Origin of the sequence: Christiangramia forsetii KT0803 (assembly GCF_000060345.1) — a bacterium.
Taxonomy (GTDB): domain Bacteria; phylum Bacteroidota; class Bacteroidia; order Flavobacteriales; family Flavobacteriaceae; genus Christiangramia; species Christiangramia forsetii.
In genome coordinates this window covers 115,343-576,715 of record NC_008571.1, presented here as the reverse complement: position 1 = coordinate 576,715, position 461,373 = coordinate 115,343, and the positions used below count along the sequence as shown (strand labels likewise).

391 protein-coding genes, 7 tRNA genes, 2 pseudogenes and 1 riboswitch (2 of these 401 only partly in view) are annotated in these 461,373 nt (G+C 37.1%); of the genes and pseudogenes, 166 read left to right on the top strand and 234 right to left on the bottom strand.

Going from position 1 to position 461,373, the window contains the following annotated elements; translation table 11 throughout:
- From GFO_RS02410 to GFO_RS02390, 5 genes are all read right to left on the bottom strand, one after another.
- Nucleotides 1–170: the 5' end (the start) of a mechanosensitive ion channel family protein gene (locus GFO_RS02410; RefSeq protein WP_011708429.1), read on the bottom strand. 757 nt of this gene lie to the left of the window's left edge; 170 of the gene's 927 nt are visible here — the first part of the coding sequence; the start codon lies at nt 168–170; its stop codon lies off the left edge, out of view.
- A gap of 2 nt (nt 171–172) precedes the next feature.
- Nucleotides 173–1,471 carry an ABC transporter permease gene (locus GFO_RS02405; protein ID WP_011708428.1) on the bottom strand — a complete coding sequence of 433 codons (1,299 nt, stop codon included), beginning with the start codon at nt 1,469–1,471 and terminating at the stop codon, nt 173–175.
- Entirely contained in the window at nt 1,464–2,393 is a 930-nt protein-coding gene (locus tag GFO_RS02400) for an ABC transporter ATP-binding protein (RefSeq protein WP_011708427.1), read from the bottom strand. The genes GFO_RS02405 and GFO_RS02400 overlap by 8 nt, the downstream gene beginning before the upstream one ends.
- A gap of 209 nt (nt 2,394–2,602) precedes the next feature.
- A complete protein-coding gene (gene dnaJ, locus GFO_RS02395; RefSeq protein WP_011708426.1) occupies nt 2,603–3,721 on the bottom strand; it encodes a molecular chaperone DnaJ in 1,119 nt (372 codons plus the stop codon).
- 33 nt (nt 3,722–3,754) lie between these two features.
- Nucleotides 3,755–4,348 (bottom strand): nucleotide exchange factor GrpE, encoded by a 594-nt coding sequence (locus tag GFO_RS02390; RefSeq protein ID WP_011708425.1) that lies wholly within the window; start codon nt 4,346–4,348, stop codon nt 3,755–3,757.
- A gap of 150 nt (nt 4,349–4,498) precedes the next feature.
- Here GFO_RS02390 and GFO_RS02385 point away from each other — a divergent pair, with 150 nt between their 5' ends.
- Nucleotides 4,499–5,167 (top strand): YceI family protein, encoded by a 669-nt coding sequence (locus tag GFO_RS02385; RefSeq protein ID WP_041249977.1) that lies wholly within the window; start codon nt 4,499–4,501, stop codon nt 5,165–5,167.
- A 54-nt stretch (nt 5,168–5,221) separates the two neighbouring features.
- On the opposite strand, the gene GFO_RS02380 is transcribed toward GFO_RS02385, so the two are convergent.
- The 3 genes from GFO_RS02380 to GFO_RS02370 form a co-directional block, all read right to left on the bottom strand.
- Nucleotides 5,222–6,124, bottom strand: coding sequence for a TIGR01777 family oxidoreductase (locus tag GFO_RS02380; protein ID WP_011708423.1), 903 nt, complete (start codon nt 6,122–6,124; stop codon nt 5,222–5,224).
- Between the two features lie 72 nt (nt 6,125–6,196).
- Entirely contained in the window at nt 6,197–6,871 is a 675-nt protein-coding gene (gene mnmC2, locus GFO_RS02375) for a tRNA (5-methylaminomethyl-2-thiouridine)(34)-methyltransferase MnmC2 (RefSeq protein WP_011708422.1), read from the bottom strand.
- Complete coding sequence (locus GFO_RS02370) at nt 6,872–7,378, bottom strand: DUF4920 domain-containing protein (RefSeq protein ID WP_041249976.1); 507 nt, start codon at nt 7,376–7,378, stop codon at nt 6,872–6,874. It abuts the gene before it with no gap.
- 117 nt (nt 7,379–7,495) lie between these two features.
- Between GFO_RS02370 and GFO_RS02365 the strand changes: the two genes are divergently transcribed.
- Nucleotides 7,496–8,545: a branched-chain amino acid aminotransferase gene (locus GFO_RS02365; protein ID WP_011708420.1), complete on the top strand. Its 1,050-nt coding sequence runs from the start codon at nt 7,496–7,498 to the stop codon at nt 8,543–8,545.
- A gap of 115 nt (nt 8,546–8,660) precedes the next feature.
- Here the strand turns inward: GFO_RS02365 and GFO_RS02360 are convergent, their stop codons facing one another.
- The gene (locus GFO_RS02360) at nt 8,661–9,047 is read right to left on the bottom strand and encodes a pyrophosphohydrolase domain-containing protein (protein ID WP_011708419.1); all 387 of its coding nucleotides are present in this window, start codon (nt 9,045–9,047) and stop codon (nt 8,661–8,663) included.
- 46 nt (nt 9,048–9,093) lie between these two features.
- Between GFO_RS02360 and GFO_RS17915 the strand changes: the two genes are divergently transcribed.
- From GFO_RS17915 to GFO_RS02330, 6 genes are all read left to right on the top strand, one after another.
- Complete coding sequence (locus GFO_RS17915) at nt 9,094–9,282, top strand: hypothetical protein (RefSeq protein ID WP_011708418.1); 189 nt, start codon at nt 9,094–9,096, stop codon at nt 9,280–9,282.
- Between the two features lie 70 nt (nt 9,283–9,352).
- Nucleotides 9,353–10,408 carry an SRPBCC family protein gene (locus GFO_RS02350; protein WP_011708417.1) on the top strand — a complete coding sequence of 352 codons (1,056 nt, stop codon included), beginning with the start codon at nt 9,353–9,355 and terminating at the stop codon, nt 10,406–10,408.
- Nucleotides 10,404–10,772, top strand: a complete 369-nt coding sequence (crcB, locus tag GFO_RS02345; protein ID WP_041250214.1) for a fluoride efflux transporter CrcB — start codon at nt 10,404–10,406, stop codon at nt 10,770–10,772. The genes GFO_RS02350 and crcB overlap by 5 nt, the downstream gene beginning before the upstream one ends.
- Nucleotides 10,773–10,940: 168 nt before the next feature.
- Nucleotides 10,941–11,279, top strand: coding sequence for a P-II family nitrogen regulator (locus GFO_RS02340; protein ID WP_011708415.1), 339 nt, complete (start codon nt 10,941–10,943; stop codon nt 11,277–11,279).
- 32 nt (nt 11,280–11,311) lie between these two features.
- A complete protein-coding gene (locus tag GFO_RS02335) occupies nt 11,312–12,538 on the top strand; it encodes an ammonium transporter (RefSeq protein ID WP_011708414.1) in 1,227 nt (408 codons plus the stop codon).
- A 140-nt stretch (nt 12,539–12,678) separates the two neighbouring features.
- The gene (locus GFO_RS02330) at nt 12,679–13,770 is read left to right on the top strand and encodes a porin (protein WP_011708413.1); all 1,092 of its coding nucleotides are present in this window, start codon (nt 12,679–12,681) and stop codon (nt 13,768–13,770) included.
- On the opposite strand, the gene GFO_RS02325 is transcribed toward GFO_RS02330, so the two are convergent.
- Nucleotides 13,771–14,391, bottom strand: coding sequence for a DUF1684 domain-containing protein (locus GFO_RS02325; RefSeq protein WP_011708412.1), 621 nt, complete (start codon nt 14,389–14,391; stop codon nt 13,771–13,773).
- Nucleotides 14,392–14,471: 80 nt separating this feature from the next.
- Here GFO_RS02325 and GFO_RS18050 point away from each other — a divergent pair, with 80 nt between their 5' ends.
- Complete coding sequence (locus GFO_RS18050) at nt 14,472–14,639, top strand: hypothetical protein (RefSeq protein WP_011708411.1); 168 nt, start codon at nt 14,472–14,474, stop codon at nt 14,637–14,639.
- Nucleotides 14,640–15,677, top strand: coding sequence for an MFS transporter (locus GFO_RS02320; RefSeq protein WP_308420153.1), 1,038 nt, complete (start codon nt 14,640–14,642; stop codon nt 15,675–15,677).
- Here GFO_RS02320 and GFO_RS02315 read toward each other — a convergent pair.
- The 3 genes from GFO_RS02315 to GFO_RS02305 all read right to left on the bottom strand — a co-directional run bounded on the left by GFO_RS02315 (nt 15,674) and on the right by GFO_RS02305 (nt 18,063).
- Nucleotides 15,674–17,098, bottom strand: a complete 1,425-nt coding sequence (locus GFO_RS02315) for a hypothetical protein (RefSeq protein ID WP_011708409.1) — start codon at nt 17,096–17,098, stop codon at nt 15,674–15,676. The two genes, GFO_RS02320 and GFO_RS02315, sit on opposite strands and share 4 nt — an antisense overlap.
- 107 nt (nt 17,099–17,205) lie before the next feature.
- Nucleotides 17,206–17,403 carry a DUF1328 domain-containing protein gene (locus GFO_RS02310; protein WP_011708408.1) on the bottom strand — a complete coding sequence of 66 codons (198 nt, stop codon included), beginning with the start codon at nt 17,401–17,403 and terminating at the stop codon, nt 17,206–17,208.
- Nucleotides 17,404–17,610: 207 nt separating this feature from the next.
- Nucleotides 17,611–18,063 carry an Lrp/AsnC family transcriptional regulator gene (locus GFO_RS02305; RefSeq protein ID WP_011708407.1) on the bottom strand — a complete coding sequence of 151 codons (453 nt, stop codon included), beginning with the start codon at nt 18,061–18,063 and terminating at the stop codon, nt 17,611–17,613.
- 117 nt (nt 18,064–18,180) lie between these two features.
- On the opposite strand from GFO_RS02305, the gene GFO_RS02300 reads away from it, so the two are divergent.
- The gene (locus GFO_RS02300; protein WP_011708406.1) at nt 18,181–18,579 is read left to right on the top strand and encodes a hypothetical protein; all 399 of its coding nucleotides are present in this window, start codon (nt 18,181–18,183) and stop codon (nt 18,577–18,579) included.
- A 295-nt stretch (nt 18,580–18,874) separates the two neighbouring features.
- Entirely contained in the window at nt 18,875–19,354 is a 480-nt protein-coding gene (locus tag GFO_RS02295; RefSeq protein WP_011708405.1) for a helix-turn-helix domain-containing protein, read from the top strand.
- A 635-nt stretch (nt 19,355–19,989) separates the two neighbouring features.
- Here GFO_RS02295 and GFO_RS02290 read toward each other — a convergent pair.
- Complete coding sequence (locus tag GFO_RS02290) at nt 19,990–23,442, bottom strand: methylmalonyl-CoA mutase family protein (RefSeq protein ID WP_011708404.1); 3,453 nt, start codon at nt 23,440–23,442, stop codon at nt 19,990–19,992.
- Between the two features lie 141 nt (nt 23,443–23,583).
- Here GFO_RS02290 and purU point away from each other — a divergent pair, with 141 nt between their 5' ends.
- From purU to GFO_RS02275, 3 genes are all read left to right on the top strand, one after another.
- Complete coding sequence (gene purU / locus GFO_RS02285) at nt 23,584–24,435, top strand: formyltetrahydrofolate deformylase (RefSeq protein WP_011708403.1); 852 nt, start codon at nt 23,584–23,586, stop codon at nt 24,433–24,435.
- A gap of 96 nt (nt 24,436–24,531) precedes the next feature.
- A complete protein-coding gene (locus tag GFO_RS02280) occupies nt 24,532–25,236 on the top strand; it encodes a DUF4197 domain-containing protein (protein ID WP_011708402.1) in 705 nt (234 codons plus the stop codon).
- Nucleotides 25,237–25,396: 160 nt separating this feature from the next.
- Nucleotides 25,397–25,594: a Lacal_2735 family protein gene (locus tag GFO_RS02275; protein ID WP_011708401.1), complete on the top strand. Its 198-nt coding sequence runs from the start codon at nt 25,397–25,399 to the stop codon at nt 25,592–25,594.
- Here the strand turns inward: GFO_RS02275 and GFO_RS02270 are convergent.
- From GFO_RS02270 to GFO_RS02255, 4 genes are all read right to left on the bottom strand, one after another.
- Entirely contained in the window at nt 25,575–26,348 is a 774-nt protein-coding gene (locus tag GFO_RS02270) for an ABC transporter substrate-binding protein (protein ID WP_011708400.1), read from the bottom strand. The two genes, GFO_RS02275 and GFO_RS02270, sit on opposite strands and share 20 nt — an antisense overlap.
- A 9-nt stretch (nt 26,349–26,357) precedes the next feature.
- Nucleotides 26,358–27,176 carry an orotidine-5'-phosphate decarboxylase gene (gene pyrF, locus GFO_RS02265; RefSeq protein ID WP_011708399.1) on the bottom strand — a complete coding sequence of 273 codons (819 nt, stop codon included), beginning with the start codon at nt 27,174–27,176 and terminating at the stop codon, nt 26,358–26,360.
- A gap of 258 nt (nt 27,177–27,434) precedes the next feature.
- On the bottom strand, nt 27,435–28,511 hold the full coding sequence (prfA, locus tag GFO_RS02260) for a peptide chain release factor 1 (RefSeq protein WP_011708398.1): 1,077 nt from the start codon (nt 28,509–28,511) through the stop codon (nt 27,435–27,437).
- A gap of 63 nt (nt 28,512–28,574) precedes the next feature.
- Nucleotides 28,575–29,300: a lysoplasmalogenase family protein gene (locus tag GFO_RS02255; RefSeq protein WP_011708397.1), complete on the bottom strand. Its 726-nt coding sequence runs from the start codon at nt 29,298–29,300 to the stop codon at nt 28,575–28,577.
- Between the two features lie 431 nt (nt 29,301–29,731).
- Here GFO_RS02255 and GFO_RS02245 point away from each other — a divergent pair, with 431 nt between their 5' ends.
- Nucleotides 29,732–30,382 (top strand): ATP-binding cassette domain-containing protein, encoded by a 651-nt coding sequence (locus GFO_RS02245; RefSeq protein ID WP_011708395.1) that lies wholly within the window; start codon nt 29,732–29,734, stop codon nt 30,380–30,382.
- Here GFO_RS02245 and GFO_RS02240 read toward each other — a convergent pair.
- The 4 genes from GFO_RS02240 to GFO_RS02225 all read right to left on the bottom strand — a co-directional run bounded on the left by GFO_RS02240 (nt 30,362) and on the right by GFO_RS02225 (nt 36,273).
- Nucleotides 30,362–31,048 (bottom strand): hypothetical protein, encoded by a 687-nt coding sequence (locus GFO_RS02240; protein ID WP_011708394.1) that lies wholly within the window; start codon nt 31,046–31,048, stop codon nt 30,362–30,364. The genes GFO_RS02245 and GFO_RS02240 overlap by 21 nt on opposite strands.
- 79 nt (nt 31,049–31,127) lie before the next feature.
- On the bottom strand, nt 31,128–32,309 hold the full coding sequence (locus tag GFO_RS02235; protein ID WP_011708393.1) for an AIR synthase related protein: 1,182 nt from the start codon (nt 32,307–32,309) through the stop codon (nt 31,128–31,130).
- 124 nt (nt 32,310–32,433) lie between these two features.
- Nucleotides 32,434–34,623, bottom strand: a complete 2,190-nt coding sequence (locus GFO_RS02230) for a glutamine synthetase III family protein (RefSeq protein ID WP_011708392.1) — start codon at nt 34,621–34,623, stop codon at nt 32,434–32,436.
- A 705-nt stretch (nt 34,624–35,328) separates the two neighbouring features.
- A complete protein-coding gene (locus GFO_RS02225; RefSeq protein ID WP_011708391.1) occupies nt 35,329–36,273 on the bottom strand; it encodes a calcium/sodium antiporter in 945 nt (314 codons plus the stop codon).
- 97 nt (nt 36,274–36,370) lie between these two features.
- Here GFO_RS02225 and GFO_RS02220 point away from each other — a divergent pair, with 97 nt between their 5' ends.
- The 5 genes from GFO_RS02220 (at nt 36,371) to GFO_RS02200 (ending at nt 40,126) form a co-directional block, all read left to right on the top strand.
- Nucleotides 36,371–37,012, top strand: a complete 642-nt coding sequence (locus GFO_RS02220; protein WP_011708390.1) for a carboxypeptidase-like regulatory domain-containing protein — start codon at nt 36,371–36,373, stop codon at nt 37,010–37,012.
- 68 nt (nt 37,013–37,080) lie between these two features.
- Nucleotides 37,081–37,389: a hypothetical protein gene (locus tag GFO_RS02215; protein ID WP_011708389.1), complete on the top strand. Its 309-nt coding sequence runs from the start codon at nt 37,081–37,083 to the stop codon at nt 37,387–37,389.
- A 70-nt stretch (nt 37,390–37,459) separates the two neighbouring features.
- The gene (locus GFO_RS02210; protein WP_011708388.1) at nt 37,460–37,822 is read left to right on the top strand and encodes a BlaI/MecI/CopY family transcriptional regulator; all 363 of its coding nucleotides are present in this window, start codon (nt 37,460–37,462) and stop codon (nt 37,820–37,822) included.
- Nucleotides 37,822–39,906, top strand: coding sequence for a M56 family metallopeptidase (locus GFO_RS02205; protein ID WP_011708387.1), 2,085 nt, complete (start codon nt 37,822–37,824; stop codon nt 39,904–39,906). The genes GFO_RS02210 and GFO_RS02205 overlap by 1 nt, the downstream gene beginning before the upstream one ends.
- A 67-nt stretch (nt 39,907–39,973) precedes the next feature.
- Nucleotides 39,974–40,126, top strand: coding sequence for a hypothetical protein (locus GFO_RS02200; protein ID WP_011708386.1), 153 nt, complete (start codon nt 39,974–39,976; stop codon nt 40,124–40,126).
- Here GFO_RS02200 and GFO_RS02195 read toward each other — a convergent pair.
- Together GFO_RS02195 and GFO_RS02190 are read right to left on the bottom strand one after the other, a co-directional pair.
- Nucleotides 40,123–40,638: an adenine phosphoribosyltransferase gene (locus GFO_RS02195; protein ID WP_011708385.1), complete on the bottom strand. Its 516-nt coding sequence runs from the start codon at nt 40,636–40,638 to the stop codon at nt 40,123–40,125. The two genes, GFO_RS02200 and GFO_RS02195, sit on opposite strands and share 4 nt — an antisense overlap.
- A 9-nt stretch (nt 40,639–40,647) precedes the next feature.
- Nucleotides 40,648–41,301, bottom strand: a complete 654-nt coding sequence (locus GFO_RS02190) for a DUF2461 domain-containing protein (protein ID WP_011708384.1) — start codon at nt 41,299–41,301, stop codon at nt 40,648–40,650.
- A gap of 405 nt (nt 41,302–41,706) precedes the next feature.
- On the opposite strand from GFO_RS02190, the gene GFO_RS02185 reads away from it, so the two are divergent.
- Nucleotides 41,707–44,922 (top strand): TonB-dependent receptor, encoded by a 3,216-nt coding sequence (locus tag GFO_RS02185; protein ID WP_011708383.1) that lies wholly within the window; start codon nt 41,707–41,709, stop codon nt 44,920–44,922.
- A gap of 133 nt (nt 44,923–45,055) precedes the next feature.
- Here the strand turns inward: GFO_RS02185 and GFO_RS02180 are convergent, their stop codons facing one another.
- The 3 genes from GFO_RS02180 to GFO_RS17710 all read right to left on the bottom strand — a co-directional run bounded on the left by GFO_RS02180 (nt 45,056) and on the right by GFO_RS17710 (nt 47,956).
- Complete coding sequence (locus tag GFO_RS02180; protein ID WP_011708382.1) at nt 45,056–45,727, bottom strand: response regulator; 672 nt, start codon at nt 45,725–45,727, stop codon at nt 45,056–45,058.
- On the bottom strand, nt 45,714–47,672 hold the full coding sequence (locus tag GFO_RS02175) for a tetratricopeptide repeat-containing sensor histidine kinase (protein ID WP_011708381.1): 1,959 nt from the start codon (nt 47,670–47,672) through the stop codon (nt 45,714–45,716). Before GFO_RS02175 ends, GFO_RS02180 begins: the two co-directional genes overlap by 14 nt.
- A gap of 110 nt (nt 47,673–47,782) precedes the next feature.
- Complete coding sequence (locus GFO_RS17710) at nt 47,783–47,956, bottom strand: hypothetical protein (protein WP_011708379.1); 174 nt, start codon at nt 47,954–47,956, stop codon at nt 47,783–47,785.
- A 383-nt stretch (nt 47,957–48,339) separates the two neighbouring features.
- On the opposite strand from GFO_RS17710, the gene GFO_RS02170 reads away from it, so the two are divergent.
- Nucleotides 48,340–49,191 (top strand): M57 family metalloprotease, encoded by an 852-nt coding sequence (locus GFO_RS02170; protein WP_011708378.1) that lies wholly within the window; start codon nt 48,340–48,342, stop codon nt 49,189–49,191.
- A 561-nt stretch (nt 49,192–49,752) separates the two neighbouring features.
- Here the strand turns inward: GFO_RS02170 and GFO_RS02165 are convergent.
- The 16 genes from GFO_RS02165 to GFO_RS02090 all read right to left on the bottom strand — a co-directional run bounded on the left by GFO_RS02165 (nt 49,753) and on the right by GFO_RS02090 (nt 65,500).
- On the bottom strand, nt 49,753–50,508 hold the full coding sequence (locus GFO_RS02165; protein ID WP_011708377.1) for a sulfite exporter TauE/SafE family protein: 756 nt from the start codon (nt 50,506–50,508) through the stop codon (nt 49,753–49,755).
- Between the two features lies 1 nt (nt 50,509).
- The gene (locus tag GFO_RS02160; RefSeq protein WP_011708376.1) at nt 50,510–51,676 is read right to left on the bottom strand and encodes a molybdopterin molybdotransferase MoeA; all 1,167 of its coding nucleotides are present in this window, start codon (nt 51,674–51,676) and stop codon (nt 50,510–50,512) included.
- Nucleotides 51,676–52,668 (bottom strand): GTP 3',8-cyclase MoaA, encoded by a 993-nt coding sequence (gene moaA / locus GFO_RS02155; RefSeq protein ID WP_011708375.1) that lies wholly within the window; start codon nt 52,666–52,668, stop codon nt 51,676–51,678. Before moaA ends, GFO_RS02160 begins: the two co-directional genes overlap by 1 nt.
- Nucleotides 52,661–53,557, bottom strand: a complete 897-nt coding sequence (gene moaCB, locus GFO_RS02150) for a bifunctional molybdenum cofactor biosynthesis protein MoaC/MoaB (protein ID WP_011708374.1) — start codon at nt 53,555–53,557, stop codon at nt 52,661–52,663. The genes moaA and moaCB overlap by 8 nt, the downstream gene beginning before the upstream one ends.
- Nucleotides 53,557–54,000, bottom strand: a complete 444-nt coding sequence (locus GFO_RS02145) for a molybdenum cofactor biosynthesis protein MoaE (RefSeq protein ID WP_011708373.1) — start codon at nt 53,998–54,000, stop codon at nt 53,557–53,559. Before GFO_RS02145 ends, moaCB begins: the two co-directional genes overlap by 1 nt.
- Nucleotides 53,993–55,003, bottom strand: coding sequence for a HesA/MoeB/ThiF family protein (locus tag GFO_RS02140; protein ID WP_011708372.1), 1,011 nt, complete (start codon nt 55,001–55,003; stop codon nt 53,993–53,995). Before GFO_RS02140 ends, GFO_RS02145 begins: the two co-directional genes overlap by 8 nt.
- Entirely contained in the window at nt 55,003–55,239 is a 237-nt protein-coding gene (locus GFO_RS02135) for a MoaD/ThiS family protein (protein ID WP_011708371.1), read from the bottom strand. The genes GFO_RS02140 and GFO_RS02135 overlap by 1 nt, the downstream gene beginning before the upstream one ends.
- Nucleotides 55,236–55,841 (bottom strand): nucleotidyltransferase family protein, encoded by a 606-nt coding sequence (locus GFO_RS02130; protein ID WP_011708370.1) that lies wholly within the window; start codon nt 55,839–55,841, stop codon nt 55,236–55,238. Before GFO_RS02130 ends, GFO_RS02135 begins: the two co-directional genes overlap by 4 nt.
- Nucleotides 55,838–56,992 (bottom strand): XdhC family protein, encoded by a 1,155-nt coding sequence (locus GFO_RS02125; protein WP_011708369.1) that lies wholly within the window; start codon nt 56,990–56,992, stop codon nt 55,838–55,840. Before GFO_RS02125 ends, GFO_RS02130 begins: the two co-directional genes overlap by 4 nt.
- On the bottom strand, nt 56,989–58,143 hold the full coding sequence (locus GFO_RS02120) for a cysteine desulfurase family protein (protein WP_011708368.1): 1,155 nt from the start codon (nt 58,141–58,143) through the stop codon (nt 56,989–56,991). The genes GFO_RS02125 and GFO_RS02120 overlap by 4 nt, the downstream gene beginning before the upstream one ends.
- A gap of 77 nt (nt 58,144–58,220) precedes the next feature.
- A complete protein-coding gene (locus tag GFO_RS02115) occupies nt 58,221–58,556 on the bottom strand; it encodes a winged helix-turn-helix domain-containing protein (RefSeq protein ID WP_011708367.1) in 336 nt (111 codons plus the stop codon).
- Nucleotides 58,557–58,565: 9 nt separating this feature from the next.
- Entirely contained in the window at nt 58,566–60,701 is a 2,136-nt protein-coding gene (locus GFO_RS02110; protein ID WP_373284018.1) for a xanthine dehydrogenase family protein molybdopterin-binding subunit, read from the bottom strand.
- Between the two features lie 169 nt (nt 60,702–60,870).
- On the bottom strand, nt 60,871–61,335 hold the full coding sequence (locus GFO_RS02105; protein ID WP_011708365.1) for a (2Fe-2S)-binding protein: 465 nt from the start codon (nt 61,333–61,335) through the stop codon (nt 60,871–60,873).
- A 148-nt stretch (nt 61,336–61,483) separates the two neighbouring features.
- Nucleotides 61,484–63,661, bottom strand: coding sequence for a xanthine dehydrogenase family protein molybdopterin-binding subunit (locus tag GFO_RS02100; protein ID WP_011708364.1), 2,178 nt, complete (start codon nt 63,659–63,661; stop codon nt 61,484–61,486).
- Between the two features lie 25 nt (nt 63,662–63,686).
- The gene (locus tag GFO_RS02095; RefSeq protein WP_011708363.1) at nt 63,687–64,673 is read right to left on the bottom strand and encodes an FAD binding domain-containing protein; all 987 of its coding nucleotides are present in this window, start codon (nt 64,671–64,673) and stop codon (nt 63,687–63,689) included.
- A 26-nt stretch (nt 64,674–64,699) separates the two neighbouring features.
- Nucleotides 64,700–65,500 carry a 2Fe-2S iron-sulfur cluster-binding protein gene (locus GFO_RS02090; RefSeq protein ID WP_011708362.1) on the bottom strand — a complete coding sequence of 267 codons (801 nt, stop codon included), beginning with the start codon at nt 65,498–65,500 and terminating at the stop codon, nt 64,700–64,702.
- Between the two features lie 532 nt (nt 65,501–66,032).
- Here GFO_RS02090 and GFO_RS18095 point away from each other — a divergent pair.
- Nucleotides 66,033–66,790: pseudogene (locus GFO_RS18095) on the top strand (IS982 family transposase).
- A gap of 213 nt (nt 66,791–67,003) precedes the next feature.
- On the opposite strand, the gene GFO_RS02085 reads toward GFO_RS18095, so the two are convergent.
- From GFO_RS02085 to GFO_RS02060, 6 genes are all read right to left on the bottom strand, one after another.
- Nucleotides 67,004–67,077 (bottom strand) — tRNA-Arg (locus tag GFO_RS02085).
- A gap of 87 nt (nt 67,078–67,164) precedes the next feature.
- Nucleotides 67,165–67,440: an ATP-dependent Clp protease adaptor ClpS gene (locus tag GFO_RS02080; protein ID WP_011708356.1), complete on the bottom strand. Its 276-nt coding sequence runs from the start codon at nt 67,438–67,440 to the stop codon at nt 67,165–67,167.
- Nucleotides 67,441–67,494: 54 nt separating this feature from the next.
- Nucleotides 67,495–68,328 (bottom strand): 50S ribosomal protein L11 methyltransferase, encoded by an 834-nt coding sequence (gene prmA, locus GFO_RS02075; protein WP_011708355.1) that lies wholly within the window; start codon nt 68,326–68,328, stop codon nt 67,495–67,497.
- Nucleotides 68,329–68,330: 2 nt separating this feature from the next.
- On the bottom strand, nt 68,331–69,083 hold the full coding sequence (gene tpiA / locus GFO_RS02070) for a triose-phosphate isomerase (RefSeq protein WP_041250213.1): 753 nt from the start codon (nt 69,081–69,083) through the stop codon (nt 68,331–68,333).
- A 152-nt stretch (nt 69,084–69,235) separates the two neighbouring features.
- Nucleotides 69,236–70,330, bottom strand: coding sequence for a BT_3928 family protein (locus tag GFO_RS02065; protein ID WP_011708353.1), 1,095 nt, complete (start codon nt 70,328–70,330; stop codon nt 69,236–69,238).
- 7 nt (nt 70,331–70,337) lie between these two features.
- Nucleotides 70,338–70,898 carry a DUF1599 domain-containing protein gene (locus tag GFO_RS02060; protein WP_041249975.1) on the bottom strand — a complete coding sequence of 187 codons (561 nt, stop codon included), beginning with the start codon at nt 70,896–70,898 and terminating at the stop codon, nt 70,338–70,340.
- A gap of 87 nt (nt 70,899–70,985) precedes the next feature.
- On the opposite strand from GFO_RS02060, the gene folP reads away from it, so the two are divergent.
- Entirely contained in the window at nt 70,986–71,810 is an 825-nt protein-coding gene (gene folP, locus GFO_RS02055) for a dihydropteroate synthase (RefSeq protein ID WP_011708351.1), read from the top strand.
- A 37-nt stretch (nt 71,811–71,847) separates the two neighbouring features.
- On the top strand, nt 71,848–72,621 hold the full coding sequence (cdaA, locus tag GFO_RS02050) for a diadenylate cyclase CdaA (RefSeq protein WP_011708350.1): 774 nt from the start codon (nt 71,848–71,850) through the stop codon (nt 72,619–72,621).
- 289 nt (nt 72,622–72,910) lie between these two features.
- Here the strand turns inward: cdaA and GFO_RS02045 are convergent, their stop codons facing one another.
- The 3 genes from GFO_RS02045 to truA form a co-directional block, all read right to left on the bottom strand.
- Entirely contained in the window at nt 72,911–74,353 is a 1,443-nt protein-coding gene (locus tag GFO_RS02045) for a spondin domain-containing protein (protein WP_148264642.1), read from the bottom strand.
- A 287-nt stretch (nt 74,354–74,640) separates the two neighbouring features.
- Nucleotides 74,641–76,407, bottom strand: coding sequence for an ABC transporter ATP-binding protein (locus GFO_RS02040; protein ID WP_011708348.1), 1,767 nt, complete (start codon nt 76,405–76,407; stop codon nt 74,641–74,643).
- Entirely contained in the window at nt 76,408–77,154 is a 747-nt protein-coding gene (gene truA / locus GFO_RS02035; protein WP_041249974.1) for a tRNA pseudouridine(38-40) synthase TruA, read from the bottom strand.
- Nucleotides 77,155–77,263: 109 nt separating this feature from the next.
- Here truA and GFO_RS02030 point away from each other — a divergent pair, with 109 nt between their 5' ends.
- Nucleotides 77,264–77,752, top strand: coding sequence for a metallophosphoesterase family protein (locus GFO_RS02030; protein ID WP_011708346.1), 489 nt, complete (start codon nt 77,264–77,266; stop codon nt 77,750–77,752).
- 62 nt (nt 77,753–77,814) lie between these two features.
- Here GFO_RS02030 and GFO_RS02025 read toward each other — a convergent pair whose 3' ends face one another.
- Complete coding sequence (locus GFO_RS02025) at nt 77,815–78,225, bottom strand: DUF4293 domain-containing protein (protein WP_011708345.1); 411 nt, start codon at nt 78,223–78,225, stop codon at nt 77,815–77,817.
- 189 nt (nt 78,226–78,414) lie between these two features.
- On the opposite strand from GFO_RS02025, the gene rho reads away from it, so the two are divergent.
- Nucleotides 78,415–80,088 (top strand): transcription termination factor Rho, encoded by a 1,674-nt coding sequence (rho, locus tag GFO_RS02020; RefSeq protein ID WP_011708344.1) that lies wholly within the window; start codon nt 78,415–78,417, stop codon nt 80,086–80,088.
- Between the two features lie 179 nt (nt 80,089–80,267).
- Nucleotides 80,268–80,450, top strand: a complete 183-nt coding sequence (locus GFO_RS02015) for a hypothetical protein (RefSeq protein WP_041249973.1) — start codon at nt 80,268–80,270, stop codon at nt 80,448–80,450.
- A gap of 45 nt (nt 80,451–80,495) precedes the next feature.
- Here GFO_RS02015 and GFO_RS02010 read toward each other — a convergent pair.
- Together GFO_RS02010 and GFO_RS02005 are read right to left on the bottom strand one after the other, a co-directional pair.
- Nucleotides 80,496–80,568 (bottom strand) — tRNA-Gly (locus tag GFO_RS02010).
- A gap of 47 nt (nt 80,569–80,615) precedes the next feature.
- Complete coding sequence (locus GFO_RS02005; RefSeq protein WP_148264581.1) at nt 80,616–81,068, bottom strand: GNAT family N-acetyltransferase; 453 nt, start codon at nt 81,066–81,068, stop codon at nt 80,616–80,618.
- Nucleotides 81,069–81,115: 47 nt separating this feature from the next.
- On the opposite strand from GFO_RS02005, the gene GFO_RS02000 reads away from it, so the two are divergent.
- The 3 genes from GFO_RS02000 to GFO_RS01990 are packed head-to-tail and all read left to right on the top strand — an operon-like array spanning nt 81,116 to nt 83,616.
- On the top strand, nt 81,116–81,667 hold the full coding sequence (locus GFO_RS02000; protein ID WP_041250211.1) for a ClpP family protease: 552 nt from the start codon (nt 81,116–81,118) through the stop codon (nt 81,665–81,667).
- Between the two features lie 2 nt (nt 81,668–81,669).
- Nucleotides 81,670–81,954 carry a GNAT family N-acetyltransferase gene (locus GFO_RS01995; RefSeq protein WP_011708340.1) on the top strand — a complete coding sequence of 95 codons (285 nt, stop codon included), beginning with the start codon at nt 81,670–81,672 and terminating at the stop codon, nt 81,952–81,954.
- A gap of 30 nt (nt 81,955–81,984) precedes the next feature.
- The gene (locus GFO_RS01990; protein WP_011708339.1) at nt 81,985–83,616 is read left to right on the top strand and encodes a L,D-transpeptidase family protein; all 1,632 of its coding nucleotides are present in this window, start codon (nt 81,985–81,987) and stop codon (nt 83,614–83,616) included.
- On the opposite strand, the gene GFO_RS01985 is transcribed toward GFO_RS01990, so the two are convergent.
- Nucleotides 83,617–84,354 (bottom strand): murein L,D-transpeptidase catalytic domain family protein, encoded by a 738-nt coding sequence (locus GFO_RS01985; protein WP_011708338.1) that lies wholly within the window; start codon nt 84,352–84,354, stop codon nt 83,617–83,619.
- Between the two features lie 502 nt (nt 84,355–84,856).
- Here GFO_RS01985 and gpmI point away from each other — a divergent pair.
- Genes gpmI through GFO_RS01955 form a run of 6 tightly spaced genes read left to right on the top strand, consistent with a single transcriptional unit; the run spans nt 84,857 to nt 89,542 of the window.
- The gene (gene gpmI, locus GFO_RS01980) at nt 84,857–86,374 is read left to right on the top strand and encodes a 2,3-bisphosphoglycerate-independent phosphoglycerate mutase (protein ID WP_041249971.1); all 1,518 of its coding nucleotides are present in this window, start codon (nt 84,857–84,859) and stop codon (nt 86,372–86,374) included.
- Nucleotides 86,375–86,379: 5 nt separating this feature from the next.
- Nucleotides 86,380–86,937 carry a TlpA family protein disulfide reductase gene (locus GFO_RS01975; protein WP_011708336.1) on the top strand — a complete coding sequence of 186 codons (558 nt, stop codon included), beginning with the start codon at nt 86,380–86,382 and terminating at the stop codon, nt 86,935–86,937.
- Nucleotides 86,938–86,989: 52 nt separating this feature from the next.
- The gene (locus GFO_RS01970; protein WP_011708335.1) at nt 86,990–87,394 is read left to right on the top strand and encodes a BT0820 family HAD-type phosphatase; all 405 of its coding nucleotides are present in this window, start codon (nt 86,990–86,992) and stop codon (nt 87,392–87,394) included.
- An 8-nt stretch (nt 87,395–87,402) separates the two neighbouring features.
- Nucleotides 87,403–88,218 carry a type I methionyl aminopeptidase gene (map, locus tag GFO_RS01965; protein WP_011708334.1) on the top strand — a complete coding sequence of 272 codons (816 nt, stop codon included), beginning with the start codon at nt 87,403–87,405 and terminating at the stop codon, nt 88,216–88,218.
- Nucleotides 88,211–88,774, top strand: coding sequence for an HNH endonuclease (locus GFO_RS01960; protein ID WP_011708333.1), 564 nt, complete (start codon nt 88,211–88,213; stop codon nt 88,772–88,774). The genes map and GFO_RS01960 overlap by 8 nt, the downstream gene beginning before the upstream one ends.
- Before the next feature lie 3 nt (nt 88,775–88,777).
- Nucleotides 88,778–89,542 carry a class I SAM-dependent methyltransferase gene (locus GFO_RS01955; protein WP_011708332.1) on the top strand — a complete coding sequence of 255 codons (765 nt, stop codon included), beginning with the start codon at nt 88,778–88,780 and terminating at the stop codon, nt 89,540–89,542.
- Here the strand turns inward: GFO_RS01955 and GFO_RS01950 are convergent, their stop codons facing one another.
- From GFO_RS01950 to GFO_RS01915, 8 genes are all read right to left on the bottom strand, one after another.
- A complete protein-coding gene (locus GFO_RS01950) occupies nt 89,543–90,556 on the bottom strand; it encodes an FAD:protein FMN transferase (protein WP_041250210.1) in 1,014 nt (337 codons plus the stop codon).
- Between the two features lie 180 nt (nt 90,557–90,736).
- Entirely contained in the window at nt 90,737–91,093 is a 357-nt protein-coding gene (locus GFO_RS01945) for a hypothetical protein (protein WP_011708330.1), read from the bottom strand.
- A 162-nt stretch (nt 91,094–91,255) separates the two neighbouring features.
- Entirely contained in the window at nt 91,256–92,542 is a 1,287-nt protein-coding gene (gene nqrF / locus GFO_RS01940; protein ID WP_011708328.1) for an NADH:ubiquinone reductase (Na(+)-transporting) subunit F, read from the bottom strand.
- A gap of 15 nt (nt 92,543–92,557) precedes the next feature.
- Nucleotides 92,558–93,172: an NADH:ubiquinone reductase (Na(+)-transporting) subunit E gene (nqrE, locus tag GFO_RS01935; RefSeq protein ID WP_011708327.1), complete on the bottom strand. Its 615-nt coding sequence runs from the start codon at nt 93,170–93,172 to the stop codon at nt 92,558–92,560.
- A gap of 25 nt (nt 93,173–93,197) precedes the next feature.
- Nucleotides 93,198–93,944 (bottom strand): NADH:ubiquinone reductase (Na(+)-transporting) subunit D, encoded by a 747-nt coding sequence (locus GFO_RS01930; RefSeq protein WP_011708326.1) that lies wholly within the window; start codon nt 93,942–93,944, stop codon nt 93,198–93,200.
- A gap of 2 nt (nt 93,945–93,946) precedes the next feature.
- Entirely contained in the window at nt 93,947–94,690 is a 744-nt protein-coding gene (locus tag GFO_RS01925; RefSeq protein WP_011708325.1) for a Na(+)-translocating NADH-quinone reductase subunit C, read from the bottom strand.
- 2 nt (nt 94,691–94,692) lie between these two features.
- A complete protein-coding gene (locus GFO_RS01920) occupies nt 94,693–95,871 on the bottom strand; it encodes an NADH:ubiquinone reductase (Na(+)-transporting) subunit B (RefSeq protein WP_011708324.1) in 1,179 nt (392 codons plus the stop codon).
- Between the two features lie 14 nt (nt 95,872–95,885).
- Nucleotides 95,886–97,229, bottom strand: a complete 1,344-nt coding sequence (locus tag GFO_RS01915) for a Na(+)-translocating NADH-quinone reductase subunit A (RefSeq protein ID WP_011708323.1) — start codon at nt 97,227–97,229, stop codon at nt 95,886–95,888.
- A gap of 160 nt (nt 97,230–97,389) precedes the next feature.
- On the opposite strand from GFO_RS01915, the gene GFO_RS01910 reads away from it, so the two are divergent.
- Genes GFO_RS01910 through apaG form a run of 3 tightly spaced genes read left to right on the top strand, consistent with a single transcriptional unit; the run spans nt 97,390 to nt 100,162 of the window.
- Nucleotides 97,390–98,643: a type IX secretion system plug protein gene (locus GFO_RS01910; protein WP_011708322.1), complete on the top strand. Its 1,254-nt coding sequence runs from the start codon at nt 97,390–97,392 to the stop codon at nt 98,641–98,643.
- A gap of 12 nt (nt 98,644–98,655) precedes the next feature.
- Nucleotides 98,656–99,774, top strand: coding sequence for a DUF3667 domain-containing protein (locus tag GFO_RS01905; RefSeq protein WP_011708321.1), 1,119 nt, complete (start codon nt 98,656–98,658; stop codon nt 99,772–99,774).
- A 1-nt stretch (nt 99,775) separates the two neighbouring features.
- Nucleotides 99,776–100,162, top strand: coding sequence for a Co2+/Mg2+ efflux protein ApaG (gene apaG / locus GFO_RS01900; protein WP_041250209.1), 387 nt, complete (start codon nt 99,776–99,778; stop codon nt 100,160–100,162).
- Here the strand turns inward: apaG and GFO_RS01895 are convergent.
- Entirely contained in the window at nt 100,147–100,866 is a 720-nt protein-coding gene (locus GFO_RS01895; RefSeq protein WP_011708319.1) for an NRDE family protein, read from the bottom strand. The genes apaG and GFO_RS01895 overlap by 16 nt on opposite strands.
- A 138-nt stretch (nt 100,867–101,004) precedes the next feature.
- On the opposite strand from GFO_RS01895, the gene pruA reads away from it, so the two are divergent.
- The 3 genes from pruA (at nt 101,005) to GFO_RS01880 (ending at nt 119,668) form a co-directional block, all read left to right on the top strand.
- Complete coding sequence (gene pruA, locus GFO_RS01890; protein ID WP_011708318.1) at nt 101,005–102,648, top strand: L-glutamate gamma-semialdehyde dehydrogenase; 1,644 nt, start codon at nt 101,005–101,007, stop codon at nt 102,646–102,648.
- Between the two features lie 289 nt (nt 102,649–102,937).
- Nucleotides 102,938–113,014: an Ig-like domain-containing protein gene (locus GFO_RS01885; RefSeq protein WP_011708317.1), complete on the top strand. Its 10,077-nt coding sequence runs from the start codon at nt 102,938–102,940 to the stop codon at nt 113,012–113,014.
- A gap of 120 nt (nt 113,015–113,134) precedes the next feature.
- Nucleotides 113,135–119,668 (top strand): LamG-like jellyroll fold domain-containing protein, encoded by a 6,534-nt coding sequence (locus tag GFO_RS01880; protein ID WP_011708316.1) that lies wholly within the window; start codon nt 113,135–113,137, stop codon nt 119,666–119,668.
- 1 nt (nt 119,669) lies between these two features.
- Here GFO_RS01880 and rsmG read toward each other — a convergent pair whose 3' ends face one another.
- Entirely contained in the window at nt 119,670–120,299 is a 630-nt protein-coding gene (rsmG, locus tag GFO_RS01875; RefSeq protein ID WP_041249970.1) for a 16S rRNA (guanine(527)-N(7))-methyltransferase RsmG, read from the bottom strand.
- Between the two features lie 161 nt (nt 120,300–120,460).
- Here rsmG and GFO_RS01870 point away from each other — a divergent pair, with 161 nt between their 5' ends.
- Nucleotides 120,461–121,648, top strand: coding sequence for a pyridoxal phosphate-dependent aminotransferase (locus GFO_RS01870; RefSeq protein WP_011708314.1), 1,188 nt, complete (start codon nt 120,461–120,463; stop codon nt 121,646–121,648).
- 60 nt (nt 121,649–121,708) lie between these two features.
- On the opposite strand, the gene GFO_RS01865 is transcribed toward GFO_RS01870, so the two are convergent.
- Together GFO_RS01865 and trkA are read right to left on the bottom strand one after the other, a co-directional pair.
- Nucleotides 121,709–123,205 (bottom strand): TrkH family potassium uptake protein, encoded by a 1,497-nt coding sequence (locus GFO_RS01865; protein WP_011708313.1) that lies wholly within the window; start codon nt 123,203–123,205, stop codon nt 121,709–121,711.
- Complete coding sequence (gene trkA, locus GFO_RS01860) at nt 123,205–124,554, bottom strand: Trk system potassium transporter TrkA (RefSeq protein ID WP_011708312.1); 1,350 nt, start codon at nt 124,552–124,554, stop codon at nt 123,205–123,207. The genes GFO_RS01865 and trkA overlap by 1 nt, the downstream gene beginning before the upstream one ends.
- A 133-nt stretch (nt 124,555–124,687) precedes the next feature.
- On the opposite strand from trkA, the gene ubiE reads away from it, so the two are divergent.
- Entirely contained in the window at nt 124,688–125,416 is a 729-nt protein-coding gene (gene ubiE, locus GFO_RS01855) for a bifunctional demethylmenaquinone methyltransferase/2-methoxy-6-polyprenyl-1,4-benzoquinol methylase UbiE (protein ID WP_011708311.1), read from the top strand.
- 4 nt (nt 125,417–125,420) lie between these two features.
- A complete protein-coding gene (porT, locus tag GFO_RS01850) occupies nt 125,421–126,128 on the top strand; it encodes a type IX secretion/gliding motility protein PorT/SprT (RefSeq protein WP_011708310.1) in 708 nt (235 codons plus the stop codon).
- On the opposite strand, the gene GFO_RS01845 is transcribed toward porT, so the two are convergent.
- Nucleotides 126,115–126,855, bottom strand: coding sequence for a TrmH family RNA methyltransferase (locus GFO_RS01845; protein ID WP_011708309.1), 741 nt, complete (start codon nt 126,853–126,855; stop codon nt 126,115–126,117). The two genes, porT and GFO_RS01845, sit on opposite strands and share 14 nt — an antisense overlap.
- Nucleotides 126,856–126,892: 37 nt before the next feature.
- Here GFO_RS01845 and tamL point away from each other — a divergent pair, with 37 nt between their 5' ends.
- The 9 genes from tamL to GFO_RS01800 all read left to right on the top strand — a co-directional run bounded on the left by tamL (nt 126,893) and on the right by GFO_RS01800 (nt 137,832).
- Nucleotides 126,893–129,457: a translocation and assembly module lipoprotein TamL gene (gene tamL / locus GFO_RS01840; RefSeq protein ID WP_011708308.1), complete on the top strand. Its 2,565-nt coding sequence runs from the start codon at nt 126,893–126,895 to the stop codon at nt 129,455–129,457.
- A 44-nt stretch (nt 129,458–129,501) separates the two neighbouring features.
- The gene (gene fbaA / locus GFO_RS01835) at nt 129,502–130,569 is read left to right on the top strand and encodes a class II fructose-bisphosphate aldolase (RefSeq protein ID WP_011708307.1); all 1,068 of its coding nucleotides are present in this window, start codon (nt 129,502–129,504) and stop codon (nt 130,567–130,569) included.
- A gap of 81 nt (nt 130,570–130,650) precedes the next feature.
- Nucleotides 130,651–131,508 (top strand): acetyl-CoA carboxylase, carboxyltransferase subunit beta, encoded by an 858-nt coding sequence (gene accD / locus GFO_RS01830; RefSeq protein ID WP_011708306.1) that lies wholly within the window; start codon nt 130,651–130,653, stop codon nt 131,506–131,508.
- A gap of 111 nt (nt 131,509–131,619) precedes the next feature.
- Nucleotides 131,620–131,889, top strand: a complete 270-nt coding sequence (rpsO, locus tag GFO_RS01825; RefSeq protein ID WP_011708305.1) for a 30S ribosomal protein S15 — start codon at nt 131,620–131,622, stop codon at nt 131,887–131,889.
- A 207-nt stretch (nt 131,890–132,096) separates the two neighbouring features.
- Nucleotides 132,097–134,349: a polyribonucleotide nucleotidyltransferase gene (locus GFO_RS01820; RefSeq protein WP_011708303.1), complete on the top strand. Its 2,253-nt coding sequence runs from the start codon at nt 132,097–132,099 to the stop codon at nt 134,347–134,349.
- A 316-nt stretch (nt 134,350–134,665) separates the two neighbouring features.
- The gene (locus GFO_RS01815) at nt 134,666–135,529 is read left to right on the top strand and encodes a sigma-70 family RNA polymerase sigma factor (RefSeq protein WP_011708302.1); all 864 of its coding nucleotides are present in this window, start codon (nt 134,666–134,668) and stop codon (nt 135,527–135,529) included.
- 199 nt (nt 135,530–135,728) lie between these two features.
- On the top strand, nt 135,729–136,130 hold the full coding sequence (locus GFO_RS01810) for a BLUF domain-containing protein (protein WP_011708301.1): 402 nt from the start codon (nt 135,729–135,731) through the stop codon (nt 136,128–136,130).
- A gap of 54 nt (nt 136,131–136,184) precedes the next feature.
- A complete protein-coding gene (rpe, locus tag GFO_RS01805) occupies nt 136,185–136,847 on the top strand; it encodes a ribulose-phosphate 3-epimerase (RefSeq protein ID WP_011708300.1) in 663 nt (220 codons plus the stop codon).
- Nucleotides 136,834–137,832: a YpdA family putative bacillithiol disulfide reductase gene (locus GFO_RS01800; protein ID WP_011708299.1), complete on the top strand. Its 999-nt coding sequence runs from the start codon at nt 136,834–136,836 to the stop codon at nt 137,830–137,832. The genes rpe and GFO_RS01800 overlap by 14 nt, the downstream gene beginning before the upstream one ends.
- 65 nt (nt 137,833–137,897) lie before the next feature.
- Here the strand turns inward: GFO_RS01800 and GFO_RS01795 are convergent, their stop codons facing one another.
- The 4 genes from GFO_RS01795 to GFO_RS01780 form a co-directional block, all read right to left on the bottom strand.
- Entirely contained in the window at nt 137,898–138,260 is a 363-nt protein-coding gene (locus tag GFO_RS01795) for a hypothetical protein (RefSeq protein WP_011708298.1), read from the bottom strand.
- Between the two features lie 197 nt (nt 138,261–138,457).
- Nucleotides 138,458–143,488 (bottom strand): HYR domain-containing protein, encoded by a 5,031-nt coding sequence (locus GFO_RS01790; RefSeq protein ID WP_011708297.1) that lies wholly within the window; start codon nt 143,486–143,488, stop codon nt 138,458–138,460.
- A gap of 1,253 nt (nt 143,489–144,741) precedes the next feature.
- A tRNA-Arg gene (locus GFO_RS01785) sits at nt 144,742–144,815 on the bottom strand.
- Between the two features lie 79 nt (nt 144,816–144,894).
- Entirely contained in the window at nt 144,895–145,344 is a 450-nt protein-coding gene (locus GFO_RS01780) for a GatB/YqeY domain-containing protein (RefSeq protein WP_041249969.1), read from the bottom strand.
- Nucleotides 145,345–145,448: 104 nt separating this feature from the next.
- Between GFO_RS01780 and GFO_RS01775 the strand changes: the two genes are divergently transcribed.
- Genes GFO_RS01775 through GFO_RS01765 form a run of 3 tightly spaced genes read left to right on the top strand, consistent with a single transcriptional unit; the run spans nt 145,449 to nt 150,114 of the window.
- Complete coding sequence (locus GFO_RS01775) at nt 145,449–146,354, top strand: alpha/beta hydrolase (RefSeq protein WP_011708294.1); 906 nt, start codon at nt 145,449–145,451, stop codon at nt 146,352–146,354.
- On the top strand, nt 146,351–147,544 hold the full coding sequence (locus GFO_RS01770; protein WP_011708293.1) for a PHP domain-containing protein: 1,194 nt from the start codon (nt 146,351–146,353) through the stop codon (nt 147,542–147,544). Before GFO_RS01775 ends, GFO_RS01770 begins: the two co-directional genes overlap by 4 nt.
- Complete coding sequence (locus GFO_RS01765) at nt 147,541–150,114, top strand: glycoside hydrolase family 2 (RefSeq protein ID WP_011708292.1); 2,574 nt, start codon at nt 147,541–147,543, stop codon at nt 150,112–150,114. Before GFO_RS01770 ends, GFO_RS01765 begins: the two co-directional genes overlap by 4 nt.
- Before the next feature lie 173 nt (nt 150,115–150,287).
- Here GFO_RS01765 and bglX read toward each other — a convergent pair whose 3' ends face one another.
- From bglX to GFO_RS01725, 8 genes are all read right to left on the bottom strand, one after another.
- A complete protein-coding gene (gene bglX, locus GFO_RS01760) occupies nt 150,288–152,561 on the bottom strand; it encodes a beta-glucosidase BglX (RefSeq protein ID WP_011708291.1) in 2,274 nt (757 codons plus the stop codon).
- A 36-nt stretch (nt 152,562–152,597) separates the two neighbouring features.
- Entirely contained in the window at nt 152,598–154,400 is a 1,803-nt protein-coding gene (locus GFO_RS01755; protein ID WP_011708290.1) for a family 43 glycosylhydrolase, read from the bottom strand.
- 6 nt (nt 154,401–154,406) lie between these two features.
- Nucleotides 154,407–155,210, bottom strand: a complete 804-nt coding sequence (locus tag GFO_RS01750) for a carboxylesterase family protein (RefSeq protein ID WP_011708289.1) — start codon at nt 155,208–155,210, stop codon at nt 154,407–154,409.
- Complete coding sequence (locus GFO_RS01745; protein ID WP_011708288.1) at nt 155,200–156,579, bottom strand: glucoamylase family protein; 1,380 nt, start codon at nt 156,577–156,579, stop codon at nt 155,200–155,202. The genes GFO_RS01750 and GFO_RS01745 overlap by 11 nt, the downstream gene beginning before the upstream one ends.
- A 193-nt stretch (nt 156,580–156,772) precedes the next feature.
- Complete coding sequence (locus GFO_RS01740; protein ID WP_011708287.1) at nt 156,773–158,131, bottom strand: glucoamylase family protein; 1,359 nt, start codon at nt 158,129–158,131, stop codon at nt 156,773–156,775.
- 4 nt (nt 158,132–158,135) lie between these two features.
- Entirely contained in the window at nt 158,136–159,566 is a 1,431-nt protein-coding gene (locus GFO_RS01735) for a RagB/SusD family nutrient uptake outer membrane protein (protein ID WP_011708286.1), read from the bottom strand.
- A 27-nt stretch (nt 159,567–159,593) separates the two neighbouring features.
- The gene (locus tag GFO_RS01730; protein WP_011708285.1) at nt 159,594–162,704 is read right to left on the bottom strand and encodes a SusC/RagA family TonB-linked outer membrane protein; all 3,111 of its coding nucleotides are present in this window, start codon (nt 162,702–162,704) and stop codon (nt 159,594–159,596) included.
- Between the two features lie 227 nt (nt 162,705–162,931).
- Nucleotides 162,932–165,673 (bottom strand): helix-turn-helix and ligand-binding sensor domain-containing protein, encoded by a 2,742-nt coding sequence (locus GFO_RS01725; RefSeq protein ID WP_011708284.1) that lies wholly within the window; start codon nt 165,671–165,673, stop codon nt 162,932–162,934.
- 92 nt (nt 165,674–165,765) lie between these two features.
- Here GFO_RS01725 and GFO_RS01720 point away from each other — a divergent pair, with 92 nt between their 5' ends.
- The 5 genes from GFO_RS01720 (at nt 165,766) to GFO_RS01700 (ending at nt 170,193) form a co-directional block, all read left to right on the top strand.
- Nucleotides 165,766–167,466 (top strand): sulfatase family protein, encoded by a 1,701-nt coding sequence (locus GFO_RS01720; RefSeq protein ID WP_011708283.1) that lies wholly within the window; start codon nt 165,766–165,768, stop codon nt 167,464–167,466.
- Nucleotides 167,467–167,555: 89 nt separating this feature from the next.
- Nucleotides 167,556–168,815, top strand: coding sequence for a putative DNA modification/repair radical SAM protein (locus tag GFO_RS01715; protein ID WP_011708282.1), 1,260 nt, complete (start codon nt 167,556–167,558; stop codon nt 168,813–168,815).
- On the top strand, nt 168,815–169,591 hold the full coding sequence (locus GFO_RS01710) for a TIGR03915 family putative DNA repair protein (RefSeq protein ID WP_011708281.1): 777 nt from the start codon (nt 168,815–168,817) through the stop codon (nt 169,589–169,591). The genes GFO_RS01715 and GFO_RS01710 overlap by 1 nt, the downstream gene beginning before the upstream one ends.
- A gap of 84 nt (nt 169,592–169,675) precedes the next feature.
- Nucleotides 169,676–169,873: a hypothetical protein gene (locus tag GFO_RS01705; RefSeq protein WP_229664758.1), complete on the top strand. Its 198-nt coding sequence runs from the start codon at nt 169,676–169,678 to the stop codon at nt 169,871–169,873.
- A 74-nt stretch (nt 169,874–169,947) separates the two neighbouring features.
- The gene (locus tag GFO_RS01700; RefSeq protein ID WP_041250206.1) at nt 169,948–170,193 is read left to right on the top strand and encodes a hypothetical protein; all 246 of its coding nucleotides are present in this window, start codon (nt 169,948–169,950) and stop codon (nt 170,191–170,193) included.
- Nucleotides 170,194–170,347: 154 nt separating this feature from the next.
- Here the strand turns inward: GFO_RS01700 and GFO_RS01695 are convergent, their stop codons facing one another.
- The 10 genes from GFO_RS01695 to rsgA all read right to left on the bottom strand — a co-directional run bounded on the left by GFO_RS01695 (nt 170,348) and on the right by rsgA (nt 180,851).
- Nucleotides 170,348–171,325 (bottom strand): polyprenyl synthetase family protein, encoded by a 978-nt coding sequence (locus GFO_RS01695; RefSeq protein ID WP_011708278.1) that lies wholly within the window; start codon nt 171,323–171,325, stop codon nt 170,348–170,350.
- Between the two features lie 58 nt (nt 171,326–171,383).
- A complete protein-coding gene (gene rlmN, locus GFO_RS01690) occupies nt 171,384–172,427 on the bottom strand; it encodes a dual-specificity RNA methyltransferase RlmN (protein WP_041250205.1) in 1,044 nt (347 codons plus the stop codon).
- A 72-nt stretch (nt 172,428–172,499) separates the two neighbouring features.
- Nucleotides 172,500–173,549: a tRNA preQ1(34) S-adenosylmethionine ribosyltransferase-isomerase QueA gene (queA, locus tag GFO_RS01685; protein WP_041250204.1), complete on the bottom strand. Its 1,050-nt coding sequence runs from the start codon at nt 173,547–173,549 to the stop codon at nt 172,500–172,502.
- A 90-nt stretch (nt 173,550–173,639) separates the two neighbouring features.
- Nucleotides 173,640–174,857, bottom strand: a complete 1,218-nt coding sequence (locus tag GFO_RS01680; protein ID WP_011708275.1) for a 3-phosphoshikimate 1-carboxyvinyltransferase — start codon at nt 174,855–174,857, stop codon at nt 173,640–173,642.
- Nucleotides 174,858–174,886: 29 nt separating this feature from the next.
- Complete coding sequence (locus tag GFO_RS01675) at nt 174,887–175,141, bottom strand: hypothetical protein (protein WP_011708274.1); 255 nt, start codon at nt 175,139–175,141, stop codon at nt 174,887–174,889.
- Nucleotides 175,141–175,467 (bottom strand): nucleotide pyrophosphohydrolase, encoded by a 327-nt coding sequence (locus GFO_RS01670; protein ID WP_011708273.1) that lies wholly within the window; start codon nt 175,465–175,467, stop codon nt 175,141–175,143. The genes GFO_RS01675 and GFO_RS01670 overlap by 1 nt, the downstream gene beginning before the upstream one ends.
- Nucleotides 175,433–177,478 (bottom strand): transglutaminase family protein, encoded by a 2,046-nt coding sequence (locus GFO_RS01665; protein ID WP_011708272.1) that lies wholly within the window; start codon nt 177,476–177,478, stop codon nt 175,433–175,435. Before GFO_RS01665 ends, GFO_RS01670 begins: the two co-directional genes overlap by 35 nt.
- A gap of 4 nt (nt 177,479–177,482) precedes the next feature.
- Nucleotides 177,483–179,399 (bottom strand): DUF3857 domain-containing protein, encoded by a 1,917-nt coding sequence (locus tag GFO_RS01660; protein ID WP_011708271.1) that lies wholly within the window; start codon nt 179,397–179,399, stop codon nt 177,483–177,485.
- A gap of 52 nt (nt 179,400–179,451) precedes the next feature.
- Complete coding sequence (gene dtd, locus GFO_RS01655; protein WP_011708270.1) at nt 179,452–179,904, bottom strand: D-aminoacyl-tRNA deacylase; 453 nt, start codon at nt 179,902–179,904, stop codon at nt 179,452–179,454.
- Nucleotides 179,904–180,851: a ribosome small subunit-dependent GTPase A gene (gene rsgA, locus GFO_RS01650; protein ID WP_011708269.1), complete on the bottom strand. Its 948-nt coding sequence runs from the start codon at nt 180,849–180,851 to the stop codon at nt 179,904–179,906. The genes dtd and rsgA overlap by 1 nt, the downstream gene beginning before the upstream one ends.
- An 82-nt stretch (nt 180,852–180,933) precedes the next feature.
- Between rsgA and GFO_RS01645 the strand changes: the two genes are divergently transcribed.
- Complete coding sequence (locus GFO_RS01645) at nt 180,934–181,581, top strand: hypothetical protein (protein ID WP_011708268.1); 648 nt, start codon at nt 180,934–180,936, stop codon at nt 181,579–181,581.
- Nucleotides 181,582–181,627: 46 nt separating this feature from the next.
- Here GFO_RS01645 and GFO_RS01640 read toward each other — a convergent pair whose 3' ends face one another.
- From GFO_RS01640 to GFO_RS01625, 4 genes are read right to left on the bottom strand one after another with little or no spacing between them, the layout of a single operon-like run.
- The gene (locus GFO_RS01640) at nt 181,628–182,716 is read right to left on the bottom strand and encodes a bifunctional 3-deoxy-7-phosphoheptulonate synthase/chorismate mutase type II (protein WP_011708267.1); all 1,089 of its coding nucleotides are present in this window, start codon (nt 182,714–182,716) and stop codon (nt 181,628–181,630) included.
- Between the two features lies 1 nt (nt 182,717).
- Nucleotides 182,718–183,590, bottom strand: coding sequence for a prephenate dehydrogenase (locus GFO_RS01635; protein WP_011708266.1), 873 nt, complete (start codon nt 183,588–183,590; stop codon nt 182,718–182,720).
- Nucleotides 183,587–184,732, bottom strand: a complete 1,146-nt coding sequence (locus GFO_RS01630) for a pyridoxal phosphate-dependent aminotransferase (RefSeq protein WP_011708265.1) — start codon at nt 184,730–184,732, stop codon at nt 183,587–183,589. The genes GFO_RS01635 and GFO_RS01630 overlap by 4 nt, the downstream gene beginning before the upstream one ends.
- Nucleotides 184,729–185,556: a prephenate dehydratase gene (locus GFO_RS01625; protein WP_011708264.1), complete on the bottom strand. Its 828-nt coding sequence runs from the start codon at nt 185,554–185,556 to the stop codon at nt 184,729–184,731. Before GFO_RS01625 ends, GFO_RS01630 begins: the two co-directional genes overlap by 4 nt.
- 349 nt (nt 185,557–185,905) lie before the next feature.
- On the opposite strand from GFO_RS01625, the gene gldA reads away from it, so the two are divergent.
- Entirely contained in the window at nt 185,906–186,823 is a 918-nt protein-coding gene (gene gldA, locus GFO_RS01620) for a gliding motility-associated ABC transporter ATP-binding subunit GldA (RefSeq protein ID WP_011708262.1), read from the top strand.
- A 445-nt stretch (nt 186,824–187,268) separates the two neighbouring features.
- Here gldA and GFO_RS01615 read toward each other — a convergent pair whose 3' ends face one another.
- From GFO_RS01615 to GFO_RS01525, 19 genes are all read right to left on the bottom strand, one after another.
- A complete protein-coding gene (locus GFO_RS01615) occupies nt 187,269–188,018 on the bottom strand; it encodes a head GIN domain-containing protein (protein WP_011708260.1) in 750 nt (249 codons plus the stop codon).
- A gap of 47 nt (nt 188,019–188,065) precedes the next feature.
- Nucleotides 188,066–189,169, bottom strand: a complete 1,104-nt coding sequence (locus tag GFO_RS01610) for an acyloxyacyl hydrolase (RefSeq protein ID WP_011708259.1) — start codon at nt 189,167–189,169, stop codon at nt 188,066–188,068.
- Nucleotides 189,170–189,363: 194 nt separating this feature from the next.
- A complete protein-coding gene (gene metF, locus GFO_RS01605; RefSeq protein ID WP_011708258.1) occupies nt 189,364–190,317 on the bottom strand; it encodes a methylenetetrahydrofolate reductase [NAD(P)H] in 954 nt (317 codons plus the stop codon).
- Nucleotides 190,318–190,678: 361 nt separating this feature from the next.
- A complete protein-coding gene (locus GFO_RS17200; protein ID WP_011708257.1) occupies nt 190,679–193,819 on the bottom strand; it encodes a vitamin B12 dependent-methionine synthase activation domain-containing protein in 3,141 nt (1,046 codons plus the stop codon).
- Between the two features lie 47 nt (nt 193,820–193,866).
- Complete coding sequence (locus tag GFO_RS01595; RefSeq protein ID WP_011708256.1) at nt 193,867–194,913, bottom strand: homocysteine S-methyltransferase family protein; 1,047 nt, start codon at nt 194,911–194,913, stop codon at nt 193,867–193,869.
- Between the two features lie 50 nt (nt 194,914–194,963).
- Nucleotides 194,964–195,070, bottom strand: a riboswitch (SAM riboswitch).
- Between the two features lie 75 nt (nt 195,071–195,145).
- Nucleotides 195,146–195,568 (bottom strand): OsmC family protein, encoded by a 423-nt coding sequence (locus tag GFO_RS01590; RefSeq protein ID WP_011708255.1) that lies wholly within the window; start codon nt 195,566–195,568, stop codon nt 195,146–195,148.
- Nucleotides 195,569–195,739: 171 nt separating this feature from the next.
- The gene (locus tag GFO_RS01585; protein ID WP_011708254.1) at nt 195,740–196,804 is read right to left on the bottom strand and encodes an NAD(P)/FAD-dependent oxidoreductase; all 1,065 of its coding nucleotides are present in this window, start codon (nt 196,802–196,804) and stop codon (nt 195,740–195,742) included.
- Nucleotides 196,797–197,390 (bottom strand): precorrin-2 dehydrogenase/sirohydrochlorin ferrochelatase family protein, encoded by a 594-nt coding sequence (locus GFO_RS01580; RefSeq protein ID WP_011708253.1) that lies wholly within the window; start codon nt 197,388–197,390, stop codon nt 196,797–196,799. Before GFO_RS01580 ends, GFO_RS01585 begins: the two co-directional genes overlap by 8 nt.
- A 142-nt stretch (nt 197,391–197,532) precedes the next feature.
- A complete protein-coding gene (gene cobA / locus GFO_RS01575) occupies nt 197,533–198,324 on the bottom strand; it encodes a uroporphyrinogen-III C-methyltransferase (protein ID WP_011708252.1) in 792 nt (263 codons plus the stop codon).
- On the bottom strand, nt 198,317–200,410 hold the full coding sequence (locus GFO_RS01570) for a HEPN domain-containing protein (protein WP_011708251.1): 2,094 nt from the start codon (nt 200,408–200,410) through the stop codon (nt 198,317–198,319). The genes cobA and GFO_RS01570 overlap by 8 nt, the downstream gene beginning before the upstream one ends.
- Before the next feature lie 334 nt (nt 200,411–200,744).
- Nucleotides 200,745–201,989 (bottom strand): sulfate adenylyltransferase subunit 1, encoded by a 1,245-nt coding sequence (locus GFO_RS01565; protein ID WP_011708249.1) that lies wholly within the window; start codon nt 201,987–201,989, stop codon nt 200,745–200,747.
- A 10-nt stretch (nt 201,990–201,999) separates the two neighbouring features.
- The gene (gene cysD, locus GFO_RS01560; RefSeq protein ID WP_011708248.1) at nt 202,000–202,899 is read right to left on the bottom strand and encodes a sulfate adenylyltransferase subunit CysD; all 900 of its coding nucleotides are present in this window, start codon (nt 202,897–202,899) and stop codon (nt 202,000–202,002) included.
- 10 nt (nt 202,900–202,909) lie between these two features.
- Entirely contained in the window at nt 202,910–203,539 is a 630-nt protein-coding gene (locus tag GFO_RS01555; protein ID WP_011708247.1) for a phosphoadenosine phosphosulfate reductase domain-containing protein, read from the bottom strand.
- Nucleotides 203,540–203,623: 84 nt separating this feature from the next.
- Entirely contained in the window at nt 203,624–203,881 is a 258-nt protein-coding gene (locus tag GFO_RS01550) for a DUF2061 domain-containing protein (RefSeq protein ID WP_011708246.1), read from the bottom strand.
- 121 nt (nt 203,882–204,002) lie between these two features.
- Nucleotides 204,003–204,416, bottom strand: a complete 414-nt coding sequence (locus GFO_RS01545; RefSeq protein WP_011708245.1) for an RrF2 family transcriptional regulator — start codon at nt 204,414–204,416, stop codon at nt 204,003–204,005.
- 280 nt (nt 204,417–204,696) lie between these two features.
- Entirely contained in the window at nt 204,697–205,911 is a 1,215-nt protein-coding gene (locus GFO_RS01540; RefSeq protein ID WP_011708243.1) for a trans-sulfuration enzyme family protein, read from the bottom strand.
- 7 nt (nt 205,912–205,918) lie between these two features.
- Nucleotides 205,919–206,992, bottom strand: a complete 1,074-nt coding sequence (locus tag GFO_RS01535; protein WP_011708242.1) for a homoserine dehydrogenase family protein — start codon at nt 206,990–206,992, stop codon at nt 205,919–205,921.
- Nucleotides 206,955–207,968: an alpha/beta fold hydrolase gene (locus tag GFO_RS01530; protein ID WP_011708241.1), complete on the bottom strand. Its 1,014-nt coding sequence runs from the start codon at nt 207,966–207,968 to the stop codon at nt 206,955–206,957. The genes GFO_RS01535 and GFO_RS01530 overlap by 38 nt, the downstream gene beginning before the upstream one ends.
- Nucleotides 207,969–208,078: 110 nt before the next feature.
- Nucleotides 208,079–209,371, bottom strand: a complete 1,293-nt coding sequence (locus tag GFO_RS01525; protein WP_011708240.1) for an O-acetylhomoserine aminocarboxypropyltransferase/cysteine synthase family protein — start codon at nt 209,369–209,371, stop codon at nt 208,079–208,081.
- Between the two features lie 1,038 nt (nt 209,372–210,409).
- On the opposite strand from GFO_RS01525, the gene metK reads away from it, so the two are divergent.
- The 9 genes from metK (at nt 210,410) to GFO_RS01480 (ending at nt 221,711) form a co-directional block, all read left to right on the top strand.
- Nucleotides 210,410–211,669, top strand: coding sequence for a methionine adenosyltransferase (gene metK / locus GFO_RS01520; RefSeq protein ID WP_011708238.1), 1,260 nt, complete (start codon nt 210,410–210,412; stop codon nt 211,667–211,669).
- A 236-nt stretch (nt 211,670–211,905) separates the two neighbouring features.
- Nucleotides 211,906–213,270, top strand: coding sequence for an acyl-CoA dehydrogenase family protein (locus tag GFO_RS01515; protein WP_011708237.1), 1,365 nt, complete (start codon nt 211,906–211,908; stop codon nt 213,268–213,270).
- Between the two features lie 15 nt (nt 213,271–213,285).
- Nucleotides 213,286–214,215: a 2-hydroxyacid dehydrogenase gene (locus GFO_RS01510; RefSeq protein WP_011708236.1), complete on the top strand. Its 930-nt coding sequence runs from the start codon at nt 213,286–213,288 to the stop codon at nt 214,213–214,215.
- A gap of 18 nt (nt 214,216–214,233) precedes the next feature.
- On the top strand, nt 214,234–214,680 hold the full coding sequence (locus GFO_RS01505) for a universal stress protein (RefSeq protein ID WP_011708235.1): 447 nt from the start codon (nt 214,234–214,236) through the stop codon (nt 214,678–214,680).
- 168 nt (nt 214,681–214,848) lie between these two features.
- Nucleotides 214,849–215,784, top strand: a complete 936-nt coding sequence (locus GFO_RS01500) for a threonine ammonia-lyase (RefSeq protein ID WP_041250199.1) — start codon at nt 214,849–214,851, stop codon at nt 215,782–215,784.
- 89 nt (nt 215,785–215,873) lie between these two features.
- Nucleotides 215,874–219,182 carry an amidohydrolase family protein gene (locus GFO_RS01495; RefSeq protein ID WP_011708232.1) on the top strand — a complete coding sequence of 1,103 codons (3,309 nt, stop codon included), beginning with the start codon at nt 215,874–215,876 and terminating at the stop codon, nt 219,180–219,182.
- Between the two features lie 28 nt (nt 219,183–219,210).
- Complete coding sequence (locus GFO_RS01490; RefSeq protein WP_011708231.1) at nt 219,211–221,016, top strand: SLC13 family permease; 1,806 nt, start codon at nt 219,211–219,213, stop codon at nt 221,014–221,016.
- Nucleotides 221,017–221,018: 2 nt separating this feature from the next.
- Nucleotides 221,019–221,351: a DUF202 domain-containing protein gene (locus GFO_RS01485; RefSeq protein ID WP_011708230.1), complete on the top strand. Its 333-nt coding sequence runs from the start codon at nt 221,019–221,021 to the stop codon at nt 221,349–221,351.
- Between the two features lie 6 nt (nt 221,352–221,357).
- Nucleotides 221,358–221,711: a DUF6122 family protein gene (locus tag GFO_RS01480; protein ID WP_011708229.1), complete on the top strand. Its 354-nt coding sequence runs from the start codon at nt 221,358–221,360 to the stop codon at nt 221,709–221,711.
- Here the strand turns inward: GFO_RS01480 and GFO_RS01475 are convergent.
- Nucleotides 221,708–222,661, bottom strand: coding sequence for a DUF302 domain-containing protein (locus GFO_RS01475; protein WP_011708228.1), 954 nt, complete (start codon nt 222,659–222,661; stop codon nt 221,708–221,710). The genes GFO_RS01480 and GFO_RS01475 overlap by 4 nt on opposite strands.
- Before the next feature lie 178 nt (nt 222,662–222,839).
- Between GFO_RS01475 and GFO_RS01470 the strand changes: the two genes are divergently transcribed.
- Nucleotides 222,840–223,454: a deoxynucleoside kinase gene (locus GFO_RS01470; protein ID WP_011708227.1), complete on the top strand. Its 615-nt coding sequence runs from the start codon at nt 222,840–222,842 to the stop codon at nt 223,452–223,454.
- Between the two features lie 12 nt (nt 223,455–223,466).
- A complete protein-coding gene (locus GFO_RS01465; protein WP_041249968.1) occupies nt 223,467–224,135 on the top strand; it encodes a sterol desaturase family protein in 669 nt (222 codons plus the stop codon).
- A gap of 76 nt (nt 224,136–224,211) precedes the next feature.
- Here the strand turns inward: GFO_RS01465 and GFO_RS01460 are convergent, their stop codons facing one another.
- From GFO_RS01460 to GFO_RS01425, 8 genes are all read right to left on the bottom strand, one after another.
- The gene (locus GFO_RS01460) at nt 224,212–225,249 is read right to left on the bottom strand and encodes an App1 family protein (RefSeq protein WP_011708225.1); all 1,038 of its coding nucleotides are present in this window, start codon (nt 225,247–225,249) and stop codon (nt 224,212–224,214) included.
- 82 nt (nt 225,250–225,331) lie between these two features.
- Nucleotides 225,332–227,740: a DNA ligase D gene (gene ligD, locus GFO_RS01455; RefSeq protein ID WP_011708224.1), complete on the bottom strand. Its 2,409-nt coding sequence runs from the start codon at nt 227,738–227,740 to the stop codon at nt 225,332–225,334.
- Between the two features lie 3 nt (nt 227,741–227,743).
- On the bottom strand, nt 227,744–228,520 hold the full coding sequence (gene ku / locus GFO_RS01450; protein WP_011708223.1) for a non-homologous end joining protein Ku: 777 nt from the start codon (nt 228,518–228,520) through the stop codon (nt 227,744–227,746).
- Entirely contained in the window at nt 228,520–228,768 is a 249-nt protein-coding gene (locus tag GFO_RS01445; protein WP_011708222.1) for a DUF7218 family protein, read from the bottom strand. Before GFO_RS01445 ends, ku begins: the two co-directional genes overlap by 1 nt.
- Nucleotides 228,769–228,955: 187 nt before the next feature.
- On the bottom strand, nt 228,956–231,355 hold the full coding sequence (locus tag GFO_RS01440; protein ID WP_011708221.1) for a sodium-translocating pyrophosphatase: 2,400 nt from the start codon (nt 231,353–231,355) through the stop codon (nt 228,956–228,958).
- Nucleotides 231,356–231,486: 131 nt separating this feature from the next.
- A complete protein-coding gene (locus GFO_RS01435; protein ID WP_011708220.1) occupies nt 231,487–231,999 on the bottom strand; it encodes an inorganic diphosphatase in 513 nt (170 codons plus the stop codon).
- Nucleotides 232,000–232,067: 68 nt separating this feature from the next.
- Nucleotides 232,068–234,560 carry a DUF5686 and carboxypeptidase-like regulatory domain-containing protein gene (locus GFO_RS01430; RefSeq protein ID WP_041250197.1) on the bottom strand — a complete coding sequence of 831 codons (2,493 nt, stop codon included), beginning with the start codon at nt 234,558–234,560 and terminating at the stop codon, nt 232,068–232,070.
- A gap of 59 nt (nt 234,561–234,619) precedes the next feature.
- Entirely contained in the window at nt 234,620–235,597 is a 978-nt protein-coding gene (locus GFO_RS01425) for a pyruvate dehydrogenase complex E1 component subunit beta (protein ID WP_011708218.1), read from the bottom strand.
- 308 nt (nt 235,598–235,905) lie between these two features.
- Between GFO_RS01425 and GFO_RS01420 the strand changes: the two genes are divergently transcribed.
- From GFO_RS01420 to GFO_RS01370, 11 genes are all read left to right on the top strand, one after another.
- Nucleotides 235,906–236,652, top strand: coding sequence for an electron transfer flavoprotein subunit beta/FixA family protein (locus tag GFO_RS01420; protein ID WP_011708217.1), 747 nt, complete (start codon nt 235,906–235,908; stop codon nt 236,650–236,652).
- Between the two features lie 50 nt (nt 236,653–236,702).
- Nucleotides 236,703–237,671: an electron transfer flavoprotein subunit alpha/FixB family protein gene (locus tag GFO_RS01415; RefSeq protein WP_011708216.1), complete on the top strand. Its 969-nt coding sequence runs from the start codon at nt 236,703–236,705 to the stop codon at nt 237,669–237,671.
- An 85-nt stretch (nt 237,672–237,756) separates the two neighbouring features.
- Nucleotides 237,757–238,383, top strand: a complete 627-nt coding sequence (locus GFO_RS01410; protein ID WP_011708215.1) for a bifunctional nuclease family protein — start codon at nt 237,757–237,759, stop codon at nt 238,381–238,383.
- Nucleotides 238,384–238,389: 6 nt separating this feature from the next.
- On the top strand, nt 238,390–240,096 hold the full coding sequence (locus tag GFO_RS01405; RefSeq protein ID WP_011708214.1) for a NupC/NupG family nucleoside CNT transporter: 1,707 nt from the start codon (nt 238,390–238,392) through the stop codon (nt 240,094–240,096).
- Between the two features lie 120 nt (nt 240,097–240,216).
- The gene (locus GFO_RS01400; RefSeq protein WP_041249967.1) at nt 240,217–241,191 is read left to right on the top strand and encodes a YihY/virulence factor BrkB family protein; all 975 of its coding nucleotides are present in this window, start codon (nt 240,217–240,219) and stop codon (nt 241,189–241,191) included.
- A 117-nt stretch (nt 241,192–241,308) separates the two neighbouring features.
- The gene (locus GFO_RS01395) at nt 241,309–242,133 is read left to right on the top strand and encodes a thymidylate synthase (RefSeq protein WP_011708212.1); all 825 of its coding nucleotides are present in this window, start codon (nt 241,309–241,311) and stop codon (nt 242,131–242,133) included.
- 27 nt (nt 242,134–242,160) lie between these two features.
- The gene (locus GFO_RS01390; protein ID WP_011708211.1) at nt 242,161–242,538 is read left to right on the top strand and encodes an energy transducer TonB; all 378 of its coding nucleotides are present in this window, start codon (nt 242,161–242,163) and stop codon (nt 242,536–242,538) included.
- Nucleotides 242,539–242,564: 26 nt separating this feature from the next.
- Nucleotides 242,565–242,975, top strand: coding sequence for an energy transducer TonB (locus tag GFO_RS01385; RefSeq protein ID WP_011708210.1), 411 nt, complete (start codon nt 242,565–242,567; stop codon nt 242,973–242,975).
- 98 nt (nt 242,976–243,073) lie between these two features.
- Entirely contained in the window at nt 243,074–244,237 is a 1,164-nt protein-coding gene (gene egtB, locus GFO_RS01380) for an ergothioneine biosynthesis protein EgtB (RefSeq protein WP_011708209.1), read from the top strand.
- A gap of 13 nt (nt 244,238–244,250) precedes the next feature.
- Nucleotides 244,251–245,219 (top strand): L-histidine N(alpha)-methyltransferase, encoded by a 969-nt coding sequence (locus tag GFO_RS01375; protein WP_011708208.1) that lies wholly within the window; start codon nt 244,251–244,253, stop codon nt 245,217–245,219.
- Nucleotides 245,220–245,237: 18 nt separating this feature from the next.
- Complete coding sequence (locus GFO_RS01370) at nt 245,238–245,519, top strand: DUF427 domain-containing protein (protein WP_011708207.1); 282 nt, start codon at nt 245,238–245,240, stop codon at nt 245,517–245,519.
- A 35-nt stretch (nt 245,520–245,554) separates the two neighbouring features.
- Here the strand turns inward: GFO_RS01370 and GFO_RS01365 are convergent, their stop codons facing one another.
- Entirely contained in the window at nt 245,555–245,845 is a 291-nt protein-coding gene (locus GFO_RS01365; protein WP_011708206.1) for an isoamylase early set domain-containing protein, read from the bottom strand.
- A 195-nt stretch (nt 245,846–246,040) separates the two neighbouring features.
- Nucleotides 246,041–247,123, bottom strand: coding sequence for an aminotransferase class V-fold PLP-dependent enzyme (locus GFO_RS01360; protein WP_308420151.1), 1,083 nt, complete (start codon nt 247,121–247,123; stop codon nt 246,041–246,043).
- A 57-nt stretch (nt 247,124–247,180) separates the two neighbouring features.
- Between GFO_RS01360 and GFO_RS17910 the strand changes: the two genes are divergently transcribed.
- The 5 genes from GFO_RS17910 to fabD all read left to right on the top strand — a co-directional run bounded on the left by GFO_RS17910 (nt 247,181) and on the right by fabD (nt 250,548).
- Nucleotides 247,181–247,639, top strand: coding sequence for a 2TM domain-containing protein (locus tag GFO_RS17910; protein ID WP_041249966.1), 459 nt, complete (start codon nt 247,181–247,183; stop codon nt 247,637–247,639).
- A gap of 6 nt (nt 247,640–247,645) precedes the next feature.
- Complete coding sequence (locus GFO_RS17905) at nt 247,646–248,128, top strand: dihydrofolate reductase (RefSeq protein WP_011708203.1); 483 nt, start codon at nt 247,646–247,648, stop codon at nt 248,126–248,128.
- Complete coding sequence (locus GFO_RS01345; RefSeq protein ID WP_011708202.1) at nt 248,115–248,975, top strand: fructosamine kinase family protein; 861 nt, start codon at nt 248,115–248,117, stop codon at nt 248,973–248,975. Before GFO_RS17905 ends, GFO_RS01345 begins: the two co-directional genes overlap by 14 nt.
- A 99-nt stretch (nt 248,976–249,074) precedes the next feature.
- Nucleotides 249,075–249,575: a pyridoxamine 5'-phosphate oxidase family protein gene (locus GFO_RS01340; protein ID WP_011708201.1), complete on the top strand. Its 501-nt coding sequence runs from the start codon at nt 249,075–249,077 to the stop codon at nt 249,573–249,575.
- 91 nt (nt 249,576–249,666) lie between these two features.
- Entirely contained in the window at nt 249,667–250,548 is an 882-nt protein-coding gene (gene fabD / locus GFO_RS01335) for an ACP S-malonyltransferase (protein WP_011708200.1), read from the top strand.
- A 127-nt stretch (nt 250,549–250,675) separates the two neighbouring features.
- On the opposite strand, the gene GFO_RS01330 is transcribed toward fabD, so the two are convergent.
- Entirely contained in the window at nt 250,676–251,959 is a 1,284-nt protein-coding gene (locus tag GFO_RS01330) for a metal-dependent hydrolase family protein (RefSeq protein ID WP_011708199.1), read from the bottom strand.
- A gap of 3 nt (nt 251,960–251,962) precedes the next feature.
- Complete coding sequence (locus tag GFO_RS01325; RefSeq protein ID WP_011708198.1) at nt 251,963–253,096, bottom strand: DegT/DnrJ/EryC1/StrS family aminotransferase; 1,134 nt, start codon at nt 253,094–253,096, stop codon at nt 251,963–251,965.
- Between the two features lie 98 nt (nt 253,097–253,194).
- Between GFO_RS01325 and GFO_RS01320 the strand changes: the two genes are divergently transcribed.
- The 3 genes from GFO_RS01320 (at nt 253,195) to GFO_RS01310 (ending at nt 255,112) form a co-directional block, all read left to right on the top strand.
- Nucleotides 253,195–254,418 carry a 3-deoxy-D-manno-octulosonic acid transferase gene (locus GFO_RS01320; RefSeq protein WP_011708197.1) on the top strand — a complete coding sequence of 408 codons (1,224 nt, stop codon included), beginning with the start codon at nt 253,195–253,197 and terminating at the stop codon, nt 254,416–254,418.
- A 110-nt stretch (nt 254,419–254,528) separates the two neighbouring features.
- The gene (locus tag GFO_RS01315) at nt 254,529–254,768 is read left to right on the top strand and encodes a hypothetical protein (protein WP_011708196.1); all 240 of its coding nucleotides are present in this window, start codon (nt 254,529–254,531) and stop codon (nt 254,766–254,768) included.
- A 62-nt stretch (nt 254,769–254,830) separates the two neighbouring features.
- Complete coding sequence (locus tag GFO_RS01310; protein WP_011708195.1) at nt 254,831–255,112, top strand: hypothetical protein; 282 nt, start codon at nt 254,831–254,833, stop codon at nt 255,110–255,112.
- A gap of 49 nt (nt 255,113–255,161) precedes the next feature.
- On the opposite strand, the gene GFO_RS01305 is transcribed toward GFO_RS01310, so the two are convergent.
- The 6 genes from GFO_RS01305 to GFO_RS01280 all read right to left on the bottom strand — a co-directional run bounded on the left by GFO_RS01305 (nt 255,162) and on the right by GFO_RS01280 (nt 265,055).
- On the bottom strand, nt 255,162–255,929 hold the full coding sequence (locus tag GFO_RS01305) for an XRE family transcriptional regulator (protein WP_011708194.1): 768 nt from the start codon (nt 255,927–255,929) through the stop codon (nt 255,162–255,164).
- A gap of 82 nt (nt 255,930–256,011) precedes the next feature.
- The gene (locus tag GFO_RS01300) at nt 256,012–257,997 is read right to left on the bottom strand and encodes a heavy metal translocating P-type ATPase (RefSeq protein WP_011708193.1); all 1,986 of its coding nucleotides are present in this window, start codon (nt 257,995–257,997) and stop codon (nt 256,012–256,014) included.
- Nucleotides 257,998–258,089: 92 nt separating this feature from the next.
- On the bottom strand, nt 258,090–258,503 hold the full coding sequence (locus GFO_RS01295) for a Fur family transcriptional regulator (protein ID WP_011708192.1): 414 nt from the start codon (nt 258,501–258,503) through the stop codon (nt 258,090–258,092).
- A gap of 215 nt (nt 258,504–258,718) precedes the next feature.
- On the bottom strand, nt 258,719–259,060 hold the full coding sequence (locus tag GFO_RS01290; RefSeq protein ID WP_011708191.1) for a hypothetical protein: 342 nt from the start codon (nt 259,058–259,060) through the stop codon (nt 258,719–258,721).
- A gap of 297 nt (nt 259,061–259,357) precedes the next feature.
- Nucleotides 259,358–261,796 carry a zinc-dependent metalloprotease gene (locus GFO_RS01285; RefSeq protein ID WP_041250195.1) on the bottom strand — a complete coding sequence of 813 codons (2,439 nt, stop codon included), beginning with the start codon at nt 261,794–261,796 and terminating at the stop codon, nt 259,358–259,360.
- 340 nt (nt 261,797–262,136) lie between these two features.
- Complete coding sequence (locus GFO_RS01280) at nt 262,137–265,055, bottom strand: M16 family metallopeptidase (protein WP_011708189.1); 2,919 nt, start codon at nt 265,053–265,055, stop codon at nt 262,137–262,139.
- A 472-nt stretch (nt 265,056–265,527) separates the two neighbouring features.
- Here GFO_RS01280 and GFO_RS01275 point away from each other — a divergent pair, with 472 nt between their 5' ends.
- From GFO_RS01275 to GFO_RS01240, 8 genes are all read left to right on the top strand, one after another.
- Nucleotides 265,528–266,859, top strand: a complete 1,332-nt coding sequence (locus GFO_RS01275; protein ID WP_011708188.1) for a tyrosine-type recombinase/integrase — start codon at nt 265,528–265,530, stop codon at nt 266,857–266,859.
- 30 nt (nt 266,860–266,889) lie between these two features.
- A complete protein-coding gene (locus GFO_RS01270; RefSeq protein WP_011708187.1) occupies nt 266,890–267,714 on the top strand; it encodes a hypothetical protein in 825 nt (274 codons plus the stop codon).
- A gap of 83 nt (nt 267,715–267,797) precedes the next feature.
- Nucleotides 267,798–268,067, top strand: coding sequence for a helix-turn-helix domain-containing protein (locus GFO_RS01265; RefSeq protein WP_011708186.1), 270 nt, complete (start codon nt 267,798–267,800; stop codon nt 268,065–268,067).
- Between the two features lie 286 nt (nt 268,068–268,353).
- On the top strand, nt 268,354–268,995 hold the full coding sequence (locus GFO_RS01260) for a hypothetical protein (RefSeq protein ID WP_148264580.1): 642 nt from the start codon (nt 268,354–268,356) through the stop codon (nt 268,993–268,995).
- 150 nt (nt 268,996–269,145) lie between these two features.
- Entirely contained in the window at nt 269,146–271,872 is a 2,727-nt protein-coding gene (locus GFO_RS01255) for a DNA methyltransferase (protein ID WP_011708184.1), read from the top strand.
- 397 nt (nt 271,873–272,269) lie between these two features.
- Nucleotides 272,270–273,352, top strand: coding sequence for a hypothetical protein (locus GFO_RS01250; protein WP_011708183.1), 1,083 nt, complete (start codon nt 272,270–272,272; stop codon nt 273,350–273,352).
- A gap of 40 nt (nt 273,353–273,392) precedes the next feature.
- Nucleotides 273,393–273,692, top strand: a complete 300-nt coding sequence (locus tag GFO_RS01245) for an STAS-like domain-containing protein (RefSeq protein ID WP_232501935.1) — start codon at nt 273,393–273,395, stop codon at nt 273,690–273,692.
- Entirely contained in the window at nt 273,676–274,275 is a 600-nt protein-coding gene (locus GFO_RS01240) for a hypothetical protein (RefSeq protein ID WP_041249965.1), read from the top strand. Before GFO_RS01245 ends, GFO_RS01240 begins: the two co-directional genes overlap by 17 nt.
- Before the next feature lie 73 nt (nt 274,276–274,348).
- Here the strand turns inward: GFO_RS01240 and GFO_RS01235 are convergent.
- From GFO_RS01235 to GFO_RS01210, 6 genes are all read right to left on the bottom strand, one after another.
- Nucleotides 274,349–274,436: transfer RNA gene (locus GFO_RS01235), tRNA-Leu, on the bottom strand.
- Nucleotides 274,437–274,451: 15 nt separating this feature from the next.
- A tRNA-Gly gene (locus tag GFO_RS01230) sits at nt 274,452–274,524 on the bottom strand.
- Between the two features lie 650 nt (nt 274,525–275,174).
- Complete coding sequence (gene mutS, locus GFO_RS01225) at nt 275,175–277,754, bottom strand: DNA mismatch repair protein MutS (RefSeq protein ID WP_049792119.1); 2,580 nt, start codon at nt 277,752–277,754, stop codon at nt 275,175–275,177.
- Between the two features lie 140 nt (nt 277,755–277,894).
- Nucleotides 277,895–279,727 carry an ABC transporter ATP-binding protein gene (locus GFO_RS01220; protein ID WP_011708179.1) on the bottom strand — a complete coding sequence of 611 codons (1,833 nt, stop codon included), beginning with the start codon at nt 279,725–279,727 and terminating at the stop codon, nt 277,895–277,897.
- 138 nt (nt 279,728–279,865) lie between these two features.
- The gene (locus GFO_RS01215) at nt 279,866–280,738 is read right to left on the bottom strand and encodes a hypothetical protein (protein WP_011708178.1); all 873 of its coding nucleotides are present in this window, start codon (nt 280,736–280,738) and stop codon (nt 279,866–279,868) included.
- 440 nt (nt 280,739–281,178) lie between these two features.
- Nucleotides 281,179–281,514 (bottom strand): hypothetical protein, encoded by a 336-nt coding sequence (locus GFO_RS01210; RefSeq protein WP_011708176.1) that lies wholly within the window; start codon nt 281,512–281,514, stop codon nt 281,179–281,181.
- 401 nt (nt 281,515–281,915) lie between these two features.
- Between GFO_RS01210 and GFO_RS01205 the strand changes: the two genes are divergently transcribed.
- Complete coding sequence (locus GFO_RS01205; RefSeq protein ID WP_041249964.1) at nt 281,916–282,767, top strand: hypothetical protein; 852 nt, start codon at nt 281,916–281,918, stop codon at nt 282,765–282,767.
- A gap of 229 nt (nt 282,768–282,996) precedes the next feature.
- Nucleotides 282,997–283,533, top strand: a complete 537-nt coding sequence (locus GFO_RS01200; protein ID WP_011708174.1) for an RNA methyltransferase — start codon at nt 282,997–282,999, stop codon at nt 283,531–283,533.
- A 5-nt stretch (nt 283,534–283,538) separates the two neighbouring features.
- On the opposite strand, the gene GFO_RS01195 is transcribed toward GFO_RS01200, so the two are convergent.
- Nucleotides 283,539–284,099, bottom strand: coding sequence for a Pycsar system effector family protein (locus tag GFO_RS01195; protein WP_011708173.1), 561 nt, complete (start codon nt 284,097–284,099; stop codon nt 283,539–283,541).
- Nucleotides 284,100–284,185: 86 nt separating this feature from the next.
- Complete coding sequence (gene folK / locus GFO_RS01190) at nt 284,186–285,322, bottom strand: 2-amino-4-hydroxy-6-hydroxymethyldihydropteridine diphosphokinase (RefSeq protein ID WP_011708172.1); 1,137 nt, start codon at nt 285,320–285,322, stop codon at nt 284,186–284,188.
- Between the two features lie 154 nt (nt 285,323–285,476).
- On the opposite strand from folK, the gene GFO_RS01185 reads away from it, so the two are divergent.
- On the top strand, nt 285,477–286,133 hold the full coding sequence (locus GFO_RS01185; protein WP_049792060.1) for a queuosine precursor transporter: 657 nt from the start codon (nt 285,477–285,479) through the stop codon (nt 286,131–286,133).
- A gap of 21 nt (nt 286,134–286,154) precedes the next feature.
- Nucleotides 286,155–288,863 (top strand): AsmA family protein, encoded by a 2,709-nt coding sequence (locus GFO_RS01180; protein ID WP_011708170.1) that lies wholly within the window; start codon nt 286,155–286,157, stop codon nt 288,861–288,863.
- Nucleotides 288,864–289,632: 769 nt separating this feature from the next.
- On the opposite strand, the gene GFO_RS01175 is transcribed toward GFO_RS01180, so the two are convergent.
- Complete coding sequence (locus tag GFO_RS01175; protein WP_011708169.1) at nt 289,633–290,430, bottom strand: DUF2797 domain-containing protein; 798 nt, start codon at nt 290,428–290,430, stop codon at nt 289,633–289,635.
- 112 nt (nt 290,431–290,542) lie between these two features.
- On the opposite strand from GFO_RS01175, the gene GFO_RS01170 reads away from it, so the two are divergent.
- Both GFO_RS01170 and GFO_RS01165 read left to right on the top strand, forming a co-directional pair.
- Nucleotides 290,543–292,054 carry a GH3 auxin-responsive promoter family protein gene (locus GFO_RS01170; protein ID WP_011708168.1) on the top strand — a complete coding sequence of 504 codons (1,512 nt, stop codon included), beginning with the start codon at nt 290,543–290,545 and terminating at the stop codon, nt 292,052–292,054.
- Between the two features lie 19 nt (nt 292,055–292,073).
- Nucleotides 292,074–292,670 carry a sugar O-acetyltransferase gene (locus GFO_RS01165; RefSeq protein WP_011708167.1) on the top strand — a complete coding sequence of 199 codons (597 nt, stop codon included), beginning with the start codon at nt 292,074–292,076 and terminating at the stop codon, nt 292,668–292,670.
- A gap of 77 nt (nt 292,671–292,747) precedes the next feature.
- On the opposite strand, the gene hemL is transcribed toward GFO_RS01165, so the two are convergent.
- The 3 genes from hemL to GFO_RS01150 all read right to left on the bottom strand — a co-directional run bounded on the left by hemL (nt 292,748) and on the right by GFO_RS01150 (nt 295,858).
- Nucleotides 292,748–294,037: a glutamate-1-semialdehyde 2,1-aminomutase gene (hemL, locus tag GFO_RS01160; protein ID WP_011708166.1), complete on the bottom strand. Its 1,290-nt coding sequence runs from the start codon at nt 294,035–294,037 to the stop codon at nt 292,748–292,750.
- 83 nt (nt 294,038–294,120) lie between these two features.
- Nucleotides 294,121–294,927, bottom strand: coding sequence for a glucosaminidase domain-containing protein (locus tag GFO_RS01155; protein WP_011708165.1), 807 nt, complete (start codon nt 294,925–294,927; stop codon nt 294,121–294,123).
- A 1-nt stretch (nt 294,928) separates the two neighbouring features.
- Nucleotides 294,929–295,858 (bottom strand): 1-aminocyclopropane-1-carboxylate deaminase/D-cysteine desulfhydrase, encoded by a 930-nt coding sequence (locus tag GFO_RS01150; protein ID WP_011708164.1) that lies wholly within the window; start codon nt 295,856–295,858, stop codon nt 294,929–294,931.
- Nucleotides 295,859–296,448: 590 nt separating this feature from the next.
- Here GFO_RS01150 and GFO_RS17705 point away from each other — a divergent pair.
- The 4 genes from GFO_RS17705 (at nt 296,449) to GFO_RS01130 (ending at nt 301,061) form a co-directional block, all read left to right on the top strand.
- A complete protein-coding gene (locus tag GFO_RS17705; RefSeq protein ID WP_011708162.1) occupies nt 296,449–296,619 on the top strand; it encodes a C1orf53 family protein in 171 nt (56 codons plus the stop codon).
- A gap of 6 nt (nt 296,620–296,625) precedes the next feature.
- A complete protein-coding gene (locus GFO_RS01140) occupies nt 296,626–298,614 on the top strand; it encodes a urocanate hydratase (protein WP_011708161.1) in 1,989 nt (662 codons plus the stop codon).
- A 27-nt stretch (nt 298,615–298,641) separates the two neighbouring features.
- Complete coding sequence (locus tag GFO_RS01135; protein WP_011708160.1) at nt 298,642–299,184, top strand: DUF4136 domain-containing protein; 543 nt, start codon at nt 298,642–298,644, stop codon at nt 299,182–299,184.
- Nucleotides 299,185–299,303: 119 nt separating this feature from the next.
- The gene (locus tag GFO_RS01130) at nt 299,304–301,061 is read left to right on the top strand and encodes an aromatic amino acid hydroxylase (protein ID WP_011708159.1); all 1,758 of its coding nucleotides are present in this window, start codon (nt 299,304–299,306) and stop codon (nt 301,059–301,061) included.
- Here GFO_RS01130 and GFO_RS01125 read toward each other — a convergent pair.
- The 3 genes from GFO_RS01125 to alaS all read right to left on the bottom strand — a co-directional run bounded on the left by GFO_RS01125 (nt 301,058) and on the right by alaS (nt 305,596).
- Nucleotides 301,058–301,672: a DUF4230 domain-containing protein gene (locus GFO_RS01125; protein ID WP_011708158.1), complete on the bottom strand. Its 615-nt coding sequence runs from the start codon at nt 301,670–301,672 to the stop codon at nt 301,058–301,060. The two genes, GFO_RS01130 and GFO_RS01125, sit on opposite strands and share 4 nt — an antisense overlap.
- Nucleotides 301,673–301,984: 312 nt before the next feature.
- Nucleotides 301,985–302,935, bottom strand: a complete 951-nt coding sequence (locus GFO_RS01120; protein WP_011708157.1) for a GSCFA domain-containing protein — start codon at nt 302,933–302,935, stop codon at nt 301,985–301,987.
- Between the two features lie 45 nt (nt 302,936–302,980).
- On the bottom strand, nt 302,981–305,596 hold the full coding sequence (gene alaS / locus GFO_RS01115) for an alanine--tRNA ligase (protein ID WP_011708156.1): 2,616 nt from the start codon (nt 305,594–305,596) through the stop codon (nt 302,981–302,983).
- 131 nt (nt 305,597–305,727) lie between these two features.
- On the opposite strand from alaS, the gene GFO_RS01110 reads away from it, so the two are divergent.
- Genes GFO_RS01110 through GFO_RS01090 form a run of 5 tightly spaced genes read left to right on the top strand, consistent with a single transcriptional unit; the run spans nt 305,728 to nt 308,850 of the window.
- Nucleotides 305,728–306,705: a M23 family metallopeptidase gene (locus tag GFO_RS01110; protein ID WP_011708155.1), complete on the top strand. Its 978-nt coding sequence runs from the start codon at nt 305,728–305,730 to the stop codon at nt 306,703–306,705.
- Nucleotides 306,705–307,034, top strand: coding sequence for a MerR family transcriptional regulator (locus tag GFO_RS01105; protein WP_011708154.1), 330 nt, complete (start codon nt 306,705–306,707; stop codon nt 307,032–307,034). The genes GFO_RS01110 and GFO_RS01105 overlap by 1 nt, the downstream gene beginning before the upstream one ends.
- Before the next feature lies 1 nt (nt 307,035).
- Nucleotides 307,036–307,620 carry a LemA family protein gene (locus tag GFO_RS01100; protein WP_011708153.1) on the top strand — a complete coding sequence of 195 codons (585 nt, stop codon included), beginning with the start codon at nt 307,036–307,038 and terminating at the stop codon, nt 307,618–307,620.
- A gap of 5 nt (nt 307,621–307,625) precedes the next feature.
- A complete protein-coding gene (locus tag GFO_RS01095) occupies nt 307,626–308,069 on the top strand; it encodes a TPM domain-containing protein (protein WP_011708152.1) in 444 nt (147 codons plus the stop codon).
- Nucleotides 308,029–308,850: a TPM domain-containing protein gene (locus GFO_RS01090; RefSeq protein WP_011708151.1), complete on the top strand. Its 822-nt coding sequence runs from the start codon at nt 308,029–308,031 to the stop codon at nt 308,848–308,850. The genes GFO_RS01095 and GFO_RS01090 overlap by 41 nt, the downstream gene beginning before the upstream one ends.
- 227 nt (nt 308,851–309,077) lie before the next feature.
- Here GFO_RS01090 and clpX read toward each other — a convergent pair whose 3' ends face one another.
- The 8 genes from clpX to GFO_RS01050 form a co-directional block, all read right to left on the bottom strand.
- Nucleotides 309,078–310,310, bottom strand: coding sequence for an ATP-dependent Clp protease ATP-binding subunit ClpX (gene clpX, locus GFO_RS01085; protein ID WP_011708150.1), 1,233 nt, complete (start codon nt 310,308–310,310; stop codon nt 309,078–309,080).
- A gap of 45 nt (nt 310,311–310,355) precedes the next feature.
- On the bottom strand, nt 310,356–311,033 hold the full coding sequence (gene clpP / locus GFO_RS01080) for an ATP-dependent Clp endopeptidase proteolytic subunit ClpP (RefSeq protein ID WP_011708149.1): 678 nt from the start codon (nt 311,031–311,033) through the stop codon (nt 310,356–310,358).
- Nucleotides 311,034–311,141: 108 nt separating this feature from the next.
- Nucleotides 311,142–312,464 (bottom strand): trigger factor, encoded by a 1,323-nt coding sequence (gene tig / locus GFO_RS01075; RefSeq protein WP_011708148.1) that lies wholly within the window; start codon nt 312,462–312,464, stop codon nt 311,142–311,144.
- 85 nt (nt 312,465–312,549) lie between these two features.
- Complete coding sequence (locus tag GFO_RS01070; RefSeq protein WP_011708147.1) at nt 312,550–312,891, bottom strand: phage holin family protein; 342 nt, start codon at nt 312,889–312,891, stop codon at nt 312,550–312,552.
- A gap of 86 nt (nt 312,892–312,977) precedes the next feature.
- Complete coding sequence (locus GFO_RS01065; RefSeq protein ID WP_011708146.1) at nt 312,978–314,537, bottom strand: SGNH/GDSL hydrolase family protein; 1,560 nt, start codon at nt 314,535–314,537, stop codon at nt 312,978–312,980.
- 7 nt (nt 314,538–314,544) lie between these two features.
- Nucleotides 314,545–315,807 (bottom strand): OmpP1/FadL family transporter, encoded by a 1,263-nt coding sequence (locus GFO_RS01060; protein WP_011708145.1) that lies wholly within the window; start codon nt 315,805–315,807, stop codon nt 314,545–314,547.
- A gap of 121 nt (nt 315,808–315,928) precedes the next feature.
- The gene (locus GFO_RS01055) at nt 315,929–316,690 is read right to left on the bottom strand and encodes an alpha/beta fold hydrolase (protein WP_011708144.1); all 762 of its coding nucleotides are present in this window, start codon (nt 316,688–316,690) and stop codon (nt 315,929–315,931) included.
- Nucleotides 316,691–317,404 carry a pyridoxine 5'-phosphate synthase gene (locus GFO_RS01050; RefSeq protein WP_011708143.1) on the bottom strand — a complete coding sequence of 238 codons (714 nt, stop codon included), beginning with the start codon at nt 317,402–317,404 and terminating at the stop codon, nt 316,691–316,693.
- A gap of 90 nt (nt 317,405–317,494) precedes the next feature.
- On the opposite strand from GFO_RS01050, the gene GFO_RS01045 reads away from it, so the two are divergent.
- The 8 genes from GFO_RS01045 (at nt 317,495) to murI (ending at nt 325,463) form a co-directional block, all read left to right on the top strand.
- Nucleotides 317,495–318,151 carry a CBS domain-containing protein gene (locus GFO_RS01045; RefSeq protein ID WP_011708142.1) on the top strand — a complete coding sequence of 219 codons (657 nt, stop codon included), beginning with the start codon at nt 317,495–317,497 and terminating at the stop codon, nt 318,149–318,151.
- A gap of 3 nt (nt 318,152–318,154) precedes the next feature.
- On the top strand, nt 318,155–319,039 hold the full coding sequence (locus tag GFO_RS01040; protein WP_011708141.1) for an NAD kinase: 885 nt from the start codon (nt 318,155–318,157) through the stop codon (nt 319,037–319,039).
- 100 nt (nt 319,040–319,139) lie between these two features.
- Nucleotides 319,140–319,838, top strand: a complete 699-nt coding sequence (porG, locus tag GFO_RS01035) for a type IX secretion system protein PorG (RefSeq protein WP_011708140.1) — start codon at nt 319,140–319,142, stop codon at nt 319,836–319,838.
- Nucleotides 319,839–320,579 (top strand): isoprenyl transferase, encoded by a 741-nt coding sequence (locus GFO_RS01030; RefSeq protein WP_011708139.1) that lies wholly within the window; start codon nt 319,839–319,841, stop codon nt 320,577–320,579.
- 7 nt (nt 320,580–320,586) lie between these two features.
- Nucleotides 320,587–323,208 carry an outer membrane protein assembly factor BamA gene (bamA, locus tag GFO_RS01025; protein ID WP_049792058.1) on the top strand — a complete coding sequence of 874 codons (2,622 nt, stop codon included), beginning with the start codon at nt 320,587–320,589 and terminating at the stop codon, nt 323,206–323,208.
- Between the two features lie 31 nt (nt 323,209–323,239).
- The gene (locus GFO_RS01020; RefSeq protein ID WP_011708137.1) at nt 323,240–324,049 is read left to right on the top strand and encodes an OmpH/Skp family outer membrane protein; all 810 of its coding nucleotides are present in this window, start codon (nt 323,240–323,242) and stop codon (nt 324,047–324,049) included.
- Nucleotides 324,050–324,086: 37 nt separating this feature from the next.
- Nucleotides 324,087–324,596 (top strand): OmpH/Skp family outer membrane protein, encoded by a 510-nt coding sequence (locus GFO_RS01015; protein WP_011708136.1) that lies wholly within the window; start codon nt 324,087–324,089, stop codon nt 324,594–324,596.
- A 72-nt stretch (nt 324,597–324,668) separates the two neighbouring features.
- A complete protein-coding gene (gene murI, locus GFO_RS01010; RefSeq protein ID WP_011708135.1) occupies nt 324,669–325,463 on the top strand; it encodes a glutamate racemase in 795 nt (264 codons plus the stop codon).
- Nucleotides 325,464–325,589: 126 nt separating this feature from the next.
- Here murI and GFO_RS01005 read toward each other — a convergent pair whose 3' ends face one another.
- Entirely contained in the window at nt 325,590–326,639 is a 1,050-nt protein-coding gene (locus GFO_RS01005; RefSeq protein ID WP_011708134.1) for a PorP/SprF family type IX secretion system membrane protein, read from the bottom strand.
- 61 nt (nt 326,640–326,700) lie between these two features.
- Here GFO_RS01005 and GFO_RS01000 point away from each other — a divergent pair.
- Nucleotides 326,701–327,619 (top strand): annotated as a pseudogene (locus GFO_RS01000) (NifU family protein).
- Between the two features lie 148 nt (nt 327,620–327,767).
- Here GFO_RS01000 and GFO_RS00995 read toward each other — a convergent pair.
- Nucleotides 327,768–330,038 (bottom strand): inorganic phosphate transporter, encoded by a 2,271-nt coding sequence (locus GFO_RS00995; RefSeq protein WP_011708131.1) that lies wholly within the window; start codon nt 330,036–330,038, stop codon nt 327,768–327,770.
- Nucleotides 330,039–330,224: 186 nt separating this feature from the next.
- Between GFO_RS00995 and GFO_RS00990 the strand changes: the two genes are divergently transcribed.
- Both GFO_RS00990 and GFO_RS00985 read left to right on the top strand, forming a co-directional pair.
- Nucleotides 330,225–332,273, top strand: a complete 2,049-nt coding sequence (locus tag GFO_RS00990) for a thioredoxin domain-containing protein (RefSeq protein ID WP_011708130.1) — start codon at nt 330,225–330,227, stop codon at nt 332,271–332,273.
- Nucleotides 332,274–332,341: 68 nt separating this feature from the next.
- Entirely contained in the window at nt 332,342–333,205 is an 864-nt protein-coding gene (locus tag GFO_RS00985; RefSeq protein WP_011708129.1) for a mechanosensitive ion channel family protein, read from the top strand.
- A 14-nt stretch (nt 333,206–333,219) separates the two neighbouring features.
- On the opposite strand, the gene tsaB is transcribed toward GFO_RS00985, so the two are convergent.
- The 40 genes from tsaB to GFO_RS00785 all read right to left on the bottom strand — a co-directional run bounded on the left by tsaB (nt 333,220) and on the right by GFO_RS00785 (nt 383,435).
- Entirely contained in the window at nt 333,220–333,879 is a 660-nt protein-coding gene (gene tsaB / locus GFO_RS00980; protein WP_011708128.1) for a tRNA (adenosine(37)-N6)-threonylcarbamoyltransferase complex dimerization subunit type 1 TsaB, read from the bottom strand.
- 11 nt (nt 333,880–333,890) lie between these two features.
- A complete protein-coding gene (locus GFO_RS00975; protein WP_011708127.1) occupies nt 333,891–335,171 on the bottom strand; it encodes an efflux RND transporter periplasmic adaptor subunit in 1,281 nt (426 codons plus the stop codon).
- A 4-nt stretch (nt 335,172–335,175) separates the two neighbouring features.
- Nucleotides 335,176–336,612, bottom strand: a complete 1,437-nt coding sequence (locus tag GFO_RS00970) for a TolC family protein (RefSeq protein WP_011708126.1) — start codon at nt 336,610–336,612, stop codon at nt 335,176–335,178.
- A 62-nt stretch (nt 336,613–336,674) separates the two neighbouring features.
- A complete protein-coding gene (locus GFO_RS00965; protein ID WP_011708125.1) occupies nt 336,675–337,793 on the bottom strand; it encodes an efflux RND transporter periplasmic adaptor subunit in 1,119 nt (372 codons plus the stop codon).
- A 25-nt stretch (nt 337,794–337,818) separates the two neighbouring features.
- On the bottom strand, nt 337,819–339,084 hold the full coding sequence (locus tag GFO_RS00960) for an ABC transporter permease (RefSeq protein ID WP_011708124.1): 1,266 nt from the start codon (nt 339,082–339,084) through the stop codon (nt 337,819–337,821).
- Between the two features lies 1 nt (nt 339,085).
- The gene (locus tag GFO_RS00955; protein WP_011708123.1) at nt 339,086–340,330 is read right to left on the bottom strand and encodes an ABC transporter permease; all 1,245 of its coding nucleotides are present in this window, start codon (nt 340,328–340,330) and stop codon (nt 339,086–339,088) included.
- The gene (locus GFO_RS00950) at nt 340,323–341,024 is read right to left on the bottom strand and encodes an ABC transporter ATP-binding protein (RefSeq protein ID WP_011708122.1); all 702 of its coding nucleotides are present in this window, start codon (nt 341,022–341,024) and stop codon (nt 340,323–340,325) included. The genes GFO_RS00955 and GFO_RS00950 overlap by 8 nt, the downstream gene beginning before the upstream one ends.
- A 116-nt stretch (nt 341,025–341,140) precedes the next feature.
- On the bottom strand, nt 341,141–341,383 hold the full coding sequence (locus GFO_RS00945; protein WP_011708121.1) for a hypothetical protein: 243 nt from the start codon (nt 341,381–341,383) through the stop codon (nt 341,141–341,143).
- Between the two features lie 52 nt (nt 341,384–341,435).
- Nucleotides 341,436–341,975, bottom strand: coding sequence for a DUF420 domain-containing protein (locus GFO_RS00940; RefSeq protein ID WP_011708120.1), 540 nt, complete (start codon nt 341,973–341,975; stop codon nt 341,436–341,438).
- Nucleotides 341,972–342,706: an SCO family protein gene (locus GFO_RS00935; protein WP_011708119.1), complete on the bottom strand. Its 735-nt coding sequence runs from the start codon at nt 342,704–342,706 to the stop codon at nt 341,972–341,974. Before GFO_RS00935 ends, GFO_RS00940 begins: the two co-directional genes overlap by 4 nt.
- Nucleotide 342,707: 1 nt before the next feature.
- A complete protein-coding gene (locus GFO_RS00930; RefSeq protein WP_011708118.1) occupies nt 342,708–343,349 on the bottom strand; it encodes a hypothetical protein in 642 nt (213 codons plus the stop codon).
- 167 nt (nt 343,350–343,516) lie between these two features.
- Complete coding sequence (locus GFO_RS00925; protein ID WP_011708117.1) at nt 343,517–343,879, bottom strand: cytochrome C oxidase subunit IV family protein; 363 nt, start codon at nt 343,877–343,879, stop codon at nt 343,517–343,519.
- Nucleotides 343,880–343,896: 17 nt separating this feature from the next.
- Complete coding sequence (locus GFO_RS00920; protein ID WP_011708116.1) at nt 343,897–344,877, bottom strand: cytochrome c oxidase subunit 3; 981 nt, start codon at nt 344,875–344,877, stop codon at nt 343,897–343,899.
- Between the two features lie 45 nt (nt 344,878–344,922).
- Entirely contained in the window at nt 344,923–345,504 is a 582-nt protein-coding gene (locus GFO_RS00915; protein WP_011708115.1) for a cytochrome c oxidase subunit 3, read from the bottom strand.
- Nucleotides 345,495–346,397 carry a heme o synthase gene (gene cyoE, locus GFO_RS00910; RefSeq protein ID WP_011708114.1) on the bottom strand — a complete coding sequence of 301 codons (903 nt, stop codon included), beginning with the start codon at nt 346,395–346,397 and terminating at the stop codon, nt 345,495–345,497. The genes GFO_RS00915 and cyoE overlap by 10 nt, the downstream gene beginning before the upstream one ends.
- Before the next feature lie 88 nt (nt 346,398–346,485).
- A complete protein-coding gene (locus GFO_RS00905) occupies nt 346,486–348,609 on the bottom strand; it encodes a hypothetical protein (protein WP_011708113.1) in 2,124 nt (707 codons plus the stop codon).
- A 121-nt stretch (nt 348,610–348,730) separates the two neighbouring features.
- Nucleotides 348,731–349,453 carry an energy transducer TonB gene (locus tag GFO_RS00900; protein ID WP_011708112.1) on the bottom strand — a complete coding sequence of 241 codons (723 nt, stop codon included), beginning with the start codon at nt 349,451–349,453 and terminating at the stop codon, nt 348,731–348,733.
- Nucleotides 349,454–349,566: 113 nt separating this feature from the next.
- Nucleotides 349,567–350,292 (bottom strand): energy transducer TonB, encoded by a 726-nt coding sequence (locus GFO_RS00895; RefSeq protein ID WP_011708111.1) that lies wholly within the window; start codon nt 350,290–350,292, stop codon nt 349,567–349,569.
- Between the two features lie 192 nt (nt 350,293–350,484).
- Nucleotides 350,485–350,883, bottom strand: coding sequence for a VanZ family protein (locus GFO_RS00890; protein ID WP_011708110.1), 399 nt, complete (start codon nt 350,881–350,883; stop codon nt 350,485–350,487).
- Complete coding sequence (gene gcvH, locus GFO_RS00885) at nt 350,873–351,253, bottom strand: glycine cleavage system protein GcvH (RefSeq protein ID WP_011708109.1); 381 nt, start codon at nt 351,251–351,253, stop codon at nt 350,873–350,875. Before gcvH ends, GFO_RS00890 begins: the two co-directional genes overlap by 11 nt.
- 61 nt (nt 351,254–351,314) lie before the next feature.
- On the bottom strand, nt 351,315–358,475 hold the full coding sequence (gene sov / locus GFO_RS00880) for a T9SS outer membrane translocon Sov/SprA (protein WP_011708108.1): 7,161 nt from the start codon (nt 358,473–358,475) through the stop codon (nt 351,315–351,317).
- 5 nt (nt 358,476–358,480) lie between these two features.
- Nucleotides 358,481–359,062: a Holliday junction branch migration protein RuvA gene (gene ruvA, locus GFO_RS00875; RefSeq protein ID WP_011708107.1), complete on the bottom strand. Its 582-nt coding sequence runs from the start codon at nt 359,060–359,062 to the stop codon at nt 358,481–358,483.
- A 451-nt stretch (nt 359,063–359,513) separates the two neighbouring features.
- Complete coding sequence (locus GFO_RS00870) at nt 359,514–361,802, bottom strand: NADP-dependent malic enzyme (protein ID WP_011708105.1); 2,289 nt, start codon at nt 361,800–361,802, stop codon at nt 359,514–359,516.
- Between the two features lie 119 nt (nt 361,803–361,921).
- Complete coding sequence (locus GFO_RS00865; RefSeq protein WP_011708104.1) at nt 361,922–362,530, bottom strand: hypothetical protein; 609 nt, start codon at nt 362,528–362,530, stop codon at nt 361,922–361,924.
- Nucleotides 362,514–363,008: an RNA polymerase sigma factor gene (locus GFO_RS00860; protein WP_011708103.1), complete on the bottom strand. Its 495-nt coding sequence runs from the start codon at nt 363,006–363,008 to the stop codon at nt 362,514–362,516. The genes GFO_RS00865 and GFO_RS00860 overlap by 17 nt, the downstream gene beginning before the upstream one ends.
- Before the next feature lie 68 nt (nt 363,009–363,076).
- A complete protein-coding gene (gene queG / locus GFO_RS00855; protein ID WP_011708102.1) occupies nt 363,077–364,000 on the bottom strand; it encodes a tRNA epoxyqueuosine(34) reductase QueG in 924 nt (307 codons plus the stop codon).
- 9 nt (nt 364,001–364,009) lie between these two features.
- On the bottom strand, nt 364,010–365,080 hold the full coding sequence (locus tag GFO_RS17195) for an META domain-containing protein (RefSeq protein ID WP_049792057.1): 1,071 nt from the start codon (nt 365,078–365,080) through the stop codon (nt 364,010–364,012).
- 371 nt (nt 365,081–365,451) lie between these two features.
- Entirely contained in the window at nt 365,452–366,822 is a 1,371-nt protein-coding gene (locus tag GFO_RS00845; RefSeq protein WP_011708099.1) for an FAD-binding oxidoreductase, read from the bottom strand.
- Nucleotides 366,823–366,955: 133 nt separating this feature from the next.
- The gene (locus GFO_RS00840) at nt 366,956–368,047 is read right to left on the bottom strand and encodes a nickel-binding protein (protein ID WP_011708098.1); all 1,092 of its coding nucleotides are present in this window, start codon (nt 368,045–368,047) and stop codon (nt 366,956–366,958) included.
- Nucleotides 368,048–368,222: 175 nt separating this feature from the next.
- Nucleotides 368,223–369,554 carry a cytochrome P450 gene (locus GFO_RS00835; RefSeq protein WP_011708097.1) on the bottom strand — a complete coding sequence of 444 codons (1,332 nt, stop codon included), beginning with the start codon at nt 369,552–369,554 and terminating at the stop codon, nt 368,223–368,225.
- Between the two features lie 203 nt (nt 369,555–369,757).
- A complete protein-coding gene (locus GFO_RS00830) occupies nt 369,758–370,075 on the bottom strand; it encodes a GIY-YIG nuclease family protein (protein ID WP_041249962.1) in 318 nt (105 codons plus the stop codon).
- A 165-nt stretch (nt 370,076–370,240) separates the two neighbouring features.
- A complete protein-coding gene (gene ruvB / locus GFO_RS00825) occupies nt 370,241–371,269 on the bottom strand; it encodes a Holliday junction branch migration DNA helicase RuvB (protein ID WP_041250188.1) in 1,029 nt (342 codons plus the stop codon).
- Nucleotides 371,270–371,407: 138 nt separating this feature from the next.
- A complete protein-coding gene (locus tag GFO_RS00820) occupies nt 371,408–373,231 on the bottom strand; it encodes a cytochrome c oxidase subunit I (RefSeq protein ID WP_011708093.1) in 1,824 nt (607 codons plus the stop codon).
- Between the two features lie 13 nt (nt 373,232–373,244).
- A complete protein-coding gene (locus tag GFO_RS00815; RefSeq protein WP_011708092.1) occupies nt 373,245–374,432 on the bottom strand; it encodes a cytochrome c oxidase subunit II in 1,188 nt (395 codons plus the stop codon).
- A gap of 33 nt (nt 374,433–374,465) precedes the next feature.
- Nucleotides 374,466–375,875: a hypothetical protein gene (locus GFO_RS00810; RefSeq protein ID WP_011708091.1), complete on the bottom strand. Its 1,410-nt coding sequence runs from the start codon at nt 375,873–375,875 to the stop codon at nt 374,466–374,468.
- Between the two features lie 18 nt (nt 375,876–375,893).
- Nucleotides 375,894–376,595: a c-type cytochrome gene (locus GFO_RS00805; protein WP_011708090.1), complete on the bottom strand. Its 702-nt coding sequence runs from the start codon at nt 376,593–376,595 to the stop codon at nt 375,894–375,896.
- 12 nt (nt 376,596–376,607) lie between these two features.
- The gene (locus GFO_RS00800) at nt 376,608–377,129 is read right to left on the bottom strand and encodes a DUF3341 domain-containing protein (protein WP_011708089.1); all 522 of its coding nucleotides are present in this window, start codon (nt 377,127–377,129) and stop codon (nt 376,608–376,610) included.
- A 6-nt stretch (nt 377,130–377,135) separates the two neighbouring features.
- Entirely contained in the window at nt 377,136–378,929 is a 1,794-nt protein-coding gene (gene nrfD / locus GFO_RS00795; RefSeq protein WP_011708088.1) for an NrfD/PsrC family molybdoenzyme membrane anchor subunit, read from the bottom strand.
- A gap of 36 nt (nt 378,930–378,965) precedes the next feature.
- Nucleotides 378,966–382,028 carry a TAT-variant-translocated molybdopterin oxidoreductase gene (locus GFO_RS00790; RefSeq protein WP_011708087.1) on the bottom strand — a complete coding sequence of 1,021 codons (3,063 nt, stop codon included), beginning with the start codon at nt 382,026–382,028 and terminating at the stop codon, nt 378,966–378,968.
- A 48-nt stretch (nt 382,029–382,076) separates the two neighbouring features.
- Nucleotides 382,077–383,435 (bottom strand): c-type cytochrome, encoded by a 1,359-nt coding sequence (locus GFO_RS00785; protein WP_011708086.1) that lies wholly within the window; start codon nt 383,433–383,435, stop codon nt 382,077–382,079.
- A 225-nt stretch (nt 383,436–383,660) separates the two neighbouring features.
- Here GFO_RS00785 and GFO_RS00780 point away from each other — a divergent pair, with 225 nt between their 5' ends.
- Nucleotides 383,661–384,050, top strand: a complete 390-nt coding sequence (locus tag GFO_RS00780) for an SPOR domain-containing protein (RefSeq protein ID WP_011708085.1) — start codon at nt 383,661–383,663, stop codon at nt 384,048–384,050.
- A gap of 68 nt (nt 384,051–384,118) precedes the next feature.
- Here the strand turns inward: GFO_RS00780 and infB are convergent, their stop codons facing one another.
- The 3 genes from infB to rimP are packed head-to-tail and all read right to left on the bottom strand — an operon-like array spanning nt 384,119 to nt 388,693.
- Nucleotides 384,119–386,935, bottom strand: coding sequence for a translation initiation factor IF-2 (gene infB / locus GFO_RS00775; RefSeq protein WP_011708084.1), 2,817 nt, complete (start codon nt 386,933–386,935; stop codon nt 384,119–384,121).
- A gap of 51 nt (nt 386,936–386,986) precedes the next feature.
- Complete coding sequence (nusA, locus tag GFO_RS00770; protein ID WP_011708083.1) at nt 386,987–388,219, bottom strand: transcription termination factor NusA; 1,233 nt, start codon at nt 388,217–388,219, stop codon at nt 386,987–386,989.
- Nucleotides 388,220–388,231: 12 nt separating this feature from the next.
- Nucleotides 388,232–388,693 (bottom strand): ribosome assembly cofactor RimP, encoded by a 462-nt coding sequence (gene rimP, locus GFO_RS00765; RefSeq protein WP_011708082.1) that lies wholly within the window; start codon nt 388,691–388,693, stop codon nt 388,232–388,234.
- 247 nt (nt 388,694–388,940) lie between these two features.
- Here rimP and GFO_RS00760 point away from each other — a divergent pair, with 247 nt between their 5' ends.
- Nucleotides 388,941–389,768 (top strand): universal stress protein, encoded by an 828-nt coding sequence (locus GFO_RS00760; RefSeq protein WP_011708081.1) that lies wholly within the window; start codon nt 388,941–388,943, stop codon nt 389,766–389,768.
- Here the strand turns inward: GFO_RS00760 and GFO_RS00755 are convergent.
- Nucleotides 389,765–391,288, bottom strand: coding sequence for a hypothetical protein (locus GFO_RS00755; RefSeq protein WP_041249961.1), 1,524 nt, complete (start codon nt 391,286–391,288; stop codon nt 389,765–389,767). The two genes, GFO_RS00760 and GFO_RS00755, sit on opposite strands and share 4 nt — an antisense overlap.
- Before the next feature lie 182 nt (nt 391,289–391,470).
- Between GFO_RS00755 and GFO_RS00750 the strand changes: the two genes are divergently transcribed.
- The 3 genes from GFO_RS00750 (at nt 391,471) to GFO_RS00740 (ending at nt 392,857) form a co-directional block, all read left to right on the top strand.
- Complete coding sequence (locus GFO_RS00750; protein ID WP_011708079.1) at nt 391,471–391,683, top strand: hypothetical protein; 213 nt, start codon at nt 391,471–391,473, stop codon at nt 391,681–391,683.
- A 92-nt stretch (nt 391,684–391,775) separates the two neighbouring features.
- On the top strand, nt 391,776–392,393 hold the full coding sequence (locus GFO_RS00745) for a metallophosphatase domain-containing protein (RefSeq protein ID WP_011708078.1): 618 nt from the start codon (nt 391,776–391,778) through the stop codon (nt 392,391–392,393).
- 134 nt (nt 392,394–392,527) lie between these two features.
- Nucleotides 392,528–392,857 carry a hypothetical protein gene (locus tag GFO_RS00740; protein WP_011708077.1) on the top strand — a complete coding sequence of 110 codons (330 nt, stop codon included), beginning with the start codon at nt 392,528–392,530 and terminating at the stop codon, nt 392,855–392,857.
- Nucleotides 392,858–392,903: 46 nt separating this feature from the next.
- Here GFO_RS00740 and GFO_RS00735 read toward each other — a convergent pair whose 3' ends face one another.
- The 4 genes from GFO_RS00735 to GFO_RS00720 all read right to left on the bottom strand — a co-directional run bounded on the left by GFO_RS00735 (nt 392,904) and on the right by GFO_RS00720 (nt 397,442).
- Entirely contained in the window at nt 392,904–393,287 is a 384-nt protein-coding gene (locus GFO_RS00735; RefSeq protein WP_011708076.1) for a response regulator, read from the bottom strand.
- Nucleotides 393,284–395,635, bottom strand: coding sequence for a PAS domain S-box protein (locus tag GFO_RS00730; RefSeq protein ID WP_011708075.1), 2,352 nt, complete (start codon nt 395,633–395,635; stop codon nt 393,284–393,286). The genes GFO_RS00735 and GFO_RS00730 overlap by 4 nt, the downstream gene beginning before the upstream one ends.
- 108 nt (nt 395,636–395,743) lie before the next feature.
- Nucleotides 395,744–396,760, bottom strand: a complete 1,017-nt coding sequence (locus tag GFO_RS00725) for an NAD-dependent epimerase/dehydratase family protein (protein ID WP_011708074.1) — start codon at nt 396,758–396,760, stop codon at nt 395,744–395,746.
- A 609-nt stretch (nt 396,761–397,369) separates the two neighbouring features.
- Nucleotides 397,370–397,442, bottom strand: a tRNA-Gln gene (locus GFO_RS00720).
- 201 nt (nt 397,443–397,643) lie between these two features.
- Between GFO_RS00720 and GFO_RS00715 the strand changes: the two genes are divergently transcribed.
- Both GFO_RS00715 and GFO_RS00710 read left to right on the top strand, forming a co-directional pair.
- Nucleotides 397,644–400,952 carry a glycosyltransferase family 117 protein gene (locus GFO_RS00715; protein ID WP_011708072.1) on the top strand — a complete coding sequence of 1,103 codons (3,309 nt, stop codon included), beginning with the start codon at nt 397,644–397,646 and terminating at the stop codon, nt 400,950–400,952.
- 523 nt (nt 400,953–401,475) lie between these two features.
- A complete protein-coding gene (locus GFO_RS00710; RefSeq protein ID WP_011708071.1) occupies nt 401,476–402,168 on the top strand; it encodes a polysaccharide deacetylase family protein in 693 nt (230 codons plus the stop codon).
- On the opposite strand, the gene GFO_RS00705 is transcribed toward GFO_RS00710, so the two are convergent.
- Both GFO_RS00705 and GFO_RS00700 read right to left on the bottom strand, forming a co-directional pair.
- On the bottom strand, nt 402,152–402,448 hold the full coding sequence (locus GFO_RS00705; RefSeq protein ID WP_011708070.1) for a thioredoxin family protein: 297 nt from the start codon (nt 402,446–402,448) through the stop codon (nt 402,152–402,154). The genes GFO_RS00710 and GFO_RS00705 overlap by 17 nt on opposite strands.
- 75 nt (nt 402,449–402,523) lie before the next feature.
- The gene (locus tag GFO_RS00700) at nt 402,524–403,747 is read right to left on the bottom strand and encodes a metallophosphoesterase (RefSeq protein ID WP_011708069.1); all 1,224 of its coding nucleotides are present in this window, start codon (nt 403,745–403,747) and stop codon (nt 402,524–402,526) included.
- 154 nt (nt 403,748–403,901) lie between these two features.
- On the opposite strand from GFO_RS00700, the gene GFO_RS00695 reads away from it, so the two are divergent.
- From GFO_RS00695 to GFO_RS00685, 3 genes are all read left to right on the top strand, one after another.
- A complete protein-coding gene (locus tag GFO_RS00695) occupies nt 403,902–404,879 on the top strand; it encodes an isoaspartyl peptidase/L-asparaginase family protein (protein WP_011708068.1) in 978 nt (325 codons plus the stop codon).
- 460 nt (nt 404,880–405,339) lie between these two features.
- Entirely contained in the window at nt 405,340–408,168 is a 2,829-nt protein-coding gene (gene polA / locus GFO_RS00690) for a DNA polymerase I (protein ID WP_011708067.1), read from the top strand.
- 7 nt (nt 408,169–408,175) lie between these two features.
- Complete coding sequence (locus tag GFO_RS00685) at nt 408,176–408,688, top strand: DUF3124 domain-containing protein (RefSeq protein WP_011708066.1); 513 nt, start codon at nt 408,176–408,178, stop codon at nt 408,686–408,688.
- Nucleotides 408,689–408,707: 19 nt separating this feature from the next.
- On the opposite strand, the gene GFO_RS00680 is transcribed toward GFO_RS00685, so the two are convergent.
- Together GFO_RS00680 and GFO_RS00675 are read right to left on the bottom strand one after the other, a co-directional pair.
- Nucleotides 408,708–411,356, bottom strand: coding sequence for a DUF5916 domain-containing protein (locus tag GFO_RS00680; protein WP_011708065.1), 2,649 nt, complete (start codon nt 411,354–411,356; stop codon nt 408,708–408,710).
- 143 nt (nt 411,357–411,499) lie between these two features.
- The gene (locus GFO_RS00675) at nt 411,500–412,069 is read right to left on the bottom strand and encodes a lipocalin-like domain-containing protein (RefSeq protein WP_041249960.1); all 570 of its coding nucleotides are present in this window, start codon (nt 412,067–412,069) and stop codon (nt 411,500–411,502) included.
- 354 nt (nt 412,070–412,423) lie between these two features.
- On the opposite strand from GFO_RS00675, the gene rplM reads away from it, so the two are divergent.
- The 8 genes from rplM (at nt 412,424) to GFO_RS00630 (ending at nt 419,586) form a co-directional block, all read left to right on the top strand.
- The gene (gene rplM / locus GFO_RS00670; protein WP_011708063.1) at nt 412,424–412,879 is read left to right on the top strand and encodes a 50S ribosomal protein L13; all 456 of its coding nucleotides are present in this window, start codon (nt 412,424–412,426) and stop codon (nt 412,877–412,879) included.
- Nucleotides 412,879–413,265, top strand: a complete 387-nt coding sequence (gene rpsI / locus GFO_RS00665) for a 30S ribosomal protein S9 (RefSeq protein WP_011708062.1) — start codon at nt 412,879–412,881, stop codon at nt 413,263–413,265. The genes rplM and rpsI overlap by 1 nt, the downstream gene beginning before the upstream one ends.
- Before the next feature lie 166 nt (nt 413,266–413,431).
- Entirely contained in the window at nt 413,432–414,331 is a 900-nt protein-coding gene (gene rpsB / locus GFO_RS00660) for a 30S ribosomal protein S2 (RefSeq protein WP_011708061.1), read from the top strand.
- A gap of 90 nt (nt 414,332–414,421) precedes the next feature.
- The gene (gene tsf / locus GFO_RS00655; RefSeq protein WP_011708060.1) at nt 414,422–415,246 is read left to right on the top strand and encodes a translation elongation factor Ts; all 825 of its coding nucleotides are present in this window, start codon (nt 414,422–414,424) and stop codon (nt 415,244–415,246) included.
- 401 nt (nt 415,247–415,647) lie between these two features.
- The gene (locus GFO_RS00650) at nt 415,648–416,370 is read left to right on the top strand and encodes a tRNA1(Val) (adenine(37)-N6)-methyltransferase (RefSeq protein WP_011708059.1); all 723 of its coding nucleotides are present in this window, start codon (nt 415,648–415,650) and stop codon (nt 416,368–416,370) included.
- A 249-nt stretch (nt 416,371–416,619) separates the two neighbouring features.
- Nucleotides 416,620–417,795 (top strand): acyl-CoA dehydrogenase family protein, encoded by a 1,176-nt coding sequence (locus GFO_RS00645; RefSeq protein WP_011708058.1) that lies wholly within the window; start codon nt 416,620–416,622, stop codon nt 417,793–417,795.
- A 271-nt stretch (nt 417,796–418,066) separates the two neighbouring features.
- Nucleotides 418,067–418,504 (top strand): SRPBCC family protein, encoded by a 438-nt coding sequence (locus GFO_RS00640; RefSeq protein WP_011708056.1) that lies wholly within the window; start codon nt 418,067–418,069, stop codon nt 418,502–418,504.
- Nucleotides 418,505–418,800: 296 nt separating this feature from the next.
- Nucleotides 418,801–419,586 (top strand): DUF3050 domain-containing protein, encoded by a 786-nt coding sequence (locus tag GFO_RS00630; protein ID WP_011708054.1) that lies wholly within the window; start codon nt 418,801–418,803, stop codon nt 419,584–419,586.
- A gap of 199 nt (nt 419,587–419,785) precedes the next feature.
- On the opposite strand, the gene GFO_RS00625 is transcribed toward GFO_RS00630, so the two are convergent.
- From GFO_RS00625 to trmB, 7 genes are all read right to left on the bottom strand, one after another.
- Nucleotides 419,786–420,121: a 2Fe-2S iron-sulfur cluster-binding family protein gene (locus GFO_RS00625; RefSeq protein WP_011708053.1), complete on the bottom strand. Its 336-nt coding sequence runs from the start codon at nt 420,119–420,121 to the stop codon at nt 419,786–419,788.
- Between the two features lie 82 nt (nt 420,122–420,203).
- Complete coding sequence (locus tag GFO_RS00620; RefSeq protein ID WP_011708052.1) at nt 420,204–421,265, bottom strand: NAD(P)/FAD-dependent oxidoreductase; 1,062 nt, start codon at nt 421,263–421,265, stop codon at nt 420,204–420,206.
- A 26-nt stretch (nt 421,266–421,291) separates the two neighbouring features.
- Complete coding sequence (locus tag GFO_RS00615; protein ID WP_011708051.1) at nt 421,292–421,534, bottom strand: NifU family protein; 243 nt, start codon at nt 421,532–421,534, stop codon at nt 421,292–421,294.
- Nucleotides 421,535–422,671 (bottom strand): Mrp/NBP35 family ATP-binding protein, encoded by a 1,137-nt coding sequence (locus tag GFO_RS00610; protein ID WP_011708050.1) that lies wholly within the window; start codon nt 422,669–422,671, stop codon nt 421,535–421,537.
- A gap of 137 nt (nt 422,672–422,808) precedes the next feature.
- Nucleotides 422,809–423,150, bottom strand: coding sequence for an MGMT family protein (locus tag GFO_RS00605; RefSeq protein ID WP_011708049.1), 342 nt, complete (start codon nt 423,148–423,150; stop codon nt 422,809–422,811).
- A 2-nt stretch (nt 423,151–423,152) separates the two neighbouring features.
- The gene (locus tag GFO_RS00600; RefSeq protein ID WP_011708048.1) at nt 423,153–423,779 is read right to left on the bottom strand and encodes a LysE family translocator; all 627 of its coding nucleotides are present in this window, start codon (nt 423,777–423,779) and stop codon (nt 423,153–423,155) included.
- A 6-nt stretch (nt 423,780–423,785) separates the two neighbouring features.
- Complete coding sequence (trmB, locus tag GFO_RS00595) at nt 423,786–424,460, bottom strand: tRNA (guanosine(46)-N7)-methyltransferase TrmB (RefSeq protein ID WP_011708047.1); 675 nt, start codon at nt 424,458–424,460, stop codon at nt 423,786–423,788.
- Between the two features lie 66 nt (nt 424,461–424,526).
- Here trmB and GFO_RS00590 point away from each other — a divergent pair, with 66 nt between their 5' ends.
- A complete protein-coding gene (locus GFO_RS00590; RefSeq protein ID WP_041249958.1) occupies nt 424,527–425,588 on the top strand; it encodes a glycosyltransferase family protein in 1,062 nt (353 codons plus the stop codon).
- Here the strand turns inward: GFO_RS00590 and GFO_RS00585 are convergent.
- Nucleotides 425,526–426,605 carry a sensor histidine kinase gene (locus GFO_RS00585; protein WP_011708046.1) on the bottom strand — a complete coding sequence of 360 codons (1,080 nt, stop codon included), beginning with the start codon at nt 426,603–426,605 and terminating at the stop codon, nt 425,526–425,528. The genes GFO_RS00590 and GFO_RS00585 overlap by 63 nt on opposite strands.
- A complete protein-coding gene (locus GFO_RS00580) occupies nt 426,605–427,288 on the bottom strand; it encodes a response regulator transcription factor (RefSeq protein WP_011708045.1) in 684 nt (227 codons plus the stop codon). Before GFO_RS00580 ends, GFO_RS00585 begins: the two co-directional genes overlap by 1 nt.
- 175 nt (nt 427,289–427,463) lie before the next feature.
- Here GFO_RS00580 and GFO_RS00575 point away from each other — a divergent pair, with 175 nt between their 5' ends.
- The 4 genes from GFO_RS00575 (at nt 427,464) to GFO_RS00560 (ending at nt 433,853) form a co-directional block, all read left to right on the top strand.
- Nucleotides 427,464–430,262: a TonB-dependent receptor gene (locus GFO_RS00575; RefSeq protein ID WP_011708044.1), complete on the top strand. Its 2,799-nt coding sequence runs from the start codon at nt 427,464–427,466 to the stop codon at nt 430,260–430,262.
- Nucleotides 430,263–430,319: 57 nt separating this feature from the next.
- Nucleotides 430,320–432,299 carry an autotransporter outer membrane beta-barrel domain-containing protein gene (locus GFO_RS00570; protein WP_011708043.1) on the top strand — a complete coding sequence of 660 codons (1,980 nt, stop codon included), beginning with the start codon at nt 430,320–430,322 and terminating at the stop codon, nt 432,297–432,299.
- Between the two features lie 155 nt (nt 432,300–432,454).
- Nucleotides 432,455–432,793 carry a T9SS type A sorting domain-containing protein gene (locus GFO_RS00565; protein ID WP_011708042.1) on the top strand — a complete coding sequence of 113 codons (339 nt, stop codon included), beginning with the start codon at nt 432,455–432,457 and terminating at the stop codon, nt 432,791–432,793.
- 85 nt (nt 432,794–432,878) lie between these two features.
- A complete protein-coding gene (locus tag GFO_RS00560) occupies nt 432,879–433,853 on the top strand; it encodes a LuxE/PaaK family acyltransferase (RefSeq protein ID WP_011708041.1) in 975 nt (324 codons plus the stop codon).
- 348 nt (nt 433,854–434,201) lie between these two features.
- On the opposite strand, the gene tyrS is transcribed toward GFO_RS00560, so the two are convergent.
- On the bottom strand, nt 434,202–435,497 hold the full coding sequence (gene tyrS, locus GFO_RS00555) for a tyrosine--tRNA ligase (protein WP_011708039.1): 1,296 nt from the start codon (nt 435,495–435,497) through the stop codon (nt 434,202–434,204).
- 81 nt (nt 435,498–435,578) lie between these two features.
- Here tyrS and GFO_RS00550 point away from each other — a divergent pair, with 81 nt between their 5' ends.
- Nucleotides 435,579–436,592 carry an NAD-dependent epimerase/dehydratase family protein gene (locus GFO_RS00550; RefSeq protein ID WP_011708038.1) on the top strand — a complete coding sequence of 338 codons (1,014 nt, stop codon included), beginning with the start codon at nt 435,579–435,581 and terminating at the stop codon, nt 436,590–436,592.
- On the opposite strand, the gene GFO_RS00545 is transcribed toward GFO_RS00550, so the two are convergent.
- Genes GFO_RS00545 through GFO_RS00535 form a run of 3 tightly spaced genes read right to left on the bottom strand, consistent with a single transcriptional unit; the run spans nt 436,589 to nt 439,207 of the window.
- Nucleotides 436,589–437,143, bottom strand: coding sequence for a DUF4296 domain-containing protein (locus GFO_RS00545; RefSeq protein ID WP_011708037.1), 555 nt, complete (start codon nt 437,141–437,143; stop codon nt 436,589–436,591). The two genes, GFO_RS00550 and GFO_RS00545, sit on opposite strands and share 4 nt — an antisense overlap.
- Nucleotides 437,133–438,476, bottom strand: a complete 1,344-nt coding sequence (locus tag GFO_RS00540; protein ID WP_011708036.1) for a dihydroorotase — start codon at nt 438,474–438,476, stop codon at nt 437,133–437,135. The genes GFO_RS00545 and GFO_RS00540 overlap by 11 nt, the downstream gene beginning before the upstream one ends.
- Nucleotides 438,476–439,207 carry a polyprenol monophosphomannose synthase gene (locus GFO_RS00535; protein WP_011708035.1) on the bottom strand — a complete coding sequence of 244 codons (732 nt, stop codon included), beginning with the start codon at nt 439,205–439,207 and terminating at the stop codon, nt 438,476–438,478. The genes GFO_RS00540 and GFO_RS00535 overlap by 1 nt, the downstream gene beginning before the upstream one ends.
- A gap of 102 nt (nt 439,208–439,309) precedes the next feature.
- Here GFO_RS00535 and GFO_RS00530 point away from each other — a divergent pair, with 102 nt between their 5' ends.
- Entirely contained in the window at nt 439,310–439,963 is a 654-nt protein-coding gene (locus GFO_RS00530) for a DUF4271 domain-containing protein (protein ID WP_011708034.1), read from the top strand.
- Nucleotides 439,964–439,987: 24 nt separating this feature from the next.
- Complete coding sequence (locus GFO_RS00525; protein WP_011708033.1) at nt 439,988–440,734, top strand: uroporphyrinogen-III synthase; 747 nt, start codon at nt 439,988–439,990, stop codon at nt 440,732–440,734.
- Between the two features lie 84 nt (nt 440,735–440,818).
- On the opposite strand, the gene pckA is transcribed toward GFO_RS00525, so the two are convergent.
- Nucleotides 440,819–442,417, bottom strand: a complete 1,599-nt coding sequence (gene pckA / locus GFO_RS00520; RefSeq protein WP_011708032.1) for a phosphoenolpyruvate carboxykinase (ATP) — start codon at nt 442,415–442,417, stop codon at nt 440,819–440,821.
- Between the two features lie 77 nt (nt 442,418–442,494).
- Nucleotides 442,495–442,884 (bottom strand): DUF423 domain-containing protein, encoded by a 390-nt coding sequence (locus GFO_RS00515; protein WP_011708031.1) that lies wholly within the window; start codon nt 442,882–442,884, stop codon nt 442,495–442,497.
- A gap of 156 nt (nt 442,885–443,040) precedes the next feature.
- Between GFO_RS00515 and GFO_RS00510 the strand changes: the two genes are divergently transcribed.
- Both GFO_RS00510 and GFO_RS00505 read left to right on the top strand, forming a co-directional pair.
- The gene (locus tag GFO_RS00510) at nt 443,041–444,414 is read left to right on the top strand and encodes a saccharopine dehydrogenase family protein (protein WP_011708030.1); all 1,374 of its coding nucleotides are present in this window, start codon (nt 443,041–443,043) and stop codon (nt 444,412–444,414) included.
- Between the two features lie 49 nt (nt 444,415–444,463).
- Complete coding sequence (locus tag GFO_RS00505; protein WP_011708029.1) at nt 444,464–444,934, top strand: Lrp/AsnC family transcriptional regulator; 471 nt, start codon at nt 444,464–444,466, stop codon at nt 444,932–444,934.
- Between the two features lie 112 nt (nt 444,935–445,046).
- Here GFO_RS00505 and GFO_RS00500 read toward each other — a convergent pair whose 3' ends face one another.
- The gene (locus tag GFO_RS00500; protein ID WP_011708028.1) at nt 445,047–445,739 is read right to left on the bottom strand and encodes a zinc metallopeptidase; all 693 of its coding nucleotides are present in this window, start codon (nt 445,737–445,739) and stop codon (nt 445,047–445,049) included.
- Nucleotides 445,740–445,934: 195 nt separating this feature from the next.
- Between GFO_RS00500 and pyrH the strand changes: the two genes are divergently transcribed.
- The 8 genes from pyrH to GFO_RS00460 all read left to right on the top strand — a co-directional run bounded on the left by pyrH (nt 445,935) and on the right by GFO_RS00460 (nt 456,846).
- Nucleotides 445,935–446,642 (top strand): UMP kinase, encoded by a 708-nt coding sequence (pyrH, locus tag GFO_RS00495; RefSeq protein ID WP_011708027.1) that lies wholly within the window; start codon nt 445,935–445,937, stop codon nt 446,640–446,642.
- Nucleotides 446,643–446,668: 26 nt separating this feature from the next.
- Nucleotides 446,669–447,220 (top strand): ribosome recycling factor, encoded by a 552-nt coding sequence (frr, locus tag GFO_RS00490; RefSeq protein ID WP_011708026.1) that lies wholly within the window; start codon nt 446,669–446,671, stop codon nt 447,218–447,220.
- A 97-nt stretch (nt 447,221–447,317) separates the two neighbouring features.
- Nucleotides 447,318–449,777 carry a DUF5686 family protein gene (locus GFO_RS00485; RefSeq protein WP_011708025.1) on the top strand — a complete coding sequence of 820 codons (2,460 nt, stop codon included), beginning with the start codon at nt 447,318–447,320 and terminating at the stop codon, nt 449,775–449,777.
- Between the two features lie 76 nt (nt 449,778–449,853).
- Nucleotides 449,854–452,268: an efflux RND transporter permease subunit gene (locus GFO_RS00480; protein WP_011708024.1), complete on the top strand. Its 2,415-nt coding sequence runs from the start codon at nt 449,854–449,856 to the stop codon at nt 452,266–452,268.
- Between the two features lie 84 nt (nt 452,269–452,352).
- Entirely contained in the window at nt 452,353–453,795 is a 1,443-nt protein-coding gene (asnS, locus tag GFO_RS00475; protein WP_011708023.1) for an asparagine--tRNA ligase, read from the top strand.
- 4 nt (nt 453,796–453,799) lie between these two features.
- Nucleotides 453,800–454,669, top strand: a complete 870-nt coding sequence (locus GFO_RS00470; RefSeq protein WP_011708022.1) for an RluA family pseudouridine synthase — start codon at nt 453,800–453,802, stop codon at nt 454,667–454,669.
- Between the two features lie 81 nt (nt 454,670–454,750).
- Nucleotides 454,751–456,214 (top strand): RNA polymerase factor sigma-54, encoded by a 1,464-nt coding sequence (gene rpoN, locus GFO_RS00465; RefSeq protein ID WP_011708021.1) that lies wholly within the window; start codon nt 454,751–454,753, stop codon nt 456,212–456,214.
- Nucleotides 456,214–456,846, top strand: coding sequence for a hypothetical protein (locus GFO_RS00460; RefSeq protein ID WP_011708020.1), 633 nt, complete (start codon nt 456,214–456,216; stop codon nt 456,844–456,846). The genes rpoN and GFO_RS00460 overlap by 1 nt, the downstream gene beginning before the upstream one ends.
- Here the strand turns inward: GFO_RS00460 and GFO_RS00455 are convergent.
- From GFO_RS00455 to GFO_RS00420, 8 genes are all read right to left on the bottom strand, one after another.
- A complete protein-coding gene (locus tag GFO_RS00455; RefSeq protein ID WP_011708019.1) occupies nt 456,815–457,531 on the bottom strand; it encodes a porin family protein in 717 nt (238 codons plus the stop codon). The two genes, GFO_RS00460 and GFO_RS00455, sit on opposite strands and share 32 nt — an antisense overlap.
- A gap of 92 nt (nt 457,532–457,623) precedes the next feature.
- Entirely contained in the window at nt 457,624–458,106 is a 483-nt protein-coding gene (locus GFO_RS00450; protein WP_011708018.1) for an ExbD/TolR family protein, read from the bottom strand.
- A 30-nt stretch (nt 458,107–458,136) separates the two neighbouring features.
- Nucleotides 458,137–458,745: an ExbD/TolR family protein gene (locus tag GFO_RS00445; protein ID WP_011708017.1), complete on the bottom strand. Its 609-nt coding sequence runs from the start codon at nt 458,743–458,745 to the stop codon at nt 458,137–458,139.
- A gap of 1 nt (nt 458,746) precedes the next feature.
- A complete protein-coding gene (locus GFO_RS00440; RefSeq protein ID WP_011708016.1) occupies nt 458,747–459,184 on the bottom strand; it encodes a hypothetical protein in 438 nt (145 codons plus the stop codon).
- A gap of 13 nt (nt 459,185–459,197) precedes the next feature.
- Nucleotides 459,198–460,001, bottom strand: a complete 804-nt coding sequence (locus tag GFO_RS00435) for a MotA/TolQ/ExbB proton channel family protein (RefSeq protein ID WP_011708015.1) — start codon at nt 459,999–460,001, stop codon at nt 459,198–459,200.
- A gap of 67 nt (nt 460,002–460,068) precedes the next feature.
- Nucleotides 460,069–460,156, bottom strand: a tRNA-Ser gene (locus GFO_RS00430).
- A gap of 67 nt (nt 460,157–460,223) precedes the next feature.
- Nucleotides 460,224–461,252, bottom strand: coding sequence for an asparaginase (locus GFO_RS00425; protein WP_011708014.1), 1,029 nt, complete (start codon nt 461,250–461,252; stop codon nt 460,224–460,226).
- A protein-coding gene (locus GFO_RS00420; RefSeq protein ID WP_011708013.1) for a 1-acyl-sn-glycerol-3-phosphate acyltransferase crosses the window boundary here: on the bottom strand, nt 461,242–461,373 show its 3' end. 1,005 nt of this gene lie beyond the right edge of the window; only the last 132 of its 1,137 coding nucleotides appear in the window; its start codon lies off the right edge, out of view; the stop codon is at nt 461,242–461,244. The genes GFO_RS00425 and GFO_RS00420 overlap by 11 nt, the downstream gene beginning before the upstream one ends.

Here is a 461,373-nt window from a genome sequence, read left to right as displayed (position 1 = left end):
CTTGTTACTAAAAATGTTAGTACAATTATAACAATAAGGCCTACCGTGATCTTAAGATCCTCGCTTCCTATATTGTAGCTAAATCCAGCATTCCAGATCTCTTTTATCAATCCCCAGATATCCTGCTCGATTACCTCAGTAACTTTCTCCTTTGTTGTTTGATCCTGCATACTTAATATTTAAGCCATTTATACAGTTCTTTATAGGTAGGTTTTTTACCATACATAAGTATTCCCACCCTGTAAATTTTAGCAGAAAGCCAGAGAACACCAAAGTTTGTAGCAATTAATATGCTTATTGATATTACAAGTTCCCACCAGGGCACTCCAAAAGGTATTCTCATTAACATTACAATTGGTGAGGTAAGCGGGACCATAGAGAATATAGTTGATACTGTGCCATGCGGATTTTCAACCACAGAAAAGAATCCAACATAAATCCCCAGAATTAAAGGTAAAATTATAGGAAACATGAATTGCTGAGTATCGGTTTCACTATCTACCGCCGCACCAATAGCTGCGTAAATAGCACTATATAAGAAATACCCGCCAATAAAATAAATTACAAAGAAAGCAAGCAGACTGGCATAAGGAAGTTTAAGTATATCAACCACAAGCTGATTTATCTCAGGCCTGGCTGCATTTTCTATAGCTACCGATGCCGGTGACTGAACTGCAGTGGGATCAATCCCCATAAATGACGAAACACCTAACAATAATACTGTTCCCAGGATTACCCAAACGGTAAATTGCGTGATACCCGCCAGTGACGTCCCAAGCACTTTACCAAGTAATAGCTGAAATGGCTTTACTGAAGAGACTATAATCTCTATAATGCGGTTAGTTTTTTCTTCAATTACACTACGCATTACCATATTTCCATAAATGATAATAAACATCATCAAGAGATATCCTGCCGCCCCACCGAAGAACATTTTGATATAATTTGACATTTTCGAGCTTCGTTCCCCTGCAAAATTCTGTATTTCAACGTTTACCTCGGCACGGGCCTTATCAATTTCTGAAACATCAATTCCTCTTGATATTAATTGTTCCCTGGTTAATTTATCTGAAATCGTCTTTTCAATATTTTCAATAGTAGCGAAACCCGGCGCATCTTTTCCAAAAAACTCGATATCCGCAGGTTTGCCAGTAACCGATTCTATATCTGAAATATGGATCAATCCGAAATATTCATTATCCAGTACTTCCTGTCTTGCTTCTTTTAGGCTTTTTTTGGAGTAATCTAAATACTGAACCTGTTTTCCATCTTTAAATTCTGCTGAAAACATCCCACTTTCATCATGAATCGCAATGATTTTTTGATCAGTACTATTAAGCATGCTTAGATAAGCGATCAGCAAAATCATACCTACAAATATCAACGGACTTAAAAAAGTCATGATAATGAAGGTTTTATTTTTAACTCGCGCCAGGTATTCCCGATTTATGATAAGTCTAAGATTACGCATTTTGTGTCACTGTTTTAATAAAGATATCGTTCACAGAAGGTATTACTTCTACAAAATGATTAATCCTGGCTCTGGTAAGCAAGAACTGGATAAGATCGTTCGACGACTCATTTTCTTTTAGTTTAATACTAAGCTTTAGATCATTCTGAATACTCTTAAACCGGGCGGGTCCAACCTGAAAGCGATCTTCCAGTTCCAGTCTTAATTTTGATTCATCCAGGGCATCCAAACCAACTTCAAAAGTATTTGCTTTATATTCCTTTTTAATTTCTGAAACCTTCCCGTCAAGCAGTTTATTAGATTTATGAATTAGAGCGATATAATCACACAATTCTTCCACACTTTCCATTCTGTGGGTCGAAAATAATATCGTGGCCCCATCATCCCTAAGTTTCAAGATCTCATCTTTTATGAGGTTGGCATTTACAGGATCAAAACCACTAAAGGGTTCGTCAAAAATTAGCAATTTAGGACTGTGTAGAACAGTAATGACAAATTGTACCTTTTGAGCCATTCCTTTAGAAAGCTCCTGGATTTTTTTATCCCACCAGCCTTCAATTTCCAATCTTTTAAACCAGTATTGAAGTCTTTCCTTCGCCTCAGCTTTAGACAAACCTTTAAGCCTGGCAAGATAGAGTGCCTGTTCCCCAACTTTCATAGATTTGTAAAGTCCCCGTTCTTCCGGAAGATATCCAATATGCGCAATATCGTCTGGGTGCAAGGGTTTCCCATCCAGATAGACCTTACCCTCATCGGGCATGGTGATTTGATTTATAATACGAAGTAACGTAGTTTTTCCTGCTCCATTAGGCCCCAAAAGACCAAAGATACTCTCTCTGGGAATATTTATTGAAACATTGTTTAGTGCAGTAAAATTTCCGAAGCGCTTGTAGATATTTTCCGCCACCAAAAGATTTTCCATATAGTCTATTGTAGAAGTGTTAAAGATATAGAAATAGAAAGAGAGTAGAAGTCTATTAAGAGGATTTTATAATTCATAAAATCGCTATAAAAACAAAACCCACCCTTAATAAATTAAGGATGGGAAAAAAATTGCTATGAAAAAGAAAAATTATCACTAAAAGATTTAGTGATTCTCAAATATATAAATTTTTTCTTAAAATTGGCTTTTTAAGAAAACATATCTTTAACTTTTTCAAAGAAGGATTTGTCGCTCTTTTCAGGATTTGGCTGAAAGTTCTCGTCATCAGCCATTCTTTCAAAAAATTCTTTTTGTTCTCTAGAGAGGGTTTTTGGAGTCCAGACATTCACGTGAACCAAAAGATCTCCTTTTCCGTAACCATTTATACTACTAATTCCTTTTCCTCTAAGTCTCAATATTTTACCAGACTGCACTCCTTCTTCGATCTTGATACGCACTTTACCCGTAACTGTATCAACTTCTTTTGAAGTCCCCAGTGCTGCTTCAGAGTAACTTATATAAAGATCGTAATGCAGATTATCACCTTCTCTTTGTAAACTTGCATGTTCTTTTTCCTCGATCGCTACCAGAAGATCTCCCGGAATTCCATTTCCCGGAGCATCGTTACCTTTTCCAGAAACCTTTAACTGCATTCCATCTTCAACACCCGGTGGTATTTTAATTGAAACGGTTTCTTCTTTCATTTCCAATCCCTGAGCATCTGCGCCATCAGGTTTTTTATCGATCATTTGCCCGCTTCCACCGCACGTAGTACATGGTGAAGCAGTTTGCATTCTACCAAGGATTGTATTTGTCACGCGAGTTACCTGGCCGGTACCATTACAGGTTGAACAGGTTTTATAAGATGTACCTGCTGCCTGAATTTTACGTTTAACTTTGATCTTTTTCTCACAACCATTAGCAATCTCTTCTAATGTGAGACTTACGCGTATTCTAAGATTACTTCCTTTAGCACGACGCTGACCGCCACCAAATCCTCCAAACCCAGAGAATCCACCTCCGCCGAAACCGCCGCCAAAAATATCACCGAATTGGCTGAATATGTCATCCATATTCATACCACCTCCGCCGCCAAAGCCACCACCATCAAATGCCTGGTGACCAAAACGATCGTATTTAGCTCTTTTTTCCTGATTTCCTAAAACTTCATATGCTTCCGCTGATTTTTTAAACATATCCTCTGCTCCAGAATCCCCCGGATTCTTATCCGGATGATACTTTAAAGCTTTTTTCCTATATGCTTTCTTAATTTCAGTAGCCGAAGCGTCCTTACTTAAGCCTAATATTTCGTAATAATCTTCTTTCATGTTGGGTTTTTACAAATTTTGTAAAAGCGATTCTTATTTTCCTGTAACAACTTTAGGGTATCTTATAATTCTTTCCCCCAATTTATATCCAGGCTCTACGACATCAACAATCTTGCCTTTAAGTTTATCTGAAGGCGCAGGTATTTGGGTAATAGCTTCGTGAATTTCAGAATCAAAGTCTGATCCCTGCTCCACTTCTATACGCTCGAGCCCTTTAGCTTTGAGGGTTTCCTTTAATTTATTATGAATTAATTCTATCCCTACCAAAAGGTTTTCATCACCAGATTTTCTCAATTCATTCATGGCTCTGTCAAAATCATCCAGTATAGGTAACATGGCAGACATGACTTCCTGATTGGCAGTTTTAAACAATTCCAGTCTTTCTTTCGAAGTACGTCTCTTATAATTCTCAAATTCAGCAAAAAGTCGAAGAAATTTATCCTTCTCTTTTTGAACATCTTCCATCAAACGTTCTTCTTCAGTAAGCTCATCTACATTTACTTCCGGTTGTTCATCATCATTCTCATCATTCCCGTCTACTTCATCTATGGCTTTATCCATCGCCTCTTCAACCTGGTCTTTCACCTCTTTATGATCGTCTTTACTTTTATCTTCTTTTCGGCTCATTATTTTAATTTTTCTTTCATGCACTTCAAGTCAAATTCGTTGCCAATTCCCATAAAATGTCAAAATGTCACAAGATATTTTTAATAAAATTTTATGAACCGCTGAATGTATTTCCTTTTACTTTTGCGCCGAACTTTAAAAATCATTATAATGAAAAGATTTTTTTTAAATGCATTCGTAATTGCAGGTCTTGGACTAGCCGTTACTGGATGTAAAAACGATAATAAAGAAGCTAATACTACAGATGCTAAAGAAGCTGCAACTGCTGAAGCTGAAGCAATGAAATTCACGGTAGATACTGCATCTTCTGTAATCGAGTGGAAAGGTGAAAAACCAACCGGAACTCATACTGGTACTATTAAAGTAGCTAACGGTTCTTTTATGGCTAACGATAGTGTTGTTGAAAGTGGAACTTTTGTAATCAACATGAAGTCTATCGAAGTTACAGATCTTGAAGGTGAAGAGAAATCTAACCTTGAAGCTCACTTAAAAGGAACTGTTGAAGGTAAAGAAGGTGACTTCTTTAATGTTACCGAATTCCCTGAAGCTACCTTTGAAGTTACTGGAATTACTGAGGAAGAAGGCCAGTCTATGCTGCAAGGTAATCTTACTATGAAAGAAGAAACTAAAAATATCGCTTTCCCGGTAAGTATTTCCAGAGATGGTGAGAGTATTGAAATTACCAGTGAAGAATTTTCTATAGACCGTACAAAATGGAATGTGAACTATGGTTCTAAATCTGTATTTGATGGCCTTGGTGATAAATTCATCAATGATGAAATCACTTTAAAAATAAACCTGAAAGCTAAGAAAGCTTAGTTACTTGTATTATATAATAAAAAAGGCTGCCAGTTTTGGCGGCCTTTTTTATTTTTAAGTGAGATCACCTAAGGCTCTGGACAAATTAGTATAACTAAAATTATAACCGGCACTTTCAATCTTTTTACTACTGACTAACTGACTTGATAATACAATTTGTGACATTTCTCCAAGCAAAGCCTTTAAGGCGAGGGGAGGTACATTGGGCAACCAAACCGATTTACCCATCTTTTTAGCCAGATCTTTTGTGAGTTCTTTATTGGTAGCCGGGTTTGGAGCTACTGCGTTATATATCCCAGTTAAGTCATTTTGAATTGCAAAAAGAAATATTCCTGCAAGATCGTCTAGGTGAATCCAGGATTGCCATTGCTTCCCACTGCCCAGGGCCGCTCCCATATTAATTGAGATAGGCTTTTTGATTTTTTCTAACATGCCGCCATTTTCAGCCAGTACAAGTCCCACTCGTATTTTAGCCACATCCAGCCCTAGGCTTTCAAATTTATCTGCAGCGGCCTCCCATTTTTCTACCACTTCACCTACGAAATTATCTGCTACAACATTATCATCTTCAAAATATAGTTTTTCAAGAGAACTTGGATAAACTCCGATTGCACTGGCAGATATGAAATTCTCTACCTGATGAGAGTTTTCACTTAATGTTTTATGAAGTAAAGCAGCTGTATCCGTTCTGCTTTTAATAATAGTCTTTTTATAAGAATTAGACCAGGGTTCGGCAATGCTGGCTCCAGCGAGATGTACTATAACATGAACATCCTTTATACAATCTTTTTCTATTTCATCATTTTTTGGATCCCAGTAAAATCCCTGATAATCTTCTTTATTTTCAATCTTTGATTTACTAGTGGTAAGGTAATTAACTTTTATTCCTTCTTCACGGCATAAACTACTAAGTTTAGAGCCAATCAATCCTGTAGCACCTGTTATTAATACCCGCATATTTTTTCTTATTAAGATACATAAGACGAAGCGAGTGCGCCTTTTTTTATAAGAGGTTTAACGACGTTCCGGTTAATTTTTAACAGCTCTTAACATCTCTCGTTTTCCCGGAGGCCCCGGAAGTTTCTGAACTTCAAAGCCAGATGCGATCATTGCTCTTCTTACACTTCCTTTTGCAGCATAGGTAACTAAGACCCCATTTTTATTCAATGCTCTATACATAAGATTAAAAATTTCTTCTGTCCATAGTTCAGGCTGAACTCTTGCTCCAAACGCATCAAAATAAATGAGATTATAAAGTTCATCATCAGCAATCTCATGAAATTTTTTCTTCACTTTCGTTAAAGAAAAATTATTTGAAATTGAAAATGACTTTTCCCATTCAGTTTTATGAAGTTTTATAAAAAGGTCTGCTTTTTCTTGAGCCTGGGAAGCTTCAGGATAGTTCAATAATTTAATTTCTTCGGCTGGAACCGGATAGGCTTCCACTCCGGTATAATTGATCTTTAAGTTTAATTTTTCAGCTTCTAATGCAGTCAGGAAAGCATTAAGACCCGTACCAAAACCAATCTCCAGGATTGCAAGTTCACTGGTATTATTGATCTCAAGAAAATGATGCAGCCCCATTTTCAGAAATACATGCCGAGCTTCCTGAACTGCTCCATGTTTGGAATGATATTGTTCATCCCACTCTGGTAAGTGAATCGTAACCGAACCATCGTCGGTTTTTATAATTTTTCGTTCCAATTATTTTTTAATTAAGACACCATCGGCTATAAACCCAAAACTTTTCTCAGGCTCACGAATAGCAACTATTTCATCTATAGATTTCCCTGCATCTTCAGCGAAATGCTTTTGATCTTCTACTGAAGTCATTTCAACAAAAGCTCTTCCACGCACAATAACTTCTTTCCCTATAATATCCTTCGGAACAAAAAATCCGTAATCTTTAAATTTCACCCTAACATCGTCTACTCCCGGCAGCTCTAAAACCATCCAGCAGCCTTTAGCCTGACAAACGCTATTAATCGTAGTACTAAATTTCTCATTTATAGTATCACCACTTCGCAAGCTTTCAAATTTCTCTAGCATGATCGAGGATGAAAAACTACCCCGGGGACTTATTTCTGCTCCAAAAGATTCATATTCGCTTTGTTCCTGCCCTTCCTTCACAAACCCCTTCTTATTATTTTCCTTGCTTTGATTACAGGAAATCCCACAAAAAAGGACGAAAAGGAATATTATCTTTTTCATAATTACGAATCTAAAAAACGCGTTAGACCTCAAATTTACCAAAACTTTAGATTTTGATTCTGCTTTTAATTAGGTAAATTTGTAAACTTATACTTTAACCTAAAAAATCTAACATCAATGATAGATATACAAAGAGCTCCCAAATCTAAAATAAGTGAAACTAATTTTGATAATCTGGTTTTCGGGCAGGTCTTTTCAGATCATATGATGGAGTGCGATTATAAGAATGGGGAATGGCAAAAACCTGTCATTAAGCCTTATGGCCCACTTTCTTTAGAGCCTTCAGCTCGTGTTTTTCATTACGGGCAGGCCGTATTTGAAGGGATGAAAGCTTATAAAGACGAAGATGATAAAATCTGGCTTTTTAGACCAGATAAAAATTTTGAAAGAATAAACAAATCCAGTGAACGCTTGGCAATCCCTGAGTTTCCAAAAGAATACTTTTTCAAGGCTTTAGAAGAATTACTCAAAATTGATAAAGACTGGATCAAAAAAGGATTTGGAAATAGTCTTTATCTAAGACCTTTTGTGATTGCTACAGAAGCAGGTGTATCAGCTTCGGCTGCCAAGGAATATAAGTTTATGATCATTTGTTCTCCAGCACAATCTTATTATAGTGGAGAAGTGAGGGTTAAGTTTTCTGAAAAGTATAGTCGTGCAGCAGACGGAGGGGTTGGTTTTGCTAAAGCAGCCGGTAACTACGGTGCTCAGTTTTATCCAACAAACCTTGCCAAAGAAGAAGGTTTTCAACAAATAATCTGGACTGATGCTAACACCCATGATTACCTGGAAGAAGCAGGAACCATGAATGTTTTCTTTAGAATTGGTGACAAACTGGTTACTGCCCCCACGAATGACAGAATTCTGGATGGAGTAACAAGAAGATGTGTATTAACACTTGCCGAAGAATTTAATATTGAAACGGAAGTGAGAAGAGTAAGCGTTCAGGAAATCCTGGAAGCTGCCGAAAATGGAGAACTTAAGGAAATGTTTGGTTCTGGAACTGCAACGGTAATTAACCCAATTGCTGGTTTTGGTTATAAAAATGAGAAATTTGAATTGCCAAAAATTGAAGATTCTTATGCTAAGTTTTTTAAAGATAAACTGATGAAAATTCAATATAACCAGGCTGAAGATAAATTTGGCTGGAGATACGAAGTGAAATAATTCATATTACAAAAACACAAACAACCCCGGCCAAAACCGGGGTTGTTTGTTTTAGATACTATCCAAATGAAATTATATTTCAACCAAATATTCCAAATCCACGCATTCTTCTAATCTACTCTTCAAGTATTTTCTTAATCTCCGGTTTAAAATAATTCGGTCCCTTTAGCACCTTTCCGTCTTCACGATAGATAGGTTTTCCATCTGCGCCTAGTTTACTCATATTACTAGATTGTATTTCATCAAATACCTCTTCTATTTTGTATTGCATTCCATGTTCTATAATAGTTCCGCAGAGGATATACAGCATATCTCCAAGAGCATCTGCCACTTCAGTAAGATCACTATTATTGGCAGCTTCGAGATATTCTTCATTTTCTTCTTTCATCAAATTAAATCTCAGCATATTCTTAGCTTCTCCAAGATTGGCAACTGGTTTTTCCTGTATACCTAATCCAAATGCCGAATGAAATTCTTTTACAGCAGCAATTCTTTTCTTCATATTAATTCAAGCTTTAAAAAGTTAACTTTGCATAAAAATAATTAAAATGTTTTCTACAGGACAACTAATCTTCGCAGGACTATTTCTTATTTCCTTTATAATTATAATAATCTTTAGTTATAGAAAAGACACCAAACTCCATAAAAAATATTACAAAGGAAGTTTGTTCGTCTTAATTGGATTTATACTTTTTATAGTGCTCTTATTTTTTATTAAAACCAAGCTTAATCATTAGTTCCATAGGGATTAACTTATGCCTGATTTCTTAATTTAATTATATTAGCACAACCTAATCGCAACCAAACATGAAAATATTTAAATACCTCTTATTCTTAATCCTGATTTTTATAATAGGAGCATCCATATATATCGCGACAAAAGACGGCAAATTCCAGGTGGAGCAAAAGCTAATGATGGAAGCCCCTCAGGAGGTTATATTTAATGAAGTAAACGATTTCACTACCTGGAAAAACTGGGAACCATGGTCTCAGAAAACTGATGACATGATCGTTGAATATGGCGAAAAAACCAGCGGAGAAGGTGCCTCGTACTCCTGGCAGAGTGACGAATTGGGAGAAGGAAATATGACAACAACAAAAGCCAACCCACATAACAGTCTAGAACAAGAAATAACCTTTGTAACTCCTTTTGGTGAATCCACAAGCGAGGTCTACTGGGAATTTGAACCTCAGGGCGATAGTACTCTTGTAACCTGGGGAATGATCGGAGAACAAAGCTTTATGGAAAAAGCGGCTTTTATATTCCAGGATGAAAGCCTGGCTGAAATGATGCAACCCATGTTCGCTACTGGCTTAGATAATCTTCAGGAAGAGATTACCGTGAAAATGAATAGTTATTCAATTAATATTGATGGTATAACTAACCATGGAGGCGGCTACTATATGTATATAACCACAGCCAGTAAAATAAGCCAGATTAGTGAGAGAATGCAAAAAATGATTAGTGAGGTTGGTAATTTTATGTCAACCAACAATATCGAGAAAGTTGGAAAACCTTTTGTACTCTATAATGAATGGAATGAAAGTCAGGGTTCCGCTATTTATTCTGCTGCCTATTTCACACCTAGTGAAGTTATAACTACCGCCGAGAGTAGTGTGTTAAATGGATTCATGCCTAACCAGCGTACTTTAAAGACTACCTTAAAAGGAGATTACGAGAACCTTAAAGAAGCATGGGATTCTTCATATTCATATCTGGAGAAAAACGGCTTAAGAGCAGATGAGAACGCCAAAGTATTTGAAGTGTATTTAACTGGTCCTAATGACAACGCTAATCCTGCAGAATGGATCACTAATATTTATATCCCCCTTGAGCAGGTAATAGCTGATAGTGATGATTAAAAACCTTCTTCTTGTGTTTATTGGAGGTGGACTGGGTAGTAGCTTTAGGTTTATTATTAGTAAATATCTAAATGTCTCCTCCCTGATTCCTTACGGAACCTTTCTGGTAAATATTCTTGGAAGTTTATTATTGGGCTTGATTTTGGGGTGGGCAATGAAATCTAACAGCCTAAATAGCCCCATTAACTTAATGCTGGGCGTAGGCTTTTGTGGAGGCTTCACTACATTCTCTACATTTTCCTTTGAAAATTACTCCTTAATAAAGACCGGAGATTTTTTAAGTTTTTCAGTTTATTTCTTTGGGAGTATAATTTTAGGAATTCTGGCGGTCTTAGCCGGAATTTTCATCTCAAAGTTCTTTTAGCCTAAATCATCTAATACAAAATTCATAACTATTGTTATTTTTAAATAAACACCCCTAAATTTTTAGGGGTGTTTATTTTTTATATCATAAAAATTGAATAATACCCCTTTAAATTAAGGGGTATGTTTCATTAATAATATACATTTAACTAATTCTTAATAGATAATTATGAAAAAAATTGAAGCAATCATTCGAAAATCTGAATTCGATGAAACCAAAGAAGCCCTTCATAGTATAGGGGTCACTTTTTTTAGTTACTGGGATGTTACAGGTGTTGGCAATGAGAAAGTAGGTCATGTATATCGCGGCGTAAGCTATAGCACTGCCGATATTCAAAGAAGGTATCTGTCTATTGTTGTCACCGATTCATTTGTAGAAAAGACGGTAGAGACTCTTCTCAAAGCTGCCCACACAGGTAAAGTTGGTGATGGAAAGATCTTTATTCTGCCCGTAGAAGAAGCTTACCGTATTAGAACCAAAGAAAAAGGCGGGGAATCCCTTGAATAACTTAATAAAGAATAATTAACGATTAAAAAATTATGGAAGGACTACTAACTATAAATAACGTATGGATGATGATCTGTACCGGCCTGGTGTTTTTTATGCACCTCGGTTTCGCATTATTGGAAATAGGTTTAACAAGACAAAAAAATACAATTAATATATTATTCAAAAACCTCTTCATTATTACCATGGGGCTTCTTCTTTATTGCCTCTTAGGTTTTAATCTTATGTACCCGGGAGAATTTAATGGTTTTATAGGTTTTGCAGGTTTCGGATTAAGTAGTCCACTTGTAGACGGAAGCCTTGATCTCGCTTACAATGAAGGATATACTTACTGGACAGATTTTTTATTCCAGGGCATGTTTGCGGCAACTGCAGCCACCATTGTATCTGGTGCTGTCGCTGAAAGAATGAAGCTTAACAGCTTTATGATTTTCGTAATCTTATATGTTGGAATTGTATACCCAATTGCCGGTTCCTGGAAATGGGGAGGCGGATTTCTTGACGAAATGGGATTCTATGATTTTGCTGGCTCTACCCTGGTACATTCTGTTGGCGGATGGGCAGCACTGGTTGCTATATGGCTATTAGGTGCCAGGATCGGGAAATTTAAAGATGGAAAGATTGGAGCTTTTCCAGGTCATAATATGCCTTTTGCAACTGCGGGTGTAATAATCCTATGGTTAGGATGGTTTGGATTTAATGGTGGCTCTGTACTTTCTGCAGATCCCGAATTAACCTCCCTAACGCTTGTTACAACCTGTCTTGCAGCTGCTTCCGGTGGAGTATCTTCTTTTCTTGTCTCTACAATAATGTATAAAAACTACGATATCACCATGTTTCTAAACGGAATTTTAGGTGGACTTGTTGGTATCACCGCAGGAGCAGACCAGATGTCTCCAACAGATGCCATTCTTATTGGAGCAATCGCAGGAGCAATTATTGTTTTTGGGGTAGCGCTTATAGATAAAATAAGACTGGACGATCCTGTTGGGGCCGTTGCGGTTCATTTGATATGCGGAATTTGGGGAACCTTAGCCGTTGGTCTCTTCGGAAAACTTGCCGGTTTTGATCAATTTATCAATCAGCTTATAGGAGTTGCCTGTTACGCAGCCATATGCATAGTTGGATCCTTTATTATTTTCTATTTACTGAAAATAACCATAGGTATAAGGGTGTCAGCCAAAGAAGAAACTGAAGGTCTCGATATGCATGAACATGGTATGGATGCTTATCCTGATTTCGGTCTAAATCAACATTAAAAATTAAGTTTGGTTAAACAAAAAACGGAGCGTTCCTCCAAACGCTCCGTATAACATAATCACTTTATAATTCAGGATCAATAAGAGATCAACCGAGTCACTAAACTATTAGCTAAATCAAATTATTAATCAATTTTATTATGAAAGTAATTACATCATCAAAATTAGTGAAATTTATCATTTTACTAACGGTCACCCTCACAACTTCTACACTTATTGCTCAGGAAGAAGAGGAAGGAACCCCTAATTTCACAATAAGCGGTAGCGTTGATGCCTATTTCAGAACCAATTTCAACGGGCTAAATAAGTCTGAAGAAATTGTGGGAGGGGATGAAGTGTCTTTTACACCCGCAGCCCCTGCCTCATCATTTGCCAATGACCCGGGATTTGCCATCGGTATGGCTAATGTTATTCTGGGATATGAGGATGATAAAGTTGGCTTTTTAGCCGATCTGGTATTTGGCCCAAGAGGAGAGGATGTGGTATTTCTTTCGCAGCCATCCACAAATATTGTAAATCAACTTTATGCTTATTACAAGGTGAACGACAATTTAAAATTTACGCTAGGTAACTGGAATACATTTTTAGGATATGAGGTAATCTCTCCAGTTGCAAATTTCAATTATTCTACCTCTTATATGTTCTCTTATGGACCTTTTTCCCATACAGGATTAAAAGCTGATTTTAGTTTTGACAATAACTGGACGGGTATGCTGGCTGTGATGAACCCTACAGATTATACGGAATTTAATCCTATTGGAAAATATTCTTTTGGAGCTCAGTTAGGATACGCAAATGCCTCCGGAAGTGCTTATCTGAACCTGATTTATGGAGAACAGTCTCTTTCTGACGACGCATTATTTCAAATTGATCTTACTACCGGATGGGATCTTACCGAAACTTTCTACTTAGGATTTAATGGAACCTATCAGGATACAGACGGAGTTGGATTCTATGGTGCAGCAATCTATCCGCAAATAGCCTTATCTGAAAGTTTTGATTTGGGTCTTAGAGCAGAATACTTTAAGGAACTGGAAGATGGTGGCCCTGTCTATGGTGCAGATGTAAGATCTCTGGATTTTACATTAACAGGAAGTTATATTATAGGCGGTTTGATCTTAAAACCAGAACTACGACTTGATAGTATTTCTGAAGACGTATTTTTAGATCAGGATCTGCAATCTACAGATAATTTATCATCGTTTGTTCTTGCAGCTATTTACGCATTCTAATCAATTATTTTTAAAAGACTTTACACCGGCAAGTATTTCTATATCCAAATCGTTTTCCTTCGGTGGGATAGGACAGGAATATTTGCCGTTATAAGCACAATAAGGATTATAGGCCTTATTAAAATCTAAAATCACCTCTTTAGATTCAGGAATTCTAAAATCGATATATCTACCACCTCCATAAGTGCTTATTCCATTGGTAAGATCTGTAATAGGCAAAAACAGGTAATCAAAATATTCCGGATCCTGGGTTAACTCCTGGTTCTGATATAAATTCAGCTTAAAACCCCTCTCTTTTAACGTGAAATATAGCTCCCCGTATTTTACATAGATCGGCATCCTGTCGGTACTCGTCCTCATTGCAAAAGGGGATTCAGCCGGTGTCCTCACAAATTCTGCCATTACAATATATTCCGGGTTAATTTCAAAAAACTCAAGTCCGCTGAAATTTTTTAAATCTTTTTCTTCTAGTGGAGATTCTTCAGAATTTGCATACTCCTCATTCAGTTCTTTTTGAAATTCCTTTGAACTGGCAGTAAGATCAATTTCCTGAGCTTCAGTTATATTTAAACTGAATAAAAAAATAAAAAGGCAAAAACATGAAAATTTGATTCTATACATGAGTTCATTTTATCAGACCATCAAAATTAATAATTAAAACAGGCAAAATTTAATTTAATTTTGAGAGCTCAATACAAGACGTGCAGAAATTATTTAAGTCATATTTAGAATCCTTTGGAGGTTTAAGAAAAGAGATCTGGCTATTATCCCTTATAACCCTTATTAACAGGGCAGGAACTATGGTTATCCCATTTCTATCCCTCTATCTCACAAAAAGTAAAGGATTTAGCCTGAATGAAGTTGCATAGATACTTACATTTTTTGGCCTGGGATCTGTCACCGGATCCTGGCTTGGAGGTAAACTTACCGATAAGATAGGTCATTATAGAACAATGGCCTTAAGCCTCATTCTATCTTCTGTATTATTTGTACTCCTGCAATTCCCTTCTACTTTCTGGTCTATCTGTATAGGAATTTACCTGGTTATGAGCGCTGCAGATATTTTTAGACCTGCAGTTTTCGTGGCGATTAGTGCTTATAGCAAGCCTGAAAACCGAACCAGATCTGTCACGCTAATACGACTTGCTATAAATCTCGGATTTTCTGCAGGACCCGTGGCCGGGGGCTTTATTATTGCAACCGCTGGTTACAATGGACTTTTCTGGATTGACGGTTTAACCTGTCTTGCAGCAGGAATACTCTTACTCAGACTTTTACATCCTAAGCGAGCCAAAGAAGAACACGATGATATCATAGTACAGGCTAAAACGGCAATGAGCGATAAATTATATCTACTATTCATCGTAGCTATGATGATCTTTGGATTCATTTTTATTCAGTATTTCTCTACAATGCCGCTAATCTACGCTAATCATCATAATCTTGATGAATTGGAAATTGGACTTTTGCTAGGGTTGAATGGGTTAACCATTTTTCTGCTCGAAATGCCCCTTATAAAGTTTATGGAAAATAAGAGGTTTACTGCAATTAGTTATGTGATCCTTGGAACGCTGCTTTCCGGATTAAGTTTTCTGGTCATCAATTTAACCGACTGGGTTGGAGTTCTCGTAGTTGGGATGCTTTTAGTTACCATTGGAGAAATGATTGGGTTTCCATTTTCTAATAGCTTTGCGTTAAACAGATCTGACGGAAAGAAAAGAGGTTCTTATATGGCACTTTACAGTATAGCTTTTTCTGTAAGCCATATTTTTGGCCATAACTCAGGGATGCAACTTATAGATAATTTCGGTTTTAAATTCACGTGGTACACTATGTTGGCCCTGGCACTGGTTGCCTGCACGCTACTTTTTATTTTAAAAAGCTTGCTGAAAAAAGAATCGGTTTAATTCTCCTCAACATTATCACTGTAGAATTTAGATTCTCCAAGGTATTTCTTTACAATCTGATTATATTCCGATGAAAACTGTAGATCTAAGGCCCCATCTATACTGTAAAGAGATTCCATATCTGAATATCCCGTTTTGAGTAGATCTTCCAAATAAAGTAAAGCAGATTCATAATCACCATCACTACCCGCTAGAGAAATTATTTTGAAATATGCTTCAGGATCATTCTTATTAATAGCTGTTCTAAGCACACTAATAAAAATTTTAGTATCAATAGGAACATCGGCTTTTAGAATATTATCAAACTCACGCTTGGATACAAAATCGAGATATCCATGAAGACGATAGGCCGTATTTGCTTTGACATCATTAGAACTATCTTTTAGCTTTTGGAGCTCATCAACCTGATAAGCCCACCAGCCTATATTCTGAAAATTGACGGTCATAATATCATTAATCAATAAATATTCATATTCGGCCTGCTGTTCCTTTTCAAAAGAAGTAGCTTCTCTGAAATCCCTTCTTTGAGATTTGAAACCGTCTGTTTTTTTTATAGCTTTTACACGTTCTTTAATATCATCTTCAAAACCAAAATCTTCATATTTCTCTTCCATCCTATCCAACTTCTGTGAAGCAGTAAAATAATTACGAGTTCTACGCAGAGTCTCGGTATAAGCAACTTCATTCTCATAAAGCTTTTGAATAAAATCCTGATCCTTTGTGCGAAGCCCTTTTTTAATAGCTTCAATGGTAAAGCCGGAGATCGCATTAGATATGACTGAAGAACCGGGCCACTCATCTTCTTTTCCGTCAAAATAATAAATATCTGTAGTAAAATTAATATCGTCGTAAAACCTCAAATAAGATTCCATTTCATAAACCATATAGTCTTTATTCCCTACTATACCAATAAACATATAGGGGTTCTTTTTATCAAGATAATCTGGATTCACAAATGAATTTCCAATAGCCATAACTCCCGCCATCTGCTTATATAATAACGGTAAAGCAGAGCCAACCTGTGCACCTTCACCCATCCCTGCTGTATAAACCATTGCCGGATCTATGGGAAATGAATTTAAAACTTCATTCATCATGGATCTTGCAGTACTAATGATTGTATCTATAGGTTTAGATTTAAGATTAATATTTGAAGAGGCTATAAGATATTTTTGGTCTTCTGCAGCTGCTCTAAATAAATTTGCAGTGGTTGCTCCCCTACCCTTTGGATCAAAAACAAAAATAACAGGCCATTTTTTCTCGGGAGAATAATCTGATGGGGTATAAAGCGCATAGGTATCAGAAATTCCAGCTGCTATAGGTAACGAATCTGTGACTCCCCCCTTTACAACTCTAAACTCCTGTGAGGATAAATTAGTACAAATTAAGATGGTGAAAACTGCTAGTAGAAGTCTTTTCATAATTTAAATAATAAGCTTAAATATAGGAATTGCATCATAAATTATTCCATAAAAAAACCCGAAGTCAAAACTCCGGGTTCATTACCAATTATATTATAATAGGTTTATTATTTTTTTACTGGCTGATATTTCATTCCTGGCTTATCAGGGAAGAACAATTTAGCCATTAAAGAAATTACCAGTAAGTCCGCAAAAATCAAGAACATTACTCGAATCACCTCAATACCGTCAAAAGACAATCCGGTGAATCCAACAACTCCTGTAACCAATGCTAAAACTAAAAATAATAAGGTTTTCTTTTTCATGATTTCTTTAACTTTCTTTGATACAAATTTAAGTACAGATTAGACGTGTTATTCATAAGAAAATTACAATTAATTTGATTTTAACTAAAAAAAAATTAGTTGGTAATTAGGTGTTAATATCAGGATGAAAAATTGCCGATTTTAACATCTAATCCAGCAAATTTGATGTTTCAAAAATCAAAGGAAAGCACCTTATAAGATCAAGCTTTAGAAATCACCTATACGCTGTTTAATTGGAGCATCTTCTATTACATTAGAAAGTATAATATGCGTTCTTGTCTCTCCGTAAGTAATTAGTCGGTCAATAAGTTTTTCAAGATGCATCTGGTCATGAAGTATCACCTCCATAATTATATTTTCATTTCCAGTAATACGATAGCAATTAATGACCTCTTTAAATGTCTTAACTGTTTCAAGAAATGCTTTTAATCTTCCCGTAAAAGCCCTGAGTGTAATCACTGCTCTTAATTGATACCCCGTCTTCTGAGGAGAAATATTTACTTTATAGGAATTGATTATGCCGGAATCTTCCATTTTCTTGACTCTTTCTGCAACTGCCGGAGAAGTAAGACCAACTTTTCTTCCTATTTCTGAAAAGGAGATTCTTGCATTTTTCTGAAGTTCTTCGAGGATCTTCCAGTTTAATTTATCTATAGACATTATTAAAGTATATTATAAATTCTTATTTAATATTTAAAGATAATTATATTTTTTACTTTAAATATTAAATATATTAACTCGTATTTGATATTAATTTAGAGGTGAATTTAAACAGCTATGAAATATTTTTCTGAAAGTGCAGAGCATCCTCGACAAGCCTTATATACAAAGGCTCGCGAGATCATGCAGATTTCTAAACATATTTCGGATTATTTAGTTCCTGATCTGGCTGTATTGAATGAGAATGGAAACGAAGACAAATCTGTTTATTTTACAGGAGATATTATACGCTATTCCAATTCCCTTATTCCGAATATCACGAAAGCGGAAAATGAATTTTTTCAGGAAGCCAGAACTCAATATATCATAGCGGTAGGACGCCTAACCGACAGACTATCCATGAATTGCGAAAAACTCGAGTTCACCAATAGTAATGGCCGTGAGTTTGTGGGGCTTCTTAGAAGAGAAATTAAAAAGTTCAGAAAGCTTCAACAAGTCTGGAGGTTAACCTTATAATTGGTTTCTAATTCCAAATAGTTTTCTAAATACCTTTTTTAATTTCATTTTTATTTATTTTTTGAGAAGTAGAATTATATTATAGAAATCAGAATAAACTTCAACCTTAATGTTACAATCTGCCTGATAATTTTCCACTCGACTTCAAATCTGGATTTCGAAATATTACAATATAATTTCTAAACCTTTATCCCATCGATTGCTATGTATTACATCTTGATTGATAATTCACTATCTTTGCTGCCAACTTCACCGGGAAATTTAAAAATTGAAGTTCAACTTTAGTTATTAAAAAATGAGTGATCATTGGAAAACGCATCCTAATTTTGAGGGTCTACAGATTAAAGCGGATGGATCTAAAATAAAATACAAAGGAAAATTACTTAATATCAAGATCCACAAGGGTAAAACAGGGAAACTGATGAAAAAGGTTAGTTTTAACCGTTCTCAATATTCAGTTCCTAAATTAATACTCGAAACATATGGTGAACCGATGCCGGAAGGGCGCCATTATGCTACCTACAAAGATGGAAATATAGAAAACCTACATCCGGACAATCTTTATTGGAACAAAACTCATATAATTACCAAAGAAAGAAAGTTCGAGAATGATCTTAAATCAAGTAAGCTAACTAAAGATCAAACTTATTCAGCATTTGTAAGCCACTCAAAAGGAATTCCTATTTCTAAAATAGCTGAGAATTATAAAGTGTCAGATATGACAGTTTACCGCGCGATTCAACGTTTAAAAAGAAAAATTGAGAATAATAATTAAGTTTTCAGAAGTTTGAAACCGGTCATCCTGAATTTATTCCAGGATCCTAACCAATAAATTTCAGCATTAATTAGAAGCTGAAACAAGTTCAGCTTGACGAAATATAAACTCTTTAGATAGCTTCCTGGCTTTCAGAATTCAGGTGTTCATTTATAACCCGATTTTAATTCTGGCTCTTAAGAAATTTTTTGTTTTATAAGAGATTCCTCACTCCGCTATCGCTTCGTTCTGAATGACAAATTTCGGAAATCAGCTCTTAGCTACACCAGTACGCTCATCGAGATAAATAATTCGACCTCAGGTAAGCTTTTTCGCCCAATAAATATATCCATTTTCGAAAAAAGGAGCCAGGTTGCGCTGTCCCTATCTTAATAACCATTTGACCTATCCTATCGTTCAATAATAAAAAACCCCACAGATTTTTAAAATCTGTGAGGTTTAAATTAAACTATCACTCTCTATAAAATTTTTGTTTTCCCTAAAGATTCTTTAAAAAAAAATTAGATCCCGATTACGCTGCGCTCATCGGGAGATACATGTGAATAGCTATAAGTATGAGATCCTGAAAATAAATTTCAGGATAAGCAGCCTGCACGGCTTTTCATTCATTTCATTCTGAAAAGCCGGCGATCTGCTTACATATTTCTTCTGTACTGTCCTCCTACTTCAAATAAAGCATAGGTAATCTGCCCCAGGGAGCACACTTTGGTAGCTTCCATCAATTCTTCGAAAAGATTCTCATTATTTACCGCAGCTTTTTTAATCTTCTCCAGAGTTGCATCAGCCTTAGATTCTTTTGCCTTATGCAAGGTCTCTAAAGTTTTAATCTGATGTTCCTTTTCTTCTTCTGTAGCCCTAATCACCTCACCCGGAGTAACTGTTGGAGATCCGGTAGAACTCAAAAATGTATTTACCCCGATAATCGGATAATCCCCATTATGTTTTAAAGTTTCATAATAAAGACTTTCCTCCTGGATCTTACCACGCTGGTACATAGTTTCCATCGCTCCAAGAACCCCTCCTCTTTCAGTAATTCTATCAAATTCAGTAAGTACAGCTTCTTCTACAAGATCTGTAAGTTCTTCAATAATAAATGAACCCTGAATTGGATTCTCATTCTTGGTAAGACCTAACTCTTTATTGATAATAAGCTGAATAGCCATCGCTCTTCTTACGGAAGCCTCGGTAGGAGTTGTAATCGCCTCGTCATACGCATTTGTATGCAAGGAATTACAGTTGTCATAGATCGCATAAAGCGCCTGAAGTGTGGTTCTTATATCGTTAAAATCGATTTCCTGCGCATGTAAAGATCTTCCTGAAGTCTGAATATGATATTTCAGCATTTGAGCCCGGGAATTCGCCCCATATTTATGCTTCAATGCTTTAGACCAGATTCTCCTGGCAACACGGCCAATTACCGCATATTCCGGATCTACCCCGTTGGAAAAGAAGAATGATAAATTCGGACCGAATTTGTTGATATCCATTCCGCGGCTTAAATAGTATTCTACATAGGTAAAGCCATTAGCTAAAGTAAATGCTAACTGAGTAATTGGATTTGCACCTGCTTCCGCAATATGATATCCTGAAATTGAAACGGAATAGAAGTTCCTTACTTTTTCTTCAATGAAATATTCCTGAACATCCCCCATTAATCTCAAGGCAAATTCAGTAGAGAAAATACAGGTGTTCTGCGCCTGATCTTCTTTTAAAATATCTGCCTGCACGGTTCCACGAACCACATTTATGGTTTCAATTTTTATCTTTTCATAAACATCCTTCGGTAAAATCTGGTCCCCAGTCAAACCTAAAAGCATCAATCCAAGACCATCGTTTCCTTCCGGAAGCTCTCCTTTATAAGAGGGACGATCTATATCATTGTTGTCATAAAGCTCTTTTAGCTTTGCTTCCACTTTATCTTCAAGTCCGTTTTCTTTAATGTACTTTTCACAATTCTGATCTATGGCTGCATTCATAAAAAATCCAAGTAACATTGGCGCAGGACCGTTTATGGTCATACTAACCGAAGTCATCGCATCTGCAAGATCAAAACCTGAATATAATTTCTTCGCGTCATCCAGGCAACAAATTGAAACCCCGGAATTACCAATTTTTCCGTGGATATCCGGCCTGTGATCCGGATCGTTTCCGTAAAGCGTTACCGAATCGAATGCTGTAGAAAGACGTTTCGCAGGCAAGCCTTTACTTACATAATGAAAACGCCTGTTTGTTCTTTCCGGTCCGCCTTCGCCTGCAAACATTCTTGTTGGATCTTCTCCTGTTCTTTTGAAAGGATAAAGTCCTGCGGTATACGGAAATTCTCCCGGCACATTCTCCTGAAGACACCACAAAAGAATATCTCCCCAGGCCTTATATTTTGGTAAGGCTACTTTTGGAATCTGGGTATGAGAAAGTGATTCTGTATGAGTATCGATCTTGATCTCTTTATCGCGCACCTTAAAACTATAAACGGGTTCCCTGTATTTGGTCACTTTATCGTTCCAGGCCAGGATCATTTCCCAGTTGTACGGATCAAGATCCATCTTGGTCTTATCAAATTCAGCAAAAAGCAATTTTAAAAAATCGTGATTATCGTCATTCTGAACTTGTTCCATGATCTCATCTGCATCCAGGCCATTTTTGTCAAGATAAGACGTCTCGACTGCGCTCGACGTAATATTAGCTACAGAAAGTATGGTCTTATAAATTCCGTAAAGCCTTTGGGCAACATCCACCTGAGCATTTGCTTTTTCATCATAACCTCTATTATTTTCAGCGATTTCAGAAAGATAACGAGTACGTTTTGGTGGAATCACAAAGATCTTTTCGCTCATTTCTTCGGAAATTTCGAAAGTCGAGGAAAGTCCGGATTTGGTCTTTTCATCCACTTCATCCATGATGCTTTTATAAAGCGTATTCATCCCGGGATCATTGAACTGTGAGGCGATAGTCCCGAAAACAGGAAGTGTTTCAGCATCTGAATGCCATAATTGGTGATTACGCTGATATTGCTTTTTCACATCTCTTAACGCATCCTGAGCTCCACGTTTATCGAATTTATTGATTGCCACTAAATCGGCAAAATCAAGCATATCAATTTTCTCCAGCTGTGTAGCTGCACCAAATTCAGGAGTCATCACATATAGAGAAACATCTGAATGATCTAAAATTTCGGTATCACTCTGTCCAATTCCTGATGTTTCCAGAATAATTAGATCGTAATTAGCCGCTTTAAGTACATCTACGGCCTCCGCCACATATTTCGAAAGGGCCAAATTCGCCTGTCTTGTTGCCAGAGAGCGCATATACACACGCTCGTGATTAATAGAATTCATTCGAATTCTATCTCCCAAAAGAGCGCCTCCGGTTTTTTTCTTAGAAGGATCTACGGAAACTATTCCAATATGTTTATCCGGGAAATCAACCAGGAAGCGACGAACAAGTTCATCTACCAGGCTGGACTTACCTGAACCACCAGTACCGGTAATACCCAACACAGGTGGATTTTGGGTTTTAAAAGATTCTTTATCGAAGAAATTTTTAAATTCCTCATGCCTGTTTTCTGCAAGAGAAATAAGTCTTGAAATTGTATTTACATTTTTATTCTTCAAGTTTTCCTGAACTTTTTCAGGCTCCTGTAAAGATGGAACTTCATTATCAACCCTCTTGATCATATCGTTGATCATGCCCTGCAGTCCCATTTCTCTACCATCATCTGGGGCATAAATACGATCTATCCCATAATCCATCAATTCTTTGATCTCATCTGGCAGGATTACTCCGCCTCCACCACCAAAGATCTTGATGTGTCCGGCACCTTTCTCATTGAGTAGATCATACATATATTTAAAATACTCGGTATGCCCGCCTTGATAAGAAGTCATTGCAATGGCCTGAGCATCTTCCTGAATTGCACAATTCACAACCTCTTCCACACTACGGTCATGGCCAAGGTGAATTACCTCAACACCGGTTGCCTGAATAATTCGGCGCATGATGTTAATCGCGGCATCATGCCCGTCAAATAGGGAAGCGGCGGTTACAATTCTTATTTTATTTTCAGGTTTATAAGGATTTTGTTGTTCCATTTCTAATTCTAAGTATTTTTTGGAGCTGCAATTTACGAAAATTGTAAAAGTTAGCCGCCTTCTTTGAGGATAGTATAAAATTAATCGAATGCCAATCTAACTAGTTGGAAATGTTTAATTTTAGTCTGCAAAATATGTTGCATGCCAAAACTTACATTGCTTATCCATTGCCCGGATACTTCCGGGATTATAGCCGCAGTCACCTCCTTTTTTCATCAGCGTAAAGGTAATATAATCTATATAGACCAATATGTGGACTTAGAAAATCAAACCTTTTTTATGCGCCTGGAATGCGAATTTAATCATCAGATAAGTTTTGATGATGTCAAAGCGCATTTCAAAAAGGATCTTGGTAATCCCTATAAAATGTCCTGGCATATGTTCGGAGCTGAATCTAAGCTAAAAATGGCCATTTTAGTATCTAAGTATGATCATTGTTTATATGACATTTTAGGAAGGTACAGATCTGGTGAACTTAATGTGATTATTCCGTTAATTCTAAGTAATCATAAAGATTTAGAACCCGTGGCTAAAAGTTTCAATATTCCTTTCTACCATATCCCGGTATTAAAAGATAAAAAGGAAGAAGCTGAAACCCAGCAACTGGAATTGTTGAAAAAGGAAAATATAGATTTTATCGTTCTGGCTCGTTATATGCAAATTATCTCCGGAAATCTGATCAAAAGATTTCCCAACCAGATTATTAATATTCACCATTCCTTTCTACCAGCTTTTGCCGGAGCGAAACCATATCATTTTGCTTATAAAAGAGGAGTGAAAATAATTGGCGCAACCAGCCATTATGTGACTGATGAATTGGATGCAGGACCTATTATTGAACAAGATATTACCAGAATTTCTCATAGCCATTCGGTAAAGGACCTCATCTTAAAAGGAAGAGATCTGGAAAAAATAGTTCTTGCCAGGGGAATCAAACTACACCTGGAAAGAAAAACACTTGTGTATAATAACAGGACGGTTGTTTTTACTTAATTCCAGCTTATAAACCTTTTAAGTTTTAGTATTATTATAACTATTCATAAGAAATACTTTTAATTGGAGAGTCTATATTTGAAAAAACTACTCAAAATGAAAAAGATCATCGCTTTTGCCAGTATTCTCGTATTAACTTCCTGTGCTGAATTACAGCAAATTGCCTCTCAATTACCGCAGGAATACGGAGTAAGCAATTCTGAAATTAACTCCGGTCTAAAGCAGGCTTTACAATTTGGTATTGACAAAGAAGTAACGAACCTGGCTAAAGAAAATGGTTTTTTTAGTAATGAATTGGTAAGGATTAGCCTCCCTCCGGAACTTCAGAAAGTTGATAAAACCTTGCGGGATGTTGGTTTAGACGCTTTAGCAGATGAAGGCCTAAAAGTTCTTAACCGAGCTGCAGAAGACGCTGTGAGCGAAGCTATACCGGTTTTTGCAGATGCAGTAACAAAAATAACTTTTGCTGATGCAAGAAATATTTTACTAGGTTCTGATGATGCTGCAACCCAATATCTTTCAGGTAGAACCCAGCAGGAACTGTATACCAGGTTCAATCCTATTATTAGCAATTCTCTGGATAAGGTTGGTGCAACTCAGGTATGGAAAAATATTATTCAGAAATACAATTCGTTGCCAATCACTTCAAATGTAAATCCAGATCTTCCAGATTATGTAACAAATGAAGCACTTGACGGAGTTTTTGTGATGATCGCACAAGAAGAAAAAGATATAAGAAATACCTTATCTGCCAGGACTACAGATCTTTTACAAAAAGTATTTGCGCTTCAGGATAAATAATATTTTTCTTACAATATTTAATTTTTTAACAGTTATTGCTAAGAATCGCTTCTTTTTTACAATAAGCTTAACTGCTTTTTATAACATTCTAAGCTAATGCTACCTTAAGTTTGTAATGTGAAAATGATTTAATGTCGAATTAGAGAATACAAAACTCCCTATGTTTAGAATCTTTGAAAATAAAACCAGAGAAGAGCTCTTATGCAGCAAATATTCAAGGTTGATGCATCGAGCTTATAAAATCGCTTTAATTGATAAAGAGAAAAGTGATCAATTAAATAATAGAGCCAGAAAAATTTTAGCCGAGTTACGAAGAATGAATTGCGATATGATCGAGGCTAAACGTGAAACTGCTTGAAATAATCCATTGCTTCCAATAGCCGGCTTCCATACCAGCTAAAATATTCCCCATCCACTATTTTCACCTTACCGGCAAATTTTTCAAATTTTGCTCTATGTTCTTCCTTAAAAGGAAAAGGTTCTGATGATAATAAACAAAGATCAACACGAAAGGCTTTTAATTCCTGTAGATTAGTTTCCGGATATCTCTCCTTTTTATAAACATTCCTGAAATTGTTCAACTTCAACATCTCATTTATAAAAGTTTTATTTCCAGCAACCATCAATGGTTCATTCCAGATAAAATAGGCGACATCCTGTATTGGAGAATTAGCGACTAACTCCCTTAAAGAATTCTCTTTTTTTTCTATAGAACTGACAAGTGTTTTTGCCAGGGATGAACAATTAAAGATCTTACCATATTGTTCTATAAGACTGTATGAATCAGTTAGGCTGGCCACATCAGATACATGAACCGGTGCGATTTTCTCCAGTTCCTCTACCATTTCTTTTGTGTTTTCTTCTTTATTACAAAGAATAATATCGGGTTCCAGCTCCCTAACTTTCCTAAAGTTCACCTTCTTGGTTCCCCCAACACTCTTTTTAACCCGCTTTAGATATGTTGGATGTACACAGAAATGAGTGATTCCAACAATAGATTTCTCCAAACCAAGATCAACAAGAAGTTCTGTCTGGCTGGGGACAAGAGAAATAATTTTCTTTGGAGTTTCTTTCAGTTCAATTGTTCTTCCTAACTGATCCTGAATCTGCATAATATGAAGTTATAGTTTTTCGAGTTCCGAAGCCATTTGATTTTGCATAGCTTCCGCCTTAGCGCCTGCAATTTCTGCAAAATTTGAGGAATCTGAAGCGTAAATAATTTTTCTGGAGGAGTTTATAAGTAGTCCCACGTTTTTGGTCATACCATATTTACAAACTTCTTCCAGGCTACCACCTTGTGCTCCAACACCCGGTACCAACAGGAAATTCTCCGGAATAATTTTTCTTATTTCGGCCAGATATTCAGCTTTGGTAGCGCCAACTACATACATTAGGTTTTCAGAATTCTGCCAGTTCTTTGAAGTTTCAATAACCTTTTTATAAAGTTCTTTATCGCCTGTTTTCAAAGTCTGAAAATCAAAGGCACCTTCATTAGAAGTCAAAGCCAGTAAAATGGTATGTTTATTAGTGAACTCAAGAAATGGCTCCACAGAATCCTTCCCCATATAAGGCGCTACCGTAATAGAATCGAAGCCGAGATCCTCAAAAAAAGCTTTGGCATACATTCGCGAAGTATTCCCAATATCACCACGCTTTGCATCTGCAATTGTGTACAGATCTGGATATTCAGCATGCAAATATTCTATTGTTTTTTTCAGTGCTTTCCAGCCATCAACACCAATAGCTTCATAAAATGCAATATTTGGCTTGTAGGCTACACAATATTGATGGGTAGCATCAATAATCGCCTTATTAAAACTGAAAACAGGATCTTTTTCTGAAAGTAAATACGTGGGTATCTTATCAAGATCGGTATCTAAACCCACACATAGAAAGGATTGCTTTTTAAGTATTTGTTCGGTAAGCTCCTGTGATGTCATGTTATCAGTTATCAGTTATCAGTTATCAGTTATCAGTTATCAGTTATCAGTTATCAGTTATCAGTTATCAGTTATCAGTTATCAGTTATCAGTTATCAGAAAATAAAATTTTAATCATAGCCCAGAAAACTTTGTTCACAACTTTTCACTCTTCACTCTTCACTCTTCACTCTTCACTCTTCACTCTTCACTCTTCACTCTTCACTCTTCACTCTTCACTCTTCACTCTTCACTCTCCACTTTTCACTTTTCACTTTACTAAATAGTATCTGAATTCTCTTTTAACTTTTCTGTATTTTCAGCGAGTTGTAACTCATCGATAATCTTCTGAATATCCCCGTTAATGATATTAGAAAGGTCGTACAGCGTTAGGTTTATACGGTGATCGGTAACACGGCTTTGCGCATAGTTATAGGTCCTGATCTTCGCACTACGGTCTCCACTGGAAACCATGCTATTTCTCTTGGCCGCATCTGCTTCCATCTTTTTAGCAAGTTCCATTTCGTACAATCTTGAACGAAGTACTCGAAATGCCTTTTCCTTGTTCTTATGCTGCGATTTTTGATCCTGACACTGTGCTACCAGACCTGTTGGCTCATGGGTAAGCCTTACTGCAGAATAGGTTGTGTTTACCGACTGTCCGCCAGGTCCTGAAGAACAGAAGTAATCTATTCTCACCTCTTTTGGATCTATCTCCACGTCAAATTCTTCAGCTTCCGGTAAAACCATCACAGTTGCTGCGGAGGTATGAACACGCCCCTGAGTTTCGGTTTGAGGAACACGTTGTACCCGATGCACACCGGCTTCAAACTTCATGGTGCCATAAACATCATCTCCAGAAACTTCAAATATCATCTCCTTGAATCCTCCACTGGTTCCTTCGCTAAAATCAACAATATTATGACTCCAACCTCTACCTTCAACATATTTGGTATACATACGGTATAGGTCACCCGCAAAAATACTTGCTTCATCCCCTCCTGTACCGGCACGAATCTCCATCACGATATTCTTTCCATCTTCAGGATCTTTAGGAATAAGCATCATCCTTATCTTATCTTCAAGTGCTGGAAGTTGGCCCTTAGCCTCATCTAGCTGAAGCTTTGCCATTTCAGTCATTTCAGGATCACTTCCGTCTGAAATGATCTCTTCAGCTTCCTGAATATTATCAGTGATACTGATATATTTTTCACGCTCGTCCATCAAAGCCCGAAGGTCCTTATATTCTTTATTTAATTCAATATATCGCTTCTGGTCTGATATTACATCCGGCTGAATAATCAAATCGTTCACCTCATCAAACCGTTGCTTTACGATATTAAGTCTCTCAATCATATAATACTACTGAATTTAGGATAGCAAATTTACGATAATTTGCCTGAAATTTTATAGAAAGCTTTAAAGGCTTTCTAATTCTGCAACAGGCTTGTGGCTTCTGGCAAAAGAAGCAAATTTTACAAGACCTGCAATCCCCAGAATATAGAAAAATCTATCAGGATAGTAAAATTCATAAAATTCCAGATAATACGCAATAAATGAGGTAATATCAGAAAACACCAGAAAGAGCGTCGCCGCGGTAAAATAAAAGGAAGTTGTATCAGAATATCTGTTACTATAAGAGATCGCAGTGATTACCATAGTGATCATCGAGATTCCGTATGCATAGAAAAGAATATTCAAGCCGGGGTACATATATTGGTACGGAATCATATCTACCAATAGATAAAGCATTCCGAGATTCAGAAAAAAAACAACGATAAATAAAATTTTCTGAAATAAATTAGTTTGCAGATTTTTCAACTCCGGCGTGACCACAAAGACCAATAGCAGATAAGCAGAAATTCTCACAAGAAAAGTTCCGGCATTGGTAAGTGGATCTTCATAATTAAATAATCCTAAATCTGAGATTAACAGGAGAAAAAATGCTGCCAACATTCTTTTGCTAAATGTTCCCTGCCAAACTAAAACAATAAAGAGAACAAAAGTACTTATTAAACGGGCCCAGCGGCTTAATTCCAGATCATATGCGAAAATGATATAGAAATTAGCTACTAGCAATATGGCAATGATTGCTGATAGAAATGACTTGGGCAAAATCTTAGTTCTTTTGGTTGTAGCAAACATACGAAACACTTTACAATATGGTTTTCATAAGATTGCCTTACAAAGTAACGATTTCTATCCAATTGGCAGTTCTATAGAATTATGACAATTCCACTGGGTTTTAATATTTTCCTTAAATTCACTTTTATGAGGCTTTTAATGAAACTTGCTTTTAGAACAAAACTCACATTTCTTTTTTACAGAAAATTGATTATTAGTTCATTTGGACTGAGTGTTCTTCTTAGTCTCTTGCGTTATCCTATAGAAGCAATCTTGTGTATCAAGATATTTTTGATAGGCTTAATTTTTATGTATTATCAATTTATAGAATCTAAAGACCAATTGCTTTTTTATAAGAATTTCGGACTTACCCCAGTCGCCATATTCGGGTATTGCCTGTTCTTTGATTTTTTATTGAACATTATAATTTTTAAAATCAGCAAACTTGTTTTATGATCTTTGAACTGGATAATGTTGAATTAAGTTATAAGGATAAACAAATTCTCTACGGAATATATTTAAAAGCGGAAACCGGTAAAATAACGGGTATCTTAGGAAGTAATGGTTGTGGTAAAACCAGTCTGTTAAAAATTTTCTTCGGAAACCTGGCCTGCACCAATAAACTAATTCGAATAGATAAAAAAGCTACCTTAAAAAAACTTTATTCCATAAAAAAAGTAAAGCTATTGTCTCAAACCGATTTTCTGCCAAATACCATTAAACTCAGTAAGTTATTCAGAATTTATGGTGTTTCCTGGCAGAGTATTGTAGAGAAATTTCCAAGTTTCAAAAAATATCATAATTACACCCTTGCCCAATTATCTGGCGGTGAGCGAAGGCTTATCGCTATCTGGTTAAGCATTAAATCTGAGGGTGATCTTGTTCTGCTGGATGAACCTTTTACACATTTAACTCCACTGTATATAGAAATCATTAAAAAAGAACTGCTACTGGAAAAAGAAAATAAAGCAATTATTATAACCGATCATCTATATAACGATCTAATTGAAATCACAGATACTCTATATTTTATTAAGGATGGCTGTTCCAGATTTATAGAGGATTCTTCCGAACTTCAGCAATTAGGATATATTAGCCTCTGAACCAGTAATTTTTTGCGTGGAACCAAACGCCAGCAGAAAACTTATTGCAATAATATTTGCCAGCCTATCTAAATAATAAAATTCTTCAAAATCCAGATAGTAGGCATTATAAAAGAAAATATCAGAGAGTATTAATCCAAAAGAAACGATCACCAGGTAAAAACCAGCTTTGTTCGCATATCTATTTAAGTACGACATACTAACTGCAGCAATTGCTAAAGAAGTAATCCCCAACAAATAAAATAAGATTATGAATATTGGATTCTGATCGCTTTTCGGCAAAGATTTCGCCATTTCATGCAGAAGGTAGATATCTATAGTTATTATAAAAATTGAGATTAGGACAGTAAACAGGTTCAATTTCAACTTTGAAAGGGAAGGCGCTATCAACAGGATAATATTGAGATAGGCCAGAATTCTTACTGTATAAATTATTTTCTTTAAAAAGGGAATTTCGTAATACACAAGCAGCCCATCACAGAGGGCAAGTAGTAAAAAAATAAATAACAGGCGATAATTTGAGAAGTATTTTAAGATATAAATGAGCAGAAAGAGAAAGGTTGCTCCAAATCTAAACCACCTGTCTACATACTCATCCAGAAAATATATAGCCAGAAAATTGGCAGCGATAAGAAAACCCATCAAAAGGTTTAGCCAGAATTTCATTAGAACATTGCTATTAAACTATCAATCCTGTAAATGAAACTCTAAAATTCCAATTAAAAAGGTTAATTAAAAATTTTATTTAACGGTATTCAAAATTCCCGTGAGTACTTTTTATTGTCAGCTTTTTAGTTTCTGAAGCTTCTACTCTACCAATAATTTTCGCGTCTACATTAAAGGACTTTGAAATTTGGATAATTTCAGTAGCAATACTTTCATCTACATAAAGTTCCATACGATGTCCCATATTAAAAACCTGGTACATTTCCTTCCAATCTGTTTTACTTTCCTGTTGGATGAGTTTAAATAAAGGAGGAGTTTCAAAGAGATCATCTTTGATAATATGATTCTTATCTACGAAATGAAGAATTTTTGTTTGAGCTCCACCGCTACAATGCACCATTCCGTCAATTTTTTCACTCCCAATCTTACTCAGGATCTTTTTAACGATGGGTGCATACGTCCTGGTTGGAGAAAGCACCAGTTTACCGGCATCTACCGGACTGTTTTCCACCGAATCGGTAAGTTTTTTAGTTCCGGAATACACCAATTCCTCGGGAATTGAACTATCGAAACTTTCCGGAAATTTTTCAGCTAGAATCTTTGAGAAAACATCGTGACGAGCAGAAGTCAATCCGTTACTACCCATCCCACCGTTATATTCCCTTTCATAAGATGCCTGACCAGAGGAGGATAAGCCTACGATTACGTTCCCCGGCTTAATATTCGCATTATCGATCACTCTGTTTCTAGGCATTCTCGCTGTAACCGTAGAATCTACTATAATAGTTCTAACAAGATCACCAACATCTGCAGTTTCACCACCGGTAGAATGAATTTCAACCCCAAAATCTTTTAATTCTGAAATCAATTCTTCTGTTCCATTAATAATTGCAGAAATGACTTCCCCCGGAATAAGGTTCTTATTTCTGCCAATGGTAGAAGAAAGCAGAATATTATCTGTCGCACCCACACAAAGTAGATCATCTATATTCATAATAAGAGCGTCCTGAGCAATTCCTTTCCAAACAGAAATATTCCCGGTTTCTTTCCAGTACATGTAGGCTAAAGAAGATTTCGTGCCGGCACCATCGGCATGCATAATCAAACAATGATCTTCGCTGCCTGTTAAGTGATCTGGAACGATCTTACAAAAAGCCTTTGGAAAAAGACCTTTATCTACATTTTTAATCGCATTATGCACATCTTCTTTCCCTGCAGAAACACCTCTTCCAGAATATCGCTTACTTACTTCTTTGCTCATGACTTTTACTTAGAGTTTTCAAAGATAATTAGTTTAAACACTTCTGATAAAAAATCAGGTATTTTTAAATATAAAAAGCCACGTTTTTAGCGTGGCTTTTTTTCGAAATTCAGTTTAACAAGAATTACTTCGTAAAAAGCAACTCTCTGTATTTAGCCAATGGCCAAAGTTCATCATCAACTAATAATTCCAGTTTATCACAATGGTATCTTATTTCTTCAAAATAAGGTTTCACATTATCACAATAAGAAAATGCTTTTTTCTCTGCATCATCTTCAATCTTATTAGCAACTTTACGAGCTTCGATCATTGCGTTTACATTAGAATTGATTCCGGCGATATGAGCAGAAATACTTTCTATAATCTCCAGTTGCTCCTTGGCATGTCTGGTAAAATCTTCGGCGTAGATCTCCTTAAGTCCGCGTACGTTTTCAATTAAAAGATTTTGATAGCGTACCGCTGTTGGGATCACATGATTCCTCGCAATATCTCCAATAATTCGACCTTCAATCTGGATCCTCATGGTGTACTCCTCAAGTTCAATCTCGTGACGAGCTTCAACTTCCACCTTGTTCATTACTCCAAGCTCTTCATATAATTTAAAAGCTTTTTTGCTAACCTGGGCTTTTAGTGCCTGTGGAGTTGTACGGTTATTACTCAAACCACGCTTCTCTGCTTCTTTCTCCCAGGCTTCTCCATAACCATCACCCTCAAATCTAATTTTCTTGGATTTCTTGATGTATTCTCTAAGAACATTGAAGATAGCATCATCCTTTTTCATTTTCTTATCCTTAATAAGCTTATCTACTTCAACTTTAAAATCTTTAAGTTGTTTAGCAACGATACTATTAAGTACTGTCATCGCATTTGCACAATTGGCAAGAGAACCTACTGCACGAAATTCAAATTTATTTCCGGTAAAGGCAAAAGAAGAAGTACGGTTTCTATCTGTATTATCACGAAGAATTTCCGGAATCTTACCAACTACATTTAACTTAAGGTCTGTTTTCTCTTGTGGAGAAAGTTTGCCATCAGTAACTTTTTCAAGTTCATCCAGTACTTTCGTTAATTGAGAACCAATGAAAACTGAAATAATAGCTGGTGGAGCTTCATTTGCCCCTAAACGATGGTCGTTAGATGCACTAGCGATACATGCCCTCAATAATTCTTCATTATCATAAACCGCTTTAATCGTGTTTATAAAAAAAGTAAGAAACTGCAGGTTTTTCATTGGAGTTGAACCTGGAGAAAGCAAATTTGTACCCGTATCTGTTGCTAAAGACCAGTTATTATGCTTACCACTACCATTGATTCCGGCAAATGGCTTTTCATGCATTAACACACTCAAATGATGTCTTTCCCCAACTTTCTTCATCACATCCATTATCAAGGAATTGTGATCTACCGCCAGGTTTGCCTCTTCGAATATAGGTGCCAGCTCAAACTGATTTGGCGCTACTTCGTTGTGACGTGTTTTTACAGGTATACCCAATTTCATACATTCTATCTCAAGATCCATCATAAAGGCGATAGCTCTTGAAGGAATTGATCCGAAGTAATGATCGTCTAATTGTTGTCCTTTTGCAGGAGAATGCCCAAGTAGCGTTCTTCCTGTAAGAGTTATATCTGGTCTTGAAGCTACAAGAGCAGAATCAATAAGAAAGTATTCCTGCTCCCATCCAAGAGTAGCATTTACTTTCTTTACATTTTTATCAAAATATTTTACAACATTCGTAGCTGCACTATCAATAGACTGAAGTGCTCTTAATAATGGAGTCTTATTATCCAGTGCTTCTCCAGTATATGAAACAAATATCGTTGGAATACACAGGGTTGTTCCCCATATAAAAGCAGGAGAAGTTGGATCCCATGCAGTATAACCACGAGCTTCAAAAGTATTTCTTATTCCTCCACTAGGAAAACTGGAAGCATCCGGTTCCTGTTGTACTAACTGGCCACCGCCAAATTTTTCAATCGCAAGACCATCGCCCAAGGGCTCAAAGAAAGAATCATGTTTTTCTGCAGTAGTTCCTGTTAATGGCTGGAACCAGTGAGTATAATGAGTAACTCCTTTAGAAATAGCCCATTCTTTCATTCCGGTAGAAATATGATCGGCTACGTTACGGTCAATTTTCCTCCCCGTACGCATAGCTTCTGTCACATTCTCATAAGCCTCTTTGGTAAGAAACTGTCTCATTACCGTTTCATTAAAGACATTGCTTGAAAAGATCTCAGACCTTCTTGCAGGTTCTGTAATCTTAACTGGTTTTCTGTTTAGAGCTTCTTTTAAAGCTTGAAATCGTAAAGTTGACATATATACTGTAGTATTTAATTTTTAAAAATTCAAGTGACAAATTTAAAAAAATTTTTATTAACCTATCTAAATCAGGGGTCTTATAACAAATAAATGTGATATTATTAAAAACACCCCCTAATTTTTATGAGTTTTTAAATATAAGTTAAATAAAACCAAAATGATTCAGGAATAATTTGCGGCGTAATACTTCTATATTGAATTTTTATCCAACAAAAATCAGTAGAAATGATAAATAGCATCTCAAAAAACTGAATTACAATACTATATGATTACAAAACTGAAAAGAACCGTTTTTCAACTCTAAATATTCTTAAAAGTTGAATTACTAATGATAAAATACATTCTGCGAAAAACTGAAGATAATTTTAGAATTGGATATCCGGTTTTGTCCTATCGTTGTTTCGTCAACCTGAATTTATTTCAGGTTCTCAAGCAATCTTAATGATTCTTAGTTTTATGAGATTCTGAAACAATCCCGATAGTTATCGGGACAGAATGACGCCATTTATGATTTTATAGTACTTTCAGAATAATTTGAATTAAAAAGACATAATGAAAGTATTGGAAAGATCATAGACCATTTCAAACGCTACGTTTGTAAACTGATATTGAAAATCATCCGAAAAATAACTATCAGAAAAGTGAACCAGGCATATTAATACTGAAGGAAAAAATTATGAGTTTATATTTCCCAGTCTTATTTTAGGTAATGGTAAGCACGATAAAAACTGAATACCCCACAATTAAAGCGAAGCCCTCTTTTCTACCCATCTCAGACATCTTCGGGATTAAAAGCATTGGCAAAAGAATAAAAGCGATCCCCAACATCCAGAACATATCATTTGTAAGAATTGCTGATGATTGTACTACTATGGGTTTTACTAATGCTGTTAGTCCAAGTACAGAGGCTATATTGAAAATATTAGATCCTATTAAGTTTCCTAATGAAATTGCTTTCTCCTTTTTCATAGCGGCAATTAATGAAGCTGCAAGTTCAGGAACACTGGTGCCCACGGCGATGATCGTTACAGATACAACACGTTCGCTAATCCCTAACTGAGTTGCCAGGTCTACAGCTCCTTTCACCAAAAGTTCAGAACCACCCCAAAGTGCAAAAATTCCAATTAGAAGCCATATTGTCATTTTAAAGCCACGAACCTGGCGCAACGACTCATCTACTTCTTCAACAACCACCTTATCTTTTCGTCGCGAACGTTTAATTAATATAAAGAGATAAGCTGCCAGACCAAGCAGTAAGGCGCCACCTTCGATCCTTGATAATTCATTATTACTCAACAGAAAAAAGTAGAGGACAATAGAAAAAATCATCATTACCGGCCAGTTAATCCTGTAAAAATCCCGGTCTACCATCAACGGAGAAACCAATGCGGTCAACCCTAAAACCAAACCAATATTAGCAATGTTAGATCCTATTACATTTCCGAGGGAGATATCAGAAAAACCATCTACCGCAGCTTGCAAACTTACCAGCAATTCAGGAGCAGAAGTGGCAAAAGAAACTACCGTTAGTCCTATTACCATTCTGGAAATATTCAATTTAAGAGAAAGTGCTACCGATGATCGTACCAAAAACTCCCCTCCTATTACCAACAACACAAAACCTATGAGTAAGTAAACAATGCTCATAAAAATTAATTTTTAGCGAAGATAACATTAAACTTAAATCTAACGAATAGGAAAGGAAATTTGAATTAACTATAATTGTAGTTACATAATTTAAGGCATGGCCAAAGCACTACTATCCCGATCTCTATTTATTTTTTTTATACTTTTCTCTATTCCAACATTTGCCCAGTTAAAAATTTCCGGAAATGTTTATAACGCCAAAGATTCAACAGCTGTTTTTGGGGCTTCGGTTTATTTAGACGGTACCAGTATAGGAACTTCTACCCGCGATGATGGAAGATTCAGCTTAAACTTAAAGAAAAGTTTTCAAGCCAATATGATCATAAGCTCCATTGGTTTCGAACCAATTAAAATTGCTAACATCTCTCAATATTCAGGAAAAAGTTTTAAGGTTTATATTAAAGAAAAGAAGGAAAGTTTAGAGACCGTCTACCTAGAAGCTGATCCCTGGTCCAGAGAAAAAAAGTTAAGGATCTTTAGACAACAGTTTTTAGGAAGTGATCGCAGTGCCGATAATTGCAAAATACGTAACCAGGATGATTTAAACCTACGATATAGTCCTTCAAAGAATATTCTGTTTGCATCTGCCGATAAAGAGTTGATTATTGAAAATAGTGATTTGGGATATATAATAAATTATAACCTTGTTGATTTCAATGTACAATTTAAAACTGATGAAAACGAAAGAGAATGGCCGGTTTCAGTCTACTATGCGGGTACAAGCTACTTTAAGAATTAAGCAAGAAAATTCCCAATAGAATACTACGAAAGCGGAAACGAGCATATTTGGGATCCAGCTTACATTTTATGCGCTCTCTAAAAAATGGGGTTTTAGAAGATCAGGATTTTGAATTATATAGGGATCATAAAAATATTTTAAGAGAAGATATTTTCAAGTTAGATAGCTTATCTGATTATACACAGGTGGAACCACTAGGCAAATTTGTTAGAATTAGATATGATCGCCAGCATTGGAGTAAAATTGTTTTTGATAAAAATTTTATAATCGATGATTACGGAAACTTCTCTCCTACAACCGCTATGACTTTTAGTGGCTTCATGGGCTTTTCAAGAATCTCAAAAATGGTTCCTTTGAATTATCAAATCAATATTTAAACTATTTATGTAGTTTTAAAACTATTTTTTTCGTTATATTTGAAAACAAAAATTATAATATCTAATCTCTATGGAAAAATTAACCAATAAAGAGGAAGAAATCATGCGAGTTCTATGGGATCTGGAAAAAGCATTTGTCAAGGAAGTTATCCCTAAACTAAAAGATCAAAAATTACATTACAATACGGTTTCTACCATCATAAGAAATCTTGAAGAAAAGGGATATGTTTCGTACAAAGCCTTTGGCAAAACCCATCAGTACTTCCCTGTAGTAAGTAAAGAAAAGTACCGAAAGCAGTTTATGAATATGGCTACAAAACGGTTTTTCGACAATTCTTTTAAAAATGTGGTTTCTTATTTCGCAAAGGAGGAAAAAATAAGTGCCGACGAATTAAGGGAAATTCTAGACATTATTGAAAATGAAAAGAAATAATGGAAAGCTTCTTAATTTATATTTTAAAAGCATCTGCCCTGGTTGGAATTTTCTATCTGAGTTATTTATTTCTGCTCAAAAAGGAAACTACATTCCAGTTAAATAGAAGGTATTTGCTTTCTGGATTATTCACTGCAGCAATCCTACCTGCTATATATTTTACCAGAAAAGTATATATCCAGCAGGATCTACAATCTTATAGTTTTGTTGCAAATCCATCAGAGCTGTCTCAAATCCCAATAGAAACACCAATAGATTGGTGGCATATTGCAGGCGTGATCTATTTAATTATTACAGGTTTCTTCATCCTTCGTCTTACTCTTCAGCTAAGCGCTGTTTTAAGAATCCTCAAATCAAATAAATTTTATAAAAAGTCAGGTTTGAAATATCTGGAAATAGCTGAAAATCAATTACCCTTTTCGTTCTTCAATTACATAGTTTTTAATCCTGATAAACATTCCGGTAAAGATTTAGAACTTATTCTTGAGCACGAAAAAGTACATGCAAAGCAACTACACTCTGCAGACATTCTTTTTGTAAACTTCGTGAGTTGTATTCTATGGTTTAATCCGTTTGCCTGGTTATACAAGAAATCGGTTGAACAAAACCTGGAGTTTATTGCCGACCGGGAGACAGTAAACAATGCAACACAAATAAAAGAATATCAGCATGCGCTGGTAAAAGTCTCAATAGCCAATCTCAAACCGGCACTTACTAATCATTTTTATCAATCATTCATCAAAAAACGAATTCTTATGTTAAACAAAAAATCATCAAACCAAAGTCCGACCTGGAAATTAAGCCTGGTAATTCCTCTTATTCTCGCTTTTATGTTACTTTTCAATGTTAAGACGGAAGCACAGGTTGTATCACAAGAAAGAGCTCAGGAAAGTAATGAAGCGACTAAAGAACCTGAAGCTCGAGAGATGGCAGAAACCGAAATTGAAAAAAAGACTGAAACAGAAGAAGCTCCGGAAACTCCTGAAGAAATTGAAGTTGAAATAAAAGAATCTCCTGAAATTAGCCGATCTACAGTACGAACAACTCAAACTCACAAAATCCATCTTTCTGATCTTGGTAATAATCCTCTCTATTTACTGAATGGAAAAAGTATTGAGGCATCAAAACTCAAGAATAAATATATTGCCATAAACTCCAAATTTGAAATTCTTATTGGTGATAAAGCTGTAAACCGTTACGGTAAGGACGCTAAAAATGGTATTATTATCATACCCGACGCAAAGGTGATTAGGAATTTCAACAAAGAAATGAAAAATATCAAAAGTCGTGATGAATTTACTGGTAAGTATATCATGGTGGGAGATAATGGAAAACCAAATTTCATGAGCTTAAATTCTGGTAAGAGTACGGTCCGAGGCCAAGGTGCAATTACCCATAATAGTAATCTAAGAGTCTGGGAATCCAGGACTGAGTCTAATTCTGATAATGTATATGTTGTCGGAAAGAGAGGAACTGGTTCACTTTCTAATAAAAACGGGGGACTTTATAGAACCGAGAATTCGAAATCTATAGAATTTGAATCATCTGGAGATATGCCGATAATTAATTCTGACAAATCAAGGGTTAAGATCATCTCACAGAATGGAGGAGAGCCCATTTATATAATAAATGGTATTGCAGTTGATGAGAGTTTTGATTTAAATACCATCAGCCCTTCCGACATAAGCTCAATGATTGTTCTAAAAGGTGAAAATGCTACCGATAAGTATGGTAAAAAGGCTGAAAATGGAGCTATTCAAATTTTCACGAAAAGTTATGTTGGTAATGAAGAAAAAATATCAAAAGATCCACGATTTTATGCTATTTCCAGTAATACTTCTGATGTTAACCTTAAAGATATTGAGATGAAAATCGAAAAAAATCTTGGTATAAAAGTGAAGTTTTCGGGGATAGAAAGAAATGAGGGCGGAGAAATTACCAGTATTTCTATTTCAGGAGAGAAAGAAGGTCAAAACGTATCGTCCACACTTAATGATTCTGATGGATTAAGAACAATACTTATTGGTCTATCTAAAGATGGCGGAATCGTGATTAGCAACAAAGCTTCAAAAGGCCAGTTTTAATAGCAATTATCATAGGTGGGATTTCATCTGAATCTAATTTTTATTACATTTAGAGGAAATCCTGCAAATGAAGAAAAAATTTTTTAAAGCACTTTCCAAATTTAATAAGGCGGTTTTGCCTAGTTATTCCAAAAAAGGATTGGACCTTCAAAAGGCCAGTAAAGTTCAAATGGCTCTTATTGGATGGAAATTATGGGTTACAAAAAATGCTTTGGATTAAGAGTATTTAATTAAAGAACATACATCATACCCCTTCAGCTTATCTACACCCTTTAAAAATTCGAGTTCAACCAGGAAGTTACACTGAACGATCTCTCCACCACACTTTTCAATTAATTTACAGGTTGCAGCGGCAGTTCCTCCAGTGGCAAGTACATCATCATGCAGTAAAACCTTTTCTCCCTTTTTAATAGCATCTTCATGTATCTCTAAGGAATCACTTCCATATTCCAGATCATAATTTTCCTTATGAGTCCTGTGAGGTAGTTTTCCGGGCTTACGAACGGGTATGAATCCAGCATTTAACTTTTCTGCCAGCATTGTAGCGAAGAAAAAACCACGAGATTCTATTCCAACTACTTTATCAATTTTACCATGAGGTAAGTTTTTCATAAAAAGTTTTACGGCCAGTCGCATCGCTTCAGGATCTAGCAGAAGAGGAGTAATATCTTTATAACTTACTCCTTTTTTTGGAAAATCTGCTATTTCCCTCACATAAGATTTTAATTCCATCTATTACTTTTAAACAGTTACTGCATTATTCAGGTAATTTCGGAAAGGTAGCATTTCCTTATAAATTTCAATAAGCTGCTCTTGAAAATCATCATTTACAATTTCTTTATGGGTAAGGGAATGCATTACCGCAAAACTCTTATTTCTCAAAAGGTCTATATGCTCGTGATCCTTAGAATAAGCTTTTGGCGAAGTTTTTAATTTTTCATCCTCCATCAGCTCTCCAAAAGTATTTTTAAATGATTTTTTATTTAGGATCTTCTTAAATTTTTCACCGTTATAATCTATTGCAGCTCTAATACTATCAAGCATTTCCTTTTTAGGCTTGTATAATCCTCCAGCCACAAAACTTTCATTTATCCCTATATGAATGTAAAAATCACCTTTCCCTTTTTCCTTATCCAAACCAGCTCCAAAATGATCTTTATATACCGGCTTATTTGGATGAAAAAGAAGATTATTATTAATTCTATTAATCGCCTGTTTTCCTGTTGTTGGCGAGTAATCAGGATCTACCTTAGCTAATTTTATATCTAATTGATTTAGCCATTCTATATAGAAATCTCTTACTTCATAATATTCTTTTCTATGTTCATCCATCCATTCCTTATGGTTATTCTTATTGAGATCCCGTAGAAATCCAAACAATTTACAAAAGCTCATTTTTTATTTTTAAAGATATTAAACTGAATGGAATCTCGTAAAAATTGATTCGCGATAATTAAACCTAAGTTTTTGTGCTATACCCATTGTTTCTGAAAATCATTAAAGTATGAAAATTAAAAAATCTATGAGAAAATAACTATTCTGAAGTCCACTGTTTACTGTTAAAAGACAAGAAAAAAATTAGGGATTAATTTTACTTTTTGAAAAAAGAACCTTAATTAATAGTGAAATTTCAATTTCATATAAATTTAGCTGATTAATCACCAAAAACACAAACACCTGTTTATTAGACTTTTAAAATTAAATCTAATTGTTAAATTCACATTGAAATAATATGGCAGATAAAAAGGAAATACTATTTTTGCGAAAATTTAAAGTTTATTTAACACAACACAATCAAACATGAAACGACTATTACTACTATTTACAGTAGCAATTTTAAACATTGTAACAGCCGAAGCTCAGGTCACAACCGCTGAGATTAGTGGAGATGTTTTTTACGAAGGGGATACGCCACTTCCGGGAGCAAATGTTACAGCTGTTCACACACCTACTGGAACAACTTATGGAGCTGTCACCAATTTTGATGGAGGCTTTAACCTTTTAAACCTAAGAGTTGGCGGACCGTATAAAATTTCTGTAAGCTACGTTGGCTTCAAAACTTCTATATTGGAGGGAGTAGAATTAAATCTTGGACAAACCTACAACGTAGAAATTGAAATGGTTTCTGATGCTACACAACTTGATGCTGTGGTGATTAATGCCTCTAAAAACCAGATAATCAATAGTGATCGTACTGGTGCTGAAACTAATGTAGGCAGAAGAGAATTAAAGACTTTACCTACCATATCAAGGTCGGCTTCAGATTTTTATAGATTAGAACCAACAGCTTCCAGTAATGGATCTTTTGGAGGTAGAAATGATCAATTCAATAACTTTAGCCTTGATGGATCAATTTTCAACAACCCATTTGGGCTTGATGCTGCAACACCCGGAGGGCAAACAAATGCGCAACCTGTTTCATTAGATGCCATAGACCAAATTCAGGTTTCTACAGCTCCATACGACGTCACTCAAGCTGGTTTTACTGGCGCTTCTGTGAACGCTGTAACTAAAAGCGGTACAAATGAAATTAAGGGAACAGTTTATGGTTTTTTCCGAAATGAAGATATGACTGGAGATAAAGTAGGAGGTGATGATATTGTCGTTCCAGACCTTAAGCAAGCGCAATATGGAGTTAGTATTGGTGCTCCAATTATTAAAAATAAACTATTTGTATTTGCAAATTTTGAAATGGATGACCGAGAAGACCTTGGTTCTAACTTTTTAGCAAATAGACCAGGCCTAACCGGGTCTAATGTTTCCAGAGTTACTGCTGAAGATCTTGATTATGTATCTAATCAATTATCTTCTTTAGGTTATGAAACCGGAGCATATGAAGGCTATACGCATGAAACAGGTTCTACAAAAGGAATTGTAAAATTAGACTGGAATATTAACCAAAAACATCGGTTAGCTTTCATTTATAATTTTCTTGATGCTTCAAGAGATCTTCCTGCAAACCCGGAAGCGATTGGGAGAAGAGGCCCAGACTTTACAACGCTTCAGTTTAGAAATTCTGGATATACCATCAATAATAAAATTAACTCCTGGTTAGTAGAATTAAACTCTAATTTTGGAAATAATATTTCGAATAAATTTCAGGCTGGTTATACTTTCTTTGATGACAGTCGTGATCCTTTCTCCGCTCCTGCTCCACCTATCAACATTCAGAAAAACGGAGTTAGATATATCGTTGCAGGTCATGAACCTTTCTCTATCAATAACAGATTAGAACAAAACGTTTACCAGATCACCAACAACTTAAACATTGTATCAGGTAATCATACCTTCACATTTGGTGGTAGTTTTGAGAGATTTGATTTTGATAACTCTTTCAACCTTGGAGCTTATGATTTTGCTGGAAATCCAGATCAAGGAACTGGTCCTGTTAGCACTTTCTTTGATGCTTTTACCAGCGTTAGAATAGATCCTAACAATCCTGGAGGTTCTTTTGAAGAAGGAATCAACAATGGGACTGTTGAAGCTGCTCTTAATAACGCACAAAACATTTTCGACTCCAATAATGCAAATGACAGTTGGGCTCTAGCTGAAACCAATGTTGGTCAACTTGCTTTTTATGCTCAGGATAAATGGAAAATTACAGATGATTTTACCTTTACTTATGGTCTTCGTGTAGATAAACCTCTATATTTTGATACTAAAGATAAAATCCAGGAAAATATAGACCGTCTTGCTGGTGGGACTTTCCCTGATGGCGATTACCAGCCAGGCATTACCTATTTTGATGAAGATGGAGATGAAGTAATGCTAAATAGTCTTGAACTTCCTTCTAACGACTTATTATGGTCACCAAGATTAGGGTTTAATTGGGATGTAATGGGTAACAACCAGCTGCAATTACGAGGAGGAACCGGAATATTTACAGGTAGACTTCCATTTGTATGGATAGGAAACCAGGTTGCTAATCCCGCCTTCTTCTTCTATCAAACTACTGCACCAGATTTTAAATTTCCACAGGTTTGGAGAAACAGTTTGGGAGCCGATTATAGATTTGAAAATGGTCTTGTAGCAACGACAGATATTATTTACACAAAAGACATCAATGGCCAGATGGTAAGAAATTACGGACTTTCAACACCATCTGGAACCTTAAATGGAGTTGACAGCCGTCCTGTTTATCTTGATAGTGACAGAGCCTTAAATGAATTTGGAGGAGTTACAAACGCATATGTATTTACTAATACAGATGTTGGATACTCTTTCAACTGGTCTGTTAAACTAGCTAAGAGTTTTGAAAAAGATTTTTATGCTAGTATAGCCTATAATTACCTGGAATCAGAAGATGCAAGTTCTATCGACGCTGAAATTTCAAGTGATGCATACGATAGAAATCCTGCGTTAGGGAATGTTAACAGAGCGGTAAGTACTCCTTCAAGATACGGCGACAAACATAGAATTGTTGGGCAGTTGAATAAAGTATTCAACTATGGAAAAGACAATCGTTGGAGTACTTCTATTGGTGCTTTTTATGAATATGCTCAGGGAGGCAGGTTCTCTTATACTTATTCAGGAGACATCAATAATGACGGATCTGTTTTGAATGATCTTATTTATATTCCTACTCAATCTGAACTTGAACAATATAGATTTACAGGAAGTTCAACTGAACAAGATGCGCAGAGACAGGCATTTGAGCAGTTTATTCAGCAAGACGATTACCTTAGTGATAAACGCGGCGAATATGCTGGGAAATATGATATTCTTAGCCCCTGGAAAGGTCGCTGGGACGTAAAAATACTTCAGGATTATAACTTCAAGGTTGGGGAAAAGACAAATACTATCCAGTTAAGTCTTGATATCCTTAATTTTGGCAACCTATTAAATTCTGATTGGGGAGTAATTGAAATTCCTGTGAATGACCAGCCAATTGGGGTAAGCATCGATGAGAATAATTCTCCTGTTTACACCTTTGGAGACCAAAATAGAACTTTTACCAATGATTTTAGCCTTCAATCAAGATGGCAGGCACAAGTTGGTTTACGCTATATTTTCTAATGTAACTCATCAGCCAAAAAGATTAAAGCAGCTTCAGAAAAGAAGCTGCTTTTTTTAATTGAGTTATAAAAGAATAACTTGATGAAATTCAGATAAAAATCTAAAACCTATTAATTTGAATAGCGTTTTTCAGCTAAATAAATCCCCGCTCTTTAGCCTGAAACACCAAATCTCTATCTGAACCATTTTCTACCTCAAACACAAGTCTCAGGTTACGCTTTCTACGTTCAATTCCTGCCTTTGAAAGTGGCAATATATTTGGTAACTCTTTCATTTTAGTACCAATTGAAATTTCATATAGTAATCTACGATCTGTATGATCTAACAGAGCTTCATCACTAATCTGCTTTCGCAACATTTTCAAAACAGTTTTACTATAAAAAGGTGGTTCTGAAAGAAGCACCTGGATAGCACATACCAACTCTGCCGGAGTAAGATCATTTTTTACAAGAAATCCATCTGGATCTATATTCTTCAGAATGCTATGAATCCTGTAATTATCATTAAACGTGGTAGCAACAACAAGTTTCTTTTTTGGATATTTTTTTCTCATCAAAATACCCAAATCTTCCCCTGATATTATTTTAAGATTTTTCCCTTTTGGGAGCCTAATATCAAGAAAAACAATATCAATTCTATCAAATGTATTGGGGTCTTCAATAATTTCGTGGGCCTCATCAATAGTCGTGGCGAATATTGTATTCAACTCTAAATCAGACTTAATGAACACTTCCTCCAAAGCCTGCTGATAAGCATTCGCTATTAATGGATGATCATCAATTATAAGAACTTTAAACTGTTTCATCTTTCAAGATCGCTATTTTAAAAATAAAGCTTGTTCCCTGCCCAGAAGATTTTAAATTCATATTTCCTCCTAATTTATGTACTCGAAACTTCATATTACTCAAACCTATACCTTTTTTCTTCTTTTTGATATCAAATCCCTGTCCATCATCTTCTATAGTTAGATACAAGAAATTTTGGGCCGAACGAAAAGTAACAAAAACATTTTTAGCTTTAGAATGTTTAATTGCATTTTGCAAACATTCCTGAACTAATCTATACAAATTGATCTTTACGTCATTAGATATTTGATCAAAATCAAAACTTTCCTCGAAGTGATAATTAAAGGAAATCTTTGAAATCTCGTTCTTTTCTTTAACCAATTGATCAATTAAATTATGAAAACTCTCAGATGAATCAGAAATATCTGTAGATAGATTATGGCTTATATTTCTAATGTCTTTCTCAATATTCTGAAGCTCCAGTAAGTAGTCATCTATTCTATTTGAATTAGCGTATGGTTTTAAAAAACCAAGCCCCATTCTAGTACCAAATAATCTTCCCAGAATACCATCGTGAAGATCCCCTGAAATTCGTTTTCGTTCCTCCTGACGCCCCTCTTCCAGTTTAGTTTGTTGATTTAGCAAAAGATTATAAATTCTTTCATTAGATTCCTGTTGTTCCTTTTGCAATCTTAATTTCTTGAACTTATTGTATTGTTCTCTATAATAATAAAGGAGAATTAATCCACAGGTAGTAATCAGTGCTGTTATAGAAATCCAGAATTTTTGCTGACTCAGCAATTCGGTTTCTTCAATATATTGATCTGTCTCATAACGAATACGCGCAAACTTGTTACGTATAGATCGCTCTTCTTTTAAAAGACTATCATTTATCGCAATAAACTCCTTCAAATATTCAGTAGAATTTATTCTATCAATTTCAGCTAATTCCTTTAGTGACCTCAATTCATATTTAGTACTTTTTATTGACTTGGATAAATATTTAGCCTCTTCAAGAAGCTGTATTGTTTTTACGGTATCACTAATTTTACTGAAATATTGAGCTCGGTTAATCTTACTAGCTATAATTCCTGTTTCGTGTTTTAAACTGTCTCGGATTTTTAAAACATAATCAGAAGTTTTTAAAAAATTATCATGCCTTCCTAATTTCAGCTCGGTAAATGATATATTTTCTAAAACAATTGCAAAAAGCTGAATATCCAGTTTTTTTAGGTCTTCAATTACTATAGCCCTTTTAAATTCAATCAGTGCCTGTCCAAAATGACCCATATTTTGATATACGAAACCTTTATTATTTAATGATTGGGCAATCAATTTTTTATCATTTATAGACTGCGCTATTTCTAATGCTCTTTCATGATATTTTAATGCCTGGCTATAATTTTCGAGTCCATTGGCCACTACTGCAAGATTATTATATGCCCTATATATCTGTTTTTTTTGATCTGCAGGTAAAATTTTGAGGGATTCTACGGTCGTTATTTCGCTCCCTAAGTAGTCCTTAACCTTTTCCTGTGAGATAGCCATATTCAGTAACATCTTACCAGCAAGGTCATTTTGTTCTTCTGATCTATATAATTTATAGGCTCTGTAGTAATTTAAGTAAGCACTATCTAATATGTTTCTCTTAGTAAAGAAAAAACCTAAATCCCAGTAAGAATCGGCTTCTATTTTCTTGAAATCGAAATTTTGAGATAATTTGCTCGTCCGTTTATTATAAAGTCTAAACTTAGTTGAGTCGTTCTCTAATAATAAATAATGGAGAGATAAATCTTGAAGCAGGTTTAACCTAACAGAATCTAATGTTATAGTTTTCAATAAACTATCCACCTCAAGCGGACCCAAGTTATTCTGAATTATATAAACCTTAATAGAATCAAAACTTTTTTGTGTAGATGTATCGATCTGTCTCTCCTCTGAACCTGAACAGGAAAAGACTAACATTGTAGCTAAGAGTATAAAAAATCTAATGCTGATAGAAATAATTTGTTATTCAGAAAGCTAAAATAAAAAACCCCGGAAAACCAGGGTTCGATATTATATTTATTCAAGTGTTAATCTTCTCCTCGATGCTCTTCATCATTTTGTTCATTCCCGGTGCCTACTGGATCTATATCATCAGAAACTTTTGTAATTATCTCCTGTTCAGGTAAAGCTTCCGGTTCACAGGAAATAAAAGCTGCGCTACATAAAACAATAGCGAATAAGATTTTAGTTTTGGTTATCATAGTTCAAGTTTTAGTTATAAATTAATGTTTAGACTTCATTTATTAAACGTTCTTCTTAAAGTTCTTTATCATGTTTAATAATGATATAAAATTCAAAATAGAAATTTAAAAATAAAGCATCCCAAATCTATAATCTAGTATTTAAGTAGACTATTCATAATGCTTACAAAATGTAAGCTAAAAACATACTTTAGAAGTTTTGGATTCAAGAGAATAAAAAAATGATGCCCAGAAGGTGCTCGTCATCCCATATAAAAGCTAAACCTACAAAAATTTAAATCATATGTTGATATTTTAGACTTACACTTTGTATGGTAAATTTTTAGATATTCAACAGGTATCAAACTAGTTTTGGCTTCATTAATAACCCAAAACAATACATTATGATTAAAAGATTTCTATTTTTATCTGTGATTGCTACTTCATTAAGCATCACTTCCTGCCAGAAAGAAGAAGCAGGAAACAAAGCAACCGTAGAAAATGATGTTGCAAAAGCCGACCAGGAATTAGTAGTAACAGATGCGGTTAGAGAAAAAGTGAAAGAACTTAATTTTAACTCTAAACATATTGAAGTTATTACGCAAAAAAATCTAAACGGTGAAAGCGAATCGGTTTTCCAAATTGAAGGAGATATTTTAATGAGTCAGGAGACTCTTTCAGAAATGGAACCTGGAGATATCACCAACAAGCAGTACCGCACCTACAACCTTGTAAGTAGCCCAAGAAACGTTAATGTTATTGGATACACCGGAGGCGCTGGACAGGGTTTAACGTCTAAGCAAAGATCTGCCCTACAACGTGCTGTAAATAATTATAATGCACTTAACATTGGACTTAATTTCACCCTAACTTTTGGAACCAATTATCAGGCTTACGATATTGTGGTTTACCAAACTCAAAATGGCCAGGCAGGTGGTGTAGCCGGCTTTCCAAGTAACGGAAATCCATATAAATTCATCCAAATTTACAGCGGAATGGAAAATTACAGCACCGCTACAAATGAGCACGTGATGACACATGAGATGGGTCACACTCTAGGAATGCGCCATACAGACTGGTTTAGCCGTCAGAGTTGTGGTCAGAGCGGAGAAAGTGCTAATCCTGATGGAGCTGTACATATTCCCGGAACCCCAACTGGATATGACTCCAACTCTGTAATGCTGTCTTGTTTCAGTTCTTCAGAATCTGGAAACTTTGGATACTATGATGAAGTTGCTTTGGAGTATCTATACTAATTCTCAAGTATTAAATTGTTAGAAAAGCCAAACTTAAAAAGGATGTCCCTACGACATCCTTTTTTTATTCTGAGGAATGATTCCTATTTTCGTCATACTACCTTTTAACCTTCCATTTTATACCGAAAGTAAATTTGGTTAATCTCAGGATTATTCAAATTTTATAGACTCTTAAAAGACTTATTTAAAATAAAAAGACGTGCAGTAGTGACTACAGATCTTTTTATTCTTGTGACCTTGCCAGGATTCAAACCTGGGTTACGTATCCTCTAACTGAAGGAGGTTATAAGATTTATATATAAGGTAACTTTTAGGCATCTTTAAATTTGAGCTTATATAAGTGTATATCACTTCAATTTGAAAAAAATACACGTTATTTTAGTTATAAGAAAACTCCGACAAGGTATGTTAAATTATAAGTTCATATGGAATGAGAAGTTTGATTTATTGCTCGGTTCTATAAATGTTGATATTTAAAGTTTATTTCTCAACTACTGATAATTAACATTTTGAAATTAGTCATCCTACTGTTCTATTAACTTTATACTTGAATGAAATATTTTAAATACGTACTCCAAAACCGTTAAATAACACCAGTCTGACGCCTACATAAAAAACCAAAATAGCGGTTAGAATTCGCAGTAATTTCAGGTCAAACTTTTTATTTGAAAGGTAAGAACCTATACTTCCGCCAAAAGCTACCCCGATAATTAGTTGTACTACCAGATGATAATCCAACCGAAAAGTTCCGGCTACTTTCAGGCCTACAACTCCCGCTATGGAATTCACCAGAATAAATACTGAAGCTAGCGAAGCTATTGTTCTGGGATCTTTCCATTTTAACAGGTTCAAAAACGGAGATAAAAATATACCGCCACCAATTCCGGAAATACCCGAAAGTAACCCAATGCTTCCTCCCAATGCAAACTTCTTCAGATATGAAAATTCCTGGGATTCAAGTTTACTATTTACAAATTTCAAGATCATAAAAATTCCTGCTAGTATCAGCGCACTTCCCAAAATCAGAAAAAATACAGTTTCAGATAATTTTACCATAGCACCCAGATAAGCCATGGGAAAACTAAAAATAAAAAAAGGCCAGATCAGTTTGGGCTTTAAGACGTTATTTTTTATGAATATAATTGTACCAATTGTGACCACACAAATATTCAAAATTAAGGCAGTTGACCGAATTTCGTAGAAGTCGGTTAAAAAAAGGCTCAAAATGGCCAGGTAACTGGATCCGCCGCCAAAACCAACCGAACTATAGAACAACGCGATAAAGAAAAAAATGACAGGCAAATATTCTAAGGGCATCCTATGAAATTAAATAACAATCAATTTGATCTCCTTTTTTTGCTGAAGTTTCAGCATCTATAAAAGCCAGAGCATTACCTTTTGCCATCGACTGTATCATCGAAGAACCCTGCCCATCCAGAATTTGAACATTATCGTTAATGACTTTCGCTTTTAGAAACGAAGGCCGATCTGATCTGTTTTCAAAATCATGACTTATGGAAAAAGAATATTTTGGTAATCCGCATTCTTGAAAACCACTGAATTTTTGAAGAAATGGTAACACATAGATATAAAAACAACTTAGCGAAGAGGCCGGGTTTCCTGGGAGTGCAAAAACAAATTTATTTTCTTTTCTTCCGAAAAACAATGGTTTCCCAGGTTTCTGAAACACTTTATAAAACTGCTCCTCTACTCCATTTTCTTCAAGCGCCTGTTTTACAAAATCATAGTCTCCTACTGAAATTCCGCCGGAAAGGATTAGAATATCAGTATTTTCAATAGATTTTTTTATTCCAGATTTTATGGATTCAAAATTGTCCTCGATCTGTAATCTATGTTGTACAGGAAATCCGAATTGCTCACATGCAACTGCCAGCGCATAGCTATTGGATTCGTAGATCTGTCCTTCCTTTTTAAATTTTCCGGGAGTAATCAGTTCATCCCCCGTGGTGATCAAATTGATGACCGGTTTTTTATAGACCTCTACTTTTTCAATTCCCAGGCTTGCTATCATCCCAATTCCTGCGGGAGTGATCGCATAACCTTTTTCAAAAACCAGCTGACCTTCTTCCAGTTGCCCACCTTTCCTCCGAATACTCTGCCCTTCTTTTGGTTGCTCCTCCAGGATCAATTTATCGCCATTTACTTTGGCCTTTTCCTGCATCATCACGGCGGTCGTGTTTTCTGGAACTTTTGCCCCGGTAAAGATCCGCACGGCCTCGCCTTCTTTCAAATCGATCTCACTTATGTTTCCAGCAGCAACTTCACCAACAATTTTATATTCTTGAATGATTCCGCATAAGGCATAACCATCCATCGCAGAATTATCGAAAGAAGGCATGGCGAAAGGCGCGACAAAATCTTCGGAAATGGAAAATCCAAGACAATTAATAAGTTTTCTAATTTCAGTTTTCAATTTAATATCCTGATCTTGAATGATCTTTATAGCCTCTTCAATTCTTACCATTATCCACCTATTGAGATCATTGAACGGTTATTTTCATAGTGATCGGCATCCATTTTTACATCCATCCCGTCACGGGAATATTTTTTGGTTTTGATCGCATTTATAATCAACTCTTCCATTTTCTCCCCATTCCGAAGTGGCGTAAGCAGATCGGTCTCAGAATTGGCAAAAAGACAGTTCTTCATCTTCCCGTCGGCCGTCACCCGAATACGATTGCATTCACTGCAAAATGGATTGGTGATCGTACTTACAATGGCAAAATTCCCCACATGTCCCGGAACTTTAAAATTGGTAGATGTACTATGTTTCGGGTTTTCCAGTTCCTTAATACTTCCAAACTTTTCAGAAATAGTATCCAGAATTTCCTGTTTCCCCACTCCTTTACTCCAGTCCCATTTATTACCTTTAAATGGCATGAATTCAATAAATTTAACGGTCAGGTTTTTATGTTTGGTGAGCTCAATAAAATCATTGATCTCTTTGTCATTCACAGTTTTGATGAGGACAATATTCAGCTTCACTTCCATATCCATTTCCAATGCCTGCTGAATATTTTTCCAGATACGATCAAAGTAATCACGCTTGGTAATAAAAACCGATCTTGCTTTATTCAAAGTATCCAGGCTAAGATTGATCTTTTTCAAACCTATCTTCTGAAAAAGTTCCAGGTATCTATCTAACATAATTCCGTTGGTGGTGATCTTTAAGGTCACACCCAGTTTTGCCAATTCCTCCACCAGGTATCCAAAATTCTTACGCACCAAGGGCTCGCCACCGGTTAGTCGAATCGTATCCACCCCCAAATCTCTGAATTTGGTAGCGAGTTCAATGATTTCTTCGATGGTCATTATACTGGATTTCTCCATCAGCTCGATCCCTTCCTCCGGCATACAGTAAAAACATCGAAGATTACACCTGTCGGTCAGGGAAATCCTGAGATAGGTATGTTTTCGTCCAAAATTATCTACTATTTGCTTTTTCTCTTCAATCATGTCTTTTTCCTTCTATCACTTTAAAAATGTGCAATACATGTGGAAATATCGCATCCATGCATTCTGCAGCTCCTTTCGTTGATCCCGGCAACGCTAGCACAACTTTGTCTTTTACAATCCCCGCAACAGATCTTGATAACATCGCATATGGCATGCGCTGCTGACCATAATTCCGCATTTGCTCCTCCACTCCTTTTAACCGAAGATCCAGTAACGATTCAATGGTTTCAGGCGTTACATCCCGTGGACCAACGCCCGTGCCACCGGTGAAAATAACCAACTCGGTCTCTGCTTTAATTAAGGCTGAAGTGATTTCTTCTGCTTCATCTGGAATGATGACCTTTTCAGCTTTAATACCTAATTCTTCCAATTTGGAAACGATCGCTTTCCCGGCTTTATCTTTTCCTTTTCCTTTGGAAATAGTATCTGAACACACCACTACTTTTGCAGTAAGCCCTTCGGCATCTATTTTATAAGAAGATTTTCCGCCCTTTTTCTGCTGAAGTTTGATCGTACCTATTTCGACATTCTTATCAATTGGTTTTAGCATGTCATAAATCGTCAAGGCCACGATACTGGCTCCATGCATTGCTTCAACCTCTACGCCTGTCTTGTAAATAGTTTTAACGGTCATAGAGATCTTGATCTCGTGTCCGTTGATCTCGTATTCAATTCCAGTATATTCTATAGGCATCGGATGGCAATCTGGTAAAAGATCTGGAGTTTTCTTAACCCCAAGTAAACCTGCAGCTTTAGCCATTTCAAATACATTCCCCTTCGGAACGCTGTTTCTCTGGATTGCCTTGATCGTTTCTTCGCTGGAAGTTCGTACGATTGCAATCGCGGTCGCTTCTCTCAACGTATTTATCTTATGGGTAATATCAACCATTATTTATTAACTTTCCATTGATGGGTTTCATCTTCAAAAATCTCTTTCCCGAAAATTGGCACATTAGCCTTGATCTCTTCTACAAAATAATTGCAGGCTTCTATGGCAATCTTTCTATGTGCCGAAGATGTAAATACAAAAAGACATATTTCCCCGGTTTTCACTTCGCCTAGACTATGATAGATATGCGCACAAGTAATATTAAATCTTAAAAAGGCCGCTTCTCTTATCTCATGAAAGACATTCTCTGCCATTTCCTCGTATGCTGAATAATGGATAGCGCTCACTGTTTTTCCATCAGTTTTATCTGCTCGAATCTGACCTAAAAAGATGCTATGCGCACCAATGTTAGTTTTAGACTGATGGTTCGCAATGGAAGTCGCAATCTTTTCTGGGGGAATTGCGCCCTGTACAAATACTTTTTTTGGTTTATTCTTATCCATATATTATTGTTTCTATCCCTCCTTCTACATTGTTTAGATTCTCGAAACCGTATTCGGCTTTCAATAGGTCTACTATTTTCTTACTTCGTTTACCAGACTGGCAAAAGACGAAAATCTCTTCTTCTTTCGGAATTTCCCAAAGTCTTTCATCTAGATCACTCATCGGTATTTGTATCACTTTTTCTGAAGTGATCTTGGGTTGCTCAAAAATTTCACGGATATCTAGATATAGTCTTGTATTGTCATTGATCTTACATTCAATTATCACCGGAATAATTCCACTTTCCCTGATCTTTTCGATTTCTTTTTCCCTTTTCTGAATATTCATAATTTGTTCTGAACCAATTAGCAAATTGGATATTTTCAGTTTTCCGGAAAGCAAATTTCCAACTCCTAATAGAATCTTTAAAACTTCCATCGCCTGAAGCATTCCAAAGATTCCTGGAACTACTCCCAGAACACCTGTGGCTTCACAACTCACATTGTTTCTGGTAGTCTTAGGAAAAAGACATCTATACGATGGTCCATTTTGATAATTAAAAACAGATAACTGACCTTCATTTTTATAGATCGAAGCATAAACCCAGGGTTTATTAGCTAAAATACAGGCATCATTGATAAGGTATTTGGTCTCAAAATTATCCGTTCCGTCAAGGATAAGATCATATTGACTAAAAAGCTTTTCTGCATTTTCAATACTCAGAGCTTCATCAATGGCAACTATTTCGATCTCACTATTTAATTGCTGCAGTTTTTCCTGACTAACCATAGCTTTCGATCTTCCAATATCATTCTCATTATATAAAACTTGGCGATGCAAATTGCTGATGGAAACTTTATCGTGATCCATCAATGCGATCTTTCCAATACCTGCTCCCACAAGATATTGTGCAGCAGGGCAACCAAGTCCGCCCACACCAATTATGAGCACACTGCTATTGCTGAGTTTTTCCTGTCCGGAATCTCCAACTTCATCTAAGGTTATTTGTCTGTCGTATCTCATTATCCTCCTGCGAATGGCGGCAAAAATGCTACTTCATCACCTTCTTTTAGTTCTGATTTCAAATTCAAATCCTGATTTATGGCAAGCTGAACAGCTTCAGGATCTTGAATTTTATATTTTTTTATTTGCTGATCTTTGAGATCGTATAAAGTGATTTGATCTGAAACATTCAGAACTTCTTCGGTTCTACCGGTAGCTTCTGCGATCATACCAAAATATCTTAAAGTGAGTTTCATTCTTCCATCTTCTTTAATAATTCCACATCATTCTTAGTATCCACATCAAAGTTCGCCTCATTTAATTTTAGAGTCTCATATTGAAACCCTTTCTTATAAATCATTTTTTTAGCTCCATGATCTCCTTTCAGTTTTTGTAAATCTGAAAATAAACTGCTTGAGAAAATCGCCGGAACTCCAATATCTCCATCATATTCTGAAAAAGTGGCACTGCTATTTTTATTTATCTGAAGGTCTATTAATTCTTGAATTTGTTCTTTTGATACCAATGCCTGATCTGAAAGCAGGATAAGTAAATGGTCTAATTTCTTTTCATTTTCCAAGGTTTTGGTTAAACCGAACTTTATACTGGAAGCCATTCCTTCTTCCCAGTTTTCATTCACAATTACTTTTACATTTCCCGGTTTAACCTGGGATCTGATTTTTTCTGCACTTGATCCAAGCACCAAAATATTTGAGTCAAAAGATAAAGAGTTAACCAGCTCCATCATACGCTGTAACAAAGCTTTTCCTTTAAACTCCACCAATTGCTTCGGAAACCCGAGTCTACTGGAAGCACCTGCTGCCAGGATCAAAACTCCTATTTTCTTATTCCCTATCAAAGCTGAATTTCTTTAAAGTGATTTTCTTTTTTATCGTGGATAGGAGTTTCCTTTTGCTTCAATGGCCTTGCGCTCTTGCCAGTCAAAACCGATTGAATCTCAGCTAAAATAGAAAGTCCGATCTCTGCAGGGGTTTCAGCTCCTATTTCCAATCCCACCGGAGCATGAATTTTGACCAACCGATCAGCATTTAACTCAAAACCTTCCTTGCGCAGGTCGGTCCGCATTCTTTCAAACTTCTTTCGTGGACCCAATATTCCGATATATGGAATTTCATTTTTATTCATTAATAATTTTAATACAGCCAGATCATAGTTGTAGTTATGACTCATCAAAACAAAACAAGTAAGGGCATCGATCCTGATATTCGATAAGGTTTCTTCAGGTTTAGAAACAATTACCTGGCAGGAACTGGCAAAACGTTCCTTATTTGCGTGAGTTGGGCGCCCATCGGTCACAATTACATCCCAACCAAGTAATTCAGTTTGCTGAGCCAGGATCTGCGCATCATTCCCGGCACCAACAAGTACTAACTTCACCGGTGGCTTATAATTCTGAATAAAAAAATGGTGGGTTTTGTCTTTAATAGAAATCTCAGCAAAGTGTGGTTTATCATTCTTAAGGCTCAATTCACCTTCTTTAATAATTAGATCCAGGACTTGCTTTTCAGGTTTTTCACCACTTAATTGTAAATCTTCATTGATGAAAAATTTCGTTCCCGGCTGATCCTGTGATTTATCTAAATTGAATTGTACTACGATCGCCAGTTTCTGATCCTTGGAAATAAGAGTTTTAAGTATTTCGCAAGGATTAAACTCATTCTTAAAATCTAAATATTCAAAAAGAACCTGAATGATCCCGTTACATCCTAATTGCGCTCCAATTAAGGCATCATCTTCCTCGCTAGTATCGTAAGTCACCAGTTTGTTTTTCTGCTGATGCATGGCATGAAGAGCTTTTCTTAGTGCATCTCCTTCCAGGCAGCCACCACTGATAGCTCCGGTAATATTGCCGAATTCATCAACCAACATTCTTGCTCCCGCTCTTCGGTAAGAAGAACCTTCAACATGGACCACCGTAGCTAAAACACTTTCGGTTCCAGCCCTTTTCAGAGTATTATATTGAGCGACAATCACATCCAATTCTCTCATGCGGTTGCGGTTTTAAGCTGTTCAATTGTTTTAGTAATTTCGGCAACTGCAAATTCTATATCTTCTAAACTCGTAAGTTTTCCAAGGCTTATGCGCAAAGATGCTAATGCCTGTTCTCCTGTTACACCCATCGCCAATAACACATGAGAAGGCTGGACAGTATTTGCCGTACAGGCTGAACCTCGTGAAACAGCGAGCATATTCAGTCTTCGAAATATCTGGCTTCCCTCGATATTTTTGAAGCTAATATTTGTGGTATTCGGTAATCGATTTGCTTCTTTTGAATTAATCTCCGCTCCTTCAATTTTTAATAAAAGTGTTTCCAATTTATTTCGCAATTCAAGTAATCTCCTGGAATCTGAATTCATTTCAAAAAAAACAATTTCAGCAGCTTTCCCAAAGCCCACGATAGCTGGGACATTCAGAGTTCCGGGACGTAAGCCCCGCTCCTGACCGCCACCAAATTCATGAGGATCCAAGTGTATCTTATTCTTCTTGGATATATATAGTGCGCCAACACCCTTAGGACCATAAATTTTATGCGATGAAAAAATTGCCATATCAATATTCAGATCCTTTAAATCAATCGGAATTTTCCCAACCGCCTGCGTAATATCGCTCATTATACAAACATTCTTAGCATGGGTTATCTGAGCAATTTTTTTAAGTGGATGAATAAACCCGGTTTCATTATTAGCCAGCATCAGGCAAACCAGGATTGTTTCAGCAGTAATCGAATTTTCCAGTTCCTTTAGATCGATATTTCCGTCTCCATCAACATTAAGATAAGTAATCTTAAAACCTCTATTTTCTAAAGCCCCCAATGTATCCAAAATCGCTTTATGTTCTGTTTTACAGCTAATAATATGATCCCCCTTATTTTTATTTTTTTGGCAAAACCCGAATAATGCAAGATTTGCAGCTTCTGTTGCTCCAGAAGTATAAGTAAGTTCTGTTGGCTTACAATTAGCCAACCTGGAAATCTGTTCTCTAGAATTTTCTACAGCTTCAGCTGCGTCCCATCCAAAAGCATGGTCACTACTTAGGTTTCCAAATTTTTCGGTAAAATATGGCAACATTTCTTTAACCACTCTAGGATCCACAGGTGTGCTGGCATTGTAATCCAGGTATATCTTCTTTTTAGCAGGCATTTAAGAAAGCGTTATGTATTTGTATATATATCGCATGGTAAATTTAATCAGGCAATAAATAATGACTAGCTTAAAAGCTATTTTAATAATTTAAGTAAATCCTGTCGACTTATTAGATCAGTAATTTCTTTTTCCAATCTGTCATATTCAGCTACTACTTCTAAACCATTAGCAGTAACTTCTGCTCCACCTCCGTGGGAACCTCCTTTTTTCAAAATCACCAATGGTTTTTCAGAATGCTGATTTAATCTTTGTATCAGATCCCATGCCTTTTTATAAGACATATTCATTACTACAGCAGCTTTTGATAGCGAGCCTTCCTTATGAATTTTTTTGATCAATTCATTGGGTCCAGGACCAAATAACTTTTCTCCTTCATCTTCTACCCAGCACTTTATGCGGATCTGCTTCATGAAAAAAAACTAAGTTTTCAATTCAGACTCTATAGTCTGTAACTCATTGATAAATGGCTGCTTGTAAAACCTCTTCCCAGTAGCTTTATAAAGCGCATTTGCCAAAGCTCCCTGAATGGGAGGAAATGGAGGCTCTCCTAATCCCGTGGGATCGATTCCATTGTCTACAAAATATACCTCTATACTTTTAGGAGCCTGTTTATGTCTAATTAATTTATAAGTATCAAAATTGCTTTGTTGCGGCTTCCCATCTTTAAAAGCCATTTCACTATAAAGTGCATGTCCAATCCCATCAATCGTTCCTCCTTCAACCATATTTTTGGCGGCATCGGGATTCACTACAATTCCACAGTCAACCGCACAGGTGACTTTATCTATTAGAGGCTCATTTCCTTCTACTGACATATCAAGGATTTGGGCAACGTAAGAATTGTGACAGTAATAGGCTGAAACTCCACGACTCAATGATGAATTTCCTTTATCCCAGCCTGACTTATCCCGAGCAAGTTCCAAAACTCCGGCATATCTTGCAGCATCGTAATCGTTTTCTTCCCCTACAGGATCTTTCTTTGCCCGATCCAGCATCTCCAATCTAAATTGAATAGGATCTTTGCCCATTTCTTCAGCCAGTTCATCTAAAAATGACTGTTCTGCACCCGCAATAAAATTTGAACGTGGCGCTCTAAACGCTCCTATAGATATATTGGAATTCAATGTCCAGCTTTCTGCTAAATAATTATCTATCGCACCTGCCGGAAAACGATTGGCAAATAATGGACTCTCAGGAATACCTCCCGCATTTATATGAAAAGCTGTAAGCTTATTATTTGCGTCAAGAGCAGCACGATAAGTTACATGATAGGCCGGACGGTATACTCCGTTGGTCATATCATCTTCACGAGAGTACACCAATTTAATAGGCTTACCCATTTTTTCTGAAATCACTGCTGCTTCTACTAAAAAGTGACCATAAAGTCTACGACCAAATCCGCCCCCCATTCGAGTCATTTGAACATCAATATCTTCAAGTTCTAAACCCAATCGTTTATTAATGCTTTTTTCAGCATATTCTGGGGTCTGAATTGGTCCTAATAATTCTGCCTTCCCTCCACTAACATCAGCAAAGAAGTTCATAGGCTCCATACAGTTATGCGCCAGAAAAGGACAGGTATACGAACGTTCAATTACTCGCGCTGCATTTTTAAAAGCTTTTTCTGGATCCCCATCTTTTCTTACTACTTCAGATTGTTTAGAACCTACATCGGCCATTAAAGTGGCATGAATATCGGTACTCTCTAATCCGCTTGCATCATCCATTCCCGCCGACTTCTCGAGAATTTCAATTTCCTTTGTGAGCTCAGGGTTTAAATCCCATTCTACTTTTAAGGCCTTTTTTGCCTGCATGACCTGCCAGGTAGTTTCTCCAACTAAAACTACCAATTTGGAAAAAGCGGCTACATCGCTCCATTCCTTCTCCATGTCTTCCGGGTAGGTATCTATGGTGAAAATATCTTTTATTCCTGGCATTTCTTTCACCTTCTCAGCATCCATAGTTTTGAACTCCATTCCAAAGGCAGGTGGCTGCACGATCATGGCGATAAGCATTCCGTCTTTATAAGTATCCAATCCATATAATGGCTGGCCGGTAACTATCTTTTTCGCATCCACATTTTTGCGAGAGGTACCAATTATTTTAAAATTATCATTATCCTTTAATTCAATCTCTTCGGGCACCTCTACCTGGGCGGCAGCTTTAGCAATATCTCCATATCCAATAGTTTTATCGCTGCCTTTATGCTTTATCACTCCGTTTTCTACGGAAAGCTCTGAAACAGGAACTTCCCATTGTTTTGCCGCAGCAATTAATAGCATTTTTCTTGCGGTTGCCCCGGCGGTTCTTAGTGATTCCCATCCCTGGCGAATAGACTGACTCCCACCTGCCAATTGCCTTGTAAAAACTTCGGTATTAAGTGGAGCTTGCTCCACAACCACATTATTCCAGTCTACATCCAGTTCTTCGGCTACGATCATAGGCATGGAAGTTTTCACGTTCTGACCGATTTCCGGATTTGGAGAATAAATAGTGACAATTCCATTATCTCCTATTTTCAAATATCCGTTTAGCTCAAACCATTCATCTGGCATTTGCATTGCCAGTTCTTCGCTGCCTTCTTCTGTTGGTCCTTTACATGCCATCCAGTTGAAACCAATGATTAATCCACCTCCAGCAACCGAAACACTTTTTATGAAAGACCTTCTTCCTATTCCTGTTTTTATTTTAGTCATCTCTATGTCTTTTTAATTTAACTGAAGCTTATACAATTTCAGTATTTGAGGCTTTCTTAATGGCGGCTTTAATTCTAGTATAGGTTCCACAGCGGCAAATATTACCATCCATGGCGTTCTCAATTTCCCTGTCACTAGGGCTTGGATTACGTTTCAACAATGCTGACGCAGACATGATCTGTCCTGCCTGGCAATACCCACATTGAGGCACATCTATTTCCAACCAGGCCTGCTGTACCGGATGGTCTCCATTTTCCGATAAACCTTCGATAGTAGTGATCTCATTATCGGCCGCCGAAGAAATTGGAAGTTGACACGATCTTACTGCAGAACCATTAAAATGAACAGTACAGGCCCCACATTGCGAAATTCCGCAGCCATATTTAGTGCCCACCAATTTTAAATGATCTCTTAAAATCCAAAGCAATGGAGTTGATGGATCTGCTTCTATAGTCTTTTCCTTCCCGTTGATTGTAATGTTGAATGTCGCCATGGTACACTGGATATATTTTTATTCTTTGAATTTAAGAAATTTTTTAGTTTAAACAGATAAAATGGCTTTTGAGAATAATAAATTTCTGAATGCCATTAAGTATAAATTTAAAAGTGGAAATTTTAAGATCATGATATTCATCATGAATCTATGTTTCTATTTGTTTTTCTATCGGTGCTTCTATTAGCTTTTCCGGAGTTATTGGAAGTGATCTCATTCTTTTTCCTGTAGCGTTAAAAATAGCATTGGCTATAGAGGCAGCTACACTGGTAATTCCCAATTCACCAATTCCTTTTACGCCCATTTTATTAGCAATCTTATCATCTTCTGGTAAAAAGATGACATCGATATTTGCCATATCCAGATTGACCGGTACATGGTAATCTGCTAAAGTACGGGTAATGAAGTTACCAAAATTAGGTTCTATTTTAGACTGTTCTGCTATTACCATGCCTGCACCCATAGTTAAGCCCCCAATAATTTGCCCGTATGCCGTTTTAGGATTTAAAATTTTTCCAGCTGAACCTACATTCACCATTCTTTTGATTTTCCACATTCCAGTATCCTTATCTACCCACACTTCTGTAAAATTTGCTCCAAAGGAAAACACCGAATGTTTTTTAAATTCCTCTGATGGTTCTGCAGTTCCGGTAGCCTCATATTTTGTAAGATCATTTCTTTTCAAAAGATCTCCAATTGAGACTTCTTCAGTTTCTGCAAGGTTTAATTTATTTTTTAATTCAGAAATTACATTTTCACATGCAGCCCTGGCTCCGTTGCAATAAGAAGCGGCACCCCAGGAGCCACCGGAGCCGGGTGTTTTGGGAAATTCTGAATCTCCTATCTCAACATTTACCTGCTCTACCCGTATGCCCAGATATTCAGAAACAGTTTGTGCAATGATTGTATACGATCCGGTACCAATATCTGTCGCATCCATTTTTATGGTTGCAGTAGGCTCTCCGCCAGCTAGTTCTATAATAACTTTAGCAGACGTCTTTTGATATGGTGCCTTTCTTGAAGCTGCACTTACCCCATGTCCTATCAACCAGTTTCCATTCGTATTGGTGCGAGGTTCCTTTTTTCGATTTTCCCAACCAAATTTTTCAGCCCCAATCCTTAAACATTCTACAAATAGTCTCGATGAAAAAGGCTTGTTTTCGCTTAGATCCGTTTGAGTATCATTTTTCACCCTGAATTCGATTGGATCCATATTCAATTTATAGGCCATCTCATCCATAGCGCATTCGAGCGCAAAACTGCCTGTAGCCTCACCAGGGGCCCTCATCGCAAAAGGGGTTTGCAGGTTCATAGGAATCAACCGATGCTTAATCGAATTATTTGCCACATTATATAACATTTTTGAAACGAATCCACAAGATTCCTGATACTGCTGAGTGGTACTCGTATGAGAGATCGTATCATGAGAAAGAGCCGTCAATTTTCCGTCTTTTTTTGCGCCTATACGCATTTTTTGCTCGTTAAATTGACGAAACCCGGTATTAGTAAACATCTGTTGCCTCGTCACCGTTGCTTGAACCGGTTTTCTAACCATTTGTGAGGCCATTGAAGCCATGACGACATGCCGTTCAATATTTAACTTTGAGCCAAACCCTCCTCCTACAAAAGCGGCAATAATTCTTACGTTCTCTTTGGGAATTTGAAAAGTATTTGCTAAAGCCGTAACATTAGCATCAATCATTTGCTGACTAGAATAAGCTGTTAATTTTCCATTATCCCAGGAAGCAATTACAGCATGAAGTTCCATGGGATGGTGATGTTCCATTGCTGTTGTATAAGTTTCTTCAACTTTAACATCTGCCTCGCTCATTCCCTGCTCTATATTTCCCCTGGAATAATCTGAAGACTCCGTTGGCTTATATGCCTTCGATTTGTTTTCTTCAAAATTAATGGCAGCATCATGATCCTTCTTATATTCAAATTTAACAAGCCTGGCAGCATGTTGAGCAATCTCAAAAGTTTCAGCTACTACGAAGCCAACATATTCTCCATAATAATGTACTTTATTAGTCTGTAAAACCGGTGCAATAACATCGGGCCAAAGCGGCGGCATTTCTTCTTCAAAAGTTTTTAATTTTTCTGCATTCTTATAGGTTATGACCTTAAGAACACCTGGTAGATTTTCAGCTTCAGAAGTATCTATAGACAGAATTTCGCCTTTAGCAATTGTACTATTGATCCCCTGCCCATAAACCTTATTTTCTACAGGGAATTCTGAAGCATATTTGGCCATCCCCGTAACCTTTAGATGACCTTCTACCCTATCAATAGCTTTACCTACTCCAGTTTCATTTAAAGTCTTCATAATATGTTTTCGTTTTAAGAGTAGATTAAATTTTTCTTTCAAAAGCTTGAGATAGTGCTCTGACTATCGCCTTTTTGCCCATCTCAACTTTATACTTATTATCTTCAAATGGTTTTGCCTCCCGCATAGCCAGATCAGCTGCTTTTTCAAAGTTTGTGAGGGTAGCCGCTTTTCCCGCCAAAAATTCCTCAGCTTTGGTCAATTTCCAGGGCTTATGAGCTACACCACCCATGGCAAGGCCTGTTTTCGTAATCGTTCCTCCTTTGATCTGTAAACCTACCGCAACTGAAATCAACGCAAAAGCATAACTTGAACGTTCACGAATTTTGAGATAATAATAGTGGTCTGAAAATACCGGATCAGAAAGATGTATAGCGGTGATCAATTCCCCGGGCTCCAGATTGTTATCCTTCTGAGGCTGATCCCCTGGTAACCTATGGAAATCTGAAAACGGTATCATCCTGGAATCACCGTTAGGCTTAAAAACTTCAACCTCTGCCCCTATTGCTGCCAATGCTACATTCATATCTGAAGGATTCACGGCGATACATTTATCACTATAACCAAAAATCGCATGTAATCCATTCATCCCATCTAGTGCTCCACATCCAGATCCTGGTTCCCGTTTATTACAGGGCATTGATGTTTCATAAAAATAGGGACATCGGGTACTTTGCAATAGGTTGCCTCCATTAGTAGCCATGTTCCTTATTTGTGCCGTAGCAGCGGAAAGCATTGCCATAGAAAGCAAAGGATATTTCTTTCTGATTTCCGGATGATTAGCGGTCTCAGAATTACTTAGTAAGGAACCTAAGGTGAGTCCGCCATTTTCGTTTGAAGTTATTTTTTTATAATCGAGTTTTTGCAGATCTATCAGCTGGTCTGGTCTTTCGACATCTTCCTTCATAAGGTCTACCAAATTGGTACCTCCACCAAGATAATGCGAGGTTTCTGTATATGCGTTTAAAGCCTGGTCTTTATTTTCAACGTCTGTATATGTAAATGGTCTCATAATTTTATTTTTTTGCTGATATCGATCTAGGCATTTTTAGCTTTTTCCATTTGCTCTTTCGTAGCAAACTCCCAGGTTGGCATCTCATCATCCCCAGAATGAACTTCCTTGAAAGCCTGAACGATATTATTGTAAGCACCGCAACGACAGATATTTCCAGACATTCTTTCTCGAATCTCTTCTTCTGAAAGCTTTAAATTATTTTTTACCGACTTAAAATCTTCTGTAACATAACTAGCTTCCCCATTTTTGGCTTCTTCTAAGAGAGCAACAGAAGAACAAATCTGCCCAGGAGTACAATAACCACACTGGAAACCATCATGTTTCAGAAATGCTTGTTGCAATGGATGTAGTTCGCTTCCGTTTGCCAGTCCTTCTACAGTAGTGATCTCTTTTTCTTCGCAGGTAGCTGCGAGGGTTAAGCAGGATAATTTCCGCTTCCCATCTATCAGTATGGTACAGGCCCCACATTGACCATGATCACAGCCTTTTTTAGTACCAGTAAGCGCAAGACGTTCTCTTAAAGCATCGAGTAAGGTGGTTCTAGAATCGATCGTCAATGGCTTTACTGTATTATTCACACGAAGATTTACCTTAATCTCATTCCATAAAACCTCAGGATTTTCGGGAAGGTCTTTCATTGTCTTCGCAAAAAGTTCTGAAGTAAAATAGGATGATGCCCATATACTTAAACTAGCAGCAGACATTTGTTTTAAAAACTTTCTTCTGTTTGTACCATTTAAACCAATTTGGTCGAAGATAAATTCCTCATCTTTGGTTAGATCATGGGAATCTAAATTCTCTCTCCATTTTTCAAGATCATTCATAATTTATTTATTAAAAGGAAGTATTGGATAAGATACTTTAATTGTACGTCTCATTCCGTTAGAGATATGTGAAAATTTAAGAATAATGAATTCTAGTGATCCTTATATAATTAATAAGTTGTTCTATTATCTATTAAATTTATCTTTGAAAATTGATCACGGAATTCCTTCAATTCTTCTTCGGAAAATTGAATATCAAGCGCTCCAAGATCTTCTTCTAGGTTATGGAGTTTGATTGTTCCTGGGACAGGGACTATAAACGGTTTTTGAGCCAATAACCAGGGGAGAAACCCCTGACACTTTAATATCTTAAAAAGCCATCAAACAAAAAAATAACTTTATAAATCTGCTTTTTGAAATATTCTCCTGTGCCTACACACCTATCAATTAATTAACTCGAGTTTCCTGAAAAATAAAAAGAGGAGCATAAAATAAGTCGTTAATTTTGAAATATCTAACTTCAAAATATACTTATTATGCTCCATAATAAGTTATTGCAATTTATTGTTTGATTGGCGATCTGCTAAAATAAATGAATCACAAAAAGCACAATAACTGGATATTCACCGATGACCAAATCATTACAACGGATTTGGTTTCTGCCCTTTATTTCCGGGGCAAGCAGTTCTTGACACTGGATTATATGCGCAGCACATTATCGAAGAGGTCATCAAAAAGAGTGATTTTACAAAACGCCTTTGCAAACTAAAAGAAACCTTGATGTTCATCCTTTTACGAATAGGCGGGATATTCAAATAATTGTTGTGAGATGGAATATATCATTGACTCCTTCCCTGTCAAGGCTTGTCTTAATATAAGGATTAGCCGTTGCAAACTCTTCAAAGACGAGAAATACAGGGGCTACAATGGCTCCTAACGAGAATATTTTTATGGTGTTAAGGTGCAACTGCAGATGGCATTCCGGTGGAGATGTACCTGGTGGAAGATGCTGAGCACGACTCACAGATACTCATGAAGATGTACCATGACCTGCCATCAGAGAATTCCCTTTTCGGTGATAGTGGGTATACCAACTACGAGGTTGAGGATATATTCAGAGAGGCCGAACAAGCGGATCTGTAGATTAGTAGGAAATCAAATTTAAAGCGAAAGGATATTCCTGCCGTAGCCTTTACCAAAGAACATATGAGAAAAAGGATAGAAACAACCATCAGCCAGATCAGCGCATTGATGCCAAGACATATAAATGCTGTAACGTCTAACGGGTTTATCCTTAAACTCATCTTGTTCGTTATGGCATTTCAGGTTGATAAATGTATTTTAAAATAGGAAACTCGAGTTAATTAGATAAAGTCAAATCAACTATGCAGTTCAGCTTAAATTCTCTTCAAAAGATACCTAAGGTGTCTTTTAAAAATTTAGGTGTCTTCTAGTTATCATTTTAATTCAAATCATATCAAATGAATTGAAAGACCAAAACCTAAAAAACCGCGCTAATCCTAAGATTTGCGCGGTTTTGATAATAATTATTAATATTAAGAGTGACCTTGCCAGGATTCAAACCTGGAACCTCCTGAGCCGTAATCAGGTGCGCTATTCAGTTGCGCCACAAGGCCTTTTTTTAATTACTTTACTATCTTGCAAAGCGGGTGCAAATATATTGTTTATTTTAAAATCTGAAAAGTTTAAAAGGATTTTTTGGTCTAAATTATTTCTGCACTCAATCCAGCATCTAATAATTTGGAACATCTCGGCTTTAATTCTTTGTACGGGCCTGTTTTTACGGTGCACTTTCCTTTATAATGAACAAGAATAGAACATTGTTCTGCCTGCTCTGGAGTATGTTCACAAGCATATATTAATGTATCTATAACATGATCAAAAGTATTGTAATCATCATTGTACAATACAATTTCATTTTCTTTTTTGTCCTTGGTCTTTATTTCAACCTCTTCTAATACTTCTTCCTTAGTACTCATCTTCTAAAATTTCTCTTTCAACATGGCGCAAAGATACAAATAATGAGAAAAACGCTAGCGTGAAAACTTTGCTGCGATCCAATCACTCCTTTCGAAATTTTCCACAAAGTATAAGCCCAGTTTTTCACAAGCCTGTTTGATGGCGGGTAAATCTCCTATGTAAAATCCACTGAGAAATAAATCTCCTTTTGATTTTAAACATTTTTCGTAAATCGGTAAATCTCTTAGCAAAATATTAAGGTTAATATTTGCCAGGATTGTATCATATTCTCGTCCTTCAAGCAGTTCTGCTCCTCCCTCTTCCACATTAATATGCTCGCAATCATTTCTAGTAATGTTTTCAAGAGTATTTAAATAGCACCAGTTATCGATATCTATAGCATCAATTTGGTTCGCTCCTTTCAAAGCGGAAAGAATCGCAAGAACACCGGTACCGCATCCCATATCCAAAACGCTTTTCCCTTCCCAGCTATTTTTGAGGATATGCTGTATCATCATATGGGTGGTAGCATGATGCCCGGTCCCAAAAGACATTTTAGGTTCTATAACAATATCAAACTCGGTATCCGGCTTTTCATGAAAAGGGGCTCTAACACTACAAACCTCATCAACAAGAATAGGAGTGAAATTCTTTTCCCACTCTTCGTTCCAGTTTACTCGTTCTATTTCCTTTTGATCATAGGTGATCTTAAAATCTTCTGATTGGAGAATATGAACACCGGCAAAAATATCTTCTTCATATTCTTCTTCCGGAATATAAGCTGTGATGCCATCGTCATTTTCAACAAAGCTTTCAAATCCCAGGTAACCCAACTCGGCAATAAGAATCTCTGAAGCCGGCTGAACCGGATCTATTGTAAATTGAAATTCAAAGTAATTCCCAGCCATTTCTAAAATGAATTTACAATCTCCAGGAAGTCTACTGCATTGAGACTTGCTCCACCAATAAGGCCACCGTCTACATCTTCTTTTGCAAAAATCTCTTTGGCGTTGTTAGGTTTTACGCTACCACCGTATAATATTGAAGTAGCTTCTGCTACTTCTTTCCCTACATTTTTATTTAAAAGCTCCCTTACATGTTTATGCATTTCCTGAGCTTGTTCCGGACTTGCAGTTTCTCCGGTACCAATAGCCCAAACAGGCTCATAGGCAAGAATAATATTCTTCCAGACACTCTGAGGTAATTGAAAAAGACTTTCCTTTAATTGCTTTTCTACAAGATTAAAATGTTTCTCGCTTTTTCGATCTTCTAATTCTTCTCCAAAACAAAAGATCACCGTCATGTCATTCTCAATAGCAGCCTGTACTTTTTTAGCCAAAATATCATTGGTCTCATTAAAAAGAGCTCTTCGCTCACTATGTCCTATAATTACCGTAGTAACTCCAATACTTTTGAGCATACTTGCAGAAACTTCACCGGTAAATGCACCTTTCTCACTTTCATGCATATTTTGAGCAGCCACAATTACCGGAGTATCCTTAAGAGATTGAAACGTTGGATATAAATTTGTGAAAGATGGAGCAACCATTACCGTAGCCTCTGGTTCTTTAACCATTTGAAGTTTTAACTTCCCTAGAAGTTCTTGAGTTTCTGCCAGGTCATTGTTCATTTTCCAGTTTCCGGCAACTATATGATCTCTCATGATTTGAAATTTTGTTTTATACTTCATTTTTAGCTGATATTATCTAGATATCAGCACTCAAAACAAATATAAGTAAAGGAGGATTGATTGCATCTTAAACCAAAGCCAAACCTTGAAAATTTAGGGACTTTGTAAAAAGTAGCCTTGATTCTTTATAATTCGATATCCGAGGCGTCGAACCAGTGTTTTTTCTGCGTGATAGTTCCTTTTTCCAGGGTTAAAAAACCGGGATTTGAGCGAACTATAGTCTTTAAGGCGGTTTCATCGGTTTGATAGAAATCAAAGGTCAAATCGAATTCCTTTTTCAATTTATTCTGAAACTCTTCCCCGGAAGCTGTAAGACCTATAACACGATATCCCTTACTTCTGGCATTTTCACTTAGAGCTTTCACTGCTTCATAACCATCCTTTTCAGTTGAACGAAGATTATAAGCTACAATAAGCAAAACCTTTTCTGCCGAAAGAACCTCCTGGGTAATATCTCCCTCCTTACCTTCAATAACAAAATCATGAATTGGAGCCAAAGCATTCTCTCCAGATTGTGAAGTCTCTACGCCTAAAAACTCTCCATCTACCTGGGGATAACCTCCATTCGTTTTAATAATTTTTTCCTCTCCATCTATTTTAAACTTCCAGCTGTAAGTTACTTCAGCTTTTTCTGCACCTTGCGGTAACTGCATCTTTTCAGGAATATTATTCCCAATCTTATAAGGTCTAAAATCTAATACAGGAAGGTGCATCAATACATGATAGCAAAATGCAAAGCAAGCCATAAAGGAAGCAAAGATCACCCATTTATGATACTTCACAGGAAAAATGGGGTTGATAAACTTTTGATTAAAAAAGATGATTAGCACTAAAACAAGTAAGATAATATCCTTATAAAAAGATTCCCAGGGAGTAAGCGGAATTGCATCTCCAAAACATCCACAGTCTGTAACTTTATTAAAGTACGCCGAGTAGAAAGTGAGGAACGTGAAAAAGATGATCATGAGCAATAAGCTCCAGCTTGTAAATTTCCTGGCATAGCCAATAAGCAACATGATGCCTAAGACAAGTTCAAAAATCACAAGCAGGATCGCAATCACCAATGCAAAAGGAATTAGAAATGGAAGATCTAATACAGGTTCGCTAAAATATTCCTGAAGTTTATAGGAAAATCCAACAGGATCATTGAGTTTTATAAATCCCGAAAAAATAAAAAGAACTCCTACCAGAATCCTGGCGATATTTACAATTGCTTTCATCCTTACTTTATTTACTAATAGATTTTTCTTCAGCTTCACTGAAATGAATCATGGCAAACACTGAATAGTTGATCATATCCTGGTAATTAGCATCAATCCCTTCACTTACCAGCGTTTTACCTTTATTGTCTTCAATTTGCTTTACACGAAGTAATTTCTGAATAATAAGATCTGTAAGAGAGCTGATTCTCATATCACGCCAGGCTTCTCCATAATCATGATTCTTATTCATCATTAACTCCTTTGTTTCAGAAACCTTCTCGTCATACAACTTAATAGCTTCCTCAGGATTTAAATCGGGCTGAATCGCTATTCCCTTCTCCAGCTGAATAAGTGCCATCACCGAATAATTGATAATCCCGATAAATTCAGATTTTTCATCTTCGTCTACCTTACGCACTTCACTTTCCTGCAATTGACGAATTCGCTGAGCTTTTATAAAGATTTGATCGGTAAGCGAGGGCAGCCTTAAAATTCTCCAGGCACAGCCGTAATCTTTCATTTTAATTAGAAACAAACTGCGACAGCCTTCAATTACTGCGTCGTATTGTTTTGAGGTATCCTGCATGAAGTAGATGTAATTTCCGTAAATTTCGGGCAAATATTTCAGATAGTCAAAGTTATTTCTAAGCTACCAAAAAATCTAAAGAATCCCATGTTCATTAATTGTAAAGGCAAACTTCTAGATCTTTCAGAACCAAAAGTGATGGGAATTATGAATATTACCCCAGATTCTTTTTACAGCGGCAGTCGTACAAATACTGAAAAAGAGATCCTTTTAAATGCTGAAAAGATGCTAACGGATGGAGCTACTTTTCTTGATCTTGGCGCCTATAGCTCCAGACCTGGAGCCAAAGATATATCGGTTGAAGAAGAATTAAATCGAATGATCCCGGCAATTGAGCTCATTCTAAAAGACTTTCCGGAAGCTGTTCTTTCTATTGATACTTTTAGGGCTGAAGTTGCCGATAAATGTATTGATGCGGGAGCGGCGCTTATCAATGATATTTCCGCAGGGAAACTGGACGATAATATGCTCGCGACGATTGCCAAATATCAGGTGCCTTATATTATGATGCATATGAAGGGAACTCCGCAAACCATGAAAGACCTCAACCAATATGAAGATCTAACCACCGATGTTCTTTTTTATTTTTCAGAAAGAATTAAAGCGGCCAGAGAACTGGGGATTCATGATATTATTATAGATCCGGGTTTCGGTTTTGCCAAGAATATAGATCAGAATTTTGAACTTTTATCAAAACTCGAACTTCTTAAGAACATGGAATTACCGCTGTTAATGGGTGTCTCAAGAAAAAGTATGATATGGAAAAAACTGGATATTTCTGTAAATGATGCCTTGAATGGAACCAGCGTTCTTAATACAGCAGCCCTTTTAAAAGGAGCTAACATTTTACGGGTACATGACGTAAAAGAAGCTGTGGAATGCATCAAATTAACCCGTGAATTGATAAACTAATTTTAGATTTTCTATTTTTACATAAAATCCCCGCAATTTGGACATCATAGATCTTCGAATTCTCGATATCCTGGATATTGTTTTTGTAGCCCTTCTGCTCTACTACGTGTATAAACTTGTACGTGGAACTGCCGCTGTGAACATCTTTATTGGTATTGTAGTAATTTACCTCGTTTGGCTATTAACACAATTATTACAAATGGAGCTGCTAAGCAGCGTGCTTGGTGAATTTGTGGGCGTTGGTGTTTTCGCGCTAATTGTTGTTTTTCAGCAGGAAATTAGAAAATTCCTTCTAATGATAGGTTCTACAAATTTTACCCAGAAGGGCAGATTTTTCAGAAGTTTTAAATTTAGCAGGGATGATTTTGATTCAAAGATCGACGTAGATGCGATCATAGATGCCTGTGAAACCATGGGTAAAACCTATACCGGTGCTTTGATAGTAATTCAAAAAAATAATAAACTGGATTTTGTAAAGAATACGGGCGATAAAATGAAGATTGAGTTGAATCAACCAATCCTCGAATCAGTTTTTTTTAAAAATAGCCCGTTACATGATGGCGCGATGGTAATTGAAGAAAATAAGATTACCGCAACCAGGGTAATTTTACCCGTTTCAAACGATAGATCCATTCCGCTAAGATTCGGATTAAGACACCGCGCCGCAGTAGGAATCACTGAAAAAACCGATGCTTTGGCCCTGGTAGTAAGTGAAGAAACGGGACAAACTTCTTATATTAAAGATGGACAGTTTGTAATGTTTGAAACAATGGAGGAACTGAAAGATAGAATTAAGGAAGATCTTAGTTAAGACTTATAAATAAATTTATTCAAGATTAGTAGATAGTTTCATATTCAATTGTTTTTTTGATCTATGGAAGTCGAAACCTAAATGTATTTGACCAATAGTTCTCGACTGCGCTCAACCTGACAAAAGACTTGTTCTTACAACCTTCGTAAACAGTTTTATAACTTTAAAATTTTATGCACTTAGGTGCTGACGTCTGAAATTTATTTCAATTTTCACTTAAAAAAATAGCTCCAAAAGAATTTAAAAATCCTTCTGAAGCCGTTTTTTTCCTCCGTCAAGAATAATTTAATTAATTAGTTCCAATACTTGAACTTTGAATATTTATTCGAATTATTTCCTGAGCAGGTTGAACATTATTTTGATTGGCGGGGTCAACCAGTCTTACATTAGAATTAGAATCATCTGGTCCAGAATTTAAAGATGGCTGCCTAATTACCTGAAATAATCCTGCACCTGGATACTCATCTATTTCTGTTCCTACATCATAAAGAAATACTTGCGAGGTCTTATCTCCACTTATAGCAGTTCCATTTTCAAATAGCGCAATTCCTTCAGGCTTAAAAGCATAAAACCAATCATTACTCTGAATGAACATTGTAGCCAGTGACAAATTTTGTCCTTCAGAAGCAGTAAATGTAAATTGGTAACTATTTCCAGGAGTGATTGGTCCTGGGCTGGACGCACCTACAGGCGTATTAAAAGCTGCCGCCATAGTCACACCGTCCTTGCTATTTAAGGCGGAAACAAGCGTCATTGGTGTTCCGTCTTCAGCAATTCCTTCGAGACCCTCTGCAAAATCTGGTTCATTTATTTGATAAAGTGGCCGGGTACCCTGATCATGTAAAGCCCAGGCACCTGGAGACAAAGGAACTATTAAGCCTGTTGCTGCTTCAGTATCCTGAGCTAAGGCCATAGGAAAGCCATCTTCAGCAATATCTTCAACACCCTCAGCACTCGCTGCAAGCCCTGCATTAGCAGCAGCTTCACCTTCTACGAAAAATGGAGCAGCCATAGTATGTACCGCATAAACACCCGGTGATACTGGAACAGCAGCAGTAGTTCCATCGCCCAGCGCCGGAGTTGGAATCGTAGTAGAAGTCGATACGTTTTCTATCCTCACTCTAAATTTAGCATCAGCTGTATTTTCTATGGTTACTTTAATAACCTCATTTGCATCCGGAATAAAGTTTCCTGCTGCATCTTCGTTCGCAGTAATTTGGGTAACCACCCCATCTTCGTCCTCTCCCTGGTCTTCGGCATCGGCTTCCTGTTGAGGCTTTTGGTTTGGACCCCCGGTTATTTCATTTACTTCAGTTCCAGAATCCCAAATTAAAACCTGATCTGTTACATCTTCAGGGCCATTGGCTCCAATTGGTTCATTATCGTCACCATACAGGGAAATTCCTTCTTCATTAGGGGCGAAAAATAAATCATTAGATTGAACAAACATGGTCACAAATGAAAGCCTAGTACCTCCATCGTTTGGCAAAACTACCGGCCCGGCATCAATTTCAAATTCATAGGCATCGCCAGGAAATAATGGTGCTGGCTCATCGGCACTAACAGGAGTATTAAATACACCACTTTGAAATATAGGCTTTGGCTGAACCACATTTTCTATGGTAACCGTAAATTCCGCCATATTTTCATTTCCTTGAATATTATCGTCGTCATCTGAACATGCCGTAAAAATTAAGAACATGCTTAAAATTGGATACAGAAAATTTTTCATCATAATTGATTTAGATTAATAATTAGTCTAACTTTTTCCGAATGTCTTTAGTCGAAACAAAAATCAATCATTTCAATAATTGGCAAAATATTAAACATATCCACATCAATTAATTACAAAAAATGAATAATATGTATGTTTTAAAAGTAAACACTATTTATTAGTGAATTTTAAATCAGAAGTTTAGACAGAATTATTTACCCCCCATATTCCTTGCCTTTTTTTAAGCTATATGAGATAAATTCCAGCGTATAACAGAACATGAATTTTTGAAGCGTAGATGTGATTTAAAGCGCTTCCTCTTCCTTAAACTGCACTTCGTACAACTTCCTGTAGTAACCATCTGTTTTTTGAAGTAATTCTTTATGGTTACCAATTTCAACAATCTTACCTTCATCCATTACAATGATCTTATCTGCTTTTTTAATCGTGGCAAGACGGTGAGCAATCACGATAGACGTTCTACCTTCAGTAATCTTATCTGTAGCATCTTGAATAAGCTGTTCACTATAGGAATCTACGGAAGAGGTTGCTTCATCCAGAACAAGAATACTAGGATTACTAACATAAGCCCTTAAGAAGGAAATTAATTGGCGCTGACCAGAAGATAGCATGGCGCCCCTTTCCTTTACATTATAAGAATATCCTCCTGGAAGTGAGGTGATAAATTCATGTATCCCGATTTGTTTTGCAGCATTAATGACATCTTCATCTGAGATATCAGGATTATCAAGATTAATATTATTCATAACGGTATCTGCGAACAGGAAAACGTTCTGTAACACTACCGCTATTTGAGCTCTTAAAGATTTAAGCTTAATGTCTTTAATATCGGTATTATCTACTAAGATAGTACCACTATCAATTTCATAGAATCGGCTAAGCAGATTAATGATGGTTGATTTCCCAGCACCGGTAGCTCCAACAATGGCTACGGTTTCTCCAGGATTTACTTTAAAGGAAATTCCTTTTAAAACTTCTTCATCGTCCACATAGCTAAAACGAACATCTTTAAACTGGATATCTCCGTTAAAATTATCAATTTCAAGAGTTCCATTATCTTCAATATTTGCTTCGGTATCAATAATATCGAAAACACGATTGGCTGCAACCATTCCCATTTGCAGGGTATTGAATTTATCTGCGATTTGCCTCAGAGGCCTGAATAACATTTGAGACAGTTCAATAAAAGCTATAATAATACCTAATGACATATCATCACCGGCTACTACTCTTAAACCACCAAACCATACGATCAAACCAATAGTTATGGAAGTAGACATTTCAGCAATAGGAAAAAATATGGAGTTATACCATACCGTTTTCACCCATGCATTTCGGTGTTTATCGTTTATCTCTTTAAAATTGGCATATTCCGTCTTCTCTCTGGTAAAAAGCTGAACGATCTTCATCCCGGTAATACGCTCCTGAACAAAAGTATTTAAATTGGCTACCTGGGTTCTAACCTCTTCAAAAGCCAGTTTCATTTTCTTCTGAAATACACGTGTGGCATATATAATGAACGGAAGAATTGTTAGCACCAGCAAAGTTAATTCCCAGCTTTTATAAAACATTACTCCTACAACCACAAACATTTTAAGGAGATCACTTATGATCATAAACAATCCCTGACTAAAGATACTGGCAATAGTTTCAATATCACTCACCGCTCTGGTCACCAATCTACCCACAGCAGATTTATCGTAATACTTCATTCTAAAGCCAAGCATATGCTTAAAGAGCTTCACACGAATATCACGAACAACCTCCTGCCCCAGCCAGTTGGCATAATATATAAAACAGAACTGAAATAGGACCTCCAAAACCAGGACGCCCATCATTAGACTTACATAATAAATAAGGCTGTCAAAATCTGAAGGAATTAAAGCTTCATCTACAGTTTCCTGCAAAAGGATAGGCCTTAGAACTGCAAATAACGACATCAGAATTGCGGCGACTCCTACGAAATAAAATATTCGCTTATAGGGATTTGTATAACTAAGCAAACGCTTAAACAAATCCATATCGAACGCATTTCCAGTTTTTGATGCCATCTATTCTATTCTGATATTTTCAGGATACTTGATCCTTGTTAAGTATAATCCATGTGCTGGTACCGATGCTCCAGCCTTTCCCCTGTCTTCACTTTTTATAACCTCATGCATATAAGAAACAGGATGTTTATTTTGACCAATTTCAATAAGAGTTCCTACTACTGCACGAACCATATTTCTTAAAAATCTATCGGCAGTAATATGAAAAACCATTAAATTCCCCTCCATTCTCCATTCAGCTTCGTCAATTCTGCAATTATAGGTTCGTACGTCTGTTTTACTTTTAGAGAAACATTTGAAATTAGTGTACCCTCTCAAAGTAGCCGCCGCCATATTCATCTTCTCAATTTTAACTTCATGTTTCAGAAACCACGCTGATTCCCTATTAAAAGGATCTTTTTCCTGAATTAAATGATACTCATAGCTTCTGGACGTGGCGTCAAAACGTGCATGCACATTTTTGTTTACCGGAAATATATCTGAAATCGCAATATCTTTTGGAAGCATGGAATTCAACTTATACTTTAAAAGCTCTAAATCTAAAACCCTATCAACATCAAAATGAGCAAACATCTGCTTAGCGTGAACACCTGCATCTGTTCTTCCTGCTCCAACAATCTCTATAGTTGAACGTAATACCTTACTCAGATTTTTTTCAATAACCTCCTGAACACTAATAGAGTTCGGTTGAATTTGCCAACCATGATAGGCTTTTCCAAAATATGAGAGTTCTATAAAATACCTCAAGCTCCGCTTTATTTTTATATTAGCGAAATGCAAAGATAAGGCAATTATAGCAAGGAAAAAGTCTTTGCCGCACCATCCTTTGTTAAACGAATTTTAAAAATATCGAAATTTGAAAAAAATCCTTCTTCTTAGTGACACCCATTCACATATGGATAAACGCATTCTTCATTATGCTGAACAGGCTGATGAAATTTGGCATGCGGGAGATATTGGAAATCTTGAAGTTATTGATAAACTAGAGGCCATAAAACCACTCAAGGCTGTTTACGGCAATATTGATAATGCTGAAATTCGAAAAGAATTCCCATTAAACAATAGATTTATGTGTGAAGAAGTTGATGTATGGATCACTCATATTGGCGGATATCCCGGAAGGTATTCCCCTCCCATCAAGGATATCATTAAAAAAAATCCTCCGAAAATATTTATTTCGGGACATTCTCATATTTTAAAAGTGATGAATGATAAAAACCTGAATTTGCTTCATATGAATCCCGGTGCTGCCGGCAAACAAGGATTTCATCAAAAGAGAACTATGCTTAGATTTAAAATTAATGGGCAGGAGATTAGTGATCTTGAAGTTATTGAACTGGAATAATCAAAAAACCCGAAGCTTTCACTTCGGGTTTTTCACGCACTAATACTACTAAGATTATAGGCTTATCGTAATCGGTCAACAGATTTTACGAGATCTTCGTCCTTTTTGATGGCCTTATTGGCCAAAACAATAAAAACGATAGAAATAATAGGAAGAAACATCCCAATACCCTTCTCAGAAATATCTACTTCTCCAGGTAAAGTTAGAGACCAATAAACAAACACTCCTAGTAAAAAAAGGTTCAATATTATATTTAGACGCCCCAGCACAAACTGGAGTTTTCTATTTTTAAACATAAAGATACTTACCAAAGAAATCGCCGCAGAGCCTAAAAACATTCCAAAAGCAATTAGTTGCTCCTGGGCATGTACTTCTTCACCTGCTGAATTTATCCAGAGTGGAAATACGAAGATAAGACCTGCTGCCGTTATAATTGCTAAAAGTAAGTAAACTGTTTGTATTCTTTGAAGCATATTTATCGCAATTGCGGCACAAAAATAAAAGATTCTTTTTAGAATTGCTGCTTAAAAATTTAAAATAAAGTTGTATTATTGCAGGAACATTTCGTAACCCATTCAAATTTGGTTACTTAAGTCTCCAAAATTTTATTCTTCCACGAGGAGTTTTTAAAAACAATCCAAAAATATTATTTAAACGCATTCATGTTTGAAATTTCAGAATTAAAGGCTAAAAAGCTTCCTGAACTTAAGGAAATAGCTCAAACGCTTAACGTTCCAAAGTATAAGACTTTGAAAAAACTAGATTTGGTGTATCAGATTCTGGATTACCAGGCATCCAATCCTACGAAAGTAAAAGAAGTTATCACCGATAAGAAAGAGGAACCGCCCAAGGAAAAACCTAAAAGACCAGCAAAGGTTGGTAGTGAGAAGAAACCACCAAGGCAATCTTCCAACACTAGCACAAAACCTACTCAAGCTAAACCTTCAGGTAAAGATTCATCTTCTCATCCTTCTCAAAAAGATGATAAAAAGAATACTGCTCCAGATAAAAGCAGTAGAGACAGGAATCAAAACACTAAAAAAGATAGTCGCGGCAGAAACGATAACCGAAAGGAAAGTCGCAATGACAATCGCAACGAAAATCGTAGTGACAATCGCAACGATAACAGAAATGATAATCGTAACGATAACCGCAACGATCATAAAAAAAATAACGGGAATCGCGATAACAGAAACCGTTACCGCGAACCAGATTATGAATTTGATGCGATCATAGAAAGTGAAGGAGTACTGGATATTATGCAGGACAACTACGGTTTCCTAAGGTCTTCAGACTATAACTACCTTACTTCTCCAGATGACATTTATGTATCACAATCACAGATCAGGCTTTTTGGCCTTAAGACAGGTGATACGGTTCAGGGACAAATTAGACCACCTAAAGAAGGTGAGAAATATTTTCCTCTTATTAAGATAAATAAAATTAACGGACTTGATCCGCAGGTTGTAAGAGATCGTGTTTCTTTTGAACACCTTACACCGCTTTTCCCTAAGGATAAATTTAACCTTGCTGAAAAGCAAAGTTCAATTTCTACCAGGGTTATGGATCTTTTCGCTCCTATCGGAAAAGGGCAACGTGGAATGATCGTTTCTCAGCCGAAGACAGGTAAGACGATGTTACTTAAAGATATCGCCAATGCTATTGCAGCGAATCATCCTGAAGTTTATCAAATTGTACTGCTTATCGATGAGAGACCTGAAGAGGTTACCGATATGCAACGTAACGTAAAAGGTGAAGTAGTGGCTTCAACTTTTGATAAAGAAGCTCATGAGCACGTGAGAGTTGCGAATATCGTACTCGAAAAAGCCAAGCGATTGGTAGAATGTGGTCACGATGTGGTAATTCTTCTCGATTCTATTACAAGACTTGCAAGAGCTTATAACACCGTTCAGCCAGCCAGTGGTAAAGTATTAAGTGGTGGTGTAGATGCTAATGCTCTTCACAAACCTAAAAGATTCTTTGGTGCTGCCCGTAATATTGAGAACGGAGGTTCGTTATCTATTATAGCTACCGCACTTACTGAAACCGGTTCTAAGATGGATGAAGTGATCTTTGAAGAATTCAAAGGAACAGGGAACATGGAACTTCAGTTAGATAGAAGAATTTCTAACCGAAGAATATTCCCGGCAATTGATCTTGTTTCTTCAAGTACACGTAGAGATGATCTTTTACTTGATGATACCACGATTCAACGTATGTGGGTATTAAGAAAATATCTTGCAGATATGAATCCTATTGAAGCAATGGAATTCATTAATGATAAAATTAGGAATACTAGAAATAACGAAGAGTTTTTAATCTCCATGAATGGTTAAAAACACTGTAAATCCTACTTAATGAAGCCGGAAGTTCAATCTTCCGGCTTTTTATTTTTCTGAAATTAGGTTGAAAATAATATAAGCTGCTTTAGCTGCTAACCGATAACTTGCTCCATTTTGAGCGAGGCGAAAACCTTTCAATCAAAGAAATTTCTCAGTCGCTTCACTTCTCCGAAATGACAAATAAAAAATTGAGTAGTCATCCTGAACTTGTTTCAGGATCTAAAATTCAAACGAAAAAAAACCCAACATTTAAGGCTTTTAGAGCGGGAGACCGAATTCCCTTCTACGAAGTTTATAATGAACGAGGCCGAAATGATCAGGACAGGCTTCTCTCCCTTTATCCATTCTCCCAGTAAAATTCAGAAACAAAAAAAAGCTCCATCTTTTGATGAAGCTTTTAGAGCGGGAGACCGGGTTCGAACCGGCGACATTCAGCTTGGAAGGCTGACGCTCTACCAACTGAGCTACTCCCGCTTGCTTCTGCAAATATAATCTGAATCTTTTCCAAAATCCAAAAAATATCACAGCTTTTTTAAAAAATGATATCCTCTAATAATATATCCAAGATTCATATAAAACTTATGGGATCCAAAATTCTCTACATAGCTATTTAACTCCATAGTTTCACAATCTTTCGATTCAGCATATTGATGAATAAATGCCATGAGCGATCTTCCTAATCCCTTCCCCTGGTATTGTTCTTCAATATAAACATGATCTACTTCGCAAGATCTGCCGGCATAATGCCTGGTCATAAACCATAAGCCAAACACGCCAATCATTTTATCATCTCTATAAATCCCAAAACATTCATAATTTTGATCAAACATTTCCAGCAATCGCTCTTTTAGCAATTCCTCATGCGGTGGTTGTTCATGCAGTTTTTTCAGGTACGGTAAAACCAGTGCAAAATCTTCTTTTAAAATCTTGTTAAATGCCAGTTCCATGGTTCTGTTTTCTGCTAAAATAGTCATATTTTTAGCTACACTTAGAATAAAACAAACAAGCATAAATGGATTTAATGAAAAATAAAACCGGAAAGATTCAGGATTTAATCGATAATAAATTATTAGAGAAACGAAAGATCTACATGTGGGGCGAAGTAAGCGACAAGACCGCCAAATATGTAATTGACAGACTTGAATACCTTGATCTTGAAGGAGATGGTGAAATTCAGCTTTTTATTAATAGTCCGGGTGGATATGTTACTGATGGGTTTGCTATCTATGACACTATTATGAGCCTGGAATCTCCTGTTTCTACAATATGTACGGGACTGGCAGCATCTATGGGTTCTATACTTCTTTCCGCAGGAAAAAAAGGAAGAAGGTTTATCCAGCCACATGCTAAGGTTATGATCCACCAACCTAGTGGTGGAGCCAGAGGACAGGCTTCAAATATTGAAATCGCCGCAAATGAGATCTTAAAAACCAAACATTTAAGTGCTGAGATAATTGCTGAAAACTGTGGCCAGAGTGTTGATAAAGTACTAAAAGATTTTAATCGTGATTACTGGATGGATGCGGAAGAATCTATGGAATATGGAATTGTAGACGGTATTTTTAAAAAATAGTTATGGAGATAAAACACAAAGAAAGCGATAACCGCGGGATGTTCTATATTGAAAATGAGAAAGGTTTGATTGCTGAACTTACTTATAATAAGAATGAGAACGGTGTTCTAACGATAGATCATACCGAAGTGAAGCGTGAAATGGAAAACCAGGGAATTGGATCTCGTTTAATCAAGGAAAGTGTTGAATTTGCAAGGAAACACGATTTAAAAATTGATCCACTTTGCCCATTTGCTGAAGTCCAATTTGACCAGCATAAATCTTATGAAGATGTTCGAGCCTCCTAAGGCTTGAACACCTTCAACCAAATTTTCTTTATGCAACGCCCCATATTTATATTTGCCATTATTGGCCTGCTTCTTCTTTCCGCATGTAAAAACAATAAGGAAGAACCGGGTATAGAAGAGCGCAATGAAGTTGAAGAAATAACTTTTCTTACTGAAGCAGATAGGATTGAAGATTTTCTGGAAGATTTTGATACCGGAACAACGGAACTTTACAATGCAACTAAAGTATCTGATTTTTATAAAAAAAACGATTTTCAACCAATTTGGTCTAAGCGCGAATTGAGAGAAGATCTTTTTAGAAATATAGAAAATATTGAAGACGAAGGATTATTCTTTGAAGACTATCATGGGGAAAGACTTCAAAAATTACTAAGCTCTTTAGACACCAATGCTGAAGTAGATAATGACTTACTTGAATTACTTCTTACAGACTCTTACTTAAGACTTGCAAAAGATCTCGCCACGGGTAAATTAGACCCAACCAAAATTCATGAAATCTGGGGCACGCCGCTAAATACAATTGATGCTGAAAAGGTCCTGGAAAAGGCAATTTCAGAAGGAAATATTCATAAGAGTTTAGATTCTTTAAAACCAGACCATCTTGTATATCACCAATTAAAATCAGCTTTAAATAAGTTCAAGAAGAACGGGATTGAAGAAGGCCCAACTACAAAAATAAGTACCGGAAAGCTTATAAGACCGGGAGACAACAGCGACAGAATGCCTTCTATCGCCAAAAGACTTTCTGAGCTTGGGTATTTTAATGGAATTAGTGATTCTACAAACACGATCTACAATGAAGACATACAGAAGGCGGTAAAAGAATTTCAACTTGATCATGATCTTCAGGAAGATGCTCTTCTTGGCAGCACCACAATTTCAAATTTAAATTTAACCAGAAGAGATCGGTATCACCAGATTTTAGTGAACCTTGAAAGATGGAGGTGGTATCCAAAAAATTTAGGTAAACACTATATCATAGTAAATATTCCAGATTATGAATTAAGTGTTATAAAAGAGGAAGATACCATAAGAACTCACAAAATTATGGTGGGAACGGAGGTTAGAAAAACTCCTATCTTTTCAGATGAGATTGGCTATATTATATACAATCCCACCTGGACCATTCCTCCTACTATCAAAAAGAACGACGTGATCCCGGGAGCAAAAAAAGATATCGGGTATTTTCAGAAAAAGAATATTAAAATTTACGACAGCGAAGGGACTGACGTAGACCCGGCAAGTGTAGATTGGAATTCTTCTAAAGCCAGGGGATACACATATAGACAACCTGCCGGCCCAACGAATCCTCTAGGAATTGTAAAGATCATTTATCCTAATGAGTATCTTATTTATTTGCATGACACGCCCTCCAGAAGCTTGTTCGAGAAGAACGCCAGAGCCCAAAGTTCTGGTTGCGTTCGCGTCCAGGATGCTCTTGGCCTTGCAAAATATCTTTTAAGCGATCAGGATAGCTATGATGATGAAAAGATCGAAGAAATTCTGAAATCAGGAAAAACAACTCAAATTACTGTAAAGCAAAAAGTAAAAGTGCATCATTTCTATTGGACCGTCTATCAAAAAAAAGATGCCATCAAATTTATTGATGATATCTATAATTTGGATCAGAAAACCTGGGACTTATTAAAGCCCGAAGCCTGATTATACGTTTAGAAATTCTGAATTCTGTATATAACTTTCATCACTTTTATGGATATAAACTACCGACTTTCCTTTAATTTTATGGATAAGCTCTTTGGCGATCTTATTGGGAACAGCAGGACAGCCATAACTTCTGCCTAGTCTGCCAATTCTTTTAATAAAATCTGGTTCGGCATAATCTGCCCCGTGAATTACAACATAACGTTCACGAGCTTTGGAGTTAAAACCTTTTTCCATTCCATCAATAAACAGGGATAGTCCGTTTTTACCGTAATAAGTTTCACCCGTCACATAAAATCCCAGAGAACTCTGGTGGGAATTTACTTTATTAGAAAAGTTTTTAGCAAACTCTGCACCCGTGTTTTTACCGTGCGCTACATAGGTATTAAAAACAACCTCTTGAGTATCCATATTAAGAATCCACATTCGTTTCTTTTTCGAAGAAAGATTAAAATCAATTACCGTTAATAAAGGATTTGAAACTTTACCAGATTCATCTAATTTATTATAACCGCTAATAGCTTTTTCGAATACTGAAAGGTTCGGCATTGTAGAATTCTTCACCGAAAAAGTTTCATAAAGATCAGCGATCTTTTCTTTCAATGATTTTTTTACTTCAATTTCATTAGATAGTTCCGGGGCTACTTTAGACTCTTTAGAGTTGTTGATTTCAGTTGTACTGCTAAAAGCAAAAGAGAAAATTAATACTCCAACAACCGTAAGAATTCTGTACTTCATATAATATCTTTTTCTAATTTTTGTTAACGAAAACCAAAATCCCTGCCAACATACGAAAATTCAGAAGGAATTTTAAAAAAACCTAAACTTTAACAATTTAATCCTTACTGTAATCAAAATGAAGTATTTAAGCTTCGTCTCACTTGGTTTCATATAACGATTAGAACCATTGATTATTATATTTTTAGATAATTAAAATGTTAATTTTTTAATTATTTTTATCAGGGCAATTAAAGAGATTATGTTAAATTCTTTCACAGAGCCGGCCATCGCTAACTTCACACTTATATGAAATCAATAACATCAGGCATATAGATTGTTAATCAATTCACCTATTTCGCCATTTCAGAACCTCGGATATCTAATTTAACTAAATAGAAATATTGACGCTTTTGGTGAAATTGATTGATCCATATCGTTAGTTTTAATAAAACATTATAATGGGTATTTCCGGCATTACATTTAAATGTTTTTATCTTTAACCCCCAAACTATTTTAGTAGATGAATAAGAAGGTTCTTTTAATGATATTAGATGGGTGGGGAATTACTCAAAACGAGGAAGTTTCAGCTATTGCCAAGGCAAAAACACCATTTATTGATTCTCTATATGGCAAATTTCCGCATGCGACACTCAGGACAGATGGGATGAATGTTGGCCTTCCCGAAGGTCAAATGGGAAATAGTGAAGTTGGTCACATGAATCTTGGAGCCGGACGTATTGTTTACCAGGATCTGGTTAAAATAAATATGGCGGTTGAAAAAAATACTCTTATTGATGAACCGGTTTTAGAGGAAGCATTTAATTATGCTATCAAAAATGAAAAACCTATTCACTTCATGGGCCTTTTAAGTGATGGTGGAGTTCATTCACATATAAACCATCTTAAAGGGTTATTATCTGCTGCTGAAAAATTAGGAGTCAAAGATAAATATGTTCACGCCTTTACAGATGGCCGTGATGTAGATCCACATTCAGGAAAAGGTTTTGTTGAAGAACTTATTCCGCATCTCGAGAAAACAAATTCAAAACTAGCTTCTGTTATTGGCAGGTACTACGCCATGGATCGTGATAAACGGTGGGAACGCGTAAAACAAGCCTATGATCTCATTGTGAATGGAGAGGGAAATGAAACTACAGATGCTGTTTCTGCCATTCAGAATAGCTATGATAATGATATTAGCGATGAATTTATCAAACCGATTGTATTAACAGACAATCACGGGAATCCTGTTGCTAAACTAAGTGAGAAAGATGTTGTAATCTATTTCAATTTTAGAACCGATAGAGGAAGACAACTTACCCAAGCTCTTTCTCAGGATGATTTCCCGGAATATGATATGAAAAAACTTCCGTTGTATTACGTTACTATGACGAAGTATGATGACAGGTTTAAAAATGTAAATGTCATCTTTCAAAAATCTAACATCAAAGCTACCCTGGGGGAAGTACTTGAGTATGAAGGGAAAAAGCAAATTCGGATTGCTGAAACTGAAAAATACCCTCATGTAACATTTTTCTTTTCCGGAGGTCGTGAAGAACCTTTTGCCGGAGAAAAAAGGATTATGTGTAATTCTCCAAAAGTAGCAACTTACGATCTCCAGCCGGAGATGAGTGCTTTTGAACTAAAAGAAAAGATTGTTCCGGAAATTGAGAAAGAATCTGCAGATTTTATTTGTCTCAATTTTGCCAACCCGGACATGGTTGGACATACAGGAGATTTTGATGCCGCAGTTAAAGCCTGCGAAACAGTTGATACCTGCGCTAAAGAAGTAGCCGAAGCAGCCTTTGAAAAAGATTATTCAATAGTAATTATTGCCGATCACGGGAATAGTGAAGTAATGAAAAACCCCGATGGCAGTCCAAATACTGCCCATACAACCAATCCAGTTCCATTAATTTTGATGGATAAAGAAGTAAAAGCAATAAAAGATGGTAAGTTAGGCAATATTGCTCCGACTATTTTAAAACTCATGGGAATTACCCAACCAGATTTAATGACAGAAGACCCGTTAATTTAATTTTTATGAACAAACTTTTAATTTTACTCGCAGTGATCACGATAAGTTGTGGTAACACTGTAAATAAATCTACCAAGGAATCAAATACAGAAGATCAAACGTCAAAAACCGATATTCAGAAAGATATGTTACTAGGCGAATTCTATAAAGAGGATCTTATGAAAAAGCCTTTTTCAACCTGGTTTGAATCAAAATATGAAGAATTTACTCCCGATGCGGAATCAATGGAAACTATAAGTGAGAACATTGGTGATTACCAAATAAAGCTCCTTATGGGTACCTGGTGTGGTGATAGCAAAAGGGAAGTTCCCAAAATGCTAAAAATTCTTGATAAGGCAGGTTATAACTATAAGAATTTAGAGATGGTCGCTGTGGATTACGATAAAACAACTCCTTCAAAAATTGAAGAAGAATTGGATGTTCATCATGTACCTACCATCATTTTTTATAAGAATGGAAAAGAAGTTAACAGGTTTGTAGAATATGCCCAGGAAGAAAGTATTGAAGAAGATATTGCTAAAATCGTAAGCAAACAGGAGTACAAAAATTCTTACGCAGACTAAGTTAAAGCGCTGATTAATACTCAAATTAGAAAATATTAACTAATTTCGCATTATGCCCAATTCTCTTAGCATAGCAGTTGATTTCGACGGGACTATTGTAGAGAACAGATTCCCGGAAATTGGAAAACCTATACTTTTTGCCTTCGAATCTCTTCGGAAATTACAGGAGGAAGGTCACCGTCTTATCCTATGGACATACCGTAGTGGTAGAAGACTGGATGAAGCTGTAGATTTTTGTGAAAAGAATGGTCTTAAGTTCTATGCAATAAATAAAAGTTATCCTGAAGAGGATTACGATGAGACAATTAGCAGAAAAATCCTTGCAGATATTTTTATTGATGACCGTAATATCGGAGGATTAAAAGGTTGGGGAGAAGTTTTTCAAATGTTAAGCACAGAAAAGACCGGGACAGAAAAAAATAAAAAAAAGAGATCCGGTTTATTCGGGAGATTTTAATAAAGAATATGATTATACCAAAATCCAGAGAAGAGATAGAATTGATGCGCGAGAGTGCACTTATTGTGTCAAAGACCTTAGGTATGCTTGCGCCTGAAATTAAACCAGGAGTAACTACACTACAGCTGGATAAATTAGCAGAAGAGTTTATTAGGGACCACGGTGCAGTGCCAGGATTTCTTGGCTTATATGATTTCCCTAATTCACTCTGTATGAGTCCAAATGCCCAGGTAGTGCATGGAATACCCAATGACACTCCGCTTAAAGATGGCGATATTATCTCTATTGATTGTGGAGCGATTAAAAATGGATTCTATGGCGATCATGCCTATACTTTTGAAGTAGGAGAGGTTTCTCCTGAGGTAAAAAAACTACTTGAAGTAACTAAAGAATCCCTCTATGTGGGTATAAGTGAATTTAAAGCTGGAAACCGAGTTGGTGATGTTGGCTATGCAATTCAAAAATACACCGAAGATCATGGATATGGTGTGGTAAGAGAACTTGTGGGACATGGTTTAGGAAAAACCATGCACGAAGATCCGGAAATGCCAAACTATGGTAAACGAGGAAGGGGAAAGAAATTTGTTGAAGGTATGGTAGTAGCGATAGAACCTATGATCAACCTTGGAACTAAAAGAATCAAACAATTACCCGACGGCTGGACAATACTAACCGCTGATAATAAACCTAGTGCTCATTTTGAGCATGATGTTGCGCTTATAGACGGCAAACCCGAGTTGCTATCTACGTTTAAATACATTTATGAATCATTAAATATTAAAACCAAAGAAGAAGACAAATTTAGAGCAAAAGTTTATGATTAAAAGTTACAGACAGGAAATCTGGAAAACCCTACATAAAGATTCCTGGGAAGACCGCTTTAACTATGAAGTCTCAAATTTCGGAAGAATGATCAGTTATCTGAAAAATCCCGATGGAGATCTAATGAAAGGCGGAAAAGTAGGTGGATATTTAAACTTCGCGGTAAAATTGAAGAATGGAAAACACAAGACGTATTACATTCATCGCATTATTGCTGAAATGTTTTTAGAGAAAAAAGAAGGTGATCAGTACGTGATCCACAAGAATTTTGTGAAGAACGATAATCGCGTTTCTAATTTGGCCTGGGCCACCAAAGACGAATGGGTCCAACATCAATACAACAGTCCTAAAGTAAAGGAGAACAAGAAAAACAGGAAACTAAGAAAAGTTACCTCTTATTCAAAACTCACCTATGCCCAGGCTGTGATCCTAAAGAAAAAACTCTTAGATCCCGACAGAAAGACTCGAATTAGAGTGCTTGCAAAGCAATTTGGAGTTTCCGAAATGCAACTGTATCGCATTAAATCGGGTGAAAACTGGGGAGATATAGAAGTATAGAGAATGAGTAATCTTTTTAAACTGGCCTTGAATAAAATTCCCAGGCCTGTTCTTATTAGAATCAGTTACCTGGTAAGGCCGTTTTTAAAGATTTATTTAAAAGGCTCTATATATACCGATCCTATTGATGGGAGCGGATTTAGGAAATTTTTACCTTACGGCTACGAAAATCAACGGGAAAATGTGCTTTCCCCCTCTACCCTCTCATTAGAGAGACATAGACTCCTATGGCTTTATCTGAAAAATGAAACAGACTTTTTCAAGAAGAGATTGAAGGTTTTGCATTTTGCACCTGAACAGGCATTTTACAAGCGTTTTAGAAGGCTATCTAATTTAGATTATACGACCACAGATCTTAATTCTCCATTGGCTGATGTAAAAGCTGATATTTGTGATCTTCCGTTTGAAAATAAAAGCTTTGATTTTATTTTATGCAATCACGTTTTGGAGCATATCCCTAACGACAAGAAAGCAATGGAAGAATTATATCGTATTCTAAAACCTGGTGGAACCGCGATTTTACAGATTCCGCAGGAAATGGATAGAGCTCAAACTTTTCAGGATGATTCTATTATAGATCCCAAAGAACGTGCTAAAATCTTTGGTCAGTATGACCATGTTCGGGTTTATGGAAGGGATTACTTCGATAAATTACGTGCCGTTGGTTTTAAAGTGGAAGAAGCAGATTATACTTCAAAATTAAGCGAGGCTGAAATTGACAAATATCGTCTCGCCAAAGGGGAGATTATACCAGTATGCTATAAGTAATTATTCCAGAATAAGCTTTTGAAAACCGGAAGTATTAAAAACCTTTATTTGACCTTCTTTAGAAGAATAAAGAATATACGCCTCTACCCCATCCAGGTCTTTAAGCAACTTCCTGGTTTTATCAAACCCAAGTGCCATAAAAGCTGTTGCGTATCCATCTGCTAACATACAATTCTCAGCAATCACCGAGGCACTAAGCAAATTGCTTCTTTCAGCTTTTCCCGTTATTGGATTAATAGTATGTACAAATTTCTGCCCTGTCAAAGAATCGGTTCGATACTTTCTATAATTCCCGGAAGTCGCCATGGCAGCATTAGATAAAGTTACTTTAGCCTGAAAATTATCAGGTTTTCGTGTACCGCTTATATTATCAATCCCTACCACCCAGTCTGAATCACTCTTGAGGTTCTTTCCCGATGCCCTGAGTTCACCCCCAAGTTCGATAAGGTAATTTTCAACATTATTAGCTTCCAGATATTCTGCGATCACATCTATCGTATAGCCTTTGGCGATTGCATTAAAATCAAGATAAATAGCAGGATTATCTTTTAGAACCCTACCATCCTCATTTAACCTGATTTTATTGAAGCCCACTAAATTTCGTAGTGAATCCAATTTTATACTATCTATCTGCTTAACCGGCTTCTCAGGGCCAAATCCATATGCATTAACAAGAACTCCTACCGTAGGATCAAAGAAGCCGTTACTCTCCCTAAATATCTTATCTGAAGCATTAAATACCTTTACAAAGTGTTTATCTACTTTTACAGTAGAATCACCCCTATTGATTCGGGAAATATCAGATTTTGTAATATAAGTACTCATGGAAGAATTAATAGTATCCAAAATACTATCCAGCGATTTTTCAAAATCAATCTCCCGATCTGAAGTATACTTGACCATATAAGTTGTCCCTAAAGCTTCACCGGTGTAAATATGGCTTTCAACTTCAGATTTAGAATTACATGAAACGAGTACTAAAACTGATAGCAATAAAAATGTTATTCTTTTCATCTGTATAAAATGGTCGATTTTAATTAGCGGCATTCAGAATATTATCAGACCTCACAGGTTTTCGAAACCTGTGAGGTTTATTGGCGTAATTATAAACCTAAATTCATTACTGTAAAAAATATCCTAAAAAAGTTTTGATTAATCACAGGTTCACAAAATATTTATTCTGCATATAGACATTTAAAATTCTTTCCAACCAGAATAATTAACTACATAATCCTCATCACTCGTAATTGGCTTATCATAATCGCTTGAATTTGCCAGCCCAACACCGGCATAGAAAGTAAGTGCATTAAACTTTTCTGCATGTTCCTTAATATCTTTCATAAAGGCAGGATCAAAAGTATTGGGGTCATCTGGATATATAATAGCCCTTACGATCACAAAATGAAGTTTTGTCTCCTTTAGCGCGACAAATTGAGGGTTTCGTTTTAACTTACTATTCACACCCAGAAATTCGTATCCGTTATCTTCAAGATCCTTTCCAACGATATTCATCGCGAGATTGTGTAGTTCCTGTTCATCTAATTTCGGCATACGTTAAATATAAAGATTTGCTGATTGAAAATAAGTTTTCATGTGGCTAAACTTGTTTCAGCTTCTCAAATTAAAGCTCATAGAGATCCTGAAATATTAAGTGCTTTTAGAAGCCAAAATAACCAAATACAAAAAAATCCCGCCGAAGCGGGATTGTAATTTTTAACCTCCAAAGTCATCAAATCTAATATTCTCTGGTGGCATTCCGAAGTCCTCACCCATTTTTTGAACGGCTTTGTTCATCAATGGCGGTCCACAGAAATATAGTTCAATTTCTTCCGGCTCTTCATGATGTGATAAATAGTTATCTATCACTACCTGGTGAATAAATCCTACAAACCCATCCCCTTCATCATCCAGATTGGATTTTACTTTCCAGTTATCTTCTTCCGCTGGTTCAGAAAGTGCCAGGTAGAATTTAAAATTAGGGAAATCTCTTTCTAAAGCTCTAAAGTGTTCAGAATAGAACAATTCACGCTTAGATCTACCACCATACCAATATGTTACTTTTCTACCGGTCTTCAAGGTTCTGAACAGATGATACAGGTGAGATCTCATTGGTGCCATTCCGGCTCCACCACCTACATATAGCATTTCAGATTCACTTTCATTGATAAAGAATTCACCATAAGGTCCTGAAATAATCACTTTATCTCCTTTTTTCAAACTGAAAATATAAGAAGAAGCAACACCAGGATTTACATCCATCCATCCATCTTTTGCACGATCAAATGGTGGAGTCGCTATACGTACATTCAACATGATCTCACGTCCTTCAGCAGGATAAGAAGCCATAGAGTATGCTCTTTCCACAGTTTCCGGATTCTTCATTACTAGTGGCCATAATTTAAATTTATCCCACTCGGCTTGAAATTTATCTGGAGTTTCATGCTCTTCAGGGTGAGCAGTTATATCAAAGTCTTCAAATTTCACTTCCGTTTTAGGAATTTCAATTTGAATATATCCACCGGCCTTGTAATCCATTACTTCAGGAATCTCAACAACAAATTCCTTGATAAACGAAGCAACATTATAATTTCTAACTACCGTAGCATCCCATTTTTTAATTCCGAAGACTTCTTCAGGAATGGTGATTTTCATATCCTGCTTCACCTTTACCTGGCAACCAAGTCTCCAACCGTCTGCAATCTCTTTTCTGGTAAAGTGAGGCTCTTCAGTAGGTAGAATAGCTCCACCTCCATCTTGCACGATACACTTACACTGGATACAGGTTCCACCTCCACCACAGGCTGAAGGAAGGAAAAGTTTATTATCACCCAGAGTTGAAAGTAAGGTTCCACCAGAACCTACCTCGATATCTTTTTCATTATTAACATTGATAGTTACAGGACCTGACGGGGCCAGTTTTGCCTTCGCTCCTAATAGGATGGAAACCAACAATAAAATCAATATTAAGAATACTACTACACTTGCTATTATAACTGTCATAATCTTTCTTTTCGATTATAATTTAATTCCCATAAAACTCATAAAACCCAATGCCATTAACCCGGTAATGATAAATGTAATTCCCAGACCTTTTAAAGGCGCAGGAACGTTTGAGTAGGCAATTTTCTCTCTAATTGCGGCAATGGCAAGAATTGCCAGAAACCATCCAATTCCACTTCCCAGACCATACGTTACAGCCTCAGACATTCCGCTGAAATCCTTTTGCTGCATAAAAAGTGATCCTCCAAGGATCGCACAGTTTACCGCAATAAGAGGTAAGAATATACCAAGTGCCCCGTAAAGTGCCGGAGCGAACTTTTCAACGATCATCTCTACAAGTTGCACCATGGAAGCAATTACTGCAATAAACATGATAAAACTTAAGAAACTTAGATCTACATCTTTATAACTCTCCCCAAGCCAAACCAGGGCTCCAGGTTTTAATAAATAATTGTCCAGTAAAAAGTTAATTGGTACAGTAACAAGCAATACGAATATTACTGCAGCACCTAAACCAACAGCTGTTTTTACAGTTTTTGATACCGCCAGGTAGGAACACATTCCTAGGAAATAGGCGAAGATCATATTTTCAATGAAAATACTTCTTACAAATAGGTTAACTAATTCCATTTTTTAATTTTTTTTGGTTCAGCTATTAGTTTGCTTCAATTAGTTTACGGTTTCTTGCTCTTTGCACCCAGATAATCAAACCTACCACAATAAGCGCCATCGGAGACAATAACATAAGTCCGTTATTCTCATACCCCAGTGAATATAGTCCTGTAGATTCTGCCAACGTGGCTCCCTGATGACCAAGCACTTCAAATCCGAATAATTTCCCAGATCCTAATAGTTCTCTAAAAAAAGCTACAACAATAAGGATTAGCCCATATCCTGCAGCATTCCCAATTCCATCAAGAAAAGACTTATAAACTCCGTTACCCAAAGCGAAAGCTTCCAGACGCCCCATTACAATACAGTTTGTAATAATAAGACCAATGAAAACCGAAAGCTGCTTACTTACATCGTAAGCGTAAGCTTTCAATATCTGGTCTACCAGAATAACAAGAGATGCAACCACTACCAGCTGAACGATAATTCTAATTCTACTTGGAATTAGATTACGCAACATAGAAATGATCATGTTACTAAATGCCATTACCGCCATTACCGCAATAGCCATAACTACTGCAGGCTCTAATTGTACAGTAATTGCCAGTGCAGAACAAATACCAAGTACCTGTACCGTAATGGGGTTGTTATCATCTAAAGGATCTGATAATAATTTTCTATTCCCTTTGGAAAGAAAATGCTCTTTTTCTTCAGAATCTGAAAGAAAAAGGATCATTTCCTGTTTCTTCTCTTCCTCTTTAGCAGAGTTGTATTTTTTCTCTTTAGCCATAATTATTTTATTGCTACTTTAATATCCTTTTGCTTCTCGAAATAAGGTAAATAACGCTTTAACCTTTCTGAGATCATATCTGAAACTCCGTCACCGGTAATTGTCGCTCCTGAAATGGCATCAACTTTATTATCATCCTTATCGGAAGCATCAATGTTTCCTTTCACCACCGATACACCTACAAGATTACCGCTTCCATCAAAGATCTTTTCTTCCTCAAAAGCTTCTTTAAACCATTGTTTTGTAATTTCAGCACCAAGTCCTGGTGTTTCCCCAAGGTGGTCAAAAGTCGCTCCTTTAATTGTATTAATATCGTCCTCGATAGAAATGTATCCAAAGATAGCATTCCAAAGTCCGCTACCCCTTAATGGAACTATATAATATTTCTTTCCTTCCACTTCAGCAATATATAATGGATACGCCTGCTCATTCACATCTTTTTTCAGCTCTTTCGCAAGATCTACTTCAAAGGCATTTACAGATTCATCAACCTCTCCATTTTGATCGAGGGCCAATTCTTCAATAATATACTGGTCGTATAATTTCTGCGCACCAGGCCTGTCGGTTTCAATGCCCACAGTAGCAAGAATATTCTGCATTTTCTCCTGTCGCACATTCTCACGCTGCGTAGGTTGTAATGAAGTAGCAGTAAAAGCAAGTACTGACGCTACAACCACTACTAGAATCACGGCGAACATAAAAGTATAGCCGTTGCTGTTTGTTTTATTTACTGATTTTTCTTCCATAACTATGCTGTTTCTACCTGAGGATTAGCATTCTTAAGTCTTTTCTTTCTTCTGTTCACATTAGCCTGAACCACGTAGTGATCTATAGTTGGTGCGAATACATTCATTAAAAGAATTCCTAACATCACACCTTCAGGATATGCCGGGTTAAATACACGAATCATTACAGAGAGGAATCCAATAAGGAATCCATAGATCCATTTACCTTTCATGGTTTGAGCCGCCGAGACAGGATCTGTTGCCATAAAGACAATTCCAAATGCCAGTCCGCCAACAATTAAATGTAAGTACCATGGGAAGTTTGTTAAGGCATTTCCTTCAAGTCCCATGGACGGAAGCGCATTAAATATAAGACCCATAAGCGCAGCACCTATAAAAGCACTCAATATAATTCTCCAGCTTCCTACCTTAGTAAGCACAAGAATTAAAGCTCCGGCAAGGATACATATTACTGAAGTTTCAGCAATTGATCCCGGAATTACTCCTGAGAACATATTCATTGCAGAGTATGAAACTTCTGATCCTGAAGCCAGACTACCTAGAATAGTTTCTCCGGAAACAGCATCAACTTCAGATGCATTACTTACCCATACTGAGTTACCAGACATATAGGTAGGATATGCAAAAAATGCAAATGCCCTGGCGGTAAGCGCAGGATTCAGAATATTCATTCCGGTACCTCCAAATGCTTCTTTCCCAACAAGAACTGCAAATACTACAGATAAACCAACCATCCAAAGTGGGATATCTATAGGCATGATCATAGGGATAAGCAATCCTGTTACCAGGTAACCTTCATTCACTTCGTGACCTCTGAAAATTGCAAAGGCAAATTCAATACCTAAACCTACCCCGTAAGATACGGCGATCATTGGTAAGATCTTTAGAGCTCCGTGACCAATAGCTTCCCAAAAAGTAAAAGCTTCACCTAACTGGGTATAATATTGGTAACCACCATTCCACATTCCGAAGATAAGCGCCGGAACGAGGGCAAGAACCACTGTAATCATGGTTCTCTTAAGGTCTACCGCATCACGAATGTGCGCTCCTTTTTGTGTTGTATGATTAGGAGTAAAAAGGAAAGTATCCAGCGCGTTAACTGCGGGAGCATACTTTTCTAATTTTTGTCCTTTACTAAAAGGCTCCTTGATTTTATCTAATCGTTGTCTAATCCATTCCATAGTTCTTCAGCTTTTTAACCTACTTCGGTGATCATTAAATCCAGACCTAATCTAATTACTTCCTGAATCTCAATTTTAGATGTGTTCACATATTCCACTAACGCAAAATCTTCAGGAGCTACTTCATAAATCCCAAGATTTTCCATTTTCTCAATGTCACCTGCCATACAAGCTTTGATAAGCTGCATAGGGTATATATCCATTGGCAACACTTCTTCCATTTCTCCGGTTACCACTAAAGCACGCTCTTCACCATTAAGGTTGGTTGTGGGCGTAAACTTTCTTTTTGGAAATAACCAGGATAAAGAAGTGTGTGAGTTTGAGTGAATATGATTATAGGTAAATGGTAACCAACCAAACATTCTATAATTATTACCTTCAGGTATCAAAGTCACTTCGTTTTCAAAAAATCCAAGGTATTGATTATTGGAAAGCTGAGTTCCAGTCAATACATCTCCTGAAATAATTCTAACACTATCCGGAGCCTGACCAATAAGGTCTGAAACATTTGCTCCTATGGTAGTTTTATAATACTTTCTATCTTTTGCTTCACTTCCCGTAACAGCTACAGTTCTATCTGCACGATATTCACCGGTTAGAAAAACATTACCAATAATAGCAACATCTTCAACACCTACCGTCCAAACAAACTCTCCTCTGTTAATAGGATCTATCTTATGAATTTGCACACCCACATTTCCTGCAGGATGCTCTCCGTTAACATGATGTAATTCAACCCCCTGAATATTCTTCAGGTATTCTGCTGAACTATCATCTACAGAAACATGAACTTTTCCTGAAGTTAATTTTCCTAAAGCATTGATACCTTCCTGAAAAGCTTCAACTTTATCTTTTATGATAAAACCTTTATCAGCTGCAAGAGGTGCAGTAGTTACGGCAGAAATAAAAATAGCCTTTGGAGTGTCTTTAGGATCTGCAACAATATCGTAAGGTCGCTGATAAATAAAGGCACCACAACCACTTTCCAGAATTCGTTCCTGCACATCTCTAGCTTCAGCCTTAGATGCATCCAATTTACCAAAATCACGGTAAGCATCTTCGGTATCTGCCTCAATAATCACTTCAAGGATCTTTCTCTTATCTCCTCTTTTGATTTCTTTAAGAACACCGCTTACAGGTGTAGTAAAGCGAATTTCATCTGTATATTTTGAATAGAAAATCTCATCACCGGCAAGGAGTTTTGCCCCTTCTTTGACAACCATTTTAGGTACAACAGTGTGAAAATCTGGCGGTTTGATCGCGTAAGTCTTAGATCGTGGAGCTTTTACAAGCTCTTTTGCCGCCTCCCCTTCTAATCGTAGAGATAATCCTCTTTTAATTCGAATGTCTTTTGACATAGGATGGAGTGTATGTTAAAATTTTTAGTTTAAAGTCGTGCAAATTTATGAATTTTCACTCCATTTACCCCAATAATTACAAGAATTTTACTTTGATCAACTGTTAAATAAATTCATGAAAAAAGCTTATTTCTATTAACTTTGTTTATTATTATACTTTATGAAAGTTTTTCTATTCATCTTATTTTTAGCGACAACTCCAATTTCAGGCTTTTGCCAGATAGTTGAAGAGACTCCTCCCCCCTCCTTTATAAGAACTGTAATATTTGAAGGTGACTCTGTAGAAAATACCGGAAATCCGATTATTAGACTCGGTAGTAGAATCAACCTCAGTTTTGATGATATCATTGGTGATGAGGCCGATTATTATTACACCATAGAACATTATAATTTTGACTGGACTCCCAGCCAACTCTCAAAAAATGAGTACATAGAAGGTTTTGACGATGTTAGGATCACTCAGTACACAAATGCACTTAATACGCTACAGCCATTCACTCATTACAGGTTATCTATACCTAATAGTAATGTAAAGCGATTAAAAGTGTCGGGTAATTATCTTTTGAAAGTTTTCAATTCCAGCCGCGAACTTTTATTCTCCAGAAAATTTATGATCTATGAACCAATCGCGCAGGTTGGTGCTGAAATTAGAAGATCACGAGACCTGAACTTCATAGATGAGAAACAGGTTGTAAACTTCAGTATAAATTCACCCGATCTACTTTTGAAGAATCCCGATGAAAATGTAAAGGTAAGCCTGATTCAAAATTTTAATCAAAAACTTGCCATTAAAGATCTAAAGCCTCAATACACTATTGCAAACGAGCTTATTTATAGATATGATAGTGAATCTTCATTTTGGGGAGGGAATGAATTTTTGCAATTTGATAATAAGGAAATAAGAGTAACCACTTCAGATATTGCCAGTATAGAATTAGGGGAACTCTACCACCATTACCTCTTTCTGGATTTTACCAGGAAAAATGAACCTTATACCTATAACCCCGATATCAATGGTGGCTTTGTGATAAGAAATATACAGGCGCAAAATTCAGATATCGAAGCTGAGTATGTATGGATGCATTTTCGACTAAAGAATTATGATATAATAGAGGATAGTGAGATACACATATATGGTGGATTCAATAATTTTGAATTAGATAAAAGCACACTACTTACTTATAATGAAGAAAGCGGGTATTATGAAGGAGCACGTTTATTCAAACAGGGTTTCTACAATTACAAATATGTTCTTTTAAATAAAGACGGTAGCATTGATGACGGATTTATAAGCGGAAATTTTGATGAAACTGAAAATGTTTATACCATTTTAGTGTACTATCGCACCCCGGGAGCAAGATATGACCGTCTAATTGGGGTTGGATATGCTAATTCCAGGAATATTCGAAACTAATTCTTATTTCCAATGTTGGAAAAACATGAAAAGAGGGATGTGCTCTATAAATATCGGGGGAAAACCTGTTTAAATTGTGAACTTCCACTTGAGAAAAGCGATCATTTCTGCCCCAATTGTGGACAAAAAAATAGTACTCGAAAATTAAATTTCAGCGATTTTATAGTTGAATTTTTTTCCGGTCTATTTTCATATGATTCACGTCTTCAAAGAACATTACGGGTCTTATTATTTAAACCGGGACAAATATCTAAAGACTACATCAACGGAAAAAGAATGCGCTATGCTAATCCTTTTCGGTTTTATCTCAGCGCATCTATTATATTCTTTCTTATTGCCGGAATATCTGAAAGCTTTGAGGGTGTAAACCTGCAGGAACAGGATGAGAATTTTCAAAATGAAGTCGCAAAAATACAGCAGGACACCTTATTGCAATCTGAGCTTAATGAAATTCCCGCTTTAAAACAGAACAATATAAAATTAGACTCGCTTATAAAAAGTATTCCGAGTAAAAGGAAAGAAACAGAAGAGTCGTATAAAGATGTTTATCTAAGTCAGACTGAGCTAGACAGTACGAATTATATAAACCGTAACGCCACCAAGTTCACTATTTTCTATCGCTATTATAAAGCTTCTAACGAAATCTCTCCGGAAGCAGCAATGACTGAACTTCAATATGAAAAAACCAAATGGAATTACTGGCTTTATGAAAAATCTATAAAGTTTAACCTGATATACAATAATCCAAAAATCTTTGCAGATTACTTTATTAGTAAGCTGCCATTTATTATATTCTTTTACCTACCCGTTTTTGCATTATTTATATGGCTTCTTTACCTGAGGAGGTCTTTTAATTACATGGAGCATCTTGTATTCGCCTTTCATGTACAAACTACACTGTTCGTCCTTTATATTATTGGTTATTCTATAGATTATATTCTAAATTCTGATTGGGGAATTGCGCTTGCAAACACAGTTTTTATATTCTATTTATATAAATCTATGCGCAATTTTTATGGTCAGGGTCGTGTTAAAACGGTTTTAAAGTTCGTTTTATTGAACATAATATTTTTTACATTAGCTATAATAGCTGCAATTATAGCTCTAATTGTATCTTTTTCAATTTTTTAAGATGGTTCAGCAGGTTACAAAAGGCATAAAAATTTCAGTCGAAACTCAATTCGAAGGTATGTTCTATAAAAATTATAGAAGTCAGTTTGCCTTTGGATATAGGATCACCATAGAGAACCAAAGCAATGATTCGGTACAATTACAATCAAGATTCTGGCAAATAAAAGATGCTTTGAACAATACTCAGACTGTTTCTGGAGAAGGAGTCGTTGGCAAACAACCATTTTTAGAACCGGGAGAGCGACATACTTATAAGAGTGGTTGCTTGCTCACTGGCTCCTTCGGGGCTATGAGCGGCCACTACAATATGCTGAATTTAAGCACCTCCAATAACTTTAAGGTAAAGATCCCTTCGTTTAAGTTAAGCGCTCCTTATACATTGAACTGAAAATAATTTTCAGTCACTTCTTTAGTTTTAAGACTTTCATACCAAAATTTCAGTTCCTTCGTTGAATTTTGTATTTGCGTAATACTTTGTGTTTTCAGAAATCCTCGATCTATAATTAAACTAGATTGTTTATCACCTTCTCCGGCATTATGATGAAAATCAAGTAAACTTTCAGAAGAAAATCCTTTGGATTGTTTTAGATTTTTGAACCATTTGATCCGCAAAGCTTTCATCTCTTCAGAATATAATGGAGAAGAAGACCAGATATGATCTTTCATATCCAGCTTAGTTAGCCGTCGCCTTTTACCGTCCCATAAAAATTCAAAAAACACAAGGCCATTATGCCAATCGACCACAATCATCGTAAATGGTTCAATATCTTCGAGTTTATACTCCTTAAACATTTCCTTTAACTTGTTCCCTGCTAAGAAGTCCTTTACCACTATTCCTCTACTTTTTCGGTAATCTGGTTTTCTTACATGAGGTTTTTCTGAGCCATTCATAAGACACACGCAACGTAAATTCTCACTTACTCCAATCCAGGTACCTCCAGCTTTTTCATCTTTTGGAAAAAAAAGCTTTCTTTCTTTATAAATTTCCTTTTTAGGAGGAAGTGTATTTCTGCTTACGGCTTCGTCCCTGTTAGAGGTTAAAATAAAACCGTTCATAGAGTCTGGATGAGGAACCAACGTAATTGTGCACATATATAAAGGTCAAAATTTTAAGGAAAATTACGAAAAAAGTTAAGCTTTCGTGAAGTGGCTTCTTATCTTCTTCAAAACCGCTTTATTTTTCTACCTTTAGCGGAATTAAAAACAATCGAAAAAAAGCAAAATAATATTATGGGAAAAGGATTTTTTCACGTTCCTGTAGCTGTTAATGAGCCAGTTAAGAGTTACGAGCCAGGAAGCCCGGAAAGAGAAGAAGTATTACTTACTTACAAAGATTTATACAACGCCAATACAGAGGTTCCTCTGTATATTGGATCTAAAGAAATTAAAACAGGCGATACAAAAACCATCAACCCACCGCATGACCATAAACACGAAGTGGGAACTTACCATTTAGCTAAGAAGAAGCATGTTGAAGAAGCTATTGAAGCAGCTTTAGAAGCAAGAAAAAAATGGTCGAAACTGGAATGGGAACAGCGTGCCGCTATATTTTTAAAAGCTGCAGATCTTATCGCTGGCCCGTACAGACAAAAAATGAATGCTGCTACCATGATTGGGCAGTCAAAAAATGTTTATCAGGCTGAAATTGATGCGGCATGTGAAATCTGTGATTTTCTTCGTTTTAACGTAGAATATATGTCTCAGCTTTATAATGAGCAGCCAGAATCTTCTGATGGTGTATGGAATCGTGTAGAATACAGACCTTTAGAAGGTTTTGTTTACGCAATCACGCCCTTTAATTTTACTGCAATCGCAGGGAATTTACCTTCTAGTGCTGCTTTGATGGGAAATGTTGCGGTATGGAAACCGAGTGATAGCCAGATGCTATCTGCTCAGGTTCTTATGGAAGTATTTAAAGAAGCAGGAGTCCCTGATGGTGTAATTAACATGATCAATGGCGATCCAGAAATGGTTACGGATACCGTACTGGCAAGTCCAGATTTTGCCGGAATTCACTTTACGGGAAGTACAGATGTATTTAAAGGCATCTGGGCAAAAATTGGTAATAATATTCATAAATACAAAACTTATCCTCGAATTGTTGGAGAGACAGGAGGTAAAGATTTTATACTTGCTCACCCAACAGCAAAAGCTAAACAAGTTGCTACGGCAATTTCAAGAGGTGCCTTTGAGTATCAGGGGCAAAAATGTAGTGCCGCTTCTCGTGTGTACTTACCAAAAAGTCTTTGGCCAGAGATCAAAGAATTTGTGAAGGAAGATGTTGAATCCTTCAAAATGGGATCACCGGAAGATATGACTAATTTCATCAACGCTGTTATCCACGAAGGATCATTTGATAAATTGGCAAGCTATATAGATAAGGCTAAGAAAGATAAGGATGCAGAGATCGTAGTTGGTGGAAATTATGATAAATCTAAGGGTTACTTTATTGAACCAACGGTAATTCTTACTACAGATCCTCATTACACAACTATGGAAACCGAATTATTCGGTCCTGTGGTGACTATATATGTTTACGACGATAAGAACTTTGACGAAAAGAAATGGGTAGATATCTGCGAAACTGTAGATAACACCAGTATTTATGGTTTAACAGGAGCAATTTTATCTGGAGACCGTTATGCTGCTGCTCAGGCTACAGATTTACTTCAGAATGCTGCCGGGAATTTCTACATCAACGACAAACCGACAGGTGCTGTAGTAGGTCAACAACCTTTTGGCGGAGCAAGATCTAGTGGTACAAATGACAAAGCAGGATCTAAAATGAATCTTATGAGATGGATTTCGGCAAGATTGATCAAGGAAACTTTTGTTCCTGCAACGGATTATAGATACCCATTCATGGGAGAATAGTTAGTTTTTCTATTTAAATCAAAAAGCCGCTGTACTTACAGCGGCTTTTTTTATTCATTCAACTATTCACCTGATTAACAGTTCGATAGTAATTTCCTACTAATTTCAACGATTTTAATCGTTTTTTAACGAAATATTAGTTTTTATCCATATTTTTCACTTAAATTTATTAGCTAAATCACTTTCCCCCAATTAATTGTGACTTAGTAATTTTATTGCAACCCTACTATTTATTGCCCCACAAAGAGTACCCTACACGATTATTGTTTGTATTTAAACCTTGGCAACTATGGGTGAAAAATTACATGGATTATTCTTTTTATTAATACTTTTTCTACCGGTTTATATCTGGGGGCAATGCCCTGCGTCTGTTTCTATTTCTGCAGATACTGGTAATACTATTTGTGAGGGAACCACTGTAACCTATACCGTCACTCCAAATGGTGGTGCCGGAGCATTCACATATCAATGGAAAATTGATGGCGCAAATCAGGGAGCACCAACTACCACTAATACGTTTTCAAGATCAAATCTTACCAATGGTCAGGTGGTATCTGTAGAAGTTACGGATGCTAACGGTAGTACCTGTTCTGTTTCTAATAATGGTAGTCCTATTACCGTAAATCCTACCAGAACACCAACTGTTAATTTTAATGTTCCAGCAGGTACTCTTTGTACGGGAAATATAAAATTAACAGCTACTAACACAAATGCTGGTTCCAGTCCCACTTACCAGTGGTATGTGGATGGAAACCTTGAACAAAACTCCTCCTCCAAAGATTTTACATTTAATTATTCTACTGCTAAAAGTTTTTCAGTAAGAGTGGTTTTAAATAGCAGCTACATTTGTCCATCTACGCCTACCGTAGAGGTAACAAAAACTGTTACGACAACTTCCAATCCAACTATATCAACGACCGACCCCAATTTAAACGGAGCTTGTATAAATCAGCCAATCACGCCAATTATATATAATATAGGCGGAAGTGGAACCGGTGCAACCGTTAATGGACTTCCCCCAGGAGTCACTGGCTCTTTTAATAGTGGAACTTTCACCATTAGTGGCAGTCCTACAGCTTCAGGCGTATTCAATTATACTGTAAACACACAGGGACCTTGTACCAATGTCTCTGAAGGCGGAACCATAGAGGTTTTAAAAGATGCGACTATTTCCTTAACCTCCGGAAGTACCAATCAAACAGTATGTCAATCAGAAAACATAGAAAATATTGTGTATGCTATTGGTGAAACCGGCAATGATGCTAGCGTTTCAAATTTACCGACGGGTTTATCCGGCAGTTTTTCGGCAGGGAATTTTACGATTAGCGGTTCATCTGCACAAACCGGGACTTTTAACTATACCATATTTGCTACGGGTACCTGCGGAAACTCTTCTACACTGAATGGAACGATTATTATAAATGCAAATTTAACTCCGTCAGTATCTATTACCTCTTCAGAAGCAGACAATATTATTTGTGAAGGAACACAAGTAACGTTCACCGCCAATCCTATTAATGGGGGGAGCAATCCATCTTACCAGTGGAAAATAGGAAACACTAATTCCGGTACCAACAGTAACACCTTTATTACAACAGCTCTTGCCCTTGGTGACCAGGATATAAGTGTAATACTAACCTCAAATGAAACCTGTCTTACAGAGCAAACAGCAACCAGCAATATAATCACAACCACTGTAAACGAAAATCTAACTCCAGCAGTAAACATATCGGCCAGTGATAGTGATATATGTCAGGGAGATGAAATTACGTTTACCGCCACTCCAACAAACGGTGGCAGCTCACCATTGTTTCAATGGAAGATAGGCAGTACAAATGTTGGTAGTAATAGCAATCAATTTAGCACCTCAGCTTTAACAAATGGCCAGGAGGTTTCGGTCATCATGACTTCCAATGAAACATGTTTAGCCTCAGTTTCAGCTACCAGTAATATTGTAACGGCTATCGTGAATCCTAATCTGACTCCTTCGGTTTCAATTGCTTCCAATGACAGTGATAATATTATATGTAGTGGTGGCGCTATTCAATTTACGGCAACACCTACAAATGGTGGAAATAGCCCTACCTATGAGTGGTTCATTAACGGTAGTTCTATAGGCAATAACAGTGCAACTTATTCCACAAGCTCATTGACTAATGGACAGACTGTTAAGGTAAGATTGACCTCCAACGAAGATTGTCTTGATATAAATACTGCAGAAAGCAATGAGATTACGGTGCAGGTTGATGGTTCGCTAAGTGGCATATTGCCTAGTTTTGACAATAGTGACCCAACTCATAACAGTTCTGCAATTTGCCCGGTCACCGAGCTTATTTACAAAATTAATCCTATTCCAGGTGCCCGCTCTTATAACTGGACTTATCCAGCCGGATGGACGGTAGTATCTCAAAATATTAATTTGATTACGCTCAAAGCTGGAGTCAATGCCCAAAGTGGAAACATTAGTGTTACTGCCGTGAATGACTGTGGCAACTCTAACACTCTAACCGAAAGCGTCTCTACAGGCACAGTGGTTCTTGTTAATGCCGGGCCAGATCAAAGTGTTTGTATCGGAACCAATCAAATAAACCTTGCTGGAGAAATAGGAGGTGTAATTACTAAGACCAAAGACTGGAGTTGGAGCGCAAGTGTTTCAGGCGGATCTTTCTCGAACGGTGGAAATAATCTAACCGGAACTTATATCATTCCGAATACTATTAAAAATAATGGAGGAACTGTAACTATAACAATTACCTCTATAGATCCAAGTGGTCCTTGTGATGCCAAGACAGATTCGATGGTACTTACTGTTTTGAAGAATGCCACAATTTCAAATCCAGCTAACAAAAATCAAACAGTATGTATTAATCAACCTATAGCCAATATAGATTTCAACATTACAGATGCCGGCACAGGAGCAACGGCAAGTGGCCTCCCTCCAGGAATAAATGGAAACTTTAACAGTGGAGTATTTACAGTTTCAGGATCTCCAACTCAATCCGGCACCTATGATTATACGGTAAATACAACAGGTTCGTGTACCTCGCAGCAAATCTCGCAAACAGGCACAATTACTGTTAATCCAAATAATACAATTGCAGACGCTGCTAATAAAGATCAAACTGTATGTATCAATCAGCTGCTCCAAGGTATTCAGTTTCCGGTTAATTCTACTGTTACTTCTGTAAACACAAGTGGTTTACCAACGGGGATAACTGGTAATATATCAAACGGTAATTTTATTCTAACCGGGACACCAACAGCCTCTGGTACTTTTGCATATTCGCTTAATACCGCAGGAACTTGCGAATCGGCTAGCACTAGTGGTGTTATTACTGTAACACCCGATGTCACAATCAGCGATCCGGTGAATAAAAATCAAACCGTCTGCATTAATACAGCGATTGATAATATTCAATTTGATATTTCCTCACCTGGCACCGAAGCTACGGTGAGCGGACTGCCCGATGGTTTATCAGGAACATTTTCTAACGGGATATTTACCATCTCGGGAGTTCCAACTGAAGCAAGCGCGGTCGCGGGTGACAATGGAATATTCAACTATTCTGTACAAACAGAAGGTGAATGTGTTCAGGTAACTGCCAATGGAACGATCACTATAATTCCAGATCCAACAGCAACTATTTCTTATCCTGAGAATATTTGCACCTCTATACCTGGTAGTATAAATGCAACCTTAGATGGCACAGGAGATTATAATGGAGGACTTTATAGTTCAACACCTGCCGGATTAACTATAAGCGCTAGTTCCGGGGCAATTACTCCGGCATCCAGCCAACCTGGGACCTATACAGTTTCTTATAAAGGCCCTGATACCTGTAATCCCGCTACTGCATCTGTTGAAATTACTATCAACCCAGAGCCATTTGTAGAGATAACTTATGGTGATCCTTTCTGTAATTCAGATTCGACTTTAAAAGAGCCAGTATTTAATAATGGTGTAGGAAATTATGAAAATGGGGTATTTTCTTCTTCGGAACCCGGAGGTCTAAGTATAGATTCTAGTACAGGGCAAATAAATGCTCAAACGAGCAGCCCTGGAACTTATGATGTTTTTTATACGATAGGAGAAGATTCCGGATGCAGTGAGATTCTTATAACTACTGAAGTCACTATTACACAAATACCTCAAATAATTATATCCTACCCCGAAACTATTTGTTCTTCAGAAACTTCGGTTGCGGTAAGTATTTTAGGAGAAGATGGAAATTATCAAAACGGTGTTTACTCTGGCACTAATGGTTTATCTATTGCTGCAGATGGCACTATTAACCCTTCTGCGAGTAATGCCGGACCTCACTCCGCAACTTACACAATTCCTACAGAGGCAGGCTGTGAGCAAGTAATTGCTACCGCTGATTTTATTATCAAAGAAGTTCCGCTAATTACTACAAATCCTGTAAATACGGGTGTTTGCTCAAATAGTCCTGCAGAATTTGAAGTGATTGCTACCGGGGATGATCTCAATTTCCAATGGTATAGAATTCTGGAAAATGGTACGGAAGAAATGATCGCTGGTGAAAATGCTGCAAAACTAAGTTTTACCAATGTTACTTCTGCAGATGCTTTGGGATACTATGTTACTGTATCTGGTGATGATTCCTGTGGTGAAGATACTTCTGAAATTGTGACGCTGAATGTAGATGAAGATATCATTATAACAGAACCTTCTGAAGATATTACCATATGTGAGGATACCCAGGATGAAATTAGTTTTCTGTTTATAGGACATGCAAATGGTGCGATACTGGATTTTAACTGGTATAAGGATGGTAATCTGGTAACAGCTCAAAATGGGAAAATAGCAATAAGCGTTACTGGTCCTGATGGCCCCAATGGTGAATACACCGGGGAATTGACAATTACCGATCCCCAATCTGGAGAAAATGGCGATTCTGGAGTATATTATGTTGTGGTAGATGGACCCGATTATTTTACTTGTCCGGAGGCTACTTCAAAGACTTTTACTTTCAGGGTCGAGCCCAGACCTGAGGCTCCTTCAGTGACAGACCGACAATACTGCCTGGAGGATAATGCAGGATCTTTGACCGCTACCGGGGAAGAAGGAAATGATATAAAATGGTATACTCTAAACGCTGGAGAATACACCTTTATAGGAAACGACATTCCAATTAATACCTCAACACCCACAACTTTTGAATACTATGCAACACAAACAAGACCAAATGGTTGCGAGAGTAATTTTTCAGAAGTATTGACTATAGAAATTCTCAATACGCCACCTCCAGTTTCTACTGAAACTATCGTTTTTGAATATTGCCATAATGAAGAAGGACTGGAATCTCTTATAGTGACTCCAGCGGATGGAGCAGAAATAAACTGGTATAATTCTATTGATGCTGAAAGTCCTATGGGATCAGCACCAACTCCTGCCACAGATGTTGTTGGCACAACTACCTATTATGTAAGCCAAACATTTGCAACAACAACTGGTTGTGAAAGCGATATTTCACCAGTAGAAGTAACAATTAAAGCTATACCTAATGTAGTAGTGGATATTGTAGGTGATGAGAATACCATCTGCCTTGGTAGTAGTGTTGATTTTACAGCAACCGGAGCTACCTCTTACACCTGGTATCTCGGAGAAACTGTATTACAAACTGGAGAAACCGCTAGTTATCAGGCTAGCCCAACAGTTTTGGGCGAAAATATCTATACGGTAGTGGGAACTACAAATGGCTGTACCAATACTTATAATATTTCTGTTTTTGTAGATGATAATTCAATCGCTGGCGGTTTGGATGCTCCAGAAAGGATATGTGTTTCAAATGGATCTGCAACCGTATCTTTGCAAAGTAAAATTGGAAATATTATTAAATGGGAATACAGTAATGCATCAACAGCTGATGTATGGACAGAGACAGCAGAAACAGATCTAAATGATTCCCGAACTTTTAATGGACTCACTGAAACCACCTCCTATAGAGTTACCGTTAAAAACGGTGTTTGTGAGGACGCAACTAGTGAAGCTACAGTGATCGTAGATCAGTTACCGGAGGGAGGAAAAGCACTCTGGACAACCAATAACGACCGCTTATTCCTTTCGTGTGAAAATCCAGCTTCGGGATATGCCTCCTCAATTACGCTATCAGGTTATTCAGGACAAATTGTTTCTTGGGAATATCGCGGTGTTTCAGACAACGCCTGGACCACTATAAACAATACTACTTCAACATTAACGAGAGACGAAGTTGAAAATGCTGTAAGTAACGAGAGTACCGCTTTTAGAGCCAAAATTGTGAATGGCTCCTGCGACACAGGAAATTATTCAGAAACTGCCATTATAAGTGTTATAGAGGCAGACATAAAACCAACGCCAGTAGAAGTTAATAAAGATGTTATATGTATAGGAGACCAGATAACTCTAAGTTCAGAAACTGGCTATAGTGCTGATGGCGGTAAATTTGACGGAGGTGCATTTGACAATGCCGGTATTAAAAATCACGGTTGGGACTTTACAAATCCAGATGGAAGTAAAAACGATTTTGATTCTGCTGCTAATAATGGCCGCGCAGATCACTGGCTAAGAATGAATCCCCACGGCAGTAACCCTGCTAATGAAAAAGTATATACTGCAAATCTATATCCAATTGCTAATCAAGGGCCCACCAATGGATCTATGGTTAATTTCAGAACCTTCTCTACTAATGCAGGAAATAAAGGCTTTGCTTTGGTCACAGGAAACAATGATTCTTATATGGAAACGCCGGTTTTCTCACTTGGTGGTTTAGACGAAGCTATATTAACCTGGGATCAGGCATACAATTTAACGGAGGGAGCCCGGATTAGAGTAGAAATATCCACCAATGGCGGCAGCACTTATGAAACTGTGGTTTTTGATACCATAGGAACTGCTACTAGTGGCAATTATAACAACTTTGGAGATCTTACTCCGGCACAACGACCACTAAATAAAATGGTGGTAGATCTGGGGGCATACCTGGGACAATCTAATTTAAGGATTCGTTTTAATTATGAAGGAACTATTGACGGGGATGTTTGGGCAGTAGATAATATAGAAGTACCTGAAGGCCCACAGGATATAATATTGCAATGGTATTATGATGATGATCTTACCGATCCAGACAGCTATCTCGAACCAATAGGCGAGGTAAATCAATATACTGTTAATTTTATACCTCGGAAAATTGGATGGAATGACTTTGAAGTGCAAACCAGGATTATCCTGGACAGTAACGGGAATGAGTGCCAGAGTATAGACAATTTCGAAACTATAAGGGTTTGGGCATTTGACAGATATACAACAAACGTAGAAACAGTAGTTGGCAGCTGCGGTAGCCTAACGGTTAAACTTGACGCTACTGTAACAGCAGAGTATCAAGCCAAAACAATTACAGAATATCCAACCTTAGATGGTTATGTGGGTAGCTGGAAGGTTGAAGATTCAGCTGGAAATGAAGTCACTGCTGGATTCACAATAATCAATCAGGATTCTGAAAGTTCCCTGGATCCATTGGAGAATCCAAGTGCAATATTCACAGCAGATAATTTGGGCGATTACAATTTTAAATGGATACTAACTCCTACTGCTGTAGATGAAAGCGATAATCTTTTGGTAAATTCTGAATGTCCGCCTGTTGAGAACACTAATAATGTTACTCTGGTTGATTGTACCACGTTAGATTTTGATGGTGATAATGATTATATCGATCTTGGAAATAATTATAATGGAAACTTCTTTGTTGAGGCATGGATTAGACCTTTTGACAGGGCACTTGATGATGGCTCTGGAAACACCAACGCATCTACTGGCGTAATATTTAGCACTGCGGGACTCGAGATTAGAATGGAAAATCTTCCTTCAGGAATTGTTAAAAATACCAGATGGTATCATATTGCCGTGGCAAATAATGGTGATATATGGGTAGATGGTGTTCCCTCCGGCAATATAGATATTAGTGCCTCCGGAATTAATAATACTAGTATTGGAGCCAGGTTTAACGCGAATACTAAAACCGCTTCAAATCATTTTTCGGGATGGATCGATGAATTAAGAATTTGGAATAACAATAATAAACCAGATCTTAAAGAAATCCGGTTTATGATGAATCAACGTATAAAACTTAATGATGCTGCCAGCGCAACTTCATTAGTAGAGGGAGAAGTAGTACCCAACCTTATTATTCCTGATGGTATCAGCAGTTATCATACCAGTGGTGCACATAACCTTGATCAGGATGGAGATACATTTTATAATCAAACCTGGGGTGATCTAGAGGGGTATTATAGATTGATTTCTGAAAATCCAGATCCAGCAGGACTTATATCATTTGCAGATAATTTAAAACCTAATGGCGGTTTTACTCCAGATCATTCTATTACTAAAGTACCAGGCAGACTTGTAAATATCACGACCGATCAAGAGAACACTTCCCCTACTCCTTATTTATCTGGATCTGATGGCAGCTGGGCAAATATAAATACCTGGGCCAGACCAGCTGTTTGGGACTATCCAAACAGCACTTATAATAATATTCAAATAGATTGGAATATCGCTAGAATCAATCATAATATTACAGCAGACAGTAAAGAAATTGTAATGCTTGGAATTCTTTCAGAAACTCCAGGACAGCTATTAACTGTAAACGGAGATGTACCAATTAGAATAACTCATTATCTTTTACTTGATGGTAATATGGATCTTGCTGGGGAATCTCAATTACTACAAGATCATGGTAGTATTTTGGCAAACGCAAGTCAAGGCTGGGCTGAAATAGATCAGCAGGGTAGAAAAATTTCTTATAATTATAATTATTGGACAAGTCCACATAGTAATCAAGGTTCTGATAATAACTCAGGATTTCTCTTAAATCAGGTATTAATGGATGGCACAAATCCTGCTACACCCAAGACCATCATTTTTAAAGATGGTTATTTCTCTGCAGATGGTGTTAAAACCAATCCAATTACGATAAGTAACGAATGGATCTGGGATTTTAGAGGTGGAAGAAATGATGATTACTCAGATTGGCTACATCTCGGTTCAGATTTTACAGAAATTGTTGGTGCAGGATATTCCATGAAAGGAACGGATGGTACAGCGGGTGTAAATGATGAACAAAATTATGTTTTCCGAGGCAAGCCTAATAATGGCAATATTCCTACTGGGGATTTGAATATTGTTAGCGGTAGAGACTTCCTTGTAGGAAATCCTTATCCGTCTGCAATTGACGGATTAAAATTCATCGACGATAATGCTGGGATTTTTAACGGAAGTTTATACTTCTGGGATCATTTCGCTGGTCGTACTCATATATTAAAAGAATATGTTGGAGGCTACGCTACCTGGAATCGATCCGGTGGCCTCAAAGCTATCTCAAATGACTGGCGTATCAATGAAGAAGGTGGAAATGGTTCATTAGAACCCGGAAGGTATATTCCTGTTGCGCAAGGATTTTTCATTTCTACTTTTAACGGAGGTAGCGGAGGAAATATTAATTTTAATAACACGCAAAGAGTATATGTGACAGAATCTGAGGCGCCATCTGGCGGTGACAACCCCTCCGTATTCCTTCAATATGAAGACAATACCATTAAAGCTAAGGTGACCGATCATAAATCAGAAACATCAGAGGATACCCGGTTAAAGATCAGGCTGAAATTTGAATCTCCTAAAAAATACCATAGACAGATACTGGTAACTATGGATGAAAATACCACCAATGGGTTTGACCTTGGTTATGATGCCCCGCTGATAGAAAATAACCTGGAAGACATGTACTGGTATTTTGAAGAAAGACCTTATGTGATTCAGGGAGTCCCTAATTTTGAAAAAGATCAGGTGTTACCTTTAGCTATCAAATCTAAAGAAGGGGGTGAATTTATAATCAAAATTGATAAGACTGAAAACTGGCCCTCTGGCAAAGAATTATATTTAAAAGATAATCTTTTAGACACAATACATAATATTATTAAAGAACCATATAAAAGCAAAACTGATGAATCTGGTGAAATTAAGGATAGATTTGAGATTGTCTTTTTTAAAGAACAAGCCCAAGATCCTGCTATTCCCAACCCTGATCCTGATGATATAGTAGATCCAGGTGATTTACCAAATATAGATGGGCTTGTAGGTATAAGCTACAGCACTTTTAGGAAACAGGTTAAGATTAGTAATTTTGACATGCTTGATGTATCAAAAGTTATGATCTTTGATATGGCAGGAAAACTAATTCAGCAATATGATGAAATACAAACAGAAAGAGAAATATTGCTGGGTATGAGACCCGTACGTTCTGGTGTATATATAATAAAAGTTTTCAGTGAAAAAGGAATTTCTGATAAAAAAGTAATTATTAAATAGTATAAATTAAAATCTACTTCCTTGATATAAAGTAGCTTATTACTGCATTTTTTTAGAATTTTAAAACCATTTATCGTTTTTATACGTACTTTTACCGATGATAATCTAGATTGGTAGCCTATGTATAAAATTACTTTTGGACCCCGAATCCATTATGTACTTACATTTATGCTTGTATTTTTAGCACTTTCCACATGGACAAGTGGTAAAATATATGCACAAGAGATTTCTATTACCGTAAACTCCAAGGTCAATCCTAATTGTCCAGATTCAAATGATGGCTCAATTAACATTTCGGTAAATGGAGGATCTGCTCCATATTCTTATAATTGGACCTCAGGTAATTATGCAGGAAGTACAAATGAAGATATCTCTAATTTACGCCAGGGTACTTACACGGTTACCGTAACCGATAGTTCTACTCCTACAGCTAAAACCGAATCAATAGACATAAGTCTTCAGGCAAATGATATAACGAAGCCTAATGTTTCTGTTAATAATATTTCAGTAGTGTTGAATTCGACTGGCACGGTTTCCATTAGTACAGATGAAATAGATAATGGATCCACAGATAATTGTGAAATAAATTCCAGATCCTTAAATAAAACAAATTTTAATTGCTCCAATCTTGGTGCTAATTCAGTTGTTTTAACAATTACAGATAATAGTGGTAATACTGCTAATGCGACTGCCACAGTCACCGTAGTAGATAATATTTCCCCGTCAATAAATGCTCCTGCAAATATTCAGGCAGATGCCGATTCAAACGATTGCAATGCTTCCAATGTCACTCTTGGAACACCTGCTACCGCTGATAATTGTGGAGCAGCTTCAGTAACTAACGATGCTCCTGCAGATTTTCCATTAGGGGAAACCACTGTAACCTGGACAGTAACAGACGATGCTGGAAATACAGCTACAGCTACTCAAAAAGTAATTGTAGCAGATAATACAAACCCAACCATTACAGCTCCTGCAAATATTCAGGCAGATACCGATTCAAACGATTGCAATGCCTCTAGTGTCACTTTAGGAGCACCTGCTACCGCTGATAATTGTGGAGTAGCTTCAATAACCAACGATGCTCCTGCAGATTTTCCATTAGGGGAAACCACTGTAACCTGGACGGTAACAGATGATGCTGGAAATACAGCTACAACTATTCAAAAAGTAATTGTAGCAGATAATACACACCCAATCATTACAGCTCCTGCAAATGTTCAGGCAAATACCGATTCAAACGATTGTAATGCCTCTAGTGTCACTTTAGGAACACCTGCTACCGCTGATAATTGTGGAGTAGCTTCAGTAACCAACGATGCTCCTGCAGATTTTCCGTTAGGAGAAACCACTGTAACCTGGACGGTAACAGATGATGCTGGAAATACAGCTACAACTACTCAAACTGTAATAATTTCCGATACTACAAAACCAATGATCACTGTTGGAACTGATATTGATGCTACCAATAATACAGGGATTTGTGAAGCTGGTTTGTCTATAGCTCCAGCTACGGCTACTGATAATTGTAATGTTGGATCACCTGTTGGCAGCAGATCTGATGGTCTGGGTCTGGACGAACCCTATCCTGTAGGAACTACCACAATCACTTGGAACGTAGCGGACGCTAACGGAAATATTGCCGATAGTGTAAATCAGCTTGTAACCGTTGAAGATAATGAGTCTCCGGAAATTCCTAATTTGGAAGATATAACCTGGGGTTGTTCATATACAGTAGAGGCTCCTATTGCCATAGATAATTGCACTGGAGAGGTAACCGCTACAACTACAGACGCACTTACCTATTCAAATGCTGGAACTTACACCATTAACTGGACATTTACAGATAATGCTGGTAACTCCTCTTCTACCACCCAAAATATTATAATTGATCCTGTTGTTGTTCAGACCACTAAAACTGATGTATTATGTAACGGTCTAGCAACCGGGGAAGTTCAAGCAACTGCAACAGGTGGCGTTGCCCCGCTCACCTACGACTGGGGAACTTTGGGTCCAGGCACTAAAAAAACAGATCTGCCTGCTGGGACTTATACTGTCACAGTTACAGACGCTAATGGATGTGAATCAGAACCTATATCTGTAATTATTAATGAACCAGACACGTTTATTGAAATAACCGATGTCATTACAACTTCTGGATGTTTGGGAGAAAATAATGGAACGGCGACAGTAAGCGCTCAAGGAGGTACCGGTGCCTACGCTTATCTTTGGGAAAATGGTCAAACCTCACAAACCGCTACCGATCTTGCACCCGGTACACATACGGTAACAATTACTGATGAAAATGGCTGCTCCAAGGATAGAGCGGTAACAGTATCTCAACCCACCGAACTTAAAATTACCGGATTTTTAACTACAGAAACTACTTCATTTGGATCTGCTACGGGAAGTGCTACCGTACAAGTAACAGGTGGATCACCAAATTATACTTTTGAGTGGGGCGGCGGCCCAAATGATATTAATCAAACAGATCAAACTGCACGAGAGCTACCAGCAGGTATATATACTGTAATAGTAACCGATGCTAATGGCTGTAAAACAAGTGGCGAGGTAGAAGTGGTAGATACGCTTGCGGCTAATATAGTTCCTATTTCACTTTGTAATGAGGGAGAATTAATTAGAACATCTACCTTTTCTGTGGAAAATGGAACTGCAATTGGCGGGACTGCTCCTTATAGTTATTCCTGGGATTTTGGAGAAAATGCCAATCCTGGCACCGGCTCTGGTGCAGATCCCATTGATGTTACTTATGGCAATATTGGAGATAAGCTTATTATATTAACTGTAACCGACTCAAAAGGAAGAACTTTTGAACAGCGCATTATACAATATGTAGGTGGATGTTTTGCCGATGATTGCGGTTCGAATGATTTGGGATTGGAAAACTATTTTATAGGTGATAGTCAGGAAAACGAAATTACCTCATCAAATTGCAGCTCTGTTGACGAAAAATTTATTTACATTAATTTCCCTACGAATGCCACAAGATATTCGCTTCAAATAGAATTAATATATTCTGTTGAGGATATTGAAACAGGAGAAATAAGCAATTATAAAGTTACAGACTGTTTCTTTAACAAAGATGATATTCCAAAAATTGCGCAAACCTTTTCTATTGATTACGAATGCGGGGATTTAGTAAAAGTGGAAGGTATCTACTTAACTTTTCAAAATAATAAAAATAGAACTTGTGGTACCACACAGGGAAATGGAAATAACCCTAAATGTTTTTCTACCAATAATGAGGCTACCGTTAGTTCTCCACTGTTTGGAGTAGCTTTCCCAAATGAACTCTTATGTAATGGATCCAATAATGGGAGTATTAATGTACGTGCATCTGGTGGTACAGGAAATTATACTTATGAACTTATTTCTGCTATAAATGGCACGGTGGTTTTAGGACCTCAGACTTCTAATGTATTTAATGAACTTGTGGGTGGAGCATATAAAGTCAATATATCAGATGGAGAAAACATCTTTACTACCAGGGATATCGAAATTGAGCAACCTGCTAATCCTCTAACATTAAATATAGATACACAAGAGGACGTGGTATGTTTTGGTGGGACCGGTGGAAGTGCTACAGTTTCTGCGAATGGAGGAACTCCTAATTCATCTGGCGATCCTTATATTTTTGTGTGGGATAATGGACAGACAGGCTCCACAGTTTCAAACCTTGCTGCAGGAGATTATGCAGTTAGAGTCATAGATGCCAACGGATGTGAAATTTCAACCACTCTTACCATTGAACAACCTGAAGAATTACTTGCAAATGCTGGTCCAGATCAAGTTCTAGGATGTGGCTTTAGCTCTACGCAGTTGAACGCAGAAGTAAATCTCGATGAAAATGACGAACCAGTTCCTGGGGCATGGACCATCGTTAACGGTCCAGCCGGGGGAAGTTTTGCTGATGCCACAATTCCTAATACCGTTTTCAATGGAAACCAGGGAACCTATACTCTAAGATGGAGCTTAGATTGTGGTAAATCTGATGATGCAAAAATTACTTTCACAAATTGCAGCACGCTGGATTTTGATGGTGTGGATGATCACGTGAATTTTGGAAATAATTATGGATTTACCGGAGGTGTGTTTACGGTGGAAGCCTGGATTAAACCAAAGTCTATAGATGGAACCAGAACTGTTCTATCCAAAAAAGATTTTGCGAACCCTGCTGGTGGGTTTGAGCTTATTATGAGCAATGGAGTTCCAAATTTCAAAGGGCTTGGGGTCTCAAGCTTTACCACTCACTCTATTAAGACAGATCGCTGGTATCATTTAGCGGTGTCTTTTGACGGGTCAACGGCCAAATTATATGTAGACGGAATACTTCTTGGATCTAAAACCGCTTCGAGTACCAGTTCTACATCAGCTCCATTTCTTTTAGGAGCTCTCTATGATTCAACTGCTCCCTATAATCCTAAAAACCTTTTTCACGGATGGATGGAAGAAGTGAGAATATGGTCCAAATCTTTAGATGTTGAAAATATCAGGTTATTGATGAATCAAAGGATAGTATCTAATAGTGGCAAGGTAAGAGGAGAAATTATACCTATAGATGCTACTAGCCTGTCTTGGACAGATTTACTAGGTTATTACAGACTTTTACCGGCAGAAATTTCTAATGGAGTAACCTTTGACATAGCAACTAATAAGATTAACGGAAAGCTTATTAATATTCAGACTACTCAGCAAAACACAGCACCTTTGCCTTATATATCTTCAAAAAATGGATCATGGAGAGAAAAATCTTCCTGGCTAAGACCAACTGTTTGGGATGTGCCCAATGCCAGGGGAATTAACAATGACACTATAAACTGGAATATTGCGATCAACTCTCATACACTAAATTCCAGTTATAAAGATATTAAACTCTTAGGATTAATATCGAATGCAGGTAGTGCCAGCAAATTAAATATGGAAGGATCTGTGAATCAACAGACTGGAAACGAGATTTATCTTAGTCACTATTTACAATTAAATGGGGTTATAGATTTGAATGGAGAATCACAGCTTGTACAACCTGAAGGTAGTATACTGGCAAATTCCAGTACGGGGTACCTGGATAGGGATCAACAGGGAACAGCAAATAGTTTTAATTATAATTATTGGACCTCTCCGGTTTCGCTTACCGGCTCGGGAAATAACTCAGGTTATGTTATAAAGAATATTCTACTGGATGGGACCAATCCTAATACACCAAAATCACTTGTTTTTGATTATCAATTTCACTGGGCAGATGGCAACTATTCGGGTAACAAACGAATAAGTTCCTACTGGCTTTACACATTCAAAGGAAATGCTAACGATTACAGTGAATGGCACCAATTTGGTGAAACAGAATTATTGGAACCTGGTATTGGTTATAGTATGAAAGGTACCACAGGATATGTGCCGGTAACCAACAAGCAAAATTACACATTCAGAGGTAAACCTAATAATGGAGATATTAGTGTTTCTATAGGTGGTATAGATCAAAACCTACTTACAGGGAACCCATATCCTTCAGCTATTGATGCTTCGATGTTCATAGGGGAAAATCTTGGTGGTTTTAATGGAAGTTTATATTTCTGGGATCATTTTGGGCCAGTTAATTCTCATATATTAGAAGAGTATGTAGGCGGCTATGCTGTTTATAATTTATCTGGAGGAATCGCATCTGCATCTTCAGTCGATTCCCGAATAAATCCTAATGGTGATATTAGTAAAAAAGATCCTCCCGGAAAATATATTCCCGTTGGACAAGCATTCTTTATAAGTTCTACCGGAGTTTCAAATCCTACACAAATCACTTATAGAAACCGATATAGAGCATTCGTTCCCGAATCTACTGATGATTCTCAATTCCATTCCCAGGAAAAGACAGGGAAGAAAGACGTATCTAATAAGTACACTAAAGATAATAGGTTTAAAATTAGATTAAAATTTGAGTCTCCAAAAGGATATCATAGACAAATTCTAGTTACGGCAGATGAAAATTCTTCTGGTGGTTTCGATTTAGGATATGACGCTCCTCTAATTGAGAATAACGTAGAGGATATGTACTGGATGATTGATGAAACTGAATTTGTAATTCAAGCTGTACCAGATTTCAATCTTGATCAGGTTTTGCCAATTGGAATAAAGATTTCCGAAGAAGGTGAGTATACCATCAAAATAGATGAACTGGAAAACATCAAAATGGAATTCAACGTTTACTTGAAAGACAAGTCCAACGATACCTATTTTAATTTAACTAAAGACGACTATAAAGCAACTGCTGAAGAATTAGGATATTTTAATGATCGTTATGAAATAGTTTTTAAAGAACCACAAACGGAAGAAGAAGAAGAAGAAGAAGAAGAAGAAGACATTGTTGACGAGAAACCAGAGGAGCTTGACGAGCTGCCGTTGATAGATTTACGATATATAAGAGATACAGATGAAATTGCGGTTCTTAATCCAGATCTTATGAATGTAGATCGTGTTGAGCTATTTAGCATTTCGGGACAATTGATAAAAACCTTCCAAGAGGTACCTACAGAAGAGTCAATTATGTTAAGTATAGACAGAAAGCTAAGTTCTGCAGTATATATAGTCAAAATGTATTCAGGTGAAGAATCCTACTCCAGGAAAGTAATTATCAGCAATTAGGCTAACCTTTATATTTCATCGGGAGATAAACTACCTTTTTTGTCTGAAAAAAGTCTTCCTCAAAATAATCTGAAAGCTCAAAGATCTTTGCTGTGCGATAATCTTTGAGTTCGTCAGATAAATCTCCTCCTTTTAAATATAGAATACCATTTTTCCTCTCATGTACATTCTCTTTGGCAATCTTCCCTTTAACCCACCTCACAAAGGTTGGCATCACTGCAACCGCTCTACTAACAATAAAATCATAATTCCCATTCAGCTCTTCCACTCTTTGATTGAAAGATGTGACATTTTCTAAGCCCAATCCTTCAGAAACTTCATCTACTACCTTAATCTTTTTACCAATAGAATCTACCAGGTGAAAAGCACTTTCGGGATGCATTATCGCCAGCGGAATTCCAGGAAAACCACCACCTGTACCTACATCCAGGATTTTTGAACCGGGATTAAAGCTTTGAACCTTCACAATTCCTAAAGAATGCAAAATATGCCTAAGGTAAAGTTCATCAATATCTTTTCTGGAAACCACATTGATCTTTAAATTCCAGTCTTTATATAATTCCTCTAATTTTTCAAATTTTGAAATTTGATCGTCGGTTAATGCCGGAAAGTATTTTTTAAGTAATTCCAAAGTCAAAATATTTTCTGCAAAAGTAATTATTTTTTATTGCTATTTTTTTTCAAAATCGGATAGATGGAGTTTATAAAATTTTAACTTTGAAACTTATCTCTAAATATCTGAGAAACACGCGCAAAAAAACTGTTGCATTAGGAATTAAAAAAATTAACATCATGCAAGAAAAATTATCAGATCGCATTAACTCAATGGCAACCTCTCAAACCCTCGCAATGGCTGCGAAGGCGCGTGAATTAAAAGCGGAAGGAAAAGACATTATTGGCCTCAGTCTTGGGGAACCAGATTTCAACACTCCAGACTTCATAAAAGAAGCTGCCATTCAAGCTATTAATGAAAATTACAATTCTTATACCCCGGTTGACGGATATGTAGAATTAAAAGATGCTGTCATTAATAAATTCAAAAGAGATAATAACCTAACCTATGATAGATCACAGATTGTAGTTTCAACAGGAGCCAAGCAATCTCTGGCGAATGTAGCAATGGTTGTGCTTAATCCCGGTGATGAAGTACTTCTACCCTGCCCTTACTGGGTTAGTTACGCTGAAATTGTAAAGTTAGCCGAAGGTGTTCCTGTGGAGGTTCCAACTTCCGTAGAAACAGATTTTAAAATTACTCCTGAACAACTTGAAGCGTCCATCACACCAAAAACTAAAATGATCTGGTATAGCTCACCCTGCAATCCAAGCGGGATGGTTTATAGTAAAGAAGAGCTTAGGGCATTGGCTGATGTTCTAAAGAAATATCCCGACATTATTATAGTAAGCGATGAAATATATGAGCATATTAATTTTGTAGGAGATCATGCTTCTATGGCCGGATTCGAAGATATGTATGACAGAACTGTCACCGTGAATGGAGTTTCAAAAGCTTTCGCCATGACAGGTTGGAGAATCGGCTATATTGGTGCGCCGTCATATATTGCCAGAGCCTGCAATAAGATGCAGGGACAAATTACCAGCGGGGCTAATTGTATAGCACAACGTGCTGTAATTACGGCTTTGGAAGCTCCTGTAAGTAAGATCAGTCATATGATCGATACTTTTAAAGGCCGAAGAAAACTGATCATTGATTTACTAAATGAAATAAAAGGTTTTGTAACCACAGAGCCTGAAGGTGCTTTTTATGTCTTTCCAAACGTTTCTTCTTTCTTCGGAAAAACGATCAAGGGACATAAAATTTCAAATGCAACCGATTTTAGTCTTTTTCTCCTTGAAGAAGCGAATGTTGCCACTGTAACGGGAGATGCATTTGGCAGTCCTGAATGTATAAGAATTTCTTATGCCGCTAGTGAAGATCAAATTAAAGAAGCTTTATCCAGAATCAAAAAAGCGCTTAGCTAATAAGTTATTGATTTTTTATCTATAGAATTGAAATTAAAAACCGGTTTACACCGGTTTTTTTTATCTATTTCTCCAGAAAAAAGGAGTAAGAATTATTAGAACAGTAAACAATTCCAATCTTCCTATAAGCATTAAGAACGCAGTCCACCATTTCCCAAAATCCGGAAGCATGTCAAAATTATTAACTGGGCTTAATCCGCCAAATGCCGGACCAATATTACCCAGAGAAGAAGCCGCTCCACCAATGGCTGTTTCAAAATCTAAACCTAAAGAAGCAAGAACTACCGCACCTATAATAAAAGACAGCATATAAAGAATAAAGAATCCCAGAATATTAAATACAATTTCTTTGCTAATAGATTTTCCGTTAAATCTTACCGGTAATATTGCATTTGGATGAAGCGTTCGCTTAAATTCTATAATCCCATTTTTAATCATAATGATATGACGCATCACTTTCACACCTCCGGCAGTTGAACCGGCAGAACCGCCTAGAAAAAATAGTCCGAAGTATAATATTGTTAAAAATGGCGTCCACATAGTATAATCGGCAGAGACAAATCCTGTAGTAGTAATCACCGTTAAAACCTGAAATAAAGAATGCCTAAATGCACTCTCTCCTGCCCCCCAAACCATAGGATGATCTATAGAAGAGATACTTACATCTGCTTGAAAATATACAATTAGTGCGGAAATTGCTGTAAAACCGGCAATAAAATATATATACCATTTAAATTCATCATCATGTAACACCTTACTAATCCTTCCTTTAAAGGCAAAATAACTTAAAACAAAATTACTCCCTGCCAGGAGCATAAATAATATAATGATATACTGAATTAAAGGATTATCATTCCAGTACGCCAGACTCGCATTCTTGGTGGAAAAACCTCCCGTAGAAAGTGTACTAAATGCATGATTTATAGCATCAAAAAATGTCATCCCTGCGGCCCACAACAAAATTGTTTCAGCTACGGTATAAGACACATAAATTAGCCAAAGCCTTTTCGCTGTATCTGTAATCCTGGGTTTTAACTTATCTGCACTTGGACCAGGAGACTCTGCAGTAAATAACTGCATCCCCCCTATTCCCAATAATGGCAGAATAGCGATCGCCAAAACGATAATCCCCATTCCCCCGATCCAGTGAGTCAGACTTCGCCAAAATAAAATTCCCTTGGGAATAGCCTCAATATCATTTAATATAGAAGCACCGGTAGTAGTATACCCGGACATTGTTTCGAAAAAAGCATTTGTAAAACCGGGTATAGACTCACTTATCAAATAGGGAAGAGATCCGCTTAGTGCCATAAATATCCACCCAAAAGTTACAATAATATAACCTTCCCGTTTTTTCACTTCTTTACTATGCCCTCTGGTAGTAAACATCAACAGAGTACCTATAAATAAAGTTATTAACGCTGCGGTAGAAATTTCGAGGGTTACTCCATCCCGATAAAACCAACTTACTAATGTTGCCAAAAGCATAAAGCCGCCATTACATAGCAGCAATAATCCCATTACATGAAGAATTATTTTATAATTCAGTCTGGGCATTACAAAAAGAGTTTTTCGACTTTATTGATGGAACGAGGAAGGCAACATACTACTATCCTATCGCCTGGTTTGATTAGAAAATCACCTAAGGCAATAAGACCATGTCCATCTCTGATTATACCACCAATAATCGCTGATCTTGGGAAATCCAGGTCTTTGATCTTTTTGTTGCTCACCTGAGATTTTGGTTTAACTATGAATTCCAGCAATTCGGCATTCATGTTATTTAATTTGGTCATAGCTACCACTTCTCCTTTTCTAACAAAACGGAAAATATTATTTGCTGCTAATAGCTTTTTATTAATTAAGGTATCAATTCCAATTGAATGACTTAATTGAAAATAATCCATATTCTCAACCAAAGAAATTGTTTTCTTAACGCTTTTAGATTTCGCCACCAGACAGGACATAATATTTGTTTCAGAATTTCCTGTCACAGCGATAAAAGCATCCATGTCGTAGATGTTTTCTTCCTCGAGTAACTCTACATTCCTGCCATCTCCATTAATGATTAGGGTTTCGGGAAGTTCATCTGCAAGTTCATAAGCTTTATCTCTATCCTTTTCTACCAGCTTAACTTTAAAATTATTTCGACATAAATCACGGGCGGTTTTCCTACCTATTTTACTTCCGCCCAACACCATTACGTTTTTGATCTCTTGTTTTACTTTACCCGTTAGTTTGTAAAGCTCCTCAACACCATTTTTTAAGGTAATAAAATAAACCTGATCTCCATCCTTGAACTGAGTATCACCTCTAGGAATGAGTGTATATTGTGTTCCAAATCTTTGAATGGCAATTGGCACAAAGTTTAATTCGGGAAAAATTTTTGCTGCTTCTTTAACAGTTTTACCAACAAAAGTAGCTGTTCTGGACAAACTTACTCCTATCATGGTTAAAGCTCCTTCTTCAAATTCATAGCTATCATTAAACGCGGATTGGTTCAGCAATAATTCTATTTCTCGAGAAGCAAGAGCTTCCGGCGAAATCAATTCATCTATTCCAAATCTTGTAAAGCCTAATTCGTCCTGATTTTCAAGGAATTCTGTATTAGAAATTCTGGCAATTGTTCTTTTTGCTCCTAGCTGTTTAGCCAACACACAAACGGTAATATTAGTAGCCTCACTTGAGGTAACACTAATCACCATATCAGTACGTTTTACCTGAGCATCTTTGAGAATTTTAATAGAACTCGCATCACCTTTTATAGTTCTAATATCCAAATGAGTATCTGCATAAGCAAGATTGTCTCTATTGGGGTCAATTAGCGTGATATCCTGAGATTCAAAGGAAAGTAATTTAGCTAAATGAAATCCTACTTCACCTGCTCCGGCGATAATTATTTTCATATAACAGCTTCAAATTGTGGAGGCAAAGTTAAGCTATTTTAGAGAAACGAAAAATCAGATTATAAAACATAAAATTTTATTGATTAACAAGGTATTTTAAGCATATCGGTTATCTTTGAAACAAATTTTCTCTATGAGTAAGAAGGTCACCCCATATAAGGATTCCAAACTCACTAAAAAGAAACAGGTTGAGCAGATGTTTGATAATATTTCAGACAATTATGATGGGCTTAACCGTGTAATTTCTCTTGGAACCGATGTGAGTTGGAGAAAGAAGGTAGTGGCCGCAGTTGCTGCCACTAATCCCAATAGTATTTTAGATATTGCCACAGGTACTGGGGATCTTGCTATTCAAATGGCTAATACCGGAGCGAAACGAATCGTTGGACTTGACCTGTCAGAAGGAATGCTGAAGGTAGGCCGAAAAAAGATAGCGGACAAGAATTTTGATGTGGAAATTGAAATGATCCAGGGAGATTCAGAAAATTTACCTTTTGAAAACAACTCATTTGATGCAATCACGGTGGCATTTGGAGTTAGAAATTTCGAAAATCTGGAAAAAGGTCTTGAAGAAATTTTTAGAGTTTTGAAACCAACCGGAATTTTTGTAGTATTGGAAACCTCGGTACCTAAGAAATTTCCCTACAAACAAGGCTACTGTTTTTATTCAAATTTGATTTTACCGGTTATTGGAAAAATTTTCTCAAAAGATAAGGATGCCTACTCTTATTTAAGTGAAAGTGCTGCAAATTTCCCATATGGGATTACTTTCAACAATATTTTATCCAAAATCGGGTTTATTAATGTGAAAGATCTGCCTCAAACATTTGGCGTTTCAACAATTTATATTGCCTCAAAGTAATACCATGAGAAAATTAATTGCGATAATTCTTATTGCTATTTGTCATCACACTGCACAAGCTCAGATATTTTCTGGAGAGCGTGTGTTAAATCAACAGAATTTTGACCAACAAAGATGGTCATGGGGATATTTTCTTGGATTCAATAGTTACGATTTTGATTTTGACTATAAGGACTATAATCCGAGTCCGGTAACTGGTCAAGATTTTGCGGTAGAGAAAAGAACGGGTTTTAATGTTGGCCTGGTTGGCAATTTAAAACTCAGCAACAACATAGACCTAAGACTGGAACCTGGGGTTAACTTCAACACCAGAGGTTTCCAGGCATTGAGGGCAGATGCGAATACCTACAGAGAAATTAGTTCTACATATGTTCATATCCCACTGCTTGTGAAGTTCAATGCAAATAGGCTAAATAACTTTAGACCTTTCGTCGTTGGTGGCTTATCAACCTCAATAAATCTAAGTAGTAACGAGAATAATCCCGATGATAATAGTGCCGGACAGTTTAGAATGACCACAAACTCTTATTATTACGAAATTGGTTTTGGAATTGACCTTTACCTCTATTATTTCAAGTTGTCACCATCTATAAGGGGCGTATTTGCTATTAACGATGAACTAATTAGAGATACTGATCCTAATAGCTTGTATACAGGAAATGTTGAAAAAATGTCTTCCAGGGCAATATTTATCAACTTTACTTTTCAATAATAGAACTTCTTCTAAATTCACTAAGAATAATAGATGTCGCAGTCGCAACATTTAAACTCTCTGTCTCCTGTATTTCACCAAATTGAGGGATGGTAATTTTATTAGAGATCAAAGCCTGGATTTCTTCGGAAATTCCATTAGCCTCATTCCCCATGACTATAAGGGCTTTATCAGGCTTTTTTTTTGAATAAATATTTTCTCCATTAAGCATGGTTCCAAAAACAGGAATATTCTTATGAGCCCCTAGGACATTAACCAAATCACTATAGAAAATTTCCACTCTGGTTAAAGAACCCATACTAGCTTGTACCACCTTGGGGTTATAGCAATCTACAGTATCAAGGGAACAAATAAGATTTTCAATCCCGAACCAATCACATAGTCTAATTATTGTTCCTAAATTTCCGGGATCTCTTACCCCATCCAACACTACCGTCAAATCTCCAATTTTGAGATCTCGCTTTACCGGAATTTTAAAAACTGCTAAAGCTTTCTGAGGAGTCTTTAGAAAACTTATCTTTTTTAATTCCTTTTGGTCTATTATATTCAAAAATTGTTGATGTTCTTCAAACTCTCCATCTACAACATAAAGAGAAACTAACTCAAAATCAGAATTTAGGAATTCCCGAACTCCTTTTAATCCTTCAACTACAAAGAGTTTATGTTTATTTCTAAACTTTTTTTGTGAAAGGCTTTTTATTAACTTAATCTGGCTTTTGCTAAGCATTAAAAAAATGTATTTTTGAGCCACTAAACGTCAATGTTTGAAACGGCTTTTCGCAAAAATATTATTATTTTTTTTAACTCTTGTCTTAATAATTAGCTGTAATGCCGTAAAAAGACTGGATGCTGATCAGCACCTTCTGGTTAAAAATGAAATTTTCAGCAACGGGGAGGATGTAAAAGACTCTAAAATATACAGCCAACTCTATCAAGAACCTAATACAAGTATACTGGGATTTCCATTAGGCCTTCATGTTTATAATCTTGCAAGACCAAATATTGACAGTATTCTTTCAGAGAAATTTTTAGAAAACGAAAAAAAGCAAAGAAAATTAATTAATCTGCTTTCAAAAAAGCAATTTGATCAATATCTATACTCTAAAGTTGAATTTAATCAGTGGTTACAGAGAACCGGGGAATCTCCTGTTATTATAAACAAAGAAGACACAAAAAAATCTGAAAACAGACTAAAATCCTGGTACTGGAACAACGGTTGGTTTAATGTAGAAACCGATTATAAGATAATTCCTATTGAGAATAAAGAAAAAAGAGCCAGGATAGAATATTATGTCACTCCGCATAAACCTTATATTTTAGACTCTATTAATACTGATATCACCTCCAAAGCTCTGGATTCTCTTTATCAATTATACAAAGCTGAAAGCGCTATAAAACCTGGGATTCAATACAATACCCTTGATTTTAATGAAGAGCGAGATCGACTTTCCCAATTATTCAGAAACAATGGAGTATATAATTTTGACCAGGAATATATAAGTTTCGATGCAGACACTGTAGACACCAACCACAAATTAAACACCACTCTTATTATTAAAAATGAACGGAATAATATTGGTGATAGTGTTTCAAGAGTTCCATTTAAAATCCATAAGATTAGTAAGGTCAATATTTTTACAGATTATGCGTATTCAAAACGAAATGAGGTTATAACAGATAGTGCCAGCCACAAGGGTTATTCTCTATATAGTTTTGACGAAATGCGTTATAAACCTGAAGCTATAAGTGACGCCATTTTCGTAAAACCGGGAAATACATATAGCGATATAGATAGAACAAGAACCTATAACAGACTAAACGCCCTGAGAGTTTTTAAATACCCTGATATTCAATACTCTTTAGATCCTGATGACAGCACAGCTACAGATTTGGTAACGAATATCTTTCTCACGCCACTGCCAAAATATTCCTTAGGTTTTGATTTTGATGTTTCTCAAAGTAATATTCAGGAATTTGGAATTGGATTTGGAGGATCATTTTTAATTAGAAATATATTCGGCGGACTCGAAAATTTAGAATTTTCAGGTCGGGGGAGCATCGCCTCATCAACAGATGCCGCCGGCAGTAATAATGACAACCGTTTTTTTGATATTACTGAAGTAGGCGCAGATATGAAACTTAGCCTGCCTAGAATATTTTTACCTCTCAATACCGAAAAAATAATCCCGAAATACATGTCCCCTTTTACCAATATGAGTCTTGGATTTAGCACCCAGAGAAATATTGGTTTGGATAAACAAACATTTTCAGGAATACTAAATTATGCCTGGAAACCTTCCAAAAGACTCTCAAACAGTTTTGATCTATTAAATATTCAGTATGTCCGTAATTTAAATACAGAGAACTACTTTAACGTATACCGAAATTCATTTGACGAATTGAATGACATCGCGCAGCGTAGTAATTTTGAATTCAACGATCCTGCAGGGGAACCTACGTTGGCTATTCCTAATGAAGCAGATGAATTTATAAATTATGTAGTTTCAGATGATTTCCCAAATACCGGATTAAATCAGGATGATTTTTTCAATGTACTAGATATATCTGAGCGTAAATTACGATTAACAGAAAACAATTTAATATTCGCCTCTAATTTCACTTATTTATGGAATACCAGAGAAAGCCTTTATGATAAGGAATTTTCAAGATTTCGTTTTAAAGTTGAAACAGCCGGGAATGTGCTTTCAGCATTATCTAATGTTTTTAATTATGAACAAAACGAACAGGGAAATAGTAAAGTTATTGGTGTCGCATATTCCCAATATATTAAAACAGAAGTCGATTTTATAAAACATTGGGATATTGGCAAGGATCAGATTTTTGCGGCCAGAGCTTTCGGAGGAATTGCAATACCATATGGAAATTCTAATAGTATCCCCATCACCAAGACATTTTTTGCAGGTGGGCCAAATGATAATCGCGCATGGCAGGCTTATGATCTGGGACCCGGAAGCAGTGGTAGTATTTTAGAGTTCAATGAAGCTAATATGAAACTTGCGTTTAATGGAGAATACCGGTTTGGCTTAATTGAAGATTTCAAAGGAGCCCTTTTTGTAGATGTCGGAAATATCTGGAACGTATTAGATTCAAGTACTTCTGAAGAATTTGTTTTTGAAGGATTGCAAGACTTGGAAGAACTTGCCATAGGAAGTGGTTTTGGCCTGAGATATGACTTTAACTTTTTCGTCTTAAGATTCGATATAGGTTTTAAAACGCACGATCCTGCAAGACCTAAGGGAGAACGCTGGTTTAAAGATTATAATTTCAACCATGCGGTTTATAACGTAGGTATTAATTATCCTTTCTAAGCCAGTTTATTTTCTTATTTTTGTATGCTTAATCAACAAAAGTTATGAGTCACAATATTAAACCAGGCGTAGCCACAGGAAAAGAAGTTCAGGAAATTTTTAATTATGCGAAGGAAAAAGGTTTTGCCCTTCCCGCAGTAAATGTAATTGGTTCCAGTAGTGTGAATGCTGTGCTGGAGACAGCTGCTGAATTAAAATCCCCTGTGATCATTCAGTTTTCTAATGGTGGAGCTCAGTTTAATGCAGGTAAAGGACTTTCTAACGATAATGAAAAAGCTGCCATAGCAGGAGGCGTTGCAGGTGCAAAACATGTGCATGAAATGGCGAAAGTATATGGTGCAACAGTAATAATGCATACCGACCATTGTGCTAAAAAACTACTTCCATGGATTGACGGATTGTTAGATGCGAGTGAAAAGCATTACGAGCAATTTGGTAAACCTCTGTATAGCTCTCATATGATAGATCTTTCAGAAGAATCATTGGAAGAGAACATAGAAATCTGTAAAAAGTATTTGAAGAGAATGTCTAAAATGGGCATGACTCTGGAAATTGAATTAGGAATTACTGGAGGTGAAGAAGATGGTGTGGATAATACGGATGTAGATTCATCAAAATTGTATACACAACCAGAAGAAGTTGCCTATGCATACGAAGAACTTAGCAAAGTAAGTGATCAATTCACGATTGCTGCAGCTTTTGGAAATGTACACGGGGTATATAAACCCGGAAATGTGAAATTGACTCCAAAAATTCTTAAGAATTCACAGGAATATATTACCAAGAAATATAACGTTGAAGAAAACCATATCGATTTTGTGTTTCATGGTGGAAGTGGATCTACCGTTGAAGAGATTCGTGAAGCGATTGGTTACGGTGTTATTAAAATGAACATTGATACCGATCTTCAGTATGCATTTCTTGAAGGAATTAGAGATTATATGGGTGACAAGAAAGACTATCTCGCAAATCAAATTGGAAACCCAGATGGTGACGATGTCCCTAACAAAAAATATTATGATCCTCGCAAATGGCTTCGTGAAGGAGAGCTTACTTTCAAGACTCGTTTAAAGAAAGCTTTTGAGGACTTGAACAATGTGAATACATTATAAAATAAACTAACAGCCTTTTTTTCTGAAAGGCTGTTTTTTATTGCCATAAAATTGAAAATCTGTAGGTAAAAATTGAACGAAATGGCTTGGTTTAAAAGAACACAAAAAGGAATCCAAACTCCAACAGAACACAAGAAAGATGTTCCAAAGGGTTTATGGTATAAATCACCAACAGGAAAAATTGTTGATGCTGAACAATTAGAGAGTAATTTTTATGTGAGCCCAGAGGATGGATATCATGTGAGGATTGGTAGTAATGAATACTTCAAAATTCTTTTTGACGATAACAAATATAAGGAGCTTGATAAAGGTATGACTTCTAAAGATCCACTGGATTTTGAAGATACCAAAAAGTATACTGACCGGTTAAAAGCTGCCCAGGAAAAAACAGGATTGAAAGATGCTGTGCGCTGTGCGGTTGGAAAATCTAAGGGTAATGATCTGGTAATTGCCTGTATGGATTTTAAATTTGTAGGGGGAAGTATGGGATCTGTAGTAGGTGAGAAAATTGCTCGCGCTGCAGATTACGCTTTAAAAAACAAGCTTCCTTTTATGATCATTTCTAAATCTGGAGGAGCTAGAATGCAGGAAGCAGCACTTTCTTTAATGCAATTGGCAAAAACTTCGGTTAAATTAGCTCAGCTAGCAGACGCTAAAATCCCTTACATATCTTTAGCTACAGATCCAACAACTGGAGGAACAACAGCTTCTTTCGCTATGTTAGGTGACATCAATATTTCTGAACCCGGCGCATTGATTGGGTTTGCGGGACCGCGTGTAGTAAAGGACACTACAGGAAAAGATCTTCCAAAAGATTTTCAAACCTCTGAATTTTTAAAAGAGAAAGGCTTTTTAGACTTCATTACCAAACGTTCTGAACTTAAAAATAAAATAAATCTTTACCTCGATCTTATTCAGAATCAACCGGTAAGAGCTTAATTAGCACAAAATAATAATAGCGGTTTAAATAGGTATTTTTTAAATTAGTAGTATCTTTGCCGCCTGACAGAAAAACTGTCCATACATAAAAATCATTTAAATAATATTGGAATGTATTTAACTAGTGAAAAAAAAGAAGAGATCTTCTCAAAGCATGGTAAAGGTAAAAACGATACCGGTTCTGCTGAAGGACAGATTGCATTGTTTACTCACCGAATTGCCCACTTATCAGAACACCTGAAAACAAATCGTAAAGATTATAATACAGAACGCTCTCTGGTAATGTTGGTTGGTAAAAGAAGAAGTCTACTAGACTATTTGATGAAAAAGGATATCATTAGGTATCGTGCCATCGTGAAGGAACTAGGATTAAGAAAATAATTTTCAGGGGGCTTTATGCCCCCTTTTTTTATATATAAATTTGTCCTGAATAAATTCAGGTTTTCAAAAATTGTCGCCCAAAGGGGTAGTTTTTCATTGGTCCACAAACAACTACACACAACACAGCCCGGCCGTCCGGATGGCGGAGACCTTTGTTTAACAAAAAGATCTGGTTGAAGTTATTCAGATCAAGAATTCAAAATTATTATGATTCCAAAAACATTTAAGGAGGTTATCGATCTTGGAGATGGAAGAGAAATCTCGATCGAAACCGGAAAATTAGCAAAACAAGCTCACGGTAGCGTTGTAGTGCAATCAGGAAAATGTATGTTGCTTTGTACCGTAGTTTCCAACTACGAACAAAAAGATTTACCTTTCTTACCATTAACGGTAGATTATCGCGAAAAATTTGCAGCAGCTGGTCGTTATCCCGGTGGTTTCTTCAAAAGAGAAGCAAGACCAAGTGATGGCGAAGTATTAACCATGCGTTTAGTAGATCGCGTTTTACGTCCATTATTCCCGAAAGATTATAGCGCAGAAACGCAGGTAATGATCCAATTGATGTCTCATGATGATGAGGTGATGCCAGAAGCTATGGCTGGTTTAGCAGCTTCTGCAGCCATTCAACTTTCAGACTTTCCATTTGAATGCGCAATTTCTGAAGCTAGAGTTGGTCGTGTTAATGGTGAGTTTATCATCAACCCAACTAGAGCGCAATTAGCTGAATCAGACATCGAAATGATGATTGGTGCCTCTGCAGATTCTGTAATGATGGTAGAAGGTGAAATGGACGAGATTTCTGAAGAGGACATGGTAGAAGCCATTAAGTTCGCTCATGAAGCTATTAAGGTTCAAATTGAAGCACAACATCGTTTAGCCGATGCTTTCGGTAGAAAAGAAGTTCGTGAATATGAAGATGCTCCTGAAAATGAAGATTTAGTGAAAAAGGTGCACGATATGGCTTATGATAAAGTCTATGCTGTGGCAAAAGCGGGTTCATCTAAAAAAGAGCGTACTGATGCATTTGCGAGCATTAAAGAAGAAGTAAAAGCATCATTCTCTGAAGAAGAATTAGAAGAATATGGCGACTTAGTGTCTGACTACTACAGAAAAGCTGAAAAAGCTGCCGTTCGCGACCTTACACTTAATGAAGGTATTCGTTTAGATGGCCGTAAGACTGACGAGGTTCGTGACATCTGGTGTGAAGTAGATTATTTACCATCGGTTCATGGGTCTTCGATTTTTACACGTGGCGAAACTCAAGCCTTAGCTACTGTAACTTTGGGAACTTCAAGAGATGCAAACCAAATAGATATGCCATCACACGAAGGTGAAGAGCGTTTCTATTTACATTATAACTTCCCTCCTTTTTGTACAGGTGAAGCCAGACCAATTCGTGGTACTTCCCGTCGTGAAGTAGGTCACGGTAACCTGGCGCAACGTGCACTAAAAGGAATGATTCCAGAGGAATGCCCTTATACTGTAAGAGTAGTTTCTGAAGTATTAGAATCTAACGGTTCTTCTTCTATGGCAACTGTTTGTGCAGGTACAATGGCATTGATGGATGCAGGGGTTCAAATGAAAAAACCAGTTTCTGGAATTGCAATGGGATTAATTTCTGATGGTGACTCCGGAAAATATGCAGTTTTATCTGACATTTTAGGTGATGAAGATCATTTAGGTGATATGGACTTTAAAGTCACAGGTACTGCCGATGGGATTACCGCTTGCCAAATGGACATCAAAGTTAAAGGATTATCTTACGAAATCTTAGTGAATGCCTTGAAACAAGCGCGTGACGGAAGATTACATATCTTAGAGAAATTGACCGATACTATCGCTCAACCTAATGCAGACGTGAAAGCATACGCACCCAAAATGATTACCAGAAGAATTCCTAATGAATTCATCGGTGCATTGATTGGACCTGGAGGAAAAGTGATTCAAGAATTACAAAAAGAAACCGGAACAACTATTGTAATTAATGAAGATCCGGTAACTGAAGAAGGAATTATAGAAATTCTTGGAACTGAGCAGGAAGGAATTGATAAGGTTATCGCTAAGATAGAATCTATCACTTTTAAGCCAGAAAAAGGAAGTGTTTACGAAGTAAAAGTGATCAAAGTTCTTGATTTTGGTGCTGTGGTAGAATATATGGATGCTCCGGGGAACGAAGTATTACTTCATATTTCTGAATTAGCATGGGAACGTACCAATGATGTGAACGATGTTCTTAAATTAGGTGATGTACTAGATGTTAAGTATTTTGGTCTTGATCCTAAAACAAGAAAAGATAAAGTTTCTAGAAAAGCTTTGATGGAAAAACCTGAAGGTTATAAAGAAAGAGCTCCTAGAGACAGAGATGACAAACGTGGATCTCGCGATAATAATCGTGGTAGAGATAACCGTGGTCGCGATAATCGTCGTGACGATAGAAAACCAAGAGAGAATAAAGACTAATTCTCCTTATATTTCAGAAAAAAGCCTGGCGAATGCCAGGCTTTTTTATTTTAAAATTTTTTGAAATTTTGAATATAAGTTACCGACTACCTTCTTAGCAATCCAAAAAATTAAAAGTTTTAGGATTAATTAATTTGCGTTAGGGATTGCAGCGGAAAGCCCACAGCGACTGGAAGGAGCGAGGACTTGAAGCGAAAAGCCCGGCACAAAGTGCAACGCCCAAAAAAATAAAATATAATTTTTGTAACATTAAGAGTACTTCTTACGTATAAATATATAGAAGAGCTATGCACAATTAAAATCCAAGAGAAGATAGATGAGACAACTCAAGATTACGAAGCAGGTTACCAATCGTGAAACCGCTTCGTTAGACAAGTATTTGCAAGAAATTGGAAAAGTAGACCTGATCACCGCTGATGAAGAGGTAGAATTGGCACAAAGAATTAAAGCTGGTGATGACCGTGCCCTGGAGAAACTAACCAAAGCGAACCTTCGTTTTGTGGTTTCTGTAGCAAAACAATATCAAAATCAAGGTTTAACCCTCCCCGATCTTATTAATGAGGGTAATTTAGGACTAATTAAAGCCGCGAAACGTTTCGATGAAACGCGTGGTTTTAAGTTTATATCTTATGCCGTATGGTGGATTCGTCAAAGCATCCTTCAGGCGTTAGCTGAACAATCCAGGATTGTGCGTTTACCGTTAAACAAAATTGGTTCTATTAATAAAATCAATAAGACTTTTGCTTTCTTAGAGCAGTCGCATGAGCGTCCGCCTAGTGCTGAGGAAATAGCGAAAGAGTTAGATATGACGATTAACGACGTTAAGGAATCTATGAAAAATTCCGGGCGTCACGTATCTATGGATGCTCCTCTGGTAGAAGGTGAGGATTCTAACCTCTATGATGTACTTAGATCTGGGGAATCCCCAAATCCTGACAAGGAGCTTCTGCATGAGTCGCTTAGAACAGAAATTGAGCGTGCTTTGGAAACCCTTACTCCGCGTGAAGCTGATGTAATCAGACTTTATTTTGGACTTGGAGATCAACATCCTATGACTTTGGAAGAAATTGGCGAGACTTTTGATCTAACTAGAGAAAGAGTACGTCAAATTAAGGAAAAAGCCATTAGAAGATTAAAACATACGTCAAGAAGTAAAATTTTAAAAACGTATCTTGGCTAAGATATTTAAAGCAACAACAGTTTAGTGATGGGAGTGATGACCCATTATGAAAATAACTGTTCGTTTTTTGATTGATGAATGACCCCGGAGTGATGACCGGGGTTTTTTCTATTAATACGTCATTACTAATTGATTTTCTGAAATCAATTTTTTAATTTTATAAAAGACCCTACGCTTACAACATGAAACCTAACCATTTATGAGATATGCTATTAGCTATGTAAGTACAGCATCAAAGGATCTGCAAGAAAATGAAATTCAAAGGATTCTTTATTCTTCTGAAGATCAAAATAATAAAGATAATATTACCGGTCTGCTATTATTTTCAGAAGGTAATTTTTTTCAGGTTATTGAAGGCAGAAAAGAAGATGTTACTGAACTTTATCGGAAAATTGAAAATGATCGCAGACATCACAATATAATTAAGCTTTTTCAAAAGCCTATTCACAACGAGTCATTTGATGGTTATAAATCTGATTTCATTTCAGAGGATGCCAAATATAATAGCGCTAGATTGAACAATTATGAAAAATATATTGAAGTACTAGACGAACCACTTCAAAGAGCTGTTTCAAACATTTTAAAAGCATTTATCATATAAGCCGGCAATGCATCATTTTCTTTTTATTTTTGCCCTAAACACAACACAATTATAATGAGCAACAAACTTATTGCCCCTTCAGTATTAGCCTCTGATTTCGGAAATCTACAACGAGATGTAGAAATGATCAATAATAGTGAAGCTGACTGGTTTCATATTGATATTATGGATGGAGTCTTTGTTCCAAATATATCTTTTGGGATGCCGGTGTTGAAAGCAATTTCTAAACATGCTAAAAAAACAATTGATGTTCATCTCATGATCGTAGATCCTGATAGATATATCAAAGAATTTGCCCAATTAGGAGCTAATATCCTTACAGTACATTATGAGGCTTGCACCCATCTGCACCGAACATTACAGGCTATTAAAGCTGAAGGCATGAAGGCTGGTGTTGCTATTAACCCACATACAAGTGTAGATCTTTTGAAAGATGTGATTAAAGATATCGACTTAGTTTGCATCATGAGTGTGAATCCCGGGTTTGGAGGTCAGAGTTTTATTGATAATACTTTTAGCAAAGTACAACGCTTAAAAGAAATAATCAAAATGAACAACGCCTCTACCTTAATTGAAATTGATGGTGGCGTTACAGATAAAAATGCTGCGGAACTTGCCAAAGCAGGTGCAGATGTGCTTGTTGCAGGTAGTTTTGTCTTTAAAACTGAAGACCAGCCACAAACCATAAAAAACTTAAAGAAAATTGCAAATTCCTGAAAACAAATACGATGTCGTAATTATTGGAGGTGGTCCAATAGGCATAGCCTGCGCTTTGGAAGCAGAAAAAAAGGGACTTTCATATATTGTTCTTGAGAAAGGATGTCTGGTTAACTCTCTGTTCCACTACCCTACCAATATGACTTTCTTTTCTACTTCAGAGAAACTGGAATTGGATAATATTCCATTTATTAGTAATAATCCAAAGCCAGGGAAACGAGAAGCTTTGGAGTATTACAGGAGGATTGCTACCACGAATGATATTAATATTCATTTATTCGAAAAAGTTACTAACATCAAATCTGCCGCCGATAATGTACATAATATTATTACTTCAAAAAATGAATACCAGGCAGAAAATGTAATTGTTGCAACAGGTTTTTATGATATTCCAAATTACCTTGGAGTTAAAGGGGAAGAATTGCCAAAAGTTTCTCATTACTACAATGATCCGCATTATTATGCCACCCAAAAAACTATCGTTGTTGGTGCCAGCAATTCTGCGGTAGATGCAGCATTAGAGATATATAGAAAAGGAGGAGATGTCACCATGATCGTTAGGAAACCTGAGATTGGTGATAGAGTAAAATACTGGGTAAGACCAGATATTATTAACCGTATTGAAGAAGGCAGCATTAAAGCTTATTTTAATTCCTCTTTAAGGGAGATAAAAGAGAATGAAGTGATTTTAGATACTCCTAATGGAGAAGAAATTATCGAAAATGATTTTACGCTCCTGCTCACTGGGTACAGACCCAATTTTGGCTTTCTACAAGATTTAGGAATAAAACTGTCAGAAGACGGTAAAAAAATTCCGCTTTATAATGAGAATACTATGGAGACTAATGTTCCGGGAATATTTCTCGCGGGAGTAATTTGTGGCGGTGTAGAAACCCATAAATGGTTTATCGAAAATTCCAGAATTCATGCAAAAATAATCATAAACCACCTTGATAAAAAACAGGATATATTAACTTCAACATAATGCATTAAAAAAAGCAATTTTAAAATACATTAAAATTGCTTTTCCCGGGGAGTGAAGAATATTTCTTATTCCATTAAAACAACAGAATTAGAGCCAATTCCTTTTCTCCTACCAATTATCTTTCCGTAAAACTCGAGATCTTCATTATTATTTTTAAAAGAGTAATCTACTTTTTTACCAATATCTGCTAAAGGAAAAGTATAAATTTCTATTTCTGGATATCCATCAAAATCTTCAGATTTATTCATCCCGATCTCAATAGTATTATTGGTATTATCATAGCTCACAAACTCCGCTAAAAAATTATGTCTCAAAAGATCAATACAATCTTGCGGTAACATTTTACATTCTTGACATTCAGAAATATATACTTTCACCAATTCCTGTAAAGAAGTTCTAAGTTGGTTAGAATTAAAATAAGCTGCCATAGGTTTATTATTTTTACTTGGAGGGCTAATTTATCAGATAAGTACTTTTAAATAAATTATTTGTGCAAGATTTAACGCTAAGGCTTAAAAAAAACAAAATTTCGATAGAACTACTATTATTTAAATAGATGACTTAGACTAAAAAATAAAATCCGGCCTGATACCGGATTTTATTCAAATTTATATATTTCTCTACCTTATTTTATTATAATCTGTTTTTCATAAGTTTTTCCTGAGCCTGTGGATAATTTACAAATATAGATTCCACTCATAAGGTTATCCCGATTAAAAGTCACCTGAATAACTTCGTTTGCATCTACTACCTGTGAATACAAGCTTCTTACAAGTTTTCCATTAAAATCATAGATCACAAGGTCTGCCCGTACTCTTTCTTTTAAACTGAAACGTATTTCAGTTGAATAACTCATTGGATTTGGTGCAACTCCAAGTGAATTCAGGATTTCCAATGATTCTGGCTCCAGATTCTGAACTTCAGTTTTTTCTGTTAACTCTACATTTTTATTATTCTTAACTCCCCCTTTTGGTTTATGGATTACTATAGAGCCGCCACTGAGCGAGGTTGCAAGATCTGAACTTTCTGCTTCTCCCCGCTGATTATCATAAAGCACAACGCTGTTGGAATTATTTCCCCATATCTTGATCCTAAATTCATCAGGAGCGTTTTCCCCATTGGTATTTCCATCTATGGCAATTACTCTAAATCTATGATTCCCAATTCCATTAACGGTTCCATAGCCTGTATAAGTGGCTTTTTTTCCTGATATTACCAAGCTCATGTCATCGTGTTCAAAGCTTGAAAAATGAAGGTCACCCGCTTTAAATTGGAAGTTGGTATGACCATCAACTTCGTTCACATTGTTCCTGCCATTTTTATACTTGGCGTTGAAACCGAAGTTCGCTCTTCCTGTAGCATCCGCATAACCCCCTCCCATAGCACCTACTGGCGAATCTATCCAGCCACCACCGGTTACAAAACCATCGGTAGGATCAAATATGACTATATACTCGTACTGAAGAGTTTGAATCTCGCCACAGGAATCTGTCACTTCTAGTTCTACTATATAAACTCCCGGCTCCGGAGTGAAACTTCCAGTAATAGTGTTTCCTTCTATACAATCCTCACAAGAATACGTATATATATCTACAACCGCATCATTCGTAATTAACCTCCAGGTTGCAGACTCCAAATTGTTATCTGTAAATTGAGCAGTTAAAGTTATTTCAGTTCCAACTTGAACAGGTCCTACAGGGCCACTAAGACTATTTATTACTGGAGCTTCATTCGTTACAGTTACTTTAAATTTACAAGCAGTTTGATTACCTGCAACATCTTTTACTGTCCAGGTAACTTCTGTTTCTCCTTCTTTAAATATAGCCCCTGCTAAAGTAGATGAGTTATTGTAATCATTAGAAGCAGTGGCACCTGAACAATTATCATCAAAGCTAGGATCAAATTCAGTACTTATAACTGTATAGGAACAAGTTCCCGCATCATTGGCTCTTGTTTGATTAGATGGACAGGTAATTGATGGATCAGTTTCATCCTGAGCGGTCAATACCACGGTAGCTGTATCTGTATTTCCAGCAGCATCCGTAGCGGTTACTTCAACATTAATCGTTTCTCCATCAATAGCAGTTACTACTGTTCCGGCTGTTGGAAGTTGGGTAATCGTTGTTCCAGCACAATTGTCGGTTGCAGATCCGGTCACATCCGGAACTACTATCGAACAATTCTCGCCAAGGATTACATCCTGATTGGCCGCTGCAGTTAGGATCGGATCAGTTTCATCCTGAGCGGTCAATACCACGGTAGCTGTATCTGTATTTCCGGCAGCATCTGTAGCGGTTACTCCAACATTGATTGTTTCTCCATCAATAGCAGTTACTATTGTTCCAGCTGTTGGAAGTTGGGTAAAAGTAGTGCCCGCACAATTGTCGGTTGCAGATCCGGTGACATCCGGAACTACTATCGAACAATTCTCGCCAAGGATTACATCCTGATTAGCCCCTGCAGTAAGTACCGGATCAGTTTCATCCTGAGCGGTCAATACAACTGAAGCGATATCCGTATTTCCAGCAGCATCAGTAGCTGTTACTTCAACCTCAATCGTCTCCCCATCAATGGCGGTTACTACTGTTCCGGCTGTTGGAAGTTGGGTAATCGTTGTTCCAGCACAATTGTCGGTTGCAGATCCGGTGACATCAGGAACTATTATAGAACAATTCTCACCAAGAACTACATCCTGATTAGCCCCTGCGGTAATTATCGGATCAGTTTCATCCTGAGCAGTCAATATCACAGTAGCTGTATCTGTATTTCCGGCAGCATCAGTAGCTGTTACTTCAACATTTACAGTCTCTCCATCAATGGTGCTTACTACTGTTCCGGCTGTTGGAAGTTGGGTAATCGTTGTTCCAGCACAATTGTCGGTTGCAGATCCGGTTACATCCGGAACTACTATCGAACAATTCTCACCAAGGATTACATCCTGATTAACGCCTGCGGTAAGGACAGGATCAGTTTCATCCTGGGCAGTCAGTATTACATTAGCAGTGTCTGTGTTTCCAGCAGCATCCGTAGCCGTTACTTCAACATTAATGGTTTCTCCATCAATGGCGGTCACTACTGTTCCGGCTGTTGGAAGTTGGGTAATAGTAGTGCCCTCGCAATTATCGGTTGCAGATCCGGTCACATCCGGAACTATTATAGAACAATTCTCGCCAAGGACAACCTCCTGGTTGGCACCTGCGTTAAGGACAGGATCAGTTTCATCCTGGGCAGTCAGTATTACATTAGCAGTGTCTGTATTTCCAGCAGCATCCGTAGCCGTTACTTCAACATTAATGGTTTCTCCATCAATGGCGGTTACTACTGTTCCGGCTATTGGAAGTTGGGTAATCGTTGTTCCAGCACAATTGTCGGTTGCAGATCCGGTGACATCCGGAACTACTATTGAACAATTCTCGCCAAGAATTACATCCTGGTTGGCCGCTGCAGTAAGTACAGGATCAGTTTCATCCTGAGCGGTCAATACCACGGTAGCTGTATCTGTGTTTCCAGCAGCATCCGTAGCGGTTACTTCAACATTGATTGTATCTCCGTCAATAGCGGTCACTACTGTTCCGGCTGTTGGAAGTTGGGTAATCGTTGTTCCAGCACAATTGTCGGTTGCAGATCCGGTTACATCCGGAACTACTATCGAACAATTCTCGCCAAGAATTACATCCTGATTAGCCCCTGCGGTAAGTATCGGATCAGTTTCATCCTGAGCAGTCAGTATTACACTAGCAGTGTCTGTGTTTCCAGCAGCATCCGTAGCCGTTACTTCAATATTAATGGTCTCTCCATCAATAGCAGTTACTACTGTTCCGGCTGTTGGAAGTTGGGTAATCGTTGTACCCACACAATTGTCGGTTGCAGATCCGGTGACATCAGGAACTACTATCGAACAATTCTCACCAAGAATTACATACTGATTTGCAGCTGCAGTAAGTACAGGATCAGTTTCATCCTGAGCGGTAAGTACTACTGTTGCTTCATCGGTATTTCCAGCGGCATCGGTAGCCGTTACTTCAATATTAATGATCTCTCCATCAATAGCAGTTACTACTGTTCCGGCTGTTGGAAGTTGGGTAAACGTTGTTCCAGCACAATTGTCGGTTGCAGATCCGGTTACATCCGGAACTATTATCGAGCAATTCTCGCCAAGGATTACATCCTGATTAGCCCCTGCAGTAAGTATCGGATCAGTTTCATCCTGAGCGGTCAATACCACAGAAGCGATATCGGTATTTCCGGCAGCATCTGTAGCGGTCACTTCAACATTAATCGTTTCTCCATCAATAGCAGTTACTATTGTTCCAGCTGTTGGAAGTTGGGTAATAGTAGTGCCCGCACAATTGTCGGTTGCAGATCCGGTGACATCCGGAACTACTATCGAACAATTCTCGCCAAGAACAACCTCCTGGTTGGCAGCTGCGGTAAGGACTGGATCAGTTTCGTCCTGAGCAGTCAGTATAACATTAACGGTATCTGTATTTCCAGCAGCATCCGTAGCCGTTACTTCAACATTAATGATCTCTCCATCAATAGCAGTCACCACTGTTCCGGCTGTTGGAAGTTGGGTAATCATTGTGCCCGCACAATTGTCGGTTGCAGATCCGGTGACATCAGGAACTATTATCGAACAATTCTCGCCAAGAACTACATCCTGGTTAGCGCCTGCGGTAAGGACAGGAGGGCCATCGTCGGTCACTGTCACCGCAAAACTCTCCTTATCATTCCCACAACTATTGCCAGCAGTAACAGTGACATTTGTTACTCCCACATTAAACAAAGACCCACTACCAGTTCCAGAAGTGCTATTCGTAACCGTAGCACCAGTAGTAGAATAAGTATAAGAAAAAGGTGGTGTTCCCGCTGTTGTTGAAACATTATAGCTAATTACTGAACCGCAACTATCAGCGGCACTATTGGAGATAATATTAGATGGCACATTTATTACTGGTACTGTGCAAGCAGTACCATCCACAATTAAAATAGCTAAAATAGTATCTCCATCCGAGGGTGAAATATTAAATTGATAAGAACCAGCTAATACTGCGCTTCCTACATTTAATGTAAGGGTGGAGTTGAGAACTATATTGGGATTTTGCTTTGGATAGTTCAAGGTTGAAGGAGAAAAACTGGCAGTCACCCCAGGCGGAAGACTATTAGCTGTTAGAGCTACTGAAAATGCATTTCCTGCACCATCTCTTTGAGCATTTATTAAAAACGTCACATTACCTCCTGTTCCGCTATTAACTGCACCATTTTGGCTACCAGCAGACAACACTACCGAATTCCCGTCCGTAAAATAAGTAAAAGCCTTCCTTCCTGTTGTTGCTCCTACCACCTCAACTTTAAAAGCCACACCTAAATGCCTTTCCAAAATTGGAAAATTGATAACAAAATTTCCATTTTCATCAACAGTTGTATCGTGATAGTCGTGAATGTGATCCACCACCGGGGCTTCATTAAAATGAACGTTGACAATAGAGTCCCCTGTCCAACCCTTTCCAGTAATAATTGCTGTCTCTCCGGGAGCATAGTCATCTTTATCTGATGTTACCGACTGCGCAACACCCATAAACACATTTAATAACAGGAAAAAACAAAGGAAAAAGAAACTCCTTATTTTACCCGTTTCAGGTAAATAATTCTTCATAATAGTTGGTTTTAGTTGAGAACTAGTTTTGAATATCTTTAGGGATAGATATCCATATGTAGGTAATTTGAGAAAAGGGAATTCGTTAACTATAATTTTCTAAAACACAGTGAATTAACAATTTTTTTAGATTTGTTTTAATTAAAAATATATTTTTTCGAAGAATTGCGAGTTTAAATCGACAAAAAACCTAATTCGGAAGTATCTAAATTACAGCAAAGATAATTTTATACTAATTTAGTATCAAAATGAGCCCTAAATTAAATACCTATCAAAGATTTAATACTAACCTTAAAAATAAATGAATATTGAACTTTGTTTTAGCCCCGGTTTGAAATTGTGATATTTCACCTCATACTTAATAAGTATCTATGAAGTAATAATGTATTTAAAATTATCCTGATTATGCCAGATTTTTTTTACAATCCAAAAAGGTTATATCTGTCTTCTTAATTAATTAGGTAAGATATTTAAAGACAATATATACGGCAAGCAAAACGCTTAGGCCCAAAACTATGTTACGGTAAAGGTTGCTATAATCCTGAATCATTTTCTTGGTTTTAATTGGTGCTATCAATTTAATCAGGTTTAAAAAGATTAAATACTAGGGTTTTCCCCTATTTTTAATGCAGACCATTTTTTCGTAAACCTGCTTAAAATATATTCGTTTATAAATAATTTCTAATTGAAGTATTTGAAAATACTGGCAATTCCATATTTTCGCCGTCCATAAATTTTAACCATATAACCGTCAGGTTACGGAAATCCATAAAAACTCTACGTCAAAATTTATAGCTTTGGATTATAATAGAATTGAACTAAGAGAAATAGTTTAGATTTCATGCCAGATCAAAAAGATAAGATAACTGAGTAGGGTCGGTTTGATTTATCTGATCTGGCATTTTTTATAAAATAAAAAATCGTAAAGCATTTAGCTTTACGATTTTTTCAGCTTTATCATTTCGCCGCGCGCATCCTGCAAAGCTCCGCTTTGAAAATAGTTCAATAAGAAAAAACGCTCAGGTGAGCCTGGTGTTTTCTAACTTCATCATAAGGATTCGCATAGCGCATCCTGCAAAGCTCCGCTTTGAAAATAGTTCAATAAGAAAAAACGCTCAAGCGAGCTTGGCGTTTTCTAACTTCATCATAAGGATTCGCATAGCGCATCCTGCAAAGCTCCGCTTTGAAAATAGTTCAATAAGAAAAAACGCTCAAGCGAGCTTGGCGTTTTTTCTTATTGAACTATTTATTCGTGACCCCGGCAGGATTCAAACCTGCAACCCTCAGAGCCGAAATCTGATGCGCTATTCAGTTGCGCCACGGGGCCGTTATCAGTTATCAGAAAATTAAATCGTTCCTAAAAAACCTTTTCTGACACTTCTCACTATTTACTCCTTACTTTTAACTTAACTCAATTTCTTTTTTACGATCATGGATATTGTTTTCCCATCAGCTTTACCAGCTAACTTTCCAGAGGCCATTCCCATTACTTTACCCATATCCTGCATTCCGGAAGCTCCGGTTTCAGCTATGATCTTTTCAACTTCAGCTTCAATTTCAGCTTCACTCATTTGCTCAGGTAGAAACTGCTCAATCACTGCAGCCTGCTCCAACTCCGGTTCAGCAAGATCTTCTCTCCCCTGCTCCTTATAGATTTGAGCGCTATCCTTACGCTGCTTTACCAATTTCTGTAAAAGTTTATTTTCTTCTTCTTCAGATAATCCATCTTTTGAAGATGATTCGGTATTAGCCAGTAAAATAGCTCCTTTAACAGCTCTTAATGCCTCAAGCTTAGTACTGTCTTTAGCTTTCATCGCGACCTTCATTTCGGCCATCACTTTTTCCTGTAAACTCATAACGCAAAAATTGTTGGTGCGAAGATAAAATTTTCTACTTGATTTCACCACTTATTTATCCTTTCAAAATTGAGTATATTCAAGGTCTTAAATGAAAAATTACAATGAAACGAATTTTATATTTCTTTTTTTTCATACTTATCTTTCAAAGTGCTGAAGCTCAGGAAAAATACATAGACAGTCTTTATAAGGTTCAAAAAGTTCAGACGGAAATTTATGCCGAAAAAGACAGTGAAAAACTGATCATTGACTTATATCAACCTTTAAATTCAGAAAAAGAAAGACCTCTGATCATCTTTATGCATGGTGGCGGATTTGCAGGAGGTAACCCAAAAAATCCTCAGGAAGTGAAATTTGCGAAACTGGCGGCCTCCAGAGGTTATGCCGTTGGACTTATATCCTATCGGCTTGTTAGAAAAGGAGAGAAAAATGGCTTTGGATGTGATTTTGAAGCTTCGGGAAAAATAAAAACTTTTCAATTTGCTGCGGATGATTTTATGGATGCTGTGAAATTCATGAAAGACAATGCTGAAAAGTTCAATATTGATTCGGATAAAATAATCGTGGGTGGAAGTAGCGCTGGTGCTGAAGGCGTTTTAAATGCAGTCTATAATCCAGACCTCATGTTCGATAATTCTGAAAAATATTCAGATGTTAAGATTTCTGCTGTGATTTCATTGGCCGGGGCTATCGCAGATGTGAGATATTTGAATAAAAAACAGGCAATTCCCGGAATCTTTTTTCATGGCACCGATGATAACCTGGTGCCCTATGCAACGGCGCCACACCATTACTGCGAAAACGCTGCACCGGGATATCTCATTCTGGACGGCTCTAAAACTATCGTTGAGAAACTTGAAGAACTTAATTCTTCCTACCTATTCTACAGTTTTCAGGATGCACGTCATGAGATCTCAGGAATGCCTTTTGAGTACTTACCAGATGTATTTAAATTCCTGAAACAGGTAGTTTTTGAAAAGAATAAAATTCAATCAAGCATATATAAATGAATAAATATTTCAAAATATTAAGCCTGGTTCTGGCAATTTTCAGCTTTTCAACAACCACTGCCCAGGAAAGTAAGTGGTATAAGGGAAACCTACACACACATTCTTACTGGAGTGACGGGGACGAGTTTCCAGAAATGATCATGGAATGGTACAAAGATCATGACTACCAATTTGTAGCATTATCAGACCATAATATTATTGCTGAAGGAGTAAAAGCTAAGATAATTCCGCAGGAGAAGATCTATCAGAAAGCCTTTAAAAAATACCTGAAAAAATATGGAAAAGACTGGATAAATTATCGAGAAACAACCAAGGGTATTCAGGTTCAGTTAAAAACCCTGAAAGAGTTCAAACCACTTTTCGAAGAGCCTGAAAAATTTATGATTTTCAAGGCAGAAGAAGTTACTTCTTATCTGGATGATAAAGCGGTACATATGGGAGCGATTAATATTGAGAATGTTATAGAACCACAAAAAGGCGCTACCATTGTCGAACTTATTCAGAATAATCTTGATGCTATAAAAGAGCATGAAAAGAAAATAGGCCGGCCGGTGTTGCAGCATCTTAACCATCCCAATTTCACCTATGCTATTACTGCCGAAGACATCAAACAAATTAATGGCGAGCGTTTTTTTGAAGTTTTTAATGGTCATCCATATGTAAATAATTACGGAGATAGTATTCATGACAGTACAGAGGAAATGTGGGATCAGGTAAATATTGCCTATCATTCTATGAAAAAACCTTTATTACTTGGAATTGCTACAGATGACAGCCATCATTACCACAAATTCGGATCAAAATGGAGTAATGCCGGAAGGGGCTGGGTGGTGGTAAAGTCCGAAACCCTCCATCCAACAAATATTATCGAGGCTATGGAAAGAGGAGATTTCTATGCCAGTACAGGCGTTGAACTTTTAGAATTAAAATTCGAGAATAACAAGCTTAGTATTGAAGTTCAGGCAGAAAATAATGTGAATTATGATATTCAGTTCATCGGAGTAAAAAAAGGTTCAACTAAAAGCGAAATATTTCAATCTATAAATGGAGCAAAAGCCTCTTATGAATTACCGGAAGACGTGATATTTGTAAGAGCAAAGATTGTCTCAGATAAGGAAAAAGAGAACCCATATCAAAAGGGAGATACTGAAGTAGCCTGGACACAACCTGTATCAAAAAAACAACCATGAAATTGTTGAAATATCTAGCATTCCTCCTATTCTTTATTGCTACAAAAACTGAGGCGCAAAGGTTGGTAAAAACCATCAATTCGGGATGGGAGTTCCATTTAGAGAATTCTGAAGAAATTAAAAAAATAAACATTCCGCATACCTGGAATGCAAAAGATGCTTTTATAGATAATAAAGAGTATTTCCGCGGAACAGGAATTTATGAAAAGCAATTAGTTGTCCCCGACCACTGGAATAAAAAAGCTGTTTTTATAAGATTTGAAGGAGCCAATCAAAAAACCAGTCTTTTTATAAATGATAAACTAGCCGGAACACATATTGGTGGTTATACCGCTTTTGTTTTTGAAATCACCAAATTTCTAAATGCTGGCAGTGCGAATTCTATCCGTATCGAAGTTGATAATAGTCATAATCCTGATATCCCTCCTTTGGAAGCCGATTTCAATTTTTACGGCGGAATATATCGCGATTTGGAATTAATTATTACCGGGAAAAGCCATTTTCAATTAGAAGGTGAGGCGGCCGGAAATCTACTTATTAAGACTCCTGAAGTCAATAAAGAAAACGCAAAAGTGGTATTTAATGGACAGGTTGCGAATTTTAATCAAAATTTAGACCTGAAAATTCAAATTACCGATCCTTCCGGTAATAAGGTTTCAGCTTATGATAAAACGCTAACCACCGAAGAATTTTCCATAGATTTCAGCATAGAAAATCCAGAATTATGGTCTCCAGATCATCCAGAACTTTACACTTTAGAGGCTAATCTCATAGATTCCGCATCGGGTGAAACACTGGATTCTTATTCTTCAAAATTTGGTTGCCGCTGGTTTAAAGCCGATCCTGAAAAAGGTTTTTTACTAAATGGAAAACCCATAAAACTTATTGGAGCCAATCGGCACCAGGATTTTGAAAATATGGGAAATGCTGTTCCTAATGCTATCCATCGAAAAGATTATCAGATGATAAAGGACATGGGTGCTAATTTTATAAGAACCGCCCACTATCCCCAGGATCCTGAAGTTTACCGTATTTGTGATGAACTTGGATTGCTCGTCTGGACAGAAGTTCCCGTAATAAATGATGTTACAGATTCTGAAGCATATCATCAAAACGCAATCGATATGCAGCGAGAGCAAATCCTACAACTCTACAACCACCCTTCCATCGTTTTCTGGGGATATATGAATGAAATTTTTATCAGACTTGTTTTTACTGGCGATATGAGTGAAGTAGATAAAAATGCAAAAATTAAAACCAGTGTTGCACTGGCAAAAAAACTGGAGGCCGAAACAAAAAAGCTGGATACTTCCAGATTAAGTGTAATGGCATTACATGAAAATGATCTTTATAACACTTCCGGCATTGCAGATATTCCCGATGTTATTGGCTGGAATCTTTATTTTGGATGGTATACCATGGGCCTTGAAAACCTTGGGAAATTCCTTGATGAACAACATAAGAAGTATCCTGAAAGACCGATTCTCATTTCAGAATATGGCCCTGGAAGTGATTCCAGAATCCAAACCAACGATCCAAAACCCTGGGATTATAGTGAAGCTTATCAGTTAAAGAGCCATGTGAGTTATTTAAATCAGGTTATTGAAAGAGATTATATGTTAGGAATGGCCGCATGGAATTTTGCCGATTTTGGTTCTTCGGGAAGGCAGGATAGCCGGCCGTATATAAATCAGAAAGGACTGGTGAATTTTAACCGGGAACCTAAAGATGTCTATTACTATTACAAAGCCAGGTTGACAGATAAAGACTTTGTATATATCGCCGGAAAAAATTTTGAGCACAGATTTATCAAAAAAGATCAGCCTGTTCTTATCAAAGTTTTTTCAAATGCTGAACAAGTTGAATTGACGATTAATGATACGCCAGGGAAAACCTCGGGAGTTATAGATAACATTGCCACTTTCAGCCTAAACCTGCCAGAAGGAAAGCATTTAATAAAAGCAGTTTCAGGAGATGCAACATTTCAGAGACATATTGAAGTAAGGTTCCGTGTAAACCTCATCAAGGATTTGAACAAAAATCCCATTACCATAAATGTAGGAAGCCATAGCGATTTTATTGATGAAGAAACCGGCGAGATCTGGATAGCTGACCAGGCATTTTCAGAAAATAATTTTGGATATATGGGAGGAGAAACGTTTCAACAATCCGAAAATAAATTCCAGGGAACTGCTGCAAATATCAAGCTGACTGCAAAAGAACCTGTTTATCAAACTATGAGACAAGGTCTAAACTCCTATAATTTTGAAGTGCCAGAAGGAACGTATAGAGTTTCATTGCTTATGACAGAACCAAATAGAGCTGCCTCCACTAATAATATTTACAACCTTGGATCTGACCAGAAAAACTTTTCAGAAGAGACAAGGGTTTTTGATATTTTGATAAATGAGCAGATGGTAGAAAATGACCTGAATCTCGCTGCAGATTATGGAGTTCTACAGGCGGTGGAACTTAATTACGAAATAGTCACTGAGGAAAATATAAAGATTGAATTCAGGAGTAAATCTGGCAAAACAATCCTTTCCGGAATTCGACTGGAGAAGCTATAAAAAAAGCCCCGGAGTAAAAATATACACCCGGGGCTAAATATATTATTCCTATATACAGGATTTCGTCACTCTGAACTTATTTCAGAGTCTCTATTATAGTGACTTATATTCTTATTAGATTCTGAAACAAGTTCAGAATAACGTCTTTTCTCAATTTACAATCTTTATAAGTTTTATTTTTTCAAGGTAAAAGAACCTTTAAAATCAGCATCTGAAGATCCTGCAATAAAGAAGTCAAATTCACCAGGTTCAGAAACATATTTTAAATCTGAATTATAAAATTTAAGATCTTCCGCGCTTATTTCAAAAGTCACAGTTTTGGACTCTCCTTTTTTCAGCATGATCTTTTTAAAACCTTTCAGTTCTTTGCCCGGAGGGGTAATACTTCTCACTTTATCGTGAATATAAAGCTGTACGGTTTCCTCTCCATCAAAATCACCAGTATTAGTAACGGTAGCGCTCAAACTCACAGTGGCGTTTGCTCCCAGTTCGTTTGAACTCGCCTTCACATCACTATATTCGAAATTCGTATAACTAAGTCCGTATCCAAATGCCAGTAACGGGGAATTTGGAGAATCAAGATAATTGGTCTTAAATTTCTGAAACTCTCCACTTTCAGGCTCCGGTCTTCCCGTAGTTTTCATTCGGTAATGAATAGGCACCTGTCCTACACTTCTAGGCCAGCTATTGGTTAATTTTCCTGAAGGGTTATAGTTCCCGAATAAAACGTCCCCAACGGCGTTCCCAGCCTCTACACCAGGATGCCAGATCTGCAAAATACTTACAGGAAGATCCATTTCTTCGGAAATATCCAAGGGTCTACCGCTCATTAGAACAAGCACCACTGGTTTTCCGGTATTGGCAAGTTCTCTAATTAATTTCTTCTGAGAATCTGGAATGGTAATATCTGTCCTACTCGCTGCTTCTCCACTCATTTCGGTAGCTTCCCCAACAACCGCAACGATCATTTCAGATTTTTTTGCCAGATCAAGAGCCTCCTTCAGTAGGGTTTCAGGAGACTCTTCAGAGATCTGTATACGTGGGCCAAAAACATTCACTTTTTTAGCAAATGTGCTGTCATCAGAGATATTTGCTCCTTTTGCATAATTAATAGTGGCATTTGGCGCAACATTCTTTAAACCTTCTAAAACAGGAATGGAAAGCGATGGATCTCCTGTAGGAGCCCAGGTTCCCAGCATATTATTCTTATTGTCGGCCAAAGGTCCTATCAAGGCGATATTCGAATTTTTAGCAAGCGGCAATGTATTTTCATGTTTCTTTAAAAGAACAAATGATCTCGTTGCAGCCTTTCTCGCAAAACTTCTGTTCTCTTCAGTAAGAATATCTTTTTCTGGTCTGCTTTCATCTGAATAACGATAAGGATCGTCAAGCAACCCTAGTTTATGCTTTGCTTCAAGAATTCTTCTAGCTGCAATGGTGATCTGCTCTTCGGAAACTTTACCTTCATCAACAGACTTTTTTAAGGTGGTAAGGAAACCTTCCCCAACCATATCCATATCCAGACCGGCATTAATTGCCAAAGCTGATACCGCCTGAAGATCACCCAATCCATGAGCGATCATTTCGTTTACTGAAGTATAATCTGAAACTACAAATCCGTCAAAGCCCCATCTTTCTCTTAAAAGATCTGTTAGCAACCACTTATTTCCTGAAGCAGGAATCCCGTCAATATCATTAAAAGAAGTCATCACACTTCCAACTCCCGCATCTACGGCTGCTTTATAAGGAGGGAAATATTCATTGAACATTTTTAGGCGGCTCATATCCACCGAATTGTAATCTCTTCCAGCTTCAGCAGCACCATATAAAGCCATATGTTTCACCGTGGCCATCATAGTATTGGGCTGAGTTAGATCTTCTCCCTGGTAACCCTGCACCATCGCTATGGCTACCTGAGATCCTAAGTATGGATCTTCGCCGGCACCTTCAGCAATACGACCCCATCGAGGATCTCTGGCAATATCAACCATTGGTGAAAAGTTCCAGTTAATCCCATCAGCGGTAGCTTCTTTTGCAGCTATTTGTGCTCCATTCTTTATCAATTCCATATCCCAGCTGGAAGAAAGTCCCAATGGAATTGGATAGGTGGTCTTATAACCATGAATAATATCTGAACCAATTAAAAGCGGAATTCCCAGTCGTGAAGACTTGACCGCAATATCCTGTGCCTGTCTCACTTTATCCGGACTTGAAACACCAAATACTCCTCCTACATTCCCGGCTTTGATCTTAGTTTCTACATCTTCACTTACTACAGAACCTGTAGCAATACCACCTCCGGGCGTCAATAAGTTTAATTGCCCTATCTTCTCCTCGAGCGTCATCTTTGCAAGCAACTTCTCTACCTGCGGAATCTTTTCCTGTGCCGACAGGAATGAAATTCCCATAAAAGCTATACAGAATATCGATAAATAAGTTCTCTTCATTGTCTTCTCTTTTGGTTATTTATTTAGTTGTTCGATTTATTTGACTAATATCGTCTCCGTTCTTTCTGAAATACCATTTTCATTGAAGGCTTCAATACTGAAGTAATACTGGGTATCACGATCCAGGTTACGCATAAAATGTTCATTTTTATCGTAGATTAACCAGGAATGATACAGTTTATCTGGAGCGATCCCCCAGCGAATATTGTAACCCTGAGCACCCTTTACCGGCTGCCAGGAAAAAGAGGCATTTCTACGATCATCTTCATGTGAAACCTCAAAGCCTTTAACCTTCGCAGGCTTCTTGCCTAAACCTTTCCCAAACACCCTGATTTCAGATAATGCCAGGTTCTTCCCGGGAACTTTTACGTTCTTGTAGCGAACGTATTTAGCTTTTACTGGTTGATTCAGGGTGATATAAGCATTGGGTGCATCTTCATAACTTTTGCTTCGGTCTACCACAGGTTCCCAATTATTTCCATCTTCTGAAACTTCCAGTGTAAAACGATGTTTTAAACCTTCAGTTCGGGTATAGATTCCTGATTCTTCATCATGAAAATTCAATTGAAAAGCATATATATTTCCGGGTGCAGGCATTTCAATCTTCACCCATTGTTTCTCATCATTGGCTTCAGCAACCCAAAATGATTTTGGACTTTCATCGGTTAAGACTTCCGAAATAATTTCACCTGCACTGTTTTTCTTCAGAGGCATTTCAGTGATGTCAAATTCCCCATCAGTGGAAGTACTTTTTCTAACCTGCATTTGCGAAGAGGAAACTGTTGTTTCTCCTTTGTAAGAAAGTAGCATCCAGCCGCTATGCTGGCCAGCTTTTGTTGGATGATCTGGCCCGAACAACGGATAATCGCCATAACTGGTATCTGTATACATTAAACCCTCCTGATCAAAATAGGTGGGAAACATTGCCAGACGGCGTTCCCAGTGAGAATTGGAAGCCAGAGCCATCGTGGCAAAATGCCAGTACTGGCCATTGGTTTGTTTCATGGTTACCCCATGGCCTGCACCATTGGTAAAACCACCCGGTTTAAAACTCACAGGATTATTTTTCATGTATTTAAAAGGACCAAGCGGAGTTTCTCCAACATAAGCAGCATCGGCATATACATTAAATTGTGTACCGGGCGCAGCATATTGCAAATAGTACTTACCATCATGTTTGGTCATCGAAGCACCTTCCATATATCCCTCCTTTAAGGTGGGATGGAAGTTATTTTCACCAAAACGTTCCCAGCCGTGCTCCTCCTCCACCAGGTTAATCAGTTCTTTTTGGACGCCTGTTTCAAGAAAACGATCATCCTTATCAAGCATCTTTACCTTTAATGGATGTACGTTCGAAGAGCCCCAATATAGATAAGTCTTACCATCATCGTCGATGAATAATTCCGAATCCTGGATATTATTAGAAATCGAAGCTGTTGGTTGCCATTTTCCATTTTTCGGATCATCGGTATAAAGAATACTCCCGTAACCTGCAGGATCACCCGCAAAGTACACCAGGGAATCTTTATAATTGAAAGCAGTTGGCGCATTGGAACCTTCAAAAAACCATTTTTCAGGTTTAATGAACTCCCAGTTGATAAGATCTTTAGAATGCCAGTATCCAAAAGATCGGGTAACAAACATAAAATATTCCCCACGAAACTCTATTACCGCCGGATCGGCTCCAGAACGATAGGAAATATTCTTACTGGAATTATATACCATATAAGTATAATCTATATCCAGTGGATTAATATAGGTTTCCGGAACTGCTTCCTGTGAATGAATGGTTATACTAAAAAGGAAAAAGGAAAATATGATAAGCTTAGTAAATTTCATTGTACTTTATTGCTTTTGTATTGAAAATAACCATGGTAACAAATAAGGTTCAGCAAATGCTGAATCCCAGCTATTGTGGTTATCATTAGGATATAGAGATAATTTCGCGTTACCTCCATGATGATTTATGTCTCTTGCCATATCTTTTGATAGTTCTGGTGGCACTACATCGTCTTTTTCACCATGAAAAATCCAAATATTTAAACCATCCTGGTATTCTGAAGCGATCTCTGGATTTGCCCCGCCGCAAATAGCAAAAGCCGCCGCGAACATATCAGGTCTTTTATAGAGTATCTCGTAAGTTCCCATTCCGCCCATTGAAAGTCCGCCAACATAGACCTGTTTTTCATTCACGAATTCTTCAGCAACCAGAGAATCCATTAATTTCATTACCAGATTTAATGATTTAGTAGGCTTCTCTTTATTCTTGAAATCAAATTGAAATGGCATGGTATCCCTTTTCACTTCTACCTTTGCCCAGTAATCTTCTTTAGGTGCCTGAGGAAATATTACAATTGACCCAAATTTTTCACGATTTTCAGCTTTCAGAAACAGATCACTCCCGTGCACTAATTGAGCTTCATTATCATCTCCTCTTTCTCCCGCACCATGTAAAACAAGTACAACAGGATACTCTTCTTCTTCTTCAGAAAAATTCTTTGGATAAAGAATTCTGTAGTTGAGCGTATCATTTTCAAAAATAAAATGCTCTTTTTTAAAGTCATCTTTTGTCTGAGCCTTCAATGTTAAAGGCAACAATAACAATATTGATCCAAAAGTTATCAGTAAATATTTCAATCTATTTTTCATATGTAAAACCTAAATTTTTTAATCCATTTTGTATCTCCGGAGCGCCCATAAACAAATCCCAGATCAATCCGGATCGATAGTTTTCTATCATCACCACCATTGGACCCTGGTCTATAGCAAGATACTTTGGAGCAACCCATTTTTCACCTTCCAGACTGAACGCATCATAAAATCCTGCCGGTCCCCAAAGAAGATCATTTAGATCTGTATAGAAATACCTCATTGCAGCTAAAGATTTTTCAGGAGTATATGGAATAGAGCTAATTGCTGCCGTTGGAGAAACCACTCCCTTGTCTGTATCTGGAGAATGGGCGGTATAACCAATTCCATCATTTTCATTCCGGGTATAACTAGCCGTTAAACCCCATGATTGCGGACTATAAGTTTTAAAATTCTTTGGGTTTTCCTGTGCATATTCATAGTTGATTAGCGTATGATTCACATTCAGATCCCAATAATTTGCATATTTATCTGAAAGTCCGTTTGGATCCAGACCTAAATAAGAATAATGGGCCCAGAATAAAGGGCCGCCTTTATCACCACGAGTATTGTGCTTCAATATTAAGGGTAAACCATAAGATTCCACATCTGTAGTGATATTTCCGCTGCGTGCCCACCCATTGTGATAAACTTCTGGATCTATGACATGAGCTGGGGAGGAGGCTGCCATTACATACGTAATAAGACATTCGTTATAACCTTCGATTTTAAAATCCATTTCCCATTCATAATCCGGTGACCAGTGCCAGTAGATACCATCTTTATTATTCGTGTACCAGTCCCACTCAATCCCTTTCCAGAGCTCATCATATTTATTCGCTACTGCTTTTTCCGCTTCTGAACCATTTTTAAGGTATTCTCTCACCACAATAAATCCTTGTGCCAGAAAGGAAGTTTCTACAATATCACCGCCATTATCTTTTTCCCCGAAGGCCTGAACATCTCCGGTTTCTCCATTTATCCAGTGTGACCATGCTCCATGAAATCGCGGTGTTGCTTTAAGAAAATCTGCAATTTTATCCAGCCTGGCAACTGCAGAGTCGCGTGGAATAAAATCTCTTTCAATTCCTGCAACTATTCCCATCAATCCAAAACCTGAACCACCCGTAGTTACCACATGAGCATCATTTTTAGGATATTCGCCATCTGGATGAAACCGTTCTCTGGCCATTCCACTATTGGGTTCAGCATAATCCCAAAAATATTTTAATGTTTGTCTTTGAACGGTATCCAATAAAGCTTCTTCTGAAAGCTGATCTTCATTAGAAGTTTTTTCTACTTTAGAATTTTCAGAATCTTTCTTATCATTCTTACAACCTGTGAGAACGGAAACAGAGAGTGCCAGTATTAATAATGATTTATTATACATTTGAGTGATAATTGAATTGTATATCCGTTTTTCTTCCTATAGTTATTTCGTCACCCTGAACTTGTTTCAGGGTCTCTAGTTCCTGTTGTAATTACTAACGTCCCGAGATTCTGAAACAAGTTCAGAATGACGTCATTTATCAATTTAGGACACTTTACGGATATACAATAATTGAATAACTTATTTTAAAATTCTAATAGGAAAACCCTAATTTGTCTAATCCGGTTTTTATTTCAGGATTGGCCATAAATAAATTCCATGGCAATTGAGTTCGATAATTTTCTATCATAGCCACAATTGGTCCCTGATCTATTGCCAGGTAACCATCGGCAACCCAGTTGTATTCTTCAGAAAAAGCATCATAAAATCCGAGGTCTCCCCACAGAATATCACCTTGCTCTTCATAAAAATATCTCATCGCAGCCATAGACTCTTCCGGAGTATATGGAAAAGAGGATAATGCGGCAGTAGGAGTTATGACTCCAAGATCATTGGTAGGGCTATGAGCCGCATATCCTGTTCTGCTATCTGATGCCGTTAGGCCCCAGGAATCTGGTCCATATCCTTCAAAATTCTTAGGATTATCTACACAGTAATTATAATTAATCAAACTATGAGCCTCGTTTTGCTGCCAATAATTAGCATATTGATCCTGAAGATTTCTTGGATCAAGACCTATAAAAGAATAATGACTGAAAAACAATGGGCCGCCATAAGAAGGTCCCAAAGGCATATTTATTCCATAATGTGACCGGTTGTTTACCATATTTCCATTAGATGCCCACCCCTGGGTGTAAACATCTTTAGTAATCGGGTACGTAGTAGATGAAGCTGCAAGTACATATACTATTAAAGCCTCATTCCAACCTTTAATTGGCAAATTTATAGCGAATTGATTATTTGGTGACCAATGCCAGTAAATTACATCTTCCCCCTGTGTATACCAATCCCATTCTACATTTTCAAATATTTTAGTAATCCTGGAATCTATGTCTTCATCTTGAAAATATTCACGACATATAAGTAATCCCTGAATAAGAAATGCAGTTTCCACAAGATCACCTCCATCATCAAGATCGCTAAAAGGACGGGTATTTGCCGTGCTTCCAAGGTACCAATGTGAATAGGCTCCATGATAGGTAGGTACGGTTTCCAGGAAGTCCAGAATTTTATCTAATCTCGCTAAAGCATCACCACGACTTATCCAGCCTCTTTCTACCGCAGTAGGAAATGAAGCAAGACCAAAGCCTGTTCCTCCAGTGGTTACAATATCTGCTCCCTGACCTCCATAAGCATCATCCTGCGATCGCTCTCTAGCCATTCCGCTATTTGATTCTGCAAAATCCCAGAAATATTTAAAGGTTTGTTCCTGTACCAGCTCCAATAGTTCAGAATCTGAAAGAGAAACAATCTCTTCTTCCTCTTCCTCCTTTTCTTCAGGTTTTTCTGTAACAGGTTCCTCGGGCACCTCATTGGTACCCGAATCACTACTGCAACCTATTATAGCTAAAACAAAAAATAGTAAACTTAATGTCCTGAATTGTTGTATCATAAAATTACCATCCTGGATTCTGCTCCATTTCTGGAGTTTGAATCAATTGATCGTTAGGTATCGGGAATAACTCATGCTTACCAGTTTGAAATGGTTTACCATGCTCCTGCATTACCTCAGCTGCCTCGCCTGTTCTTATAAGATCGAACCAACGATCATGTTCCATAGCAAGTTCTAGACGACGCTCTTTCCAAATTGCCTGTCTTAGAGCTTCCTGGCTGAGTCCTGTTTTAGGTGCTATATCTACTCGCTCTCTAACCATATTTAGGAAATCTTCAGCTTGCGCAGTCTGACCCAATTCATTTAAAGCTTCAGCATAGATCAGCAGCACTTCTGCATATCTAAGAACTCTAATATTCTTATCGCCATCTCCTTCACCGGCATTATCACTAGAGTATGCTTTCTCGTTATACCTTGGATTCTCAACAGCTGGATCTACTTCTCTTCCATCCCACAAAGTTTCACCTGCAAAAACAATTGTTGCATTCTTTCTTATTTCATCTTCTTCTGAATCAAAAGCATTTACAAGATCTTCAGTTGGAGTATTGAATCCCCAACCCCAACCACTAGGTCCACGAGCACCTTGGGTTGAAGAATATTGCTGAATTCCGTGAGCAGGAATTTCTCCTCTCCCCTGTAATTCGAAAATAGATTCCCTACCGTTTTCTGTAGATTCCCTCCAAATGGTAGCATAATCATCCTCCAACTCATATGTTCCAGAAGTAATTACACTATTTGCTGCATCTGCAGCTGCTTGCCAATCTTCCTGATATAAATGAACTTTAGATAACAGTGCCTGCGCAGCTCCGCTTGTAGCTCTTCCAAGATCTGATGCTGCATACTCTCCTTTAGCAGGTAAAAGCTGAATAGCATCGGTAAGATCCTGTTCTATATAGGCGTATACTTCTTCAACAGGAGCTCTTTCAACCAAACTTACATGTTGTAAAGGTATTGGCCCAAAAGATCTTACCAACCAGAAATAATTTAACGCCCTTAAAAATTTGGCTTCACCTATTAGTCTATCCTCTAAATTATCTGAATCAGGATTTTCTGTATAGAATTCCTCAGTAAATTCGATGGAAAGCGTTGCTCTGCCAATCGTTTTATACCATTGCGTCCACATAGCTCTAACTGATGGAACCGATGTGGTATGTGTTAAACCATCTAATAGATTTTTATCTGCACCCGTATCTGTTGGCGCACTTCCTTTATCAGCATTATCCGAGATGATTTCGGTAATCCCCAAATAAGAAAATGCATAGGCAAAATCGGTATGTCTACCGTATATTCCGTTCACAAAATCTACAGGTACATTGAATTCTCCTCTTTCTTCCGCAGTAGGATCAACAATCTCCACATCCTCTACAAACTCTTCATCACAAGAAACGATGATAAGCGAAAACAGGAGTAAATGAATTAAATTTTTTAGTCTCATATCCTTTGTTTTTTATCTTTTTAATAGTTACAATTGAAAGTTCGCGCCTATAATAAAGGAACGAGTTGTTGGATAAGCTGATAACTCAATACCAGTTGTTTGCTTTGGATTCCCGTTCTGATTTAATTCAGGAGTAAAACCAGAATAATCAGTGAACATAAAAGGATTCTGCAAAGTGAAATAGATTCTTGCACTATTAACAATAGACATATCTTTTAAAGTATATCCAACTGTCATATTATTGATTCTAAAAAAGTCCCCATCTTCCAGATAATAAGAAGAAGCGAGGGCGTCCCTATCAGCTCCAGGAGCGGAGTTAGTTGAACCGGGCCCTGTCCATCGGTTATTAAAAACTTCTTCGGAAATATTCTCACCGCCTAATCTGGTATTTTTAAGTCCATTATACACTTTATTACCTCCTACACCATAACCATCAACACTGAAATCAAATTTTTTGTAGCTAGCACCAAGGCTTACCCCATAATTAAGAGTAGGTATATAAGAGCCGAAGTATTTCTTATCCCGATCGTCAATAACTCCATCATCATTTTGATCTACATATCGTAAATGTCCTGGAGCGGCATTACCTACTGAAGCATTATTATCAATCTCCTGCTGAGTTTGCCATACACCATCTGCCTCATACATCCACCAGGCAAATAGTGGCTCTCCTTCTTTCAATCTTTTAGTAATTTGACCATTTCCTAAACTACCCCCAATTTGACCGTCAAAAGCTTCACGAACATTTTGAACTGTATTCTCATTGGTAGAAAGGTTTACCCCAATATTATAACTGAAATCATCATTGATATCATCACTCCAATTAACAAGAAATTCAAACCCTTCGTTTACAACTTCAGCTGCCTGTGCAAGGAAGTTACCTTCTGCCGCGGAGTTCAATAATGGAGTAACTTCAATAATCGCATTTGTATTCGTTCTTTGGTAATAATCTATAGTACCTGATAATCTTCTATCAAATAAACTATAGTCAAATCCAACTTCCCATTCTTCTGTGGTTTCCCATTCTAGAGTTTCTACCGGACTACCAAAAGCGGCACCTAATATCAATGATTGAGATGGACCAAACACATAATTTGTATTTCTACTACCTTCCCCAGAATTCACCTGTTGAATATTAATAGGAACATTTGCATTTCCTATCTCTCCCCATCCTGCAAAGAGTTTAAAATAGTTTAATACATCATTATTCTTCAAGAATTCTTCATTGGTAACCGTCCAACCAACACTAAATGCCGGGAACGTCGCAAAGTAGTTATCTCCTGTAATAAAGTTACTGGAACCGTCTCGTCTAACCACTGCTCTTAAATAATACTTCTTGTCAAAATTATATTCCATTCTGGCAAAGTATGATTGCAGGTTTGTAGATTGACTAAATTCCTGTGTAACCGTATTGTCAAAAAAGTTGGCAGTTCTTCTGCTAATTTCTCGAAGACGTCTCTCTTCAAAAACATCAAAGGCCTGAGCTTCCAAAAATTCCCTTCCTCCGAAATTCTCGCGACTCACACCTACAGTTGCATCTATATTATGATTACCAAATGATTTTTCAAAGGTTAGAAAACCTTCTAAATTCCATCTGAAGAAGTTTTCATCACGAACTTCATAAGAGTTGTTGGCGAATTCCGTGGATATAGAACCATCCCCGTCTTCATCAATTCTTCCCTGTTGAAACTGCTCCAGGGTTCTTCTTGGATCAGCATTCAACCAACGTTCTCTGGTTGGGTTATAGGAATACCTTTTATAGTAAAATTGAGTTGCACCAAATCTTGTAGTTAGCGTCAAATAATCTGTAAGATCAAGTTCCGCAGTGATTTGCCCTTGTAAAGTAGTGGTATTAATCTCATCATCTGCAAAGAAAACATCTGCTACGGGGTTACCATGAGAGTTTAATCTACCAACAGACTCCCCTTCTTCACCAATATAATTTACAATTCCTGTAGTTTGATTAACATAAGATTGTCCATATCTCCCATTAGGATAGAAAACAGGTACAAGAGGTGACTGCCTGTATGCATTACTAAATGAACCAAATGGCTTAGGCGATTCGTCGGTATAACTAATATTTAGATTTTGAATAATTCGAAATCTGTCATCAAACAAATGATAAGTATTATTATTTCTAATAGTACCCCTGCTATAGTTACTTTCCTCTAAAATTCCTTCTTCGTCGTAATAATTATAACTAAGAAAGTAATCTATGTTTTCTCCAGAACCTGAAACAGAGAAACTATTATTGGTAATTGTTCCGTTTTGAAGCAATTCATCATACCAGTCTGTTTCAAAAGGTTGATTTTGCTGAAGCTGAAAACCTCCTGAAGCTGCACTCTCTTCGTTAAAATACTCTATATACTGAGAAGCACTAGCCATTTCGACCTGATTCAAAACCGTGCGTATACCATAATAGGTATCAAAACTAAATGTTGGCTTTCCCTTACCTCTTTTAGTGGTAATTAGGATAACTCCGTTTGCAGCCCTGATACCATATATATTTGCATAAGAAGCACCTTTAAGAAACTCAATAGATTCGATATCATTAGGACTAATATTTTTAATATCCTGAACCGGCTGACCATCTACTACATAAAAAGGATCTCTACCACCTTCTGCAGTACCAAGCCCTCTAACCAGGACAGTTGGAGTGGAACCGGGAGCATCATTGGCAATAATATTAACACCCGCTACTTTTCCCTGAACTGCCTGAGTTGCAGTTAATGCCGGTTGCTTTACAATATCCTCTGATTTTACCGAAGCTATAGCCCCTGTAATATCAGATCTACTCTGGCTACCATATCCTACAACCAACACTTCATCTAATTGACCAGCATCCTCCTCCAGAATTACTGAATAATTTGAACTACTGGTAATTTCTACATTCTGCGGAGAGAACCCCAGGAATGTTACTCTAAAGACATCTCCAACTTCAACATTTTCCAGTGTGAAATTTCCGTCAAAATCGGTTACATCAAAAATCTCCTTACCGTCAACTTTAACTTCTGCTCCCGGTAATGGAACCTGATCGGCACCTGTTATTGTACCGCTAATGGTTTTGGTTTGTTGCGCATACGATAGCCCAGAGAATACTAGAAAAATCGCACAGGCGAAGAATAGTTTTACTTTCATACTCGTTAGATGTTTTTGCTTGATTTGTATTAGAAAGATACGCTGTAACGTAATCTTAACGCAATCGTTGTAGTACACAACTACTACATCAAACTAATTTAATCAATAAAAACCTGTATATCAAGTATTTAAACAACTAATGAAGTATATTTTGTGCTGTAAATAATATATATGATGTACTAATGTTGTGGTAAATTTTAGGAATATTTCACTATTGAATTAAGAGTTTAAAAATTTTTTATAAGAAATTTTGTCAAATTCACATCACTTTCCAAGTCCATCTTTTTTCGTAATCTATATCGGTGAACTTCCACTCCCCGAACTGAAATTCCCATTAACGGAGCTATTTCTTTTGAACTCAGATTCATTTTAAGATAGGAACAAAGCTTTAGATCTTTACTCGTAAGTTTTGGAAATCTCTCCAAAACATCCTTAAAAAAGTCTTCATGAACCTCATTGAAGTTAGTTTCAAATACTTTCCACTCATCCTTATTCTTTACCGCATTATTAATTTTGTTCATTATATGCTTTAATCGAAACTGATTTGAAAACTTACTTTTATCCTTATTTAGCTCACCCTGGATCTCCATGAGAACTTCGTTCTTTTTTGCAGCCATCATTGTTGTATTGGCCAATTCTTTCCTTTTCAGGTCAATTTCATTCATTAGGCGCTCCTTCTCTATTCTATTTAACCTTTCGGAATGCTCCTTTTCAAATTTGTCTTCAAGTTCCAACTGATGCTTTCTAAGCTTTTTTTTATTCAGCCAGTAAATAAAAATGATAGTACTTATAAATAATAAAACATAGACAGTTTTCATCCAGACAGAAAAATACCATGGTGGAGCAATACTAAAAAAGAATTTTTTTGTTGAAGCATTCTCTTTATTACTCCCAGCTGCGTTTAATTCTAATTCATAATCACCATGCTTTAGATTTCTAAAATTTAATACTCCATCTTTGAATGAACCATTTAAAACTTCCTCTCCTTGCAGGCTATATTTTAACCCGGTAGCTTCAGAAACAGGTAACCCCGCCTTTAACGTAATGCTCCTTGAAGTTTTATAAGGAATAACCGGTGATTCAGAAAGTGGATAGCGTTGCAATTCATCTGAAAATTCCTTTAGATAAGGAGTGCTTATCCATTGATTCGCATCTTCAGCTTTTAATCGGTTAAGATTCAACCTGGCAAATCCATCGTTTAGAGTTATATAAAAAATGGAATCATTTTCTTTGATAAAATTCTCATTAGACCTTACAAGCCTGTTATTCAATCTTTCTGATGAAATAACAATTTTATTGTCTTTTAAATCTGTAATGATAATAGATCCGTTCTCAGAATTAGCGAAAACATAATCGGCATTTTCTTCAAAAATTAGTTGTGAATTACCGAAAACATTCAGCTCATTAAAATTTTCAAAATCATCCTGAAAAGGATTGTATTTAAACCACTTGTCATTCACATAAATGACAATCTGCTTATTCAACTCATAGAGCTTAGGATTAAAATTTGCTTTTCCACCTAGCGCCTGTATTTTTTTCACTTCCAAATCCTTGAAATTGTCATGAAAAACCTTATAAATACCTTCATAAGGATGAGCCGCCCATATAATTGATTCCCCATCTAGAATAATATTCTTTACCGGAAAATTAATAGCACCTAACTCCCTGATTTCATTATCCTTTTTATCATACAAACTAATTCCCGTATAGCTTGAAATCAATAATTTATTAGCCTCCTCATTTACTTTCTCAATACTAAAACTACCAGTTCTGGATTCTATGGAGATAAATTTACTGTCTACAATTTTATAGATACCTGTGTTATGATTCGCATATAAAACATCGTCTATAACTTCCAGATTCCAGGTATGATCTTCAGCATTATCTATTAATTTTAATGTGCCATCAAAAAAGCTGTAAATACCAGTATTACTAGCCAGGTAGTATTTCTCCTGATATTTCTGTATATCATAAACTGCCCCTAATTCACCGGTATTATCCGTATAAAAAATTATAGGTGCTTTCAGGTTCATCATATCAACACCTTTATCTAATGCTAACCATAATCGCCCCCGATCATAACTCATCCCCAAAACTGTATTATTCTGTAAGCCGGATGTTCTATTAAAAACCTGAAATTCTCCGGTATCTATATTATAATTAATTATCCCATTTTTTATAGTACCTAAAACGATCTCTTTATCTGAAACTGAAATTACATGATTCAATTCTGATTTTTCCAATAGGTCATTAAGCCTATTGTCCCAAAAAAGTGAAAATTTTCCATCATAATAAGTGTAAAGAGATTCCTTTCCTCCAATAAACAAAGTATCTCCTTTAGCTTCAATATCTACAATATTGACTTCGTTTAGAATACCCTGGTTACCTTCTAAAGCCACAATCTCCTCATTAGCATCAAAATATACCAACCCATCTTTTCTTGGAGCCATTATTAATTTATCCTGAAAAACTCCTAAAGAAGTAGATACAATATCATGAACCTTAGACACCTTATTATCTTCATACTTATAAACCGCCCCGAAAGACCGAAAAAATATTGCCTTTTTATAAGCGATTATTTCCCAGAATTCATCACTCTGCATATCGAAATCAGACATTAAGGGAGAAAGAGAGTTATAAACCATTTTACCATCTACCTGAGTTTCCCAATAACCAAACTCCTTGTAAGAACCCGTGTAAATCCTGCCCTCATGAGGATAGACAGATCTTATTATTGATTGACTTTGCAAGGGGAATAATTCCCAGCTTAAACCATCAAAAACCAGCAAGCCCCGGTTGTTGGCAGTATAGACAACACCTTTTTCATCCAGTGCGATATCCCAATTTTGACTGGCGCCAGGATATTCAGCAGGAGAATAATTTTGTATGGGTGGTACCAGTTCCTGAGAATAAGTGCTATTTATTGTCAATACTAATAATATCAGGTATTTAAGAATATTTTTTTTCATCCTGTATATAGGTTTGTGCAGTCATTGAGCAGGTGAAAAGTAATAATTTTCAAGGAAAACTTTCGTAATTTCCATGTTCAAAATAAATTATCATGCAGAAATCTTCCAATTTGAAAAAGTATAATTTTCTTTTCCTTCTAATTTTGTCTTTTCTGCTCGGCAGTTGTAGCGAGAAAAAAAATAAGAACACCAACGATAAAGAGTCTGAAGCCAAAAGACCAAATATTGTTTTTATTATGACCGACGATCATGCTGCTCAGGCAATAAGTGCATATGGCCATCCTGTTAGCCAAAAAGCTCCCACTCCAAATATTGACAGGATTGCAAATAATGGTGCCAAATTTTTAAATAATTTTTGTACTAATTCTATTTGCGGACCCAGCAGGGCAGTAATACTTACAGGTAAGTTTAGCCACATTAATGGTTTTAGAATGAATGGTGAAACCTTTGACGGTTCTCAACCAACTTTGCCTAAGTATTTAAAAAAAGCAGGCTATCAAACTGCAATTGTAGGGAAATGGCATTTGCATGGAAAGCCACAGGGTTTTGATTATTGGAATATTCTTAAGGATCAGGGAAATTATTACAACCCTGAATTTATTCATAAAAACGATACTTCTATCGTTAATGGATATGCTACAGATATAATAACCGATATGGGAATAGAATATTTGGAGAAAAAGAGAAAAAAGGATGAACCCTTTTTCTTAATGGTTCACCATAAGGCACCGCACCGTAATTGGATGCCTCCTTTGAGACATATCAACACTTATGATTCCATTACATTTACGTTGCCAGATACTTATTTCTCTAAACATGAAAACCAGGTTGCTGCACAAGAACAACTTCAAACTATTTATGAAGATATGTATGAAGGTCATGATCTAAAAATGACCATTTCTAAAGGGAGTGACTCTCTTAGACATAATCCCTGGAAAACAGATTTTAACAGGATGAGCAAGGAACAACGTATCGCGTGGAATGATGCTTATAGACCGAAAAATGACGCCTTTCATGATGCTAACTTAACCGGTAAAGACCTGGCCGAATGGAAGGGTCAACGCTATTTGAGAGACTACATGGGTACAGTTGCTGCCGTTGATGAAGGTGTAGGAAAAATTCTTGATTACCTGGAAGAACAGGGACTTACCGAAAATACAATTATCGTTTATACTACAGACCAGGGATTTTATCTGGGAGAAAAAGGAATGTTTGACAAACGTTTTATGTACGAAGAATCTCTAGCCATGCCTTTATTAATCCAATATCCTAAAGGCATCAAAAAAGGAACTACTATAGATGCCTTAACTCAAAACCTCGATTTTGCACCTACTTTTTTAGATTTTGCCGGTGCTGAGATTCCAGAATCTATGCAGGGAAAATCACTTCGACCTTTATTAAGCGGAAATAATCCAGACGGGAACTTTAGAGATGCTGTGTATTACCACTATTATGATTTCCCGGCCTTCCACATGGTAAAGCGTCATTATGGTGTAAGAACAGAGCGTTATAAATTGATCCATTTCTATGATGATATCGATACCTGGGAATTATATGACTTGAAAGAAGATCCTAAAGAAGAGATTAATCTATATGGTAGTGTGGAGTACGAAGAAATTCAGAAAAATCTTCATGAAAAATTAAAATCTCTTCAGAAAAAATATGAGGTTACAGAAGAAGAATTTAAAACTACCCCAAAGGAAAAGGTAGAACAGGTATATAGAAATTTTGCCCGTCTGGCTGGAGAAGATCCAGAGACGTATCCACAAGAGAAAAACCTAAGTTTGAATTAGGCCTTTTTTTAATGATTAGCGTCAAAACTTAATCTGAAATTTTATTCACTAATTGGAATTTTTCCTAATTTTGGAAAAATTCCAATTCTATGGACTTTGACCGAATAAAGGAAAAGCTTAGCATTCTAGCCGATGCAGCTAAATATGATGTCTCCTGCTCTAGCAGCGGAAGTAAAAGAAAAAATACTTCTAAGGCACTTGGGGATTCTTCAGGGATGGGTATTTGTCATTCCTATACAGAAGATGGCCGCTGTGTATCGCTGCTAAAAATTCTACTTACTAATCATTGTATCTTCGACTGTGCTTATTGTGTGACACGAAGAAGTAACGATATAAAGAGAGCTGCTTTTAAAGTTCAGGAAGTGGTAGATCTTACCATTAGCTTTTATCGTCGTAACTATATCGAAGGCTTGTTTCTTAGTTCCGGAATTTTCAAAAGTGCAGATCACACTATGGAACGGCTAATAAGAGTCGCTAAAAAGTTAAGGGAAGAAGAAAACTTCAACGGATATATACACCTTAAAAGTATACCTGGTGCCAGTGATGAACTTATGCGTGAAGCAGGATTATATGCAGATCGGTTAAGTGTAAATATTGAAATCCCTACAAAATCAGGTTTAAAACTATTAGCACCAGAGAAAAATCATGAAGATTTTATGAAGCCTATGAAAAAGGTTAAAAATGAAATCATTCAATACAAACAGGAATCAAAACTTATAAAAAGCACTCCAAAATATGCTCCAGCGGGACAGAGTACCCAAATGATCATTGGAGCTACAGGAGAAAGTGATCGTGATATCATGTATTCTTCGGCATTCTTTTATAAGAATTATAATATGAAACGGGTCTATTATTCAGGATATGTTCCAATAAGCAATGATCCCAGACTTCCTGCTCTCAATTCCCAGGTTCCAATGCTCCGTGAAAACAGACTTTATCAAACAGATTGGCTCATGCGGTTCTACGGTTTTGATATTAGAGAGTTGTTAAATGATGAATTTAAATTCCTGGATATGGAAATAGATCCTAAGCTAAGCTGGGCTTTGAGAAATCGCCATTTATTTCCGGTAGATATAAATAAAGTAGAAAAACGACTACTGTTAAGAATTCCTGGTATTGGATTAAAATCGGTGAATAAAATTATCAATGCGAGAAAATTTAGAAAACTAAACTGGGATCATTTAAAGAAAATAGGGATCGCCATGAATAGAGCGAAATATTTTATCATTTGTGATTCCCGGGAAAAGGAGCTTAAAGAAGTCTCCAGTGAAAACTTAAAATCTATAATTCTTCAAAATTCCCAAAGTAAATTCAGAAAAGATATAGGCACTCAATTAAGTATCTTCTAATGAATGATAAAGTCTTGCAATATGATGGTAGTTTTACAGGATTTCTAACCTGTGTTTTCATTGCTTACGAGCAAAAAATAACTATAGTAGAAATTATTCCAGTAGGGGAAGATCAAAACCAACTCTTTAGCGATACTGAAGTTATAATTACTGAAGAAAATAAGGCTATACGGGTACAAAAAGCATTGAAAACTAAAATCTCTTCAATGGGTTTAAAAAGGATTAAGTGGGCTTTTCTTAGTGAAGCCAAAGGAGTTGAAATTAGATTATATGAAATGATTAGGTATATTTTTTCCAGCCAGGAAAAAGTAGACCATGATTTCTCCCACCCTAGTGTATTGTATATTGCCAATGTAGCAAAACAAGTAGGCAGAGAAAAACACCGAATGGAAGCATTTGTAAGGTTTAGACTTACAAAAGATGATATTTATTTTGCCATTATTGAACCAGATTTTAATGTTTTACCAATAATTACCAGCCATTTTAAAAGCAGGTATGCAGATCAAAAATGGTTGATCTATGATATAAAGAGAAAATTTGGAGTTTATTATAATCTATCGAAAACCGAATATGTCTCGATAGAATTACCTGAAGATTTGGGCATTTCCGGCGGAAATTCAGAATATTTTGATCTTGGAGAAATCTACTTTCAGAAATTATGGAAAGAATATTTTGATTCTACCAATATCAAAAGCCGAGTAAACATGAGGCTTCACGTACAACATATCCCCAAACGTTACTGGAAATATTTAAGTGAAAAGAGTCCTTTTGCATAATTAAAATTTGTTTAACTTTGCTTCTTCAACTAATTAAACATTTTAACAATGAAAAAATTATTTTTACTATTTGCTGTTGCAACAATGTCTCTTTCAATCTACTCTTGTAGAGAAACTACTGAAGAAAAAACCGAAGATGCCGTAGAAGAAATGGGTAACGACATCGAGGATTCTGCTGAAGAAGCTGGTCAAGAAGTAGAAAACGCTGCTGAAAATGCAGGAAACGAAATGGAAGAAGAAGTAGAAGGAACTGACGATATGAACGCAGATGATGATATGTAATCATTTTCTTTCTTAATAAAATTAAAGCCATTCTTTGAATGGCTTTTTTTAGTTTAACCCCTAAAATATTCAAAATGAAAAAAGCATTAATTTTAATTATGGCTGCAATTTTCAGCCTTTCAATCTATTCTTGCCGTGAAACAACGCAAGAGAAAACTGAAGAAGCTGCAAAGGCAATTGGTGAAGACATCGAAGCCGGAGCAGAAGAGGCAGGTGAAAAAATCAAAAAAGGAGCAAAAAAAGTAGGAGAAGAAATCGATGAAGAGATTCACGAGACAGATGATGTGAATGGTGAAGAAGCTACAGACGATGCTGCTTAATTAAGGTAGATTTCAAAAAAGAAGCTGTCTAGAAAGTAGCCGCCGCCGTCATCCTGAATTTATTTCAGGATCTTAAAAAATTGATGATCAATATATTTTAGAAGCTGAAATAAATTCAGCTTGACGAAAAAGTGACTTTTGAGACAGCTTCTTTTTATTTCTTTCTTTCAATAACGTAATTCACCATAAGTTCAAGACTTTCCCGGTAAGATGAGTTTGGGTAATCTTCCAGGATTAGTAATGCTTCTCGCTGAAATTCTTTCATTCTACTTACAGCATAGTCCAGACCACCTTTATCTCTCACAAAATTTATCACTTCTCTTACCCGTGCCCTATCCTTATTATGATTTTTAACTGAATTAATCACCCAGTTTCTTTCCTTTTCAGATACATTATTTAAAACATAAATTAAAGGCAAAGTCATTTTTTGTTCCTTAATATCTATTCCTGTTGGTTTCCCGATTTTTTGGGTTCCATAGTCAAAAAGATCATCTTTAATCTGAAAAGCCATCCCAATCAACTCCCCAAATCTTCTCATTTTCGCAATTTCGTTGCTTTCAGGTTTAACTGAAGCGGCTCCCAGGCTACAACAAGCTGCTATTAAGGTAGCAGTCTTCTGCCTTATAATATCGTAATAAACCGCCTCTGTAATATCAAGCCTTCTGGCTTTTTCTATTTGAAGAAGTTCCCCTTCACTCATTTCTTTAACCGCAACCGATATGATCTTTAAAAGATCGAAGTCATTATTATCTATAGAGAGTAAAAGTCCTTTTGAAAGCAAATAGTCTCCAACCAGCACTGCGATCTTATTTTTCCATAATGCATTTATGCTAAAAAAACCTCTTCTTCGGTTAGAATCATCTACCACATCATCGTGGACGAGGGTTGCCGTATGTATAAGTTCAATAACTGATGCTCCACGATAGGTTCTTTCGTTTACACTCCCTTCGGAAACCATTTTGGCAACCAGGAAAACAAACATAGGCCGCATTTGCTTCCCTTTTCGGTTTACGATATAATGGGTAATACGATTTAGAAGCGCAACTTTGGAAGACATGGATTCGAAGAACTTTTTCTCGAAAAGATCCATCTCTTTCTCAACGGGAAGTTTTATTTGGGAAATAACCTTCATAAAGGCCGTAAATATACATATTTAAACCGAAGAAAAGCCTTCTTGAAAACTTATGAACCTAAGCAGATTTATTGGCCAATTGACCACATGCCGCATCTATATCTTTTCCTCTCGAACGCCTCACGGTAACAGTTATTCCATTGCGTTCTAACATATCCTGATACATATTGGTGGCTTCTATAGCTGCTTGTTGGAAATTACCGTCATCTATAGGATTATATTCAATCAGGTTCACCTTGCAAGGCACGTATTTGCAAAACCGTACTAATGCCTGGGCATCTTCCCTGGTATCATTAATATCTTTCCAGACTATATACTCATAGGTGATTCTGCTTGTTGTTTTTGAATACCAATACTCTAAAGCCTCCCGAAGGTCTTCTAACGGAAACGTCTCATTAAATGGCATTATCTGGGTTCTCACCTCATTTCTCGCCGAATGTAGGGAAACAGCTAATTTGATCTTAGCTTCATCATCAGCTAATTTTTTAATCATCTTAGGAACACCTGAAGTTGAAATTGTTATTCGCTTGGGAGACATTCCAAGGCCTTCAGGAGAAGTAATCTTTTCTACCGCCTTCATTACATTATTGTAATTCATAAGAGGCTCTCCCATTCCCATAAATACGATATTCGAGAGTGGACGATCAAAATACAATCTGCTTTCATTATCTATGGCAACCACCTGATCATAGATTTCATCCGGATTAAGGTTACGCATTCTTTTCAATTTTGCTGTAGCACAAAATTGACAATCTAAACTACAACCTACCTGCGATGAAACACACGCAGTAGTTCTTGATTTGGTAGGAATTAAAACTGACTCTACGGTAAGAGCATCATGAAGTTTAACAGCATTCTTAATAGTTCCATCACTGCTGCGCTGCATTCTATCTACCCGAATATGGTTAATCACAAAATTATCCTTCAGCATTTGGCGCGTCTCTTTTGAAATATTGGTCATATCGTCAAAAGAATGAGCTGCTTTACTCCATAGCCATTCGTAAACCTGGGTTCCACGGAAAGATTTATCCCCTTCAGCAACAAAGAATTTCTGAAGTTGTTCTTTCGTTAAGGCCCTTATGTCTTTCTTCCTGTCTTTCACACCGCAAAAATACAAAAGACCTCCCAGGTTTTGAAAACCTGGGAGGTCTAATTAAAATTATTCAATGTTTTACTATATAATCAGCATGGCATCACCATACGTATAGAATCTATATTTCTCCTTTACAGCCTCCTCATACGCTTTCTTCATAAAATCATGACCTGCGAATGCCGAAACCATCATTAACAACGTAGATTTTGGAGTATGGAAATTCGTGATCATACAATTCGCGATATTAAAATCGTACGGAGGGAAAATGAATTTATTTGTCCATCCACCAAATTCATTTAAGGTTTGATCTGAAGAAACAGCACTTTCCAAAACTCTCATTACCGTTGTTCCAACTGCACAAACTCTACGTTTTTCAGTCTTTGCGTTGTTAATTACCTCGGTTGCATCTTTAGTAATAAATGCTTCTTCGCTGTCCATTTTATGTTTTGAAAGGTCTTCTACTTCTACCGGGCTAAATGTCCCCAGTCCAACATGAAGCGTAACTTCAGCAAAATCAATACCTTTTATTTCCAGTCGCTTCAAAAGATGCTTAGAAAAGTGCAATCCAGCGGTAGGCGCTGCAACAGCACCTTCGTTCTTAGCATAGATCGTTTGGTACCTATCCTCATCTGAAGGCTCTACGTCCCTTTTAATATATTTTGGAAGTGGAGTTTGCCCGAGCTCCTTTAATTTGATCCTAAAATCACTATAAGAACCATCATATAGGAATCTTAAAGTTCTCCCTCTTGAAGTAGTATTATCTATTACTTCAGCAACAAGACTTTCATCTTCACCAAAATATAATTTATTCCCAATTCTAATTTTTCTTGCAGGATCTACAAGAACATCCCATAGTTTGGTTTCAGGATTTAACTCTCTTAATAAAAAAACCTCGATTCTAGCTCCAGTTTTCTCTTTATTACCATATAATCTGGCCGGAAAAACTTTGGTATTATTAAGAACCATCACATCTTCCGGCTCGAAATAATCTATTAAATCTTTAAATTTTTTATGTTCAATTGTCTGCTCTTTTCGGTTGAGAACCATCAATTTCGCTTCGTCGCGATTTTCAGATGGATACTCAGCCAAAAGTTCCTGTGGCAGTTCAAAATTGAAATTCGAAAGTTTCATTCCCATAGTTCCTGTTTTAAAAGCTGCAAATATACAATCTCAAGGTAGGGGTTGTCAAGTAAATGAGTATTTATTTGGAGATTAAATAAATTACCGCACTAAAAAATCTAATTTTTTTAGATCTTTCCAAAAATCAGGATAGGATTTAGACACTACATCTGCATCTTTAATAGAAAGAGGAACCTTTTGCGCAAGTGGTGCAAACGCCATCGCCATACGATGATCGTTATAGGTTTCTACCTCAACATTTTCATTAAGAGATTTGCAAGGCAAAAGGTGTAAATGGTCATTAGTGATCTCCACTTTTGCACTAAATTTTTCCATTTCATTTTTTAAAGCCTGAAGCCGGTCGGTTTCTTTAATTTTTAAGGTATGTAAACCCTCTAATTTACACTCAAGTCCAAGTGCCAGGCAGGTTACCGCTATTGTTTGTGCAATATCGGGTGAATTCCGAAGGTCTTCGCAAATTCTTGAAGAACGTGTTCCTTCTTGTTTTTTAAGAACAATACTATTTTCCTGAAATTCAGTCTCAACCCCGAAATGTTTATAAATCTCGGCCAAACATGAATCTCCCTGCCTACTGGTTTTTCTATAATTTGAAAGTTTTATTTCTGCAGTATCTGTTATTGCCGCGATGCTGTAAAAATAAGAAGCAGAACTCCAATCAGATTCTACTGCAATAGTAGCAGGCGCTATAGATTTAGCAGGTTCTATATAAATTCGATCATCTTTAAAAGTCCCTTTTATTCCTGCATGTTGCATGATTTCCAGGGTCATTAAAATATAAGGGGTAGAAGTTATCTGGCCTTCGAGTATGATCTCAAGGCCTTTAGGTAATGATGCTCCAATGAGCATAAGTGCCGAGACATACTGGCTACTTACATTAGCATGAAGTTTTACCGAATCTACATGCAGCTTTTTTCCTTTTATTAATAATGGTGGATAACCCACTTCATTCTTATATTCGATATTGGCACCCATCCTTTGCAATGCATCTACCAAAAGTCTGATGGGTCTCTCTGTCATTCTTTTACTTCCGGTAATTTCTACATCACATCCTTCTTTAGAAGCAAAATAGGCGGTAAGGAATCGCATGGCTGTACCGGCATGATGTATATCTATCACGCCAGAACCCTTCTCCAAAGCATTTTTCAATACGGTAGTATCATCGCTATTAGAAAGGTTCTCTATTTGAATATCTGGATAAAGAGCCTGCAGGATTAGTAATCGATTCGATTCACTTTTAGAACCAGTAATCTGCAGTTCTGAAATTAAGTTTTTATTTGAGTTTTGAAGTGATAGGGTCATTTCAGAAAATAATAGAATGAAATACTAAATTAGTCTTTCTTTTCCTTTCCACGAAACTGCCCGAAGGCTAAAATAAAACCATATAAAAAAGCGGCTAAGAGCTGACCGATTATAAATCTATAAATTTTGCCATCTGCCGTCCTTTCTTCAAAAAAGGTCGCAAAAGCAAACTCACCATATTCAAAGAAAATAGTGATTACATTATATAATACCAGAAACGAAAGGCCGAGCCAGAAAACAGATTTCCAGAAAGGTCTTTGAGAAATAATTGATTTAAACTTCATTATTTCAGCTTTTCGTTATTCTTATGCCGGTCTTTATCTCTTTCTGTTTTTATATCCAGCTTTCTATCAAATGCTTCCTGAAGATCCACTCCCGTCTGATTCGCTAAACAAAGCACTACAAAAACCACATCGGCAAGTTCTTCTCCAAGGTCTTTATTCTTATCACTTTCCTTTTCGCTCTGTTCACCATAACGACGAGCAATAATCCTGGCCACCTCGCCAGTTTCTTCAGTAAGTTGAGCCATATTGGTTAATTCATTAAAATAACGAACCCCATGCTCTTTAATCCAGTTATCTACCGCTATCTGCGCGTTCTTCAAATCCATCTTCCAGTTCTTTCTCCAAAACTATAGCTTCGCTCTGTTTTTTAATAATATTATCGTAAAACTTTTTTAGAAACTCATATTCTGAAGGCAGAAAAGCTGTCTTATTAATATCAACTTCTGAAGTAACTCTTATTATAGAATTACTGTGATGAACGATATATCTGAATTGCCCCCAATCATCGCCCAGATTAACAACGCTACTTTCCGGAATGGACGCCACTTTGTATCCACTAGGAATCATTATATTAACTGTCTTTGATTTTTTCTCAGGAAAATCAAAAAAGATTGGATAAACTCTATCGGCAGTTTTAAATGGATTTTCGGTCATCGTATCAAATAACAATGGAGTCATATAAATCTTATTGCCTATAACATCAAGAGAATTTGTTAGCTCAAAATTATATTTTTCGGTAATTTTCTGACCTACATTCTCCTTATTTTCAATATGATAATCAGATATATTAAGGCCCTCATTTCCTGATTTTATGAGATCTAAATAATCCCGCTCATTAGTTTTAAAATAATTATTCCGAAAGTCTTTTGCAAAAAGTCCTTCATAGATATTATTATACCTTCCTACTATAGATCCTTCTTCAACTTTTACACTTATCTGGGATCTCAGTTGGGAATGTATATTAGGTCTTAAATTAATCCAGGCTGAAGTTCCATCGTCCCGAATAATTCTACCCTGCCAGTTTCTTGCCCTCTTTGGAAGTTCACCTACAGCAGAAAATGGATCTGAAGCATCCATTAAAATAATATTGTCTGGGAATTCTACACCTGCAACCACATAATTAAACCCGTTTCTGGTAGGAAACAAAGGTATACCATGAGAGGTTGTACTAAGAACAACGGGATGTGCATTTATACCAGCATATTTCAACATGGACGTAAGAAGTATATTGATATCTCCTATGTTTCCAGAACCTTCCTTAAAAGCTTTTTTAGTTCCGCTTTCCGGAGAGAAACCTAAATAATCATTCCACTTTACTTTATGTTTCACATAATTAAAGATCTTATTAACTTTCATCATTGGATCTGACAACCCGGCCAGTACTTCGTCCAGTTCCTTATCATAAAAACTATCTCTGTTCAATTCATCAGCAATCCCAACATCGCTGTAAATAGACTTAGCCACTCCTTCCCAATCTTCTGAATAATTCTCTATCGTAGAATTAGGGAACTTAGTAAACATGAGTTCCCAATCTATAAATGCTGCATAATTTTGTAAATTATCTACATGGGATTCTTCTTTTAAAGCGGGAATATTCGTTTGATTTATTGAATACACATTCTGCATATATTCAACTCTATTATTAGAAAAGGAGTTTTTAGTGACATAAAACCCACTACGCTCACTGCTGGAATATGTATAACTAAAATTATCCTTGCCTTCCTCAAGGTCAAAATCTAAAGGAGATCTCAAATTAAAATACAGGCTAAAAGCGAAAAATTCGGGGATTTTCACCTCTAATTCCAATTTATTTAACGGTATGAGATATTGCAAAGATGTCTTCCCAATGGAACCCAGAAAAGGTGATTTAATTTTATAGATATACTCAATTACACTGCCTTCTTTTACGGCAGGCATAGTAAACTTAGTCACTTCATTGTACCTGGAGTAGTCTTCCTCAAAAATTTCATCATTTCTAAGCTTTTCTTCTTCTACCTTACCATCTATTAAATTATAAGTATATCCTTTTAACTGGATCAGACTTGCTTCATCTGTTTTGCTCTTATATTTTTTTATTTCCTTTGTTGCCCAATCAAAGCCTTCCTTATTATAGATCTTGATCCTTTCGTGTATTTCGGTGACAAGCTGCAAACCCTCCTGCTCACTAAAGTCATAATAAACTCTCTGCCCTCGGTAAAGCACTGCTGCATTTGCTTCTTTATTACCGGGATGTTCCTTTTCGCTAATTTCTTCTTTTGAAACTTTACCGAACTTAAAATTTTGAGCATTCGCTTGAACTATTGTCAATATTGAAAGAACTAATAAAAATCTTCTCATAAATTTAGGTTTTGGTATTGGCTATTATCACCGCTTTTTGATTATTAATGCTGTGTACTTTATTTATAAATTCTCTAAAATTTTCAAATTTTTCAGGTAGCCACTCCCCTTCTTCCATTTTCAAATAACGATCCACAACTATATAAGTTTTTCCTTCTTTTTCAACCTTATTAATATTGAATATCAATTCTCCAAATTCTGTTTTCAGCTTTTGAGATTTTGGTAAAGCTTCAATAGAATAATTTACCGGAAGCTGATAACTAATTTCATTCTTATAAGTTTTACCTCTTTCAATCTTTAGGTTATTCTTTCTATTTTGAACCCTGTCCACTTTTAAATTGAATTCTTTCAAAAAATTTAAAGGCAATAAAAGCCTATTTCCTGCCTTACTACAAAGATGAGCACCACTAAATTCTAAGTTCTCTACAAATTCTATTTTGCGCTTATCGTTACTAAAATTTATTTTTTCAAAATTTATATTCTGGAGATAAGAAAATTCTTCCCGGTAATATCTTTTTTGCTCCTTTTCAATTTGATTTTCTATTAGATAGATATCTCCGTAAGGCACACCGTAACTTGTTCTTTTAATTTCAGCATCAAAACCACCATCCTCTTTAAGAACTACTAATGTATTTGCAGTCTGAAGATTTTCATCTGCCGAGTATCTCTTAGTTTTAACGATCTCTCCGCCTTCGGGTTTCAATTTTAAAACGAACCGGTTGTCTGTAAAATCTCCTAAATAATTAAACGGAGTGTCCTGGCTTGTACATTCTAACCAGATATCTTCCTTATTCTCTTGTGGAATACTTAAAATAATGTGATTACCCTGCATTTTGGTGAAATCAGGATCTATATCCCGTTTTGTTCCACCATAAACAACCGTATAATTAGACTCTATCCCCTGGGAAGCCAGCAGGGCCATAGTGTAATTACTCAATCCCTTACAATCACCATATCCCAGCCTGTCAACCTCTGCCGCCGTATAGGGTTTCCATCCTCCTATCCCTAGCATTACGGCTATATATCTTGTATTATTCTGAACATAATTATAGATGATCCTGGCTTTTTCCTCGATGGTCTCAGCGCTTTTGGTGAGATTTGACATTTTACTAACGATTGCGTCTGGTAAAACATCTCTTCCGGCTACCAGATTATCATATTGCCATTTTCCAAAATTTTCCCAATCGGTAGATTTTCCACGAATTCCTTCAAGCTCATATTCTTCCAGCGCAACAAGTAATCTTGGAGCAAAACTCTCTAAGGAAGGACTTAAGGGTTCATAAGTAATAGCAGGTATGTTTCTCGCTGAATACTCAAGTTCCAGGTTAGAGTTGGCGGAAATTATATCCAGACTATCCAGATTTCGCTCAGAAAAACGAACTGGAATTTCAGTATTATTAGTTAGCTTATAGGTAGATTTCTGAACACTTACATTAAAACCCTCGAGCGGCCACCAATCAGGTAAAAATACACTATTCCCTTTTCTAATTTTACTGGTATATTCAACGGTATAAGGATATGATCTTGGTGTATAATCCAGGTAACTTATTCTATTATCAGAGAAAAGAACAAAATTTTGAAAATTACTCTGGTCTTTAAAATCTCTTTTTTTAATCTTCTTTATTTCCTCACCCTTTGCATTATAAATTATAGCTTCCTGGTCAAGAATGGAAACTTCATCATCATAATTTTCATAGGCATCGATGTAGTGTTCTCCAGATTCATTAAAGACAGTTACAACCCTTCTGGTTGTAATCTCAATATTATCAACGTCATTAATTTCCAGATGTAAAGTGTTTTCACGAACTAAGGCATTGGCATCGATAAGCATTTTGAGATCAATATCGCTTAACAGATAATTTTCCTGGCTATGTAGGTTAGCAATAAAGCCAAGAAAACAAACAAGAAAAAGTTTGTTCATTTAGGGATGTAAAATGAAAATTTTCCCGCAATATATAAAAAATTAACTCTTTTTAACGTTTTTCTTTCGAATCTATTATAATTGTTACCGGACCATCATTCAGGAGTGAAACTTTCATATCTCCACCAAATATACCAGATCCAACATCTTTACCTAGTTCGTTTTGAAATTTGGAAATGAATTTTAAATATAATGGCTCGGCAACTTCAGGCTTAGCAGCCTTTATATAACTTGGCCTGTTACCTTTTTTGGTGCTGGCATGCAAGGTAAACTGGCTCACAATAATCGCATCGCCATCTACACTCTTAAGAGATTCATTCATTACCTCATCTTCATCATTGAAAATTCTCATATTGATGATCTTTCTACAAAGCCAGTCAATATCTTCTTCATTATCTTCATTTTCAATTCCAAGTAGAATCAATAAGCCATCCCGCATTACTGCACAAACTTTATGATCTACGGTTACAGATGCTTCTGAAACCCTTTGTATTACAGCTCTCATTATTTCTGATATTGGTCTACTCTATAATTATCTTCCTCGCCCTCCATAATCTGTAAATAACTTTTATACCTGGACCAGGCAATTTCTCCTTCTTCCAGCGAGTCTTTTATGGCGCACTTCGGCTCTTCAATATGAAGACAATTATGAAATTTACAATCTTGTTTCCTTTCAAAGAATTCCGGGAAATAATCACCAATCTCTTCACGATCCATATCTACCACACCAAAACCTTTAATTCCAGGAGTATCAATAATACGGGCATTAAAACTTAGATCAAACATTTCAGCAAAAGTAGTAGTATGCTGTCCCTGGCTGTGCTGCCTGGAAATTTCAGAAGTTTTAAGGTCTAAAGCAGGTTCTATGGCATTGATCAAAGTCGACTTTCCGGTTCCACTATGCCCGGAAATCATACTGGTATTTCCTATCATCTTATCCTTAACTTTATCTACATTCTTTCCGTTTTTGGCAGAAATACCAATGCATTCATATCCAGCGCTGCGATATAACTCGGCAAGATATTTCACTTCAGCAAGTTCTTCAATAGAATAGGTGTCCACTTTATTAAAAAGAAGAACCGCAGTAATATCATAGGCTTCTGCGGTCACCAAAAACCTGTCAATGAAAGTGGTTAATGTTGGTGGATTATTAAGTGTAATGAGCAAAAAAACCTGGTCTATATTCGAAGCGATGATATGTGTTTGCTTTGAAAGATTAACCGATTTACGAATAATATAATTTTCCCGCTCTTTTATCTTTTTAATTACTCCGGTCTTCTCTTCTACTCCCTCTTCAAGATCAAAACTCACCTCATCACCTACAGCAACGGGATTGGTACTTTTAATTCCCTGAATTCTGAATTTTCCTTTTATCCTACATTCGTAAAATTTGCCATCTTCAGCCTTTACCTGATACCAACTTCCTGTAGATTTATAAACCGTTCCCTGCATTAGTTAAATAAAACTAAAATTCATATTAAATTTCTTAAAAATATTAAGATATATTTGTCGTATTCATTTTTAACATACCAACATGTACAAATTTACTTTTAAATTTTTCATGGCCATGCTATTCTTATTCAATTTGAATTCAGCACTGGCCCAAACAAATCTTTATCAGCATCCAGAATTTGATCAAAAAACAGCTGATCACAAGATTATTGCAATTATTCCCTTTGACGCAAGTGTAAATCTGCGACCAAAGCAAATGAAAGACATGTCTCCGGAACAGATGACTAATCTTGAAAAAGATGAGGGCTTATCTATTCAATCTGCCATGTATTCATGGTTCTTGAAACGTAAAAAACGTGGCGATCTTAAAGTAGATCTTCAGGATCCTAAGAGAACCAACGCCCTGCTAGCCAAGGCTGAAATTACAGATATAAAGCTTCATACTTCTGAAGAAATCGCACAACTTCTAAATGTAGATGCCATTATATCCGGTACTTTTGAAACAGACAAACCAATGTCTGATGGGGCTTCTATTGCTTTGGGACTGTTAGTCGGATTCTGGGGAAGCACCAATACCGCCGTAATTAACATGAGCGTTAATGACGCTACAGAAGGAGAACTTCTTTGGAATTATAATAAAAAAGTTAGAGGTAGTCTGGGTAGCGATAATGATGCCCTCATAAATACATTGATGCGAAAAGCTTCAAGAAGATTAGGCTATACAGATTAAGAAAATAAAAATGCTGTCAGGGAGTTCTGGCAGCATTTTTTGTCCCTTACCGTTTTCCATCAAGGATTTTTTGTTGATGATTGATAGATTCCTGGTGAATTGCCTTAAACATTCTTAGAACAAATTCTTCGCCAAGTCCTTTCTCCTCTCCTTCAAGCACCATTTTTCCCAGAATCTCGTTCCATCTCTTTGTCTGAAGAATTGCAACATTCTGGCTTTTTTTCACTTCTCCTATCTCCTCTGCAATTTTCATTCTTTTTGAAAGAATTTCCAGGATCTGACTATCTGTGATATCAATTCTGGACCTTAATGCTGTTAGTTTATTCTGAAATTCTTCACTAGCAGAAATTTCCTTTCTTACTTTTAAATCATCCATTATCTTTATGAGTGTTTCAGGAGTAATTTGTTGTGCCGCGTCACTCCAGGCTTTATCTGGTGTGTGATGAGTTTCTACCATGAGTCCGTCAAAATTTAAATCCAGTGCAGTTTGACAAAGATCGAAGATGATATCTCTTCTTCCGGCAATATGTGACGGATCCAAAATCAAAGGCAGATCTGGAAATTTATTCTGAAGCTCGATCGGGATTTGCCATTCCGGGTTGTTTCTATATTTGGTTTTCTCATATGCTGAAAAACCTCTGTGGATCACTCCCAGTTTATTAATATCTGCGGTGTGCAATCTCTCCACTGCTCCCAACCATAAAGCAAGGTCTGGATTTACCGGATTTTTAACCAATACAATTTTATCGGTTCCTTTAAGTGCATCTGCAATTTCCTGAACAATAAAAGGAGAAACGGTAGTTCTCGCCCCAATCCAGAGAATATCAACATCGTGCTTTAAAGCTAGCTCCACATGATTTGGATTGGCCACTTCAGTAGTGGTAAGCATTCCTGTTTCTTCTTTAGCCTTCTGAAGCCATTTTAAACCTAAAGCTCCTACGCCTTCAAAATTCCCAGGTCTTGTTCTGGGTTTCCAGATTCCAGCTCTTAACACCGTAGCATCACTATCTTTAAGCTGATGTGCGATCGTTAAAACCTGTTCTTCAGTTTCGGCGCTACATGGCCCCGCAATTACCAAAGGATGAGATAATCCAAAATCATCCAGCCACGTTCTTAGTTCTTTACTATTTTCCATCTTACTGTAATTTTAATTCTTCGTTTTTATTTATTCCGTTTAATACTTCTCTTATATGATTTGTCTTTTCCATCTCATTGAAAACCTCCTCGAAATTATCTTCCTCCATTAATTTTCTGAAATGCTTCAAATTTGAAATATATTCATCCAGGGTTTCCATCACATTTTTTTTATTCTGGCTGAATATGGGAGTCCACATTGCCGGGGAGCTTTTAGCAAGCCGCACGGTAGATTCAAATCCACTTCCGGCCAGGTCAAAAATATCCCGTTCATTCTTCTCTTTTTCCAATACTGTTTTACCCAGCATAAAAGAACTTATATGTGACAAATGCGACACATAGGCGATATGGCGATCATGCGAAGCCGGATCCATATATCGTATCCTCATTCCTATAGCCTGAAAAATTTCAAGAGCTATTTCCTGAAGTTTAAATGCGGTCTTTTCAACCTCACAGATGATATTCGTTTTATTTTTGAACAACCCATGAATTGCGGCGGTAGGACCTGAAAATTCGGTTCCTGAAATAGGATGCGCAGAAAGGTAATTTCTTCTTTTGGGATGATTTTCAACCTTCTTACATAGATGTTCTTTCGTGGATCCCGCATCTATTACTACACACTTATCACTAACTAGATCCAGAATTTTTGGCAGAACCTCTAAAGAAGCATCAACCGGTATGGCCAGATACACCAGATCTGCATTCTTTATATCTTCAAATTTTGCTTTTTTATCTATCAATCCAAGATCCAGAGCTTTCTCAAGATGCTCCTCATTTTCATCTACACCATAGATTTCCACCTGTTTCTTTACAGTTTTAAGATCTAAAGCAAAAGATCCCCCAATAAGGCCTATTCCTATTATAAAAACATTCATTGTTTCATCCTTTTTAAAGCTTCGTCTATAACCTCTTCGGTTGCACACAGTGAAAACCGTATATAGCCTTCACCCTGTTTACCAAAAATAAATCCAGGGGTAATAAAGATGTCCTTATTATAAAGTAACTCATCTACAATATCTCCTGAAGTTTTTCCATCTGGCACCTTAGCCCAAACAAATAAGCCAGCCTGATCTTTTCTTACCTCACAACCCAGCTTATCAGCTAATTGTAAGACCTTTTCTTTTCTATTCGAGTAAATCTTATTTTGAGTATCAAACCAGGATTCAGGTAATTTCAAAGCTTCAACTGCTCCTGCCTGAACAGGATAGAACATTCCACTATCCATATTTGATTTCACTTTTAATACCGCATTGATATTTTTCTCACTTCCAGTAAGCATTCCTACTCGCCAGCCAGCCATATTAAAACTTTTACTAAGCGAATTCAGCTCCATCACATAATCGCTTAAACCGTCTTTTTGAAGAATACTTTTAGGATAATCATTCTGAATAAAACTGTAAGGATTGTCATTGATAACCAGGATCTTATGTGTTTCGGCAAAATTGGTCAACTTCTCAAAGAAACCGTCTGAAGCCTTGGAACCCGTGGGCATATGAGGATAATTCACCCACATAATTTTAACATTCTCCAGACCTTCATCAGCTAATTTTTCCAGATCTGGCAACCAGTCATTTTCAGCTTTCAATTCATAATTCCGCTCCTTTGCCTCTAATAATTTAGCCACAGAACTATAGGTTGGATAACCAGGATCTGGCAATAAAACCTCATCTCCGGGATTTAAAAAGGCCATGGAAATATGCATGATCCCTTCTTTACTACCCATTAATGGTAAAATTTCAGTCTCTGTATTCAATTCAAGATCATAGTACCTGTCATAAAATCCTGCGATCGCATTCCTTAATTCTTTAATCCCCTTATATGGCTGATATTGATGCGCTACATTATCCTTAAGTGCATCATTCAACGCGGTTAACACTGCAGGCGGAGGAGCCAGATCCGGGCTACCAATACCAAGATTGATAATTGGTTTCCCCTGGGCTCTTAGTTCAGCTACTTCGCGAAGTTTTTTCGAAAAATAGTATTCCTGCACTGTATCAAGTCTCTTTGCTGTTATCATACCAGGTTATTTTTGTAGATTCCTAAAACCTTTAATTCTTCCGTCATTAATTTTAATACGTCCAGCCCTTTTTCTAGATCTTCATATTTTTCAAAGATCACATCTACAAAGAATGAATATTTCCAGGGTTCATCAATTATCGGAAGTGACTGGATCTTGGTCATATCTAGATAGCAATCTCTAATAATATTGAGTACAGAAACCAGACTTCCCCTTTCACTTTTCAGGTCAAACTTGATGGAGGCCTTATCCAGTACTTCTCCGTTAGGTTTTTGCCTTTCTGTTCCCAACACCAGAAACCTGGTGGCATTGCTTTTAATAGTATGAACCTCTTTCGCAAGGATCTCCAAACCATACATTTTTGCAGCTGCTGGACTGGCAACAGCCGCTACTTTCATCTTACCTTCTTCGGAAATTCTTTTGGCAGCTTCAGCGGTATCTGCATCCTCAATTAGTTTAATATGTGGATGCTTTTTAAAGAACTCTTTACACTGTAATAAAGCCATGGGATGAGAAAAGACCTTTTTAATATCTTCAATTTTTTGCCCTTTTACAGCCATAAGATTCATATTAACCGGGGTATAATGCTCTCCTATGATGCTTAAATTATACTCATTTATCAACGCATAATTTGGTAAAATAGAACCGGCTATACTATTCTCTATAGCCATCACCGCTTCATCTGATTCTTTTACTGACAGTTTCTCGGCCAACTCATGAAATGACATATGCTCCATCACTTCCACGTCCTTATGATAGTAGTCCATGGCTACCAAATGGTGAAATGAACCTTTTATTCCCTGAATCCCTATTCTTTTATTCATATTGATACAATAAAAAAAGTCCCGATCTTAGATCGAGACTTTTATATAATTTTATGTTTTAGTTAATCATATAGCATTCCCGATTCTATCTCTGGTATAGAAATAAAAATAATAGAATGCGTTCCAATTAATTAAGCTTGTCATTTTCAATAATAATGAATGACTAAAGTAGTGCTTAAATTCTATATTCAAAATAATTTACATTCAAAATTTGGAGATTTCCCATATTCGGAAAATCGACCATCTTTTAATGAGAATTACAATTTCTACCCATTAATTTTCGTTGAAACTTTGAAATATTTTCAGCAAGCTCCCTAATTATTTATTCCTAATTTTGAATTCTGAAGCCATGTCTATAACAGTAAACAACATATCGAAATACTTTGGCAGCCAAAAAGCGCTGGATGATGTCAGTTTTGAAATTTCTAAAGGAGAAATCGTTGGTTTTCTTGGTCCTAATGGAGCCGGGAAATCTACTTTAATGAAAATACTTACCGGCTATATCACCGCAGATAATGGAAAAGCAAGGATAGACGGACTCGAATTAGAAGAAAAAATCCCTGAGGTTCAGAAAAGGATTGGTTATTTGCCGGAACATAATCCTTTATATACAGAAATGTTTGTTCGGGAATATTTGCGCTTCAATGCCTCTGTCTATAATATAGGTAAGGATCGAATTGAAGAAATAATTAAACTCACCGGGCTCACTCCTGAAGCAAATAAGAAAATAGATCAGTTATCTAAAGGTTACCGTCAGCGTGTAGGCCTGGCCGCAGCCCTATTACATGATCCCGAAGTTCTAATTCTGGATGAACCAACCACGGGCCTGGATCCAAATCAATTGGTAGAAATAAGGACACTCATTAAGAATATTGGAAAGAATAATTCTGAAGACAAAGCTGGAAAAACAGTTTTCCTTTCTACTCATATTATGCAGGAAGTAGAAGCTATTTGTGATCGTGTCATTATTATTAATAATGGAAAGATCGTAGCAGATAAAAACCTGAAAGAATTAAGGGAAGGCAACGACCAGATCATTTTTGTAGAATTTGATTACAGAATTGAAGAAATAGCACTACAGAAAATCCCTAATCTAACTTCAGCAAAGAATACGGGTGGATTCACCTATGAATTAATCTTCAACACGAAAAAAGACATGAGACCTGCCGTTTTTGATTTTGCTCATGATAACGGATTAAAAACCCTTCAGCTAAATCAGAAAACCAAAAATCTGGAAAATCTTTTTACTGAAGTAACTTCTTCCTAAATACATCAAAACTATTAAAAAGGAAAAACGTCATCCTGAGACCTGTGATAAAAAAATTATATGGTATAGGGAATTGACAAATTTCATTAAGATGCCTGTTCATTTTTTCCATTGATGAAAAAACGAACCAAAAAATTCTAGGCTTACGAAACTTTATCTAAATTTATCGTTCAGCACCTAAATTTTAGGAACTCGCCATTGAGATGCTTTTTTGTAGAAAAGTTAGTTTGGCTCAAACAGCCTAAAATTTCACGGTGCTCTCACTTCAAATTTTACAATATATTTTCGATAGGCCAGGAAATAGAAGTCATTGAAATTAATCATCTACCTTCATAATTTCCAAATGAAGAAGTTACTTCAATGGTAATTATTTCAGGATCTCATAAAAAGAAGTTGAAACAAATTCAGCTTGACGAAAATGAAGATTTTCAGAGGATCCTTATTTTTATTCAAATATTAGCTTCCCTCTAAACTTCTCCTCCACATCTACCTCAGGTGGTCGATTTACAGAAATTATATCTCCATAACTAACAATTTCACCTTTGAGGCTTTGTTGCGGATTAATAATGAGCTTATTAGTCCCACGATGAAATATTTCGTAATGCTGCACAATAAGATCTCTCGCTTCCAGTCGGCCATCTCCTGCGGCGAAAAATCCATCAAAGTTTTCAACTGTCCCGATTAGAAAATAATTTGAATAATTATCATTGGTAATCCTTAAATTCTCAACATCAAGATCCAGTTTAAAGTCCCCGTTAGTATGAATTTCAGGATCCAGTGCCTGATTTTCAGAAACCAGCCATAAATTCTCAAAATTTAAAGTTCCAACGCTTTCCAACGGAATATTACCCGCATGCCGCAGATAGGTAAGATCTGGAACCGTCACATAGATTTTTGTGATTTCATAATCTCGTACCAGATTACAAACATTTTCATTCATCAAAATTAATTGATTATCAATAACTTCAGCAGTGACCTCGTTCATTAGGTTTTCCCCTGTTTCAATAACCACTTTCTGCTTATCACCCTGTTCAATAAAAAGCTTGATCTTATCATAGACCATTATTTCAGAAAAATTCGCTACTTCCACTTCATTCTGAACGATCTCCCCAGCTTTTTGAAAACAGTCGCCGGTATCTTCAGAATCACATCCTAAAAAACCAATTATCGCAAGTAAGAATATTATCTTTTTCATCTGTATATTTTATTTTACGGTCGAATGTAATTTTCCAACAATCATTTTTATAATCTATATCCAATTGAAAATTCTACCGCTTCTGCATTTGCCCCATGAGATCTAACCGTGGCTGATGCCCACCAATGTTCAGAAATTTCCCTTTGCAATCCCATTCTATTATAAACCTGCTCCACATAATCTGTATATGGATAGTACACATAATAACCTAGCTGAGTAATCAGCGACATTTTATTAAAAGTAAGTTGATGCCCCACAAAAATACCCACTCTTTTCGCATCCTCATCGCCAGTAGTACCCTTTTGTGGAAATGCGGCCGCCTGATATTCTATAAATTCTTCCAGAGATCTTGAAAAGAATAATTCAGCACCACCCTGTAAGGTACTTTTATGATTCAGCACCTTATCTGCGTATGCTGAAAATGTCAAAAATGGAAGTTTGGGAGATCCAATAACTCCTGCGGTATTGATCCCACTCCTTATAGCAAAATTATAATGAAATGGCTCGGTATACTTTTCTTCTTCCCCTCTCGGAATATAATCTGGGTGCTCTTCATGATCCAGTAAATAATTTAAACCAACATTAAAAGTGAATGTATTGGTGCTGTGGTTTGGAGACCCAAGATCTGCGTTGGAATAATGAATTATTGTGACTCCAGCCTGTATACCAAGACCTCCAATAATATTTTCCTTTTTAATATTCCCCATTAAGTAGGTAGAACTTAAAAATCTTGTTCCGTAGGCATTATTAATATAATTGTCATCAGCATCGTAAGGATTTGTGGTGTATGCCACTCCCTGGCCAATCCTGAACATCAATAACCTTTTAAGCGCATAGAAACTGAAATGTCCATATAACGAATAATTTTCACCCAAATAGGTGTTTTTCATATTCTGATAAATGAATGAGTATCCAAAATCTGGATAATTATATCTGCTTTCCCATTTTTCCAGTCCGTAGGTTTTCCTGTTCCAGGTTAATAGAAAACCCTCAGGATGATCGGTTATTAAATGAGCAATATCTGGGTTATGCTCCAATATGGAGCCATAAAAATAATTAGCATCCAGAGAGAAATATTTTTCAGGTTTTTCTTCCTGTGCCTGAGCGATAAAACTCAATAGCAATAGCAGGCAGGGGATAACTTTTTTCATACAACGGCAAATCTAACATATTTACGAAAAAAATGCCGTGAAGTTTTCAACTTGTAAAAATTAAAATAGGCCAGTAGGTAATCTCTTATTTAAAAGCTAATAATTTCACTGTTTGTCAGGCTGAGCCTAGTCGAAGCCCGGTATATAGTAACTAAGAGTTTTCGACTGCGCTCAAACTGACATTTTAATAAAAATTAAAATACCGCGTTGGCTATTTGCTCAATATTGCTGCTTTTTCCCATAGAATAAAAGTGTAGAACCGGAGCGCCGCCTTCCATTAATTCTTTAGATTGTTGAATACACCATTCAACTCCCACCTGCCTTACTTCTTTATTGGTTTTACATTTTTCAACTTCTAAGATCAGGGATTCCGGAAGGTCGATCTTAAAAACCTGTGGCAACAACTGCAAATGTCTGGAAATCGCAATGGGTTTAATTCCCGGAATAATAGGCACATTAATTCCCGCTTTTTTAGCCTCCTCAACAAATTCAAAATATTTAGAATTATCAAAGAACATCTGGGTAACAACATAATCTGCTCCTGCGTCTACTTTCTCCTTCAATCTTTTAAGATCTGAATTTAGGGAAGGAGCTTCAATATGCTTTTCGGGATAACCGGCAACACCAATGCAGAAATCGGCCAAATCATCTGCTTCTATCACATCATGCAAATATTTTCCTTTATTCAGGTTGGTAATTTGCTTTACCAAATCGCAGGCATACGGATGACCTCCATTAGAAGGCTCAAAATATCTTTGGTGGCTCATCGCATCTCCACGCAGGGCCATTACATTTTCAATTCCCAAATAATGACAGTCTACCAGCAAATATTCTGTTTCTTCCCTCGAAAATCCGCCACAAAGAACATGCGGCACCGTATCTACATTGTATTTATGTTTGATCGCCGCACAAATCCCAACAGTTCCCGGCCGCATACGAGTGATTTTTCTATCAAAAAGTCCGTCGCGATCTACATACAAATGTTCCTCCCGTGAAGTCGTCACATCAATAAACGGAGGTTTAAAATCCATTAGCGGATCTATATTATCATAGAGTTCCTGAATATTCTTCCCTTTCTTCGGCGGAATTATTTCAAACGAAAACAATGTTTTCCCATTTGCTTTTTCAATATGTTCGGTAACTTTCATTAAACTAAACTTTTTGTTGTTTTTGGGCGTTGCCTTTTAGGCCGGGCTTTACGCTATATCTTTTACTGTCATACTTTCACAAGCTCAGCATAACAGTAAAAGGATACCGCTGCAATCCCTAACGCATTATTTTTTTATCAGTCTTCAGCGATAAGCCTATTTCTTTTTATTTATCTCTAATTCTGAGCTTTCAGAATTCTATATTTCGTCAACCTGAAACTGTCACCTTGAGCGCAGTCGAAAGCTCAGCTTCTTTATAGATTCTGAAATAAATTCAGTTTGACGTGAACTCCTTATATTTCTTTAGAGTTAAAGTGTTCATTCCGCGAAAATCTAAATACTCACATCTCAATACTCTATACTAATCCGCGATATTCGGATTCAGCCATTTCTCGGCTTTTTTATATTCAATTCCTTTTCTTTCAGCAAAATCTTTTACCTGGTCTTCTTTTATTTTTCCAAGACCAAAATACCTCGCTTCAGGATTCGCAAAATAATATCCGCTCACACTTGCCGCCGGCCACATCGCCAGACTTTCGGTAAGTTCCACTCCTATTTTTTCATCAACTTTTAAAAGTTCCCAAATCGTCAATTTCTCCAAATGATCGGGACAGGCGGGATAACCCGGTGCCGGACGAATCCCTTTATACGATTCCTTTATTAACTCTTCATTGCTCAAATTTTCATCAGAAGCATACCCCCAATGCTTTGTTCTCACTTCTTTATGCAGATATTCCGCAAAAGCCTCCGCTAAGCGATCGGCCAGCGCCTTTATCATAATAGAATTATAATCATCAAGGTCTTTTTCAAATTCTGCGGCAAGTTCAGCAGTTCCAAAACCGGTAGTGACGCAAAAACAACCCATATAATCCTGAATTCCGCTTTCTTTTGGAGCGATAAAATCTGAAAGCGCGAAATTTGGCTTTTCGGCATACTTCTTTAATTGCTGCCGAAGTGTTCTAAAGACAATCTTTTTCTTTTCAGAAGCTTCTTCGTAGCTCACTTCTATATCATCGTTATTTATAGTATTAGCTTCAAAAAGACCGAAGGTCGCTTTAGCCTTCAACAATTTTTCTTTGAAAATCCTTTCCAGTAAGGCTTTTGCATCGTCAAATAAGCTTTGCGCCTGCTCACCTACTTTTTCGTCTTTCAGAATATCGGGATAACGGCCATGCAAATCCCAGCTTCTAAAAAACGGTGACCAGTCTATATATTCTTCCAGTTTCTCTAGGTCAAAATCTTCAATTATCTGGGTTCCCAATTGATTCGGTTTGGTGATATTCGTAGATTCCCAGTTGATCTTAAATTTATTACGTCGTGCTTCCGGTAGTTTTAAATAGCTTTTTACTTTACTTCGTTTCTTAAAATTCAGTCGGAATTTATCATATTCAATCTTGAGATCGCTTTTATATTTTTCGCGGGTACTTTCCTTTAATAACTGCCCCACAACAGTCACAGCGCGCGAAGCATCATTCACATGCGCAACCGCGAAATGATATTGAGGATCTATCTTAACGGCAGTATGAGCTTTAGAAGTGGTAGCACCCCCAATCAATAAAGGAACCTCAAAATTTTGTCGCTGCATTTCCTTAGCCAGAAAAACCATTTCATCCAGCGATGGCGTAATTAATCCGCTAAGTCCAATTACATCTACATTTTCAGCTTTTGCAGTTTCAATGATCTTTTCCGGGGGAACCATTACTCCTAAATCAATGATCTCATAATTATTGCATCCGAGAACTACCGCCACGATATTTTTACCAATATCATGTACGTCACCCTTTACGGTTGCCATCAGAACTTTTCCAGCCCCCCCCGCCCCCGAAGGGGGTGCTTTTTTTAAAGCACTCAAAGTTTTATCCAATACGGAATCTAAATCTTCGAGAACCTGGCTATTTGTAAATCTGACCACTCTGAATCCCTGCTCCTTTAACCAAGCTGTCCGTGCTTCATCACTCAATTTATGATCTGGCAGTTGATGTATTAAACCATCTACCTCTATTACCAATTTTTCTTTTAGACAAACGAAATCTGCAATATAGCTTCCTATAATATGTTGCCTCCTAAATTTAAATCCTTCAAGCTTTTTTCCGCTAAAAGCCTCCCATAATTTAGTCTCTGCTTTTGTAGATTTTTCGTAGCGCATTTTTCGGGCGAATTCTTTCGTTTTATTGTATAACGCCGGATTGGCAGTTTTCCAATACTGCTCCCCTTTTGGGGGTTGGGGGGCCTTTTTTGCCTCTTCTATATAAGGTAATAAATAAGCTACCGCCTTTTTCATAACCCGCGCCGACTTCACCACTTGCGGAAGGAACATTTTTCCGCTTCCAAAGAGATCGCCTACCACATTCATCCCAATCATCAACGGGCCTTCGATAACGTCCAGGGGCCTCTCAGCTTCCAACCTGGCCTGTTCAATATCTTCTAAAATATAGGCGTCAATTCCTTTCACCAACGCATGGGTAATCCTGTCCTGAAGGGGTTTTTCCCTCCAGGAAAGATCTACTTTGTTTTCCTTTTTTCTTCCGACTACATTTTCGGCAAAATTCAGCAGTCTTTCCGTGGCATCATCTCGTCTATCAAAGATCACATCTTCCACATGTTCCAGCAGATCTTTGGGGATCTCATCATAAACTTCCAGCATGGAAGGGTTTACAATACCTATATTCATTCCTGCTTTTATCGCGTGATACAGAAAAACAGAATGCATTGCTTCACGAACAGGATTGTTTCCGCGGAAAGAAAAGGAAACATTGCTTACCCCACCACTCACGCTGCAATGTGCAAGGTTTTCTTTTACCCATCGGGTTCCTTCAATAAAATCGATCGCATTTCTTCTATGCTCATCCATCCCGGTTCCCACTGGAAATATATTCAGATCGAAAATAATGTCTTCCGGCGGAAAGTTTACTTTATTCACCAATATATCATAAGAGCGTTTGGCAATTTCAATTCGGCGTTCATAATTATCAGCCTGTCCAACCTCATCAAAAGCCATTACAATTACAGCTGCACCATAACGCTTGATCTTCTTAGCGTGGGTAATAAATTCTTCCTCACCTTCTTTGAGGCTAATCGAATTCACTACACACTTTCCCTGTACCACCTGCAAGCCGGCCTCAATAATTTCCCACTTTGAGCTATCTATCATAATAGGGACACGGGCAATATCAGGTTCAGCTACGACCAGATTCAGGAATTTCACCATAGCTTCCTTCCCCTCAATGAGGCCATCGTCCATATTGATATCAATGATCTGTGCCCCGTTATCCACCTGTTCCCGGGCGACAGCCAGTGCTTCATCAAATTTTTCTTCTTTAATAAGCCGAAGGAATTTTTTAGAACCAGCCACATTGGTTCGTTCCCCAACATTTATAAAATTACTCTCCGGTGTGATCACCAGTGGTTCCAGTCCCGATAATTTTAACGGTCTGGCCCCTCCCGGCCTCCCCGATGGGGACTGGTTAGTTTTATTTATCGAATTTGTACTTGCTGTACTCATATCATATATTTTTCGTCAGCCTGCATTTATTTCAGGGACTCTTTCCTTTAAATTTTATGATCAGATTGTTGAGATGCTGAAACAAGTTCAGCATGATCTTGAAGATTAATTTCACGAGGCTTGTAGTTTTTAGCTACTTCAGCAATTGCTTTAATATGTTTGGGAGTGGTTCCGCAGCAACCGCCAAGAATATTCACCAGGCTTTTTTCGAGATATTCTTCGATCTGGGAAGCCATTTCCGCTGCATCCTGATCGTATTCTCCAAAAGCATTTGGCAAACCTGCATTTGGATAAGCCGAAACTCCCGAATTCGCATATCGGTTTAAAACTTCAAGGTGCGGTGTAAGTTGCTTGGCTCCCAATGCACAATTAAATCCAATGCTCAACAATGGAATATGTGAAACAGAAATTAAAAAAGCTTCCGCAGTCTGGCCGGAAAGTGTTCTTCCCGAAGCATCGGTAATTGTACCACTGATCATAACAGGAATAGTAATCCCTAATTCTTCTTTAAGTTCATCTATGGCGAAAAGTGCTGCTTTTGCGTTCAGGGTATCAAAAACGGTTTCCACCAGTAAAATATCGGCTCCGCCATCAATCAATGCTTTTGCCTGTTGTTTATAGGCCTTTCTAAGTTCATCAAATGAAATCGCCCGATACCCTGGATCGTTTACATCTGGGCTCATACTTGCCGTTTTGTTGGTAGGACCAATTGCTCCGGCTACAAATCGTGGTTTTGAAGGGTTTTCAGCAGTAACTTCTTCCGCTACCTTTTTGGCAATTCTGGCCGACTCATAATTGAGTTCATAAACCAGATCCTCCATCTTATAATCGGCCATGGCGATGGTGGTTCCAGAGAAGGTATTAGTTTCCACAATATCTGCCCCGGCATCAAAATATTTTCGATGTATCGTCGCAATTGCTTCAGGCTGGGTAATAGACAAAAGGTCATTATTACCCTGAAGGGAAACCGGCCAGTCTGCAAAACGTTTTCCACGAAAATCCTCTTCAGAAAATTTATATTCCTGAAGCATGGTCCCCATGGCACCGTCTAGTATTAATATTTTTTGTGAGAGTAACTCTTCAATTTTTGACATGTTTTATAAAATAAAACGTTATCAAAAAAGAAGACGAAAAATGAAGTCTTGAGTTATCTATCCACGACTGGCGTGGTAGAACGTAGCACCTTCTCCCATTACAGGAGGGTTGCCAAGGTTTCACAGGGTCTAATCCCTCAACCTTTCTTGATAACGAATGTTAGTAAACAATGAACTTACAAGACAAATATACAGTTATAATATACCCAATAACAAAGATTTCAGTTTTTTTCTATAAAATCTTTTCTGAATTTAACTCAATAGAATAACTGATCGTGGCTGCCTTTTCCAGCATTTTAGAAACCGAACAATATTTATCCATCGATAATTTTACTGCCCTTTCAACCTTAGCTGCCGGAACTTCTCCTTTGAAAATAAAATTCAAATGAATTTTATTGAATACATTGGGAATAGCGCCATCTTCACGAAAGCCTTCAACCTCTACCTGAAGATCTTCCAGCTCATGCTGTTGCTTTTTCAAAATCATAACAACGTCTATACTGCTACAACCGGCAATTCCACGAAGAATAAGATCCATCGGGCTTGAGCCTTTTGGTTCTGCATCAGATTTATTGTCCAGAAGCACAATATTGCCACGCTCATTTACAGTTTCAAATAGATAATTATCGTTGATTCTTTTTAAGCTGATCTTCATGTTTTCAAATTTTTTACGAAGTTAAGAAATTTACACATTTCCGTATCAATTCTAACTACCTAAGGTAAGGCTGAACCTGTTTATCTATGCTTAATAAATTTAGTAAGACTTATAATAAAAGCCTGCGAAAATCCAATTTCACAGGTTTAAACTAGCAGTAAAATTGGCTAATTACACTCCTATACTTTGCACTACTTCTTTTTTCGCTTCTTTTTTTGTTCCATCAAATCCTTCCACACCTCCAACGGTGGTGTATTTTAATACATATTTCTTATCCGGGTATATTCGCTGATATGCACTCTGGCACATGATTGCGGCTTCATGAAATCCGGAAAGAATCAATTTCAACTTACCCTTATAGGTGTTCACGTCACCAATTGCATAAACTCCGGGGATATTGGTTTGATAATCATACGAATTGTCGACCTTAATCGCGTTTCTTTCAATTTCCAAGCCCCAGCTGCCAATAGGCCCCAGTTTTGGAGAAAGTCCGAATAATGGAATAAAATCGTCCACATCCCTGAACTCTTCTCCACGAGCCTTGTCTTTATGACGAATCACTACTTGCTCTAAATTATCTTCTCCTCTTAATCCAACAACCTCAGCGTTCGTGATCATCTCGATCCTGCCAAGTTTTGCCAGTTCTGACACTCTTTCTACAGAATCCAGCGCACCTCGAAATTCTGCTCTTCTGTGCACCAGTGCAACTTCAGAAGCTACATCTGCAAGATAAATTGCCCAGTCCAGTGCCGAATCTCCACCTCCTGCGATGACCACTTTTTTATCGCGATATACTTCAGGATCTTTAATGAAATAGGAAACTCCTTTATCTTCAAAATCAGCAATATTAGGTATAGGTGGTTTTCTAGGCTCAAAAGATCCTAAACCGCCGGCGATTGCAACCACCGGGGCATGATGTTGAGTTCCCTTGTTGGTGGTGACGATAAAGCTGCCGTCATCAAGTTTTTCCAAAGTCTCTGCACGTTCACCCAACGTGAATCCAGGCTTAAAAGGTCTAATCTGTTCCATTAAATTGCTTACCAGGTCACCGGCAAGAATTTCCGGAAAAGCCGGAATATCATAGATTGGCTTCTTTGGATATATTTCTGAACACTGCCCACCGGGTTGCGGCAAAGCATCTATTAAATGTGTTTTTAGCTTGAGGAGTCCCGCTTCAAAAACGGTGAACAAACCAGTTGGTCCTGCTCCTATTATCAGGATGTCTGTTTTAATCATTTTTCTCTTTTTTTACGATTAAGGATTCTGTTATTGTATTCATTTGGTCCACCTTGGCTTCAAAATCACCTTTTATGGATTTTCGGTATTCATTTAAATTTTCAACCATCTCATTTACATTCTCCGGAATCACTTCTTCAAAGAATTGTCGTAATCGTTTTGCAGTGGTTGGTGATTTTCCATTGGTGGAAATGGCAATTTTCACATGCCCCTTATTTACAATTCCACCCATATAGAAATCACATAATTCCGGTGTATCAGCGATATTGGCTAGTAAATATTTCTTTTTAGCATGCTGATAAACTTTTTTATTCAGTTTTGCATCGTTGGTAGCTGCGATCACAAAATGTTTCTTTTTCAGATATTTCTTTTTATATCTGCCTTTTATAAGTTTCGCTCCATGCTTTTTTGCAAGCTCTTCTGTTTCGGGTAAAAACCATTTTGCAACTATTTCAACTTTGGCGTTCGGACTGGATTTAAAAAGAAAATGTAATTTCTCATGACCTACGTTTCCTCCACCAACAACCAAAATGTTAAGATGATTCACTTTCAAGAAGACCGGATATAATTCGTTTCTTTCTTCCATTTTGTTTTAGTTAAACTTCGACAAGCTCAGTTTGACATTCATACAAATTTAATTTTACGTCAAGCTGAACTTGATTCAGCTTCTCTAAAGATCCTGACCTTTCGACTTCGCTCAAGGTGACAGCTCTTTAACTTGCATTATTTTAAGCAGCTCCTATTTTGACAAATTTCGATTGCTTCGGAAGGTTTTCTACATTCTTATATACTGCCTGTAAAGCATTCGCTTCTCTCACCACTTCGCCAATTACAATGATCGCAGGTGCTCCCAGTTGTTTTTCGGAAACCACTTTTTCAATATTTTTTATCGTACCAAAACCAGATTTCTCGTTAATCGTAGTTCCATTCTGAATAATTCCAACCGGAATATTCTCTTTTCCGAAGCCTTTGAAAACCTCCACGATTCCCTTCAGTTTTCCCATTCCCATCAGGATCACGACAGTTGCTGTTGATTGCGCCGCCAGCCGAACATCATTGGATAACTTTCTCTGGGAAGTTGTTCCGGTAATCACCCAGAAACTTTCAGAAGTCCCTCTTTGGGTCAACGGAATTCCCACATTGGCAGGAACGGCGATCGAAGATGTAATTCCTGAAACTACCGCTGTTTCCAGTCCATGCCTTCTGGCGTAATTAATTTCTTCTGAACCTCTTCCGAAGATAAATGGATCACCACCCTTCAGCCTTACTACATGACCACGTTCCAGAGCATATTTCACAATAAGTTCGTTGATCCCATCCTGCGGAAAACGATGCTTATCCTTTCGCTTTCCCACAAAAATATGTTCCGCCTGTGGCGCATATTCCAGTAATTCCCGATTGATAAGGGCATCATAAAGAACCACATTAGCAGACTTTAAGGTATTTAAAGCCTTGACGGTGATCAATTCCGGATCCCCGGGTCCTGCTCCAACTACGGTTAATTTTGGTGAATTATACATTTTGTACCTCCTTTGTTCTAAATGCATCTACTCTTTTAAGGAATAAATGCGCGTCCTCTAAATATTTATTTGCAAAAGCCTCACTTGGCTCATTTTCATTTAACTGATAAACGAATTCTTTGAAAGAAGTCGCTAATTCTATCTTTCCAGTTTCCACAAACAGTTCATCAAACTGGGCAATGATCCCGGCCTGTGTATTCGTTTTCACATCTTCAGCAATTAGCAGTGCCTTGGCTGAGTTTACAATGGATGTATAAGAATGGTAAATACTATCTGCCCAATCTTTTCTTTCCAATGCAGATTTCGCATTGTCTATCTTTTCTTCACTTTCAAAAAGCAGTGTTGCGATCAAATCTATTACCACTCCGGCACACTCACCCACACCAACTGCTTTGATATAAGGTGACTCGTGTCCCCAATCCACAAAATCATTTTCAGAAAGATTGGAAGTATCGGCCAGGTCTTTCAATAGATCGTAGAAATAGGTTTTCTCTTTCCGGTCGTAATATTCAGCGAACTTTTCATCGGTTTCTGAATTTGCTTCAAAGTCATTCAATAAGACTCTTAAAGCCTCAGGCCCACGTTTACTGGGAACCTTCACCACTTTATCGGCAAATCTTCCCTGACCGTCTCCTAAAGTTCCTCCGCCAAGTAATACCTGCAATGCGGGAGCAACTGTTTTCCCAACTTTAATAGACATTCCCTGGAAGCCAATTTCAGCCATATTATGCTGGCCGCAGGCATTCATACATCCGCTGATCTTTATCGTTATATCCTTGCCGTTTATAAATTGTGGATATTCCTCTTTTAGAACATCTTCCAGTACATCGGCAATTCCGGTACTACTTGCGATCCCAAGATTACAGGTATCGGTTCCCGGGCAGGCAGTTATATCTACGGTTTTGTTATATCCGGTTTCGGCATAGCCCAGTTTTTTTAATTCAGCATAAAAGAAAGGCAGGAATTCTTCACGTATATGACGAATTAAAATATCCTGTCTTAGCGTTAACCTGATCTCATTTCCGGCATATTTCTTCACCAAATCTGCCACCTCCCTTGCTCCCCCGGTATAAAAATCACCTAGCGGAACGCGAATTCCAACAGCGAATAATCCTTCCTGCTTTTGTGCAAATACATTTGTATTCTTCCAGGTTTCAAAATCTTTTTGGTTCTCAATTTCTACTGCAGGGACTTCAACATCCTGTAATGGCGGAGCAGCTTCAAATTTTTCTATCTCGAATTCTGGCTGTTTTTGAGAAAGTGCTGTTTTCTCTTCTTCCACTAACTCCATAAAAGCTTCTTTCCCGATATCTTTGACCAGAAATTTCATTCTCGCTTTCAATCTTTTAGCACGTTCACCGTGACGATCAAAAACCCGAAGTACTCCTTCAGTTAATGGAATAATCTCTTCCGCAGGAAGAAAATCGTACAGTTCATCTGCATGACGTGGTTGAGAACCGAGTCCGCCGCCCAACATAACTTTAAATCCTCGTTTTCCATCCTTCAGTTTAGCGATAAACCCAAGATCATGAATATAACTTAGCGCGGTATCCTCTTCAGAAGAAGAAAAGGACATCTTGAATTTTCGCCCCATTTCCTGGCAAATCGGGTTCCGAAGAAAGAACTTAAATGCTGCATCTGCATAAGGCGACACATCAAACGGCTCTTTTGGATCGATCCCCGCGGTTGGGGAAGCGGTAATATTTCTAACGGTATTCCCGCAGGCTTCACGAAGGGTAACATCATCTTTTTCAAGTTGAGCCCAAAGTTCAGGAGTTCTATCCAGGCTCACATAATGGATCTGGATATCCTGACGGGTAGTAATATGCAGACGGCCTTTGGAATATTCATCAGAAACATTCGCAATTCTATGCAGCTGTTCTGAAGTTACTTTCCCAAACGGCAGTTTTATTCGAACCATCTGAACGCCGGCCTGCCTCTGTCCGTAAACCCCACGTGCCAGGCGCAGGCTTCGGAATTTCTCCTCATCGGCTTTTCCCTCACGGAAAAGTCTGATCTTTTTCTCTAAATCGATGATGTCTTTTTCAACAACGGGATTTTCGATTTCGGTTCTAAAACTTTGCATGATATTTTATTTAAATTTTCTACAAATACTCGTACTCTATTTCCCTGAGATGCTGAAACGAGTTCAGCATGACGATAATTTCATAAATATCAACCTAAGCTGTCACCTTGAGCGCAGTCGAAAGGTCAGGGTCTATTTTAAGTTCTTCAACTTTCTGAGATCCTGAAACAAGTTCAGGATGACGATATATGAAAAAAAGTCCTTTTAGGTATTTCACTTAAAAGGACTTTTTTATAATTCAGTTTATAAAACAGGCTTCTAAGTGAAAGACAATTCGCGCATACATATAGCTGACAAAATGTTCTTATTAAAATGTTTCATTATTTCGTGATTCTTATTTAATAAAACCAACTCCTGCGGTGGTATTCGTTTGCGTATCTACCAGAATAAACCTCCCATTTGCACGATTAATATTATAGCTATCTGCAAAAATTGGCTTACTTAGTTTGATCTTCACACTTCCTATATCATTCAGGTTAAGAGAAGACACTCTCTCTTCTGCTCCAAAATTGGTATCTACATGTCCTTCTACTTTATCGATCTTTACCAGGATGCCATTGGTGTTATGCTGTAACACATATTTAGTCCCCGGAACCAGCGCTCTATTATCCATCCAGCAAACCATAGCATCAAGTACCTTAATTTCTTCCGGAACCTCGTTGGATTTCACTAACATATCGCCTCTGGCTACATTAATATCAGTTGCCAGACTGATGGTTACAGAACTTCCAGCCAGCGCTTCTTCAAAAGACTTATCAAAAAAATGTATTTCCTTGATTTTTGAAGTTGTTAAAGAAGGTAATACTGTTACCTCGTCCCCTACTTTTAAACTGCCTCCGCTAATTTTTCCTGCATACCCGCGATAATCATGAAATTCATCTGTTTTAGGCCTTATCACCGTTTGAACTGAGAATCTCGCCTGACTTTGTTCTTCAAAATCATCAGCTTTGAGATCTTCCAAATGTTCAAGGATAGTTTGACCATCATACCAGGACATTGCAGTTGATTTTTCAGCTATATTCTCTCCCCATAGCGCACTTACCGGAATAAAAGTGAGTTTTTGATCTTTAAAATCACTTTTTGCCCTTAATTCTTCGAAATCCTGAACGATCCCGTTAAAGACTTCTTCAGAATAATTCACCAGATCCATCTTGTTTACCGCGACAATCACTTCCTTAACTCTCAGTAAATTATTTATGAAGAAATGTCTATACGTCTGCTCTATCACTCCTTTTCTTGCATCTATCAAAATAATGGAGGTTTGGGAAGTTGAAGCGCCGGTTACCATGTTCCTGGTATATTCTATATGACCGGGAGTATCGGCTATAATGTAACTTTTCTTGCGAGTGGAAAAATAGATATGCGCCACATCTATAGTTATTCCCTGCTCCCTTTCGGCAACCAATCCATCTGTAGCAAGCGAAAAGTCAAGATAATCCAGTCCATTCTTCTTGCTAACTCTATCAATTGCCTCAATTTTGTCTGATGTCAACGATTTAGTATCGTAAAGCAGTCGCCCAATTAAGGTGCTTTTACCATCATCTACACTTCCTGCTGTTGCTATTTTTAAAACTTCCATTTTTTTCTTTTTAGAAATAACCTTGTTGTTTTCTGGTTTCCATTGCGGCTTCAGATCTTTTATCATCAATACGAGCCCCCCTTTCAGAGATTGCCGACTCCCTTATCTCCTGAATTATTTTTTCAACAGAATCTGCCTCAGATTCTACAGCCGCCGTACAGGTGATATCCCCAACGGTTCTAAATCTCACTCTTCGATTTTCTGTAGCTTCATGATCTTCTTTATATACATATTCTGAAGCGGTCCAGATCAATCCATCTCTTTCAAAAATCTCTCTATCATGAGCAAAATAAATGGAAGGAATCTCAATTTCTTCTGAATCTATATAACTCCAAACATCCAGTTCTGTCCAGTTGGAAATTGGAAATACCCGAACATTCTGCCCAATATCAATTCTTCCATTCAGCATATCAAAAACTTCAGGTCGCTGATTCTTTTCATCCCATTCTCCAAAATCATTTCTTACGGAAAAAATTCTTTCTTTCGCTCTGGCCTTTTCTTCATCCCTGCGGGCACCACCAATACAGGCATCAAACTTGTACTCGTCTATAGCATCTAAAAGGGTATTGGTCTGCAGGGAATTTCTACTGGAATACTTACCTCTTTCCTCAACTGCCTTACCATTATCTATATCATCCTGAACATGACGAACAATTAATTGAAGTCCCAATTCTTCTACCAGTTTATCCCTAAATTCAATAGTTTCAGGAAAATTATGACCGGTATCTATATGCATGAGTGGAAACGGAATTCTTGCCGGATAAAAAGCTTTTTGGGCCAGTCTTACCAGCGTAATTGAATCTTTACCTCCCGAAAACAATAGCACAGGATTTTCAAATTGAGCTACTACTTCCCTGAAGATGTAAATAGCTTCACTTTCTAGTGTATTTTGATTTAAAATTGAACTCATTTGTAAGCTTTTATGCGTGTAAACCACATTCTCTATTCTCTAATACTTTAGTAGGGTCGAAATATTTGAACTCATTAGGCAATTTATTTTCGCGTAAATAGTCATCAAGCTTTTCATCATCCCAATGATAAAAGGGGCTAACCTTTAAAACTCCGTCTTTGCTATAGCTCAAAATATCAATACTGTCCCTAAAACTTGTTTGTCCTTTTCGAAGATTGGTGAACCATACCTCAGGTTGTTGTTGAGCCATTGCACGTTGGAAAGGCTCAAGCTTTACCTGCCTGGTAAACTCGGCATGATCTGTAGAATCTACCTGCGGAATCCCATTAAAGAAAGCATCTCTGTATGCTGCTGTCTCCTCAGGAGTATAGAGTTTTACATTAAGTGCCAATCGATCTATTAGGTAATTCGCATGTTTATATGTTTGCGGTGTATTATAACCCGTATCACACCAGATCACTTTGATATTGGGATCCACCTGAACACATGCATAAAGAATCGCTGCTTCATATGGTCTAAAATTAGTGGTCACTACCGGCTTATCGCTGGAGGACAACACCCATTGAATAATCTCAGATGGAGCAACGCCCCTTAACTGACTATTCAGTTTTTTTAGTTCTATATCTTTAAATCTTTTCATCTGTCTCTTCTATTTTGTGTTATAGGCTTCTTTGCTTACCAGAATTTATTCTGATTACTCCGAAGTCTTAATGCGCCTAGCTCACTATTCTTTTCCAAAATTTATTGCGTTCCAAATTCTTTCATGACCAAAATAGAGGATCATTTTAGTTACTAATTCTACTGAACCTATAGCTAAAGCTGTTTCTATCTTTCCAGTTAGAATCCATGAAATCACTATAGTATCTATAGTTCCAACAATACGCCAACTGATGGTTTTAAGAATACTTCGCATAGGACGCTCCGTAGATTTATCCTTTTTATAAGTACTTTTTGCATTAGTATTATTTAGCAACATCAACATATTTTCTTCATTAAAAACTATAACCCTATAGGTTTACTAGGTTTTAAACAAATCTAAACGCTATAGGTTTAACAGCCAATTATTTCGATAAAAAAATCTTATTTTAACACTCTAAGAATCACTATACAAAAGCAATATCTTCTAAAGTGTTTTCACCAAGTACATTTAAAGACGCATCCCTTAACTGAATCATTAATTTGTGGACCGAACAGGTTTTTTCATCTGGACAATCGTTGCATTTCTCATAATAATTAAGACTTACACAAGGCACCATCGCGATAGGTCCTTCCAAAACCCGGATAACAGCTGTCATTTTGATTTCAGCTGGTTCTTTAATGAGATAATAGCCGCCGCCCTTACCTTTTTTTGAACCTAGAAATCCTGATTTTCGCAATTCCAGAAGAATACTTTCAAGGAATTTCTGTGAAATATTTTCACTTTCAGAGATTTCAGATGCCTGGACAGGTTTTCTGTCTTTTTTTCTGGCAATATATGCCAGAGCCTTAATTCCGTACTTGGTCTTTTTAGAAAGCATAGGACGAATATAATAAAATCCAGCTTTCAGTTATTACTTCTAACATTCCAACTTTCACATTTCGACTGCGCTCAATGTGACAAACTTTCTAAATTTTCCAAATTCCAACTTCCATTTTTTTACTTCGCATTTCTCTCTTCTCTTTCTTAAGTGCCTTTGCGAGTGCAGTGAAATTCCAACAACACATTTCGACTGCGCTCAATGTGACAAACTTTCTGAATTTTTCAACTTCCAAACTCCAATTTTCACTTTTCACTCTTCACTCTTCACTTCTCCCTTTTCACTCTAAAGCCTGTTTCAAATCCTTAATCACATCATCCACATTTTCAAGTCCAACAGATACTCGCACCAATCCTTCGGCAATCCCCGCGGAACTAAGTTCATCATGCGAAAGTTTGCTATGAGTTGTCGAGGCAGGATGAGTCACTATGGTTCTTGTATCTCCAAGATTTGCAGATCTGGAGCATAGCAAAAGTTTATCTATAAATTTTCTTCCTGCTTCCACTCCCCCCTTTATTTGGAATGCCACCACATTTCCTCCTAACTTCATCTGTCTCTTTGCTATATCATATTGAGGATGAGATTTCAAAAATGGATATTTCACCTGCTCAATATTTTTATTCGCCTCTAAAAACTCAGCAACTTTCAATGCATTTTCACAATGCCTGTCCAAACGAACTGCCAGAGTTTCTAAACTTTTTGAAAGAACCCAGGCATTAAATGGTGAAAGCGCCGGCCCAGTATTTCTACTAAAAAGATAAATTTCCCTTATCAAATCTTCTCTTCCCACAGTTACCCCACCAAGCACTCTTCCCTGACCATCTATTAATTTAGTTGCTGAATGGATCACCAGATCTGCCCCGAATTTTATTGGATTTTGAATATATGGGGTAGCAAAGCAATTATCAATAATGAGTATTAGATGGTGCTTTTTTGCGATCTGACCTAAAAATTCAAGATCCAGAATATCAACTCCCGGATTTGTTGGAGATTCGGCAAACAAAATTTTAGTTTCAGGTTTGATCAAATCCTCAATAGTTTCCGGCTTATTCACATCAAAATAGCTGTGAGAAATATTCCATTTCGGAAAATACCTGGTAAACAAGCCATGGGTAGATCCAAAAACCGATCTCGCAGATACAATATGATCTCCACTATTCAGTAAAGCTGCCAACGTGGAAAAAACTGCTGCCATTCCGGTTGCAAATGCATAACCCGTCTCTGCACCTTCCATCCTGGCGATCTTCTCCACAAATTCAGAAGTATTAGGATTTGTGAATCGGCTATAAATATTCCGGTCTTTCTCCTCAGCAAAACTGGCCCTCATATCTTCAGAATCTTCAAAAATATAACTCGAAGTAAGATACAGCGGCACAGAATGCTCCTGAAATTGTGTTCTGGCACTCTGGGTTCTTACCGCAATAGTTTCAAAATGTTCCTCTGAATATCCATTACAGTCATTTTCATCTATCCCGGTAGCTTGTAGGTTTTCCATCTTAATCTTAATTTAAACGTTCAGATATTTTTAAAATATCGCCAAATACTCCCCTTGCCGTAACATCTGCTCCGGCACCGGCTCCACGAATCACTAAAGGCAGGTCTTTATAAGATTCGGTATATATCTCAAAAATATTATCGGCTCCTTCTATTTGTCCAAGAACCGATGTTTTAGGCTCCTTAATAAGCTTTGCTTCCAGTTCTCCACTCACAGCGTTTAATTCTCCAACATACCGTAAAACCTCATCTTCTGACTTATCTTTTTTATAACTCCCAAAATGAAGATCCAGTTCTTCTACTCTTTTATTAAATTCTTCAAGACTGGTATCTCCATTCAATTGCTTCGGAATTAAAGACTGAATTCTCACATCTGTCAGTTCTTTATTCAGTTCCAATTCTCGGGCAAGGATCAATAATTTTCGTCCAACATCCTTTCCGCTTAAATCAATACGCGCATCTGGCTCGGTATAACCAAGAATCCCGGCTTCTTTCAAGACTTCTGAAAAATCTTTTTCATCTTCTGAATATTTATTGAAAATATAGCTCAATGATCCCGAGAAAACTCCTCGTATTCTAGTCACTTTTTCTCCTGAAAGATGCAGATTTCTAAGTGTTTCAACAATTGGAAGGCCAGCTCCCACATTGGTTTCGTATATAAATTTTTTATTATTCCTTTTCAACTCTTTTCTTAGCTCTTTATAAAATTCAGAAGACAATGTATTGGCTACTTTATTGGCGGCAATGATATGACTCCCTGCATTTACTAATGCAATATATTTCTGCGGAAAATCTTCACTGGCCGTCGTATCTATGGAAACCAGATTCTTAAATTCATTTTCTCTGAAATAATCTTTTATATCATTAAAAGAATATCTCTTTGCACCTGATTTGAACCCATTATTCCAGCTGGACTTTATGCCTTTCGGATTTAAAAGCGCATGAGAAGAATCGGCTACCAGGATTAATTTTACATTAATTCCGGAAGACTTTTTTAAGTGTTCTTCAGAAATGGAAAGTTGTTCCAGCAACTTGCTTCCTACTTTACCCGGCCCAAACAGAGCGAGATGAATCGTTTTCATAATCTTTTTTTGTTAGTTGGAAAATTGGTTTTAAAAATCTGTTTAATTGATCTGTCTCAATCAAAAATGCATCATGACCGTGTATGGATTTGATCTCATGAATGCTGATGTTATTCTTTAAAAGTGAAAGCTCTACATAGGTATTCCAGTTCTCTTCAGCCAGGAAAAACAAGTCTGAATTGACCGTTACAACATGAATACTCCCCTGAATTTTACTCGCTGCTTCCAGGTAATTTCCTGTGCCGTTGCTAATGTCTATGGTGGTAAGCAAATGATTCATCAGCTTATAAGATTTTAATGTAAACCGATGTTTTAACTTTTCACCATGGTGCAACAACCAGTTCTCCACTTCAAAAATCTGATCTTTAGAATTTCTTTTACTTTCAAACTTTTGAGCCAAGGATTGCGGCGTACGATAGAAAGTCATCGCATGCATTCTGGCATCATGAACGGGATTGGAAGAATTATTTAATATATGATCCTGAATTCTGCAATTAGCAACCAGCCAGTCAGTCGATTTATAATCGGTTGCGATGGGGACTATATTCTCAGCCAATTGAGGTTTTAAAACTGCAAGTTCCCAGGCCAATGCACCACCAATACTCCCACCAATAATGGCAAAAAGTTTGTTGACATTCAGTTTTTCAAGAGCTAGTGCCTGGATCTCTGCAATATCCCTTAGCCTGAATTCCTTATAATTTTCAAAGAACTGGTCTTCGTGACCTTTAAAACCATTTCCCGGAATATTAAAAGCCAGGATGCAAAATTTATCAATATCAATACATTTATTTTTTCCGATTAGATCTTTCCACCATCCTTTACTTCCCGTTACCAGCGAGTTTCCAGTAAGTGCATGATTCACCAAGATTATCGGAGCCTCGGAAGGCTTTTTTCCGAAGAACTGATAGCTAAGGTGGATATCCTGAGCAGTACCTGCAGAATTGGTGAAATTTTCTATGGTTAATTCTTGTAACATATTTTATAAAACTCTTTTTATCTTATGTTTTGTCCAGCTGAGCCTGTCGAAGCCTTTTTTTATTGCAGTATTAATAGCCCACTTCGACAAGCTCAGTGCGACAAGTTTATTTAAACCAATGATTTCTTTTTAATTTGTGAAAAAGCCTGTTTTAAATCTGTCTTAAGATCTTCCACATCTTCAAGTCCCACGGAAAGCCTGATTAGATCCTGAGTAACTCCGGTAGATTTCTGATCTTCCTCAGTTAATTGCTGATGGGTAGTGCTTGCCGGATGAATGATAAGCGACTTTGTGTCTCCAATATTCGCGAGCAGAGAGAAAACTTTAGATGCATCTACTACTGTTTTGGCTGCTTCAAATCCTCCTTTAACTCCAAAAGTGACGAGCCCGCTTTGTCCTTCAGGTAAATATTCTTTGGCCAGCTTATAATACTTGTTGTCTTCCAGGCCGGGATAATTTACCCATTCCACTTCTTCCTGTGTCTGAAGCCACTTAGCAAGTTCCAGTGCATTTTTACTATGTTCTTTAATTCTAATTTTCAAAGTTTCCAGTCCCTGAATTATTTGAAATGCATTGAACGGACTCAATGCCGCACCGTGATCTCTCAAACCTTCGATTCTAACCTTCGCTATAAAAGCGGCCTCTTCTAAAGCATCATGATATACAAGCCCATGATATCCCGGAGAAGGTTCAGTAAATTCAGGGAATTTCCCGTTAGCCCAGTCAAATTTACCTGCATCGATGATCACTCCTCCAAGCGAAGTTCCGTTCCCGTTAATATATTTGGTAAGGGAATGGATCACAATGTCGGCACCATGCTCTATTGGATTTAGTAAATATGGGGTTGCAACCGTATTATCCACTATAAATGGTACTTTAAAGGCCTTTGCTTCTTTAGAAATTCCTTTAAGATCAAGGACATCCAGTTTCGGATTTCCCAATGATTCTACAAAAAATACACGCGTATTTTCCTTAGCCGCTTTTTTGAAGTTTTCCGGATCCTGAGGATTTACGAACGTCGTGGTAATTCCAAATCTTGGAAGGGTGTTTTTTAGAAGATTGAAAGTTCCTCCATATAAACTACTGGAAGCTACAATATGATCTCCTGCTCTGAGTAAAGTTAATAAAGCGGTATTGATTGCGGCAGTTCCTGAAGCAGTGACCACCGCGCCTATTCCTCCTTCTATTGCAGCAAGTCGCTGCTCCAGAACATCATTTGTTGGATTGTTTAACCTGGTATAAATAAATCCCGGTTTAGCCAGGGAGAAAAGATCGGCAGCGTGATCGCTGTCATCAAAAACATAGGAACTTGTTTGATAAATAGGAACTGCTCTGGTTCCACCGTTCTGTGTAGTATCATGTCCTGCATGAAGTGCCTTAGTTGAAAAATTTTGAGTGCTCATAATCTTGATATTTTTTAAAGCTTTTTTTTCAAACCTCCCAGGTTTTGAAAACCTGGGAGGTTTATTCCTTAATAAAAAAGTCCCCCTGATATGCTATTACCAGGGGGACTTTACGAATTGAACTCTATAACTAGATTCTACATTCTCAAGTTTTGGTAATAGCTGCTCATGCGACACATACACATCGCCATCATGTTAGACATTATCATATTTGCTATTACTCTTGTTTTCATTTCTTAATTATTTAAATGGCTTCGACTTCGCTCAGCCTGACATTTTATTTTTCCTTTCGTCAAGCTGAACTTGATTCAGCTTCTGAATAGATCCTGAATCAAGTTCAGGATGACGGTTTATTTTATTTCAAAAGCTTAACTAAGCTCAGTGTGACAAAAATTAAGACATAAAAAAAGCCGCTGCGGTTGGCAGCGGCTTTTTGCAAATATATCTTTTCAGTTTTATGCAATAGAGTGCGCTGCGGAATTTTCCGGCATCATACACATCATATTGCAAATTGTTCTGATCATTATTTCGTTCTGTGAATTACAAAGATATGCACGGAATTTTTTAATATCCAAATAATTGGAGAAGAATTGCGAAAATTAAATTTTTGGTTGCTTTTTTTACGGATTCTGAAATTATAATACCTGTTCTTTGATTTATCTGGAACCTATTCTTTGCGTTAGGGATTGAGCGGTTTGTTTGAGCTCTCCCGATCTTTTTATCGGGAAGCGAGCCGTAAAAGCCCGGCGCAAGCCACTTAAGGCGAAGCGCAACGCCCAAATGGCTATTAAAACAAATCTCCTTACGGTTCAACAAATCTTATTAAAACTTCAAATAGGATAAAATGAAGTTAAATCAATTTGCTATGATATGAATTTTTATACATTTGTGCTTACATACTGAAAGGGATAGATTTGACTGATTGCAACCCTAATACTTATAAAAGGTATTTTAAAATGCTAAAGCAGAATGTTTTTACACTCCATTTAGCCTTTCACGTCAAATTTTTCCGTTCTTATTAACCTAAAAAGTAATTGAATGGCTTATTTATTTACTTCAGAAAGTGTTTCTGAAGGACACCCAGATAAAATTGCAGATCAGATTAGTGATGCTTTATTAGACAATTTTCTTGCATTTGATGGTGAATCTAAAGTTGCCTGTGAAACTATGGTAACTACGGGACAGGTGGTATTGGCCGGTGAAGTTAGAAGTAATACTTATTTAGATGTTCAAAATATCGCAAGGGACGTGATTAACGATATTGGTTATACTAAAGGAGCTTATAAATTCAGCGGAGATTCTTGCGGGGTTATTTCTTTGATCCACGAACAATCTCAGGATATTTACCAGGGTGTAGATCGTGGAAATAAAGAGGAACAGGGAGCTGGTGACCAGGGAATGATGTTTGGTTACGCAACCAACGAAACTGAAAATTACATGCCTCTTGCTCTTGATATTTCTCACAAGATCCTTATTGAACTTGCGAAACTAAGACGCGAAGGAAAAGAAATTGAATATCTGCGACCGGATTCTAAAAGTCAGGTAACTATTGAATATAGTGACGAGAACGTTCCGGAAAGAATAGTTGCCATTGTAGTTTCTACCCAGCATGATGATTTTGATGCCGATGATGAAAAGATGTTGACTAAGATCAAAAAGGATATTATTGAGATTTTGATCCCGAGGGTTAAAAAACAATTGCCGGAATATGTTCAGAAATTATTTAATGACGATATCGTATATCATATTAATCCAACCGGGAAGTTTGTAATTGGTGGGCCTCATGGCGATGCCGGACTTACCGGTAGAAAGATCATCGTAGATACGTATGGTGGTAAAGGTGCTCACGGTGGTGGTGCATTTTCCGGAAAAGATCCTTCAAAAGTAGACCGTTCTGCGGCGTACGCTTCCAGACATATTGCAAAAAACCTGGTAGCCGCAGGCGTAGCTCCGGAAATTCTGGTTCAGGTTTCGTATGCTATTGGAGTTGTTGAACCAACTTCAATTTCGGTATATACGTATGGAAAAAATAATACAGATTTATCCGACGGCCAGATCGCTGAAAAAGTTAAAGAAATTTTTGATATGCGCCCGTCTTCAATCGAGGATAGATTGAAATTAAGAAATCCAATCTATCGAGAAACTGCTGCTTATGGACATATGGGAAAAGAACCGCGAAAGGTTACTAAGATTTTTGAGAGTCCGTATAAAGGAAAAATAACCAGGGAAGTAGAATTATTTACCTGGGAAAAACTCGATTATGTAGATAAAGTAAAAGATGCATTTGAACTGAACTAAAAACTCCTAAATTATTTGAGATGCCACTGGAAACAGTGGCATTTTTAGTTTTAATGATTTCTTGCACCTCCTTTTCTGAATTTAGGAGGAGTCCCCCAAGGCTCCTAAAATTGATTCATTCCAACCAAATTTTGCCGCTGATTCAATAAGCGTTCATTTTTATCATTTCTTCAGAAAACCTTAACAGCTAAAAGCTATATTAATTCCTACTTTTAAAATCCACCAAGAAATCTCCTATGTCTTTATTTAAAAAAGTTAGAAATACCATCAACCTTCTAAAGTCGGTTGACATGGATCAATTAGCCAAAATCAACCAAAAAATAGATCTGGCAGAGGCCATGAAAGCTTTAGGAACATTGGACGAGCGCCAATTGACCGGGCTAATGAAGATGCTAAAGACAAAACGTAAAAAAGGCCAGCATGACCTCCCCCCTATTGATGGAGATTTTTATAATCTGGATCTGAAATTAACCGAAAAACAGCGGGAAATTCAGTTAAAAGTTCGCAATTTCATGGAGGACGAGATTAGACCTCTGGTAAATGAATATTGGAAGAAAGATCAGTTTCCTTTTGAAGTCATCGAGAAATTTAGAGACCTAAATATCGTAGGGGTGCCCTATGAGGGCTACGGATGCCCGAATTTGCCATTTTTAATGGAAGGTATTATCGCTCAGGAAATTGCCAGAGTGGATGTTTCAATTTCTACATTTTTCGGAGTCCATAGTGGCTTAGCCTTGGGCTCTATTTACTTATGCGGAAGTGAAGACCAAAAACAAGAATGGCTTCCGAAGATGCAGAAAATGGAAAAAATTGGAGCTTTTGGTCTTACCGAGCCCAATGTTGGATCTGGTGTTGCCGGTGGCCTGGAGACCACTTGTAAATTTGATGGAGAAAACTGGGTGTTAAATGGTCAGAAGAAATGGATTGGAAATGCCACTTTTGCAGATGTTACCATTATTTGGGCAAGAGACCTTGATTCTAATCAGGTAAAAGGCTTTTTAGTTAGGAAAGAAAATCCTGGCTTTAAAGCCGAAAAGATAAAAGGTAAAATGGCTCTGAGAATTGTTCAAAATGCCTTGATTACTCTAAAAGATTGTAAAATTCCTGAAAGCGATAGACTTCAAAACGCAAATTCTTTTAAAGACACTGCGAATGTTCTAAGAATGACCAGAGCCGGAGTTGCCTGGCAGGCAGTAGGATGTGCCAGAGGAGCGTATGAAAGCGCTTTGAAATACACCAAAAAAAGAGAGCAATTTGGAAGACCTATTGCCTCTTTTCAGCTGATTCAAAATCATCTAGTGGAGATGCTTTCAAATCTTACTGCTATGCAAACGATGGTTTTCAGACTTTCAGAAATGCAGGATCAGGACTTGCTTACAGATGAACATGCAAGTTTGGCAAAAGTTTACTGTAGTATGCGAATGAGAGATGTGGTAAGTCGAGCTAGAGAGGTACTGGGAGGAAATGGAATTTTACTTGATTATGATGTAGCTCGTTTTGTGGCAGATGCCGAAGCGATCTATAGTTATGAAGGAACCAAAGAAATTAATTCGCTTATAGTAGGCCGAGCCATTACCGGTTATAGTGCTTTTGTAAGCTAAAGAAAAAGAAAAATTATGTCAGTTTTAGTTGTAAGTCCCGGAAGAGATCCGGAAAATTGGGTAAAGGCCCTAAAAAATACCCACCCAGGTATGAACATATATGTTTATCCTGAAGATCATGATAATGAGGAAGTGGAGTTTGCATTGAGTTGGAATCATCCTAGAGGACTATTTAAAAATTACCCTAACTTAAAAGTTATCGCAAGTATGGGTGCAGGGGTAGACCATATTTTAAGTGACAATGCCTTACCCGAGAATGTTGCAATCACTAAAGTGGTAGATGATACCCTTACCGAAGATATGGGTGATTTCGTTTTGAGCCAGGTAATGAATCATATACGTGGACTTCACCACTATGTAAAATGCCAGAAGGAAAAAGAGTGGGATAAATTTCAGTATAAAAGACCTCAAAATACCAAAGTTGGGATTATGGGACTGGGAGTTCTTGGTAACGCAGTTGCAGAAAAACTTCATAAGAATTTCTTCAAAGTTTATGGCTGGTCACGAACAGAAAAAGATTGTGATAACATTACCAGTTTTCATGGAAAAGAACAATTGGAAGAATTCCTTGAGAATTCTGAAATTCTTGTTTGTTTATTACCTTTAACTGAAGATACAGAGAACATCCTTAATGCAGATCTATTTGACATGCTTCCTGAAGGAGCCTATATTATTAATGTTGCAAGAGGTGAACACCTGGTTGAGCATGATCTTATTGAAATGATAGGCAGCGGACATCTTGCTGGAGCTTCTTTAGATGTTTTTAGAGAAGAGCCATTGCCTGAGGAGCATCCATTCTGGGAGCATTCTAAAATTAACATCACTCCGCATATTGCCAGTGTCACCAAGCCGGAGTCTGTGGTACCTCAGATTGCAGAAAATTATGATAAAATGAAAGAGGGTGAGGCTCTTAAAAACAGGGTTGAGATGAATAAAGGTTATTAATGTTTAAACTTTTTACAGATGGATACTTTTAAAAATATCATGGTGGCTGTCGATTTTAATGACAGTATTGGGGAATTAATGGTGTATGCCGATAGTCTGGCTCAAAAATTCCAATCGAAAGTCTGGGTTTTGCACGTAGCAGAGCCTGAGCCCGATTTTGTTGGATACGAACCTGGCCCACAGTATATCCGTGATGTTAAAGCTGAAGAGTATCGTGAAGAACATCGCAACCTTCAGGAAATCTGTAAAAATTTTTTAAGCGAAGAGGTAAAGGCAGATGCTTTATTAATTCAGGGGTCAACTGTTGAAACCGTAATGAGTGAAGCCCAAAAACTTCATATTGATTTGCTTATTGTGGGAACTCACAAACATAGTTTTCTACATAATCTCTTACAGGAAAGTGTATCTATGGAGCTTATTAAAAAAGCTGAAATCCCCATGCTCACTATTCCTATAGATGAATAGAGAATAAAAAAGTTGTTTAAAAAGTTACAGTTATGTCATCCTGAACTTGTTTAAGGATCTCAGATTTTATTATGATAATAAATTAGAAGCTGAAACAAGTTCAGCTTGACGAAAACTAGCTTATTGGACAGCTTTTTTATTTTTAACTGAAACCTTTAAATTTTGGAAATAAAAAAATCTGATTTAGAATCTGTTTTAAAAAAGATTCAACCACACATTCATCGAACCCCAGTTTTAAGCTCAAGTCTCATTAATGAAATGGTTAGTACCAGTCTTTGGTTTAAGTGCGAGAATTTTCAGAAAATGGGCGCCTTTAAAATGCGGGGTGCCACCAACGCAATTTTAAATCTTTCCGAAGAAAAAAAAGCAAAGGGAGTGGTTACCCATTCTTCCGGAAATTTCGCCCAGGCACTTTCCCTTGCCGCAAAAAGTCTTGATGTCCCGGCTTATATCGTCATGCCAGATTCGGCCTCAGAGGTTAAAAAATCGGCTGTTAGAACTTACGAAGGAAAAATTACCGAATGCCCTTCTACCCTGCAAGATCGGGAAGCTACAGCAAATAAAATTCAAAAAGAGACAGGAGCTACGTTTGTGCATCCATCCAATGATCTGGATGTTATTTTAGGCCAGGGGACTGCAGCTATAGAGTTGCTTCAGGATTATCCTGATCTGGATTATATAATATGTCCCGTTGGAGGTGGCGGACTTATAGCCGGAACTGCCCTCACTGTTAAGCATTTTGGAAATAATTGTAAATGCATAGGAGCTGAACCTATCGAAGTAGATGATGCGTGGCGATCTCTACAAAGTGGTAAGATAGAAACAAATGAAACCGCAAATACCATCGCTGACGGATTAAAAACTCAGTTAGGAGATAAAAACTTCCCTATTATTCTGGAGAATGTAGATGAAATTATTAGAGTTTCTGAAGAAGAAATTAAAGCGGCACTAAAACTTATATGGGAACGAATGAAAATTGTGGTGGAACCTTCCAGTGCAGTTCCGCTTGCCGCAATAATAAAAGAGAAGCATCGATTTCAAAATAAAAGAATCGGGATTATAATTTCAGGAGGAAATGTAGATCTCAGCAAACTTCCATTTTAAAACTTCAGGAGTAGTTTTTAAATTTATAATCGGCGGTCTTTCATCACATAGAAAGATGCTGTATATTTAAATACTATAAACTACTCAACATGTACAAATATCTCCCGGCCACATTACTGGCCGTAATAATTTCAATTTTCAATCCGCTCTATTCTCAAAAGGAAGAAGAAAAAAAGGAAAAGGATACATGGGACGTTGCCAATCCTTATCCGGAAGACTGGAATTTTAAGACGATGACGCTTAATGCTTCCGAGGGAACATGGATGAATCTGGACGTAAGTCCTGATGGAAAAACCATTGTTTTTGATCTTTTAGGAGATATCTATAAAATGCCTATTAGCGGAGGAAAAGCTAGCATTTTAAGAACAGGAATCCCTTACGAAGTACAGCCAAGATTTAGCCCCGATGGCTCAAAAATATCTTTTACCAGTGATGCCGGGGGTGGTGATAATATCTGGATCATGGATGTTAATGGCAAGAATGCCAAACAGATCACTGAAGAAAAATTTAGATTGTTGAATAATGCTGTTTGGACACCTGATGGAAATTCAGTTATTGCCAGAAAGCATTTTACTTCAGGCAGATCCCTGGGAGCCGGGGAAATGTGGCAATATCATATCGCAGCAAAAGAAGGACTCCAACTTACTGAACGTAAAAATGATCAGCAGGATGTGAATGAGCCGAGCATTACCTCAGATGGCAAATATCTTTTTTATAGCGAGGACATGTATCCCGGTGGGAATTTTCAGTATAACAAAGATCCTAATAAGCAGATCTATGTAATTAAGAGATATAATTTTGAAACCGGTGAAACTATTACGGTCACCGGCGGACCCGGTGGCGCAGCACGTCCTGAAGTTTCTCCTGACGGAAAAAAACTTGCATTTGTAAAACGTATCAGGACCAAATCTGTTTTATTTATTCATGATCTTGAAACAGGTGAAGAATGGCCGGTTTTTGATAACCTAAGTAAAGATCAGCAGGAAGCCTGGGCAATTTTTGGCGTTTACCCTAATTTTAGCTGGATACCGAATAGCGAGGAACTGGTTTTTTGGGCGAATGGAAAGATCAATAAAGTAAATATTGATAATTATGAAGTTTCTGAAATTCCATTTCAGGTAAATAATAAAATTAAGATCGCTGAAACTTTACAAACCGATCATGAAGTATTTTCAGAAAAATTTAATCCAAAAGTAATTCGTCACGCTGTTACTTCTCCAAACGGGAAAACCCTGGTTTTCAACGCTGTTGGTTTTCTGTGGAAAAAATCACTGCCAAATGGCAAACCTCAACGAATTACAAATTCTGAAGACTTTGAATTTGAACCGAGTTTTTCGCCCGATGGAAATCATATTATTTATGTAACCTGGGACGACCAGAATCTTGGAACCATAAAAAGAGTTTCTTTATCTGGGAGTGCTTCAAAAACAATAACTTCAGAAAAAGGAATTTATAGAAATCCTTCTTATTCCAATGACGGGAAAATGATTGTTTTTTCGAAAGAATCCGGTAACAGTGACCTGGGACAAACTTTTACCAAAGAACCGGGAATTTACACGATGAATGCTTCCGGAGATAATGTAAAGAAACTGGTTAAAGAAGGAATTTTCCCAATTTTCAATGTAGATGATTCTCGTATTTTCTTCCAAACAGGCGGCTATTTCTTCGGAAATATTACCAAAAGTCTTAAGAGTGTTGACCTGAATGGTAAAGACGAACGAACGCATATTAATTCAAAATATGCTAACAGAATTCTGCCAAGTCCCGATAATAAATGGATTCTTTTCAGCAATTTACATAAAGCATATGTAGCTCCTTTTGCCATGACCGGTCAGGCTATAGATCTCACTCCAGATTCAAAAACTTTGCCTGTAACTCCTATTACCAAGGATGCAGGAGTCAATTTGCACTGGTCTACTAATAGTGAAAAAATTCACTGGACACTTGGTGACGAATATTTTACGAACGATGTTGAAAAGCGATTTACATTTTTAAAAAATTCTCCAGATTCTATCGCTCCAGTTACTGAAAAAGGGATTAAAGTTAATCTTGAGGTTAAGACAGATGTCCCTGATGGTATGATCGCGTTTACCAATGCACGAATTATAACTATGGATGGTGATAAAGTGATCGAAAACGGAAGTATTCTAATAAAAGGAAATAAAATTGAGGCTATAGGAGAAAATGATGAAGTGAACATTCCGTCTTCTGCAAAAACTTATGATGTTCAGGGAAAAACGATCATGCCGGGAATTGTAGATGCCCATGCCCATATTGGAGCTTTTAGATACGGGCTTACTCCTAAAAAACACTGGCCTTCTTATGCGAACCTTGCATTTGGTGTGACCACCGCGCACGATCCTTCCGCTTTAAGTGAAACGGTCTTCGGAATTGCAGAATTGATTAAAAGTGGTGATATGATCGGACCAAGATTATATTCAACAGGAATTATTCTTTACGGAGCTGACGGAGATTTTAAAGCCGAAATTAATAGCATTGACGATGCACGTTCTGCACTACGAAGAACGAAAGCTTTTGGTGCTACTTCTGTAAAAAGTTATAATCAGCCCAGACGTGAACAAAGACAACAGGTTCTTCTAGCAGCGAAAGAACTTAATATGAATGTAGTTCCCGAAGGCGGATCTACTTTTTTTCATAATATGAATATGATCGTTGATGGTCATACCGGGATTGAACATAATATTCCTATTGCCCCGGTTTATAAAGATGTTCTAAGCTTATGGGGAGCATCGAATACGGGCTACACCCCTACCCTAATTGTTAATTATGGCGGAATAAACGGAGAGTATCTTTTTTATGATAAAACCAATGTTTGGGAGAACGAACGCCTCTTAACTTTTACTCCCAGAGAACTGGTAGATTCAAGATCCAGACATAGAACTAAATTACCGGAAGAAGAATATGAAAACGGACCTGTACTGGTTTCGAAAACAGCTAAAGCACTTTCAGATGAAGGTGTAAAAGTAAATCTGGGAGCACATGGACAGTTACAGGGTTTAGGCGCTCACTGGGAATTATGGTTATTGCAGATGGGTGGGATGACCAATATGGAAGCTTTACAGGCTGCAACTATCAACGGAGCTCAATATATAGGAATGGATAAGGAGATTGGTTCACTCGAGAAAGGGAAGCTGGCAGATCTTATTATTCTTGAAAAAAACCCGTTGGAGGACATTAGAAATTCGGAATCTGTAATATACACCATGGTAAACGGACGGTTATTTGACGCTGAAACCATGAACCAGGTAGGAAATGAAGCCGAAGAAAGAACCAATTTTTACTGGGAAAACAACAAATATAATTCAGCTTTTCAATGGCATGAAGGCACACAAAGTTTTACCAGACCTAATTGCGTTTGCCATGGCACCGGAAATTAATATATAACATGATGTAATACCAAACGGTATGGAATTGTATCTAACAGTCGCGATAATTATCATAGGGATCATTCTCTTTGTGCGCGATTATTTCTCGATAGATACCACTTCTATTATCATCATGGCGTTATTTATTGTTTCCGGGGTATTGAGTCCTGAAGAAGGTTTTTCGGGATTTAATCATCCTGCAACGATCACGCTTGGCTGTATGTTCGTAGTAAGTGCCGCGATATTTAAATCTGGACTAATTGATGGTCTAAGTGCCAAGCTTATAAAAATTGCAAAAATAAATTACTTTTTCGCACTCGTCTCTTTGAGTGTTACTTCCGCGGTACTTTCAGCATTTATAAATGATTCGGCAGTTGTGGCCATTTTGATCCCGGTAGCATTGCTGGTATGCCGGGAAGCCAATATTAGCCCGGCAAGACTTCTAATTCCAATATCTTTTGCAGCGTTATTTGGCGGAACCTGCACCTTAATTGGTACTTCTACCAATATCCTGGTAAGCAGTTATGCTGAAAAATTAGGGTCGGAAGCCTTTGGAATGTTTGAATTTTCTCTTGCAGCCCTTTGTTTACTTGCAATAGGAATGACCTATATCTTCGTTCTTGGGCCTATTTTATTACCGAAAAGGGACTTACCGGAAGATGCAGGCTTAAAAAAACAAGCCGAAAAATACATGGCTGAAATTGAGCTTAGTGCTGAAAATGATGATGTAGATCAGCCGATTTCACAATCTACTCTCGTAAATGACTTTAAAGTTCAGATTTTAAGGATTAAAAGAAAACATTATCGAGTCTATGAAATAAACGGGGAGACAGTACTGAGGGAAAATGACCTTATAAGAATACTGGTAGATCCCGTAAACCTTGCAAAACTTAAGCTAAAAAAAGGATTAAAGCTTATTGGGGATAAAGAGAATGTACGTGATATAAAACCAAATGATAAGCTAGCAACAAAAAATACTAATCCAAACGAAGAAAAAAAGATTTATGAGATCATGATTCCTTATGGATCTGAACTTGCGGGAAGATCTATCAAGCAACTTAATTTCAGAAGTACCTATTACGCCTCTGTTTTAGCCATTAGACATCGTAAAGAAACTATTACCGAAGATGTTTCCCATGTGGTATTAAGAGAAGGAGATATGATGCTATTATTCGCCTCAGAAAAAGCAATCTCTTTACTTACTTCAGAAAAACTTATTATAACTCTTTCAGAATATCAGGGCAAAAGTGTTGATTACAAAAAAGCTATCCCCGCACTTCTTATAGTTATTGGTGTTGTTAGTGCCGCGGCATTCAATGTCACCTCTATCTTAATAAGTGCCATGGTTGGAAGCCTTCTATTGGTAACTCTTACAATATTAAAACCTCAGGAAGCCTATGAAGCTATAGAATGGAAAGTGATTTTTATGATGGCGGGAGTATTATCCATGGGGAAGGCTTTGGAAAAAACCGGGGGTTCAGATATTATTTCTCAATATGTCTTTGAATCTTTAGGAACCATGGATCCCAGATGGACGCTTAGCCTTATTTTCCTGTTTACATTTTTATCTACCAACGTACTATCAAGTAAAGCTGCCGCTGCGTTGATGACACCTATTGTAATAAGTCTCGCTGCGGCAATGCAGGTTAGCGAAAAACCATTTTTAATTGGTGTAATGTTCGCCTGTTCCCTCACTTTTATGACGCCGGTAAGTTACCCTGTGAATACTATGGTTTATGCTCCCGGAAATTATCGTTTCAGCGATTTTTTAAAGTTCGGAACACCCCTTAACTTTATCATCTGGATTGCAGCATCATTTGTAATCCCATTATTTTTTCCTTTTTAATTATGAGAAAAGTAAAACTTCACAATCCGTTTAAAGCCAGAATTATTAATGAGAAACTCCTTCGAGAACACCTTGCGCTGGAACGAACAAAACTTGCCAATGAACGCACGCTTCTCTCTTATATAAGAGCTTCTATCTATTTACTTATTAGCGGGCTTGCATTACTTCAAATAAAAGAATACCAGGAAATAAGTCTTATGTGGGTTGGATATTTGTCATTATTTATCTGCATCCTCTTTCTCTTAGTTGGTATTTCAAGGTATATTGCACTCGAAAGAAAACTCAATAAATTACTTCGGGATGAAAGTTCTGATAATTCTTCCAATGCGAAATAGGAACAAGTGGCGCAACAAATAGTTCATTACTCTCTTCATTTTCTGGTAATTGGTATTATCGCTTATTTCTATGACCGGAAAAACTGGCTAAAATACTGGCTTATTCTTGCGGCCACCATGTTTGTTGATCTTGATCATCTTTTAGCCGATCCTGTTTTTGATCCTGAACGTTGCGGAATTGGTTTTCACCCGCTGCATTCCGAACTTGCAATTACTGCATACGTCTTAGGAATGATCTTTATAAAACAAAAAATAATCCGATTGATCTCTATCGGATTATTCTTTCATATGTTCACAGATTTTATTGATTGCATATGGACTTATGCCAGATGTGCAACCTGTCTAAAAGATATCTTCTAATTGGCTATTGCCGTATTAGACAAATTATCCAGAGCATTCGAAATAGTTTCAAGAATTTCGTCTGGCCCATCTATATCATGTCTTTCTGCGATAAAATAAGGATCGTTATAAGATACAAAGACTTCTCCTTCATCGTTTTCCCACACCAACATTTTTTGAGGAAGATCCAGACCAATACTCTGGTTTTGTTTCATTAACGGAGTTCCCAAATTAGGATTCCCGAAAATGATAATTTTAGTAGGGTTCAATTCCAGTCCTACACTCGCAGCATTTTCCTGGTGATCTAGTTCTGCAACAATAGAAATATTTTCGTTAGAACTTAAAGCATTTTTCAGACTACTATATGTTGCCTCAAAGTTTTTGGAACTCTTTTTTGTAATGATTCCGGCACCTTCAGCAACTGTTTGATCGCTGGAAAATTTTATATCAGATTTTGTGGCATCTGAGACTAAATTTTTAAGAGCAGCTGATATTTTATCTAAAGTAGGTACTCCTTCCAAACCATGTCTGGATTCAAGGTAACTCACACTGTTATAAAGCGCGATATTGTCCTTATTTTCATCTCTGTAGAATAACACTTTTTGTGGAAGATCCAGACCTGCCAGTTGATTCCTTTGCATAAGCGGGGTTCCTAAATTTGGATTTCCGAAGAAAATGATCTTTGTATAATCTAGGTTCTCTCCAATAGAATTTGCATTTTTAGAATGGTCTACTTCTGCAATAATTCCAATTGCATCGTTCTTTTTCAAATTTTGTTTAAGCTGATTGTATGCTCCCGGAGCAGCTACTTTACTTCCTGTATACGCCGTACCAACAGGAAAATCTGTTGATTTGATTGCCATATTATTTTGAGATTTAGCGTCTGCAGTAGTTAAAGATTCTGATGATTCATTTTGAGAGCAGGATGTAAATCCAATAATAAGCCCAAGTATAACTAATGTATTTTTCATAATAATTTATTTTTTTTGAAATTAATTTATAAAATACTGAACTTCAATAAATTAATATTATTTAACGCGACATTGTTAAGCATCGTGAAAAAATATCCTGAGTCTGGTTTCTATTCCCAAGTATTTAATTCAATTATTTTATATTTACACTCCTTAATTCAGCCTAAGAAATCAAATTATGCATGTAGCCATCGCAGGAAATATTGGTGCAGGAAAGACCACTTTAACCAGATTACTCGCAAAACATTACAAATGGGAACCACAGTTTGAAGATGTATTGGAAAACCCCTATCTGGAAGACTTTTACAACAAAATGGAACGTTGGTCGTTTAATCTACAAATCTATTTTTTAAATAGTAGGTTCAGGCAGATTTTGCAAATAAGAGAAAGTGGAAAGAAGATAATTCAGGATAGAACGATCTATGAAGACGCCTATATTTTTGCACCTAACCTTCATGCCATGGGCTTGATGACGAACAGGGATTTTGAAAATTATAAATCTTTGTTTGATCTTATGGAAAGTGTGGTACAGGGGCCTGATCTGCTTATTTATCTAAGAAGCAGTATCCCAAATCTGGTAGCACAAATTCATAGCCGAGGTCGTGAATATGAAAATTCTATTTCCATAGATTATCTTAGCAGGCTGAATGAGCGCTATGAAGCATGGGTACATGATTATAGCAAGGGAAATCTTGTAATTATTGACGTAGATAATATTAACTTTGTAGACAATCCCGAAGATCTCGGGGACATTATTAACCGTATTGATGGAGAATTACACGGACTTTTCTAAAATGAAATGAATATGGAATCGACAAAATTAAAAAGACCTAAACATAAGGGTTCACCGAAGCTTTTCAACAACCCTATACTTGAGAAATTAACTCATACCCATATATCACTTCCGCTGATTATTTTTGGAGTGATCTCTGTAGCACTGGTATATTACGGAATTTTCGATAGAGGATTTGAAGCTCCTGCAATGATAGGACTTTTTCTTGCGGGTTTATTTTTCTTCACCTTTATCGAATATGTGATGCACAGATATTTATATCATATCCCTGCAACCACACCAAAGAAGCAAAAATTATCATACACCATGCATGGTGTGCATCATGACTACCCAAAGGATAAATCCAGGCTAGCAATGCCTCCAATACTAAGCCTCGTGATCGCAACGGTCTTATTTATTATTTACCGTGCAGTTCTCGGTGACTATGTATTCGGTTTTTTAGCTGGATTCCTAATTGGTTATGCTGCGTATCTTGCTGTGCATTATTCGGTACATGCTTTTAAGGTGCCCAATAACTTTTTGAAAATACTTTGGCATCACCACAGTATTCATCATTACAGAGAATCAGACAGGGCTTTTGGAGTATCTTCTCCTCTATGGGATCAGATCTTTAGAACGATGCCCAGGAAAGCACCAAACAGCCAGCGTGCTGCTGTTGGAACTAGTATAGATCCAAGCTAGAACAGACTTTAGACTTTAATAAAATATGATATATTGCTAAGCTGATTAATTTCAGTTTAGCGATTTTTTTTACATGCTATTGAATAAACCCATTCTCCCTGGCATGTTCTTCAGCTTCGTTAGAATTTTCTGCAAGCAAAACAGGTACTGTATCAAAATTATCTATCAAACTCCGTACACGCTCCATTTGTTTTTTATGTTTCACACTACGAAGATAAATAGCCATGATCCTGTCTGAATATTGTGCCGCTATATCTGTATAAATACTTGCATCATGCTCCCCGCTATCCCCAATCAAGATAAATTTCATATCGGGATAGGTCTTAAGGATATTGGTGATTTCTTTCTGCTTATGAGGCTTTTCGGGCTTTAAAGTTCTATCAAAAGGAGTTACAAAATCCCTCAAAAGAATAGGACCCTTTGGAAACCCATTATGATCCAGAAACAATTTTAAATATTCATATAAATTCCACGGACTATTACTTAAATAAAAAATTGGATTTTTTGACTCTCCGGTTATTCCTTTATGTAGTTTCTTATATAAATCTGGTGCTCCTTTGAAAGGAATTCTTGCATAGGCATTGGTAAGTAGTGAATTTTTCAAAAGGCGCAGCTTTAAAAATGAAGTTACCCCTGTTTGTAGAATCGTATCGTCAATATCACTGATCACACCATATTCAGCATCAACATTAGGCACCAAAAATTCTCCTACGGCGGGATCATCTATTATTTCTGTTTTTGGATCAAGCTCATTTTTAAAATAAACCTCATATTCCAACCAGCCTTCTTTTGTAGCATGTTCAGCAAGGTTTTCTTCTATGGTTTTATCAAACAAAAAATATCCTTCATCATCGGTAGTTCCGGGTAGATTAACTTTATCCCGAAGAATCAGCTGCATCTTTGCATCAGGAATCTCAAAACTGTCAAATTGCTTCCAGGTATTTTTAATTGTTTTCCAAATAGACTGGTCTTTTACAATATGTAAAGGTTCATTATCCAGAACCCGACCTTTTACATATAAATGAGAGTAAGTACCATAACTTCTATAAGGCAATACATAAACCTGATCCAGGTTTTTATATCTACCCAGTACTTTCTTAAACCGTTTGCGCATTAAGATTAGTAGTTTTTTTCAATTTAGGTTATATTCTTAAAAGCCTCATAGATACAGGGAAGTTTTATAAATTTTTTAATATTTATAATTTATTAAGGCGCTCCAAAGCTTTTTCCATATCTACTTTGTCATGCAACACGGCCTGAAATAGATCTCCCTTTTCTTTCAACCTTGCAAGCATATTTTTAATATTGAAATCGGTAATTTTCAGACCTTTTTTCAGTTCTTCCCATTCCAATGGTGCTGATACCGGAGCACCCTCTTTTGGTCTTACGCAATAAGCCGAAGCAAGGGTTTGACCCCGACGATTTTGCAGATAATCTAGATAGATCTTATCCTTTCTGTTTTTCACAGCCCGATCCATACTAGTTAGACCCGATGTTTTCTCCTGAATAAAATAACAGAGCAATTTTGTAAAATCTCTCGCTTCATCATAAGAATATTCAGCATTAATAGGCAGGTATATATGCAGGCCACTAGAACCTGAAGTTTTTAAATAAGCATTAATTTTAGCTGAAGCAAGTATTTCCCTGGCGATCAATGCAACTTCGATCACCTCGTCGAAACTGTTCTTATCTGAAGGATCCAGATCTATTACTGTATAATCTGGTCTATCTAAATGGTCTATTCTTGAATTCCAGGGATTAATCTCAATACAGCCCAGATTTGCCATATATAATAAGGTGGCCTCGTCCTGACAAAGAAGATATTCTATATCTCTGTTTGTAGATTTAGAATAAATTCTGGTGGTCTCAACCCAATCCTCGATCAAACCTTCATTGTCTTTCTGATAAAATCCTTTTTTATGGATTCCGTTAGGATGCCTGTGTAAATTTTGAGGTCGATCTCTTAAATATGGTAGAATATATTCTGAAACCTGAAGATAGTAATCAATTAGATCATATTTTCGAAGTCCGGATTCAGGCCAGTAAATTTTATCAAGATTAGTAAATTTAACCTCTTTTCCGTCTATCTCTAAGCTATTTGAAGAAGATTTTCTTTCCTGCTTTGGTTCCTTTGGCAACGATTTATTATTAAGATCTCCAGATGATTTATCTTCCCTTAAACCTTTAAATACCGGGTGACGCATTCTTCCCGCTTTTGTCCATTCAGAAAAAGTAACTTCACAAACTAATTCTGGTCTCACCCAGTTTGCTTTTCTACCTTTTAAGTTTGGTTTTTTTTCAAAAGGATTAGTATCTATCTCTCGCTCTTCCATTTTTCTCAGCAATTCCGCCTGAGTCTTATTCGAAAAACCTGTTCCGCAATTTCCTATATAAGAAAGTGTTCCATCCTTTATAATTCCAAGAATTAATGATCCAAAAAGAGCTCCTTCAGAATCTGTATATCCACATATAAGGGTTTCAAGACTTTCTTCCGCCTTTACTTTTAACCACTGCTCGGTCCTGTATCCCGGAGAATAGGTTGAATCTGCTTTTTTCGCTATCACACCCTCCATTCCGGTGCTGATAGCTTTTTGATAGAATGCAGTTCCCATGCCTTCGATATGGTCACAAAAAATAGCTAATTGAGTTTCTTCCAGAATCTCCGGAATAAAACTTTTACGTTCCAGCAATTTTAAATTCAAGGTGCTATGCCCATTTAGATAAAGCATATCAAAAACATAAAATTTTAAAGCGCCCTCAGTTTTAGTATCATAGTTCTGTAATTTTTCAAAGCTCGGCAGACCGTCTTCATCTACCACCACTACTTCACCATCCAGTATTGCTTCATGTGAGATTGTTTTCAGATCTTTTACTAATTCCGGAAACTTAGAATTGTAAGATATTCCATTTCTGGAATGAAGATTCACCTTGCCATCATTGACATGTGCGATAAGCCTGTAGCCATCCCATTTTAATTCGTAGATCCAGTCTGGATCATTAAATATTTCTTTGGTGCTCGTTGCGAGCATGGGCTTCACCGGATCTTTAAAATTGAGTTCTATCAGTTTGCCCGGCTTTGGATCTGATCTCTCGATTAGGTCTTCAGCATCATAATTAAGATCTGTGGAGTAATTATCTGATTTTTTTATAAGCAGCCATTGATTTCTTTCCTCCCCGCGATTTGTTCTAACCAGAGCAAATTCTCCTTTCAGTTTTTTACCGGAAAATCTAATTTTTAAATTTCCAGACGAAAGTTGTTCTAAAAGATCCATTGAACTGGCAGACTCAAAAATACCAGAATCCCAGATCTTCATCTCACCGGCACCATAATTACCTTTTGGAATAGTTCCGTGGAATTCTAAATATTTTATAGGGTGATCTTCTGTATGTATAGCTAGCCTCTTATCTCTTGGATTCATCGAAGGACCCTTGGGAACCGCCCAGCTCTTTAAGACTCCATCTATCTCCAAACGTAGATCATAATGCAATCTACTTGCCTGATGCCGCTGTACTACAAAACGCTGCTTGTTCGCTTTGGAAATTTTAGCCTCTGGTTCTGGAGTATTTCTAAAATCTCTTTTCCTGATGTAATCCCCAAGACTCATGTATTACGAAGCTTTACCTTTTTTCTTTTTGTCCAGACTTGCTTTTAATTGAGCCATAAGGTCTTTAGCAGGAGTAGGCTTACTATCAAAGTCTTCAATCTTTGCCTTCTTTCCTGTAGCTTTGGAATCAATGATCTTCATTAACTGATCATTATAAACATCCTTATACTTTTTGAAATCAAAATCGGTAGTATATTGCTCGATCAGAGAAATTGCCATTTCTACTTCCTTTTTCTTAATCGTAGCTTTAGACATTTTTAATTCCTTAGGATCTCTTATCTCGTCTACAAAACGAATCACATGCAAGACCAGGACTTTCTTATAAACCCCAATAAGACTGAGATGTTCTTTTTGACGCATTACAAAGGTAGCAACTCCCAGCTTACCTGTCTCACTAAGTGCATCCCGAAGTAAATTATAAGATTTACCACCTTCCTTTTGAGGTTCTAAAAAATAAGGTTTTTTAAAAAGGACATCTGCAACTTCACTCTCATCTATAAATTCTTCGATATCGATGGTTTTACTTTTTTTCATATTGGCCTTCTCGAAGTCTTCTTTTTCCAATATTACATAAGCATCATCTTTCTTGAAGCCTTTAACGATATCTTTCCATTCTACTTCTTTTCCAGTATCTTCATTAACTCTTTTGTACCTAATACGCCCATGATCTTTCTTGTCGAGCATATCGAGATCTAATTTCCGGTCTTCTGAACCTGAATAAAGCTTTACCGGTATCGAAACCAGTCCGAAACTTATAGAACCATTCCAGATCGATCTCATTAGTGATTTCTTAATGCGTTGATCAAATCTTCCTTAGACATATCACTTCTACCTTCTATTCCAACTTCTTTTGCTTTTTTATATAATTCTTCTTTGGTTCGCTCTTCATATTTTTCAGCCTTACCTCCCTTTTCTCCTGAATCTGGAGTATTCGCAATTCTAGCAGCTTTTTCTTTGCTCATCCCATCCTTGCGTAGTTCTTCATATTGCTCGTCATTCTTAATACTTGGTCCATGATCTTTAGCCATAATCTTTATTTTTAGTTTTCTTAAAGCTACGATATGGGTTAATTATTAGGAATTTAAAGAGGCAGATTAACCAGAGTTTAACGCTGAATTTTGAAATATTTAAAGATTCAACATTCACTTTTAAGTATGTATAGCATAAAAAAACCTCCGCTGACTGGCGGAGGCTTTGTATATTCTATCAGGTTTCTTATTTGATATCCTCTACTTTTTTTCTTACTTCAGATTCTGTTCCCTCAAACTCAAAAGTCTCGATAACTTCTTCTCCGTTTTTATTTTTCGTTACTACAACATAAGCGGTAACATAATCATTTTCGGTAGTCTTCTCCATCTTAACTTCCTTCGAAATAATGTTGTTATCATTTTCAGAATTATAGACAGCTGCTGTTTCCTCCTGATTAGGAATATCAGTTTCAGTATGACCTCCTAAGATTGGAGCAATTACCAAACCTATTAAACAGGTAAGCTTAATAAGAATATTCATCGATGGCCCCGAAGTATCCTTAAAAGGATCTCCAACCGTGTCCCCGGTTACCGCTGCTTTGTGTGCATCAGATCCTTTATAGGTCATCTCCCCGTTGATCAACACCCCGGCTTCAAAAGATTTTTTAGCGTTATCCCAGGCACCCCCGGCATTATTTTGAAATATCGCCCATAATACACCGCTCACCGTTACTCCAGCCATATAACCGCCAAGCATTTCAGCAATAGCTAAATTATTCATCCCGAAGATCATCGGTATAAAGGCGATTGCCAATGGAAAACCGATGGTTAATAAACCTGGTAGCATCATTTCTCTTAAAGAAGCTTCCGTTGAAATAGCGACACACTTATCATATTGTGGTTTTCCCGTACCTTCCATAATTCCCGGAATCTCTTTAAATTGTCTTCGTACTTCCTGAACCATTTCCATCGCAGCTTTTCCAACCGCATTCATTGCCAGGGCAGAAAAAACTACCGGAATCATTCCTCCCACAAATAACATAGCTAATACTGGAGCTTTAAAGATATTAATCCCTTCTATTCCCGTAAAGGTTACATAGGCTGCAAATAATGCTAAGGAAGTTAGAGCAGCAGAAGCAATTGCAAAACCTTTTCCTGTTGCCGCCGTTGTATTCCCTACAGAATCTAAAATATCTGTTCTTTCTCTTACAAGGGGTTCTTGCTCACTCATTTCAGCAATACCACCGGCATTGTCAGATATTGGACCAAAAGCATCTATTGCTAATTGCATAGCAGTGGTCGCCATCATGGCAGAAGCGGCTAATGCAACTCCATAAAATCCTGCAAAAGCATAAGAAGCCCAGATAGCACTTGCAAATAATAAAATTGAAGGAAAAGTAGAGATCATCCCCGTTGCTAAACCTGCAATAATATTAGTACCCGCACCAGTACTGGATTGTTGTACGATCTTAAGAATTGGTTTTTTACCAAGTCCTGTATAATATTCTGTTACTGATGAAATAGCTCCACCAACAACAAGTCCGATGATAGTTGCACCAAATACACGCATTGAAGAAATTTCTTTTAAGCCTTCGCCAAAAAATTCCATTTGCATAGTTGCCGGAAGCATCCATTTCACCAAAATATAACATATTATTGCTACCAGGGCTATAGATACCCAGTTTCCAATATTCAAAGCACGCATTACTTGAGATTCTTTAGCATCATTACTGCTAATTTTCACTAGCATGGTACCTATCATTGAAATAATAATTCCTGCTCCGGCAATAGCCATTGGCAATAATACCGGTCCAATACCTCCAAAACCTTCAGAAATGATTTCACCACCCATATCTTTAATAATATAGTTCCCTAGAACCATCGCGGCCAAAACCGTTGCTACATAACTACCAAAAAGATCGGCTCCCATTCCTGCAACATCACCAACATTATCTCCCACATTATCTGCAATCGTTGCAGGGTTACGAGGATCATCTTCAGGAATCCCTGCTTCTACTTTACCTACAAGGTCGGCTCCAACATCGGCAGCTTTAGTGTAAATTCCTCCACCCACACGGGCGAAGAGTGCAATAGATTCAGCTCCCAAGGAAAAACCTGCAAGGGTTTCCAACACCACGGTCATTTGTTCTGTATTGGTCCATTCTCCTCCCATAAAATAATTGAAGAAAAGAATAAAAAAACCTGTAAGCCCTAATACAGCCAAACCGGCAACACCAAGTCCCATAACGGTTCCTCCTCCAAAAGACACGCTTAATGCTTTTGGCAGACTGGTTCTTGCGGCCTGAGTAGTTCTTACATTAGTTTGAGTGGCGATCTTCATCCCCATATTTCCCGCCAGTGCAGAGAAGAAGGCTCCAAAGATAAAGGCTATAATAATTAAGTAATGGGTAGTTGGAACAAAGTAAGCGATGGCAGCCAATGCAATACTGGCACCAATCACAAAAAGAGTCAATAATTTATATTCTGCTTTTAAGAAGGCAAGGGCGCCTTCATAGATGTGAGCTGAAATTTCTTTCATTTTCCCGTCACCGGAGTCCTGTTTCATCACCCAGGATCTTTTGACCCACATATAAATGAGTCCGATTATTGCCAGCACCGCAGGCATATAAATCATTATTGCTTCCATATTAGCTAGGTTAATTTGTTAATTATTTATTAATGCCCGCTAATGTAGTAAATTCAGCAACAATTAAAAAAGCAATAACTTTTTAAGGTTATTGCTTTCATATTATCAATATTTACGGTAAATATTTATGATTATATCCCGAAGCGTGATTTATCGCCTTCATAATTTTCAAAACGCTCCACACATTGTCTTATGATCTCGCGTGCTTCATTAGCATCTCCAAAATCACCGGTATCCACCTTCTTCTTCTCAAGATCTTTATAAACTTTAAAGAAGTGTTCAATCTCCTTGATCATATGCCCGTTAAGTTCTTTAAGATCATTTAGCCTGTTCCAGATAGGATCTGAAACCGGTACACAAATGATTTTCTCATCAGGACCTTTTTCATCAGCCATATGGAAAACACCAATTGGCTTTACTTCCATAACAATCCCTGGAAAGGTAGGTTCAGAAACCAATACAAGCACGTCAAGCGGATCTTCATCCAGTGCCAAAGTATTGGGAATAAACCCATAATCTGCAGGATACATCATCGAAGAGAAGATCATCCTGTCATAACGAACTTTTTTCAGTTCAAAATCATATTCGTATTTGTTTCTACTTCCCTTAGGGATCTCGATTAATACGTCAAAAGTATCAGACATTTTTATTTATTTTCTTCATTAAAATTAAGGGCTGCAAATATAGTTAATTCTGATCTTTAAATCATTAACTAAAAGTGAAATCCGAAATCAATTGTAAAAGCCATCGATCTGGCATCTGGATTATCAAAATAATTCCCTCTAAAATGCACATCAAAGCGCATTACTTTTAGAATGTTTCCTATACCCACACTATACTCATAGAATGGTTTAGAGTTTGGGGCAACCAGCGAAAGCCCGGAAGCATCTATCATTCTACTTTCATCTGAAATATCACCATACACCGCTCTAAACCCTATTAACTCTCTTAAATTTAACTCTCTTAAAAGGGGAATTCTAGAAAATAATCTTCCGTTAAAATTATGCTCAACATGAATAGCTGAATAACTATCGGTAACAAATTCGTAGAAATCCAGGGTTGGAAATGTATTATACAACGCAAAATAGGTTTGATTCCCAGGTACTACACTTAACAGTCCCAAAGGAACCGCTCCAAATGTTTTCCCTGCTTCCAGACTCACATTAGAACGCCCAATACCACCGATTAGCAATGGCTGATTGTAGAAAAATTGTAGTTTTTTATATTCAAAATCACTTTTAAAAACATCTTTTATTCCAAGACTGTAATTTAGGAACAGGGTTGGAAAATCTTCATCATTTACTACACTTCTCTCTACTCCGTATCCTGAAACTTTTCTTCCCGGTGTCCATGTGAAAACCGTGGAAATTTCAGTTTGATTTATTTCAGAATCAATAATTGTTCGTTCTTCATCTACATAATAATCAAGGCTGAATTCTGGAGATGCCGGCTTCAACACTCTATAATTAGCTCCTACCCTTACCTTAAAATTCTTTAGCGGCTCCAGTTCTATAGCGAAAACACTCAGGTTGATGGAACTTAATTTATCATTATCCCCCACATTCAACAGAGATGAAGAAGCCAGACTTCTACCCAGTACATCGGTAGAATTTGTAAGACTGGTTCCTAATTGTTCCACGTCCCTCCGGTTCCCTCCTGTTAAGATCAATCTGGATTTGGGATCTAAAAGAACTTTACCTGAAATTCCATATTTAAATTTATTGTCTTTAAAGCCATAGGCTCCATAGGCTTCTATTCGCCAAGGATCATTCTGACCAAAATAGGTACGTCCTCCAAACCTGGTTCGTACGCCTTCAACATCATTAAATCCAAAGGTTGAATACACCGGACCATAATCCCAGCCATCAAATTCCACGTACCCAGACTGGGCTATCGTGGCAATATCATATAGCCTATTGAATGCCTTTGTCTTGGTAAGGCTATCCAGCATTACATAAATACCTTTCTCGTCTTTATTTAACTCTTCCAGGCGATTTTCAGACCAGAACTCATCACTTCTATTATAGGCCTGGGATTGTGGATTATAAACTGGTTGTGAATAAAAGGAAGCTGGCTTCTCATTATTGAACTTATATTCATCATAGAGCAAAGTTCTTTTTGCGTAAATTCCCTGGGAAGTTTTCTTTTTATTGATGCCAAAATCGGCCATAAAAAAGTCTTTCGTAATAAGGAATACAGAATCACTTAAAACTTCAAAATCCTGTTCAATATAAACCTGTTTGATCCAGTTGATATTTACGTCTTTCGTGGTTTCAAGATTTATATTTTTTACGGCCCAGGTAGTATCGTTTACCCAGAAATCTCCTTTAAAAGTGAGTTCGTTTTCACGCCTGGGGTAATAAACAATATTATAACACCATTTATTATCTATATAAGCACTATCAGAAAGCACATAATTATAGGTATCTATTCCGGTAGTTGAAACAGGACTCACAAAACTCTTATCGAAAAATTTGATATAATTCTTATAGATATCATAGTCATCATAGATATCCTTTACAAAATCAATCAGGTTTCTATTCTGATTAAAGCCAGAATTCTTATTTCCCAGTAAGACTTCTTTTTCTTCATTTAGATCATTATCCCCGTAAACCTGATTTACCGATTCATTGATAAACATCGGCAGATAAGTTTTACCGGTCACCCTATTGGTATCTGTATAATCAAAAATAAATTCCATCCCGTTAAAAATCCGACTTTCAATAAGAGTGCTATCAACAGTATTAATATCGAATTCAAGCTTTTCATATTCTTTATAAGAATACTGTTTAAAGGCATTTACACCATTTGAACGGCGATTTGCCCACACCTTTTTTAAAATATCAATGGCGGGATTGTTCTTTTTAGAAGTCTTCCCTCTATAGATAACCACCTCATCAAGACTGGATGCCTCCTGCTCCAAGGTTATTTCCATATTTAGATTTACGGAAGCTTTTAAAGGAATTTTTTTTGTTTTATAACCTACGAATGAAATTACCAATGTATCATAATTGCCATCAGATTGCAGGTAAAACTCACCAGATTCATTCGTGGTAGCCCCTTCTGAAGAATTGGCAAACACAACATTTGCGAAAGGAACAGTTTGCCCGGTATCATCATTTAGTATTCCGCCAACCTTAGTTTGTGCGTAATTAATACTGAAACTGAAAAAAATTATTAAAAGTAAATAGGATTGTTTGCTCATTTTTGGATAAAAAAAAACTTCATCAGAAAGATGAAGTTTCAAAGATAAGTTGATTAGGTTTACTTATACATCACCTTTTTCACAGCTTTAACAACATCTTCACTATTTGGTAGCCATTCCTTAAGAAGAACCGGTGAATATGGTGCAGGTGTATCTGCGGTATTTATTTTTACGATAGGTGCATCAAGGTAATCGAATGCCTTAGACTGAACCTGATACGTAATTTCTGTAGAAATATTACCAAAAGGCCATGATTCCTCAAGAATTACCAATCTGTTTGTTTTTTTAACAGACTCCAGGATAGCATCGTGATCTAAAGGACGAACAGTTCTAAGATCTATGATCTCGCACGAGATATCTTCTTCCGCAAGTTGTTCTGCCGCTTTATAAGCTTCCTTGATGATCTTTCCGAAAGATACGATGGTTACATCACTTCCTTCTCTTTTAATATCGGCTTTCCCAATTTCAATTATATATTCATCTTCCGGCACTTCACCTTTATCTCCATACATCTGTTCACTCTCCATAAAAATAACCGGATCGTCATCACGAATGGCCGCTTTCAGAAGTCCTTTAGCGTCATAAGGATTTGAAGGAACAATTACTTTAAGTCCCGGAGTATTTGCGAACCAGCTTTCAAAAGCCTGAGAGTGCGTTGCACCTAACTGACCGGCTGAACCTGTAGGCCCGCGAAATACAATTGGAATATTAAATTGCCCGCCGCTCATTTGTCTCATTTTAGCAGCGTTATTTATAATCTGATCAATTCCAACAAGAGAGAAATTGAAGGTCATGAATTCAATAATAGGTCTGTTTCCATTCATTGCAGAACCAACCCCAATTCCGGAAAACCCAAGTTCTGAAATAGGAGTATCTATAACTCTTTCAGGACCAAATTCATCTAACATTCCTTTTGAAGCCTTATAAGCTCCATTATATTCAGCAACTTCTTCTCCCATTAAATAGATGCTGTCGTCCAGACGCATTTCCTCGCTCATCGCTTCTTGAACGGCTTCCCTAAATTGAATTGTCCTCATTATATAATATCTTATTTTTTATTCCTGCACAGCAAAAATAGTAATTCAATAAGGTAAATACCATAATTGGCGATTAAAATTTTTCCAACTTCAGCATTCATAAAAGGCTTACAGCAACTTTACAGGTAAATCTTAATATTTTATAGTTTAGAATGAATAATTCCCAGATAAACCGATCAAATACTAAAAATCACTTAAAATTAACTCTTTACTTTAAGCTAATTTTATTATGCATGCATAGCTTTTTTTGATTTAAAATACTTACCTTCGTCAACGAAAACGTTTTATTAAAAAAAAGAACCTTATATATGAAAATCTTAGTATGTATTAGTCACGTGCCTGACACTACATCGAAAATCAATTTCACTGAAGGAGACACTAAATTTGACACAAATGGTGTTCAATTCGTAATTAACCCTAATGATGAATTTGGTCTTACTAGAGCGATGTGGTTTAAAGAAAAACAAGGCGCGAGCGTAGATGTGATAAATGTTGGTGGTGCCGAAACAGAACCTACTCTTAGAAAAGCTCTTGCTATTGGTGCAGACAGCGCAATTAGAGTAAACACTCCGGCAAACGATGGCTACCAGGTTGCTAAAGAACTTGCCAAAGTGGTAACAGACGGTGGATACGATCTTGTAATTGCAGGAAGGGAATCTATTGATTATAATGGAGGAATGGTACCTGGAATGTTAGCGCAACTAATTAAAGCGAATTTCGTAAATAACTGCATAAGCCTGGAAATTGATGGTGAAAAAGCCAAAGCGATCCGTGAGATCGATGGCGGTAAGGAGACTCTTACGGCTTCCCTTCCACTAGTAATTGGCGGTCAAAAAGGCTTGGTTGAAGAGAGTGATCTTCGTATCCCTAACATGAGAGGAATTATGCAAGCACGTAAAAAACCATTGAATGTGGTTGAACCTGCTGATACTTCTCTAAAGACCGAGGCTGTAAAATTTGAAAAGCCAGCTCCTAAAGGGGATGTTAAACTGATTGATCCTGAAAATCTTGATGAATTGATTGACCTTCTTCATAATGAAGCGAAGGCGATCTAATTAAATTCCAACGGATCAAAAAGAATTTCAAAATTTAAAATCAGAAGAAAATGTCAGTTTTAGTATATATAGAATCAGAACAAGGAAAATTCAAGAAAGCTTCCTACGAAGTTGCTTCTTATGCCAAAGGGGTTGCTGAAAAAATGGGAACATCTGTAACTGCAGTTGTTTTTAATGCAGAAGATGTTTCAGAATTAGGAAATTACGGAGTTGATAAAGTCCTTAATATAAATAGTGATAAATTAAAGAATTTCAACGCTGAAGCCTACTCAGATGCCGTTAAACAGGCTGCTGAAAAAGAAGGAAGTAAAGTAGTTGTTCTAAGTCAAAGCGCAAACAGTAAATATCTTGCACCTTTATTGGCCGTACAACTTGAAGCAGGCTACGCATCTAATGTAGTTGGCCTTCCGGAAAGCACAGATCCATTTACAGTAAAAAGGACTGCTTTCACAAACAAAGCTTTCAGTTTTACTAAAATCACTACCGATGTAAAAGTGATTGGATTGTCTAAAAATGCTTACGGACTTAAAGAAGCTCAGGGTGATGCGGCAACAGAAGATTTCAGTCCTAATCTTTCTGAAGAAGACTTTTCAGTAAATGTAGAATCTGTAGATAAAGCTACAGATAAAGTAACGATTGCAGATGCGGAAGTTGTCGTATCTGGTGGTCGTGGCCTTAAAGGCCCTGAAAATTGGGGAATGGTAGAAGAAATGGCAGAAATTCTTGGAGCTGCTACTGCATGTTCCAAGCCAGTGAGTGATATGGGATGGAGACCACATAGCGAACACGTGGGACAAACAGGAAAACCTGTTGCTTCCAACCTGTATATTGCTATTGGTATTTCAGGAGCTATACAGCATCTTGCGGGAATTAATGCTGCAAAAACTAAAGTGGTGATCAACAATGATCCAGAAGCACCTTTCTTCAAAGCTGCAGATTATGGAATTGTTGGTGATGCCTTCGAAGTAGTACCGAAGTTAAATGAAAAATTGAAGGAATTTAAAGAGAAAAACGCATAATTTTCATAAATTGCGAGCCATAAAGGGGCTGTCTAAATATGGTAAATGTCCTTATTTTAGACAGCCTTTTTAATTTTACTGAAGTATGAGTTTAGTGCGATTGAATATTAAGGGAATATCTTATAGTCAAACACAAAACGGAGCTTACGCATTGATTCTCAACGAAGTTGGGGGCGAACGAAAGTTACCAATTGTGATAGGAGCATTTGAGGCACAATCAATTGCAATTGCTCTGGAAAAAGAAATAAAACCTCCAAGACCTCTTACACATGATCTTTTCAAAAACTTTTCTGATAGGTTTGAGATCGTGGTCAAGCAGGTTATTATCCATAAATTGGTTGACGGAGTTTTTTATTCAAGCCTTATCTGCGAGAGAGATGGGATCGAAGAGATTATCGATGCCAGAACCAGCGATGCTATTGCATTAGCTCTTAGATTTGATGCCCCAATATTCACTTATAAGAATATTCTTGATAAAGCCGGTATATACTTAAAAGCCGAAGAAAAGCAGCGAGAACAAGAGGAAAAAGTAGAAGAAGAAATTATTGAAGAAGAACTTCTTAAAGAGGAAATAGAGTTAAAGTCTGATGATACTTCAGATTATAAAAAAATGTCTCTGGAAGAATTAAAAGAATTACTTTCTCAAGCTGTAAGTCAGGAAAATTATGAAAAAGCGGCCCGAATCCGGGACGAAATTTCCAAAAGAAAATAACCCGAAATGAACAAAATCTGGTGTTGTCTATTCCTGATTGTATTTTCAATTACATCAGCTTCTTCTCAAACGATTTCAAAAAACTGGCAACTTAATAATTCTGCAGATAGTCTGGGTCAACAGCAAATATTTGGGGGCGCGAAAGAAATTAATTTTAAGGAAGGCCGTTTCAATTTTCTAAACGAAAAAGATGGAGACACACTTGCCGCCGGAGATTATCTCTACCAAAATAAACTGCTCGTATTATTTTATAACACCCCTAAAGATACCATCCAAAATCTGCGTGTTTCGGAACTCACAGATTCTAAAATGGTGATTTCCTCGAAAGGTTTTGCTTATAATCTGGAAGTCAGAAATCAGGAAGCTTCTGAGGTAATTCCGGCAAATACCGCCAAAGAAATGATTCCAAGTGCAGGGATTAGCACATCCAGCTTAACTCGTGGTATCATTGGAATGATATCTTTAATCTTTATAGCTTTTATTTTTAGCAGTAACCGAAGGGCCATAAACTGGAAGACTGCAGGCTTAGGCCTGGCAGCTCAGTTAATACTTGCGATTGGTGTTTTAAAGATTACTTTTATCCAGAATATTTTCGAATTTGTAGGTAATATTTTTGTGCTTATTCTTGATTTTACCGCTGCGGGTAGTGAATTTCTGCTTGGCGGAATGATGGATGTTGATAGTTTTGGTTTTATATTTTTATTCCAGGTTTTACCTACTATTATCTTCTTTTCAGCGTTAACCTCTGTGCTTTTCTATTTAGGAGTGATCCAGATCGTAGTAAAAGGGATGGCATGGGTGCTAACAAAATTATTAGGTATTTCTGGACCTGAAAGCCTGAGTGTCGCAGGGAACATTTTTCTTGGACAAACTGAGGCTCCGTTAATGATCAAAGCTTATCTGGAACGAATGACCAGATCTGAAATTCTTCTGGTAATGGTTGGTGGTATGGCTACCGTTGCCGGAGGTGTACTTGCTGCATATATCGGTTTTTTAGGCGGTGATGACCCTGAACTTAGGTTACAATTCGCCAAACACCTTTTAGCCGCATCGGTGATGGCTGCTCCGGGAGCAATTGTAATTTCAAAAATATTATATCCTCAACAGGAAGCTGTAAATCAGGATGTGGAAGTTTCTTCAGAAAAGATAGGCTCCAATATCCTGGATGCTATCGCAAATGGGACTACTGAAGGTTTAAAACTAGCCGCCAACGTGGCTGCGATGCTATTGGTTTTTATCGCTTTTATTGCTATGATCAATTATGTCCTTGGATATATTGGAGGACTAACTACCTTAAATAGCGTAATGGCACAGTACACCCCTTATTCAAAATTCTCTCTTGAATCTATCCTCGGAATTATTTTCGCGCCTTTAATGTGGTTAATTGGAGTTGCAAAAGAAGATATGATGCTTATGGGGCAATTATTGGGGATCAAACTTGCCGCAAGTGAGTTTGTTGGATATGTTCAATTAGCCGACCTTAAAAATCCGGCAAACGCTCTAAGTCTTAATTATGAAAAATCCGTAATTATGGCTACTTACATGCTATGTGGTTTTGCAAATTTCGCTTCCATAGGTATTCAAATTGGAGGAATTGGATCTTTGGCTCCCGGCCAGAGAAAAACGCTCTCTGAGTTTGGAATGAAAGCTTTGATTGGTGGTACTTTAGCCTCTTTACTTTCAGCAACTATTGCCGGAATGATCATTGGATAAATATTTACTTAAACTTAAGTTTTTAGAAAACTTTGTAATTTGATTTTCGTCAGGACGATAGTTATCGTCTAAATTGCGATGGAATTTAATATTCATCTTTTTTGCAATTGCAGTTTAAAAATGAATCAACCAGAAAACACTAGAAAATACCGTGGGGAAGATGCAGAATGGCCTCATCAAATTCCATTAAAAGGCTGGATTGATATTGGAAAACGAGTCTATAAAGAGATGAATGTAGACCATGTACAGATCGTTTCAGCAGGAGTCGCGTTTTATTTTTTCTTATCAATTTTTCCAACCATCGTTGTGGCCATTTCTATCTATAGTCTGGTATTAGATCCCATTCAAATTCAGGAACAATTATCACGACTTACCCTCATACTGCCGGAACAGGCTTACGGCATGATTACCGATATTTTAAATCCCGTTATAAATCAAGACAGAAAAGAAATAGGATGGGGATTGTTAGTCAGTATTCTGGTAAGTATCTGGAGTGCAAATAAAGGAACCAGTGCCTTATTCCAGGGAGTCAATATAGCTTATGATGAAACGGACAATAGAGGACTCATAAAGAAGAACTTACTAACACTATTATTTACACTGGCGGGAGTTGTAATTGGCCTTATAAGCCTCTTAATTGTAATCTTCTTTCCTCTTTTAGTAAAAAATATTGGTCTTACTCCAGGTTTAGAGGACATGCTTACCTGGCTACGTTGGGTATTTCTGGGCATAATCCTCATTAGTACGCTCAGCATGGTTTATAAAATTGCGCCAAATCGTTCACGTCCAAAATTCAGGTGGGTTAGCTGGGGAGCCATTCTCGGAACAATTTTCTGGCTTGCCGGCTCCATGGGTTTTTCTTGGTACGTGGGAAATTTTGGAAGTTATGATGATCTCTACGGAAGTTTCGCCGCAGTGGCCATACTAATGCTATGGCTATTTCTCACCGCTTTTATCGTGCTAATGGGCGCAGAAATAAATTCTGAAATGGAACATCAAACCAGATATGATACCACAAGCGGAGTTCAGAAACCAATGGGAGAACGCAATGCCTGGCATGCCGATCATTGCGCTGTAAAAGATTCTGATGATTAGTTAAATCAACGTTGATAACTATTCCCGAATACATCTAAATTAAGACTTCAAATTTTACATGTTTTGTTATTTTTATTGGAATTAAACCTGAAGTTTTTCCGATAAAAATATATTTGAATGAAACAGTATCATGATCTCTTAAAACACGTACTAGAGCAAGGAGCACAAAAAGGGGACCGTACCGGCACGGGAACTAAAAGTGTATTTGGCTACCAGATGAGATTTGACCTTAGCGAAGGTTTCCCTATGGTAACTACAAAAAAATTACACCTTAAATCTATCATTTACGAATTATTATGGTTTCTTAAAGGTGATACCAATATTGAATATTTGAAGGAAAACGGTGTTCGTATTTGGAATGAATGGGCAGATGACAATGGAGATCTTGGACCGGTATATGGCCACCAGTGGAGAAACTGGAATGGTGAAGAAATAGATCAGATTAAAGAAATTGTACACTCCTTGAAGCATAATCCCAATAGCCGAAGAATGCTGGTTTCAGCCTGGAATCCTTCGGTGCTTCCAGATACAAGTGTTTCATTTTCGGAAAATGTTGCCAACGGAAAGGCCGCCCTTCCCCCCTGTCACGCGTTTTTTCAGTTTTATGTAGCCGATGGAAAATTATCCTGCCAGCTTTACCAGAGAAGTGCCGATATATTTCTGGGAGTACCTTTTAACATTGCTTCATATGCCCTGCTCACCATGATGATGGCTCAAGTTTGCGGTTACGAAGCGGGTGATTTTATACATACTTTTGGAGATGCCCATATTTACAGCAATCATATGGAACAGGTAGAATTACAATTAAGCAGGGAGCCAAGGCAACTACCAATCATGAAGATTAACCCTGAAGTTAAAGATATTTTTGATTTTAAGTTTGAAGATTTTACATTAGAGGATTACGATCCGCACCCGGGTATAAAAGCCAAGGTTGCGATTTAGTTGAATTTTCTAAAATTAAAATCTATTATGAAAAAATTAATTGTTATTACGTGTTTTTTACTTAGCGGAATTGGTCTTGCAAATGCTCAGCAAACCTCCCCGATATGGCCGGGATGTGAGAATAGCGAAGACATAAAGAAGTGTTTTAACCAGAAACTTTCAAAACATGTAAGTAAGAATTATGAATATCCGAAAAATGATGCGGGAGAATATATAAGAGGAAAAGTTACACTATCTTTTGATATCAACGAGAATGGCGAGATTGTTGTAAACTCTATTGAAGGAAAAGAGCCTGAAGTAAATAAAGCGGCACGGGAAATGATTAAAAAAATCCCGGAAATGGAGCCTGGAACTTTAAATGGTGAAGCCGACTCAAGAACTTTTACCGTTCCTTTTAATTTCTAATTATCTAATTAAATTATAAAATAACTATGAAAAAATTATTGATTATTGCTGTGATGCTAACCGGAATGATCGGTTTTTCGCAGGAAGACGTAAGTGTGAAGGGCAACAAAATTTCTATGAAAGAGACAGCACCGGTATGGAATGGCTGCGAGAACGCAGATAACCAAAAAGACTGTTTTAACAGTATGCTGATGAAGCATATAAAAGAAAATATTAAATATTCCAAAAACGCCAAAGGTGAATGGATTCGAGGAAAGGCGATTGTCAAAATGGAAGTGAATGAAGAAGGAAATGTCGTGGTAAACTCAGTTGAAAGTAAACATGCTGAATTGAAAAAAGAGGCTAAGAGATTAATGGAATCTATTCCTGAAATGACGCCGGGTAAATTAGCAGGAAAACCTAAAGCTATTAAATACACAATTCCTTTAACTTTTTAAGAAAATAATATATTTAACTCCACCTTAACGACTGATTAGCAAAGTGGTTTTTAAAAAATTGTAAATTTGAGTGATACCAAAACGTATCACTCTTTTTTATGCTTTCACAACAAGAATTAATTCAACTTTTTAAAGAAACCAGATCAGATTCTGAGAAGATATGTTCATTTCTTGAAACAGAAGATTACGTAGTCCAGCCTGTCGAGAATGTTTCTCCACCAAAATGGCATCTGGGACATACCACCTGGTTCTTTGAGGAATTTGTATTGAAGAAATATGTAGATACACACAAACTCTACGATGAAAATACGGCCTATGTTTTCAATAGCTATTATGAAAGTGTAGGTGAAAAGGTTATAAGAACCAATAGAGGTAATCTATCCCGTCCTACGGTAGCATGGATATATAAATTCAGAAAGTATGTTACTGAACAAATGCTGAAATTCCTGAATAACAATGAACTTGACAAGGAAATACTTGGAGTTATTGAGATTGGATGTCATCATGAAAAACAGCATCAGGAATTGCTGTATGCCGATATAAAATACATTCTTGGAAACAATCCGCTGCTGCCTAAATATAATGATGAATTTAAAGAGAACATCATTCAGGATTTTCAGCAGGAATGGATCAATATTCCTGAAGGAGTTAATGAGATCGGGCATAAAACTGAGGGCTTTTCCTATGATAACGAGAAAGGGGTTCATAAGAAATACATCGAGAATTTCAATATCTCGAATAAGCTGATCACCAATGGAGAATTTATAGAATTCATAGAGGACGACGGTTATAAAGATGTGCTTTTATGGCATGCAGAAGGATGGGATTGGATAAATGAAAATGAAATAAGCTCTCCAGCTTACTGGCATACTATAGAAAACGAATGGCATCAATATACCTTAAACGGCCTTGAGAAATTAAACCCGAAAGCTCCGGCTACTCATATTTCATATTATGAAGCCTTCGCGTTTGCACAATGGAAAGGAATGAGGCTGCCTACGGAAGAAGAATGGGAAACAGCTCAGAAACATTTTGACTGGGGCAGCAGATGGGAATGGACAGAGAGTGCATACTCTCCTTATCCAAATTATAAAAAACCTGAAGGAGCTCTTGGTGAATACAATGGCAAATTTATGGTGAACCAAAAAGTTCTAAGAGGCGGCTCTGTTGCTACCTCAAGAGACCATACCAGACCAACTTATAGAAATTTTTTTCATCCACAGCTCAGATGGCAATTCACAGGCTTTAGACTGGTGAAATAATTATAAATTTTAAATGAAAAACCCACCAGAAACCATGTTCGAGTCAGCTTTTGCTGAGGACACTTATAAAGGATTGACGAGCTATCCTAAATATCTTCTGTCTAAATATATTTATGACAAGAGGGGAGATAAATTATTTCAGAAAATCATGGATATGCCGGAATACTATTTGACTTCCAGCGAATTCGATATTATTGAACAAAATGCCCACTCCATTATAAAATCTTTCAGCAGTAAATCCGGGTTCGATCTCATTGAACTTGGCGCGGGAGATGGAAAAAAAACAAAGATAATTCTGAATAAACTCGTCGATGAAAATATTGAATTCAATTATCTACCTGTAGATATTAGTCAAAATGTTCTTGATGAATTAAAAGAATCACTTAGAAATGAAATTCCCGAAGTTAATGTTGAGGTACAACAGGGAACATACTTTAAGACACTTGAGAAGCTTTCAGAATATAATACCCGCAAAAAGGTAATTATCGTCCTGGGCAGTAATATTGGGAATTTAAATCATAAAGAAGCGGTTGATTTTCTTGGTAATATCGCAGAGGCGATGAGCGAAGAAGATATGCTTTTTATGGGCTTTGATCAAAAGAAGCATCCTCAGAAAATTCTTGATGCTTATAATGATTCTGAGGGTATTACTGAAGATTTCAATAAAAATCTACTGGTAAGGATCAATAACGAACTTGAGGGTGAATTTGATATCGATAATTTTCTTCACTGGGAAACCTACGATCCTGAAACCGGAACCGCAAAGAGCTTTCTGGTAAGCAAAAAGCAGCAAAATATAAATATCAAGAAAATTGGATTAGAAGTAAATTTTGAAGCTTGGGAAAGTATTCACACTGAGATTTCCCAGAAATACGATGATTCAATCGTTAATTGGTTGGCAGATGAAGCCGGTTTAAGTGTAGAGAAGTCGTTTCAGGATAGGGAAAACTGCTATAAAAATTATATATTTAGAAGAAAGTAATTTTTAAATAATACCGCCATGAAAGCCATCTGGAATGATACAGTAATTGCTGAAAGTTCCAATACCAAAATCGTAGAAAATAATCATTATTTCCCTCGTGAAGATATCAAGGAAGAATATTTTGAGCCCAGTAACTCCCATACTCGTTGCCCGTGGAAAGGAAAAGCTTCCTATTTTAGCGTGAAAGTAAATGGTAATACAAATGAGGATGCCGCATGGTACTACCCGGAGGCTAGCCACGCAGCAAAACCCATTGAAAATTACGTAGCTTTTTGGAATGGTGTGAAAGTAACTGAATAGATCAGCTAATTAACTTAAGTCAATATTAAATTCTATTAGACTACTAGTACACTATTCTCAGTAGCAGCAAAATCATTCCATTTGTAAGCATCGGCTTCAATCTCATTAACCCATTCCCCGTCTATGATGTACCTGAACTGATACTCCTTATCTACAGGAAGGTTTAATTGCCCCTTGAAATTACCATTCTTATATTTTTTAAGAGAAGATGTGTTCCAGTCGTTAAAATCTCCGGCTACCTCAACTTTGCTCGCTTCTTTTGCAGGAACCACAAAAGTGATCTTGCACTCCGGTCTGGATTTTAGATATTGTTTTGTAATTGGCATGATTGCTTTTATTTAAAAATTCATGCTTCAAATTAAAACTAAAATGAAATACAAAACAATATAAATCAATTAGTTATATTCATTTTTACGAATTTAGAAATTAATCAGGATTTTCTTCATCAGGCTGAAAATACGCAAACGATATATTTGAATATTCTATAAATTTTCGTGAAACAGTCTCCTGAAAATTTCAACTTAAATCTTTAAGATTTTGAAGAGATGATCCAGATCCTTTTCCGAATTAAAGTAATGAATACTTATTCTAATTCCGTTCCCTCTCAACGAAGTAATGATCCCCTCCCCTCTTAATTGATTAAAAAGTTTTTCATCCCCTTTAATATTGAAAAGAGAAGAAAATTCAGCACGCTCCAACGTCCATTCTTCTAATAAGCCAGCACCGGCAAATCTATATCTCGCCATTTTCTTTAAAGCATTAATTTTATTCTGAATGATTTGCATGCCTATTTCGTTCATAAGATCTATAGCAACTTTCAGACTTCCAAAATTGAGGGTATCATAATGCCCGGGTTCAAATTTTCCAATAAAATTGCCCTCATGAGCTTTATACTTTCCCTGAAGCGAGCCAAACCCAAGATTTTTAGGTGAGAGTTTTCCCTGAATACTTTCATTAAAAAGCATAAAACCATTACCGTAGCCGGCATTCATCCACTTATAGCAACTGCTAATCACGATATCTATCCCTGAATCATCAAAATTAAAATCCTCTGTTCCCACATACTGTGTACCATCAGCCATTAGAATTAAATCGGGGAATTGCTCTTTTAATTTCTTTAAAAAATCAATGCTCAACTTAACCCCATTGATATACTGAACAATACTAAACGCAAAAAAATAAGGTTTTTCCTTTTCAATTTTCTCAATAATATTGCTTTCAAAATTCTCGCCCATTTCCGCATAAACAACCTCAAAATCCCTGGATTCTACTGGCCAATTAATAGAGGGGTAGTCGCCTTTAACCAGAAGAATCTTTTTTGGTTTATCAAGACTTTCCAGAACACTATTAAAACCGTAAGAGAAATTAGGAATTAAAGCAACTCTGTTAGGGGCACAGTGAAAAAATTGACCTACACTTTCTCTAACCTCCGTAAGAACATCTCCCATTTTTTCTTTTAACAGGCTTGCCTTAATAAGAAAATCCATATCATGATCCTGGCGAAACTCCCAAACTTTTTCTGAAAGTGGACCGGAAGCAGCCGTATTTAAATAAGTATATTGTTCGAGTACAGGAAAGCCTTTTCTTAAATTATCTATAAGCATTAGGAAGTTCTTTTTATAAAAATGTAAATTTGATACTACACTAATGTAACTGTTATTATGTTTTCTAAAAAGAAAAACACTTCCGAAGTAGATTACGAACAACGTGAGCTTTATGAAAATGCACGAAAAAGAGCCAAGCAAAAAAAGAGGCTTTTTCAGCATTTTGTGGTGTTTCTTATAGGAGCCGTGTTCCTAATTGTACTAAATGTAGTCATAGGTTATCAGGAAGATTTCAAACCTCTTGGATATAACTGGTTTGTGTGGGCAGTGCTCCTTTGGACGTTATTATTTTTAATCCATTTTTTCAATGTTTTTATAGTAAACAGTTTTATGGGAAAAGAATGGGAAGCAAAACAGGTAGATAAACTGGTAAAAAAGCAAAAAGAGAAAATTGCTCAACTTAGAGAGAAAGTGGAAAGAGAGCATCCTGTTAATGAGAACAGAAATACCACAGAGCCTACTCCTCCACCTAAAAGAATTAGCCCGGAAGATCCGGAAAGACCCATTAATAGTTAAGAATAAATGCTTACAATGATCGCTGCCGCGGCAGAAAACAATGCGTTAGGAAAAGACAATGACCTTGTTTGGCATTTGCCAGATGATTTCAAAAGGTTTAAAAGGCTTACTTCCGGCCACTATATCATTATGGGAAGAAAAACGTTTGAGTCATTTCCAAAGTTATTACCAAACCGGACTCATGTGATTATTACCCGAAAAAAGGATTATCAGCCGGAAGGAACTATTGTAGTGCATTCTCTTGAAGAAGCCATCAAAGTTTCTAAACTGGATGAACAGCCTTTTATTATAGGAGGCGGCGAAATTTATAAAATGGGAATGGAAGTCGCTAATAAAATCGAACTTACTCGAGTTCATGGTGAGTTTGACGCCGACACCCATTTTCCTGAAATTAATACAAATGAATGGGAACTTATAAAAGAGCAGTTTCATGAAAAAGATGAAAAGCATGATCACTCTTTTACCTATTTAACCTATGAGCGTAAGTAATCTGAAAAACATTCTACAAAAAATTACCACCGACTTCGGAAAAGAACTCTCCGGCTTTTCCAATCTTACCGGAGGGGATATTAATGAAGTCTTTCTGATTGAAAGCGGCTCTGAAAAATTTGTAGTCAAAATAAATGATTCTGAAAGTTTTCCCGGAATGTTCGAAGCAGAAAAACTTGGCCTGGAAAAACTTTTAGCCCCTTCAGTTATAGATGTTCCAAAACCACTAAAAACCGGATACGTAGATTCGTATTCTTACCTCCTTCTTGAACACAAAAGTGCCGCTACAAAATCTTCAGATTTCTTGGAAATATTTGGAGAACAACTGGCAAGATTACATCAGCAAACTTCAGAATCTTTCGGTCTTGAAAAAGACAATTATATAGGAAGTCTTCCGCAGTATAATAGCTATAAAGATTCCGCAGCTGAGTTCTATATAGAAATGAGACTTAAAACTCAGATCAAAATGGCTGATGAAAAGGGCTTTCAGCTAAATGTAAAAAATTCCTTTTATAAGAATTGTATGAATTTAATTCCTTCTGAACCGCCCGCTCTTATTCACGGCGACCTCTGGAACGGGAATTATCTGGTGAATTCAGTCGGGAAACCCTGTCTCATAGATCCTGCAGTGGCTTACGCACCTCGTGAAATGGATCTGGGGATGATGAAACTATTCGGCGGATTTGATAAAACATTATTTCACACATATAACGAAGTTTTTCCACTTCAGGAAAATTGGGAAGAAAGAATCCCGCTATGGCAATTGTACTATTTATTAGTACACCTTAACATTTTTGGTTCAGGATATAAATCCCAGGTCGCTTCGATCATCAAAAAATTTAGCTGATTTTACAATTCTTAACAACAGCCTTGCTTTTTTTAATACTTCATTAGCGCATAAGCCTGTAGATCTAAAGTATCTTCATATCCAACAAAAAAATTGATTATGAGTACTAAAAATTTATATGACGATAAGGCCAGAGAAAAGATTAAAGAAATCGCAGAAGATGTAGATTTTTGCATGCTGGTTACGAACATGGATCAAAAACCTTTAAGCGCTATTCCAATGTCTACCAAAGAGGTAGATGATCATGGCGCAGTTTGGTTTTTAAGTAATGCTAACAGCGAGCATAACAGAAATATTGAAAAAGACAGTGATGTTCAGTTACTATACAGCGGAACATCAGATATGGAATTTCTGAGCATTTATGGAGAAGCATTTATTGAAACCAATCGTGATGTAATTCATGAATTATACTCGAAAGCAGACAATGCCTGGTTTGAAGGAAAGGATGATCCCAATATTACCGCAATTAAGGTAAATCCAAAAGAAGCTTACTATTGGGATAATGATGAGAGTAAAATGACAACGCTCTTTAAGTTAGGAATGGCTGCAGTAAGTGGTAACAAACAGGATATAGGAGAAAAAGGAAAATTAGAGCTATAAAGGCTGTATTTGTCGGAAGAGACCTCATAATGAATCTTTGTTGTGAGGTCTTTTTATTTATACCTATTTTTGTTCAACTAAACCAACATTTATGAAAGCATATGTATTTCCGGGCCAGGGAGCCCAGTTTTCTGGAATGGGATTGGATCTTTATGAGAAGTCTCCCGAAGCCCAGGAACTGTTTAATAAAGCAAATGAAATTCTAGGATTTTCTATTACAGATATAATGTTTGAAGGTTCTGCGGAAGACCTTAAAGAAACGAAGGTTACACAACCTGCTGTTTTTCTACATTCCGTGATTCTTAGCAAAGTAGGAGAAAATTTTAAACCTGATATGGTCGCCGGCCACTCGCTGGGAGAATTTTCAGCGTTGGTTGCTAATGGCGTTTTGAGTTTTGAAGACGGACTTAAACTAGTTTCTAAACGTGCCCAGGCCATGCAAAAAGCATGTGAATTAGAATCCTCTACCATGGCTGCAGTTTTAGGACTTGAAGATGAAATGGTAGAATCTGTATGTTCAGAAACTGAAGGGATTGTAGTTGCGGCAAATTATAATTGCCCCGGGCAATTAGTGATTTCCGGAGCATACGATGCTGTAGAAAAAGCCTGTGAAAATCTAAAAGAAAGAGGAGCTAAAAGAGCGATGATATTGCCGGTTGGAGGTGCTTTTCATTCTCCTCTTATGGAACCGGCAAGAAAAGACCTGGCAGCAGCTATTGAGAATACTCAATTTAATAAACCTCTTTGTCCCATTTATCAGAATGTAAGCACTTTTGCGGTAAATGATCCTGAGGAGATCAAGAAAAATCTTGTTTTTCAATTGACCGCACCGGTAAAATGGACACAATCGGTTCAGAATATGATTAAAGATGGAGCTTCAGAATTTATTGAAGTTGGGCCCGGAAAAGTTTTACAAGGCTTAGTTAAGAAGATTGATAGAAGTATGAATACCTCTTCTGCTGGATTAGAGTAATTACTTGAAGCCACAAAAAATAGAAAGCCCGATCAAACGATCGGGCTTTTTCCTATTTTGTCGTCCTGAACTCGTTTCAGGATCTTTTCTGAAGAATCTGAAACAAGTTCAGATTGACGATGAATAATTACTCATTCTTATAAACTTTTCCTTCTTTCATCACGAACTTAACAGTCTCCATTGTCTTAATATTTTGAGTAGGATCTTCATCTACCGCAATAATATCAGCATAAAAACCTGCGGCAATTTGTCCGCTCTCTTTTTCCATATTTAGAATTTTAGCTGGCTCTATAGTAGCTACCTGTATCGCTTCCATTTCTGGCATTCCAGCTTCTACCATAAATCCAAATTCTTTGGCGTTTTCACCATGTTTAAAAACTCCGGCATCGGTTCCAAATGCGATAAGGACTCCTCTTTTGTATGCTTTTGAAAATGTATTCTGAATTTTAGGCCCTATTTCCCTTGCTTTTGGAACAACCAGCTCCGGATAATAGTTTTCGATCTCAGCTTTTTCGGTGACCTCTTTACCCGCTGTAATTGTTGGTACCAGATATGCCCCCTTTTCTTTCATAAGATCCATCGTAGCCTCACTCATCAAAGTACCATGTTCAATGGTTTTCACCCCTGCTTTTACTGCTCTCTGCATTCCATCATCGCCATGAGCATGGGCAGCAACATGAAATCCATAATCATTAGCCGTTTTTACAATTTCTTCTATTTCTTCTGAAAAGAATTGAGGATTGGAACTACTCTTTGCGACACTTAAAACACCTCCCGTAGCAGTGATTTTTATAAGATCGGCTCCATTCTTGTATCGCTGCCTTACTGCTTTTCTCGCATCTTCCACGCTATTCACCACACCATCCTTTGGTCCCGGATCGCCCACCATGGCATTATTCATTCCATTTGTAGGATCTGCATGCCCCCCGGTAGTTGCTAAGGATTTCCCAGAAGTGAAAATTCTTGGACCATTTACCTTTCCTTTATTTATAGCATCCCGAAGGGAAATGTTAATTCCTGATCCTCCAAGATCTCTAACGGTGGTAAATCCTGCCATCAGTGTTTTTTCAGCAAAACCTATAGAATTGAAAGCATCATCTGCAGGATTATTTGTAAACCTCTGAAGATACTTGCTAGGATTAGTTTCACTTTCCAAATGAACATGCATATCGGTAAGTCCCGGCAATACCGTCTTATTTTTTAAATCTATTAAACTGTCTTCTGCAGAGGACGGCTGCACAAAGCCCTTTTCCACCCTCTTAATTTTATCTCCTGAAATTATAATGGTTTTATCATTTAATACCTTTCCATTTTTAGTATCTACTAATTTTCCTGCATGGATATAAATGTCCTGAGCCATTAAATTTGAGGTAATAAAAATAGCCGCAATTACTGTAAACAGTTTTTTCATAAATTATTTATTTAGGAAGTTGATAATAGTTTCTGAAATATACTGAATTTGATCATCCTCCAGTTCTGTATGCATAGGCAATGAGATCACCTCTTGCACTAATTGATTGGTTACCGTAAAATCATCTTCATTATATCTTTCATCCAGGTAGGCTTTTTGACGATGCAGCGGAATAGGATAATAAACACCAAATGGAATCTCCTTTTCCTGAAGATGTTTCGCTAATGTATCTCTTTTCCCATTTTTGATCTTCAATGTATACTGATGGTACACATGCGTATCACAGTCTCCAACGGTAACCGGAGTTTCAATATGCTCATTTCCATGAAAAGCTTCTGAATACTTTAAGGCCGCTTCTTTTCTAGCTTCATTGTAAAGATCAAGTTTCTTAAGTTTTGCTCTTAAAACAGCAGCCTGAAAACTATCTAATCTCGAATTAACGCCCACCACATCATGATGGTAACGTTCATACATTCCGTGATTTACAATTCCCCTAATGGTATGAGCAAGCTCATCATTATTGGTAAATATCGCACCACCGTCGCCGTAACATCCTAAATTTTTAGATGGAAAGAAAGAAGTTGCCGCAATATCTCCAATGGTTCCGGCTTTTTTAGCTTTTCCATCTTTTAAATGATAATCTGCTCCAATCGCCTGGGCATTATCTTCTATCACATATAGGTTATGTTCTTTTGCTATTTCCATGATGGCATCCATATTGGCTGGCTGGCCAAAAAGATGAACAGGAACAATCGCCTTCGTATTTGGCGTAATGGCTTTTTTAATCTCTTCAGGATCTATATTAAAAGTTTGAGGATCTACATCTACAAGTACCGGAGTTAACTGAAGCAACGCAATAACTTCAACGGTTGCAGCAAAAGTAAAATCGGCAGTGATCACCTCATCCCCGGGTTTTAAACCCAGACCCATCATCGCTATTTGTAACGCATCTGTACCATTGGCACAAGGAATCACATGCTTTACATCCAAATATTCTTGGAGCTCCTTTTGAAATGCATGAACGTGAGGACCATTAATAAAGGAAGTTTCTTCCAGAATTTCCTGCATTCCTTGATTTACTTCATTTTTTATACCTTGATATTGACCTTTAAGGTCTACCATTTGAATCTTTTTCATCTACACTATTTTTCAGGTTTACGAAAATACGAAATATCGCCCCTACTGGCAATCCATTTATTGGGAAAGGCCTATTTTAGCAACCTCAAGTTTTTGATGTGCATAGAATTTACAATCTACTGGTAAAGCTAAGCGGAGTCGTTCTTAAATCGGCAGGGAGCTTTAGTCCTAAACTGAAAGAATTTACTGAGGGCAGAAAAGATCTTTTTTCGAAACTCGAAAAGAATATTGATCCTTCCCAGGAGTATTTGTGGATACATGCTGCCTCTTTAGGAGAATTTGAAATGGCAGTTCCGGTTTTAAAAATGCTGAAAGAGAAATATCCGGATACAAAAACGGTTGTCAGTTTCTTTTCTCCTTCGGGCTATAAGAATAAAAAGCAACATCCATTAGTAGACAACTTCACATATTTACCACTCGACACTCCTGGAAATGCTGAAAATTTCCTGAATATCGTTCAGCCGAAAATGGCATTTTTTATCAAGTATGATTTTTGGCCAAATTTTCTGAATGAATTAAAAAAGAGGCAGATTAGAACATTTCTTGTTTCGGGAGTTTTTAGAAAAGATCAGGCATTCTTTAAGGCTTATGGGAAATGGATGAGAAAATCTTTACTAGCTTTTGAACATTTCTTTGTTCAGAATAAGGAATCTGAAGCACTTTTGAATTCCATTGGTTTTAATAATGTTACTATTGGAGGAGACACAAGATTTGATCGCGTTGCAGCACAAATAGAAGCAGATAATCGGATAGATTTTATTGAAGAATTTAAGGAAGATAAAATTCTAGTGGTTTGCGGTAGTACCTGGCCGGATGATGAAAAACTACTATTAAAATTTATTAATAGCTCTACCAATATCAAGTTTATAATTGCACCGCACGAGATCAAAGCCGAAAAGATTGAGCAACTGGAACGTGAGCTACAGATCCCGTCGATAAGATTTTCAGAAAAGAAGGGAAAAGATCTAAAAAACTATTCAGTATTAATTCTGGATACTATCGGATTTTTGGGAAGAGCCTATAGTTATGCAAATATTGCTTACGTAGGTGGCGCCGCTGGTACCACCGGGCTTCATAATATCCTGGAACCTGCCACGTTCGGCATCCCCATTATAATAGGGGAGAATTTTAGCAAATTCCCTGAAGCTGAACGATTAAGACAATTAGCCGGATTGTTTTCTGTTAAAAATTCAGAAGAACTTTCTGCCATAATGAATAAACTATTTTTAAATTCAGAATTCAGGGATAAGACGGGGATGATCGCCGGTCACTATATAAATAGTAATACCGGAGCCACAAGGATTTTGGAGAAATACCTTTAAATATGGCCTCAAAATTTCTTAACATTCATTGCTAAAAAAAAGCAAAAAATGGCCATGAAATAACTTTTAGTTGTAATTTCGAACCTAATAACCAAATAAACTATTGAACCATGAAACGTTTATCAATTTTAGCCGGTGGGCTATTAATGTTCTCTGCTGTACTTACTTCATGTAGAGATACTACTGAAAAGGAGACGGTGGTTAGAGAGGTAGAAGTCGAAAAAGAAGTACAAACTCCTGAAGAAGCGGAAGAAAGAGAAGGAATTCTTGAAAGAACTGCGAAAGAAGTGGATAAAGAAGTAAACAAAGAAATTGACGAAGAAATCGATAAAATAGGCGACGATAATTAGATTTTAGCCAAAGCAGTTATTGCTGCTAATTCATTAATTTAATAACTAACTTAAAACTAAAAATGATGAAAAAACCAATAGTAATGTTCGCTTTAATGCTTTCTATGGGTGTATTCTTTACTTCATGTAGAGATACTGCTAACGAAAATGAAACTGACGATATGGAAATGTCTGACGACATGGATGATATGAATGATGACGTCAATAGTGTTGAGAACGATCTAGAGCAAGCAGCTGATGATACTGGCGATGCTATAGAAAATGCTGCTAACGAAACTGGTGATGCTGTTGAAAATGCCGCTAATGAAGTAGAAGACGAAGTAGAAGGAAATGACGACTACTAGTCATTCCTAACTGAAATAAAAAAAGCCCTTTCGCAAGAAAGGGCTTTTTTTAATGTTTAAATGATTTTAATTCTCTTTTGAGCTCATTCATAGATTGTTGTAATTCCTGGAAAAGCCCGTTATTAGAAGGATTATCTAAATTGAAAGTAAGTTTAGAATTTACCTGCCAAATTTCCTGAATATCATGAACATTGATCTCTAAGGGCAGATATTCTTCATTTAAAGAAATAAGCAAAACCTTTGAGGGATCTGGCATTTTCTGAAGCTTCTTTACCAATACAGAATCATACATTACGATAACATATACTTTATTATTACTGGCTTCTTCTATACTCGAAACTGCTTTCCCCATGACCCATTCACCAGGTCTGTAATCTGGCAACATACTATCCCCTTCAATTTGAAAACCTCTATAGGTTGCGTTTCGAAATTCCGGTAAAGGAATATCAAACGCCGGTAATTGATTATACCATTCCACATCCTGAACATTATGAGGGTATCCGGCTGCAGCTTTCTGATTCACCAGAACAATATTCTCATTATCGGCATTATCTACAGTTACTACTTTTGGACTAACATCCCCTTTGGATATTTTAAGGTACTTTTGTCCACTTTCTCCGAACAACCATAACGGATTTATACCAAATTGCCGAAGTAATTCAGCAACTACTTTTCCTGAAAGTTTGGTGCGGCCACGTTCTATGTCTGCTGTAGAATTCTTAATCCCGATTAAGGCCGCAAATTCAGATTGTGTAAAATTGTTCTCTTCGCGAACTTCTTTAAAATGCTTAATTTCAATAGATCCAGGTATGCCCATATTTGAATTGTTAGGAATAATTCCAAAATTTACTCAAAAATATTGGATTTAATCCTATTTAAGCAAAAAACCTACAGATTTTTTAAATATTGCTATACTTATCTTTAAATGCTAACAAACGTAGGGCATTAAGAACAACAACAATCGTAGAACCTTCATGAAAGACTACAGCGATCCCAATATTGGCCCAGCCAAAAATGGTAGCCGGCAAAAGCAACGCTACAACGCCGAGACTAATCCATAAATTCTGTTTTACAACCTGCTGTGCCTTTCTGCTTAAAGCAATCGCAAACGGAAGAATTTCGAGTTTATCTGCCATCAGGGCTATATCAGCAGTTTCCAAGGCAACATCACTACCCGCAGCTCCCATGGCTATACCCACAGTACTATTCGCCATGGCAGGAGCGTCATTCACTCCATCGCCTACCATAGCGATTTTCGATTCTTCTTTTTCAAGTTTTTTGATTCGGTCTACTTTTTCTTCTGGTAATAGACTACCATACGCATCTGTAAGTCCGATCTCAGAAGCCACAGCGTTTGCCACCTGCTGATTATCTCCGGTAAGCATGATCATTTTTCGAATGCCTATCTTTTTCAGTTTAGCGAGGGTGGGCTTAGCCGCTTTTCTTGGCGTATCCATCAGGGCCACTATTCCGCTAAATTCATTATTGCTGTGAACAAGCATTACTGTTTTTCCTTCCTTCTCAAGATCCTTTACTTTTTTCTCCACTTCTGAAGGAATGCCAGCGTCTTCAAAAAGTTCTAAATTTCCTATCTGAACCATTTCGCCATCTACGGTTCCCTTAATTCCCTTGCCCTGCACAGCTTCGGAATTCTTAACTTCAGGAAAACCATTTAATTTTGTCATTTTGGTCTTACCATCCCGCACCACTGCTTTAGCTAAAGGATGATTACTCGAACTTTCAAGAGCAATTACTTTTTGAAGAAATTCATCATTAGAAAGACCATTTAAAAGTACCATATCGGTCATTTTCGGCTTCCCTTCTGTTAGTGTTCCAGTTTTATCAAAAGCCAAAGCTCTTAAGGTTCCCAAATCTTCCAATGGCTTACCTCCTTTGATGAGAACACCGCCTTTCGCCGCACGGGCAATTCCGCTTAATACTGCTGAAGGGGTTGAAATAGCCAAAGCACACGGACTTGCTGCTACCAAAGCTGCCATGGAACGATAAAAACTATCCTGCCAGGATTCATCTACTACCAGGAAAGCAAAATTTAGAAGCACTATTAAAATTAGAACTCCCGGGACATAAAATTTTTCAAACTTATCTGTTAAGAGCTGTGTAGGAGACTTTTTATCCTGAGCTTCCTGAACCATGGTGATAAGGCGGTTCAAAGTAGAATCCTGAGATTCTTTAATAACCTTTATCTCTATGCTGTTGTCCCCGTTAATAGTTCCGGCGTAGACCCTGCTTTTTTCAGGAATCTCCTTATCATTTTCATAATCCTTATTTATATCTTCGATCGGTTCTTTATCTACAGGAATACTTTCACCGGTAATTGGTGACTGATTAATATTTGTTCTCCCACTAATAAGCAATCCGTCTGCACTTACAGTAGAATTAGGTTTTATTCTTATTACATCTCCAATCTTTAATTCTCCAATGGGCACTTCTACAAAGTCATCTCCTTCTTTTCGCAAAGCGATCTTTGGAGAAAGTTTCGTGAGCGACTCAATAGATTTTCTAGCCTTGTCCATAGCGAGATGTTCTAACGCATGGCCAAGACTAAATAAGAATAAAAGAAGCGCTCCTTCAGCCCATTTATCCAAAAGTGCAGCTCCAACTGCCGCCACGAGCATAAGAAAATCAATCTGAAAATTGCCTCTAGAAATTTCCTGGATAGCATCCTTTAAAGTATAATAACCTCCAAAACCATAAGAAATTAGATACGGAACCAGAATAAAAATAAAATCAAGTTCACTAAAGGTATCAAGCAGAAAACCGATTAATAAGAATACCCCACTAATTACCGCAAATATCAATTCAGTTTTATTACCAAAGATTCCATCATTATGTGGTTCACAGCATCCGTGATTATGTTCAGACATCCCGATTAAATTTTACAATTAAAAAATATTAAGAAAGAATAGATTTTATATTACGGGCAAAGGTAAGGGGAAATTGGTGCAACTTAAGTGCATTAATTCTCATTGCATCTATCACAGATACCTTTTAAAACAAGATTCATATCCTGTGTTACAAAGCCTTTAGGCAAGCTTATATGGGGAATTTTATGATCGGTAAGGCAAAGGGTTTCATTACAATTTGTACAGTGAAAGTGAAGATGAAGATCTTGAGAACCCGATCCAATTTCAGGTTCATCAAGGGCATATTTAGCAACACCCGTACCATCATCAATTTGATGAACAAGACCGTTCTTTTCAAAAGTTTTAATTGTGCGGTATAAAGTAGTGCGTTCAGACATCTCAAAATCTGATTCTATATCATTGAGTGTCACTGCAACCTGTCTATCCCGAAGAAACTTGTACATTAGAAGTCTAATGGCTGTAGGCCTCACTTGATGCTCTTGCAGAACTTTTTCTATTTCATTCATACCAACTGAAAGTTACGCAAAGTTAGCATGAATTCCCTTAAGATAAAATCTCTTGATTTAATTAGAGGGATTAAGAATTATTATGAAGTCCTACCTGTTTTTAATAGGAATATCTGGCCAGGGTTCTAATTCTCCGAATTCCATTTTTCAGAAATTGATTGTTTAAAAAAATATGGGTCTATTTTGAAAGCATTAAAGCCATTACAAAAATATCGTTAGAGCAACTTCAACTCAACTATCCAGAAACCTATAATAAATAAAAGAGAAAGGAACATTCCTCCAAAGATCATTTTCAATCCCCCATTTTCAACTTTCAAATTATCCATTTCTTCTTTTACATACAATTTTTCTGTCTTCTCCAGCCTCAAATAATTACTAATTCCCAGTTTTGTGGCAATTTTTCCTTTTGGTGTAAGCCTTATTTTACCGTTGACGGTAAGAGTAATTAGATCATACTCGCGTAAGGTATTAATAAATTTAATGGAAGTATTCTGCCTCAAATCTGCAACTTTCATGCCTTCTCTAAATTCTACGACTGTATTTGCAATTGTTTCCATTTTAACACTTTATTAAGTTTGATATACTCTAATTAACAAAATTTAACTTTAGTATCAAAATGTTTTTTTTCATGCAGTTTCACAAATTTTCAACTTTTATCACCTTAGATTATGGTTTTGTGCATTTTAGATTAAAAAAAATCATAATCCCTAATATCATTTTTTTGTAAAAAATATTAAATTTTTACAATAACTATCCCTTAGCCAGCGCTTCCTAATAGATCTTCAATTAAGAATTAAAAGAAAAACGGTCGCCTATAGACTATAGACGACCGTTTATAATTCCATTATATCGAGTTATTTTTCAATCAAAATCGCCGTATCTATCCTGGCCAAAAGGTCTTCCCAATGATACTTAGTTAACTCATGATTTACAAGATTTTTCCGTCTATTGATATCACTTTTAAGTTGATTTAGCTCGCCTCTCATCAAGGCCATAATATCAGATTTAAGCACTTCATCATTATCCCGCATTTCTAGTTCCTTCACATAAGAAGCTGCTGCATCTACAAAAGATCGCTGCAAATTTCTTCTATAAGCATCGGTTTTATTGGAATTATACAACTCGCTAAAAACCCCTTCTCTTAAGTCGGTCATCATTTCCATTACCGTATAAGCCTCACTGGCATTCACTTCTTCATTCGCAATCATTCTCTTTAAACGGTCTTTTTCAAGGAGGTTTTCCAGGGCTTTTGTTTGGAGGGACTGAATTCTATTTGTAGCTTCAGAAGATTCTATTCTGCCAAGAAGATCCTGATCAAGCATCCAGGTAGGTGTACTAAATGCTTCTTTATTCAGGAATTTCACGGCATTCTGCTGAATTTTCTCAGGTACCGGCTCGTAGATCGCACCAGACTGGTCTGAGGTTTTGCGTGTTTCATAAACACCTCCAATATTGGTGATTACGTGGGAAAGATAACCTCTCCACATATAACTCAATTCTCTGTAAACCTCGTCCAGATCGTCATAGCCATAACCTTCTTTTGAAGTCCATTCTACAAGATTAGGAACTACCTTTTTTAAATTCGCCACGGCATATTCCCCGGCTTTCACCTGATCGTCTCCTAAACTTTCCCGCTGGGACTGAGGATCTGCTCCTGAGTATCCATTTCCAAATTCATATATGGGATCACCTGCCTTTTCCAGGATCCACTTGTCCAGGGTTTTCTTTTCGTCCCTTGCCGATGCTGCTTCCGGTAGATAGCGGTATCCCCAATTGATAGCATAAAGATCATAAGGTCCCATCATCCTGATATATCTCACATCCTCATCTCCCGGCTGGGCTATGTAGTTTACACGGGCATAGTCCATAATAGAAGGCGTAAGCCCATATTTCTGGGTAAATTTTGCCGATCTTAATGAATCTGTTGTATACGCAGAGCTGGCTTTCATATTATGCGGAAGACCAAGCGCATGCCCCACTTCATGAGCGATTACCATACGCATCATCTCTCCAATTTCGGCTTCAGGCGTATTCAAAGTTCTTGCATTCGGATTCTGAGCACCGGCTTCGATCATAAAACGGTTCCTGTAAGATCTTAGGTGATTGTGATACCAGATGATATCGCTTTCTATGATCTCACCGGTACGAGGATCGGTCACAGAAGGACCTACGGCATTTCGCGTTGTACTTGCCACATAACGAACTACAGAATATCTCACGTCTTCGGGGCTAAATTCCGGGTCTTCTTCCTTAGTTGGCGGATCTTTGGCGATAATCGCATTTTTAAAGCCCGCTTTCTCAAAGGCAACGTTCCAGTCTTCTATACCTTTTTTAAAGTATGGTCTCCATTTTTCTGGTGTAGCAGGATCAAGGTAATAAACAATGGGTTCTACCGGCTCTACCAGCTCTCCCCTTTTATAAGCTTCTACATCCTTCGGAATTAATTTCCAGCGACGTATGATCTCGTAATCATCTGCTTTTAATTCTTCTGAATTATAATCGTATTTATCTATCGTAAACCAGCCTACACGATAATCTGCCAGCCTGGATTGCATTTTATTCTCAGGCAGAAGGATCATAGATTGGTTTAAAAGCATAGAGATAGTTCCGGCCTGGTCCCTTTCAGGAGGAGTCTCGGCCTCATAGGTCATTACATGCTTTATTTCTATATTTTTTGGATAGGAATTTGCAGATTCTATATAAGACCTGCTTTTATCCAGTTTCTTAACTTTATATTGTTTTCTGAGCCTCGCTGAAATTCCATTGATGGCTTCCACTTCATTTTCAAACAATCCGCCTGCTTCAATAACTACACTGGTGGAATCTTTGCTCCATGCTTCAATTTTGGAGCTGAAAAGAATCGGGAAAAAATTATTGGCCTGTACAGACTTGTAGATAGGCGACTCTTCATCGCTTTGGTTCTCAAAGCTTATTACCTTCATATCAATATTCCCGTTACGCTTCACCCAGCGTACTACCTGTTCATTTACTTTTGAACCGGCATTTACATAGCCTCCGCCAAAACCTGAAGGAACTCCGGCAATCCTGCTTACCAGAAGCATGTCTTTTTCAAAAAGACCTGTGGGAATTTCAAAGTAGAGCTTGTCATCAACAAAATGCGTGGTAAAAAGCCCCTCATCACTTTTTGCTTCTGAAGTGATCACTTTAGAATACTCTTTTAAGTCTGATTCCTTTTTTTCGGGTTTCTGGCTGTCCTTAACAGCTGGTTGGGACGTCTTGCAGCCGACACTAAAAACGGCAAGCGCGCCCAATAGTAACATTCTTTTGATCATGAAAAAAATTTTGTTTCCGAAGATAAGGAAAGCTTTAGAATACTGAAAATGATTATCATATATCATTTTTATAGAAATCTCTATTGGATTAGTAAGATACAATAAGGAAAGACAGAGTACAGTCTGAGCTATTGATCCAGTTTGCAATTATAACAGATAGGCACAAAAAAGAGGCTGTCTAAAAAGTCTGTATTTCGTCAAGCTGTCCCGATAGCTATCGGGATGTTTCAGCTTCTAATTAAATTTGATTTCCAAATTATTAAGATCCTGAAATGAATTCAGGATGACGTGTTTTTGACTTTCGAGACAGCCTCTTTTCTATTATATAGAAAAATGAATTTTATTTTACATCATTCATTTTAATTTCATCACCTTCCTTATTTAGAAGTTTTACTTCATCAAAGCCCATTTCTTTGAATTGCTCGAATTGAGTCTTGGCATCCCCAACCACCAGATAGGCCATTTTAGATTCATCCAGGTACTCATTCGCCAATTCCTGATGTTGCTCTAATGTCATATTATTAACAACATTTTCCTCTTTCTCAATATAATTAGAATCAAGATCGTAAGCGCTCATCTCCTGTAACATTCCCAAAAGCGAGCCCTGAGTTTCAAAACGACGGGCGTTCGATTTGATCAATGCATTTTTGGTGAATTGCAGGTCTTCTTTTGTAATTCCATCTTTGTACTTGGAAATTTCATCCCTGAAGATCCCAACCGATTCTCCTGTTGTATTTGTTCTTACAGAAGAGGATGCAGTAAAAGTTCCCGGAATTTTAGATCCGCTAAATCCTGAACGTGCTCCATAGGTATAACCTTTTTCTTCTCTAAGAATAAGGTTTACATTTCCGGAAAATGAACCTCCTAGTTTATAGTTCATTACTTCTAAAGGATAGTAATCTTCGTTGGTTCTTGGAATCGCAATATATCCAATATTAATAATAGACTGTTTTGCATCCGGAACATCTACGAAATAAAGAGAAGCTTTTTCACGATCGTTTTGAATCTGAAAATCAGGAATATTCACTTCTTTAGTTTTCCAGTTATTCTTTAGACCTTCAGCTGCAGCAAGTGTTTCAGTTTTATTTACATCACCAACCACATGCAATCTCGCAACAGATGGTGAGAAATTTTCAGCATAAAATTGTTTCAAATCTTCCATGCTAATCGCCTTAACTTCTTCTTTTGTACCTGAAGTAGTATAAGCAAACGGATGATCTTCGCCGTAAAGAATTTTATTGTAAACCCTGTTCGCAATCGCATTAGGATTCGCCTCGTTTCTTTCTATCCCATTAATAGTGCTGGTCTTAATCCTGGCCAATTCCTCTTCATCCCATCTCGGTTCCAGTAAGATTTCTTCGACAAGATCCATTGTTTTTGCGAAATTCCGCTTCAGAGTATTTCCACGAACAACGATAGATTCATTGCTGGTATACATATAAATATTTGCTCCCAACAAGGCTATAGCATCTTCCAGTTCCTGCGGCGTCTTATTTGCGGTCCCTTCCATCATGATATCGCTCATTAAATTGGCAACCCCATTATGATCAAGATCATCCAGCAAATGCCCGCCTTCCACTACCAGGCTAAAGGTTACCAGTGGCAATTCGTTTTGCTCAATACCATAAACCTCTAAACCATTCGCCAGTTTAGTATTCCATGATTCCGGAACGTTAAGGCTTGGAGAGTCTCCCATTTCAGGCTGTACAGACCTGTCAAAATTAGAAGGAGTTTTTTTAATTTCTTCAGGTTCTGTTTCAGCTACTTCAGTTTCCTTGTTCTCCGTGATTTCTTCCTCAACAACCTCAGCTTTTTCAGAATTTTCAGTGATCAGATCCATTTTACCCTTCGGCACAAAACTGGTCATTACATAAGGCTTATCCTTGATATATTGGTTATAAACGCGCATCACGTCTTCTTTGGTCACATTTTTAATGTTTTCCAGATCCTCCTTGTAAAAGTTAGGATCACCTGCAAGAACATCATATCGGGCTAATTGAAAAGATTTTCCCAAAACACTGCTAATTCCATTATAGAAATCGGTTTCCAGTCCTGCCTTTATCTTTTCGATATCAAGATCTGAAACTCCTTCTTTTTCAAAAAGGTCAAAAGCCTCTTCAATTCCCATTTCAATACTATCCAGATCTACCCCTGAATTTGCCGTAACATTCACGGTAAACTGACCTGCCAACTGGCTCGGACTGTTATAAGCATTGGCGCGCGAGGTAAGTTCTTTCTCCTTTACCAGAACTTTATATAATGGCGCATCTTTACCTTGAGATAGGATTTGTCCCAGATAATTAAGTGCATAAGAATCTTCACTATACTGTTCTACTACCGGCCAAACCATATTTAATTGCGGCGCAGTGGCAAAATTGTCTTCGTGATATAAACGCTTAGTTTCATCTAAAGTCACCAATTGTGTTTCTAAAGGAGCTACTTCCTGACCTTTTTTGATCTCACCGAAATATTTTTCAATCAAATCTCTTGCCTCATCTTCCTGAAAATCTCCTGCGAGTACCAGAGTTGCGTTATTAGGACCATAAAATTTGTCATAAAATTCCTTTACATCTTCTACAGTGGCGTTTTGAAGATCTTCAAGTTCTCCAATTACCTGCCAGCTATATGGGTGGCCATCAGGATACATATTTTTATCTATCACCCAACCGGTATGTCCGTAAGGATTATTATCCACACGTTGCCTTTTTTCATTCTGAACTACTTCCTGCTGATTGGCAAAAGCAGCTTCTGTAACGGTGTTGATCAAATAACCCATTCTATCAGATTCCAACCAAAGCACCGTTTCCAGGGCATTATTGGGAACAACCTCATAATAAATAGTCCCATCCTGCCAGGTTCCCCCGTTTAAAGTACCTCCGGCATCCTGAATCGTCTTAAAGAACTGATCCTGCGGAACATTTTCAGATTCCTGAAACAGCATATGCTCAAATAAATGGGCAAAACCTGTTCTTCCTTTTTTCTCACGGTTAGACCCAACTCCGTACTGAATCGCTACGGAAACAATAGGATCTGACTTGTCTTCATGCAGTATAACATTTAAGCCGTTTTCCAGTTCGTACTTCTTGAAATCAAGACTTAGGTCTGCACTCTCTTCGGCTTTCACCGTATCTTTTTCCATCATTGCCTGACCGGGCTCTGTGGAAGTATTCTGCTTAGTATCCTTTACTTTACAGGATACTACAGCCATAAACATGCATGAAAGCACTACAGCCTTCATCTCAAATCTGAAGTTTGTCATATAAATAATGATTTTATTAAGTTTTCCGAATTTAATAAAAACTATGCTTGTTCGTTGCCTGTAATCTCAGAATTTCATTTAATTCTTATAGATAATTGAAAAATACAGTGATTTTTGAAGAATTTACTTCTTAAAACGTCGAAAAATTGAGAAGGGGAAGGCGAAGGTTTTTGCAAAGAGATTATAGGGTGACCTTGATATTTAAATCTAGGTCTGAAAAGCTACATAACAAAAAAACCCTCAAAATCAACTGATTAAGAGGGTCTTTGGTACTCGGGACGGGACTAGAAACCCAATATTAAAAAGAACCACTTGCTTCTCTAAAAATTTACGAACCCCTTTATTTAAAGGTATAACTACTGTTTATATAAAATAAAAAGCATTGCATTTAATGTTATTTGGTTGACTAAAGTGCCAATTTGGTTGACTAGGTGTTGACTAAAAGGTATATTTGTCCGCAAAACAGAACAGAATGGCCTCAATTAAGTTTCTACTTCAAAGTAAATCATCCAATGCACCTGTTTATGCTCGCCTCTCCTTGGGAAGAGGAAAAGTCTATAAAAGAAAAACTGGACTCTACATTAATCCAAGTCTTTGGAGCAAGGCTACTGGTTTTCCTAAAACAAAATCCTCTGACGGCAGAGAACTTAAATCTGACTTGAAGAGCCTCGAATCTAAACTACTAAACAAATTAAACGAAGATAATTCCAGCGGAATTGAAATAAACGGAGATTGGCTTTCCTTTAATATCGACCTTCATTTTAAAAGGGTGGTCAGTAATGAATCAAATTCGGACTACTTGGTAGATGCTATTGATTCATATTTGAATGGAGCAAACCTTAGAGACAATAATAAAGGAGGAAAAGGTTTATCTAGAAGTAGAATTCAGGGGCTTAAACGCTGTAAAACAATAATTGAAGAATTTAGCGGTAGAAAGAAGTATAAAGTAGTCGAGGTTAATTTAGCCTTTGCCAAGAAATTTAAAACATGGATGCATAACGATCAAAAGTATGCTTTATCATATACCCTAAAAATGATTGACAACATTAAGTCTATCTGTTATGATGCTGAAACAAACGGTGTTAAAATAAGCCCGCAATTAAAAAAGATTAAAGCAGGGAAGGTTAAAAAAGAGGAAATAGTCTACCTCAGTTTTGATGAATTAGAAGTCCTGAAAAAAGTTGACCTGAACTCTGAGGCACTTGATAATGCTAGAAGGTGGCTGATTCTGGGGTGCAACATAGGACAACGAGGTGGAGATCTTCTTCAGCTAACTGAAGGAAACGTTCGCACAGTACAAGGCAGAATGGTAATCGAATTAATTCAGACAAAAGGCGAAAAGCATGTTTTAGTTCCTCTGAACTATGATGCCAAGGAAATATTAAAAGAAGGCTTCCCAAGAGCTATAACTCCTCAGAAATTTAATGAACATGTAAAAGAAGTATGCAGAATTGCAGAATTTAACGATATCATCTACACTGGTGTACCTAAAATGGTTTTGGTATCTAAAACCTCAAAAAAGAAAGTAAAGAGACTTGTTTATGATCATTATGAAAAATGGGAAACTATCGCCTCTCATGTTTGTAGAAGGTCTTTTGCTACGAATTACCATGATCAAATGCCACTACCTTTTATGATGAGTATAACAGGCCATAGTTCAGAGAAAACCTACCTTAAGTATGTAGGTAAAACCTCATCGGATTACATTAATTCCATTGCAAGTGTATTCGAAAAACAAAGAGAGAGTCAAGTTAACAAACAGGCTAATCTAAAAGTGGTAAGAAACAAGGCTGTCAATCAATAGTTTCTTATCCTTGCAGAAAGAAAAAAGTCAATGTCTTTCATACCAGCCGAATTAAATATCTTCTCTGAGCTAAACCCTTCTAGAACTAAAGGCCTATATCACACCGATGTTATTGATGCAATAAACAAGAATCATGAAAAAGCTGAGAATGATATTAAGCAAGGAAATTTGCATTCATTCCAAGAACACATTTTGATGAATCATGTTTATTATTTACAGTATTTTGATTTATCGAATCTCAAACTATGCATTGAAGAACATTACAAAATTCTGAAAAAGACCTATCCCGCTGATAACAAGAAAGTCTTCATCAAAACAGAGTTTGAACATTATATCACGAGACTAAAACAGCTTAGAGAGGCTTTCCAAGAACAAAACCTACAAGTCATCTGTAATTACGGTAATTTTGATTTTTATTTCTTAGAAAGAGGCTTAAGCTCTTATACTATTTGCTGGAAAGTGGTATCAAGGGATAGCTATGTTTTTTATGAAGATTACTTAAATCGAATCATCGACTTTCTTGAAAAAGAATTCTTTGAAAATGATATGCATATTCTACTTGAAGACGATATTCCACAAATTGAGCTAAACACTTCCAATATGAGCGAGAAGATTGTTTACTTAGAAGAACTTGGAGTAATTGATTTTCTTAAAAGCTTAGAACCCTTCAATACTTCCACAAATGCTTTAGCACATGCTGTAAGCAGCTTTACAGGGATTAAACCTAGCACAGTTCAGTCTTACCTAAACCCGATGAATAACTCCACACTTAACCAAAAGAACAACCCTCTAACTAAGAAAAGGTTAGAAAAAATTAGATTAGAATTGGAAAAGATAGGATTTGACCCAAATTAATTTCTAGGGAAGTTTGAAGGCTTATTAATTTCTCCCTAACTGTAACAAGACTGTCATTTGTGGCTTATTAAAAACTACTTAACATGCCACAGGTACAACTAATTCAAGAAACAGACAGTTTCATCAACGAGATACTAGAAAAGCTAGAACCAACTTTAAAGCAACTCACAGAAACCCTAAAACCAAAGGAGCCGGAAGAACTCCTAACCAGAAAAGAGACTGCGCAGCTTCTTAAAATCAACCTTTCCACACTGAATAGATGGTCTAAAAAGGGAAAGATCAAACGATATTGTATTGAGAATAAAATCTACTACAAGAGAAGTGAAATAGAAGCAAGCCTTACTCAAGTTTAGGGTAATGATAGACTTCCTAAAGGTTCTAGTTAAAGACAAAACTATAATCAATCACATTCACAAAAATGAGCTTTTAATCTGGAAGAGTTCAAGTGAGCAGCTCTCCCACTTTGATCAAGAAACTATAAACTCAAAAGAGACTAAAGTTTACAATGGTATTCTATTCTGTTTTTTTGAGAAAAAACTAGAAATCCTTATCAGACCTCACTATTATCATAATGGTAATTTGCATAATGCAAACGACTTTAGCTCTGCTGAATGCATAAAGGTTCTAAACTCGATAATCTTGGAATTAAATCTACCGGATCTTAGTTCTTTCCATATTGTTAATATAGAATTCGGTCTAAACACTTTCGTTCCTATTGACGTGAAAAATTTTGTTCGGTTTATTAGCTATCATGGAAGAAACGAATTCAGAACGGACTCAGATCATCCTCATAGTAAAAAAAGTTCCACTTATAGAAAAGGAAACCGCAATCAATACAAGATCATCAAGGCTTATGCAAAAAGTGTTCAGTTTCCCGAATATACAGAAGGAGACGTTTTTCGGTTTGAGGTAAAAAGCAAAAAAAGCAGGTATATAAAGAAACTTGGTATTTATTCAATAGAAGATCTTCTACTAGAACAAACTTATCTTACTCTGGGCGATCAATTATACAAAGAATATAAAACTGTTCTTTTACTTGATCAAGACCTTGATTTGAGTTCATTAAACGAAAATGAAAAGACTCTACTTCTAAAGCTTTCTAACCCTCTTTACTGGGAGAAACTTTTAAACCTAAATCGTAATACTTTTCAGAACAACAAAAAACGTTACACTAAACTTCTAGATAAAACCGGTTATAATCTTTTGAGGGAAACCAGAAAAATCATGAAAGACAAGATTGCCTCCCTTTGTTGTGCAAATTCACATATACTTATAAAGTGATTGCGCATAATTATAGGTTGAGGTTACTTTATACTTAATCAATTCTGTTTGGGTTTCTGTTTAGAACTTTAATTCTGTTTTGGACTAAACCGTTACCATTTCAAGAAAACATTTCTATCTTTAGCAAACTTCAAACAGAACTACTATTACATGCCTTTAAGCTGGAACGAGATCAAAAGCAGATCTATAAACTTCTCTAAAGAATGGGAAGGAGAATCAAGAGAACGAGCAGAAAAAGATACATTCTGGAACGAATTTTTAAACATCTTCGGAATTAGTAGAAGAAGAGTTGCTACGTTTGAAAAAGCAGTTAAGAAGCTTAATGATAATCAAGGCTATATAGATCTGTTTTGGCCGGGCACTTTACTTGTAGAACATAAATCCAAAGGTAAAGACCTAGATAGTGCCTTTTCGCAAGCTCTGGACTATTTTCCCGGTCTAAAAGACCATGAGTTACCCCGCTTTATTATTACCTCTGATTTTGCTGAGTTCAAGGTCTACGATCTGGAAGAGAATCTCGAACATGGATTCCCCCTAAGGGAGCTTACAACAAACATTTCATTATTTGGTTTCCTTGCAGGTTATGAGAAAAAGACTTTCAAGGAAGAAGATCCGGTGAACATTGACGCAGCTTATCTCATGGGAAGACTGCATGACAGACTTAAGGAGATTGGATATACCGACCACGAATTAGAGATATACCTTGTTAGGATTTTATTTTGCTTGTTCGCTGATGACACTAACATTTTTGAGAGAGGAATCTTTCAGGAGTACCTAGACCTTCACACAAAAGAGGACGGCTCTGATTTAGCGGCGCAATTAGGATATATTTTCCAGGTTTTAGATACACCAAGAGAAAAAAGACTAAAGAACATCCACGAAGCTGCTGACCAGTTTCCCTACGTTAATGGACAACTTTTCTCGGAATCTTTGAGACTTCCTTCCTTTGACAGTGAAATGAGAACAATGTTACTCGACGCATGCGCTTTAGATTGGGGCAAAATCTCTCCTGCAATTTTCGGTTCTATGTTTCAAGCAGCCATGAATCCAGACGAAAGAAGAGACTTAGGAGCGCATTATACCTCAGAAGCCAATATTCAAAAAGTCATCAAACCACTCTTTTTAGATGAGTTAAGGACTGAGTTTAAAAAAGTCAAGAGCAGCTCTAAAAAGCTAAAGGCCTTTCATGATAGGATTTCTAAATTGAAATTTTTAGATCCTGCATGTGGTTGTGGAAACTTCCTTATCATAACCTACAGAGAGTTAAGAGAGTTGGAACTAGACATCCTAAGAGAATTGAATAAGACCGGACAAGGCTTCTTGAATGTAGGAGATATTATCAAAGTTGATATTGACCAGTTTTACGGCATTGAGTACGATGAATTTCCTGCAAGGATTGCTGAGGTAGCAATGTGGCTCATGGATCATCAAATGAACATGAAACTTTCGGAGGAGTTTGGGCAGTATTTTGTTAGGTTACCATTAAAAAAGTCTGTTTCTATCAGAAATGAAAACGCTTTGAGATTAGACTGGAAAGAACTAGTTAAACCGAGCGAACTTGATTTTATTCTTGGCAATCCTCCTTTCTACGGTTACTCTTATCAAACTAAAGAACAGAAAGAGGACTTAAGCATAGTCTTTGAGACTGTTAAGGGATCAGGTGTACTAGATTACGTCGCAGGTTGGTATATTAAAGCTGCGAGATATATTCAGGGAAGTAAAATTGAAGTAGCCTTCGTTAGTACTAATTCTATTTCACAAGGAGAACAAGCAGGAATCTTGTGGAAAGAAATGTTTGATACACTAAATATTAAAATTCACTTTGCATACAGAACCTTTAAATGGAAGAATGAAGCAAGAGGAAATGCTGCCGTACACGTTGTAATTATAGGCTTTGGCAATTATGATATTTCAAAAAAGACTCTTTTTGAACATGATAAGCAGGGAAATGAAATCCTCACTACCTCAGCAAAAAACATAAATCCATACCTGATTGATGGTAATGACTTAATCATCCTTAGAAGGTCAAAACCACTAGCTGGAATTCAGGAAATGATAAAAGGGAGTTCTCCTACAGATGGTGGAAATCTAGTCTTAACTGATGAAGAAAAAAACAATCTTTTAAAGCTTTACCCTGATGCAAGTCAATTCATTAGGCAATATATTGGTAGCAGGGAATATATAAACCAGAACCCTAGATGGTGTCTTTGGCTTAAAGACTCCAAACCATCTGAGTTGAGAAAATTTCCGGAAATATTAGACAGAATCAAGAGAGTGAAAGATTTCAGAGAAGCAAGCAGAAAGAAATCAACTCAAAAGTGGTCTGAATCTCCCGCATTATTTATTGAAGATCGCCAACCTGAGACAAATTATGTTTTGATCCCTAGAGTTTCCTCTGAAAGAAGGAAATATGTACCGATGGGATACCTACCAAAAGAAGTAATAGTTAGTGATAGTGCAATTGCTTTGCCAGAGGCTAATTTATTTACTTTTGGAATTCTTAATTCACTCATGCACATGATGTGGATGAATTATACCTGCGGACGGCTTAAGAGTGATTTTCGGTATTCAAATACTTTAGTGTATAATAACTTTCCCTTTCCACAAGAAGTTAATCAAAATAGCAAGACAGAAATTGAGAACGCAGCACAGAAGATTCTGGACGTAAGGTTAGAATTTCCGGGAAACAGTTTAGCAGATTTATACGATCCATTAATGATGCCTAGAAAGCTTCTTAAAGCACACCAGAGGGTTGATAAGGCAGTTGATTTAGCTTATAGACCTCAACCATTTCCTGACGAAAGAAGACGAATAGAGTTCTTATTTGAGCTTTATGAGGAACTGCTTGCCTCTCAAGAAAAAGCGAAAAAGGTTTGAAACCCTTGATCAATTATTAACCCCATACCTCTTAAAAATGGGTTTACATTTTAGTTGCTAGTTCGCCTAGATATGGTATAGCCTCCTCTCTGCTATCATAAACAACTTTTTATATGATGAGGTATACTACTTGTTCAAGGTAAATAACAAATAAACTTTATTTTTAAAATACACAGACTTCAGCTATAAGTAATTGATTATGAAACTTATGAACATCAAGAACGTCTGAATAAGTTTGGGTGCGAAGAAACTATACTGAAATAGTAGTCCTAACCTCGATTTTACACACCTAGAAGTTAGTTTAATTACTTTGCCTTTCCCAAGTAAAGGAATTTATGTTTCTTTGGTTCTCCAATTACATTCCAGAACCTAAATCCCTACATTTTAACAGCCTTAAGTGAAAAACAGAAAACAGATTCGCCATAACAGAGCTCAGAAAAGATACCGTAGAGGACAAGCTTCGAAGAGAAAGGAGAAAATAAGAAATAGAGAAAACCAAGGACTCAGTAAAAGCCAGAGAGCAGAATTTCATCGTTTTAATAGGCGCTTTAAGGGCTACACTAAAATTAAAGCTCCCCAAAACTTCTCGTTAGTGGAAAAACCTGAAAAAACAATTAAATTTATCAGGTCTATAAAAAAACTCTATAAACGAAAGACAAAGGTTTTCGTTAATTTTGAGGAGGTTACCCATATCGGTTATGATGCTCTCGTCTTACTGTTGTCTATTCTCATAAGATTTAAGTCAAAAGGAATACCATTCAACGGAAATTTTCCTGCCAATGAGGAAGTGAGAAAAATTTTACTCGACTCTGGCTTCTTTGAGTACTTATATAGGAACATAAAAGAAGAAGATAGGTATTCCTTGATTAAGGGAGGGACTATTGCAACTCACGCATATAAGAAAGTAGACTCTGAGTTAACTAGTAAGGTTATTACCGATGCGAGTAAGACAATCTGGAAAAAGAGCAAACGTTGTCAAGGTGTTCAGCGTTCACTAATTGAGCTAATGCATAATACAAACAACCATGCTGCCTTTGATAAAGAAGGTGAAAAACACTGGTTTTTATCTGTACAACACCGTAAATCCGAAGGCGTAGTAAGCTTTTCCTTTTTAGATTTTGGGGTAGGAATTTTTGAAAGCTTAAATAAGAAAGGTAAGAGCAGTAAATGGTATAAGTGGGAAAGTGCACTTTCTAGGCTATTTACATTTAGTAATAACAAAGAATTACTTAAATTAATCCTCAATGGAGATTTGCACAGGACGGTTACAGGAAAAATTTACAGAGGTAAAGGTTTACCCGGAATTTATGAAGCCTATAAACGAAACCACTTTAACAAGCTCCATATTATCTCAAATGATGTGTACGCTGATATAGATAATAACAAATTTTTATCATTAAAAAATACTTTTAGTGGTACTTTTGTTTACTGGGAACTTAGTTCCGACAATTTTAATACAGATGGATTCAATAATGATTAAGGTAGCAACTGATTTTTCACCTTTTCCGGGCTCAAGATATATGTCCGAGGGAAAGCATTCTGGTGAAGAATTTCGCAATAATCTTCTGGCTCCTGCCTTTAAAAAAGCTCTGGAAGAAAATAAAAAAGTAATTGTCAATTTGGACGGGACTGCAGGTTATGGAACCTCCTTTCTAGAGGAAATCTTCGGGGGGTTGATCAGAGAAAACAATTTTGACTATACAGAAGTTATTAATCGTTTAGAGATAATTTCCAATGAAGAGGATTATTTGAGGGAAGATGCACTGGAATTTATACAGGACGCAAATGAAGCCCGAAATACCGATGAAGCAACTATTTAAGATCGGGGTTGCAATAGCTATTTTTTTTCTTGGCTTTGTAACCTCTAAGTATATTTCCATTCCTTATTTCAGAATCAATAACGAGCTGGATCCAGTGGCTCTCTTTTCGGCGCTCGTTTCCGTTATTGTCGTATATCTCTTTTACATATATATAGATAAAGACAAAGAAGATAGAGTTAGGGAAAAAGACTTAGTTCTGGGTAGGATTGAAGAAGTTTACCAGCTTATTAAGGATCAGTCTTTTCAAATTACATCTTCCAGCCTAGAATACAGTAAGGCAGCAGCAAACACCAAAAGGATTACCGTACAACTAAAAAACATTGAGGAACTTCTAAAGGCAACCAATATTAATCATCACAAAAAAGAATTTGATGAGGTACTGCAGCAAGTCCGGTCAGTGAAAGACCTCCTGACTTCCTATAAGGCTCCTAAAGGAGAACTTACTCAGGATTACATCCCAGATATTAAAGTTGAACAAGGCACAGCTTATTATTCTCCAAACAGAATGAAACAGATAAATTCTGCTTACGACGCCTTAAAAACAAAAGTTCTAACCTATCAACTTAAGATAAACAGAGCTTAGTTGACTAAATGTTAACTAAGCATCTCTCTTTAAAAACAAAAAACCCTCAAAATCAGAAGATTAAGAGGGTCTTTGGTACTCGGGACGGGACTTGAACCCGTACGGCCATAATGGCCATTGGATTTTAAGTCCAACGTGTCTACCAATTCCACCACCCGAGCTTAAAATTATAAATGAGCGAAAAACGGGATTCGAACCCGCGACCTCCACCTTGGCAAGGTGGCGCTCTACCAACTGAGCTATTTTCGCGATTTTTAAGAACATTGCAATATTGGCGATGCCTTTATTGCGGAGGCAAATTTAAGACAAATCTTATAACAGCAAAGAATTTTTTCAGAAAAATAATCACTAAAAACTATAAGCACTCAGCCTTAAGCTTTTGAGAAGTTTGACGATGGATATATTACAAATCTTCTACCTCCTAGTGACTGCCTCACTTCGTTTGGAATGACCTTTAATAAAAATGATAATTTAAAGAAAGCCTAACAGAAGCCTCCTAACTAAAAACTACGAACTACCTGACTGAAGGTCCTGAAACAAGTTCAGATGATGTTTTAATTTAGTATCATGCAATGAAAGAGACAATTTCAAACCACAAACTAGTAACTAAAAATGAGATTTCTCCCTACGGTCGAAATGACATACCAAATCCAGAGGCTTTTTAACAATAAACCACGAACTCCAAACTAACATGAGAATCTTCCGCTAGGCTTGAGATGACAAATAAAGAAAGCCTAGCAGAAGTTTCCTAACTAAAAACTACGAACTACCTGACTGAAGATCCTGAAACAAGTTCAGGATGACGGTTGACCATATTTCTCTTGCAATGAGTAGAGAGTAAAATACAACGCCGAACCACGAACTACAAACATCAAATTAGACTGTTCACTGATAATTGGTTATTGTTGTTTATTGTTGCCAAGCATCCGCTTGATCTCATTCAGTTTCATTAAAGCTTCCACAGGGGTTAAGGTATCAATGTCTATCCCCAGTAATTCCTGTTTTAGGTCTTCCAGTAAAGGATCGTCCAGGTTAAAGAAACTGAGCTGCATTTCATCTTCCGCAGATTTTTTCAATACGGCGCCGGAATCTTCCATAGAGTGCGACGCCTCCAGTTTTGCCAGGATCTTATTAGCCCTGTGCAACACCATTTGGGGCATTCCGGCCATTTTAGCTACATGAATTCCAAAGCTATGTTCGCTACCACCCGGCACTAATTTCCGAAGAAAAAGCACATTATCTTTTAGTTCTTTTACCGAAACATTGAAATTTTTGATCCGTTCAAAAGTTTCACACATTTCATTTAACTCATGATAGTGTGTAGCAAATAATGTTTTTGGTTTCGCGGGGTGCTCATGCAAATATTCACTGATTGCCCAGGCAATGGAAATTCCGTCATAAGTACTTGTTCCTCGACCAATTTCATCTAAAAGAACAAGGCTCCTGTCTGAAATATTATTTAGGATGCTTGCCGTCTCATTCATCTCCACCATAAAAGTAGATTCTCCCATGGAAATATTATCGCTGGCTCCTACCCTGGTAAAGATTTTATCTACAAGGCCAATTTCAGCAGATCTCGCCGGCACAAAACTTCCCATTTGCGCCATTAAAACGATAAGGGCCGTCTGCCTTAAAATCGCCGACTTACCACTCATATTTGGTCCGGTGATCATTATGATCTGTTGTTCCTCTCTATCCAAATGAAGATTATTGGTCACATAAACCTCGCCCGGGGGCAATTGTTTTTCAATAACGGGATGCCGCCCTTCCTCAATATCCATCCCATAAGAATCTGTGATCTCAGGTTTTGAATAATTTTCTGCCTGTGCCTGTTGAGCAAAAGAACATAAACAATCCAATCTCGCGATCAACCTGGCATTCTGCTGTACGGGATCTATATATTCCGCCATCCACGCAATAAGCTTTCCGAAAAGCTCCTGTTCTAAATGCAGGATCTTCTCTTCTGCTCCAAGGATCTTAGATTCGTATTCCTTTAGCTCTTCCGTAATATATCTTTCCGCATTCACCAGGGTTTGCTTGCGCGTCCATTCTTCTGGCACCTTATCTTTATGCGTGTTACGGACTTCTATATAGTACCCATAAACATTATTACTTCCAATTTTCAGGGAAGAAATACCTGTTTTCTCGGTTTCTCGCTGAATCATTTTATCCAGATAATCCTTTCCGGAAAAAGCCAGGCCACGAAGTTCATCCAATTCCGAAGAAAAACCAGAAGCGATCACGCCGCCTCTTTGAATTAACACCGGAGCATCCTCGCTTATGCTTTCTGAAATCTTCTCACGAAGCAAATCACAGGAATGCAGATTATCACCAATGATCTTCAACGCTTCGTTATTACATTTTAATGCCAGCTCCTTTACCGGAATAATCGCATTTAATGAATTCTTTAGCTGATTTACTTCCCTCGGACTTATTTTTTGCGTAGCCACTTTGGAGATAAGTCTTTCCAGATCGCTTATCTCTCGAATCTGATCCTGAATATTTGCTAATATTTCCGGGTTTTTAATCAGAAAATCAACCACCTGAAGTCTCTTTTCGATCATTTCAGCATCTTTGAGAGGCAAAGCCAGCCAGCGTTTTAATAGTCGGCCGCCCATGGGTGAAATCGTCTTGTCGATTACATCTAAAAGCGTAACGGCATTTGCGGCGGTGGAATGATAAAGTTCCAGGTTTCTAATGGTAAACCTATCCATCCAGACATATTGCTCTTCCGCAATACGGTTTATCGAATTAATATGCTGAAGCCTATGATGCCTGGTTTCTGCCAGGTAATAAAGTACCGCGCCCGAGGCAATGATCCCTTCTTCCAGGTGATCTATCCCAAAACCTTTAAGAGACTTGGTTTGAAAATGTGCGTTTAAGGTTTCTTCGGAATAATCTATTTTAAAAATCCAATCGTCCAGGTAAAAACAATGCTTGTCTTTGCCGAAGCTTTCGTTAAATTCTTTTTTAAATTTCTTCTGAACCAGGATCTCACTAGGCCCGAAATTCTGTAACAACTTATCTATATATTCCGTGTTTCCCTGGGCACATAAAAATTCGCCGGTGGAAACATCTAAAAACGAAACTCCAAGGTTCTTTTTTCCGAAGTGAACCGCACAGAGAAAATTATTCGATTTACTGTTAAGAATATCATCATTCATCGCCACACCCGGAGTCACCAGCTCGGTCACTCCACGCTTTACGATAGTTTTGGTCATTTTAGGATCCTCCAGCTGATCGCAAATAGCAACCCGCTGCCCTGCTTTTACCAGTTTTGGCAAATAGGTGTTTAAGGAATGATGCGGAAATCCGGCAAGTTCTGTACGCTCTCCGCCATTATTACGATTGGTAAGAACGATATTAAGAATTCGGGCAGCTTTTACGGCATCTTCTCCAAAAGTCTCATAGAAATCCCCTACTCGAAACAGCAACATCGCATCAGGATACTTTAGCTTGATGCTATTATATTGCTGCATTAACGGGGTAACCTTCTGGGATTTCTTAGCTGCCAATTTCAGTAGTTTTTATGAATCGCTAAAGTAAGTAATCTATCGCGTTCTTCTGAAATTAGAAAATTGCAATTTTCCCACAAGTTATAAAGAATTACCTCTAAATCTTACTGATACCCCGCCGCCTGAAGATTGAAAAGTTCAGCATAGAGTTTATCGTTCTGCATCAGTTCTTTATGGGTACCAATTTCCAGCACAGCGCCATCCTTTAAAACCATAATTCTATCGGCAATCCTTACCGTACTAAATCTATGGGAGATGATCACAGCGGTTTTTCCCAGAGTGAGCTTAATAAACCTTTGAAAAGCTTCCGTTTCTGCCCTTGCGTCTAAAGCTGAAGTTGGTTCATCAAGAATTAGAACTTCAGAATCTTTCATATAGGCTCTCGCTATAGCGATTTTTTGCCATTGTCCTCCGGAAAGATCTTTCCCGTGTTTAAATCTCTTACCAAGTGGTTGCTCATATCCTAAAGGTAGGTCTTTTACCACTTCCCGGGCAAGACTTTTTTCTGCAGCCCCATCAATTCGGGTCTGATTTGAAATCTCCCCAATTTCGCCCATGGCAATATTCTCTCTGAGGGTAAGTTCAAATTTCACAAAATCCTGGAAGATCACTCCAAAATACTGCTGATATGCTGCCTGATCATACTTTTTTATCGGGATTCCATCCAATAAAATTTTTCCTTCTGTTGGTTCATAAAATTGAAGTAGAAGTTTAATCAAGGTGGTTTTTCCGGCACCATTCTCTCCTACAAAAGCAAGTTTTTCCCCCGCTCTTAGCTGAAAATTGATATTTCTTACTACCCAACTTTCAGATTTTGGATATTTAAAGCCTATATTTTTAAATTCAAATCCGATCTTAATCTCCTGAGGCAACGGAAGTTTATCTTCATTATCTCTTTCAGCATACGTAAGGTCAAGAAACTCAAAATAGTCCTGAAGATAAAGAGCGCTTTCTGTAATTTGAGTAAAACGGGTAAAAAAGCCCTGAAGTTTAGATCTTAATTTATTAAAAGATCCGGAGAGAAAAGTAAGATCTCCCAGACTGAAAATTCCGGCAACGGTTCTAAAAATTATAAATATATAAGCGACGTAATAGGCAGAGGTCCCGATTACATTAAAAAACGAACCCCATCCTGCACGTTGCTTCGCGAGTCTCTTACTCTGTAAATAATATTTATCTGAAAGGCCTTTAAAACGGTCTGCCAAATAATTAGACAATCCAAATAATTTAACCTCCTTGGCGGTTACATCGCTAGCTCCTGCATATCTCAAATAATCAAGCTCCCGGCGTTCCTGGGTCCAGCTTCTAGCCAGCGAATAACTGGTACCGCTGAATTTAATTTCATTTATAATTGTCGGAATAATAGAAACGACCAGAAGAATGATTAACCAGGGTTCAAAAGCAACCACTCCCACAAGAAGAGAAATAATCACAATCATATCTTCCCCCTGGGTTAAAATATTGGACATTAATCCCACTCTTCCCGTAGTTTGCTGCCTGGCTCTTTCCAGTTTATCATAGAATTCTGAATCTTCTAACTGATCAAGATTCAATTCTGAAGTCTTTTTAATGATCTTCACCGAAGTATCTATGGAATACTGGTCACCCAGAAGTGCGTCGCTAAGACTAATTCCCCTGCTCAAAAGATCAGAGATGATTGCAAGACCAAATTCGGCCGCAACTAACAGCCATAATCTATCCAGATCTTTTATATCTGCTTCTATCTGGAGCACCACCTCATCGATGATCAATTTGCCCAGCAACAACATAATAACTGGAAGTACCGCGTTCAAAATACGGCCCACTACATTTGAATAAAACAAAGGAGGATTTACTCTTCTAATTTCTTTAAAAAATCGGGGAACAAATTTGAGAGAAGCGAAACTCTCTCGAAAATTGACGTTATTGGTCTCGAATGATTTCTTTGGTCTGGGCAAGCTTTATTTTTTATACTAATGTAGGTCGTATGAGCATACTAATCATTTCAGGGGAAGAAACAGATTTTTTGCCACTATTAATTAATTGGTATAACGAAAAGACATTCTGCGGCATAGCCATTGGTCTAAAGGTTTTCCCTATTCTAGCAAATCATTCATATTTTTTAGAACATTCTCGAATTTTGCAATATCATCCCCGATCACTCTCCTTATTTTTAATCTCATTTCAGAAATTTCATCATAAGCAGCTATGACCCTGTTGGCGATCATACTTACTTCGTTTGCTTTTTCACTAGATTCTATAAAAGGAATTATGTCCTGGGCCAGGCTATCAATCTTATTTTCAACAAGTTCTTTCCTATCTTTAATTTTAACCGGCATTCCCTGGGCATTAAAATCAAAAACCGCTTTATCCTTGTTCAATTCTATTACCCAATTGTCATATATTTTTTTAAAATCCATATTTTCATCTTTATCACTGGATTCTATAAAAAACTTTTTGGAACGGAGTTGTTGCCATTCTGAAAAAACTTCCTGCCTTTTCTGATAGGCATTCCGGAAATAATGTATCTCATTGGAGAAATAGGACTGATAATCCCCGAAAAAATTAGAATCTACAAGAAATTCTTTAAACGCTTCCAGCTTATCTCTCCTGTTCTTCTTGTAGAATCTATTAAGGTTTACAATATTGATTTTATTCAGGAATTTGTCGTTCAGGGAAGCAGATAACACCGGGTTTACCGTATTATCTAGATCCAGCGAACGGATAAATTCCTCTAGATCATCAATGGTATTGCCTAACGAATGCTTCAATTCTGGTAATGAGGCCTGGAAAAATTCAAAAGCATCTTTCGCTTTATCTTTTCGCTGTTTGTCATAAAGCAAAAAAGCGATAACAAATCCAAGAACTGTAAGGATAAGGGCAGAACCATCTACTATCATGGACCATTGGTGGGAATCTAAACTCCAACTCTCAAATATAAAATAGTATTCCAGCGGTTTTTCTTTCAAAAGAATAAGTTGATAACCAAAAGTATGGAAATAATTTTCATGGCTTACTGTCTGGATACATAATAAACACAGGAGAATCCCTCCATTAACCCTGTTTCAGTGATATCAGGAAATAGTCTAAAATTTATATTTTTTTTGATTCCTTAGGTTTGTATCTTTTATTATTGCCTACACCCCTAGCATTCGGGGGCGAGGAATATTTATCAAAATAAAATGAAGGATAAGAAAATAATCTCCGAAGAGAAATTTCACTCTGGTAAATAATAACTAATTTTCTTGTGTTCATTTAAGTCGACAGCAATTCAGACTTTACCTTACTTTTCTTCAGTTTTTGAAAAACCTTCGGATGACAATAATTTTTTATGCAAAAGGAAAAATAGTGCTACGCGAATAAACTATGTATAAAAAAGGCACATTTTCTGCCATTAGAATACCGCTCATTAATACAGTATATTATCTAAAATTTTATCTAAGGTATTTTCCATCATACTAAATTTCTTATCTGAAAAGAAAACCTCGAACATTTCCCTTCTGAGTTCTGTGAGTTCTTTGTGGGAATATTCAAGTTCTACCAGGTTATCCTGGATTTTCTCCAAGCTTTCTTCTTCTGTATCAGCCGAAAATTCCTGGTACATTTTATCAAATATTTCCTTATTTGTTTTGGTTTTAATCAAACCGATCTCCTCTTCGGTTTCAATAGAATCTGCATTTGCACAAAGCAGTAGAATATAGGTTTGAAGTTCAGATTTGGTCCAGTTTGCTTGTTCGCTTTTCATAATATTTATCTTTTGGTGGTTAAAACTATCTTTTGACTGAACTGACTATTATTTCGTGATCATATAAGTTTTCTACAGTATGCTAAAAGATCACTTCTAATCTAGTAAATTATTAGCAAACAAACACTTACATATTAAATCTAACTTTTAGCAAACGTAAATTGAGAAGATAATTTCGGCCTATTGGAGCTAATGGTTTTTATTTCAGAATACTTCAGAAAAATGAATTCTTCTTTAAAATCAATCCAGGTTAGATATAATGACCTACTGAAAAAATCAATAAAATAAAAGTTTTAACCATAACCGTTATTAAATTCATAAAAATCCTAGTTGGTTAGTAATTAATGCTTTAACTTTATTAATACAACTAATTCCAATTGTTTCATTTAATTAACCACATCATGCGTAAGTTTTTTCTATTAGTATTCCTGATTGTATTTTTCTCCTGTTCTTCCGATAGTCCAAATGAAATTGAACCAAATCCCTCTGAAGGGAGTCTTTTAAAATCTGAAAAGGAATATGCTTTTGGGATTCTTGAAAAGGAAACCACATTCTTTTACAATGCCGATGAAACAATATCCAAAATTGATATAAATTCAGTTTATGAGGGAACCGGAAGTTTTGAATATTTCTATGATGATAATGGGAGGATGGAGTCCTGGACACTAAATCTGTTAAGCCCGTTTGGTGATTTGAGAGAAGAACATGCTTTATTAATTTATGAAGGTGATAAAATTGTGCGGAGTTGTATCAATGTTTCTGCTATTGTTGAAAATGATAATTTTTCTATAAATCCAACGGTAAATAAAAAAGAATTTGAATACAACGGCAGCGGACTGGTGAGCAAGGTGACCACTTATGATTTTGATTCGCAGGAGACCGCAACTTGTGAAGATCTTGAATATATTGAAAGTATTATCCTAATGGAATATGATACCAGAGGAAATTTGATTCGTATGGAAGATAGCGGGAATATCTTACATACAGGGTACAGTACTTTTGACCATGATGATACATTTCACCCATACAGAAATCTTAAACCAGTTGCCTTTAGAAATATTTTTAATTATTCTTCGGCAAACAATGTGATAGCAGGAGAAGAATTTAATAAGGATTCCAATGAAAAAGTGGGTTACATAGAATATAATTATGAATTTAACGAGGACAATTATCCTATAAAATTAGAGAAAAGATGGAGTACAGCCGATGATTTTATGTTTCAAACCTATACGTATGAGTTTACTTATTATTAAAGCACTGTCTTAGTTTACATTTTCAATATTTTGAAGTAAATCTTCTGATTTTTCTGTCGGAAAAATGAAATACTGAATCTATTTCAGCTAAACCACTGATCATTTTTTTAATAAAACAATATCATTTTTGCTCTCCATGCAAAGTTCAATTTATCAATATCTTATGGATAGTAGAACTACATACTGGTATTAAAGTTCAGAAAATCCTTCAATTTTCTATTTTTGCACTATGGAAAAGAGAAAATTACTGAACAGCGAACTGGATAGAAAAAGTGTAGATCAGTTTAAAAAAGCTGAAAAAACGCCGATTATTGTAATTCTTGATAATGTGAGAAGCCTCAACAATATAGGTTCGGTTTTTCGCTCGGCCGATGCTTTTCTTATTCAGAAAATTTATCTCTGCGGAATTACTGCCCAACCCCCTCACAAAGACATTCAGAAAACCGCATTAGGCGCAACCGATACCGTCACCTGGGAATATGTAGAAAATACGGTAAGCCTTGTTAAAAAACTTAAAGCTGAAGGCATTAAAGTTTATGCCATCGAGCAGGCTGAAGGAGCTACGATGCTAAATGATTTTGTTCCTGAAAAACACCAAACCACAGCGGTTGTTTTTGGAAATGAAGTGAAAGGGGTGCAGCAGGAAGTCGTTTCTGCCAGTGACGCCGTGATTGAAATACCCCAACTGGGGAGCAAACATTCGCTTAATATTTCGGTGAGCACAGGAGTCGTGTTATGGGATCTTTTTTCTAAACTAAAGCTTTAATGTGCTTAGTTTAGGGCGAGATACATATAACTTAATAGCCCGGCCATTAGCATGATCAATCCCAATCCTAAAAATCTAAGCGATCTATTTACGTTTCTGAATTTATAGGCAGATATTTTAGAGATGATAAATATTTGCTGTCCCAGCTGATCGAATAGCTCCTCTTCATTCAAACTGGTCTCATAAAAGGTGCGGGAAAACTCCTTGATATTTCCAAATTTTGATACCACATCGCCAAAGAAAAAAATGTTTTTTTCATATTTATCTTCAATTTTGGGCATAAAACAGCGAATGCTGAAGTAAATAGAAATTACGGTACAAAGAAACCATAAAGCTGAAAAGATATTAAATAGGAGGTTTCCCAGTGTCTCAGCCAGCACATCATTGATATGCTGAAAGATGAAATTCAGCAAAATACCATAGAATGATAATATAAGCCCGGCCTTTAGTTCTGACGCTTTTATAAGACTAAAAACATAATTTATACTGCCCCAGTAGTGATCTACAAAATCTTCGGTATGAGCTGCTTTTATATGATCTGGTCTTCCTTTAAGTGGCCTTTCCATAATTCTAGTATTTACCTGCTTAGTAACTGTAAGTCACTAATTTATGAAAAGAATCTGATGAATGGTTCAGTAGCGGGACAACAAAATTAAACCAAAGCTTTATCTATTTCAGATAGCAGCCATAAATAATCCTTCCTACTGGAAACGAAATCAAGTCCTGATATATCAATGATCTGCACTTTCATGTTACTTTGGGATTTGATAAAGTTCAGGTAGCTATTGTTGATATCCATTAAATATTCCGGCTGAATATTTTGTTCATAATCCCTACCGCGTTTTTTAATATTTTCCAGTAAACGCTCGGTATTCTGATATAAATAAATATAAAGCTCCGGCTTTACCAATTCTTTATAAATCAAATGGAAAAGTTTATGATACAACGAATATTCATCTTCGTGCAGGGTGATCTTGGCAAAGATCAGCGATTTAAAAACGTCATAATCTGAGATCACAAAATCCTTAAAAAGATCATATTGCGCTAAATCGTCTGAAAGCTGTTGATAGCGATCTGCTAAAAAAGACATTTCCAGGGGAAAAGCATAACGCTCCTTGTTCTCATAGAATTTTGGAAGAAAAGGATTGTCTTTAAAACGTTCCAGAATCAGTTTAGCATTAAAATCTTCTGAAACCATGGTAGAAAAACTGGTCTTTCCCGCACCTATATTTCCTTCAACTGCAATATAATTGTATCCGGGAAAATGATAATTCAGCGTAGGTTTTTTAATTTCTTCGGAAGAAATAGTGATCTCAGAAGTATCTTTCGTCTCTTTCAATAATTGACTGATCTTTTTTCCTAAGGCAGGGTGCTTTTCTGAAGCTGCAATATCGTTTAGTGGCTTTAAAACAAAACTTCTATTAGGAATTCCGGGATGCGGAATCCTAAGAATTTCAGTCTCAATAATTTCTTCTCCAAAAAGCAAAATATCAAGATCTATGGTCCTGTTCTGGTAATTTCCTGAATCAGATCGCTCTCTTCCCAGTTCATTTTCAATTTGTAAAAGCTCAGTAAGCACTTCGGAGGCTTCTAACCTGGTAGAAACCGAAACACATGCGTTCAAAAATGAATTTCCTTCGAAACCCCAGGCAGGAGTTTCATATATTTTAGAAACTTCAAGCACCCAACCAATGTTATGGTGCATCTTTTCAAGGGCATTTTGCATGTAACCAATACGGTTACCAAGATTACTTCCCAGTGCTAGTATTACTGTTTTAGGGGATTTCAAAGCGAATTAAGAAAATTTTAAGAGGTAGCGCCAAATAATTTCACAGCAAATTAAGCAAAACAAAATCACATACTCTTAATTTTGCGGGAAGACTTAATAACAAAATTTGACGAGACTCACTCTGAAAGATACGCTTAAGGCCCAGCAAATTTATATGATCCTTAGCGCTTTATTTATTGCTTCCCTGGTAGTATCTAACCTCATCTTTCAAAAGTTTTTTTACTGGGACTTTTTCGGATTATATACTTTTGAAATTTCCGTTGGGATTTTACCATATCCGGTAACATTTTTAATTACTGATATTATTAGTGAAATCTATGGGAAAAAGAAGGCTAACTTAGTAGTTACCACAGGAATATTCGCCTCATTTTTCTCGCTATTAATAATTTATCTGGCAGATGCCGTCCCCGCTACCAGTTGGTCTCCTATAAACGATTCATTATTTGAAAAAGTTTTTGGAGCCACGACCATAGCAGTTTTCGCATCAATGGTTGCTTATCTTTTAGCTCAGTATATAGATATCCAGCTATTCCACTTCTGGAAAAAAATTACCAAAGGAAAACACTTATGGTTACGAAATAATTTCTCAACTTTTCTATCTCAGTTCGCAGATACCTTTTCGGTCTTATTTTTGCTTTGTAGCTTTGGAAAGATAGACTGGGAATTATTTGGCGGACTGCTACTTAGCGGATTTTTATTCAAAGTATTAATAGCAGCACTGGATACTCCATTTCTATACGCTGCAGTTTATGGATTGAGAAAATTATTCAATTTAAAACCTGCTGAAGAACTTAACTTAGATGCAGTATAAAATCAATAAAAAACAAACCTTATGAAAAAGGCTTTAAAAATTTTAGGATTCGTAATACTCACCATCATCATACTATTGATCGTGGCACCATTTATTTTTGAATCACAGCTGAAAGATCTGGTAAAAAAGACAATGAACGACAATCTTAACGCTCAGGTTGATTTTAAAGATATTGATCTCAGCATGTTCCGCAGTTTTCCTGAGGCCACACTGGTTATAGAAGATCTTAGCATCATTAACAATGAACCTTTTAAGGGGGACACGCTGGCTTTGGGCGAAGAAGTCACCCTGGAGATGTCTATAAAAGAACTTTTTAAAAGCAGTGAGGAACCTAAAAAAATTGATCGGTTAACCTTAAATAAAGCCTATGTCAATATAAAAGTGGATTCTCTGGGCAATGCCAATTACGATATTGCTGTAGAAGATACGACTACTGTTTCATCAAATTCAGAAAGTACCCCTTTTAGCCTTGATCTTAAACATTACGAGATCAATAATTCGCGGGTTAAATATGATGATAAATCTTCGAAAACATCCCTGGATATAGAGAATTTGAATCATGAGGGAACCGGTGATTTTTCATTGGATCAGTCTGAATTGGATACATATTCTGAAGCTTTAGTTTCTCTTAATTATGATGGTGTAAACTACCTGAATCAAAACTCATTAATCCTGGATGCAGTGATCCAAATGGATCTGGAGAATATGAAATATACCTTTTTGGAGAATGAAGCCAAAGTGAATCAGCTTCCCTTGACCTTTGATGGATATGTCCAGGTAAATGAAAATGATACCGAAATGGACGTAAGTTTTAAAACTCCGTCTTCAGACTTTAAGAATTTCCTGGCCGTTATTCCTGAAATTTATGCAAAGAATATCGAAAACGTAGATACCAACGGGGATTTTGTGTTGAACGGAAGAATTTTTGGAAAAACTGATGATACTTTTATTCCGAAAATGGATATTAAAATTACTTCAAGCAATGCTTCTTTCAAATATCCAGATCTTCCAAAAAGTGTTCAGGATATTAACCTCGATATGGAAATATTGAATGATACAGGATTGGCAGAAGAAACATATATAAATATTAACAATGCGACTTTTAGAATAGATCAGGACCGTTTTACAGCAAATGGAAATATTAGTAATATTACCGAAAATATGCTTATAGACCTTGCTCTTAAAGGAACAGTAAATCTTGCAAATATCAGTAAGGCCTATCCTTTAGAAATGGAACAAGATCTCAACGGGATGCTTACTGCAGATATTAAGACTAGTTTTGATATGAATTCTATTGAAAAGGAACAATATCAGAATGTAAAAAGTAGCGGCACTGCTTCCCTTAAAAATTTCAGATATTCTTCTCCTGAAATTCCTAACGAAGTGCAAATCGCTAATGCTGATTTGAGTTTTAACCAAGGAAATGTTAGTGTTCCAAACCTGAAAATGACGACCGGAAAGACCGATATTACTGCTTCAGGATCACTTCAAAATCTTATTGGATTCTTACTTACAGACGAGCAGTTAAAAGGAAATTTCCAGGTGCAGTCCAATACTTTTTCTGTAAACGACTTTATGGTGGCTGAAACTGAAGAAATCACTTCGACAGATGAAAGTGGGAATAATAAAACCGTAGCAAAAACCACAGGTAAAGAAGCGGTGAAAGTCCCGTCTTTCCTGGATATGGAATTAAGGTTTAACGCCAATACGGTTTTGTATGATAATCTTGAGCTTAAGAATGCGAAAGGACTTCTTATAATTAGGGATGAAACTGCAAGGCTTCAGGATATTTCAACCAACATCTTTAACGGAAGTATCGGGCTAAACGGGTTGGTCTCTACTAAAAATACTACTCCGGTTTTTGAGATGGACCTCAATCTGAATTCCCTGGATATTGCCTCTTCTTTCAATAGTTTAGAATTGATGCAAAATCTGGCACCATTAGCAAGTGCTATTGAGGGTAAGCTTCAGTCTACATTAAGCCTGAAAGGTAATTTAAATGAAGATCTTACGCTGCAAATGTCCAGTCTTGTTGGAAATGCACTGGCAGAATTATTAACTGCGGAAATTAACCCTGAAAAAGCTGATTTATTGTCAAAATTAGATGACCAGCTGAATTTTATAAATTTCAAGGATATTGATCTAAGCAAACTAAAGACGAAATTGACGTTTACAGATGGAATGGTACAAATAGCACCGATGAACTTCAATATTAAAGGAATCGACTTTCAGGTTGCGGGGAGTCACGGTTTTGATATGAATATGAATTATGACCTGAAGCTGGATGTACCGGCAAAATACCTGGGATCTGATATTGGTAATACTTTAGGCAAATTAAGCGGAGAAAGTTTAGCAAATACAACGGTGGAACTTCCAATTGGAATTACAGGAAATTTCCAGAGTCCGCAAATAAAATTAAACATGCAACAGGCGGTTAATAATCTTACCCAAAAAGTTGTGGCCCAGCAAAAGAAGAATCTTGAAGGCAAAGCTGTAGATGCTATCAACGATATTTTACAAGGAAAAAGAGACCCTAAGAAGCCGTTTAATAAAAATGACTCCACAGCAGTTAATTCACAGAAAACTGATTCTACCGGAGCCCCGATTCCAATGAATAAAGATTCTTTAAATCAATCTCAACAGAAACAGGTGCAGGAAGCTGCTAAGAATATTCTTGGTGGGCTTTTGAAAGGCAATAAAAAGAAAACTGATACAACGAAGCAAAATTAAATCAAGATGCACGTCACCCTGAACTTGTTTCAGGGTCTCTAAGTAGATGCTGAAACGAGTTCAGCATGACGAAAATAAATTCATTAAAAAGTACTGCGAACGAAATGAAAAAATCTCTACGTGAGGCTGCTTTACTTTGTTTGGAATAACACTAGTTGAAATTGTCGGTTTTCTTGATTTGTCATCTCGACCAAAGGAAGAGATCTCTTTTAAATTCACATTATATAACAGTTTTCTCACTCCGCTGTGCTGCGTATCGAAATGACATCACCTAACTCAAAAATTGCACTTCGACAGGCTCAGTGCGTCACCCTGAACTTGTTTCAGGGTCTTTTAGTAGATGCTGAAACGAGTTCAGCATGACGAAAATAAGTTTATCAAAGTCACTTCGAACGCAGTGAAGGAATCTCTACGTGAGGCTGCTTTACTTTGTTTGGAATAACACTGGTTGAAATTGTCGATTTTCTGGATTTGTCATCTCGACCATAGGGAGAGATCTCTTTTAAATTCACATTATATAACAGATTTCTCACTCCGCTGTGCTGCGTATCGAAATCATATTTACTAGCTTATAGATTGCACTTCGATAGGCTCAGTTCGTCACCCTGAACTTGTTTCAGGGTCTCTAGGTAGATGCTGAAATACGTTCAGTGTGATAATAAAACTATATATTTTCTTGAGTTGTCATCTCGACCAAAGGAAGAGATCTCATTAGATTTTAGATCATCTCAAGAGATTTCTCCTTCGCTTTGCTCCGTCGAAATGACAGTTACACAAGAACATTCAGCTCCACAACCAAACCTTCATTACCTCTTATATTAAAAACAGTGCCGTCGTTAAATATAAGATATTGGCCTTTGATTCCTTTTAGAACTCCTTCATAAAAAGGATTTTTTACCAGGTTTAAGGATTTTACCTTTTCCGGAAATTCCAGTACCGGAAATTTGATTTCAGTTTCCTTGTTATTGGCGAGATAATATTCTTTAGCTTCTTCAGGAATAAATTCTTTAAGTTTTTCCCGTTCTTCTTCAAGATTAAGATCTAAAATATCATTGGTAAGCATTTTTCTCCAGTTGGTCTTATCTGAAACATGATCCTTTAAGGCAACTTCAGTAATACCTGCGAGATAACGATTGGGGACTTCCACAATTTCAATGGCCTCATGTGCTCCCTGGTCTATCCACCTGGTTGGGATTTGATTCCTTCTGGTAACCCCAACTTTTACATCACTTGAATTTGCCAGGTAAACAACGTGTGGTGTAAGTTGCGCCCTCTTTTCAAATTCCAGATCACGATCTTCCTGGTCTAAATGCGCCTTGCTCAACTCAGGATTTATAACCCAGTCACCGGCCTGGGGAATAGAGCTAAAACAGTCGTAACAAAAACCCTGTCTGTAAATTTTCTTTTCCAACCCACAATTAAGACACTGATATCTAAGAAAATTTAAACTTATTTTTTTATTGATCAGCTGATTCATATTGATAAAATCATTTTCCCAAATCAAATAATATTGAACCACATCCTTAATTTCGGTTCTCATTTTTGTTAAAACTCCTTCGTATTTCATCAATTATTTATTTTAAGACTGAATGAATTTTTTGCAGGCTTCAAAGTTTCGATTATTTTTAACCAAATAACCAAACATCCCTTAAATATTAGGGTTAAAGATAAGAAGAATAATGCCAATTCCATTAGTCAACTCCATAGCTTCATGGTTTCTCAAAAAGAGGATTCACCAGATGGAATTGTTTATGAAGTACCCCCATGAGGTTCAAAATGAATTGCTTAAAGATCTTATTTCCAAAGCAAAAAACACAGAATTTGGTAAGCGCTATTATTTTAATGAGATCAATTCTTATGAAAAATTCAGGGAGCGAGTGCCAATTCAGAAGTACGAAGATTATCAGCCCGATATAGAACGTAGCCGAAAAGGTGAAAATAATATTCTCTGGCCAACCCCCATTAGGTGGTTTGCTAAATCCAGTGGTACCACCAGCGCCAAAAGTAAATTTATTCCCGTAAGTCAGGATTCTCTGGAAGATTGCCATTTTGCGGCGGGTAAAGATCTTTTATGTATTTATCTGAATAATAATCCGCAATCACAATTCTTTACCGGAAAAAGCCTGAGACTTGGCGGAAGCAAGGAACTGTACCAGGAAAATGGGACTTCTTACGGAGATCTTTCCGCAATTCTTATCGATAATATGCCTTTTTGGGCAGAATTCAGTAGTACGCCAAGCAATGAAGTATCGTTAATGCACGATTGGGAGTATAAAATGCAGGCAATTGTTAATGAAACTATTAAAGAGAAAGTTACCAGTCTTGCCGGCGTTCCCAGTTGGATGTTGGTTTTACTGAATAATGTTCTTGAAACTACCGGAAAAGAAAGTTTGTTTGAAGTATGGCCTCACCTGGAGGTTTATTTCCATGGTGGCGTGAGTTTTGAACCTTATGCTTCGCAGTATCAGAAAATACTTCCTAAGGAAGATTTTAGGTTTTATGAGATCTACAATGCATCGGAAGGCTTCTTCGCATGCCAGGATCATAACGATACCAAAGACCTGCTATTAATGTTGGATTATGGGATCTTTTATGAATTTATCCCTATGGATAAATATGGCAGCGATGAAGAGATAGCGATTCCTTTGAGCGAAGTGGAAATTGATAAAAATTATGCAGTCGTTATAACTACCAACGCCGGACTTTGGAGATATAAAATTGGAGATACCGTAAGATTCACAAATTTAAATCCTTATAGAATCAAGGTTTCCGGAAGAACGAAACATCATATTAATGTTTTTGGAGAAGAGTTAATAATTGAGAATGCAGAATCTGCGCTTAAAAAAGTTTGCCTGGTCACGAATTGCGAAATTATAGATTATACGGTGGCTCCTATTTTTATGGAAGGAAAGGAAAAAGGGGCACATGAATGGATTGTGGAATTCAAAACGCCTCCCCGCGATTTCGATAAATTTACCCGGCATCTGGATCTTGCCCTACAGGAAGTAAATAGCGATTATGAAGCAAAGCGCTATAATAATATGACGCTAAATTTGCCAAAAATTCATCAGGCTAGAAAAGACCTTTTTTACGACTGGTTGAAAAAGCATAATAAACTCGGGGGGCAGCATAAAATTCCGCGACTTTCTAATTCCCGGACTTATGTAGAGGAATTATTAGGGATGTCTTAAAATTTAGAACCTTAAAAGTATGTCTTCCGAAAAAGATAAAATGCTTTCACAAAAGCCTTACATAGCTTCAGATCCCGAGCTCTCGAAAGAACGTATCTATGCTCAAAAAACCTGTTTTAAAATAAATTCTATTTCTCCCGAATTTGTGGAAGAACGTAATAACCATCTTAAAAAATTACTGGGTTCAACGAAAGAGAATTTTTATATAGAACCGCCATTTCACTGTGATTATGGATATAATATTACCTTGGGTAAAAACTTCTACTCTAATTATAATTGCACCATTTTAGATTGTGCTGAAGTAAAAATTGGCGACAACGTAATGTTAGCACCCAACGTTAGCCTATTTACTGCGGGACATCCTATAGATGCCGAAAAGAGAAATCAGGGTTTAGAATATGCTATTCCAATAACTATTGGCAATAATGTGTGGATAGGCGGAAATACGGTGATCAATCCTGGGGTGAATATAGGTGACAATACGGTAGTTGGATCTGGGAGTGTTATAACCAAAGACATTCCAGCTAATGTAATTGCAGCGGGAAATCCCTGTAAAGTAATACGTGAGATCACTAAAGAGGATCAGAATTTTTATTTTAAGAAACGAAAGTTCTAAGAAAAACTTCAACCAAAAAAACCTCACATGTTTTGAAACCTGTGAGGTTCGATTAAATATTTTCTAAGATGAATCTATTACAGAGTCTTAGCTACTTTATCTACCGCTGCAATTGTGGTATCCAGATCTTCATAAGAAAGTGCATCACTAATAAACCATGTTTCATAAGCACTTGGTGCGATATAAATTCCGTTTTCCAGCATTCCGTGGAAAAATTTATTGAAAACACCAAGATTTGCAGATTTAGCTGCGGAAGCAAAATCGGTTACCGGCTCTGTTCCAAAATGAACTGAAATCATTGATCCAATTCTATTTATCGTGAAATCTACTTTATTTTCAGTCAGGACTTTTTCCATCCCTTCATGCAGATATTTGGTCTTTTTCTCAAGGCTTTCAAAAATCCCTCTTTTACTATCCAATTCTGTAAGCATTGCTAAACCGGCAGCCATCGCTAGTGGATTTCCGCTAAGTGTTCCCGCCTGATAAACAGGACCAACCGGAGCCAGGTAATCCATAATTTCATTTCGGGCGGCAAAGGCACCTACAGGTAAGCCTCCACCGATTACTTTTCCGAAGCACACAATATCGGCCTTTACTCCTGCCCTTTCCTGCACTCCTCCGGCGGCAAGTCTAAATCCCGTCATTACCTCATCAAAAATCAGGAGAATTCCCGTTTCATCACATAATTTTCTAAGTCCTTCCAAAAATCCTTCCGCAGGTGGGATACAACCCATATTCCCGGCAACCGGCTCCAGAATGATACAGGCAATTTCTTCTTTATTGGCTTCAATCACCTTCCTTACATTGTCCAGATCATTATAGTCTGCTAATAACGTATTCTTTGCAGTCCCCTGGGTAACCCCGGGACTGTTTGGCGTTCCAAAAGTGACCGCACCACTTCCGGCTTGAATAAGGAAAGAGTCACTATGACCGTGATAACAGCCGGCGAACTTGATGATCTTCTCTTTTCCCGTAAATCCGCGGGCAAGACGAACGGCGCTCATACAGGCTTCTGTACCTGAATTCACCATTCTTATTTTATCAATATTCGGAACCATTTTTACTGCCAGTTCCGCTATTTTCGTTTCAATTTCTGTAGGTGTTCCAAAGGAAGTACCTTTTTTTGCTTTTTCAATAACCGCATCAATAACAGGTTTATGAGCGTGCCCCAAAATAAGTGGCCCCCAGGAATTGATATAGTCTATTAATTTATTCCCATCTTCATCATATATATAAGCCCCTTCGGCCTTTTCAATAAAAATTGGTTCACCTCCTACCGCCTTAAAAGCCCTTACAGGAGAGTTCACCCCGCCGGGAATCACTTTTTGTGCATCTGCGAATAACTGACTACTTCTCTTATAAATCATAAATGATCTTTTATTTTATACGTCCCCCAGATCTTATTTCAGGGTTTTTAAATCAAGATTCTGAAATAAATTCAGAATGACGATTATTTTATACTTAAAACCTGGCCAATAGAAATTGTATTTCCATTAAGCCCATTCATTCTTCTAATATCTTCTACGGAAGTATTATATTTTTTTGAAATTGAATACAAGGTATCCCCTTTTCTTACCACATGAGTTTCAGAATTCTTTGTTTCCTGAGGTTTTACCGCATATTTCGTCGCCTGTTTTCCTGAATCATACTGGTACAGCTCATATCTTTCGATAAGATCTATAAGTTTGTCCGGATACCTGCGATCTGTAGCATAACCGGCTTTTCTCAAACCTTTGGCCCAGCCTTTATAATCATCTGCATCAAGTTCGAATAATTCAGAATAGCGCCCCCGTCCAGATAGAAATAAAGAGTGATCGCGATAGGAGTATTTTGCGTGTTTATACTTTCTAAAACATTCCCCACGCCGATCATCATCATGGTAAACTTTTTCACCTTTCCAGTCGTGACATTTAATTCCGAAGTGATTATTCGCTCTTCTGGTTAATTCTCCATTTCCGGCCCCCGATTCCAGAATTCCCTGCGCCAACGTAATACTTGCAGGAATTTTATATAATTTCATTTCTTCTTGGGCAATAGATGCGTAATCCCTGATATAATCTTCAATTCGATAATGATAAGAATTACGGGGCATCTTCTCTTTCACATCATCTACCACCTCAGCAGGAGTTTCACGATTCTCTTCTCCTCTATTATCCATTTCAACATTATCCTTTCTGGTCACCACTTTCTTTTTACTACCACACGAAGCAGCAAAAACAACGATCAACAAAAGAACTAAAAGGTGTCTAATTTTCATACTAATATATAATTTGAGGCAGATCTTTTCTCTTCAAAAACCGGTTCATTCCTTCAATTCCCTGCAAGCCACCGGTATGAATAGCCAGTATTTTAGAATTTTCGGGGAAATATCCGCATTTTACGAGGTCAAAAATACCAAAAACTAACTTTCCTGTATAGAGAGGATCCAGAATGATTTTATATTTTTTACTGAAATCGTTCATAAAATCGATCAGTTCAGCATTCACTTTTGCATAACCACCAAAATGATAATTTAGTATGATCTCCCAATTCCCCTTATTTACCAAAGTTGAAACTTCATTTTTTAAATAATCTGAATTTAAAGCTGAAAAGCCAAGCACTTTTTGGTCTTCTTCTGAAGAATTGATCAGTCCGGCAATAGTTCCTCCGGTTCCCACCGAGGCGCAGATATAGTTGAAATCTTTATCTTTTTCTGAAAGTATTTCTTCGCAACCTTTTATAGCAAGTTCATTAGTTCCACCTTCAGGAACCTGATAAAATTTATCGAATTTTAGTTTTAATTTCTGTAGAAATCCTTCGGAATCCTTGTTTCGGTATTTTTCCCGACTTATAAATTCAAATTTCATTCCGCAGGAAGCAGCATATTTTAGTGTCGGACTCCATTTTTCTTGAGAATTCACCAATTCTTCACCCCGGATTATTCCGATGGTTTTGAAACCTAATAATTGACCTGCCGTAGCAGTTGCTGAAATATGATTGGAGTGAGCCCCACCGAAGGTAAGAATCCTAGCGTGATTTTCTTTTTTGGCCTGAAGCAGATTATACTTCAATTTTCGAAATTTATTTCCAGAAACTTCAGGATGCAGCAAATCTTCCCTTTTGATCCAAAGCTTAATACCACCGGGGAATTCGGTGATAAATTCATTTGGAATCGATTCAGAAGTTACTTTTTCAAAAAAGTCCTGCATGATTGCAAAACTAGTTTAAGTGGTTTATAAAAGCCAAAATTACACACATCAATTTTTGAATAACCTAATTGCTTCATCGCTGTCTTTGCGAGCGGAGAGCATCGTAGCGCCGCAAACTCAAGCTTGAAATTTTAATAATGAGACTGCTTCAGTCGTTTCACTCATTCGCAGTGAATTAAATTCTTGATCTAACTTTTCTTCTCATATCTCTGCATGTAACCAAATATTCCATCAAAGAAATTTCCGAAAAGCCCAAAAAGATCTTTTTTTGAGATACTTAAGGTCATTTTCCCTGCGATAAGCCTCTCTTTCAAAACTGATATTTCTGTAAGCAAGCATTCCGTCGCGGCAATCCAGATAACGCACAAAGAATTCTATGGCATACCAGACGTAAAAAAACAAAACGAGAAGCTCCAGTTGTTGCCTGAGATGTATCTTTTCATGGTTCAGAAAATATTCGTCTTTCTTCAGCTGCTTATTCTGGAGTATCACAAAGGGCCACAAACTTATCCCCTTAAACCTGCCCGAAAGCAGCCTTTTGTTGACGATCAAAATCATGCTTTCAAGATAAGAAATTGTAATTTAGCGGTATGAATTTTCAGAAAAAAAGAATCCCGTTAGAAGATGGAGACTATTATCTCACTCCTGAAGGCTATCGCTGTTTTACTGAACAATACCATCTAAAAAGAGGCTATTGCTGTGAAAGCGGATGCCGACATTGCCCATACGGATATAACAAGAAAACCAACTCTCAAGAATAATATACAATGAACTTTAAGGATCTTATACTTGAAGGTATACCCGACGAATTACCGGCAGCAAGAATATATGACCAATCTTTAAATCATGCTCCCAAACGCAAGGATATCTTAGATGCCGATGAAAAGAAACTCGCGTTAGAAAATGCATTAAGATATTTTGACAAAAAACATCATGAGACTTTACTTCCTGAATTCAGGGAAGAACTGGAAAAATATGGTCGTATCTATATGTATAGGTTCAAACCCGATTATGATTTTTACGCCAGACCAATAGACGAATACCCTGGGGAAAGTGTTCAGGCAAAAGGAATCATGCTCATGATTCAGAATAATTTGGATCCTGAAGTTGCTCAACATCCAGAAGAATTGATCACTTATGGTGGTAACGGTGCTGTATTCCAAAACTGGGCACAATACCTTCTAACCATGCAATATCTGGCGATGATGGATAACGAACAGACTCTGGCAATGTATTCTGGTCATCCAATGGGTCTCTTCCCTTCCCATGCTAATGCTCCAAGAGTTGTTGTAACTAACGGAATGATGATCCCTAATTATTCCAAACCAGATGACTGGGAGAAATTCAATGCATTGGGAGTAACTCAATATGGGCAAATGACTGCCGGAAGTTTTATGTATATAGGTCCGCAGGGAATCGTACACGGGACAACTATTACTGTTTTAAATGCAGGAAGAAAGATATCTAAATCTGGTGAAGGCTTAGCTGGGAAATTATTTGTGACTTCGGGTCTTGGCGGAATGAGCGGCGCTCAACCAAAAGCCGGGAATATTGCAGGTTGTATTACCATTTGTGCTGAAGTAAATCCTAAAGCTACCCAAACCAGGCATAAACAAGGCTGGGTAGATGAAGTTATTGATAATGTAGAAGAACTTGCGGAAAGAGTCAAAAAAGCAAAAGCTGGAAAAGAAGTGATATCCATAGCATACCAGGGCAACGTGGTAGAAATCTGGGAATATTTTGCTGAAAATGACATTTACATAGACCTGGGAAGCGATCAAACATCGCTGCACAATCCATGGGCTGGTGGTTATTATCCGGTTGATCTTGGCTTTGAGGAAGCAAATGAATTGATGGCTTCAAATCCTGAAAAATTCAAAGAGAAAGTTCAGGAAAGTTTGAGAAGACAAACCACCGCAATTAATAAGCATACAAAAAGAGGCACCTATTTCTTTGACTACGGAAATGCTTTTTTACTGGAAGCATCCAGAGCCGAGGCCGATATTATGAGCGAAGATGGGAAAGATTTTAGATACCCGAGTTATGTTCAGGATATTATGGGACCTATGTGTTTTGATTATGGATTCGGACCTTTTAGATGGGTTTGTGCTTCAGGCAAAGAGGAAGATCTTCAGAAGACTGATAAAATAGCAACTGAGGTTTTAAACAAATTAAAAGAAAATTCACCTGCCGAAATTCAGCAGCAAATGCAGGACAACATTCAATGGATCAAAGGGGCTCGCGAGAATAAATTAGTAGTAGGCTCAAAAGCGAGAATTCTTTATGCGGATGCCGAAGGAAGAATAGCGATTGCTAAGGCTTTTAACGACGCTATATCCCGTGGAGAGATAGGCCAGATAGTACTTGGGCGTGATCATCATGATGTTTCCGGAACCGATTCACCATACCGTGAGACCTCAAATATTTATGATGGATCGAGCTTTACGGCAGATATGGCAATACAAAACGTTATAGGAGATAGTTTCAGAGGAGCGACCTGGGTGAGCATTCACAATGGCGGTGGAGTTGGCTGGGGAGAGGTTGTTAATGGAGGATTCGGCATGATTCTTGAAGGTGATAAATCATCAGAAGATCGTTTAAAATCTATGTTATTCTGGGATGTAAATAACGGAATTGCCCGCAGATCCTGGGCAAGGAATGAGGAAGCCATATTCGCAGCCAAACGCGCAATGAACATGAATCCGCAATTAAAAGTTACTATTCCCAACCTAGTAGATCAGGATCTTTTGGATTAAAATTTATATAAATTTAAATTCTAACCTATGAAATTTCTAAGAATTACTCCAGTTCTACTGTTGTTTGCGGTAGTTTTAACTTCATGTAGCAGTGTAAAAGTTGCTTCAGACTATGATCGTGAGGCCGACTTTAATAAATATGGAACTTATGCTTTTTTCAAGCCAGGCATAGATAAAGCTGAAATTTCTGATCTTGACAAAAAAAGAATTTTAAGAGCTATTGAAACGGAAATGCAGAAAAATGGATTTACAAAATCTGAAAATCCTGATCTTCTTGTAAGTATATTTACAAAGACGAATGAGAATATTAATATCTATCAGAACAATTACCCATATTACGGCTATGGCTGGGGATGGAACCCTTGGTACTGGGGAAGCGGTTTTAATACCGTGAATAGAACCAGTGAAGGAACCCTTTATATAGACCTTATAGATTCTGAAGGAAAAGAACTGGTTTGGCAGGGAATGGGTACAGCTGCTCTTGCCAGTGAAGTAAATAAAAAACAGGAACGAATCAACGAAATCGTTGGGAAGATCATGGAGAAATATCCTCCCGGAATGGAGAAATAACAAATAAACTTTTAAGCCCCTTGATTGGGGCTTTTTTATGCGCAGTCGCCAATGATTATCCTTCCCATTCTGTTTCAAATTTTGTACTTTTAACGCAAACGTTTTAGTTAAATTAAATCATGTTAGATAATATTCAATCCAACGAAATTCTCGATAGGCTACCGGCCCATCTTCAGCAATTTATAAAGCCTCAAAATTATGATGATTACAGCTCCATCAATCAGGCAGTCTGGCGATATGTAATGCGAAAGAATGTTGACTATTTAAGCAAGGTCGCTCATGATTCTTATCTGGAAGGTCTTAAGAAAACAGGAATATCAATTGATAGCATTCCTAATATGTATGGAATGAATCGTATTCTTGAAGAAATTGGCTGGGCTGCGGTTGCTGTAGATGGATTTATTCCACCAGCGGCTTTTATGGAGTTTCAGGCGTACAATGTTCTTGTAATCGCCAGTGATATACGTCAACTTGAACATATAAAATATACTCCCGCTCCCGATATTATCCATGAAGGTGCCGGCCACGCCCCTATTATCGCCAATCCGGAATACGCCGAATATCTAAGGCGTTTTGGGGAAATTGGCTGTAAGGCTATTTCCAGCTCACATGATTATGAAGTTTATGAAGCCATTCGTGAGCTTTCTATTTTAAAGGAAGCGGAAGATACTCCGAAAGAAAAAATCGAAGAAGTTGAAAAGAGAGTAGACGATCTTCAAAATGCAGATGTAGTATCCAGTGAAATGTCTCAAATTAGAAATTTGCATTGGTGGACTGTAGAGTACGGACTTATAGGAACTCCGGAAAACCCGAAAATTTATGGTGCAGGACTACTATCATCTATTGGCGAAAGCAAATCCTGTATGACAGATGCTGTTGAAAAATTCCCTTACTCCATTGAAGCAGCGAAAAAAGAATTTGATATCACTAAACCACAACCTCAGCTTTTTGTCACCCCGGACTTTGCTCATTTAAGCCTTGTGCTTGAAGAATTCGCTAACAAAATGGCTTTAAGAAAAGGCGGACTGGAAGGAATTCAGAAATTAATTGACTCCAAAAATCTTGGTACCATTGAGTTTAGTACGGGAATTCAAGTTTCCGGAAGTTTTTCGAATGTCATCGAACATGAGGGAAAAGCGATTTATATTCAAACTAATGGAAAAACTGCACTTTCTACAAGGGAAAAAGAACTGGTAGGACATGGTGTCTCTACGCATCCGGAAGGATTTGGTTCTCCTATTGGCAAATTAAAGGGAATAAATCTGGCTATAGAAGATATGAGTCCCAGAGATCTTAGAGCCTATGATATTTATGAAGGTGAAAAGGTGAGTTTTGAATTCGAGGGCGGAGTAAAAGTTGAAGGTGAAATTATTACCGGAACCAGAAACCTCCAGGGTAAAATTATTTTGATCAGTTTTAAAAATTGCACGGTCACTTATAATGAAAAGGTATTATTTAAGCCAGAATGGGGAAAATATGATATGGCCGTAGGGAAAGAGGTCATTTCTGCATTTGCAGGACCTGCAGATCACGAATCTTTTGATCTTATAACCCACGACCCATCTTCCACAACTATAAAAAGTAAAAAAAACGCAGAGAGAGAAGAACTGGAATCTCTCTATGAATCGGTAAGAAATATTAGAAAAGGTGAAAACACCAAATTTTCCCTTAGCGCTGCATTTGATATCATAAAAAAACATCATCCTAAAGATTGGTTACTCTCGGTGGAGATCTATGAGCTAGCAATAGAGGATGATCCAAAGTTAGCGGAGCAAATTAAAGATCATCTTCAGAAACTAAAAAAAATCAGACCGGAAGTCGCCCATTTAATTGAGGATGGTCTAGAAATGACCGAAACAAAAATGGTTACTCCTTAAATTTTAATATTTTCAAGATTTTCAGGATTAGTAATGGGTTGGTTCTCATATTCCAGAGTCCAGCCCATACTACTGGTTAAAATATAAATTTTTTGAAGTTCACTAACCAGTCTATTCTTCGCATTCTTTTTTAAGCTAGATTTCTCAATCTTTTCATTAAGCCCTTTTTCAATACGTGATTTGATCTTATTATAATCTTCAGCTTCAAACTGGTTAAGATAATCCTGGGTAACATCGTAATATTTAATATTTGGATTAATATTAATTTCCTCTTTAGGGATACTTTTAATCACCACCTTTTTAGCTTCTTCATCTATCTCTATTTCCAACTTGCTCAAATCATACGCGATACTTACCTCAGCATTCACAACAATAAGTGCCTTCTTACGGGCTGAAAGCACATCAAAATAGAAGCTTTTAGAATTCTTGTAGGTGAATACCTGGGAAAAAGTTCCTTCTGTTACTACAAGTTTCCCAACATTTCTAATTTGCTTCTGAATAAGAGCCGAATTTTCTGCCAGACTTTCTTTCTCATTATTTTTCTGGTCCCAATACATAAACCCTAAAATAATAACCGCAAGCATTAAAATGGCCACTAGAATATTCTTCATAAGATCTGTTTAAGCTGGGAAATTAGAAAAAAAAGAGAAGAGACGGTTAAATGAAAACCCAAAGTGAGTTAAAGAAATCTTATAAAAACTAAAGGACGGCCCCACCCGTCCTTTAGTATATTCTAAAATCTACCCCAACAAATTTTAGAAAGCAAATCTTTTATAATTATCTCATTATTACTGGTTAACAATAGTAATAACAGACGTAAATTAATTGGATCTGCCTGGTAAAAATACAAATAATTTAACATAGAGCGTGAAATTTATGTTTTCAAATTAATAAAATTTTAACAATCCTAATAGTAGCAAGGGCTAAGAAAACATAATTTCAGGGTGCTTTTTTTGAATTTCCTCGATTTTTACTTGTAATTTCGTAAGAAATTTCCTATGAGACAGTGAGTTTTCTGCCAGGGGCCGGTGAGAAAGACTTTTCTGAATCTTATCGATTTTCAGGTTCAGATTTAATGAGTTCTGTGACATCCATTTTTCAGAAAATGAATTCCATATATAATCTATAGCCACTTGATTTAGGTGAAGCATATCTTCAGAATAAAACCGATAATCTCTAAGCTCATCCATCAGGATTTCATAAGATGGAAAATAGTTTGACTGGGCATTAGAATTTAAGAATTGATGCACTGCTGCAATTAAATGGGCTTTGCTCTGTTGATTTTCCTGAAAACCATCCTTTAAATGCCTTATAGGAGAAATAGTATAGATAATCTTTGCGTTATTATTTATTTGCGAAACAGAATGGTCAATTACCTCAAGATCATTTACTATCTCGTTGATAGAAGAAAGCTCCTTCTTAAATTTTTTCTGCGGAATTTTATGGCAGTTCGCCGCTATTTCTTCCTGACCTTCATAAACATAGCCCCAGGCAGTACCAAGGCTAATAATCACATGAGTCGCATTCTCAATAAATTCTCTACTCTTCTTTAAGGCAGAATTTAAATTCTGGAGGCATTCCCCTTCAGTATCGCGACGCATATCTGAGTGTGCTTCCAGAGATTGCCACCTGTCATTGAATTCAAGAATATGCTTTTTTTGATATTCTTCATGATTAGACATTCTTTGAAAAAACCTTCGAATAGGAGAAGGATGAAAAACAATCCCGGTTGGATTTTGAAGATTTCTGAATTTGAACCATTCCAGTTTAGCTCCAATATTTTCAACAAAACAGGAACCTATAAGAAAAACACCCGATGAATGCTCAATTTTCGGGCGACCCTCTTTAATTGGAACTTTAGTTCTAAAATCCATATTCTTAAATTAAAAAATCCCGATGAATTATCGGGATTTTTTATGTTATTTTATAAAGCTTTCTGCTTTCTGTAATGCTTCATTCAGTCCGTCCGGATTTTTACCCCCTGCGGTAGCAAAAAATGGCTGGCCACCACCGCCACCCTGGATATACTTACCCAGTTCACGAACAATCTGTCCTGCATTAAGGTCTTTCCCTTTTACAAGTTCTTTAGATATATAGCAGGAAAGTAGCGCTTTCCCATGTTGTTCTGCACCAAATAATATAAATAAATCATCAATTTCTTCACCTAACTGAAAAGCAAGATCCTTAATACCGGCTGCATCCAGATCTACTTTTTTTGAAAGGAAATTAACCCCGTTTATCGACTTTACCTCGTGTTTAAGTTTAGATTTAAGGTTTTTAGCCTTATCCTTCAGCAGACTCTCAATTTGTCTCTTTAAGTTTATATTTTCCTCCTGAAGATTATTTATAGCCTTTACCGGATCATTGGAATTTTTCAGTCCGCTTTTGATCTCTTCAAGAATGTTTGTCTGCTCTTCAAAGTATTTCATGGCTGCTTCACCGGTAATTGCCTCAATCCTTCTAATTCCCGAAGCAACTGCAGATTCTCCTGAAATTTTAAAATGCCAGATATCTGAAGTATTCTTCACGTGAATACCCCCACACAATTCCATAGAATCTCCAAAACGAATCGCTCTCACAGAATCACCATATTTCTCCCCGAATAAAGCAATCGCTCCCTGGTCTATTGCTTCCTGGTAAGAGATATTTCTCTGCTCATCCAAACTTAGTTGCTCACGAATTCGGGCATTTACAAAGTTTTCCACCTTCTCTAGCTCTTCTCCAGTAACTTTACTGAAATGTGAAAAATCGAATCTCAGATAGCCGCTTTGTACCATAGAGCCTTTTTGCTCCACATGAGTCCCTAGAATACTTCTAAGCGCCTGATGTAATAAATGAGTAGCAGTATGGTTAGAAGCTGTATTGTAACGCTCTGTCTTATTTACGATCGCTTTAAATTCGGCTTCCGTATTTTTTGGTAAATTTTTTGTAAAATGTATGATCTGGTTGTTTTCCTTCTTAGTGTCAACCACATCAACTACTTCTCCATCTGAAGACATCAGAATTCCTTTATCTCCAACCTGGCCACCACCTTCCGGATAGAAAGGTGTTTTATTTAGAACAACCTGAAACATTTCCCCTTTCTTCTTGGACTCTACTTTACGATACCTGGCGATTTTTGCATCTGCTTCAAGTTTATCATAACCAACAAAAGATTCCTCATCAACCGGGTTCAATTCTATCCAATCACCTGCACTTACCGCAGTAGCTTCCCTGGAACGATCTTTTTGCTTTTTAAGTTCAGCTTCAAAACCTTTTTCATCAAGATCATAGCCATTTTCTTTTAAGATTAAAGCGGTAAGATCTATAGGAAACCCGAAAGTATCGTAAAGTTCAAATGCTTTTTCTCCGGAAATGGTTTTATCCTTAGATTCTTTCATTAAATTTTCAAGCAGTATCAATCCCTGATCCAGTGTTCTGAGAAAAGAAGCTTCTTCTTCCCTAATCACATTTTCGATTAGATTTTGCTGAGACTTTAATTCCTGAAAGGTAGCCCCCATTTGACCGCTCAACACAGGAACTAACTTATATATAAAAGGTTCTTTGGTGTTAAGAAAGGTAAAGCCATATCTAATAGCCCGTCTTAGAATTCTTCTAATTACATATCCGGCACCGGTATTACTCGGTAACTGCCCGTCTGCGATTGAAAATGCCACGGCTCGAACGTGATCTGCGATCACCCTCATCGCGATATTATTCTCCTCAGACTTGCCATATGTGACACCCGTTATTTCCTCAATTTCGCCAACAAGCGGAGTAAAAACATCGGTGTCATAATTAGACTGGGTATTTTGAAGCACCATACACAGACGCTCAAAACCCATCCCTGTATCAATATGCTTTGCAGGTAATTCTTCAAGATCTCCGTTGGCTTTACGATTATATTGCATAAATACCAGGTTCCAGATCTCCACAACTTGCGGATGATCCATATTTACGAGATCTCTACCTGGAGTTTTCGCTTTTTCTTCTTCTGACCTAATGTCTATATGAATTTCAGAACACGGGCCACAAGGACCCTGATCTCCCATCTCCCAGAAGTTATCCTTTTTATTTCCGTAGATAATACGCTCTTCTGGAACGATCTTTTTCCATAGTTCAAGCGCTTCGGTATCTAATCCAAGATCATCTCTATCATCACTTCCTTCAAAAACTGAAACATAGAGGTTTTCAGGCGAGATTTTATAAACTTCGGTCAATAGCTCCCATGCCCAGCTAATTGCTTCCTCTTTGAAATAATCGCCAAAACTCCAGTTGCCGAGCATCTCGAACATCGTATGGTGATAAGTATCATGCCCTACTTCTTCAAGATCATTATGTTTTCCGCTCACACGAAGACATTTCTGAGTATCGGTCACTCTATTACTTTTTGCAACAGAGTTGCCCAGGAAAAACTCCTTAAACTGCACCATCCCGGCATTGGTAAACATTAGCGTTGGATCGTCTTTTAAGACCATAGGCGCTGATGGCACTATTGTGTGTGATTTCGATTTAAAAAACTCGAGAAACTGTTTTCGGATATCCTGTGACTTCATTCAGTTATTTTCTTGCAAAATTCATTAAATTATGAAGACGGCAAAACAATTCATATATTTGTTCGTTAACCGTATTAAATAGCACGGTATTTGAGCCGTTTCTGGACGCAAAAATAGCATAAATTTAACTCATGTCGAAGGTTAAATATTATTACGATAGCGAGACCCTTTCTTACCAAAAGATCGAGCAAAAGAAGGGCAAACGTCTAGGTATTGTCCTGCTTAGTATTACCGGTTCATTTTTAGCCGGTTTTATACTATTAATTATCTATTTGAACATCCCGCAGATAGAAACTCCAAAAGAAAAAGCTTTAAAACGAGAACTGCATAACATGCAACTACAATATGGTCTTCTTAATAAAAAAATGGATCAAATCCAGGACGTCATGGCCAATATTGAAGACAGAGACAATAATATCTACCGCCTGTATTTTGAAGCGAATCCAATTCCTGAAGAACAAAGAAGAGCGGGTTTTGGAGGTGTAAACAGATATAAGAACCTTGAAGGTTTTGATAATAGCAAGCTTATTGAAGAAACTACCAAAAGAATGGATGTTCTTACTAAAAGACTGGTGGTTCAATCAAAGTCCCTGGATGAAATCGCAGGCCTTGCCAAAGAAAAAGGAGAGTTACTGGAAGCCATTCCCGCAATTCAGCCGGTAAATAATGAAGACCTGAGCAGAATTGCTTCGGGTTATGGATGGCGAACTGATCCTTTTACGAAAGTTAGAAAATTCCATTACGGAATGGATTTCACCGCACCAAGAGGAACGCCGGTATATGCCACCGGAAACGGGAAAATTGTACGAGCCGACAGCAGGTCTACAGGTTATGGTAATCACATAAGAATAGATCATGGTTATGGTTATACAAGCCTATACGGACATTTATATAAATACAACGTTCGCAGAGGGCAAAAAGTAAAAAGGGGTGACGTTATTGGGTTTGTAGGAAGTACGGGGCGTTCTGAAGCTCCTCACCTTCATTACGAAATCTTTAAAGATGACGACAGAATCAATCCAATAAATTTCTATTATGGAAATCTTTCTCCTGAAGAGTTTGGTGAAGTACTTGAGAGAGCCCAACGTGAAAATCAATCACTTGATTAATGCACATAGATCTTCCTGAAAAGCGTTATTATGGCATTGGCGAAGTAGCCGAAGCATTTAAAGTAAACACCTCCCTGATTAGGTTTTGGGAAAAGGAATTTGATGTTATCAAACCAAAGAAGAATGCCAAGGGAAACAGAAAGTTTACACCAGAAGATATTAAGAATCTTGAACTCATTTATCATTTAGTAAAAGAGCGGGGCTTTACCCTTGAAGGTGCTAAAACCCATTTAAAAGAAGAAAAACATAAAACGCTGAGTAACTTTGAAATCATTAGAAAGTTAGAAAGCGTAAAAGCAGAATTAATCAACCTTAAAAATCAATTATAAAATGAAAAAATGGTTAATCCCCATAGGAATTATTGTTGTTTTAGTAATTCTAATTGCATCTCCCTACAATTCTTTAGTTGACAAGCAAGAGGATGCAGAAAAGGCCTGGAATAATGTAGAGAACTCTTATCAAAGAAGAAATGACCTTATAGGCAACCTTGTAAAAACTGTTGAAGGAGCCGCAGATTTTGAAAGAGGAACTTTAACCGACGTTATAGAAGCTCGTGCTAAGGCAACTTCGGTAAATGTAGATGCCAGCAACCTCAACGCAGCACAAATTCAACAATATCAAGAAGCGCAACAAGGTGTAACCTCGGCATTATCCAGATTATTGGTAACGGTAGAAAGATATCCGGAATTAAAAGCGAATCAAAACTTCCTGCAATTACAATCTCAGCTGGAAGGTACTGAAAACCGTATTAATGTAACCAGGGACCGGTACAACGAAGCTGTTGCAAACTACGAGAAAACAAGAAGAAAATTCCCAAGCAACATCACTGCTGCATTATTTGGCTTTGATGATATGGAAGGATTTGAAGCCGATGCAGGAGCTGAAGATGCACCAGATGTAGAATTCGATTTTTAAAAATTATGAGTAAAGCAAGCGAAGCCTTCCTAAGCAAACGGGAGGAAGAAGAGATCGTTGACACAATAAGACAGGCAGAGAGAACTACCAGTGGTGAAATTCGTGTGCATTTAGAACCAAGCACAGGTAAACTGGATATTTTTGAACGGGCAATGGAAGTTTTTCATGCCTTGAAAATGGACAACACCAAAGAAGCTAACGGAGTCTTGATTTACGTAGCCGTAGAAGATCGAAATTTTGTGATCTATGGAGATAAGGGAATCAACGATGTAGTGGCAAATGATTTCTGGGAAAGCACTAAAGAACTTATAGTTTCTCATTTTAAAAAAGATCATTTTAAAGATGGTCTGGTAGAAGGAGTTCTTAAGGCGGGAGAACAATTGCAGAAACATTTCCCGTGGGACGAAGATGATACCAACGAATTATCTGATCAAATTTCAAAAGGATAGGCTTATCAAACGATTTTTATTTTTATTCATATTTCTAGCGGGATTCACTGTTTTAGCACAGCGCGACATTCCGCCGAAACCTACTGAACAAACCAGTGTCTATGATGAAGCAGATATGCTTTCTTCTTCAGACGAAAGCAGACTGGAGCAAAAATTAATCAATTATGCTGACACTACCTCAACCCAGATTGTGGTAGTCACCATACAATCCCTCCAGGGGGAATATGAAGGAACCTATGCGGCTCATTGGGCTCATGAATGGGGTATTGGTCAAAGCGAAAAGGATAACGGACTACTTATTCTTGTAGCAGAAGATGAACGAAAGATATGGATAACCACAGGATACGGACTTGAAGCATACCTTACCGATGCTAAAACCAAGGAAATTATCGAGCTTATCATCCTACCTGAATTCAAGAGCGGTGATATATATGCCGGATTGAACAATGGAACTACGGCAATTTTTCAGGTCCTAAATGGAACTTTTCAAGGTGCTCGTTCCAACCAGGGCACTGGTGGTGGTATTTCTTTAAAAACCATCGTTATATTTTTCATCCTGTTTGCAATTCTTGTTTCCTTTTTTAATAAACGAGGTGGCGGCAAGAATGGAGGCAGAAGAACCGGAAGAAGTGTTTTATGGGACGCGATTATTCTTAGTTCTCTAGGGCGTGGAAGCTTTGGAGGCGGAAGTTCCGGAGGTGGATTCGGTGGCGGTGGAGGCTTTGGCGGCGGTTTCGGCGGCGGTGGCTTTGGCGGTGGTGGCGCTGGAGGAAGCTGGTAAATTCAGTGAGCAATGAGCAGTGAGCAATGAGCAATGAGCAATGAGCAATGAGCAAAATTGAAATAAAATCCTGGTTTCCGAATTAAATTTGAATTATTTCTTAATTTACTTTTGAACGATGTCAGCCTGAGCGGAGTCGAAGGCTACCTTATACTATATAAAAAATGTCCTCAAATTTTTGAGGACATTTTTTATAATTTACTATTTAGAATTATTGCTTAAAGCTTTTAAGAAACAGCTTTTAGTTTGCTCATGGTAGATTTATTAAGCTTATCATCTGCATATTCCCTGGTAACTGTAAAGCTATCCTCGTTACTTTCAGGAAGCTCAAACATGGCATCTGTCAAAATCGCTTCACATAGAGAACGAAGTCCACGAGCTCCAAGTTTATATTCTACTGCTTTATTTACAATATAATCCAAAGCATCATCGGTAATATCAAATTTGATATCATCCATCTCAAACAGCTTTTTATACTGCTTGATAATAGCATTTTTAGGCTCGGTTAAGATCGCACGAAGTGTTTCCTTATCCAACGGATTCATATGCGTAAGTGCAGGTAAACGCCCAATAATTTCAGGAATCAATCCAAATTCTTTAAGATCTTTCGGAATGATATATTTTAAAAGATTGGTGCGTTCTATAGAATCTTCGCTTTTAGAAGCGCTGAATCCTACTGCTTGCATATTTAATCGCTTACTGATAATTCTTTCAATTCCGTCAAAAGCTCCACCAGCAATAAAGAGAATATTTTCAGTATTTACCTCAATAAACTTCTGATCTGGATGCTTACGCCCTCCTTTGGGTGGAACATTTACACTCGTTCCTTCAAGTAATTTCAGTAAAGCCTGTTGTACACCTTCCCCAGAAACATCTCGGGTAATAGATGGATTATCACTCTTACGGGCAATCTTATCTATCTCATCAATAAATACAATTCCACGTTCTGCCTTTTCAGTATTATAATCTGCAGCCTGAAGAAGTCTGGTTAAAATTCCTTCCACATCTTCTCCTACATAACCAGCTTCAGTTAAAACAGTAGCATCTACTATTGCTAATGGCACATTCAGCATTTTTGCAATTGTGCGAGCCATTAAGGTTTTACCGGTTCCGGTCTCCCCTACCATTACAATATTACTTTTCTGAATTTCTACATCATCCTCATTTTCCGGCTGTAATAATCTTTTATAGTGATTATAAACAGCAACCGACATTACTTTCTTGGTTTGCTCCTGACCAATTATGTACTCATCCAAAAACGACTTAATAGTTTTTGGCTTGCTCAACATAAGGTCTGAAGAAAGCTCCTTAGCATCACCCTGCTTGGATTCTTCCACTACAATTCCATGAGCCTGTTCTATACATCGATCACAAATATGAGCATCTAAACCAGCAATAAGCAGATTGGTTTCTGGCTTTTTTCTACCACAAAAGGAACATTCTAGATCTTCTTTCGCCATTATTTAAATTTTCTAGTAATTACTTCGTTTTTAGTAATGTACAATTTATCCTTCTCTTTTTAAAATTTCGTCTATCATACCATATTCCTTAGCCTTTTCAGCTTTCATCCAGTAATCACGATCACTATCCTCATGAACTTTTTCATAAGTCTGCCCTGAATGTTTGGCAATGATTTTATACAACTCCTCTTTTAGAGTAACAATTTCTCTTGCAGTAATCTCAATATCACTAGCCTGTCCCTGAGCTCCGCCCATTGGCTGGTGTATCATAACACGAGAATGCGGAAGTCCGCTTCGCTTACCATCTTCTCCCGCACAAAGTAGTACTGCCCCCATGGAAGCTGCCATACCTGTACAAATAGTAGCTACATCCGGCTTTATGAACTGCATGGTATCATAAATACCTAAACCAGCATATACACTCCCTCCCGGAGAATTAATATAAATCTGAATATCTTTAGAGGCATCTGTACTTTCTAAAAATAACAACTGTGCCTGTACAATATTAGCTACCTGCTCATTGATGCCGGTACCAAGAAAAATAATCCTGTCCATCATCAACCTTGAAAAAACGTCCATAGCCACGGCATTCATCTGGCGTTCTTCAATAATATTTGGAGTCATGCCCTGTGGCAACATACTACTCACTACTTTATCGTAATAATTGCTGTTTATATTATGATCTGAGACAGCATATTTTTGAAATTCCTTTCCGTAGTCCATCAATTTTTTTGTTTTTCTAATCTTAAACAATTTACCGGATAAAACCAAAAAAGGCGTTACCCCGGTTGAGTTAACGCCTTAAAGATAATTAATATATCGTAAAAAGGCTTACTTATAAATAGCTTTCACAAATTCTTCATAAGTGAGCTCCTTTTCATCAAATTTCATATTCTCCTTGTAAAACCCAAGAAGCTTTTCATTCATTAATTGCTCAGAAAGTCTTTTCACCTCGTCCTGATTTGAAAGGATTCTTGCAGCGATATCATCTAATTCTTTTTGAGAAGGATCCATCTGGCCAAATTGAGCCATTTGCTGCTTGATCTTTTCTGAAGCAAAAGCTTTGAGATCATTAAAGTCTACATTCAGGTTATTATCATTTACAACCTTTCCTTCGATTAACTGATAACGTAATCCTTTTTCGCTCTTTTCGTATTCTTCTTTAGCCTCTTCTTCTGTCAATGGTTTTTCACCTACAGTCTGAATCCATTTCTGAAGAAAGTCTTTAGGCAATTCAAAATCTATAGCTTCAATAAGCGCTTCAGTAATGTCATTCATTAACTGCTGATCACTTTGTTGCTCGAATTGCTTCGCTGCATCTTCCTTGATCTTTTCTTTCAATTCGGTTACCGAGGTTACTTTACCTTCTCCAAAAAGTTTATCGAATAATTCCTGATCCAGATCTGCAAGTTCTCTTTCATTGATTTCAGAAATAGTAAAATCTACTTCAATATCAAGATCATGAGATTTATCATGCTCAATGCTTAAGTGATTCACAAGAGCGTGATCATCTTCAAACAAACTCTTCGTTTTTAAAGTAATAACATCACCTACTTTAGCACCTACAAACTTATTAAGGTTGCGTTTTCCCTTGATATTCTCCAGTTCAATGGTAGTATCATTCTCTATACCTTCTTCCTCATTTTTGAAAGTTCCCGCTACGGTATCGCCTTCTGCAACCTCATCTTTGGTCTTAAGCTTTCCGTATTGTTTTTGAATACTTTCAATTTGATCGTTTACCATTTTCTCATCGGCAACGATATTATATTTAGTAACCGGCTTCTTAAGATCCAGGTTTACATCAAATTCCGGAGCAATTCCTAATTCAAACTCAAAACTATAATCATCTTTCTCCCAATCAAAACTTTCCTGCTCCTTAGGAAGTGGATTTCCCAGAACGTCAAGTTTTTCTTCAGTAAGGTATTTATTAAGACTTTCCTGAAGCAATTTATTCACTTCATCTACCAATACAGCCTGCCCGTATTGTTTCTTAACCATCCCCATAGGTACATGACCTTTTCTAAAACCGGGAATATTGGCATTCTTACGGTAATCCTTTAAAATCTTCTCTACTTTACCGGCATAATCTTCTTTAGCGATATCAACTTTAACTACCGCATTTAACTCATCAATATTCTCTCTGGTAATATTCATTTTGATCTGTTATAAAAATTGGAGTGCAAAATTACGTTTTTTCTTAAAGTTTACAAAGTTTCAAAATGTTGAAATTCAGTTAAATCTAATCTGATTTTAGAATTGAGAAAAGTAAAGATTGTACCAAAGACAGCAACAAACTAAAAATTATAGCGATAAACCAGCCATCAACAGCAAATCCATCTACAAAACCATCGGCTAGAAAAATGATGATAGCATTAATTATAAGCAGAAATAATCCTAAAGTTAGAATTGTCACAGGTAATGTAAACAAAACCAGAATTGGCTTTACAATAAAATTTAAAAGAGCCAGGACAATTGCCACTATAACAGCGGTTAAATAACCATCTACGCTTACTCCCGGCAGGAGTTTGGCTAAGATTACCACAGCAACTGCTGTTAACAACAGTCTAAGTATAAAATTCATAGTTTCAAATATTGATTAGTAAGTAAAAATGCAAAAAAAAGGTCGGGAAATTCCCGACCTTTTTAAATTTTATATCAATTTTAATATTACTGTACGTCTTGACTTAATGTTACAGTTCCATAAGAGCCAACATTAGCTTTAGGAACATTCGCTCCATAAGTTTCGTTGATTTCTGCGATAATCTCATTAGCCACTACAGCATATCCTCGAGGTGTAAGATGAACCCCATCTAGAGAAAATGCACCACCAGTAACAAAGTCTGAAGTGATCACCCCACCATCAAAAGAAATACCCTGACCATCTAATTGACTTAGTACACTGTTTATATCTACTAATCCTAATCCTAAAGATTGAGCATTTGCTTCAATAGCATCATTGAACAAATTAGTTGCCTGGCCAATGTATTGTAGTTCTTCAGAATCTAAAGCATCTTTATCATCAATTCCGCTAACAGCGTCAAACAAGGTTTGAGCTTGTGCCGGAGTAGGCGCTCCCCCTGCCTGTAAGATTGCAAGAATTTCCCCTACTGCCGGAGTTAATTGAACTGAACCATATCCACTAGCTAGAGCTCCCTGGTCTATGGTAAGAATCAATAATTCTTCTTGAGTCATTTGGCGGAAACCTAATGGGTTTGTTTGAGATTCAGGAACATCGATTAGAAATCTGTTTGCACCTTCATTAAACTGAATAGCGTATTGAGAAGCTAAAGCCTGAGCCTGTTCTGCAGGCACTCCCTGTGCCATTAATCCGCCAGCAAAAACTCCAGCTACAGCCTGAAAATAACTTGTTAACTGAGCAGCTGTTGCGGCATCAAGCGCTAGGGCATTATTAGGTACGGTCGTAAAAAACGGTGCTAAAGTTACATCTGGAATAGTTAAAAGCACCCCATCTGCATTTTGAGCTAAAGCTCCAGCTATCTGCCCATATACCATTGAAAATGCTGCAGGATCTGTAATATCATTTGGTCCATAAGAAGTGAAATCTGCATTTCCTAATTGAAATTCACCTGTACCTCCAGAAGAGGCGTAACTAAGCACGTCATTATTACCAATCCATAAAGTAAAAAATGATGGATTCTGCGCTAACGCATCATTTAAAATAGTGGCATTAGCTTCGCTGGCGAATCGTGCAAAGTAAGGATTTGCCAAACCACTTGGAACACCTGCCACATTTCCGTAACCCGGTGCTAAAAGATGAAAAGATTTAGCTCCCGGTACACCCATATTATTAAAAGAACCTGAAAGTTTATTTGTAATATCTGTAGTTGGTGCAGCACCAGTATATCTGGCTGGAGACGGACCATTGGCCCCTACAGCAAGTACAAATCTATTTTCAGCTATCTGATTTCCACCAAGCAAAAGCCCTCCTGTATTATCATCTACCAGCGGCTGAGTAAAACCATTTGTTGACTGAGTAGCTGCAAACTTTTCAGCTAAGATATTAGGAAATGAATTTTTTTGACCTGTAATATAAAGCGCTCCATCTGCATACCCTGCAGTTAGCGAATTACCAACAGCTACGTAATTAGAAAAATCTGCTTCCCCATTAGAATAAACTTCTCCATCTTCAATAGCATTCTCTAATTCCGGCTCACAGGAAACAATTCCTAAAGCCAGAATAGCCATATATTTAAAATAGTTTTTCATCGTAAAATTATATTTTTATAGTTACACCTAAACCTGGTACAAAAGCACTGGACTTATACGTTCCTTCAAATGGCACTGCAACCTGGTTTGGTGGTGTACCTTCTGTATAGAAATCGTAAGATTCATCAATCTCTTTAAAACGACTATAAAGGAAAGAGGCATCAATCGCTACACTATTGGTTATATTAACTGACAGTCCTCCTGTGAAATTATTGGAATCGTTCCTTGGAGTTTCAGGAGCAAAATATCCTGATTGAACAGGAGACTCATCAAAGTAATAACCAGCTCTTAATGTAAACATATCGTTAGCTGTATATTGTGCTCCAAATCTATAAATCGAAGCATCTTCGTATTCTCTTGGATTTACAGAATCTGGAATATTAGGATTTGCAAAATCTACATCCAGAGATTCATATACGCCCCAAAAAGTACGGTTGTAATCAAAAGCGAATAACCACTTATCATTTAACTGGTAAGATGCACCAACTGTCAATTCAGCTGGAAGAGGTAAAGTTGCATCAAACTGAGTATCACTAAAAGGTGATAATGGCGAATTTGGAATATTCTCAAAATCTGCCTCACCAGATTCAGCTTCTACAAGGATCTCTGAACGGTAATTTACACCAATATTCAAACTATCAATCGGGCTCCACATTGCACCGGCAGACCATCCCCAGGCACTAACACCGGAAGCATCTATAGTGACATTAGAACGGTCTCCCTCTAGATTAGAAAGTGTTCTAGTAAGGTTTCTGTTGAAATTAACTGAACCGCTCACATAGATAGGCCCACCTCCTACAGAAAGGTTATCTGTTATTTTATAAGAACCTAACGCCTGCACATAAATAGCAGAAAGTGAAATATCATTAATAAGGTGAGAACCAGCCCAATCCTTTTCCCATTCAACAGAACTACCATAAGGAGTATAGGCCGCAAGACCAACACTAAACTTATCACTTAATTTATAAGAAAAGTAAGCATAGAAAGGAGTTCCTACCGGGCTGTCTGTTCTTGCCATCTGCCCAAATTCTTCGTTCTGGTATACTACATCAGAGAATACAGCACTTACACCAACAGCAGCATTAATTTTGTTTTCAAGAAACACCAATCCGGCCGGGTTAAAAAAGGCCAATTCTGCATTGTTCACTACAGCAACACCTGTGTGTCCCATCGCCAGTCCTCGTTGACCTTGTAAACTCACCCTGTAACCACCGGCATACGTTGTTGCGCCAGCCAAAAGAAACAGGCCAAGTAAAAATAATTTTTTCATAATTTGAGTATGATTTTATTTAACATGTCTTAAAAATATAGTGTCAAAAATAGCATAAAATAGATATTATGCAACATATTACCCGAATTTATTATGCATACATAATAAATTTAGAAAGATTTTAAACAAATCGGATAACCGCCTTATAAAAATCCTTCATATTTTCAGCATGCACCCAATGTCCCGATTTTGCGATGGTTTCAATTTTTGCTTCCGGAAAATGTTTTTTGATCAATGGTTCTTCCTCTTTCGTAATATAATCTGAACGTTCTCCATTAATAAATAAGACAGGGCCATTATAAACAGCTTCTTGCGGGAGTGCCCTACCAACCTGTTCTATATTTGCTTTTAAAGAATCAAGATTTATCCTTAACGAAAGCTTTTCTTTTGTTTTCCAGTAAAGATTTTTTAAAAGAAATAACCTTACCCCAGTTTCAGGAATATAATCTTCAAGAAATTCTTCAGCATCTCCCCTGGAATTAAGACTTGCCTCATGAAGCGCCGTAAGCCCTTTTAATATTTGTTGATGATGCGGAGCGTAATATTTAGGAGCAATATCTACCACAACCAGTTTTTTTACCAAATTTTCATTCTCACAAGCCAATAACATGGCAGTTTTACCTCCCATAGAATGCCCCATCAAAATGATATTTTTCAAATCATGACTCTGGCAATACTCTACCACATCATTCGCCATTAATTCATAAGAAAACTCATCACTATGCGGACTTTTTCCATGATTTCTCTGATCTATTAAATGTACCTGAAAACCGTCATCAGCGAATTTCTTCCCTAAAGTTTTCCAGTTATCGCTCATCCCCAAAAATCCATGAAGGATTAGCAAAGGCTCTCCTTCACCAAGTATTAATGAATGCAATTTCATCTATTTCAATAATTTTAAATATTGCTGAATTGTTTTTTCAAGACCAAGATACAGCGCTTCAGAAATTAGAGCATGCCCAATGGAAACCTCATCCAGATACGGTACATTTTCTTTAAAATAATTTATATTCTTTAGAGAAAGGTCATGGCCCGCATTTATTCCTAAACCAAGCTCATGAGCTATTTTAGCACATTCAGCATATGGTTTTACGGCATTGGAATTTCCTTTTTCAAAATCTACTGCAAAGGATTCTGTATATAATTCTATTCTATCAGACCCTGTTTCAGCAGCTCCCTCAATCATCTTTTTAACCGGATCTACAAATATTGAAGTTCTTATGCCGTTAGCCTTAAACTCAGCAATAACCTCTTTTAGATAATCCCTGTGCTTAACAGTATCCCATCCAGAGTCTGACGTGATTGCATTTTCAGCATCGGGTACCAAAGTTACCTGAGCAGGTTTCACTTCTAAGACAAGATCTATAAATTGTTGAATTGGTTTCCCCTCTATATTAAATTCAGTATTAAGTACCGGTTTGAGCTCACGAGCATCTGCATACCGAATATGTCTTTCATCCGGCCTTGGATGAACGGTAATCCCTTCAGCACCAAACGACTCTATATTTTTTGCAGCTTCAAGAACATTTGGTACGTCACCACCACGTGCATTTCTTAAAGTGGCGATCTTATTTATATTTACACTTAATTTAGTCATTATTACTTCCTTTTATTAACAAAAATACAAAGTGCAGTCTGCTTCAATGAATTTTATTTTGATTAATTTGCATAAAAGCATATAGATAAAATGAGCCTGAAGGAATACATATTAAATGATGTAGAGATAATTAATCTTTCTGAAAAGATCGGGGAGGTTCAGAAACTCTTCAACCAATTAACCTATACTCATCTTCCTGTAGAGAGCGAAGGTGTTTATATTGGGTGCATTTCAGAAAATGATGTAAGATGCTTCGAGAATGACAAAACTTTAGAAGACTATCGGTATTCTATTGAAGGTTTTTACGTAAGAGAAGGCAATTACTGGCTGGACAGCCTGGAAGCTTTTGCTCAGAATAACTCAAATATTCTCCCGGTGCTTGATGACGATAATTTATACATGGGATATGTTGAATTAAATGAGATGATCTCCCTATTTAAGGAAACACCTTTTCTTCACGAACCTGGAAATATCCTGGTTCTTGAAAAAGCATTTCAGGATTATACTTTCGGAGAAATTAGTCAAATAGTAGAATCAAACAATGCTCATCTTTTAGGTGCCTTCGTTTCTAAAATGGACAATGAAATGGCAGAGATCACCCTAAAAATTACTCCATCCGGAATGAATGAAATTATCCAGGCATTTAGAAGATATGGATACATTATTATTTCTGAACACCAGGAAGACACTTTCAACAAAAACCTGAAAGATCGCTCAAAATATCTGGATAAATACCTGAATATATAATTTATGAAAATAGGCATTTACGGTCAGTTTTATCACGCCAATGCAGCTCAATATATAGGTCAGCTTCTTGAATTGTTAGACCAGAGAAATATTGAGGTCCTCATCGAAGAAGACTTTCTTAAACTTATTCACAGTAACAATAAAATAGAAAAAGATTATAAGCATTTTAGTGCTTTTGAAGAACTGGATAATTCATTTGACCTGTTCTTCTGTATAGGTGGAGATGGTACCATCTTAAAATCTATTAACTATATAAGAAACCTTGATATTCCTATTGTCGGAATTAATACCGGGAGACTTGGTTTTCTTGCAACCATTCAAAAAGAACAGATAGAAAGCACCCTGGAAGAATTACTTGAAAAAAAATTCAGTCTTTCACCAAGGTCTGTTTTAACCATGCAAACCAATCCCAGGAGTTATGATCCGGTTTTTTCACATATAGCATTAAATGAGATTGCTGTAAGCAGAAAAAACACAACTTCCATGATCACCGTAGATACCTGGTTAGATGACCAGTATCTTACCTCTTATTGGGCAGATGGATTAATAATTTCAACACCCACGGGTTCAACAGGTTATTCTCTGAGCTGCGGCGGTCCTGTTATTACTCCAGATGCCGATTCCCTGGTTATCACCCCTATTGCACCACACAATTTAAATGCCCGGCCGCTGGTAATAAAAGATCATACTACGATAAAACTAAAAGTTTCAGGTAGAGGAAAAGAACATTTAGTTTCTATGGATTCCAGAATCGCTACCCTACAAAATGACACTGAGATTATCATCAAAAAAGCACCCTACACTATAAATTTCGTAGAATTACAGGGAGATAGTTTTTTAAATACCCTCCGAAAAAAACTTCTATGGGGGGAAGACAAGCGTAATTAAGCAATAAAACTTTCTAAAAACTGTTTATACGTATGTACAAATCTGCTCAAATTATTGCAGAGCAAACAGAATTGTTATATTTGCAAACTTTTGAAAACCTATGAGGTACCTTATTGCATTTGTATTAATGGCGTTTTTTTCAATTAATTCATACTCACAACAGTTTGAGGTTGGAGCTTTCGCCGGCGGTGCAAATTTTATTGGAGATGTTGGTAAAACCAATTATATCCTGCCAAATACACCGGTTGGAGGGTTTATAGCCAAATGGAATAGAAGTCCCAGACATGCTTTGAGATTAACATTATTATATGCGGAAATTTCTGCTGATGATGAAGATTCTAAAGACACCAGAAGACAACAGCGTGGTTATTCTTTTAACAATACTATTGCCGAAGCTTCGTTAGGGTTAGAATTCAATTTCTTTGATTTCGATCTCACCAATCCGTTACCGCAAAGTACCCCGTATTTGTACACAGGGATCACTTATTTTAGAACAGATCACGTATGGTTAAAAAATGGCAGGGCCGGAAACTTAGTAAACGAAGGTACAAATTGGGAGTTTGCAATTCCAATGGTCATGGGGTATAAAGAAGCTATTACAGAACGAATTATAGGTGCTTTTGAAATAGGTGCCAGATATACTTTTTCAGATAATTTAGATGGCAGTTGGCCGGAAGAATATCTTGGAAGACGAGCACCAACGATTGAATTTGGAAATAGAAATACAAATGACTGGTATGTATTTTCTGGTATAACATTCACTTTTACATTTGGGCGTAAGCCATGTTATTGCTTTTAAATGAACTATAAAGACAATTTAAACCTTGATAAATTACCCAAACACATCGCCATTATTATGGATGGAAATGGACGTTGGGCTAAACAAAAAGGTTTCCTTAGGGCTTCTGGCCACAAAGAAGGCACAAAAGCTGTAAGGGATGTTGTTGAAGGATGCGCAGAAATTGGCGTTAAAAACCTTACGCTTTACGCTTTTTCTACTGAAAATTGGAACAGGCCTAAGCTTGAGGTTGATACTTTAATGAAACTTCTGGTTTCCTCTCTGAAGAAAGAGATCAAAACCTTAAAAGACAACAACATAAAGCTGAATTGTATTGGTAATATTTCAAGCCTTCCGAAGAAAGCCAGGCAGGAATTATTAGATGTAATTGAGAAAACATCTACCAATACTCAAATGACTTTAACCCTCGCGTTAAGCTATGGTAGTCGTGAAGAAATCACAAACTGCATCAAGCAAATTGCAACGAAGGTTAAAAGTGAAGAATTATCTGAGGATGCTATTGATGAATCGGTTATAAATGAGCATCTTTACACCCGAAATTTACCAGATGTGGATCTTTTGATTCGCACCAGTGGTGAACAACGTATAAGCAACTTCCTTTTATGGCAGATTGCTTATGCCGAATTATATTTTACGAAAATCTTATGGCCAGATTACAGAAGGGAAAATCTTTTTGAAGCCATATACAATTATCAAAATAGAGAACGAAGATTTGGAAAAACAAGTGAGCAACTCAGTTAGTGCATTCATGACGAAAAAGATATTTACACTTATTGCATTTTTTTTCATATTCAGTATAACTGCTAAAGCACAGGACCTACCCCTTGGAGATTCTAAAAAATATACCATTGGCGATATAAAGGTTACCGGTACTACTACATACAATGAAAAAACAGTAATAGCATACACAGGTTTAAAAGAAGGAGAAGAACTATTTATCCCAGGTGAAAAATTACGGGACGTAATTAATAAGCTCTGGAAACTTGATCTTTTTAGTGACATCAATTTCTATATCACCAATGTAGATGGGAATGTTGCCGATCTGGAACTTGAAATTAAAGAAGTCCCAGTATTAAACCAGGTTAGGTTTAGCGGGATTAAGAAAAAAAGCGAAAGAGAAGATCTTATCGACGAGAGCGATCTGAAACCCGGAGTGAAAGTAACCGAAAACCTTATTACCACTACTCAGAACTATATTCAGAATAAATATAAAAAAGAGGGATACTTCAACACAAAAGTAGACATTAGAACATCTGAAGTAGTTGACACCACCAACTCCAACAAAGTGAATATGGTCGTGGATATTGCCCAGGGTGATCGTGTAAAGATTTCGGATCTTGAATTTACTGGCAACGAAAAACTTTCTGATGCGAAGTTAAAACGCAACATGAAAAATACGAAGCAAAAGAATTTTTTCAGATTCTGGAAGCGTTCTAAATTCGTTCGAGCTGATTATCAGCAAGACAAGATTGCAATAATTGATAAATATAAAGAAGAAGGTTACCGGGATGCAAGGATCATTTCAGATACTCTTATAAAATTAGATGACAAGAATATCGCTTTAGAATTAGACCTTGAAGAAGGAAGTCAATATTATATTGGAGATATCGGCTTTTTAGGAAATGTTGCTTATACTGACGATCAGCTGGGCAGGGTACTCGGGCTTAAAAAAGGAGATATTTACAACGGTGTTCTTATTGATGAAAGAATACAGGGAAGAGAACCAAACAAAACATCTGTTGCTAACTTATACCAGAACAACGGTTACCTGTTTTCAAATATAGATCTTGTTGAAACCAACGTTTACAATGACACTATAGATTTTGAAGTAAGAATCGTGGAAGGTAAAGAAGCTTATTTTGATGAAATAAGAGTAACGGGTAATGACAAAACGAAAGATCACATTATCTATCGTGAGATGAGAACTAAACCAGGCCAAAAATACAGTCAGGAAGCTGTAGTAGCTACTGTACGTGAATTAGGTGCGCTTGGATTCTTTGATGCCGAACAACTAAATCCTGAATTTGTAGATCCAGATCCTAGAGAAGGAACTTTAAGCCTGGAGTATCAGGTAGTAGAGTCCGGAGCCAGCCAGATTGAACTACAAGGTGGTTACGGTGGTGGTGGATTCATTGGAACCTTAGGACTATCTTTTAACAACTTCTCTATCCAGGGCCTTTTTGACAAAGATGCTTATAAGCCTATCCCGATGGGAGATGGACAAACCTTATCTTTAAGGGCTCAGGCAAGTACCTTTTATCAAACTTATAGCCTTTCATTTAGAGAACCCTGGTTAGGTGGAAAAAGACCTGTTAGCCTTTCTACTTCTTTTAGCTATACAAGACAGTTTTTATATGATTATATAGAACGTGAAGCAGACAAAACAAGAAGTTTCGATATTCTTGGAGTTAGTGTAGGTCTGGCAAAGAGGTTGCAGTCACCAGATCAATACGCTACCATCTCTAATCTTGTTGGTTTCCAGAGATATGATCTAAATAATTACAATACTGGTTTGTTTACATTTGGTAACGGACATTCTAATAACCTTTATTACCAATTAGGGATCACTAGAGATAACACCAGGGTAAATCCAATTTTCCCTACCGGCGGTTCTAAGTTTGCATTTACCGCAAAACTAACTCCTCCATACTCTCTTTGGAATGGTGTTGATTATGGCGACCTAGAAAATCAAGATGAATACCAGTTAAGAGATGAAAATGGTAACTTTATTAACGAGCAGGGAGCTCGTGTAACCGCTGAGAATTCTGTTGCTGATCAGGAAAAAGTTGATCAGAAGAAATATAACTGGTTGGAATTTTACAAAATTAAATTAGATGGTAGCTGGTATGAAACTTTAGCAAGTTTCGGTCCTAGTAGTAATTTAGTTTTAAGAACTCATGCTGAATTTGGTTTCCTGGGTGCTTATAATAATGAAAGAGGAGTTCCACCATTCGAACGTTTTTATCTTGGAGGTGATGGTCTTGGGTCTTACAGTTTAGATGGTAGAGAAACTATTCAATTAAGAGGTTATCCAAACCAATCTGTAGTTCCAATTGACAGACCGGTGAATGAAAGAGATGATGGAGCGGTTATATATAACAAGTATTCTCTGGAATTACGTTTTCCTATTACTTTGAAACCGGCGGCTTCGATTTATGCACTTTCCTTTCTGGAGGCAGGAGCCACTTATGACAATTTTAGAGATTATAATCCGTTTCAGTTAAACAGATCTGCCGGGGTTGGCCTTAGAATCTTTATGCCAACATTTGGTTTATTAGGTATTGACTTTGGATATGGATTTGACGAGATTGTTGGTCAGCCAGGTCCAAATGGATGGGAAACACACTTTATCATTGGTCAACAGTTTTAATTTGGCACGATATTTTCTATATTCGATTTAAATGAAAAAAAGAATATTCTCCATACTAGCAATTACAGTCTTTAGCCTTTCATCGGTAATGGCTCAAAAGACTATTAGACTTGGCTATATAGATATGGAATATATTCTTGAAAACGTTCCGGAATACCAGGAAGCAAGCAAACAGCTTGATAATCGTGTTCAGGAATGGAAAGCCGAAGCAGAAGTTAAAATGCGCAAGGTAGACGATATGAAAACCAGGCTGGATAATGAAAGAGCACTTCTTACTAAAGAGCTTATCGAAGAGCGTGAAGGTGAAATTTCTTACATGGAGCAACAGGCTATAGAATATCAGCAAAATAGATTTGGTCCCAATGGTGATTATATGATTCAAAAAAAGCAATTGGTAAGACCAATTCAGGATCAGGTTTTCACAGCCGTTCAGCAAATCGCTGAAAATAGAAATTTAGACTTTGTTTTTGATCGAACCGCAGATATTGGAATGATATATGCAGATCAACAATACGATGTAAGTGAAACGGTTCTTAGAACTATTAAAAGGACTGCTAACCGCGAACAACTTGAAAACCGAAGTGAAATCAAAGAGTTTGAGCAGGAAGAAAACAGAACTGTTGAACAGGATAGAGAAATAACTGAGCGAGAAGAACAGGCAGAAGAGAAAAAATCTGAACGTGAAGCTTTGATCGAGCAGCGAAGAAACGAACGTGATTCTTTAAAAGCTGTGCGACAGAATGAATTTGAAGAAAGACGCGCAAAGATCCTTGCTGAAAGAGAGAGAAAAAAAGATTCTATTCTTAGGTCAAGAGAGAAAAAGAACGATACAATAAATTAAATTTTTAAACCTTAAATTAAACTTAACGAAGATTACAATGAAACAATTCAGAACACTTTTTATAGCTTTAGCATTAATAATTGGCGCTACTGCTTTTACAAATGCACAGTCTAAGGTTGCACACGTCGCTACTCAAGATTTAGTACAATCATTACCTGAGTATAAAGGCGCGATGGATCAGCTTCAAAAACTTGAAAAGACTTACGACGCCGAGATTAAAGATATGTTGTCTGAAGCTCAAAGCACTATGCAACGTTACGAGGCAGAAGCAAATACAAAATCTGAAGAAGAGAATCAAAAAAGAGCTACAGAACTACAAGCTGCTCAAAGAAGAATTCAGGAGCATAGCTCTAAAGCAAGACAGGATCTTCAGAAAAAAGAGACTGATCTACTAAGACCGGTTCTTGAGAAAGTACGTACCGCTATTCAAAAAGTTGCCAGAGCAAAAGGATATGATTACGTATTAGATTCTACTACCGGAACAGGAGTACTTCTTGCTGATGGTTATGATCTAATGCCAGACGTAAAAAAGGAATTAGGACTGTAATTTCAGCCTATATATAATAAAATTTAAAAAACTGCGTACAGACTTGTACGCAGTTTTTATTTTTGTAATAATATGAATGATCCCAGACCAATAGGCATTTTCGATTCAGGAGTAGGCGGCACTTCTATTTGGAAGGAGATCCACCGACTTTTACCTCTTGAAAATACTATTTATTTATCTGATAGTAGAAATGCACCTTATGGAATAAAAACTCAGGAAAAGATCATTCAACTTTCTATTAAAAACACTGAAAAGTTACTGAAATTGGATTGTAAGCTCATTGTAGTCGCTTGCAATACTGCTACCACGAATGCCATAAGAATTTTACGTTCAGCTTACAAAACGGCTATTATTGGCATTGAACCGGCAATTAAACCGGCAGCACTAAAAAGTGCTAATAAAGCCATTGGTATTTTAGCTACTCGTGGAACGCTTACCAGCGAACTTTTTGCACAGACTTCTGAATTATACACCAGAGACATCAATGTTATTGAAGTGGAGGGGAATGGTCTTGTAGAACTTATAGAAAATGGAAAAAAAGACGCTGACGAAACTAAAAAGTTGCTTCTGGGATTATTAGATCCTATGCTCAAGGCCAAAATAGATTACCTGGTACTGGGATGCAGCCACTACCCCTACCTCATTCCATTGTTAGAAGAGATTCTACCACCAGAAGTTAAGATCATTGATTCCGGGGAAGCTGTTGCGAGACAGACCAAAAATATTCTGGAAAATAATGGCCTTTTAAATATTTCAAAAGAGAATACAAGAACTCCTGAGTTTTATACCAATAGTGATCCCCAGGTACTTTCAGATATTATCCAGGCAGAAACATATAATTATAAGGTAGCTGAAATGGATTTTTAATGACTTGATTACCCGAAATGGTGATTTGAATGGCAATTATATATAACATTGTGTACAGTAAAGATATCTTTCACCAAACATCCTCCAACTGCGCTCAGGCTGACAAAAGAAACCGAACAAAGATTTCTAATTATTAATCGCTGGACATTTACAATGATAACGCTCCCTGCTTTTTCCAAAATTATAGCCAAGTGTGATTTGATGAAACCCACCATTACTCAACACGATTGAATTTAGTTGATAACTGTACGTATAACCAAAAACGAATTTATTATAATTTAAACCTACAAAAGGAGTGATATATCTCAATTGCTCATTTTGCACCTGCTCACCGTTAAGCGTATACTCGGCACTTTCAAAACTATTACGGTAAGACAATCCCCCCCATAGTTTTCCATTCTCTAATTGGTAATAAGCCTTGGCATTCACATCCAGAGCCATCTCATTTGTTGCTTCTCTGGCCTGCAAAAGAATTGAAGGTTCGAAACTCCAGGGATCATTCTGATTTAAGCTGAAAACGTAGCCTGCCGAAAACAGGTATCTTCTCATATTACTTGGAACCGCATCAGAATAAAAAAGTTCGCGACTTACCGAAAGAATGTTCTTCGCCGCAAAATGAAAATACAGGTTTCTCACATAATAAGAGATCCCAAAATCCATATTTGCAAAAATATCACTATTATTTTCTCCAATTAACGGGTCAAAATTTGTAAATCCGCTTGTATCCAGTCTATGCTGAATTACTCCCGCACTAAGACCAAAAGATAATTGGTTTAGATCTACTGTGCTACGGGAAAACATAAGATGGTAGGCAAAAGTAGCATAAGCCCCTAATTTTGAAAAATTTCCATTTTCATCACGAAAAAGAATTCCTCCTACTCCAATTTTATCATTTACCCTTGAATTATAGGAAAGGGTTTGTAAGTTCGGTGCATCTTCAACGTCAAACCACTGCTGTCTGGCAGTCAATCTTATTTTATCATAATTAGACGCCCCTGCCATCGACGGATGAATAAGATAAAGGTTATCGGTAAGGTAATCTGAGTAAGTAGGAATGATCTCCTGAGCCTTTATTGCCGAAGTATTTAAAAATAGAATCAACACTAAAAACCAGGAATATTTAAGAACTGGAAATTGCCGTAAATGGCATCGAACTATATTAGCACTTCTCCCCATAAAGGCTGTAAATATATGTATTACCTAGTTTTTCTTTAGTATTTTTGACAAAAATTTTGAGATGAAAGATTTCAATATCAATATAGTTAGAACTACAACTCCTTCGATTGCAAAATTTGAAGCAGACAAGTTTCTTACGCGCCACGAGAGTTTTGAGTTTAAAAATATAGATGAGGCTTCCAGATCTCCAATTGCACAACAGTTATTTTATTTACCTTTTGTAAAAACGGTTTATATCGCGCAAAATTTCATCGCGATAGAGAAATATGATATCGTGGAATGGGAGGATGTAGAAAAGGAAGTAGCTGAGCAAATAGAAACCTATCTTAATAAGGGGGGTGAAGTTATTAAAGAAGTAAAAGCTTCAACAGGGAAAGTACCGGTAACAGTTTATGCCGAAAGTACGCCTAACCCGGCAGTAATGAAGTTTGTAGCCAATAAAAAACTTGTTTTAAAAGCTGTAGAATTCAAGAATATAGATGATGCTAAAAATGCGCCATTAGTTCAAAAACTTTTCCATTTTCCATTTGTAAAAGAAATATTTATTGATGAGAATTATGTTTCCATTCAAAAATACGACATGGCCGGTTGGGAAGAGATCACTATGGAGTTACGAGAATTTATAAGAAATTATATTGAAGAAGGGAATGAAGTCTTAAATGTTGAAAGTGTTCAAGTCGCAGCTGATTCTTCTTCAGAAAAGGGAACAAAGACTCCTGAATTTGAAAACCTTGATGACACTTCGCAGCAAATCATCGCTATTCTTGATGAATATATTAAACCTGCAGTAGCAAGTGATGGGGGAAATATTCTTTTTGACAGACAGCTACAATGAAGAAAATAAAACAGTGAAGGTTATTCTTCAGGGTGCTTGTAGCGGCTGCCCATCTTCTACTATGACGCTTAAAAGTGGTATCGAAACCATGCTTAGAGATATGTTACGTGATAAAGTAGAATATGTTGAAGCTGTAAATGGATAAAATATGCCTGTTATTTATTGTGATTGCTGGATCTAATAGCTAACAATGAAAAGTATAAAATGAATCAAAAAATCCCTTTTTCGAGGGATTTTTTATTTGAACTCATCTAATTTTTTTGGATTGTATTGAAAAAATTTAAACGAGTTCATTAATAATTGGTGCTTCTTGCTTCATTATAGAATTCCTGAAATAGCTGAAGCAGGTTCATCGTAGAGCCAATAAGGTCTTTAGTTTCTAATAAAATTCCGAAATATAATTTTGTATTCTTCGGACTCGATTCAGAAGTACGAATTCTTTCAATTTGTTTTTGAATAAGGTCACTCACGTAATCCATCAATTCCTGTTTCTCGCTAAGAAGATTATTAATATTTCCGAATTCATGATTATCAAAAGTTTCTGTAATCTCATCAAATAGAATCTGCATTTTATCATCTACTTTTTTAAGATCACGAATTTGATTGAATTTTAGGTTCTTATGATTATTATGAACATGATTGTAGCTGTTCCTGGTGATAAAACCTATAGACTGCACCATATCCTGAAGATAGTCTAGCGTTAGAATATAAAACTTACTGGCTTCTACCGAATCTTCATCCAGTGACTTAATAAAATAAAAGATATTATCTTTTAGTTCATCTACTTCAGATTCCAGTTTTTCAATCTTCTTATAGTTTTTCTTTAACTTACTTAGATCGTAATACCCTAATTGATCGACGGTCTTGGAATACATTTTATTTATTCCACCTATAACATTTGATATATTTTCTGAAGTTTCAGAAGTGATTTCGTTGATCGTAATAATATCACTTTTCTTAAATTTTTTCTTAGTCTTTTCTTCACGAGCTTTTCTGGAATGTAATATTCCACTTCTAACCACAAGCACTATTGCTAAAATGATTAATACAGCTAAAGCTATAGGCCCTCCAAAATAGATAATCGCTCCAAAAACAGCAGCTGCCGTAAAAGCGACAATTGCAGTAACAAACCAGCCGCCAACAACATTTAGCACACCGGCTACTCTATAAACTGCACTTTCGCGATCCCAGGCTCTATCTGCCAGAGAAGTTCCCATTGCGACCATAAAAGTCACATAAGTTGTAGATAGTGGTAGTTTCATATTAGTCCCAATAGAAATTAAGACACTGGCGACCACTAGATTTACAGATGCACGAACCATATCAAAAGCAGGTGCATCTATCCTTCTGTTTTTTAAATTAGCATTTGGCTTATCAAATTTGTTGTCAATTCTTCTTTTCATACTTGCAGGAAGGATAGTAGACATCGCGCTCCCAAAAAGAACAGAATATCTAACGATACCCCTGGACAACCAATTAGGCTCAAATCGCTCTACCCCATCTCCCTGCCGTGAAAGGTTTATTCCTGTATCTACCACTGAACGTGCTTTGGTGGAAAACCATAAGGTTATTACCATAATAGCACCTGCCACTACCAATAAAATTTCTGGAGTAGGAACACTTCCCGACAGTCCCGTCATTGCAAATTCTGAAGGCAGTACTCCGGTAGCTGCATGAGCACTTTGCCAGAGATCAAATGACTGCCAGGCCGCAATTGGTACCCCAATAAAATTCACCAGGTCATTTCCTGCAAAAGCCAGTGCCAGGGCAAAAGTTCCAATAATGATAATTGTTTTTAGAATATTGATTTTTAGCACACTCATAAGAAACTGAGAAATCGCTGTAAAAATCACGAAACCAATAAGGACAATAGTTAACGTATGGGTATTAACATACTCCATGGTTCCTTCAGTAATGTACGGTACACTTTTGAGGCCTTTGATCACAATAAAATACAAAATAGCCGTCAGGGACACGCCTCCAAAAATAGCCCCTACATATTTAATTTTTTTCTCAAATTGAAATGAAAAAATCAACCGGGAAATATATTGTACAAACGCTCCTATAAGGAAAGCGATCACCACCGCCAATAGTATGCCTATGATAATCTCTGTAGCCTTGGCCGTATTAATATAGTCTCCCAGCAATGCCAAATCCCCGCCATTTTCCTTATAAATCTTTATCACCGCCATACAAACAGCGGCACCCAGTAATTCAAAAACTATAGAAACGGTAGTAGATGTAGGTAGCCCCAGAGAATTAAAGAAGTCTAAAAGTAAAACATCGGTGATCATAACCGCCATAAAAATGATCATGATCTCCTCAAAGTAAAATTCACCAGGCATAAAGATCCCTTTTCTGGCGACCTCCATTAAACCACTTGAGAATATTGCTCCAACAGCAACACCCACACTGGCAACTATCAAAATAGTCCGCATGGAGATTGCCTTCGAACCAATTGCTGAATTAAGAAAGTTTATGGCATCGTTACTAACTCCAACTACTAAGTCTGTAATCGCAAGGGCTAAAAGAGCCACTAACATTACCAGGTAAATATCTTCCATAAGTAGATTTATCTTCAACCGGCAAAATTGAAAATTTATTTCTGAACCGGTGTAGGGCTTAAAGTTATTAAAAGATTAATAATATGAGAGTTAATTATGGGTCTCTTATATAATTAGTAATTTTAATCTGTAAGAAAATTACTGAAATTTTCGGATTCTGAAAATAATTTAATCCCCTCTGCACTAATGGATAATAATCAAGAAAAACATACAAACGATTTAATTCATGAAAGTAGCCCGTATCTATTACAGCATGCTCACAACCCTGTTGACTGGAAGCCCTGGAATGATGAAAATCTGGACCAGGCGCAGAAAGAAAATAAATTACTACTAATTAGTGTTGGTTATTCGGCGTGCCATTGGTGCCACGTAATGGAACATGAAAGTTTTGAGGATGAAGCGGTAGCAGAATTAATGAATGTTAATTATATCTGTATAAAAGTAGATCGAGAAGAAAGACCAGACGTAGATCAGGTTTATATGAATGCCGTACAAATTATGACGGGTATGGGCGGATGGCCCATGAATATTGTTGCACTACCCGATGGTAGACCGGTTTGGGGTGGAACCTATTTTAGAAAAGAGCAATGGATGGAAGCCTTGCAGCAGATATCCCATTTGTTTAACTCTCAACCTGAGAAACTACTGGAATATGCTGAAAAACTGGAACAAGGATTAAAGCAAATTCAAATTATTGAGCCTGTAAAAGAACAAAATAAACCTCATAAAGACTTCTTTATTCCTATTATCGAAAAATGGAAACGCTCTTTCGATCCTAAAAATGGAGGTTATCAAAGATCTCCAAAATTTATGATGCCCAATAACTATGAGTTTTTATTAAGATATGCTTTTCAAAATTCTGATAAAGAATTAAAATCTCATTGCTTACTTACGTTGAACAGGATCTCCTGGGGAGGGGTTTTTGATCCTATTGAAGGAGGTTTTTCCAGGTATTCGGTAGACGAGAAATGGCATGTCCCGCATTTTGAAAAGATGCTTTATGATAATGCGCAATTAGTTCAGCTATACTCCAAGACCTATAAGATCACGAAGAATAATTGGTACAAGGAGGTTGTTAAGCAGACTTTGCAGTTTATTTCGGCGGAAATGACTGATGAATCCGGGGCTTTTTATTCAGCTTTAGATGCCGACAGTGCTAACGAAAATGGTAAAAAAGAAGAGGGTGCTTATTATGTTTGGACTAAAGAAAATTTGAAATCTATTCTAGGAAATGAATTTGAGATATTTTCAGAATACTATAATATAAATAATTATGGAAAATGGGAAGCTGATAATTATGTATTAATCAGAACAAAATCTCTGGATCAACTATCTCAAGATCTGGATATTCCCAGGGAAGATCTTCAGCAGCGAATAGCCCAATGTAATTTAAAATTAAAAAAGGCAAAATCTAAAAGAGAAAAACCCGGACTGGATGATAAATCGCTCACTTCCTGGAATGCCTTGATGATAAGCGGTTATACCGAAGCATACAAAGCTTTCAGAAATGGTGAATATTTAGAAGCCGCTGAAAAAAATGCTGCTTTCATCTTAGAGAATCAATTACAAGAAAATGGTAGATTATATCATTCCTACAAAAATGGAAAAAGCACTATAAACGGGTATCTTGAAGATTACGCTTTTAGTATTTCAGCATTTTTAGATCTTTACGAATGTACCTTTGAACAAGAATATCTGGGTCGTGCCCGAAATTTAATAGATGTCACTGATAAAGATTTTACAGACTCAGTATCGGGACTCTATTTTTTCACATCAGATAAAGATCGGGAATTGGTAACTAAAACGATCGAAATTAGTGACAACGTGATTCCTGCCTCCAATTCAGAAATGGCTAAAAATATTTTTCGCTTTGGTAAATTAACAGGCGATATGAAATATGTTGGAAAAGCAGAAAAGATGTTGCAAATAGTCATGGATAAGATTCCGGAGTATCCTCAATCATATTCAAATTGGCTGGATCTAATGCTAAATTTCACAAATCCCTTTTATGAAATTGCTATTACCGGAGAAAATTACAAAAATTTAGCCGAGACTTTTCAGGAAGATTATCTTCCAAATACAGTGCTTGCGGCAACCGATTCTAAATCTAATATGAGTCTGCTTAAAGATCGTTTAGTAAACGGCAAAAATCTTATCTATATTTGCACGGAAGGTTCTTGCCAACTTCCTGCAGCTTCAAAAGATGAAGCTCTGCAGCACATATCACAAGTTTAACAAAATTTAAAGAAGATTTAAACTCTATTTTTTTACAATTAGGGCTTAAATAAAAATAACTAAAAACTATGGAAAGACTGAATAGCTGGGGCGATATCGCCAAAGAGTATGGAAGCAAACTTATTGATTATCTTCCTACTCTACTTGGAGCAATTGCCTTGCTTATCATTGGACTTTGGGTTATTAAATTAATCGTAAAGTACCTGAAAAAATTATTCGAAAAGAAAGATTATGATCCTACACTTGAAAAATTCACGGTTAATGCTGCGAGCTGGGGATTAAAAATCATCTTATTTGTTCTTTTCATTACACAATTAGGAGTTGAAAGCGCATCACTGGTTGCTGCAATTGGTGCCGCAGGTTTAGCGATTGGTCTTGCTTTGCAGGGCTCTCTGGCAAATCTTGCAGGAGGAGTTTTAATTATCGTTCTAAAACCTTTTAGAGTTGGCGACTGGATAGAAGCTCAAGGGGTTTCTGGTAGTGTTGTGGAGATTTCATTATTCTATACCAAATTAGATACTTTTGGAAACCAGCGTGTAGTGATACCTAATGGTGAATTAAGTAACGATAATATTACCAATTACAGTTTCAATAAAACCAGAAAAGAGAGTCTTACTTTCGGAATCTCTTATGACGATGATATTAAGAAAGCAAAGGAAGTTCTTACCAATATGGTCATGGAACAGGAGAACGTTCTAAAAGATCCTGCGCCGCAAATTATTGTTCATTCCCTTGGGGACAATTCAGTAAACTTTTCTGTTAGATATTTTGCTGAATTACCGGTATTCTGGGATCTTCACTGGTATATGATTGAGGAAGGTAAAATTAGACTTGAAGAGGCCGGAATGACCATTCCTTATCCTCAAAGAGATGTTTATCTTTACGATCAAACCAAGATGAAAGGTACTGTTAGAGAGAAAAAATCTGAATAAGATAAAACTTTTCTTTAACCGGCAATAAAGTCTTTTAAATAATAAGGTTCAAAATAAGCGACATCTTCGGTGTCGCTTTTTTGATACTTATATTCTGCCATTTCTGCCATTTCCGATGCTGATGGATACTTCAATTTATGAAAAACAGCATTTGAATGTTTGCAGATTTCTTCAAATTTCGTGACGCCATTCCCTATAAAATGAACTTCAGATTTTTCTAAATATTCAGAAAAAGAATTCTCATCAAGGATTTGTGCTTCAGTATCTCTTATCTGCTTTATTTCAGCATCATAAACTGCCGAATAAACCTCCATTCTTCTGGCGTCAAGCATAGAAACAAAAATGCCGTCCCTGTCTTTTAATTTATAGGCGAGAAGATCTAAAGTAGGAACTGAAATAAGAGGAATATCAAGAGAGAAACAAAGCCCTTTAGCAGCAGAAACCCCTATTCGTAAACCGGTATAAGAACCAGGTCCTTTGCTTACGGCTATCGCATCAAGATCGTCTACTTTAAGACCTGTTTCCTTTAAAATGTTTTCTATAAAGACATGAAGTTTTTCAGCATGAGAATAATTCTTACTGTTATCTTCTTTTAATGAAAGTAATTTTCCATCCTTAGCGATCCCAACAGAGCAGTTGGTAGTAGCGGTCTCAAGACATAGAATAATTGCCAAAATTTGCGATTTTATTCGGTTTCTTCCTCTTTTTCTTCTTTCTTCACTTCAATATCATCACCAGAATTCAGGCTTTTTGTTACTGTACTATATGGTCCTGTAACAACGATATCACCTTTCTTAAGCCCACTGGTGATCTCAATATGAGAATCATCCTGAACACCTGTATTTACCACGCGAAGTTTAGCTTTTCCACCGTCTTTCACAAATACACATTCAAATTTTTCATCTTCTTCTCCGGAAGGTTTTGTGCCATAAGATTTTTTAGTTGCAGTAGTATCACTTTTTATAACGATTGCACTTATCGGGATTCCAATTACATCCATTCTTTTGTTTGTAATAATATCTACTGTTGCCGTCATCCCTGGTCTAAAAGGAGAATAGTTTTCAGATTTACCTTCCATAAGATCTACATAAGATTCTTTAAGAATTCTAACTTTCACCTTAAAATTAGTAACCTGATCTGTAGTTAATTCGTTATCTGCGGTGTTTGAAATTTCAGTCACAACGCCCTTAAATTCTTTTCCAAGATAAGCATCAACCTCAACGAGTGTTGAATCGTTCACAGAAACCTTTACAATATCATTTTCATTTACATCCACTTCCACTTCCATATTATCCAGATTGGCCACACGAAGAATTTCGGTTCCCGCCATTTGCTGGGTTCCAACCACTCTCTCTCCAAGTTCTGCATCCAGCTTAGAAATGGTACCACTCATAGGAGCATATATATTGGTACGTCCCAGATTATCCTGTGCTTCGGTTACCGTGGCAGCACTACTTTGCATGCTATAATAAGAGGATTCCTTATTAGCTTCGGCCATCTCGTAATTAGAAACAATCCCATCCCATTCAGCCTTTGAAATCACTCCTTTTTCGAATAAGGTTTTATTTCTCTGATAATCGGCCTCTGCCTGTCTAAGATTTGCCTGAGTTTGAGAATAATTGGCCTTAGAGTTTTGATAGCTCGCCTGTGCCCTTTGAACGCTAGACTGATAAATATCCGGATTTACTCTTACTAAAAGATCGCCCTTCTTCACCGCCTGCCCTTCTACTATTGGCAGTTCAATAATTTCTCCGGAAACTTCCGAAGAAAGCTTCACTTCGATTTCAGGCTGAATTTTTCCAGTTGCAGAAACGGTTTCTGTAATATCAATAGGTTCGATCTCTGTGATTTCTACCTGTTTAATATTGGCAGAGTTTCCAAACCATCCGGCTTTTTTACCAATTAGCAATAAAACAATCAAAGCCACTACAACGCCAAGAATGATGAAAATTTTCTTTTTACTCATTTTATTAAAATTTTAAATCCCTTACCGGAATTCCAAAATAAAGTTCTACAACCTTCAATTTAAAAATATAATCGTATTTAGCCCTTAAAGCTTCTCTTTGGGTATTCTCATATCGAATTTTCGCCTGACTAAAATCGAAAGCATTAGTAAGACCAACATCATAACGATCTGTAGCATATTCAAAAGCTTTCTCCTGAGCATTGGCAGCAACTACTGCCGCTTCATAAGCTTCAAATGCACCATTCGCATCTGTATAAGCCTGGTAAACATTGGCCTCAAGATCAAGTTCTGCCTGTTCTAATTGATATTCGGCACGCTTTACATTTATTTGATTTCTTCTTACCTGATTCCTGGTAGCGAAACCATTTAAAATAGGCACACTTAATTGAAATCCATAACTAATCCCATCATTCCTGTACAATTGATCAATAAAAGGCAACGGACTTCCAAGTGTTGGAATTGTATTTGGTGCGACCACTATTTCTTCAGTTCCCTGAACAACTCCAATTTGTCTTGAAGGTTCATCTGGATCTAAAACCGCTCCTGTAATTCTTCCCTGGCCGGTCTCTCTTGTGTTGTAATTAAAGAATGCTCCTAATGTTGGCAGATATGCTCCTTTAGCAAGCTCTACATCCATTTCTGCCAATTCTTTATTAGTTTCCGCTATTATGATCTCTGAACGTTCCTCTTTCGCTCTTTCAATAACCTCATAAACCGTATTATCCAGAATTTCATTTCCTAAAATATTATAATCTCTCTCTACAATGTCAAAATTTTGATAATCCTGAATCCCTAAGGTTTGTGCAAGACTAATTAAGGAGATTTGAATTTGATTTTGAGCAATGATCATTCTTTGCTTCTCATCGGCCATTGTAGCCTGAATTTCAAGAAGGTCGCCTTGCGGCAAAACCCCCGCATCTACAAGATCCTGAGTCCTTCCCAACTGCTCCTGAGTAATCTGGTTTTGTGCACGTAGTACTTCCAAATTTTGTTTATTAAAGAGCACCTGTAAGTATGAATCGGCTACAAAAAGAGCAATATCATCTTTCATTTTATCCAAAGAATATTCACTGGATAACCTGGAAATACGAGCTCTTTGAAGCTGTTTAAAGTTTCTTAGACCATCAAAAACAGTAATTCCTGCACTTACTCCCGCAGAAAAGTTACGTACCGTTTGATTTTGAAGAATTCCCGTAGTAACGTTTTGGGTCAAACCCGTATTCCACGCATTAGAAGCCTGTGCATTAATACTTGGAATAAAATTCCCTAATGCATCCCGTTTTTCTATTTCTGAAAGTTCTACATCCAGCTCTGTTTGTTTTACCTGAATGTTGTTCTCTAAGGCGTAATTCACGCATTCTTCAAGAGTCCATTCTTTTTGCTGAGCACTCAGCTGGCTACAAAAAAGTAATAGAATGGCTATTAAGCTAAAATTCTTCATAATGGTTATTCTGTAAGATATGTCTATAAAATGTGTAGGTTGTTACACAAGGAATAATATTTCTAGTTTTGAGCGATATCCATCGCCGGTTTTATCTGGTTCCAAACTTTAATCTTATCGTTCTTTTCAACGCCACTCTTCACTTCTACATTAATTCCGTCGCTAATCCCAAGTTCAATATCTTTTCTATTGAATTCCTGGTCTCCGGTTTCTACTTCAACATAAGGCTGTTCGGTTTCATCATCAAACTGAACCAAAGCTTCCTTAATCGCAAGAACATTTTCAGCTTTAGCCAGAATGATCGAAGCATTTGCACTAAGACCGGCCCGGATGAAGGTGGTATCAGATTTATTAAGCGTTCCCTTGATTTCAAATTGAATCGCTCCATTCTCTTCTACTCCTTTTGGAGCTATATAATCTAAAACAGCATCAAAAGACTTATTTTCAATAGCACCCACGGTCACCTCTAAAGGAAGATTTTCTTTAATTTTACCCACTTCACTTTCATCAACTTTTCCTTCAAAGATCATTTCATTCACATCGGCAAGCGTAGCAATGGTGGTACCATCGTTAAAATTGTTACTTTCAATCACTTGGTTACCTGTCTTTACGGGAACATCAAGCACCATTCCTTCTACGGTTGACCGAATAAGAGTATTTGCAGCGCTACCAAGTCCGCTGGTAGTACCTGTGCGTACAATTTCATAATTCTGCTGGGCAGATCTGTAGTTTTGCTCGGCTCTTTTAAAAGTTACTTCAGCAGAATCAAAGTCATTTGCTGAAATAACTCCCTTATCAAATAATTCTTTCTGGCGTTGAAAACTCTTTTTTTGATTATCAAGATTGATCTTAGCAGTCGCAACATTATCCTTAGCGCTTTGAAGTGATGAAACGTTAGGAATAACCCTTATCTTGGCTATAAGGTCACCGGCTTTAACACGATCACCGGCTTCAATATAGATCTCATCGATAATTCCTGAAATATTTGGTTTAATAAGAACTTCCTCTTTTGGAACGATCTTACCGGTAGCTACTGTTTTCTTAACAATAGTCTGTTCACTGGGAGATTCGGTTTCATACACCGTTGGATCCTCCTGATTCTTCTGATATAGATAGTACAGAGCTCCTACAAAGGTCACTGCAATAAATACAAGAATTCCGATGGTTACTGCTTTTTTCATTTTTTGATTGTATTAAAACTTTTATTTATTCTGTTCTTAAGGCATCTACCGGTTTAATTTTGATAGCATGCTGTGCAGGGATCATTCCTGCAAGTAATCCTGAAATTATCAATATACTTAGAGCTACCATGACCACTCCCAGGTTTACAGATGGGTTGGCAAACATGGTTTCTGAGGTATCTGTTCCATCGAGTTGTAAATTTACCAGCCAGATGATTCCTGTTGCCAGTATGATCCCGGCCATTCCAGAAACGATGGTAAGAAAGACCGATTCCATCAAAATCTGACCCCGTATCATCCAGGGTGTTGCGCCAAGAGCTCTTCGTACCCCAATTTCATTGGTTCGTTCTTTCACCACAATAAGCATAATATTACTAATGCCTATAATCCCTGAAAGTAACACCAGAACCCCCACAAAATAGGCCACCGCTTTTAACGCGATAAAAAGTCCGTTTACTTTGCTAAATTCTTCATAGAGATCAAAATTCCCTATCGCACGATCATCATCAGGATGAATGGTATGTCTGGATTTTATGAGCTCAAAAATTTCAGACTTCAAATTGGTGATGGAATAAGCATCTTTAGCCGTAATGGCCATCCAGCCTACCCGGTCTCCCATGTTAAACGCCTGGGAGAAAGAGGTAAAAGGCACGAAGATCTCCTTTTGAGCTTCCTCAGAATTCCCTCCGCCATTACCCTTCTTTTTATAGGTACCAATTACCATAAAATTAACCCCGCTTATTTTAATATAAGACCCGATAACTTCTTCATTTCTTTCGTAAAGAGCATTTCGTACGCCATCGCCAATCACCGCCACTTTTCTTTTTTGCTGAAGATCTGAATGATTAAGGAATCTACCTGAAGTAATATCCATAGGTTCCTGCTGAATAATTTCAGGATAGTCACCGTACACATTGAACGCTCCGGTATTTAAACCTCGAACGACATTGTTATTTCCTCCAAAACCTCCTAATTGATTACGTGGGGAGATAAATCTTAATTCGGGTATGGTTTGACGCAAAGCTTCTACATCATCTATACGATAATTAAATCTCCTGCCTTTAGGAAGTCCCTTGTAGGGTTTTGAAACAGGTTGTGTCCACATGAACATGGAATTGGTTGCAATCCCCCCAAAACCTTGTTTCACTCCATTTTCCAGTCCTTTTCCAGCAGCGAGAAGAATTACAAGTATAAAGATCCCCCAAAGCACCCCAAATGCAGTTAACAGGGTTCTAAACCAATTTGCGGTAAGTGCTTCTATTATTTCGTCCCAACGGTCTCTACTAAACATACTATTCGTCTCTTAATGCAACAATTGGTTTAATCCTGGCCGCTCGCCAGGCAGGAAAAAATCCTGCAAGTGCCCCAGCGATTATCAGAATGAAAACCGTAGTTATGGCGACCTGAAAATTTACCGTTGGATTATAGATATACTGAGTTTCTATGAGAGGACCTACAAATTCAAGCAACGCCAAACTAAAGATCAAGCCAAAGAAACCAGCAATTGCAGTTACAAATATAGATTCGTGAAGAATCATCCCGATTATTGAAAGTGGCTCGGCACCAAGCGCTTTTCGAATCCCGATCTCCTTAGTTCGTTCCTTTACTATAATTAGCATGATATTACTTACCCCAACAACTCCGGCAATAATAGTACAGATACCAACTCCCCAGAAGAAATATTTAATCATGTTCATTAGAGTATAGAACCTTTTGGCATTTTCTAATGTGTTGTTTACACGAATAGCTCTATCGTCATCTGGCGCCACCGTATGCTGTTCTTTTAAAAAATCTGATAGTTCTTTAGAGAACTGTGTAGATTCAGCTACTGCCTGTTCAAAACTTTCCGCAGGTTTTAATGAAAATGCGAGGTTGCTCACATGGTTCTGCGCGTTAAATACTTTTTGAGCGGAAGACATAGGAAGATAAACCCGAGACTCTTCCCTTTCTCCGGCAGGATCTGTAAAAACACCCACCACTTTGAATTTAATCCCCGAAATATCTACATATTCACCGAGAGCGTCAATATCCTTAAATAAATCGTTTTTAACTTTTTGACCGATGACCGCCACTTTTTCGTAGTTATCATCATCTGTCTTATTTATAAATCTTCCTGCACTTAAACTACTATTTTCCAGGAACTGATAATCTGGATAAACCCCTTCTACCCGGTAGCTTCCAGACTCTTTTTTATAGTTTACAATTCCATTCCAGATTCTATAAATAGAAGAATTATATTCAAGCTTATCTTTATTCTTTGCTACCGTGGTTAGGTAATCTTCCTGCTTCATCTGGATCCTTCTACCAGGATTAAGCCCCTTATATTCTTTAGTAGTTATATTGGTCCAAACAAAAATAAGATTTGATGCATCCTGCTCAAACTCACGTGAGATACCATTTTTCATTCCCTCACCTATCCCGAGAAGGATCACCAGAATAAAAATTCCGGATGCTACAGAAAGTCCCGTAAGAAAGGTTCTAAGCTTATTCTTCCTTATGGTCTCAAATATCTCTTCCCAACGTTCAAGATCAAACATTTTCCATCGCTCTTATCTGTGAAACCACGGTATCTTCTATAATAACTCCGTCTTTCAAATTGACAATTCTCTTTGTCATTTGGGCGATGTCATGTTCATGGGTAACAACCAGAATAGTACGGCCGTCATCATTGATCTTCTGAATTAAATCCATTACCTCATAAGAGGTCTTGGTATCAAGTGCTCCGGTAGGCTCATCTGCCAGCAATACTTTAGGATCGCTCGCCAAAGCCCTGGCTATAGCTACTCTTTGTTTTTGTCCTCCTGAAAGTTCATTTGGCAAATGACCTGCCCAGTCTGCCAGTCCTACTTTTTCAAGATAGCTGTTGGCCCTGTCCATTCTTTCATTACGAGGAAACCCCTGGTAATACAAGGGAAGAGCAACATTATCTAATGCAGTTTTATAGGAAATAAGATTAAATGATTGAAATATAAAACCAAGGAATTTATTTCGGTACTGTGCGGCTTTTTTTTCATTTAAGTTCTTAATAGGAACTCCATCAAGCATGTAAGATCCTTCATCTGCCTCATCTAACATTCCCAGAATATTCAGGAGTGTAGACTTCCCAGAACCGGAAGAACCCATTATAGATACCAACTCACCTTCTTTGATGTCGAGATTAATTCCCTTGAGAACATGGAGAGAATTAGCACCCATTTTATAGGATTTGTGGAGATTCGAAATTTCGATCATGATTGATGGTTATTAAGCAGGAAATGACTTCCTACTTAATAAGACTATCAAAAAAATAAAATGTTACAGAATTAAATCAAAAACTCTTTAAATACCGATTCAACTTCAGCTTAAAACTAAGTTTTTGAAGCTGTTTTATTTTTATTCTTTTTTGATCTATAAATGAAGTAGCCCACCCCTCCAACTAATAAATACGGGAAAATCATAAGATAAAGAATGCCATCATTAATACCCTTGGCAGTACTTTGATTTGCCTCACTTTCTAGAACAGCTCTACACATTGAGCATTGAGCTTCGGCAAATTCTGGCAGCAAGAGAAGTGTCAAAAAGAATAAGCCAGTTAATTTTAAATTCTTCATCGTCAATATCATTTATCTGAAACTATTCAAAATTAATCAATTAGCTTCAAATTTAATAATAGGGCATCATAAATAAGAAAACCAATACGCCGGTAATCGCAACATACAACCATATTGGGAAGGTCCATCTGGCTATTTTAGCATGCTTATCGTACTGGCCACTTAAGCCTCTGTACATGGTAAACAACACAAGTGGAACAATGATTCCAGATAATACAATATGGGTGATTAATATAAAGAAATACACATATCTTAACACTCCTTCTCCGCCATAAGGCACCGGTTCATTGCTGATCTTTGAAAGTACATAACTCAGCAAGAATATCACAGAAAGTCCAAATGCGGCGATCATGGTATTTCTATGCTGAATATACTTTTCAGCTTTCATAAAAAAGAAGCCAATAATAAGTAAAATAGCAGTTAGAAAATTGAGCAAACCATGAAACAATGGAAAAGTAATAGCATCTGCACCAAAAATGTTATAACGTTCCGGTAATAACATTAAAACCAGAACGATCACTGGAACTGCTATAGATAATGCAATTATCACAGGAACTGCTACTTTATCAGATTCTTTCAAGGTTGTTTTCACAGCAATTTCTTTATATCTTCAATTAAAATATCTATTTGAGGTTCTTCTTCGCCCTCCACCACAGATTTATTTCGCTCTACTGAACCTCTGTAATAGATCACCGGATTCCCGAATTGATCTTTTCTTGATCTAATATATCCTTGCTGGTCTACCAAAGCAAACATTCCCTGGTGAGCAAAACCTCCTGCAGCCTGTGCATCTTCTCCAGCGTAAAGACCAAAACCTTTATTCGCCAGTTTATAAATACCATCCCTATTCCCGGTCATTAGATTCCAGTTTGGATGATCAATGCCATAATTTGCGGCATATTCTGCCAGCACCTCTGGAGTATCATGACCCGGATCTATACTGAAGGAAGCAATCCCAAAATCATTATTGTTTTCAAATTCATTCTGAATCTCTACCAGGTTCTTATTCATTATAGGACAAATCGTAGGACAGGTAGTGAAGAAAAATTCTACTAAATATACTTTTCCTTTATAATCTTCATTTGAAATGGTCTCACCTTCCTGGTTGATAAATTCAAATTGTGGAGCCTTCTTCTTTTCACCATCTATTACGATATAAGACAAAGCGTCGCCAGTATCCTTCTTAGACGTTGTTCTTTGCTGATTTAACCTATCTGATGAAACAACCTCGTCATCTTTTATGCGGTCTATGATTTTCGGGATAAATATTATTCCGAAAACGAGCATAACAAGCGAAATTCCTACGTATGAGTAATTTTTCATTTTAATTAGGTGTTTCAGGGTTATTCTTTTTCAAGGCAAGACGATATTCTGCCAATATCACCTTTACATCATCATTCATCTTATTATTCAATTCAGCAACGTCTCTTGAATCATATCCATAAATTTTTCCTTCATCCTCATCATCACGACCTCTTAGATCAGACTCTTTATCTACTATAAAAACATACGGCGAATAACTGTTATCATCTAAGTGATGTGGTGTCTTGAAACTCTCGAATACCTCGAGGATTCTTTCGGGCTGTGCGTACGTTATTTGCCATTTAGAAGATTCGGTGATCTTTTTGAAACTCTCTACATACTCCGTGGTTTCCTGCCTGGCGTTCTTAGGAAGGATAAGAACAAACTGAAAATCATCAAAATCGTAATATTTTTCGAGAATTTTCTTGTCTAAATTGAAGGTATTGCCCTTAATATTTTCAAGATCGGAACCAAAAAATGCAACTACGCTAATATGATCTTTGAAGGTGATACTATCATTTGAATTAGTATCAAAACCAGAAACATCCTGAACATTTTCGGTTAATACGGGGAGTTTGGCGAAATTGTTCTTTCCGGAAGCAAAAAACAAGTATGCGGTAATTGGAAGGGCAAATAAGATCCCGAGTACCAGAAACTTTTTCATCTGTCTATGCTATTTTTTTTGACCGTATGAATTTACTATCGAATTTCATGATCTTTATCAGGATTCAAAACAGCTTATTTCATACAAGAAAACACCATTTTACATGGGGCTACAAAAATAAAAAGACGGTTTCATAAAACCGCCTTTTCAAATACTTTTAACTTTTGTTAGAAATCCCAGGCTACGTGCCCGCTCTTATAAACATCGTAGATATAACCGCCTTCCGTAAGAAGAATAAAGATTAAATAGGCAACAAGAAATAATCCCGTCCAGACTATTGCTCTACGCAGTCCTTTAGTTTCATGTTCCAGGTGCATGAAAGCCCATGCAATATAGTATGCTTTATAAATTGTAAGAATGATGAAGATCCAGTTAAGCAATCTCATTCCAAGAAAATACGTATCGGTTAAGAATTCTGGTTTTATAATCCCCAGAATAACCTCTACAATAGTTACTACTGAAAGAATTGCAAAAACGATCCAAATCCTTTTGGTTGCCGATCCGTGATGTTGTGTAGTATCGTGAGCCATAATTATTTATTTCAGAATTAAACCAGGTAAAAGAATGTAAATACAAATACCCATACAAGGTCTACAAAGTGCCAGTAAAGTCCAACTTTTTCCACCATTTCATAGCTTCCTCGCCTCTCATAAGTTCCAATGATCACATTAAAGAATATGATGATATTTATGATCACCCCAGACAATACGTGAAAGCCGTGAAAACCGGTTATAAAGAAGAAGAAATCTGCAAATAAGGGCACCCCGTATTCATTCTGAACAAGGTTTGCTCCTTCCACAGTTCCTACTGCATCGTTATTAAGTTTCATTAAAGACTCATCTCTGGAAAGAATAGTTTTCTCTCCATCTTCAGTAAGTATTTGAGTTCTAATAAGAAGGTCTTCATTTTGAATGAATCCGGCTTTTACTTCAGCTAAACTATACGAAGGAAGATCCTCTCCCGAATCAAACCAAATCCCATTACTACCATCATGGGCCACTCTATCTCCAACAATTGGCACCGCGATTTCTGAAAGTCCTACCCGCTCTCCTTCACCGTTAATAAACTGTAGAACATTACCTCCTTTAGTAGTTACGGCTCCGTACTCACCGCTTATGAAGTTTTTCCACTCCCATGCCTGAGAACCTACGAAAATAACACCCCCAATAATGGTAAGGAACATATAGATGGTAACCTTTCCTTTCTTCATGTGATGGCCTGCGTCTACCGCAAGCACCATAGTCACAGAGGAGAAAATAAGGATAAATGTCATCAATGCCACATAATACATAGGAGCATCTACGCCATGTAAAAATGGAAAGTGAGTAAACACCTCATCGGCGATTGGCCATGAATCGATGAATTTAAATCTTGAGAAACCGTAAGCGGCAAGGAATCCTGAGAATGTTAAAGCATCGGAAAGGATGAAAAACCACATCATCATTTTTCCGTAACTTGATTTTAGTGGTTCATTACCACCACCCCAGGTTTTACCTTCTGTGCCTGTTCTAACGACAGTCGCGTCCATAGAAGTAGTTTAATGTTAAAGGATGCGCAAAAATACGCAATTTTATTATTTAAAGAAATATAAAAAGAAAATCAAGTAAAGCCACAATAGGTCAACAAAATGCCAAAAAGTTGCACCAAGCTCAAATCCAAGCATTTGTCCCGCATTATAACGTTGTTTAAAATGGTTATAAATTAACACCAAAAGCACTATTATTCCTATTGCGAGATGGGCAAGATGCGTTAAAACAAGCACATAGATAAAGGAGGTGGTTATAGAACTCTCACTTCCTGTAAAATAATACCCTTCGCTAATGATCTCTGAAAAACTATGAAATTGAAATACCACAAAAAGTATAGCAAGTATGAGTGTTCCTATCAAGAAAGCACTGGCATTACGCCTGCTTCCAGATTTGATCATTTTCTTACTTAGCATCAAAGTAAAACTACTAGCTATAATCACCAGGGTACTCCATAAGAATGAAATTGGCAATTCAAAATCGGTAAGCCAATCTGGTCTGTTTTTACTAACCACGTAGGCACTGGTAAGACCCGCAAAGGTCATTAACATACTAATAATACCGAACCAAAGCATCATTTTTTTTGCCCGGCCATGTTTCTTCTCGTTAGATCCTTGAGTTAAATCCATTCTCTAATAAATTTATCCAGTACATAAACTATTTGCAATAGTGTGATATAAGAAACACTTGCAAACATTAATTTTTTAGCAGCTTCTGCTGTTTTCTCTTTAAATAATCTTATAGCGTAATAAAGCATTCCAAGACCCAGAAGAAATATTATAATCCCTGAAACTGGTGTTAACATAAGCTTCCCTGTAACCCCAAAAACTGGAATAAGCGAAACCAATATCGTCCAGCAGGTATAAAGAATAATTTGGATCGCTGTGCCACGATCACGCTTTCCGGTAGGCAACATAAAAAATCCACCCTTTTTATAATCATCGAACAGCCACCAGCCAATAGCCCAGAAATGCGGGAATTGCCAGAAAAACTGAATCATAAATAAGGTTCCCGGTTCTATACTAAAACTACCACTAGCAGCAACCCAACCTAACATAAATGGAATTGCTCCGGGAAATGCCCCCACAAAAACCGATAAAGGTGTTTTAGTTTTTAGCGGCGTATAAATACTTACATATAAAAAAATACTTATCGCGCCAAACATGGCAGTTTTAGGGTTGATCACATAAAGAACCACTAATCCCAAAACTGTAAAAGCACTTGCAATGGTAAATGCAACTGGCACAGACATTCTTCCCGCAGGTAAAGGTCTGTTTTTGGTACGATCCATCAATGCATCGAGGTTTCGCTCAATGATCTGGTTGTAGGCATTAGAAGCGCCCACCATAAGGTAACCCCCAATAGCCAGTAATGTAACCGTTACAAAATCTATAGTATCTGCACCTAGAAAATACCCGGCAACCGAAGAAAAGACTACACTTATAGCCAATCTCATCTTGGTTATTTCCTTAAAATCTGATAGGATAGAAGCGCTGGGATTATGTACGCGAGTATTGCTCAAAAAAGCTTTTTTTTAACTGGCGCAAAGATACTTCTTAATTAGGTTTTAGCAAGGAAGGCAATGTGTTAATTTTCAGTAATGAAAATCCCTAATAATCAAAGTACCAGTTAAAAATATCAGTTCTTAATCCAAAATTGATCCAGGTGGTAGAATTTTCAAAATTTGTTGAAGTATTAAATTGCGGATTAAAATCACGATATATAAAACTAGCGAACAACTTCAAATTAGTTGTTGGGTTTACGATATAACCAGCTTCCAATTCAGAATAAAAAGAATTCGTTGTATTTCCCTGGCCTATCTCAACTCCTGTATCAAACGGCCGATCTTCTTCATTTCTATAAATATCCTGACCGTAATAATCTCCCGTCTTTGAAAAATCGAAACCACGCTCGCCATAGATAAATTTAGCAGCCCCATACCAGCGATCTCTTTTATACCTGGCAATCCCTATAATCTCCCTGAAATTAGCTCCCCAGAGATGCGCCATAGACTGATTGTTATGAGCGTAATTTAAGGTGATAGAATTATGTGAATACGTATATGGTCTTACCTGATTATACTCGGCCTGTAAATAAAGATTATCTACATTGAAGGCATTAAAATATTTCAATCCGGCCTGGAAGCCAAGCTTATTCTTCCAGCTACCCTCACCACCAAAAACATCACTTGAAGAAAATTCATCAATCAACCATTGTCCATAAGCGTACATTTGATTGGAAATTTTATATTTCCCCGTAAGCCCAATTATAGCATTACCCCCATCGGCCCCGGTAGCAAACTCGATAGCACGATAAAAAATTACCGGATTCAGATAATTAAGATCAAAGCCACGATCATTATCATTCTCCCACATTACAGATTCAAAGAACCCCAAATTTAATCGCTTACTAATATTTAAACTCAGGTAATGGTTCGCGATATATTTAGTTCTGAATGAGCCACTATTGGTTACTGCGGGCCTGACATCTCTTAGCGACATCCAGGTATTGGTATATTTTATCTTCCAGAATTTAGTGTTCAGTTTTAAATACGGATACGGCGAAGGATTATCACTCAACAACAAAGACCTGTACCCATCACCAATAAAATTATTACCATGCCCAAACTGGATATTTATAAATTCTGAAGGCGTATAGGATAAATAACCTTCGGCAACCGGATAATCATACCCGTCATCCATAAATGTTTTGGCGATCCCTCTACCAGGAATAATCGCCGGGTCTCCTCCAGCGGGTCGAATAGATTCCGCAAAATTATTATAATATTGAGCATACCTTCCCTGGCTCTCGTAAATCACAGAGTAAAAATTAAATTTCTCTCCCAAGCCTCCCTGAATTATAAATTCCCGTCCATTATTATAGGTGAAATCATGTTCAGTTTGTTCAAAGTCTTTTCCTATTTGAAGGTCGAAACCGGGATCTATTGTAAACCAGTATTTTTCAGTTTGAAATCTAACAAGATGTTCATTCCATAATTTTCTCCCAGCAAAAGTTTTTCTGTCCTGTAACATCTCATCACGATTCTCTTTAAAATCGTAATAGGGATTTACTTCACTAAACATTAAAGGTTTTGAAGCCGAATGCGTATTTGTACCAATCTCATTAAATTCAGCATCAAATCTGCTATAAAACTCATGAGAGAGTGGAATATTAATCTGACTAGTATAACGTGGACTCGTAAACTTATCTGACTTTATTTTTTCGTATTCCGATAGCGCATTGGTTTCCGATTGAGTGATGGCGACCAATTCCTTTTCTTCTCTCAATTCAATCTCATCCTCTTCTTTTACGGGCTCAACCACAACATTCTTCTGAAGCGGAATTCTAAGTGGCATTTTAAATTGCATATGAATCGCACGCCCGTTATACGTTGCCGGTTTTATTTCTGGAAGGGATTTGAAAACACGCTGAATTTCAGCCTTTAATTCATCGTAAGCGGCATCCAGATAGATCAATTGAAATTCACCGGACTCATCAACCTCAAAAATAATGGTAAGCTGACCTTTATACGATTCTGCCTGAACAACTTCAGGTTCTTCAAAATTAGAAACTATATAATTAACAAGCGTTTGATTAAAGCATTGTGCCTGGTTGGAATAATCTGTATTCTCACATTCTTTAAATTCAGGGTAAACTTCAGAAGAAAGATTAACATCCTGAGCCGTGAGTTGAAAGCTTAAAATAATAAAAGGAAGAAGTAAAATATACTTCATACGCCGGGGACCTATAGTTAGTGTTTTACGGGTGTAATATACATTTTTTCCAAAAGGGAATTTACATAAAATAAAAAATCCCGGCGATTGCCGGGATTTAATATATTATAGTAAGGATAATTTAGTCCTGAACTTTAAATGCGATTGGAAGAGAGTACATAACCCCAACTGGCTTACCACGTTGTTTACCTGGCTTCATCTTAGGTAAACTGTTAATTACCCTTGCCGCTTCCTGCTCAAGTCTAGGGTGTGGAGCTCTTGCTCTCACCTGACCAATATTTCCTTTTTCGTCAATTCTAAACTGAACGATTACACGATTAATTCCGCTTAATCCCAGTTCAGATCCAAGATCTGTATCAAATTCTTTGTTTACGTACTTAGAGATTTTTTCACTCATACATTTCTTACGCTCATTGTTATTCCCTAAGTTTTCGCAACCAGGAAAAATTGGCACGTCTTCAATTACAGCGAAAGGAACATCAGCTACCTCTTCTTCTACAGGCGCCTCTACAACCTCTTCTACTTCTACGATCTCATCAAGATTTGTCTCTGTAGATTCAATTTCATCTTCCTCAACATCTTCTTCATCTTCCACAACTTCAATAATTTCCGGTGCCGGAGGTGGTGGCGGAGGTGGTGGTGGCGTATTCTGCATTTCGGTAATCGGCACATCCTCTTCATCAAGGGCGTCCATATTTACCTGTCCTATATCTATATTTTCAGGGTCATAAGTTTTCCACTCAATCGCCCTCCATGTTATAAATAGAACTACAATAAGACCAAGTTGTAGAAAGAAAACACTGTTTCTGTTCAAATTAGCCTTTGGATTTTTCTTAGGTTCCATAATGCGTTATATTGTTAAGGGTTGCTAAAATAAAGATTTTTTCTAAAAAACTAAATTTATCTGGAATAATAAGTCATTAAAACTACAGTAAATTTATAAAATGCTCATTATCACTACTGCACTTTAAACCGAATAGGTATTGTATAGGATACAGAAACGGGTTTACCTCTCTGACGGCCAGGTTCCATTTTTGGCAATTCTCCTATTACTCTTCGTGCTTCTTTTTCAAGTTCGGGATGCGGAGCTCTCGTTTGAATTTGCTCTACAAGACCCTCCTGGTTCACTACAAACATTACAAGCACAACATTCGTACCAGTAAGACCAAGCTTATCCCCTAATCCCGTATCAAATTCTCTATTTACAAAGTTACTAATTTTCGAGCTCATACATTTTTTACGCTCATCATTATCATTCAGACCTTCACATCCCGGAAAAACAGGCACTTCTTCAATAAAATCAAAAGGGACTTTAATATCTTCGTCCGGATCGTCCGGATCGTCCGGATCTATTATATCTTCAGGTTCCGGTAATTCTTCAAAATCAAGATTTGTTGGAACTACCGCATCTTCAGGTTCATCTGAATCATTCGGAATTTCATCAATAATATCAACTATGGTCTTGGGTGGAGGTGGAGGTGTCTTCTCCGGAACAATAGTTACAGGCACTTGTTCCTCTTCAAAATTATCAATGCTTACGATTTGATCTTCCACTGGTTTTGGATCATAAGTCTTCCATTGGAAGGCTTGAAGGGTCAAAAAAAGTACGAGAATAAGTCCGATTTGAAGAAAAAGGACCCATCTCCGACGAAGATCGGCTTTCGGATTTTTCTTAGGTTTCATAAAAGTTGAATTAATAAAGGTTATAATTTAGTAGTATCAAGAAATCAAAACCTACGCCTAATCCAAAGCACTTTTTTGCATCATGCCTTCGTTAAAAAATAATTCCGTAGCTACGGCTATGTAATGATTTTTTTGCCTCGACCTGTCACAAACCTGAGATTGCCTTATGCGTTATTTCAACTTAACTTAACACTAGGTAACTTTCTGTTTTAGCTTTTTCACTGTCGGCGCCATGACAATAAAAAACAAAACAGCTAGTACTACACCAGTAGAATTAGCCACAACATCCCACCAATCGGGTGTTCTGTAACTGGTTAGAGTTCCCTGTAAAACCTCAATTAACATACCAAATATAAAACAAGCGAATGCCACCCATAATAAAATGGCTGTATATCGCTTAAAATCAGTTTTTTGAAAAACAAAATATAGCTTCCACAAGAAAGCTAAAAACAAATATGCCCCGGCATGGAGCATTTTGTCTGTAGGATCAAAACCACCAACACTTACCTTGAAGTCCATTACTATAAGAGAAAAATAAGTAATGGCACTGGTATATAGTACTGCGGCAAATAAAAGTATTTTAGCTACCAACTACTTCCTTGTATTCATCTGCAGATAATAGATCTTCCAATTCTGAAGTATCTGAAAGTTTAATTTTAATCATCCATCCTTCACCATAAGGATCTTCATTTACTTTTTCCGGCTCGTCTTCAAGACTTTCATTAAATTCAATGATCTCTCCTGAAACCGGCATATAAAGATCTGAAACAGTCTTCACTGCCTCAACAGTTCCAAAAACCTCTTCTTTATCCAGAGTTTCGTCAAGAGTTTCAACCTCAACATACACGATATCCCCAAGTTCTCCCTGGGCAAAATCTGTAACTCCAATAGTTACGGTGTCACCATCAATTTTAACCCATTCGTGGTCTTTAGTGTACTTTAATTCTTGTGGAATATTCATAGTTTAGTTTTATAAGATCGCAAAGTTAGTTTTTTAGCCGAAATCTTCAAATATGCCTTCGTTAATTTCCGAAATTATATATTAATGTAAATCCAGACCGGATTGTAGTTTGCGGGAATGCCGTAGAAACAGCGTATTCAGAGAAGGTGTGATCGTAATAAAATCTTGCCGTAAGATTTCTGGTAAAGGCATAATCTGCTTTAAAATTAATAGCCCAGATATCCTGACCAGAAATCGTTTGAGCGTTCGCTAAATCCAGATATCGCACGATTGTACGGTTCTTTCTATAGGAAACATCTGCTCTAAAATTAAGGTCACTGCTAAGCACTCTTCTTCTTCCACCAAGGGCAGTCGCGATCTTTAGATCTTTAATACGGTACCCCAATCCAAGAGTATATTCATTTCCGCTATATTCCGTTAAAAGGTTGTTATCAAAACTGAAAGCCAGAGAGCGGTCTTTTTCCAGTTCAGCAAGGATTTGAATATTCCCTTTTGTTTCAAAATCTATTCGGGCCAGCGGAGTAAAAAGTTCGGTTAATACCAGGTTTGAAAATAAAATCGGATTCTTAAAGTCTCCTGCCTGATTCACTTCATTAGGATTCGCAGGATTATAATCCAGGTTGGTCTGGAATTGATTCAGAGTATAATCAGCTCTATATCCATGATTAATAGAGAACCTTCTGAATTTATCCCTAAACCAGTCAAGTCTCATTAAACCAGTATATTTTACATTCCAATTAGGCATAGGGAAATTTCTAAAAGCCCCCAATTTCACGTTACCGGCATCATTTCCTGAATAAGCCGCAATAAAAGCAGGAAGTATCACAGCCTGATTGGTTTTCCCTATTCCGCGAGGAAAACCATCTTCATCAACATCATTAGGATTCAAACCTCTTTCTGCGGCCAGTCTTCTTGCAACCTGTATTCTATTCTCCCTAAAGGTTTCGAACGTCTGGGAACTTGTTTCCGTAGAATTATTAAAAGCCGTTTTAATCAGGATCGTTGAAATATTTAAATTCCCATACGTATACGGGGTAAGTGACTGATATTCCAATGTATTTGGATCTACCTTATAGTTTTCAGAATAATTCTCTGAAAAATTCTTTCTTCCCGTAAGCTCTATGGTTAGATCTGGCAAAAATCCAAGACCTGCCTGATAATCTAATTGTTCATTCTTTAGCGCCGTATACTGCTGATTGAAATTTTGAAACAAGGTTAACCAGCCTCTTTCTGCAGCCATATATCTTATATCATCCTGAAAACCGAAAGTGAATCCAGCGGTAGGCCTGAAAGTTCCCATAAACCCGATGCTCTCGGTATATCCGGGAAGAAAAATTCCCCGACTATTGCGATAATTAACCTGGAAGGTTTTGATACCGGTCACAATATTTATCAGCGTATTGTATCCTTTATTGCCTTTTGGTTGTGGCTTAGACCTGGACTTATCTACTTCTTCATCTGCACCCGGCGGTCCTAAAGTTGGCACCCCACGACTTCTTTCCTGAATACTCTTGCCGGCACTTTCAGCTTTCTTCTCAACCAATCCTATATAATTGTACAGATCCTGCATATTTAAATTCGCATTGATCTGATGGGTATTAGAATTCTGAACGCTATTTCCAATATCTGGAATGCCTTCTAATTGCTGATAGATCCTAGAACCTCTTTGCCACTGAAAATCGCCGGTATATGAATAGGTCGCTTTTACAAAACGCAGCACCGGAATTTTATCAAATGGCAGCTGATAGTTTACCTGTAAAGTTTGATAATGTAAATTAGGTTCTCCTATATTGAAGAAATCGTCCCATAAGCCAATACTATCATCGGCAAAGCCTTCCTCATCGATATAATTCCTTATAATCCTATTATTACTTGCGTTGAAGGAGAAGCTTAAAGATCTCGTTAGATTATAATTCACTCCATATTGCCAGTCAAAAAGATAATTTCTTTGATACAGGGTAGGAATACGAATATCATCATCCCCCAGTTCCAGAGATCGAAATTTCTGCTCATTATACTGTCTGAAGATATTGGAACTTGCATTGATATTTGAAGGAAGATAATTGATATTGAAATCCCTAAAAATCGCGAAATAATCGCTACTATCCAGAACCGCAATATTCTTTAAAGGTTCTACTGATTTCTCCGGAAAATTAAACTCATAAGTTCCACCAAGCCGTACACTTTGATCTAAACTTTCCTCTATTTCAAAATCACGGTGATCCACCTGATTATATGAGGATGAAAACACAAAATTTTCAACATCATAAGGCATCGGGGTTTTCTCGCCTACTCTTTCTTTACGAAGACCAATCACATTAATACTCTCCCTTTTAGTGTAAGATTGCGATTGTTTTTCAACTCTGTCACGTTCTTCTGGGTCCTGGATATTCTCCAGTCTTGTATCCAGCTCAACATCTAAAAATTCCTGATCGTATTTTGGAGTGATCAATTCTTCGCCTCTACTGTAATTCACCGGCACCTTTACCCCCCAGTTCTTCGGAAGCAATTGTCCCATATTCACATTCGTGACAAAATCGTATTGTTTAAGATCTTCTCTGCTTCTTTGATTTGGCCCCTGCTCTATACTTCCAAATCCAACGGTACTCCTTCTTCCTGTAGCCGAAATATTGGCAAAATCTGCCAGGTTACTATCCATACTTACTACTCCGGCCCAACCACCTTCATTTTTAAGATCAGAAAGTCTTAACTCATTAAACCAAACTTCACCGCAAAGGTCTGTAACCCCATCTACACGAGTACCATTTTTCACCCCAACCATCAATAATCTAACATTACCAAAACTTGGATTACCCTTTACCCCTAATCTCAAGCTTCCCATATCGTACGGCGCTTCAGAATCTACAGATTGCAAGGCTTCTGTAAAGTAATTGAGATCGGTTGAAGAAAGTGAAGGATCTCCTAATACAGCGGTTTTAATTTGCTGCAAGAGATCAAGTTCTAAATTCAATCGGTTAATTTCAGGCCAGATTTCTTCAGGCGTTGTGGCCCCAAAAAGTGTTGGAGAAAGAGGAATTTCAATTTGATAGAAGTTATCGGTAAAATCGGTTCCCATTCTAACAAAAGCAACCAATTGTCCATCTTTTAAAGGCTGCCTGTTCAATAATGATTCCGCATGAATAAACATCTCCAGGTTCTTATACTGGCGCATATCTATTTGAAAATTCTTATAAACGGCTCTAGCATCCTGAGGTTCTAACTCACAGGTTCTTAAGGAAAGAGACTGCTCATTCTGCCTGATATTCGAATTACTTTGGTACAATTCCTCTCTTTCAACACCAGGAGGAAGCACATAAGGAATAGGCTGTCTATTTTCATTCTCCTCAATATTCACGGCATTTACTTCGAAAAGGGTGTTGGGATTTTGCATTTGTCCCTGCTCTTCAAAAAGACTTTGGGTATATCTTCTATAATCACCTCTTACAAGATCCATAGTTCCAAATCTCAGAATAGTTGGATCCTCAAAATCTGTAAGGAACATTCTTATAAATCTGATAGAACGGAAATCGGCAATTCCACCTATCGCATCGGTAGGTTCAAAAATTGGCACTTTAAACTGAAGCCATCTTACAGGAAGTTCCTGCCCGTTTCTTAAGGTAGTGGTTAACTCCCTTACATCTGTGATGTACCTGTTATTATCAATATTCATTCCTTGGAAAAACGGAACTTCATATTCAAAATAACTGTTAATGGTGTTCATCGTGTTATCACGATTAATATCTTCAGTAGTAGGTAATGTAGTGTTTCCCCGGTTGTTATCTGTTACCTGCGTGGGAGAGTTGCCTTCAGATCCGTTATAATTCTGATAGCGCTGAAGAACATTCCCTTCAGCATTTAAGAAATACTGGTAGTTATCTGCGGATGGATCCGGTAAGCCGGCAAAATCTGAAAATTTAACCGCCTCCTCTGCATCCTGAATACCATCATAACCAGCATCCTGCATAGTTCTTGCATCTCCTTCTGTATCGAAAGCATACACCAGGGAATTATCGGCAGGAACAGCACCAAAAGCGGTAGTTATAGTATTTGCCTCCCCTTCACCTTCCGGCAAGCCATTCTCATATTGCTTTCTTCCATCCTTAAGCACATCTTCAGAAATATTCCCTAAGTTAAATTTGATAGAACCTCCGGTATTTCCCGAATTCTCAGGATAAATATAAGGATCCATTACCCAGAATTCAATATACTCTACATTAGATTGCTCAAAATTAGTAGTATTAATAGACCTCATTATCCCCCCAAAGTTTCCCGCCGGGTTTGATAAATTATTAGATCCTGTTGCAGTAGGGTTATAATTATATGGCCCCCGCTCTCCAGGATTATATGCAACATCCATCGTGTAGATTACCTGTGATTGCCCCTGTACAACATCGGTATTTGGGAAAATTTCATTGATAGCTACTCTTCTGGCTGAATAGGTCGAAATATCAGAATCACTTATGCCATCTGGTCTTCGGTTACTATAAAATATAGGATCTATGGTGTACCAGGCCATCTTGGCTCTTTTATACCCTACACCCAGGTCTCCGTTTGCAAGTTCCCCGCCAAAACCTATTGGCACACTGGAAAGCTCCCAGCTTAATGGATTATTAATATCTATGGAAGTTTGAGCAGCTTCAAAATCGTCTATATAAGTGGTGGCTCTACCATCAAAATCGTTAGATGCCGGTGACCCCGGAAGGAGATAAGCAAATTCCCCTCTTACTGATACGTTCGATTTTACATCGGTATCAATATTTGGTAATTTATTTACCAGCCTTGTAAGAAATGGAACTTCCGTATTATAATTTAAATTGAAGCCTAAGATCGTATTATTGATAGGCTCGTAACTGTAATTAGCCTTTTGAGTTAGTGGCCGCTCTTTTAAATTAATAAAAGTACCTCCTATCAGGAAGTTTTCATTGAATTGGTGCTCAACATTTAATCCCGTAAACCGCTTTGTCTGCTGACCAAAAAGCGCATTATTTTCAGTATTTACCTGGATTGGAATATCTGAAGCCAGTAAAGCCTCGTCCAGAATCTGCACTCTCCCCAATTCGTAATTCACCACGTAATCTACTCCTTCCTGAAGTATCCTTCCTCCGGCAGTTACTGTTACCGATCCCGGTGGAAGATTGAAACCAATAGGAATTCCTTCTACCTCAGCAGACTTATACCTACCTTTTAACTGAAACTTGTTTTTATCTGCATCTTCCTGTTCTGCCTGCGTTTTAGTAGTACGGTATAAAGATCTAAATACATACTTACTCTGATTCTCGTTCCAGGTTTCTGGAATGGTATAATCCTCCGTTCCGCTATTCGGGGTGTCATCAAGCTTTTCGAACAAGTGACTTCCAAAGGGTTCTACCGTCGTAAAAATTATATTTCCATTCTGGGAATCTATAGTGATCTGCGGAACATAATCAAAGAATCCATCCCCTCCGTTAATAGGATCGTTATTGGTATTTAATTGATCCAGCCTAAAAACACGTAGTAAGGGAGTTTGACTCACATCGCCTGGCAACGTAGTACCTTCCACCGGTTTAATATAATTAAGAGGTTGCGGATCTGTATAGAGAATATTCATCCTGAAATCCTGTCGCTCCAGTTGATAAGCACCAAGACTATAGATGTTCTTCATCATCAGGTCCCAAATTGGCTCATTCACATTTGTAATGGTACTTTTCAATAATTTTACTACCAGGTTTTGACTTGCCCGTGGATTTGTACCTGTATCTGGCGTTTCCCCAGTATCGCTATTAGTTGCATTCACACCATCATTGGCAAATTCCCCTACCTGATAAACTTCTCCATTAATGGTATATTGGAACGCCACCCCCAAAACCTCATCATTACTTAGACGCTGATTAAGGGATATATATCCTAATTGAGTATTTACAGTATATTCAGAAGGTTTAAGCTGTCTTGCATTTTCCAGCTTCGCATAATCGGTTCCTTCTGAAACGGTCACCGCGCCAAAACCTCTATCTACTGTCGCGATATCACGAATCGCAGGAGTTAAGACGGTTTGTCCCGGGCCGGTTATTCCGAAGGGATTAAAGTCGTTCACGGTATTATCTGGAAAAGCCCCCGCTGGCTGATTAAAGAAACCACCCGGAAGGGCATCTAAACCTATATTTCCCTGTACATTGGTTTCACCAAGATCCTGAATCGCAACAATATTTCGAGTATCCTGGATATTCTGGATATTATTGGTACGGTTGGTTACCCATACCTGAATTCTTTTTATCTGAATATTGGTATTGATGAAAGGATAGTTCTCCAACGCCTCATCATAAGTATCCCGGAAGTAATGCGCGAGGAAAAAGTGACGATCAGAATCATAATCCAGAGCGAACTTTTCAAAATCTTCTACCGTGGCTCCGCCTTCAACATTCACTGTTCTTCTTTCAGACTTTTGTTCAGAAAACACACCGGTAATTCTGGTTTTCCCAAACTGTAATTCGGTTTTAAAACCAAATAAGCTTTGGGCACCCTGGATTAATGCATTATTCAAAGGCATATTCACATTACCTACTTCTATTTTTTGAATAATATCATCTTCATTAGGCGTATATTCCAACTTCAGCTGATTCTGAAAATCAAAGGTAGATTCTGTATCGTAATTAGCGGTCACCTGTAGTCGCTCCCCAATTTGACCAAGCATGCTAAGGCTAATGCGCTGATCGAAATCAAACGTAAGATTTCGTTGATTTCTGGGTGAAAAGGCAGGATTATCCTGTTTTGTATAAAGCAGACCTAGATCTAATTCTACCGAACCCTGGGGTACGATATTAATTTCTGATCCCCCAAAAATTGTTTCAAATAAATTGTTATTAACGTAAAAATCTGGTAATAAATCCTTTTGAATATCTTCTGATCCTTGTTTCCTCCCGGTTAACGCGTCATTTTTTAGCTTAAAATAATTACGCATCTCCTGTTGTAACACAAGATCTTCAAATTCCTGGGGCGTTAAGACTAATGGCAACCCAAGGTTAATTTCACCTAAACTTTCTTTATAAAAATAACGGTTAAGTATAGGGTCATACTCATATTTAGATTCGATACTTTCAGGATTGGGAAGGTCTATTTGACCGAGCACATAACCGGTTCTAGTGGTATCCTGCGGCGTTTCCTGAGCTACAGCATCCACTGAAAATACCAGTAATATCAGGAAAGTTAGGCGTACCGGTACAGACAATTTCGGGTAATTGTTCCTCAATTTATTTACAGCTTTTTAAGAGCCATTTTTATAATAGATTCTACGGTAGATTCAGGATCTTCTTTGAGGATCTTTTCGACAACTTTGCCAGCCTGGCGTCTGTTATAACCTAAGATCTCTAAAGCAGATAACGCTTCTTCCTTATTAGTATTGCTTTGAGAGACAAAAACTTCATCGTCCCCTAAGACTTTTAAAACTTTATCCTTAAGATCCAAAATTACCCGTTGTGCAGTTTTCGCTCCTATTCCTTTAACACTTTGAATAGTAGCAACATCTTCTGAAGCGATCGCCTCAGTGACTTCTCTGGGTTGAAGTGAAGACAACATCATTCTCGCGGTGCTTGTTCCCACTCCTGAAACGGATATTAATAATCTAAATATTTCTCTTTCAGATTTTTCAGCAAAACCATATAAGGTATGGGAATCTTCCTTTACCTGAAGATGCGTATACACACTAACTGCTTCAGAATCTGGAATCAGCGAAAATGTATGTAGCGAAATATTTATATAGTAGCCAATCCCGTTGCATTCTATTACAACATACGTAGGATTTTTTTCAATTAATTGGCCTTTTAGATGATGGATCATGAAAAAAACTTAGATTAGGCTTCAAATGTAGTAAATATTTATTCCCCACCCCCTCACCAGGTGTGGAGTTTGGGAAGAGATTTTTCCTTGTATAAATAGGTTTTTCACACGGTACATTTAAGCAAAGGCTTCGACAAGCTAAGTGGGACAGCTAGGTTAAATTAAAAATTCGATATAAAGCGGTTGATTAATTAATTTTGAATTTAAAATACTTAGAATATCAAAACTTTGTCCGGATGAGCTCCTAAATAAAGGCTATCTTCATATGTTTTCAATTCATACTAACATTTAGCGCATCGACAAGCTCAGCGAGACATTTAGGTACGACGGAGAGTTTAATATAAAGTTTATATATTACTAATTTTTAATTCTAATCACTTAAAATATTGTAAAACTACTGGCCGGCTGAGCTTGTCGAAGCCCTAATTCAATACCCAATTAACATACATTATTATTTTTTGAGTTTCTTCTCTTTTTCCTGAGCATCTACTACAGCAACTGCAGCCATGTTTACCATTTCTTCAACGCTGGCTCCAAGCTGTAAAATATGAACGGGTTTCTTCATCCCCATCATAATAGGCCCGATGGAATCCACATTATTCAGCTCCTTAATAAGCTTATAAGTACTATTTGCTGAATCCAGATCTGGATAAATAAGTGTATTCACTTTCTTTCCTGCTAGTTTTGAAAAAGGAAATTTACTTTGGAGCATTTCGCGATTTAAAGCGAAATCTACCTGTAGTTCCCCATCAACATTTAATTCGGGATGAAATCTATGTAAGTAAGAAACCGCATCTTTTACTTTTTTGGCCCTCGGATCTTTTGAAGAACCAAAATTCGCATAAGAGATCATAGCGATCACCGGCTCCATACCAAATAATTGTACGGTACGTGCGGTCATTTGAGCGATCTTTGCCAGGTCTTTTGCCGGCGGATCTATATTTATAGAAGTATCACTAATAAAAATAGGCCCTCTGGAAGTGTTCATCACATTGGTAGCAGCCACCCTGGAAACACCTTTGGCCATTCCAATTAATTCCAGCATAGGTTTTACCACCGTTGGATAAGCCCTGGAATATCCCGAAAGTAACGCATCAGCATCACCTTCATTTACCATCATAGCCGCGAAATAATTACGCTCACGCATCAGTTTCTCGGCGTCATATTTTGTAACTCCGTTTCTATGACGAGTTTCCCAATATTTTAGTGCGTAATTCTTTCTATGTTCTTCTTCATCATCAGATTTTGGATCTATAATAATTACATCCTCCTCTTCAAAATCGATTTCAGCCATTAATTCCTTAATAACCTCACGCCTACCTAGTAGAATAGGAAATCCAATCCCCTCATCTCTTACAATCTGTGCCGCTTTCAGTACATCTAAATGATCTGCTTCGGCAAATACAATTCGTTTAGGATTGGTTTTAGCCCTGTTAATCAACAAACGGGTAATTTTATTTTCATTCCCCATTCTCTCGAGCAGTTCCTCTTCATATTTCTCCCAATCCTGAATATCCTGTCTGGCAACGCCACTTTCCATCGCTGCCTTAGCAACTGCCGGAGGTACTTTTGCAATTAGTCTTGGATCAAAAGGTTTAGGGATAATGTAATCAGGCCCAAAATTCAAACGAGTTTCACCATAGGCGATATTAACCTGTTCTGGCACCGCTTCCTTAGCAAGTTCAGCCAAAGCTTTCACAGCCGCTTTTTTCATTTCTTCATTGATCTTGGAAGCTCTAACATCCAGCGCTCCACGAAAGATAAAAGGAAACCCAAGTACATTATTCACCTGATTAGGATGATCACTTCGGCCTGTCGCCATAATTATATCTTTTCTGGTATCCATCGCCAAATTATAATCGATCTCCGGGTTTGGATTGGCCATTGCAAACACAATTGGCCTTTTAGCCATACTTTTCAGCATATCCGGAGAAACAATATTAGCGATAGAAAGGCCAACAAAGACATCGGCATTTTTCATGGCCTCATCCAACGTGTCAATTTTTCTGGCGGTAGCAAATTCAGCTTTTTCTTCGGAAAGATTATCTCTGTCTTTTCTAATAACTCCTTTACTATCGAGCATCACAATATTTTCAGCTTTTGCTCCGAAAGCTTTATAGAGTTTGGTACAAGAAACCGCCGCAGCTCCTGCCCCACTAATCACTATTTTTACTTTTTCGATCTTCTTTTTAGCAAGTTCTAGCGCATTCAACAATGCTGCCGCTGAAATAATTGCCGTTCCATGTTGATCATCATGCATTACCGGAATATCCAGTTCCGCTTTCAGACGTTGCTCAATCTCAAAGGCTTCAGGAGCCTTGATATCTTCCAAATTTATCCCTCCAAAGGTTGGAGCGATATTCTTAACCGTTTCAATAAATTTATCTACATCTTTCGTATCTACTTCTATATCAAAAACATCAATATCGGCGAAGATCTTAAACAAAAGGCCTTTTCCTTCCATCACTGGTTTTGATGCTTCCGGACCAATATCTCCAAGACCTAAGACCGCCGTCCCGTTAGAAATAACAGCAACAAGGTTTCCTTTGGTAGTATATTTATAAGCATTTTCCTTATCTTTTTCAATCTCCAGGCACGGTTCTGCAACACCGGGTGAATACGCAAGAGAAAGATCTCTTTGTGTCGCATATTTTTTAGTAGGTACAACTTCAATTTTCCCCGGCTTCGGTTTAGCATGATAAACCAGTGCCTCTCTTCTTTTTCTGGAAGTGTTACTCATAATTCATTATTTTCGGCTGAGTAACAAAGGTAGTAAGCTTTAATTTTTTCAGAGATATAAATACCAAATACTTTCAACCTGACTATTTAATACATATCCGGTTGAAAGTTTCCATAAATTTAGTTTTTCATCAAGGCTTCCATGTCATTAATTATCTCCTCTAGCCTTGTTATTGATTTGGCATAAAGAAGTTGGGTACTTAATTTATAACAAAGCACACCTAACCCGGACAAGATAACGGCAGTAGCAAGCACAATTAAAATCTGAAATATTAGATCCAGGCTCATAAAATCTGACATCACTGGTGTACCCCAAAAATACATCCAATAACCGGGAATTGTAATTACTGGAAGACCAATACCTACTAAGCTTGTATAAAATTTTTGAGTTTCTTTTAGTTTAGAATAATAACTGGTTAAATAAAGGTAAGTATTTGCAGTTAAGTCCATTTGATCTAATCTCTTCAACATCCTTTTATTAAAAATAAACAGAAGAACAAGTAGAAATCCAATATAGACACCTAGCAAAATCTTTCCTAAAAAAATAAACAGACCAAATAGTAAAACAGTCATTGGAATTAGGCTAATATTGTCCTTTCTGGAGGACGCCTTAATTTTCTCAATTATCAGTTTTGATTTTTGATTGTATAAATCTTTAACCACTGGCAATTTGAAACTTTTATCAGATTCAAAACCCTCTTTCCAAATATTTTCAATAGATCTTTCCATCAAGTAATGTTTTTAGTTTTTTCTTAATTCGAGTAATTTTTACTCCGATGTTATTAGCCGACAAACCAATAATCTCCGCTATTTCCTGATAGGATTTCTCATCCAGATATAGCAGAATAATCGCGCGATCGGTTTCCGGGAGTTGTTTTATGGCCTGATAAAGAAGTTTTAATGCTTCATTATTAAAAGGATCTGAATCTTGTTTGGAAGAAGTTTCCACTTCTGGCAATTCAACCTTCTTCTTATTTAATTTTTTATCCTTTCTAAGGAGCGAAAGCGAGACATTCAAAGAAATGCGATAAACCCAGGTAGACCACTTAGAATCCCCTTTGAAATTATCCCGACTCTTCCATAATTGCAGACAAACCTCCTGGTAATAATCCTGAAAATCTTCTTCATTATCTGTATAAGCCCGGCAAATCTTAATGATTATTCCAGCATAGGGCAAAATAAATTGTGTGTAGAAATCTTTGCTCAAACCTTCTTTTACCTGTTTAGTGACAGAAAGGTGAATTTATTACAGTTTCTAAAAATATATTTTAAATACTAATCTTTGAGAAAACTGATATTTCTCTTTAAACCTTCAAATTTTGTCCTTTTAACAGCAGATTTCCGGAAAATTTCATTGAAAGTCTCCCTGGTAATTTCTTCCCAATCTTTTTTATCATTTTCTAAAAGTTCTGGGTGCGGATTAAATAAAGGTTCATTGTGAGGTTTTGAAAAACGGTTCCAGGGACATACATCCTGGCATACATCGCAACCAAACATCCAGTCATCAAACTGGTTTTTCATAGAATCTGGCAATTCGTCTTTCAACTCAATAGTAAAATAGGAAATACACCTACTACCATCTACTTTATAAGGTTCTACAATGGCATCTGTAGGACAGGCGTCTATGCAGGCGGTACAACTTCCGCAGTGGTCGGTGACCGGAGTATCGTATTCCAGATCCAGATCTACAATCAATTCAGCAATAAAATAAAAAGAGCCTGTTTGTTTAGAAAGCAAATTTGAATGTTTTCCAATCCACCCGAGTCCGCTTTTTGCCGCCCAGGCTTTATCCAGAACAGGCGCTGAATCTACAAAAGCACGACCGTGAAAATCGCCAATTTCATCCTGAAGCGTGGAGAGTAATTGCTTTAGTTTGTCTTTGATCACAAAATGGTAATCTCTTCCGTAGGCATATTTACTAATCTTATAAGAGTCCTTATTCTGGAAATCTGAAGGATAATAATTCAACAAAAGGGAAATCACACTTTTTGAACCAGGAACGAGTTTCGTTGGATCCAGACGCTTATCGAAATAATTTTCCATGTAGCGCATTTCGCCATGCATATTATTATTGAGCCAGTTTTCGAGTCTTGGTGCTTCTTCCTCGAGAAATTCAGCTTTAGATATGCCACATGACAAAAAACCGAGGCGTTTGGCTTCGGCTTTTATAAATTCAGTATGTTTCGATTTTACGCTCATTCAGGCAAATTAGTCTACTTTTTTAAATACCAGCTCTGTTTCTTCTGAAGATAATATTAACTGATTATTTCCTATCTCAAAATTGAAGCTTTTTCCAGTAATCGCTTTTAAAAACTGATTTTCCATTTCCATATTTGGGCAGGCCATTTTAGTAGCGACAAGATTACCAATTTCTATGTTTTCTTCATTAATGGTTATTGGACCGGTAATTCTATTGCAACCACCAAAGCCAGAAACTCGCTGTTCCTTTAAGTTGAAGTCAAGGTTAGGCACCTTGGAACTCTCAAATTTCTCCGAATTTATCGTTTCAAGAGCCCAAATATCGTTCAAGCGGTAATCACCGAGATAAGTTCCGCAGCCTTCAAAATCCATCATCTCTCCATTCTCTCCGGTGCTGGCACTTACTCTTACAAAGTGATCTGATTTTTCTCCAGACATCGTATCCTGACAATCTTTTCTGAAAATAGTAACATGCAACGTACCACTTTCCGTTTTTGCGCGATAGCTTACTGCATCTACATCCTGAGGCTTTACAGGATCCGGAACTGGTGATATTAATTCCATCTCTTCATCAGCAAGCGTTTTAAAATGCATCTTATTGTTGAAGTCAATTTCGAGCGACCAGAAAGGTTCGTTACCAGTAGCTTTAAAGCCAATGGAATTGTCTTTCTGCTCAGCCATCATTGAAAATTTTTCCGACTTTGTAGTGGTGAGGATATATTTATCTGAAAAACCTGAAGTTATTGCATTCCCTGATTTATCCAGCATTCTTAAAGAATCTTCGGTAATAACGAACTTATTCATACCGCTATTTGTAGATTTATCTTTGAGAATCAATAATGTATCATTGGTGATTCTGAAGTTTCCACTTTCTTCTCGAGCCGCAGTATCGCGCTCCAGATACAGCATTCTTTCTGTATAGGTTTTATCATTGTTTAACTCAAGTTCGTAGTTGATTCCCGGACAATCAGCACAGGGTAATTCTCCATAATATGTCCCGGTTGGAATATTATTCTTAGTTCCTGCACAACTTTGAAGCAAGAACGAGCCCACCAGCGTTATAAATAATAAATGCTTCATATTCCTAAATTTAATTCCAACCATCTCTTCAAACTTTATACCACGAGAACATTCGAATATAGGTTTTTAAACCTGTTCAATAAAAATTACGGTCGTTTTACAAATCTTAGGAATGCATTTTTAGGGTTTAGGGTTTTCAATGATTTAATATTTAAGCATTGTCTTTTCGATTTAATCATAATGGAAGTCATGCCTAAATAATTAAATCAAAAGATGTTTTTGTATCACTTCACTTGAAGTACACAATACTGATAATTTGAGGTGTCCAAGCATTTGGATAGCCATAACATTGGATTAGAACCGGATCCTTTCAATATATGAGAAAGATTAAAATTAACCCTTAAAGATTACTTTCATTTAAATACGTAATCCTAGCCGGGTTCAATATTTTGATTAACGTGGAAAAAGTTTGTAGGATCATACTTTGTTTTGACCTCTACAAGCCGATCATAATTACCTTTGTAGGAAGCTTTAATTCTATCCTGGCCTTCATTCATCATAAAGTTAACATAGGCTCCTCCCATAGCATAAGGTTTTAGAGCATCAAAATAGTCTTTGCACCAACTTGTTACCTTATCGGCATTGGCAGGATCTGGATCGACTCCAACTATGACCTGAGACCACCGAGCTTCGCGATTGGCCCAGGCAGTATCGTCACTATCGGTTGCATGGACCCTACCATCTATAGGGTAAAAATGAGTTGTAGAATGCATAGACGGAATTTTTGAGCCATATTCTATGTTTGTTTTGATGGCATCCGAACTTAATTCTTTAATATAATGCGCTCTCCAATACCATTGCAGTCCCGGAGGGTACAAAGCATCGAACATTCCGTTTAAATTCTTCATAGGAATATCCCCGACGAAATCCATTATAGGTGGGCCAAATTCTCGAATGGGTTTAAAAACTTTTTCTGCTTTTTCACGGGGACCAGTATAATTCCAAACTACACCGCAGACATTTTTATTCCAAAGGTGTTCCGGGAAAGGTTCAGCTGGAGGTACTATCAAGAATGCAAAAAATCCATAAAGATCGTTAGAGGCATTTTTGATAATGGAATCGTAGAATTTCATTGCTTTATCAGCCATTTCCAACGGCCAAAACATAGGGCCTGCATAAACATCCTTTACTTCTATAAGCCTAAATTTAAAGGAAACCACGATTCCGAAGTTGCCTCCTCCACCCCTAAGGGCCCAAAAGAGATCAGCATTTGTATCCTTATTGGCGGTGACTACCTCACCATTTGCCAAGACTACTTTACATTCCAATAGATTATCAATTGTTAATCCTGCTTTTCTGCTTAGGTAACCAATGCCCCCACCCAATGTTATTCCACCGATCCCGGTTGTCCCGATTATACCACTTGGCAGTGCCAGACCATGTTCATAGGTAGCTGCGTCTATCTCACTTAAGGTATTACCAGATTCAATTATTGCAGTTTTGGTGGTTGGGTCTATATTTAATCTTTTCATATCGGAAAGGTCTATGACCAAACCATTTTCTACTAGAGCAAGGCCAGCTCCATTATGTCCTCCACTCCGAATGGAGACTTCCAAATTATTTCTTCTGGCAAAATTTACTGAGTCAATAACATCTTCCTCATCTTTACATTTAACGATCATAGCGGGTTTCTTATCTATCATCGCGTTATAAATAGACCTGGCTTCGTCGTAATTTTTATCCTTCGGTAAAATGACCGAACCCCTAATAGAGGTTTTCAACTGGGTGATTTGTTCTCTCATGATGATAGTTTTTTATAGCGGTAACTGCTAATGAATTTATATACTCTAAATTACTGGGTAATGGTAAACCGAACCCATGCTAAATCGTTCAAATTCATGAAAGTTTGATTCATTTAGGAAGAAAAAAACGGAACTAAATTAATTTGGAAGGGCAAATACCAAACTTTTGGGAGAAACATTTAGAGAAGTAAGAAGGGTCATCATAACCCATTTTATAGGCTACCTCCGAAACGTTGAGATTGTCATCTTTGATAAGGTTAAATGCGGTACGCATTTTTAGGTCCCGTATAAAATTTAGGGGGGAACGTCCTGTAAGGGATTTTATTTTTCTATATAATTGGGGCCTACTTAGTCCAATATCCTGACTTATGGCCTCTATTGACAATTTTTCGTTGGTAGGGTTGGATTCTGTATAACGCCAAAAATTACCAATGAAAGTTTTTTGTCTTTCGTTTACAAGCTTAATGTTATTTTGATCAAATTTTGTCAATTGAAAAGAACACAATTTTTTAAAACCTTGTGACATTACTATCTGACTTTCATTCGCTATCAAACTAAGCCTTTTGGCATATACAATAGAATCTTTAAAAAAACCATCAGCCATGGTCACAGGTTGGCCTTCCGAAAGTCCGATCTTATAAGTAATGTTCCAGTCTTTATCACCGAGGTTATTATTAAAAAGTTTCTGAATAGTGAGAGCACTTTGAAAAGCCTGGTCAGATTCCTTGAAAATAGAAATGATGCTGTCGTCTGAAAAATTTTCTACTAACTCTCCGTGAAATTGTTGAATTAATTTCAATGCTTCTTTCCTGGGAGTTTTCGGTAAAATAAAATTATCAATTTTGGAATGATTGTCTAAGGAAGTATTAACCACAATATCCAGAACCATGATAAATCTAAACCCGGGATCTATTTCTCCATTCTTATCATAAACTACTCCGTGATGAACCTGGGAATTTTCACCCATAAACAAGTTGAGCAAGCCTGGTTCTACTTCAATAATATTGCAAGCAACATTCCCGTGGGCCTCTTCATGCACTTTAGTACAGGCTTCCGGATTCGGACCTTCAATCAGGCAGAAAATAGATCCAATGTCCTTATTTACCCAGAATTGATGATATTTAACGCCATACCTATCCTGGGTCGCTTTATCACCCATATGTGCGGCTTTCACCTCCTCTACGGTAACTCCAGGGAAAATATGGTAATCCATATATATTGGCATGGCTAAAACTTGAATTATAAATATACAAAATATTGATTTACAGATGTATACGTAAATAGAATATCTCTAATCCTATAGTTTTGACCAGCTAAAGATCTTTGGGGATCTTATGAAGATTGATGAATCTGGAACAAGTTTGAGTAATTGTAATTGTTTAAATTAACTTTAGGCAGCATTATCTTTTCGTGAATTTCAGGATAGCGTTTTTAGGTTTTAGCGTTATTAATGGTTTTATATCAATTTCATCAGCTACTGATATTATCTTAAAACGAGAAACCAATTCTGAAACAGCGATAATCATCTCGAACATCGCAAAATTATTTCCTATACATTTCCTGGGACCGGCCCCAAAAGGAAAATACTGAGAAGAATATTTTTTTCCACCGTCTTCAAAGCGTTCCGGCAGAAATTCCTCTGGTTTTTCCCATAGATTCGGATGCCTATGAATTTCATGTACCGAAAACAACAGGTTTTCTCCAGGTTCCAATAACATCCCTCCAAATTCATCTTGCTCAACATTCACCCGATCTATAAAATAGGCTGGCGGATATAATCTCATTCCTTCTTCTATGACCTGCTGCGTTACTTTAGCCTGAGTTACAAAACCCATCAAGTCATCTGTTTCAGTATTCAAGTTTTGAATTTCACCCAGGATCCTGTCCTGCCATTGAGGATTTAAAGCCAGCAGCTGACTTATAAATGTGAGAGCATTGGACGTTGTTTCGTGACCGGCTGTAAATAGAATAAGAATTTCATCAATTAACTGTTCCTCATCCATAAAATTCCCGTCGTCATATTTCGCATCCAGAAGCATATCCAGAAGATCATCATAACGAGTATTTGATTCCCGACGTTCATGAACGATCCGTTTTAAAATTGTGCGTGCTTCTGCCGTTAACTTTAAATAAGAATCGATTTTCCCACTTGCTTTAAACCACCATCCCAGATAAGGTTGACGCAGTTCTTTTACCAGCATTTTCTGAGCTGACTCAGTAATATATTGTAGCCTGTTTATTTCTTCCTGATTCGCTGCACTGCTGAAAAGGGATTTCACCACCGTTTGAAAGGCTAAATCATTGAGAATAGGAAAAATATCAATCTCTTTATCTGTCTGGATTTTATCATATTCTGTATTGATTGCTTCCTTAATAGAACCAAGCAGATTTGCTAACTGTTTTTTATGAAAAGCAGGCTGAATAAGCTTTCGCTGTTTTTTCCAATGTTCTCCATCTGATGTTAAAAGGCCCTTCCCTACGTACTTTGCCAGATCTTTGGTCTGAATCTCAGATTTGATATAATTCCTCTGATTCTTTTGAAGTGCATATTCTAAAAACCCGGCATCACGGGAAAAGATTACCGATTTTTTAAAACCAATATTAAGCCTGAAAGTATCGCCCTTTTCAGTGAAGTTTTGATGATGAAAAGGTAAGGGGTTCTTTAGAATATTAGCTGAATGTTTCAGGAATTTGAGTAGTGAAACTTCAGGGATTTTATTATTGTTATTCATTAAGCATTTTCTTTTCCATTATTGGGTTTCGACTTTAGCTTATCCTGAGGAAGGTCGAAAGATTCAGCCTGACATAGATTACTTAGCAACCGCTAAGTATCTTCAGATTCCATTAATATTATCAATAGGAAGTGGCTGATTTTGACACTGTTTAAAATTCTAATATTCAAACCTAACTGTCACACTGAGCGCAGTCGAAGTGGTTATTTATCTGGCTTATACTTATAATGAGTTGCATTACGACATTCTGCTAAAACTTGCAACCAATCAAAATCACCATTAATTAATGCTTGCTTTTTAGCTCTTGTCCAACCTTTAATTTGTTTTTCAAAATATATAGCCTGTAAAACATCATTAAACTCCTGACTGAATTTTAATTCTAAAGGTCTTCTTTTAAATGTATAACATTTTGAATCCAATCCATTCTTATGTTCACTTATTCTTCTGTTAAGATTATTAGTGATTCCTGTATAGTAGGAGTCATCGAAACATTGCAATATATAAACATAATACAAATACATCCTTTTGTTTAGTGTGGGCTTCGACTACGCTCAGCCTGACATTATTAGAAAACTTTTTAAAGGCTTCGATTTTAGTTTATCCTGAGCAAGGCCGAAGGAATCAGCCTGACATTATTGAAAAATGCAGCTGTTTAGCCTAGCATTGAGTTTTTACCCTTTGCTATATTAGTTATCAAAAAGTCCTCCCTGATTACTTCCTTTAACTCTCCCAAGATGCCTGTAAGCATGTTCTGTAACCTCTCTTCCCCTTGGGGTCCTATAGATAAAACCCTGCTGTATTAGAAAAGGTTCATATACTTCTTCAATAGTTTCTGCACTTTCGCTAACTGCTGTAGCCAGGGTGGTAATCCCTACAGGCCCCCCTTTAAATTTGTCAATTATCGTAGCAAGTATCTTATTATCCATTTCATCGAGACCATGCGCATCCACATTCAATGCTTTCAATCCGAATTTGGCAATTTCAATATCGATCTTTCCGTTCCCTTTTATTTGCGCAAAATCACGTACCCTTCTAAGTAATGCATTTGCTATTCTTGGTGTTCCCCTACTTCTCCCGGCAATCTCTATTGCGGCATCCTGGGTAATTGGTACTTTCAAAATATCAGAACTTCTTTCTACAATTCCGGAAAGCAGTTCGGTGCTATAATATTGTAACCTGCTGGAAATGCCAAATCTTGCCCGCATTGGAGCGGTTAACAGTCCAGATCTTGTAGTTGCCCCAATCAGTGTAAACGGATTCAGATTGATCTGAACCGTTCTCGCATTGGGTCCGGTCTCGATCATGATATCAATTCGATAATCTTCCATCGCTGAGTATAAATACTCTTCTACAATTGGGCTTAATCGATGGATCTCATCAATAAAGAGGATATCCCTTTCATCAAGATTTGTTAACAACCCGGCAAGATCTCCAGGCTTATCCAGTACAGGACCTGAAGTGATCTTGATACCTACATTCAATTCATTAGCCAGAATATGAGCCAGGGTAGTTTTTCCTAATCCCGGGGGACCGTGAAACAAGGTATGATCTAATGCCTCTCCTCTTAAATTAGCTGCCTGAACGAAGATCTGAAGATTTTCCAACACCTGTTCCTGCCCTGCAAAGTCATCAAAACTAAGCGGCCTTAAAGCTCTTTCAACATCAAACTCTTCTGGAGAGAAATTTTCACCGGTAGCATCAAGGTTTTCGTTCATCATAAAATATGCTTATCCTGATTAATATAAGAAATATTAGGTCAACTCTCAGGTAGGAATTGTGAATCAAATATAATTAAAAAAGCCTCTTCCAAATTGGAAAAGGCTTTTCTATATAATGATAATTAAATCTCTTAATTAGTGATTTAGTTCTTCTTCGTCTTTCTGCAAAGGAACCGTTTGAGGAACAAAATCCTGACCTTTGATTACGTACTCTCCGTGCTCATCGGTCTTAGAATAATCGTATGGCCAACGATATACAGAAGGTATCTTACCTGGCCAGTTTCCGTGGATATGCTCTACAGGGGTAGTCCATTCTAAAGTAGTTGCTTTCCAAGGGTTCTGAGTCGCCTTCTTTCCGAAGAAAATAGAACCAAAGAAGTTGTAAAGGAACACTAACTGTACTGCCGCCGTAATGATGGCTGCTACCGTGATGATCACATTCACATCTGCATAGTCGTCGAAGTAAGGAAAATTGGTGTTTGTATAATATCGTCTTGGAAGACCAGCAATACCTATAAAGTGCATCGGGAAGAAAACTCCGTAAGCACCAACCGCTGTTACCCAGAAATGGATATAACCAAGGTTCTTATTCATCATTCTACCAAACATTTTAGGGAACCAGTGGTAAACACCTGCCAGTAAACCATAAAGTGCCGAGATACCCATTACCAGGTGGAAGTGAGCTACCACAAAGTAAGTATCGTGAACATTAATATCTAATGTAGAATCTCCAAGGATAATACCGGTAAGCCCCCCTGTAATAAATGTGGAAACAAATCCTATAGAAAATAGCATTCCGGGATTCATCTGTAGATTCCCTTTCCATAAAGTGGTGATCCAGTTAAAAGCTTTTACCGCGGATGGAATCGCAATCAATAAGGTTGTAAATGTAAATACTGACCCAAGGAATGGGTTCATACCAGATATAAACATATGGTGACCCCATACAATCGTAGAAAGAAAGGCAATTGCAAGGATAGATGCAATCATCGCACGGTAACCGAAAATTGGTTTACGTGAATTGGTAGCCATAATTTCAGAAACCAACCCCATCGCAGGCAGAATTACAATATATACTTCCGGGTGCCCAAGGAACCAGAATAAGTGTTCAAAAAGAACAGGTGAACCACCCTGGTGACTCAACACCTCTCCCTGGATAAAAATATCACTTAAGAAAAATGAAGTCCCAAAACTTCTATCCATTATTAATAACAATGCAGCTGAAAGTAATACCGGAAAGGAAACTACCCCGATAATAGCCGTTACAAAGAATGCCCAGATAGTTAAGGGAAGCCTGGTCATAGACATTCCCGTTGTTCTAAGGTTAATTACAGTTACGATATAATTCAATGATCCCATTAAAGAGGAAGCAATAAAGATCGCCATAGAAACTAACCATAATGTCATTCCCGTACCAGAACCACTAATAGCCTGAGGTAATGCACTTAATGGAGGATATATCGTCCACCCTGCCATTGCGGGTCCAGATTCTACAAAAAGGGAACTTAACATAATTACACTGGAAAGGAAAAATAACCAGTAAGAAACCATGTTCAAAAATCCTGATGCCATATCCCGTGCACCAATTTGCAACGGAATTAAAAGGTTTGAGAATGTACCACTCAATCCTGCAGTAAGTACAAAGAATACCATGATAGTACCATGAATAGTAACCAATGCAAGATAAATACTAGGAGACATCACTCCCTCTGGAGCCCATCTATCCCCTAATAATGCTTCAAATATCCAGAAAGATTGTTCTGGCCATGCAAGCTGGATACGAAAGAGTACCGACATCGCGATACCAATAATACCCATTATTAGCCCGGTAATAAGATATTGCTTGGCAATCATCTTATGATCCTGACTAAAAATATACTTTGTTATAAAAGTCTCTTTATGATGATGTCCGTGATCGTCGTGGTGATCGTGTGCCGGTGCGTTTGCAATTGCTGACATATCTCTCTTTATCTTAATTTTGTTCGTTATCTACTACAGCCACTGCATCACTCTCCTGTGGCTCATCGGTTCCGTTTTCTTCCTGTGAAGACTCTTCTTCATCACTATTGGTGTCTTCTGTAGAATCAGCATCTTTGTTCTGATCTTCCATAGTGCTCCCAAAGGTTGGCTGCTCTTCCATCCAGGCTTTAAAGTCTTCTTCAGATTCAACTATAATCTTCATCTGCATATTATAGTGAGCCTGACCACAAATTTTGTTACAAAGAAGGAAATAATCGAATTCATAAGAATCTAAAGTCGGTTCTCCCTGCGCTAAAAGCTCCTTATTTCTCTCATTTCTTTCTTCATTTACGCTCTTTACCTTGTCCACCATATACTCACTCTCCCTCATTTCTTCGGAAGTGATCGTAGGTGTAAATCCAAATTGGGTGATCATTCCAGGAACCACATTCATCTGAGCTCTAAAAAATGGGAAATATGCAGAGTGCAATACATCCTGAGAACGGAATTTAAATACCACCGGCTGACCTACTGGTAAATGTAATTCAGTAACGATCTTATCATCATCTCCGTAAGAATCAGATTCATCTACCCCAAGCTGATTTAATCCTTCAATAAAACGAACATTCGCTTTTCCTAAGGTATTATCTTCTCCTGAGTATCTCGCTCTCCAGTCAAATTGATACGCATAAAGCTCAATGACCATTGGATCTTCCTCCTCATTAATGTTCATAATATCACTCCAGGTAAATAATCCGTAGATAATAAGTCCCGCTAGAACGATAACCGGAATAATTGTCCAGATAAATTCAAGCTTATCATTATCTGCATAAAATAAAGCTCTACGCGTTTTAGTCCCTTTATACCTATAGGCGAAATAATGCAATAATCCCTGGGTAATAACCTGTACTACCATAATCAAGGCAATAGAGATAAACATTAGGGTATCATACTCAGAACCATGGTCGGAGGCTGCTTCAGGCAAATAGAATCTACCATATTCCCAGAAACAGTAAATGGTTATTACATAAAGGAAAATAACAAAAACCAAATTGAGGATCCCGTGCAGCTTGTTATCCTTTTCATTTGCAACCTCAGAAGTATCGGCATCGGGTCTCTTAGATAACTGAAAGATCTTAGAGATCTGCCAACCGGTTACGGCCAGAAGTGCTAGTACTATGATTACTAAAAATACGGTCATTTTATAAGTTCTTCTTTAAACAATCAATCTTAATTAATAGTGGTAATGTTTACTCTCCTTAATAAAAGGATTTCCTTTAACCAGTAATGGTGCTTTTGTTAGCGAATTGAATACTATGAAGGTGAACAATCCACCAAATAATAACATTGCACTTATTTCCGGTATTCCTATAAACCATGACTCTCCTACTGTTGCAGGCATCACCATTACATAAACATTCAGGTAGTGACCACATAAGATCACAATCCCGGTCATAACTACAAACCAGTTTACTCTTTTATAATCGCTATTCATCAATAACAATACTGGGAATAGGAAGTTAGTAATTAACATTCCAAAGAATGGTAATTGGTAATCTTCTATTCTCTGAATAAAGTAAACCACTTCCTCAGGAATATTTGAATACCAGATCAACATAAATTGTGAGAACCAAAGATAGGTCCAAAAAATACTAATCCCGAACATAAACTTAGCAAGGTCATGTATATGACTATCGTTCACAAATTCAAGGTAACTTCTTGATTTCAGGTAAATGGTAATTATAGCAATAGTTGTAATTCCAGAAACAAATAAACTGGCAAATACAAACCATCCAAATAAGGTACTAAACCAGTGTGGATCTAAACTCATGATCCAATCCCAGGACATCATAGATTCTGTTACGATAAAGAATACAAGGAATCCTGCAGCAAGTTTAAAGTTCTTTTTAAAGATCGTATTATCTGTTGCATCATCCATTTTTATGGAGTTCTTTCTAAGAAGATGTCTAAAGAAAATCCATCCACCTAAATAAATAGCCGCTCTAATGAGAAAGAATGGCACATTTAAATAAGCTGTCTTATTTTGGATAATTTCATCATGCGCAACAACTTCAGGATCCATCCAAACAAACAAATGGTTTAAATGCAGACCTGACAAAACTAATAATACAAATACTATAAGTCCCCCAGGCAATAAATAAGCAGTGATCGCTTCCATTACTCTAAAAAGTACCGGGGACCATCCTGCCTGCGCCGCATATTGAACTGCATAGAAAGCAAGTACCCCAAGAGAAATCATAAAGAAAAAGAAGGCAGCTACATAAATAGCAGCCCATGGCTTATTTTGTAATTGATGTAAAATATGCTCATAATGTTCATTGTCATGCGAAGCTTCTTCTCCATGCCCTGCTTCGGCATGTTCAGCCTCAGCAGCATGAGACTCATTGTCTTCAGTATGCTCTATATTCTCAACTTCAGTGTCTCCACCGGGAAGTTGCTCCACATTAACTTCATGAGTATCTTCTGTAGCATGTTCTTCACCATGTTCACCATGAGAAGCCATCATTTCCTTCACATCCTCTACGGTTTCCGGTGCAGCGATGAATCCATAAATGAGACCTATTGCGCCAACAATCATACAAATGATTGCTGTTAATTTTAATTTACTGGATAGCGTATACATATCGATAGATCTAAATCTTTATTCTTGTGTTTCAGTTTGGTCGTTCTGGTTCTCCTGATCTGAGTTCATATCACCTGCATCATCATAAAGATTTGCATCAGCTCTTGAAGGAAGAAGTTGAGTTGGTTCTCCGGTTTCTTCTACGTACTCTCTTTCAGGTTTTCCTTCCAACTTATCTTTAAGGCTCATCACATAGTGATCTATCTGCCAACGTTCTTCGATGGTTGTTTGAGCAGCATATGATCCCATATTGTTGAGACCATAATACATTACATGGTAAATACTACCCTCTGTAATTGCACGCCCTGCATCATCATAAGATGGAACCCCTAATATTTTTTCTCTCTCTACCAGGATTCCTTTACCATCTCCTTTATCTCCGTGACAAACTGCACAATAAATAGTGTAAAGCGCCTTACCCTCTACATAATTATCCTGAGTATAAGGCAGTGGATTCTTTAAGTCAGTTTTTGCTACAGCAGCATCCTCTGGATTATTTTGATAATCATAAGGCATCCATCCACGTGGTATAGTACCTTCCACGGGTAATTTCGCTTCCTGACCATTTTCAAAAACATCGTATTCACCGTAAGCTTCGTAGCCTATCGGTTCATACATATCTGGCATGTACTGATAGTTTGGATCCCCCTTGTCATGGCAGGAAACAACTGCAAAGCCAAGCAGACAAAATCCTATAGTTTTATGGAACAAACTTCTCATTATCACTATTTATTATTCTATTAATTTAATTTCAGATGCTCCGGTCTTATATAAAAAGTCCGTTAAGTCATCAATATTATGATTCGCAGCATCTACTTCCATCAAGAACATATCATCTGTTGTTCTTACATCTGGATTTTCAGCTTTTTTAAATGGCCATAATCTACTCCTCATATAAAAAGTGATCACCATAAGGTGAGCAGCAAAGAACACCGTTAATTCGAACATAATTGGCACAAATGCCGGCATATTCTCAATAAAGCTGAAACTTGGCTTACCTCCAATATCCTGAGGCCAGTCTTCGATCATAATAAAATTCATCATCGCAACGGCAACTGCTAAACCAACCAACCCGTACATAAATGATGTAATAGCCAGTCTTGTTGGAGCAAGTCCCATTGCTTTGTCTAGTCCGTGTACCGGGAATGGACAGTAGATCTCACCTATATGATAACGTGCTTCACGAATCTGCTTTACGGCTTGTAAAAGCAGATCGTCATCCCTGTAAATAGCGTGTAAAACTTTAGATGCCATCCTTGATTATTTATTTTTTAGTTTGTTTGCCTGCGCAATCCATCCTTCTCTATTCTCCTGGATAGGGAAGTTTTCAATTACTTCATCAAGCAATTCAAAATCCTGTTCTGTTAATTTGCTAATCTGATCAAACAGATAGATACCAACCTGGTGGAAACGTTGTTGAAGCAACGGTCCAACATTTTTCAGTTTTGTAAGATCATCAGCATCCTGAGTTTTTGGATCGTAGGTCCCAATTCTGGAAAGCATCTCATCATTTCGGTCTTTCATTACTTCTGAAACGACCAATCCATCTACATTCACAGTTTCTTCGTGTGATCTGCCTTCGGTATCATCAAATTGAGAAGTATGTTTCTCATTAATATTTGCTGAAGGACCTGCACCTGCCGGTTCTACATCAATATGAGAGACATTATCTCCATGCTCAGCTCTTAATTTTTTATATTTTTCTCCTGAAGCCTTCAGGATTGTCTTCACCTCTGCCTGGGCGATCACCGGGAACGAACGGGCATAAAGCAGAAACAATACAAAGAAGAATCCAATAGTTCCGATGAAAATACCTATATCTACAAATGTAGGAGAGAACATCGTCCATGAAGATGGAAGGTAATCACGGTGCAATGAAGTCACAATAATTACGAAACGCTCAAACCACATCCCGATATTTACCACAATAGAGATAAAGAACGAGAACATAATACTTGTACGCAGTTTCTTGAACCACATGAACTGTGGAGAAAATACGTTACAGGTCATCATACTCCAGTATGCCCACCAGTAAGGTCCGGTAGCCCTGTTAAGGAATGCATACTGTTCATATTCCACTCCAGAATACCATGCGATCACTAACTCGGTAATATATGCAGTACCTACGATAGACCCCGTGATCATGATCACAATGTTCATCAATTCGATATGCTGAATAGTAATATAATCTTCAAGGTTAGAAACCTTTCTCATAATGATAAGCAAGGTGTTTACCATGGCAAATCCAGAGAAGATCGCTCCCGCAACGAAGTAAGGAGGGAAAATGGTAGTATGCCATCCCGGTATTACCGAAGTTGCGAAGTCAAAAGATACAATGGTGTGTACAGAAAGTACAAGTGGTGTTGCCAGTCCGGCAAGTACCAGAGATACTTCTTCAAAACGTTGCCAGTCTTTAGCACGTCCACTCCATCCAAAAGATAGTATTCCGTAAACTCTTTTTGTAAAAGGCGTAATTGCCCTGTCACGAATCATTGCGAAATCAGGTAATAATCCAGTCCACCAGAAAACCAGTGATACTGAAAGATACGTAGAGATCGCGAACACATCCCAAAGCAGTGGTGAGTTAAAGTTCACCCAAAGAGATCCAAACTGGTTAGGAATTGGAAGTACCCAATATGCCAGCCATGGACGCCCCATATGAATTAATGGGAAAAGACCCGCCTGCATTACAGAGAAAATGGTCATGGCCTCTGCAGACCTGTTAATTGCCATTCTCCATTTTTGACGGAACAGTAATAATACGGCAGAAATCAACGTACCGGCGTGGCCAATACCTACCCACCATACGAAGTTGGTAATATCCCAGGCCCAACCTACTGTTTTGTTTAATCCCCAGGTACCTATACCCGTAGAAATTGTGTAAACTATACATCCAACACCCCAAAGAAAGGCAACAAGGGCGATAGAGAAGACTATCCACCAGGTTTTATTAGCCCTTCCTTCAACCGGAGCAGCAACATCAACCGTCACATCGTGATAGCTTTTGTTTCCGGTAACTAGAGGCTTTCGTATAGGAGCTTCGTAATGAGACATATCCTTATCTGATTGATTCTTAGTTATTCGTTATTATTAAGCTTCGGTTGTATTTCTAACTTTTGTCTGGTACATCACATTTGGTTTTGTACCTACATACTCAAGCAGATGATACATCCTGTCATCATTTTTCTTTTCAAGAACTTTAGATTCCTTGTTATTCACATCTCCAAAGATCATTGCTCCCTTATCACATGCCGCTGAACAAGCCGTCTGGAATTCTCCATCCTTAATTGTTCTACCCTCACGTTTAGCATCAAGGATTGTCTTCTGAGTTTTTTGAATACACATAGAACACTTTTCCATAACCCCTCTTGAACGTACCGTAACATCTGGGTTAAGCACCATTCTACCAAGATCATTATTCATATGGTAATCAAATTCGTCATTTTTAGTGTAATTAAACCAGTTAAAACGACGAACCTTATAAGGACAGTTGTTTGCACAATATCTTGTACCAACACATCTGTTATAAATCATTTGGTTTTGCCCCTGTCTACCGTGTGAAGTTGCCGCAACCGGACAAACAGTCTCACATGGCGCATGGTTACAATGCTGACACATCACAGGCTGGAATACAACCTGAGGATTGTCTGCAGGCTCTTCCAGCTCTCCAAATTCAGATAGAGAACTTCCAAGACCACCAATATTTTCTTTTTTCTCAAGATCGTTGGTAAAAGTATCTTCCGAAGAGAAATAACGGTCAATACGCAACCAGTGCATATCTCTTGATTTCCTCACCTCTTCTTTACCAACAACTGGAACATTATTCTCAGAGTGACAAGCGATTACACAAGCACCACAACCAGTACAGGCATTTAAGTCTATACTAAGGTTAAAGTGTGGACCAGTAGTCCTATCAAAGCTATCCCACATATCAACTTCAGGAGAAGTCACAGGAGTTTCCTGATGATCTAATGAAACTTCAGGAACATGATTCCAAACATTGGCATCTTTTGTATTGAATATTTCAAGGTTCGTTTCCTTGATAATATCCCCTCTACCCATTAAAGTATTATGCAGCTGAACACATGCAAATTCATGCATTCCGGCCGCTTTTTCAATCTTAACTTTTTGAACAGAACTAAAGTTCTTATACAAAGGATAAGCATTCACTCCAGTTTGCATCTCAGACTGAACTCCGGCTTTTCTTCCATAACCAAGCGCAAGTCCAACAGAACCTTTTGCCTGACCAGGCATAATATATACCGGCACATTCTGAACAACCGTATCGCCAACAGAAAGGTTTACATAACTTCCGTTAAGACCACCATTAGCCACATTTTCATTTTCCAATCCAAGTTCTTCAGCATCAGCTTTAGAAATAGTCACATAGTTATCCCAACTTGCTCTGGAAAGAGGATCTGGCATTTCCTGTAACCAGGGGTTATTAGCCTGCTGACCATCACCGATGGCAGTATTTGTAAAGAGCGTCAATTCAAACCCTTCTCCTTCCAGTTCATCCATATTGAATGAAACTGAAGAGGAACCTGAATTCTGTGAAGCTGGTAAAGCAACAGGAGATGTTGCCTCAAAAACACCATCATGCAGCACCTCGCTCCAGTTTCTATCACCTAATCCGCCAGACCAGGTCTCTTTAATATATTCATAATAAGACGAATTGTTATCAGACCATTTCAAAAGAGTATCCTGAAATTGTCTGGTATCAAATAATGGTCTTATCGTTGGCTGCATTAAGCTGAAAGATTTTTCACTAAACTGAATATCTCCCCAACTCTCCAGGTAATGCGGAGTCGCAGCTACATATTTACTTAATTTTGAGGTTTCATCGGTTCTTGTGGTAAAATCTACCACAGTATCCACCTGTTTTAAACCTTCAATAAATTCTTTTCTATTCGGAAGCGTATGAGCAGGATTAAGACCAGCGATCAAAAGAGCGCCAATGCTACCATTATTCATATCTTCTACTAACTGAGCAACTTCACTGGCATTCCCCTGACGAATCATTCTTGCGTTAGCAGTATCCATCACAGAACTACCTAAAGCCTCGTTGATCTCCAACGCCCATCCCTGAGCTTCTTCATCTGGAATACCACAAACAACTACAGCACCACTACCAGCTTTTCTTAACTGGCTTGCAGCTTTCACTACAGCATCGTCCACACCTGATGGTAAATCACTTGTGGAAGAACCACCGGCAACATACCCTCTTAAAGCAGCCATTACCGCTTTTTGCTCAGATGGCTTTAAAGGCACACGCTTATCTGCATTTGCACCGGTTAAAGACATATTAGATTCAAACTGAATATGGCGAGACATCTTACCATTTTCAGGAATTCTTGTTTTCGCGAAAGCAGCATCAAAACCGCCTCCGTGCCAGTCTGCAAGAAAATCTGCACCTACCCCAACTACTGTTTTCACTTTTGAAAAGTCGTAATTTGGCAATGCACGTCTTCCATATTTAGACTGAAACGCATTCAAGGCAGCATCTTCTGAAACCGTATCATACACAACGTGTCGTACATTTCCATATTTAGAAGAAAACTCCTGAATAAGTTTTGATGTTGAAGGACTGGCAAATGTCTGCGTAAGCAGCACAATTTCTCCACCAGCATTATCCAAAGCAGACCCAACCTCACGGTCAAATTCTTCCCAGGAAACATTTCTACCTTCAATCATTGGGCGTTTCACCCTTTTTGTATCATATAATGAAAGTACCGAAGCATGGACACGAGCATTAGCCCCACCTTTAAACTTCGACAGATCATTGTTTTCAATTTTTATAGGTCGACCCTCACGAGTTTTCACCAATACACTTGCAAAGTCGAAACCATCAGCAATTGTAGAGGCGTAATAATTCGCGATTCCAGGCACAATCCTTTCCGGCTGCACCACGTAAGGAATAGACTTAGTCACGGGGCCTTCGCAGGCAGCCAGTGATGCTGCTGCTGTACTGAACCCAACATACTTAAGGAAATCCCTTCTTGAAGTTTTAGAATCTCCAAGATTCTCTTTATCACCAAGGAAATCCTCTACAGGAATATCCTCAGCAAATTCCTTGTGCTGGAGCGTCTCAACAACAGAGCTATCTTCATTTAGCTCTTCAACACTTTTCCAGTATTTCTTGTTTGATGACATATTATATCTAGATATTAGCTTCTTTAATTATACCTGAATTCCAGGATTTTAATAGTGACACTTACCACATTCCAATCCGCCCATCTGAGCAGCAGTAAGCTCTTCTACACCATATTTTTTAGATAACTCCTCATGGATCTTTTCGTAATACTCATTACCCTCTACGCGGATATTAGTTTCACGGTGACAGTTAATACACCATCCCATAGTTAAAGGAGCATTTTGATAAACAATTTCCATCTCCTCAATAGGCCCGTGACATTTTTGACATTCAATGCCGGCTACACTTACGTGCTGAGAGTGATTGAAATATGCAAAATCCGGAAGATTATGAATACGAATCCATTTCACAGGCTTTTCCTCACCAGAATAGGTTCTGGAAGCAGGATCCCACCCAACGGCATCATATAACTTCGAAATTTCTTTATCGTAAAATTCTTTTGAATAATCTTCTGTAGCTGTTTCAGGCGCAACCTCTGCAATGGATTTATGACAGTTCATACAAACATTAAGAGAAGGAATACCTGACTGCTTAGAAGTTCTTGCGGAAGAGTGACAGTATTTACACTCAATCTCATTATCACCAGCATGAATCCTGTGCGAGTAATGAATCGGCTGAATTGGCTGATAGCCTTTATCCACACCAACCTGCATCAAAAATCCATAAGCAAAATAACCCACCGCTAGAAGAACAAATATTGAACTTACCAATACTAAAAACTGGTTTTCAACAAATGCCTGATGAATTGGTTTTCTTTTTGGTTTCTCAGGAATTACGATTCCTGAAGCATCCGCGAAATTTCTAAGTGTTTTATTCACCAGGAATAAAACCAATAAAAGAATCGCCAATACAAATACCAGGATACCAAGGATCACATCGGTAGAAACTCCACCAGATCCTCCGGAAGCTCCTGCTTCACCAGCAACACCTCCAGCCGCAGCTTGTGGTTCAGGTTTTGGCTGCTCTACATAAGCAAGGATATTATCGATATCATCGTTAGACAATTGAGGGAAAGCTGGCATTGCCGTTTGCCCCCACTCTTCGTAAATAGCATTCGCCTCAGAATCACCACTAGCGATTAAAGCTGCTGAGTTTTTGATCCACTCATACAACCAATCCATTTCATGCCTATCTGTAGCTCCATTTAATGCAGGACCAATAGAATTTGAATACGGTTTATGACATGCGGCACACAAAGAATTAAATAATTCTTTACCTGCTGCTGCATCCCCTAAACCTGAAGCCGCAGCATCTGCTGCCGCAGTCTCCTGACCAGCTTCAGCTTGAGCTGTCGTGTCTTGTGCTGCCTGAGCTTGCGAAAAACCAGATAGGGTAAATGTAAATAAGAATGCTACGCTTAATAGTAGTTGTCGCGAAGTTGAATGGCGGAAAATCACCTTTTTCATATTATAAGTTCGATTAACGTCTAAACTTTGGTACGGTTTTTACACTCAGTATTTTAGGGCTAAAAACCTAAAAAGGTACCTTTAAATTCGGTCACAAAAGTAATACTTATAGACGATTTTCGGAATGTTAGATAAGTGTTAATGGTTAATTTATATTAGTTCTAAATAATAAACTGTAACCTGTTTAAGTTATTTAATTTTACATTTGTCAAAAAGCCAAATACTATGAGAAATCAAAAATTCCCATTTCTTTTCATCTTTACAGCAATTCTTTTCCTTTTTAACACGGAAATGAACGCACAACAAGGCAACATTAACATTCAACAAAACCAAAAGATCGAAAAATTGATGGATGTTAAAACCGAATTGAATAAAAATAATAAGATAGGTGATCGTTATGTTATTCAATTATTCTACGGTGATAATGGCGAAGCTAATGAAGTGATTCAGAAATACAGAAACGTGTACACCTACCCTTCGCAAATTACATATGAAGCTCCTAATTACAAAGTTTGGGTCGGAAACTTCAGAAGTCGTCTGGAAGCAGACAGGGCTCTCCTAAAAGTTAAAGAGACTTTTCCTTCGGCTTTTATCCCAAAACCACAACGGAAGTAATAAAAAAATAGCTCATAAAAAAAGCGACTCAGAAATGAGTCGCTTTTTTTTATTTAATCAAGTTCTAATTATTTTGACTTCAGAGTTTTCTTAACCTCTACTTCTCTAAAGGCTTCGATCACATCTCCCTCTCTAATATCATTATAGTTCTTCACCTGCATACCACAGTCGTAACCTTTCTTAACTTCTCTCACATCATCTTTAAAGCGTTTCAATGAAGAAAGTTCACCCGTGTAGACTACAACACCATCTCTAATTAGGCGTACACCGGCACTTCTGTAAATCGTACCTGAAGTAACCATACAACCAGCGATTGTTCCAATTTTAGAGATTTTAAATGTCTCTCTAATTTCGGCAGTACCTGTAATCTCCTCTTTCAATTCAGGAGATAGCATACCTTCCATCGCATCTTTAAGATCGTTGATCGCATCATAGATAATAGAGTAAGTTCTGATATCAATTTCTTCCTTATCGGCAACCTGTCTCGCATTTCCAGCAGGACGAACATTAAATCCGATAATAACCGCATCAGATGCAGAAGCAAGCAATACATCACTTTCAGTAATCGCACCAACTCCTTTATGTATAATATTCACTTGAATTTCTTCCGTAGAAAGCTTCTGGAAACTATCTGTAAGAGCTTCTACAGAACCATCCACATCACCTTTCAGGATAATATTAAGTTCTTTAAAGTCTCCAAGGGCGATACGTCTACCAATTTCGTCAAGCGTAATGTGACGTTGAGTTCTAACATTTTGCTCACGTTGTAATTGTGTACGTCTTGCCGCAATATCTTTAGCTTCACGCTCGTCTTCCATCACCTTGAAAGTATCACCCGCTTGTGGCGCACCGTCAAGACCTAGAATAGACACCGGCGTAGAAGGACCAGCTTCTTTCACCTCGTGACCACGCTCATCGTGCATCGCTTTGATCTTACCACTATTTCTACCAGCAAGCACATAATCTCCAATCTTAAGAGTACCAGCCTGCACCAGAATTGTAGCTATATAACCTCGACCTTTATCAAGGAAAGCTTCAACAACAGTACCTTTTGCAAGTTTTTTAGGATTAGCCTTCAACTCCAGGATCTCGGCCTCAAGAAGTACTTTTTCAAGCAATTCTTTTACACCTGCACCCGTTTTTGCAGAAATATCATGCGACTGAATCTTACCTCCCCAATCTTCTACAAGAAGATTCATGGCGGCAAGTTTTTCCTTAATTTTTTCTGGGTTTGCTGTTGGCAAATCAGATTTATTGATCGCGAATATAATAGGAACTCCCGCCGCCTGTGCGTGAGAGATCGCCTCCTTTGTTTGAGGCATCACATCATCATCTGCAGCGATCACAATAATTGCAATATCTGTTACCTGAGCACCACGAGCACGCATCGCCGTAAAGGCTTCGTGACCCGGTGTATCCAGGAATGCAATTTTTTGTCCGCCCTCAAGCTTTACTCCATAGGCGCCAATATGCTGGGTAATTCCACCACTTTCTCCGGCAATAACATTTTCTTTACGAACATAATCCAGTAAAGATGTTTTACCATGATCTACGTGACCCATTACCGTTACAATTGGAGCTCTTGTTACAAGATCTTCAGGATTCTCTTCTACTTCTTCAACAGTTTCTTCAACATCTGCTGTTGTAAACTCAACCTCGTAATCAAACTCTTCAGCAACGATAGTTAATGTTTCAGCATCAAGACGCTGGTTCATCGTTACCATCATTCCAAGAGACATACATGCCGAAATGATCTGGGTTACCTGAACATCCATCATCGTTGCAACTTCACTTACGGTTACAAATTCGGTTACCTTTAAGATCTTATCATCAGACTCTTGTTGTGCAAGATCATCTGCAGAACGCTGTCTGTGCTCGTCCCTTTTCTGTCTTCTATATTTAGCACCTTTCCCTTTAGAAGATTTACCCTGAAGTTTTTCAAGTGTTTCACGCACTTGTTTTTGCACTTCTTCCTCGGTAGGCTCTTCTTTAGTAATAGGCTTACTTCTAGTTCTTCCGCCTTTTTTGGCTCCACCACGCTGGTTATTACCACCGCCACCTTTCACATCTTTGCTTATGCGGCGACGACGTTTTTTGCGTCTATCTTTATCTTTCTTATCGTCCTCTTTCTTTTCTTCCTTCTTCTTGACAGGCTTCTTAAACTGCGAAAGGTCGATTTTCTTACCGGTAAAATTAGGACCATTAAGCTTAGTGTACTTCGTCTCTATTCTATCAGATTCCTTTTCTTCAGACTCTCCACCTTCGGTTGTTTCCTCAGATTTAGTCTCTTCAGATTTAGGTTCTTCAGATTTGGTCTTTTCGGCTTTAGCTTCCTGAGGTTTAGCTTCCTCTTTCTTAGGCTCCGCTTTTTTCTCCTCCTTAGGCTTATCTTCTTTCTCCTCTACTTTTTCAGCAGGTTTTTCAGTCGGCTTGGATTCTTCAGCTTTTTTGACAGGTTCTTTAGCTGGAGTTTCTTTTTCCTTTTCTTTTTCTTTAGGGGCTTCGGCTTCTTTCTCTTTAGATTTTTCGCCAGGCTTTTTATCCAAATCTATCTTACCGACAGTTTTTGGACCTTCAAGCTTAGCTCTTGACGAGACAGCCTCCTCCTTTTTCTCTTCATCAGCCTTACGCTTCTCTTCGATCTCTTTGCGGAGTTCTTCCTTCTCTTTCTTTCTCTCTTCTCCCACTTCTTTGGAAGCAACCTTTTTACTCTTATCGGTTTCGAATTCGTCAGAAAGCACCTCGTAGATTTCTCCTGAGATCTTGGTAGTTGGACGTGCATCTATCTCGTAGCCTTTGGAAGTAAGATATTCCACAGCCCTGTCTAACGAGATATTGAACTCACGTAGAACTTTATTTAATCGCGTTGTTTTCGCCTCTGCCATAAATTGCCCTCTAAATTAACCTCTTTTAATGTAATCTTTATTAAAAAAATATTATTCTTCAAATTCTGAACGGAGAACGGCCATTACATCTTTAATGGTTTCCTCCTCAAGATCTGTACGGCGAACAAGATCATTAACGTCCTGCTCCAATACAGCCTTTGCAGTATCCAGACCAATTTTTGAAAATTCGGCAATTACCCAATCTTCAATTTCATCTGTAAACTCTTTCAACTCTACATCTTCTTCCACACCTTCACGATACACGTCTATTTCATAACCCGTCAATTGACCAGCTAATCTAATATTGTGCCCTCCTCGACCAATTGCCTTAGAAACTTCTTCAGGTTTTAGCATAACCTCAGCAGTTCTGGCCTCTTCATCCATTTTAATAGAAGTTATTTTTGCGGGACTCAAAGCCCTGGTGATAAATAACTGCTCATTATTGGTGAAATTGATCACATCTATATTCTCATTCCCTAATTCACGTACAATACTATGAATTCTTGAACCTTTCATACCCACACAAGCTCCAACAGGATCAATTCTATCATCGTAAGAATCTACAGCCACTTTCGCTTTCTCTCCAGGTACTCGCACTACTTTTTTGATAGTAATTAAACCATCAAAAACTTCCGGGATTTCCTGTTCGAATAATTTCTCAAGGAAACCGGGAGCGGTTCTAGACATAATAATGGTAGGCTTGTTACCTTTTAACTCGACACTCTCTATGATTCCTCGAACATTTTCTCCTTTACGGAAGAAATCTGATGGAATCTGACGGTCTTTAGGAAGCACAATCTCATTTCCTTCATCATCGAGAAGGATAATTGCTCTGTGCCTAATATGATGAACTTCTGCAGTATAAATCTCTCCTTCAAGATCTTTAAACTGCTTATAAATATTTGTATTATCATGCTCATGAATCTTAGAGATCAGGTTTTGGCGTAATGCCAAAATTGCTCTTCTCCCCAGGTCCACAAGTTTCACTTCTTCAGAAACATCTTCCCCAACTTCAAAGTCAGGTTCTATTTTTCTTGCCTGGGCAAGCGAAATCTCTCTGTTATCATCTTCTACTTCACCATCTGCCACCACGATTCGGTTTCTCCAAATCTCAAGATCTCCTTTATCAGGATTTACAATAATATCAAAATTATCGTCTTCTCCATACTTTTTCTTTAAAGCATTTCTAAAAACATCCTCCAAGATCGCCATCAGCGTAACACGATCTATGAGCTTATCGTCTTTAAACTCTGAGAATGACTCAATCAACGCGATATTTTCCATATCAATTTGTGATTAAAATGTTATTTTAACTTTTGCTTCCACAATATCAGTATAAGGCAAAACCACCTCTTTCTGAACTGTAACTTTTCCTTTACCAACCGGTTTGGGCTCTCTCGCTTTCCATGAAAGCTTTATTTCATTCTGGTCTGCAGACAACAGATCAGCTTCGAATTTATCATTCTCAGTCTTCACTTGTAATCTACGACCAATGTTCTTTTTATATTGTCTCGGCATCGAAAGAGGCTCTGAGACTCCTGCTGAAGTAACTTCAAGAGAAAAATCTTCCTCTTCCCTGTCCAGGTTATGCTCAATTCCACGACTTACCATGATACAGTCATTTACCGAAACGCCCTCATCTCCGTCCAATACTATCTTAATGTGATTGGCCGAGTTTATATCAAGGCTTATTAAAAATAAGGAATTATTTTCTTCGAATACCTTCTCTGCTAACTTTTCTACCTTCTCCTTCAGCATGGTTATAAAAAGAGGGGACTTTATGTCCCCTCGCTGTACTTTTTTAGTTTCAACGCTGCAAATATAGCAATATTTTTCAAGTATAAAAACGTAGAAATAAATGAAATGGGCTAAAACAGATTTTCTCTTTTGGTAATCCTTTTTAATAGCGAATCACATCTGACCATAAAAAAACAAATAACCAGGAACAGATGAAATAATCTTTGTAAATTTAATAGAGCTTTAATTTAAGTCTTTACCTGAAATCATGAAAAATATACTTGTTCCAACAGACTTTAGTGACCAGGCTGAAAAGGCCCTTAAAGTGGCCGCTCAATTAGCCCGGAAATTTAACGGGGAAATATTCTTGCTCCACATGCTGGAACTTCCGCTGCAGCTTATAGATCCCTTGGGCAGCGGGAGCCGAAATATCCCGGAGGCTATTTTCTTTATGAAGTTAGCGCACCAACGATTTTCAAAGATCATGAAAGAGCCTTATTTAAAAGGCATTAAAGTTCACGAAACAGTAGAGTTTCATCGTGCATTTGATGGAATTATGGAGATAAGCAAAGAAAAAAAATGTGATTTGATCGTAATGGGATCACATGGAGCAAGCGGTTTTCAGGAAATGTTTATTGGCTCCAATACTGAAAAAGTTGTAAGACATTCAGAAATTCCCGTATTGGTTATTAAAAATGAAATTCCTGATTTCAAAATCAAAAACTTTGTCTTTGCCACAGACGCTAACCATCATCACAAGCATATTTTAGAAAAAGCCATGAAATTTGCAAAAATGATAGATGCTAAACTTCACCTTCTTTTTGTAAATACCCCGAACGATTTTATGACAAGCGAGGAAGCTAACCAGCGAATCAATGAATTTGCCGGAGACTCAAATTCAAAAAATTTTGAAATTCATATCTATAACGATATAAGTGTTGAAAAAGGGATTCTTAGTTTTGCCCAAAAATTAGACACCGGACTTTTAGGAATAGGCACTCACGGCAGAAAAGGAATTGCTCATTTTTTCAACGGAAGTATTAGTGAAGACCTTGTAAACCATGCCAACCGACCAGTTGTAACGTTTAAAATTTAAAGAAAGGATTTTAAAGCCCCGTTTTTTAATAAATTCCATAAGTAGTTCCAGAAAGATTTCGTCTTATCCCTGGTAAAACTGATCTCTTTATAATTTGCTTTTTCATTAATCGCTTTATTTTTTACAATAAGATTTGCCAAAGCCGACACAAATTTATTTTTCTTACTACCATCTTTCTGAAGCACTTCAACCTTAAAATCATTATACTCTAATCTCATATCGCCGCTAGCCTTGGTATGATTCCCGTAAAAATTGAAATACATATCTAAAATATCCCCTGACGCTTCAACATTCATAGCTGGTTTCATAAATTTATTCATCTGTTCTGCAGCAAGCTGCCCCATATTTCCGGTAATATGAAAGTTGTCATTCCTGTTACTAATATCAAATTCCATATTCACTTTTAAAGGAGCCTGTTTCATAAAATTAGCGGTAGCTATCAATACTGTTTTCGGAAAATCTTCCCGATCTAATCCCATATTGGTTATATTCTTAATTCGAGCATTAAGGTTTGAGAAATCCACAACACCACTTTCTCTCTCTGCATGCATTCTCTCCTCATATCTTAAATAGGTATTTTCAACCTCAACACTATCTAAGTTAACCAGTATAGGCATTTCTCTAATCATCTTACCATAAAGTGGTTTTATGCTCGTATCATCCGGCTGAAGTTTATCCCTGTAAATATCAAAGTTAACTCCGGAAATTCTGGTAAACGAATTATGAATTTTTAAAGAGTCATTTTGCATAGTCCAGTTAAAACTATCCATAGAAAGAGAATCAATTTTTAGGTCGTACCGATCCTTTTCAATATTTATTGTTTTTTGATGGCCAGCTTTGGAAAATTTGGGGATGATTTGAAGGTTTTGTACCAGGACCTTATTATTATCTATTTCAAAACTCCCTGCAGCCAGTTTATGCTGGTCATTAAGATCATAAAATATACTATCTGCATTTAAAAGAATAAGATCATAATTAAAAGGAACTGTTTCCTTTAAGGTTTCGGAATTAATTCTTACCTGCTCCATTTTAATATCCTTAATTTTTGTGAATAGTCTGTGCTCTGTACTATCCTTCTCGAAAATCTGAAAACTTCCTCCATCAATACTTAAATTTTTAATAAGCACCTTATTTTTAAAATTTGCTGATTTTTTTGAAGTAGACGAATCCTTCTCTTCTTTTTGAAAATTGAACACTTTAACCACAGGATTGGCGATATTCAGATTTCCAACTATAATGTCTTTATTGATTATATAATCCCAGAGCTGGATATCATCCAGTAAAATCCCATCTACTTTTAATGTTTTTCCTTTAATTATAAAAGAAGGATTAACAACTTCTGCTCTTCGGTCGAGTAATTTCACATCAACTTTATCAAAAGTTCCATTAACCTTTACCAGATTCTCCTCTATACTCTTCGTGATTTTATTCTCAAGATAATTATTAAGAAATAATAGAGTTAGAGCAAGCACTCCAACCCCAATAAAAACACCCAGAGCTAATTTTTTAGTTTTTTTCAATTTTATATTCAATTTGCAAACCAATTTACAATTCAGAGGTTACCAAAAACTTCGTTTAAGATTATTTAACTTAAAAGATTGTAATATAGATGTTACCAAAGTTAAATTTTCGTCAAACTTTATTTTTCACTTCAGTGGTATGGTAATTGAATACTATATTTGTAACAAATCAAAAAGAATAAATGTTTTTAAAGGTTGGTATAAAGGTTTTGTTTGTAATCACTGAGATTTTCCTTGGCTTCTATAGCCTTGTTATTAGTGAAAGTCTATTGATCAAATTCCTGTTTTTTGCTGTTACCGCTGCAATTATTGCATTTGCAATGCTAAAAACGATCAACAAAATACTGCCTAACGATAAAGTACTGATGGAAATTCAGGCTGATGAAAAAGAATAGAAAGTAGTTTTAAAGATATAACGAAAAATCCGCTGATAGTTTCAACGGATTTTTTTTATTACTTATTTTGCCTTTCACCTTAATCAAAAAATATGAGGCTTGTTTGCCTTTCTGATACTCATAATTTTCACCATGACATTGCAATTCCAGATGGAGATTTATTGATTCATGCCGGAGATTGTACCGATGGTGGAACACGAAATGAAACTGCTAATTTTTTAGAGTGGTTTTCATCCCAACCACACAAACACAAAATCCTGGTTCCCGGAAATCATGATTTCTATTTTGAAAAGCCAGAACAAATTGGAAAAGTTCCTGAAAATATCAACTTACTAATTGATAGAGGAGTTGAAATAAATGGATTTCAGTTTTGGGGATCACCAGTTACCCCTGGTATGGAAAATTGGGCTTTCAACAAAGAAAGAGGAACACCAATTAGGAATCACTGGAATCTTATACCAAAGGAGACAGATATTCTCATTACCCACACCCCGCCCTATGGAATATTAGATGAAATAAGTAGTGGAATAAAATTAGGCTGTGAAGAGTTAAAGCAAATTTTAGAAGTTGTATATCCAAAATACCACCTGTTTGGTCATATTCACCATGCAGCAGGTGCTATGAAGCAATCTTCAATACACTTTTTCAACTTATCAATTCTAGATGAACGGCATCGTCTTATGCATTCACCGTTATTATTGGACCTCTGAACCAAAAATATCCTTAAGAATCCTCCTATAGAGTTAAAATACTATTAACGAGAGAAGTATTACAGTTTTTTTAACAGCTTTTAGCCTCTCTAGTAGTAATTTAGCAGCGTCGAAAATTTAGAAAAAACTTAATCATGAATAATATTACTCCCCCGGAGATTTTTGATGAGGTCAAAAATCTTATCTCTTACAGCATAGTCAATAAAGATCAGGAAAATTTCAATTTTCAGATTATGCATCGTGCTATTATCAAAAAATATTTTGAAGCTAAGCATGTGAATATTAATTATAGTGATGCGACGGTTGAGTTACAATTGCCAGTTGGACATAAAAAATATACTAACATAACTTTTGAATGTCAGGATATTGAAAGGTTTCTAAAATCTTGTCTAAAGAAAGATGAAAAAAGTATCTTTTTCTATCAGGATATACTGAACCATTACAATGTTACTACAGCTGCATAATATATCTACGCTACAAGTTTAAGCTCCGGTCCCTACACCGAGCTTTTTATTGCCTACTCCCTATTTCTTTTAATTTTTCAATATTCAGAGGTTTGGATAAAAATCCAGATACCCCTGGAAACTCCATCATTTTTTCCTTGTCAGAATAAGCTATTGAAGAGGTTACAATAAATACTTTTGTGTTCTCATATAATAAAGGATATAATTTCTCTAAACGATCTAGAAATTGCCATCCATCCATAATTGGCATATTGATATCTAAAAGAATAATTGATGGTAAATTGGTTTTTAGATCCAAAAAATCATCGATGGCCTCTTTGCCACTTGCATAGAAATATGCTTCCTCAAATACATTAGCCCGGGAAATTAATTTTTTGATAATCTTTTGGTAGATCTCGTCATCATCAATCACACAAATAGCATTTCTCATTTAAAGGTTACTTTAAACGTAGTTCCTACTTCCGGCTTACTCGCTACGCTTACCATTCCACCCATAGCGTTAATCTGGTTTTTAGTAATAAATAGACCAACCCCTCTTGCATCCTTTCTTTCAGTAAAAGTTTTATAAAGACCAAAAACCTTCTCTCCATGCTTCTCGAGGTCAATTCCTATACCATTATCCTCAACTTCCAATACCCAGCTCTCATGCTCTCTATATCCCTGTAACTTAATAATTGGAGATCTTTCTGGATGAGCATAACGCAAAGCATTAGTAAGAAAATTAAGCAATACGCTATCCATATAGGCCGCATTAAATGATACTTGCATATTTGCAGGTACTTCTTTTACAATTTTAGCATTCTTGGATTTAATTTGTAAACTTAATATATCAATAGCCTGATCTATAAATTCAGATACATTAATAGATTCAGCTTTAATGTCAAAATTTGTATTTATCGATACTACTTCATTAAGATCATGTAGTGATTGATCCAGATTTTTTGAAACTTTATGTAGAAGTTCTATATAAGAATCTTTCTCATCCTGAGACTCTTCATCGTCATATAACTCTAATATCGACGACATATTACTTGAGTGAGATCTTAAATTATGCGATACGATATATGCGAAATTAAGCAGTCTTTTATTCTGCTCCATTACCAGTTCATATGATTTCACCAAATTGAGTTCTGCTTCTTTCTTCCCGGTGATATCTCTGAGATTTACGACAAATCCGTTTACATTATCTGTGCTTAACATATTAGTAAGCGTGGCATTCACCCAAAACCATTGACCTTCTGCATCTTTAACGCGTAAAACAATATCGGTAATTGGCTTTCCGGGTTTTTGATAAGCCTCGTCAACCTTAGCCCTTAATAGATCCTGATCTTTAGGATGGACATAATACAGAACTCCGTTTACCGAAAAATCTATTTGTTCATATTTAGAAATCTTAGCAAGGGACGGAGAATAATATTTAACTTTATTCAAATCGTCAACGATCAAAATAATTTCATTTGAATTTTCAACGAGGGATCTGAAGCGATTTTCATTGTCCACTAGTTTTTGCTTCGCCAATATTCTGGCAGAAATATCTTCTACCAGGGCTATATGTGATGTAACCTCTTCGCCGACTTCCCAGAGCGGGGACACATTTATTCTTACCCATATATATTCCCCATCTTTTCTCTGTAGCCTTTTCTCAAGACTATATTGTCTTATTTCGTTGCGACTTAGATCTTCCATCAACCTGGTGTTTTCTGAAAGATCTTTAGGATGTGATATAATCTTATAGTCTTTCAACTTAAGTTCCTCTTCAGAATATCCCAGTAAATCCTGAAATCTTTTGTTCGACTCAAGGATCATTCCTGTTTTAGAATTTACCCGCGCCATTCCAATAGCCGCCTGATTAAAAATTGTTCTGAAATGAAGTTCACTTTTCGCCAATTCTCCAGCCTGTTCTCTCACCAACTCCTGTAGCCTGACCGGCTGTTTCATCGCATTATAGATGGTCCAACCAACTGCTCCCGAAATAATAAAGATTAATATTCCAATAGGAATTACTTCTGAAAAAGGTTTATTTGGATCGATGGGAATAATATATATTTTCCAGTCACCATCTGGCAGAACTATTTCTTCCGAGTAAGAATTATGAAGATCTGAATTTTCAACCAAAAAGAATTCCTCCTTCTGAGTCAGGGGATTTACCTTAGACAACTGAAACCGATAATCATCTCCTGCAAGCTCTTTAATACCGGACTGGTCTATAAGGTTATCAAAATGTATGATTACCGCTACAAAACCCCAAAAATCACTGTGGATAAAAACAGGTAATCTTCCAACAATGGCCATCCCTCCCTGTTTTAATTTAAAGGGACCCGCAAAGAACATTCGTTTACTCTCTATAGCTTTAAACGCTTCTTTATTTCGAGTACTATCTTTTAAAATATTATAATCGACAGCTTCCTTGTTCGCTTCGTAAGGATAAACTTTTGTAATTATTCCATCAGGAACAATTTCTACAGCATCTATATTAGGATTATTATCTACTAATTGTGAGGCTACTTCATCAAAATTAGCAATCTCACCTTCTTCGTCTATTTGTAGAGCCAAGGAGAGAGCTGCAGAATAACTATATTTTAGAGACTGGTCTATATTTTGCTCAACGAGATCGATGACTCCTGACATTTCAGTTTGACGATCATCAATAAGGATCTGATATCGCTGCCAGAGCATAAAAACTCCTGCCAAAAGAAGTAGTACAAAAGCAAGAACACCTATAAATAGAGGTCTACTCTTCACTTTTGAGTTTGTAGGGTCTTGATGTTTGTTTGCCATTAACTTAAGGTATCAGGCTAGTATTTTAAGGGAGGATTTGAAATTCGGGAATTCAAATATAGATAAATTACTCTAATTGAGAATATCAGTATAACTCTTAATCCTTTATTATGAATTATAGTACATTTTAAACCACTGTAAATATTTTTGAACGCCTTCTTTTATTTCAATCGAGGGTTGATAGTCAAAATTTTCCATCAGAGGTTTTGAATCAGCCCAGGTTTTATCTACATCACCTGGTTGCATTGGCATCAATTGTTTCTCTGCAGATAAACCCAGCTGATCTTCTATTTCTTTAATAAAATTCAATAGATTTATTGGCTTGCTGTTTCCTATATTAAACAGATTATATTTCGAATCTTTTTCAGAAGGAACTCTATTTACAACAGCCATTACTCCATTAACAATATCATCAACAAAAGTAAAATCACGTTCCAGGTTTCCTTCATTAAACACTTTTAATACTTTTCCATTAGTTATAGCATCTGCAAACAAAAACATAGCCATATCTGGCCTACCCCAGGGTCCATAGACCGTGAAAAATCTTAAACCAGTAGTAGGGAGCTTATATAAGTGACTATAGGTATATGCCATAATCTCATTGCTCCTTTTTGTAGCCGCATAGAGACTAATAGGCTCATCTACCCTATCATCAGTTGAAAAAGGAATCTTTTTATTTTGACCGTACACACTAGAACTACTAGCATATATTAAATGTTTGATATGATGATTTCTGCAACATTCTATAATATTGGCAAATCCAACAAGATTACTATCTATATAAGCTTCCGGGTTTTCCAAGCTATACCTTACGCCTGCCTGTGCTGCGAGATTACAAACAATATCAAAATTTTCTTTTTTAAACAATTCAGGTAAACTATCTCGATCTTCCAGATTCATTCTGAAAAAAGAAAAGTTAGGATAGATTGTACTTAGGCATTTAGAATTGAACTTATTGGACTCTTTACTTTTTATTCCAAGTTCCTTTAACCTGGCAAGTTTTAAATCCTGACTGTAGTAATCATTAATATTATCAAGCCCTATAACTTCATGATTTTCCTTAACTAGCTTTTCACATAAATGAAAACCAATAAAACCTGCAGCTCCAGTAACGAGTATCTTCATATAGTAATTCCCAAAAAATTCAGACGAAACATTCCTTCATAATTTTAAAAACATCACGAATTTCCAGCAAAAATACCGGTTTTAATCTTCCCGACTCAAAATTATCCATGCATTCCTTAAAATCTTATAAAATAAAATATTCAAAGGCTATATCTCACATCACACAATTTACCGGAATATTATTTTCAAAGCTTGAATCAAATCGTCCAAGTTGATTCTTTTGAAGTAAAATTGAATTTCACAAATGCCGAATAAATCCAACTATAATCTAAAAAAGCCCATCCTGTTAATGACCTACTAAAGATATCTTCTATTGCACTCAGGATAAACTTCTCGCTCTGCGTAATTAGCTAAAAAATAAAAAGAGGCTTTCTAGAAAGTAAAAGTAATGTCAATTTGAGCGAAGTCAAAAGATCTTAATTTACTTGAAATTGGATGTTTAAGTTTTTTCTAAATTCTTCATTTCATTCAGGTTGACAATTTTTAGACAGCTTCTTACATCTTGTTAGTCTACTAGGGTTTCTCTCGACAATCACGGGAGAGGCCTCTCTTCCGAAAGATTTCAAAATAAAAAAGCCTGAACTTTCGTTCAGGCTTTTTGCACTTTTGTTGGCCTACTAGGGCTCGAACCTAGACTCTTCTGGACCAAAACCAGACGTGTTGCCAGTTACACCATAGGCCAATGCTTAAATGCGGATGCAAATTTAAAACAAAGTTTATTCTACACAAACTTTTTATTGAAATTTTACTGAAAAAATATCATCCCTCACTCTTTCTCTTCATTCTCAGCATTTTCCAAAATAAATGCTTTTATCTTTCGTTTTTAAAGCATTCAGCATTTTATTATTAAATTCGCCACTTTAGTACAACTACACGAGTATTTATGACAGATTTTAACTTTGGTAAGTGGAACAAAATTTTAGGTTGGCTGGTATTTTTAATCGCCTTAACCACGTACACTCTTACTTTGGAACCTACGGCAAGTTTCTGGGATGCCGGTGAATACATTGCAACTTCTGCTAATCTGGAAGTAGGACATCCACCGGGTGCTCCTTTTTATCAAATGATGGGTGCTTTTTTCTCCACTTTTGCCCCGGATAATACGAAGGTGGCTCTTATGGTGAATTTCATGTCTGGTTTTGCCAGTGCAGTTGCCATTATGTTCATGTTCTGGTCTATAAGCTTACTGGTACTTAAAGTTGCGGGACCGGTTGCTAAATTAACCTCCTCAAAAAAAATAGCTGTTCTTGGTAGTGCTTTAGTAGGGTCTCTAGCCTTTACTTTTACCGATAGTTTCTGGTTCAATGCGGTGGAAGCTGAAGTTTATGCCATGGCCGCATGCTTTATGTCGGTCATGTTTTACCTGGGTCTGTTATGGGAACGGGATATGTTCACGCCTCGTGGAAATCGCTGGATCATATTAATTTCATTAGTGATAGGACTTTCTTTTGGAGTTCATTTTATGGGTCTTTTAACCCTCCCTGCTATAGGTTTTCTGTATTTCTTTAAAAATTATAAAAAGGTTACCGTTAAGAATTTCATTATCGCAAATGTGGTGGTGGTAGCAGTCTTGATGTTTATTTTCAAACTTCTTCTACCTTACACACTTACCTTCTTTTCTGCTTCAGAATTATTTTTCACCAACAGTCTGGGAATGCCCTTTAATACCGGGACGATCGTTGCCTTATTGGTAATTATTGCAGTATTTTATTTCGGAATAAATTATACAAGAAAAAAGAACTTTTACAAATACAATACCCTGTTATTATGCATCCTCTTTGTACTGGTAGGATTCTCTAGTTGGGTAATGCTTCCAATAAGAAGTAATGCTCCAACGGTAATTAATGAAAACAGTCCTGATAACGCCCGGGAGTTATTAGCTTACTACAACCGTGAGCAATATGGTGAAACTCATCTTTTTTATGGTCCGCAGTGGTCTGAAATGTATTCCGGTTTAGATACTGAAAATCCCTATGAAGACGCTAAGCCCAAGTATGAGAAAGATGAGGAACTTGGTAAGTACGTCATTGTAAATGATTATAAAAATGCCAAGCAAAATCTCGACGATGATCATAAAGCCATACTCCCCAGAATGTGGAGTACTGAGCATGCAACAAATTATATGGAATTCACCGGACCGCTGGATTTCAAGATCAAATCTGAATACCAGGGTGAGGAGAGACTTCTTCAGGCCGTAAACGACTTTAAAAATCAATTTTCACGTGGGGAACGTGATATGGAGGATTATCATAACTTCCTGAGACAAATGAGCGATTACCTGGAAGTTGAAAAACCTGGATTCGCAGAAAATATTGGCTACCTGCTGGAATATCAGGTGGGTTATATGTACTGGCGCTATTTTATGTGGAATTTTACCGGGCGCCAGGATGACATCCAGGGAAAATATAATGATTTACATGGTAATTGGCTCAGTGGTATCGATTTTATTGACGAAATGCATATTGGTTCACAGGATGAACTGCCTTCAGACGTAAAAAATAACAAAGCCCGAAACACTTATTTTTTCTTGCCTCTTCTACTAGGCTTAATTGGATTGGTTTTTCACCTTAAAAGAGATAAAAAGAATTTCTGGGTCCTTATGGTGTTCTTCCTGTTCACCGGAATTGCCTTAAAAATATACCTGAATGAACGTCCATTTGAACCTCGGGAAAGAGATTATGCTTTAGTGGGTTCTTTTTATGTTTTCGCTATCTGGATAGGCTTTGGAGTCTATGCTATTTTTGACAAATTTCGAAAGTCTATTAGTCCAAAAATTCTTGCTCCTGCAGTCGTAATTATCAGTTTATTGTGTGTTCCTACTTTACTGGCTTCAGAAAACTGGGACGATCATGATAGATCAGGTAGAGATACCGCACAAACCATGGCCCGCATGTACCTGGATTCTGTAGACGAAAATGGAATTTTATTTACTATTGGCGACAATGATACCTTTGCGCTCTGGTATGTTCAGCAGGTTGAGAAATACCGGACAGATGTTCGAATTATCAATACCAGCCTTCTGGCTACAGACTGGTATATAGACCAGATGAAACGCAAAGCTTTTGAAAGCGACGCGATTCCATCTCAACTGGACAATGAGTTTTATAACGGAAAGAACGATGCTATTTTCTTAAGAGAGGTTACCCAGGATACCATTCCTATCGGCACCTGGATGAACTATATTGAAAATGAAGATCCGCGTACCCAGGCAGAGCTGCAAAGCGGAACCTTCATCAACACTTTCCCTTCCAGATATGTTAGAATCCCTGTGGATAAGCAAAACGTACTTCAGAATAATATCGTAGATAGATCTGAAGCTGATGAAATTGTAGACCATATAGATATAACTATTGGAGACCAGATACTTTATAAGAACCGACTCCTAATGTTGGATATTCTGGCAAATAACAACTGGGAAAGACCTATCTATTTTACCGGCGGAAGCTTTGGAGATGAAGACTACCTGTGGATGAAAGATTATCTGCAATTAGAAGGTGTTACCTATAAATTGGTACCAATACGCACTCCTCTGAATCCGCGAAACCCATTTGATATGGGAAGAGTGAATACTGAAAAAATGTACAATATTGTCAAAAACTGGGATTGGGGTAATATGGGATCTGATGATATTTATCACGATCCTGAAACCCGTAAGAATTCTATTACTTACCGAAGTAATCTTGCTAGATTAACTGAAAATCTTTTAAATGAAGGCGATACCATTCATGCGGAAGAAATTCTTGATCTTGGAATGAAAAATATGCCGGTTGAACATTATGAATATTATACTTTACTCGAACCTTTTATCACAGGATACTATGAGGTAAATAAACCTCAAAAAGCTCGTGAGATATGGGAGAAAGTTGCTGAAAAATATCAGGAAAACCTATCTTTTTATAGCAATTGGGATGTTGATAGGCAATATATGTATGCCGATGAGATCATTACAGACATGGAAAGATATCGCGGACTAGTGGACATGATGATGGTTTATGCCGACAGGGAAACTGCTCAGAAAAAAGCGGAAGAATTTAATAACTATTTGAAAATGTTTAGACATTTCTATCAGGAAGATGAAGAGATAGACGCTGAGGCCCAATCTCCTCAGGAAGAAATCCTGGAAGCGCTTGATGGCGCCGTACCGGTTGAATCTTCTGTTGATTCAATGAGATTGGATTCGGTTGAAAAATAAATGGAAGTTAGTTAGCTGTCATTTCGACGGAGCGTAGCGGAGGAGAAATCTCTAGTATGATATTAAAAATTCAAATTGAGATCTCTCCCTATGGTCGAGATGACAAAATAGACAGAGCAAGAGTTCGCAAATAATTACTGAAATAATTCAAAAATTCAGTGGTCATTTCGACAAAGTGCAGCGGAGGAGAAATCTCTCGTATAACACCAACTAAAATGAAATCTCTTCCTTTGCTGGAGATGACACATTCAATAGAGCGATAATCTCGAGAATTGCTTCAGCTCCAATTAAGGTCATGAAACCAATTCAAGGTGTAAAACATGGTGCAATCAAAGGCAGTTGGCAGCCTGAGCGCAGTCGAAGGCATCTGGTAAACTTTAGACTTCAGAAATTGGAGGTTGGAAGTTGATTGATTTTCAGGAGATGCTGAAACGAGTTCAGCACGACATTAATAATTAATCATTCTATCGTCACCCTGAACTTGTTTCAGGGTCTTCATTGTAACCAAAGGAAAAACATAGGAATGAAACTTTTCCGTCCAAAATACCCGTCAATTCTGAAGTTTTTATACCCGCAAAGGGTTTCAAAAATTAATGATAAACATTCTATTTATCTAACATTTGATGATGGGCCAATTCCAGAAGTTACTCCGTGGGTACTGGACCAACTTGTAAAATATAATGCAAAAGCCACTTTCTTTTGTATTGGCGATAATGTAAAAAAACATCCGGATATTTTCCGAAGGATCTCTAACGAAGAGCATTTTATAGGAAATCATACTTATAATCACCTCAACGGCTGGAAAATTTCAAATTCTGAATATATAGAGAATACCTGGCAGGCTGAGGAGATAATGATAGAATCTGGAAATCAAGCTAAAAATAACAAACCTCGAACTAAGAACTCCGAATTAAGAACTCCTACCTACAAACTATTTCGGCCTCCTTACGGTAAGATCAAAAACTCACAGGCTAAACAGCTAAATAAACAGGGATTTAAAATTGTAATGTGGGATGTGATCAGCGGAGATTATGATCAGGATTTTTCTGCAGAAAAATGTTTTAATAATGTTATCAAAAATGGTACAGCGGGAAGTATCATAGTTTTGCACGACAGTAAAAAAGCTTTCAGAAATCTCAAGGAAACACTTCCAAGAATATTAGCTTATTATTCAGAAAAAGGACTGGAATTCAGAAGTCTCAAAGATGTTCTTTAAGCAAACCAATAAGTGTATTGGCATCCTGCTCGCCACTATGTCGCCACTTCATCTCACCAGACTTATAGATCATTAGTGTAGGAAGCCCTTTTACACGCAGCGCTTCAGCCAACTGGGAATTTTTATCCACATCAATTTTAATCACTTTCGCCTTGTCTCCCAATGCCGCAGCGACATCTCTCAACACAGGATGCATAGCTACAGAAGCATCGTTCCATTCGGTATAAAAATCCAAAAGAACAGGAATATTTAAGTCTACTAATTCACCAAATTTTGACATAATTCAGGATTTATTTTTAGCTCATGGTTTCCACCACTTATACCAGCTTTAATCAAATATAGGAAATTCTTGTAATTATGCGGGTTTCGAACCTTTTTTCAATTCGATAACACTAATCTCCGGCCAGATTCCAATACGCCCGGGATAAGCAAGAAAGCCGAAGCCTCTATTTACATTAATATATCTTCCTGCTTCTTCATAGATCCCAGCCCAATGCTTATATCTGTACTGAACAGGGCTCCACTTGAACCAACCAGGGATCTCAATCCCGAATTGCATTCCGTGTGTATGCCCACTCATGGTTAAATGATATTTTTTAGGATGCATCTTAACTTCCTGCTCCCAGTGCGAAGGATCATGGCTCAATAAAACCTTGAAATCCTTTTCATCAACACCCTGTCCAGCTTTCTCAAGATCCCCTACCTGCTTAAAACCTGCTCCCCAATTCTCTACTCCCACCAACGCGATACGCTGACCATCTTTTTCAATAAAACGGTTTTCATTGAGCAAAAGGTTCCAGCCCATTTCACCATGTGTCTGCTTCAACTTATCAAGATTTTTTTTCTTGGCAGCAGCGCTTTCCCAATTATGGTAGTCTCCATAATCATGGTTTCCTAGAATAGAATAAACGCCATCTGTTGCTTTTACTTCAGAAAACAACTCTTTCCAGCCATCCATTTCTGAAGCTTTATTGTTCACCAGATCCCCGGTGAAAACCACGAGATCACTGGCTTGTTCTTTCAAAAGATCTACACCGTATCGAATTTTCTCTTTATTATCAAAACTTCCGCTGTGCACATCACTAATCTGACTAATTTTATAACCATCAAAAGCTTCTGGCAGATCTTCGAAATATAGCGTATATCGTAAAACACGAAAATTGTACTTTCCTTTATACATTCCGTAGAGTAGACCTGCAAAAGGAATGGCCGCCAAACCTATCGCAATGGTGCTAATAAATTTTCTTCTAGAGGGCATGTCAAAACTCTGTGAAGAACCGAAAAACTTCTGAATTCCAGCAATCGGAATACGCACAACATCCTCTCCCAACATTACAAAAGACAGCACGATTTTTCCGACAAAGAAAGCCAGAAAGATTCCTATAGCATAACCACGTCCTCCTCCGAAACCATCATTAGGTGCCGGTTGATTGAATTGATAGAATAAATTTCCAATTACAATTGCTGAAATGATGAAATAAATCACCGCAACCCAAATGTTTTTAGTAAAAACCCTTAAGGCCTGATAAGCATAAATATCAACAACCAGATAGATCGCTGCGAGAATAATCCAACGCATTAATAACAATTTTTCGCGAAGATAAGTTTTATAGAATCTATGAATATTGAATTAACGATAATTTAAGTTGATCGTTTCCAATGGAATATCAATAAAGGTTTGAGATTTAGTTCCAGAATATCCAAAATATTATATTTATGCAATCATTATAAAAATGAAACGCAGAAATTTTATAAAGAATACGGGGATTGCCGGAGCTGGCTTAAGTGCAACTCCTTCGCTATTTTCCAAAACTATATTAAACGAATTAAATATGACTCAACAATATCCGGTGGCCGTTGCCACCTGGAATTTTCAGAATGCCACAAAAATGGCGGGAAAAATGTTAGAAAATGGCAAATCTGCCCTTGATTCCGTAGAAAAAGGAGTGATGGTTGAAGAAGCTAATTTAAAAAATACCACGGTTGGAAATGGTGGTGCACCAGACAGGGACGGAAATGTAACCGTAGATGCCTGTATTATGTCTCCCGATGGAGATGCCGGCGCTGTAGTTTACCTTAAAGAAATTGAGCACCCGGTTTCTGTAGCCAGAAAGGTCATGGAAGAAACTCCACATGTAATGCTGGCCGGGGAAGGAGCTTTGCAGTTTGCCATTCAGCAGGGATTCCAAAAGAAAAATCTGCTTACCGAAGATTCAGAAAAAGCCTGGAAAGAGTGGCTGGAACATAAAGAATACAAGCCTATTATCAATATAGAAAATCATGATACTATTGGCATGCTCTGCCTGGACAAGAAAGGTGACATTGCCGCCGCTTGTACCACTTCAGGTTTATCATACAAGATAAACGGTCGTGTTGGAGATTCCCCTCTAATTGGTGCCGGACTATTCCTTGATAATGAAGTTGGAGGTGCCGTTGGAACCGGGATGGGTGAAGCCATTATGAAAAGTGTAGGTAGTTTTTTAATAGTAGAACTCATGCGAAATGGAATGTCTCCTCAGGAAGCCTGCAAGGAAGCGGTGATGAGAACTATTAGAACAGCTCCCAATTATAAAGATTTTCAAGTGGCGTATGTTGCCTTAAATAAGCAGGGAGAGATCGGGTCTTATTGTATTCATAAAGGATTTAGTTATGCGAAATTTCATAAAGGAGAGAGCACTGACAATTTGAGTGCTTCTTATTTAAATGAATAATTGCTGTAATATCCGCAAAATATCTCAACATCATAAGCGTCATTCTGAACTTGTTTCAGAATCTAATAATAATTGGAATTGACAAAGCAATCTGAGACCCTGAAATAAATTCAGGGTGACGACCAAATACTATTCTTTTTTTTGCCACGAATGCACTAATTAATCCCCTGGCATTTCGATGTCAGGCTGAGCGCAGTCGAAGCCTAGTCCAGAAATTAAAAGCGCGAAATAAATATCTGATTATTTCTATATAAATTATTAGTGCATTCGTGGCAGATATTAATATTTAATGTCTGAATTTATTGGTATTAAAATTCACATTTGGACTGTCCTTCGACAATGCTCAGGACAAGCTGTTCAATGTGACATTAAATATTCATAATTGAATCCTTTCATAAGGAAGACTGACTTAATCTTTGTAGTTTTGAAATAATCTCAACTTTATATTTAAACAATCTCAATGGCCGATCAAAAACGCCTTTTTTTACTCGACGCATACGCTCTAATTTTCCGCGGATATTACGCTTTTATCAAGAACCCGAGGATCAATTCCAAGGGATTCAATACCTCCGCGATCATGGGTTTTACCAATTCTCTTTTTGATGTGATAAGAAGAGAAAAACCCGATCATCTGGCAGTATGTTTCGATAAAGACGGTAGCAAGGAAAGAACGGAAATGTTTGCTGAATATAAAGCGAACAGGGATGAAACCCCGGAACCTATTCGAGAGGCTATTCCAATTATTCAGGATATTTTAAAAGCGATGCATATTCCCGTGGTAGAATGCGCCGGAATGGAGGCCGATGATATTATTGGAACTCTGGCCAAACAGGCCGAAAAGGAGAATTATAAGGTTTATATGGTTACTCCTGATAAGGATTTTGCACAATTGGTTTCTGAAAATATCTTTATGTATCGCCCTGCAAGAATGGGTAACGGAATAGAGATTTGGGGAATTCCCGAAGTTCAGAAGAAATTTGAAGTAGAAAGACCCGAGCAGGTAATCGATTTCCTTGGAATGATGGGAGATTCTGTAGATAATATTCCGGGACTTCCGGGAGTGGGTGAAAAAACTGCCAAAAAATTCCTCAAGAAATACGGCAGTATGGAAGCCCTACTTGAAAATACCGATGACCTGAAAGGGAAAATGAAGGAGAAGGTGATCGAAAATGCTGAATTAGGGCGTTTATCTAAAAAACTGGCGACGATCTTCATTGATTGTGATGTGAAATTTCATGCAGAGGATTACGAACTTTCCATGCCCGACGGGGATAAAGTTCAGGAGATATTTGAAGAATTAGAATTCAGAAGATTAAAAGATCAGTTTATAAAATTATTTAGCGGAGAAGAAGAAACAAAACAAACCCAGGTCTCGAATTCACCTTCAGCTAAAAAGAATGCGCAGGCAACTGCCGGAGCGGGACAATTCTCCTTATTTGGTGGAGATGGCGAAGAGATTGAGAGAACTTCTTCCAGAACTAATCTTTCAGATACGCCACATTTCTATCAGTCATTGAATACTGAAATGGCTAGAAAGATCTTTATTGAAAAACTTCTGAAACAAAAGAGCGTTTGTTTCGATACAGAAACAACCAGTTTGAATACTCTGGATGCTGAATTGGTAGGAATTGCTTTCTCCTGGGAAGCCGGAAAAGGTTTTTATTTGCCGTTTCCTGAAGAAAAAAAAGAAGCCCAAAAACTCATAGAAGAACTCAGAAATTTCTTTGAAAACGATAAAATTGAAAAGATCGGCCAAAACCTGAAATATGATATTAAAGTTCTGGACAAATATAAGATCGACGTAAAAGGTGCATTATTTGATACCATGATCGCGCATTATCTTATTAATCCGGATATGCGTCATAATATGGATGTGCTGGCGGAAACATACCTTAATTATACTCCGCAGCCCATTTCAGAATTGATCGGTAAAAAAGGTAAAAATCAGGGTAGCATGAGAGATGTGGCATTGGATAAACAAACCGAGTATGCCGTTGAAGATGCCGATATCACTTTTCAGCTTAAAAACCTTTTTGAAAAAGAACTGGAGGAAGCTGAAACCAGGAAACTTTTTAATGAGATTGAAATTCCGCTAGTAGAAGTTCTTGCCGATATGGAACTGGAAGGAATTAAACTGGATGAAGAATATTTAAAGTCATTATCTGAAGCGCTGGCTTCAGACATTAAAGATCTCGAGACCAAAATTTATGAAGCTGCAGGTGAAGAATTTTTAATTAGTTCCCCAAAACAGCTGGGAATCATTCTGTTTGAGAAAATGGAATTATCTAAAAAACCCAAGAAAACCAAGACCGGGCAATATTCCACCAGTGAAGATGTACTTTCAAGTTTAGCTGAAGAAAATGATATTGTTCAACATGTTCTGGATTACCGCGGACTTGTTAAACTTCAGAATACTTATGTAGATGCACTCCCGAATCAGGTAGAGAGAACAACGGGTAGAGTACATACAGATTATGTACAAACCACTGCAGCAACGGGAAGATTGAGTTCAAACAATCCAAACCTTCAGAATATCCCTATTAGAACAGAAAGAGGAAAACAGGTTAGAAAAGCATTTGTGCCCAGGGATGAGAATTATGTGCTGCTTGCTGCCGATTATTCCCAGATAGAACTAAGGATCATTGCCGCTTTGAGTAATGAAGAGAATATGATCCAAGCGTTTAAGGATGGAGAAGATATTCATGCATCTACTGCTGCAAAGGTTTTCAACGTGCCGTTGGAAGAAGTGACCCGAGAGCAAAGAAGCAATGCGAAAACTGTAAATTTCGGGATCATTTATGGAGTTTCCGCTTTTGGACTAAGCAATCAAACGTCACTTTCCAGAAGTGAATCGAAAGAACTCATCGATACTTATTATAAAACATATCCAAAACTTAGTAATTTCATTGCAGATCAGGTGGAATTTGCCAGGGAAAACGGTCACGTATCTACCGTTTTGGGAAGACGTCGCTATTTAAAAGATATTAATTCCAGAAATGCCATTGTGAGAGGTGCAGCTGAACGCAACGCCGTGAATGCTCCTATTCAGGGAAGTGCTGCCGATATCATCAAACTGGCGATGATCAATATTCATAAAAAACTGAAGGAAGAAAATTATAAAACTAAAATGCTACTTCAGGTACATGATGAACTGGTATTTGATGCTCATAAAGATGAATTGGAAAAAGTTCAGAAAATGATAAAATCTGAAATGGAGAACGCTTATAAACTGGAAGTTCCTTTAGATGTAGATCTTGGGGTTGGCAAAAACTGGCTGGAAGCGCATTAATCATATCATGATAAAAAAGGGAATTTTAATCATATTTTTTGCCGGACTCATCACATCTTGTGAGGATGAGAAAACGATCAGCTCATACAATCCTGTAGATTGGGAAGCCAGAGGTGTAGAAAATTCTGTTACAGATTCTTTAAAAAAAGGCACTTCATACCTTTCAGTTTATTCAGAAATATATAGCCAGACAGAACATAGAACGCATAATCTTACTTCAACGGTAAGCATGAGAAATGTTGATATAAATGATACCATTTATATTGATAAAGCTGAATATTTTAATACGGAAGGAAAACCTATACGAATTTATTTTGATCATCCCATTTATATCGCCCCACTGGAGACTGTAGAGATCGTAGTTGATGAAACCGATATCGCTGGAGGAACGGGTGCCAACTTCATTTTTGAATGGTCAACTAATGAGTACTCACCAGAACCACTTTTTGAAGGAGTGATGATCTCCACTTCGGGACAACAAGGCTTATCATTTACGAGCAAAGGTGTTAGAATAAAGTAAAGCAAACTTCTTACCGCAATTATAATATAAATCTATAGGTCGCTTTTATTAAAAAGGTATTCTGTGGTCGTTGTCTTAAAAGTTGATTATCTACGATCGCACTGAATTTATTGTTCACATCACCCAAACCGGTCACTCCTTGCGACCACACGAAGAAAATTTCAGATCCGGGAATATATTCCCAACGAGCTACGAGATTCGACCGGAATTGCACAAAAGCAAAATCTGGATTGTTAATAGTGTAATCTGTCACAGCATCCCTGTTTTCATCAATCAAATAAGAATCGTTTTCAAAAGAAATTTGATCGCTATCATACCACGAAACCCTTTTATTCAAATCTTTTGCAGTAGGATCTAACACGTAGTTTAAATTTGAATAATCTGCTTTAAATATAAATGGCTGCCCGTAATATTGAATAGACAGATTGGGATTAATACTGTAATTCACCCTCAATGTAGCGCTTAATGTCTCCTGATCTATGTCCCCTAATATATAACGGGCAGAATTGCTAAATGATCTTTCTGCTATATATTGTGTTTTGCTGGGATTCTCCTCATACTCCAGATCTAAAGAAAGATTCAGGGAATTTAAAGGCTGGTATTTTGTTCCAACCACATACCTCCTTAGACTAAAGGCATCCTGTTTGGCCTGTGAATGAACATATCCAAGCCTGAAACTTAGCTTTTTCCTCTGATCGGTTCCCGAAAAAAGATACCAGAAATTCTCTTCATTAAACCTCCATCGCGGACCTCCCCTTAAAAACGAGTTGACAAAAATTCTGGGTTTATGAGCAGCTCCACCTTCACTCCACCAGTTATTTTTATAATTGATAAATGCTCCTAGTTCATATTGCATCCGGTTATAATTTCCTTCAAAATCAAAAGCACTGGATTGCTCAACACCTATACTGGCCCTTCTAAACCAATTGGTAGACTCATTAAAAAGCCTTCTCACTCCTATGTATTGACGTATGTCATCTGCCTGACGTAAAAATCCAATATCATTGGTCTCCAATTCCGGGGAGATCCATTTACCACCGGCATTATAACGCCATTTCCCGCCGCCACCTTTTCCAATTTCAAATCTACCACCGGTTCCTGTAAGGGATGTTTTATTAGGATCTAATTCTACATGATCTGCATCCACTCTCTGAAATAAATGCACAATAGAATTTTGAGTATTCAGAATCGCTTCCTCACTACCCCGAACATGGCTTAAAACAGCATTTCCTTCAAAGTAGAATGTTCTTTCTTTCCAGTTGTGTTTAAAATCCAGGCCTCCAGATAGTGCCTGAGTATGTAAAAAACCTAAATCTTCCTCAATATTTCTATGAGTAGCAGTAAACATAGTCCCTATATAACTATTCCTGTCGTTAAAATCTTTTTGAACCCGACCAACGAGATAGTTGGTCAAAGGCTCTACAAGAACTTCACTTTCTTCTCCATTCTCATTGGTTACATCAGCATATTCTTTGGCGGTTACAGATTCCAGAATACCTATTGTCCATCCATTTTCGGTTTTTCCGCTAAATTTTGCAGCGCCAAGTATTGTAGTGTTATTTGGCGTATCAGCATATACTACACCCGGCCCCACTGCTCTGCCCTGTGGCGATCTCCCAATCCTTCTGGAAAAGAAAAGATTGTCCTGCGAATTCCCGAATCTATAATCAAAAATGTTCTTGTTTTCTACAAAGAATGGTCTTCTCTCCTGAAAGAAAATCTCGAATCCATCAAGAGAAACAGCACCCGGATCGGCATCTACCTGTCCAAAATCAGGATTAATAGTAAGGTCTAAAGTAAGGTCGTTGGTGATTCCAATTTTCGCATCCAGACCCGCAGTCAATTCTCCGTCTTTCCCATCTCTGTAAGGATTACCTGGTTCCTCTTCATAGGTTTTATATTTTGTTACTGAATAAGGCTGAATCTCCAATTGCTTTTGAGGCTCTAAATCTTTTAACCCCCTAAGTTCACCAAAGGAACTTACCCAGCCGGCGGGATTTGCCGGAATAGGTTGCCAGGTAGATCGTTCTTCTTTACTAAAATATCTTCTGGTAGCTTGAATTCCCCAAACCTGGTCTTTTGCATTACTAAACCTAAGCTGACTAAGAGGGATTCTTAGTTCAGCGGTCCAGCCCTCATCGTCTATATTTGTTTTTACGTACCAGATAGGATTCCAGCTACTATCCCAGTTATTACCATTATTTGATACAAATTCATCCCCCTTTACACCACTCACAGAAGTTGTAAACGAAAATGCGGTTCGATCATCATTATAACTATCAATATTTAGTTCAATCCAGTCTCCGGGAAAGTCATCCCTTCTGCCCATTCGTTGAACTATATTTTCAGGATTAGATTCATAGCAGCGAAAAGCGACATAAAGATTCTTTTCATCATAAACAATCTTCATTTTTGTTTGCTGACTTGGAGGTGTACTATTATCTGGCTCCCATTCAATAAAATTTGAAGTCCAATCCACCGAATTCCAAGCCGAATCTTCAATAAGCCCGTCAATTTTAATGGGATCTAAATTCTTAACCGAGGTTGTGCTGTAAGTTCTTTTAGCAAAACTCACCTCCAGCTCAGGTTTTTTATTTGCTGAAGTTTGGGAATGCAGCTGAAAAAAAGAGAAAATAAATACAAGAAATACTGATTTGATGAAATTCATGGGTGGATATTGATTGATGGTTCTATATAAAGACGCTACAAATTTGAAGATGTTACACTATAGCCTATAAACAAAAAACCTCACAAATATCAATTTGTGAGGTTTTTCCAACTAACACTAAAACTACAATTAGAGCAGGCTCACTATGATTTAGTATACTCCAGCTCTAAAATTCTTATTGGTGAAGCCTGAGTATTTCCAGGATCATTCACATATTGATTAGATTCGATCTTTGTCACATCAAAAGAAAACTTATTACTATCTAAATTAATAGCCTTTTCATGAGTATAAGTTTCGCCATTAATGATCATTGAAAGGATCAATTTATTTTCTTCCACTTGCCATTTACCATTATCCATTCTATCCGTAAGACATAAAAACTGATCATTTGAAGTTTCAGCTTCAAAAGTCATCTGGGCGTTATTAGTTACAAACGTACCATCCTGGTCAAATGTTATACTCATTGTGTTAAAACAATCAGTTTCGTTTAAAAGATTTCTGCTGGAGATCTCATCCTGGTTCAAATTTACGGCAGTGTCCGCAATCATTCCTGAAAGTTTCCAGTATCCAATCATATCATTGGTAGTAACTGCAGTGGCGTTACTAACTTTCAATTGAGATTGATCTGAGACTTCTTCTTTACTACAGCTTGAAAAAACTGCGACAAACAGGAACAAAACTGCCAGAGTTTTAATTTTAAATAGGTTATTCATTTTCATAGGGCATTTAATTCAAGGCAAACATAAAGAACTCTTAATTTTTTTATGACTTTTTTAACATTAATATTGACGTTAATCGATTTTTGATGTGTTTTATCGACCCCTAAGACTTGAACACCTATCACTATTATGTAATAAGCCTACATAATATGGTAATAATGCTAAGATTTCTTACAAAGATTTTTCATGATTAGATTGCATTGAGAATCAAGCATTTCAAAGCAAATAAAATAATCTTTTCGGTATTTGCTATTAGAATTTATAATTGTACATTTGCACCCCTGTTTTCCCGATTGAGATTCGGGTAAATGGGATCGGAATGTTTAATAATTAGTAAAATCAATTGGTGTGGACACATTAAGTTACAAAACAGTATCGGCTAACAAAGCCACCAGAACCAAAGAATGGGTTGTGGTAGATGCTGAAGGACAAAATTTAGGTCGTCTTGCCTCAAGAGTAGCATACCTACTTAGAGGAAAGCACAAGCCTAACTTCACCCCACATGTTGATTGCGGAGACAATGTTATTGTATTGAATGCGCAGGGAATCAACTTGACAGGAAAAAAATGGGACGCGAAAGAGTACATCCGTCACACAGGTTTTCCAGGTGGACAAAAAAGTCTAACAGCTGCCGAGCTATTCGAAAAAAGTCCTGAGAGACTTGTCGAAAAGGCAATTAAAGGAATGCTTCCTAAGAACAAACTTGGAGCAGACTTATTCAGAAATTTAAAGGTTTATGTAGGATCTGAACATGATCACGAAGCTCAAAAACCTAAAACTATTAACTTAAACGACGTTAAGTAATGGAGGTAATTCACAAAATTGGCCGTAGAAAAACAGCTGTGGCCCGTGTATATGTTTCAGAAGGAAAAGGAAACATTACCGTAAACAAGAAAGACCTTAAAGATTACTTCACTACTGGTACACTTTTATACAAAGTAAACCAGCCAATGATGCTTACCGAAAATGAAGGAAACTTCGACGTTAAAATCAACGTTTACGGTGGAGGTATCACTGGACAGGCTGAAGCGATCCGTCTTGCACTTTCCAGAGCTATGGTAGCGCTAGACGAAGAAAACCATGGTGCTCTTAAGCCAGAAGGTCTTCTTACAAGGGATCCACGTATGGTAGAACGTAAGAAATACGGTCAGAAGAAAGCCCGTAAGAAATTCCAGTTCTCTAAACGTTAATATTATTACCGGAATATTTTCCGGGGAGTTCATTAAAAAATTAATTTTTTGTTGTTATTCTGTTCATGCCGGGCAGAAGTTAGTTTAGCATCTAAACACTCAGGGCCGTACTTAAATGTAGCCACCTGGATGTTGCTATCTCAACAGAACGTAAACTATTACAAAAATGGCAAACAAAGTAGATGTAAAAGAATTACTTGATGCTGGTGTTCATTTTGGACACTTAACCAGACGTTGGAACCCAAATATGGCCCCATATATCTATATGGAGCGTAACGGAATCCACATCATCAACTTATATAAAAGTGCTGCTAAAATGCAGGAAGCAGGTGATGCTCTTGCAAAGATCGCAGCAAGCGGAAGAAAGATCCTTTTCGTAGCTACAAAGAAACAAGCGAAAGAGATCGTTGCTGAACAAGCTGAAAAGGCAAATATGCCTTATATCACTGAGCGTTGGCCTGGTGGTATGCTTACCAACTTTGTTACTATTCGTAAAGCTGTTAAGAAAATGGCTTCTATTGATAGAATGAAGAAAGACGGAACTTTTAACTCTCTTTCAAAAAAAGAGCGTTTACAGGTAGATCGTCTTAGAGCTAAGCTAGAAAAGAACTTAGGTTCTATTTCAGACATGTCAAGACTTCCAGCTGCGCTTTTCGTTGTAGATACTACACGTGAGCACATCGCGATCAAAGAAGCACACAAATTAAACATTCCAATTTTTGCGATGGTAGATACCAACTCAGATCCACGTGAGGTTGATTATCTAATTCCATCTAACGATGATGCTTCTAAATCTATTAGCAAAGTTGTTTCTTACGTTGCAGATTCTATCGTAGAAGGTCTTTCTGAAAGAAAGTCTGAAAAGTCTACTAAGAAGAAAGAAGAGAAAGCTTCTAAAGAAGAGAAGTCAGACAAAGCTCCAAAAGAAAAAAAGGAGAAGAAAGCTGAAGTTCCTTCAAAAGATGCTGAAGATAAAAAAGCAATGAAAGAAGCTAAGAATGATGTAAAGCTTGAATCTAAAAGTGAAACTTTAGACAAAGCAAAAGCATCTAACGAAGAAGAATAAAATAACGTTTTCATAAAATCTAAAAGTCGTTTAGTTTCTTTCTTTATAGTTAGTTTCTAAACGACTTTTTTTAAATAAAAGAACAATATTATGGCTAAGATAACCGCCGCTGAAGTAAATAAATTAAGAAAAGCTACCGGTGCAGGAATGATGGACTGCAAGAAAGCATTAGTGGAAGCTGAAGGTGATTTTGACGGAGCAATTGAATTGCTACGTAAAAAAGGCCAGAAAGTTGCTGCAAAGAGAGCCGACAGAGATTCTTCTGAAGGAGCTGCAATTGCACAGGTAAATGGAGACAACACTAAAGGTGTGATCATTTCTTTGAACTGTGAGACAGACTTTGTTGCTAAAAATGATGACTTTATCAAAATGGCAAATAATTTCGCTGAGATAGCTCTTAATTATTCTTCGAAAGAAGAGTTCCTTAAAGCAGATTATAAAGGAATTTCTGTAGAAGATAAGCTAACAGAACAAACTGGAGTTATCGGTGAGAAAATTGAAATCGGTGCTTTTAGAACTCTGGAAGCTCCTTTTGTTGGATCTTATATCCACGCAGGTAACAAAATTGCTGTTTTAACAGGCCTTTCTAAGAGTGTAGACGGAGCTGAAGAAGCTGCTAAGAATGTTTCTATGCAGGCTGCTGCGATGAATCCGGTTGCTCTTAACGAAGAAGGTGTTGATCAGGGAACTATAGATAAAGAGATCGAGATCGCTAAAGATACTTTGAGAGAAGAAGGAAAGCCAGAGAATATGCTTGACAAAATCGCTCAGGGAAAACTTCAACGTTTCTTTAAAGATAACACTTTGGTGCACCAGGCGTATATCAAAGATAACAAGCAAAGCGTTGCAGACTACGTGAAAACTGTAGACGGTGCTCTTGAAGTTGTTGCTTTTGAAAGAGTAGCTTTAGGATAATCTATATTGAAAATATATTTTTAAAAGAGGTTTTATTCATTTAAAACCTCTTTTTTTGTCTCTAAGAATCTGTCATTTCGAAGAAGCGAAGCGACTGAGAAATCTCAAACAAATTCTGAACTTCATAGAGATCTCTCCCTATGGTCGGAATGACAATCAGCTGTCATTTCACTGCGAGCATAGCGGAGCGGTATCATTATCAGATTGCTGTACTACGCTCTCAACGACCATCAACTGTCATTCTGCGATAGCGCACTGAAGAATCTCTTGCTAAGAAATTCTGACTCAAATGGAGATCTCTCCCACTGGTCGAGATGACAATGCTAATTTGTGGTCATTTCGAAAGAGCAAAGCGACTGAGAAATCTTATTATTTTATTGTTTCATTGATTCATAAAAAATATGTCCAATCAACCCTTTAAATTCAAACAATTCAGCATAGACCAGGATCGTTGTGCGATGAAAATTGGTACCGATGGAGTGCTTCTCGGTGCATGGGCTTCTCTTGAACATTTTCCTGATAGTATTCTTGATATTGGAACCGGAACAGGATTAATTGCTTTAATGCTGGCTCAAAGATCTGATGCGGAGCTTATCGACGCCTTAGAAATTGAAGAGAATGCCTATGAACAGTCGGTTGAAAATTTTGAAAATAGCGATTGGGGAGATCGACTTTTCTGTTATCATGCAGCATTTGATGAATTTGTAGAGGAAATGCAGGATGAAGAAAAATATGACCTCATCATTTCGAATCCTCCTTTTTATTCTGAAAATTATAAAACAGGCGATGAATATCGGGATCAGGCAAGATTTGCAGACGCACTACCTTTAACAGAATTGATACAAGGAGCTTCCCACCTACTTTCAGAAAATGGGCATTTAGATCTGATCATTCCTTTTTCAGAAGAAAGGAAAGCACTCGAAATTACCAGTTCTCATAATTTGTTTCCAAATAAAATAACCAGAGTAAAAGGCACAGCAAATTCTCCTATTAAAAGAAGTCTTATCAGTTTTAATTTTCAGAAATCTGAGACGGTGATCGATGAGCTTACTTTAGAAATATCAAGACATCATTATACCGAAGAATTTAAGGAATTAGTCCAGGATTTCTATCTGAAACTTTAATCTACCTCTTCAATTTTAAAAATCTATCGTCTAAGTGTAAGCTGTCTCAAAAGTTAGAAATACGTCATCCTGAATTCATTTCAGGATCTTAACAATTTGACAATCAATAATAGTTAGAAACTGAAATAAGTTCAGCATGACGTTCAAGATAAACCTAGAAGGTTTTCAAAACCCTAAAGGTTTAATCATTAAAAATAAGATTGCTTCTCACAAAAGACTTGGTTACATTTGTTGGAAACACTACACAAAATGAAACCAGATCAATTTCAGGCACCTGATTATTACAATATTGACGCATTACTAACCGATGAACATAAAATGGTTCGCGACGCGACCCGGGAATTTGTAAAGCGTGAAGTTTCACCAATTATTGAAGAAGCAGCCCAAAAAGCTGAATTTCCCAAACAGTTAATCAATGGTCTTGCTGAAATTGGTGCTTTTGGACCATATATTCCTGAAGAGTATGGCGGCGCGGGATTAGATCAAATTTCTTACGGTTTGATCATGCAGGAAATTGAACGGGGAGATAGTGGAATTCGATCTACCGCTTCGGTTCAATCTTCCTTGGTCATGTATCCTATCTTTAAATACGGAACGGAAGAGCAAAAGAAAAAATTCCTGCCAAAACTGGCTTCTGGAGAAATGATTGGATGCTTTGGCCTGACAGAACCAGATCATGGATCTAACCCCGGTGGGATGACGACCAATTTTAAAGATAATGGAGATCATTATTTATTGAATGGAGCTAAAATGTGGATTTCTAATTCTCCTTTTGCTGACATTGCGGTTGTTTGGGCAAAAAATGAAGATGGACGCATACATGGTTTGATCGTGGAACGTGGAATGGAAGGATTTACAACTCCTGAAACGCACAATAAATGGTCACTTCGTGCAAGTGCCACGGGAGAATTGATATTTGACAATGTAAAAGTTCCGAAAGAAAACCTGATGCCGAATAAATCTGGTTTAGGAGCTCCATTAGGTTGTTTAGACTCTGCCAGGTACGGAATCGCCTGGGGAGCTATTGGTGCCGCTATGGATTGCTATGACACTGCCTTAAGATACGCCAAAGAAAGAGAACAATTTGGAGTGCCCATCGCTTCAAAACAACTTCAGCAGAAAAAACTGGCAGAGATGATCACAGAAATCACCAAAGCCCAGTTAATGGCGTGGCGATTAGGGACGCTCAGAAATGAAGGAAAAGCAACTTCTGCACAAATTTCCATGGCTAAGAGAAATAATGTGGAAATGGCGATTAAAATTGCCAGAGAGGCAAGACAGGTTCTAGGTGGCATGGGAATATCTGGAGAATACAGTATTATGAGACATATGATGAATCTTGAAAGTGTGATCACTTATGAGGGAACTCATGATATACATTTATTGATAACCGGTATGGATATTACGGGACACGCAGCCTTTTAAGACATTTCTGAATTAAGGGCATTATATATATAATTATGAAGACCACGGCTTTATCGATCCAAAATATGAAAACGGAAATTTTAAGATATCTTGATCGCGGAAAGTATAGACTGTCATTTAAAATAGTCCTTTTGCTTTTAAGTGCAATAATGATCTATTCTGCAGGAAAAAGTTTAGGTGAAATTATTTATCATATCTTAAATTAAATACGCGATCTGAAAATCGTAATATTCACGACATCCTTCTATTAGTCAAAGATTATTTAAGAATTATGAAAAAAGTTCATTATGAAATAGAGATCAACTGCTCCAAAGAAGAAGTATTTTCAATAATGCTGGATAAAGAGCATTACCGGGAATGGACAGCTGAATTTAATCCAACCTCGCATTATGAAGGTTCATGGGAAGAAGGCAGTAAGATTTTATTTCTAGGTGAAACTGAAGATGGAAATAAAGGCGGAATGTATAGCCTGATCGAAAAGCTTGAACCTAACAAATTCATAAGCATAAAACATCTGGGAATGCTGGAGAAAGGCAAGGAAACTTCCTTTGACAATGATCTTTACGAGAATTACTATCTGGAAAATACAAGCGGCTCTGCCTTATTAAAAGTAGAAATAGATACGGAAGACGACTGGATAGAATACTTCGATAATACATGGCCTAAAGCACTTCAGAAATTAAAGGAAGTCTGCGAGAAAAAGTGCTAGATTTAAATCAGATCAAAACAAGGGCAACGCTTACAACGTTTGCCCTTTTTATATTTTTCACAGCATTTTACCTTTAAAGGTTTCGGTTTTTTAGCCACAATCCCATCTACCCTCAAATAGTCTTTAGACTTATTCGAATAAAATACGATTACGTATACGTTCTTAACCTCTTCAACAACCATTTTTTTAATTTAATTGAAATGGCTGATCTTCTGCGTTAAACAAGCTATAAAAACCCTCTAAGATTTTCTAAATAGTGCTTCAGCTTTTACCTTTGCAGAAAATTTTAAAGAATTATGATTAAAGAGATAAACGAAAGTTTAAAACCTCTAACTAACCAGTTAATAAATCATACTTTATATAAGAAGATCAATACTCCAGAACAGCTTCAGATATTTATGGAGCATCATGTTTTTGCAGTATGGGATTTCATGTCCTTGTTGACAGCTCTACAGGAGATCCTTACCAAAACCACAAACCCATGGTTACCTGTTGGAGATCCTGAAACCAGGTATCTTATCAATGAAATTGTTCTTGCTGAAGAAACCGATATCAATATTCATGTCGAAAGGCAAAGCCATTTTGAAATGTACCTGGATGCAATGGAAGCCGCCGGAGCTAATAAGGGTAAAATTGGGGACTTTTTAATGCAGGTAACCCATGGAACCGATATATTTCTGGTTATCGCAACAAGCAACCTCCCTATCAGTATTAAACAATTTCTTAAACATACGTTTGAAGTTGTATATAGTAGAGAATCGCACAAAATCGCCTCTGCATTTACCTTTGGCAGAGAGGGATTGATCCCGGGTATGTTCACCGCAATTATCGAAAAAGTCCAGAAGAATTTTCCTGAGGATGATTTAAGTCTGTTCAAATATTATTTTGATCGCCATATTGAATTAGATGGTGATGAGCATGGACCAATGGCCTTTAAAATGGTAGAAGATCTATGCGGAGATAATAAGCGAAAATGGGAAGAAGTGAAGCAGACAGCTGAAAAGTCACTTGAAAGCAGAATAGAACTTTGGGATGGAATTGAAGCTGAAATTGAAGCTAAAACACAACATCAATATGCGTAAATGAGACTGCTTCGCTTTACTCGCAGTGACTTTCGATTATTAAATTCTTGATTTAATGTTCTGTCATCTCGACCTCAGGGAGAGATCTATATCAGATTTTCCAATATAAAGAGATTTCTCAGTCGCTGCGCTTCTTCGAAATGACAAAGCAATTCAGGTTTTTAACTGCGAGTCCTGAATCTTGAACTTTAAATAAAATTTATTCTGAAGATGGGGCGATCTTTACTTCCAGTCCATCTAAACCTTCAGTAATAGGAATCTGGCAACTTAAGCGACTATTATCTTCCACAAGAAACGCCTGATCTAACATATCTTCCTCTTCAATACTCATTTCAGGGAGCATATGTTCAAAATTAAGCATATAGCACTGGCAGGAAGCGCACATGGCCATACCTCCACAAATTCCTATAGTACCTTCAGGAGCCAGCTCATAAGAGCGAATCACTTCCATAAGGTTCATATTCATATCGGTTGGAGCATCTATAGTATGAGCTTCCCCTTCGCGGTCTATAATGGTAATTTTTACGTCAGACATCTTATCAACAATATCAATTCGTCAAGCGGAACTCGATTCAGCTACTCCTTAGATCCTGAAACAAGTTCAGGATGACGAAATTTTAATTTATACTTTTAACAACTTCTTTCTTAGCTTCTTTCTTACTTCCGTCAAATCCGCTTACTCCGCTTACGGTGGTATATTTCATCACATATTTCTTATCCGGATTTATGCGTTGATATGCACTCTGACACATGATCGCCGCTTCATGAAAACCACAAAGAATAAGCTTTAGCTTTCCTTTATACGTATTCACATCTCCAATAGCATATATCCCGGGAATATTGGTTTGATAATCGTATGCATTATCTACTTTGATAGCGTTCTTTTCAATTTCCAGCCCCCAGTTTGCGATAGGCCCAAGTTTTGGTGAAAGTCCGAATAGTGGAATAAAATGATCTGTATCTTTTAATTCTTCTCCACGTGCCTGATCTCTATGCCTGATAAGTACTGAATCTAATTCATTTTCTCCTTTAAGATCTACTACCTCAGCATCAGTAATCAAATTAATCTTTCCAATTTTTGAAAGCTCTTCAACTTTTTCTACGGAATCTAAAGCTCCACGAAAATCTTTTCTTCTATGCACCAGAGAAACTTCAGAAGCGACATCAGCAAGGAAAATACTCCAGTCTAATGCTGAATCTCCACCTCCCGCAATCACCACTTTTTTATCTCTATAAACTTCAGGATCCCGAATAATATAGGCAACCCCTTTATTTTCATATTCTTTAATAGATGGAATAGGTGGTTTTCTAGGCTCGAAACTACCCAAACCTCCAGCGATTACAACAACCGGCGCATGATGTTTGGCTCCCTGACTGGTTGTTACAATAAAACTCCCATCTTCCTGCTTATCTATGGTTTCTGCTCGTTCTCCCAATGTAAATCCGGGTTCGAACGGTTTTATTTGTTCCATAAGATTATCTACCAGATCCCCGGCTAATACTTCAGGGAATCCGGGAATATCATAAATGGGCTTCTTTGGATAAATTTCAGAACACTGGCCTCCCGGTTGCGGAAGAGCATCTATCAAATGGCACTTCAATTTTAATAAACCTGCTTCAAAAACAGCAAAAAGACCGGTGGGTCCGGCACCAATGATAAGTATATCGGTTTTAATCATGTTTGAATTCAATTAAAAGGCTGGTACTATCTTTCAATATTTACTACCTTTTCAATTTGAGGTACATATTTTTTTATAGTCATTTCCACTCCACTCTTCAGCGTCATTTGGTTTACTGTACAACCAACGCAGGCACCTTCTAATTGCACTTTTACCAGGCGATCATCTTCAATGGAAACCAGGGAAATATTCCCTCCATCACTTTCCAGAAATGGACGAATCTCGGCCAAAGCCTTTTCAACATTCATTTTAACTTCTTCGCTCGTCATCTATTTTTTATTAACAGCACTGCATCCTGCCATAGTGGTAATCTTTATAGCTTCTGTTGGAGGCAGATCTTTGTTTCTATTTACGGTTTCCTGCACCATATTTCTGGTAATATCTTCAAAAGCTTTTTCCAATGGAGTTGCTGTTTGAAGCGCTGCAGGTCTGCCAATATCTCCCGATTCTCTCAGGCTTTGAACTAAAGGAATTTCTCCGAGGAAAGGTACTTTTAAATCTTTTGCAAGATTTTTAGCTCCTTCCTGTCCGAAAATATAATATTTATTTTCCGGTAGTTCTTCCGGAGTAAAATAGGCCATATTCTCTATGATACCAAGTACAGGAACGTTAATACTCTCCTGCTGAAACATAGCCACCCCTTTCTTTGCATCGGCTAAGGCAACATTTTGCGGAGTACTTACGATCACAGATCCCGTAATAGGTAGTGATTGCATGATAGAAAGATGAATATCACCTGTTCCCGGAGGAAGGTCTACCAGCATGAAATCCAGCTCACCCCAATCTGCATCAAAGATCATTTGGTTAAGTGCTTTGGCGGCCATAGGACCTCTCCATACCACCGCCTGATTTGGTTTTGTAAAGAACCCTATAGAAAGGATCTTTACACCATAATTTTCAACAGGCTTCATTTTGGATTTCCCGTTCACATTAACCGAAAGAGGTCTTTCAGCCTCCACATCAAACATCATGGGGGTAGAAGGACCATAAATATCTGCATCAAGGATTCCCACTTTGAACCCCATTTTAGCAAGTGTTACCGCAAGATTTGAGGTTACCGTAGATTTCCCTACTCCCCCTTTTCCTGAAGCAACCGCAATAATATTCTTAATCCCGGGAATAGCTTTTCCTTTGATCTCAGGCTGCTTTTTTTCCGGAGCCTGAACTTTAATATTTACTTTAACTTTTGCTTTTTCGTACACTTTCTCATGGATGGCTTTCATAACATCCACTTCCGCTCTCTTTTTGATATGAAGAGCAGGAGTACTAAGTACAAGATCTACTACCACTTCATCTGCAAAAGTCATTACATTTTGAACTGCACCACTCTCCACCATATTATTTCCTTCACCTGCTACAGATATGGTTTCCAGTGCTTTTAAAATCTCTTTTCTGTCTAATTTCATATAGGAATTTTAATCAGATTCTTTAGCTTATATAGACTGATTCTAAACGCAAATATAGTTGGAAAAGCTAAGAATACGAAGAATTTAGCCATTTTAGATTTATGCGGTAATAGTTGGAAATTATAATTAGAAAAAACCTACAAATCCCGGGAAAGTTCTTTCATAGGATCCCAGAAATACTTTTCGAAATTAAGGATCTGAAGTTCTATTACCTCTACCCCTTCTTCTTCAAGTAGCTGTTGCATGGCATTGCTTCCTCCAAAATGACTTTTCCCTGTAAGCAAGCCTTTTCTATTCACCACTCTATGAGCGGGAACATCTTCTAGTTTTTTAGAAGAATTCATAGCCCAACCCACCATTCTTGCACTTTTGGCAGCTCCCAGATATTTAGCGATCGCTCCGTAGGAAGTCACCCTGCCCTCAGGAATAAGCCTGCAAACTTCATAAACTCTCTCAAAAAATCCGGAATTATTACTCAAAGCTATGTATTGAATATTCTTATAAGCGCAACTACAATAAGCACCAACATTAAACCGGCCATAAAATAATTAGAATATTTCGCAAACGATTCAGCCTTCTTTTCAATTTTATCAAAAAGGACCACATAAAGGTAAAGGGAGGTAAAACTCCCCAAACAGGCTGCTGCTGCAAAAGAAATAATTAAAGACCAGGGGTATTCCATCTCTCCTCCACTAATATCCATGGCTCCGGCAATAGCTACAAAATAAGGAATAGGAAAAACGTTTAGGGCAGCAATGAGCATTCCTTTAAAAATACTATTTGCATTGGCTTTTTGACGATTATGCCTAATCCCTCTTTTATGTCTTGCCTGGATGAAGAAATAAACTGCCAGAATACAGAATACTACTAAACCTGCTCTTAAAAGCATCTTCCGTACGAAAGGATGATCAAAAATATATTTTGCCAGTAGTACTGCTATAAAGGCTTGAATTAGAATAACAATCCCTGCACCTATGGCTACATAGAGTCCGTTTTTCTTACCTTTTTCAACACAGGTTTTGGCAACGGTCATATTTACCAAACCGGGTGGAACTACTCCAATAAAAGCAGCCAGGTAAGTAATTAGGAAAAGTTTTGTTTCTTCCAATAGCCCTTATTTAATCTTGAATCGAATATACGTAATTGGTTTTCCATTTTCAAGATACTGGTTTTCGTAGAAAGTTTGTATCCCGGTCACCTCTTTTGGAGAATATTCGTTTTTATAAATATCGTGATGAGCATATAAAATTTCATGCCCTTCACCATGTAAAAGCCCTAACGTATACCCATGCATGAATTCTGAATCTGTCTTTAGATGCATAATCCCGTCTTGCTTCAAAACATTTTTATATCGTTGAAGAAAATCAGTATTTGTTAATCTGTGTTTTGTTCGCTTATATTTTATCTGAGGATCGGGAAAAGTGATCCATATCTCACTAACCTCGTTAGTAGCAAAAACATACTCTATAAGTTCAATTTGAGTACGAATAAAAGCTACATTATCCAGACCTTCTTCTAAAGCTGTTTTTGCGCCACGCCAGAACCTGGCTCCTTTTATATCTATCCCTATAAAGTTCTTATCGGGATTTTTCCTGGCTAATTCCACCGTATATTCGCCTTTTCCACAACCTAGTTCAAGAACGATAGGATGATCATTTTTGAAAAAATTTTCGCTCCATTTTCCTTTTAGTTCGAATACATTATCTGTAAGCTCTTCCCTGGAAGGCTGGATAACATTTTCGAATTTTTCGTTTTCTTTAAAGCGTCTGAGTTTATTCTTACTTCCCACTAAAAATTGATATTTTGGTAAAATTAAAGAAAATCAACCACCTGTCTATAAGATTATATTTGTAAAATGTCAAAGAAGAGAATATTGGTGGCCATACTCAATTGGGGATTAGGTCATGCTACCCGGTGTATTCCAATAATAAAAGAGCTTCAGCTAAATGATTTTGAACCCATTATAGCTTCAGACGGGCAGGCTCTTGAACTTTTAAAAAAGGAATTTCCAGGTTTAAATCATATTGAACTTCCTTCCTATAATATTCAGTACTCTAAAAATGGAAGATATCTTAAATGGAAAATGATCAAGGATAGCCCAAAGATCCTGAAGGCTATAAGAGAGGAAAACGAACTCACCAGCAAAATAGTTGAAAGCTATAATATTCAGGGGATTATTTCAGATAATCGTTTTGGTGTAAGAAGTAAAAAGCTGAAAAAAAATGTATTTATCACCCATCAGCTGAATGTTCTTAGTGGAAGCACTTCGTTTTTAAGCAGCTATATACATCAGCAATATATTGGCAAATTTGATCAATGCTGGGTACCGGATGTTGAGAAAGAAAGCAACCTAAGTGGTATTTTAGGACATCCCAAAATGAAGCCAAAGAATGTAAAATATATTGGCCTACTAAGCAGACTGGAAAAAAGAAGAACTCCTGAATTATATGATTTTCTAGTATTGTTAAGCGGTCCTGAACCTCAGCGAAGCATCCTTGAATCTATTTTACTGAAAAAACTCAAAAAATATGAAGCCCGAATACTTTTTATTCGCGGAGTAATTTCAGAAGAGAAATTAAATTTACCGGATACAACTATTGAAATCAAGAATTATCTCTACGGAAAAGCTCTTGAAGAAGCTATAAATTCAAGTAAATATATTATTTCCAGATCTGGTTATACTACCCTGATGGATCTTGCTAAATTGCATAAAAAGGCATTTTTTATTCCTACCCCGGGGCAAAAAGAACAGGAATATCTGGCAAAAAGACTTGAAAAACTAGGGATTGCTCCTTTTTGCAAACAGGAAAAATTTGATTTGACTCAGTTAAAAAGGATTGAAGATTATAAAGGTTTAAGTGATTTCGGGAATCACACTGTCTTCAGGGATCTTTTTTCTTTTTTCGAGCGTGAATGAAAATTCGCTTCCAACCCCAAAGACACTTTCAACATAAATTTTCTCTTTATGAGCTTCAAGGATATGTTTTACAATGGAGAGTCCAAGGCCAGAGCCTCCTTCTTTACGGGAACCGCTTTTATCAACGCGATAGAAACGTTCGAATAAACGAGGAATGTTTTCATTCTCAATTCCTTCACCATTATCGGTACACCTCACTATCACTTTATTTTTAATTAGATTTTCGATACTAATCTCCGTAGTCCCGCCTTTCTTACCATATTTAACCGAATTAACAATAAGATTGGTAAGTACCTGCTGAATTCTTTCCCTATCGGCTCTCACATAGATTGGCTCTTCATAATCAAAATCAAAAGTTAGCGTAATTTCCTTTTTAGCTGCTTTCATTTCAAGAAGATCAAATGAAGCCTGAATTAACTCTACAATATCAAAAGTTTCATAACGCAAATGAAGATCGCCAGTTTCAAGTTTGGTGATCATATCAAGGTCTTTTACAATATAAATAAGTCTCTCAACACCTCTATTAGCTCTCGCTAAATATTTTTTTCTGATAACTTTATCTTTATGAGCGCCATCCAGGAGTGTGAGAATATATCCCTGAACAGTGAACAAGGGTGTTTTTAACTCATGAGAAACATTTCCCATAAACTCCTTTCGATATCCTTCCCTCACCTTTAATGTTTCAATCTCCAGTTTTTTGTCTTCAGCAAATTTCTTTACCTCACGGGTAAGACTGGACATATCTGTAGTGATTTGATTGGGACTCAGTGTTTTTGAATCCAGCAAAGAGACATTATCATACACCTTCTTTATTCTTCTATAAATAAAACGCTCTACTCTATATTGAATAATTAAAAAAGAAAAAAAGTAACAGAAAATGGCAAAAATAAATAGTGAAACCCATATAGATTGAACCTCAAAAAAAGCAAAAAGCCCCATGATCACACTTAGAAAAACACTTATGTAAAGGGCAGTTCTAAGAGCAAATCTATATGAACGTTTGAATTTTTGTGCCATTAAACAACAAACTTATAACCAACTCCCTTGATAGTTTTGATTTTATCGTCGCCAATTTTTTCCCGGAGTTTTCTAATATGAACATCTATAGTCCTGCCTCCTACTACAATATCATTCCCCCATACATTATCAAGAATATCTTCTCTTTTGAAAACCTTTCCGGGTTTTGAAGCCAATAATGAGAGCAGCTCAAATTCTTTGCGAGGCAGCGCCATCTCATTCCCATTTTGCACGATCTTATATTCTTCACGATTAATGGTAATATCACCTAATTTCACAATATTAGATGACGTGTCTTCTTCCCGATACCTTCTTAATAGAGCTTTCACCTTACTAACCAAAACTTTTGGCTTAATAGGTTTTGTAATGTAGTCATCGGCTCCGGCATCAAATCCTGCCATTTGGGAATAATCTTCACCACGCGCAGTAAGAAAGGTAATAATAGTGCCCTCCATATCTGGCATTTTTCTAATCTGTTCACAAGCTTCAATCCCATCCATCTCTGGCATCATCACATCAAGGATTATAAGATGTGGTTTCTTTTTCTTAGCAATTTTCACAGCATCTGCACCATTATCTGCAGTAATAACACTATAACCTTCTGAAGAAAGGTTATAACCCACTATTTCCAGGATATCCGGCTCATCATCAACTAATAAAATCTGAATGTCTTTTTTCTTCATAACGAATTAAGATATGGTTAAGAGCCCATAAAATTAACTAATAATTTGAACTATAAACGCCTTAACACATTAGTAACATTAAACTAACCCTTTAATGACAAACCATTAATCCTTAGATAACATCGGCCAAAGGTCTTCGCCGTTAATTTGCAGCGAGATATTATAGCAAAGCAAAATGAAAAATTTTTTATTACTAACATTCCTACTTATTGTGAGTGTAATTCAGGCTCAGGACACCACCGGATCTATCGCCGGAAAACTTTCTGACCGCGAAATGAGCGGAGAACCTCTCCCGTTTGCAAACGTATTAATAAAAGGATCTACCAAGGGCACCACATCAGATTATGATGGTCTTTATTTATTAGATAAGTTACAGCCCGGAACCTATACACTTGTATTCAGCTTTATAGGATATGAAACATTAGAAGTACCAGCTGTAGTTGTTGAAGCCGGAAAAGTAACCGAAGTAAATACGGATCTTGGTTCCAGTGCAGCTGCTTTGGATGAAGTTGTAATCACTACTGTTTTGCGAAGGGATTCTGAAGTAGCCCTGTTAATTGATCAGAAAAACTCTGTGGATATAAAAGAAAGCATCGGAGCTCAGGAATTAGCCAAATTAGGAGTATCCGATGCCGCGACAGCAACTACAAAGATTTCTGGAGTTACAAGTAGTGAAGCTTCCGGAGATATTTTTGTTAGAGGTTTAGGTGACCGTTATTTATATACTACCTTAAACGGACTTCCAATTCCTTCAGACGATGTAGAACGTAAGAATATCGACCTTGGATTATTCCCTACAAGGGTTATTCAGAATATAGGGATCAGTAAGAACTATTCATCTGAAAATTCAGCAGATCAGGCTTCAGGAAATATAGATATCACCTCCCGAGAACTTAGAGGGAAAAGTGAACTGGATCTTGGAGTAAGATTTGGCGCTAACACCAACGCAATTGGTCAGTTTAGCGATTTTAAAGTTTCTCCAAATCAGGAAGATGTTTATTTCGGGTTTTACGATCAGGCCATCCCCACACGATTTTCTTTAAATAATCAGGATTGGGATCCGGGAGAAGCAGTTCTTCCAATTAATAGGAGGTATGCGCTTACTGCCGGTAAAGAATTTGGAGATTTCAGAATTTTACTTACCGCTTCAAATTCTTCTTCCTTTGAATATAATGAAGGAACTTTCGCTAACTATCGTAACAACGATTTTGAAGATGGTTTTACCGATGCTACCAATTACAAAAAGACCGATAATAACACGGCTCTCTTAGATCTGGGTTATGAGATAAACGATAATAACAGGATTAAAGCAACCAGCTTATTCATCAATAAAGTCTCAGATGAAGTTTTTGAAGGAGGAAGAAACGGTGAAGGCGTTGTTTTTGAGGAAAGTGATCGAGGAGATGGTTTCAACCAGTTTGTTCGTGACCAGAATACCAAACAAACAAGGTTATGGGTAAACCAGCTGCATGGTTTCCATGAACTATGGGATGGCAAAAATGAACTTGAATGGGCTGCAGGTTATAATATGGTAGATGCCGATGAGCCTAACCGTATTAGAAACGAAGTGAACATTCATCCTACAAAGCCAATTCTACTTGGTGAAACAAACGCTTATCAGCAAAGAAAATCTGTGCAGCAGATTGATGATATCGAATTCAATGGATTAATAGAAAATCAATATAATTTTATTCAGGAGGATGAAACTGAAAAGAAGTTATTCGTAAAAATTGGAGGGAACTATCGTAATAAGCAAAGGGATTTCTATTCTCGATTCTTTGGAACCGAAGAAAGAGATTATAATACTATAAACCCTACTTCTATTGATAATCTTAGCGGGATATTCACTACTGAAAACTTCAACTCAGGAGCTCTTGCTTTTAATGTACTTAACCCTGATATCTACGAAGGTAGTCTGGAATCTATTGCGGGTTTTACTTTTTTCAACTATGGGAATACAAAATGGAATGTAAACCTTGGCGCTAGGATTCAACAAGATGATATCAATGTAATATTTGATGTGAACAACTACCCATCAAATCTTCCAAATTTCGTGTATAAATCATACGACAATATTTATCCAAGTATCAATTTTAGATTCTCTCCTAGCAAAGATTCTAACATTAGACTGGCAGCAAGTAGAACGATTACTTTTCCTGAATTTAAGGAAATTGCACCTTTTGAATATGTTTCCCAAACAGGCCTGGTTACAAGGGGTAACCCAGACCTGGAAGCTTCCACAAATACGAACCTGGATCTTAAATATGAAATTTTCCCAAGCTCCGGAGAATTGATTTCATTAACCGGATTCTATAAGAAAATTGATAATCCCATCAACAAAGCCAGAGAGAGGGGATCTGCTCCTGTATTCTCCTATTTCAATGCAGGAGAAGAAGCTAACATTTATGGATTGGAGCTAGAAGCCAGAATGGATGTGATCGAAAATAAAAACGAAGCAGGTCTTGACCTCTCAGTATCAGGGAATGTGACTAGAATGTGGCATTCTCAGGATCTTAAGGATGTATATGACGATGCAGGGAAGTTTATTAGAACCTTCCGCTATAATAGGAAAGATGAAATAGGACTTCAGGGAGCTTCAGACTGGATCTTCAATGCTTCAGTAAATGTTTCAACAGAAACTGAAAAACCTTTCCAGGCAACGCTTGTAGGAGCTTACGCTTCAGATAAAATTTTTGCTTTAGGAAACCCTGAAAGTCAGAGACTGGACCAGATTGATATTCAATATAACGATGAGATCATTGAAAAAGGATTTGTAACCCTGGATCTTATCATGTCTAAAGAACTTAATGACGGTTGGGAGCTTCAGTTTAGAGGTCAAAATTTACTTAACCCGGAGATTGAAAGGTTCCAGGCGATAAGACCAATTTCAGGAAACATAGATGAATCCAATCAAACAGTAAGATCTTATAATCGTGGAGCTGTAATAAGCCTAGGAGTAAACTATAGTTTTTAACCAAATATTATTAAACCACAAACCAATATTAAACCATTGAATTTTAAAATTGAGATTATGAAAAACCTAAAAAAATTACTGTTAATGTCTGCAATTACTATGGGAATGCTGGCAACATCCTGTAGTAGCGATAATAATATTGAGCCTATTGACCCATCAGACAATGAACCACCAATCCCATCGGGGGACACCAAGCTTAACGGTTCTGTAGATGAAGATAGAACGCTTGATTCTTCAGAAACTTATAGCTTAACAGGAATATTATCTGTTGAGTCGGGAGCTACTTTAACGATTCCTGCTGGAACTGAAATTATAGCCGATACCGATACTGATGAGAGCGATGCAACAAATGTTTATATAGTAATTCAAAAAGGAGGTCAGATAGAGATTCAGGGAACTTCATCTGCTCCTGTTATTATGCGTTCTAATGGACAAGCTGGAACCTGGGGAGGTTTGATCATCGCCGGAAACGCTCCCACTGCCGCAGGAAGAAACGCTACTGCTGAAGTAGGAGGAATTATTTATGGAGGTGAAGATGCTTCAGATGATTCAGGTTCTATTAACTACCTGGTTCTTTCTGATGCTGGAGCTTCTATTAATTCTGAATCCCAGTTCAACGGACTATCCCTTTACGCTGTAGGTTCAGAAACATCTATTCAAAACATAGCTTTAATAAATGGTGCTGATGATGGAGTAGAATTCTTTGGTGGTACTGTTTCTGCCACTAATCTTTATCTTGAAAACAACGAAGATGATGCCGTGGACTGGACTGAAGGATGGAATGGGTCTCTGGATAACGTATATGTTCTGCATACCATTCAGAACTTTTCTACTGCCATCGAAGCTGATAAAGAAAATGGAAATCCGATCATAAGCAACTTTACTGCTGTATCTACTACCGGAGGAACTGCTTTGCAATTTAAAGCGACCTCTGGTGCTACAATTACAGGCCTCTCTCTTTCTGGATATGACAATGCTGTAGATATCGCAGATGAAACCAGAACAGATCTTTCAGGAATTGTATTAAATGGTGCTACTGCAGATCTAACATTGGATTACTCTGCAGATCCAACGGTAGATGTCTCTATGTTCGATTGGATCTCAAATAGAGGGCAGGTTTCTGTATTGCCTTCTAGTATTGAAGGTAATTTAACTCTTAGTGCTAATAACCAATATGTAATAAGCAGCACCGTATCTATTGAAGATGGTGGAACTCTAACAATCCCTGCTGGAACTCAGATTACTGCTAGAAGTGACGCCGAAACTGATGCTACTAGCATTTATATCGTCGTACAAAGAGGCGGGATGATAGACATTCAGGGAACTGAAAGCAACCCTGTGGTAATGTCTTCTACTTCTGGTGTAGCTGGAAGCTGGGGCGGTCTTGTGATCGCTGGTAATGCTTCTACTGATGCTGGCGTAGATGCTACAGCTGAAGTAGGCGGAATTATTTACGGAGGTGAAACAGATGATGACAACTCAGGATCTATCAACTACCTTATCTTAAAGGATGCCGGAGCTTCGATTAATTCTGAATCACAGTATAATGGCCTTTCCCTTTACGCCGTTGGATCTGGAACTACTATCGAAAATATTGCCATTATGAATGGTGCCGATGACGGAGTTGAATTTTTTGGCGGAACTGTATCTGCAAAAAATGTATATCTGGAAAATAATGAAGATGATGCGGTAGACTGGACGGAAGGATGGAATGGCACGATTGAAAATACCTATGTAAGCCATACTATAGAAAACTTCTCTACTGCTATTGAAGCAGATAAGAGAAATGCCATGCCTAAGATTATCAACTTTACGGCCGTTTCTACAAAAGGTGGAACTGCATTACAGTTTAAATCTACTTCTGGAGCTGAAATTGAAGGGCTCTCTCTAACCGGTTACGAAACTATAATTGACATTACCGATGATAACAGGACAGATCTTTCCGGGATTACAGTAGATGGAGTTATTGTAAATAAAACAGCCGCGTATAATGCTGAAGCTACCGTTGATGTTAACATGTTTAACTGGGTAAATTAATTATACCGCGTACTTGTAATAATTTGAATATCAATAATTAACCTAAAAATAAGGGCTTGCAACGTGCAAGCCTTTTTTTTATTTTATCAATTAAAAATTATGGCAGGATTTTTGAATTTTTATTTGTAGTTTTGTTTAAACCTCGATCCTAAAGAATGGAGAAAAAGTACCTATATTCCTTTTTTCTTATTTGTTTCCTGATAATTGCCGCTCCGGTAAGTGCTCAGGAATCTGATCGTGTTCCGCAGCGAACTGAAATTCCTATCGATGGTCTTTCTATTTATCCTAACCCTGTGACCGGAGGAAAGGTTTATATTTCTTCTACTAAAAATGAAGATAAGATCATTGAGATTTACAATGTACTGGGAAAACCTGTTCAAAAAACTCGTTTAAGAGGACGCGAAATGGATGTTTCTACATTAACACCCGGAATTTATATCTTAAAAATACAAGAAGGAAAAGCGAAAGCTACCCGTAAACTAGTGGTAAAATAAATTTTAACGTCTTACTTTTTTACAGAGCTTCTTTTTCAGAGGCTTTTTTTATTCCTTAATTTTGATAAAAATTCCACTTCTGCATATGCTCGAAAAAAGAATATTTGAGATCTCAGATAAAAATGAGTTTGAGTCTCTGGCATTAGAGGTATTTGAATACCAGTTCAATAATAATACTATTTACAGGCAGTTTTCTAAACTTTTACATAAGACACCTGGAGTTGTAAATAAAATTCAGGATATACCTTTCCTGCCTATTGAATTCTTTAAAACTAAAAATATTGTAAGTGATACGAGAACTCCTCAAACAATTTTTTCAAGCAGTGGAACAACCGGAACTGTAACCAGTAAACATCATGTTACCGATCTTCGCCTTTATGAGAAAAGCTTCTTAAAAACTTTCATCAAATTCTATGGTGCGCCTTCCGATTATATTTTTCTCGCTCTATTGCCTTCTTATCTGGAACGGCAAGGATCTTCATTAATCTATATGGCAGATCATCTTATTAAAAGTTCAGGAAATAAAGAAAGTGGTTTTTATTTGAATGACCTTGATTCACTTTCTGAAAAACTAGAGCAGCTGGATTCAGGCGGAAAAAAAGTCTTTTTAATAGGTGTTTCTTTTGCTCTTCTGGATCTTATTGAAAAAAGAAGGTTTAGGTTAAAAAACACCATTATCATGGAAACCGGCGGCATGAAAGGACGTCGTAAGGAAATGATACGTGAAGAATTACACCAGCATTTAAAAAAGGGGTTTGGAATAGAAAATATCCATAGCGAATATGGAATGACTGAATTGCTTTCTCAGGCATATTCCAAAGGAAAGGGAGTTTTTGAATGCCCTGGCTGGATGGATATCTTAATACGTGATCCCGAAGACGCCTTATCACTTCTACCGGAAGGAAAAACAGGAGGAATTAATGTCATTGATCTTGCTAACATCAACTCATGCTCATTTATTGCTACTCAGGATCTTGGAAGAATTAAAAATAATGAAATTGAAATTCTGGGAAGGTTTGATAACAGTGACGTGAGAGGTTGCAACCTATTATTATTATAAAAAAGAGCCTCCTTTTGTAAAGTTTCAGAAAGTTTTACGACACAACATGTGTAGAATATAATGACACTAAATCATTGATAATCTACAGGCTAAGTGAAATTTTTCATATTAGATTGGTTAGTTAGTTGCGAAGCCTTCAGATACTCTCTGAAGGCTTTCGTTTTTAACAACACTCTGCTATTTATACAATATTATTGAGGATGAAAGAAGGTGAGATACAAAATTATTGCCATCGAAATGGCAATAATGATCAGGCTAACTATATTTTCGGTTTTTGAATTATCCATATTGCTCTGTGCAAATATTTACGCAAAAACCAGTAATACAGTTTAAAACTCCTTTTATTTTTTATTTAGCGTGAATAATATAAGTGTTCTTTTTCCCTTTATTTAGAATCACATATTTATTATTGATAAGGTCTGAAGAAGTGATCGTATAGTCTTCTTTCACCTTTTCCTTGTTCACAGAAACTGAATTTTCCTTTAATGCTCTTCTTGCTTCACCATTAGAATTAAGAAAATTGGTCTTTGCAGAAAGTGCAGCTATCATATCCAGTCCTTCTTCAATATCGCTCATTGATACCTCGGCTTGTGGCACACCTTCAAAAATATCTAAGAAGGTAGCCTCATCTAGTTTTCTGAAATCATCTGCCGTGCTTTTTCCAAATAGAACTTCAGAAGCCGCCAAAGCATTTTCGAATTCTGCTTCAGAATGTACCATCGTAGTCACTTCTTTTCCAAGAACCTTTTGTAATTCTCTTTGGTGGGGTGCTTCCCTGTGTTTCGTGATTAAAGATTCAATTTCTCCTTTGCTTAAAAAAGTAAATATCTTGATATATTTTTCAGCATCTTCATCACTGGTATTCAACCAGTATTGATAAAACTTGTAAGGAGAGGTTCTATTAGCATCCAGCCATATATTACCACCTTCTGTTTTACCAAATTTTGTACCATCGGCCTTGGTGATCAGTGGGCAGGTAAGCGCATAACCTTTTCCATCTCCTATTCTTCGAATAAGCTCAGTTCCCGTAGTAATATTCCCCCACTGGTCGCTTCCTCCCATTTGAAGGGTACAGTTTTTTTCTCTGAAAAGGTGCAAAAAATCATAGCCCTGCACCATTTGATAAGTAAACTCGGTAAATGACATTCCCTCCGCAGATTCTGAAGATAATCGCTTTTTAACCGAATCCTTTGCCATCATATAATTAACCGTGATATGCTTTCCCACATCTCTAATAAAATCAAGAAATGAGAATTCTTTCATCCAGTCATAATTATTAACCAATACAGCAGCGTTTTGTATATCTGATTCAAAATCCAGGAATCTCGAAAGCTGTTCTTTCAGGGAATTTTGATTATGTCGCAGCGTAGCTTCATCCAGAAGATTTCTTTCAGCCGATTTTCCCGACGGATCTCCAATCATTCCGGTCGCTCCACCTACTAATGCATAAGGCTTATGACCGGCAAGTTGAAAATGCCTAAGCATCATAACTCCTACCAGATGACCAATATGTAGTGAATCGGCCGTAGGATCTATCCCAACATAGGCTGATCTCATATCTTTAGATAGATGTTCTTCTGTTCCCGGCATAGAATCGTGTAACATGCCACGCCAGTTTAATTCTTCAACAAAATTCTTTTCCATATTCTAATTATTCAGATAAAAACAGCCGTAAAGATACCATAAAGCTTTATTTTTCCTAAGTGCTTTAATTATATTTACCACATGATTCTGGTAACCGGAGGAACAGGTTTAGTAGGTTCCCATCTTTTATATGAGCTGGCTGCAAAAAATGAAAAGCTTAGGGCAACAATTCGCCCTTCTAGTGATATTGGTCAGGTAAGAAAGGTTTTTGGCTATTATTCTGATAAAGCTGAAGCCGACAGGCTATTTAATCGTATTGAATGGGTGACGGCAGATATTAATGATATTCCTTCTCTTAATCTGGCTTTTGAAGACATTTCCCGGGTATATCACTCTGCAGCGCTAGTTTCTTTTGATCCATCTAAGGAAGCAAAGCTGAGAAAGATCAATATTGAAGGAACTGCCAATATTGTAAATCTTTGTATCGCCAATAACATTTCGAAACTTTGTTATGTAAGCAGTATTGCCGCTATTGGATCTAATCAAAATAATTCAAAACTCGATGAAACTTCCAAATGGAATCCGGAGGAAAATCATAATGACTACGCGATTTCTAAATACGGTGCTGAAATTGAAGTCTGGAGAAGCACCCAGGAAGGAATAGATGCGGTAATTATAAATCCCGGAGTAATCATTGGCCCGGGATTCTGGAATTCTGGAAGTGGTAAAATATTTAGTAAAATAGATAATGGTTTAAGTTATCACTTTCCAAAAATCACCGGATTTGTTGGCGTACAAGATGTAGTAAAAAGTATGATTGCCCTCATGAAATCACCTATCAAAAATGAGCAATTTATAGTAGTTTCTGAAAATTTGAGTTTTGAAACAGTCTTTAAAGAAACAGCAACTTATATGGGAAAATCTGAACCAACCAAACAGCTCAAAAAATGGATGATCACTTTAGGCTGGATCTTTCAGAAAATAGGAAGCTGGTTTGGTGGAAAAAGACAAATCACCAGAGATTCTATTAACGGACTTTACGAAAAAACTTATTTTGATAATACTAAAATAAAGCAAGAGCTGAACTTTGAATTTACTCCTATGAGCAAGGTCTTAGAAGAAACTTCAAGTTTTTATACTAATGAAAAGCCTTAATTAGAGTCATCCTCGGTTAATTCCGGCGGAGCTATTAAGCTATCTTTTCTATTTTTTAATGACTCTTCAAATTTTTCCTGTTTTAATGAATCTACTTTAAAATCTTTTTTTGAATCGTCAACTTTTAAAGAATCCAAGGCTTTTATAGAGTCTTTTTTCACCTGTTTTATACTGTCTTCAATTTCTATCTCTATATCCCTAACAGAATCTAACCTGGTCTTCATAATCTGCAACCGGGCTTTTACGCTATCATAGATTCCCTCATATTGGTTATATTGTTCTGAATACCAATTACTACTTCTTTCAAACTGCATACTATCTATGTCAAACTTCTCGTAAACATAGGTATCGGGATCTACTCCAATATTTTCGAGCTTTTGCTTATTGTAATTCCTTGCTGCATGAAGCAGGGAAATTTCAGTAAGAACATCGATCATTTTTGCTTCAGGAATAAGGTCTTTCGGCTTCTCAGATTTTTTCAAATCCTGACAGGAACCTAGCAGGATCAAAGTTAAAAATGAAACAATGATATTTCTGAAATTAACGATCAAAGCTTAATCTTTCGGCGTTTTTAGTAAATGAGGTATGCTTGAAGTTCTTATAAACCAATCTTCCGTTAACAAAGGTATGGGTTATCCTGGATTTAAAAGTAGTCCCTTCAAAAGGCGACCATTGACATTTAGAGAAAATATTATCTGGTTGCACCGCCCATGGCGAGTTAAGGTCTACTAGCACAAGATCTGCTTTATAACCTTCCTTTATAAATCCTCTTTTCTCTACCTGAAATAAAATTGCAGGATTGTGACAGGCTTTTTCTACAATTTTCTCCAAAGATATTTTTCCCTGATGATGCATTTGAAGCAAAGCCGGTAATGCATGTTGAACTAAAGGACCTCCGCTTGGAGCTTTTGTATATACATTCTTCTTCTCCTCCTTTGTATGAGGAGCATGATCTGTTGCAAGCACATCCAGATGATTATCCAGTAAACCAGCCAATAAAGCTTCCTGATCCTTTTTTGTCTTCACTGCAGGATTCCACTTTATAAGAGTTCCTTTTTTGGCGTAATCTGATTCGTTGAACCAAAGATGATGGATGCAAACCTCAGCAGTGATCTTTTTATCTTTTAGAGCTTTCTTATTATTGAATAAACTTAACTCCTTGGCTGTTGAAACATGAAAAACGTGCAACCTGGCCCCGGTTTTTTTAGCCAATGCTACTGCCCTGGATGAAGATTTATAACATGCTTCTTCGCTTCTAATTTTTGGATGCAGCTCAATAGGAATATCATCGCCATATCTTTCTATACAGTCTTCTAAATTCTTCTTTACAGTTGCTTCATCTTCACAATGAGCAGCAATTAGAACCGGTGATTTTTTAAAGATTTGTTCCAGCACCTTTTCGTCATCTACAAGCATATTTCCGGTAGATGAGCCAAGAAATAATTTTAAAGCAGCAACATTCTTAGGGTCTATTTTTTCAATTTCGCTAAGATTATCATTCGTGCCGCCAAACATGAAAGAGTAATTGGCGTATGAGGTTTCTGAAGCTATCTTAAACTTTTCCTCTAATTCTTCCATATTGGTAGTTTGAGGTAAAGTATTCGGCATTTCTATAAATGAAGTGATTCCACCAGCAACAGCTGCTTTAGAACCAGTTTCAATAGATTCTTTATGGGTAAGGCCTGGCTCTCTAAAATGTACCTGGTCGTCTATAAGACCGGGTAAGAGATACGTCCCTTCAGCATCAAAAATGCTTACATCGGGAGATTTAGCACTAATACTTTCAGAAATTTCAGAAATGATCCCGTCTTCTATAAATACGTCACCATCAATAATTTTTCCTTCGTTTACAATCTTTGCGTTCTTGATTAAAACCTTCTTCATTAGACTTTTTTCCTGTTAAACAGACTTTTAAGCTTCATTTTAATTACCCCAAAAACGGCTTCAGAAATTATGGAGCCGCTCATTTTAGAAGTTCCGCGGGTTCTATCGGTAAATATCACCGGAACTTCCAATATTTTAAAATTATGAAGATGAGCTTTGAACTTCATCTCTATCTGAAAAGCATAACCAACAAACTGTATTTTATTAAGGTTTATTCTTTCCAGCACTTTTCTTTTATAACATACAAACCCTGCCGTAGTATCCTGAACGTCCATTCCTGTTACAAATCTCACATACCTGGATGCCAGCCAGGACATCAAGACCCTGTTCATGGGCCAGTTGATCACATTCACTCCTGTAATATACCGGGAACCTATTGAAACATCTGCTCCATCCCTTTTACAGGCATTGTATAATCTTACGAGATCGTTCGGATTATGGGAAAAGTCGGCATCCATTTCAAAGATATATTCATAATCTCTCTGTAAGGTCCACTTAAATCCATGAATATAAGCGGTACCAAGCCCCTGCTTTCCAACTCTCTCTTCAAGGAACAATCTTTCAGGAAATTCAGCCTGTAATGTTCTTACCCGGGTTGCGGTTCCATCGGGAGAATTATCATCTACTACCAGAATATGAAATTTGCGTCTTTGAGAAAACACATTTCTTATAATGCGTTCTATATTCTCAATTTCATTAAAGGTGGGTATAATAATTATCCCATTTACCATTCCCAAATATTTTGCACAAATGTATGCAAATTAAAACTTCAAAACTTTAAACTAAGTCGCAGGAATAATGGTCAAAATTTTACATTTGTAAAAATTTATTTCATGCAGGCCACAGAAAGAATTTATGAATTTCAGGATTGGATTACCATTATTTTCCTGGCATGTCTTGTTCTTCTGGTTCTTGCAAAATTATTATTCCCACAACGATTCGAGGAATTTATATCCCTCCTGAACTCCGGCAAATTTATAGCCTTTAAAGGAAAAGAGAATAAAGCTTTTCATCCTTTTAACATTTTATTATTATTGATACAGGCTTTAGCCGTTTCTGTGTTTCTATATATCGCCTACACCTATTTTTTCAATATTTCAGACCCAGATTTAATTATCTACATTCGTATTTTTACGGCGTACTTTTGTCTAATTCTCATTAAGGCCGGAGTAGAGAAGATCATAGGGAATATTTTTGATCTCGATGAGAAGATAGACTACTATCTCTTTCAAAAATTTAGTTACCGAAACTTTATATCTCTTTTCCTGTTATCGGTCTCGTTACTTTTAATTTATACTATTAATCCAACCGCATTACTTATAGGGCTGGTAGGAGTTTCAGCAATTATCGCTAACACTATTGCACTTATTATTATCTTCAAAAAAAATCAAAATGTACTTAGCGCCAATTGGTTCTATTTTATTTTGTACCTTTGCGCACTTGAAATCGCCCCTTATATTATTTTGTATAAGCTAATTACAAACTAATTAGAATCTAATAAAGTTTTATATATGAAAGTGAAAACAATTTTGGTTTCCCAGCCTGAACCTAAGGTCGAAAATTCACCTTATTTTGAGCTAGAGGAGAAACAAAAAGTTAAAATTGATTTCATACCCTTTATTCATGTTGAAGGCGTACCTTCGAAAGAAGTAAGACAGCAAAAGATCGATCTTTCAGATTACTCGGCTATTATACTTACCAGCCGTAATGCTGTAGACCACTTCTTTAGAATTGCTGAAGAAATGCGCTATAAAGTACCTGATTCGTTAAAATATTTTTGTTTGAGTGAAGCGGTAGCTTATTATCTGCAAAAATATGTGGTTTATCGAAAACGTAAGATTTACGTTGGAAAAAGAACCTTTGCTGAATTGGCTCCTTTGATCAAGAAGTATAAGAATGAAAAATTTCTATTACCTTCTTCAGATATGCTTAAGCCAGATGTACCAAAGACATTGAATAAACTAGGTGTTGAATGGAAAAAAGCTGTTTTTTACAGAACGGTGGTAAGCGACCTTTCCCACTTAAAAGATGTTACGTACGATATATTGGTGTTTTTCAGCCCTAGTGGAATTAAATCGCTTTTTGAGAACTTTCCAGATTTCAAACAAAATGATACCCGTATTGCGGTTTTTGGGAATACTACCATTAAGGCAGCTAAAGAGCATGGACTTGTTTGCAACATTAAAGCTCCAACGCCTGAGACTCCAAGCATGACCATGGCAATCAATAAATACATCAGTGAGGCTAATAAAAAGTAATCTTACTTAGCTTTTTATAAAATTAAAAAATCCGGTCAATTAATATTGACCGGATTTTTCATTTCAACATCTAACAACTTAAAATTACTCTACTGGAGCTCCATTCATAATCTCTTCGTTCGCATATTCTTCAAATTTCCTGAAGTTCTTTCTGAAGAAATTTGAAAGCTCTTTTGCTTTAAGATCGTAAGCATTCTGATCTTTCCAGGTATTTCTGGGATTTAATACTTCCGAAGGCACCCCTTCACAAGTTTTTGGCATTTCCAGCCCGAAAATGTTATGCTTCTCATAGTCCACATTTTCCAGCTTCCCTTCTAAGGCAGAACTAATCATTTCCCGGGTATATTTAAGCTTCATTCTGCTTCCAACACCATAAGGACCACCTGTCCAACCTGTATTAACCAACCAAACATTTACATCTGCAGCTTTCATTTTCTTACTAAGCATTTCTGCATATTCTGTAGGATGAAGCGGCATAAAAGGTGCTCCAAAGCAAGCTGAAAAACTTGGTACAGGCTCATCTACTCCTGCCTCAGTTCCAGCCACCTTTGCAGTATATCCACTAATAAAGTGATATGCAGCCTGTCCTGGTGTAAGCTTACTAATAGGAGGCAGTACTCCAAATGCATCTGCCGTTAAGAAAAAAATATTTTTTGGATTCTCCCCTGTTGAAGGTTTTTGAATATTGTTAATATGGTTTATCGGATAACTTACCCTTGTATTCTGAGTAATGGTTACATCTTCGAAATCTACATCACCGTTAGCATCCAGGGCAACATTCTCAAGAATAGCTCCCGGTTTAATCGCCTTATAAATATCAGGTTCGTTCTCTTCAGATAAATTGATCACCTTAGCATAGCATCCACCTTCAAAATTGAAAATGGTATTCTCTTTAGTCCACCCATGCTCGTCATCTCCAATAAGTTTTCTTTCAGGATCTGCAGAAAGCGTAGTTTTACCTGTTCCAGACAGCCCGAAGAAAATTGCGGTATCACCATCTTCTCCAACATTTGCTGAACAATGCATAGGTAAGGTGTTCTCGTATACGGGAAGCACAAAATTTAAAGCAGAAAATATTCCTTTTTTAATCTCTCCGGTATAGCCGGTTCCACCAATTAAAGCGATCTTTTTGCTAAAATTAAGAATAGCAAAATTTTCCTGTCTTGTACCATCTACTTCTGGATTGGCCTTAAAGCCTGGAGCATTCAGAACCAACCAATCTTCTTTAAAATTATCCAGTTCTTGATTTTCAGGACGTAAAAACATATTGAATGCAAAAAGGTTTGACCACGGATATTCGTTTAAAACCCTAATATTCAATCGGTATTTCTCATCTGCACAAGCATAAGCATCTCTTGCATACACATCTTTATCCCCAAGATATTCGGCAACCTTATTATAAAGACTATCGAATTTTTTCGTATCAAATGGAATATTAATATCTCCCCACCATACCTTATCTTTAGTTACCTCATCTTTTACTATAAATCTGTCTTTTGGCGATCTTCCTGTAAACTCACCAGTGTTGACAGCCAAAGCTCCAGAGGAGCTTTCAACTCCCTGACCAAGCTTTATAGTTTTGTTGTGTAATTCTTCCGGAGAAAGCTGATAATGTACTGTGGCATTTTTGATCCCGTAATCCTCTAACGAAATCGTTTTCGTAATTTGGGTGTTATCGACCATAAAAAATCAATTCTGTTGTTTGTTTAGGCGTACAAAAGTAAAAATCTTATGTAGATAAAACGCTAAACAGAATCAATTTATTTCTTTTTTAACTTTATGAATTTCAGGAGTAGTATGATCCAGCCAATGATTAAAAGGCTTCCTCCTAAAGGAGTCAATAACGCAAAAGGAGTAAAATCTACACCAAACATAGAACCGGTGGACAACAGATAGATAGAACCTGAAAAAAGGATTATCCCAATACAAATAAGATAAAACACGATGTTTAATTCTCTTTCCTGCAAAGATTTTAAGGATCCTATAATTAGTAACAATAAAGCATGATACATTTGAAATCTAACTCCGGTTTCAAAAGACCTAAGAGACTCAAGAGAAATAGATCCTTTTAACCCATGTGCAGCGAAAGCACCAAGAATTACGGCAAATGACCCAAATACTGTTCCGGCAATTAAAAATTTTCTATTCATAGGTAGATACGTATTGTTTTATAATGGTAGTATGCAATTCTCATAAATTTATCGGTATTTATATCATATTCCGAATTATACTCATTTCATACTTTCAATTTTATTTGACTCAAAGTTTTAATACATTCGTCCAACTACACAAAACTAACTTAATTTATGCGAGAAATTTTAATTGTGGGAGCGGGAAAATCTACTTCTGTTCTCATTAATTACCTGTTAGAACAGGCCGACAAAGAAGATCTTTTTTTAAGAATTGGAGATATCAATATTGAAAATGCAAAAAAAGCCTGCAACAATCATCCAAAGTGCGAAGCTTTCGAACTTGATGTTTTTAAAGCCGAAAGTAGAGAGCCGGCAATTAAGAAAGCTGATATTATTATTTCCATGCTTCCGGCAAGATTTCATATTGAGGTAGCCCAGGATTGTCTGAAATTTGGCAAAAACATGGTGACCGCTTCCTATATAAGTGATCAAATGCAAGAACTTGATGAGGAAGTAAAAGCTAAAGGTCTTGTTTTTATGAATGAGATTGGAGTAGATCCCGGCATAGACCATATGAGTGCTATGCAAGTGATTGATAGAATTCGTGACAAGGGCGGTAAAATTTTATTGTTTGAATCTTTTACCGGCGGACTGGTTGCTCCTGAAAGTGACAACAATCTATGGAACTATAAATTTACATGGAATCCAAGAAATGTGGTTGTCGCAGGTCAGGGTGGTGTTGCCGAATTTATCCAGGAAGGCAAATATAAATATATTCCCTACCAGAGATTGTTCAGAAGAACTGAATTTCTTGAGATCGAAGGCCATGGAAGATTTGAAGGTTACGCCAATAGAAACTCCCTGAAATATCAAAGTATTTATGGATTGGATGATGTATTGACTTTATACAGGGGCACTATTAGAAAGGTTGGTTTTAGCCGTGCCTGGAATATGTTTGTTCAATTGGGAATGACCGATGATTCTTTCTCTATGGAAGATTCTGAAAATATGAGTTATCGTGATTTTATAAACTCTTTCCTTCCGTATTCACCAAGTGATTCTGTGGAATTGAAAGTTCGTCACAATCTAAAGATAGATCAAGATGATATTATGTGGGAAAAATTGATTGAATTAGATCTTTTCAATCCTAATAAGAATATAGGGATCAAAAATGCTACCCCGGCGCAGGCTCTTCAGAAAATACTAATGGATAAGTGGTCATTATCTCATGATGATAAAGACATGATCGTAATGTACCATAAGTTCGGTTACGAATTAAATGGAGAGAGAAAACAGATAGATTCTACCATGGTACACAAAGGAGAAGATCAATCTAAAACTGCAATGGCAAAAACTGTGGGATTGCCGGTGGCAATGGCTACCATTATGATCTTGAATGATGAAATTAAAACTCCCGGAGTTCAACTTCCTATTAGGAAAGAGGTTTATGAACCTCTACTAAGTAAACTTGAGGAATATAATATCAAATTTGAAGAGAAAGAAACAGAATACCTGGGATATAACCCATTTGGAGAGGTAGGCAATTAGAATTGGAAAGCATTTTTCGTATTTTAGCTTATCAACCAAAAAAAATCCTATGAAGATAGTTAATGATAATGTTAAGCTGGATGGAATTGATAAAACTATTCTCAATTTCCTTATGAAAGATGCTAAAAAACCAATTTTAGAGATCGCTAAAAATATCGGAATCACCGGGGCTGCTGTGCATCAGCGTTTACGGAAACTTGAGAAATCAGGATTAATTGAAGGCTCCAAGATGATGCTGGATGCTAGATTACTAGGATATAAGACGATGGCATTTGTGGGCGTTTACCTTGATAAAGCCGTTAGTAATCCCCAGGCAGTAAAACAACTGAGTGAAATACCCGAAGTTATAGAATGTCATTATACCACCGGGAACTGGTCTATATTTTTAAAGATCCTTTGTACCGATAATGAGCATTTAATGCATGTTCTAAATAAGAATATTCAGGCGATAGAAGGGGTTTCAAGAACAGAAACTTTTATTTCTCTAAATCAACAGATCGACAGACAGATCAAGATCTAAATAAAAAAAAGCTGTTTAAAAAGTAGTGAAAACGTCATCCTGAAACAAGTTCAGCTTGACGAAAAAAGTACTTTTTAGACAGCCTTTTCTATTTAATTATTAAGTAAATAAATTAATCCCTTCCCATAAAAATCCCTACAAAGTAAAGCAAGGTTGCCAATGAACCAACCGCAGCAACCACATAGGTTCTGGCTGCCCATTTTAAAGAATCTTCAGCTGCATCATGCTCTGCAGAAGTTAGCATATTCTCGGTTTCCAGCCATGCCAGCGCCCTGTTACTCGCATCGTATTCTACAGGCAAGGTGATAAAACTGAATAGCGTCCCCATTCCATACATAATTATTCCAATAAGCAACACAGTTTGACCTACTCCTACCCCAACCATGGACATAAGAATTAGACCTCCAAAAATGGCCCATTGCGAAAATTTAGAAGCTACACTTACCACCGGCACCAATTTACTTCTCATTTGCAACCAACTATAAGCCTTCGCATGCTGTAAAGCGTGACCACATTCGTGTGCTGCCACTGCTGCGGCTGCGGCATTTCTTTGAGAATACACCCCTTCACTAAGATTTACTGTTTTCTTCGAAGGGTTATAATGATCTGAAAGCATTCCGGGTGTAGAAATTACCTCAACATCTGTAATTCCATTATCACGAAGCATTTTTTCTGCGATCTCTTTTCCGCTCATCCCATTTTGAAGATGAACCTTCGAATATTTCTTAAATTTACTCTTGAGCCTGTTGCTCACAAACATACTTACTAGAAAAATAAGTCCTGCAATTATATAATATCCTAACATGATTTTAAATTTTGTCGGTTTTTCTGAGCTTTAAAGATATCAAAAATCCGGCCATTACATTTGCATGACAGCTTGAATAGTTGCCGGCTCACGTTAATAAATAATTAAAGTCTCTGAATGATTTTCAAAATAGTCGCTTTATATTTCACAAATTCAGATATTAGCTATATTTGCAACGATTATTAAAAAGCAGCTATGCACTACGAAAGAATACTTTTAAAACTATCAGGAGAAGCTTTAATGGGAAACCGCCAATATGGCATTGATCCCGAGCGACTGGCAGAGTATGCCGCAGAAATCAAATCTGTAGTAGATAAAGGTGTTGAGGTAGCGATTGTTATTGGTGGAGGAAACATTTTTAGAGGAGTTGCCGGGGCAAGTCGCGGTATGGATCGTGTTCAGGGTGATCATATGGGAATGCTCGCAACCGTAATAAACGGACTTGCTTTACAAAGCGCCCTTGAAGATGCAAATATTCAAACCAGATTGCAATCTGCTATTAAAATTAATGAAGTAGCAGAACCATTTATTCGTCGCAAAGCGATAAGACATCTGGAAAAAGGAAGAGTGGTAATTTTTGGAGGTGGAACAGGAAATCCATATTTCACAACAGATTCTGCAGCTGTTCTTAGAGCTATTGAAATTAAAGCTGATGTTATTCTAAAAGGTACCCGTGTAGATGGAATTTACACTTCAGATCCTGAAAAAAATAAAGAAGCAACTAAATTCGATTTTATTACATTTGAAGATGTAATTAAAAAAGGCCTGAAAGTTATGGATACAACAGCCTTTACCTTGAGTCAGGAAAACGAATTACCAATTATAGTTTTTGACATGAATAAACCGGGGAACCTTTTAAAGGTTGCAACGGGAGAGCGTGTTGGAACAAAAGTGAACTTATAAACATCAAATTGTAAATCATATTAGAAATGGATGAAGTTGAATTTATTTTAGAAGAAGCAAAGGAAGGAATGGAAAAAGCCATTACGCATCTTAAAAAACAACTTTCAAATATACGTGCAGGAAAAGCCAGTCCAAGTATGCTTGGTAGTGTAATGGTTGAATATTATGGATCTCAAACTCCGCTTCAACAGGTTGCCAATGTAAATACTCCGGATGCGAGAACACTTTCAATCCAACCTTTTGAAAAAAGTTTAATTACTGAAATCGAAAGAGGAATTATGCTGGCAAATCTTGGCTTCAATCCTATGAATAATGGAGAGAGCGTTATTATAAACGTTCCGCCACTTACTGAAGAAAGAAGGAAACAGCTCTCTAAGCAGGCAAAAGCAGAGGCTGAAGATGCCAAAGTTGGCGTTAGAAATGACAGAAAACAGGCGATGCAGGAGCTAAAAAAAGCTGATATTTCTGAAGACTTACTTAAAAGTTCTGAAGATGAAGTTCAGGAACTAACCAATACCTATATCGAAAGAATAGATAAGATTCTCACAGTGAAAGAAACGGAGATTATGACGGTTTAATGATCTTTACAACTCATAAGTATGCCGGTTTCAATCTGAAAAAAACTCAGATTTGATCCGGCATTTTTTATTTTAAGCTTTCTTAATAAGCAATCCCATGCGCTACTCTCTTTTTTTATTTTTCTTCTTTAGTGGCTTCTGCCTCTTTGGACAAAAAACGGTTCCTGGAAGAGTTATAAATAAAGAGACCCGACAAGCTTTGGCCTATGCCAAAATTCAGTCTAAAGAAAATACACAAATACTTACCAATATTGATGGTAGTTTCAAAATTACTCTTTCACAGGAAAATGAAAATATTACAATTTCTTATGTAGGCTTTGAAACTATAAATATTGAAATAAATAAGGATACAAAATATCTGCAAATAGGGATGACCCCAAAGTATGAAAAACTTGAAACGGTCTTAATCTCTAACAAACCCAGTCCTGCCGAAGAACTTATTAAAAGAGCTATTAAGAGACGAGATTCTAACGATCCTGAAAAATTATTGCAGGGTTATAATTATACTTCGTACTCAAAATTTATAATAGATAATGAGTTCAATGGAATTTCGATGCAGGCCGACTCTACTTCCGCAGCTATTGAAACTATTATAAACGAAGGTAGAGGTTATCTTTCAGAAAAAGTTTCAGAGCATTCCTATTCTTCCCAGAATGGAAGAAGGGAAGATGTAATTGGGATTGAAACAGCAGGTTTCGATAAACCGGTTTATAACGTGCTTGCTATGGAAGTAAATCCTTTCTCGCTTTATAAAAAAGATTACGAATTATATGAGACTCAATATGCAGGGCCACTGGCAAATAATGCGCTCCGTAACTACGATTATAAAATATTAGACACTATTGCTTCAGAAAGACCGGCATACATGGTCTATTTTAAACCTAAACGTGAAAAGATCGTAGCAGGGCTTGAAGGTATTCTTTATCTCGATACCGAAAGTCTGGCAATTCAAAAAGCTACAGCGCAACTATTAGGAGCAATTCGGCTGGAAGTTACCCATAACTACAAATATCACCCGGAAAAAGATCTATGGTTTCCCTCAAACCAGACAACGAAAATTAGACCGGGAGCCGGAGGAAAAGAGATTTCTGTATTTGGCGGGACTATTTCTGTAGGTTCCGTTCAAAAAGGAGGAGGCTTACTCAGTAGCATTTTTGGATCAAAGGAAACTTCCGGAGACATTTATTTAAATTCCAGCACCACAAACTATAATATAAATCTTGATTTCACTCCAGAGGTTAAAAAATCTGAGGCGCACATCAATGTGCTAGATGAAGCCATTACTAGAGATAGTAGTTTTTGGCAAAAAAATAGGAAAGTAGACTTCTCATCGCGTGATGAAGCTACTAAACAAAAAGTAGACAGCCTGATAGCCGCAGGCAATGTTGAAAGAAAGATCGAAATAAAAAAAGCATTAGCATCGGGATCATACCCTATTGGCTTTTGGAATTTAGACCTGAGTAAAATCTTTAAGTTCAATAATTATGAAGGGATAAGACTCGGTTTTGGCGGTAGAACTAATGATCGAGTTTCAAATAAATTTAATATCAATGGATATACCACCTACGGATTTAAAGATGAAGTTTTAAAATATGGCATTGGAACCCAGATCTATCTCAACAAAAAAAATGGCACACATCTAAATTTTAATTTTTCCAGAGACATTCGGGAAGTAGGGACTTTTGACTATCTAAAAGGGCAGAATACTTTTTCTATTCTCGAACCAAGATTTGTAAATATTAACTTCTTTTATAATTATCGCAGATATTCCGCCGGACTCGAACATAGGATCACTCCTAAATTAGATACCGAATTAAGATTATCGAAAGAAGATATCTGGCAAATAAAAGATTATAGTTACCTGGAAAATTCTGAAATATTTAGGGATTATGATCTTACTACTGCGACCTTTTCTTTTCTATGGAGACCATTTTCCAAATTTCTAAATACTCCTGAAGAGAATATCATCCTGGAAAAGAACTTTCCTCAATTTACAGGACAGATAGAGCAATCTTTTTCAACACTTGGAGGAGATTTCAATTTTACCCGGCTTGGCTTAAAAGCTGAACATGAAATTAAAAGATTGGATAACTCCAGGACAGAATTTATTCTCGAAGGAAATTATGCTTTCGGGAATATCCCCCTTACACATGCATTTCATTCATATCCCAATAATCCAAATAGAGAAAGTATTTTCAGACGATTTTCAGTAGCCGGGAGAAATAGTTTTGAAACTATGTATTTCAATGAATTTTATAGTACCAGCCAGGCAATGCTCCATGCCCGTCACCAATTGAGGCCGTTTAGAATTTCCGAAAGCTTTCAGCCTGAACTGGTTTTTATTTCAAGACACGCCATTGGAGATTTTGAAGATCCCGAAAAACATCAAAATGTTTCCTTCAACACTTTAGAACATGGATATTCTGAAGCCGGATTAGAACTAAATAAACTTTTAGGAGGCTTTGGACTTAGTGCAGCTTATAGATACGGGGCCTACCACCTACCTACATTTAAAGAAAATTTCTCTTTCAAATTCACTTTGCAACTACAGCTTTAATATTGGGAAGATTAATCTATTAATTACAAACTAATTAACGGAGCTTTTTCTACCTTTGCGGCGCTAAAAAGAAGCCATGCAAAAGATCTTTAGCTTTGGATTCTGGAACTCCATAGCCAGCCTTATTTTAAGAAACAGGATCATAATCATTATCCTTATTGGGGTATCTACATTCCTGCTTTCTACCCAATGGAAGAATATGCAGTTTTCTTTTACGGAAGCTAACCTTATGCCCGATGATCATGAAGTAAACATTAATTACAATGATTTTCTGGATAAGTTTGGTGAAGAAGGAAATCTAATTCTGTTAGGCGTCCAGGATTCTGCCCTGTTTACTCCTGAAAAGTTTAAAGCCTGGAATGAGCTTATCTCTAAACTTACCAAATATCCCGAAGTTGATCATATCATTTCCCCGGCAGACCTTCAGGAACTGAAGAAATTTGAAGATCCCAAGAGATTTGAAATGGTTCCCGTACTGGAAAGTGAAGAACCAGACAGCCTTGAACTTAATAATTTTGAAAATAAGCTGTTTACTGAACTTCCGTTTTATGAGAACCTGGTTTATAGTTCACATTCCAACACCATCCAGTCTGCACTTTACCTCAATAAAGAACTGGTAAACACGAAGGCCAGGAAGATCTTTGTTCTGGAAGAACTGGAACCCTTAATTCAGGAATTTGAAGAAAAACATGAGATCGATGTCCGGGTTTCCGGAATGCCCTATATAAGAACGTTGAATGCTCAAAATATAGTAGACGAAATTGGGCTTTTTATCGTCGCAGCTTTAATTGTGACCTCCCTGATCTTCTTTTTCTTCTTTAGATCTATCAGAGCTACCATCATTTCTATGCTTACGGTATGTATCGGGGTGATGTGGGCCTTCGGGGTAATTGGTCTTTTACATTATGAGATCACTATTCTTACAGCACTTATCCCTCCACTGATTATTGTAATTGGTATTCCTAACTGTATTTTCCTGATCAATAAATATCAGCAGGAAATAAAAAATCACGGAAATCAGGCGAAGTCATTACAACGGGTGATCACTAAAGTTGGTAATGCCACTTTAATGACCAATGTGACTACCGCATCGGGTTTCGCAACCTTTATTTTAACCGATAGTAAACTATTACGTGAATTTGGTGTGGTGGCTTCCATCAATATTCTGGCAATTTTCATTCTTAGTTTATTGATAATCCCGGTTATCTACAGCTATTTAAAACCTCCGAAGGATAGACACTTAAAGCACTTGACAAAAAGATGGATCGGTGGTTTTGTAAACTGGATGGAGAATATGGTTCGCCATCATAGAATCGCGATCTATATCTGCTCTGTATCATTACTTGCCTTAAGTATTGTTGGTATTTACACTATAAAAGTTTCAGGAAGTATTCTTGAAGATATGCCACAGAACACTCAATTCTTCCAGGATGTGAAATTCTTTGAAAGAGAGTTTGACGGCGTGATGCCTTTGGAAATATTTATCGACACAAAAAGACCGAAAGGTGTTTTAAAGCTTTCCAACCTAAAACGAATGGAGGAACTGGAGAATTTTATTCAGAATATTCCAGAACTTTCAAAGCCACTTTCAATAAACCGACTGGTGAAGTATTCTAAACAGGCTTATTATAATGGTAATCCAAAATATTATCAACTCCCCTCTTCTCAGGAGCGTAATTTTATTATGCCATACGCCAAAAGTCTTTCTTCCAATGAAGGGATTATGCAATCTTATATAGATTCCACTGGCCAATATGCCAGAATAACCACCTTTATGAAAGACGTGGGGACCGAGAAAATGGAAGAAATTGAGAATGACCTTTTACCACAGATCAAAAAGATTTTTCCAGAAGAAAGGTATAATATTTCTATAACCGGTAAAGCTTTACTATTTCAGAAAGGGACAAATTATCTGGTTAGAAACCTTATCATCTCCCTTGGCTTAGCCATCATACTAATTGCAGGTCTAATGGCGTGGATGTTTAGAAGTTTTAGAATGATCATCATTTCCCTGGTGCCAAACCTTTTACCCTTATTGGTAACAGCCGGCGTGATGGGATTCCTGGGCGTCCCGATAAAACCATCTACTATTCTGGTATTTAGTATCGCCTTTGGGATTTCCGTAGATGACACAATACATTTCCTGGCGAAATACAGACAGGAGCTAAAAGCCAATAACTGGAAAATAAAACGATCTGTTTACGGAGCTCTGAGAGAAACAGGGGTTAGCATGTTCTATACCTCTATAGTATTGTTTTTTGGGTTTTCAGTATTTATGATTAGCAGCTTTGGCGGAACAGTGGCTCTCGGAGGCTTAGTTTCCGCTACGTTGTTATTTGCCATGCTTGCCAATTTACTTCTGTTACCTTCTTTACTGCTTTCTTTAGAAAAAAGTATTGCTAATAAAGAGGTATTAAAGGAACCGGCAATGAAGATCATCGAAACCGATGAGGATGAGAATAACTATAACTCTGAGAAGCCAAAGAATTAAAGGTTTTGAATTCATTATTAAAAACAGCCTGCTTGCTAAGCTTCAGGCGAAAAACTATATTTGTTTTTTCTAAATTTCAACTAAATGATACAAGCAAAAATCGCTGAAATACTGGAAAGCGATCAGTTTTTACAGGAACACCATGTTAAAGGTTGGGTACGCTCTTTTAGAAGCAATCGATTTATCGCAATTAACGATGGTTCAACTATAAAAAACCTTCAGTGTGTTATCGATTTTGAAAATACCGATGAAGATCTTATTAAAAGAATAAATGTAGGTGCTGCGATTTCTGTAAAAGGCACTTTAAAGGAAAGTCAGGGAAGTCAGCAACGTGTAGAGGTTGACGTGACCGAGCTGAAAATTCTTGGTGATGCAAATCCGGAAGAAGTAAAACTTACCATTCTTTCTCCGAAGAAACATAGCCTGGAGAAGCTTCGGGAACAGGCGCATTTAAGGGTACGTACCAATACATTCGGCGCCGTAATGCGCGTGAGAAGTAAATTATCTTTTGCCGTTCATAAATATTTCCAGGAGAAAAATTTCTACTATGTAAACACCCCCATAATTACAGGGAGTGATGCTGAAGGTGCCGGAGAGATGTTTAGGGTTTCAGCATTAGACATGAAAAATCCTCCAAAAAATGAGGATGGAAGTATTAATTATAAAGAAGATTTCTTCGGAAAAGAGACCAATCTTACTGTTTCCGGGCAGTTAGAAGCGGAAACTTTTGCGCTCGGACTTGGCCAGGTTTATACTTTTGGGCCAACCTTTAGAGCTGAAAATTCAAACACTTCACGTCACCTGGCAGAATTCTGGATGATCGAGCCGGAAGTAGCATTTTGTGATCTTGACCAGAACATGGATCTGGCTGAAGATTTTATAAAATACGTTCTTAGATACGTTATTGAAAATTGTAAAGAAGATTTGGAATTTCTGGCTGAAAGACAGGAAAGCGAAGATAAACTGAAGCCGAAAGCAGAACGTAGCGAAATGACACTTCTTGAGAAGCTAAACTTTGTTTTAGATAATAATTTCAAAAGAGTAAGTTATACAGAAGCTATCGAGATCCTGAAAAACTCCAAACCAAACAAGAAGAAGAAATTCAATTATGTCATTGAAGAATGGGGAGCCGATCTTCAAAGTGAACACGAAAGATTCCTTGTTGAAAAGCATTTTAAATGCCCGGTAATCCTTTTTGATTATCCTGCAAATATTAAGGCTTTCTATATGAGAATGAATGAAGATGGAAAGACTGTAAGAGCAATGGACATCCTTTTCCCTGGAATTGGGGAGATTGTTGGTGGAAGCCAACGTGAAGAACGTTTGGACGTTCTAAAGGAAAAAATGGCCGAGCTGGATATCCCGGAAGAAGAACTTTGGTGGTATCTGGATACCCGTAAGTTTGGAACCTGTGTGCATAGTGGTTTTGGACTTGGTTTTGAAAGACTTGTACAGTTCACTACCGGAATGGGTAATATTAGAGATGTAATTCCTTTTCCACGTACACCACAAAACGCAGAATTTTAATCCATTGAAAATATTAGAATCGCATATAGTTCCTGCAATCTCTGAAAAAATTAGATTGCAGGAATATGCGGTTTCTATCTTCACCTCCATACAAACCCGTAGCAGCCTCAAAAAAGCCATTAAAAAAAGACTGGTTCTTATTAATGGCGAAAAAGCTCAAACCAGTGATTGGATCAAGCCGGGCCAGAAAATTGATCTTTTAAAACCTTTTGCTGAAACTAAAAAGGTCTTTAAACTTAACTTTGAAGTTCTATTTGAAGACGAGCATATTGCCGTGGTCCACAAACCTCCGGGTTTTCCTACCAGCGGAAATTACTTTAAAACCATTGAAAATGCTTTACCGCACAATTTAAGTTCATCCAGCGAGATTGACACACTTCCATACCCATTACCCGCACACAGATTAGACAATCCCACGTCTGGTATTTTGCTTTGTGCAAAAACTAATAGTTCCCTTATTAAGCTTCAGGAGGCATTTGCTCAAAAGCAAATTCAGAAAACATATTACGCGATTGTGTCTGGAGAGATAAAGGAAAAAATAGAAATAGACTCTCCAATAGATCAGAAAATCTCAAAAACAATATTGATTCCCATTGAATTTTATCAGATAGAGAATAAAAATTATACGCTGGTTGAATTAAATCCGCTAACTGGAAGAACACATCAGTTAAGGATACATTTAAGCGAGAATAACACTCCAATAATTGGAGATAATTTGTACGGAAAAGAAGAGACTAATTTGTTAAAAAACAAAAGTATTTACCTGTTTGCCGGTAAAATTTCATTTGATCATCCGTTGTCCAAAAAACTAATGACTTTCCAACTTCAGTTGCCAAAAAAATTCAGGAACCTAGGCTATTACAGGGCGCATTAACAAAATTTTACCACAACATAAGGCGTGCCAAAGTCGAGATAGTTTGTATTTTTCTTATTTTTGTTAGAGAAGCAAGAATATATGCTAAAGCAACAATTAAATTTTAAATTATCTCAAAAGCTCTCTCCGCAGCAGATCCAATTGATGAAACTCATTCAATTGCCAACGCAGGCATTTGAACAGAGAATTAAGGAAGAAATGGAAGAAAATCCGGCATTGGAAGATGGAAAAGAGGAGCGGATTGATGAGTATGACGATATAGGTAATGAAAATTCTGAAGACGATTACGATAATGATAACGAGACAATAGAAACTGAGATTGATGTAGATGAATATCTTAGTGATGATGAAATCCCAAGTTACCGGCTTAATGCCAATAATTACAGCCCGGATGATGATGACAAGCAGGTTCCTTATGCCGCAGGAACTTCGTTTACCCAGCATTTAAAAACACAATTAAGCACTTTTAGGTTTGAAGAAACCGAGCACGAGATCGCAGAATTTCTTGTGGGAAGTGTTGATGAAAGTGGATATATAAGAAGAGCTGTACAGGATATAGTAGATGACCTCGCATTCACTCAGAACATTTATACTGATGAAGCAACCGTTGAGAAAGTACTTGATAAGGTACAACAACTAGATCCGGCAGGGGTGGGCGCAAGAAGTCTTGAAGAATGCCTTCTAATTCAGCTTACCCGGAAAGAATCTACTAAACAGGTAGAATTAGCAAAGGACATCATGGAACGATCTTTTGATCATTTCAGCAAAAAACATTACAAGAAGTTACTATCGAGACATGATATCTCTGAAGATGAACTTCGGGAGGCTATTGAGGTTATTGAGCATTTAAACCCGAAACCAGGTGGAGCCTATTCCGGAAACACAAGAATGGTTGAGCATGTGATTCCAGATTTCACTATAAAAATTGAAGATGGAGAGTTGCAATTAACCCTGAACGGAAGGAATGCTCCTGAAATGCACATTTCCCGGGATTACAATAATATGCTTAAAGGCTATAAAGAATCGAAAGAAAAGACCAAAGCTCAAAAAGACGCGGTTATGTTTATCAAGCAAAAACTTGATGCTGCGAAATGGTTTATAGAGGCTATTAAGCAACGACAGCAGACTTTAATGGTCACCATGAGTTCTATCATGAATTATCAAAAGGAATACTTCCTAACCGGAGATGAGCGTAATTTACGCCCCATGATATTAAAAGATATTGCCGATGAGATTGAGATGGATGTTTCTACCGTTTCCAGAGTCGCAAATTCAAAATACGTGGACACTCCATATGGAACCAAACTCATAAAAGAGTTCTTTTCCGAATCTATGACTAATGACCAGGGGGAAGAAGTATCTACAAGAGAGATCAAAAAGATCCTGGAGATGTCTATTGAAGAGGAAGATAAGCGCAAGCCTTTAACCGATGAAAAATTAGCAAAAGTCTTAAAAGATAAAGGCTATCCAATTGCCCGAAGAACGGTAGCAAAATACAGGGAACAGTTAGATATCTCTGTTGCAAGATTACGCAAAGAAATTTAATGAAAATACTACTTAAGCTTGCCTCCTATTTCTTTCATCCGTTATGGATGCCTTTCCTGGGAAGTCTTTTCTATTTCCTGCTTATTCCGAGGTATTTTCCTGAAGAGATCGTAAAAGCCAAGTTATTGGCCATTGCCATAATTACTATTTTTATCCCTATCGTATTTTACTTTCTGTTGAAAAATCTAGGAAAAGCCAGTAATATTTTTCTTGAAAATGTAAATGAACGAAGATGGCCACTGTTCTTTTTTATTCTTTTAAGTTTTATGGTGCTTCACCAAATTCTTAATATTTATAACTACCCTGGCCTTTATTATTACTTTGTAGGTATTCTAATTTCTTCATTGATCACTTATTTATTAACCTGGTTTAAGCTGAAAGCAAGCTTACATATGGTTGGAATATCTGGTCTACTAATGTTTGTAGTTGGGTTCTGTACTTATTTTCACCTTTATTTTATATACACCATCAGCTTTTTAATTATAGCAACAGGCCTTACAGCTTCGTCGAGACTTTATAACAAAGCACATACTTCCTGGGAACTTTTTCTTGGATTTATTATAGGAGTTGTCCCGCAACTAATAGTTTTTAATTTATGGCTTAGAGAATATAGAATGTCAGACCTATTTTAACTGTTGATAAGTCTATCTTTTCTCCATCTACTGTAGCATCCTTAAAAAAAGGATTTAACGCGTAATAAAATTGAAAATTAAAGGTATTATACCCAAAGGTAAAAGTGGCACCCAATCTAAACCTATTCAATTCTGAAATATCATTTACAATGATTTCCTCATCCCGATCTACATATCTACTTCTAAAATTGTACATATATCCCAATCGCACTCCAGTATAAACCCTCCAGAACTTATAGCTTTCAGGAGTTGAAGTTCTCCATCTAAATTCTATTGGTGCCTCTATTAATTGTGTCGTAAATCTATTGCGGCTATATTCATCTTCATCATCAAGACTCCTAAAATTAGTGGAACCATCTTGATTCTTTTCAATAAATAAATTTTGTCCGTAAGTATTTATAGACCATCCAAGACCAGCTCCTAAGGCAATATTTCTTCTCTCATTTAAAGGAAAATCACGGATAAAACCAAGATTAACTCCTCCTGAAAAACTCTCCTGAGAAATATTCGAAGGTTTGTTAGTGACGAGATTGAAGTGAAATCCAACATAAAATTGATCTTCCCTGTAAAGACTATCAATGGAGAAAGGGATAGTATCCGGTATTTTATCGCGCTCTTCATCCTGTGCCAGGACGAAAAATGGTGCAATAAGGATAATTATTGAAAGAATATTTTTGACAGCCATTGGAAGAATTTAAGATCTAAAGTTTAAATATAAAAAAACATCCTGTCTGGTTTAACCCAAACAGGATGCTTTCTATAATTAAATTGAAAAGATTATTCAACATTTTGCTGAGCATCACCAACCACAGTTGTGTAGTTGATTTTGAGTGCATCAGCTTTTCTCAATTCTTGTTTAATATCTGAAACAAGACCCATATTTGTCTCTTCATCTACTTTTAGAGCAGTGGTTAGATAAGGAATTAATTCCTCTCTTTTAGACTCTCTTTCAGAATAGATAAATTGCTGTACTTCTTCAACACTCGCAAATTTATCATTTAACTGAATACGGGCTTCTGTTCCATATTTAGCCTGGTATCTTTTGCTCGGTTTACCGGCATAGATATACATGATCAAATCTTTCTTATCAAGCTTTTCAACCTGATCTGCAAACGGTAATTTGTTTTGAATCATCAAAGTATTCTGACGCATTACTGTTGCAACCATAAAGAAAAATAAGAGCATAAAAACGATATCAGGTAAAGATGCCGTATTTACTGCGGGCAAATCTCCAGACTTCTTCTTTTTAAATTTAGACATAATTAAAGTCGTTTTCGTTTATTAAAAGCTCTAGCTTCTTGGTTCAGCCTCAGATAATTTCTGTGGGATCATATCCTGAACTATATCAATCTTCTCTTTAAGGGCTTCTTTATCACCGTTAAAGCTTGGATCGTTATAATTCTTCTCCATCTGAGTGAACGTCATACCGTACATTCTCTGAGCTTCACGATCTCTTAACTGATTGTAAGCAGCTACAAGTTCGTTTTGAACAGCGATATAAGTACCATATTCGGTTCCTCTATTGTTCATTAATGAAATAATGGCTTTTTGAGGATTCACAGATGATGCAGGATCTTTAGCACCTTGACAAAAACTACAAGCTTCATCACCGGCACCCGCCCCGTTATCTAAGAACTCAACAGCCGCTTCCTGAAGTTCAGAAAGGTCCATTTCCTCTTCTTCCACAAGTAGCTGGTTATTACTATTAACCTCTACTGTAAAGATATTACGTTGTTTAATAACCGGAGGCTCAACGTCTTCAGGTTGCCATTGCGGTAACTTCCTGCTTATCCCGCTATCTGTTTCAATGGTAGTAGTTACCAGGAAAAAGATTAAGAGTAAGAAGGCGATATCCGCCATGGACCCGGCGTTAACTTCCGGTGCTGATCTCTTTGCCATATTATTTAGCCAATTTTTTAATTCCAGAGAATACCATCGCAGCGATAGCTATTCCGGCAAGGATGTAGAAAGTAATTAAACCTGCTCCAACCCAATGATCACCAGATGCTGAAAGCATGCTACCGTCCTTAAGTTCTGTTGCTGTACCGTCGCTTAATACATAAGCCACGACTATGACCACTAAAAATGATCCTATAGCAATAATTGTGTTCTTAATATTACCTCTGAATAAACCTACGATCACAAATATTCCGACTAACAGAATAACTACTGCTAGAACCAAATAAGCAATCCACATATAAGGGTCTAAATGACTACCCTGAAGGTCTGCCGAGGCTTTAATGGCATCGTCACCGGTAGCGATAATCCTTCCAAGAAAGATCATCCCTATCACACCAATAACAAGTGCCAGATATTTTAATATTTTATGTAAGCTCATAATTTACTTTGTCTTAGATTCTTTTTTTATTCTTGTAAGCTACTAACATATCAATAAGAATGATAGAAGCGTCTTCCATATCATTAACGATACTGTCTATCTTAGCAATGATATAGTTATAGAAAATCTGAAGAATAATCGCAACGATCAAACCAAATACTGTAGTAAGAAGTGCTACTTTAATACCTCCTGCCACAAGTGACGGCTGCATATCTCCTGCTGCTTCAATACGGTCAAAAGCCTGAATCATCCCGATTACAGTACCCATGAAACCAAGCATAGGAGCTAATGCGATAAACAAAGAAACCCAAGATACGTTCTTCTCAAGTTGTCCCATTTGAACACCTCCGTAAGCAACAACCGCTTTTTCAGCAGCTTCAATGCTTTCATCAGCTCTATCGAGACCTTGATAATAGATAGAAGCAACAGGTCCTTTTGTATTTCTACAAACTTCCTTTGCTGCTTCAACACCACCACTATTAAGAGCATCCTCAACATCCTGAGCAAGCTTTCTAGTGTTCGTAGTTGAAAGGTTTAAAAAGATAATTCTCTCAATGGCGATAGCCAAACCAAGAATTAAACACAATAGCACGATCCCCATAAAGGCGGGACCACCTTCGATGAAACGTTTTTTAAGTTCCTGGTGAAAACCAAGTTCCTCTCCTTCCAAATCATCGCCGGCCATTGCTTCCTCGTCATCTTGTACAAAGGTCACAATCGTTCCTGGCAAAATATTCGCGCTGTTAGCCGCCTTTAGATTGTAGGCCCCAAGAACCGTAATCGCGGCGATTACCAAAATAGAAAATAATCTTTTCATTACTGTTTGTCTTAATTTAATTAGTTAAAGGGTTAAAGATATAAATTATTTTTAATAAAACACTTAGCAGAGAGGAAGGGATTCGAACCCTCGATACGCTTGTGACGTATACACACTTTCCAGGCGTGCGCCTTCGACCACTCGGCCACCTCTCTGTTTAATTGTTTCGGAGCGGCAAATAACAAAAAAAAACCGTCCCCGTCAAGTAACACACCGTTAATTTTAGGACATTTCCCCTCTTAACGATGTTTCATAAATAGTTTTGAACACTTTAGGCGATAATTCTTTGCCTAATAAATACATTAATTTTGACACTGCAGCTTCCGTTGTAATGTCTTTTCCAGACACCACACCAATTTTTTTGAGACCTACACTTGTCTCATACTGGCCCATAGTGACACTGCCTCCGATACACTGAGTTACATTAATTATACTCAGTCCATTTTTAATTTTTTCTCTCAAAATATCCAGGAACCAGGAATCACTAGGTGCATTTCCGCTACCGTAGGTTTCAAGAACCACTCCTTTTAAATTCTTTTTAGATAAAATATGCTCCACCGTACTTTCATTAATACCCGGAAACATTTTTAAAACCAGGACTTCATTATCGAAACCAGTGTGCAATTTCGTCTTCTGTTTCCTGTTAGGCTTCCAAAGCGCTTTATAATTTACAGAAAGATATACTCCAGATTCTGCCAAAGCAGGGTGATTCATGGAAGAAAATGCCTGAAAATGCTCTGCATTCACCTTAGTAGTTCTGTTAGCACGATACAGTTTATACTCAAAATACAAGCCTACTTCAGAAATTACAGGCTTTCCGTTCTTCCGGAGTCCTGCTATTTGAATACTGGTAATTAGATTCTCTTTGGCATCTGTACGAAGGTCTCCAATTGGCAATTGTGAACCGGTAAATATAATAGGCTTAGATAAGTTCTCAAACATAAAACTCAACGCAGATGCGGTGTAAGACATCGTATCACTTCCATGTAGAACCACAAAACCATCATATTGATCATAATGATCATTAATAGTTTGAGCGATCATTTCCCAAAACGCCGGATTCATATTAGATGAATCTATTGGCTCCTCAAAACTTAAAGTTTCAATATCATGTTCCAGGATCTTTAATTCAGGAATATTCTGTAAAAGCTCATCAAAATTGAAGGCTTTTAAGGCACCGGAATCATAATCTTTAATCATACCAATGGTTCCACCAGTATATATGAGTAATATTCTGGACTTACTCCTCATTCAAAGAGAGTTTATTAATCACAGGATTAGCATACATCAATAAATAGCTGTTCAAAGCAAGTGGGTTTTTTACATCCACCCTTCTACTTACACGCCTATCAAATTGTCTTTTTTCTTTTTC

Bases quoted from the DNA above. Each gene is read 5' to 3' on its own strand.
- GFO_RS02405 (WP_011708428.1), bottom strand. From the start codon at position 1,471: ATGCGTAATCTTAGACTTATCATAAATCGGGAATACCTGGCGCGAGTT.
- GFO_RS02400 (WP_011708427.1), bottom strand. From the start codon at position 2,393: ATGGAAAATCTTTTGGTGGCGGAAAATATCTACAAGCGCTTCGGAAAT.
- dnaJ (WP_011708426.1), bottom strand. From the start codon at position 3,721: ATGAAAGAAGATTATTACGAAATATTAGGCTTAAGTAAGGACGCTTCG.
- GFO_RS02390 (WP_011708425.1), bottom strand. From the start codon at position 4,348: ATGAGCCGAAAAGAAGATAAAAGTAAAGACGATCATAAAGAGGTGAAA.
- GFO_RS02385 (WP_041249977.1), top strand. From the start codon at position 4,499: ATGAAAAGATTTTTTTTAAATGCATTCGTAATTGCAGGTCTTGGACTA.
- GFO_RS02380 (WP_011708423.1), bottom strand. From the start codon at position 6,124: ATGCGGGTATTAATAACAGGTGCTACAGGATTGATTGGCTCTAAACTT.
- GFO_RS02370 (WP_041249976.1), bottom strand. From the start codon at position 7,378: ATGAAAAAGATAATATTCCTTTTCGTCCTTTTTTGTGGGATTTCCTGT.
- GFO_RS02365 (WP_011708420.1), top strand. From the start codon at position 7,496: ATGATAGATATACAAAGAGCTCCCAAATCTAAAATAAGTGAAACTAAT.
- GFO_RS02360 (WP_011708419.1), bottom strand. From the start codon at position 9,047: ATGAAGAAAAGAATTGCTGCTGTAAAAGAATTTCATTCGGCATTTGGA.
- GFO_RS17915 (WP_011708418.1), top strand. From the start codon at position 9,094: ATGTTTTCTACAGGACAACTAATCTTCGCAGGACTATTTCTTATTTCC.
- GFO_RS02350 (WP_011708417.1), top strand. From the start codon at position 9,353: ATGAAAATATTTAAATACCTCTTATTCTTAATCCTGATTTTTATAATA.
- GFO_RS02340 (WP_011708415.1), top strand. From the start codon at position 10,941: ATGAAAAAAATTGAAGCAATCATTCGAAAATCTGAATTCGATGAAACC.
- GFO_RS02335 (WP_011708414.1), top strand. From the start codon at position 11,312: ATGGAAGGACTACTAACTATAAATAACGTATGGATGATGATCTGTACC.
- GFO_RS02330 (WP_011708413.1), top strand. From the start codon at position 12,679: ATGAAAGTAATTACATCATCAAAATTAGTGAAATTTATCATTTTACTA.
- GFO_RS02325 (WP_011708412.1), bottom strand. From the start codon at position 14,391: ATGTATAGAATCAAATTTTCATGTTTTTGCCTTTTTATTTTTTTATTC.
- GFO_RS02315 (WP_011708409.1), bottom strand. From the start codon at position 17,098: ATGAAAAGACTTCTACTAGCAGTTTTCACCATCTTAATTTGTACTAAT.
- GFO_RS02310 (WP_011708408.1), bottom strand. From the start codon at position 17,403: ATGAAAAAGAAAACCTTATTATTTTTAGTTTTAGCATTGGTTACAGGA.
- GFO_RS02305 (WP_011708407.1), bottom strand. From the start codon at position 18,063: ATGTCTATAGATAAATTAAACTGGAAGATCCTCGAAGAACTTCAGAAA.
- GFO_RS02300 (WP_011708406.1), top strand. From the start codon at position 18,181: ATGAAATATTTTTCTGAAAGTGCAGAGCATCCTCGACAAGCCTTATAT.
- GFO_RS02295 (WP_011708405.1), top strand. From the start codon at position 18,875: ATGAGTGATCATTGGAAAACGCATCCTAATTTTGAGGGTCTACAGATT.
- GFO_RS02290 (WP_011708404.1), bottom strand. From the start codon at position 23,442: ATGGAACAACAAAATCCTTATAAACCTGAAAATAAAATAAGAATTGTA.
- purU (WP_011708403.1), top strand. From the start codon at position 23,584: ATGCCAAAACTTACATTGCTTATCCATTGCCCGGATACTTCCGGGATT.
- GFO_RS02280 (WP_011708402.1), top strand. From the start codon at position 24,532: ATGAAAAAGATCATCGCTTTTGCCAGTATTCTCGTATTAACTTCCTGT.
- GFO_RS02275 (WP_011708401.1), top strand. From the start codon at position 25,397: ATGTTTAGAATCTTTGAAAATAAAACCAGAGAAGAGCTCTTATGCAGC.
- GFO_RS02270 (WP_011708400.1), bottom strand. From the start codon at position 26,348: ATGCAGATTCAGGATCAGTTAGGAAGAACAATTGAACTGAAAGAAACT.
- pyrF (WP_011708399.1), bottom strand. From the start codon at position 27,176: ATGACATCACAGGAGCTTACCGAACAAATACTTAAAAAGCAATCCTTT.
- prfA (WP_011708398.1), bottom strand. From the start codon at position 28,511: ATGATTGAGAGACTTAATATCGTAAAGCAACGGTTTGATGAGGTGAAC.
- GFO_RS02255 (WP_011708397.1), bottom strand. From the start codon at position 29,300: ATGTTTGCTACAACCAAAAGAACTAAGATTTTGCCCAAGTCATTTCTA.
- GFO_RS02245 (WP_011708395.1), top strand. From the start codon at position 29,732: ATGATCTTTGAACTGGATAATGTTGAATTAAGTTATAAGGATAAACAA.
- GFO_RS02240 (WP_011708394.1), bottom strand. From the start codon at position 31,048: ATGAAATTCTGGCTAAACCTTTTGATGGGTTTTCTTATCGCTGCCAAT.
- GFO_RS02235 (WP_011708393.1), bottom strand. From the start codon at position 32,309: ATGAGCAAAGAAGTAAGTAAGCGATATTCTGGAAGAGGTGTTTCTGCA.
- GFO_RS02230 (WP_011708392.1), bottom strand. From the start codon at position 34,623: ATGTCAACTTTACGATTTCAAGCTTTAAAAGAAGCTCTAAACAGAAAA.
- GFO_RS02225 (WP_011708391.1), bottom strand. From the start codon at position 36,273: ATGAGCATTGTTTACTTACTCATAGGTTTTGTGTTGTTGGTAATAGGA.
- GFO_RS02220 (WP_011708390.1), top strand. From the start codon at position 36,371: ATGGCCAAAGCACTACTATCCCGATCTCTATTTATTTTTTTTATACTT.
- GFO_RS02215 (WP_011708389.1), top strand. From the start codon at position 37,081: ATGCGCTCTCTAAAAAATGGGGTTTTAGAAGATCAGGATTTTGAATTA.
- GFO_RS02210 (WP_011708388.1), top strand. From the start codon at position 37,460: ATGGAAAAATTAACCAATAAAGAGGAAGAAATCATGCGAGTTCTATGG.
- GFO_RS02205 (WP_011708387.1), top strand. From the start codon at position 37,822: ATGGAAAGCTTCTTAATTTATATTTTAAAAGCATCTGCCCTGGTTGGA.
- GFO_RS02200 (WP_011708386.1), top strand. From the start codon at position 39,974: ATGAAGAAAAAATTTTTTAAAGCACTTTCCAAATTTAATAAGGCGGTT.
- GFO_RS02195 (WP_011708385.1), bottom strand. From the start codon at position 40,638: ATGGAATTAAAATCTTATGTGAGGGAAATAGCAGATTTTCCAAAAAAA.
- GFO_RS02190 (WP_011708384.1), bottom strand. From the start codon at position 41,301: ATGAGCTTTTGTAAATTGTTTGGATTTCTACGGGATCTCAATAAGAAT.
- GFO_RS02185 (WP_011708383.1), top strand. From the start codon at position 41,707: ATGAAACGACTATTACTACTATTTACAGTAGCAATTTTAAACATTGTA.
- GFO_RS02180 (WP_011708382.1), bottom strand. From the start codon at position 45,727: ATGAAACAGTTTAAAGTTCTTATAATTGATGATCATCCATTAATAGCG.
- GFO_RS02175 (WP_011708381.1), bottom strand. From the start codon at position 47,672: ATGTTAGTCTTTTCCTGTTCAGGTTCAGAGGAGAGACAGATCGATACA.
- GFO_RS17710 (WP_011708379.1), bottom strand. From the start codon at position 47,956: ATGATAACCAAAACTAAAATCTTATTCGCTATTGTTTTATGTAGCGCA.
- GFO_RS02170 (WP_011708378.1), top strand. From the start codon at position 48,340: ATGATTAAAAGATTTCTATTTTTATCTGTGATTGCTACTTCATTAAGC.
- GFO_RS02165 (WP_011708377.1), bottom strand. From the start codon at position 50,508: ATGCCCTTAGAATATTTGCCTGTCATTTTTTTCTTTATCGCGTTGTTC.
- GFO_RS02160 (WP_011708376.1), bottom strand. From the start codon at position 51,676: ATGGTAAGAATTGAAGAGGCTATAAAGATCATTCAAGATCAGGATATT.
- moaA (WP_011708375.1), bottom strand. From the start codon at position 52,668: ATGATTGAAGAGAAAAAGCAAATAGTAGATAATTTTGGACGAAAACAT.
- moaCB (WP_011708374.1), bottom strand. From the start codon at position 53,557: ATGGTTGATATTACCCATAAGATAAATACGTTGAGAGAAGCGACCGCG.
- GFO_RS02145 (WP_011708373.1), bottom strand. From the start codon at position 54,000: ATGGATAAGAATAAACCAAAAAAAGTATTTGTACAGGGCGCAATTCCC.
- GFO_RS02140 (WP_011708372.1), bottom strand. From the start codon at position 55,003: ATGAGATACGACAGACAAATAACCTTAGATGAAGTTGGAGATTCCGGA.
- GFO_RS02135 (WP_011708371.1), bottom strand. From the start codon at position 55,239: ATGAAACTCACTTTAAGATATTTTGGTATGATCGCAGAAGCTACCGGT.
- GFO_RS02125 (WP_011708369.1), bottom strand. From the start codon at position 56,992: ATGAGAGAATTGGATGTGATTGTCGCTCAATATAATACTCTGAAAAGG.
- GFO_RS02120 (WP_011708368.1), bottom strand. From the start codon at position 58,143: ATGCCTGCTAAAAAGAAGATATACCTGGATTACAATGCCAGCACACCT.
- GFO_RS02115 (WP_011708367.1), bottom strand. From the start codon at position 58,556: ATGAAGCAGATCCGCATAAAGTGCTGGGTAGAAGATGAAGGAGAAAAG.
- GFO_RS02110 (WP_373284018.1), bottom strand. From the start codon at position 60,701: ATGCCAGATGAATGGTTTGAGCTAAACGGATATTTGAAAATAGGAGAT.
- GFO_RS02105 (WP_011708365.1), bottom strand. From the start codon at position 61,335: ATGGCGACATTCAACATTACAATCAACGGGAAGGAAAAGACTATAGAA.
- GFO_RS02100 (WP_011708364.1), bottom strand. From the start codon at position 63,661: ATGAAGACTTTAAATGAAACTGGAGTAGGTAAAGCTATTGATAGGGTA.
- GFO_RS02095 (WP_011708363.1), bottom strand. From the start codon at position 64,673: ATGAGACCATTTACATATACAGACGTTGAAAATAAAGACCAGGCTTTA.
- GFO_RS02090 (WP_011708362.1), bottom strand. From the start codon at position 65,500: ATGAATGATCTTGAAAAATGGAGAGAGAATTTAGATTCCCATGATCTA.
- GFO_RS02080 (WP_011708356.1), bottom strand. From the start codon at position 67,440: ATGAGTACTAAGGAAGAAGTATTAGAAGAGGTTGAAATAAAGACCAAG.
- prmA (WP_011708355.1), bottom strand. From the start codon at position 68,328: ATGGCTGGGAATTACTTTGAATTTCAATTTACAATAGATCCGGTTCAG.
- tpiA (WP_041250213.1), bottom strand. From the start codon at position 69,083: ATGAGAGATCATATAGTTGCCGGAAACTGGAAAATGAACAATGACCTG.
- GFO_RS02065 (WP_011708353.1), bottom strand. From the start codon at position 70,330: ATGAAAGCAATTGTAAATATCGCCAGGATTCTGGTAGGAGTTCTTTTT.
- GFO_RS02060 (WP_041249975.1), bottom strand. From the start codon at position 70,898: ATGCAGGATACCTCAAAACAATACGACGCAGTAATTGAAGGCTGTCGC.
- folP (WP_011708351.1), top strand. From the start codon at position 70,986: ATGTTCATTAATTGTAAAGGCAAACTTCTAGATCTTTCAGAACCAAAA.
- GFO_RS02045 (WP_148264642.1), bottom strand. From the start codon at position 74,353: ATGAAAAATTTTCTGTATCCAATTTTAAGCATGTTCTTAATTTTTACG.
- GFO_RS02040 (WP_011708348.1), bottom strand. From the start codon at position 76,407: ATGGCATCAAAAACTGGAAATGCGTTCGATATGGATTTGTTTAAGCGT.
- GFO_RS02025 (WP_011708345.1), bottom strand. From the start codon at position 78,225: ATGCTTCAAAGAATACAAACAGTTTACTTACTTTTAGCAATTATAACG.
- rho (WP_011708344.1), top strand. From the start codon at position 78,415: ATGTTTGAAATTTCAGAATTAAAGGCTAAAAAGCTTCCTGAACTTAAG.
- GFO_RS02015 (WP_041249973.1), top strand. From the start codon at position 80,268: ATGACAAATAAAAAATTGAGTAGTCATCCTGAACTTGTTTCAGGATCT.
- GFO_RS02005 (WP_148264581.1), bottom strand. From the start codon at position 81,068: ATGACTATTTTAGCAGAAAACAGAACCATGGAACTGGCATTTAACAAG.
- GFO_RS02000 (WP_041250211.1), top strand. From the start codon at position 81,116: ATGAAAAATAAAACCGGAAAGATTCAGGATTTAATCGATAATAAATTA.
- GFO_RS01995 (WP_011708340.1), top strand. From the start codon at position 81,670: ATGGAGATAAAACACAAAGAAAGCGATAACCGCGGGATGTTCTATATT.
- GFO_RS01990 (WP_011708339.1), top strand. From the start codon at position 81,985: ATGCAACGCCCCATATTTATATTTGCCATTATTGGCCTGCTTCTTCTT.
- GFO_RS01985 (WP_011708338.1), bottom strand. From the start codon at position 84,354: ATGAAGTACAGAATTCTTACGGTTGTTGGAGTATTAATTTTCTCTTTT.
- gpmI (WP_041249971.1), top strand. From the start codon at position 84,857: ATGAATAAGAAGGTTCTTTTAATGATATTAGATGGGTGGGGAATTACT.
- GFO_RS01975 (WP_011708336.1), top strand. From the start codon at position 86,380: ATGAACAAACTTTTAATTTTACTCGCAGTGATCACGATAAGTTGTGGT.
- GFO_RS01970 (WP_011708335.1), top strand. From the start codon at position 86,990: ATGCCCAATTCTCTTAGCATAGCAGTTGATTTCGACGGGACTATTGTA.
- map (WP_011708334.1), top strand. From the start codon at position 87,403: ATGATTATACCAAAATCCAGAGAAGAGATAGAATTGATGCGCGAGAGT.
- GFO_RS01960 (WP_011708333.1), top strand. From the start codon at position 88,211: ATGATTAAAAGTTACAGACAGGAAATCTGGAAAACCCTACATAAAGAT.
- GFO_RS01955 (WP_011708332.1), top strand. From the start codon at position 88,778: ATGAGTAATCTTTTTAAACTGGCCTTGAATAAAATTCCCAGGCCTGTT.
- GFO_RS01950 (WP_041250210.1), bottom strand. From the start codon at position 90,556: ATGAAAAGAATAACATTTTTATTGCTATCAGTTTTAGTACTCGTTTCA.
- GFO_RS01945 (WP_011708330.1), bottom strand. From the start codon at position 91,093: ATGCCGAAATTAGATGAACAGGAACTACACAATCTCGCGATGAATATC.
- nqrF (WP_011708328.1), bottom strand. From the start codon at position 92,542: ATGACAGTTATAATAGCAAGTGTAGTAGTATTCTTAATATTGATTTTA.
- nqrE (WP_011708327.1), bottom strand. From the start codon at position 93,172: ATGGAATTAGTTAACCTATTTGTAAGAAGTATTTTCATTGAAAATATG.
- GFO_RS01930 (WP_011708326.1), bottom strand. From the start codon at position 93,944: ATGGCTAAAGAGAAAAAATACAACTCTGCTAAAGAGGAAGAGAAGAAA.
- GFO_RS01925 (WP_011708325.1), bottom strand. From the start codon at position 94,690: ATGGAAGAAAAATCAGTAAATAAAACAAACAGCAACGGCTATACTTTT.
- GFO_RS01920 (WP_011708324.1), bottom strand. From the start codon at position 95,871: ATGGAATGGATTAGACAACGATTAGATAAAATCAAGGAGCCTTTTAGT.
- GFO_RS01915 (WP_011708323.1), bottom strand. From the start codon at position 97,229: ATGTCAAAAGACATTCGAATTAAAAGAGGATTATCTCTACGATTAGAA.
- GFO_RS01910 (WP_011708322.1), top strand. From the start codon at position 97,390: ATGAAAGTTTTTCTATTCATCTTATTTTTAGCGACAACTCCAATTTCA.
- GFO_RS01905 (WP_011708321.1), top strand. From the start codon at position 98,656: ATGTTGGAAAAACATGAAAAGAGGGATGTGCTCTATAAATATCGGGGG.
- apaG (WP_041250209.1), top strand. From the start codon at position 99,776: ATGGTTCAGCAGGTTACAAAAGGCATAAAAATTTCAGTCGAAACTCAA.
- GFO_RS01895 (WP_011708319.1), bottom strand. From the start codon at position 100,866: ATGTGCACAATTACGTTGGTTCCTCATCCAGACTCTATGAACGGTTTT.
- pruA (WP_011708318.1), top strand. From the start codon at position 101,005: ATGGGAAAAGGATTTTTTCACGTTCCTGTAGCTGTTAATGAGCCAGTT.
- GFO_RS01885 (WP_011708317.1), top strand. From the start codon at position 102,938: ATGGGTGAAAAATTACATGGATTATTCTTTTTATTAATACTTTTTCTA.
- GFO_RS01880 (WP_011708316.1), top strand. From the start codon at position 113,135: ATGTATAAAATTACTTTTGGACCCCGAATCCATTATGTACTTACATTT.
- GFO_RS01870 (WP_011708314.1), top strand. From the start codon at position 120,461: ATGCAAGAAAAATTATCAGATCGCATTAACTCAATGGCAACCTCTCAA.
- GFO_RS01865 (WP_011708313.1), bottom strand. From the start codon at position 123,205: ATGCCCAGACTGAATTATAAAATAATTCTTCATGTAATGGGATTATTG.
- trkA (WP_011708312.1), bottom strand. From the start codon at position 124,554: ATGAAAATAATTATCGCCGGAGCAGGTGAAGTAGGATTTCATTTAGCT.
- ubiE (WP_011708311.1), top strand. From the start codon at position 124,688: ATGAGTAAGAAGGTCACCCCATATAAGGATTCCAAACTCACTAAAAAG.
- porT (WP_011708310.1), top strand. From the start codon at position 125,421: ATGAGAAAATTAATTGCGATAATTCTTATTGCTATTTGTCATCACACT.
- GFO_RS01845 (WP_011708309.1), bottom strand. From the start codon at position 126,855: ATGCTTAGCAAAAGCCAGATTAAGTTAATAAAAAGCCTTTCACAAAAA.
- fbaA (WP_011708307.1), top strand. From the start codon at position 129,502: ATGAGTCACAATATTAAACCAGGCGTAGCCACAGGAAAAGAAGTTCAG.
- accD (WP_011708306.1), top strand. From the start codon at position 130,651: ATGGCTTGGTTTAAAAGAACACAAAAAGGAATCCAAACTCCAACAGAA.
- rpsO (WP_011708305.1), top strand. From the start codon at position 131,620: ATGTATTTAACTAGTGAAAAAAAAGAAGAGATCTTCTCAAAGCATGGT.
- GFO_RS01820 (WP_011708303.1), top strand. From the start codon at position 132,097: ATGATTCCAAAAACATTTAAGGAGGTTATCGATCTTGGAGATGGAAGA.
- GFO_RS01815 (WP_011708302.1), top strand. From the start codon at position 134,666: ATGAGACAACTCAAGATTACGAAGCAGGTTACCAATCGTGAAACCGCT.
- GFO_RS01810 (WP_011708301.1), top strand. From the start codon at position 135,729: ATGAGATATGCTATTAGCTATGTAAGTACAGCATCAAAGGATCTGCAA.
- rpe (WP_011708300.1), top strand. From the start codon at position 136,185: ATGAGCAACAAACTTATTGCCCCTTCAGTATTAGCCTCTGATTTCGGA.
- GFO_RS01795 (WP_011708298.1), bottom strand. From the start codon at position 138,260: ATGGCAGCTTATTTTAATTCTAACCAACTTAGAACTTCTTTACAGGAA.
- GFO_RS01790 (WP_011708297.1), bottom strand. From the start codon at position 143,488: ATGAAGAATTATTTACCTGAAACGGGTAAAATAAGGAGTTTCTTTTTC.
- GFO_RS01780 (WP_041249969.1), bottom strand. From the start codon at position 145,344: ATGAGTTTACAGGAAAAAGTGATGGCCGAAATGAAGGTCGCGATGAAA.
- GFO_RS01775 (WP_011708294.1), top strand. From the start codon at position 145,449: ATGAAACGAATTTTATATTTCTTTTTTTTCATACTTATCTTTCAAAGT.
- GFO_RS01770 (WP_011708293.1), top strand. From the start codon at position 146,351: ATGAATAAATATTTCAAAATATTAAGCCTGGTTCTGGCAATTTTCAGC.
- GFO_RS01765 (WP_011708292.1), top strand. From the start codon at position 147,541: ATGAAATTGTTGAAATATCTAGCATTCCTCCTATTCTTTATTGCTACA.
- bglX (WP_011708291.1), bottom strand. From the start codon at position 152,561: ATGAAGAGAACTTATTTATCGATATTCTGTATAGCTTTTATGGGAATT.
- GFO_RS01755 (WP_011708290.1), bottom strand. From the start codon at position 154,400: ATGAAATTTACTAAGCTTATCATATTTTCCTTTTTCCTTTTTAGTATA.
- GFO_RS01750 (WP_011708289.1), bottom strand. From the start codon at position 155,210: ATGAAAAATAGATTGAAATATTTACTGATAACTTTTGGATCAATATTG.
- GFO_RS01745 (WP_011708288.1), bottom strand. From the start codon at position 156,579: ATGTATAATAAATCATTATTAATACTGGCACTCTCTGTTTCCGTTCTC.
- GFO_RS01740 (WP_011708287.1), bottom strand. From the start codon at position 158,131: ATGATACAACAATTCAGGACATTAAGTTTACTATTTTTTGTTTTAGCT.
- GFO_RS01735 (WP_011708286.1), bottom strand. From the start codon at position 159,566: ATGAGACTAAAAAATTTAATTCATTTACTCCTGTTTTCGCTTATCATC.
- GFO_RS01730 (WP_011708285.1), bottom strand. From the start codon at position 162,704: ATGAAAGTAAAACTATTCTTCGCCTGTGCGATTTTTCTAGTATTCTCT.
- GFO_RS01725 (WP_011708284.1), bottom strand. From the start codon at position 165,673: ATGAAAAAAAATATTCTTAAATACCTGATATTATTAGTATTGACAATA.
- GFO_RS01720 (WP_011708283.1), top strand. From the start codon at position 165,766: ATGCAGAAATCTTCCAATTTGAAAAAGTATAATTTTCTTTTCCTTCTA.
- GFO_RS01715 (WP_011708282.1), top strand. From the start codon at position 167,556: ATGGACTTTGACCGAATAAAGGAAAAGCTTAGCATTCTAGCCGATGCA.
- GFO_RS01710 (WP_011708281.1), top strand. From the start codon at position 168,815: ATGAATGATAAAGTCTTGCAATATGATGGTAGTTTTACAGGATTTCTA.
- GFO_RS01705 (WP_229664758.1), top strand. From the start codon at position 169,676: ATGTCTCTTTCAATCTACTCTTGTAGAGAAACTACTGAAGAAAAAACC.
- GFO_RS01700 (WP_041250206.1), top strand. From the start codon at position 169,948: ATGAAAAAAGCATTAATTTTAATTATGGCTGCAATTTTCAGCCTTTCA.
- GFO_RS01695 (WP_011708278.1), bottom strand. From the start codon at position 171,325: ATGAAGGTTATTTCCCAAATAAAACTTCCCGTTGAGAAAGAGATGGAT.
- queA (WP_041250204.1), bottom strand. From the start codon at position 173,549: ATGAAACTTTCGAATTTCAATTTTGAACTGCCACAGGAACTTTTGGCT.
- GFO_RS01680 (WP_011708275.1), bottom strand. From the start codon at position 174,857: ATGACCCTATCACTTCAAAACTCAAATAAAAACTTAATTTCAGAACTG.
- GFO_RS01675 (WP_011708274.1), bottom strand. From the start codon at position 175,141: ATGAAGTTTAAATCAATTATTTCTCAAAGACCTTTCTGGAAATCTGTT.
- GFO_RS01670 (WP_011708273.1), bottom strand. From the start codon at position 175,467: ATGGATTTGAAGAACGCGCAGATAGCGGTAGATAACTGGATTAAAGAG.
- GFO_RS01665 (WP_011708272.1), bottom strand. From the start codon at position 177,478: ATGAGAAGATTTTTATTAGTTCTTTCAATATTGACAATAGTTCAAGCG.
- GFO_RS01660 (WP_011708271.1), bottom strand. From the start codon at position 179,399: ATGAACAAACTTTTTCTTGTTTGTTTTCTTGGCTTTATTGCTAACCTA.
- dtd (WP_011708270.1), bottom strand. From the start codon at position 179,904: ATGAGAGCTGTAATACAAAGGGTTTCAGAAGCATCTGTAACCGTAGAT.
- rsgA (WP_011708269.1), bottom strand. From the start codon at position 180,851: ATGCAGGGAACGGTTTATAAATCTACAGGAAGTTGGTATCAGGTAAAG.
- GFO_RS01645 (WP_011708268.1), top strand. From the start codon at position 180,934: ATGTACAAATTTACTTTTAAATTTTTCATGGCCATGCTATTCTTATTC.
- GFO_RS01640 (WP_011708267.1), bottom strand. From the start codon at position 182,716: ATGGAAAATAGTAAAGAACTAAGAACGTGGCTGGATGATTTTGGATTA.
- GFO_RS01635 (WP_011708266.1), bottom strand. From the start codon at position 183,590: ATGAATGTTTTTATAATAGGAATAGGCCTTATTGGGGGATCTTTTGCT.
- GFO_RS01630 (WP_011708265.1), bottom strand. From the start codon at position 184,732: ATGATAACAGCAAAGAGACTTGATACAGTGCAGGAATACTATTTTTCG.
- GFO_RS01625 (WP_011708264.1), bottom strand. From the start codon at position 185,556: ATGAATAAAAGAATAGGGATTCAGGGAATAAAAGGTTCATTTCACCAT.
- gldA (WP_011708262.1), top strand. From the start codon at position 185,906: ATGTCTATAACAGTAAACAACATATCGAAATACTTTGGCAGCCAAAAA.
- GFO_RS01615 (WP_011708260.1), bottom strand. From the start codon at position 188,018: ATGAAAAAGATAATATTCTTACTTGCGATAATTGGTTTTTTAGGATGT.
- GFO_RS01610 (WP_011708259.1), bottom strand. From the start codon at position 189,169: ATGAAAAAAGTTATCCCCTGCCTGCTATTGCTATTGAGTTTTATCGCT.
- metF (WP_011708258.1), bottom strand. From the start codon at position 190,317: ATGAAAGTTACCGAACATATTGAAAAAGCAAATGGGAAAACATTGTTT.
- GFO_RS17200 (WP_011708257.1), bottom strand. From the start codon at position 193,819: ATGAGTACAGCAAGTACAAATTCGATAAATAAAACTAACCAGTCCCCA.
- GFO_RS01595 (WP_011708256.1), bottom strand. From the start codon at position 194,913: ATGTCAAAAATTGAAGAGTTACTCTCACAAAAAATATTAATACTAGAC.
- GFO_RS01590 (WP_011708255.1), bottom strand. From the start codon at position 195,568: ATGAAGATCAGCTTAAAAAGAATCAACGATAATTATCTATTTGAAACT.
- GFO_RS01585 (WP_011708254.1), bottom strand. From the start codon at position 196,804: ATGATTAAAACAGACATCCTGATAATAGGAGCAGGACCAACTGGTTTG.
- GFO_RS01580 (WP_011708253.1), bottom strand. From the start codon at position 197,390: ATGGAAGAAAGAAACGAATTATATCCGGTCTTCTTGAAAGTGAATCAT.
- cobA (WP_011708252.1), bottom strand. From the start codon at position 198,324: ATGTATAATTCACCAAAATTAACCGTAGTTGGAGCAGGACCCGGGGAT.
- GFO_RS01570 (WP_011708251.1), bottom strand. From the start codon at position 200,410: ATGCAAAGTTTTAGAACCGAAATCGAAAATCCCGTTGTTGAAAAAGAC.
- GFO_RS01565 (WP_011708249.1), bottom strand. From the start codon at position 201,989: ATGGAAGTTTTAAAAATAGCAACAGCAGGAAGTGTAGATGATGGTAAA.
- cysD (WP_011708248.1), bottom strand. From the start codon at position 202,899: ATGAGTTCAATTTTAAATCAAAATACACTAGAAAGTGAAGCTATTTAC.
- GFO_RS01555 (WP_011708247.1), bottom strand. From the start codon at position 203,539: ATGAAAAGATTTAAAGATATAGAACTAAAAAAACTGAATAGTCAGTTA.
- GFO_RS01550 (WP_011708246.1), bottom strand. From the start codon at position 203,881: ATGTTGATGTTGCTAAATAATACTAATGCAAAAAGTACTTATAAAAAG.
- GFO_RS01545 (WP_011708245.1), bottom strand. From the start codon at position 204,416: ATGCTTTCTAAAAAGACCAAGTACGGAATTAAGGCTCTGGCATATATT.
- GFO_RS01540 (WP_011708243.1), bottom strand. From the start codon at position 205,911: ATGGAAAACCTACAAGCTACCGGGATAGATGAAAATGACTGTAATGGA.
- GFO_RS01535 (WP_011708242.1), bottom strand. From the start codon at position 206,992: ATGAAAACGATTCATCTCGCTCTGTTTGGGCCGGGTAAAGTAGGAAGC.
- GFO_RS01530 (WP_011708241.1), bottom strand. From the start codon at position 207,968: ATGTTACAAGAATTAACCATAGAAAATTTCACCAATTCTGCAGGTACT.
- GFO_RS01525 (WP_011708240.1), bottom strand. From the start codon at position 209,371: ATGAGCACTCAAAATTTTTCAACTAAGGCACTTCATGCAGGACATGAT.
- metK (WP_011708238.1), top strand. From the start codon at position 210,410: ATGGCTTATTTATTTACTTCAGAAAGTGTTTCTGAAGGACACCCAGAT.
- GFO_RS01515 (WP_011708237.1), top strand. From the start codon at position 211,906: ATGTCTTTATTTAAAAAAGTTAGAAATACCATCAACCTTCTAAAGTCG.
- GFO_RS01510 (WP_011708236.1), top strand. From the start codon at position 213,286: ATGTCAGTTTTAGTTGTAAGTCCCGGAAGAGATCCGGAAAATTGGGTA.
- GFO_RS01505 (WP_011708235.1), top strand. From the start codon at position 214,234: ATGGATACTTTTAAAAATATCATGGTGGCTGTCGATTTTAATGACAGT.
- GFO_RS01495 (WP_011708232.1), top strand. From the start codon at position 215,874: ATGTACAAATATCTCCCGGCCACATTACTGGCCGTAATAATTTCAATT.
- GFO_RS01490 (WP_011708231.1), top strand. From the start codon at position 219,211: ATGGAATTGTATCTAACAGTCGCGATAATTATCATAGGGATCATTCTC.
- GFO_RS01485 (WP_011708230.1), top strand. From the start codon at position 221,019: ATGAGAAAAGTAAAACTTCACAATCCGTTTAAAGCCAGAATTATTAAT.
- GFO_RS01475 (WP_011708228.1), bottom strand. From the start codon at position 222,661: ATGAAAAATACATTAGTTATACTTGGGCTTATTATTGGATTTACATCC.
- GFO_RS01470 (WP_011708227.1), top strand. From the start codon at position 222,840: ATGCATGTAGCCATCGCAGGAAATATTGGTGCAGGAAAGACCACTTTA.
- GFO_RS01465 (WP_041249968.1), top strand. From the start codon at position 223,467: ATGGAATCGACAAAATTAAAAAGACCTAAACATAAGGGTTCACCGAAG.
- GFO_RS01460 (WP_011708225.1), bottom strand. From the start codon at position 225,249: ATGCGCAAACGGTTTAAGAAAGTACTGGGTAGATATAAAAACCTGGAT.
- ligD (WP_011708224.1), bottom strand. From the start codon at position 227,740: ATGAGTCTTGGGGATTACATCAGGAAAAGAGATTTTAGAAATACTCCA.
- ku (WP_011708223.1), bottom strand. From the start codon at position 228,520: ATGAGATCGATCTGGAATGGTTCTATAAGTTTCGGACTGGTTTCGATA.
- GFO_RS01445 (WP_011708222.1), bottom strand. From the start codon at position 228,768: ATGGCTAAAGATCATGGACCAAGTATTAAGAATGACGAGCAATATGAA.
- GFO_RS01440 (WP_011708221.1), bottom strand. From the start codon at position 231,355: ATGGAAGCAATAATGATTTATATGCCTGCGGTGCTGGCAATAATCGGA.
- GFO_RS01435 (WP_011708220.1), bottom strand. From the start codon at position 231,999: ATGTCTGATACTTTTGACGTATTAATCGAGATCCCTAAGGGAAGTAGA.
- GFO_RS01430 (WP_041250197.1), bottom strand. From the start codon at position 234,560: ATGAGCAAACAATCCTATTTACTTTTAATAATTTTTTTCAGTTTCAGT.
- GFO_RS01425 (WP_011708218.1), bottom strand. From the start codon at position 235,597: ATGAGGACAATTCAATTTAGGGAAGCCGTTCAAGAAGCGATGAGCGAG.
- GFO_RS01420 (WP_011708217.1), top strand. From the start codon at position 235,906: ATGAAAATCTTAGTATGTATTAGTCACGTGCCTGACACTACATCGAAA.
- GFO_RS01415 (WP_011708216.1), top strand. From the start codon at position 236,703: ATGTCAGTTTTAGTATATATAGAATCAGAACAAGGAAAATTCAAGAAA.
- GFO_RS01410 (WP_011708215.1), top strand. From the start codon at position 237,757: ATGAGTTTAGTGCGATTGAATATTAAGGGAATATCTTATAGTCAAACA.
- GFO_RS01405 (WP_011708214.1), top strand. From the start codon at position 238,390: ATGAACAAAATCTGGTGTTGTCTATTCCTGATTGTATTTTCAATTACA.
- GFO_RS01400 (WP_041249967.1), top strand. From the start codon at position 240,217: ATGAATCAACCAGAAAACACTAGAAAATACCGTGGGGAAGATGCAGAA.
- GFO_RS01395 (WP_011708212.1), top strand. From the start codon at position 241,309: ATGAAACAGTATCATGATCTCTTAAAACACGTACTAGAGCAAGGAGCA.
- GFO_RS01390 (WP_011708211.1), top strand. From the start codon at position 242,161: ATGAAAAAATTAATTGTTATTACGTGTTTTTTACTTAGCGGAATTGGT.
- GFO_RS01385 (WP_011708210.1), top strand. From the start codon at position 242,565: ATGAAAAAATTATTGATTATTGCTGTGATGCTAACCGGAATGATCGGT.
- egtB (WP_011708209.1), top strand. From the start codon at position 243,074: ATGCTTTCACAACAAGAATTAATTCAACTTTTTAAAGAAACCAGATCA.
- GFO_RS01375 (WP_011708208.1), top strand. From the start codon at position 244,251: ATGAAAAACCCACCAGAAACCATGTTCGAGTCAGCTTTTGCTGAGGAC.
- GFO_RS01370 (WP_011708207.1), top strand. From the start codon at position 245,238: ATGAAAGCCATCTGGAATGATACAGTAATTGCTGAAAGTTCCAATACC.
- GFO_RS01365 (WP_011708206.1), bottom strand. From the start codon at position 245,845: ATGCCAATTACAAAACAATATCTAAAATCCAGACCGGAGTGCAAGATC.
- GFO_RS01360 (WP_308420151.1), bottom strand. From the start codon at position 247,123: ATGCTTATAGATAATTTAAGAAAAGGCTTTCCTGTACTCGAACAATAT.
- GFO_RS17910 (WP_041249966.1), top strand. From the start codon at position 247,181: ATGTTTTCTAAAAAGAAAAACACTTCCGAAGTAGATTACGAACAACGT.
- GFO_RS17905 (WP_011708203.1), top strand. From the start codon at position 247,646: ATGCTTACAATGATCGCTGCCGCGGCAGAAAACAATGCGTTAGGAAAA.
- GFO_RS01345 (WP_011708202.1), top strand. From the start codon at position 248,115: ATGAGCGTAAGTAATCTGAAAAACATTCTACAAAAAATTACCACCGAC.
- GFO_RS01340 (WP_011708201.1), top strand. From the start codon at position 249,075: ATGAGTACTAAAAATTTATATGACGATAAGGCCAGAGAAAAGATTAAA.
- fabD (WP_011708200.1), top strand. From the start codon at position 249,667: ATGAAAGCATATGTATTTCCGGGCCAGGGAGCCCAGTTTTCTGGAATG.
- GFO_RS01330 (WP_011708199.1), bottom strand. From the start codon at position 251,959: ATGAAAAAACTGTTTACAGTAATTGCGGCTATTTTTATTACCTCAAAT.
- GFO_RS01325 (WP_011708198.1), bottom strand. From the start codon at position 253,096: ATGAAAAAGATTCAAATGGTAGACCTTAAAGGTCAATATCAAGGTATA.
- GFO_RS01315 (WP_011708196.1), top strand. From the start codon at position 254,529: ATGAAACGTTTATCAATTTTAGCCGGTGGGCTATTAATGTTCTCTGCT.
- GFO_RS01310 (WP_011708195.1), top strand. From the start codon at position 254,831: ATGATGAAAAAACCAATAGTAATGTTCGCTTTAATGCTTTCTATGGGT.
- GFO_RS01305 (WP_011708194.1), bottom strand. From the start codon at position 255,929: ATGGGCATACCTGGATCTATTGAAATTAAGCATTTTAAAGAAGTTCGC.
- GFO_RS01300 (WP_011708193.1), bottom strand. From the start codon at position 257,997: ATGTCTGAACATAATCACGGATGCTGTGAACCACATAATGATGGAATC.
- GFO_RS01295 (WP_011708192.1), bottom strand. From the start codon at position 258,503: ATGAATGAAATAGAAAAAGTTCTGCAAGAGCATCAAGTGAGGCCTACA.
- GFO_RS01290 (WP_011708191.1), bottom strand. From the start codon at position 259,060: ATGGAAACAATTGCAAATACAGTCGTAGAATTTAGAGAAGGCATGAAA.
- GFO_RS01285 (WP_041250195.1), bottom strand. From the start codon at position 261,796: ATGATCAAAAGAATGTTACTATTGGGCGCGCTTGCCGTTTTTAGTGTC.
- GFO_RS01280 (WP_011708189.1), bottom strand. From the start codon at position 265,055: ATGACAAACTTCAGATTTGAGATGAAGGCTGTAGTGCTTTCATGCATG.
- GFO_RS01275 (WP_011708188.1), top strand. From the start codon at position 265,528: ATGGCCTCAATTAAGTTTCTACTTCAAAGTAAATCATCCAATGCACCT.
- GFO_RS01270 (WP_011708187.1), top strand. From the start codon at position 266,890: ATGTCTTTCATACCAGCCGAATTAAATATCTTCTCTGAGCTAAACCCT.
- GFO_RS01265 (WP_011708186.1), top strand. From the start codon at position 267,798: ATGCCACAGGTACAACTAATTCAAGAAACAGACAGTTTCATCAACGAG.
- GFO_RS01255 (WP_011708184.1), top strand. From the start codon at position 269,146: ATGCCTTTAAGCTGGAACGAGATCAAAAGCAGATCTATAAACTTCTCT.
- GFO_RS01245 (WP_232501935.1), top strand. From the start codon at position 273,393: ATGTCCGAGGGAAAGCATTCTGGTGAAGAATTTCGCAATAATCTTCTG.
- GFO_RS01240 (WP_041249965.1), top strand. From the start codon at position 273,676: ATGAAGCAACTATTTAAGATCGGGGTTGCAATAGCTATTTTTTTTCTT.
- mutS (WP_049792119.1), bottom strand. From the start codon at position 277,754: ATGCAGCAATATAATAGCATCAAGCTAAAGTATCCTGATGCGATGTTG.
- GFO_RS01210 (WP_011708176.1), bottom strand. From the start codon at position 281,514: ATGAAAAGCGAACAAGCAAACTGGACCAAATCTGAACTTCAAACCTAT.
- GFO_RS01205 (WP_041249964.1), top strand. From the start codon at position 281,916: ATGCGTAAGTTTTTTCTATTAGTATTCCTGATTGTATTTTTCTCCTGT.
- GFO_RS01200 (WP_011708174.1), top strand. From the start codon at position 282,997: ATGGAAAAGAGAAAATTACTGAACAGCGAACTGGATAGAAAAAGTGTA.
- GFO_RS01195 (WP_011708173.1), bottom strand. From the start codon at position 284,099: ATGGAAAGGCCACTTAAAGGAAGACCAGATCATATAAAAGCAGCTCAT.
- GFO_RS01185 (WP_049792060.1), top strand. From the start codon at position 285,477: ATGATCCTTAGCGCTTTATTTATTGCTTCCCTGGTAGTATCTAACCTC.
- GFO_RS01180 (WP_011708170.1), top strand. From the start codon at position 286,155: ATGAAAAAGGCTTTAAAAATTTTAGGATTCGTAATACTCACCATCATC.
- GFO_RS01175 (WP_011708169.1), bottom strand. From the start codon at position 290,430: ATGAAATACGAAGGAGTTTTAACAAAAATGAGAACCGAAATTAAGGAT.
- GFO_RS01170 (WP_011708168.1), top strand. From the start codon at position 290,543: ATGCCAATTCCATTAGTCAACTCCATAGCTTCATGGTTTCTCAAAAAG.
- GFO_RS01165 (WP_011708167.1), top strand. From the start codon at position 292,074: ATGTCTTCCGAAAAAGATAAAATGCTTTCACAAAAGCCTTACATAGCT.
- hemL (WP_011708166.1), bottom strand. From the start codon at position 294,037: ATGATTTATAAGAGAAGTAGTCAGTTATTCGCAGATGCACAAAAAGTG.
- GFO_RS01155 (WP_011708165.1), bottom strand. From the start codon at position 294,927: ATGAAAATTAGACACCTTTTAGTTCTTTTGTTGATCGTTGTTTTTGCT.
- GFO_RS01150 (WP_011708164.1), bottom strand. From the start codon at position 295,858: ATGCAGGACTTTTTTGAAAAAGTAACTTCTGAATCGATTCCAAATGAA.
- GFO_RS17705 (WP_011708162.1), top strand. From the start codon at position 296,449: ATGAATTTTCAGAAAAAAAGAATCCCGTTAGAAGATGGAGACTATTAT.
- GFO_RS01140 (WP_011708161.1), top strand. From the start codon at position 296,626: ATGAACTTTAAGGATCTTATACTTGAAGGTATACCCGACGAATTACCG.
- GFO_RS01135 (WP_011708160.1), top strand. From the start codon at position 298,642: ATGAAATTTCTAAGAATTACTCCAGTTCTACTGTTGTTTGCGGTAGTT.
- GFO_RS01130 (WP_011708159.1), top strand. From the start codon at position 299,304: ATGTTAGATAATATTCAATCCAACGAAATTCTCGATAGGCTACCGGCC.
- GFO_RS01125 (WP_011708158.1), bottom strand. From the start codon at position 301,672: ATGAAGAATATTCTAGTGGCCATTTTAATGCTTGCGGTTATTATTTTA.
- GFO_RS01120 (WP_011708157.1), bottom strand. From the start codon at position 302,935: ATGGATTTTAGAACTAAAGTTCCAATTAAAGAGGGTCGCCCGAAAATT.
- alaS (WP_011708156.1), bottom strand. From the start codon at position 305,596: ATGAAGTCACAGGATATCCGAAAACAGTTTCTCGAGTTTTTTAAATCG.
- GFO_RS01110 (WP_011708155.1), top strand. From the start codon at position 305,728: ATGTCGAAGGTTAAATATTATTACGATAGCGAGACCCTTTCTTACCAA.
- GFO_RS01105 (WP_011708154.1), top strand. From the start codon at position 306,705: ATGCACATAGATCTTCCTGAAAAGCGTTATTATGGCATTGGCGAAGTA.
- GFO_RS01100 (WP_011708153.1), top strand. From the start codon at position 307,036: ATGAAAAAATGGTTAATCCCCATAGGAATTATTGTTGTTTTAGTAATT.
- GFO_RS01095 (WP_011708152.1), top strand. From the start codon at position 307,626: ATGAGTAAAGCAAGCGAAGCCTTCCTAAGCAAACGGGAGGAAGAAGAG.
- GFO_RS01090 (WP_011708151.1), top strand. From the start codon at position 308,029: ATGATACCAACGAATTATCTGATCAAATTTCAAAAGGATAGGCTTATC.
- clpX (WP_011708150.1), bottom strand. From the start codon at position 310,310: ATGGCGAAAGAAGATCTAGAATGTTCCTTTTGTGGTAGAAAAAAGCCA.
- clpP (WP_011708149.1), bottom strand. From the start codon at position 311,033: ATGGACTACGGAAAGGAATTTCAAAAATATGCTGTCTCAGATCATAAT.
- tig (WP_011708148.1), bottom strand. From the start codon at position 312,464: ATGAATATTACCAGAGAGAATATTGATGAGTTAAATGCGGTAGTTAAA.
- GFO_RS01070 (WP_011708147.1), bottom strand. From the start codon at position 312,891: ATGAATTTTATACTTAGACTGTTGTTAACAGCAGTTGCTGTGGTAATC.
- GFO_RS01065 (WP_011708146.1), bottom strand. From the start codon at position 314,537: ATGAAAAACTATTTTAAATATATGGCTATTCTGGCTTTAGGAATTGTT.
- GFO_RS01060 (WP_011708145.1), bottom strand. From the start codon at position 315,807: ATGAAAAAATTATTTTTACTTGGCCTGTTTCTTTTGGCTGGCGCAACA.
- GFO_RS01055 (WP_011708144.1), bottom strand. From the start codon at position 316,690: ATGAAATTGCATTCATTAATACTTGGTGAAGGAGAGCCTTTGCTAATC.
- GFO_RS01050 (WP_011708143.1), bottom strand. From the start codon at position 317,404: ATGACTAAATTAAGTGTAAATATAAATAAGATCGCCACTTTAAGAAAT.
- GFO_RS01045 (WP_011708142.1), top strand. From the start codon at position 317,495: ATGAGCCTGAAGGAATACATATTAAATGATGTAGAGATAATTAATCTT.
- GFO_RS01040 (WP_011708141.1), top strand. From the start codon at position 318,155: ATGAAAATAGGCATTTACGGTCAGTTTTATCACGCCAATGCAGCTCAA.
- porG (WP_011708140.1), top strand. From the start codon at position 319,140: ATGAGGTACCTTATTGCATTTGTATTAATGGCGTTTTTTTCAATTAAT.
- GFO_RS01030 (WP_011708139.1), top strand. From the start codon at position 319,839: ATGAACTATAAAGACAATTTAAACCTTGATAAATTACCCAAACACATC.
- bamA (WP_049792058.1), top strand. From the start codon at position 320,587: ATGACGAAAAAGATATTTACACTTATTGCATTTTTTTTCATATTCAGT.
- GFO_RS01020 (WP_011708137.1), top strand. From the start codon at position 323,240: ATGAAAAAAAGAATATTCTCCATACTAGCAATTACAGTCTTTAGCCTT.
- GFO_RS01015 (WP_011708136.1), top strand. From the start codon at position 324,087: ATGAAACAATTCAGAACACTTTTTATAGCTTTAGCATTAATAATTGGC.
- murI (WP_011708135.1), top strand. From the start codon at position 324,669: ATGAATGATCCCAGACCAATAGGCATTTTCGATTCAGGAGTAGGCGGC.
- GFO_RS01005 (WP_011708134.1), bottom strand. From the start codon at position 326,639: ATGGGGAGAAGTGCTAATATAGTTCGATGCCATTTACGGCAATTTCCA.
- GFO_RS00995 (WP_011708131.1), bottom strand. From the start codon at position 330,038: ATGGAAGATATTTACCTGGTAATGTTAGTGGCTCTTTTAGCCCTTGCG.
- GFO_RS00990 (WP_011708130.1), top strand. From the start codon at position 330,225: ATGGATAATAATCAAGAAAAACATACAAACGATTTAATTCATGAAAGT.
- GFO_RS00985 (WP_011708129.1), top strand. From the start codon at position 332,342: ATGGAAAGACTGAATAGCTGGGGCGATATCGCCAAAGAGTATGGAAGC.
- GFO_RS00975 (WP_011708127.1), bottom strand. From the start codon at position 335,171: ATGAGTAAAAAGAAAATTTTCATCATTCTTGGCGTTGTAGTGGCTTTG.
- GFO_RS00970 (WP_011708126.1), bottom strand. From the start codon at position 336,612: ATGAAGAATTTTAGCTTAATAGCCATTCTATTACTTTTTTGTAGCCAG.
- GFO_RS00965 (WP_011708125.1), bottom strand. From the start codon at position 337,793: ATGAAAAAAGCAGTAACCATCGGAATTCTTGTATTTATTGCAGTGACC.
- GFO_RS00960 (WP_011708124.1), bottom strand. From the start codon at position 339,084: ATGTTTAGTAGAGACCGTTGGGACGAAATAATAGAAGCACTTACCGCA.
- GFO_RS00955 (WP_011708123.1), bottom strand. From the start codon at position 340,330: ATGTTTGATCTTGAACGTTGGGAAGAGATATTTGAGACCATAAGGAAG.
- GFO_RS00950 (WP_011708122.1), bottom strand. From the start codon at position 341,024: ATGATCGAAATTTCGAATCTCCACAAATCCTATAAAATGGGTGCTAAT.
- GFO_RS00945 (WP_011708121.1), bottom strand. From the start codon at position 341,383: ATGAAGAATTTAAAATTAACTGGCTTATTCTTTTTGACACTTCTCTTG.
- GFO_RS00935 (WP_011708119.1), bottom strand. From the start codon at position 342,706: ATGAAAAATTACTCATACGTAGGAATTTCGCTTGTTATGCTCGTTTTC.
- GFO_RS00930 (WP_011708118.1), bottom strand. From the start codon at position 343,349: ATGAAAAAGTTTCTGGTACTCGGGATCTTATTTGCCCTTCCAATTACC.
- GFO_RS00925 (WP_011708117.1), bottom strand. From the start codon at position 343,879: ATGGCTCACGATACTACACAACATCACGGATCGGCAACCAAAAGGATT.
- GFO_RS00920 (WP_011708116.1), bottom strand. From the start codon at position 344,877: ATGGACGCGACTGTCGTTAGAACAGGCACAGAAGGTAAAACCTGGGGT.
- GFO_RS00915 (WP_011708115.1), bottom strand. From the start codon at position 345,504: ATGGATTTAACTCAAGGATCTAACGAGAAGAAACATGGCCGGGCAAAA.
- GFO_RS00905 (WP_011708113.1), bottom strand. From the start codon at position 348,609: ATGAAGTATATTTTACTTCTTCCTTTTATTATTTTAAGCTTTCAACTC.
- GFO_RS00900 (WP_011708112.1), bottom strand. From the start codon at position 349,453: ATGGAACCTAAGAAAAATCCAAAGGCTAATTTGAACAGAAACAGTGTT.
- GFO_RS00895 (WP_011708111.1), bottom strand. From the start codon at position 350,292: ATGAAACCTAAGAAAAATCCGAAAGCCGATCTTCGTCGGAGATGGGTC.
- gcvH (WP_011708109.1), bottom strand. From the start codon at position 351,253: ATGAATATTCCACAAGAATTAAAGTACACTAAAGACCACGAATGGGTT.
- ruvA (WP_011708107.1), bottom strand. From the start codon at position 359,062: ATGATCCATCATCTAAAAGGCCAATTAATTGAAAAAAATCCTACGTAT.
- GFO_RS00870 (WP_011708105.1), bottom strand. From the start codon at position 361,802: ATGAGTAACACTTCCAGAAAAAGAAGAGAGGCACTGGTTTATCATGCT.
- GFO_RS00865 (WP_011708104.1), bottom strand. From the start codon at position 362,530: ATGGAAAGATCTATTGAAAATATTTGGAAAGAGGGTTTTGAATCTGAT.
- queG (WP_011708102.1), bottom strand. From the start codon at position 364,000: ATGAGCGTAAAATCGAAACATACTGAATTTATAAAAGCCGAAGCCAAA.
- GFO_RS17195 (WP_049792057.1), bottom strand. From the start codon at position 365,080: ATGAAGCATTTATTATTTATAACGCTGGTGGGCTCGTTCTTGCTTCAA.
- GFO_RS00845 (WP_011708099.1), bottom strand. From the start codon at position 366,822: ATGAGAGAACAAATCACCCAGTTGAAAACCTCTATTAGGGGTTCGGTC.
- GFO_RS00840 (WP_011708098.1), bottom strand. From the start codon at position 368,047: ATGCCAATATATATGGATTACCATATTTTCCCTGGAGTTACCGTAGAG.
- GFO_RS00835 (WP_011708097.1), bottom strand. From the start codon at position 369,554: ATGAATAACAATAATAAAATCCCTGAAGTTTCACTACTCAAATTCCTG.
- GFO_RS00830 (WP_041249962.1), bottom strand. From the start codon at position 370,075: ATGTATTTGTATTATGTTTATATATTGCAATGTTTCGATGACTCCTAC.
- ruvB (WP_041250188.1), bottom strand. From the start codon at position 371,269: ATGAACGAAAACCTTGATGCTACCGGTGAAAATTTCTCTCCAGAAGAG.
- GFO_RS00820 (WP_011708093.1), bottom strand. From the start codon at position 373,231: ATGTCAGCAATTGCAAACGCACCGGCACACGATCACCACGACGATCAC.
- GFO_RS00815 (WP_011708092.1), bottom strand. From the start codon at position 374,432: ATGACCGTATTTTTAGTAATCATAGTACTAGCACTTCTGGCCGTAACC.
- GFO_RS00810 (WP_011708091.1), bottom strand. From the start codon at position 375,875: ATGTATACGCTATCCAGTAAATTAAAATTAACAGCAATCATTTGTATG.
- GFO_RS00805 (WP_011708090.1), bottom strand. From the start codon at position 376,595: ATGAGAAGTTTGTTCCATAAAACTATAGGATTTTGTCTGCTTGGCTTT.
- GFO_RS00800 (WP_011708089.1), bottom strand. From the start codon at position 377,129: ATGGCATCTAAAGTTTTACACGCTATTTACAGGGATGACGATCTGCTT.
- nrfD (WP_011708088.1), bottom strand. From the start codon at position 378,929: ATGTCTCATTACGAAGCTCCTATACGAAAGCCTCTAGTTACCGGAAAC.
- GFO_RS00790 (WP_011708087.1), bottom strand. From the start codon at position 382,028: ATGTCATCAAACAAGAAATACTGGAAAAGTGTTGAAGAGCTAAATGAA.
- GFO_RS00785 (WP_011708086.1), bottom strand. From the start codon at position 383,435: ATGAAAAAGGTGATTTTCCGCCATTCAACTTCGCGACAACTACTATTA.
- GFO_RS00780 (WP_011708085.1), top strand. From the start codon at position 383,661: ATGAGAAATCAAAAATTCCCATTTCTTTTCATCTTTACAGCAATTCTT.
- infB (WP_011708084.1), bottom strand. From the start codon at position 386,935: ATGGCAGAGGCGAAAACAACGCGATTAAATAAAGTTCTACGTGAGTTC.
- nusA (WP_011708083.1), bottom strand. From the start codon at position 388,219: ATGGAAAATATCGCGTTGATTGAGTCATTCTCAGAGTTTAAAGACGAT.
- rimP (WP_011708082.1), bottom strand. From the start codon at position 388,693: ATGCTGAAGGAGAAGGTAGAAAAGTTAGCAGAGAAGGTATTCGAAGAA.
- GFO_RS00760 (WP_011708081.1), top strand. From the start codon at position 388,941: ATGAAAAATATACTTGTTCCAACAGACTTTAGTGACCAGGCTGAAAAG.
- GFO_RS00750 (WP_011708079.1), top strand. From the start codon at position 391,471: ATGTTTTTAAAGGTTGGTATAAAGGTTTTGTTTGTAATCACTGAGATT.
- GFO_RS00745 (WP_011708078.1), top strand. From the start codon at position 391,776: ATGAGGCTTGTTTGCCTTTCTGATACTCATAATTTTCACCATGACATT.
- GFO_RS00740 (WP_011708077.1), top strand. From the start codon at position 392,528: ATGAATAATATTACTCCCCCGGAGATTTTTGATGAGGTCAAAAATCTT.
- GFO_RS00735 (WP_011708076.1), bottom strand. From the start codon at position 393,287: ATGAGAAATGCTATTTGTGTGATTGATGATGACGAGATCTACCAAAAG.
- GFO_RS00730 (WP_011708075.1), bottom strand. From the start codon at position 395,635: ATGGCAAACAAACATCAAGACCCTACAAACTCAAAAGTGAAGAGTAGA.
- GFO_RS00725 (WP_011708074.1), bottom strand. From the start codon at position 396,760: ATGAAGATACTCGTTACTGGAGCTGCAGGTTTTATTGGTTTTCATTTA.
- GFO_RS00715 (WP_011708072.1), top strand. From the start codon at position 397,644: ATGACAGATTTTAACTTTGGTAAGTGGAACAAAATTTTAGGTTGGCTG.
- GFO_RS00710 (WP_011708071.1), top strand. From the start codon at position 401,476: ATGAAACTTTTCCGTCCAAAATACCCGTCAATTCTGAAGTTTTTATAC.
- GFO_RS00705 (WP_011708070.1), bottom strand. From the start codon at position 402,448: ATGTCAAAATTTGGTGAATTAGTAGACTTAAATATTCCTGTTCTTTTG.
- GFO_RS00700 (WP_011708069.1), bottom strand. From the start codon at position 403,747: ATGCGTTGGATTATTCTCGCAGCGATCTATCTGGTTGTTGATATTTAT.
- GFO_RS00695 (WP_011708068.1), top strand. From the start codon at position 403,902: ATGAAACGCAGAAATTTTATAAAGAATACGGGGATTGCCGGAGCTGGC.
- polA (WP_011708067.1), top strand. From the start codon at position 405,340: ATGGCCGATCAAAAACGCCTTTTTTTACTCGACGCATACGCTCTAATT.
- GFO_RS00685 (WP_011708066.1), top strand. From the start codon at position 408,176: ATGATAAAAAAGGGAATTTTAATCATATTTTTTGCCGGACTCATCACA.
- GFO_RS00680 (WP_011708065.1), bottom strand. From the start codon at position 411,356: ATGAATTTCATCAAATCAGTATTTCTTGTATTTATTTTCTCTTTTTTT.
- GFO_RS00675 (WP_041249960.1), bottom strand. From the start codon at position 412,069: ATGAATAACCTATTTAAAATTAAAACTCTGGCAGTTTTGTTCCTGTTT.
- rpsI (WP_011708062.1), top strand. From the start codon at position 412,879: ATGGAGGTAATTCACAAAATTGGCCGTAGAAAAACAGCTGTGGCCCGT.
- rpsB (WP_011708061.1), top strand. From the start codon at position 413,432: ATGGCAAACAAAGTAGATGTAAAAGAATTACTTGATGCTGGTGTTCAT.
- tsf (WP_011708060.1), top strand. From the start codon at position 414,422: ATGGCTAAGATAACCGCCGCTGAAGTAAATAAATTAAGAAAAGCTACC.
- GFO_RS00650 (WP_011708059.1), top strand. From the start codon at position 415,648: ATGTCCAATCAACCCTTTAAATTCAAACAATTCAGCATAGACCAGGAT.
- GFO_RS00645 (WP_011708058.1), top strand. From the start codon at position 416,620: ATGAAACCAGATCAATTTCAGGCACCTGATTATTACAATATTGACGCA.
- GFO_RS00640 (WP_011708056.1), top strand. From the start codon at position 418,067: ATGAAAAAAGTTCATTATGAAATAGAGATCAACTGCTCCAAAGAAGAA.
- GFO_RS00630 (WP_011708054.1), top strand. From the start codon at position 418,801: ATGATTAAAGAGATAAACGAAAGTTTAAAACCTCTAACTAACCAGTTA.
- GFO_RS00625 (WP_011708053.1), bottom strand. From the start codon at position 420,121: ATGTCTGACGTAAAAATTACCATTATAGACCGCGAAGGGGAAGCTCAT.
- GFO_RS00620 (WP_011708052.1), bottom strand. From the start codon at position 421,265: ATGATTAAAACCGATATACTTATCATTGGTGCCGGACCCACCGGTCTT.
- GFO_RS00615 (WP_011708051.1), bottom strand. From the start codon at position 421,534: ATGACGAGCGAAGAAGTTAAAATGAATGTTGAAAAGGCTTTGGCCGAG.
- GFO_RS00610 (WP_011708050.1), bottom strand. From the start codon at position 422,671: ATGAAATTAGACAGAAAAGAGATTTTAAAAGCACTGGAAACCATATCT.
- GFO_RS00590 (WP_041249958.1), top strand. From the start codon at position 424,527: ATGTCAAAGAAGAGAATATTGGTGGCCATACTCAATTGGGGATTAGGT.
- GFO_RS00585 (WP_011708046.1), bottom strand. From the start codon at position 426,605: ATGGCACAAAAATTCAAACGTTCATATAGATTTGCTCTTAGAACTGCC.
- GFO_RS00580 (WP_011708045.1), bottom strand. From the start codon at position 427,288: ATGAAGAAAAAAGACATTCAGATTTTATTAGTTGATGATGAGCCGGAT.
- GFO_RS00575 (WP_011708044.1), top strand. From the start codon at position 427,464: ATGAAAAATTTTTTATTACTAACATTCCTACTTATTGTGAGTGTAATT.
- GFO_RS00570 (WP_011708043.1), top strand. From the start codon at position 430,320: ATGAAAAACCTAAAAAAATTACTGTTAATGTCTGCAATTACTATGGGA.
- GFO_RS00565 (WP_011708042.1), top strand. From the start codon at position 432,455: ATGGAGAAAAAGTACCTATATTCCTTTTTTCTTATTTGTTTCCTGATA.
- GFO_RS00560 (WP_011708041.1), top strand. From the start codon at position 432,879: ATGCTCGAAAAAAGAATATTTGAGATCTCAGATAAAAATGAGTTTGAG.
- tyrS (WP_011708039.1), bottom strand. From the start codon at position 435,497: ATGGAAAAGAATTTTGTTGAAGAATTAAACTGGCGTGGCATGTTACAC.
- GFO_RS00550 (WP_011708038.1), top strand. From the start codon at position 435,579: ATGATTCTGGTAACCGGAGGAACAGGTTTAGTAGGTTCCCATCTTTTA.
- GFO_RS00540 (WP_011708036.1), bottom strand. From the start codon at position 438,476: ATGAAGAAGGTTTTAATCAAGAACGCAAAGATTGTAAACGAAGGAAAA.
- GFO_RS00535 (WP_011708035.1), bottom strand. From the start codon at position 439,207: ATGGTAAATGGGATAATTATTATACCCACCTTTAATGAAATTGAGAAT.
- GFO_RS00530 (WP_011708034.1), top strand. From the start codon at position 439,310: ATGCAGGCCACAGAAAGAATTTATGAATTTCAGGATTGGATTACCATT.
- GFO_RS00525 (WP_011708033.1), top strand. From the start codon at position 439,988: ATGAAAGTGAAAACAATTTTGGTTTCCCAGCCTGAACCTAAGGTCGAA.
- pckA (WP_011708032.1), bottom strand. From the start codon at position 442,417: ATGGTCGATAACACCCAAATTACGAAAACGATTTCGTTAGAGGATTAC.
- GFO_RS00515 (WP_011708031.1), bottom strand. From the start codon at position 442,884: ATGAATAGAAAATTTTTAATTGCCGGAACAGTATTTGGGTCATTTGCC.
- GFO_RS00510 (WP_011708030.1), top strand. From the start codon at position 443,041: ATGCGAGAAATTTTAATTGTGGGAGCGGGAAAATCTACTTCTGTTCTC.
- GFO_RS00505 (WP_011708029.1), top strand. From the start codon at position 444,464: ATGAAGATAGTTAATGATAATGTTAAGCTGGATGGAATTGATAAAACT.
- GFO_RS00500 (WP_011708028.1), bottom strand. From the start codon at position 445,739: ATGTTAGGATATTATATAATTGCAGGACTTATTTTTCTAGTAAGTATG.
- pyrH (WP_011708027.1), top strand. From the start codon at position 445,935: ATGCACTACGAAAGAATACTTTTAAAACTATCAGGAGAAGCTTTAATG.
- frr (WP_011708026.1), top strand. From the start codon at position 446,669: ATGGATGAAGTTGAATTTATTTTAGAAGAAGCAAAGGAAGGAATGGAA.
- GFO_RS00485 (WP_011708025.1), top strand. From the start codon at position 447,318: ATGCGCTACTCTCTTTTTTTATTTTTCTTCTTTAGTGGCTTCTGCCTC.
- GFO_RS00480 (WP_011708024.1), top strand. From the start codon at position 449,854: ATGCAAAAGATCTTTAGCTTTGGATTCTGGAACTCCATAGCCAGCCTT.
- asnS (WP_011708023.1), top strand. From the start codon at position 452,353: ATGATACAAGCAAAAATCGCTGAAATACTGGAAAGCGATCAGTTTTTA.
- rpoN (WP_011708021.1), top strand. From the start codon at position 454,751: ATGCTAAAGCAACAATTAAATTTTAAATTATCTCAAAAGCTCTCTCCG.
- GFO_RS00460 (WP_011708020.1), top strand. From the start codon at position 456,214: ATGAAAATACTACTTAAGCTTGCCTCCTATTTCTTTCATCCGTTATGG.
- GFO_RS00455 (WP_011708019.1), bottom strand. From the start codon at position 457,531: ATGGCTGTCAAAAATATTCTTTCAATAATTATCCTTATTGCACCATTT.
- GFO_RS00450 (WP_011708018.1), bottom strand. From the start codon at position 458,106: ATGTCTAAATTTAAAAAGAAGAAGTCTGGAGATTTGCCCGCAGTAAAT.
- GFO_RS00445 (WP_011708017.1), bottom strand. From the start codon at position 458,745: ATGGCAAAGAGATCAGCACCGGAAGTTAACGCCGGGTCCATGGCGGAT.
- GFO_RS00440 (WP_011708016.1), bottom strand. From the start codon at position 459,184: ATGAGCTTACATAAAATATTAAAATATCTGGCACTTGTTATTGGTGTG.
- GFO_RS00435 (WP_011708015.1), bottom strand. From the start codon at position 460,001: ATGAAAAGATTATTTTCTATTTTGGTAATCGCCGCGATTACGGTTCTT.
- GFO_RS00425 (WP_011708014.1), bottom strand. From the start codon at position 461,252: ATGAGGAGTAAGTCCAGAATATTACTCATATATACTGGTGGAACCATT.